Below are 461,373 nucleotides of genomic sequence, written 5' to 3'. Positions count from 1 at the left end.
TCTGGACGGACGTATTCGGAGCGATGTGATCGACCGGGCGGTGCGGCGCGTGTTGCGCGTCAAATTTGAGCTGGGGTTGTTCGAGGATCCGTATGTCGATACGGCCGACGGCGGCCTTCGGCAACGACGGGAAACCGGCCGCGAACTCGCCCGGCGGGCGGCGCGGGAGGCAATCGTGCTCTTGAAGAACGACGGGAACACGCTGCCGCTGGACAGCACGCCGGTCCGGATTGCGGTGATCGGACCGGACGCGGCGGAGGCGCGGCTGGGAGGATACAGCGGTCCCGGCAACGATCCCGTGTCGATCCTTGAGGGTATTCGCGCGCGGGCCGGCCGGGCCGGAGCCGTGACCTATGCCCGGGGCTGCCGCCGGCTCGACACGGCCTATGTGACAGTGCCGTCGACTGTCCTCTCGTGCGTGGTCCGCGACTCGGTTCGGGCGGGGCTGCTCGGTGCGTACTATGCCAACGCCGCGCTGACGGGCGCGCCCTCGCTGGTCCGGGTCGATCCCGAGATTCAGTTTCAATGGACTCTCTTCTCGCCCGAGCCGGGCCTGCTGCCCTATGACTGTTACTCCGCGCAGTGGACGGGAACCCTCACGGCTCCCGCGAGCGGGCTGTTCCGGATCGGCCTTGAGGGGAGCGATGGATACCGGCTCTATCTTGACGATTCGCTTGTCCTCGATCGCCGGCGGCAGGTCTCGAGCGCTGCGCGTCTGGCGGAATTTCGGTTTGAGCAGAATCGCCGGTACGCGATCAGGCTGGAATTTGCCGAACCGGCGGGCAATGCGCGGCTGCGGCTGGTCTGGGATGTGGGTGTGAGCACCGACGGCGATTCATTGCCGGCCGAGGCCGTGGCGGCGGCCGCGGCCTCCGACGTCGCGCTCGTTGTCGTCGGACTCGAGGAGGGAGAGTTCCGGGACCGGGCATCGCTGCCTCTGCCGGGCCGTCAAGAGGAACTTATCAGGCGGGTAGCGGCGACCGGCACCCCGGTGATCGTGGCGATTGTCGGCGGAAGCGCGGTGACGATGAGCCGGTGGATTGATTCGGTCGCGGCCGTCCTCGAGGTGTGGTATCCCGGCGAGGCCGGGGGGGATGCGGTGGCCGACGTGGTGTTCGGCGATGTCAATCCCGGCGGGCGACTGCCGATTACATTCCCCCTGGCCGAGGGCCAGTTGCCGCTCGTGTACAATCACAAGCCGACCGGGCGCGGCGACGATTATTTCGATTTGAGCGGCCGGCCGCTGTTTCCTTTCGGGTATGGTCTGAGCTACACGCAGTTTGCCTACGGAGACCTGCGTTTTGACCGGGGAGAAATCGGCATCGGCGATACCGGGATCGTCCGATTCACGGTGACGAATGTCGGTGCGCGCGAGGGCGATGAAGTGGTGCAGCTGTATGTTCGCGACCTGCTCGCATCGGTGGCGCGCCCGGTGATTGAGCTCAAAGGATTCCGGCGCGTGCATCTGAAGCCGGGGCAGACGGCGATGGTCACCATGGAAATTCCTCCGGAGGCGCTCACCACGCTCGATGAGCGCCTGAGGCCGACGATCGAGCCGGGCGATTTCCGGGTGATGATCGGATCTTCATCGACGGACATTCGCCTCCACGGAACGCTGCGCGTGCGGCCGTGAGCGGATGGCGGCCGGGGACGGGAGGCCGCTCAGCCGGTCGGTCGACTCTGACGTGCGCCGTTCCGAAGGCCGGCATGACAAATGACCCCTCGACAGAAACCCCTGTTTTGCCGAACGCGTCGCACCGGGAGACGCGCACCTCGCGCGGCCGCCGAGGTGTGCATGCATGACCTCGTGATGGCAACCGGGGCGCCCGGGCGTCCGCCGCCGCGGTCCGCCGCCGAACCGACAGCGCGCCGGTGGGGGGTCCTCAGTCCTGATGTGTCACCTTTATTCTGCGCGTGGCCGTCCTGTCGCCCGCCGTCACCCGCACCCAGTAGTAGCCGTCGGGCTCGGCGCTGATATCCACCGGAATCATCATCTCCCGGACCTCGGGGTACGAACGTTCGTACACCGTCCGGCTGCTGTCCTCGCTCAGGACCGTCACCGCCACCGGGTGCGGATCGTTGTCAAAGAAATCGATCGCGAACACTCCCCGGTTGCGAATGGGAAACGGGTTGACGATCGGCAGCGGCTCGGCCGCCGCCGCGGGCGGCGCGTCCTGGGCGACCATAAACGAGTGGCGAATCCCCCGGCCGAAATCGGGAACGAACGACTTGACCAGCCGGCCCTCCCCATCAAGAAGCCGCACGTAGCCGTACCCGCCTTCCGGGTTGAACCAGAAATCGAGGCCGTCGCCGGCTGTGTCGTCCACCGTCAATTCGTAACACCCCGGCGCCAGGTGCAGCGTGTCGCGGTAGAGGGCTCCCGCCCCGAGCGTGCCGAGCGCCCGCTCCCGCACGATCGCCCCCGATCCGTCGGTGAGCCGGTACGAATTGTGTGCGGAGTCGTTGTTGCTGCGGAGGGCGAGCACCAGGTCGGGGGCGTAAACGGGGACGGCCGGGCCGGTCGACGTCAGTTCGTTGTCGGCGGGGTATTCGTCCGGCCTGCCGTTGGGCAGCTCCAGCCGGGCGGCAAACGGCCGATCGCCGGCGATGCTCCCCGGCAGGGCGACTTCCGTCCGCGCCTGCGAGGCGAGCTCCCCGGTCCACTCGAATGTTTGTGGCGCCTCCGGGGGGCCGTAGGATATCGCCACGGCCGTCAGCGCTTCCCGCCCGCTGTTTCTGATCAGCAGGCGCGCGCCGCGGCACGAGGGGTTCAGCCGGGAATACTCATCGGCGGAACTCGGAATGAGAATTTCCTCGAGGGTGGCGTCGTGCGCGGCCCATGGCGGAGCATAATAGAAAAGATACGACGAGAGGACATAGGCGGCGCTCGGATTTCCGGGATTGACGTACGGTTCCATCTCGAGGGCCACCGTGTGCGTCGAGCCGGGAGTGACCGGAAGATCATACAGATCGGGCTGCACAATGGACCCGGGACACCAGTTGGCGCGGTCGAAGAGCCACGTGCCCGCCTGTGGAAACAGCGGGTTGTCGCCGCAGGTGCGCCAGACCGGGCGCTCGTCGACGAGCACCTCGTTGACGATGATCCGGCGCGTCTTGCGGCAGAATTCCGCGCAGTTCTCCTGGTCGTCCATGCCGTGGCCGGTCTGGAGAATGCGCAGGCGGGCGCGCGCGGCCCCCGTCGGAGCGATGACCGAAACCGGGGCGAGGGTGCGCGCGATCGGTCGGGCGCTGTCGCCGTACGGGATCGATCCCTGCCAGAGGGTCTCCATGCCGAGGCAGGTCATCGCCGGTCGCCCCTCCGTGAGGGCGAAGTCAAGCGTAATGACCCAGCCGCGGTCGGTGTTGCTCTCGTAGCCGGTATGCAGAAACTCCACCTCGACCGAATCGTGCAGCATCCAGGCGAAATCGGTGATGTCGACGTGCCACGTGAAACTCCAGGTGGAATCAAACCGCCAGCCGTAGGGGGAAATCATGCGGGCGACCTCGAGATCCTGCGCCGGCGCCGCCTGCCCGCCGACCCGGCGGAGAAAGATGTAGTCGATATAGTCCCACTCGCCGCAGTGCAGGCCATCCGGGCACGCATACGTTACGGAGAGCACCGCCGTGCGGAAGGCGACGCTCTCCGGCGGGAAGACCGCCCACGCGCACAGCGGATTGCTGCCTGTGGATGGGTCGGTCACGGCCAGCGTGCGGTCGTGGGAGATGACGTGAGTGACGGGCGGGGCGCCCCGGGCGAGCGCCGGCGGCAGTATGCCGGCGGTGCAGGCCCAGACGAGGAACGGCAAAACGAAAGCGCGCATAATCGCGGAACCTCCAGAGGTGTTCGTCCACAGCGGCAATCAGCCCAATATGGCACACCGGAGGCCTGCGGGCCACCGTTTTCGCCGACCCTCGGCAGTGCCTCCGGCGATTCGTTGCTCGGACCAAGCAGCGGCGCCTCAACGGCTTAGCGGGCAGTCCGCGGTCGGCCCGGCGGGCAACCGCCCCGGCATGTCATCCGTAGACCTCCGCTGTCCAGATTCTGCTCGCCGTGGGCGCCCCCACGATTGTCGGAAGGATCCTGTTCAGAAAAAGCACAGTCGGTCCGGCCGGTCTCCCGATCCGGTCCATTTCATGGGCCGCGGGGATCCCGGTGAGAGATTACCGATTGACGAAAGACGGTTCGCGGTTATATTGAACCAACAGCAGGTGGTCCTTTGTCCTGAGTCGAACTTGATGCAGAACGAGAATTCTTCCCGGCGGTGGATACTATGAAAAATCAAGACGTGAAGGTCTGTGCGGCGATGAGCGGCGGGCGATGGCCGGCCGTGAGCGCCATCCTGTTTCTCCTGGCGGCGGCTCCGGCCCTCGCGGAATCGCCGGAATCGGTCGCCGGAGGACCGCCCCGAACGGACAGCCCGGCTCTCATCGGCGATCCGCAATCGGCCCCAGCCGAGAACGTCTACTATATAAATTTCGACTCCAACCTGGAGGGCTGGTATTTCCTCAACCACCCGGACACGGTGCAGGAGTACTACCCCGATCAATACACCTGCGATGAACTCACTCGGATGCGCGCGAACGGCGCGAGTTTTGCCCTCTCCTGGGGCTACTTCGACGGGAGCGGCGCCATGATGGTCACGTGCCCGTTTCGCGGCTGGTACAGGGACAGCTGCTACTACTCGTGGCGTATTAAGTCGGTCCAGGTCAATGTCCCGGACGAGTGGGACGGCCTCTACCGGGTGGTGGCGCGGGTCTACAAGGGAACCGGCTCCCGGATATGGGCGAAAATAGGGTATCGACCGGCCGGCAGCGCCAATACGTACTACCTGCCGGGCTGGAGCGAGCTCCCCACGGAAGGCTGGACGACTCTCACCCTCAGTGAACCATCCCAGGGAGCTTTTGCCGACCTCGACGCCGTGTCGATTCTGTTTGGCGCCTACTCGTCCGATGGCAACGTCTACGTGGACTGGGTGCAGGCGTACGAGGATCAGCCGGACGTGCCGGTGCTGGTCGCTCCCGCAAACGATCAGACTATCCAGGCCAACCTTCCCACATTTCAATGGACCGGCAACGGCGACTACTACACGCTCCAGGTGGCTACCGACCCCAAGTTCACCAACGTGCTGATCGACACTTCATACATCTACAGCACCAGCTGCAAAGTGACGCGGCCGCTGCCATTCTCGGACTACGACTACCTGCCCGGGGGAGGGGGCGCCCACGACCCGCACTACTACTGGCGGGTCAAAGCGCACCGGGTCGGACCGAGCGGGGTCAGCCTGTACTCCAATTACTTCCAGTTCATTATCAATGGTCCACATGAAGTACCCTCGGAGTACCCTTCGATCCTGGCGGCCCGGGGCGCCCTGCCTCCGTATATCGGGGGGACCGTTCTCGTGGCGCCCGGCACCTATACCGGCAGAGAAAATTGCAGTATCGGTCTCGGCGGCGAGAAGCCGGTCGACATCATCGCTACCGGCGGGGCGGCCGTAACCGTTATCGACTGTCAGAACACTTACTACGCTTTCTCGTATGACGCCTACACGGCCGGGGCCCCCGTCGTCGAGGGGTTCACGATCCGGAACGCCCGGGCCGACGGGAGCGACGAGGCCGCGATCGTGTGCCGGACGGGCGCCGGCACCATCAGGAACTGCATTATCGAAAACGGCGCCGGGACCGGTGTGCTTGCGCGCAGCGGCGGGATTGCCTATCTGGTCAACACCGAAATCAGAAACCAGACCGGCGATGCCACCGAGGCTACCGATGGCGGGCGAATACTGGCGTCCAGCTGCCGGTTCATCGGCAACGATGGATACGGCGGGCGCCTGATCCAGAGCTCCGCCGGCGCCGGCGCCTGCTCGTATGACTCCTGTCTGTTCGCGGACAATGGGAGCGAGGGCGGCGGAGGGTTGTATGTCGGGGCGGCGACAAGCCTCGGTATTACCAATTCGACGTTTACCGGGAACGTCAACGGCATTGAGTTTGCGACTACGGGCCAATCGGTGACCACGATCGCGAATTGCCTCGTCGCGTTCTCGAACGGACGCGGGATCGACTGGACATCATACTCCCATGATCTGTCGGTGTTGTGCAGCGATGCATACGGCAACGGCGGCGGGGATTGGGTCAACCTGGCGGCCAACGAGCTCGGCCTGCGCGGGAATATCCAGCGGGATCCGCTCTTCTGCGATGCGACTGCGGGCGACTACCGGCTGGCGGCGGGTTCTCCCTGCGCCGCGGAATACAGCGCCTGCGGCGGGATCGGGCTGTTCGGGATCGGCTGCATCCTCGAGCTGGGCTGCGCCATGGCAGCGTCCGATTCTGGCGGCCCCGCGCCCTGGACCATCTCCTTTTCGGCCTGGGCCAGCCGCGGACAACCGCCTTACAGCTACCACTGGGATTTCGGAGACGGCGGGAGCGGCTCCTCCGACACCGCTCTCCACACCTACACGGTATCGGGCGTCTACACCGTGCGGCTGACTGTGACCGATCAACTCGGCGCCACGTGCGAGCAGACTTCTGCGGTGCAGATCGGACCGGGACTGAGCTGCACGGCGGCTGCCGATCCGACCAGCGGCCCGGCTCCTCTGGTCGTGTCGCTGCAGGCCGCGGGCAGCGGCGGAGTCCCTCCCTACCGGTTTTCCTGGGCTTTCGGCGACGGCGGCGGCAGCACGCAGCAGAACCCGATACACGAGTACTCCGCCGAGGGAGTCTACACCTGCTCTCTCGCGGTCTTTGACCAGCGCGGGTATTCCTGCACGTCCGGGCTCTCCATTGTCGTGGGTGAGCCGCTGCAGTGCGCGGCGGCGGCCAATCCGGCCCGCGGCCCGGCGCCGCTGACGGTCAATTTCAGCGCGAGCGCCTCTGGCGGAGAACCTCCCTACACGTTCGCGTGGAGCTTCGGCGACGGCGGCAGCAGTTCCGCGCCAAACCCGGCCCACGCCTATAGCGCGGTGGGCGACTATGCGGCCTCGCTCGCTGTCACCGACTCCCGGGCCATCGCCTGCGGCGACACTCTCCTCATCCAGGTGCTGGGTCCGGAGCTGGCGTTGAGCCCGGAGACGGTGGATATTGGTTGGGAGTTGACGCGCGGGGAGTTCGTGGTGAAGAACGCGGGGTACGGGACGCTGGAGTTCCGGCTCGACACGCTGCCGGAGTGGTGCACGGCGAGGCCGGTGTCGGGTTCGCTGGGAGCGGGGGGGGAGGCGGTGATCGAGGTGGAGGTGGACCGTCGGGGGACGCTGATGGGTGACCATGCGGGCGTGGTGGCGATCAGCAGCAACGGGGGCGCGGGCGGGGTGTTGGTGCGTATGTACACGCCGATCGCGCCGCTGGTGGGGTCTGACAGCGTGGGGATCGAGGTGGGGGAGGAGATACGGATCCCGTTCAACGGCCTGGCGGAGGCGGGGTCGCTGTTGTCGCGGCTGCAGGTGGTGTCGGACGCGGGGGAACTGGCGTATGGTGTGGCGGTGGATACGGAGTACGTGGGGCTGCGGATTCCGGTCACGGTGGTGTACATCTACCCGGACGAGGGTTGGTCGTTTCCGGAGCTGGCGGGGATTCGGGTGATGTTTGCGGATTCGATTGTTGATGCGCACGGAGTTCCGGGGCCTCAGGGGTACGCGTTCACGTATGTGAACGGTGCGGTGGTGTGGCCGGGGGACACGGATGGGGACGGGGTGGTGGACGAGCGGGACATTTTGCCGATCGGGTTGTACTACGGCTCGGGGGGGCCGGGCCGGGGGGAGGGCCAGGGGACGGAGTGGGGTCCGTACTCGGTGGCGGTGTTGGCGGAGGGGGTGGTGTGGCGTCCGCTGCGGGCGGTGTACGCGGATGCAGACGGATCGGGGGAGGTGGACGCGCTGGATGTGTGCGCGATCACGGAGAACTGGCGGGCGAGGGCGGACGGGTGGAAGCGGGGTGTGGGAGAGGGGGCCGGGGTGGAGGGGTTGCCGAAGGAGTTGAGTCCGGGGGTGGCGGCGGCGCTGCGGGCGGCGCTGGCGGAGTGTCCGGAGGGCGCGGGGAAGGCGGCGCTGGCGGAGGTGCTGGGGGGGATCGGGGAGCCGGTGCTTCCGGGGGAGGTGACGTTGTACCAGAACTATCCGAATCCGTTTAATCCGTCGACGGTGGTGGAGTTTTATCTTCCGGCGGCGGGGGAGATCCGGGTGGGAGTGTGGAACGTCCTGGGTCAGGAGGTGGCGGAGTTGTACCGGGGGTGGCACGCGTCGGGGTATGGGCGGCTGGAGTGGTCGGGGCGGACACGGGGTGGCGGGGAGGCGGCGGCGGGCCTGTACTTTTACCGGCTGACGGCGGGCGACCGAACGCTCACCCGCCGCATGCTGCTGCTAAAGTAGCACGCGCCGGCGCCCAAGACGCCGATCCGCAGAATCTCGTTGTCGCCCGGTGTCGGGCGGCCTATATTGCCCGCCGACACCATGAATCGACCGGCAGCCCGCAGGAAGGCTCTCCTGTAGGCTTCGCCGGAGGTCGCGCGGGGGTTCGCACGCAAGGAGGTTACGCATGAGTCGCATAGGTATGAGCGCAGTCCTCGGGCTCTTGCTGGCGGGCGGTCTCGCCGCATCATCGGCAGACCGGCCCTCCGCGCTTTCCAGACGCATGTCTGCGGGCTGTCCCACCCGCGATACCCGGTACAGCCCAAGGATCGAAACGTATCTCACTCCCGACGGTCGGTTGGACGCGGATGCGGCCCGGCGCTCCTCCTACTCGGGGCCGCTCGACGTTGAAGGATTCGTCCCGACCATCGATCCCGCGACCGGCGCACCGGTCTTTCGCGCGGCTTTGCCGCTCGCGCCGGCCGACTACCCCGACGACATCTACTGGGACAACCGCATCTCTCCCTCCGTGCCCGGCGTTTCCGGTACAGTGCGGGCAGTTGCCGTGTACAACGGGCAACTCATCGTGGGCGGAAGCTTTGAGGTAGCCGGCGGTGTATTGGCCCACAATATTGCGTCCTGGGATGGCACCTCCTGGTCCGCTCTTGGATCCGGAGCCAACGATTGGGTCCGCTCACTTACGGTGTATGACGGTTCTCTGATCGCCGGCGGAGATTTTGACACGGCCGGCGGAATACAAGCGAATCGCATCGCCGCGTGGAACGGCTTGTCGTGGTCGGCCCTCGGAGCGGGGATGGATCGCTCGGTGAAGGCGTTGGCGGCCTACGACGGTCGCCTGGTCGCGGGCGGCAACTTTGACACCGCCGGCGCGGTTGCCGCGCGCCGCATTGCCGCGTGGAATGGCTCATCCTGGTCCCCTCTTGGATCCGGCATGAACGGGAACGTGGAAGCCGTGACTGTCTGGGATCACCGGTTGATTGCCGGGGGATGGTTCACGACAGCGGGCGGCATCAGCGCCGCCCGAGTCGCCGCCTGGGACGGTTCCTCCTGGGCGCCGCTGGCGTCCGGGATCGCCGATGGAGGCGTCTACGCGCTGGTCGAATACAACGGCAACCTGATCGCGGGGGGATATTTCACCACTGCGGGCGGAACCGGCGCCAACCATATCGCCTCCTGGGACGGCCGGACATGGAGTCCGCTCGGAACGGGGATGAACGGTTCTGTGTATTCGGTGGGCGTCTATGACGGCCATCTCGTTGCGGGCGGATGGTACGCAACGGCCGGAGGGACCGCCGCCGAGAACATCGCCGCCTGGAACGGTTCCGCCTGGTCCGCACTGGGATCCGGAGCCGGCAGCGGGGTCTATGCTGTGACTCCCTACGGCTCTGCGCTGGCGGCAGGGGGAGCTTTCGGGGTTGCGGGCGACATACGGGCGGTCGGGATCGCCGCCTGGAACGGCGCCGTGTGGGCGGCCTTAGGGGCCGGGACGGATGACCTTGTCTACGCCCTCACCCTCTACAACGGGCGCGTCATCGCCGGTGGACGATTCACTTCGATCGGCGGGGTTCAGGCCAACCGCATAGCCGCCTGGGACGGTTCCTCGTGGTCTCCGTTAGGAGTCGGGTTGAACGATGATGTCTACGCCCTGACTGTGTACGACGGCCGCCTGACTGCCGGGGGTCGCTTCACGGCTTCCGGCGAGCAGGGTGTGAGCCGCGTGGCCGCTTGGGATGGTTCCGCCTGGTCCCCTGTCGGACCCGGCGTGAACGGCGACGGCGTGTACGCCCTGACAGAGTACAACGGTGACTTGATTGCGGGCGGATGGTTCGATACGGCAGGGTGGGTCGTCGCCGACAACATCGCCGCCTGGGACGGCTCCTCATGGCGCCCGCTGGGATCGGGGATGGCGGACGGAGACGTCTACGCACTGGTCGAATACAACGGCGACCTCATCGCCGGTGGATGGTTTTACTCGGCAGGGGATACTACTGCCCCGTATGTCGCCGCGTGGAACGGTTCCACGTGGTCGCCGCTCGTGTCGCCGGACGAGGAATTCAACCCCGTCAACGCTCTGACGGTCTATGACGGAAGACTGATCGCCGCTCTGGATGTGGGGGCCTATAAGAGTGACGCACAGACCGCCTACAATGGGATCGCCGCGTGGGACGGCACGGCCTGGTCGTGGCTGGGAACGGGCATCGCCGATGACAACGCCTCAGTCGATGCCGTGGCCGTATATCTCGGGCGTTTGATCGCCGGCGGGCGCTTCATCACGGCGGACGATCCGGCGGCCTACTTCATTGCCTCGTGGGATGGCCGGGCCTGGTCGGCCATGGGATCAGGGCTCAGCGGCTCGGCAGCGTCCTTCACCGTCGCCAACGACCGCCTCTTTGTCGGGGGTCGCTTCACGATAGCGGGAGGAAAGGTCGCAGCTTTCCTTGCCGAATGGACCAAAGGCGTGGATACCGATAGCGACGGCATCGACGATGATCTCGACAACTGCCCGACCACCTACAACCCCGACCAGGCCGATCGCGATGTCGATGGCCTCGGGGATGCGTGCGATACGGGTCCGGAGCTGGCGTTGAGCCCGGAGACGGTGGATATTGGTTGGGAGTTGACGCGCGGGGAGTTCGTGGTGAAGAACGCGGGGTACGGGACGCTGGAGTTCCGGCTCGACACGCTGCCGGAGTGGTGCACGGCGAGGCCGGTGTCGGGTTCGCTGGGAGCGGGGGGGGAGGCGGTGATCGAGGTGGAGGTGGACCGTCGGGGGACGCTGATGGGTGACCATGCGGGCGTGGTGGCGATCAGCAGCAACGGGGGCGCGGGCGGGGTGTTGGTGCGTATGTACACGCCGATCGCGCCGCTGGTGGGGTCTGACAGCGTGGGGATCGAGGTGGGGGAGGAGATACGGATCCCGTTCAACGGCCTGGCGGAGGCGGGGTCGCTGTTGTCGCGGCTGCAGGTGGTGTCGGACGCGGGGGAACTGGCGTATGGTGTGGCGGTGGATACGGAGTACGTGGGGCTGCGGATTCCGGTCACGGTGGTGTACATCTACCCGGACGAGGGTTGGTCGTTTCCGGAGCTGGCGGGGATTCGGGTGATGTTTGCGGATTCGATTGTTGATGCGCACGGAGTTCCGGGGCCTCAGGGGTACGCGTTCACGTATGTGAACGGTGCGGTGGTGTGGCCGGGGGACACGGATGGGGACGGGGTGGTGGACGAGCGGGACATTTTGCCGATCGGGTTGTACTACGGCTCGGGGGGGCCGGGCCGGGGGGAGGGCCAGGGGACGGAGTGGGGTCCGTACTCGGTGGCGGTGTTGGCGGAGGGGGTGGTGTGGCGTCCGCTGCGGGCGGTGTACGCGGATGCAGACGGATCGGGGGAGGTGGACGCGCTGGATGTGTGCGCGATCACGGAGAACTGGCGGGCGAGGGCGGACGGGTGGAAGCGGGGTGTGGGAGAGGGGGCCGGGGTGGAGGGGTTGCCGAAGGAGTTGAGTCCGGGGGTGGCGGCGGCGCTGCGGGCGGCGCTGGCGGAGTGTCCGGAGGGCGCGGGGAAGGCGGCGCTGGCGGAGGTGCTGGGGGGGATCGGGGAGCCGGTGCTTCCGGGGGAGGTGACGTTGTACCAGAACTATCCGAATCCGTTTAATCCGTCGACGGTGGTGGAGTTTTATCTTCCGGCGGCGGGGGAGATCCGGGTGGGAGTGTGGAACGTCCTGGGTCAGGAGGTGGCGGAGTTGTACCGGGGGTGGCACGCGTCGGGGTATGGGCGGCTGGAGTGGTCGGGGCGGACACGGGGTGGCGGGGAGGCGGCGGCGGGCCTGTACTTTTACCGGCTGACGGCGGGCGACCGAACGCTCACCCGCCGCATGCTGCTGCTAAAGTAGCACGCGCCGGCGCCCAAGACGCCGGCGGTCGCGCAACTTTCGACTGTCACGTGCGGGGCCGGCGGCAACCGCCGCCCTCTCGCTACATCGGACCGGGGGAGCCGGCATCGATGTAGCAGTCATCCGTGTAGAGAACCGCGGTCACCTGCGTGCTGTCGATCGCCGTGCCGTCGGTGAGCGTCATCGAGGTCGGAGCCAGCCAGATGGATGTCGAGGCGGCCGCGGGGGCGCCGACGCCAAGCGATTGGACGTGCACATCGACGAGCGGCCCCCTGGCGGCGGCATCGACGAGCGCTCTCCCCGGCACAGTCTGCGTGAGCGCCACCGCCCAGTAGCCCAGACCGGTCTGCACCTGCACAAATTGCGGGGGCAAGAACAGAACTTCGCCGCCGGCCACCAGGGCCGCCAGAGCGGGGGACGGGCCGACGCTGTCGATGCGCACCAGGTCGTTCCGATAGTACACGCGAAAAGCGATCCCGTACAGCGCCGGCTGCCGGTAGAAGCAGGCCTGGATGACCGTATCGAGCACCGCCCCGGAGTCGAGAGGAGCGATGTAGCGCGGCACGAACTTGAGCATCGGCACCGACGGCGTGAGCGGAAGGTCGATGACGGTCGTCAGGTCGGGTGCGATCTCCTGCACCTGGCGCCCGCCGTACACCTCCACGCCGGCGTCGTTGAGGATGCTCACGACAAATTCCAGCGGCTCCCCGGAGGGGAGGTTCTCGACTGTGACCGTGACCACCGAGGCGGTCAGGTCGTAGCTGGTGTCGGCCGCCAGAAGCACGCCGTCCCTGACCCGCGCGACTGTGAGGATGAAAGCCTGAAACGACTCCTGGAGGGCCGAGGTATTCTTCTGCAGTTGGACAGCCACGGTGACGGTGCGGCCGGGCTGCCGGCCGGTGACGGTGTCGGCGCAGCCGCCGGCGAAAGCCGCCAGGACGGCGCCGGCCAGAAGAGCCGCCCCGGTACTGGTCCATATCCTGTTCATAGTTCTTCCCACGAAATCCCCCTTCACATCGCGGCCTGGAGGCTCACCGAGGCCTGCCAGCCGCTCAGATCGATGGCCCCGCCGTCGGCGCTCCCGGTGAGGTACCGGAGGTCCACATCGAGGCTGCCGTGAGCGGCGATTTTCCTGCTTGCCTCCACGCCCAGCCGGACCACCGTGCTCGCGCCGAATTCGTCATCGGCCGCGATCAAGCGGAGGCCGGCCGCCGGCCCGAGACCCCACCCCTCCGATACGGCATACCGGGCGCGGCCGGAGAGATGGAACTCGTTGCCGTAGAGCCGGCGGTTCAGCGATTCCTCGTACTGGTCGTAGAGCGCGCTCTCTCCCCTCAGAAGGTACCGGGTCAACAGGAGAAGGCTGAGCCGGTCCAGTTGCGTCTGGTTCGCCAGGCGGAAATCGAGGTCGGTGCTCTGGCGGAACATCTTGGCGCCCTCGCGCGTGTCGGTCGTGCGGTAGCTGAGCGTGGCCGCCGCCGACCAGACCGCGCGGCCGGCCTTGAGGTCGGCCCCGAGGTTGGCGGACAGCACGTCGCCCGGGTTGTAATCGTCGATCCCCTCGTACGGCGAGTAGGCGCCGGTGTAGGAGTAGGAGACGCCGCCGGCCACCGTGGCGCGGCCGTAGTTGCGGGCGAACCCCGCCAGGGCGTTCAGCCCGAGACCCTCGCCGAACCGCCGCACCGGGAAGTCCAGGAAATTCTCGGACAGCACCTGCACGATCATCCGCTCATCGGCAAAGCGCAGCTCCTTCTTGCCGGTGGGGAGGCTGAGGCCGATGCTTAGCAGGATTTGGTCGTTGCTCAGCGACCGGCTCACCTGCAGGCGAAGGTCGCCGAGGCCGGAGACGTCGGCCGCGGCCTCCGGCGATTCGAGATCCCCGGCCGCGGTGGGGAGGAAGAAGCGGGCCTCCAGGTTGTCCCGCAGCGGGAGGAAACCGCTCACTATCAGGAGGCTCTGCGCGATGCTGGTCGTGCCGGCCCCGGTCGAATCGAGATCCCAGCTCGTGTACACGAACGAAGCGCGCCCGGAGGCGGGCTGGCCGTAGATCACCTGGCACTCGGCCGCCGAGGCCAGGCCCGCCACCGCCAGCAGCAGCGCGGCCCAGCGCCGCAGTGCATGACTATTTCCCATCGAGGTTCCCCCTTACCTGGGCCGCGCCGACCCCGGCCGGCACCGGCGGCTCCTCCGAATCCGACGTCCCGTCCTGTTCGCCGTCGGCCGGAACGATCCCGAGATCGTCGTGGAGCCCCTGCAGGCTGGCCCCGAGATCGTCGGGGGCGCCGCCGAGGAAATCCTGCCCGACCGCGGACTCCACCTGGCCGGCGCTCACGTCCCCCATGTTCTGCAGGCTCATCAGGGTGTTCGTGTTGTCCAGTTCCGTCCGGGCCTGGGAAAAGGAACCGTCGTGCTTGAGCGCCTGCTGGAACTCCACCTGCGCCGCCTTGTAGTACCCTTCGCCCTGGTACTGCAGGCCCCGGCAGTAGGCGAGGAAGGCCAGCGATGATTCGGTCGGCACATCATCCAGCCGGGCCCGCTCCTCGGGCGTCAGCGTGACGTGGAGCGAGTCCAGCAGAGAGAAGACGAATCTTTTCTGGAAGCGGTAGAACTGGTCGAGGGCATCCTCGGTCGGGGCGGACGGAGTCGGCGTGGCCCGCACGACATCCACCAGCGCCGCGTCGAGGCGGATCTTGTCGCCGATGCTCATGAGTTCGCCGGTGACGACGGTGTGGGCCCCCAGCAGGTAGCCCTTCTGCACCGCGCTCAGCGAGTCGGCGACACCCATGTCGCGGAGCCGCTGCTCGGCCAGCAGCGTCTCGACCTTCAGCCGTTCGATCGAGCGGATCGAGGAGACCTTGGCGAGATCGGCCGCGACCAGCGCCGACAGCCCGCGCGCCACCGGGGCGACCTCGGGGTCGAGGCGGGCGCCGCCGAAATTCAGGACCGCCACCGAGTTCTCCGGAATCGCGCTCGCATCCAATTGGCCCTCCCCGGCCACCACCTGGGGAAGCCGGTTCCGCAGCTCCTCCTGCAGGAGCTGATCGAGACGCTTGCGGACGGTCGCGGCCGAGCGGCCGGTCGGGTACCGGTCGAGGGCGGCGATGTAGTAGCCGACGGCCGAATCGGGATAGCCCTTGTTCTCCTGAATCAGGCCGAGGTAGACGTAGGCCGCGGGATCGGGGGCCGGCTGGTTGACGGCGTTCTTGAAGGCCACGTCCGCTTCCGCCGCGCGGCCCTCCTTGTAGTACGCGATCCCCACCTCCCGCCAGGCCGCCGCATTGGTCGGATTGACCGACAGCTCCTTGAAGAGACATTCGCGGGCCTGCTCGTAGCGGGCCTGATCCGTCAGCTTCCGGCCCTGGGTGACCAGGTTCGGAGCGCACGAAACCATCAGCAGGGCGCCGAGGAGCGCGAGGCCCATTCGCATGCGCATAGTGTCTTGCCTCACTTCGGTTGCGAAAGACGGGTTCATCCGGACGGCGCGGCTACGCGGCCAGATGGACGTAGACATTCATCTTGGTCTCGGCCTCCTTGAACCCGGGGTCGAGTTCAAAGGCCTTCTTGAAATGCTCGTAGGCCAGCTTGTAGTCGTGCTTCTTCTCGTACTCGACGCCCTTGGCGAAAGCGACCGTGGCGTCGTACGATCCGGTGCCGCCCTCCTCGATCAGCTTCATGTCGTCCTTCGACAGCTTGACATCGAGCGCCTGGCACAGTTCCTGCACGAGGTCCTTGACGATCTGGAAGTACTTGTCGGGGTTCCCCTCGGCCGACACCGAGGCGATGATTTCCGAGGTCTCGACGTTGACGGCGCGGGCCTGGACCATCGTGTGGCTGCGGTCCAGTTGCGTGAAGGAGCCGAACACCATCACGTGGGCCTGCAGGATCTTGCCGGCCTGGATCGCGGTCGCCTGATCGACGGCGCCGCCGGCCGCCAGCTTCTGCTCATTAATGATGTAGTCGAATTTCTCGCGCTCCACCACCTGCAGGCTGCCCAGCTTCTTGAACTCCTCCTGAAACATCAGGCCGAGCGCTGAACCGAGCGACCCGAGTTCATCGAGGTACTTCTGGACCGAGAAGTTGTCGAAGTACCAGACGGCGACGGTCTGCGGTTCGGTCGGGCCCGTCGACTTGCAGGTGAGCGCGCCGAGCGGACTCACCACCGAGTACCACCGGTTCTTCAGATCCTGCGGCCAGACATCGCGGGGGAGCCGCACCAGGCAGGGGCTGATGGCGGCGATCTTCTGCAGGCAGGTGTACGACCGCTCGAGGTAGTCCTCCCCCATCATGCGGTACACGAGGCTCTGCATTTCGAACACGGCGATGCTGTCATAGGCCGTGAGGGCGGGCCGGGCCAGCAGCTTGTCCAGGCGGTCGAGGCATTGCTGCCAGTCGCCGCGGGCATAGTGCTGGCGCACGACCTCCAGCTCGCCGGGGACATCGGCCGGTGTCTGGGCCACAAGTGACACCGCCGGGAGCGCGGCGGCCGACAAAAGGAGAGCTGCCACGAGGCGCATGCGAAACCGACTCATCGGAATCTCCTTGTGGAATTTTGCGATTTTCCTTTTTGAACCCGCTTCATGATACGGCATCCCCGGACCGCAGTAAAGACCTTTTTTGGCCGGCTCACTCCACCGCCACCGAGTCGCCGGTGAAATCATACATGAACCACGCCGTGTCGCCGTGCTGAACGATGCGCCCCACCTCGGGCGAGGACGCGACGTCCCCTTTCTTCACCTGAACGCGGTATTCGCCCACCGGCAGCTTGAAGAACTGGGGGGTGGATCCCCGCGGCCGGCCGTTGAGGTAGATCTCGTTCCCCACGGGATCGGACCCGACAAACAGCACGCCCGAATCGGCGGGGAGCGCGAATTCGAACGAGACCCGGGCCGTGCGCCCGCCGACCACGCGGACCGGCTGTTGCTGCGTGCTCGGCGCCGCTCCCGGATGATTCGCTTCGAGCCGGTAGTCGCCGGCCGCGAGCACCGTGTCCCAGGAGGTAACGCGCTGCGCAACAACGGCGTTATCGAGCTTCAAGCGAACCGGCCGGTTTGCCGTGACCTTCAGTGTGCCGCTGGTTGCCGCCGGCCCGGCCGCCACCGCGAACCTGCCCGGCGCCGAGTAGGCACTGGCCAGACCCTCCCGGCTGACCGCCCGCACCCGCCAGTACATCACCTCCGCCGCGAAACTCGTGTCGAGGATCCGAAACGTGTCGCTGAGGTTTTCGTACGTGGCCGAATTCAGAAAGTCCGCATTGTCGGCAATCTGAACGCGGTAGTGCACGGTTGAATCGCCGGCTGAGCTCCACACCAGCCGAACCGCCGCGCCCGCCTCCAGCCGCCCGCCGTCCGGCGGCGCCGCCGGCACCGGAACCGGCGGGGGTTCCAGGGCGGCTGTCGTATCCGGTCCGGACGGTTGGCCGCGTCCGAAGAAAAGGTAGGCGGCGACTGCGGCCGCGACCAGCACGCCCGCCGCGGCCCACTTCACCCCCGGGCGCGCCGGCTTCCGCGGCGGCGGGGGCGGCGGCGTCGGCGTCGCATAGCGAAACGGCAGCGTCACACCCGACGCGGACACTAGCGCCTCTTTCATCTCGAGGGCCGTCTGGTATCGCTTGGCCGGATCCCGGTGGATGGCTTTCAGGACGACCGCGGTCAGCGCCGGCGAGACCTCCCGGTTGAAAGCGTGCGGCGACTTCGGGTCCTGAAACAGCTTGGCGTCGCGGATAGCGAACAGATCGCCGCCGGCAAACGGAAGCGTCCCGGTCAGGCATTTATAGAGCGTCATTCCGACCGCGTAGATGTCGGTCAGGTCGAAACGGGTGTCGTCGCTTGCGGAAAACTGCTCGGGGGCCATGTACTCGGGCGTACCGCAGCAGCCGCCCACCGCGGTCAACGACGGATCGGTCTTGGCCTTGGCGATGCCCAGATCGATGATCCGCACCGCGCCGTTCTTGTCCCGCATGATATTGCTCGGCTTGATGTCGCGGTGGTAGATCCCCTTGCGGTGCGCGAACGCCAGCACATCGAGCGTCTCCACGGCGATGAGGACCGCCTCACGCACGGGCAGGTGGCCGCTGGATTTGATGAGGTCCTCGACCGTGACGCCGTCGATGAACTCCATCACGATGATCAGGTCCCCCTCCCACTGAAAAAAACCCTTGATCCGGCAGACGCGGGAGTCTTCCTCCAGCAGCGCCAACTTGTCGGCTTCCTGGCGGAAGCGCTCGGCATGCTGCGGATCTTTCAGGACTTTGAGGATAACCTTGAGACTGGGTACTTCCCGGTGGACAGCGAGGTAGACGCGGGCCATCCCGCCGGCCCCTCGCTCTTCGATTACTCTGTAGTCGCCGATCAGTTGCTCGTTCATTCGCTGGCGCCCCGGTTCCGGCCCTTCGGCCGCGTCGTTGATGGCGAGTCAAATTACGGACGCCCGGGGCGGAATGCAAGGCGAATTCGGCCGCGGCTCCCCGGCTGCGCCGGGCCGGCGGTCGATGCCCCCCGCGCCGCGGACGGCGCAAAACAATGATTGACGGCCGCGCGCCCGCGCCTTTATTATTGTAGACAGCAGCGATCGAAAAAACCATGTGCCCGCCGCCGAACCGGGCGGCCGGCACCATGGGCGCAGCGGAGCGGCGGCGAGGCGATCGCGACCTCGGCCGCCCTTTCCGAACAGGGAGATCTGAGCATGGGCAAGCCGGCAGCGCGGATGGGTGATATGACGGTCCACGGCGGAGCCATCGTCGTCGGCGAACCGACTGTCCTCATCGGCGGCCTCCCGGCCGCGCGCGTCGGCGACATGCACACCTGCCCGATGGTTAACCCGGGGGCCCCGCCCCCGCCCCACGTGGGCGGCCCCATCATGCCCCCCGGCGCCGTCACCGTCCTCATCGGCGGCAAACCGGCGGCCTGTGTCGGCGACATGGCCACCTGTTCCGGCCCGCCCGATGCGATTGCACCCCCCGGTTGCCCGACCGTGCTCATCGGCCCCGGCGGCGGCGGCGGAGGAGGCGGCGGCGGCGCCGGCAGCGGCGCCGCCTCGGGAACCGCCGAGACCGCGGCCGGCGAAGGCGGCGGCGCCGGCGAAGCCGCCGAGCAAGAACCCGAGGGACACTTCCTCGACGTCAAGTACGTGGACAAAGCCGGCAAACCGATCACCGGCGTCGGGTACGTCGTCAAGGGCCCCGACGGCAAGACGGACTCCGGCCTCCTGGCCGGCCGCATCCGCCGCGACGGAGTGGATGCCGGAAGTTACGAGATCGGCCTGCGCTGCATCTCCAAGGCCGAGTGGTCGGTCGAGCGGGCCAAGGTGGGGGATACGGTGACCCTGCGCGCCGTGTGCGCCGGACTCGAATCCGGAACCAAGGCCGCTCTGAAAATATTCGTGCGCGACTACAACGTCCCCGACCGCGTGGTGGCCGAGCTTCCGGCCGAGGTCGCCAACGATGCCATCGAGGCGGACTGGGTCTTCGCTGTCGACGAAAAGATCCTCAGGCTGCAGTCATCGCAGCAGGCCCGGAGCGGCTATTCCAGTCCGCGGTTCTACTTTGTCGCTGAGGCCGAGGGCTGCGCTGCCCGCTCGCCCTTCCTCTTCTACAGCGACTGGCTCGAAATCCGGCTTGCCGACAGCCAGGGAAAAGCGGCCGCCGGAAAAGCCTACAAAGTCGTCTTCCCCAACGGAGAGATCCGCGAGGGGACGCTGGACAGCGACGGCAAAGCCCGGTTGGAAAACGTGCCGCCGGGAAAGGCGCAGATATTCTTTGAACCGCAGGCGTGACCACGCCGGTTGCCCGCGACTGCAACCGGTCTCGCCTGCCGACGTCAACATGGTCGCGGACCCGTTATGCGAGGGATGGCCGGTGATCGATGAAATGGGGAAAACCAACAAGCGGTTCTCGATGAGGCTCGCCGAGGGCTGGGAGGACCAGACCGTGCACCTGTTCGTCGGCCCCGCCGAGCGCGGCATGAACCACCACCTGACGATCGCGGTCGACGACATCCCCCTGGCGGAGACGGCCCAGGATTACGCCGAGTACCGCGTCGAGCAGTTTCTGGACACCCTGCCGGCGGCCGAGGTGCTCAAAGAGGAGCCGCTGGCGCTCGGTGAGGATCTCGACGCCTACGAGGTCGTGATCAAATTCGTGCCCTCGGAGGCCGGACCCCGGTTCCGCCGCCTCGTGTTCGTGCTCCACGAGAACACCGCCTTCACCTTCGCGGCGGATTTCACCAAAGTGACCCGGAATACGCTCGGGGCGCAGATGATCGAGATGATCAAGACATTCCGGCCGGAGGCCGGCGCCTGAACCCGCGAGGCTGTATGACCGCCCTGAAAAGCACCAAAGCCACCGACGCCGAGCACGAAGTCAAGCTCGAACCGAGGCTCATCTCGCTCAGTTGGCGCTCCGGAAAAGCGCGCGCCGGAGGAATCGCCCGGTTCGAGGTGGTGACCGAGTTCGTCGGCAACGGCGCGAAAGTGAAAGTCACCGGCAAAAGCGAAAAAGGAAAAAAACTGGGCGCCGTCGACGCCCTCATGCGCAGGAACCGCCTCACCGGACAATTCGACGTCCCCGCCGATATCGACCTCGACGACCGCGTGTTCTTCGAGGTCAGGCTCCCCGGCAACGATCTCGAGGGGACCTCCGACCTGATCCCGGCAGCCCCCCCGGTCAAAGTCAACAGCCTCCGGTGGAGCTGCGACGAAGCCCGCCGGGACGATGAGGTCGCGCTGTCCGCATTTGTCGACGGGGTCGATGAGGCGGAAGAAGTGGCGCTGACGATCTACGAGTTCGACCGCGACGGAGCGCACGACAAAATCACCGAACTCCCCGGCCAGGTGGTCGACGGCCGGGTGGAGAAGAAGTGGCGGTTCGAGTACCACGAAGATGTCGACGAGATCCCCACCCAGGAGGAGATGGAGCGGTACGGCGGCGCCTACAACCCGCCCGAGTACTTCTTCACGATCACCGTCGATGGCGTCGAGTTCGGCAAGAAGCGCGCCTCCCCCCACCTGCTGACTTTCCGCGACTGGATCGAGCTGAGTCTGTGCGACTCCTCCGGCCGGCCGCTGGCCAACGAGGATTACGAACTGCTCCTCGCCGACGGGACCAAGCGGACGGGGACGCTCGATGGGGAGGGCAAGGCGAAGGTCGACGGCGTGCCGCCCGGCCGGTTTCAGCTCAAGCTGGCCAACGTTCGCGGCAGCCTTGCCCACGGCCGTCCGGCGGTCCAGCAGACTTGCCCGAAAGCCCGGGCGATCGCCAAAGTGGAAGGACCCTCGCGCATCCGCGTCGGCGGACGGGCGGAGTACACGGCCAAGCGTGCGCAAAACGCCGACCAATCGGCGCCGGTCAAGTGGCGCGTCAGCGATATCGAGTCGGAGGAGGTTCTGGAGGTCGAAACCGAAATCCAGCAAGACACGCTGATCCTGCCGTGTATCCCGGACTCGTTCAAGGGGAAAACGGTCAAGGTCGAGGCCTGGCAGGAGGAGCCGGAGGACGGCGCGACTTTCTCCTCGCTCGTCAGGTACGACGAAGTGGGGGAGTACATCGCCCGCTGTCGCAAACTCGAGAACGCCTTTCCGGACTGGACGGGGGAGGCGGTCCTCAACGCCCTGCGGCGGCTGGCGGGGTGCGACGATAAACGGTTTCAGCGGATGTTCGGGGTGGCGGCGGCCGATAACCTGCAGGAAATGTGCGATTCCAGACGACTGCCCTCCGGGGTTGCCGCCGACGACATCAAGTGGCTGATAGAACACTCCCGACACCGAGAGAAGATCGACCCTCCTGATGACCGGTCAGGAGCAATGAAGCTGAAAGAACAGCCCCAACAGAAACTGGAAGCAGACTTGCGCGGCTGCGCCACCGACTGCCTCGGATACCCGCTGGCGATGGGCCACGTGCTGTGCGGCATCTCGGCCGGCCAGCATCGGAATACCTCCGTGCGGCCACATTTCCTTGTCGTTCCGGGCGCGCTCGGATGGCACGTGGACAACCTGTACGCCGTCACCGTAGCCGGCGACCTCGGCCAATCGGCGGTGTGCGTCTTCCTGGGTGATAAGAGTGTTTTGATCGGCGACGATCGGGCCACGACCGAGGCCACCTACGATGAGTTGCGCGGCGATGTCGACGGTTTTGTCCTCGGCCACCACTTGAAGTCGCTACTGAACGGACGTTCACTGGACAAACTGCCCAGCGACGGCGGACTCCGTCTTAGCGAACTCCTCCAGACTTACTACTGCGTCTGTGAGGCCACGGCATCGAGCAGCCTGCCGACAGCGGCGACGCGGTTCGCGGCATTCAAGCGCGCGGGCCGGCATCATCTCCTCGATGAAATCCGGCAGTTCGCGCTCACGTTCGGTTACAGCAAGCCAATCTTCCAGAAGCTGCGCGCCCTGCTCGTGCAAAAAAATTTCGACGAGAGCGGGGAGAAACAGCCGGAACCGGTAAAGCACATGAAGGCGCTCATTCAGCGCATCTACGATGAATTCCTCGCGTGGCTGGACAAACATGCTGACGCGGAAGCGAAGAGATAGCGTCGCCGAAGGATGGGTGAAGAAGAACTGCAGCAAAAACGATTGGACGGAGTGCGGGAACGCGGAGAGCGGATATGACGCCTGACCATAGCGATGGTGGGGCCGGCGGCGGCGCCGGCGGCAGTGGGGCGGCAAGCGGCTGGACCCCGCCGATTGTCCGACCGGCCGAACGCGAAGATACCCCCCCGCCCGCCGCTGCGCCCGATGACGACGCTCCCGCGGCCGAGTCGGACATGTCGGCCGCCGCCGGCAGCCCGCCGGCCCCCACCGCGGGAAAAAGCGACTCGCCCACCGTCTCCGCGACCGGACTGGTGACCGGAAACAAATACGCCATCTGTGTCCGCGATTCCTATCTCAATCACCTGGAAGCCGAATTCGATCTCAAAGCCGGCGACATCGACGACGAGGGGGTGCGGCGGCTCAAGCGCCGGGGAAAGAAGCGCAAACAGACCACCCCCGATGGATGGGTGGTCGAGCTTCAGGACCACCTCAAGAAGTTCGTTATCGGCGACGTCGGGGAGAGCGACGGAATCTTCGGGAGGAAGGGGGTGCTGAAGGCGGTGCAGGCGTTTCAGGCTGCCGCGCTGACCAAGCACCGCTGGCAGGGGAAAGAGCTCAAAGAGGTGCAGATCACCTACAAGGGGAAGATCGACGGCCTGGTCGACAGGGATGTGAAAGAGGAGATTACTCGCTGGCTGGGCAACGGTTACACCGCCTATTATCCAAAACTCACCGCCAGCGTCGGCCGCCGCAAGAACAAGAAGGGCAAGGTGACCGAGGGGGCGAACAGGAAACCGGATGTGCTGCTCGTCCAGGACCGGCTCCGGGAGCTGGGCTACGTCGCGGCCCTGCCGTCTTCAATGAAGATTACCGACGGCGTGTGCGATGACGGGACGGTGATGGCAATCAAACTGTTTCAAGCGCAGGCGTACGATATAGACGAGCACGTGAAAACCAAGCGGGGACGGTGCGTGCCGCTCCCAGGCGGCCTTATCCAGAAGGGGAAAGAAGACGAGAAGAGGCTTTTGGGGAGCAATCCGCCCCGTTACAAAGAGGTGGCGAAGGGGAGCATCAAGCCGATTCAAGCCGGCATCAAGAAACGGAAAGACGAAGCAACCGGCGACGAGAAAAAGATCTGGGACAAGCTTGAGGAGGTCTGGAATCGCGTCAGTCCGCATTTCCCCGAAGGCACGAACATGTCCTCCGGATACCGCAGCGATGCCCGCCAGCGGGAGATGCTTCGGGAAAGCTACAACGAGACCTACAAAGCCGACTTGATCAAGAAATTCGGTAAGGACGAGTGGGAGAAGTACAAGAAGATGCAGGGAGTGGATGATGTTAAAGCGGAACCGGAAATGCGCTCCATGCTGGCGAAGGTTGGGTTCCAAATCGCCCTGCCGGGCACGAGCTCTCACCGAAGCGGCAAGGCGATCGACGTATCGGACAACGCGGGGAATGTGTATGATGCCCAGCAGATACGGGCCCTCCTGTGGGCCCACGTGATGCTGGACGAGAAGCTTGTCGCAAAGATCCTGCCCGAGACAGCCAAAAACGGCAAAGTTGTCCACTGGGAGTTTCAATGATTGTTGTTCCCTGCCTTCGGCGAACGGCCGCGGCCGCTGTTGCCTGCCTCGTTCTCGCGCTGGCGTGCGGATGTGCGAAAGATGGCGGCAAGACTGATGGAACGGCTGCCGCCCGCCCGAAAGCAGGGGAAGGAATCCTCCGTCCCGATGCCACTACCTATTTCCCACTGGAAGCCGGCAGCTACTGGGTCTACGAACGGTACACGGAAGGCGAGGAAGAAGGGGATACGACGCGCTATGAGGTGCTGGCGCTTGACGAAAGCGACTCCGGCTGGGTGGCCCCGGTGCTCGTGACCTACAGCGACGGGGACACCGACACGATCACCTATGTCTGCGGGCGGGGCGGGCTGGTCACCAGGAAGACCACTTTTGAGGACGTGGCGGAGCCGTTTGCGCTCCTGCAACCCGTCGATAGTGCAACCGTGGGCGATTTCACTTACGAGCAATGCCCCTACGGCGCCGACTCCTGCTGGTTTCTCGAAAACAACCCGGAGCGCGATGTGGACTGGGTCGGGTATGAGTTCCGCCAGGGAATCGGTCTGGTCTCCACCAGCGTGCTCTATATGTCCATCGATCTCGTGGACTACCGGATCGGCTCCGCCGGCCGCGACAGCCTGAAAGCCGGCAATTCGTCGCCTTAGTGGGGTTCGAGGGCGCCGGGTCGCCGCTCGGTATCCCCGCGTCGCGACAAATTACTTGACAATGCGATACTGGAATGATAAGATTTAGTTCCTGATGCAACTCGCGAGGGGGTTCGCATCCTCTTGTGAGGCAGACACCTGCAGACCCATAGCCGAGCGACGCGGCGGCAGTCCGCATATGGATATAGCGAAATACTCATCCGATTCCCGCGCCGTAATTAAAGTGGCCCGGGAAGTTGCCGCTGAATTCCGACATCCGGAAATCAGCATCGAGCACCTCCTGGTGGCGGTGGTGCGCCACGAGGGTTCCGAGGTCGAGTCGATCCTCAACCAGCTCAAGAAAAATCCCGCCACGGTCGCCGCCATGGTCGAGAGTTACCTCAAGCAGCAGCCCTCGCGGGCCGCTGCCCGGGACAGCCTCAGCGCCTCGCCGGCGGTGCAGGCGGTTCTCGCGCAGGCTTTCGAGGAAAAGGGAAAGCTCTACGACGCCCTCGTCGAGCCCGAGCATATCCTCCTGGCGATATTCGACCGCGCCTCCGCTCTCCCGCCCTACCTCCGCGAACAACTGGAGTTCACCAAGGAGGATTTGTACCAGGCCATGGCGGAGAGCCGGTCGGTCGAGGCGATCGCTGTCTCCCCGCCCCGGGGCGAGGGATCGGCTGCCCCGGCCGAGGAGCCCAGGACGGTCGCCGCGGTCTCCCGCTACTGCGCCGATCTCACCGGCCGGGCGGCGGCCGGCGAGTACGACCCGATGATCGGGCGGGCCGAGGAACTGCGCCAGGTGATTCAGATTCTGCTCCGCCGCCGCAAAAATTCCCCCGTCCTCGTGGGGGGCGCCGGGGTCGGCAAATCGGCGATCGTCGAGGGCCTGGCCCAGGCGGTCGTGAGCGGAGCGGTCCCCAAGGCCCTCCAGGGCGTCAAAGTTCTCGAAGTGGACATGGGCGGGCTCGTGGCCGGCGCCAAGTACAAAGGCGAATTCGAAGAGCGGTTCAAGGCGCTCATCGGCGAGGTCATCAAGTCGGCCGGCCGCCTCATCCTGTTCATCGACGAAGTCCACACCATCATGGGTGCGGGAAGCGGCGGCGCCGGTATGGACGCCGCCAATCTCCTCAAACCCGCCCTCGCCCGCGGCCAGCTCCGCCTGGTCGGCGCGACCACCGAAGAGGAGTACACCAAACACCTCGAAAAAGACAAGGCGCTCCTGCGCCGGTTCGAGAAGGTCAAGGTCGGGGAACCGCCCTTCGACGAGGCGGTGGCGATCGTCAACGGCGTGGCCGCAAAGTACGAGGAACACCACCGCGTGACTTTCAGCCCCGAGGCGCGCGTGGCCGCCGTCAAGTACGCCAAACGCTACCTCAGCGAGAAAAACCTCCCCGACATCGCCCTCGACATCATCGATGAAGCGGCCAGCGAATTCGGCGTCAAGAAAGAAATGGCCGAGCGCCTCCTGCCGGGGCTGGAAGCCGCTATGAAAGACATTGAGCCGCTCCTGGCGGCCGCCGACGGGGCCGGCCTGAGCGACGAGGACCAGCAAAAACTGCGCGCCCTCTACGAGACGTTCGCCGGGCAACTGGACGCCCTCGGCGGGTACTGGGGGCACCGCCTGGAGGTGCCGGAGGTGAGCGGCTGATGGCCAGACCCGAACTGACCCTGAAAGATATCCGCGAGGCCTTCGCCCGCCAGCAGCAACGCTGCCGCGATCTGGCCGAGGTGGTGCGGAACCTCCAGCCGGTCATCCACGAATCCGACATCGGCGCGGTCGTGGCCCGGCGGACCGGGATTCCCCTGTCGAAGATGATGACGGCCGAGAAGGACCGGCTCATTAATATGGAGGCGCACCTGGCCTCCAAAATCGTCGGACAGGAGAAGGCCATCACGAGCGTGGCCAACGCGATCCGCAAGGCGCGGGCCGGACTGAAACTGGCCAACCGCCCGGTCGGATCGTTCCTCTTCCTCGGCCCCACCGGCACCGGGAAGACCTACCTGCCCAAACTGCTCGCCGAATTCCTGTTCGACGACAAGAACGCCATGGTCCGGCTCGACATGTCCGAGTTCATGGAAAAACACTCGGTCGCCAAAATGATCGGCGCGCCCCCCGGCTATGTCGGGTATGAGGAAGGCGGCGTGCTGACCGAGGCGGTGCGGCGCAAACCCTTCTCGATCGTGCTCTTCGACGAGGTCGAAAAGGCCCACCCCGACGTCTTTAACATCCTCCTGCAGCTTCTTGACGACGGGCGGCTGACCGACGGGCAGAACCGGACGGTGGATTTCTCCAACTGCATCGTCGTCCTCACCTCCAACTACGCCGCCGACCTGATACTCGACGCCGACCGCGAAGGGCGGGAGGTCGACATGGACCAGGTCCGCGAATTCCTCTTCACCAAGTTCCGTCCGGAGTTTCTCAACCGCCTCAATGACATCATCATCTATCATACGTTCACCCCGGCCCAGGTGGAGACCATTGCGGGACTGGAATTTGCCCAGCTCGCCCGCATGCTCGCCGAACAGAACATCGCCGTCTCCCTGAGCCCCGAGGCGCGGGCCAAGCTCGCGCGCGACGGCTACACTTTCGAGCTGGGCGCCCGGCCGATCCAGCGCGTCATCGAGCGCGACATCACTAACCGCCTCTCGGTCGAGATCATCACCGGCACCCTCGCGCCCGGCGACGCCGTCGTCATCGCCGTACAGGACGATCAGTACGTGTTCACCCGAACCGGGGAATCCCGCGGATAACAATACTCAGATTCGGAGGATATCGGAATGGCCAACAACTTTTGGCTCGGAGCCCGCGAACGAAAGGTGAAGGACGACTCGATCCCGGTCGAGCTGCTTCCCTCGAACAAGACGCTCTATGTGGCCAAACTCAACAACGACGAGGCGGCCGGCGTCGAGCCGGTGGAGTGCAACAATCTCAAGCAGGTGTTCGAAAAGTTCCAGCCCTCCTTCTCCGCTGAGGTCGAGACCCTCGACGGCCAGTCGGCGCCGGCCGAGTTCAAAATCCGCGCCATGAAGGACTTCCAGTCCAAAGAACTCATCGAACAGAACGAGTACCTGCAGAAAGTCTACTTCAGCAAGGAAATCCTCAGCGATCTGGACAAACAGCTCAAGAAGAACACCGCCCTCAAGAAAACGCTGGAGGATCCCCAGACCCGGGAAGCCCTGCTGAAAGCGGCCAAATATTACGTGGAATTGTTGAGCGAATGAGAGCGAGGTAGAAGGTAATGGGCGAAGAAGAAAAACGGGCGGCCTCCTCCGGTCCGCAGGCCGACGCGAAACCCGCCAAAGCGAAAGAGCTGCTCTCCGACGAGGAGTTCGCAGGCATCCTGGGCGACGCTTTCGGCGACTTCAAGAAGTTCGCCGGGCTTTTGCCGTCGTTCAAGACGGCCGACGGCGACCTGGTCCGCGGCGTCGAGTGGCTCGACCCCAAAAAAGAATTCCAACGCAAAGAGTTCCTCACCAAGCCGGACCACGCCCGGCAGCGCCGGCTGCTCGCCGAGCGGCTCAAACTGTGGATCGAAATGCTCGCCGAGGGCGGCAGCATCGACGACCTCCGCAAGAAACTCAACGAGAAAGCCGCCCAGCTCGAGAGCAATCTCGAGAAGAACATGAAGAAGGTCCACAAGGCGGCCCGCGACCTGGAAACCGGCTACCGGGCCATCGATAAGTTCTTCGCCAACGCCCAGGCCGAACCGGACGCCAAGGTCAACGCCTGGTTCGCCAACGTGAGCGCCGAGGAACTCATGGACCCCGACGACAAGGAGAAGTTCGAACAGCTGAGCAAGGCCATCGCGGCCGAGTTCCGCGAGTGGGGCATCAAACGCTGCTACTCGATGTGCGTGGTTCCCGGCTACCTCGGCAGCGTCCAGAACATCGACACCCTTGCCCGCCAGATCGGCCTGCCCAACCGCGTGCACGTCGTCACCGACCTGCCCGATCTCGAGTCGGTCGAGGACATCATGGAGATGCTCGAAGATCCGAGCATGGACGGCCTCATGAGCAGCGACGAGTGCAAGCAGTACGTCTCGCTCTTCGCCAACTACCTCCTCGCCCGCAGCGCCAACCAGTACGAGGACGGCGACATGTGGGTGCCCCCCTCAGCCGCCGTGGCCGGCAAGATGTACCTCGGCGATGAAACCGTGGGCATGCAGCAGCCCGCCGCCGGCTACAAGTACGGCAAGATCAACGAGGCCAAGTACCTGCGCTTCCGCGCCAACCAGCCCGACGCCTCGAAGGTCAACGAGAAGGGCGTCAACCCCCTGGTCAGTTTCGAGGGCCAGGCGGTCGCCATGGGATCGTCCACCCTCTCCAACAAGGAGACCTTCAACGTCTACTCCATCCGGCGCACCTACGACTACGTGTACAAGACGCTCCGCAACTACCTGAACAAACAAACCTTCAACGTCATCGACCAGAAATTCATCGACACCCTGCGCAAGGACATCGACAAGTTCATGCGCGCCATCTCCGGCGGCGACAACATCCTCCAGGACTACACCGTGCAGGTCTACGCCGACGAGGAAATGCGTAAACGCCAGGAGGTGGACATCAAGGTCGCGCTGAACCCGAAGTACCCGGCGCGAACCTTCAACATCGAATTCACCGCCTGGAACGAGGATAATCAGACGGCGGTGAAGGACAAGTAGGCCGCCCGGTCGTCAGGAGCAAAAACTGTCGCGAATACGGAACGGTGACTTTCCAACGCAAACACTGGAAAAGGAAGGATTGCCATGGCACATCGCCCGAAACTCGAAATCGACGGGGTGGAGTACCCCCACGTGTACTCCGTGTCGTACCATGTGTACACGGCGAAGGATGAAACCGGGCGGCCCACCGACCGCGCCCACGCCGGCCTGATCAAGATCAAAGTCGAGTCGGCGGAAGACGGCAACGTGGACATCGCCCGCTGGGCGATGGACACCTCCAAGCCCAACTGGAAATCGGGAACGGTCGTCTTCTTCAACAAGGACGGGGCCGTGATGAAGGAACTGAGCTGGACCGACGGTTTCATCACGGATTTCCGGGAAACCATCCCGGACGTCAAGAACAATCCGGACGAGCAGATCTACCAGGAATTCGAGATCTCGTCGAACGCGATCATGATCGGCGACGCGGAGCTGCAGAATTACTGGGATAAGTAAGCGGCGCGCCGCGGCCGGGCGGCCGTGTGCCGCCCGGCCGGGCCGGCCGACAGGTCACTCATGACACCCGAATTTGACGCCGAATTCCGGGCCCGCCGCGCCGACGTCGGGGCCGACGCCCTCGCCCGCCGCGCCGAAAACGTGCCCCTCGACTACGGCACCCCTGTCGCCGCCCTCCTCCGGGTGGCCGGCAAAGAGATTAAGGCCGACATCCACTCCGTCCGCCTCAATCAGCACGTCTTCGGCCACCACGTCATGCAGGTACTCGTCCGGCGCGTCGGACTGGCCGAGGGGGGATCCGGAGAATTCGAGCAGATCTCCGAATCCGCAGGCTTCCTCGGCAAACCGGTCACCCTCGAACTGCGCCCCGAAGGCGGCGTCGTCGCCGGCGACCGCCGGCTCGAATTCATCGGCCTGATCACCGAGGTCCGTTTCGACCACACGATCGACGGCATCAACAGCGTGCTCATCACCGCCCACAGCCCCACGATCTCGATGGACCTGGTGCCGCGCACCCGCGTGTCGCCGCCCGGCGGCGCCTGCGGGACCATCATCGGCGGCATCCTCGGCGAACACCCCATCACCCAGGGCCGCGTCCAGAGCTCCCCGGTGGCCAGCGCCCCCGCCGGACTCAACCTCGAGGTCGACTCCGGCGTCCAGTACTTTGAAACCGACTACCGCTACCTCCGCCGCCTGGCCTCGGAACACCAGATGTTCGCCTACTACGACGGCCGGGCGTTCCACGTCGAGAAAGCCGCCGCCAACAACGAGCAGGTGCTCAAGTGGCGCGAGGAACTCGGCTCCTTCGCCGTCGGCATCGGCACCGGCCCCCTGGCGTTCCGGGGACAGGTGTGGGACCCCCGCCGGAAAGAAATGGTGACCGGGAGCGCCGACCGGTCCTCGATCCGCGCCGCCCTGTCGCCGCTGTCGCGCACGGCGCTCGACGGTTCTGAGCGCGTCTTCACCACCGCCGGCGTGTCGCTCCGCGTGAAGCACCCCGACCAGTCGAAGGTGGACGGGGCGCTGGCGCGCGAGGTCGAGGCCTCCGCCGGGCAGATGATGCTCTGCCGCGGGACCTCAATCGTCCCCGCCGTCACCGTGGGAAGCTGCGTGCGCGTGCGGGGCATGGACGAACTCGACGGCCAGTACTGGGTCACCGCGGTGCGGCACGAAGTCTCCGACAGCGGCAAGTACTACAACGAATTCGAGTGCACGCCCCTCGAACTGGCGCTCCCGCCCCTGCACACCGAACGCCACCGCCGCGGGTACTTCCAGACCGGCGTCGTCACCGACAACAACGACCCCGACGGGCTCGGCCGCGTCCGCGTCCGCCTCTCCTGGCAGGCCGAGGACCAGGCCTCCGAGTTCCTCCGCCTGCTCACCTTTGACGGCGGCCAGGGCCGCGGCTGGTTCGGACTGCCGGAGGTCGGCGACGAGGTCCTCGTGGCCTACGAGCGGGGCAATCCCGACGCCCCGGTCGTCCTCGGGTGTCTGTACAACGGGCAGGATACGCCGCCGAAAGCGACCGCCGATTGTCTCGATGGCGGCCAGGTGGCGACCAAAATTTTCCGCACCCGCCGCGGCAACGAGCTGGTGTTCGACGACCGCGACGGCACGGAGACGATCACCATCAACCAGCGCGACAACACCAACAAAATCGTCCTGGCCATGGATGGCCCCAAGATCGTGATCGAGACGACCGGGGATCTGCTCATGAAGGCGGCGGCCATCGCGGTCGAGTCGACCTCCGGTGACATCTCGATCAAATCGGCGGCGGCGCTCAAGGGCGAAGCGGCCGCCGACATCGACCTCAGCGCCCAGGCCAATTTCAAGAGCGAAGGCGCGATGAACTACGAGGCCAAGGGGGGCGTGGAATTCAAAGCCTCGGCGACCCAGGCGACCGTCGAGGGGAGCGCAATGACCACCGTCAAAGGCGGGATCGTCAAGATCAACTAGGTATCGCATGGAATTGCTCTCACTGCCCCTCCTGCCCGACGCCGGCCACTTCCCGAGAACCGCTCTCGACCGCAGCATCGTGTATTCCATCGGGCTGATCCTGACCTCCCGCCTCGGCATGATGCCTTTTCTGCCCGACTACGGGTGCGACCTGTGGGAGCGCGAGTTCACCGACCTGCCGACGGCGAACAAGGCGAACATCCGCGCCAGCCTCCGCAACTCCATCGACACCCACGAACGGCGCCTCTACAACGTCTCGGTGTCGTTCTCGGAGGCGCAAACGAGCTCCGGCCACGCCCTCGGCCTGCTGGTCCGGGTGACCGGCAACTACCGGGACGGGGCGGAGGAAAAAAAACTGCAGGCCGACTTTCACGTCGGGTGAGGCGGCTGCGAAATGGGTGATCCGGCATGACCGACCATCGCGGACGTTCCCAGGCGCAGATTTTCGCCGAACTCTACCGCCACCTGCGGCACTTCGACCCCACTATGCCGGAGTCGGCCGAACGGCTCGATCCCATCCTGCGCATCCTCCTCCAGGCCAACGCCTTCCAGCTCGCCCAGATCCACCAACGCCTCGACCAGACCTGGAACGAAGCCACCGCCTCGCTCATCAAATCCATCTGCCCCGAGAGCGGCCACTGGCCGGTCCCCGCCCATACCATCATGCGCTGTACGCCGGTCGATGATGCGGTCGAAGTCGATACCTACACCCGCTTCTACTACAAAGAGGAGCGCGAGGGCGGCCAGACGTTCTACTTCAGCCCGCTCACCGCGACCCGGGTGCTGGCCGCCGCCGTGGCCCACATCTACCTGGCCACCGACCGCACCGCCATCGAGGCGGTCCCGGCCGGGTCTGCGGCCGGTGCGCCCCGCCGGACGCGGACGCCCGCCGACGCCGCCGACCTCCGCGCCATCTACATCGCCCTCTCTCACCAAGGGCTGCGCTCGGCGCTCGACGGAGCCGTAGCCTTTCTCAGCGGCCCCCCCGAAATCCAGGGACAGCTCATGTGGGGCGAGTGGACTCCCGGCCGTCTCGACGGTTCGTTCTCCGGGGACGCCCGCATGTGCCCGGGCGTCGACGCCCGCTGGCCGGGCGCGGCCGACAGCGAGAGCGGCGACTGGGGCGGACTGCGCCGGTCGGAAGATATCTTCGTCAAACACCGCAACGCGTTCGTGAAAATACCCGCGGCCTTCGCCTCGGCCTGGGAACCGGGACCGATTGACCGCCGTCTCCGGGCGCTCTGCGCCGCCGGCGGCGTCGCCGTCCCGGGCGACCACGAGCGCTTCTACTGGATCAGGATCGACCTCCCCCCGCGCGGCTCCCGGGCGGCCTTCGCCGAACCTTTCGACCTCTGTTTCGACGCCGTCCTGGCCGTCAACACCCACGAGCAGGCGCTCTTCAAACACACGGGCGGCAACCGGCTGGTCGAGATCGAGATTCCCGACGACCTCGGCTCGGTCCTGGAGGTCAGCGCCGTCACTGATTCCGCCGGAAAAACCTACCGGGCCTCGTATGAAATCGGCGTCTCGCTCGACCGCAACGTCTACTCGCTCGAGGCGCGCGGCGACCGGCTGGTGCTCTGGTTCGATTTCTCAGAGTCGCTCGATCCGCCGCCCGACTCCATCACCGTCGCCTACACGGTGACCGCCGGCACGGCCGCCAACGGGATCGGAAAAGGCAAGATCACCAACCTCTACGAGAGCCACCCCGGCCTGTCGCGGGTGGCCAATATCACGCCCGTCTCCGGCGCCATTCCCTCCAAGACCGAGGCGCAGATTCTCGCCGAGGTCTCCGCCCGCCTGCGCCAGCGCGACCGGGCCATGACTTTCCGCGACCTCGAAACCTGGGCCCTCACCTTCGACCCCCGCATCAAGCGGGCCGAGGGCCGCAACAGCGTCGAGCGCCTCAACGGCGGCATCTGCCGGTGCGTTGTCGTGCGTATCGTCATCGACGCGGAAGATTTCCACAGCGAGGCCGAAGTTGACCTGCTGCGCAGCCGCCTGGTCAGCTTCCTGAAAGCCCGCGCCGCCGTCAACACCATCGTCATCGTCGAGGTCGTGCCGCAATGACCGCCGCCGGACCGCCCCTCATGCCCGATCTGTGCGACCGGCGCCAGAAACTCCACTACGTCACGGCGATCATCATCCTCCACAAACTCGGCGTCGACCCCGGCGCCGTCCACCTGCGGGCGGTGGGACCGTTCCTGAACTACCGCGGCGAGGTGCACTCGCAGGAGCCCGCTCCCGGAACGCCCCTGCACCCCGACACCGAGATCAGCCTCGACGTCGGGTACTCCAGCGTGGTCGACTATCTCCCTTACCAGTTTTTCCACGGCCTGGAGGGTGTCAGCCGCCTGAGCGGCGTGCACTGGGAAGACCGCGCCCGCGCCCTCATGGCGCCCTTCGACGGTTCCGTCATCCGCTGGACCGCCGAGGCTCGCCACGAGGTGATCCGGTTTTCCGGCGGCGCCACCGACCGCCGCCACGTTCTCCGCGTGCTCGACCTCTTCGGTTTCAGCCTGGAAACGGCCGCCATGACCACCTCCGAGGCCCTCTTCTGGCTGACCGTCATGCCCACTTTCAACAACTGGTCGGGAAACCCCGCGCGGGTCGCGCGCATCCTCCAGGCGGTGTTCGGCCTCCCGTTCTCCATCGCTGAGAACGTCCCCCTCCCGCAGGAGATCCCCCAGGACATTCAGACCCGCCTGGGACAGCAGTTCAGCCGGCTGGGAAACGAGCTGGTTCTCGGCCGGGAGTATACGGACCGCGACAACGGGTGCGAGGTGGTCGTGCACGAGGTCCCCGCCGACCGCGCCGCGGACTGGATCGAGGGAGGCGCCTGCCGGCAGCGCCTGGCGAACATCCTCGAGTTTAGCATGCCCGGACACATGGACTGCCGCATCAGGATCGAGGTGCGGGAAGAACCCGCCCCGCTGGGGGAAGGCCCCGCCGGCGCCTACCTCGGGGCCTCGCTGCGGCTCCACCGCGAGCCGGGGGCGGCCGCCGTACGTCCGGTCAATGAAGTTGACTCCACGGGGAGCAGGTTGTAGATTCGGATGAAGGAATCGGGGAAGAATGGATGAGTAATTTCCGCTTGTACTCGGTCAACTGGCAGGACGGCATGCTCGTCGCCCGCAAACACCTCCTCGACGAGGAGCGCTACGTCGAGGATCTGGCCCGCTGGTACGCCTATCCGGTGGGGGAGCGCTACGGGCTGGCGCGCAAGTCGTCTGACGGGCGGCCGGCGCTCGGCCTGACCGTGCTCGTGCACGGCGCCCGGGTGCGCGTCGAACTCAGCCGCTGCCAGGCCATCACCTCCGACGGGACGGTCATCGAGATCAACGAATCCGGCCCCGAGGTGCTCTTTGCTGAGGCGCCCTTGCAGGGGGACCGGATCGACGTGTTCCTCGCGGTCAATCGCGAGGCCAAGCGGCCGGTCGGGGCGCCCGATGCCCGTGAGCTGGTCCCGCGCGCGCCCTTCGCCGCCCGCGACTACGCCCTCCACCTCGGCGAACCGCCCGCGCTGCCGGAATCTGATTTCCTCCAGATCGCCCGGCTCAAGATCGCCGGCGGCGACGTCGTCCAGGCGCCCGACTACTATCCCGCGTGCCTGTCGATGTACGCGACCGACGGCGCCTACGAGAAACACAAGGAGTACTGCAACCGCCTGGAGAGCCTCATGGCGGTCATCTCGCGCGCCCACCTGGTGGCCGCGACCGCCCCCCCGGCCGGCGGCCGCAACGAGCTCCCGGCGGGGATCGAGGCGCTCTGCGATCGCGTCGGCGCGCAACTGGCGGCCACCTTCGACCTCCTCGCCCTCGGACCCGCCGCGCCCCACCCTCACGAGGTCGTGGTCTTCTTCAAGCGCCTCTTCCGCACTGTCGCCACCGCGCTCGCCTACCGCCCGGCGGTCAAGGACTACCTCAACGACCGGCTCTTCTCCCGCACCCTCGGCTCGAGCATGGGCGCCTTCGTCTCCCAGATCGACAGCTTCCTCCTCACCGAATACAACCACCGCGGTCTCTCGGAGCATTTTCACGCCATCGACGCCGTCCTCCGCCTGCTCCAGGAGACCTTCTCCTTCCTCGCCCAGAGCGACCGGATCGCCCCCGAACCGTCGATCACCGAGACCGTCGAGTACCAGGGACGCACGTATGCGATGGCGGCGACTTCGGGCCTGCGCTGCGAGGAGCGCGACGGTCTGTGCTACCTGCTGGTCTCCCTGCCGGCGGCCATCTCCCTCTCCGACCTCGTCGTGCTGATGGCCAAGGAGCTGTTCGACGTGAGCCAGTGGAACGCCATGCAGGTGCGCCTGGGAATGAATGACGCGCTCGGCCTCGGCCAGACCGACCCCGTGAAAGTCGACACGGTCACCTACGGCAGTAAGGTCGTGCTCCGGGCGCAGGACATGGTGCGCAACGCCGCCGTCAAACAGGTCAACCTGATCTTCAGGGGAAAAGGCGACGTCCGGAAATTCCGGGAACTGAAACCGTCCGAACTCCTGATCTACACGGCCGATTAACGCCCGAACCGGGGCTGTGCTATGGAAATAAAGCAGTACATCGACGACCTCTTCCGCTACCTCGCCACCTACGAGACGAGTTATACGTCGTTTCAGACGGAGGCGTTCCTGCAGACGTACAACGGGATTCGGGCGGTCTTCACCGCCCTGCGGCAGCAGCGCAACCAGGCCGTGGAGACCGACTACACCTTCCTCGATTTCATCCAGAGCTCGCCGCCGGCGGGATCCGACTTGCGCACGGTGACCGTGCAGCTGCTCATTACGTTTTTCGAGTCGGAGGCCGATGTCGACGGCCGGTCGAATCAAGCTTACACCTATGTGCGCGGGCTGCGGGCGATCAAGCAGGATGCGCCCTACCTGGAAGATCATTTGCTGCCGATCCTGTTCCGTCCGACCGCCCTCCGGACTAATTTCGCGCTCAACCGGTTTCTGCTTGAGGAGATGGCGCGGTTCCTCAATTCCTACGGCCCGCCGCTCGACATCGGCCGAGGCGTCGAGAGCTTCAGCGCCCTGCGGGACGACCGCAAGATTCTCGAGTTGTGTCGGCGGCGCCTCCGCTTGGGCGCGAACCTGGTGGAGGATCGCGCCAGCCTGGAGTTCAGCCTCCGGAACGCCGGCGCCTTCGACCAGCTCAAAAAGCAGGGACCGCTCTACGAGCAGTACCTCAAGGAGTGGGGACTGCTGCGCGAGCGCGAGCGCTTCTGGTCCCGCGTCGGCCGGTCGCTCGCCGCCACGGGGCGCAAAGCCAAGGGGCTCTTCCAGAGCTCCCGGTATTCGAGCCTGATGTTCACCCAGCGGCGACCGGCGGTCGCGCTCCAGATCGGCCTGGTGCTCGTGTGGATCGCCTGCGCCATCCTCGCCCCGGTCCTCTGGGGCAAGTACTCGGATTCCCGGTACCGGGATCTCGATCGCCGGGTGAACGAACTAAGGCAGCAGGTAACACCCTGAGAACGGGACCGCCGCGGTCCCGATCAAGGAAAGGCTTTCGTGGATTTCGCAAAAGTGCTCAGTCTGGGAAAGAAGGCGGGCAAGGGCTCGAAGAAAAAGGGCGGCGCGGGCCGCACCGATACCGGCTTCTCCTGGCCCGCGGGCGTCCGCATCGGCGTCTACGGGCACTGGAACTCGGGGAAGACCGTCTATTTCACGGTCCTCAACGAGGACTGCAAGTTCGCCCGCGACCTCCAGATCGCGGTGACCGACAACGCCACCGCTGCGGCTTTCCTGGCCCACCGCGAAGCGATCTGGGGCGTGGCCGCGGCTGCCGGCGAAGGTACCCGGATCGACACCCGCCGCGACCGCAAATTCCCCGACTCCACCAAGACCGACCGCGTCCTCCAGTTCACCGCCATCCTCGGCGGCGGCGACCGCATTCCCATCGTGAGCTACGATTACCCCGGCGACGCCGTCGCCATCGGCACCTCCAGCGAGTTCGCCCCCAAAGTGCGCAACTTCACAGCCGGGTGCGACGGCCTCCTGTTCTTCTTCGACCCGAAAGCGCTCCCCTCCGAATCGGACTGGCAGTCCCACGCGGCCTCGTTCGTCAACATGCTCCGCGAGCTGGGACCGCTGGACCGCAACCTGTCCATTCCCATCGGGTTGGTGGTGACCAAGGCGGACAGTCTCCCCGGTTTTCGCGGGGAGGCGCAGGTGAGCCTCGTGCCGCACGGGCAGGAGCGCACCATCTGCCGCGAGTACGAGGAATTCCTGGTGGAGGCGCTGGCCTTCCCCGAAGTGGCGGGCAACCAGGAATGGGCCGGGTCAGTCCGCGAAATCCTCGTCAAAACCAAGGAGTTCATCCGGGTCGTCCTCGGCCGGACGCTCGACTTCCAGATCTTCTTCGTCTCGAGCACCGGCTCTCAGCCCGAGAAGATCGGGGCCGAGAAGGGGCGGAGCCTCTACAGGCCGCCGGAGAAAATGAGCCCGGTGGGACTGCGCGAGCCGATCCGGTGGCTCCTGCAGGCGGTTGTGCGCAACCGGCGGCTGGCCCGCCTGCGCACCGTCAAACGCTATGTCCGCAACGCCGCCCTGCTGTGGATTCTCGTCTGCAGCCTCGCCTTCGGCTGGCACCTCTGGTGGCAGCTCGGGCGGACGACCGGCCTGGAGGACAGCATCCGCCACGGCCGGACGGCCGCCGCCACCAGCACCGAAGAGCGCAACAAGATCGGCACCGAATACAACGGGTATGCAGGACGGTGGCTGGTGGCCAAGGTTTTCAGCAAGTTCCAGGCGCCCGCCCGAGAAATGGCCAAGCTCTATCGCAGCCTGAAGACCGAAAGCGAAACCTCCGAGTTCGACGAGGTAATCCAGCGGCTTGCCGGCGTCATCAAGAACGAGACCGCCTGGCCCGCGTACGATGTCGTGGCCTCCCGGTTGCAGCCGTCCCCCGCCTATGTCGAGCTGCGCGAGGAGGTCGCCCGGTATGCGGCGGACTCCGCCGCGCCCGTCGGCCGCCGGGCCGCCCGCGTGATGAACGCTTGGAGCAAGTTTGACTCATGCCAGGTCGACAGGTCGGATTCACAGCGCTGGAGTAATCTCCAGGCCACCGTGAACAGCTATCAGGCCAACTACAAGCCGGAAATGAACCCGGCCGAAATCCAGTTGTACTCGGCTTTCACCGCGGCCGCCGCGGCCCATGCGGAAAAAGTGGAAGTTCAGGCCCAGGTGGAGCAGGCCGGCGATCAGTTCGCCGACATCATCAAACGCATCAACGGCGACCCCACCCCGGCCTTCCGCCTTGACGCCGGTGCCCAGGAGCTCCGTGACTACCTCGTGCAGCTCCAGATGGATCCGCAGAAATACGGCAAGGAAATCAAGGCCGTAACGGACTATCTCAGCGAGGTCAAGAAGTGGGAGTCGCGCCAGACTTTCAACTATCGCGTCGACATCGTGCCCGATGGCACCCACCTGCACATGCAGGTAGTGGGCGACGGTGAGGAACCGAACTGGTCGGACGCCAACAACCAACTCTTCGCCGATGAGGCGGGCAACGTTATGTGGAAAGTGGGGGATGTTGTCTATGTTGTTCTTCACAAGGCGCACGTCGGCCAGGACGAGTCGTGGGGAAGGAGCTTTGATAGCCGGGTGATTCTCCGCGACCCCTACGCGCTGTTCGAACTCGAAAAGGAAATCAAGTTCGGGCAGTTCGGCTCCGCCAAAATCTCGTTCGTCCCCAAGAGCCTGTCCGAGAGACTGCCCGTGTTGAAGAAGTGAGCGAATGTGGGATATCGGAACGATAGTTGCCGGAGGAGGATCTGATATGTGTCAACGGACTTGTCGCCAGTGGATCGGCGCCGCCGCCGCGGCGTTCGCTGTAGTGCTTCTCGCGGTCCCGAGTTATGCCGGGAAGGTCGAGCTGCCCAAGGGCAGCAAACTGGTCGTTGCGTTTGAGGGAAACGTGTCGTCCAGCGTGTTTGCGGTCGGCGACAGCCTCCCCATCGTTCTTCAGGAGGACGTTACGGTCGGCGGCCTCGTCCTCGTGGAGAAGGGCGCGCGGGGCACGGCGGTGGTCGCGAAGGCCGAAAAATCCGGCCGGGCGGGCAAACCCGGCATGATCGCGGTGATATTCGTCGACCTGAAACCCAAGGGGCAGTACCCGCTCCTCGATGTGCCCGCCATCGCATTGGAGGGTGGCACCAACGAGCTTAAGGGGAAGGGGAAGAAGGTCCTTTCGTACCTGTTCATTTTCGGCCTGTTCATCAAGGGCGGCGAGGGCAAGGTGCCGGCGGGCAGTACGTTTGAGGCCACCGTCGCCGAAAGCGTCAAGTTCGAAGTGCAGTAGCGCGCTTGCAGCCCCCGCCGGGGCCGCGCCGCCGCGACGGCCGCGGGATCGGCCGCGCGACTCGGGGCCGCAGTTTCCGGCCCGCCATCCGGGGCGAAAGCGGGCGCCCCACAGGTCTGGCTCATGACTCTTATCGAAGAAGAGAGAATCTTCCGCGATCTCCTGCGCGGCTGCGACGGCTTTACCGGATCCATCTTCCGGTTCATCCTGCGCCTCATCCACGTGCACGTGCTCGAAGTGGAGGACGTGCTGTTCCATCTCAACAGCGCGGTCATGATGCCGGCGCGGCCCGCCGGCCTAACGTCCGCCGACGGGACCGAGGACGACGTCTCCGATTCCGATGACGCGCGCGTTCAGCAGCAGCAGGACGCAGTCTCGGGCCTCGACGTCATCGGCGTCGCCCTCCGCCAGTTCGAGTTCGACCCGGCCAAGCGTCTCCTCATCGCCGGGCACACCGACACCTCCGGGGAGCCGGCCATGAATTTCGCGCTCTCCGATCTCCGCGCCCGGAATGTGTTCGCGCTGCTGACTGGCAATCGCGCCGAGTGGGCGCGGATCTCGGCCGACCGGCACCGGATTGAGGACTACCAGCAGATCCTCACCTGGATCAGCGGGGAGCCGCGCTGGGGATGGCCCTGCGACCCGCAGGGAATCGACAACACCTGGGGCACCCACACCCGCGACGCCACCGAGCAGTTCGTCCAGCGCTACAACGCCGCCTTCGCATCGTCCCCGGCCGATCTCCCGGCCGACGGATCTCCGCCCCCGCCCGACTACCGGGCGCCGCTTCCGGCGAACATGCACCGGCAGATCGACGGGGCCGCCGGCCACCGCTGGCCGGAGCCGGGCTGGGCCGCCTTCTTCGACCTGTACCAGGACCACCTGGCCCACCGTCTGGGCCTCTCTGTCCCCGACCTCGTCAGCCTGCAGACCAACCGGCCCCGCTTTATTTCCGAGGATGTGAAATTTGTCGGCTGCGGCGAGTCCTTCCCCGTCGACGATGCCGAGCGCAGCAACTACCGCTCCCAGCTCAACCGCCGCGTGGAACTGCTCTTTTTCGACGCCCACGAGGTGCCGAACCTGGACGCGCCGACCATGGCCTGCCCGGCCGACCGGACACGCGTGCACGAGCGGGCCGAGTGCCCGCTGTACAACGGTTGCCACTACCTCCCGGTCTACATCAGCCCCGAGGACCTCACCGCGGTTGCCTACCACCTCCAGTTCATGTACTGGGACCGCATCAGCGGCAGCCGGGAGTGCGTCCCGGAGGGACTGGAGATCCAGGCGTTCGAGGACGGCGACGCGCCGGTAGCCGCGCGCGTGCAGTACTCCGGCGGGACCTACACCGTGAAAGTGCCGCACAACCCCGCGCGCACGAAGCTGTACTTCCAGTTTGCCGCCCCCGGCAAGTGGATCTTCACGGCCGATGCGTCGTCCGCCTCCCCGCGGCTGGTCGATCTCACCCCGGAGCAGTACGCCGCGCTGCCGGCCCACGAGCGCGCCCATTACTATGACCTGCCGGCGGTCTGGTCCTCGCGCAACTACTGGACGCGCGGCGCCGGCGCCGCCTACACCGGCGGCAAGCGGTTCGAGGAGGTCATGGCCGCCGACCGCCAACTCAAACCCTACGGCGCCAACACCACCACCTTCGAGCAGCCGCTCGTCTTTTCTCTGGACGATATTGTGCTGCTCGATAGCGTCGGCGGCAGCCAGGATATCAAGGACGCCAACCACCGGGGCGCCGAGCGCAATCTCGCCGCCAAGTCGCGGGTCAAGCTCCTGGTGGTCGACCCGGCCACGGGATTCCTCAAGCTGTACCAGCCGGGCGCCGACCTGAACTCCGCCCGGATCCCGTTCGCCCGGAATCTCATCACCGAGCCCGCCGAAGACGTCAAAATCGTTTTCTTCCGCGACGGGTTCTATCCCGTGGGCCGCCGGCGCACCGAGCCCTCGCCGAACTGGCCGGCCAACGGATTCGTGGTCGGCGCGCGCGCCGCCGTGCGCAACGACAGCGACTACCACTGCACCTGGGCGCTTCAGGAAACCCGCACCGAATTCGCCTCCACCGGCGATTTCGACCTGCACTACTTCCACGCACTTCATGTGGACGACGAGCACCCGATCTCGTTCACCATCTCGTATGCGTCGATGAGCTTCATGGCCGATACCCGCGCCCCGGCTCAGTTCGGACCGATCCCCACCGAGGCCGAGGTCGACAACTTCCGCAACCAGGGATGCTATCGGGCCATGGATGTGTGGAACCGGAAACAGCTCTTCATGGAGGAAATCGCGCCTTCCGCGCGCACGGTCATTATCCGGCATTTCTATTTCTTCGACGAGCGGGAGCATTTCAAGCCGACAGCGCCGGCGGGCGGGTGGGTGAACTGCAATTTCGACAACCAACCGTCGGATAACGCCGCCGACAACTTCGAGACCCTCTTCGCCCAGCAGGCGCTGCGCGACGCCGAGCGCGATGCCCTGGGCGGCAAGGCGAAATTCCTCGCCCTCGTCTGCCGCAACGAAAACGGCGACTGGGGCCCGGCCTACCAATGGGCCATTCGCGACTCCGCCAACCGCCCCTACTCGCTGCTCAAACTGAACAAGTCCTGCTACCAGGATACGCCCACCATCCTGAACGGCATCAGCGTCACCGAGCACGGCGACACCTGGGTGCCGAATACGATGGCGCACGAACTGGGCCACGGCACGGGCCAGCCCGATGAGTACATCCGCCGCCAGTTCACGCCGCATTCGGGCGCGAACGCCGGCGCCAACGCCAATTTCATTCAGCACTACATCCCCTACTCCATGCCGTTCAACAACGGCTCGCTCATGTACTGGAACTGCGCCCCCCGGTTGCGGTACCTCTGGTACCCGATGCGCAAGATCAACGTGGAGAGCCGCCGGGTGGGATCGCCGCTGCGCGCCCTGCTTCCGGACAAGACCTTCGTGGCCCGCCTCGACCGCCCCTCCTTCGTTTTCACCTTCCACCGCAAAGTCACCGGCGGCAACCCCTCCGTCCCGGCCGTCAAAGAGGACCCGATCGCAAGCGAGAAGCAATACGAGCTCACCTCGAGCCCCGTGCGCAAGCTCAGCCTTGAGCTGTACGACGTCGGCCGGGACGAGTCGTCCCGCGACACCTTCCACGCCGCCCAGGGCGGCCGCGTCTACCACGCCGTGCTGGTCGTGCGCGTGCTCATGAAAATCGAGTGGACCGGATCGTGGACCGACAACCGCAAGCGCGACCGCATCGTCGAAATCGAAGATGCCTTCAAGGCCTGGGGCGGACACTACCGGCTGGAGGGCGGCACCGGCGACATCCGCGACATCTACATCCACTTCCTGCCCGGCTTCTATGCCTCCAGCGACGGCGACACCGAGTCCGACAAGCATTACGACGTCGAGCTGACGCGGGGGGCCGAGACCGCCATCAGCACCGGCTTCTGGGACAGTTCCGATCTCGAGGTAAGCCGCGTCATCACCGGCGCCCAGCTCGTCGATTACTTTTTCAACCGCGCCTCCGGCCAGACCGGCGAGCAGGCGCTCCACTTCCTCGCGGATTGGGCCGATGGCCGCCTTCCGGGAACGTTCACGCTGCACAGTTGGGGCGGCCCGCCGTAAGGGGGACCGGCCGCAAAGGCGAAACCAATGATACCGCGTCGTCAACATCCAGCCGCCTTCGAAAGGAATGGGAACTATGGTCAAATGGCCGACCCTCATCGGCGCCTTCCTCGCGCTGGTCGTGTGCGCGCAACCGGCTCATCAGGAGAACACCGTGACCGATAACCTCATCCTCAATCCCCGCGAGTGGGGCGACCGCCAGAGCACCGGCTATCTGCCGGTGTCCGGACGGCTCGGACAGGAGACCGTGTGGCAGAAGGCGGCCGATGCGGCCGGCGACTCCGTGCTCCCGCACCATCTCTGCCTCATCGGCGACCGCATCGCCGTGTGGTACGGCCGCCGCCTCGACCTGCGCAGCGCGGCCACCGGCGAACCCCTCTGGTCGCAGGAGACGCTCGAAAACTGCTCGTTCGAAGCGCAGAGAGACGGCCTTGTTGCCTTCGATGAACACGGTGCCTTCCGGCTGCTCCGCTATGACGGCACTTACGGCGAGCGCGTCCGGGCGCCGCTGTACAACGGCGCCGGACGCGTCTTTGTCGCTGATGCCTCCGCCGACGCCGTCTTCCTCTGCGCCCAGATGCACCCCGGACCGACGAGTACGGCGGGGGAGAAGGTCGTCGGCCCGGAGATCATCCTCGCCGCCCTCAACCGGGGCGCCAACGAGCTGGCCTGGTCGGTGATCCGGGACGGTTTTCTCATCGCGGCCCTGATCAGTCCGGACGGCCGCCAGGCTTGCCTCGCGACCCGGGACCGGCTGCTCCTCGCCGCCCTCCCGGCGGCGGCCGCCTACGATCCGGCCGCCGAACTCGAGGTTGCGGTGATCGAGATCCCGTTCGACAGCGTGATCGCCTGCGCCTATTCGCACGCCGGCGAGATCCTGGCGGTGGCCGAAAAATCCGACAACCCCGAGGGCCGACGCGAGCGTGCCCTCTTTGTCCTGTCGTCCGCCGGCGAGGAGCGCCGCCGCCTCCCGCTGGCCGGGGCGGGAAGTCTCGCGCAGCCGCCGGCGAGTTTTCCCGACGGCGACGTCTGCCTCTCGCTCGGCCGCGAAATCTGGCGCCTCCGCGGCGGCGAGAAGCTCTGGGTGCAGAAAATCCCTGCCGAGCCGGGACAGATCCTCATCACGCTGCTGAAAGACGGCTCCCTCCTCGCCGCCGCCGGAAAACTGCTGCTGCAACTGTCCCCGGAGGGCGAGGAAATCAGCCGCCGGATTGTCGACGGGCCGATCACCTGCCGGCCTGTCATGGATCCGCAGGGCCGCGTCTATGTCGCCGGCCCCGGCGGCGTCTACTGCCTCCGCTAGGATCTCATCTGCCGGGGCCGTCTGCGCGCATCGGGCCGCGCGAACCCGCCGCCTGCGCGAAAGCGAAGCCATGGTGAATTCATACGGGAATGTTCTTCAGGCGATCGGCGACACGTCGATGGTGCAGCTCCGCAGAGTCGCGCCGCCGGGCGCCGCCGCCATTGTCGCCAAGCTCGAGTGGGAAAACCCTACCGGGAGCATGAAAGACCGCGCCGCTCTGGCCATGATCGCCCGGGCCGAGGCCGACGGCCGGCTGAAATCCGGCGACACGGTTGTCGAGTACACCGGCGGAAGCACCGGCATCTCGCTGGCCCTCGTCTGTCTCGCCCGGGGGTACCGCCTGCGCATCGTCTCCTCCGATGCTTTCAGCCGGGACAAGCTCAGGCACATGGCGGCCCTGGGCGCGGAGCTGACCCTGGTCCCCAGCGAGGGCGGCCTGACCACCAAGAAGCTCATTCTCGATATGATCGAGGCCGCCCGCGAGCTCAGCCGGCAACCCCGCACCTACTGGACCAACCAGCTCAGCAACGCCGACAGCATCGAGGGCTACCGGTCCCTCGGCGAGGAGATCTGGACCCAGACCGGCGGCCGGGTCGATGCCTTCGTGCACTGCGTCGGCACGGCCGCGTCGCTGCGCGGTGTCGCCGCCGTCCTGAAAGAGCGCCGACCCGCCATCCGCGTGGCGGCCGTCGAGCCGGCGGAATCCGCCGTCCTCTCCGGGGGCCGCCCGGGACCGCACAAGATCGAGGGCGTGGGGATCGGCTACACCCCGCCCCTGTGGGATCCCGGCCTGGTCGATGAGATTGTCGCGGTGGGCACCGCCGAGGCCAAGGCGATGGCGCGGCGGCTCGCGCGCGAGGAGGGGATCTTTGCGGGAACTTCGTCGGGGGCGAACGTCCTCGCGGCCATCGCGGTCGCCCGGCGGCTCGGCCCCCGGGCCACGGTCGTCACCCTGATGGCGGACACGGGGCTGAAATACGTGAGCACCGACGTATTCGAGGGATAGGGGAGGGTCCGCCGCCGGCTACAGCGCCGCGCTTAGCGCGGCGCCATCAAAAACTCGTGCATGGAGCGGGCGGCCTTGCGACCGGCTCCCATCGCGAGAATCACCGTCGCCGCACCCGTCACCACGTCGCCGCCCGCCCACACCCGCGCCAGTGAGGTGCGCCCGGTCGCGTCATCGGCCACGATGTTCCCCTTCTTGCCGATCTCCAGCCCCGCCGTCGTCGTCGGTATCAGCGGGTTCGGGCTGTTTCCGATCGCGCACACGACCGCGTCGACGGCCACCCGGAAATTCGAATCCTTGACCGGCACCGGCGAGCGGCGCCCGGAGGCGTCCGGCTCGCCAAGTTCCATGCGGATGCACTCGATCTCCCGCACCCAGCCGTCGCTGTCGCCGATGTACTTCACCGGCAGCGTCAGCAAATCCAGAATCACCCCCTCCTCCTCCGCGTTCTCGACCTCCTCGAGCCGCGCCGGCAACTCCTGGCGGGAGCGGCGGTAGATGATGCGCGTCTCCGCGCCCAGGCGGAGGGCGGTGCGGGCGCAGTCCATGGCGACGTTGCCGCCGCCGATCACCGCCACCCGCGTGTGCCCCTTGATCGGCGTCGGGGAGTCGGGGAAGAGGTACCCCTTCATCAGATTCATCCGCGTGAGGTACTCGTTGGCGGAGTAGACGCCGTTGAGGTTCTCGCCGGGTATCTGCATAAACCAGGGGAGTCCGGCGCCCGCCCCGATGAAGATCGCGTCGAATTCCTCAAGCAGGCGGGCGAGCGGCCGCGTCTTGCCCACGACGAAATCGGTGATGATCTCCACGCCCAGCATGCGCAGGTAGTTCACCTCGCGCGCGACGATCGCTTTGGGCAGCCGGAACTCGGGGATCCCGTACATCAGGACCCCCCCCATCTTGTGGAGCGCCTCGAAGATCGTGACCCGGTGGCCCAGCTTGATCAGGTCGCCCGCGACTGTCAGGCCCGCCGGCCCTCCGCCGACAACCGCGATCGTGCGCCCGGTCGGCGCGGGGATCGACGGGAGCTCGGGATCCCCCTGGGCCGCCTCCCAGTCGGCGAGGAACCGCTCGAGCCGCCCGATCGCCACCGCGCAGCCCTTCTTCTCCAGCAGGCAGGTCTTCTCGCACTGCTCTTCCTGCGGGCAGACGCGGCCGCACACGGCCGGGAGACAGTTCTTCTCCTTGAGGACCCGCGTGCCGCCGGCGAAATCGCCGTCGGCAATGTGCTGGATGAACCCCGGGATGTCGATCTCGACCGGGCAGTTGCTCACGCACTTCGGCTTCTTGCACTGCAGGCAGCGCTTCGCCTCGGCCACGGCCGTCGCGATCGGGTAGCCCAGCGCCACCTCGTGAAAGTTGCGCCGGCGCACCTCGGCCGCCTGCTTGGGCATCTCCCGCCGGTGCGGGTCGATCTTCTTTCGCTGCGGTTCTTCTGTCATGGCGCCTCGTCCCTCGGTTACGCGTTGCCGGCGTGCTCCTCGCACCGGCTCGTCGACTGCGGAATAATCTCTTCGGTCAAATACGACTTGCGGCGCTGGAGAAGCTCAGTCCAGTCGACCTCGTGGCCGTCAAAGTCCGGACCGTCGACACAGGCGAAGCGGGTGGCGCCGCCGACCGAGACCCGGCAGACGCCGCACATGCCCGTGCCGTCGATCATGATCGGGTTCAGGCTGACGATCGTCTTGATGCCGAGGGGGCGGGTCATGTCCGACACCCGCTTCATCAGGAACGTGCAGCCGTTGACGATGGCGCGATTTATCGGGCCCGACTCCTGCCCGATCACCTCCGACAGGCGCGGCACGTGCCCGCGCAGACCGCGCGTCCCGTCCCGCGTGATCCAGACCACCCGGTGCGCCGCCGCCCGCAGCTTGTCGTCCCAGAACGTGAGGTAGGAGCTGCGGGCCTCGCCGACGACGATGACGCGGTTGCCCCGCTCGCGCAGCGCCCGCGCGATCGGGTAAATGCTCCCGATCCCGTAGCATCCCCCGACGCACAGCACCGTGCCGTAGGTGTCGATCTCCGTCTCCTTCCCGAGCGGACCGACGACCGTGAGAAGGCTTTCCCCTGGCCGGACGTTGGAGAGGCGGTTGGTGGTGGCGCCGACGTTCTTGTAGACGACGACGATCGTGCCGTCGCGGGCGTCCCAGTCGGATATCGACAGCGGAATGCGCTCGCCGTCATCCTCGGCCCGGACGATCACGAACTGTCCCGGCCGCGCCTCGCGCGACACGTGGGGCGCCTCCACCCGGAGCATGTGGATGTTCGGGACGACCATGCGGTTGTCGATTACTTTATACATGGCATTTCCTCACCTGCACGCGGCGCGGGTTCGCACCGTCGAGTTCGCCCGGCGGCAGCACCACGTGGAGCAGACCCTCGGGCTGCGCCGCCGTCACGCACACCGGCCAGCACCGGTCCAGCCCCTCTGCGGTAACCGCCACCGTCTCGCCGTCGGCAATCCCCATCGTCCGGGCGTCGACCGGGTTCATCTCGACCACCCGCAGCGGATAGAGCCGCGACAGACCGGCCACCCGGTCGGCCATGGCGAACCCCCGGTGGGTGTGCTCGAGGTTGGTGGTTAATAGCAGAAACGGATTTGTCGCCGAGCCGTCCGACCGGGGTGCGGACGCGGCCGCGGGCAAGTCGCACTCGGCCAGCGGCCACCGGTGCGGCGCCCGCGCGGGTGCATCGAATGCGTCGAAACCTTCGATCAGAGTCGCGATCTCCTCGTGGATCTCCCGCGCCGAGCCGAACGCGAACCCCGCCGCACCCATGGCGCGCGCGATCCGGCAGACAATCTCCCAGTCGGGCGCCGCGTCCCCCGGCGGGTCGAGCGCCCGGTGCAGCCGCTGGACGCGCCCCTCCCCGTTGATCACCGTGCCGTCGGTCTCGCTGAACGCCGCCGCCGGCAGCACGAGGTCGGCCCCGGTGAGGTCCGGCGGGTGGAAGATGTTCTGGAATATCACCGTCTCGGCGCCGGCCCGCGGATTCGGGATCACCTCCCCCAGAAGGTAGAGGACCTTCCGGCGCGGGCCGCGGCCGACCAGGGAACTGTTCCACTGCGCGCCTTCCGCCGGCAGCGCGGACTGCCAGCGCCGGGCGAGGCGGTCCCGGGCGGCGGTGTCGGCCCAGGCTGCCCCGCCGGGGAGCAGCTCGCCGACCGCGCCCATGAGCAGGGCGCCGAGGAAGTTGTTCTGGGAGGGAAGCGGCATCACCGCGGCCCCGAGCGCCGCCGCCCAGGCGTGCACCGCCCGCAGCAGGTCGGGCCCGTCCGTCCGGTCCAACAGCATCGGCCCGAGCAGGATCACCGTCCGCCCCGACTCCCTGATCGTCCCCGCGGCGGCGGCGATATCCGCTCCGCCCGTGGTCTTTCCCCGCCCGCCGCGCGCGGCCGGAGCCGTCGCGGCCATCAACTCCCGGAGCAGCTCCCCCTCCTGGCCGGCGGCCGGCCGGAGCCAGTGAGCGGCGATCTGCGCCAGATCGTGCGGCCGGTGGTGAATCGTGACAATGCGCGCGCCCCGCCGGAACGCCTTGCGCAACTCGGCCCCGATCACCGACCGGCCGAAACGCGTATCCAGCCCGATCGCGATCACGGCCTCCGCCCGGCGCAAATCCTCCAGCGTCGCCGGCGCCCGCAGGTGCTCGACGTACGGCGCGCAACTCGCCCCGTAGGCCAGGCGGAACGTCGTGTCAATGTTGTTCGAACGCATGACCGCGCGTGCGAATTTCTGCGCCACGTAGAGATCCTCGTTGCTGCAGTTCGCCGAAACGAGCAGGCCGAACTCCTCCGGTGGGCACGCGGTCAGCCGCTCGGCCGCCAGAGTCGCCGCCTCCTCCCAGCCGATGTCGACCAGTACCCCGTCGCGCAGCTTGTACGCGTGCCGGAGCCGCCGCGGATGGGACACAATCTCGGGGATACAGAACCGCCCCTTCACACATAGCTGCCCCCGATTGACCAGGTCGTCCTCGGCCGGCAGCGCCCCGACCACTTCGTCTTTCTTGACCTGCAGGCGCACCTGGCAGCCGACACCGCAAAACGGGCACGTCGTGGTGACCTCGCGCTCGGCGGCCCCTTTCCATTTGCGCGCTTTCTCCGCCAGCGCGCCGGTCGGGCACACCGACACGCACGCGCCGCAGAACTCGCAGCCGGCCTCGAGATGCGTCCGGTCGAACGCCGGACCGATCACCGTTTGCGGCCCCCGCCGCAGAAAGGTCAGTGTCCCCGCCGTCCGGATCTCCTGGCACATCCGCACGCACCGCCCGCAGAGAATGCAGAGGTTGTAGTCGCGGTCGAAAAACGGATCGTCCTTGTGCACCGGTAGGTTGCGGTAGTAGACGGGGTAGCCGATCTCGGTGATGCCGAGCCGGGCCGCCACCTCCTGCAGTTCGCACTGGCCGTCGTTCGGGCAGTAGCGGCATCCGGTGGTCACGCCGGCCTTCCGAATCGTGGCCGAGTACTGCCGGCATTCGTCCTGCTCGTCGCACACCAGGCAGCTGCACGGATGCTCGCTCAGGATCAGGCGGAGAATCTCGGTGCGGATCTCGTGCAGTTGGGCGGTGTGGGTGCGGATCACCATGCCCGATTCGGCCGGCGTCGTGCAGGCGGTCGGAAAACCGCGCATCCCGTCAACCTCGACAATGCACATCCGGCACCCGCCGTAGGGCGTGAGGTCCTTGTGGGCGCACAGGGTCGGGATGTAGAGGCCGGCCGCGCGCGCGATCTCCAGAATGGTCGCCCCGCGCGCCGCGCTCAGGGAACGGCTGTCGATGGTGACGGTGACGGGGTCATGGGGTGAGTTCATTGGGCACACTCCGTTTGGACCGGATGATGATGGCGTCGCCGGCGATGGCGTCGAAACGGCAGATCTCGTAACACGCCCGGCACTTGATGCACTTGTCGGGATCGAGGTTGTGCGTCTCCGAGCGCGGACCCGTGATCGCCCCCGTCGGACAGACGCTCACGCAGCGCTGGCACCCCGTGCATTTCTCGGGCACCACCCGGTACTCGATCAGCTCGCGGCACACCGAGGCCGGACAGTGCTTCTCCGTCACATGCAGGAGAAACTCCGGCCGGAAATAGCGCAGCGTCGTCAGCGCCGGGTTGGGCGCCGTCTGGCCGAGCCCGCACAGCGAGCCCCGCTTGACCGTCTCTGCCAGCACCTGCAGCCGGATCAGGTCCTCCGGCGCCGCCTGGCCGAGCGTGATGCGCTCCAGAATCTCCACCATGTGGCGCGACCCGACCCGGCAGGGCGTGCACTTGCCGCACGACTCCTTCTGCGTGAAATCGAGGAAGTACCGGGCGATGTCCACCACGCACGTGTCCTCATCCATGACGATCAGCCCCCCCGAACCCATGATCGACCCGGCCGCCGTCAGCGACTCGTAATCCACCGGCGTGTCGAGGAACTCCTCGGAGAGGCAGCCGCCCGACGGTCCGCCGGTCTGGACCGCTTTGAACTTCTTCCGCGTGCCCCCGCCGATGTCGAAAATGATCTGCCGGAGCGTCATCCCGAGCGGCACCTCGATCAGCCCCGGCCGCCGCACCTTGCCCACCAGCGAAAACGTCTTGGTGCCGTAGTTCCCCTGCGTGCCGTACTGGCGGTACCAGGCGGCCCCGTGCCGCAGAATGTGCGGAAGGGTGCCGAGCGTCTCGACATTGTTGATGATCGTCGGCTTCCCGTGGAGGCCGGCGATGGCCGGGAAGGGCGGGCGCGAGCGGGGCATCCCCCGCCGGCCCTCAATCGATGCGATCAGGGCGGTCTCCTCGCCGCACACGAAAGCCCCCGCCCCCTCCTTGATCGTGATGTCGAAACTGAAGGCCGAGCCCTGGATGTTCCGCCCGAGCAGCCCCAGCGCGCGCATCTGCTCGATCGCCCGGCGGAGCCGCACGATCGCCAGGGGATACTCGGCGCGGATGTAGATGTACCCGCGGGTGGCCCCGATCGCGTAGGCGGCGATCAGCATCCCCTCGAGCACCGCGTGCGGGTCCCCCTCGATGAGCGAGCGGTTCATGAACGCCCCCGGATCCCCCTCGTCGGCGTTGCAGATCAGGTACTTTTCCGAGCCCGCCTGCGACCGGCACACTTCCCACTTTCGATGGGTCGGGAAACCGGCCCCGCCGCGGCCGCGGAGGCCTGCCTCGCGGACCTCGGCGATGACCGCCTCCGGCGGCCTGCCCAGGGCCGCGAGGAATCCCGCGTAGCCCTCGCGCGCGAGATAGTGGTCGACCTCGTCGGGGTCGATGATGCCGCAGTTGCGCAGCACGATCCGCACCTGCGCTCTGAGCATCGGCAGGTCGAAAAACCGTGGGGTCTCCGGCAGCTCCGGCAGCGGCGCCTCGCCGAAATGCCCCAGCGCCTGCTTGGGAAGCCAGTTGTCTTTGACCAGGCAGCTCTCGATCAGATTGTGGACGCGGCCGGGAACGACGTTGCCGTAACTCACCCGCGGCCGCCCCGGCGCGGTGATGTCGACCAGCGGCTCAAGGTAACAGGGACCGATGCAGCCCACCTGCATGACGCGCGCCTTCAGGCGCAGCTCCCGGAGCGTGTCTTCCACGGCGGCCAGCACGTCGAGCGCCCCGGCCGCCCGCCCGCACGAGGCCGTGCCGATCGTTATCACCGGAACCCGGCTGGCCGCCAGTTCCTCCCAGACGCGCCGCGCCTCGACGACCCGTTCGGTGAAATCACTCATACTTCGCAAGCACCTCTTTCAGGCGGATGACCGCCATCCGGCTGTGAATGTCGTCGTCGATTTGCACGACCGGGGCCAGCGCGCAGCAGCCCAGGCAGGCGACGCGCTGGAAATCGAAGCGCCGGTCGGGTGTCGTCTCGCCCGCCGCCACCCCAAGCTCGCGCGACACGGCGTCGCTGATGATCTGCCCCCCGCGCACGTGGCAGGCCGTCCCGAGACACACCTTGATCGAGTGCCGCCCCGGCGGCGTGAAGCGGAACTGCGAGTAGAACGAGGCCACGCCGTACACCTCGTTCTCCGTGATCCGCAGGGCCAGCGCGATCTGCCGCACCCCGTCCGCCGATATGAACCCGGCCGTGTGCTGAAGTTTCTGCAGCAGCGGGATGAGGTCGCCGCGCTCCCCCGAACATTCGCGCAGTATGCCGCTGAGATCGGCGGCCGCGCCGGGCGCCCCGGCCGTGGAAGCCATGTGATTCATTCCGCACCACCTCGGTTGGAAAGGAACACGCAATCGGTGAGCCGGGCGTCCCCGCGGGCGCAGTCTTCGGCGAACGCTTTGCACGTCGGCGCGCCGCAGACGCCGCAGTCGATCTGATGCAGTTTCTGGAATATCCGGTCGACCTCGCGCAGGCGCTTGATGGAGGTCTCGAGGTCGGTGTCGAAATACTTCGTCGGCCGCGGCGGCACCGAGTGCTCCAGCGCAAAGTCGCCGTCGGTCAGACGCCTCTCGATCTCGGCCTCCGGGATCGGCCGCCCCTTCTCGTAGCGGGTGCGCTGGCGGATGTTGTTCGCCCGCGCCACGTAGGGGTTCTCGACGTTGAAAATCCCCCCGACACACCCCATCATGCAGGCCACCGCCTCGACGTAGTCGACATTGCGGAGGCGCGAATTCTCGATGTCGTCGAATATCTTCATCACGTGGTCGAGCCCCGACACCGCCAGCCAGTTGTCCATGTTGAGGCTCTGCGTGATCCCGCCGAGAATCGGCCATCCCGCCCGGAAAAAGAAATCCTCGGGCACCGCCCCCTCGTCGAACTCGGCCTGGAGGCCCATGACGATCGGGTAGAGCAGCGCGTACACGTCGCGGATCGCCACCGCCCCGTTGAACCACGACTGCTCCTTCTCGGCCGGCTGCTCGATCGACACCACCTTGGCCGGACACGGAGATATGTAGATGATGCCGATCTCCTCCGAGCCCAGGCCCGTCGACGCCATCAGGCTCCGCCGCGTCCCCCGCGCCGTCAATTCCCGCCGGACGTCCAGGCGGATGATGTTACCCACCAGGTCCGGGTACCTCACCTGGATGAGCCGGATCACGCACGGACACTCGCTCGAGATGACCGGCCGCGGCCCTGTGTACTTGTCCAGGTAGCGGGTGGTCGCTTTCGCCAGGTACTCGCAGGTGAGCCCGACATTGACCACGAGATCGAACCCGAGCCGCCGGAACGCCTGGTGAATGACCCACGGGTGGATGCTCGAATCGAACTGGGCGTAGAGAGCGGAGGAGGGGACGACGACTTTGTACTTGAATCCGCTGAACGCCTGGAGCGGGTTGATGACCGGGTCGATTGCGGCCGAGGGGCAGACCGAGATGCACGTGCCGCAGTCGATGCAGAGTTCGTCGTGGATGACCGCCGTGCCGTTGCGGACCCGGATCGCCTGCGTCGGGCAGCGCCGCATGCAGTTCATGTGCCCGCGGCACTTGCGGGGATTCACCTGGTGGGCATGGTAGTACTGGACCACGGCGCGTCCTTTCACTCGCGCGCGACGCGCGCTCAGATGTAAAACCGCATGGTCAGCGTCGTGCCTTTGCCGACCTCGCTCTCAACGTTCAACTCATCCGCGTTCTTCTTGATATTGGGCAATCCCATGCCCGACCCGAACCCCATCGCCCGCATCTCTTCGGTCGCCGTCGACCACCCCGCCTGCATCGCCTTCTCGATGTCCGGAATGCCCTTCCCCCGGTCGGCCAGCACCACCGTGATGCAGCGCGGCGTGATCGACAGCGTGGCCACCGCCGACTGCGCGTGCATGACCACGTTCATCTCCCCCTCGTACGTGGAAATCGCCACCCGCCGCACGAGCTTCGGGTCCAGGCCGATCTTCTTCAGGATCGACTTCACCTCCGTCGACACCCCCCCGGCGCTGGCGAAATCGTCCCCCTGGATCGTGAATGTCTGGGTGAGGCTCATCTCCTCCGGCTTGACCGCGGCGGGGGAGTTGACCGCCTGGGGACCGTTGTGGAGCACCCGGCCGACGCTCAGGCAGCCGTCGAACATGTCCAGGGTCGTGCTGAGGAGCACCAGACCGCGGTCGCGCGCCAACTCGTCCGAGCCGTCGATCGGCCGCTTGCCGCGAATGAACGCGACCGCCACGAACTCGGCCATGTGCGCGGAAATGATCGCCTGCTTGGTCGCCAGGCCGGTGAGGAGAATAGAATTGGGCCGGCCGAAAGCAAGCACATCGCTCATCAGGTCCGATGCATACACGTGGTCGACCTCCAGATCGAGGCGATCCGTGCCTTCCAGCACAGTCGCGTTCAGTGCGTCTCGAATCGCGCGAATCTGCATAGCGGCGGTGTGCCGGTCACCGTCGGCGCGTCGCCCCGCCGGGCCGCCGCGGCGAGTCGTCGCCCCGGCGCGCTCCTACGGCGTTCCGATCCCCAGGCTGTACAGCCGCCCGACCAGCTCGTACACGGGCAGCGGCGACGCCAGGATGGCGATGTTGTACTTGTTGGCCAGGTCGATCGTCTCCTGCGGCACCGTCTTGCCGCTGGTGACGACCACGGCTGCGGCATCGACCAGATTCGCCGCCGGCACGATGTTCTTGTGGGTCTGCACCGTCAGCCACAAATCCCCCGACTTCGCCCCGGCCATCACATCCGAAAGCATGTCGGAAATGAACACGCCCGTCACCGGACGCGGATCAAACCGGCTCAGCGGCTTCAGCCCGATTCTCTCCACCAGATCTTGGGTTGTCACACTCGTTCTCCTGCCTGTGGGTGCGCTGTGTATGGAATCCTCAGAATAGCTGCCTCCGGCCCTGCGGCGGCTCCAGCGACAGCATGCCCGAATCGTGGATGAAGTCCCCCTTGCAGAGACTCAGGTTCGAAATGAGGCTTGAGGAAACGATCCGGATCTGCGACCGCGTCCGGTCGCGCGATTGATTGAAATACTCCGAAAGTACCGCCAGCTTCTTCTCCGAAGCCGGCGCGGAAAGAGCCTTGGGAAGGTAGCCGAAGGCCACCAGAACCCAGATGCGCTGCGCGTGCAGCTCCCGCTGCAAAACCTCCACCGGGCAATCTTCCAGACACCCCGTGCAGTGCAGCAACCCCATCAGGTCCGAAAAATCCTCCTTCCGCCCGCACAGCGCGCACTGGAGATTGAACTGGAATGACTGCGCAACCTCCATCCGCGTCCAAAAACACACGCCCTCGCGATACTTCTCGCCCGGAATGGGATTGTCTTCGGTCGTGAAATACGTCCGCAGGCCGTGGCAGTGAAAACACTTCTCGAACACCACGAAGCCAAACTGGATGTCTTTCATCTTCCATAGATGCTGGCAGTCGTACATAACGCTCCCTATCGTTCGAGACGCCTCGGGACAGCACCCCGCAATGCCTGCCGGTAGAGGAAGGTAAGCGAAATGCCCCTAACACTCTGCTGATGCACCTTGCCTGCGATGATGCCAAACCCCCCCGGCCAACCTCTCCCGGGGGGCAATTCTCCTAACCCGTCTGATGTGAAGATGATATCTATCAGTAGTATATGTCCCCCCCGCGCGAAAAGGCAAGGGAAATCTCTCCGTCTTTATCTGATTTAGCGACAAGTTTGCCCAGATTCAACGCTACAAACACGATAAAAGTCGTATTCTTTTTCCTGCGACTCCGATCACGACGCCCAATCGCGCGCCAAAAAAAAACCGCTGTCGTCACGGGACGACAGCGGCTCCAAAAACTCGCCGGACCACCCGGCGACTGTTCCCACCGAGCCTACTTCAGAAGCAGCATTTTGCGCGACACCACACCCTCATCCGTCGTGATGCGATACAGGTACACGCCGCTGGCCGCCGGTCGGCCGGCCCCGTCGCAGCCGCCCCACGAAACGGTGTGCCGGCCCGCCTCCAGCCGTTTATCCAAAAGCACGGCAACCTCTTGGCCGAGGGTGTTGTACACCGTGACCTGAACCCGGGTCGCTCCCGTCAGACTGAACGAAATGTTGGTCTCCGGGTTGAACGGGTTCGGATAATTGGTCACCTCAGATACCTTCGGCATGTCCAGCGAGAGCTGCACGATGAGCGTGAGCGCCGGGCTCACCCCGGCCACGCTGATTCTCACCGTGTCCACATGGATGCCGGGCGGCAATCCGGCCGGATCGAGGTAGAGGCACAGGCTGTCGGCGGTCACTCCCGTCGGGTCCGGCAGCGATGTGAATCGGCCGACCGAATCGGCCACCCAGGCCGTGAACGGCGCGGGCGCATTTGACGACGTGACGAGCGCGCACTTCGTGGTCGGGGGCAGCATCCCGTACGGCCCGAAATAGTGCACCGTCGCGGGCGTGACCGCCGCGGTGGGCGCACCCCCGCTGTCCACCGTCAGCGTCAGCATCACCGGCACCGTCACCGGCAGCGCCACGCCCTCCACCAGACAGGCAATGCTGTCGACATATGTCCCGGCCGAGAAGGGCGCCGCCGGGTTGATGACCAGCCGCACCGTATCACTGGTGACGCCCGCCGAGTCCGCCACCGACAGCCAGGCCGAGCCGTTTGCCGCATACGCGACATACGGGGCCGGGGCGTTGGTGGAACTGAGAACGAAGTGGCAGTCGATGAGGTCCTGCAGGCCGAACGGCGCGGTGATGCTCACCGTCGGCGGCGCCGCCCAGGCGGAGGGACCCGGGCCGGCGGAATCGTCCACGACGTAAAACACCACCGGGACCGCCGTCGCCGCCGCCACGCCCTCCACGCTGCAGTCGATCGTGTCGACATAGATCCCCTGCCCGAGGCTCGCCGCGCTCGCGCCGAAACACACCGAGTCATTGGTCATGCCCGAGGCGCCGTAGAGCGTCAGCCACGGCGCTCCGTGGCGGACGCTGGCCGTAAACGGGGCCGGCGCATTGCTCGAATAGAGCATGAGACAGCGCACCTGCAAGAGCTCCGAATACTGCGGCGCCGTGAGACTGAAACTCGCGGGAATGGCCACCGCCGAATCCCCGCCCAGCGTGTCCTCCGGCGCTACCGATAGCTGGACCGGCACGAGCACCGAATCGGGCACCCCGGCGACCACGCAGGCGATGCTGTCGCTGTAGAAACCGGGGGCCAGCCCGGCCGCGTCGACCGTGAACCGGACCGAGTCGTTGGTTGTGCCGGCCGCATCGATGACGTGCAGCCACGGCGAGGAGAACATGACCGCGGCCGTGAACGCCGCCGGGGCGTTCGACGACGACAGTACGAACGATCCGGCGTAGGGCGGGGTCTGCGGATCGCTTGCGAAACTGAACCAGGAGGGACTCGCATAGGCGCTTGGCCCCGTGCCGCCCGTGTCATCCAGCACCGTGAGCAGGACCTGCACCGCGGCCGGTATCTCCACCCCCGTCACGCGGCAGATGAGGCTGTCCCAGTAGAAGCCGGGGGCCAAACCCGCGCCGTCCACGGTAAACCGGACCGAGTCGTTGGTCGTCCCGATCGAGTCCGCCAGGTGCAGCCACGACACTCCCAGGGCCGCCTCGACCGAGTAGGACGCCGGGGCATTGGTCGACGCCAAGAGGAACACGCCCGCCTGCGCCGGCCCGCCCGCCCAGGGAGCATGGACAAACTCAAAGTAGGTGGGGTGGGCGGTGGCCGTCGCTCCAGCCGTCGAATCCTGCACCTCCAGCGTGACATACACCGCCGGCGTGTTCACCGCCCCCGCCACGTGGCAGTAAAGCGTGTCGGTGTAGAGCCCCGGAACAACCCCGGCCGCCGGCGCGATCGTGAATGATATGGAATCGTTCGTCACCCCGGCCGAATCGGGCACGTGCAGCCAGTCGGAACCGCCGGCCGTCTCGAGATAGTACGCCGAGGGGGCGTTGGTCGACCGGAGATATGCGCGCCCCTCCTGCGGCGGGCCGCCCGGCGGCGACGTGAAGTAGAAGTACATCGGGCTGACCGCCGCCGAATCCACCTGGTCGCCGATCGTCAGACTCACCGGCTGGTAGAGGTCGTACGTCACCCCGCTCACCCGGTACACCAGCGTGTCGAGGTGCACGCCCGGCGCCAGGCCGGCCGGGTGGAGGAGGATGCACACGCTGTCGTTGGTCATGCCGGACGGGGAGAGGATCTCCACGAACGACGCCGCGCTCGTATCGATCCGCCGAACCGTGAACGCGGCCGGCGCGTTGGTGGAAGTCAGGTACGCGCACGCGTCGATCGTCTGCACCCAGCCCTCCGGGAGCCAGAACGAGTATCCGGTCGGCCTCACCGCCGCGTCCTGTGAGATGACGGCTGTGTCGCTCACGTACAGGCTCAGCGGCACGAAGATCGGGCTGTTCGACACGCCGCTGATGTCAAACTGGATCGTGTCGGCGTAGATCCCCTCGCTCAGCCCGGACGACGAGAGAGTGAAGCAGATGGTTGCGTTCGCGCCCAACACCGAGTCCGCCGTGATCGTCGTGAATGCGACATTACCGCCCAGCACGGTGGCGTTGAAGACCGAATTGGGGTTGGTCGAGTACAGGTTGAAACAGCGCTGGACCGCCGTGTTCGGGGGCAGCGTGAGCGCCAGCACGCCGGGGTCCACCGAGGCCGTATCGATACCGACCGTATCCTGCAGCGCCTGGAGCGGGTTCGCCAAACCGGCGCCCAGTTTCCCGAAAAAGCCCGGGTTGGCCGGGTAGATGTTCTCGGCAGTCGCGATCAGCGAGGCGTGGAGGCTGCGCCAGTCGAGCGCGCCGCCGGCTTGCGAAACCTTGAGCGCCGCCTGGCCCGCAACAAACGGAGCGGCGAAACTCGTCCCGCTCCACCAGGCGTACATGTCGAAATACGGGGCGTAGATCCATTCCCCCGGCGCACAGAGATCGATGTGGTTGCCGTAGCGCGAAAATTCCGCCAGCCGGTCGAGTGTGTCGACCGCCGCGACCGCCACCACGTTCGGATCGGAGGCCGGATAGGTCGGCACCTCCAACCGCTCGTTGCCGGCAGCGGCCACGACCAACACATCGCGGCTGCGCGCATAGGCGAGCGTGTTCCGCAGCACCTCGTGGACGTTCGTCATCACGAGGCTGAGATTGACCACCCGGCAGCCGTCGTCGATCGCCCGAAGGATCGCCTCCGCCACCCGGTCGCCGTTGCTCCGCCCGGAGGTGTCGGCCACCCGGTAGGCGATGATCTGCGCCCCCGGCGCGGTCAGATGGACCACCCCCGCCACGAACGTGCCGTGGCCGCTGTTGCGGCCCCCCGGCTCATCGAACGCATCGGCGTCGCCGTCGACATAGTCCCAGCCCGAAACCGCTGCTCCCGCGAGCACCGGGTGGGCGAAATTCACGCCGCCGTCGACCACCGCGACCTTGACCCCGGCCCCCGTCGCCAGCGCGTGCGCCTGCGAAAGACGCAGCCGCAGAGCCGCCTCCTGCTCCGGGTAGGAACCCACGTTGTCGGCATCGGAGAAGGGGAAACTCCCCTGCACCGACTGCAGCGGCGACACCACGTAGTTGGGGTGTGCAAATATCACCCCCGGCAGGGGCCGCAGGTTCTCCACGAGAGCCTCGATATCGGCCGCCGGGTCGGCCGTGGCGAGGATATAGATGTTGACCTGGCCGAAATACTCCTTCACCGTCGTGCCGAACAGCGTGTTGATCGAATCAACCGAGATCGAGTCGCTGAACAGCCTCACCACCACTTCGCCGGGAACATACGGCCGGAAAGTCGTGTCCGGACCCTCCGTCCCGGCGTTGGCGTTGGGCGGAATCGCGCCCGGCGGCTGTGCCACGCCCGGCCCGGGTTGCGACGACCCGGTCAGGCCGATGAAGGCAGCCGCCAGCGCGAGAAACAGCAGAAACTTCCCTGCGGTGGCCCCGGTCCAGTGCGGTATCATAGGAACGCCTCCTTTATCCAAGAAGCTGCGGGACATTTTTCTCACACCCGATCTATTCCAGGTTCGGCGTCAGCCGGCGCCGAACAGCGAAAACCCGGCCCAATCGTACGCCGAGGGATACTCTTCCCGCGCGTCCGCGGCTGCCCGCTGCACGGCCGCGGCGGGTCCGCTCCCTTCAGCGAGCGCCCCATAGAACCGCTCGATCCAGCGCGCGGTCGAGGCGTCCGCCACCGCCCAGTGGCTGGCCAGCACGTTGCGCGCTCCCATTTCCAGCAGCGCGCGAATCAGCCCGGTCGACTCCTCGCCGGGCAAGAACGACGACAACCCGGTCCGACAGGCCGCCAGCACCGCCAGGTTCACCGTGTTCCGCCGCAGGCGAAAATCGGCGGCGAACAGCGGCCCGTCAGCAAGCTCCAGGAAGGAGTAAAACGGATTGTCGCTGCGAAAATGCGCATGGCCGGTGAAATGCCAGACATCGGCCTCCGAATCAACCGGCCAGTCGGCGCGACCGCAGGGATTGTGAACCGTTGTCTGCCTGCGCTCATCGGCCAGCAGCGGGGCATACTCCGCGCCCGCCGCGCCAAGCCCCGCGGCGCCGACAAATATCCTGGTCTCCCGCGACTGTGTCCGCTGCCGCGCGGCTGCGAGGTGATGCCGCACGCTCGGCGCCATCACCAGCGGATGCCGGTCTATCAATGGCCTTCCCCCGACCGGCAGCGCCGCCCAGGGGAGATTCGCCAGGGCGCCGTCGGCTACGATCAGCACTGGCTGCGGCCCGCCCACGTCCAGCGGCCGCCAGAGGGTCTCGGCCAACCGGGCGAGGAGCCGCCGTTCATCGGCGAGATCGGCCGCGGTTTCACCGGCCGTGCGATAGGGCGCGCGCTCGACAAAAAACCGCCATCGCTGGAGGAGGCGCTCGACCGCCGGCGCGGCGCCCTCCAGTCGGCAGCCGCGCGGCCGCCCCTCCTCGTGGATGAGGCCGATGATGTCGCCGGAGACGGCGTGCAACTGGACAAGGCGCATGGTCCGGGAGGCCGCGGCGATTTCCGCGCCCAGCCGGTCGAGCCGCTCCGCTGCGCTCCCGCGCCTGCGCTCCAACCGCGCAAGGTCGGTGCGAATTTGCTCCTCGAGCTGCCGCCGCAACGATGTCGCCGGCGCCGCCCCCCCGCCGCGCACCCGCCGGCCGTCGGATCGCTGCGCCGCCGCCGCCACGTACCGCGCCAGCGAGGCCAGCGACTGCTCCGCCTGCGTCCGCGCCGGATCGTCGAGCCGCGCATCCTCGGTCGCCCAGATGCCGGCCGTGTGAAAGCGCTCCAGCCAGGCCGCCGCCTGCGAGGGATGGGCCTCCCACTCGCACGCGATCAACTTCTCGTACGGTTCCGCGTGGCGCTCGGAGAAAGCCGCCCGCAGGTCAAGCGGGGGGAGCTGGGCGCGCACAGCCGTCAGGATTTCGGCGGCCCGGCGCCAGTGGCCGGTCGCCGCCCGGCGGCGGCCCCGCCGCGCCTCGCTGTCCCCCAGCAGCGTCACATACTGCGCGCGCACGTGCGGCATCGTCTCGACCGCGCGGTTGGCGGCCAGCCGCCGCCGCGCCCCTCCGTCCTCCGGCGCGGCGCTGAGAATCTCCAGATCGCACAGCGCCTCCCAGAGCGGCAGCCGCCCCTGCGGCATGCGTTCCCGCAGCGCCGCCAGCGCGCGGGCGCGCGCCCGCCCCGATTCTCCGGCTACCGCCTCCGCCACCCGCACCGCGGCGAGGAAACCTTCGTTTCCCTCTCTTCGAAAGCCCGCGGCCGCCGTCCGGAAAGCCGTCCGGCCGGCCTTCATCCGGCCGAGCGCTGCCAGCGCCTTGCCCCTGAAAAACTCCGCTTTGGCCTGCTCGTAGCGCAAACCCAGCCGGCGGGCCAGCATCGCCGCCCGGCGCGCCGTGTCGCGCGCATCCGGCAAAAGATTCAAACTCAGGTAGGTCTCTGCGCGATCAAGTACGCAGAGCAGGTGCTCGCGCGCCTGCCCGGCCGCGCGATAGTGGGCCTCGCACTCGGCCAGTTCCTGCAGAGCGGCGTGAAAGCGGCCCTCCAGCATGTGCAGCCAGGCCAGACCGTACAGGCAGCCGGCCGCGCGCAACCTATGATCGTGCCGGAGAAAAACCTCGCGGGCGGAGGAATAGAGCTTCTCCGCGGCGGCGAAATGAAAAAGCTGCACGAGCGTGTTAGCCTCGTTGTACCGGCAGAACGCCGCCGCCAGCTCGTCCCCCTGGCTTGCGAAGAACGCCCCCGCCCGGCGGTAGAGCGGCAGCGCTTCGGGGTGCCGGTCGAGGCGGTGCAGGACGTTCGCGCAGTTGACTTCCGTCTTGGCCAGATCGGCCTCGGCCTTGCGCCCGCGGAACACCGCGATCGCCCGGCGGCCGCGCCGCAGCGCCTCGTCGTGCCGGCCCAGGTACATGTACACGTCGATCAGTATCCGGTCGATGCGCGCGCGGGCGAGCGGGTCGCGCGTGGCCCGCCGCGCCTCTAGATAGCGCGCCGCCGCCGGCTGGTACTTGCCCGCCACGACATACGCCCAGCCGAGTGCGCGAAGCGCAACCGGGAGCATCGTGCGGTCGGCGGCGCGGGCCCGGCGGACAAACTGCTCTCCCAGACCCACCGCGCGCCGGGCTGATCGCTCCGTTTCCCGACGGACAAGCTGGTCGCAGGAAGCCGCTAATTCGGCCGGCGTCCTGCCGCCCAGCCGGCCCGTCTGGAGAAAACGCCGGGCGGCGCGCTCGCAGTCACTTCCGATATTCACCATGACACATTCTCAAAGCGGATTTCCCGGTCGGGTGAGATCAGCACAACCGTCCGGGGCGGCCGGCTCGACGACCATGTCAGGAAACCGTCCCCGCCCGGAACCACGCGCTGCCGCCCCGCCCGGAGCACGAAATCCCCCGCCGCCGTCCGGCCCCGATACACCCGCGCGATGAATCGCCACTCCCGCCGCCGCTGCTCGCCGACAATCTCCAGATCCAGGTCAGGCGCCGCCAGGCGCAACCGCCGCACCAGCCCCTCCGGGAGATCGCGAACGGCGGCCGGCCGCTCCCGCCACGAGTCGAACACCACCCGGCCGCTGCTCTTCGTGCGGAGTGACGGCGGCGGCGCCAGCAGCGAAACGTTGATCCATCGCTCCACCGCGTCCTCGGATGGCGCCATCAACCCGGCGCTTCCCGCCGGAGAAAAGCGCCGCAGCATCTCAAACCATTTGAGGCACTCGGCGCATCTCTGCAGGTGTCCGCGGAGTCGGCCGGGACCTGAGCGGGCGGCCGCAAGCATTTGCGCGCGCGTGGGATGGCGATCGGATGATTTCATACGGCGGTTTCCTTCACTCTCTGCCCTAAAAGAGCCGCACCGGCCCCGCTTAGTCCACCGGGTAGCCCAGTTCGGCAAGGATTTTTCGCAGGCGCGCCAGACACCGCGAGCGCAACGGTCCCAGCGCGTTGGGGGAGAGGCCGAAGTGCCGGGCGATTTCCGCGTAGGTCGTCCCGCCCGGCGAGAAAAAGAGCTTCCGCAGCAAGTCCCGGCAGCGCGGCTCGAGCCGCGCTAGCGCCCCCTCGAGAATCGCCGCCTGCTCAAGCTGTACCACCTGGTCGTCGGGCAGACACAAGGACGCCGCCTCTGGCGCGTCCGCTTCCACCTGACGGCGGGCTGATTGCTGCTGTCGCATTCGCACCGCCCGCCGCCGGGTCGTCTGGATCAGCCAGGCCGGAAGACGCGCCGGATCGCGCACATTCTTCCGCGTCCGGTACAGCGCCAGCCACACCTGCTGCCCGCAGTCCTCCGCATCGGGCGCACTCAGCCCGCTGCGCACCGCCACCGTCATAACTAGCGGGGCAAACTGCCGCACGAGGTCGGCCCAGGCGGCCCGGTCGCCGTCGACCACTCGCCGCCAGAGAATGTTGATACTCTCGGTCACATCTGCGGTTATGCGGACAGCCCTCAGTCAGGGACCGGCCGTTGTCGGTGAAGGATCTCGTTCGTCCGCGTATTTATACGATCCGCCGCCGAAAAAGCAACGCCAAGAACGCCCGGCGTGAGATTTAAACCTCCGGGGGTGCACGAAACCGCGCTCGCACGGCTCGCACCTGATACCCATATTTCCCCGCGTTGCCCTTGTCAACCGACCCGTAAGGTCGTATCTTGCCGTCAATAGGGCAAGCCCGCTCGCAGCGCCATGCGGACCGGTAATGCAGGATCGGTGCGGCGACCATGACAGATACACCCGTGGCCTCGATTATCGCGAACTTCCTTCGCACGCCCCTCTCCCGGCGCGCCTTCGATGCCTTCTTCGACCTGAGCTGTCGCCGCACTATTGTCTTCCTCCGCAACCTGCGCGCCCGCCACGTGCCTCTGCCGCTGGCCGGTTATGCCGGCGATGATCCCATGCGGGACCTGGCCATCGACGTGCTGGCGGGTATCTTAGCGCCGGCCGGCGGCCTCCCCTGCCTTGGGCTCTTCCCCTATCTGAAACGCCAGGGCTGCCCGGCGCTGCCGCCCGAGGACATCACCGGCCTCGAATCCCTCTTCGGCATCTTCCTCTACTGCCAGGTGAAGCAGCAGATCTCGCGCCTTTGGGGAGAACACGATCCGCAGGTCGCGCTCCTCAAGCGGCGGGTCAGGGACATCCTCGCGTCCTCGGAGTATGTCTCCTGGACCGATCCCTCCACCCGCGCCGTGCTGGTGGCCCCTGCTCAGGATGCCCCCCATCCGCGGCCCGATGCCTTTGTCGTCGAGCCTGACATGCTGCGCCGAACCGTGCTCGCGGCCTTCAACCGCACGACCAATCGATCCTCCTGGTGCGCCGCGATTTTCCGCCTGATCCGCGATGAGACCGGCGCTCCGCCGGTCGTCCCGCTCTATGAATTGCTGGCCCTGATGGTCGAGGTGAACGCCGCCTTTCTCGCCGGCGCCGAGTGCGCCCCCGCGCCCCTCCCCGGCCCGGAAGAACTCTGCACCCGCGCCGCGGGCGATCGGGCCCGCCAACGGGCGGTGGACGATACCGCCGCCTCGGCTATCGCCCGCTATGTCACCCTGGGACGGATCACTCCGGCCGAGGGAGAGGCTTTCCGCAAGGCTCTCGAGCTCTACCTCGCCGATTTCCTCGCCGGCGGCTCCGACGGCCTCCCGGCTTACTTCCGCGAGGTGATGCCGCCCGAAGCCCACGAGCGCTACCTGCAGGACTACAAATATGTGTTCGAAACGACTCTCAACGAGGGGTACCGCCGGATGATCGATTTGCTTGGTCAGTCCGACATCGGCCTGCTCCAGTGACTATTTTCTACGGGAGCATGGAAGGAGAAGACCGTGCACGTGAACGTGACTGATTTGCTCCTGTTTCTCGACGGGAAGCTATCCGGCGACCGCAGGGATGTGGTGCAGGGGCATCTCGCTGAGTGCGAGTTCTGCCGGGAATTCCTTGAAGGACTTCAGGATACGCAGGTTGTGGGCGAGTCCGACCGGGAGCCGATCCCCCCACCGGCTATGCAGTTGCGCGACCGCATATATAATGAGGCTCTGCGCGGACGGGTGATTCCGATGACCCCCATGGCGCCGGCCGCCCCCCCGCAGGAGTACCTCCTGGCCGCCGATGGCCGCCCGGAGGAGCGGCCCGCCGTCGAGTGCCTTCGCGAGTATTTCTCCGAAAGCCCCGAAATGGTCCTCCGCGTCATGCGCAGCGCCCCCGACCGGCGGCAGTGGGTCCAGTTGGTGACCGATGATCCCCGGCAGGCTGCGCACGTGCTCCTCCGCCTGCCCGACATACAGAAAGAGCTCCTCACCGACTCGGCCGGCCGGGCCGACCTCTCCGATGTCGCTGATGCCGACATCGAAGCGCTCAAGTGGGAGGTGAAGCTCCCCGATGTCTCGTTCACGCTCGATGAACTCGCGTATGATCCCGACCGGACCGAATACGGCGGGGAGACCGTTCTCGAAAGCTCCCGAGCCGACCGCGTGCGGCTCCGCTTCGAGGGAAAGACGGAGGGGAAGCTGGTGACGCTCGAATTCCTGAACCTCGTCGGCATCGACGAGAAGGACGCCCTCCGGGTGTATGTGATCGAGGGAACCGAGGCCCACGCGCTCGAGGCGCCTCAGGCCGGCCGGGCGTCGTTCCGGCTCTCCGGTTCCCCCAAAAGCCTCTCGATTCGGTTGTTTAAGGCCTAGGCGATACGATGACCCTCTCGTCCCTGCAGTTCGCCCGCGCGTTCGGCGCCCTCAAAGCCGCGCTCGCCGCCCGCCCGGTCGGCGACCATCGCCTGCTCGCGCTCGCCGCGTTCTGGCCGAACCTCGCCGCCCACCGCGCCAACCCGTCGTACCAATCCTACCTCGATGAGTACACGGCTCTCTTCGCCGAATCGCTCGCCCCCGAACATCTTGCCGACTGCCCTCCCGAAAATCTCGCCGCCATCCGCACCCTCGCCAGGGAAATCGGTTCCCCGGAACAGCGGGAGACCGTGGACCTGGCGCTTGCGCGGGCCTGGGCGTATGCGGGGGAGACTGAACGAGCCGTCATGGTCTGCGCCCAGGGCGCCGGCGAAGTCGCGGCGGCCAAAGAGCTCTTTTCATCGGGCGCCGATGCCAACCCCCCGATGACGGCGCGGGGGAGACCCTCGTGATCGAGCGCGACCGGCTGCGGGAGGCCATTGACCGGCTTCGCGCCCCCGCTCCGGCCACCGCCGCGCGCCTGGACAAAATCGCCGCCGAATGGGACAGCGAAACCGGGCACCTCTGGTTCGACCGCGTCCGCTGCCTGTTTGTCGAAACCGACGGCGGCGAGGCCACCCGCGGGCGGATGTACACGCTCGTCGGCGCGGTCGAGCCGATCGGCGCGCGGACCCGCCGCCCCGGGGATTTGGCCGCCGATGAAGTCACGTTCGAGGGGCAGTTGCGGGCGCCGGATGATCCCTTCGTCGGTGTCGTGTACGACTCGCTCAAGTCGGTCCGCCCGCTCTTGCGCGGTCTGGCCGGCAGCGAACCTTTCGGCAGCCTCTCCCGAGCAGCCGGACCCGTCGGCATCTTTCCGCGCGTCGCCAAAGCCGCTCTGCCGAATTTGGGCGGCGATGACGCCGCGAGTCTCCATGCCCACTTCCGTCTCGAGGGCAACAGCCGCACCGCGACCGGCGATTCCATCGGCCTGGCCGCGGCGCTCGTCGCCTACACGCAGTTGCTCCGCCCGGAGATTATGCGCCACGAGCGATTTGTCTCTTCCGAGGTGGCGTTCACCGGCAGCATCGCCGCCAATGGAACGCTGCTGCCGATCAACGCCGCCACGCTCGCCGTCAAACTCGAGCGTGCGGTCTTCTCGACCGTCCGGTACGTCGTGATCCCGGCCGCCAACGAAGCGGAGGCCCGCGCGGCGCTGGCCGCTCTGGGCGCCCGCTATCCGCGCCGCCGCCTTGGCCTGATTGCCGCCGAGCGCCTCTCCGATGTTGTGGAGAACTACAACATTGTCCGCTCCGAGCGGATGTGCATCGGTCAGTTCGTGGCCCGCAAAGCGGTGCACTGGGGCCGGAGCATCAAGACGGAGGTGGCCCTGCTCGCGATACTGCTCTATGTGCTTCTGGCCATCACATGGACGCGAACCTTCGCACCATGGTGGTTTGATCATAACCCGGTGCGATACGAGATCCTTGGTAAGGAATTAACCCTCCTAAACGCGGCCGGTGAGCGTTTGTGGGCCACGACTTGTCAGTGCGAGTCGATCCTGCCGGAATTTGCATTTGTGAGAATCGTGGATGTCGATTCGGATGCCGACAATGAAGTGGCCGTTCTTGTGAGTCAGGCTTCCGACTGCCCGGACAATGCCATTCTCCGTGTCTTCGATCAGGACGGCGATTCGTTGTGGAGCCGCAGTGCCATCATCCCGGGCCAGCCGGCGGAGACTCTCCTCGCGTCCTGGAATTACGAGGTGGCCGCTCTTTCCTTCCGAGATACGCAGAACGGCCCGGTATTCATGACTGTTCTGAACGCCAGCCTGAATGGTACAAGGAGCTACATTCGGTTTTTTGACTCTGTCGGCGACCCGCTAGGTTGGTACGTCCACTCCGGATATACGGGAATCCACTCCTGGTTCGCAGACTCAGCAGGCCGGCAAAAGTTGGTGATGCAGGGGTGGAACAACGCGTATGATACTAAGTGCCTATTCTTGCTGGATCCGTTTAGCGCTCAGGGATGTTCGCCTCCTTTCAACCTTATGAGCGCCGATCTCATGTTCGGTGGAGAAGGCAACCAGCCGGCATATGTCCTGTTTCCATTGGAGGAGATTTCGCGAGCGCTCGGTATCCAGCACTACGGGGCAATGGAACCGCAAGTTGTCCACGGCAGAATCAAGGTGACACTCCTCCCTATACCTTCACAGCCCGAGGCCCAACTGATCTATTACTTCGATCAATCTCTTAGGGTTGAAGAACTTGACGTGTCAGAGCAGCTTGCGCTGTCCTACAAGGGCTTGGTTTCCTCGGGGGCACTCCCTTCCAAGACCCTTTCTGAAGGAATTCGGGAGCGATACGCGTCAATCCGGTACTGGACAAATGGGGGGTGGGTGACAGAGGGGGAATTGCGGGCGGCCGGGAAATAACCGGGAATTCGGGTTCCGACAAATCTCGCGTTCAGTACCTATTCCCTGAGCAAAGACAATTGCTGAAAGCGACTAGTGTGTCGCGCCATTCGGCGCGAACAGCGCTCGAAGAACTCGTTCCGATGGAGGTTTGCGATGGATCTGAGGAAACAATCTCTCGTGGTGTTATTGTTGGCCTTCCTCGTCTCCTCTCCGACCTGGGGGGCAACCACTATTTCGGCCGGCGGGCATGCCCCTTCCCACGCCGTCATTGCCGCAAACGGCGACCTCTTGTCTCCCGCGCCCGAGCCTTGGTGTGACAGCTTTGAGGATTACTCCGGCTCTGGCTGGTCGGTCAACTGGCATGGGAGCGGCAACGTCCCCGGTATTGAAATCGATCATACATACGCCCACACCGGATCGGCTTCCTTACGTATGTTCGGCCTGCTGGGCTCGTGTTGGGGTTCTGTCGTCACTCGGCCGATCAGCATGGATCTACCTTTGGAAGTCACGTTCTCGGTCACAAATGGCCATGAACCGCTCTCGGGCTGCCACCCTTACCGCGCCATGTTCGGGCTTCGCACCGGCCCCGACTGGTGGGACTGTCCCTGCCCGGGGCTCTTGACGTTCCTTCCGAACGGCGACATCAAGCTGGGCCCGTGGGGTGGTGCAACCGTGTACACCGGCTTTGCCCTGGACACCTGGCATGACGTAAGGTGCCGCCTCTCGCTTCCGGGTGACAGTCAGTTGCATGCCGAGTTCTGGGTCAATTCGTCTTACCTGGGCGAGATCACTCTGCCCGAGGAGTCGTGGATGAGCGAACCGGCCTACCTCGATATTTCGTGTCAGGAAGGGACGGTCTGGTTCGATGACATTTGTGTGGGACCGGCCAGTGAACCGGAGTTTCTCCCCGTCGCCCTCGACATCAAACCCGGCTCCTGCCCGAATCCGCTCAATCTGCGCCCCTATCGCGACGGGGCACCGACCCTCGCAGTGGATGAGCTCAGCGATGCCGTGCCGTCGGCCAAGCCCGATCCCGGTGTCCGGCCTCCCCGCGGCGTCCTCCCGGTCGCTATCCTCGGCACGGCCGAGTTCGATCCGACGATGATCGACTGGACGACGGTGACCCTGCAAGGCGTCTCGCCGATCCGCCACAGCTTTGAGGATGTCGCGGCCCCGGTGCCGGCCGATGCGGTGCAGTGCCAGTGCACGGCCGCCGGCCCCGACGGGTATACTGATATGACGCTCAAGTTCTACCGCGATGAGATTATCGCTGCGCTCGGCCAAGTGTACGCCGGCGAGACGGTGGCGCTGACTCTGACCGGCAATCTGCTCGACGGCACACCGATCGAGGGCGTCGACTGTGTCGTTATCATCAACGGCCCCGAGCCGCCGGAGCCCCCGTTGGCGGCCGACGATCAAACGCCCGTCCTGCTGGGCAACTACCCCAACCCGTTCAACCCGGCCACCCAGATTGGGTTCTCGCTGCCGACCGCGTCGCACGTTACGCTCGTCGTCTACAACATCATGGGGCAGCGGGTGGCGGTGCTGGCGGATGGTCAGTACGACGCGGGCGACCACAGTGTCACCTGGGATGCTTCCGAGCAGTCTTCCGGCATCTACCTGTACCGTCTTGAAGCGACCGGGTTCAGCCAGACGCGGAAGATGATGCTGCTCAAATAGTCAGAGGAGGGACGGGACGCGACCCGAGGTCGTGCGGATTGAGTAACACGACCTGGGGCGAGGCGCCCGACAACAAACGCTGCGGCGACGCAGCAGGTAAGGGACAGCGGGGGAACTCACACGCAGGCCCGGTAAGAAAACCGGGCCTGCGGTTGGTTTTTCACCCCCGCTCCCGCCGACCTAATCACCTTGCCCAATCGTTCGTCATGGCCGATATTACCCCCATGGTACATCGCCTGACCCGCGTCATCGGTTCGATTGGTCTCGTGTGTGTGCTGGCGGGCGCGCTCGGCCGGGCCGACGCCCCTTTTGCGGTCCTCGCCCCGGGGCTTGAGATGGCGACTTTCACGCCGGACCACCGGGGAGCGGTCCGTTCGCCGATGAGCCGCGACCGCACCGGCGTGACCATCCTCCGCATCGACCCGGCCCAGTACGAATTCTGCCTGCTCGCGCAATCCAACGGCGACGCGCCGACCAACCTGAGCGTGGCCGAATGGGCGCGCCGCCACCACCTGGTGGTGGCCCTCAACGCCGGCATGTACAACCTCGACCAGCGCAGCCACGTCGGCTACATGAAAGTCGGCGACCACATCAACTGCCGGTTCCCCAACCCCTACCAGTCGGCGGCGGCTTTCGGCCCCCGCAGCGACAGCCTCCCGCCGTTTCGCATCTACGACCTCGATGAGGACTCCCTCCGGGGACTGGCCGCCTCCTACACCTACGTCATGCAGAACCTCCGCCTGATCAAGCGCCCCGCCGAAAACCGCTGGCAGCCCCAGGACAAACGCTGGCGCGGACTGGCCCTCGGCGAGGATACCCAGGGACGGGCGCTCGTGATCCTCACCCGGTCGGCCTGGTCCATGTACGATCTGAACGAATTCCTCCTCTCGCTCCCGATCGGAATCGTCGCCGCCCAGCACCTCGAGGGCGGATCCGAGGCGCAGCTTTTCGTGCGCACCGCCGATACCACCTTTGCCATCGTCGGCAGCTACGACACCTCGCTCGACGATGACGACGGTCAGTGGGCGGGCTGGCCGGTGCCCAACGTCATCGGCATCGCCCCGAAAACCCGATAACCCGCCCCCGCCGCCAGGCCGAGCGCCCCCCGGCCAACTTCCGCAGGACAGGGTTCTGCAGGTCAGGACCTCTATGGTCCTGACGGGGCTGCTTACATCGATAGTAAGAATGTCAGGACCACAAGGGTCCTGACCTACAAGAGATCCGCAGAATTGTCTCTGCGGATGGAGAGAGCGTTGTGACCGCCGGCGTCCTGTCCTACTTCCTTTTCTTTGGCCGGTAGTAATCCGTGGCGGTGCCGTGGAACAAGTCGGCCGCCTCCATCACCGTCTCGCTCAGCGTCGGGTGCGGATGAATGCTCAGGCCGAGGTCGTCGACGGTGGCCGCCATCTCAATCGCCAGCACGCCCTCGGCGATCAGTTCGCCGGCGCCGGGTCCGACCACGCCCATCCCGAGGAGGCGCTGAGAGTGCGGGTCGATGACCAGCTTTGTGGCGCCGTCGGTGCGGCCGAGCGTGAGAGCCCGGCCCGAGGCGGCCCAGGGGAAGCGCGTGATCTCGACCTCGATTTTCTTCCCAGCCGCCTCGGTTTCGGTCAAGCCGGCCCAGGCGACCTCAGGATCGGTGAAGACGACGGCGGGTATGGCGGCGGGGTCGAAGGCGGCTTTTCGGCCGGCGATCACCTCGGCGGCGACCCGCCCTTCGTGCAGCCCCTTGTGGGCAAGCATCGGTTCGCCGGCGACGTCGCCGACGGCGAAGATGTGCGGCGCGCTGGTGCGCCGCTGGGCATCCACCTTGATGAACCCGCGCGCGTCGGTATCGACCCCCACCGCGTCGAGCCCAAGCTGGGCGGACATGGGCTTGCGCCCGATCGCCACGAGCACACGGTCGAACAACTGCGCCTTCCCGGCGGCCTGCTTCCCCGCGAACGCGACTTTCACCCCGTTGGCCTGCACTTTGAGTTCTCTGACGGTCGTCTCAAGCATGACGGCGTCGAAGATCCGGTCGAGCCGTCTGCGGAGGATGGCGACGAGATCGCGGTCGACTCCCGGCAGGAGGCCGTCGGTCATTTCCACCAGACTGACCCTGCTGCCGAGGGCGGCGTAGATGGTGCCGATTTCCAGGCCGATATAGCCGCCGCCGATCACGAGCAGCGTGCCCGGAATATCCGCGAGTTCGAGGGCCGAGGTCGAGTCGAGGAGGCGGGGGGAATCGGGTTGCTGCGGGCCGAGGGTGGCGGGGTAAGAGCCGGTGGCGATGACGGCGTGTTCGAAGGCGAAGGTGTATTCCGCGCCGGCCACTTCCCTGATCGACAGCGTGTGGGGATCCACGAAGCGGGCGTGGCCGCGGAGGTGGCGGAACTTGCGCTGTTTGACGAGCTGGCCGAGTCCCCCGGTGAGCTTATCGACGACGCCGTCTTTCCAGGAGCGGAGTTTCCGGATGTTCACCCGGGGCGCGCCAAAGGCGAGGCCCCGGTCTTTCGCCTCCTGCACCTCGGCCAACAGGCGCGCCGTGTGGAGGAGCGCTTTGGATGGAATGCACCCGCGGTAGAGGCAGACGCCGCCGGGGTTTTCGGCCGGATCGATCAGCACGATGTCCAGGCCCAGATCGGCGGCGAGGAAAGCGGCCCCGTAGCCGGCGGGCCCGCCGCCGATCACCGCCACCTGCGCCTTGTTCCGAGTGGTATCGTTCATGTCAGGTCTCCCTTCCGGTTTGGCCGCGCCGCGGACTACTCCAGAAACATGGCGAACGGACTCTCGAGCACGTCGCACACCCAGCGGAGAAAGCGCGCGGCATCGGCGCCGTCGACGGCGCGGTGGTCGTACGACAGCGCCAGCGGCAGGATCGTGCGCGGCCGGAACTCGCGTTCGATATAGCGCGGTTCGATGGCCGCGCGGCTGACGCCGAGAATCGCTACCTGCGGCCAGAGGACGAGGGGGGTGAAATCGGTCCCGCCGATCCCCCCCTGGTTGGAAATTGTGAACGTGCCCCCCTCCAGCTCGTCGGGCGCGACCCGCCGGCCGCGGGCGCGTTCCGCCAGGTCGGCCAGTTCGACCGCGAGGGTGACGATGTTCTTCCGGTCCACATCGCGCAGCACCGGTACGAGCAGTCCGTGGTCGGTGTCGACGGCGACGCCGATGTGGACGTAGTGCTTGTAGATGATCTGGCGGTTCGCGGGATCGAGGCTGGCGTTGAAGCGGGGGAACCGCCGGAGTCCCTCCCCCATCACTTTCAGGAGAACGGCCGTTACGGTGAGCTTCCCGCCGGCGTTTTTCACGCGGTCGGCGTTTTTGCGGAGGAACTCCTCAAGGTGGGTGATGTCGGCTTTGTCCGACTGAGTGACATGCGGAATCTGCGCCCACGACCGGGCGGTGCTTTCCGCGGTCACGCGGCGGACGGTCGACATGTCGGCCCGCTCGATTTCTCCCCACCGGCTGAAGTCGGGCAGATCCGGCGACCCGGCGGGAGCCGGGGCGCTCCCGGTCGGTGCGGCTCGCCCGGAAGCGGCGGCGCGTCGGACATGGACCTTGAGGTCGCTCTCGGTGATCCGGCCGCCCGGTCCGGTGCCGCTCACGGCGGAGATGTCCAGGCCCAGCTCGCGGGCGAGCCGCCGCACCGAGGGCGAGGCCGGAGCGGGGCCGGTCGGCCGAGGCGGCGCCGCCGGCGGCGGAGCCGGAGCGGAAACGGGGCGGGGCGCCGGGGCGGCGGGGGGCGGCGGAGCCGGGGTCTTCGATTCCGGGGCGGCGGGCGCAGGTTCGCGTTCGACCGCCGGGGGCACGGGCGGCGGGGCGGCGCCGGCGGCTGTGTCGAGCCGGGCGATCACGCTCCCCACTTTCAGCTCCTCGCCCACGGCGACCCGGATCTCCGTGATCACGCCTTGTTCCGGCGAGGGGATCTCGACCACCGCCTTCTCCGTTTCGAACTCGATGATGCCGTCGTCGACGCCGACGATGTCGCCCGGCTTGACCAGCACCGCCACCACGCGTCCCGATTCGACCTTCTCGCCGATATCCGGGATGACAATATCCTTGAGCATATCCCTACCTCGTCACGAAAACAGGGGGTTGGCCCGGCGCGGATCGATGTCGAGATCCTTGCGGGCTTTTTTCACTTCGGTGAGGCTGAGCTTCTTCTCGCGCGCGAGCGCGGAGAGGGCGGCGAAGGCGATGTGGCGGTCATCGACTTCGAAGAAACCGCGCAGGGCCGGGCGGGTGTCGCTGCGGCCGAAACCGTCGGTTCCCAGCAGGGTGAGCGGGCCGGGGATCCACGACGCCAGCATCGCCGGCAGCGCTTTGAGATAGTCCGATGCCGCCACAAACACCCCCTGCTCCCCTTCCAGCGCTCTCGCCAGATAGGGCAGGCGCGGTTCTCTTTCCGGGTTGAGCATGTTCCAGCGCTGGGCGTCGATCGCGTCCCAGTAGAGGTTCTTGTAGCTGGTGATGCTCCAGACGTCGGCGGCCACGCCGTAGGCGTCGGCGAGCCGCTCCTGCGCCTTGACGGCCTCGTTGAGGACGGTGCCGCTGCCGAAGAGGTGGACCTTGTGCTTCGCCCGCCGGTTGCCGGAGGCGCGGAACTTGTAGATCCCCTTGAGGATCCCCTCCTCCACGCCCCTGGGCATGTCGGGCATCTTGTAGAACTCGTTCATGATGGTCAGGTAGTACATGCGGCGCTCCCCCTTCTCCAACATGCGCCGGAGGCCGTCACGTACAATCACCGCGAGCTCGTAGGCGTAGGCGGGATCGTAGGCGAGCACGGTCGGGTAGGCGAGCGCGAGCACGTGGCTGTGGCCGTCCTGGTGCTGAAGTCCCTCGCCGGCCAGAGTGGTGCGCCCGGCGGTCCCGCCGAGGAGGAAACCGCGGGCCTGGATGTCGCCGGCCGCCCAGATCAGGTCGCCGATGCGCTGGAAACCGAACATCGAGTAGAAGAAGAAGAACGGAACGGTGTTGAGGCCGAAATTGGCGTAGGCGCTGGCGGCCGCCGTGAACGACGACATCGCGCCCGCCTCGGTGATGCCCTCCTCCAGAATCTGGCCGTCGGTCGCTTCCCGGTAGTACAGCAGCGTCTCCTTGTCGACCGGGTCGTAGTTCTGCCCCTGGTGGGAGTAGATGCCGACTTTTCGGAAGAGGGATTCCATGCCGAACGTGCGCGCTTCGTCGGGCACGATCGGCACGATATACTTGCCGAGGTCGGGGTCGGCGAGCAGCTTGCTCAGCAGGTGGACCGCGACCATGGTGGTGGCCACCTCGCGGTCGCCGCTGCCCTTGAGGAACTCCGCATAGAGGTCATCGGCCGGGGCGGGCATGGGCGGCACCGTGATGAGGCGTTTCGGGAGGTAGCCGCCGAGGGCCTCGCGGCGCTCCTTGAGGTAGCGCATCTCCTCGCTGTCGGGGGCGGGGCGGTAGAAGGGGGCTTCGGCGAGCGAGGAATCGGGCAGGGGGATGCCGAAACGGCTGCGGAAGTGGCGCAGCTCCTGTTCGTTGAGTTTTTTCTGCTGGTGCGTGACGTTGCGTCCCTCGCCCGCCTCGCCGAGCCCGTAGCCCTTGATGGTCTTCGCGAGAATGACGGTGGGTGAACCCTCATGTTCGACCGCCTGCTTGTACGCGGCGTACACCTTGTGCGGGTCGTGGCCGCCGCGGCGCAGTTTCTGGAGCTGCTCGTCGGTGTAGTGCCGCACCATGCGCTCGAGCTCGGGGTATTTGCCGAAAAAATCCCGGCGGATGTAATCGCCGGAGGCCACCGAGTACATCTGGTACTGGCCGTCGGGCACCTCCTCCATGCGCTGCACGAGCAGCCCCTTGTCGTCCTGCGCCAAGAGCGGGTCCCAGTCGTCCCCCCAGATGACTTTGATCACGTTCCAGCCGGCGCCGCGGAAGGCCGCCTCCAGTTCCTGAATGATCTTCCCGTTGCCGCGCACCGGGCCGTCGAGCCGCTGAAGGTTGCAGTTGATGACGAAAATGAGGTTGTCGAGCCTTTCGCGCGGCGGGAGGGTGAGGGCGCCGAGCGACTCCGGCTCGTCGAGCTCGCCGTCGCCGAGAAACGCCCAGACCTTCTGATCGTCGCGGCGCTTCAAGCCGCGGTCCTCGAGGTAGCGAATGAACCGCGCCTGGTAGATGGCGGAGAGCGGCGAGAGGCCCATGGACACAGTCGGGAACTGCCAGAATTCCGGCATGAGGTAGGGGTGGGGGTACGAGGAAAGCCCTCCCCCGGGGGCCAGCTCCTGGCGGAAGTTGGCCAGCTGGGCCTCGCTCAGACGCCCCTCGAGGAACGCCCGGGCGTAGACGCCGGGCGCCGCGTGCCCCTGAAAATAGACGAGGTCGCCCGGATGGTTCTCGGTGCGGGCGCGGAAGAAGTGGTTGAACCCGACCTCGTAGAGGGTGGCGGTGGAGGCGTAGGTGGAGATGTGGCCGCCGATGCCGCTGTGGTCGCGGTTGGCCCGCACCACCATGGCCATCGCATTCCACCGGATAATGCTCTTGATCCGCCGTTCGATCTCGCGGCTGCCGGGGAAAACCGGCTGCCGCTCGACCGGGATCGTGTTGACGTAGGGGGTGTTGGCCGTGTAGGGAAGGTGCACCCCGTTTTCCTGCGCCCGCATCTGCAGCCGCCGGAGCAGCTGCCGGACCCGGCCCGGCCCCTGGCTGCGGTGGACGTAGTCCAGGGACTCAAGCCACTCCCGGTTCTCGTATTCGATCTCCGGCGCGCGGGTCTGGTCGTCGCGTCCCGTCATGGCAGCGCCTTTCTGCATGCTCGCTCCGCCTCCCGCCGCTCCCGTGCGACGGGCGCGGTTGGATGCGGGGGAGAATTATCGCCCCGGATCCCGGAGCCGCCGCCGTCCGCGGGCGTCGGCCAGGGACCGCCGTTCTGCCTCGGTGGCCAAACATACATCGTAACGGAGGCGGGCACAAGTTGTTTCCGGCGGAGAGAGACCTAACTGGATCAACGTAATCGTCATTCCCGGCCGGCCGCCATAAAGCTTGACGGGCCGCGGGCGCCGATGTAGCCTAGGGCGAATACTTAATAGCGAAAGGAGTTCCGCCATGCACCCTGCGCCGAACACCCGGCCGCCCGCTGGTCGGCGGCTGCGTTTTGGCCGAAAGGTCTCGGCCCTGGTCCTCGTGCTGGCCGTCCTGGCCGCTGCCGGGGCGGCGGCCCTGCTGGCCGGCTGTTTCACCAACCCGGCCACCGGCAAAGAGACGTTCTCGCTCTATTCCACCGGCCAGGAAATCCAGATCGGCCGCGAATCCGACCAGGCAATCCGGGCGCAGCTCGGAGTGGCGGGGGACTCGGCGCTTCAGCGGTACGTGGCGGGGATCGGCCGGAATCTCGCCGCCGTGAGCGAACGGCGGGACCTGCCCTGGACATTCTGCGTAGTGGACGATCCGACCATAAATGCGTTCGCGCTCCCGGGCGGGTATGTCTACGTGACGCGCGGGATTCTCGCCCACATGGAGAACGAGGCCGAGCTCGCCTCGGTCATGGGACACGAGATCGGCCACATCACCGCCCGCCACTCGGTCACGCAGATGACCAAGCAGCAGTTGGCGCAGCTCGGACTGGCCGGCGCCGTGATCCTCAAACCGGATCTTGAGAAATACGGGCAGTTGATTTCCGCCGGTCTCGGACTCCTGTTTCTGAAGTTCAGCCGCGACGACGAGCACCAGGCCGATCTCCTCGGCCTCCGCTACATGTACCGGGGGGGCTACGATCCGCGCGAGATGGACGATGTCTTCGCGATGCTGGACCGGGTGAGCGGGCAGCAGGGCGGAAGCGCGCTGCCGAACTGGCTGTCGACCCATCCCTCGTCGGCCGACCGGATCCAGCGCATCACCCGGATGGTGGATTCGCTGCCCCCGGATTTCAGCGGCCGCAAAGTGAGCCGCAACGAGTTCCTCCAACGGATCGACGGCCTGGTCTACGGCGACAACCCGCGCGAGGGATATTTCCGGGGAAACACCTTCATCCACCCCGACCTGAAATTCCATATTGATTTCCCCGACCAGTGGCAGACAGCCAACCAGAAGCAGTCGGTGGCCGGGGTGTCACCCAACGAGGATGCGCTTCTCCAGGTCTCGCTCGCGGAGGCCCAGACGCCCGCCGCCGCCGCGCAGCAATTCGTGAGCCAGCAGGGAATCAGCGCCTCGGCGCCCCAGGGCGCCACCATCGGCGGACTCAGCGCCGCCACCGCGACCTTCTCGGCGCAGACCGGGGACGGCGTGCAGTTGACCGGCACGGCGGCCTTTGTCGGCTACAACGGGCGGGTGTTCGAAATCCTCGGCTACGGCCTCGCCGGCCAGTGGAGCCAGTACCGGAGCGCGGTGGCCGGCGCCATAGCGTCGTTTGGCCCCGTCACCGACCAGTCCCTTCTGAACGTTAAGCCCCGCCGCATCGAGATCGTGACCATCCCGCGCGCCATGACGATCCAGGAGTTCAATCAGGCGTATCCGTCGGATTCCAAAACCACGGTGGAGGAATTGACCATCCTCAACCTGGTGCAGAGCGGCGAGAAGATTCCGGCGGGGACGATGGTCAAGCGGGTGGTGGCGAAGTAGAGGCCGGGAAGCAGCACCGGGAAGGCGGCGGCTGGGAGGAGGCATTGGCCTCTTGTCCATGTAGGTCAGGACCCTTGTGGTCCTGACATTCTTGCCAACGACGCAAACGGCGCCGTCAGGACCATGAAGCTCCTGACCTACCAAACCCCTGTCCTGCGGAGGTTGGCCGCGTGCGGTGTCTTTCTGATCTCGGCGGCCTCGGAACGCGCTTCGCAAAAGCGCCCTCCCCAGACCCCGCCGCTGTGCTGCTCGCTGTCGGCGACGTCCATCAACGTGTGGCGCAAAACCGACAATCCCGCCGCCCGCCGGGCTTCCGCCGACCGGGCGTGATTACCGGCAACCACATGCCGGATAATCGATTATCCTTGATTTGTGCGGCCGGGCACCGGTGCTGCTCAGAATGTTCCCGCCGACATCCGCCTCCGGATCGGCATGAAACGGTGGATGCCTATGGGTCTGGGAATTCGCACCGACATCAGCGCCTGGGATCTGGTCCGACGGCTCAACGCCTCGGAACTCGCCCTCTATTCCTCCATGGAGAGACTCACCTCCGGGCTGGCCATCAACCGGGCCTCCGACAGCCCGGCGATCCTCATCCTATCGGAGCGCCTGCGGGCGCAGACGGCCTCGCTCGAGAGGCAGATCGAAAACCTTGCCGCCCGGCAGCAGAAATACGAGTGCGCCTCATCCGCGCTCATGGAACTCCGCTCCCACCTGACCGGGCTGAGATCGCTGGCGCTCGGTGCCGCCGGCGAGGGGGGCCACGAGCCGGCGATGCAGGCTGCCTACGACACGGCCGCGCAGAATATCGTCGAGGCCTACAACCGGGTGATCTCGTGCGCCGAGTACAACGGACGGTATCTCTTCGATGGCGCTACCGGTTCGCTGGCGAAACTCACGACGATCCGCATCGACCTGTCCGCGCCGGCCGCGGCCGAATCCGCGATCGCCGCGATCGACAGCGCCGTCCGGCAGGTGGACACGGTCCAGATCGATGTGGGGGCGGCCCAGCGCCGCGACCTGGAGGCGCAGCAGCGCATGTTTACGGCCGCGCGCCGCGACCTGGTCGCCGCCGAAAGCGAACTGTGCGGGACCGATGTCGCCGCCGAGTACACGAGTTTTCTCGCCGAGTCAATCCGCCTGCGGGCCGGCCTGGCGCTCCTGGCCCACAGCCGGGTGACCGCCGAAAGCGTCTTGTCGTTGTGGGATGACTGACTCCTTCTCCCCCCTGATGCGGCAATAGGAGTGCCCCCTGTTTGCACCAACCGCCGGGTTCCCCAACCCGGCGGTTTTCTGTTGGGCCGATTTCCGGCAGCAAAAAAACCGCTGTCGGCCAGCGGTTTTCCATATCGTTCGGCAGAACCGCCGCGCGCCGCGGCGGTTACTTCGTAGTCTCGGCCGGAACCATCCTGGGGCGCCGCCCCCGGACATTCTTCATGACCTTCCCCGCCTTGAGGCAGGATGTGCACACCGAGAGGTGTTTCGGCACGCCGTTGACGACCGCGCGGACATTCTGCAGGTTCGGGTAGAACCGCCGCGGCGTCTTGTTGTGGGCGTGCGATACATTCCGTCCGGTCGCCGGCCGCTTGCCGCAAATATCACAGGCTTTGGACATGACTACCAACTATCTCCTTTCGCGCCAGAGCCTTTTAATTTACAATCCCCGCCCCAAAAGGCAAGCCCTTTTTGCCGGTCGGCGCCATTTTGCCGCCCCCCCGGCCGCCGTCAACCTACCCCGGCCGGGCCACCCCCCACCCCCGCCCGTCGGCCCCCGCACCCGAAAGTGTTTGTTGCAGCACAACTTGTTGGTTTGACTCAGGGACCGGGATTGCCTATTTTGGAATGAACTGGTGCCGCCCCGACTGGCTATAATTCTGTAGCAGGATGGACACGACCGATGCTTGACCTCAAATTCATCCGGGAAAACCCGGAGGCCGTCAAGGCCGGTATTGCCAAGAAGAACGACCGCTCGGACATCGACGCGCTGCTGGCCGTCGACGCCCGGCGCCGCGATATTATCAGCCGCACCGAGGCCCTCAAAGCCGAGCGCAACCGCGTCACCGCCGACATCGCCCGCAAAAAGAAAGCCCACGAGCCTGCCGATGACCTCGTCGCCGAGATGCGCCGGGTCGGCGACCAAATCGTCCAGCTCGACGCCGACCTCCGCGCGGTCGAGGACGACCTCCAGACCCGGCTTTCATGGATCCCGAACCTCCCCCACGAATCAGTCCCGGTGGGCGGCGAGGCTGATATGAAAATCGTGCGCCGCTGGGGCGACCTGCCCGCGCCCGCCTTCCCGGTCCGCCCCCACTGGGAGATCGGCGAGCAGCTCGGCATCCTAGACATCGCGGCCGCCACCAAAGTCTCCGGCGCCGGCTTCTACGCCCTGCGCGGCCTCGGCGCCCGCCTCGAACGCGCGCTCATCGCCTACATGCTCGACACCCACGCCGCCGGCGGTTTCTGCGAGCACGCCGCTCCCTACCTGGTCACCGAGGAGACCATGTTCGGCACCGGGCAGTTGCCCAAAATGACCGAGGACATGTACCGCACCGAGGACAACATGTGGCTCATCCCGACCGCCGAGGTGTCGCTGACCAACCTGTTCCGGCAGGAGATCCTCGACTATCGCCGGCTGCCGATCCTCGTGGTCGGGCATTCCCCCTGTTTCCGCCGCGAGGCCGGGGCGGCCGGCAAAGACACCCGCGGCATGATCCGCGTCCACCAGTTCCACAAAGTCGAGATGGTGAAAATCGTGCGACCCGAAACTTCCTACGACGAACTCGAGTCGCTCGTCGCTCAGGCCGAGAAAATCCTCCAGGGGCTCCGCATCCCCTACCGCGTCGGCCTGCTCGCCTCCGCCGATCTCTCGTTCGCCGCCGCCAAATGCTACGACATCGAACTCTGGGCCGCCGGGATCGAACGCTGGCTCGAAATCTCCTCCTGCTCCAACTTCGAGGATTTCCAGGCCCGCCGCATGAACTGCCGCTTCCGCGACGAGGACAAGAAGGTGCGCTTTCCGCACACCCTCAACGGGAGCGGACTGGCCCTCGCCCGCCTTGTCCCGGCAATTCTCGAAAACTACCAGAACGCCGACGGTTCCGTGACTGTCCCCGAAGTCCTCCGGCCCTACATGGGAGGCCTCGCCAGGATCGGCTGATGCCCAAACCGCTGAGCAGATTCAGTCTGACCAACCGGCTCTATGTCGGCAAGTCGACCTTCTACAACGGCTTCCTCCTGGTCGGCGTGGTCGCCATCTCGCTCGTCTTCATCTGGTATACGCTCAATGTCATCGACCGCCTCAAGGAGGGCACCCGCAGCCAGGTGGAGAAGTACGTCAAGATGTGGCAGCTTGCCGCCAACTCCAACACATCGGGCGAGGAACTCCAGTTCATCTTCGACGAAATCATCGTGAAAGCCGATTTCCCGATCATTGTCCTCGACCAGAACCGGGAGCCGATCCACTGGCGCAACATCAAGGGCATCGGGCCGACCGAGAACTCGCCTAAGGCGCTGGCGACCCTCCGCCGCCTGGCCGAGAGCATGGCCGCCCGCAACCAGGAATTCCCCCTGCACTTCGGCGAGGGCCACGTCAACTACTTCCTCTACGGCGACACCGACGCCATCACCCGGCTCCGCTACATGCCCTTCGTCGAAATCAGCATCGTCCTCGCTTTCCTCGCCGTCGCCCTCGTCGGCTACCACAACATCCGCCGCAGCGAGGAACGCCACATCTGGGTCGGCATGGCCAAGGAGACCGCCCACCAGCTCGGCACGCCGATCTCCTCGCTCATGGGCTGGATCGAGGTCATGCGGGCCGAGTGCGACCCGGCCGCCGACCGCGCCCAACTGCAGGCGCAGTTTGCCGACGGTCTCGAGAATATGCGCATCGACATCGACCGGCTCCAGAAAGTCGCCAACCGCTTCGGCCAGATCGGGTCCATCCCCGAGCTGCACCCGGCCGACGTCAACCGGGCGGTTGCCGACGCCGTCGAGTACTTCCGCCGCCGCCTGCCCTTCGAGGGCCAGGGCATCACCCTCGACGTCCGCCGCGGCGAGCTCCCCCCGGTCGATCTCAACCCCGAACTCTTCGGATGGGCCATCGAAAACCTCATCAAGAATTCCCTCCAGGCGGTGGATCCCAAAGCCGGGCGCGTCCTCTTCACCACCTCCTACCTCCCCCACCGGCAGTGCGTGGTGATCGATGTCGAGGACAACGGCGCCGGCATCCCGGCGGCCGCCCAGCGCCGCATCTTCCGCCCCGGATTCACCACCAAGAAGCGGGGGTGGGGCCTTGGCCTGACCCTCGTGCGCCGCATTGTCGAAGAATACCACCGCGGACGCGTCACGCTCAAACGCTCGAAACCCGGCGAAACGGTCTTCGAGATCACGCTGCCCGCCTCCACCCAACGATAGGATCTACCATGCCCGGATCGGCCGAACAAAAGCGAATTCTCTGGGTCGATGATGAAATCGACTCCCTCAAGTCGCACATCCTCTTCCTCGAAAAACGCGGCTACGCGGTGGAAGGCGCGGTGTCGGGCGACGACGCCGTCGAGCTCGTGCGCCGCAAATCCTTCGACCTCGTCCTCCTCGACGAAATGATGCCCGGCAAGGACGGCCTGACGACCCTCGAGGAGATCAAGGAAATCCGGCCCCACCTCCCCGTCGTCATGGTCACCAAGTCCGAAGAAGAGACTCTCATGGACCAGGCGATCGGGCAGAAGATCGACGATTACCTCACCAAACCGGTCAACCCGACCCAGATCCTGTCGGTCATCAAGCGCATGCTCGAGGCCAAGCGGATCATCAGCAGCAGCACCATGCAGCGCTACGTCACCGAAATGAACCGCTTCAACCAGAAACTCTTCGGCCGCCTCGAGCCCGAGGACTGGTACGAGGCCGGCCGCGTCCTCGCCGCCTGGAACCTCGAACTCGACCGCCACGCCGACGTCGGACTGGAACAGGCCCTCGAGGGCTCCCGCAAAGAGTGGAACACCGAGTTCACCAAATACCTCGACCGCAACTACCTCGACTGGCTCCACAGCGACCGCGCCCCGACCCTGTCCCCGCGCCTGGCCGAACGCTTCCTCTTTCCCCACCTCCGCGAGAAGCGCAAGCTCGTCTTCATCGTCGTCGACTGCATGCGCCTGGACCAGTGGCTGATGGTCGAGCCGCTCATCGCCGAGTACTACGACGTCCGCCGCGACTACTACTTCTCCATCCTCCCCTCGGCCACCCCCTTCGCCCGCAACGCCCTCTTCGCCGGGCTGTTCCCCGATGAAATCGCCCAGGCCCGCCCCGACCTCTACCGGACCCAGGCCGAGGGCTCGCTCAACCGCCTCGAGGATGAACTCTTTGAGGACAACCTCCAGCGCCACGGCTTCGACCAGGCGCGCCAGATGAAGTACGTCAAGATCTACAACAACACCGAGGGCGACCAGGTGGTCCGGCGCCTCGCCGACTTCTACGACGCCCCGGTCGCCACCTTCGTCTTCAACTTCCTCGACATCCTCGCCCACGGCCGCTCGAACAACGTCATCCTCAAGGAAATCGCCGGCTCGGAGGCCGCCTTCCGCACCCTCATGCAGACCTGGTTCATCCACTCGCCTCTCTTCGCCATGCTCAAGCTCTTCGCCGGCCGCCGCGACACCACCGTCATTGTCACCACCGACCACGGCTCGGTGCTGTGCCGGCGGGGCACGATGGCCCACGGCAAGCGGACCACCTCGACCAACCTCCGCTACAAGTACGGCGACAACCTCAACTCCGATCCCAATGACTCGATCCTGGTCAAGAAACCGAAAGACTGGCGCCTGCCCCTGCTCACCCTCGCCACCACCTACATCCTCGCCCGCGAGGACTTCTTCTTCGTCTACCCCAACAACTACAACGAAATGATCCGCCAGTTTCAGAACTCGTTCCAGCACGGCGGCGTTTCGCTGGAAGAAATGGTGGTCCCCGTCGCCACCCTCAACCCGCGGTGATATGCAGACGGTGCTGAACGTGGTGTCCCACTCCGAAACGGAGACGGTCGGGCTGGCGGAGAAACTGGTCCCCTTCCTCCGCCCCGGCGACCTCATCGTGCTCACCGGCGAACTGGGCGCGGGGAAGACCGTCTTCGTGCGCGGCCTCGCCCGCGGCCTCGGCGTCGACCCCGCTCTCGTCAATTCCCCCTCCTTCACCATCGTCAACGAGTACCCCGAGGGGCGGCTGCCGCTCTACCACTTCGATCTCTACCGGATCGGCAACCCCGCCGAATTGCTCGAGGTCGGGTGGAACGACTACCTCGCCCGCGAGGGAATCACCGTCGTCGAATGGGGCGAGCGGGCCGGGGACTGCCTGCCCCCCCGGTACTACCGGGCCGTCTTCCGGGTCGAGGGGGAACACAACCGCCGGATCGATATCGGCGTCGTGGGGGACGACCGGCCATGAGCGTGCAGAACATCCTGGCTATCGACACTTCCACCGCCCTGCTGCGGTTGGCGCTGGCGTTCGGCGCCGACCGCCTCGTCCAGGTGCGCGAGGCCGTGCCGCAGTCGCACGGCCAGGTGCTGCTGCCGCGCCTCGGCGACCTGCTCGCCGCCGCCGGCCTCACCGTCCGCGACCTCCAGGCCGTCGCCGTCTCGGTCGGCCCCGGCTCCTTCACCGGCCTCCGCATCGGCCTGGCCGCCGCCAAGGGCCTCGTCGTCGCCCTCGACCTCCCGCTCGTCCCGGTCACCGCTTTCGAAATCGCCGCCCGCCGGCTCGCCGATGCCCCCCGTCCCGTCTACGTGATCGTCCCCCTCAACCGGGACGAGGGGATCTGCTGCCCGATCAACGGCCCCCTCAGCATCGGCCCGCCGGTCATCGCGCGCTACAGTGCGCTGCCGGAGATCGTCGGCCGCGCGGCCGTGGCCGCGATCGGCCTGACCATCCGCGAGAAAATGCCCGCCCTGGCCAACCCCGACCTGTCCGACCGGCTCGACTACGACGCGGGCGACCTGCTCGTCATCGCCCGCGAAAAACTGGACTCCGGCCGACCGCTTCCCGCGGCCGCCGAACTCGAACCCTGGTACCTGCAAAAATCGCAGGCCGAGATCAAGTTTGAGCAACGCAAAAAAAAATGACCTCGTCCTCCGGGACATGGCCGCACGCGACCTCGATACCGTCGTCGCCATGGAAAAGGAAATCTTCCCCGATCCCTGGCCGCGCTCCGCGTTCGAGGAGCAGATCGGGGGCGACGGCTGGGGGGCGCTTGTGGTCGAGATCGACGGCGCCGTGGTCGGCTACGCCTGCTACTTCACTGTCGATGTCGAGGCCCACCTCACCAACATCGCCGTCCGCCCCGAACATCGCAGAAAATCGGTTGCAAATATGTTGCTGGGCGCTATCTTGGGTCGGGCAACCGCGGCCGGTTGCCAGTATCTGCTCCTGGAGGTCCGGTCCAGCAACAACGTTGCCCGGACCTTTTACGAAAGAAAGGGGTTCCGAATATTGTATCGCCGGCCCAATTACTACCGGCGGCCCATTGAGGATGCCCTGGTCATGGTCTTCTACCTCGACGGCCGGCAAGGCGGATAGACGCTATGGCGTGGTTTCGGAAAGATCACAGCGGCCCGGTGCCGCAGGAAAAGAAAAATATCCCCGAGGGTCTCTGGATCAAGTGCGACTCCTGCGGGGAAATCATCTACAGCCGAAAACTCGAAAAACTCCTCTGGGTCTGCCCCTCCTGCGACTTCCACTTCCGCATCACCTCCCAGAAATATATCGACCTGCTGCTCGATGGCGGGCGGCTGGAGGAATTCGACAGCCACCTGACGAGCAGGGACCCGCTTAAGTTCAAGGATTCCAAGAAGTACCCGGATCGGATCAGAGAGGCCCAGGCCAAGGCCGGCCGCCTCGAGGGTGTGATCGCCGGCATCGGCGAAATCGGCGGCATCGAGGTCTCCTTCGCCATCATGAACTTCGCCTTCATCGGCGGGTCGATGGGCTCGGTGGTGGGGGAGATGATCGCCCGGGCCATCGAACGCGCCCTCAACCGCAACATCCCCCTCGTCATCGTCTCCTCCTCCGGCGGCGCCCGCATGCAGGAGGGGATTCTCTCGCTGATGCAGATGGCCAAGACCTCCGGCCTGCTCGAACGACTCGACAAGAAACGCATCCCCTACATCTCTATCCTCACCAACCCGACCACCGCCGGCGTCATGGCCTCGTATGCGTCGCTCGGCGATGTCGTCATCGCCGAACCGAAAGCCCTCCTCGGATTCGCCGGCCCGCGCGTCATCCAGCAGACCATCAAACAGGAGCTGCCGGAGGGCTTTCAGTCGTCCGAGTTCTTTCTCGAAAAGGGGTTCCTCGACAAGATCGTGCACCGCAAAGACCTCCGCGACACCGTCATCGCGCTCCTGAAGTTCATGTGGAGAAAGTGATGCCCGCCGGCGCCTATCGCACTGCGGAACGGTTCCTCCTCTCGCGCGAGTTCTTCGGCATGAAACTCGGGCTGGAGAACATCACCGAGTTCCTCGCCGCCATCGGCTCCCCCCAGCTGAGCTACCCGACCATCCACGTGGCCGGCACCAACGGCAAGGGCTCCACCGTCAGCATGCTCGCCGCTGTCCTCCGGGCCCAGGGGTACCGGACCGGCCTGTACACCTCTCCCCACCTCGTCTCGCTGCGGGAGCGGGTGCGCGTCGACGGCCATCCGATCCCGGAACGCTCCGTCACCGCCTTTGTCGCCCGCTACCGCCGGGAACTGGTCCGGCGCAAGTTGTCGTTTTTCGAGGTGCTCACCGCCATGGCCTTCGAGCATTTCGCCCGCGCCGGGGTCGACCTCGCCGTGGTCGAAACCGGTCTCGGGGGACGGCTCGATGCGACCAACGTCCTTTGTCCGCTCTTGACCGTCACCACCGACATCAGCCGCGACCACATGGAAATCCTGGGCCGCACCCTGCGGAAAATCGCGTTCGAAAAAGCCGGCATCGTCAAGTCCGGCGTCCCCCACCTGATCGGGCTCCTCCCGCCGGTCGCCGAAGAGGTGATTGCCCGGTGCTGCGCGGAGCTCGGCGCCCCCCTGCACCGCCTCCGCCCCCGTGACTTTGCCGCCTTCGGTGAATCCAACCGGCTCGACTTTCATGAAAACGGCTGGCGGATCTCCGGCCTCGTCCCGGGCCTCATCGGCCCCCACCAGTTGCGCAACACCGCGCTGGCGCTCAAAGCCCTCGCCATCCTGCGCGACCAGGGCCTGGCGATCGACAAGCAGGCCGTGTACCAAGGCATGGCCCGGTTGGAGTGGCCCGGCCGATTCCAGATCGTCGCCCGCCGCGGCCGACCAACCCTGGTATTCGACGTCGGCCACAACGCCGGCGGCATCGCCGCCTTTGTCGAGACCTTCCAGACCCGCTTCCCCGGCCGCAAGGCCCTCATCCTCACCGGCTTCGTCAAACGAAAAGAGCACCAGAAAATGGTCGATCACCTCGCCAAAATCGCCGCACAATACGTCATCGTACCCCTCGATACCAAACGCTCCGTCGATACTGCCCACCTCTTGGGGACCATCAACTGGCGGCGCGTGCCGGTCCACCGCGCCGGGTCGGTGGCGACCGGCTGGCGAAGGGTCGCCCGGACCGCTCAACCTGACGATATCATAGCTGTGATCGGCTCGCACTACCTTGTCGGAGAGTTTTTCGAGAAGATCGGCTCGGCATGATGGAGATGGATTCAAAAGAGCGCCGCCGGCCGGCGCCGGAGACGGCCGATCCCGAACGCCTCCCTCAAGGGGAGGCGCTCCCCGCGGGTCCCGGACCGGCGGCCGCCCGCGCCGCGGCCGCGGCCGTCGAACTGCCCGCCGAAAAACTCACCCGCCTCACCGAGGCCAACCGCCAGCTCAAACGCAAAATCTTCGACCTCTACACCATCTTCGAAATCAGCCGCAACTTCAGCTCGGTCCTCAATTACCAGACCCTCCTCGATTCCTTCGTCCTCACCTGCGTGGCCCAGGTCTCCGCCTCCAAGGGAGCCATCTACCTCAAGCAGGACGCCCGCTCGGACCGCTTTTCGCTCGCCAAGAGCAAGGGGGGAGGCGCCTTCCCCCCCAAAGAGGCAACCTTCCCGTCCGACTCCAAAATAGCCGACTACCTCGCCCGCCTGAACCGCCCCGTGCCGACTTCCGAGCTGCTCGCCGGCTTCTCCCGGGAGCCGGAGGCCGAGGCTCTCCGTAGTTTCGATCCCGGCCTGGTCGTCCCGCTGATCTACCAGAGCCGCCTCATCGGACTGGTCCTCATCGGCGAGAAAATAGGCGCGAAAGAGTTCGGCCTCGACGACATCGAATTTCTGTCCATCCTCGGCAACCAGATCTCGGTGGCTATCGAGAACGCCCGGCTCTACGAATCCGAACGCGCCGCCACCCAGCAGTTGCTGGCTGCCCAGCAGCAGCTCGTGCACACCGAGCGCCTCGCCGCTCTCGGCGAAATGTCCGCCCGGGTCGCCCACGAGGTCAACAACCCGCTCGGCATCATCAAGAACTACCTCCTGCTGGTCCAGCGCACTGCCCGCGGCAACGTCGAAACCGGCAACTACCTCGAAATCATCAGCCAGGAAATCGACCGCATCGCCCGTATCGTCCGCGAACTCCTCGACTTCCACCGCCCCGAAAAAACCGCCCTCCGACCCATGAAACTGGGGAAGGTGATCGACGACGTCCTCGTCCTCATGGACCGGCAGTTTGAGAAATTCGGCATCATGGTGGTGCGGGAGTTCGCCGATGACCTCCCGCTCGTCATGGGTTCGCCCGAGAACATGAAGCAGGTCGCCCTCAACATCGTCCTCAACGCCGCCGACGCCATGCCCAACGGCGGCCGCCTCGACATCGCTCTCCGCCGCGTTGCCGACGGCGTCCTGCTCGCTTTTACCGACACCGGCCCGGGCATCCCCCCCGAGATCATCCCCCACATCTTCGAACCCTTCTTCACCACCAAGCAGGAGGGGAAAGGCACCGGCCTCGGCCTGGCCGTCTGCTACGGCATCATCAAACGCCACGGCGGGACGATAACGTATAAAAACAGCAGCATCGGGGGGTGCTTTGAAATCATCCTCCCTGCCCTCGAGGACCGCGAGAACCATGGGTAACACCGGCGAGCGGATCATCATTATCGACGATGAGAAGCGCATGTGCGATTCGCTCTATGCCCTCCTCACCGGCGATGGTTACGAGGTTGAGACCTTCCAGAGGTCCCCCGAAGCGGCCGAGGCCATCCGCACCCGCAAAGTCGATCTCGTCATCAGCGACATCAAGATGCCCGGCATGGACGGCATCGAGCTGCTCCGCCGCGTGAAAGAGGTCGATGACGGCATCCCGGTCATCCTCATGACCGGTTACGGGTCGCTCGATACCGCTATCCAGGCCGTCGGTGCCGGCGCCTACGACTACCTCCTCAAACCGGTCGAATTCAGCTACCTCGAGCTGGCCGTCAACCGGGCCCTCGAAAAACGCCGCGCCGACATCGCCCGACTCCAGCTCCTCGAAGAACTGCGCCTCTCCAACATGATCCTCAAGCGCCGGATGGATGACCTCAACGCCCTCTACGAGGCCGGCAAGTCGATCGGCTCCACCGCCAATCTCCACGAACTCCTCCGCCAGATTGTCGTCCTCGCCTCCACCGTCACCGAGGCCCAGGTCGGGTCGATCATGCTCCTCGACGAAGCCGGCGAATACCTCACCATCGAAGCCGCCATCGGCCTCGACGAGGACATCGTCGCCGCCACCCGGCTCTCCATCGGCTCCTCGATCGCCGGCTGGGTGGCCCGGGAAGGAGAGCCCCTCATCGTGCGCGACGTGGAGGCCGACCCGCGCTTCCGCCGCATCAACAAGGAGCGCTACGGCGCCGCCTCCCTGCTGTGCTGCCCGCTGCGGATCAAGAACAAAGTCATCGGCGTCATCAACCTGGCCAACAAAGCCGGGGGAGAGACATTCAACGACAACGACTTGCGCCTCCTCACGACCTTTGCCTCCCAGGCCGCCGTGGCGGTCGATGATGCCAACCAGTTCGAACGCAACCGCCGCCGCCTCATCGAATTCGAAATCCTCAACGAGCTCTCCGGCGAACTGACCGAGATTCAGTCGATGCACGATTTCTGCCAATTGCTCGTCACCAAACTCACCCGCGTCTTCCCGATCGATTGCGCCCTCTGGTTCAACTGGGAACCCGGCCGCAAAACGCTCGTCGCCGCCGCCGCCTCCGGCGGTCCCGACCTCCGCCCGGAGCGGCGCTCCGAGGTCACCCTCGGCCCGCTCGAACTCGATGAAGACATCCTCGCCGACATCCCCCGCCTCTCCGCCGCCGTCGCTGCCGATATCCGCGCCCACCAGGCGCTGCCCGCCCCGGAAACCGCCTTCCTCGCCCTCCCCGTGAAACGCCGGGGGGAACTCGCGCACATCTTCTACTTCGCCGCCGCCGGCAAGAAACCCTACAGCGCCGATGACATCTCGATCGCCCGCCTGGTCGTCTCGCAGGCCGCCCTCCTCTTCGAGCGCGAGCAGTCGCTCCTCAACATGACCCGCCTGCTCACCATGGGCAACATGATCAGCGAAATCTCCCACGACCTCCGCAAGCCGCTCACCTCGATCAAGGGGAGCCTCCAGGTGCTGGCCATGAAACACCCGGAGATCGCCGCCCAGTCGGAATTGCTGAATGCGGCCGAAGAGGAGGTCCACCGCATGAACGAACTGGTCCGCGAACTGGTCGACTTCTCCAACCCCAACAAGTACCAGACCGAAAAAATCGACCTCCGCCGCATCGTCGCCCGCGCCGCCGAACTCGTCGGCCCCGACCTCCGCAAGAAAAACATCGCCTACTCCGCCCGCTTCGCCGAGGCCGACTGGGACGTCATCGTCAACAAGAACCAGATCCTCGAAGCTTTCCTTAACCTGCTGATCAACGCGATCGACGCCATCCCCGGCCCCGGACAGATCCGCGTCGAGGGCCTCCTCGAAACGCCCCCCCACCGCAAAGAGCCTTACCTCACCGTCCGGGTCGCCGACTCCGGCTGCGGCATCAAGAAAGAAAACCTCTCCCGCATTTTCGAGCGCTACTACACCACCAAAGACACCGGAACCGGCCTCGGACTGTCGGTCGTCGAACGCATCATCTCCGCCCACAACGGCACGCTCGCGGTTCAGTCGGAGGAGGGGAGAGGGGCCACCTTCTCCCTCTATTTCCCTTACCACAATTGACCGCTCTGCACCTTTTTGCTCAAAATCCGCAATATCCCAGACCCAAAACCTTGATTTTGACCGCCTTTTGCCGATACATTGGCTGTACCTGAATGGTTGCTATGGCTAAACAGAAGACAAAAATCCTGGTGATCGACGACGACCCGAAGGTGGCGTGGCTGCTGTCGGAGGGGCTTGGGGCCCGCTTTGAGTTTGTCGCTGCCCGCGACGGCTCCGAGGGGCTCCAGATGGTCTCGACCGAGCAACCCGAACTCATTCTCCTGGATATCAAGATGCCCGGAATGAGCGGGATCGAGGTCCTCGAAAAGCTCAACAAGCTCGAGAGCCGCCCCGAAGTCATCATGGTCTCCGGCCACGGCGACACCAACTACGTCGTCGAATCCATTAAGCTGGGCGCCGCCGAGTTCATCAACAAGCCGTTCGATGTCCAGGAAATCGAAATCCACATCAACGGCGTCCTCGAACGCCGCAACCTTCGCCGCGAGGTCAAAGAGCTCAAATCCGAACTGCAGGCGCAGTCGGCCTACGCCAATTTCCTCGGCGACTCCGTGGCCATGACCAAGGTGAAGGAGATCATCGAGCAGGTCGCCGACTCCGAGCTGACTGTCCTCATCCGCGGCGAGTCGGGCACCGGCAAAGAGATCGCCGCCCGCTCCCTGCACCAGCTCTCCGCGCGCAAAGACCGCCCGTTTATCAAGGTCAACTGCGCCGCCATCCCTCGCGACCTGCTCGAGGCCGAGCTCTTCGGCTACGAGAAGGGGGCCTTCACCGGCGCGCACAAAACCAAGCAGGGGCGGTTCGAAATCGCCCACAAGGGAACGATGTTCCTCGATGAAATCGGCGACATGCCCATGGAGCTCCAGTCCAAACTGCTCCAGGTCCTCGAACAGCAGGAGTTCGTCCGGGTCGGCGGCATCACCTCGATCCACGTCGATGTGCGGATCATCTGCGCCACCAACCGCAACCTCGAACAGGCGATCCACGACAAAGAATTCCGCGACGACCTGTTCTACCGCCTGAACGAGATCACCCTGTTCCTGCCCCCCCTGCGGGAACGTCCCGAAGATATCCCCCTGCTCGTGCGGCACTTTATCGACAAATACAACCAGCTCTATTCCAAAGACTTCAGAGAGCTCTCCCCCTCCACTATCGACCGCCTCATGACCTTCTCATGGCCCGGAAACGTCCGCCAGCTCGAGAACATGCTCAAACAGGTGGCGGTGCGCGGCGATGAGTCGATCATTATCGACCTGATCAACTCCGCGGCCGCCGCACCGACCATGCCCTCCCGCTCCACCTACACCCCTGCCACCACCGACGTCGGCCCGACTAACGCCGCCGGGACCGAGACCTACTCGCTCAAAGAACGGATCGGCCGCACCGTCGCCGAGGAAGAAAAGCGGTTGATCAGCGAAGTCCTCACCCGAACCAACTGGAATCGCCGCAAAGCCGCCGACCTTCTCGAGATAAGCTACCGCTCGCTCCTCTATAAGATTAAAGACTACAACTTGAATTCTTCGAAGTAGTCGTTCCGGCGATCTGTCCAAAAACGTACCCGATGCCCGCCTGCGTCTTATATGCATCGGTGTGCATATTCTGCACACATCCTTTCTTATTTTCCACATTTTTCACTCCATGTGAATAACATTAAGTTGTTGTGAAATAACGTGTAAGTTGTTGACCGCGACAAATCTCGGCACAAGTTTCGGAAATGTTTTCCGCAATCCGGCATCGGGGTTGCATGGGGAACAAAACTTGCTTGTAAAATAGTGCACAGAAGCGCGATAGCGACGAATAACGACGTGGTGCAACGATCATGGATGACTGCAACTTCATTGACAAGGTCGACCTCGAGCTCAAACGAGCCGAGCGATATTCGGTCTTCGTCTCGCTCGTCGTTTTCGACCTCTCATTCCTGGAGAACCACTTAGGCCCCGGCGCCTCCTCGGTCGTGCATTCGCTCTCGCAGGAGGCGCGCCGCAATGTCCGGGAAATCGACGTCGTCTCGGTGATGGATGGCTGTAAGCTCGTGCTCTTGTTGCCCGAGACGCCGCGCCAGGGAGCCGAAATCGCTAGCCGCCGGGTCAGCGAGATCCTCCGGGATCGCCTCTCCCGGGACAACAGCGCGGCGGCGGAGAAAATCATCCCCCTCGAGATGGCTTCCTACCCCGATGCCGCCGGGGCGCGCACCATCCGGGATTTCCTTGGAGACTATCTCGATCGGCACAGGAATTAAGAGAAGCGGGCTGCGTTCCCGCACGTAAACAAGACCCCCCTGCCTTTTTTGTTTCTATGCCTCCCATTTCAGAAGATCGCCTGACCCCCAGGCGATCTTCATCTTTTTTGGGGTCCTTCCCCGGCCGCCGACACGCACGGCCATGAGACCGGCTACTCGGCGCACCACAGCAGCGGCGCCGGCCCCCCGCGAAAGAGGTAGGAGATCATGTGGGTCAGATCGGCGACCGTCACCGCGCAATCACCCGTCACGTCCCCGGTTCGGAATTCACAGGGAAGGCTGCCGCCCCGGAAAAGGTGGCTGATCATCAACGTGAGGTCGGACACCGCAACATCGTGGTTGTCGTTGGCGTCCCCCGGCAGCCAGGTCCAGAACGACGTCACCGCCGACTCCGTCCGCTGCCCCGTGTTGTCCTCGGTTGCCACTTTCCACCAGTATGCGGTCCCCGGCGCGAGCGAATCCGCCGGCGTCCAGGCGGTGTCGGCGAGCGGTCCGAACACCTGCAGGGCGACAAACCCCGAGTCGGTCGCCAGGTGCAGGAAGTAGACGATCGTGTCGAGCGGGTCCGGGTCGAGCGAGCGCGACCAGGTGAATGTCGGGAGCAGGTCCAGCAGCGAGCAGCCGCTCGTGATCGGGGTCGTGTGCGGCATCGGCGGCGGCTCCGGCGCGTCGTTCACCCAGAACAAACTGCCGGTCGAATCCGTCCAGTCCGAATACTCATATCCGTCGAACGCCTGCGCCCGCCAGCGGTAGCGCCGGTTCTCCGTCAGCGAAAGCGGCGGCTGCCAGCCGGTCGAGTCGATCCCCTCCGGCAGTCCGGCCACGTACTGCGAGTCCTCCGTGCGCGGCACCGTATCGAGAAAAACCACAAAGGAGTATGCCAGCGAGTCCCCTTCGGCGTCGGCCGCATTCGTCACGCGGAGCATCGGCCGCGCGCCCGTCGAGCTGCCTTCAGAGGGCGCCAGCGCCGCCAATTCGCCGGGCCGCGAATTCAGGCGAAACGACGCCTCGAACCATTCGGACCAGGCCGCTCCGTTGGCGGCGCGCAGCCGCACCCGGCCCGAGAGCCCGTCCGCCAGCGGCGCGCCGGCGTACGCGACCGTCGTCGAAGGCGAATCGAACACGGTGTCCGCCCATAACTCCGCCGTCGTCCAGTCCGAATCGAGACCGACCGCGATCTCGAACCGTGTCTGCATCCGTGCCTGGAGCGAGTCGGTGTAGTGCCACGCAACCGTCGGCGCATTTCCCACCACGTGCTGCATGTCCGTCTCTGCCGCGAACACCAGCGCGGCGATAACCGGAACCGAATCGACCGCGATCAGGGTCACCGTCAGCGAATCCGCCAGCGCCGTGTCGGCCGCCACGATGAGGACGTCGTACACCCCGTTCTGAGTCGAGTCCGGGGTGAAACTGAGCCGCCCGCGCCCGTTGCCGCTGTCGACAAAGACCGCGTGCGCGGGAAGGCCCTCGGCGGCGAGAACCGGCACATCCCCGTCGGCATCGCCGGCCGATACCGGAATCGCCAGTGTGCGTCCCTCGATCACCCACTGCGAGTCCACCGGGTCAAGCACCGGCGCCACATTAATATCCCGCACCGTGAGGCCCACCCTCACGCTGTCGGCGGCCAGCGAATCATCGGTCGCCGCGATCCACACCTCGTACGCCCCCGCCTGGCGGTAGCCCGGCCGCCAGGAGAAACCGCCCGCGCCGTTGCCGCTGTCGACAAAAACCGCGCCTTCCGGAATACCCTCGGCCGCGAGGATCAGCTTGTCGCTGTCGTCGTCCGCTGCGTAGACCCGGAACTCAAGCTGCTCCCCTTCGTCCACCGCCTGGTCGCCGATCGTATCGAGCGCCGGCGGGTCGTTGACCGGGATGACGTCGATCACCACCGTCCGCGTGTCCGCCTTGTACCCGTCGGAGACGACGAGCACGAACAGCGTGTCCGAGGCACCCTCCGGCGGCGTCCCGACCAGGGTGTTCTGGAACACGCTGCACCATCCCGGCGCCGCCCCAAAAGAAATCACCGTGTCCGGGCCGTCCGGGTCTGCGAATTCCGGCTCATACCCGAACGGCTGGTCTTCCATGGCCAGGACCGCCGCCGGCGAGAGAATCATCGGCCGGGCGTCGAGACACCCGACTCCGAAAGCCCCGATCACCTCCCCGCAGGGGCTGTGCGGCGGTGCGCAGGGCGAGATGTCGAACAACCCGACCGCCGGATTGGCCGTGTCGCACAGATGGGGATTGAGGCTGAAATTGCCGTCCAATCCGAACTGCGGCGCAATATCGCCCGTCCAGTCGCCACCGCTGTTGCCGTACAGGTCGCTGCACGACAGCGTGACCGTCCCGGTCGAGTCCGCCCGCCCGACCGGCGGGCAGTCGCGGTTGAACACCGCCAGCCCCCGGCTGATCGCCACCGTTGCGTCCGGACCGCACCACACCGCAGAGAAACCGCTGTTCCCGCCCCCCTCGTTGCGGGTGAACGTGCACCCGGCGAGCGTCGCCGCCGACCCGGAATCGGCGCACACGCCGGTTCCAAACCGCCGGTTCCCGCCGAGCGTCGCGTTGCTGTCGAAAAGACAACCGTCAAACGACCCCGTCGACCCGTACAAGTACACCGCCCCGCCGAACACCTCCCGGTTCAACCCGTCGTTCCGGTTGCGCTCGAAGAGGCACTTGGCGAAAACCGGACCGGAGCCGTTGCCCGCCGTCACCGCCGCGGCGTGGGACGCGTAGCCGCCGTTGTCGACAAAGCGGCAGTCGGTCAGCAGGGGAGAGGAGGCATCGCACACGAGCGCGCCCTGCGAGAGGTCGGCCGTGTTACCGACAAAGTCGCAGTTATCGAACCGCGCCGTCGCGCCGTTTGTGCACCGCACGGCCGATGCTCGTCCCAGCCACGGCGCCGCCCGGTCGTCCCCGCTCTTGCAGGTCGAACACCCGCCCGTGTTCCCGGTAAACGTGCAGTGGTCGAAAGTCGGCGAACCGCCCTCGCACACCACCGGCGAGCCGGCGTGAAATCCGCTGACGACGCAGCGGCGAATCAGCGGCGAGGATCCCTGGATCAGCAGCCCCCGCCCCTCCGTCGCGGTATAACTGCCCGAGTCGACAAACGTGAACCCCTCGAGCACCGTTCCCCCGGACGCCGAGTCAAAGAGAAAACACCGGGTGAACCACTGCTCCCCCACGGTCAGCCGAAATATGATCCGCGTGCTGTCCGGGCCGGTGTCCGAGCGGATCACCAGGTTCTTGCCCCGGGTCGCGAGGTCGAGATTCCCCGGCCCCGAGTAGTTTCCTTTGGCCACGAGCACCGTGTCGCCCCCGGCCGCCGAGTCGATGGCCGCCTGAATTGTCGGGTAGTCCTCGGGCACATGGCGTGTCGCCGCACCCGCGGCCGGCACAGCCGCGAGCAGAATGACGATGACGATAGACACTCGCACCATGATAACCTTCGAGTCAGCGGATCTGAGAGCGTTGTCGGGGCCGCACCCAATATAGGGACCGCCGGGGGAAGGTCAATGTCAATCGGCAGCCGGGGAACTAATCCGCCCGCCCGGCTCCCCGCCGCGGGTCCTCCCGGCGTCCCCTCCGCATCCCGCGGAAAGCGGCTGCCCCCCCCGAAAGAGATAGGCGATCATCCGGCCGAGGTCGGCCACCGAGACCGCGCAGTCTCCGGTCACATCGAGCGCGGCCTCCCCGCAGGGCAACACCCCCCCGCGGAAGAGGTACGCCGCCGCCAGCGTCACGTCCGCCACCGCGATCGTTCCGCCGCCGTCCGCATCCCCCGGCAGCCACGTCCGAAACGTCGCCGCCGGCGACATCCGCACGTGCCCGGAAGAATCCTCGGCCGAAACCTTCCACCAGTACCTTGTCGACCGGGCGAGCGGTTCGCTGAAGACAAAGCTGGTGTCTTGGACACGGGGGCTTGCCCGCGCCGCCTCAAAACCCTCGTCGGGCGCCAGATACACGCAATAGGACACCGCCTCACCCGGGTTCGGATCGGTCGACGCGCCCCACACAAACGTCGGATAGAGCGTGAGTGGCGGGCACCCCGGGTCGGCCGGCGCATACGGCGCCGGAGCCGTCGGCGTCTGAAGATCGATCACCCGCATGGTGAGCGCCGTGCTGCACCAGGTGTGGCGGTCGGTTGTGTCCCGCGCTCCCGACACCGCCAGGCGGTACACCGACGTGTCCCCGACCCGCAGGACCAGCGGACGGACGGTGTACACAGTCGAATCGATTATCGGCGTCCCCGGCCGCTCGCTGCTACGGGGGATGAGCGGCTCCGGGTGGGTGGTGAAGTGCTCGAGGTCGCTGCTGACGCCGAAAAACACCGGCTGGTCGTCCACCAGCCCTCCCGTCGCGAACCCCTCCCAGCGCCCTGCCCTCGGCGAATGGAGTGTCGTGTGCCAGTGCTGGTTCGGGTGCGGCAGCGTCCACTGGACCACCGCGAGCGCGTGGTGCTCCGCCGCCGGATTGCCGATCACTTTCCGCTGCCCCACCCACTCGGCCGGCGCGGCGGGGGAAGTTATCGGATCAGGCGTCTCCCACAGAACTACGGTGCGCCCGGCCCCCGTGTCTTCCACCGTGAATATCCGGTAGACCGCCGCCTCGACCGTCAGCGACGGCGCCCACAGCCCCAGCGAGGCGTGCACCGGCGCCAGCGGACTCCCGCGGTTGTAGTAGCCGTTGATCACATGCGCAGTGTCGATCGCCCCGGCCTGCGTCCACCGGACCGCGTACACGAAATTGACCCAGCGCTCATCGCCCCCCAGTTCGTAGCAGACCCGCGATACCCGCACGAGAAACGACTTCGTCCCCTCCCGGTCGAGGTACATGAACGGGTCCGACGTATGGACACAGCGGCACGAATCCGCCCAGGCAAACAGGCTGTTGTCGGGGACGCGGAAGATGCTGTCGGGGACCAGCGGATTGATCAGCGTGTCGCCGCCGGGCGCAGCCGGCGTATGCCAGACGTCAAGGTCGAGAATGCCCTCCGACCCCGCGTCCACCGAGGCATCGAGCAGCCACACCGACAACTGCTCCGTGTCGACTCCGCCGCTGGTGAGCGGCGTGCCGTAGGCGTAGATCCCCTCGCCCGGCACCGCCACCAGCCCGCTGTGGAGCGTCTGGAAACTGTCGGCGGGCGTCAGCACCGCCGATGCGTACACGCGCAGGCGCAGGCGGCCGGAGGGGATCGGGTCGATTTCGACCGTCGCCGCCGACACCCCGCCCGCCAGAAGAAGCGCGAGTATGATTACTGCTCTGCCCATGTGTACTCCCGTCGGCGGACTCCGCCGACCCTCGCCCTCAATATACGCGGATTCGCGGAATGGGCAATCGCGAACCGGCCCCGCCGCGCCGGCGGTCCGGGCCGGAGGCAAGCTCCCGTCTTATGTATCGGCTGTCCCGGGCCGCGCGCCCAGCGCGGTTCGCGGGGGGCGTCTTCGACGGCCGCGCCCGGCAAAAAGAAGGCCGCCGGGCCTGCGGCCCGGCGGCTGCCTTGTCCCCGCGGGGCGCCGCCCCGCCGGCCCTCCTACCAGCCCATGATCTGCTCGAGGTTCTTGTTCAGCTTCTCGATGCGGTCCTGGAAATCCGCCTTCTTCGCCTTCTCCCGCTCGATCACCTCGGCCGGCGCGTGGGCGAGAAAATCCTGGTTGGCCAGCTTCTTGGACACCTTCTCGAGCTGGAGGGCGAGGTTCTGGAGCTCCCGCTCCACCCGGTTGCGCTCCACCTCGAGATCGATCAGCCCCTCAAGCGGGACAAATATCTCCGCCCCCGTGATGACCGCCGTGGCCGAGGGACTGGGCCGCTTGACCGCCGTCCCGCAATGGAGGTTCTCCACCCGCGCCAGCGACCGGAAATACTCGATGTGTTTCTGCAGCAGGTCGCCGAACTGCGGGTTGTCCACCCGCACGTAGAGGTCCGACTTGCGCCCCGGCGGCACGTTGAGCTCCGAACGGACCGAGCGCACGGCGTTGACCACCGCCTGGATCTGCTCGAGACTGCTCTCGAGCTGGTCGTCGATGAACCGTCCCTGGGTGGTGGGCCACGGACCGAAAACGATCGTCGTCTTCCGGTCCACGGCCTCGAGATCGGCCCCGATCAGGTCGAGGTAGATGCGCTCGGTGACGAAGGGCGCGAACGGGTGGAGCAGCTTCACGATCTTGTCCAGAACGTAGGTCGCGACGTCAAGCGAGCCCGGCCGGATCGCCTGCCCCGGCTGGTCCGGCTTGATCAGCTCAATGTACCAGGAGCAGTAGTCGTTCCAGACGAAATTGTACAGCGTCTTGGTGGCCGCCGACAGCCGGTACTCGGCGAAATTCCGGTCGACCGCCCGAATCGTCCGCTCCAGCCGCGAGAGAATCCACCGGTCGAAAAGGACCAGGTCGCTCTCGTCGATCGTGTCCCGCACCGGGGGACGGCCCTCCAGGCGCATCATGACAAAGCGCGACACCTGGTGCAGCTTGTTGACGAAATTCCGGCCGACCTCGAACGTATTCTTGCTGATCCACGGGTCCTGCCCGTCGGGCGTCGCCAGCGTCAGCGAGACCCGCAGGGCGTCCGCCCCGTACTTCTCGATAATCTCGACCGGGTCGATCCCGTTGCCCAGCGACTTGGACATCTTGATCCCGTTGGCGTCGCGCACCGTGCCGTGGATGTACACATCCGAAAACGGCAGCTCGCCGGCGAACTCGTACCCGGCCATCACCATGCGGGCCACCCAGAGAAAAATGATCTCGCTGGCGGTCGAGAGAACCTTGGTCGGGTAAAACTTCTCCAGCTCCGCCGTCCGCTCCGGCCACCCCATGGTCGAGAACGGCCACAGCCACGATGAGAACCAGGTGTCCAGCACGTCCTCGTCCTGCACCAGCGCCTCCGGATCGCAGCCGGCGGGGAGATCCTCCTTCCGCGGCCGCTCGGCCGACACAAACACCGTCCCGTCCTCGGCATACCAGATCGGGATGCGGTGCCCCCACCAGAGCTGGCGCGAGATGCACCAGTCGCGGATGTTCTCCATCCAGTGGAGGTAAGTCTTCGACCAGTACTCCGGATGAAACCGCAGCTTGCCCGTCTTCACCGCCTCCACCGCCGGCTGCGCGAGCTGGTCCATCCTCACGAACCACTGCTCCGACAGGTACGGTTCGACAATCGAGTGGCACCGGTAGCAGGTCCCGGCCGCGAGCCGGTACTTCTCGATGCGGTCGATATGCCCCTTGCGCTGGAGCTCCTCGACCAGCTGGGTGCGTCCCTCGAACCGGTCCAGGTTCTTGAACTTGCCGGCGTTCTCATTGAGCGACCCGTCGGCGTTCAGGATGTTGATCTCGGGGAGATCGTGCCGCTTGCCGATCTCGAAATCGTTCGGGTCGTGCGCCGGCGTCACTTTCACCACTCCGGTGCCGAACTCGGGGTCGACATAACTGTCGGCCACCACCGGGATGTCCCGCTCGAGAATCGGCAGGATGATCGTCTTGCCGACGTACTTCTTATAGCGCGTGTCCTTCGGGTTGACCGCCAGGGCGGTGTCCCCGAGCATCGTCTCCGGGCGCGTCGTGGCCACCGTGAGGTACTCGTCCGACCCTTTCAGCTTGTACTTGATGTACCACAGATGGCTGTCAAACTCGGCGTGTTCGACCTCGTCGTCCGACAGCGACGTCTGGCAGGAGGGGCACCAGTTGACGATGCGGAACCCCCGGTAGATCCAGCCTTTCTCGTGCAGGCGTCGGAACACCTCGGCCACCGCCCGCGACAGCCCCGGATCGAGCGTGAACCGCGTCCGCGACCAGTCGCAGGAACAGCCCATGCGCTTGAGCTGGCTGAGAATCTTGTCCTTGTTCTGGTTGGCCCACTCCCAGGTCCGCTCGACAAACTTCTCCCGGCCCATCTCCCGGCGCGTTGTCCCCTCCTTGGCCACCCGCTTCTCCACGATCACCTGGGTGGCGATCCCCGCATGATCCGACCCGGGAATCCACTCCGCCTCGTACCCCATCATGCGGTGACGCCGGATCAGGATGTCCTGGATCGTGTTGTTCAGCGCGTGCCCGAGGTGGAGGACGTCGGTCACATTGGGCGGGGGAATCACGATGGAGTACGGCTTCTTGGGTGAATGCGGATCGCCGACAAACACCCCCGCCTCCAGCCACTTCCGGTATATGCGGTCCTCAACCTCCGCCGGTGCGTAGGCCGCGGACTTCTTGATTTCGGTCTCGTTTTGCTTGTTCATGCCGCTTTCATTCCATATATTCGCCGACCGGATCGAACCTTCCGGCGGGCGGAACGTAAACCGCCTAGTATACTGGCGCCCGGGGCGTTTGTCAAGGCGCGAAAGGCGTCCGCCCGCGTGCCGCTAAGTGCGCTAATTACTTATACTATCGTCAGATATGGACACAATTAAAGACCGCGTCCTGGATCCCCGCCGACCCCCGTTCGAACGCCTCGTCGCTCTCCTCGCTATCCTCCGCTCTCCCGAGGGATGCGCCTGGGACCGCAAGCAGACCCATCGCAGCCTCCTGCCCTACCTGATCGAGGAAACCTACGAGGTGGTCGAGGCCGTCGAAAACGACAACCCGGCCGCCCTCCGCGAGGAGCTCGGCGATCTCCTCGTTCAGATTGTCTTCCACGCCCAGCTCGCCGCCGAAGCCGGCCGGTTCACTATCGACAACTCGATCGCCGACGTGGTCGAGAAACTGGTCGCCCGCCACCCCCATGTGTTCGGCGAACGAAAAAACCTCAATCCCCGCCAGGTACGCGACCAGTGGGAACAGATCAAAGTCGAGTCGGGGGAGAAGGACCGGGTCCTCTCCGGCGTCCCCAAAGCCATGCCCGCCCTGACTATGGCCTACCGGGTGGGCGAGAAAGCCGGCGGTGTCGGGTTCGACTGGAACAGCCCCGAAGAGGTGTTGGGCAAAATAGAGGAGGAGATTGGCGAAATCCGCGCCCGACTGGCGGTCGCCGAACCCGAGGGAGTGGCTGAAGAGATTGGCGACCTTCTGTTTGCCGCCGCCTCCCTGGCCCGAAAAGCGGAGGTCGACCCCGAACGGGCGCTCAAGCAGGCCCTCGACAAGTTCCGTCGCCGGTTCGAACGACTCGAAGATGCAGTGAACGGCTCGGGCCGGAGGTTCAGAGACTACTCCCTGGAGGAGCTGGAAGCCATCTGGCAGTCGATAAAGTAGCGCTGCAGCCGCTTATTGCTATGGGAGTAAACCTTTCAATGAGAATCTCATTTCGCAATTCGCTGTACAACAAGAGATTGCGACAGCGGCATCCTGCTGAGACGAAGGTTTGACAAGTCTTTTTTTTGTTGAATTTCCTTGCCCCTCCAATTAAAATTGGCTCGATTTTTTTGAAGGCACCGAGGCCAATTGTGATGATGATAGATGTTATAGGTGGTCGTAACAGGAGTGCGATCGTGACGGCGGCAATGGCCGCCGCAGGAGGTACGCCTATGGTGTGAAGGTAGGGATGAGGTCACGAAGCGGCTGCCGCGCTCGAGCGACGGGCTGGCGAGCCGAAACCCCAATCCCGTTGCCGAGGCAGCGGTAGGTTTCCTGATGACACGAATCACAACTAAGGATAAACGGTTATGAAGAAACTGGTAATGCTTTCGATTCTCGCGCTGTGTGTGCTGAGCACAAGCGCCTTCGCGACCGAAACGCGAACCCTGACCCTCGGTCAGACCAACAACGTCCTGTTGGACGAAGCCAACATTTGGCTCTACCCGAGCCGCATCATGGATTACCCGAACCTGGCGATCGGCGAATTCGGCTATGACCCCGACTCCGACCCGATCGAGAGCAGCTCTCCGGCTGACTTCACCCGCTTCGGCGTGCATTTCAAGATCGGCCGCGACAACCCGTGGGTGCTCGGCGCCTACTTTGACAACCTCCCTGCGTCTGAGCCTGAGAACCTGTTCGATGACGGCAACCTTGTCGAGTTCGATACCCTCTTCGATGACGGGTGGAACAACCGGCGCATCAACCTGTTCTACGGCAATTCCTTGGGCAATATCAACTTCGGCGCCCGCCTCGGGCTCCTCCACAGCAGCGTCTCGGCCGACATGACCGACAACGAGGCCAAAGAGGGGTTCTCCTACTATGACCTGACCCTCGGCCTGACCGCCCCCGATGGCGGCTGGGACGTGGCCGGCAACATCGCCCTCGGCTCTTTCACCGATGACAACGAAGACGGCGATGCGGAGAACGAGAAGGACGGCTTCTACGACCTCAGTCTCCAGGGCCGCTTCTTCTACCAGGTGAACCCGAGCTACACGATTATCCCGCACGCCGGGCTGGCCTACAGCAAGCGCGGGATTGTAAACTACACCAACGACGATGATGTCGACAGCGAGGACTACTCCATCAGCACCAGCCGCACCGGCCTGCAACTCGGTGTCGGCCTCAACTACACCCCCGCCACCAACGTGCTGGCTGTGGCCGACTTCGGCCTCGGCTACAACAAGGTGAAGGAGGAATTCGACACCACCGACACGTATGTCACCGACCCCGATCTCCCCGAATACACCGAGCGGAACAAGACCGACGTCTGGCTGCCGTATTTTAAGCTCGGCCTCGACGCCGACGTCTTCAAGTGGCTCGACATCCGCATGGGCGCCGTGAGCATCTGGAATCGCCAGAGCGATGAGACCAAGCTCGCCGAGGATGTCAAGTACAAGGCCAACTACGCCGACAACAGCGCCTACCTCGGGTTCGGATTCCACTGGGGCCGCTTCCACGTCGATGCCTGGACCGATCCGGAGTTGTTCCTGAACGGGTTCAACTTCCTGTCGGGCGCCGACAGCGGCGAGATGAACTTCCAGCTCTCGGCTGTCTACGAAATGATGTAATCGACACCCGCGAGATGACACCGAAAAGCCCGGTCCCCCGACCGGGCTTTTCTTGTGGATATCGTGTTCCGGGTCACGGAGCGCTGTGACAACAAGCCGGTGCCGGTCCACCGCGGAAGAGAAACGCGGTACCCCACAGCTCCGCTGCGGGGACTTAGCGTTATGCACTCACTGTCTTGTCCAACATGTCCGCCTGCAGGAGCAAGTCATGCCGTCCCAGGCAGGAATTATAGCCCGACCATTTCCCGTCGCCAGGGCAAGCACCCACAGCAGAGCTGTGGGCGACGAGCCCTACCGGCACCTCACCCCAACCAGTTATCCAGCAACCGGAAATTCGTCCCCCGAATCGTCTCGTACGCCCCCTCGAACTCGGCGACAACCTCCTCCTTCGTTTTCCCCAGTACCGCCAACTCGTCCGGATACGCCTCGCACCAGCGCACAACATCACATGCCCGCGGCTCCAGATGAAACTGCAGCCCCACCTGGCGGTTCCTCCGGAACGCCTGATGTGCCCACACCTCATCCTCCGCCAAATGCACCCCGCCGAATGGCGTTCGGAACGTGTCGTTATGCCAGTGGAACATGGCAAACTCCCGCGGAAACCCCGCGAACAGCGGATCGGCCGCTCCCGCCTCGGTGAGTTTGGCCATGTAGGTCCCGATCTCCCGCGCGTTTCCCTCCTCCACCGGCGCCCCCAGCACGCGGGCTAAGAGCTGCCCGCCGAAACAAATCCCGAGATACGGCCGGTCCTCCCGAACGACTCGCGCCAGCCAGGCAAAGAGGGCCTTGAGATAAACATGCTCGTGATACCGTGCCGCCGAGTGCGGGCAGCCCAGACAGATCCCCCCCTCGATCGCGTCCGGGTCGGGCAGCGCTTCTCCCTCGTAGGCCTTGACCAGCATAAACGGCCGCCCCCGGCTCTCCAGCCATTCGGTTATGGTGCCCGGCCCCTCCGCCGCAACGTTCTGGATCAGCAGGATCGGTTTGGTCATGGCGCGTCCTCCGTGGGCCGAAAATAACCCCCCGCCGCCCGCTTGTCCAGCGGCAACCCGCGCGTAACCAAAAACGCGCGCCCGAAGCGCGCGTTTCGCTGAGTCTGCCGGCCGGCCCGGGGTCAATCGGCCGCGATCTCTTTGACGAACTGGGGGAGAGCGAACGCCGCGTGGTGGACCTCGGCGTTGTAGTACTTCGTCGTCGGCCGCAGCCGGGCGTGATCATCCGCCCGGAAATCCCGGATCGGATCATACTTCTTGCTGCAGAACGCGAACGACCAGAGGGCTGAGGGGTAGATCGGCATGAAGCAGGTGTACATGCGGACAATCGGGAAAATCTCCCGCAGGTTGCGGTACATCTGGTGCACCGTGTCCCGGTTGTAAAACGGCGATTCCGACTGCGCCACCATGATGCCGTCGTCGGCCAGCCGCTCGTGGACAGTCTGGTGAAACGACTTCTGGAACAGGTCGGCCGCCGGCCCGATCGGGTCGGACAGATCCAGGAGAACCACGTCGAACCGCTCGGTCGCCTCCTCGATGTACCGCTTGCCGTCCTGGTACACCACCTGCGCCCGCCGGTCGGCCAGCCCGGCAGTGAGGGCGGGGAAGTGCCGTTTCGACACTTCAACCACCATCCGGTCGATCTCGCACATCGTGCACCGCTCCACCCCCGGGTGCTTGAGCGCCTCGGTCAGGCAGCCGCAGTCGCCGCCGCCGATGATGAGCACCTGCCGCGGCCGCGGGTGGACAAAGAGCGGTACGTGGGCGAGCATCTCGTTGTAGGCGTTGTAGTCGCGGTCGCACACCATGAGCGAGCCGTACAGCACCAGCATCTTGCCGAAATCAAACGTCTCGAGCACATCGATCCGCTGATACTCCGACTGCACCGACTCGACCATCCGGTCGACCTTGATCGTCAGCCCCGACTGCCCCTCGTGCAGCTCGCTGTACCAGACATTCCAGAGATCCTTCATCCCCTCTTCGGCGATGTAGACCTCCCCGCCGGTCTTCTTCTGTCCCATGCCGCTGCCCTCTCCGGCCTCAGTCGATGACCAGGTATTCCGGCCGCCGCAGGGCGTTGAAGTTGGAGCCCGATACGGAGCAGTAGGCCCCGGTGGCGGTGAAGACGATGCGGTCGCCGACCTCGTGCAGCGGAATCATCAGCCCGTCGTACATGACGTCGAACGAATCGCACGTCGGCCCCGCCAGCACCGACAGGAACTGCTCGCCTTTCTTGTTCGTCACCACCGGGTATTGGCAGTGGTCGAACACGATCCCCGAAAACGTCGAGTACAACCCGTCGTCCAGGTAGTACCAGATCTTCCCGTCCCGGTACGATCGCCCGACCACCGAGGTCACCAGGGTGACCGGCGTAGCCGCGATGAACCGTCCCGGCTCGCTCACGATCCGGATGCCCGGCCGGATGTGGTCGTCGAGCGCTTTGGCGATCGGCGCCGCGAACGCGGCGATCGCCGGCACCGGCTCGACATACTCGACCGGAAACCCGCCGCCGATATCAAGCAGCCGGGTGTCGAAGCCTTCCTCGTCGAGCGCGCGGATGAGCGCGTGCGCCGTCGCGATCGCGTTGACGTAGTTGTCGCTGTAGACGCACTGCGAGCCGACGTGGAAGCACAGGCCGTAGAAGTCGTGCCCCGTCTCCCGCACCAGGCGGGCCAGCGGCAGCACCTCGTCCGGCATACACCCGTACTTGTACTGGAGATTGACCACCGCACTGGTGTTGACCGCGGTGCGGTAGCGGATCATGACCTTGAGCTTCTTCTCGGCGTAGCGCGTGAACTTGGGGACCTCGGCCGGATTGTCGACCACGAACAGCTCCAGCCCGCGTCCGACCGCGTAATCGAATTCCGGAACCGATTTGATCGGGTGGGAGTGGATCAGGGTGGCCGGGTCAAGCGAGGTCCGGCGCAGGACGAGGTCGATCTCGCCCGCCGAACAAACGTCGAAATTGCCGCCCTGTCCGAACACCTCGTCGATAAAGACTTCGTGGTTGTTGGGCTTGACGGCGTAGTGGATGTCGACCCGCGGCAGCGCCCGCCGGAGTGCCTGGATATTCCGCACGATGGCCGACCGGGACACCAGAAGCGCGGGCGTGTCGGCCCGCGCCCCCGCCAGCAGTTCGCGCAGAAGACCCTGGTCGCCGCCCGTCGCCCGGGCGCGCTGCTCCATCACGGACACATCAACATGAGGCGTCATCGCGTGTGCTCCCTTTCTACCGCAGGGCCGCCGCGGCCTGCGTCGGCCGGCGCCGGGATGAGGGCTTGTGATCGATAATCTCGTCGGCGTGCGAGGGAATCCCCCGCTTGAACTCGCTCACCTGCGCGCTCCCCGCCTCGAGCTCCCCCTTCACGTGCGCCAGCGCCCGGTGCGGATCCACCGACTCGCCGCACGTGAAAAAATCCACCGCCGCATACCCGTACTCCGGCCACGTGTGAATCGAAATGTGGGACTCGGCGATGACCACTACTCCGGAAACACCTTGCGGATTGTACCGGTGAAACACCGATCGCACCTTGGTCGCTCCCGAACGGCGTACCGCCTCGTCCAGGCACTCTTCGAGGAAACTCAGGTCATTGAGCTTTTCCTGGTTGCACTCGGAGAGTTCAACTACCAGATGGCGACCAAGAATTTTCATTTCGTAGCCTCCTTCTCGGGGTACGCGGTTGTCCCGTCACATATGCGGCGGTGTTGTTACCCACAGCAGCTTGGCGGCCCGCTCGCCGGCGTTGCCAATCTGATGTCGTTGGTCGGACTTGAAATAAAAACAGTGTTCTCGCGGAACCTTGAAACTCTTGCCATCTATCCGCAGCGTGACCGTGCCCGCCAGTACAAAACCGAATTGCTCGCCGGGCATCGGATCCCGCAGTTCGAGAAATTCCCCCGGGCCGAGCTCGAGAAGTATCGGATCCATCAGGTTGTTCGTCGACCCGGGCATCAACAACTCAAAACGGCGCGCCCCTTTCCCCTCCACATTCACCCGCTCCGAGGGGCGAAACACCACGCGGCGTTTCTCCACATCGGAGAAAAATTCCCCCAGACCCACACCCAGGGCCTCGAGGATATCCGCCAGCGAATCGAGATTGATCGAACTCTGATCGTTCTCGATCTGCGAGATGAATCCCCGCGTCAGCCGTGCCCGGCTGGCGAGTTCCGCCTGCGTCAGGTCCGAGGCCAGCCGCAGCGCCTTGATCTTTTCGCCGATCGTGACCTTCATCTTCTGCCGTTAAACATCCCCATCGGCAAAATGTTCAGTAAAAGTTACACCGATGGTCTAATAAAATTGGCAGAAAATAACACCTGCCCCGGAAATGTCAAGACATTATTTCACCCTCCCGGAACTTTTTTTTGTTATCGGAGAATTCAAACTGATTCTGCGCCAACCGGTAGCCCGCCTGACCAAAATGAAACCCCACAAGCCCCCTCCGGGTTCTGCAAATTCCACGCCGAGATCATCGGTTTCGGGCAACAAAGCGCGGTTAAAACGGCTCACCGTGTCATTTTATTGCGACGGCCGCTCCCGATTCCGCCCGCCCGCAACCTCCCCGGCCCCGGCCTTGCCCCCGGTCCGGGGCGCCCCGACGGACTGATTCGCGCCGGAACCGGACGAGACAGCCGCCCCGGATTCATTAATGTGGGAGAGCGCGCGCTCGGGTGCGGCCCGGCTGACCGGTCCAACTCGCGAGGGGAGAGGCATGGGCCTCGCCGCCACACGCGCCCCGGGACGGGCTAATCTCTTGCCGTACAAAAGATGCCCATCGGATCTCGTCGCCGGCTCCGGCCCGCCGGCCGGAGCGCACCGCAAACTCTGCCGCCCGTGGCCGGGACCGTCCTCTGGCGAAATCCGGCCGGGCCGCCGCCCGCGCCAGCCGCGACCAACAAACGAACCAACAAAGCGGCCCGCCGGGGCCAGGCGCGGTATTTCCCGATGATCCTTGCCATTCGCCGGGAATCCCTTACATTATGCCCCAATACAGGCGGCCTAGGTCAAAACCAGGAGATTCAGTCATAGAGAAGTTTAATATCGTCATCATCGGAAGCGGCCCCGGGGGATACACCGCTGCCATCCGGGCTGCTCAGAAGGGGGCCAGAGTCGCCGTGGTCGAACTCGGCGAACTGGGCGGCGTCTGCCTCAATGTCGGCTGCATCCCCTCCAAAGCCCTCATCGCCTCGGCCAATGAGTACCGGCGCATGAGAGACGCGGAGCTCTGGGGGATCCGCCTCGCCTCGCCGCCGGTCTACGATTGGACCGCCATGCGCGCCCGCAAAGACAGAATTGTCAAACTGATGACCGGCGGGATCGCCCAGCTTTTCAAGTCCCACGGGGTCACCCACCTCGCCGGCTACGGACGGATCACCGGCGCCAACCAGGTCACCGTCGTCGATGACCAGGGCAACGAATCGAAACTCAAAACCGACACCGTCATCATCGCCACCGGCTCGCGCTCGCGCAATCTGCCGGGGCTGACGGTCGATGGCCGGCGGATCCTCAACTCCACCCACATGCTCGAGCTGGACCACCTCCCCCAATCCCTCCTCGTCATCGGCGCCGGCGTGATCGGGTGCGAGTGGGCCTGCATGGCCGCGCTGCTCGATGTGCGGGTGACGGTCGTGGAAATGCTCGACCAGGCGCTTCCTCTCGAAGACGCCGGCTCGGCCAAACTCTTCGAGCGCGAACTGAAAAAACTGAAAATCGACCTGCACACCAAAACCACCGTGGAATCGCTGACCCCGGCCGGGGAGACCGTCCGCGCCAATCTCTCGGGCGGCCAGGCGGTCGAGGCCCATCAGGTGCTGGTGGCCGTCGGACGGGCCTATAATACCGAAGATATCGGGCTGGAAGAGGTCGGGGTGAAAGTCAACAAGAACGGCTCGATCCCCACCGGCGACGATATGCGCACCAACATCCCGAACATCTTCGCGATCGGCGATGTCCGCGGCGAGATCCTGCTGGCCTATACGGCGGTGCACGATGGCGCGGTGGCGGTCACCAACGCCCTCGGAGAGACGACAACCAAAGACTACCGCGGCGTCCCTTCGGTTATTTTCACTCACCCCGAAGTCGCCTCGGTCGGTCTGTCCGAGGCCAGGGCCGCCCAGGAGCACGATCTGGCAATCGGGAGGTTCCCGCTGCGCGTGCTGGGCAAGTCGCACGCGGAAAACGAAATCGCCGGCGAGGTCAAAGTCATCGCCGACAAAAAAACCGACCGCCTGCTCGGCGTGCACATAGTCGGCGCCCATGCCACCGAGGTCATCCACACCGCTGCGCTGGCCATCCGCAACGGACTCACCGCCCGCGAACTCGGCAACCTCATCTTCGGCCACCCGGTGATCTCCGAGGCGCTCATGGAGGCGGCCCACGATGTCCACGGGATGTCGGTGCATCTGGCTAAGAAACGCTGAGGCGGCCGAGCCAACGAACGAACCGGCTGTTTTCGCCGAGGCGGCGCAAATTCTGCCGGCGATTCCGCTCGGATACCACGCTTGCGCAGAACCCATCGGTTAAGCTGATTGCATTCGCCACTGGATGCCAATTACTTAACATTTGTTTGTCCAATGCGTGACCGCACGTCGGCGCAGCTATTGCGCTTGCCGCTCCGGCGGGTTCCTCCGGGTCGTGTGTGTACTATGGTAAGGAATTGTCACTCAGTCGGTTATGGGAACGGCGCAAGAGTGCCGAGATTCCGGCATAGATCTTGTATGTTAGTTCTACGAATCGGATGCTCTTACATAGTCGACATGGCGGTGAAGGGTATGTAAGAGGTGGGGATTGATGGGAGTCACTTCGAGAGAGTGACTCCCGTTTTTTTGCCCGCCATCTTCTCCCGTGCTGGACCGCGCTCCGGCAATCGTCCTCCCGCCCGATCGCGGCTGCGGGCTGAATGCCGCCTTCACATTTGCCCGTGCAATAATGATCCCGCCCCGCCACAGGCGCGGACTGCAAATCAAGTGCGGCCTGAGTTCTCGACCTGTTTCAAGGAGATCACCGACGCTCAGAGCGGTGGCCCCGCCGGAGGGGGCATTGCCGGGCAGTATCCGCCCTCAAGCCCGCAGACCTCGCCGTTCCCCCCGCCCGGCGTGACATTAGCGCCGGGTTTTTCACCGCCGGACACGGAATTATCGTAGCCGCACCCTGTAAATCGGAAGTGCGCTTGACAGGAGATGAAATTGTGTTAAATTCCATGTCTGCAGCCCCGCCCTGGGCGGTGCGCTGCGGATACGTTCGACACAGATGGCGGTGTAGCTCAGCTGGTTAGAGCAGCGGAATCATAATCCGCGTGTCCGGGGTTCGAATCCCTGCACCGCTATTTCTCTTGCCGGTCGGAAAATGCAGGGGGCGAGCGCGGCGCCTTCCCAGTACCTCGCCGGTCTCGGAGCACAGCCCAAGCTTGCCGACCGTCGCCCGACCGCGTATACTTCACCTCGAAAAAGAACCCGTTGTCGACTATCCCCGGACCGGACCGCCGGTGCGGGCTTAAGGACCAGCATGCCAGGACACATCGCCAGAACAACCGGGCGGATTGCCGCCCTGCGAACAGCCGGGTGGATCGCCGCCGCCAGATCAACTGGCCGGATCGCTGCCGTCAGAACAGCCGGGCGCAGCACCGCTGCCAGAACAGTCGGGTGGATCGCCGCCGCCGCAGCGGCCGCGGTGCTCGGATGCAGCGGCGCCGACGACACCGCCAAGGTCAAACAGAACCCCGCATCGGAGGGCGCCGTGACCATCGGCGTGTCGCTGCTGACGCGGACCCATCCGTTCTATCAGGAGTTGGAGGAGGGTCTGAAAGAAGCGGCCGGGGCGGCCGGTTTCCAGGTGCGGATTACGGCCGGGGAGTTCGATGTCGCCCGCCAGAAAGACCAACTTCAGGATTTCCTCACTCAGAGAGTCGATGCGATCATCGTGTGTCCCTGCGACTCTCGTTCGATCGGCACCGCGATCAAGGCGGCCAACGAGGCCGGCATTCCGGTGTTCACGGCCGATATCGCCTGTCTGGCCGAGGGCGTGGCGATCGTGACGCACGTGGCCTCGGACAATGTCGAGGGCGGGCGGCTGGCCGCCCGCGCGCTCGCCGAGGCCATCCACGGCGCGGGCGCGGTCGCGATCATCGACCACCCCGAAGTCGAATCGGTGATCCAGCGGGTCAAGGGGTTCGAGGAGGAGATCGCCAAGTACCCGGACATCACGATAGTGGCGAAGCTGTCGGGGCACGGCGTCAAAGACCAGGCCTTCCGCACGGCCGAGGACATTCTGCAGGCCCATCCGGACCTGGCGGGGTTTTTCGGCATCAACGACGATTCGGCGCTCGGCGCGCTGGCGGCGATCGAGAAAGCCGGCAAGCTCGGCCGCGTGAAAATCGTCGGGTTCGACGCCGTCCCTGAGGCGCGCCAGGCGATCGAGGCGGGAAAGATCCACGCCGACGTGATCCAGCAGCCGCGCAAGATCGGGCAGCGCACGGTCGAGGCGGTGCAAACCTACCTCTCCGGCGGCGCCGTCGAGCCGCAGATATTGATACCGTGCGACCTGTTTGCCAAGCCCGCGGCGCAGTGACCGGACGGCCGCGGCCGAGATATGGATTCCTCCTCTGAGACGCCCGCCCCCGGCGGGCACAGCCTGCTGGAGATGTCGGGGATCGAGAAATCGTTCCCCGGCGTTCGGGCTTTGCGGGCGGCGAGTTTCGCCCTGCGCGCGGGGGAGATCCACGCGCTGGTCGGGGAGAACGGCGCCGGCAAGAGCACGCTCATCAAGATCCTCACCGGGGTGCACCGGCGGGACGGCGGGGAGATCCGGCTGCTCGGGCAGCCGGCGGAGTTTCGGCGGCCGCTCGAGGCGCAGCGGGCGGGCATCGCCACCATTTATCAGGAATTCACTCTCGTGCCATCGCTCTCGGTGGCGGCGAACATTTTTCTCGGCCACGAAGCGGCCCGCCGCGGTCTGATCGACCACGGCCGCGAGCGGCGCGCGGCCGCCGCCCTTCTCGACCGCCTGGGCGCAGCCCTGGATCCCTCGGCGCTCGTCTCCGGCCTCACGGTGGCCCAGCAGCAGATTGTCGAAGTGGCGCGGGCGCTGGCCCGCGAGGCTCGCATCCTCGTGATGGACGAGCCGACCGCCGCCCTCGCCCCTCACGAGGTCGCGCACCTCTTCGCCATCCTTCGCGACCTGGCCGGGCGGGGGATGGGGATTGTCTTCATCAGCCACCGCCTCGACGAGGTGGCGGCGATCGCCGACCGCATCACGGTCATGCGCGACGGGGCGACGATCGCGGTCCGTCGGGCAGGGGAGTTCTCGCGGGCGGAGCTGATCGAGCTCATGGTGGGGCGGCCGCTCGACCAGGAGTACCCGAAGGCGCCGGCCCCGATCGGGCCCGTACATTTCGAGGTGCGCGGACTGAGCGGCGGGTTTATCGAGGATGTCTCGTTCGCCGTTCGGCGGGGGGAGGTGCTCGGGCTGGCGGGACTGATGGGTGCGGGCCGGACCGAGGTCGCCCGGCTCATTTTCGGGGCCGACCGGAAACGGCGCGGCGAGATCCGGCTGGGCGGCCGGCCGCTGGAAATCGCCTCGCCGCGCGCGGCGATCGGCGCGGGAGTATGTCTACTCACCGAGGACCGGCGCCGCCAGGGGCTCGTGCTGGGGGCCTCGGCCCGGGACAATTTCGCGCTGCCCAATCTCGGTTCCTGGTCGCGCCTGGCCTGGATCGACCGGCGCCGCGAACAGGAGCGGTTCGCCGAGCGGACGGCCGGTCTCAACATCCGGCTTTCCCACCCGGAGCAGCGGGCGGAGGAGCTCTCGGGCGGCAACCAGCAAAAGCTGCTCGTGGCCCGCTGGCTGGAGACCAATTCGGAAGTGGTCATTTTCGACGAGCCGACACGGGGGATCGACGTCGGCGCCAAATACGAAATGTACGTCCTGATCGGCCGGCTCACGGCGCTCGGCAAATGCGTCATCGTGATCTCCTCGGAGCTTCCGGAACTCCTCGGGATCTGCGACCGCATTCTCGTGCTGCGGCGGGGGCGGGTGGCCGGCGAGGTGGCCGAGGCGGCCCGCGCCACGCAGGAGGACCTGATGGCGCTGGCCGTGTGAGGCCGCAGAGGAAAGGCGCGTGGAAAATTCACGGGGCAAAAAACACCGCCGCGAGGCGGGCGCGGCGCGGCTGCGGCAGGCGTTCTCCGACTACGGCATGGCGCTCGTGCTGGCCGCCCTGTGCGCGCTGTTTTCGCTGTTGACGATTTCCGAGCAGCACCCGACCGGCGCGGCGGCCGGCGACAACCTGTGCGCCCAGCTCGCCGCCGGGACGGCGCCGGGGGGTGCGGTGGTGGTGATCGGCCAGGCGACCGGCGACGATTCGGCCATGGTGCGGACGCTAGTCGGGCGACTGGCGAACGCCGGCCGGACAGTCCGGCCGCCGGTGTTCGGTTCGCCCGCGGAGGTGCGGGCGCGACTCGAGGCGCTCGATTCGGCCGGCCAGGCGGCCCCGCTGATTGTGACCAGCCACGCCTACTATGCCGCCGTGACGATGGTGGCGGCGCAGGTGGCGGGTTTCCGCGCGGCCAAAGTGTGCGAACCCTCGCCCCACCGCTGGCCGACTTTCCTGCTGGCCGACAATCTCCGCAACGTGGCGAACCAGATCTCGGTCATCGCCATCATCGCGGTCGGGATGACGCTGGTGATCATCACCGCCGGCATCGACCTCTCGGTGGGCAGCCTGATCGCGCTCTCGGCGGTTGTCTCCGCCTGGCTAATCGGCCGGGCCGGGGGGGACCAGGCCGGGCCGGCCGCGATGATCCTGGCGAGCCTCGGGGGCATACTCCTGGCGGGGGGCGTCGGGGCTTTCAGCGGTTTCATGGTCACCGGTTTTCGCATTCCGCCGTTCATTGCGACGCTCGCGATGATGCAGGTGGCGGCGGGTCTCGGCTACATCATCTCGCAAGGCAAACCGATCTACCAGCTTCCCGATTCCTTTGTCTGGCTCGGGCGCGGGGTCGACCCGGTCTTCCACATCCCCAACGCCGTGATCCTCATGGTCCTGCTCTACGCCGCCGCCCACGTGGTGATGACGCGGACGACCTACGGCCGCTATGTGTACGCGGTCGGCGGGAACCCGGAGGCGGCCCACCTTGCGGGTATCCGCGTCAAGGCGGTGCTCTTTTCGGTCTACGTGATCTGCGGGCTCCTGGCGGGGCTCGGCGGGGTGGTGATGGCCTCGCAGCTTAAGAGCGGCGCCCCGACCTATGGACTGACCTACGAGTTGTACGTGATTGCCGCGGTGGTGGTGGGCGGGACGAGCCTCATGGGGGGGGAGGGGCGGATCCTCGGCACGCTGATCGGCGCCTTCATTATCGCCGTCATCCAGAACGGCATGAACCTGATCAACGTGGAAAGCTATACGCAGAAGGTCATTCTCGGGCTGGTGATTCTCGCCGCCGTGCTCGCCGACCGTCTCAAACAGCGGCGACTCGCGCGCCGCCGGCCGGGACCATCCGCCCGCCGCGACCCGAAACCGGATAACACAGCGACTGCAAATACGGAGCAACGACCATGAGCATCAAGACGGCCCTTCTCGCTCTCCTCCTGGCGGCCGTGGGGACACCGGCGGGCTCGCAGCCGGAACAGGCCGCGCCCCCGGAGCAGCGCCCCACGCTCCAGGTGATCGGCACCGCCCACCTCGATACCCAGTGGCGGTGGACGATCCGGAACAGCATCGACGAGTATATCCCCGACACCTTTCGGCGGAATCTCGCCCTGATGGCCCAGTACCCGCAGTACGTCTTCAGCTTCGAAGGGGCTTTCCGCTACATGCTCATGGAGGAGTACTACCGGGAGGACTTCGAGCGCATACGGCCCTATGTCCAATCGGGACAGTGGCGGGTGACGGGGAGCTGGGTCGATGCTGTGGATGTCAACATTCCCTCGTTCGAGTCGCTCGTCCGCCAGACGCTCTACGGCAACGGGTACTTCCGGAAAGAGTTCGGCCGGACCAGCCGGGACATCTTCCTGCCGGACTGTTTCGGTTTCGGCTACGCCCTTCCCTCGATTGCCCGCCACTGCGGCCTCCGGAGCTTCTCGACCCAGAAGCTGGGGTGGGGTTGCTGGGTCGGCATCCCCTTTGACATCGGGGTCTGGCGGGGGGTGGACGGTGCGACGCTGCTGTGCGGGGTCAATCCGGGCGAGTACGTCTCGCGGATTACCGGCGACTTAAGCCGGGACACGACCTGGCTCGGCGCCGCCCGGCGGCAGGGGGAGAAATCGGGGCTCTTCGCGGCCTACCGGTATTTCGGTACGGGCGACACCGGCGGGTCGCCGGACTCCGCTTCGGTCGACCGCCTGGTCGCCTCGATGCAGAGCGACGGTCCTCTGCGTGTTGTCAGCGCGGGCGCCGATGACCTGGTTGATCTGCTCGCCGGCGTCGACACCGCGCGGCTGCCGCACTTCGACGGCGAGCTGGTGATGACGCGCCACGGGGCCGGCTGCTACACCTCGCAGGCCGCTATGAAGCGGTGGAACCGCCGCAACGAGCTGCTCGCCGAGGCGGCGGAGCGGGCCGCGGTGATCGCCGCGCGGCGGGGTGGGAGCTTCTACCCGCGCGGCCTGCTGCGCGACACCTGGATCCGCTTCCTCTGGCACCAGTTCCATGACGACCTGACCGGGACCAGCATTCCCGAGGCGTACGAGTTCTCGTGGAACGACGAACTCCTCTGCCAGAACCGATTCGCCGCGCTGCTCACCGGCGCCGTGGAGGCGACCGCCGGCGCTCTGGACACCCGCACCCAGGGGATCCCCCTGGTCGTCTTCAACCCGCTGGGTTTTGACCGCGAAGATGTCGTCGAAGCCGCCGTGCACTTCGGCGACCGGAAGACGCGGTTCGTTCGCGTCTTCGGTCCGGACGGCCGGGAGGCGCCGGCGGATGCGGTCCCGATGGCCGGCGATTCGCTGCGCCTTCGTTTTCTCGCCCGGGTGCCCTCGGTGGGTTACGCCGTCTTCGATGCGCGGCCGGCCGACGCCCCCTGCCCGCTGGCGACCGGCTTGCGGGTCTCGCCCCGGGAACTGGAGAACGAACGCTACCGGGTGGGGTTGAATGAGAAGGGAGAGGTGGCGTCGATCTACGACAAGAAGCTCGGTCGGGAGCTGCTCGGGGCGCCGGTGCGCTACGAACTGCTGGAGGACACGCCGCACAATTGGCCGGCGTGGGAGGTGGACTACGAGGATGTCATGGCTCCGGCCCGCGACGAATGGGCGGGCGATCCGGTCATCGCGGTGGTCGAGGAAGGATGCGCGCGGGTGGCGGTCAGTATCGAGCGGCGCACGGCGTCTTCCACGCTCCGCACGATCGTCAGTCTGGCGGCGGGGGAGGCCGGGGAGCGGGTCGAGTTCCAGGCGGCGATCGACTGGTATGAGCGGGAGCGGATGCTCAAGCTCGCCGTGTCGCCGGCGACCGCCAACGAAACCGTGACCTACGACCTGGGGCTGGGCGTGATCGAACGCGGCCGCAATTCCGAAAAGCGCTACGAAGTGCCGGGGCACCAGTGGGCCGACCTGGCCGCCCCTGCGGGCGACTGGGGGGTGGCGGTCCTGAACGACTGCCGCTACGGCTGGGACCACCCCGACTCGGCGACCGTGCGCCTCACCCTCGTGCGCACCCCGGGCGTGGGCAAAGGCTGGGACTGGGTGGGCGATCAGCGCTCCCAGGATCTCGGGCGCCACCTCCTGGGATTCGCCCTTCAGGGACACGCCGGCGACTGGCGCTCCGGAGGCGTCGTCCGGCAGGGGGCGCGCTTCAACCAGCCGCTGCAGGCTTTCCGGGCGCAGCCGCACGAAGGGGAGTTGGGGAAGACCTACTCGCTGGTCCGGGCGGAGGAGACTCCGGCGCGGGGCGGCGCAGCGACCGAAGCGCCGGGCGTGATGATCGCCGCGGTGAAGATGGCCGAGGAGTGCGACGAGATCATCATCCGCGTTCGGGAAACCGCGGGCGCCCCGCGGACGCAGGCGGCACTCGCCTTCGACCGACCGATCGCGGCCGCGCGCGAAGTGAACGGCGCGGAGGAGAATGTCGGGCCCGCCGAGGTGGCCGACGGCCGGCTGGTCGTGTCGCTCACGGCATTTCAGCCGAAAGCGTTCGCAGTCACGCTTGATGAAGGAGTCGTCACCGACCTGCTCCTTCCCTGGTATTCTCCGCTCGAACTGCCGTACGACGGCGACGGGGTCAGCACCGATGACGAGCGGTGCGGCGGCGACTTCGATGGTCGCGGGTATTCGCTGGCCGGGGAGCTCCTGCCCGACACTCTCGACTATCTTGACATTCCCTTTGTGCTCGGCCCGCGCGCGGCGGGAGCGTCCAACATGCTCACCTGCCGCGGCCAGCAAGTGCCCTTGCCGGGACTCGGGGAGAACCGTCTCTGGCTGCTCGCGGCGGCCGTGGACGGCCCGGCCGTGGACACGTTTCGGATCGGCGGCCGCGCCCTTCCGGTGGAGCTGCCGGATTACGCCGCGCCGCTCGGGCAGTGGCACAACCGGGTGGTCGATGGGCAGTTGGTTGAGTCTCCCTCGGCGATCGCCCCGGCCTATCTCACTGCGGCGCCCGTGGCGTGGTACGGCTCGCACCGCCACACCCCGGAGTGCGGCAACGACATCTACCGCTTCACCTATGCCTTTTTGGTTTCGCTGGAGGTTCCGCCGGGGGCGACCGCGGTGGCGCTGCCGAACAACGCGCGCATCCGGGTGCTGGCCGCGACCGTGGGGGCCAAGCCGCATGGCGACGTGACGCCGGCCCGGCCGCTGTACGATGAAACCCGCGCCACGGTAGTGAAGGTCGCGGCCGACAGCGGCGCGTTCGCCGGCCGATGCCGGTTGACTCTGAGTTCGCCGACTCCCGGGGCCGCGATCTACTACACGCTGGACGGCACGGAGCCCTCGGTACGTTCCGCGCGCTACACCGCGCCGGTGGCCGTTGACCGCACGACCACTCTGCGGGCGCGGGCGGTGCGGGACGGGTACGACAATTCGTACGTCGCGGAGCGCACCGTGCACCGCCTGGAACTGCGCGCGCCGGTGTCGGTTGAGGGGCTGGCCGCCGGGCTGACAGCGCGCTACTACGAAGGCGAATGGGAACGCCTGCCGCGATTCGATACGCTGACGGCCGCGGCCGAATTTACGGCCGAGACCGTTGCTCTCCCGCCGCTCGCCCGCCAGGAAGATTTCGGTCTGCTCTTTGAGGGATATATCCGGGTGCCGGCCGACGGTATGTATGCGTTTTCGATCAACTCCGACGACGGCAGCCGGCTGTACGTGGCGGACACGCTCGTGGTCGACAACGACGGTTTGCACGGCGACACCGAGTTGAGCGGGTTGATCGGTTTGAAAGCCGGGCTTCACCGCTTCACGGTGCAGATGTTTCAGGGCAAGGGGGGATCCGGGCTGGGGGTTTCGATCGCCGGTCCGTCGCTGGCCAAGCAGGCTCTTCCGGCGGGCTGGCTGTGGCGCCCGGCGCCGTAGCCGGCATTGACTGCGCGAGGGATCACGTGGTGGCAAACCCGTCCTCGGCCGGACGGTCGAAGCAGTTACAGCGAAGGGGGCAGTCGATTCGAGGGCTGTCCAGGCGGCTGGTGGTTCATCCGGGCCGAATGTACAAGGTTATGCTCAGTCGATGAGCTTCTTGTACGTGCGTTGACCACGCTGACGGCACTGCGTTGCGAACGTCTGCGGGCAGCCCTCGTAAGGCGTTATTGGAGAGCGCGCTGCGCGAGTTATCGGCTACCGGGCCCGGCACGGATATTGCGCTTGCTTTCCGGACGGAAGTTTTTTGTTGTAGTTCGCGGTATTTTGGCGTAAGATGGTCTCCGTCCAAGGGCTTCGGCTCAGCGAATGGCTCTTGGCCCGCAAGTTATTCTGCCATCGGCAGTTGCAAGTGCAAGCGTGGGGACATGGAAACTCCGGGCGAGGATCACCACCGGTTGTAGATTGAACTGTATTTGACAACCGAAATTACCGATTAAGTCATGGAGAGAGGACGGATTATCGAACCCTGATGTGCGGCTGCGGCTAGGCCGGGAAGGCGGGGGAAGTCTTCGCGCCGCGAGGCGAAACGGCCTGACACGATACTGCAGCGGGGATTGTTCCGGATACTGCTCGGCGGGTCGGTCCCGAACCCGGCGGCTCGCCACCGCGATGTCAATAGCTCAGGAGGCATAGATGAGAAAGCTGATTGTCCTGTTCGGTCTTACCGCCCTTCTTGTTCCCGTCACCTCGCACGCGCAATGGAACAACTGGAGCGATGCTGCCTACCCCTACCAAGTCACTATCAGCTCACTCCCCTTCACGGTCGATCGGGATTCCACGCTGTACACGGTGGCGGGCGACCTGTCTACGGCGGCCAATGGAATCCACATCAACGGCGTCAGCTACTCCAAAATCAAGGGCAACGGCCGGACTCTTACGTTTGACGGCAGCGGGACCGGCGGCCACTACGGGGTGTACCTGCATGCCTCCGACCACGTGGTGGTGGAGGGCCTCACGATCATGCAGGCGGCCACGTCGGGGCAGCTCTACGGCAACACGGGAGGACCCAACGTGATCGGGTTCATTCTCGGTCCGAATAATCACATCCTCGTGAAGAACTGCAACGTCCACGTGCGCGGGCACAGCTCGATCGGGTTTGACGGCGCCTACGGCGATGCGCCGTTCGACTCCTGGGCGGAGGGGGTCAAGACGGAGATCGAGATTGACGGCGGCAACTTCACCAGCTACGTCCAGTCGTTCGACAACCGCATGTGGAACGATGCGGCGGTCATGAAGCTCGACTGCAAGCCGTTCGTCCAGCCGGAGCAGTACAACTTCTACGTGCACAACGTCGTGGTCGACAGCGCCTGCCATACCGGCCTTCTGGTGATGGACGTCGCGTGGTTCGAGTACAACAACGTCACGATTGATGCGCACAATGAAAGACCCAGCACGAGCTGGGCGAACGCGCACGGTATCGGCGGCGGCAATCTTGAAGCTGGCAGCCGTTTCCGGTACAACACCGTTCGCTCCGGCAGCAACCACTACGGCGGGCGTGGCATGTACTTCGATTACTCGGTCGGCACGGCCGCGGCCCCGATCGAGATTGCCTACAACGACATCCGCATCTCCAGCGGGCAAACCACGGAGAATCCGGCGGCGCGCGGTATCCGCATTCGGTGGGGATGTTTCTACCTGCGCGTCCACCACAACTACATCGAAGTGTACGCCGATGACGACCCGGCGACCCAACAGATATCCGAAGAAGCGCACGGAATCTGGTATACGGAGATCGGCGAAGAGGGTTCGGCCCTCGGGTCGTACAACGAAATCTACAATAACACGATCAAGACGATCTGGAGCGGGAGTTCCGGCGCGACACCGACACATGTCGGGGCGCTCATGATCGAGCAGGTGCAGGATCCCTCCAAACCGTTCGGTAACGGGTGCCGGAGCTACCACAACCGTCTGGTGAGCAACGTGCACCCGCTCATGTTCGGCGAGCTCAACGGCGGCTGCCAGGAGTGGACCTCCTACCAGGACACGATCGAGTGGGCGCTGCCGCACATGACCGACGGATACAACTTCTCGGGAGCCGTGACTGTCGGGTACTATAACGGACCGTCAGACAACAACCGGGTGATCGACCCCGTGTTCATCAACGCGGCCGTCAACAACGTCGTTCGCGGCGGCAACACCGGTTCCGCGTACGTCATGCGGAGCGTGGAATTGGCGGTCAAAGGGACCAACGGTCTGCCGGTTTCGGGCGCCACCGTTCATCTGTGGCCGCGCCAGGCCTATGCCGATTCCACCAACCTGTCGGCGGCGGTGGTGGCCAAGACCACCGGCACGAACGGTCTGGTGCGCGACACGGTGCCGTACCTCTACCGCCGCTGGTCCGGAGCTTCCCTGGCGGCCGAGTCGACCTACAACGACTACCGCCTGCGGGTGGCCAAGGGCGGCGACATCACCTGGCGGCGCACGACGCTGACCGATCCCAATGTCAATGAGCGCGAGTGGGGCCAGTTCCAGGATACGCTGGCGCTGCCCAACACGGCGGGCGACGGGGCCTGGGGATCGGAGGAGATCAGCCTGTGGGTCGAGGGCAGCTCGCAGCCGGAGGGGACGAGCCTCATGTTCATCGTGCGGGCCAGCGGAGCGGCGGCGCAGAACGTGACCTACAATTTTGCCACGCAGAACGGGTCGGCGCAGGCGCCCGGCGATTTCACCGCGGCGTCCGGGGTCGGCACCATCCTCGCCGGCCAGACGGCGGACACCATCTCGGTCGCCACCGTGAACGACGCGATCGCGGAGAGCAATGAGGCCATGACGTTCGTGATCTCCAATTCCTCGCAGGGGGCGATCACGGGCGCGACCGCGGTCGGGACGATCATCGACGACGACACCGGCACGGACAACACGCCGCCGGCGGCGCCCGTCCTCCACACACCCACCCAGGGGTCGGTGCTGCGGACGACCACGCCCGTGCTGGGCGTGCTCAACAGCGATGACCGGGACGGCGACGTGCTCACCTATGATTTCGAGGTGTACGACGCCGTACCCAGCCTGGTGGCCGGGGTCGGCGGGGTGGCGGAGGGAGCGGCGACCACGCGGTGGACGGTCCCGGTGGCGCTCCAGGACGGAGCGGCCTACACGTGGCGGGCCCGGAGTTACGACGGCGAGGAGTATTCGCCGTGGATGAGCACCGCCTCGTTCAGCATCGATATGAGCAGTGGGGAGAACAATCTCCCCACGCTCCCCGTCCACGCCTCGCCGAGCGCCGGCGACACACTCGTGTCGGCGCCCATCGTCCTGCGGGTCGACAACGCGATCGACCCGGACGGCGACGACGTGACATATGATTTTTTCCTCTACGCCGATGCCGGTTTGAGTGAGCTCGTCGAAGAGCACCTCGGCGTCCCGGAGACGCCGCAGCAGACCGCCGTCGTGCTCGATCTGACCCCGGTCGACGGATCGACGTACTGGTGGCGGGTCCGCGCGAGCGACGGCATCGGCGCGACGGCGCCGACCGAGGCGACCTCGTTCTTCTACTACAGCCTCTACACGGGCGGCGAGGACGAAGTCCCCGAACCGGTCAGTCCGGGAAGCGGCGCGACCGTCTACACCACTCGCCCGGTCCTGAAGGCCCGTAACGCCGCGCTCGCCGGCACGCCTGCGTATTTCTTTCAAGTGGCGTCCGACGAGACCTTCACCGGCATCGTCTCCGCCTCGGATCCGGTGGCCGAAGATCCTTCGGGGGTGACCGAGTGGCAGGTGGCGGATGATCTTGAGGTCGGGGAGACCTACTACTGGCGGGTGCGCGCCGACAACGAAGCCTACAGCGCGCCGGCGGCCTTCCAGGTTGGATTCGAGGTGGTCGCGTACCCCAACCCGGTGCACTTCCAGCAGGGAGAGGTTGTCACGATCACGCTCCCCGATGAGCCGATCGATCTCTTGATCCAGAGCATATCGGGCGAGACCGTGCTGATCGAAGACGGCGTCTCCGGCCGGTGGACCTGGGACGGCCGCAACGCCTCGGGCAATCTCGTGGCGATCGGCGTGTATTCGTGGTTCGCCAAGGGGGGCGCGTACAACGGCAAGATCGTGGTCATGCCATAGCTCGTTGGCCGGCCCTGATAGGACCAGGGCCGAGGGACCCCGAAGAGAGCACGCTCCTCGTATCCCCATTCCGGTAAGACACGAACTCGAATAATCCGGGGCGGCGCGGGCAGGGATAGTCCGGCGCTCGATGCCGGTTTCATTGGCGCCGTCCGGAGCCGCCGAAAATGGCGGAATGCAGCCACTTTCGCAATTCGCGGTCGGTCGCTGCCTCCCCGATCAGCGCCTCGACCGCTCAGACCCCCGCTTGCCGCACCGCACCCCCGCGATGACCCCCGATCACGGGGTGCGAACTGCGGCCCGCACGACGTCTACCCATAATTAGTGTTGCCATGCGTCATTCGGTGACTCATACTCTGTTTAATTTCGGGAAAACATGAGCACGAGAGCTCGCTAATGGAGGGTTTAGATGCCTGAGTACAAGCAGATCGACCGGGTCATCCGCATTCTTCAAAGGCTTTACCAGCAAGGGCACGTCACCGTCAGAGAACTCTACGAGCTGTTTGAGCGCCAGGTCCCGAAGCGGACGCTGCAGCGCGACCTCGTTGATATTTCGGGGGCGGGGGTTCCGCTGTACAACGAAAAGGGGCGGGGCCGCGAGCAGATCTGGTGTGTCGACAAGCACTTTCTGCGTTTTGTTCCGCAGACGATCGGCAGTCAGGAACTGCTGGCGTCGTTTTTCCTGGAGCAACTGGCTCTCGCAGCGCGGGGGACACAGCTGGAAGAGGATGTCCGCTCGCTCCTGGACAAGGCGCGGCAATTGGCCGGGCCGGGAGTCTTTCAGTCCCTCCAGAGCGGGGATCTGGCGCACGACATGTTCGGGGCGACGTTCATGGGTTATGTCGACTACAGCGAGCACTCCGAGAAGATCGACACGCTCGTCAAGGCCTGCGCCGAATCGCGCACCTGCCGATTTGTCTACAAGGCGGCGACGCGGGAGAAACCCTCCGAATTCGAGGCCGAACCGTATCTGATGCTCTACCACAAGGGGGCGATGTACGCGGTGGTGTACGTGCCGGCCCACGACAACTACATCTTCCTGCCGGTGCAGCGGATTCGCTCGGTCGAATACACGGGGGAGAGGTTCACGCGCCAGGCCGGGTTCAGCCTGGACAAACTGCGCGAGGGGCGATTCGGCATCTACGGCGGACCCGAGTACCGGCCGGAGCGGGTGGTGCTGAAGTTCAAGCCGGAGATCGCCGACGTGGTCGCCGAGCGCGTGTGGCACTATAGCCAGCAGATGACGCGCAACGCCGACGGTTCGCTGACGCTGGAAATGTGCACGGTTATCTCCGACGAACTTCGGGCCTGGATCGGCAGCTGGCTCGACCGCGTGGAAGTGCTGGAGCCGCAGGGTCTGGTGCCGCAGGCCGGCTCCGGGGAGCATCCGGAGGCGGCGCACTGAGGCCGCGGCGGGGGGCACGCTGCCGGGTGTTCGATCCGGGCAGGGATCCGCGGGTTGTTCACCCGCAGGTCGGGGCCGGGCCGCCTCGGAACAGGTAGGCGATCAGCAGGGTCAGGTCGGACACCTCGATGTTGTTGCCGGGGCCGGTGCTGCCGTTCAGGTTCGCCGCCGGCAGCACGGGCGGTTCGGGCCCGCCGCGGAACAGAAACGTGACCAGATAAGTCAGGTCGGCGACATTCGGTCCCGCGCCGTTGTCGTCGACGTCGCCACAGATGTAGGTCCGGACGAAAACGTCGGCGCCGGTTGTGTCGAACGGATCCGCGGCGAAGACCGAGAACGTCGCCGTATCGCGCTCGGCGGGAGTCCCCGCGAGCGAATCGCCGGCCGGCTGCAGCCAGGCCGGGTATCCCTCAAACCACACCGCATGGGCCGTATCGTCGCTGTCGGAGAGCCCCGGCGAATACGCGAATCGATCGCCGACCCTGCAGAGAAACGAATCGGGCGAGATGATAGCGGGGGGGAAGTTCACGCTGTAGGCATGAGCGCCCGGGGCGCCGATGAAGGGGTGCTGCTCGACCCGGCCGGAGTTGTCGGCGGCGAGAATGAAGTATTCGACCGCGCTGCCGCCCGGCTGCGCCGGGATCAGGCCGTCGTAGAAACTGCCGGCGGGCGCCAGCGGGGCGTCGCTCCACACGCCGCCGTCGACCCGATACCGGACCAGGAGCGACTCCGCGATCAACCCGGCGCGGGAGTAGTCGTCGATGAAGGCGCTGACTGTCTGTCCGTTTCCGCCCGACCGGACGCGGCCGTGGAGAGGATCGTGGTCGATGAACAGCATCTGGCGGTCGGGGACCCCCATGGCGCGGCAGTGGATGGCGTCGTCATCCAGCCAGGAACCGGTGAAGCCGAGGATCTCGTAGCCCGGCATGGCGTCCTGGTACGTCTGGATGGCGACGGCGTCGGAGGGGCTGCCGAAAATGGGCACCAGCACTTTGCCGTTCAGAATGATCGAGTTGGTGTAGGCGGTCCCGGCCGGGCAGTAGACGCGGATGATCTCATAGGGCCGTCCCCAGGCCGACATCTGCTGCGAGAGGTAGGCGGCGCGGGCATTCAGGAGGGAATAGCTGGGATCGCTGGGAGGGACATCCTTGACGATGATGGTCGCCGGATCGAGGAATTTCGCCCAGCAGTCGATGTGGTGGATGCCGCTTGACTCCACGTAACCCAGAACGGTGTACTGGTTCCCGAGGTACGCCAGCATGATCGAATCGACCTGGGCCGAGGTGAGGCTCGGGTTTTCATCGTACACGAGCCGGGTCGACATTGACCTCCCCAATCCGTCGGACATGTGGTTGCCGCCCGTATGGATCAGGTCCATGCCGTAGACGGGAATCCCCCAGGCGGAGCCGATCGCCTGCGGGATGACGTCGTCGAGCGGCCGCGGGCGGTTGTAGATGTGGTCGACGATGCCGATTCGATCGCCGGAGAATATGAACCAGGGGCCGTAGTCGCGCGTCCAGATGGAATTGGTGGCGGCGATGAGGAAGTTGACGTTGGCCATGTTGACCCCGTTCGCCTGGTAGGCGGCGCGGGCCTGGGCCTCGACGGTGGTGCTGCTGACGATCGTGGTGACCATCAGCTCCTCCGACATCTCGGCGACAAGCGCGTAGGAGATCCCGAGGGGCCAGCGGATGATGACGCCGACGGAGCGTTCCCATTCGGCCGGGTTGCGGAGCGAACCGGTCGGCGGGTAAGTCGACCGGTGGGCCTTGCCGATGTCATCGAGGCGGCCCTTTTCTTCTTCGGTGAGACCGATGGGGAGCGACTCATCTTCCCGCCCGGCGGCGGAAGCGGCGATCCCAAGCAGCAGGAGTGCGGCGAGGGCAAAGAGCAGTCGGCGAGACATGCGGGTCCTCCAATCAGCGTTGACGCGCGACGGTTGCGGCGGACACGGTATGACACCACCAATATACGCGGTCCGGCGAATTCGGCAATCAATTATAGTGCGGGAGTTCGATTTTTGGGCGCCGCCGGAGACGATTCCGCCCCTCCGGAGGGGAGCCGAACGTTGACAAAACGCGGGAGCGCACCGTACCTTGGACCTGTTCCTTCCCGCCTTTGCCGGACACGGCTGCGCGGCGGCCGGGAGGCCCGGGCCCGCGCGGAAGCGTCCGGCGGCGCAGGCGTCCCCGGCCTGGCGGCGGTCCGCGGACCGACGAATGACAAGCGGCAGCAAGAGCGAAACTCCGAGAGGAAAATCCTCCGAGACAGGAAGAACAGCCATGGGCAACCCCGACACGTTTTTGACCCGCCGACGTTTTATCGAGACCTCGCTGGGCTGCGCGGTCACGGCCGGGCTGGCGACGCTCGTTCCCGGCCGGTCTTTCGGCCAGGCCGAACCGCCCGCGACCCAACCGTCCACTCCCGCGCCCGGATCGATCATCCATCGCACTCTCGGCCGCACCGGTTTCACGTTGCCGATAGTCAACATGGGGGTGATGAACAACAATTCCCCGGAGGTGGTGCGCGCCTCGTACGAACTCGGGGTCCGTTACTTCGACACCGCCGCGCGGTACCAAAACGGCCGGAACGAGGAGATGGTGGGCGCGGTCATCAGACAACTCGGGGTACGGGACAAAGTCGTCATCAGCACCAAAGAGATCCTGCCGGGCCGCCGCGAGGGAGACGGCGCCGGGGCGGTGAAGCGCAAACTGGTCGAGCAGTGCGAAGCCAGCCTGAAACGGCTCGGCATGGAGACGGTCGACATTCTCTATCTCCACGGAGTGTCGTCGCCGGAGGAGATGAAAGAGGCGGGGGCACTCGAGGCGCTGGCGGAGTTGAAGAAGCAGGGGAAGGTGCCTGCGGTCGGGGTCTCCACGCACCAGAACATGGCCGCCGTGCTCAAGGCGGCGGCGGAGGGGGGATTCTACGACGTCGTGCTCACCGTGATCAATGTCTCGCTGGCGGACGATGCCGACCTGCTCGGCGCGATCGCGGCGGCAGCGCGCGCGGGGGTCGGGGTGGTGGCGATGAAGACGCAGGCCGGGGGGGCGCGCCTGCCCAATCCGGCGACCCTGAAGGACTATGCCGGTGGGACGATTGCGACGGCCTCGCTCAAGTGGGTGCTCCGGAACGAGCACATTGCATCGGCCATTCCCGGCTACGACAATTTCCAGCACATGGAAGAGGATTTTTCGGTGGCGCGCGGGCTCGATTATACGGCGGAGGAGGCGAAGTTTTTGTCGGATAACCGCCTCACGCTCGGTCTCGCTTTCTGCCGCCAGTGCCGGCGGTGCGAGCCGAGCTGTCCGCACCGGGCGGACATCCCCGCGCTCATGCGCACGCACATGTACGCGGCGCAGTATGCGAATTTTGAGGAGGCGCGGGCGACGCTCGGGGAGATCGCGCCGGGGCGCGGACTGCACGCCTGCGGGGCGTGCGAAAGGTGCGCGGCGCGCTGCGCCCACGCGGTCGATATCCCGGGCCGCATCGAGCGCCTGAAAACGATCTACGCCTGAGGCGGGTCCGGGCTAGCCCCCGAGCGCGGCCAGCCACCGGGCGAAGAAGTCGCGGTGGCGCGGGGCGTAGGCGCGCATTCCCGCCAGCGTGAACTGCCGCAGGCCGGCGGCCGCCGTGTCCGCATACGACCGAATCATCAAGGCCGCACCGCCGTCGAACGGAAGGTCGGTCTGGACCTTCTCGGCGCCCGCCGCCTCCTGCCACCGGAGGAACTTCCCGCCGCTGGAATCGGCGGCAAAAAAGAGGCGGACCGTGTCGGGTCCGAGCGCGTACGCCTGCTCGTACACATCGGTGAGAAACGCCTGCCCGAGGTACGAGGCGGGGTAATAGCGGTCCCCGCAGGGCACGCGGGCGGAATCGGGAAAGCGCGCGAACGCCGCCGGGCGGTCGGTGCTCCCCGGCAGCCTTCGCATGAGCGAATCCGCGGCCACGGCGAGCATGGCGCCGGTCTGCGAAGACTCGTCGAATGCGATCAGCCGGGCGAGGTACCGGCCCTTGACGGCGGTGACGGTCGACTCAGTGCAAAATCCCTGGGTCCCGATCGCCAGCAGGTCCGGCTCGTCCGGTCGCACCGCGGCGTAGAGGCCGTAGGCGCCGGCATCGTCGGCGAACCGGTAGACATCGACAATGAACTCAACCTCGGGGAAGCGATAGTCGGCGGTGGCGATCTCGACAAAGCGGTACTGGCGGTACATCTCGGCGTCGCCGTCGATGTATTCCCAGAGCGTTTCGCCGGTGAAGGTGCGTACCTCGCCGGTCGGTTCCGCCGCCCCCAGGCGGGTCCGAAGGAACTGCGCCGGTCCCCCGGCCGTCCCGGCTGACTCCTTCCCGCCGCAGCCGGCGACAGAGAGGGCGAGCAGGGCGGCGGCCGCCGCGGCGCCCGCGAACGAATGCTTCATAGCAACCTTCCTCGATTTCGATGCCGGCGCATCTTCAGCGCCGGCCGGTTCAGCGGCTCTCCCAGGAAAACGCGCCGGGGAATTCGTCCGGGGCGCTCTTCTCCTTGCCCGACCAGGCGTCGATGTCGATCCGGTAGACGGATATTTCCTCGATTTCCTCCGGCTGGATCGGCCGGTAGTCGACGCCCGGGCGGAGGCGGGGAAAGTAGCGGTCGATGAGCATCTGCATGTGTCGAGCGGCGGCGGCGGGGTCGTCCACCAGCGAGATTCGTCCGAAGGCGATGACGCTGCGGTATTCGACGGAGAAGCCGCGGGCCGTTTTGGCCGGCAGCAGCCGCCCCATCTCGGCGAACGACACGCACACGCGCGAGCCCCGCTCGGTGTTGGTGCGGAGGCGGCCGGCCCCGGCGGTGTGGAAATAGAGGGCCTGCCGGTCGGGGTCATAGGCGAAGCTCATCGGCGTGATGAACGGCTGGTCACCCGCGACCGTGGCGATGTGGCAGAAGGGCGCGCGGGCGACCAGGTCGGAAATCCAGGCCTCGTCGCGGGCCCGGTCGGCGCGGCGCATCCGGTGGAGATCGGCGCTGTCGGCGCGATGTTGATCCATGCGATCCATCCTTGTCCGAGTGAGAGGCCGCCGGCGGAGGCGACCCCGCCGCAACATAGGACGGGGGGGGCCGGGGGTCAAGCAAAACCGCCCCGGCCGAGGCGCGGGGCGCGCATGTGAAGACTTGACTCCCCGCCCGCGCCCGTCCTACATTGCGCCATGATCGAAATCGCACCGTCGGTTCTCGCCGCCGACTTCAGCCGCCTGGGCGCGGAGATCGCCGACACAGCCGCCGCCGGGGCCGACCGCCTGCACCTGGACATCATGGACGGCCACTTCGTGCCGAACATCTCCTACGGACCGGATATCGTCCGAACCGTCAACCGTCTGACCGGCCTGCCGCTCGACGTCCACCTGATGCTGACCAATCCCGAGGCCTTCTTTGAGCCGTTCGCCGCCGCGGGCGCCGATGCCATCACGTTCCACATCGAGGTCCACCCCGACCCGGTCGCCCATCTGAAACGCCTCGAGGAAATGAAGGTGGCGCGCGGGTTGTCGCTCAATCCCGACAGGACGGCCGAGTCCGTGCTGCCGTTTCTGGAACTGTGCGACCAACTTCTGGTGATGTCGGTGTTTCCGGGATTCGGCGGCCAGCGGTTCATCGAGGAGACCCTGCGGACAGTCGAGGCCGCCCGACGGTATATCGATCGCCACCGCCTGCGCACGCAGATTGCGATTGACGGGGGGATCGACGGCAACAACGCGCAGCGGGCGGTAGACGCCGGCGCCGACCTGCTGATCATGGGATCGGCCTTTTACCGGAGCACCGACCGGGCGGGGTTGGTGCGAAAGGTCCATGGGCTGAAACGGGCAGGATGAAGCGGGGGGCGTACTTGCCGCCGGTATTCCTGAGGACTTGTAGCACATTGTGCAACAGCAGCATGGCTCGCTTGCGGCGGGGTGGCGGCGGCCGGATAGCTTAGGGGAGCCACGAAAAGGGCGGAGTTCCGGTTCTGATTCGTGCGGGAGGAGCGGCCGGTCGGCGGGGAGGCCGGTTCCCGGTCTCTATTGCGGCGCCGGTCCGCCCGCGGTGGGGGGGGGAGGGCGGCGGACCCTTGTGCGCGCGGCCGGGTCGAGCGTATGTTAATAATGAATCGGAGGGTTCCTGTCGATGTAGTAGTGAGTGCGGGCCAAGGTCGACCCGCCGACTGAACACGGAGGTACACAGGTGGCAAACGTGAAGACCAAGAAGGGCGTGATCGGCATACTGACCGGCGGCGGCGACGTCCCTGGTCTGAATCCCGCCATTCGCGCCGTCACCATCCGCGCCATCCGCGAAGGTTACCGGGTGATCGGCCTCCGCCACGGGTGGGCCGGAACGATCGACATCGTGCGCGACAAGAAGCACGACAACAGCGGGGCCTTTGTAGAGCTGACGGAAGAGATCGTGAACAAGGCGGGCCGCACCGGAGGAACATTCCTCCACAGTTCGCGCACGCATCCGGGGCACGTCACCCAGGAGAACATCCCGCCCCACCTCCGCGACAAGTACAAAGGGGCCAAGAGCGATCTGACGCCCGAGGTGATCAAGAACCTCGACTGGCTCGGCATCGACTACCTGATTCCGATCGGGGGCGACGACACCCTGTCCTACGCCGTCCGCCTCTACAAAGAGGGCGTCAAGATCGTGGCGATCCCGAAGACGATGGACAACGACGTTCCGGGGACCGACTACTGCATCGGCTTCTCCACCTGCGTGACGCGCACGATCATGATGACCAATCTCCTGCGCACTTCGGCCGGGTCGCACGAGCGGTTCCTCGTGCTCGAGGTGTTCGGCCGCTACGCCGGATTCACCGCCATGCTTCCGACAATGGCCGGGGCGGCCAACCGGTGCGTGATTCCCGAACATCAGTTCAACATCGACCTGCTCGCCGAATTGCTCACCTATGACCGCAACCACAACCCCAGCCGCTACGCGGTTGTGCTGGTCTCCGAGGGAGCGATGTTCGAAGGCGGGGAGATGGTGTTCCAGGATTCGGCCGCCGACGCCTATGGGCACAAGAAACTGGGCGGCATTGGCGACCTGGTGTCGGCGGAGCTGCTCGTCCGGTCCCCCAAGTACAACAACGGCAAGCAAATCCGGTGCATCACCCAGAAACTCGGGTACCTCGTGCGGGGAGGGGATCCCGACGCTGTCGATTCGATCGTGCCGATGGCCTATGGGAACCTGGCGCTGGATCTGATCCTGAAGAACATTCACGGACGGCTGGTCGTGCTGAAGAACGGCCGCTATGACGATGTTCCGGTGGATGTTGTGTCGAGCACTAAGAAGCTGGTCGACGTCGAGCGGTACTACAACCGGGAGCGGCTGCGGCCGTTCTATCACTCGTTCGAGATGCAGCCGCTGTTTATCATGACCAGCGAGTAGAGCGATCGCGGCGAGTCAATACATTCAGACGGCCGGACAATCGTCCGGCCGTTTCTGTGGGTGGCCGAGCACAGGTAGGGGCCGACCGGGCGAAAGGTGTAAGATTCTGTAATACAACAAGTTGTGCTGGTATTAGTGAGGCCGGCGGAGACCGGTCGCCGGATGAAGCGGAGACAGCGGGAACGCGGGGTGGGCCGATAATTGTCATTTCTTCGCGGTTTGCCTTGACAGCGGGCGTGGCCCCGCTATATTCGGACTTGTGAAAAAAGTAACATATCGCCGGTGTCTGTCCGGCGGCCGGCGCTGGTTCCAAGGGGCAAACAAGTACTTTTAGAAACACGGCGGTTGTCGGCCGGGCCGGGTCAATCGCCACAGCATGAGTGATGAGAGGTCGTGGTCATGAGTAAAGGGTCATTCAATCCATTTTTGATGGCGCAAACGCAGTTCGACGGCGTTGCCGACATCCTGGAACTGGACAAGGCGACCCGTGAACTTCTCCGCAACCCGCTGCGGGAATACCAGTTCAGCATCCCGGTCCGGATGGACGACGGGGCGGTCCAGGTTTTCCGGGGGTTCCGCGTCCAGCACAACGACTCCCGCGGTCCGTGCAAGGGCGGGATCCGGTTCCATCCGATGGAGACGATCGACACGGTGCGCGCCCTGGCGATGTGGATGACGTGGAAGTGCGCGGTGGTCGACATTCCGCTCGGCGGCGGCAAGGGAGGCGTGGTGTGCGACCCGCACAACCTGAGCCAGCGCGAGCAGGAAGCCATCTGCCGCGGCTGGGTCCGCCAGTTGGCGAAAAACGTGGGGCCGATCGCCGATGTCCCGGCGCCCGACGTCATGACCAGCCCGCAGCATATGCTCTGGATGCTCGATGAATTCGAGCACATCCACGGCGGCAAGTATCCGGGGTTCATCACCGGCAAGCCGGTGGGGATGGGCGGCTCGCTCGGCCGCACCGAGGCCACCGGCTTCGGCGTCGTGTTCACGCTGCGCGAGGCGCTCAAGCAGCTCCACATTCAGCCGGACAAGACGGCGGCCAGCGTGCAGGGATTCGGCAACGTGGCGCAATACGCCATCAAGCTCTACCAGCAGCTCGGCGGGACGGTGATTGCGGTTTCCAGCTGGGACCAGGCGGACCAGACCTCGTACACGTTCCGGCGCACGAGCGGCATCGATCTCCAGCAGCTCCTGGGCATCACCGACCGCTTCGGCGGCATCGACAAGGGTAAAGCCGCCGGGCTCGGCTACGAGGTGCTGCCGGGCGAGGCCTGGCTGGAGCAGGAGGTCGACGTGCTCATCCCGGCCGCCCTGGAAAACCAGATCTCGGGCGAGAACGTGGAGAAGATCTCGCGGCGGGTGAAGGTGATTGCGGAAGGGGCGAACGGTCCGACGACACCGGAGGCCGACAAGGTCATCTCGGCCCGCAACATCTTCGTCATCCCCGACTTCCTGGCGAACGCGGGCGGCGTGACCTGCAGCTACTTCGAGCAGGTGCAGTCGAACATGAACTACTACTGGCCGAAGGAGGAAGTGCTGCAGAAGCTCGACCAGAAGATGACGGCGGCCTTCCTGGCGGTCAGCGAGCTGGCGAGCCGCAAGAAGCTGTACATGCGCGACGCGGCCTACGTGATCGCCGTGGGCCGGGTGGCGCAGGCCTGCCGGGATCGCGGCTGGGTCTGAGATTTAGTGCGGTGAACGCAAGTCAACGGCCGTGCGCAGCCCGCGCGCGGCCGTTTCCTGTTGCATTGGGCGCGTTCCCGCGCGATATTGTCGCGAGGGGCAGGCCGATGCGGGGCGCAGGCCGGCGCCGCCGCGCCGCAGGCCGCCCCGCCGACGCGAAGGAATCACAGCTCTATGACCGATGAACAGAAACCGATAGGAGACTACTGGGTGTTGGATCGCCTGATCGGCTCTCTCCAGGAGCGGGCCAAGGAGCTCAACTGCATCTACCGGGTGGGCGCGATTCTCACCAATCCGGACGAGCCGATCGGGCGCGTCTGCCCGCTCCTCATCGAAGCCATTCCGACCGGCTGGCAGTACCCCAAGCTGTGCCAGGTCAAGATCGTCATTGAGGACAACATCTTCGCCACCCCGAACTTCATCGAGACGCCCTGGCTGCAGTCGGCCGATATCGCCGTTCAGGATATCGTCATCGGGTCGATCACGGTATCCTACCGCGAGGAGACGCCGAGCGCGGCCGAGAAGCTGTTTCTCGCCGATGAGTCGCGGCTGCTCAAGACGATCGCCGAGCGTCTCGGATATTTCATCTGCCACCAGAAGATGCGGCAGATCACGGAGGAGTGGCAGACAGTCCGCCCCGAGGTCTCGGTCGGGCGCCCCGAGTGGCAGGTGGTGCTGAAACTCCTGCGGGACACGGATCGGGAGCTCTACCAGACGATCGCGCGGAAGATGCTCAACCACCTGTGCTGGAGCGGCATCGCCGAGGCCGAGAAACTCCTCCGCTCGTTCACCTCGAACGAGTCGCTGGAGGACGAGGAAAACCCGGAGCACTGGAACCGACCGCACCAGCGCAAATCGCTGGTGATGTCGGCGGCTTTCAGTTCGGCGGCTTTCAAAATCGCGGCCGACCACCTCGACGCCGGCGAGATCCTCAACCTCATCCAGAAGTGGATCCAGGAGGACAAGCTCGGCTTCCTCGTCCAGGCGGTCAACCGGAACCTGACGCTGTCGGAGGTGGCCGACGCCATTCGGCGCTACCAGCACCTCACCCAGGACGAGCCGGTGACGCTGTCGTCGTCGATGCGGGGGATCCAGGTGTCGCTGATCCGGCGGTTCCTGTCTGACCAGCAGCAGTATATCAACGTGGCGAAGAACTATGTCGATGTCGCCGACTTCTGCAAGCTCATCCAGAACCTGATCTACACATCCGAGAGTTACGGGCGGCTGGGGGGCAAGAGCGCCGGCTTTTTCCTGGCCAAGCAGATTTTGCTCAAGAAAGCCGCGGACAACGAGCTGCTGGCCAACGTGCAGATCCCCAAGACCTGGTACATCACCTCCGACGTCATCCTCTACTACATGCACTACAACAACATGGACGACGTGGTGGAGCAGAAGTACAAGGACATCGGGCAGATCCGCCGCGAGTACCCGCACGTCGTCCAGTCGTTCAAAAACGCCCGCTTCCCCGCCGACATCATCAAGGGACTCTCGATGGCGCTCGACGACCTGGGGGACCGCCCGCTCATCGTGCGCAGCTCGAGCCTTCTGGAAGACCGGGTCGGGGCGGCGTTCTCCGGCAAGTACAAGAGCCTCTTTCTGGCCAATCGCGGCTCCAAGCAGCAGCGCCTGGACGCGCTGACGGATGCGATCGCCGAGGTCTATGCGAGCACGTTCGGCCCGGACCCCATAGAATACCGCGCCGAGCGCGGGCTGATTGATTTCGCCGAGGAGATGGGGATCATTATCCAGGAGGTGGTGGGGCGGCGGATCGGGAAGTATTTCCTTCCCTCGTTTGCGGGGGTGGCTTTCAGCAACAACGAATTCCGCTGGTCGCCGCGGATTCGGCGGACGGACGGTCTCATCCGGCTGGTTCCCGGCCTGGGCACCCGCGCCGTCGACCGGCTGAGCAACGACTACCCGATCCTGATCGCGCCGGGGCAGCCGACGCTGCGGACGAACGTGACGCCGGACGAGATCGCGCGGTACTCGCCGAAGTATATCGACGTGATCAATCTGGAGACGGAGGATTTTGAGACGATTCCGCTGCTGGACTTTCTCCGGGAGGTGAATTTCGAAGTTCCGGGGATCCAGCACATGCTGTCGCTCAGCATGGATGGGCGGCTGGTGGCGCCGGGCCTGACGGCCGATATTTCCAGCGGCGCGCCGGTGGTGACGTTCGACGGCCTGGTGTCGCGGACGCGCTTCCTCAAGCGTCTGCGGGCGATCATGCAGACGCTCGAGGTCACCCTGGGAGAGCCGGTGGATATCGAGTTCGCGTGCGACGGGGATGATTTCTACCTGCTCCAGTGCCGGGCCCAGAGCTACTCAGCGGAAAGCGCCCCGGCCCCCATTCCCAAGGATATCCCGATGCAGCAGATTGTCTTCTCGGCCAACCGCTACGTCTCCAACGGCCGGGTTCCGGATGTGACGCACGTCGTCTACGTGGACCCGCGGAAGTACGCCGAGATCGAGGACCGGGCCACGCTGGTGGCGGTGGGGCGGGCGGTCAGCCGCCTGAACAAGCTGCTGCCCAAGCGCAAATTCATCCTCATCGGACCGGGCCGATGGGGGAGCCGCGGCGACATCAAACTCGGCGTCAACGTCACCTACTCCGACATCAACAACACCTCCATGCTCATCGAGGTGGCGATCCGCCACGGCAACTACGTGCCCGACCTGTCGTTCGGCACGCACTTCTTCCAGGACCTGGTCGAGGCCAACATCCGGTACCTGCCGCTTTTCCCGGGGGACGATCACGTGGTGTTCAGCGAGCGGTTTCTCACCGAGGCGCCGAGCGTGCTGCCGGAGCTCCTTCCGGAGTGCGACGAGCTGGCGGAGGTGATCCGCGTCATCGACATTCCCCAGGCGACGGGGGGGAAGGTTCTCTCCGTGCTCATGAACGCCGACCTGGACGAGGCGGTGGGGATCCTGACGCCGCCGGGGGGCGGGCTGGAGATCGCGGCCTCGCCGGCGGAATCCCCCGCCCAGGTGCGCGGGGATTTCTGGCGGTGGCGCCTGCAGATGGCCGAGCAGATCGCCGCCCGGATCGACCCGGTCCGGTTCGGCGTGGCCGCGCTGTACCTGATCGGGTCGGCCAAGAACGCGAACGCGGGTCCCGACAGCGATATCGACCTTCTCGTGCATTTCCGCGGCTCCCCCGAGCAGCGGCAGGACCTGGTGTCGTGGCTGGAAGGGTGGAGCCTCAGTCTCGACGAGGTGAATTTCATCCGCACCGGTTATCGGACGGGCGGCCTCGTCGATGTACACATGGTGACCGACGACGAGGTGAGCGCCAAGTCGGGTTACGCAGCCCGTATCGACGCCGTGACCGATCCGGCCCGTCCGCTGGCGATGGCGCAGCGGCAGCCGGCGGGCAAAGGAACTGCCGGGCACTAGGCGGCGCGGGGAGCGCCCCGGCGCCGCCCCGGGCCGCCGGCCGGGTTCTCACTCTTCGCCGAACACGAGCGCCTGAAACCGCTCCACTTTCGCCTGCGGCGACTTGTAGGCATCGGGCGACAAGCCCGCTTTGCGGCAGGTCTGGCGCAGAAACTCCTCCCGTGTCCACCCGTACTCTGTCGCCACCTGCGGCAGCAGAAGCCCGCGGTTCGGGCCGAGTGAAATGATCAGGCCGTCCCGCCCGACCTCGATTTCCTCGAATATTGTCACCGCCTGCAGCGGGGTGAGGACCGAGATCTCAATCGTGAGTTGATCGATTTCGGACCGGGTGACGGGTTCGAACCGCGGGTCCCCGACGGCCGCCTGCACGGCGCAGGCCGCCACCGTCCGGAAGAGGGGATCGGCGGCGACGACATGCCCGATGCATCCGCGCAGCCGGCCCTGTTTCTCGAGCGTCACGAAGGCGGCGCCGGGTTCGGCCAGCTTGCCGGCCGCCTCGAAATCCGGTGCCGCGCCGTCCTCGAGATACCCGATGATAGAGCGGCGCGCGATCGTCAGGAGCGTCTGCCGCTCCTCCTGGGTCAGATCATATGGTTCCATACCTTTTTCCGGGGCAGCGGCTTCACCCGGCGCGGCCGAGTTCTCGCCGTCGGCGCTGCAATAGAAGGCGACGGCCGCGTATCCCACGACCGAGCTCTTGTCGCCGGTGAGATCGCCGGAGTCGCCGTAGCCGAGGATTTTCACTTTATCGGCGCCGAGTTTTCGGGCGGCGCGCATTACGGCCACGACCCCCGCTCCGCCGCAGGCCTCGACCTTCTTCGCCTCGAGGTTGCGCAGCAGCGCGTCGGCATCGAAAGCTGCGAGGCAGGCCAGGCCGAGCGAATCCATCGGGTACCCGCCGGCGGCCGGGCGGTAGTGCTGCCAGTCGGTTGAGGCGATGAGCACGGCCCCGGGGGGCCGGGCGGCGGCAACGAGCGCCGCGGTCAGCCCATCGACCGTGTGGCCGTCGGGGTAGCCCATAGCGATCGGGACTATGTGCGCGCCGGGGAGGACGGTTTGGAGGAAGGGGAGCTGCACCTCGAGCCCATGCTCCTTGAGGTGGGCCTCGGGGACGACTTTGAGCCAGGAGGAGGCGCCGAGGAGGCGTTCGATGCGGGCGTCATCGCACGGCACCGGGCCCAGCGGCGTCTGCCAGGTCACTCCCGGCCCGTAAACCGAGGCGCCGCGGAACCCGTAGCGGTGGGCGGGGCCGCAGAGGATGGCCGTTTCGATGGGCCGTCCCGCGAGCGCTTTGTAGGCGTGCGCGGCGATCGGCCCCGAATACACGAGCCCCGCATGGGGGACGACGATGGCCACGATGCGGCCGTCGATGGCGGCCGCGGGGGCGGCGGCCAACTGGCCGGCGATCATGGCCGCCAGCTCCGCGCTGTCGCCGGGGTAGAAGGAACCGGCGACCGCGGGCGGGCGGGTGACGGGCGGCGCGGATGCGGCCAGAGCAGCCGCCGCCGGCAGCACGAGCAGGAAACAAACGGTGAAGCGTGTCATGAGCACTCCCCGATCTCCGGCGGTGCGGGCCCGCCGGGCGGAAAGAATTTGTCGTTCTCCGGCGGGCCGTATATTATTAAGATATGCAGCGCGTCGTTGTGGTCAAGTCAGTATCTTTTTCCGGCGGACGGCGGCCGGGTCCGGAGACCTACCGGCGCCTGCTGGAGGTCGGCCTGGCGCACCTGGCGGGCCTTCCCCCGGCGGCGGCGCTGCGCAGCCTGCTTCCGGGGGGCACAATCGGGATGAAGGTGAACGCGCTGGTCGGGCCGCGCAATTCGACGCCGCCCGCGCTCACCGCCGCCGCCGGGGACCTTCTCGAAGCGGCCGGCTGGGCCGCCGGCGACCTGATCGTGTGGGACCGCTCCAACCGCGAGCTTGACCGGGCGGGTTTCACTCTCAACGTGGGGGGAAATGGGCGGCGCTGTTTCGGGACCGACACCGCCGGCTTCGGCTACACCGCCGAGATCCACACGTACGGGGAGGTCGGCTCGCGGGTGAGCCGCGTGCTCACCGAGGCCGTCGACTCGAACATCAACCTGCCGGTGCTCAAGGACCACTCCATTGTCGGTCTCTCGGGCGGGCTGAAGAACATGTACGGCGCGATTCACAATCCCAACAAGTATCATGACCACTGCGGGGATCCATACTGCGCGCATGTCTCGCTGCTGGAGCCGGTGCGGCGGAAGAACCGGCTGACGATCGCCGATGCGGTGCTCGTGCAGTACCACGGCGGCCCGGGTTTCCGCGAGGAGCACGTGGCGCCGTACGGGGCGGTCCTGCTGTCGGATGATCCGGTGGCGGTCGACCGGGTCGGCCTGGAGATCATCGAATACCTGCGCGCGCGGGCGGGGCTGGGGACGCTGGCGGAGGACAAGCGGGCGGTGACCTATCTCGATACCGCCGCCTGCGGGCTCGGCGCCGCGGACCTCGCCCGGATCGACGTGATCGTGCGCGCCGTCGATGGGGCCGGTCGGGAGACCAGCGGGGAGTTGTTCTCATGAACCGGCGGAGCTTTCTGCGCTGCCTCGGCTGCGGGGCGGCGGCGACGGCGCTCCCGCACGCCGACTTCCTCCCCGACCTCCTCGGGGGGATCGAGAATGCCTGCGCCATCGACCTGAGCGACGCGCTGTCGTCGGAGGAGGCGCGCCACTATACGAAGCTGGCGGGCGGGGGCATTGAGTGCAGGCTCTGCCCGCGCCGCTGCCGCGTCACCGACCTCGAGCGCGGCTACTGCGGGGTGCGGGAGAACCGGGGGGACACCTATCACACGCTCGTGTACGGCAAGCCCTGCGCCGTGAATGTCGACCCGATCGAGAAGAAACCGCTCAATCATTTCTACCCGGGCACGGCGGCGTTTTCTCTGGCCACCGCCGGGTGCAACGTCAACTGCAAGTTCTGCCAGAACTGGGAGATTTCGCAGTCCCGCCCGGAGCAAACCAAGAATTTCGATCTGCCGCCGGAGGCGGCGGTGGCGCTCTGCCGGCAGCAGGGCGCGCCGACGATCGCTTTCACCTACAGCGAGCCGACGGTGTTCTACGAGTACATGTACGACATCGCGCGGCTCGGCCGGGCGCAGGGGATCCGGTCGGTGATGATCACGGGCGGGTACATCGAAGAGGCTCCGCTGGCCGAGCTGATGCCGCATCTCGACGCGATCAAAGTTGACCTCAAGGCGATCCGCGCGTCCTACTACCGCGACGTGGTGCGCGGGGAGCTCACGCCGGTGCTCGAGCGTCTGCAGCAGATTCGCAAGGCCGGGCTGTGGCTGGAACTCGTCTACCTGGTGGTGCCGACGCTCAACGACAGCGACGCCGAGTTCCGGGAACTCGGCCAGTGGGTTTTCCGGTATCTGGGCGCGGATGTTCCCCTTCACTTTTCGCGTTTCACGCCGCAGTACCTCCTGGAGCACCTTCCGCCGACACCGGTGGCGACGCTCGAGCGGGCGCACGCGATCGCCGGCGCCGAGGGATTGCGCTTCGTATATGTGGGCAACGTTCCCGGCCACCGGGCGGAGTCGACCTGGTGCCCCGGTTGCGGCGCCTTGGTGATCGAGCGCCGCGGGTACCGCACCTCGGCCGCGGGCCTGGCCGGCGACCGGTGCGTGGCCTGCGGGAGGGAAATACCCGGACGGTTCAAATGAACCGTTCGGCGTTTCTGTTGGGTTTCGTAGCCACCGGCGGACAAACCCTCCTGCTGCGGGAACTGGTGTCCTCGCTCGGGGGGAGCGAGCTGTTCATCGGGAGCGCGCTCTTCGGGTGGCTGGCGGCGGTCGCGGCGGGAGCCTGGGCGGGGGGTCGATGGCCCGGCCGCCTGCGGGCTGCGCTCCTGCTCGTCCTCGCCTCGCTTGTGCTCCCGCTCTGCGTGGCCGCTGCCCGCCTCGCGCCGCTCGCTTACGGCGTGGCGGTCGGGGAGGCAATCCCGCTCGTGCCGGCCCTGACCATCTCCTTCCTCGTTATGGCTCCCCTTGGGGTGCTCTCGGGCTGGCTCTTTCCGGCCGTGGCCGGGGAGCACGGGGCGCCGGCCGATGGAATCGTCCGGGTGTACCTGTTCGAGGGGATAGGCGCCTTTGCGGCGGGGCTCGCGGTCGTGCTCGCGGCCGGGACGGTGCTCTCGACGCCGGCGGTCGCGCTGGCGCTGGTGGTGATCGTCATGGCCGCCGCGCTCGGCGGCGGCGCGTCGATGCGGACGGTCCGGGGGGCGGGGGCGGTCCTGGCGGCGGTTAGTTTGCTGGCGGCGGTGGCGGCGCTCGACCATCCGCTCAACCGCGCGCTCGAGGCCGCCAAGTATGCCGGCTACGCGGTCGCGGCGTCGTTCGACACTCCCTACAGCCACCAGGCGCTCCTCCTGCGGGATGGCGCCTGGGTTTTGCTCACCGACAATGCGGTGGAGGCAACCCGACCGGACGCGGCCGCGGCCGAGAGTCACCTGCTGCCGGTCCTGGCCTACCGGCCCGGGGCGCGCGAGGTGCTTTTCATCGGACGGACCGAATTCGGAGTGAGCGCGCTGGCCCGCCAACTTCCCGATCTGACGGTGACTTCGGTGGACCCGCGCGCGCGGCTCACTGCGGCGCTGGCCGAGCACGGACTCGCCGGAGAAGGTGATCCCCCGGTGCACGAGCTGCCGCGGCGATTTATCGCGGGGGGGACCGGGCGGGGGGAGTTCGATGCGATCGTGCTCGACCCCGGCGACCCATCGACCTATCGCGCGGCCGGCCTGCTGACCCCGCAGTTCCTCGGTCAACTTCGGCGCGTGCTGAACGACTCCGGGGTCGTGCTTCTGGCGACGGCCTACGATACCGACCGGTTTGTCGGGCGGCGCGAGGCGGAATTGCTGGCGACCCTCCGGGCATCGTTCGCGCAGGTGTTCGCCCACGTCATCCTGTGGCCGGGGGAGCAGACGCTGCTTCTGGCATCCGATGCGGCGGTATTCGATGTCCCGCTGGATACGGTTTTTGCCCGCCTCGACAGTCTGCCCTGCCGACCCTTGTGGGTGAACTCGTCGTACCTGTTTGACCGGCTCAGCCCGCTGCGGACGGAGCGGCTGGAGGCGGCGCTCGCGGGGCAGGGAGCGCCGACCACGATCGATCGCCCCGCGCTGACACTGGAGCATATCGGTTTCCGGGCCGAGCGGCACCCGGTCGATGCCGCGATCGTCGGGCTGACCGGCTCGCCGGCGTGGTGGGCGGTCGGCGTGCCCGCGGCGCTGGTCGGCCTGATCGTCTGGGGCGCCGCCGGCCGACGGGCCGGCCGGCGCTACGGCCTGGTCCTCTATTTCGTCGCCGGTGCCGTCTCGCTCGCGGCCGAGCAGCTGGCGTTCTACGTGTACCAGTCGCGGGCGGGGTCTCTGTACTCCGAAATCGCCCTGCTGATCGGCGCCTTCATGCTCGGGCTGGCGGTCGGGACGTGGTATGCGGCGCGCCAGCCGCAGCAGCGCGGTCTGATCTGGCCCTCGCTGTCGACTCTGGCCCTGGCGCTGGCGATCTACCTGACTCTGACCGGCCGGATAGATCCCTCGGCCTTTCTGCTCTACCACATGCTGTTCCTCTTTGTGGCGGCGGCCGCCACGGGGAGTCTGTTCGTGGCGGCGACGCGGCGCTGCTATCCGAGCGCGGCCGAGGCCAACCGGGGGCTCGGGTATGCGTGCGAGCTGGCCGGCTCATCGCTGGGCGCCCTGCTGGTCCCGACCGTGCTGCTCCCGCTCTTGGGTGTCCCGGCGATACTGATCGGTCTGATCGGGTTGGTCGGGCTGGCCGGGGTCGGGGCGGCGATTGTCGATCGGCGCACGTAGGCGCGCGCGGTTGTGCGGCGGCCGGCTCGCCCCTATATTGCTTCAACGACACCACCTCTTGCGGAAAGGACGCGCCCCATGCGGGAAGAATTGCGCACCGGTTGTATGGATATCCAGCGCGGCCGGGGGCGGGATGATGCCGCCCGGTTGCGGCGTCTGCTCGAGGCGGCCTGGGATTGGGCGATGGCCGATCGCCCCGAGTGGGCGACGAGCACGGGTTATCCGAAGTACCATGACCGTTGGACAGACTGCTCCGAGGGCGCTTTCGCCCGGCGACGCGAGGCGACGGCGCTCCTGATCGAGACGCTCGCCGCCATCGACCGGGAGAAGCTCTCCGCGCGCGACCGGCTGAGCTACGATCTCTTTCTCTGGCGGCAGGAGCAGGACCGGGCGCGCCAGCGCTTCCCCGAGGAGCTGCTCGGGCTCAACCAGATGGACGGAGTGCAGCAGGACGCGGCGCGCATAGTCGGGCTGATGCCGGTGGAAACCGCGGCCCAGCGCGACGCCGTGCTCGCCCGGCTGGAAGGGCTGCCGCTGCTGGTCGAGCAGACGATAGGGCTGCTCGCGCAGGGGCTGGCGCGGGGGATCACGCCGCCGCGAGAACCGCTCCGGGAGGTTCCCCGCCAGGTGCTCAACCAGATCCCCGCCGCGGCGGCCGAGGCGCCGCTGTTGTCGGTGCTGCGCCGGCTGCCGACGGCTCTGTCGGGGGCCGCCCGCGAGCGGTTTTGCGCCCAGGCGACAGCGCTGTTTGCGGAGCGGGTGGCGCCGGCCTTTCGCGGCCTGCACCGTTTCCTCGAGGGGTCCTACCTGCCGGGCTGCCGGGAAACGGTCTCCTGGCGCGATCTGCCCGGGGGCGACGACTGGTACCGCACGCTCATCCGGTACTACACGACCAGCGAGCTGACGCCCGACGCGGTATTCGAAACGGGGATGGCGGAGGTCGGGCGCATCCGGGGCGAGATGGAGCGCATCATAGCGGAGACCGGTTTCGCGGGCGACTTCGCCGCGTTCTGCGAGTTTCTGCGCACCGATCCGCGTTTCTTCTGCACGAGCGCAGAGCAACTGCTGAGCACGTACCGCGACATCGCCAAGCGCATCGACCCCGAGCTGGCCCGCCTTTTCGGACGGCTCCCGCAACTGCCCTACGGAGTCATTCCGATCCCGCCGTACGCGGAGAAATCGCAGACCACGGCGTACTACCAGCCGGGATCGCTGCGGGCGGGCCGGGCCGGGTACTTCTACGCCAACACCTATAACCTGGCCTCGCGGCCGACCTGGGAGATGGAGGCTCTCACGCTGCACGAGGCGGTGCCCGGCCACCACCTGCACATTGCGCTCATGCAGGAAATGGAGGATCTGCCGGAGTTCCGCAGGTATTCGTGGCTGGAGGCATACGGCGAAGGCTGGGCGCTCTACGCCGAGAGCCTCGGCGAGGAGATGGGATTCTACCGCGACCCCTATGCGGAATTCGGCCGGCTGACCTACGAGATGTGGCGGGCGATCCGCCTGGTGGTCGATCCGGGCCTCCACGCCAGGGGCTGGACCCGGCAGCAGGCGATCAAGTTCTTCCGGGCGAATTCCAGCAAGGCCGACCACGATATCGCGGTCGAGATCGACCGCTACATCGTCTGGCCCGGCCAGGCAGTGTCGTACAAGACGGGCGAGATGAAAATCAAGGCCCTCCGGCGCCGGGCCGAAGAGCGCCTGGGGGAGCGTTTCGACATCCGCGCCTTCCACGATGAACTGCTCGCCCACGGCTGCCTTCCCCTGACCGTCCTGGAGGAGCGGATGGCGGGGTGGCTGGCCGGGCAGGAGGCGCCGGCGGCCCGGTGAGACCGGTCACTGGCGGAGGCGGTCGATATCTTCCTCTTTGCCGAGGATGATGAGCAGGTCGTGATCGCGGATGACGTAGTCGCCGCCGGGGGCGAAGATGTAGTCGCCGGTGCGGGCGTGTTTGGTGGCGATGACCTGGATGTTGAAGCGGGCGCGGAGCTGGATGTCCCTGAGCGACTTGCCCACGAAACTGTCCGGGGGGACGAGTTCGGCGACGAAGTGCTCGGCCGAGAGGGGCAGGTAGTCCAGCAGGTTGGACTGGGCCAGGGAGTGGGACAGGCGCGAGGCCATCTGCTCCTCGGGGATGATGGCGTCGTCGGCGCCGACCTTGATCAGAATCTTGGCGTGGTCGGCGGAGTTGGCCTTGACGATCACCTGGCGGGCGCGCAGCTCTTTGAGGTGGAGGGTGATGAGGATGGAGGCGTGGGAATCGACGCCGGTCGAGACGATGAAGGCGTCGAAGTTCTCGACCTCGAGGTGTTCCAGGAAGCGGCGTTCGGCGGCGTCGGCCACAATGGCGACGTGGACGATGTCCTGCAGATCGCGCACCCGGGCCTCGTTGGCATCGACCGCGGTCACGCGGCAGTGGAGGCGGGTGAGCTCGCGGGCGACGGTGGCGCCGAAATTGCCCAGGCCGATGACGACGAATTCTTTCATAAGCCCAACCAGTTTAAACTGTTGTTCCCTCTGCGGGACGGCGGCCGCGCTCAGCCGATGGCGATCGGTTCCTCGACATAAACGATCTCCCCGGTCGCGGTCGGCCGCGCCAGGCCGAAGGCCAGCGTCAGCAGTCCGACGCGGCCGATGAACATGGTCAGGATGATAACGATTTTTCCCGGCATATTCAATTCGGGAGTGATGCCGAGGGAGAGGCCGACCGTGCCGAAGGCGGAGACGACCTCGAAGAGGTTTTCGGCCAGCCAGCCGTGGACGGAGCCGGCGCGCAGGGGGGGCCGGTCCCAGAGGACGGCGAGCAGGGCGAGCATGGCGGCGACGACGAACACCGCGAGGATGAACACGCCGACTGCGCGGATGATGGACTCCTCGCCGATGCGGCGGTGGAAGATCGACGGAGTGCGGCGTCCCCGGAAGCGGTCCCAGGCGGTGGTGACAATGACGGTAATGGTGGTGGTCTTGATGCCGCCGGCGGTCGAGCCCGGGCAGGCGCCGATGAACATGAGCACCATGGAGACCAGCACGGCAACCTCGGTGAGCCGGGCCTGGGAGACGGAGTTGAAGCCGGCGGTGCGGCAGACGACCGCTTGGAAGAAGGCGTTGACGGCTTTGCCGGCCGGGCTGAAACCCGCCAGCGTGTTGCCGTACTCGGCAAAGAAGACCGCCAGCGTGCCGCCGACGAGCAGGACCGCGGTCGCGCTCAGGCAGATGCGCGTGTGCAGCGAGAGGCGACGGGACTGGCCGGAGGCGCGGTGGAGGAGCTCGGTAATGACGGCGAACCCGAGCCCGCCGAGGATAATCAGGGCCGCCACGGTCAGCAGGATGGCCGGCCGGTCGGCGCAGGCCTCAAGGTTGGCGGAGAAAGTCGAGAACCCGGCGTTGCAGAAGGCGCTGACCGAGTGAAAGACGGCGTGCCAGGCGGCCTGCCCGAGCGGCAGCGACCCGCTGAAGAGGAGGAAGAGGACCAGGGCGCCGATCAGTTCGATGGTGAGGGTGACGCCGATGACGGCCTGGAGGAGCGACTTGGTGCGCATGAAGGTCCCGGCGGCGAGCGACCCGGCCACGCCGAGCCGGTCGCGGAAAGCGACCTGTGCCCCGGCGGCGGCGATCAGGAGAGTCGCGAACGTCATGATACCGAGCCCGCCGAGCTGAATCAGAACGAGGATTACGACCTGGCCGAAGGGGGAGAACGCCGTGCCGGTGTCGACCACGGTGAGGCCGGTAACGCACACGGCGGAGGTGGCAGTGAAGAGGGCGTCGATGACCCCGACCGGCCGGGCGCCGTGACTGAGCGGCAGGCTCAGCACGAACGCGCCGAGCAAAATGGCGGCCAAAAAGTAGAGGATTGCTTTCCGGCCGGGATCAGCGCCGAGGAACTCCATCGCTGGGGGCCAATATGGCCGCCCGCCGACGGACCTGTCAAGGTCTGAATGGCGCACTAAGATTTCGCTCGACCTTTGCCCGCCGGCCTGTATCTTCTGAGGTGATGCTGAACAAGGTGCGACAGGCGATTCGGGACGGCCATCTCCTGGCGCCCGGCGACGCGGTCCTGGTCGGGCTTTCGGGCGGACCGGATTCGGTGGCGCTGCTGCACGCCCTGTGGGCGCTCCGGAAGGAGCTCGGCCTGGCCCTGACCGCCGTGTACATCAATCACGGGATCCGACCGGCGGCTGCGAAAAGGGAGGAGCGCTTCTGCGCCGCCCTGTGCCGGCAGCTCGCGGTGGAACTGACGATCGTGCGCGAGGATATCCCGATGCTGGCCGGACGGGAGCGGAAGGGTCTGGAGGAGACGGCCCGGGACTATCGGTACCGGATCTATGAGCGGCTCGCGGACGAGCGGGGCTGCCGGCGCATCGCACTCGGCCACCAGGCGAATGATCAGGCGGAGACGGTTCTGTTCCGCGTCCTGCGCGGGACGGGGCGGCGGGGGCTGGCGGGGATCCCGCGGAAACGCGGGCGGGTGATCCGGCCGCTTCTCGATGTGTGGCGGGATGAGATCCTGGGCTACCTGAAGGAGCATCGCCTGACTTTCTGCCGCGACGAGAGCAACCGGGACCTCCGGTTCCGGCGCAACTTTTTGCGGCACAAGGTCATGCCTCTTGTCCGGAAGAGCTTCAACCCGAAGGTAGAGCGGGCCCTTGCGGATCTGGCCGATACGCTGGCGGCGGAGGAAGAGTACCTCGAGGGAGTGCTGGCCGGGGTGCAGAAGAAGGTTCTCACAGAGACGCCGGGGGGCAAGTTTGAGCTTGATTTGCGGCGGTTTGATGGTTATGATAAATGGATCCGTCGCCGGCTGTTAAGGTATTGTCTTTCAAAAATTTCAAGCGACGGAACGAGCCCGGACAAAGAGGTGGTGGAACGCCTCGACCGGGCTGCCCTTGCCGGGCGGGCGATGCTGTCGCTCCCCGGCGGCGCGCGCGCCGAGCGCATCGGCGCAGTCCTGGTGCTGGGCCGTCGCGTCGGCGCCTTTCGCGCCGAATTGACTCCGGGCGTACCGGCGAAGCTGGAGCGGCCGCGGCTGAATATCACGGCCCGCATCCGGCGCGGCGGGTCGTCGGCCATTCGACCGGTGCGCCGAGGGCGGAAGGTCTATCTGGACTGGGAAAAGGTTGTGCCGCCTTTGGAGGTGCGCTCGATTCGGCCGGGGGATCGGTTTCGGCCGCTGGGTCTGGGCGGCCGCAAGAAAGTCGGGGACTTCCTGACCGATCGGAAAGTTCCCCGGCTGCGGCGGGACGAGATCCCGGTGGTGGCCGACCGCCACGGCATTGTCTGGCTCGTGGGTTGGGAAATTGCAGAGCGGGTAAAGATAGATAGTGCAACGAGGAAGGTGCTGACAATTGAGTGCAGCGAGAGATTACCAGGCCAAGCCGAAACCGTTTGAGTTGCTCCTGGCACAGGATCGGATCGCCCGACGCATCAACGAGCTGGGTCAGGCGATCACCCGCGATTACGCCGGGCGCACCCCCGTGTTTCTCGGCGTGCTCAAAGGGTGCGTGGTGTTCATGGCCGATCTCATGCGGGCCGTCAAACTCCCGCTGGAGGTGGAGTTCATTTCGGCCGAATCTTACCATGACGGGACCGCGCAGCAGGAATTGAAGCTGGACCACTGGTTCACGCGCTCGCTGCGCGGCCGGGACGTGCTGATTGTCGAGGGCGTCGTCGACTCCGGCCGGACGGTGGAGGCGATCAGCCGGGAACTGGCGGCCGTGGAACCGGCGTCGGTCGAGGTTGTTACCCTCATTGACAAGCCGGCCAACCACCGGCGCAAGCTGGTGATCAAGTATGTCGGGTTCGCGCTGGGCAACGAGTTCGTCATCGGATTCGGCCTGGACAACACCCAGAGGTACCGCAACCTCCCCTTCATCGGCCGGATGATCGAGGAGTGAGCGGTCGGGGGAGACACGTGAATTCCCGGGCGCCTGCCGGGTATAAGAGTCAGTTGCGGCTAACGAAGAAAACACAGCGGAGCATAGGTGTCTAGTCATAAGCCAAAGGGTTCCCCGCCCCCACCGGGTTCGGGGAGAGAGAACCGGCCGGACGGATCCAAGCAGCCGCCCGGACTGCGGGGGGCGGGCCGATCCCTCATGTTCTGGATCGCGCTGGCCCTGGCCGTCGTCGTCATCTACTCGTACATGAACTCCTTCTCGGGTGACCAGGCCGAGGTCACCTACTCGGAGTTCATGGCCGAGGTCGAGAGCGGCAACGTCGCCGAGGTCACGTTCAAGGATCGCGAGGTCCAGGGCAGTCTGCGCGAGCCGAAAGCGTTCGAATCGATCCAGCGGGGGCAGACGGTGACGAAATTCAAGACCCGGATTCCCTTCCCGGACTACAACTACGGGCTGGTGGACCGTCTCCAGAAGCAGAACGTCAAGATTATCGCGAAAACGGAGAGCCCGCTTTTGGGCTACCTCCTGGCGGCGGCTCCCTGGCTCCTCATCGTGCTCGTCTGGCTGTTCTTCATCCGCCAGATGCAGGGGGCGTCCGGTCCCCGGGGGCTGTTCTCGTTCGGCAAGAGCAAGGCCAAGCTGCTGACCGACGAGCGGCCGAAAGTGACGTTCAAGGACGTGGCCGGGGTGGTCGAGGCGAAAGAGGAACTGAGCGAGATTATCGATTTTTTGAGGGAGCCGGGAAAATTCCAGAGGCTGGGCGGCAAGATCCCCAAGGGGGCGCTCCTGCTCGGGCCGCCCGGCACGGGGAAGACGCTCCTGGCGCGGGCGATCGCCGGCGAGGCGGGCGTCCCGTTCTTCAGTATGTCCGGGTCCGACTTTGTCGAGATGTTCGTCGGCGTCGGCGCGAGCCGGGTGCGCGACCTGTTCGAGCAGGGGAAGAAGAATGCCCCCTGCATCATTTTCATCGATGAGATCGATGCGGTCGGGCGGCACCGCGGCGCCGGCCTCGGCGGCGGGCACGACGAACGGGAGCAGACGCTCAACCAGTTGCTGGTAGAGATGGACGGGTTCGAATCGAACGAGGGCGTGATCCTCATCGCCGCCACCAACCGTCCCGACGTGCTCGATCCGGCGCTCCTTCGGCCGGGGCGTTTCGACCGCCAGATTGTTGTGCCGAACCCGGATGTGAAGGGGCGGGAGGGGATTCTCCGCGTCCATGCGCGCAAGGTGAAGCTTTCGGAGGAAGTGGATTTCGAGGTGCTGGCCCGCGGCACGCCGGGGATGTCCGGAGCCGACCTGGCCAACGTGGTCAACGAGGCGGCCCTGCTGGCCTCGCGCAAGAACCGCGACGCGGTGACGATGGAGGATTTCGAGGAAGCCAAGGACAAGGTGCTCATGGGCTCGGCCCGGCGGTCGCTGGTGATCTCGGACGAGGAGAAGAAGGTGATCGCCTACCACGAATCGGGGCACACGCTGGTGGCCAAGTATCTGCCGAAGGCCGACCCGATTCACAAAGTGACGATCGTCCCGCGCGGTATGGCGCTGGGCGTGACCCAGTCGCTGCCGGTGGACGAGCGGCACACCCACTCCAAGGAGTACCTCGAGTCGACGCTGGCGGTGCTCATGGGCGGGCGGGTGGCCGAGATGATCGTGTTCAACCAGCTCGACACGGGCGCCGGCAACGACCTCGAGCGGGCGACCAAGCTGGCGCGGCGGATGGTGTGCAACTGGGGGATGTCGGAGCGGGTCGGGCCGGTGACGTTCGGCCGGACGGAGGACCACATTTTCCTGGGCCGCGAGATGGCGCAGACCAAGGATTACTCCGAGGCGACGGCCGAGCTGATCGACCAGGAGGTGCGGCGTTTTATCGAGACGGCCGAGGAAATCGCCCGCGGCATTCTCACCGCCCATATCGACAAGCTCCACGCCCTGTCACACCGGCTGCTGGAGAAGGAAGCAGTCGACAGCCGCGAGGTGGACGAAATCATCGGGCGCGCGCCGAGCGCGGCCGCAGAGGTGGAGTCGCCGACGCCGACGCCGGAACGGTGAGAAACGGCGCCGGGATCGGGAGTCTCCCGCCCCGGCCCCCGGCGGTCAGGATTCAATAGCGTGGACCACGAAAAAATCATGGCGGGCGTGCAGCTGATTCTCGAGGGGATCGGCGAGGATCCGAACCGGGAGGGGCTGGTGCGGACGCCCGAGCGGATGGCGGAGTACTTCGAGGAGGTGCTCGCCGGGTACGCCCAGGATCCCACCCAGGAGCTCCGCAAGTACACGACCTCCAACAAGGACGAGATGATCATCATCAAGGACGTCTCGTTCTACTCTCTCTGCGAGCACCACCTCCTGCCCTTTTTCGGCCTCGTGCACATCGCCTACATCCCGCAGAACGACAAGGTGGCGGGCTTCTCCAACATGGTCCGGGTGGTCGAGATCCTCGCCCAGCGCCTCCAGGTGCAGGAGCGGATGACGACCGACATCGCCGATGCCATGCAGGCGGCCATCGAGCCCAAAGGCGTGCTCGTGGTCGCCGAGGCGGAGCACCTGTGCCTGACCATGCGGGGGATCAAGAAACCGGGCAGCCGCATCGTGACCTCGGCGGTCCGGGGGATGATGCGGCGGCCGGCCACGCGCAACGAAGCGCTCACGCTCATGGGGCGCGGAGAGTAGGGGACCGGGTCCCCGCCCGCGCACCGATCAGTTGTCCGCCCGCCGCCGGGCCTGCACCTCCGAATCCCCCATCCGGAGAACCGCGTGCGACACGGAGCCGTCCTCCGAGAGCACAAACGAGAGCGTGATCTCCGCCAGCGGGTAGCGGACGAAGAAGGCGCCGGCCGCCTCGGCATACAGCTTCAGCCGGTCGCCATAGGGGTTGATGGCGACCAGACCATCGGCGCCGAGGATGATCTCGATGGCGCTTCCGGGGGCGATTTCGTAGACGCCGACATACGATTGAAGGGTGCTCTCGGGGAGGGACAGCGGCTGTTTTTCGGCGACTATGAGCCGGGCCGTGCGGAGGGTGTCGGCCGCCGCGTAGCGGGCGCCCAGCGCCCTGATGCAATCCTCTGAGTCCGAGGCATAGGCCACCAGTTGGGCCGCGCTCAGAGCGAGGTTGGCGACCGGCTCTCCGGCAAGCAGCGCGTCCTGCAGTGGCGCGCAGATCTCCAAACTCGCGGGGATAATGAACCCGTCGCGCAACACCGGCACCTCAGCGGCGGTCAGAGCCGTGCGGTGGATCGTCAGGCCGCGAAAATCCGAGGCGCCCGGACGAGCCCCCGTCCCGGGTCCGCCGCCCCCGAGGACAAACTGGAGGGGTTCGAGGCAGGCTGCGGCCGTACCGGCCGAAAGGCCGTCCACAAACAGCTCCGTCTCGCGTTTCAGGTAGCGCTGCACGAGCGCGATGTGGCGCTACCGGCCGGGCGCCGCACCGGCGGAAACGATCGCCGCACCGTCGCCGCCGCTCCAGATGACCCGGCCGTCGCCGTCAATCGCCAGGCTCGCGGCGTGCGTACGGGAGGTGATCGCGGCGATAGCGCCCGGTCCGTCTGTCCGGACTTGGAAGGCGAACGTAAATGAGTGGACCGGGTGTGACGGCACCCAGCTGAGCGGAAGGGGGCTGTCGGCGGTCCCGACCGTGACGTACCTTTCCCCGGAAAACTCCGTCACCGCTTCCTTTCCCTCCCGAAGCGCATCGAAGATGGTCGGCACGATGCTCAGGGACAACTCCTCGTGTCCGAGGTCGTCCGGGTGGCCCTCATCATAGGTGTAGCCGTCGAGGAGCCGCCCCCGGCCGTCGTCAAGGGCGCCGAGGAGGTTGAGGCCGGGGAGGTTCCAGGCGTAGAGCCGGAGGTTGGTGCGCTGGAGGTAGGCATACTGGGCTTCGGAGAAGCCGCTGTTGGGGTAGCACGAGGCGAGGATTGGCTGAATGCCGCGGTCGCGGCAGCGGGCAACCAGGCTGAGCAGGCCGGTTTCGAAGGCTGCGCAGACGGAATCGGGGTCGAGCGTCTCGAGGCCCTCGTTGGAGAGGGAGAGGGCGATGATGAGGAAATCGGGATCAGCCGGGAGGACGTCGCCGTCGAACCGGGCGAGAGCCTTCGCGGTGTTGTCGCCCGGCACGGACAGGTTGACCAGCCGGTAGCGGCGGGGATCGAGGGCGCGGCCGAGGCGGGCGGCCCAGCCGTTCTCCATGTCGTACCTGGTCTGGAACGAGGTCACCCAGCCGGCGGCCACGGAAGATCCGAGGACGGCGACCGTGAGAACAGAATCGGACGGGCGGCTATCGGCCGGGTCGGGGGCGGCGCCGGCGGAAACGCCAAGGGCCGCCAGAAGGACCAGAGCGCAGAGCGGTTTCATGAGCAGTCTCCCTGCAAGGTCGGTTTTCCGAGGGCGCCACAGCACCCCGCGGGGCTGCGGCTCATGCCTCTTTTGACCGGACCGGCCCCGGTCAGGTTGCAGGGAAAGGACCCCGGCGGGCCGGGACGAGACTGCCGGAGGCGCTCACGAACGGGCCGAGGCGCGCTCCATAAACATCTTCAGCGCCACCGCATGATTGTGGTCTTTGTCCCGCGCGGCATAGACCAGGGTGACGGTCCGGCGGGTGTGGAGGATCTCCCGGAGCTCCCCCACGGCCGGATTGGCGGCCAGCTCGGTGAAATAGCGGCGGCGGAAATCCGCCCATTTTTCGGGATCATGGCCGAACCAGGTGCGGAGTGCCGGCGAGGGAGCGATCTCCTTCAGCCATCGGTCGATCCGGGCGTCCTGTCTGACCAGGCCGCGCGGCCAGAGGCGGTCCACCAGCACGCGATACCCGTCGCCCGGCGACGGCGGTTCGTAGGTGCGTTTCAGTTTCATCCGCAGTTACCTCCTGGCCGAGTAACCGGGCGGCGGCCGCGGCGGTTCCGGCGACGCCGGCGGCTTTGCATTTTGAGTCTTGCATGGCGCGGCGGCGCGGCGTTATATATCACTCACGGGGACAAAAAAGCGGTATGTCCAGAGAAACGCTGACACATGACGGAACGAGCGGGCGGGCCATTCGGCTGGCCGACGGACGGCGCTTGTCGCTGGCGCGGCCCCTGATCATGGGCACGCTCAACGTGACGCCCGATTCCTTTTCCGACGGGGGGCGGCACACCTCGCGGTCGATGGCGATCGGGCGGGCGCTCGAAATGGAGGGGGAGGGGGCGGACATTATCGACGTCGGCGGTGAGTCGACCCGGCCGGGGGCGGCGCCGGTCGACGTAGACGAGGAAATGCGCCGGGTCCTGCCGGTGATCGAGGGGATCCGCAAGGCCTCGGACATCCCGATTTCCATCGACACCTACAAAGCCATCACGGCTAAAGCGGCGCTCGATGCCGGGGCCGACATCATCAACGACGTCTCCGGGCTGCGCTTCGACGAGGAGATGGCGGGTCTGGTGGCCGCGCGCGGCGTGCCGGTCGTCATCATGCACATGAAGGGGACGCCCCGGGACATGCAGAAAAACCCCCGCTACGATGATTGCCTGGCCGAGATCACAGCCTTTTTCCGGGAGCGGATCGTGCATGCCGAGCGGCAGGGGATCGCGCCGGCCCAGATCATCATCGACCCGGGGATCGGGTTCGGCAAGCGGCTGGAGGACAACCTGGAGATCCTGGCAAATCTCGGGCGGTTCCGCGATCTGGGTTTTCCGCTTCTGGTCGGCCCCTCGCGGAAGCGGTTCATCGCGATGATCCACCCGAGCAGCAAACCGGCTGACCAGCGGCTGGGGGGCTCGATTGCGGCGGTGGTTGCGGCGGCGCTCGGCGGCGCCGACATTGTCCGGGTGCACGACATCGACCAGACCATGGAGGCGCTGCGGGTGGCCCAGGCGCTTCGGGGAGCGGTCCGGTGAGCCTCTTCAGCTGGGGATTCGTCAGTTTCGGCCTGAAAGACCTGATCGACGTCCTGATTGTCTCGTTCATCATCTACGAGGCGCTCAAGCTAATGAAGGGGACGCGGTCGGCGCAGATCATCGTGGGGCTGTTCCTGGTTGCCGGAGTGGCGTTCATTGCCTACTGGTTTCAACTTGAGGGTTTGACCTGGCTGTTTTCGAATCTGGCCACGTTCGGGCTGATCGTGCTGGTGGTCGTGTTCCAGCCGGAGCTGCGCGGAGTGCTCGCGCAGCTCGGCCAGCGGCGCTTCTTCCGGCGGTTCGTGCAGCTCGAGCGAAAGAAGTCGCTCGAGGAAGTGTCGCGGGCGGCCCTGCGGCTGTCGGAGCTGCGCTACGGCGGGCTGGTGGTGATCGAACGCCGCACCGGGCTGCGGAATTTCGCCGAGTCGGGCAAGCTGGTCAACGCGGAACTCTCCAGCGAGCTGCTGGTCACCCTGTTTACGCCCTACACGCCGCTGCACGACGGGGCGGTGATTATTTCCGGCGAGTATATCGTGGCCGCCTCGGCGTCGCTGCCGCTGACCACCAACCCGCGCTACCGCAAGCTGTACGGGATGCGCCACAAGGCGGCGATCGGCGTGTCCGAGATATCCGACGCGGTGGTGGTGGTCGTGTCCGAGGAAACCACCGGCATCTCGATCGCCTATAACGGGGGACTGGAGAAAGACATCAAGAAGTCCGAGTTCCGCGACAAGCTGGCATCCTACCTGGCCAGGTGATCGGATCGTCGGGCTTTCCGCGCAAGTTCGCACTTGACAGCCGGTCGCCGGGGGGCGTTTCTTTTTCGGCAGACGCCGGGCCGGCGTCGCGGGCGACCGGAGACCGCCCGGACCGGGAGACGGCTCGGGGTCGCACGTTGCAGGACACAACCTGTAATTGCGGGAGAGAGGTATGGCAGGGAAGTCGGAGTCGATCGGGTCGTTTCTGCTGAAAGCTTTGATCCTGCTGGTGGTCATCGCCGCCGGCGTGTTTGCCGGATTCTGGATCTCATCAAAAACCGGGCTGACCGGAGTATTCGGCGGGAACGCCGCACCCCAGGAAATGATCAACCGCAGCAACGTCCGGGTCGGCGACATCTTCCCGCCGGTCACGGTGCGGCGGGACGGCGCCGAGACGGATATCCGGACGCTCCTGCTGGGCAAGCGGTCGCTGGTCGCGTTCGTGTCGGGCGCCTGCGAGCCCTGCCGGCTGCTGGTCGAGGAGGCCGCGCGGTGGCCGAGCGTGATCGAGGGAAACCTGCAGGTGCTCCTGCTCACGCGGACGCCGGAGGCGCACCGGGGGAGCCCGCTCTTGCAGGTGTACGAGATCCCGGCCGAGGTTCTCCCGCAGCTTGAGATCGGTGTCTTTCCCACGCTCTACGTGATCAACGAGGCGGGCGAGGTGCGGGTGGCGCTGTCGGGGTACAGCGAAGCGATGACCGAGGAGGTCCTCACCGGGCGGCTGTAGGGGAGCGGCCGGCGGGCGCCTCTTTCTTGCGTTTGACATTGGGCGGGCGGCCCCGTATCTTCCGCCGCTGTGACTGCAGCCGAGACGGAGAGATGACGACGCCGCTGAAGAATATACGCAATTTTTCCATCATCGCCCACATCGACCACGGCAAGTCGACTCTGGCCGACCGGCTTCTCCAGGTCACCAAGACCGTGTCGGAGCGCCAGATGCGCGAGCAGGTGCTCGACTCGATGGATCTCGAGCGGGAACGGGGGATCACGATCAAGGCGCACGCGATCCGGCTGGAGTATCGGGCCGCGGACGGCGCGGTTTACCAGCTGAATCTGATCGACACCCCGGGCCACGTCGATTTCACCTACGAGGTGAGCCGCTCGCTGGCCGCCTGCGAGGGCGCGGTGCTGGTGGTCGACGCCTCCCAGGGAATCGAGGCCCAGACGCTGTCGAACCTCTACCTGGCCATGGAGCACGACCTCGAGATACTCCCGGTCGTGAACAAGATCGACCTGCCGAACGCGGAGACGGAGAAGGTGGTCGCGGAGCTGGTCGACCTGCTCGGCGTGCCGCGGGAGGAAGTGCTCCGGGTTTCGGCCAAGCACGGGACGGGGATTACCGAGGTGCTCGAGGCGATCGTGCGCCGGATCCCGGGGCCGAAGGGGGATCCGGGTGCGCCGCTGCAGGCGATGGTGTTCGATTCGATTTACGACAGCTACCGGGGGGCGATGCCGCTCCTGCGGCTGTTCAACGGGACGCTGCGGACGCACGACCGCATCCGCGCCATGGCCACGGGCAAGACGTACGACGTCGACGAGGTGGGGTACCTGCGGCTCGGCACGGCGCCGGCGGAGGCGCTCGTGGCCGGCGAGGTGGGGTACCTGTTCGCCTCGATCCGCGAGGTGGCCGACACCAAGATCGGGGACACCCTCACCACGGTGGAGAATCCGGCGGCCGCGCCCCTGCCGGGCTTTGTCAACATCAAGCCAATGGTGTTTTCGGGCCTCTACCCGGCGGTGGCCGAGGACTTCACGCGGCTGCGGGAGGCGCTCGAAAAACTCGCGCTCAACGACTCCTCGCTCTCGTACACGCCGGAATCCTCGCAGGCGCTCGGGTTCGGCTTCCGGGTGGGATTTCTCGGACTCCTGCACATGGAGATTGTCACCGAGCGGCTCTCGCGCGAGTACGGGCAGTTGATCATCAACACCGTGCCGAACGTCGAATACCACGTCTACCGGACCGACGGGACGATGGCGGCGGTCGACAACCCGGCGGACATGCCCCCGCCGCAGGAGACCGACCACGTGCAGGAACCGTACGTCGACGCCCAGATCATCGTCCCGAGCGAATATGTCGGGGCGATCATGAAGCTGGCGACCGAGCGGCGCGGCGAGTACAAGAACACCGAGTATCTCTCGGCCGCGCGGGCCAACCTGTCGTACGCTTTCCCCCTGTCGGAGATCATCTTCGATTTCTACGACAAGCTCAAGTCGGTCAGCCGGGGCTACGCCTCGTTCGACTACGGCGTGCCGTACTACCGGCGCTCCGATCTCGTCAAGCTCGACATCCTCGTCAACGGAGAGCCGGTCGATGCCCTGTCGGTCATTATCCACCGCGACCGGGCCTACAGCTGGGGGAAGAGCCTCAATGAGAAGCTGCGGGAGTTGATTCCGCGCCAGATGTACGAGGTCGTGATTCAGGCGGCGATCGGCAGCCGGATCATCAGCCGGGCGACCGTCAAACCCATGCGGAAAAACGTGACCGCGAAGTGCTACGGCGGGGACATCACCCGCAAGCGGAAACTGCTCGAGCGCCAGAAGGAGGGGAAGAAGCGGATGAAGCAGTTCGGGCGGGTCGAGATTCCGCAGGAGGCCTTTCTGGCGGCCCTCCAGATCGAGCGGTGAGGGGAACGGCCTGTCCGGCCGCGCCGATCAACCCGCACGCGCAGGATTCACCACCTTGCCCATGAACAGGACCGCGCCCGATTCCGCCTCATGGATGATAAAGAGGAACGGGCGGTCGACCCGGAAAAGCGGCGGTAACGACGTCACCCCCCAGCCGATCGAGGTCACGGCCGCCGCCTCCGTCCCTTTCTCATCGACCTCCACAAACGTCTTGTGCTTCACCTCGCCGATATACGACCCGACGTCGGCGAAGAGGCGGCGGAAGTCGGCCGCTTCCGGATCGAAAGCAGTGCGCATGCCCATGCGCGTGAGGATGTCGTTGAGTGTCGCCTCGCAGGCGAATTTGTAGCGCGGCAGGAGAATCTCGAAGTCGGCGACGGTCGGCAGGCTCGACCACGTCCGCCAGGTGTCCGGGTCCAGCAGGACCACCAGCGAATCGACCGCCACCCATGGGTGCGGCAGGAGGATGGTCATCCGGAAACCGGAGCGGCCGTAGGGCAGGGTCGCCGCCTGAAACAACTCGTGCTCGCCGTACATCATCGGGCGCGCGGCGAATCTCCCGGGATCCTGCTCGATCTCATCTGCCGTCCGCTTCCACATCGTGGGGCAGAGCACAGTCGCACCGCCGCCGGGGTGGAAGGGGAGTTCCCGGGTGAAGTCCTCGTTGAAGGGATAGGTCCAGCTCGCCTTGAAACAGAGGGCGTTGATCAGGAACGCCCCCATCTCCGGACTTATCGGCGATTCGATGATCTCGGTGATGCGGCCGCCGGTGGCCCCGGCCACCCAGCTATTGATGGTGTCGGCCGCCCACGGGGCGTTGAAATCAAGCTCCTCCACCCGGGCATCGAAATACTCGCGGCCCATGTCGGTGAAACTCGGCTGCACGCGCAGCCCCAGCCGACTCCAGAAGGAGTTGGCGACGGTGAAGGTAACGGCCGGATCGGCCCCGCTGAGGATCTCGGTCAGGCCGCGGTAGGCCTCGTTGGTTTCATCGGGCGAGGACCCGGCGAGTTCGAGGGTGGCGGCCATTTCATCGCGGGTGAGGCCCTCAGCGCCGTTGAGAGCCAGGCCGAGCGCGTACGACACCGACAGGGGGGAGACGAAGATGTTCTCCCCCGCCGCAGCGTTTTCGTTCACGAGGCGGAACAACTTGAATCCGAAACGGTTGACGGACTGCACGAGGTCGGTTTCGGGGCCCGTCAACTGCGCCGGCGTGCGAACCGGCGTCGGATCATCCGGGCTGGTCGGCTCCACCGGGTCGGAGCACTGCACCGCCAGGAGGACGGTGCCGATGAGCAGAAAAGCAAAGGACGTTTTTATCATGGCAATCTCCCGGGTTTTGTCGGCCGCCGGCGTTCGTCTCTATGCTATAGATGCAGATACGGGGCTGTTGGTGCAACGGAAAACTGGGCCTGCGGCGGCTGCGGGAAACCGGCGTCCCCGGCGGGAGTACAATCAGTAATTGCCAACGGACTAATTTGTCGTAAGTTAGGGACTATGAAGAGACTCCTCTGCACCCTGCTTTTCATCGGGTTGCCCTTGCCGGCGGCAGCCGCCCGGCTCCTGATTCCCATGGACGACTCGCAGACCGACCACCTCAAAGCCTACGGAGTCGTGTTTCAGGGGCTGGAAAAGGGGTCGAAAGGGGAATGGCTGCTCAACTACCGCGGGGGATCGTTCCTTCTGGACTACAACCAGGACAACGTCAACCGCTGTCTCCTCATGGGCGTGGCGGCCGAGCAGGTGAGCGAGGGACAGGTCGCCGACATTTACCGCCAGATCGAAGCGGGGAATATGGAGCGGGTCGAACTGGAGAAGGCGCCGTCGATCGCCGTCTACTCCCCGCCCTCGGCGCAGCCGTGGGATGATGCGGTGACGCTCGCGCTCACCTATGCCGAGATCAAGTACGCCATCGTGTGGGATGAAGAGGTGCTGGCGGGCGCGCTCGACGATTACGACTGGCTGCACTGCCACCACGAGGATTTCACCGGGCAGTACGGCAAGTTCTACGCGGCCTTCCGCAACGAGTTGTGGTACCAGGCGGACGTGAAGACCAACGAGGACATGGCCCGGCGGCTGGGCTACATGAAAGTGTCGGACATGAAGCTCGAGGTGGCGAAAGCGATCTACGATTACGTGCGGCGGGGCGGGTTCTTGTTCTCCATGTGCTCGGCGCCGGAGACGATCGACATCGCGCTGGCGGCCGAGGGCGTGGATATCTCGCCCAGCGAGTTCGACGGCGACCCGGTCGACCCGAACTGCCAGGCCCGGCTCGACTACAGCAAGACATTCGCGTTCGAGAATTTCACCGTGGAACTGAACCCCCTGGAGTACCGCCACTCCGACATCGACACCTATCCGGACCGCCAGATTCGATTCCTCAGTCCGGACGAGGACTACTTCTTCCTGTTCGATTTTGCGGCCAAGCTCGACCCGGTGCCGACAATGCTGGTGCAGGATCACACGGCGACGGTGGCCGGGTTCATGGGGCAGACGACCGGTTTCCGCAAGTCGCTGCTGAAGGATTTCGTGACCATTTTGGGTCAGCCGGACAATTACGATGAGGTCCGGTACATCCACGGCAATCTCGGGCGGGGGACATTCACGTTTTTGTCCGGGCACGATCCGGAGGATTACCGGCACATGGTGCACGATCCGGCGACCGATCTCGCGCTCTACAAGAACTCGCCGGGGTACCGGCTGATTCTCAACAACGTGCTGTTCCCCGCGGCCAAGCGGAAGGAACGGAAGACCTGAGGGTATGGCGGCGGGAGGCGACACGCGCACTCTTCTCGGGATTGATTACGGCGCCCGCCGGATCGGGGTCGCCAAGAGCGATCCGACCGGGCTGATCGCCACGGCGTTGACGACGCTGGTGGTGAAATCGGCGGCCGACGCGCTGGCCCAGGTGGCCGCGCTGATCCGCGAACACCAGCCCGCGGGCATCGTCATCGGATCCCCGGTCGGGCTGTCGGGCGAGTCGAACCGGAAGTGCCTCGAGATCGAGGCCTTCGCGAACGCGCTCCGCACGGTTTTCGACGGGCCGATCCACCTGTGGGACGAGGGCTACTCCTCGGTCGAGGCGGCGGACATCATCCATGCCCACGGCAAGCGGGTCGGCAAGGACAAGAAGCGGATCGATCGGCTGGCGGCGGTGATCATTCTGCAGCGGTTTCTCGATGAGCAGCCGGAACGGTAGGGGGGTGTGACAGAGGGAGCAGCTCCGGCGGGTGGCGGCGGTCGCCCGGCCGGTCCTCGCGGCAGAAATTATGGGTAGAAGAATCGTCACGGCGGCGGCCGTGCTTTTGGCGGCGGCCATCATCGGGCTGGCGGTCGGACAGCACTATCGCACGGTGGACCTGGGAGACCGGGTGGCGACCGTGATCATCGCCCCGGGCGACTCGTTCGCCCAGGTGGCCGCCCGGTTGGACGCCCAGGGAGTGGTGCCGTCGCCGCGCCTCCTGCGGCTCGCGGCGAGACTCACCGGTGTGGACCGCAGGCTGATCCCCGGCCGGTATGATTTCACGGGGAAACAGTCGGCGGCCGGCGTGCTCGACCGCCTGGCCCGGGGGGATTTGCTCCGCATCCGGGTAACGATTCCCGAAGGCACGACGCTCTGGCGGACGGCCGGTCTGCTCGCCCGCAGCCTGGAACTTGATTCGGCGGCGATCGTGGGCCTGGGCAGCGACAGCGCGTTTCTCGCCGAACTCGGCAAACCCTGCCTGGAGGGATACCTCTTCCCCGAGACGTACTTCTTCCCCTGGGGAATCGACGAGCGGGAGGCGGTGCGGACGGCCGTGGCGCAGTTCGACCGGCAGACCGAGGGACTCTGGGCGGGGGAGAGGACGCTGGGGCTCTCGCCGCACGAGATTGTCATTCTGGCCTCGATCATCGAATCGGAAACGCCGCTGGCCGGCGAGCGCGGGCTGGTGGCCTCGGTCTATGCTAACCGGCTGCGGCAGAAGATGCGGCTGGATGCCGACCCGACAGTGATCTACGGTCTGGGGGGACTCGATCGGCCGCTCTCCCGGCGCGACCTGCGCAAGGACACGCCCTACAACACCTACCTTCACGCGGGGCTTCCGCCGACGCCGATCAACTCGCCGGGACTGGCCTCGATCAAGGCTGCGCTCGCTCCCGACACGAGCGACTACCTGTTCTTCGTGGCCGACAACGCGGGGGGGCACTTCTTCTCGAAAACCAATGCGGAGCATGAGCGGGCGCGCCGGCGGATACGGCAGGAGCGCGGCCGGTAGGCGCTCGGCCGGAGGCGGTTCAGGCGAGGCGCTGCTTTCGTATCGCGGCCGCGAAGGCCCGGGCCACATCCTCGACCGCCCCTTCCTCGAACATCGCAAAGGCGGTCGGTTCGTCCGAGCTGTAGGCCACCAGGCCGACCACCTCGCCGTCGCTGGTGAGCGGCTGGACGACAAAGGAGCGGGACTCATCGCCAAGCAGGAGCTTGCGCTCGAAGAAGTTGCCGCTGAAGGAGGCGCAGAAGTTCTCCGTGTAGACGCGGCCGTGTTCGGCGACCTTTTCAAACAGCGAGGACTGCGGGGGAAGGTTGACCGCCAGACCGTCGCGGAGCGATCCATTCACCCAGGTGGAGACGGCGGCGAAGGGGCCGGCGGCGCCGCGGCGCATGATCAGCACGCCCCGGTTGATGGCGTAGCGACGGGCGAGCTCGCGCGTCAGGTGGGCGAACATCTGGGGCGCCCCCGCCCCCTGTTCGTGCAGGACGGCGAAATCGACCGGAATCGGCCGGGTCGGGGCGGGCGTCCGCAGGTATGACCGCTTGCGCGGCAGCGGCTTATCCGTCATCGCGCACAGCCTCGCCGGCGACGCCCGGTTTCAAGTTGTACTTCTTCACTTTCCGCCACAGCGTGGTGCGGCCGATACCGAGTTCCTGGGCGGTCTGGGTGTAATTCCAGTTGTTGTCGATGAGCACTTTCTCGATTAGGTCGCGCTGGTTGTCGGCCAGGCGCAGGCTGTTGGTCCGAGGGGCGGGCGGCCGCTCCTCGGCAGCGCCCGGACGGTGCTCGGCAAACACGACGGCGTCGGAATCGATCGTCTCACCACCGGCGAGGGCGGCGGCGCGGCGGAGGCAGCTCTCCAGCTCGCGCGCGTTGCCCGGCCAGGGCCAGTGGAGCAGGCGGTCGAGGGCGGCCCGGCTGATGTCCAGGCGCGTTCGCCCGGTTTCCGCGGCGATGCGCCGGAGCATAGCGGCCACCAGCGGCTCAAGATCCTCAATGCGCTCGCGCAGCGGCGGGACAGCCACCGTGATAGTGTCCAGTTTCGCCAGCAGGTCGCGGCGCACACCGGCGGCCGCCAGTTCTCCGGCCGAAAGAGCGGAGGTGGAGAGCCACCGCACATTCAGGCGGGCGGGACGGCCGGGGAGGACGCCGGTTTTGAGGACCTCGGCGAGCCGTTCCTGAACCGCCGCCGGCATCCGGTCGAGGCGCCTCAGGAGCACTGTCCCGCCGTCCGCCTGAACCAGCAGCCCGGGGCGGTCGGATCCCTCGGAGCCGAACAACTCCGGGACCAGCACCGGTTCCGGGGCGGTGCAGTCGACGACGACATAGGGCCGCTGGCGGCGCCCCGAGTGGTGGTGCAAGATGCTCGCGCAGAGCTCCTTGCCGGAACCCTCCGGACCGGTGATGAGAACGGCGATGTCGGTCGGGGCGAGGCGGGCGAGCGCCTCGCGAAGCTGCTGGGCGGCCCGCGACACGCCCACGAGGTTGTCGAAACTGTAGTGCATCGCGACGTGCTGGCGAACGGCCGCGAGGCGGACTTTGAGTTCCCGGTGTTCGATGGCTTTCCGGGCGCGCGCCAGGAGCGCCTCCGTCGACGGCGGTTCGGCGACGCAGTCGAAGGCCCCCGCCTCGAGGGCGGCCGCGATCCGGCCGGGGGGCGCGGCGGGAAGCACCAGGAGGATCTCCACCGCCGGATCGAGGCGGCGGACCCGGCGGATCAGCTCCTGCGGATCGGGCAGGGCGGCGTCGTGACGGACCAGCACCAGGTGGATCTGCCCGGTGGCGAGCACGGCCAGCGCGGAATCCAGCGTGTTGACCTCGGTTATTTCCAGCGTGTTGTCGGCCAGGGGCAGGGACAGCGACCGGCGCTCGGTCTGACCGGGATCGAGCACCAGAATGCGGGCGGCGGCGGGACGAACGGTGATCATGCGGGTATCTCCTGGGTGCGGAAGGTTACAGCGGTAGTGAGGGAGCGGGAGGGGGCGTCGACACGGCGCTCGACGGCGGCGCCGAGGCGCCGGACCAGGCGGTCGGCGTCGGCCGGCCAGGCCCGTTCCAGGTCGGCGATGCGGGCGGCATCGGAAACGATCGTGGTGAAGACCACCCGGGCCTCCGGCGCGCCGTCTGCGCAGTCCACCCGCACGGCGGTGGCGGCGGCGCGGTCGGCCGCGGCGTGCGCCTCGAGGACGGTCTCAAATAGGACCAGAAGGGCCTCGGGCGGAGCCGAGACCCAAAACTGCTCGCCCCCGCCGTCGAGCACCAGCGAGATCCGCTCCCGGTCGAGGCCGGCGAAGCGGTCGATGGCGTGGTCGATCTGGTGCGCGAGGTTGACGCGGGCCGGCTCCATCTGGCCGTAGCGGGCGACCAGCGAGGTGCGGGCCAGCCGGCGCGAGAGCGACCGGCCGGTGCGGGCGATCTCGGACGCCAGCGCCTGGATTTCCCCGGCCGCGAGCAGACCGCTGTTGCCGGCGATGTACTCGGCGGCCGTGGTGAGTCCGGCGGCGTCGCGCCGGAGCGAGTCCACGCAGGCGAGCGACAGTCTGGTCTCGGCGGCGGCCTCGCGGGCCGGCTCGAAAGTGAGGCAGGCCACGTGGAGACAGCCGCAGGCGTGATTTTCGAGTTTCATCTTGAATCGGGCGACCAGCCGGCGGACGAGCGGCTCGACCGTCCCGTACTCGCGCGCGACGAGCGCGGACGGTTCGCAGGCGGCCGCGGTGCAGATGTCCGGGTCGGCGTGGAAGACCCGCCCCGAGGCGCGATTGACGAGGATGCGGGCCGCCCCCGGCGGGGTCGGACCGAGCGCGGCGAGCATCCCGCGCACGGAATCGCGCGCGCTGCGAAAGGCGCTGATGACCCGCTCGAAGCAGCGTTCGAGCACCACCTTGTCGGTCAGGCTGTCGGGGCAGAGCATGCCCAGGACCAGCGGCGCTCCGTTGCGGTCCTCGATCACACCCGTGAATACCCGGCTGATGCCCGGCCCCGACGCGGCGCCCGCCGCGCAGCGATGCGAGAAGACGGCGTCGCGGCCCTGGCGAACGGCGGCGTCAATCAGGTCCGGCGGGAACAGGGGAACTTCCTCCGGATGCAGGTAGCGGTCGCCGCGCACGAGGAAGGTGAGGGCGTTGTCGGGAGCGAGGCTGTCGAGGTACTCCTGTTCGCTCCGGCTCAGCCAGCCGCGGATCTCAACGCCGAGCAGGAGCGACGCCGCGCGGACGACGGCGGACTCCTCGGAGACCGCCGTCGGGAACCGCTTCGATTCGAAACGGTCGAGGCGCTCGAGACGGGACTGTTTCGAAGTGGTCGCTGTCGTGGTCATCTTTGGGACATCCTTGTTTCAACTTGAATCATCTGCTAGAGGTATCGGCCCCGGGGAGGAGGAACTTTAGGGCAGGGTGGAGCCCGGGGGACGGGCGCGGGCGGCAAAAACCTTGACAGGCCGCGGGCGCCGCCGTATCATCGCTCATGCCGCTCGACAGCATCCAGATCGGCCGCGGAGCACGGCCCCCCCGACCGAAAACTCCCACTCCCCTGACCATAGAATCCCCGTTTCAGCGGCTCGGAGCGCGGTGGTCGCGCCATGCCTTGGGGGCAGGTCGTCATGCCGCTAATCCCTTGTTGCAGAATATGATAAACGTCGGTAGCCCGGGTCTCACGATGGACGTCGGCCAGGGAGATTGGCGGCCGGAGGAACCGGGTGATCCGGCCGGGGAGGATCAAATGGCGGGGGTAGTCGCGATCATTCCTGCGCGCCTGGGGTCGACCCGGTTTCCTCGGAAGGTACTCCACCTTTACCGCGGGCGGCCGCTGTTGTACTATGTGTGGCGCGAGGTCAGCCGGGCCCGGCGGATCGACCGGGTGGCGGTGGCGACCGACTCCCGGGAGATCGTAGCGGCGGTCAGGGAATTCGGAGGCGAAGCGGTGCGTACGTCGGCCCGGCACCGGACCGGATCAGACCGGGCGGCGGAAGCGGCCGAGAAGATCGGCGGGCGGATCATTGTGAATGTGCAGGCGGACAACTTCGGCCTCACCGGCGCGGCGCTCGACCGCGTGGTCGCGCGGATGGAGCAGGATCGGACGATCGAGTTCGCGACACTGGCATTTCCGATCGGCGGGGCGGAGGATCTTGCGGACCGGAATCTTGTTAAAGTAGTGGCGTCGGACCGGGAGGGGAGGGCGCTGTGGTTTTCGCGGTGGCCGATTCCGCTGGTGCGCGACGCCGGGGCGCGCTACCGCCACCTCGGGCATATCGGAGTGTACTTCTTCCGGCGGGCCGCCCTCCGGCGCTATGCGGAGTGGCCCCGGACGGCGGCCGAACGGGCCGAGTCGCTCGAGCAGTTGCGGATTCTGGAGCACGGCGGCCGGATGCTGGTGTTTGAGACGCGCGCGCGGACGGTGTCGGTGGACGCTCCGCCGGATGTGGCAAAGTTGGATACGCTATACAGGTAGAGGATGCGATGGCGGACAAGACCAAATACATTTTCGTGACCGGCGGCGTGGTCTCGGCCCTGGGCAAGGGGATCTCGTCGGCCTCGATCGGGCTGTTGCTGCAGCGGCGGGGTCTGACGGTGTACAACATGAAGCTGGACCCGTACCTCAATGTGGACCCGGGGACGATGAACCCGTACCAGCACGGGGAGGTGTTCGTGCTCGACGACGGTTCGGAGACGGATCTCGACCTGGGGCACTACGAGCGGTTTCTCGACCGCTCGCTCACCCGCGACCACAACGTCACCACCGGGCAGATCTACCACACGATCATCACGCGCGAGCGGCGGGGGGATTACCTCGGGGCGACCGTGCAGGTCATCCCGCACGTGACGGAGGAAATCAAGAACCGCATCCGGCGCCTGGAACGGCTTCCGGAGAAGCCGGACGTGGTGATCTGTGAGATCGGCGGGACGGTGGGGGACATCGAGTCGCTCCCCTTCATGGAGGCGATCCGCCAGATGGGGCTGGAGCAGGGGTACGACAACGTCATGTACGTGCACGTCACGCTCGTGCCGTACATCGCGACGGCCGGCGAGTTCAAGACCAAGCCGACGCAGCATTCGGTGAAAGAGCTGCGGGCCATCGGGATTCAGCCCAACATGCTCCTGTGCCGGTCGGCCAAGCCGCTCGACGAAGGGCTGCGCCAGAAGATCAGCCTCTTCTGCTCCGTGCCGACCAAATCGGTCATCGCCGCCGAGGACGTCTCGACGATTTACGAGATGCCGCTGCGGTTCCGGGCGCAGGGAATGGACGATATCATCTGCCGCCATTTCGGGCTGGAGACGCCGGAGCCGGACCTGGGCGACTGGGAGCAGATGGTGGAGCGGATCAGCTACCCGACCCATCGGCTCAAAATCGCGATCTGCGGGAAATACGTGATGCTCAAGGACGCCTACAAATCGATCATCGAGGCGTTCGTCCACGCGGGTGTCCACAACGGGGCCGAGGTCAAGCTCATCTGGGTGAGTTCCGAAGAGATCAAACACAACGGCGCCGGCAAGTTCCTCCACGACGTCGACGGCCTGCTGATCCCCGGCGGGTTCGGGGAGCGCGGGGTCGAGGGGAAGATCGAGGCTATCCGCTACGTGCGCGAGAACAGAATCCCGTTTTTGGGCATCTGCCTCGGCATGCAGTGCGCCGTGATCGAGTTCGCCCGGAACGTCTGCGGCCTCGAGGACGCCCACAGCTACGAATTCTACCGCGACCTGAAACACCCGGTGATTCACCTCATGGCCGACCAGGAAGGGGTGACCGAGCTGGGCGGGACGATGCGGCTGGGGGCGTACCCGTGCCGACTGGCCGCGGGCTCGCTCGCCCGCCAGGCCTACGGCGCAGACGAAATCTCCGAACGCCACCGTCACCGCTACGAACTGAACAACGCCTACCGGGAGATGCTGGGGTCGCACGGCCTGCGGCTGAGCGGGATGTCGCCCGACGGGCGGCTGGTGGAGATCATCGAGCATCCCGAGCATCCCTGGTTTGTCGCCTCGCAGTTCCACCCGGAGCTGAAATCGCGGCCGACCCGGCCGCACCCGCTGTTCCGCGACTTTGTCAAGGCCGCGGTGGACTACAAGGTGCGGCGCAACGGCGCCTCCGGATCGAACAACGAGGAAGAGCACGACCTGTCCGAGGCGGCGCGCTGACGACGCGCGGGTGGGAGGAGGACCGAGGATGTCGAGAGCGGGGAAGGCGCGTTTCCGGCCATTGATCCTGCTGCTGGCGGCGGCGGCCCTGGCGGGGGGGTGCAAAGAGGACCGGCAGGCGCTCGCGCCTCCGGAAGTGTACACGGGGATGATGGTGATGGAGCCGGATTTCGCCTCGGGTCCCATGGAGATCTACCCGGACTCCACCATGGTGACGTTCACGGTCGAGGGCACACTCTACGAGCTGCTGCTGGAGGACGAGACGGATTTTCACCTCTGCCACACGCGGGGGACGGTGCGGTCGTTCGGGACGAACGCGCTCACGCTGGCTCCCACGGGGACTTTCGGCGCGGGCAACTGCGATTCGATCCGCGTCCCGCGAGGGGAACTCCCGACCGTGTTCCGGGGGGACAGCCTCTTCATCGGGCCGAAAGACATCGCCTACGAGATTCACATCAACAACACCACCGTCACCGACATCATGCGCTACACGTTCCGGCTGAGGCGGGTGCAGTAGGGGCGGCGCGGGGTTCGGCCCGGCGGTCACATCAGGACGCCGCGTTTGTAGGCGTCGAGGAAGACCCCCAGCATGAGCGCCAGGGCGGCGGCGGCGTAGAGGACCGCCAGCGGGCGGCGGCGCGAGCGCAGCGACAACCCGACCATCGCAAACAGCGGAAACGCGACCACGACGTGGCGATAGTAGCAGGCAGTCGTCCCCGCGGCCGGAGTGAACAGCAGCACGCCCCACAGGAAAACCTGCCAGGCGGCCGGGATCCGGCGCGTGGAGAAGAGCGCGAGCGCGGCGGCGACGAAAATCAGCATGACACGGACCGGGTGGGCGCCGGGCAGGTGCACGACCGCATCGAGGATCGGGAGCAGCGGTACGGTCGCCCCGTGGGCGTAGTACGGCTTGGACTGAAAGTGCACATAGAGGAAGAAGTCGCCGAAAGCCAGCCGGTAGTAGAGCGCGTAGAGGATCAGGGCGAGCACGACCGCGGCGGAGGCGGTTCGCAGGCCGGCCCGGTCGCGGGGCGTAAGCCCTCGCCAGCGTGAGACGAGAACCCACAGCAGGGGGAGGATGATCGCGACCCCGGTGGGGTAGGTGATCGCCAGCAGTCCGGCCGGCGCCGCCGCCGCGAAGTAGCGCTCCTTCTCCACAAGGAGGAAGACGGCGGCGGCCAGCAGCAGGTACAGGGCATAGGGGAAGGCGGTGAGGTAGTAGAACGAGGTGGGGAAGAGCGCGAGGGCGGCCAGCGACCCGGCGGCGACGGTGTGGTCGAAACGCCGGGCGAACAGGCGGTACAGCAGGAGCATCGCCGCCCAGAGGCAGAGCCACCCGGTGATCAGCATCGACCAGGCCATGCCGAGGCCGAGCGGGCCGAGCGCAACACTCACCACCCGCGCCGCCAGCGGAAACAGCGGGAACCACCCGACATTGCCGCACACGAGCGAGGGATCCTCCGGGCAGGGAAATTTCTCGTACCCGGTCTCCGCTATCGACAGATAGTGCCGGCCGTCCCACTGGATCAGCGTGCGCGCCAGCGGCGCGTACTTGCGCTCCCCCGTCCCGAGAAGCGCGAGGACGACCGCGAGGAAGAGGAAAGTCACGGCGGTCGGGACGAGGAAACTTTTACTGCGCAGGCGGGCGAAATTCATTAAGTTGTTCCGTTCGCGCGACCCGGCGGGGCCGGCGCGGATCTCCGGCCGCGGATCGCGGCTCTTCGGACTCTCCCGGCGCGACCGACGCCGGCGGCGCCGGCCGATACCGGACAGGATGGAAAGTAGCATCCCGGATGGACCTGCGAAAGCCCAAAGTTGCGACTGTTGGTCTCTCGGCCGTCCTGGCGTTGTACTACGCGCTGCCATTCCTTTTGAAGCTGACGTGGTGGGGGGTGCGGGACTGGGACTTGTTCACCACCATTGCCGCTGTTCCGGTGGGGACCGTCCTTCACTACGGCCAGTTCCCCTTCTGGAATCCCTATCTCGGCGGGGGGAATATCCTCTTTCATCATCCCGAGGTCGCGGTTCTGTCGCCCTTTGTGCTGCTGTATTTTCTGTGCGGGCCGGTGGTCGGGCTGAAACTCCAGGTGCTGATCGCGTACTTCCTCGGATTTTGGGGGAGCCTGCGGCTCTTTCGCACGCTGGGGATGCCCCGGGGCAGCACTGTCGTGGCCGCCGTCGCGTATTTCGGGTCGGTGCATTTCGCGCTCCATTTTGCCGAGGGGCACATGCCGTTCACGCACTACGCTTTTCTGCCGTGGTTTGTGCACTTTGTCCTCAAGGGAGCGGAAGATCGCCGCAACCTCTTGGGGGCGGTCGTCGCATTGGCGCTCATGATCCTCGGCAACGGCGCGGCCGTGCCGCTTCTGTACACGCTGCTGGCGACCGCTCTGCTGCTGGCGTTGCGGGCGGCGCAGCGGCGCTCGCCGGCCGAGGCCCGGGTGTTTCTCCTGGCGGTCGGCCTCGCGCTGGCCCTCGCGGCGGTGAAGGTTCTCCCGATGATCGCGTACCTTGCCCAGAACCGCTGGACGGGCGACCCGGCGGAGGCGATCCCGTGGTCGGCGCTGCCGGCGATGTTTTTTGGTTTGAAGCACTCGCTGTTCGTGCAGAATTTCGCCGGCCAGAAATGGGCCTGGCATGAATACGGCGTCTACGTGTCGCCGCTGCTTGTGGCCGCGGGAGCGTACGCCGCCGTGGCGCGGTTCCGGCGGCATTGGCCCTGGGTGGTGTTCATTGCCTTTTTCCTGCTCCTCGGACTGGGTAACTTCGCTCCGTGGTCGCCCTGGGCGCTGCTCACCGGTTTGCCCGGGTTCGAGTCGCTGCGCGCCACCGGCCGCGCCATGCACTTCGTCATCCTCGGAGCGGCTGTGCTCGGCGGACTGGGCCTGGGCTGTTGGGAGGACCGGGCCCGGGCGGCGGCCCGGGGAGGGTGGCTGCGGGGAGCCGTGGTCGCGGCCGGGCTGCTCATCGCGGCCACCAACCTGGCGCTGGCCTGGCCGATCATGTCCGAGGGGTTTCGGAAGCCGCCGAAACACGTGGATCGATCTCCGGAGTTCCGCCAGGTGGTCGACGCCGAGCCGCACGCGTTCGAAAACTACCTCGCCAACCGGGGCTCGCTCGTGTCGCCGTGGCTCTCGGCCTACCATCCCAGCCGGGGGCTGGTCGGCCCCGGCATAGTGTATTCGGAGCTATTCTCGGGCGGGGAGGCGAAAGTCTACGTTCGGGACTACACCCCGAATCGAATCACTTACACTCTCAACGGCGGCGGCCACGGCGGGGAACTGGTGATCGGGATGGGCTACGATCCGGGCTGGCGCGCGACCGACGGCCGGACAATCACGGAGAATCAGGGACTGATCGCATTCCCGGTCACGCCGGGACGGCAGACGGTTGTCCTGGTCTACCGAACGCCCTACTTCTCTCACGGGGCGGTCATTTCGCTTTTGACGCTGGGCGGGATGGTTCTGTGGCGCCGGCGCCTCTTCGGCCGCCCGGGGCGCGGGGCGAATCTGTAGATTCGGATAGCCGTTGACTTCGCCTTGGGCGTGGGTTATCCTTGGCGGATGCAGCGACGGGGTTAACCCTGCGCTCACACCTTGTGCGGAGTGTTCGGAATCATGCGTCTTGTGTCCACCATACTGGCGGTGCTGATGGTGACGGCGGCGGCTGCGATCGCCCAGCCCGACCGGGCCGATTCCGTCGGTGCCGGCGGCTACCGCTTTTTCGACATGCCCATCGACCCGGAGCGCTATCTGCTGCGGCCGGATGAACGGCTGCAGGTGACTTTTCTCGGGACGGCGCTGGCTCCGCTGACAGTGCGGGTCAATCCGGAGGGGAGAATCGTGCATCCCACGCTCGGGTCGTTCGATCTGAGGGGCGCGACGCTCGCGGAGGCCCGGGTGGCGCTCGTGAAAGCGCTCTCGTCCCTGTACCAGGCCGACTCGATCGACATCTCAGTTCTCGCGCCCCGCCGCGTGGCTATCCAGGTCAGCGGCGCCGTGCAGTCGCCGGGGCTCTACACGGTCTATACGTCGCAGCGCGTCTCGGAGGTGATCGACTCGGCCGGCGGCCTTAGTCCGAGCGGCTCGCGGCGGCTGATCCGGCTCCTGGGCGGTCCCCGGGAGATCCGCGTCGACCTGGACCGCGCGCTCCTGGGCGACGAGCGGTGGAATCCGCCGCTCTACGCCGGGTACACGGTGATCGTGCCGGCGAAATCCGCCCGCGTCGTCAACGTCGTCGGAGCGGTGGACCGTCCCCGCGATATCGAGATCGTCGACGGAGAGTCGGTCGCCGAGATTCTCCCCCTCGTCGGGCCCTTCCGCTCTTCGGCCGACACCTTGGCGGTGCAGATCATCCGCGGTTCGGAACGCCTGCCGGCGGCCGGTGTGCCGCTCCAGGCGGAGGACATTGTTTTTGTCCCGACGCTCTCCCGGCTGGCCGAGGGCGCGCCGGTGACCGTGTACGGAGCGGTCGCGAGGCCGGGCCGGTTCCTCCTGTCCGCCTCGGGGGCGCTGAGCGAGATCCTGGACGCGGCGGGAGGGTTTGCGCCTGACGCGGCGCGCTCGGAGCTCACGGTTTTTCGGCAAGTCCCGCTCGAGGCCGCGCTGCGTGCGGGTGAGCGGTATTCGATCGCCAACCTCATTGCCCTCGACGGCGCGGTCCAGCCGTTCACGCTGCAGCCGGGCGACTCGATCTTCGTCCCGATGATGGTCGGCTATGTGAAAGTGAGCGGCGAGGTGCGCAACCCGGGCATGTTCCCGTTCCGCGTCGGCGGGACGGCGCGTGACTACGTGAGGGCCGCCGGCGGGTTTCTCCCGCGCGCCGACCGCGAAATGGTCGAGATCTTCCACCGGGTGTCGCGGCTGACCGAAGAGCATCCGGCGGAAGTTGTCGTCCACGACGGCGACGAGGTTATCGTCCGGCTGCGGGAGGAATTCCGATGAACGACCGCGCCGCCGCGAACAATTTCTGGCTTTTCCTGGAGCTGCTGGCGCGCCGCCGGACGTTCATCGTGACCTTCGTCCTCTTGGCCACGCTCGCGGCCGTGATCACCGCTTTCGCCCTGCCCAAGTGGTACCGGGCGACGGCGCTGCTGTTGCCCCCGAAAGACGTCACGCTGCCGACGCCGGGTGCGGGGCGCCTCGAGGACGTCGTGTCGGTCACGAAGGGTTTGAACCTGCCGGTGATGGTGACGCCGTCGGATGTCTACGCGCGCATGCTGAAAAGCCGGACGATCGCCCGGGAGATCGTCGAACGCTTCGACCTCATGGCGCTCTACAAGGAAGACAATTTCGTCGAGACCTACGACGTGCTGATGGACCGGGCGAGATTCCGGGTGACGGAGGAGGGACTGCTGGAGATTTCGGTGGAGGACCGGAACGCGGCGCGGGCGGCCGCGATTGCGAACGCCTTCGTCGACGTGCTCGATAGCATCAACCGGGAGATTGTGACGGGGCGGGTGCGGCAGAACCGGACGTTCGTGCAGGAACGGCTGGCGGTCGCGAAGGTCGAGCTGGATTCCGCCCGCGCCCAGTTCCGGGAGTTCCAGATGCGCAACCGGGCGATCGATTTCGATGAGCAGACGCGGTTGGCGATCGACCAGGCGGCCCGGCTCAAGAGCGACCTGGCCTCCCTCGACATCGACATCGCCATGAAGGAGCAGACGCTGGGGGCCGACAACACCGACCTGAGGGAGCTGAAGCGCCGGCGGGCCACTGTCCAGGACCGTCTCGATCAGCTCGAGCGGAGCAACCCCGACAGCTCGTTCTTCTCGCTCCCGGTGTCGGCCATTCCGACGCTCCGCGGGCAGTACGAAGTGCTCTACAGCCGGGTGCGGGTGGCGGAGTCGATTTACCGGATTCTCCTGGAGCAGCTCGAGGAAGTGAAGTACCAGGAGCAGGAGAAGCAGCCGGTTCTGTCGGTGCTGGACCGGGCGGTCCCGCCGGAGATCAAGAGCCGGCCGCAGCGGTCCATTATTGTGCTCGCGGCCTTTGCGCTGGCGGTGCTCGCGGCGGTTCTCCTGGCGGCGGCGGTGGACTATGTGGACCGCATGCGCACGGCCAGCCCGGAGAATTACCGGCGGGTCCAGATGTTCGCGCAGGCGTGGTTCGGCTGGCTGCCCGGGCTGAAGCGGCGGCCGGCGGAATAAGCGCGCGGGCGGGGCCGCCGACGGTGCGGGCGCGCGGTCTTTCGAACACGAAAAATTGAGGATACACGGCCATGACAAGTTCGGAAATCTCGCCGGAGGCGAGGATTGACCCCACCGCGCACATCGGCCGGTTCTGCGTCATCGGGGCGCAGGCGACGGTCGGCGCGGGCTGCGTGATCGGCCACCACGTCGTCATCCACGAGGATACGGCCGTCGGCGACAACGTGCGGATCGACGACGGCGCGGTGCTGGGGAAGCGTCCCATGCGCGCGGCCAACTCGGCGGTGACCCGGGAGCAGGATCTGCCCCCCTGCACGATCGCGGCCGGCTGCATCATTGGCACCCACGTCGTCATCTACCGGGGGGCCCGCCTCGGCGCCCAGGTGCTGGTGGCGGATCTCGCGACCATCCGGGAGAACGTGACCGTCGGACGGCGCACGATTGTCGGACGCGGCGCGGCCATCGAAAACCAGTGCGAGATCGGCGCCTACTGCAAGCTCGAGACGAACGTGTACATCACGGCCTACTCGACCCTCGGCGACCGCGTGTTCGTTGCCCCCTGCGCCGCGACCTCCAACGACAATTTCGTGGGGCGCACGATGGAGCGGTTCAAGCGTTTCAAGGGCGTGACGGTGAAGACGGGAGGCCGCATCGGCGTCCACGCGACCATCCTCCCCGGCAAGACGGTGGGGGCCGACGCCCTGGTCGGTGCCGGCGCCCTCGTCACCGCCGACGTGCCCGACGGCAAGATCGTGGTCGGCATGCCGGCCAAAGTGTTCCGGGATGTTCCCGAAGAGCAGCTCCTGAAGAATCAGGGCTGGAAAGATGAGTGAGGAGAACGAACTATGGCGGTACCGCTGCTGGACGTAAAACGGCAATACCAGGCGCTCAAGGCGGAGATGGACGAGGCGGTGCTGCGTGTCCTGGCCCAGGGGCAGTTCATTCTCGGGCCCGAGGTGGCGCAACTGGAGAAGGCGGTGGCGGCGCTGAGCGGCGTCCGGTTCGGGATCGGGGTCGCCTCCGGCACGGACGCGCTCCTGCTGGCCCTGCGGGCCTGCGGGGTGGGGCCGGGGGATGAAGTGATCACCACCGACTTTTCGTTTTTCGCCACCGCCGGCGTCGTTGCCCGCCTCGGCGCGCGGCCGGTGTTTGTCGACATCGACCCCGATACCTACAACATCGACCCGGACCTGATCGCAGCGGCCGTCACACCCCGGACCAAGGCCATCATGCCGGTCCACCTGTTCGGGCAGCCGGCCGATATGGATCCGATCTGTGCACTCGCGCGGCGGCACGGTCTGGCGGTGATCGAGGACGCCGCGCAGTCGATCGGCGCCGCCTACAAGGGGCGGCCGGCCGGATCGTTCGGCGACTACGGGTGCTACTCGTTCTATCCCTCGAAGAATCTCGGGGCGATCGGCGACGGCGGGATGATCGTGACCGACCGGCCGGAGAACGACCAGCGCGTGCGCATCCTGCGCGTGCATGGGGCCGAGCCGAAGTATTTCCATAAACTGGTCGGGTACAATTCGCGGCTGGCGACCATCCAGGCGGCGGCCCTCCTGGTGAAGCTGCCGCGCCTCGAGGCCTGGTCGAAAGAGCGGGCCGCCCACGCCCGCATCTATGACGAGGCTTTCGCCGGGATCGAGGCGATTCGCAGGCCGGCGGTGAAGGAGTACACGACGTTCCATATTTTCAATCAGTACACCATCGCCGTCCCCAACCGCGACCGCGTGATGGAGCAGCTCAAGGCGGCGGGAATCGGCTGCGAGATCTACTACCCGGTGCCGTTCCACAAGCAGGAGTGTTTCGCCTACCTCGGCTACCGGCCGGGGGATTTCCCGGTTTCGAGCAAGGCGGCGGACGAGGTGCTGTCGCTTCCGATTTACAGCGAAATGACCGAGGCCGAGCAGCAGGAAGTGATCGCGGCCGTGAGGCGGATCCTCGGTTAGCGCCCGGCGGGGCGGTCCCTACAGGGCCTATGACCAGCGCGCAGGCACAGGATCAGGCGGAACAGCCGAGGCGGCGGGAGGCGGCGGCATGACGGGCGGGTCGATGCAGCGGGCGGTGTTCGGGGTGGCCGGCGTGCTCCTTCTGTCGCGGGTGTTCGGTTTCGTGCGGGAGATGGTGATCGCCCATCGCTTCGGCACCAGCGCCGACTACGACCTCTACCTGATCGCGATCATGTTCTCGGCTCTCGCCTACGGGATCCTCAACTACGCCGGATACTACCTCTTCGTTCCGTATCTCACTCGCCGGCTGCAGGCCCGCGCCGGGGCGGAGGGGCCGCCGGATTTCTGGCCGCTCGTGAACACCGGCGCGGCGGCTGCACTGGCGGTGACGCTCCTCCTGGCGGCGGCGGGACCGGCGCTGCTCCGCCTGTGGGCGGTCGACTACGTAGGCGAGGGATTCGACCGCATCGCCTTCTACAGCCGCGTCACCGCCGTCGTAGTCGTGCTCGGCGTGGCCGAGGCCTTCATGCGCGCTTTCCTGAATGTCAAGCGGGTCTACACCCACCCTGCGGCCGGCTACATCGTCTTCAACCTGTTCTCCATCCTCAGCATCGTGCTCCTGGCGGGCCGGCTCGGGGTCGGCGCGATCGCGCTCGGATGGATCGGCGGCCTGCTCGCGCAGAATGTCTGGCTGGCGGCCCGCCTGGTGCGCGTGCACGCGTTCGGCGGGTACCGGCCGCAGATGATCACCGAGGAGACGAAGTATCTGATCGCGACGGCCTCGGCGCTCATCGTCATTGAGCTGATCAACCGGAGCTATTTCCTCATCGACCGCTACTTCGCGCCGCAGTTCGGGCCGGGCGTGATCTCGGCCCTCAACTACAGCCAGGTGATCGTGCAGCTGCCCGATTCCATCATCGGCTGGGCGCTCGGGGCGGTCGTGTTCCCGATGTTCTCGGCCCACCGGGGGGAGGCCGACCGCGCGAAATTCTGGTTCCTCTACCGGCGCACGGTGACGGCGGCACTGGTGATCGCGGTCCCGATCGCCGCGGCGCTTTTCATCACCGCGCCCGAAGTGATCTACGTGCTCCTGCAGCGCGGGGAGTTCGATCCGCAGTCGACAGCGACGACCGCGGCCGTGCTGCGGCCCTACGTGCCGTCGCTGATCGCCCTCTTCATCGTGTCGACCTCGATCCGGGCCTGCTATTCCGGCGGCTGGGTGCGGGCAGTGTTCTGGGCGACGGTGTCCGTGTTCGCGGTGAAGGCGGCGGCCACCTGGGGGTTGTCGGCCCTGTTCGGTCCCGGCGGGATCTCGGCCGCGACCTCGGCGGCCGAGGTGGTGTTCGCCGTGTTGCTCCTGGGCATCGCCGTGCGCCGGATCGCGGGCGAGGGGCGGGCGGCATTCTTGGGCGTGCTCGGCCGCATCCTGGCGGCCGGCGCCGCCGCGGCCGCGCTCGCCGGTCTCGGCCAGCAGTTGCTGCCGGAGTGGGCGGCGGCGGGCGGGCGCGGGCCGGCGCTCATCAAAATTGTCCTCTCGGGCCTTGCCGTGGCGGCGCTCTACGTGCTCTTCGGGCGCCTGCTGGGACTGCGCCGGCAGTTCGCCGACGTGCTCGCCCTTCGGACGCAGCGGGCGGGGGAGGCGTAGGCGGTGGGCGCGCGGGTCGTGATATTCGGGTGGTCGGGCTCGGTGCACGTACAGCGCTGGGTGACGGGTCTGCAGGCGCGCGGATTCGAGATGAAGGTGGTGTCCCTGGGCGGCCCGCCGCTGGCGGACTGCGAGACGACCGTGCTGCCGCGGACCGGTCGCTGGTCCTATCTCACCCACGCGGCCCGGGCGGCCGAGGCGGCGCGGGCGTTTGCCCCCGACCTGGTGCACGCGCACTACGCGACGGGGTTTGGCTACTGGGCGGTGCGGTCGCGCCTCCGGCCGAGCCTCGTGTCGGTGTGGGGCGCCGACGTCATCGACTTCCCCGCCGGCTGGTTCCGGGCGCGGCTGCTGCGTGCGGTCCTCCGCCGCGCCACCCACCTCAGCGCCACCAGTCAGTTCTTGAGGAGCAAAGTGATCGGGCTCGACGGCAGCCTCGCTTCCCAAACGTCGGTCATCCCTTTCGGGGTGGCGATCCCGGCCGAGGCGGCGGCCCCCCCGCCGGCACCGCCCGTGCGGCTGTGCTATGTCAAGAACCTCAGGCCGAAGTACGGCGCCGACGTGCTCCTGCAGGCGATGGCCCGGGCGCGGAAGGAACTCCCCGACCTTCGCCTCGATATCGCCGGCGAGGGGGAGATGAAGGCGCGGCTGCTGGAGAAGACGAAAAACCTGGGCCTCGACGACCTCGTGGAGTTCGTCGGGTTTGTCCCGAACGACCGCGTATACGCTTTCATCCGGGAGCACCACATCATGGTGATGCCGTCGGTGTGTCTGGAGTCGTTCGGGGTGGCGGCGCTGGAGGCGGCGGCCTGCGGGCGGCCGGTGATCGCTTCGGCGGTCGGCGGTGTGCCCGAGGTCGTGCGGCGCGAGGAAACGGGGATCCTCGTGCCGCCGGGAGACTCCGAGAAGCTTGCCGAGGCGATTGTCCGTCTCGGCCGCGACGCCGCCCTGCGCGAACGGTTCGGGCGGAACGGATGGGCGTTCGCCAAGGAGAACTACAATTGGGAGCTCTCGCTCGATCGGATGTCGGAACTCTACCTGCGGTTGATCGATGAGAAAAAAAAGAGCTGAGCGACGGGTGCCGCTGTTCGACCTGGCGGTGTCGCCGGCGGCGCGGCGGTATGTCAACGACGCACTGGCATCGGGGTGGCTGACGGCCGGCCCGAAGGTGAAGGCGTTCGAAGCGGCGGTGGCCCGCCTCACCGGTGTGCGCCACGCCGCCGCGGTGGCCAGCGGCACCCAGGGGCTGCACCTGGCCCTGGCGGCGTGCGGCGGTGTGCCGGGACGCGAGGTGGTCACCACGCCCTACACGTTCGTAGCGACCGTGGAGGCGATCCTCCTGGCGGGCGGGACCCCCGTGTTCGCCGACATCGACCCGCACACGCTCACTATCGATCCGGATGCGGCGGCGCGGAAGGTGGGGAAGAAGACTGCCGCCGTGGTTCCCGTGGACATCGCCGGGCACCCCTGCGACTACCCGCGCCTGAACGACCTCTGCGGCGCGCACAACTTGCCGCTCGTGGCCGACGCGGCGCATGCGATCGGGGGCGCCTACCGGCGGCGGGCGATCCCCAAGCTGTGCGACGCCGCCGTGTATTCATTCTATTCCACGAAAAACCTCACCGCCGGCGAGGGGGGCATGGCGGTGTCGCGCCACAAGGAGCTGATCGACCGCATCCGCCTGCTGGCCCGCCATGGGCTCACCAGCTCGACCTACGAGCGGAAGCTGTCCAACCGCTGGGAGTACGATGCGGTCGCGTTCGGGTGGAAAGCCAACATGGCGGAGCTGAGTGCGGCGGTCGGGCTGGGGGAGATCGAGAGGTTCGGGGCCAACCAGAGGGCGCGGGCCGCGGCCGCCGCCCGTTACCGCCGCCATCTTGCTGCTCTCGCCGAGTACGTGGTGCTTCCGACCGAGGCGCCCGACTGCACGCACAGCTGGCACCTCTACATCATCAAACTCCGCACCGAGGCGCTGCGCATCGGACGGGACCGGTTCATCCGGGAGATGGCGGCGCGCGGCGTCGAATGCGGTGTGCACTACAAGCCGGTCTACGAGCTCTCATGGTACCGCCGCGCCTTTGACCTCTCGGCGCGGCCTTTCCCGAACGCCGAGTGGGCGTGGCGGCGGGCGGTGACGCTGCCGCTGTATCCGACCCTGGCGGCGGCCGACGTGGATTACGTCTGCGCCTGCATCGCCGAGATCGCGGCGCAATTCCGGCGGTAGGCGGCCCGGGCCGGCCGCGGCCGGGCGCGGGGCGGGGGCGCGGCAACAAGGTCTTGTCAAACGCATCCGGTCTGATGATATTCCGGCATGCCGGCAAATTTGCCCCCGCAGTACTACGAGCTCGAGCGCGCGTACAACGCCGAGAAGGATCCGCGCGAAAAGCTCCGTCTCGCGCAGGAACTCCTGCGCATCATGCCCAAGCACAAGGGGACCGACAAGCTGCAGGCCGAGATGAAGGCCAAGATCTCGCGGCACCGCAAAGAGATCGAGGCCGGCGGCGCGCGCGCGGGCGGAGCGGCCAAGGCCGTGGCCAAAGACTACATCGAAAAGGAAGGGGCGGGACAGGTGATCCTCATCGGCCCGCCCAACGCCGGCAAGTCCTCCCTCCTCGACGCGCTCACGAGCGCCAAACCGGAAATCGGCGACTACCCCTACACCACCCGCGAACCGCAGCCGGGGATGATGACCTTCGAGACCGTCCAGATCCAGCTCATCGACACGCCGCCGATCTCGGTCGAGCTGTATGAGAACTACCTCACCGGGTTGATTCGGAATGCCGACCTGGTGGTGCTGGTATGCGATCTTGAGGCCAGGTCGATGCTCGACGATCTCCGCTTCATCATCGCCACGCTTCGGGAGAAGCGGATCATCCTGCAGCCGGAAGTCGCCGGGGAGCCGGACGACCCGAAATACTGCGGCAAACGGACCGTGCTGTGCGCCCACAAGGAGTACGAGGATGAGGACGGGTCGAAGCGCCGGCAGTTGGCGGGGGCCTATCCGGGGTATCGGATTGTGACGACGTCGATCATCGACGAGGCCAGTCTCGAGGCGTTCCGGCGCGCCATTTTCGAGGAGCTGCGGATCATCCGGGTGTACACCAAGCCGGTGGGGCACGATCCGGACTATCGGGATCCGATCATCCTGCCGGCGGGCGGGACGGTGGCCGAGGCCGCCGCGACGCTCCACAAGGATTTTCTGCAGAAGCTGAAATTCGCCAAGGTGTGGGGGAAGGGGAAGTTCGACGGCCAGCGGGTGCAGAACGACTACGCGCTGTCGGACGGCGACATAGTGGAGTTTCACATTTGAACCGGGCCGGGGCCGCGCCGGAGCGGCCCGCTCCGAAGGCAGGGATGACCATCCTTTTTTTATATGAATACAGGTACGGCGGCCGAGTATCTTATCGCAAAAGGAGATTCCGATGAAAGTTTTAGGCATTGCTCTGGCAGTCATTCTGATCCTGGTGCTCGCAGTAGCGGGCTGGATCTGGTCGGGACGCGGCGGCCTCATCGATCGCTCGCAGGCGATTGACGAAAAGTGGGCACAGGTGCAGAACGTCTATCAGCGGCGGTTTGACCTCGTGCCGAATCTCGTGGCTAGCGTGGACAATTTCATGGAACGGCAGCAGGCGACACTGACCGAGGTGATCGCCATGCGCCAGCGGGTGATCGACCTCACGGCCTCGGCCGAATCGGCCCTCGGCAGCGGCAACCCGGCCCTGCTCGACTCGCTTGCGGGACAGCTCTCGCGGCAGCTCAACTCGTTTATTAATGTGGTCGTCGAGCGGTATCCCGAGATCAAGGGGGACCAGTTGTACGCCGACCTGATGACGCAGCTTGAGGGAACCGAGAACCGGATCGCCCAGGAGCGCCGTGTGTACAACGAGGCCGTGCGGGAGTACAACGTCTATCGCCAGCGGGGGGTCAAGGCCCTCATTGCCGGAGCGGTGTTCGGATTTCCCTACGCGCGCGAGTTCTTCGCCGCCCAGTCGGAAGCCCAGACGGCTCCGAGCGTGCGCGACGCCTTTGAGAAGAAGTAGGCGGTCGGCGAGGGGTGAAGAAGCTTATTCCGATAGCCGCGGCTCTCGCGGCCTCCGCTCTGGCGGCGGCCGCCACCCTGCCGTCGTACACCGGCCCGATCAACGATCAGGCCGGCATCCTCGATAACCGGGCCGTCGAACAGCTCGAGGCCAAGGTCCTGGCCTACCGCGACGCTTCGGGACACGAGATCGGCGTCCTCATTGTGCCGTCGCTGGAGGGCCGGGGGATCGAGGACTACGCGCACGACGTCTTCCGTGCCTGGGGGATCGGCAAGAAGGGACAGGACAACGGCGTGCTCTTCCTCGCGGCGATCGAGGACAAGCGGGCGCGGGTGGAGGTCGGCTATGGTCTGGAGGAGGCGCTGACCGATCTGGAGGCCGGGCGGCTGGTCAGCCGCAATTCGCCGATGGCGCAGCAATTCCGGCAGGGGGACTACGCCGGAGGGGTGGCGGCAGTCGTGGACGGGATCATTGAAGCCATCGGCGGGGAGTACGCCCCGCCCGAGAGCGACGAGAGCCCCGCCGCCGCGATTTTTCCGCTCCTGGTCATGGGGCTGATCCTGATCGTGGCGCTTGCGAACGCGGCCAGTCGGCGGGGGATCAGCGGCCGCCGGTTTGGCGGGCCGTTCCTCGGCGGATTCGGCGGCGGATTCGGCGGCGGCGGCGGCGGCGGCGGTGGATTCAGCTTCGGCGGCGGATCCTCCGGCGGCGGCGGCGCCAGCGGAGGATGGTAGGAAGGCGGCAAGGTATGGCGTCACTGGTCGAAAAATATTTCTCGGCGGCCGATTTTGCGGCCATCGAGGCGGCGGTTCGGCAGGCGGAGAGCGCCACGAGCGGTGAGATCGCCGTGGAGTTGGCCTCGCGGTCGCGCAACTGGAGCGGCGAGCGGCTGCTGTGCGCTCTCGCCGTGACTTTCGTGTGCATGGTGGCGGCGCTGCTGGCCACCCGCCGCGTCGATTGGGGCGTGTACTACAACACGACCCAGACGCTCCTCTGGGGCGGGGTCGGATTTGTCCTCGCCTATTTCGGCGGCGGGCGGGTGCTGGCGCGGACGGCGCGCCGGCGCGCCGCAGTCTGGCGCCGGGCCCTGAGCGCGTTTCACCAGATGGTCCCCGTGCGCGGCCGCACCGGGGTGCTGATCTTCGTCTCCGTCGAGGAGGGGCAGGCCGCCGTCATCGCCGACCGCGGCATCGCCGCCAAGGCCCCGCCCGATTACTGGGGCGGACCCTGCGGCACGATTGTCGCCGGCATGGCCAAGGGGGAGCACGCCGAGGGGATCATCCGGGCGATCGCGGCGATCGGCGAAGAACTCGCCCGCCACTTCCCGCGCATGGACGACGACGTGAACGAACTGCCCGACCGGCCGAAGGTGGACGAGTAGCCGGGCGGGGCGCGGCCGCCCCGGCCCGCTATTTAGCTTGACACCCTGCGCCGCGCGCGGCACCCTTCCGGTATGGACCAGCCGCTGTATTACGACTTCCGGGACATCCTCATCGCGCCGGCCCGGGCGCTCGCCGCCAAACGCATTTTCGTCATGACGCTGTTCCTGTGCCTCGCCGTCGCCATCTACGACGTGTTCGTCTACCTCGCGGCGGTGCTCGACGGCGCCTCGCTCGAGACCTTCTGGCGGTGGCACGGGCTTTTGCCGCTCGCCGGGCTGAATTTCAGCGGCGGCTTGGCGCAGGCCGCCTGCGGACTGGGGATCGTGCTGGCGCTGCTGGCGCTCATGACGGGGTTGTTCGCCGTGAGCGCGATCGAGATCGAACAATTGCGGGGGAACCGGTTCTTCCCGATGTGCGAGGCGATCCGGTTCGCGCGCCGGCGGCTGGGCCAGCTGGCGGCCGGCGAGGCGGCCATGGTTGCCTTCCTCCTGTTCATCCTCCTGCTCTTTCTGCTGCTCGGGCTGGTCGTTCGCATCCCGGCCGTCGGGGAGTGGGTGTACGCGGCGACCTTTCTCCTGCCGGTCTTCTTCATCGCCATCTTCACCGTGTTCATCGTCGCCGTTCTCCAAATCTCCGTGATCCTGCTCCCCGCGGCGGCCGCCGCCGAACGCCACGGCGAGTCGTTCACCGCGATCCTCGGGACGTTTTCGACCGTCATCCGTCAGCCGGTCCGCTGGCTGGCCTACACCGCCTACGGGCTGGCCGCGGCCAAAGCGGCGAGCTGGATCTATGCCTACTTCTGCTACCGGGCGGTGCAGTTCACGGCGTGGGCCGCGTCGCTCACGGCCGGGGAGAAGGCGGACCGGTTGGTCCGCGAGGGGCTGGGGCATCTGCCGGTGCGCTCGGGCCCGGTCGAGGCGGCGGTCGCGCTCGTGCCGGGGTTCGACTGGCGGTTTTCGATCTCGCAGTGGGCCGAACGGGGGGACAGCGCCGCCGGATACGTTATGGCGGCCATGCTCCTTGTCATCCTCGCCTCAGTTTTCGGCTACGCCCTGGCGGTGGTGGCGACGACGCAGGCGCGCGCCTACGCCGTCATCCGGTTTCTCAAGGACGACTACCGGATCGCCGAGGAACCGCCACTCTTTCTTCCCGAAGCGCGGGAGGACGAGACCGGGTCGGGCGGCGCGGGGGCGCCGGCGGGCTGAGCGGCGCGGCTTCCCCGCCGCGCCATCTTTCGGCTTGACTCATCGAGCCATAATGTCCATATTGCCGCGTCCGGGAACGCCGGGGCGGGGAAGAAACGATCGCGTGGACCCCACAACGATGCGGAGGATGCAGTGACGGCAGAGAAGAAGATTCTGGTAACCGGGGTGACCGGGGCGCAGGGGGGCAGCGTGGCGAGGCACCTCCTGCGGCGGGGGCGGTTCGCGGTGCGCGGGCTGACGCGCCATCCCGAGTCGCCGCAGGCAAAGGACCTGGCGCGCCGGGGCGTCGAAATCGCCGCCGGCGACATGGGCGACCCGCAGAGTCTGGTGCGGGCGATGGACGGGTGCTGGGGCGTGTTCGGCGTCACCAACTTCTGGGAGCACTTCCACCGCGAGTTCGAACTCGGGCGCAACCTGATCCGGGCGGTCGCGGAAACCAGGCCCGAATTCTTCATCTACAGCTCCCTGCCCAATCCGCGGAAACTCGGCCGGGGGGAGTACGACGTGCCGCACCTTGAGCTCAAGGCGCGCCTGGAAGATGAGATCCGCGCCCTGCCCCTCCGGTCGGCCTTCACCCACGTGGCGTTCTACTACGAAAACTACATGATCTTCTCCATGCTCCAGCGGGCCGAGGACGGGTCTTTGTCCTTCGGATTTCCGCAGGGCGAGACGAAGCTGGCGATGGTGGGCACGGAAGATATTGGGGGCGTGGTGGCCCCGCTGTTCGAGCGCCCGGACGAGTTCGCCGGGCGGCAGGTGGGGGTGGTGGGGGACGACCGGCCGCCGGCCGAGTACGCCCAGGCGCTCGCGCGGGCACTCGAGGTCCCGGTGAGCTACCGCCACATCCCGCGCGAGGAGTATGCCCAATTCCCATTCCCGGGCGCCCAGGAGCTGGCCAACATGTTCGACATGAACCGGCGGTACATCACCGAGCGGACAGCCGATCTCGAGGAGAGCCGGAAGCTCTATCCCGGGATCCGGGACTTCGATGCGTGGGTGCGGGAGAACCGGGAGTTCTTCGCCTCCCTTCTGGAACCGGCGCGGTGACGCGCCGGCCGGGCGCCGATAAATCTTTCGCCTCCGCACGGTGAATATCGTATACTTGGGGCGAGTATATCAAACGGTCTCGGTAGAGAAGTTGCGGAGGTTGAGGCCATGCTCATCTTTGCCACCATTTTCGCAGTGGGGTTCCTGACCCTTCTGCTCAGCGTCATTTTCGGGCACGATACGGACTTCCACGTCGACGCCGACGCCGGCGGGGTCGGAGCCGACGGACACGGGCCGGGAGTCATCAACATCAAAATCATCGCCCTCCTCCTGGTCGGATTCGGGGCGGTCGGATTCGGGTTTCGGGCCACGGCAGGGTGGACGATGATGAAGTCGTCCATGGCGGGCCTGGTGGGGGCGGCGGCGGTCGGCGCCATCGGCTACCTCATTCTCCGGCTGTTCTACGCCAGCCAGGCGAGTTCGACGATCGGGGACGAGGAGATCATCGGGTGCGAGGCGCGTCTGATCGATGCGATCGCGGGCGCGGAGTACGGGCAGGCGGCGTGTGTCATCCGCGGCCGGGAGATCACCTTCCTGGCCCGGTCGGCGGACGGCCGGTCGATCGCCCGGAACGCACCGGTGCGGATCGTGGGCAAGTCGGGCGGCGTCGTGACCGTCGCGCCCACCCAAAACGGCTAGAATATCACCAACCACAGGAGCGGAGGTCTCACTCATGTCGGAGATGATACAGTTTTTCGTGTGGCCGATTATCGGCCTGGCGATTGTCATCGCCCTCTTCGTCCTGGTCAAAGCGCTGTCGCTGTTCTACGTGCGCGTCCCTCCGAACAAGGCGGCCTTCTTCTACGGCGCGCGGAGCGGCAAAAAGGGGCTGCAGCGGGCGACGCAGGCGGAGGTTCCCGGCGTGCCCGGGGTGACCGTGCTCCCGCCCGGGACGGTCGTGGTCACGGGGGGCGGGCGGATCCGCAAGCCGATCATCGAGGATGTCCAGTTCCTCGACCTGACCGAAATCACCCTGCCGCAGATCCGGGTGGAGAACATGCCCAACACCGACGGGGTGTTGGTGACGGTCGAGGCGGTAGCGAATATCCGGTTCAAGGACGACGCCCAGTCGCTGTTGGCGGCCGGGGCCCGCTTCCTCAGCATGCCGCACGAGAAGGTGCAGAGCGTCGCCCGCGAGACCCTCGAGGCGAACCTGCGCGGCGTGGTCGGCACGCTGACGGTCGACCAGTTGATCAAGGACCGCGACGCGTTCCGCCAGCAGGTGCTGCGGGAGGCGGCGGAGGATCTCGCCCGGCTGGGGATGCAGATCGACGTGTTCAACCCGCAGTCGATCACCGACCAGCAGGGGTACATCGAGGCGCTCGGGAAGAAGCGCACGGCCGAGGTCAAGCGCGACGCGATGATCGGCGAGGCCGAGGCCCAGGCGGAGGCGAAGAAGCGTTCGACCGACGCCGAGCGGGCCGCCGAAGTGGTCGCCCAGGAGAACGAGCGGCTCAAGTCCGAAGCCCAGAAAAACACCAACGTCGCCAAACAGCAGTACGCCGCCGAAATCTCCAAGCAGACGGCGATCACGGAACAGGCCGGGCCGCTGGCGACCGCCGGCGAACGGCAAAAGGTCATTGTCGCCGAGGTCAAGATCGAGGAGGAACGCTCGCGGGCCCAGATCGCGGTGGAAGAGCAGAACATCCTGCGCGAACAGAAGGCGCAAGAGGCCGAGGTCGTGGTGCCGGCCAAGGCCAAGGCGGACTCGCAGGTCAAGGAGGCCGAGGGTTACCGCCAGGCGCAGATCTCGCGGGCCGACGGCGACAAGTACGCGACGATCGCGCGGGCCGACGCCGAGAAGCACAAGCGCTCGCAGGAGGGTCTCGGGCAAGCCGAGGCCGTCAAGGCGACCGGATTGGCCGAGGCCGACGTGATCGAGCGCCAGGGGCTCGCCCGGGCGGTGTCGGTGGCCGAGCTGGCCAAGGCCTACCGCCAGTTCAACGAGGCCGCCCTCACACTCGAGATGCTCAAGATCCTCCCGCAGGTGATCGAATCCTGCGGCGCCGTGTTCGGAGCGATCGCCGCGCCCATGGGGAATATCGACAAGCTCGTGGTGGTTGATGCCGGGGGCGGCGAGGGCAAGGACGGCGCGCTCAGCCGGTTTGCCAAGACCGGGCCGCTCTTGCTGTTCCAACTGGTGGAGCAGGCCAAGGCGGCCGGGATCGACGTGAGCGCACTCGTGCAGCGGCTCGGGATCAAACTCGGTGAAACGGGCGAGCCGGGCGCGGCCGGCGCACCGGCCGGAGGAGGCGCAACCGAATGAAACGGCGGCGATTTTTGAAAAATGCCGCGCTGGCCGACGACGTCATCTCGTATCGGCCGGCCGAGCCGGATCCGTCCGACGGACCCCCGGGCGCTCCGCCCCGCGAGGACGGGGCGCCGGAGGAGGTCGAGGCCGATGTCATCCGGTCGGACGGGCGGCCGATGTACCAGCTCGACACGCGAGCTCCCGAAGCGCTCGTGATCCATTGCGGCGATCCGCGCTTTCAGACTGCGTTCCGGCGGTTCGTGACCGAGGAACTCGGCATCCGCACCTACACGCCGATCGTCGTCGGGGGCGGGGCGCACGCTTTCGGCGCGCAGGTCTTCCTGCCCAAGAATTTCAAGGTGCTGTGGGAGCAGGTGAAGTTCTTCACCCGGCAGCAGAACCTCCGTCGCGTGATCATCATCAACCACGAGGACTGCCTGTGGTATCGGTCGATGAAGGGGTATCACCCGACGGTGGAGGTGCCGGTGAAGGGGAAACTCGATCTGCGCCACGCGGCGCAGACGATCGTCCGGGACTTCGCCGGGATTCACGTGGAGTCGTACTGGGCGGCACTCGCGGAGGACCGGGTGTACTTTGTGCCGGTGGCGCCGCGAGCGGCGGAATAGGGTACCTTGCGGAGAGGGGCGGCGAGCCGCGCGGGCGGTCGATGACGTGATTGGCGGCCGAGCGAGTCAATGCTGTCGGAGAACCTGGTCCTCCATCTCCCCACGCGGCGCCATGGGTGAGCTACCCCCGCGCTCGATGGCGTGACCCTGCAGGCTCCCGTCCTCCGTCGAACTGATCGAGTGCTCAATGCCTCCCGGCAAATCAAAAGCCCGATGGCGGGGTGAGACCGCCATCGGGCTGTGCCACAAGAAGGCAGTAGGCAAGCGGGTCACTTCACCGGCGGCTTCCCATGCCGGATCATCGTCAGCACGTACACGCGGCTCTCGTTGCCCCCAGGCCCGTGCGCACGCCCATTAATTTTCGGCACGCAGGTCCGAACCTTCAAATTCCGAGCGGCGATCCCGTGCCGCGGTCAGGCCGGCCACTTCAGCGTCAACGAGCCTCCTCGCGGCGGCTGGGCCGGGCTCTTCATCAGCACGACCGTCTTCGAATTGGCCCCCTGGGTGAGCAGAATCATCGGCCTCGGTTTCGGTATGCTCATATGCGCATCATCCTCTCTGCTGGGTTGGCAACGCAGGCTCCGCTCAAGCTCATCCCCCTACTTCAGCAGAACCATTTTCTTGGTGTGCTGCTGGTCGCCGGCGGCGAGGCGGTAGTAGTAGACGCCGGAGGCAACCGGGTATCCCGTGCGATCGCGGCCGTCCCATGTCACCGTATGCTCGCCGGCGGCGAGGGCGCCGTCAACCAGACGGGTCACCTCCTGGCCGGCGGTGTTGTAGACGGTCAGTTCGGCGCGGCCGGCGGCCGGCACACTGAAACGGATAGACGTGGTCGGGTTGAACGGATTCGGGAAGTTCTGGTCCAGCACGTAACCGCCGGGGAGAGTCTCGTCGGGATCGACGTCGGAAGCTATGCCGTATTTGGCGACGCCGGTGTCGACATTCGAGAGCGGCGAGACGTTGGCCGCGTCATCGTACGCCTTCAGGGCGACATAGTAGACTTCGCCGGGCTGAAGGCCGGTGAGGGTGACCCGCTGCTCGAGGCCGGAGGCGAGAGGGGTGATGACGGAGGGCCAGAGGGTCGCCGCCGACCAGTTGCTCTCGGATATGGCAGTGCGGGAGTAGCGGACTTCGTACGCGGCCGCCGTGCCCAGAAGGCCATCGTCGCCCGTGGCCGTCCAGACAACGTCGATCGTGCTGTCGGCATCGCCGGAGGAGGCGCGAAGGTCGACAACTGCGGCCGGCGGCGCGGCGTCGGCGGCGGTGATTCCGGAAGGGCAGTTTGAGATCGTCGACCAGTTGGGCACCTCGTCGGCCGTCTTCAGGGCGAAGTAGTAGGTAGTGGCCTCGGCCAGGCCGGCGACCGTCAGCGTCTCGGCGGCGCCGGCCGGGGAAGGCGACGGCTCGGAAACCAGCTGCGTGGCCATGTTCCAGGTGACGCCGTTGGAGATCGGCAGAGTCGAGTAGCGGATGTCATACCGGGAGGCCGTGCCGACCGCGCCATCGTCGCCGGGAGCGGTCCAGACCAGCGTGAGCGAGGTCGTGGTGGGGGCGACCACGATGAGGTTGGTGACGGCGGCCGGGGAGGATGCGTCGCCCGCTACCGCGGTGGTCCCGGAGGCGACGTTCGACAGGGCCGACCAGTTGAGCGCCTCATCAGCGGTCTTGACCGCAAAATAGTACGTAGTGCCGGAGTTGAGGCCGGTGACGGTGAAGATCTCCGCCGACCCGGCGGCCGCCGGCGCCGGCTCGCCGGTCGCCTGCGATGCCGAGGCCCAGGTGGCATTCGTGATCGGGGACAGGGAGTACCGGACATCGTACTGCGCGGCGCGGCCTGACACGCCGTCATCGCCGGGGGCGGTCCAGGTGAGGGTGATCGAATTGACGCCGGCGGCGGAGGCGGTCACGGCGGCCGTGAGGCGCGGGGCCGCCACCGCCAGAAGGGCGAGGGTAAGGAGCAGCGTGGGTACGGGGAGCGCCAGAGGGGCGCGGGTAAGTCGCGACGTGTTCATCTCACCTCCGAAACGAAAGACTTGCTTGCCTGACCGGGGGAGAGTATGCAAAGTCCGGACCATCCCGAAGTGAATTTGCAAGCCAAACTGTGGCAAGACTTTGCACGCCCGATAGGGATCCCGGAGAGGTGGGTTGACGGATTTTTCTGTTTGATTCCAGTGCATTGCACAGAATGTGCGCAGGAAGGGTGGGCGGCAGCGGAAATCGGCATGAGATTCGCTCCATACGGTTTGGAGGAGAATTAGGACTAATTCTGGGAACTTTAGACCGAGGCTAAAAGGAGTATTTCCGCCTGCGAGATGGATCTTTTCGCTTGCCTAAAACGGTTCGGGACATTATATTACAAAGTCTCAACAAAGCGCTCTCCGGCTGCTTATCCGGCGGCGCCGCAGACGGACACGGAAAAGGTCCCGGCGGAGCCACACCGGGAATCGGCAGACGAAATAAACGGCGGGGCGCCGGCAGGGCAACGACGAGCCAGGGACGGATCGTCTCAGACTTCCCAAGAACGTGAGCAGCTACCGCGCAGTGGCAGGGTCAAGGTTGGCCGTCGGGGGTTAGAAGTTCTCCGGGTGAAGAGGGCCCGGACTGCGGTTACGGTCCGCCGTGTGAAAGTAACAGACAGTAAACGACTTACCTAGACACAAGATCATTCAACCAAACCGCTTTGAGTAAGGAGATGCGAATGCGCAAGATGATGAAGGTTCTGGTTCCGGTGTTCATGCTGGCGCTGGTGGTTGCCGGCTGCAGCAAGGGTCCGGTGGAGCCGCAGACCAACATGCCGCTGACGGCCTCGTATGCGTTGCCGATCGATGCGGCGCTGGAGTCGGCGACGCTGCACATCTATGTTGTGGGCGCGACGAACCATCCGGTCACGGCGCACCGGGTCACCGCGGCCTGGGATGAGATGACGGTCACCTGGAACTCGTTCGGCGCGGCCTTCGATGCGGCCGTGGTTGACGGTTTCATGACCGATGCCGGCTGGCAGACGACCGACGTGACCTCGCTGGTGCAGGCCTGGATGAACGGGACCTACGCCAACTACGGGATTCTGCTGGACGAGGCCGACGATCAGACCCCGCGGTCGATTTACGCCTCGAGCGAAAGCGCTGACTTCCCGACGGAAGATCCGTGGATCGAGTTCTGCTACACGATCGGCGCCGATCCGACCGTCTACTGCGACACGATCGTGATCACGGAGGACACGTACATTTCCGAGTACGATCCGAACACCAATTTCGGCGAGAACATCCTTCTCTTCACCGGCCGGCCGTACCTTGACGGGACCCCGGTGGAGAAGCAGACCCTCCTGTACTTCGAGCTCGAAGTGACGCCGCCGCCGCTCTGCGCGATCGGCGACTTCGTGTGGTACGACGACAACATGAACGGCATCCAGGACGCCGGCGAGATGGGCGTTCCGGGCGTGACCGTGCAGTTGATGGATTGTGAGGGGAACGTCCTCGACGAGATGCTGACGGACGCGAACGGGTACTACCTGTTCGACGAGCTGCAGCCGGGCCACTACAACATCCACTTCGTGCTGCCGGCCGGCTATGTCTGGACGCTGCAGGACCAGGGCGCCGATGATGCGGTGGATTCGGATGTGGATGCGAACGGCACGACGATCTGCACGGAGCTGGTGGCCGGTGAAATCGACCGGACCTGGGACGCCGGGATCTACATGCCGGAGCAGGAAGGCTGCACGCGGACGCCCGGTTACTGGAAGAACTGGTCCGGATTCGGCCCGCAGCCGGACATGGTCACCCAGTACCTCCCGATCTGGCTCGGCACGCCTATGGGCGCCAAGAGCATCCACGTCACCAACGCCCAGACGGCGGTGGAATTGCTCGGCCGGACGTGGGGAAGCAGCTCGAACGGCATCCTCAAGCTGTACTGCCACCTGCTGGCCGCGAAGCTGAACGTGGCCGCGGGGGCGAGCGCCGATGACCTCGGCACGGCTATCGCCGACGCCGACGCTTTCCTGGCGATGTACAACTGGATGGATTGGGACTCGCTGTCGAAAGCGAACAAGAACATGGTCAACCGCTGGGTGGGCCTGCTCGACGACTACAACAACGGCTGCATTGGCCCCGGCCATTGCGACAATGATCCGTACGCGGCGCCCTGCGACTGAGCAGGAACCCGTAATCACGGAATCGACAAGCCCGCGGACCCCGGTGTCCGCGGGCTTTCTTTTTTGGCCGGCGGGCGGTCCCGGCCGGGAGCGGCGGGCCGAGGGCCGAAATAGACCGATTTATCCGCAAATTTGCCTTGACCGGCGGGCGCGGGAACACTATCGTAATCCATACATCAGGCATTGCGAATACGTAGGTGCGGTTTTTCGGCGGCCGGCGAGGCGCCGGGAAGGCGAGAGGCCGCGCAGATTGAAGGTGAAGCAGGGCGTCCGGAAGGTGCAGTCATCGTCACAGAGTTCTCGCGATTGAAGGTCTTATAGACAAGTGTACTTTGGATCACGTTTCGACCAGGCGCCGCGAGGCGTCGGGAGAAAGGAGGAGGGTGCCGCAGCGTAGAACAACGCCAAGTGCCCGCGAGACGGGCCCATAATGCTATCAGACACGCAACAGGGAAATAGAGAGTACTGGTCACCAGTTGTTCAGGGGAGTATGAATCATGAAGAGATTTGTTCTTGGCAGTGTGGCGCTCTTGGCGGCGGCCGCGGCGGTGTTTGCGGCCCAGATAATCGGCCCGCCGGACGATCAGTTCGACATGAGCAGGATTACGCCGGGGCCGCTCGTGGCGTCGACTTTTGCCGCTGACACGGCCGTAAATATCACGCTCGATCCCTCCAGCTACCCGATCATCGAGATGTACGTGGACGTGCTGGACAATTCGGGGTACCCAATTCCGGGGCTGACGGCGGGGGATTTCTGCGTGACGCAGGACGGAGCGCCGGTCCCCTTCCAGGTAACGGAGGTCGGATCGCAGGGGTGCCCGACCGCGATCTGCCTTGTGATTGACCAGAGCGGGAGCATGGCATCGTACGGGGCAATGGAGTTGGCGAAAAATGCAGCCCGGCAGTTCGTGCGCAACATGGACGCTTTTGACCGGGTGGCGCTCGTGCCCTTCTCGAGCTGCACGTCGGTGCTGCAGGATTTTACCAGCGACACGACGCTGCTGCTTTCGCGTATCACCAGCCTGATCGCCTCCGGTTCGACCGCCCTGTTCGACGGTATCTGGCTGGGCGAGGATATCACTGCTCCCCAGCAGGGCGCCCGCGCTGTGATTTCATTCACCGACGGCGGTGAGAATAACAGCGACGTCTGCGGGTACCCGCCCGACGGAAGCTACTACGACGGCACCTATGCCGACGATTCAGTGATCATCGTGAACAAGGCGCTGGCGGCCGGGATCCCGCTGTACGGGATCACGGTGGGCTCCGGGGCGTGGGCGGATCCGCTGATCGCCTTTGCCGGCGGATCCGGCGGATACTACATGCACGCACCTTCGGCCGCGGATATCGACTCGCTTTACTCGCGGATCAAGACAACGCTGTGCAGCCGTTACCTGATCACGTTCACGAGTCCGGACACGGTAATGGACGGCACGCAGCACCAGGTCGTGGTCTGCCAGGGCGGGACTCTGTGCACACCCTGCGATACGGGCTGGTACAACGAGCCCTGTCCGCCGGTGATCGTGCGGACGCAGGCGACGATCGACCTGGAAGCGGTCTGCCAGCCGGCGGCGACGGGGCTGTCCGTTTGTGCGCTCGTCGCCGACACCTGCGCTCCGTTCCTGAGCAACGTGACGCTGTTCTGGCGCTATGCCAACCCGGCGGTGGGTCCGTACAACTCGGCGGCCATGGTCAGCGCCGGCGGAAATGAGTACTGCTACACCATTCCGGGCGGTTTGCTGCCCCTCGGCACGTCGGGGATCGACTACTACGTGACGGCCTCGGACGGCGAGGCGACGGTGTCGGTGCCCGCGGCAAACCCGCAGAACTACCCGTACGCGGTGGCGATCTGTCCCAACTACGCCCCGGAGATCACCGGCGTCGCGGTCGACTGCGAGGCGGGCGGCGATGCCGTGGTGGCGGCGCTGATCACCGATACCCTCGACTACGTTGACCACGCGGTGCTGTTCTACCGCCAGGCGGGGGATATCCTGTACGACAGTGTGCTGATGGCGAACACCGGCGGGTCGAATTGGGAGGGCGTGATCCCATCGGAAGTGACCGCGGGATGGTTCGACTACGTCGTGCGGGCCTGGGACAATTTCGGCGTGATGGCGCAGTACGGACCGCTGACCGATTCGTGCGGCGACGGCGACGAGCCGGTGCCGACCAACGAGTGGATCAACGTGTACTGCGGCTATCCGCTGTTGAACGGCGTGCCGCTTTCGCCGGGGGATGTGATCCGGGCGTATGATCCGGACGGGGTGCTGTGCGGGATGGACGTCGTGAGGCCGGACGGATCGTTCGGATTCATGCCGATCTACCGCGAGGAGCCGTACAATCCGGGCGACCAGGGGGCGGAGCCGGGCGACCTGATCACGTTCTTCATCAACGGCGTTGAGGCGCAGGCCGACCCGGAGGTCTACTGGACCGCCAACGGCGACGGATTCGAGGTGTGCGCGTTCACCACCTGCCAGACGTTCACGCTCGATGCCGGGTGGCACCTGATTTCGTGGAACCGGGAGTGGAGCGGGTCGATCGAGGACTTTTTCGCGCTGTTGGGAAAGCCGGGGCCGTGCATCGAAGTGATCCTCGGGTTCGACCGGGGGGCGCAGACGTACGATCCGGACCTTCCGGAATTCTCGACGCTCCACGGTCTCGACTACCACTTCGGGTACTGGTTCCTGCTGAACTGCCCGATCACGTTCGACATTTGCGGACCGCGGGTGGATCCGACCGATTTCATCACGATGTGGCCGGACTGGAACCTGGTGTCGTACTGGCCGACGGAGGAGCTGGCGCCGCCGGACGCCCTGGCCTCGGTCTACGGTTGCCTGATGGTGGCGGTCGGGTTTGACGGCGGCGGTTTGATACACGTGCCGGGGGATGATCCGTACAATACGCTCGCGACCATGGGTCCGGGGTTCGGCTACTGGCTGAAAGGTGAGTGCGGGGGTACGCTGCTCTATCCCGGCTGGACGGGCCCGGTGCCGCCGCTCCTGCCGCGGACGGCGGCGGCGGCGCCCGAGGTGCCGCCCTCGCGGACGTGGTTGTCGCTCTATGGGTCGAACCTGACCCTGGACGGCGCGGCGCTCGGGGACGCGGTCTTCGAAGTGTTCGGAGCGAGCGGGGTGCGCTGCGGCGTCGGCCGGTACAGCGACGGTCTGCTGCGGTTCACGCCGGTGTACGGGTATGACGCGACGAGCGCGACGACGGCGCAGTACCCGAAAGCGGGGGAGAGGTTGACGCTGACGGTCAACGGGGAGCGGGTGGCGACACCGCTGGTGTGGACGGACCAGGGCGACCGGGTGCGGCTGAGTGCGCTGACGCGGGAAGCAGGCGGCGCGCTGCCGCTGTCCTACGGGTTGGCGCAGAACTATCCGAACCCGTTCAACCCGACGACGGCGATCAGCTTCACGTTGGCGGCCGCCGGTCCGGTGAAGCTGAAGGTGATCAACCTGCTGGGGCAGACGGTGGCGACGCTGGTCGACGGTCCGCTGGCGCAGGGTTCGCACACGGTGACGTGGGATGCGAGCGCGATGGCGTCGGGGACGTATTTCTATCGTCTGACGGCGGGAGCGTTCACCCAGACGAAGAAGATGGTGCTGCTGAAGTAGGGACTTCGCAGCGCCCCAGTTCGAAACGTACGGCAGCCACCCTCGAGCCATCGAGGGTGGCTGCGTTGTTTAGGCCGGCGGCGCGGGCGAACCGACGGGAATCCCCTCGAGGTAGTCCTCGCGCGCGGCGGTGACGGCCACGGGCACGAGCGCCCGCTCCCGGTAGGCGGAAGCGGGGAGTTTCACCCGAAGATAGTTGTCGGAGAGGGCAAAGTAGGCGCCGTCGGGCTCGCTTCTGTGCTCGGCGATGACCTCCAGCGTCCGGCCGACCTGGCGTTCGAGGTTGGCGCGCTGGAGCCGCCGCGAGAGGTCGGCGAGAATCCGGTTGCGGCGGCGGACTTCCGCGGCCGGAACCTTGCCCTCCAAGGCGGCCGCGGCCGTGCCGGGACGGTCGCTGTAGCTGAACACGTGGAGGTAGTCGATCAAACCGGAGGCGGCCAGGCGGCGCGTCTGCTCGAAGTGCTCCTCGGTCTCGCCGGGGAATCCGACGATGACGTCGGCGCCGATGGTGGTGCCGGGGACGGCCGCTTTGAGGCGCGAGGCGCGCTGGACGTAAATGGCCTGGTTGTAAGGGCGGCGCATGGCGCAGAGAATTTCGCTTGAGGCGGACTGGAGGGGGAGATGGAAGTGGCGGCAGAGGCGGCCGCGCGATTCGGCAAAGACCTCGATGAGGTCGTCCTTGACCGCCTGCGGCTCGACCGATGACAGGCGCAGGCGGGCGAGATCGGTCTCGGCGAGGAGGAACCGGCAGAGGCCGGCAAGCGAACGGATCTGCGGTTCGCGCCCCCGGTCGCGGTAGTAGCCGATGTTGACGCCGGTGAGGACGATCTCGCGGTAGCCCTGGGCGGCAAGGGCGTTGATTTCGGCGGCGATGTCGGCGGCGGGACGGTTGGCCAGCCGGCCGCGGACGATGGCGACGATGCAGAAAGAGCACCACTGATTGCAGCCGTCCGATATTTTCACCCAGGCGCGGTTGCGATTGTGGAAATCCTCGATGAAGGGGGAGCAGGAGAGGTCGGGCGCCTCGCGGAACAGGTCGGGCAGACGGGCGGGAAGGATGCGGTCGATGGCGTCTTTGTCGCGGTTGGGGACGATGACGTCAACTCCTTCAAGGCCGGCGATCACCTCGGGGTCGTGGTCGACGTAGCAGCCGACGACGACGATGCGGCCGTGGGGATTGCGGCGGGCGGCCTGGCGGATGAGGCGGCGGCAGTCGGCATCGGCGCGATGGGTGACGGTGCAGGTGTTGATGACGGTGAGGTCGGCCGGCTCGCCGTCAGCGGCCCGCCGAAAACCGAACGGGTAGAGCTTGGCCGCCATCCGCTCGGTTTCATACTGGTTGAGGCGGCAGCCGACCGTCTGGAGGCGGATGACTTTTGTTTTCCTCGGGGCGTCGACAGGCTCGGTCATAGCACACTATTATACGCGATTTGGCGCGGGGGCGGGGAGAAAAATGCGGGCCGGGGAAGCGTCCGCGACCCGACCGCCGCGGGGCGCGCGCGGCGCCGCGGAAACGGGAAATCCTCCTTGCCCGCCGCGCGGTTTGGGGCGTTATTACGCGGCGATGGACAAGGCGGATAAGGCGCCGACCGCACCGGTCCTGGCGCTCGTGGGTATGCCGGGGTCGGGAAAGTCGACCGCCGCGGAGATGCTGGCCGCGCGGGGGTGGGCGACGATCCGGTTCGGGCAGGTGACGATCGACGAAATCGCGGCGCGCGGGCTGACGGTCGATGAGCGCAACGAGCGGGCGATCCGCGAGGAACTGCGGCGCGTGCACGGTCCGGACGCCTACGCCCGGCTGGCCATGCCGAAGATCCTCGCAGCCCGGGAGACCGGGAGAGTGCTGATCGACGGGCTGTACTCGTGGTCGGAGTACAAGTACCTCCACGAGGCACTGGCCAGCCGGATGCTCGTGCTGGCGATCACCTCGGCCCGCAGGATCCGGTACGCCCGGCTGGCCGGCCGCAGCGAGCGGCCGCTCACGGCCGAGGAGGCGCGCCGGCGGGATTTCGCCGAGGTCGAGAACCTCGAAAAAGGCGGGCCGATCGCCATGGCCGACTACACTATCGTCAACGACGCCGCGCTCGACGACCTCCGGCGGGAGGTTGACCGGGCCATCGCGTTTCTCTTCCCCTCCTGACATGATGGACGAGCGGGCGATCAAAAAGCTGCTGGCCCAGGAGCGGCAGCGCTGGTTCGGGTGGGGGCACGAGGACTGGCGCGAAATGATCGAGGCGACCCCGGATGACGAAGATGGGGAGCTCTTCTTCTACCTCGCGCCCTTCGGCGGCGAGGCCTTTCCGGTCGAGGTCGTCTGTTTCCCCGACCCGGACGGGGCGATGGAGATCTCGCTCATTGTGACCATCGAGGAGAACGGGCGGGAGGCGGAGGCGGCTTGGATGGTGTACGCCGACGGGGAGAAAGAAATGCTGGTGGAGACGACCGACCGGCGGGAGGGGGACGAGGAGGGTGATGAGTAAGGGGCCGCAGACGGGGCGGCTGGCGCCGCCCGATATCAACCGCCTCCTCCAGGAGGAACGGCTGCGGTGGGCGCGCCGCCCGTACGAGTTTCTCCGCACGGTTCCGTCGCACCCCGAGGGGCCGCTCGCCTACTACCGGTTCCGATCGGGGCGGACGTTTTTCGTGCGCCTGGCAGTGGTGTCGGCCACCGAGGCCCGGGTGGAGCTGCGGGTGACGGCCGAGGAACAGGCGGGGTGTCTGGGGTTCGGGCGGCGGCCGGCGGGGAAGGAACTCACGTTCACGGTTCTGCGGCCGGTCTGAGGGCCGCGGCGCAGGGGGGGTCATTCTTCCGGCCGAAGGAGTTGCTCGGCGGCGAGACAGGCGGCTGGCGAGCCCAGCATGTACAGGACATCCTCGGCTTCCACGACCGCGTCGGCGCCGGGATTGGCCGTCACCTGCTCGCCGCGGCGGATGGCGAGGATGTTGACGCCGCAGCGGGCGCGCAGGTTCAACTGGGCCAGGTTGCGGCCGGCGAAGGGGGAATCGGGCACGACGCGCACAGACGTGATTTCGACGTCGCTGATGCCGGCCGGAAGGTCGGCCATGCGGGGGGCGGGGTGGGACACGGTGCGGAGCATCTCATAGCTGTCCGACCGGATTTCGCTGATGAGGCGCTCGATTTCATCGCGCGGCACCAGAAAGCGGCTCAGCACGCGGGTGAAGATCTCAATCGACGTTTCGAATTCCTCGGGGATGACTTCGTTGGCGCCAAGCGCGCGGAGAGGATTGACTTCGGTGACGAAGCGGGTGCGGACGACGATGTGGAGGTTGGGGTTGAGTTCGCGGGCGAGCTGGGTCACGCGGCGGGTGCCGGCCGGGTCGGAGATGGCGATGACGATGATCCGGGCGGTGTCGATCCCGGCCAGGCGGAGCACCTCCGGGTAGGTCGCATCGCCGAATTCGATCAGCTCGCCGTTCTCCCTCTCCGCGCGGACCGTCTCCGGGTTGGTCTCGATAATCCGATAGCGGATCCCGGTCCGCCGGGCGGCGCGCGCGACGTTCCGGCCGTTGACGCCGAAGCCGACAATGACGAGGTGGTCCCGCAGGGTCTCGCGGGCGCGCTCGTCGAGCGCCGGCAGGCCGCGGGCGAAGCCGCGCCGAAGGCGCGAGGGGAGGGGCAGCCGGGCCAACAGGTCAGCGATGCGCGGGCCACCCGTGATCATGAAGGGCGTCGCCAGCATGGTCAACACGGAAACGCCAACGACGTTCTGGTACCAGAAGGTGTCGAGCAGGCCGAGGTCAAAACCGACTTTGCCCAAAATGAAGGCGAATTCACCCATGCCCGCCAGCGCCAACCCGATGAGCAGCGCCGTGCGCAGCGACATCCCGAAGGCCAAAACAACCGCGGAACCGACCAGCGTCTTCATCACCAGCACGCCCACGGTGATGGCGAGGACGGGGACGGCGTTCTGCAGGAGGACGCCGGTGTTGAAGAGCAGGCCGATCGAGACGAAAAAGAAGCTGTTGAAAACGTCGCGGAAGGGGAGAATCCCCTCGAGGGCGTGGTGGCTGTACTCCGATTCGGAGATGACGAGCCCGGCGATGAAGGCGCCGAGACCGATGGAGAGCCCGGCCGCCGACGACAGCCAGGTCACGGAGATCGCGATCAGGGCGATCGTCAAGAGGAAAAGCTCCCGGCTCCGCGTCCGCGTCACCTGGTAGAGGATGGCGGGCGTGACCCAGCGCGCGAGCACGACAATCAGGGCGGTCATGACGGCGCTCTTGACGAGCAGACTCAGCACGGAGCCGGCGGCCGAGCCCGACTGCTGGGCGAGGATGCCGGTGATGAGCATGGTCGGGACGATGGCGATGTCCATGACGACGGTGAGGGTGAGAGTCATGCGCCCGTGCGGACTGTCCAACAGCGCCCGCTCCTGGAGCGTCTTGAGGACGATGGCGGTCGAGTTGGTGCCGATGAGAAAGCCGAGGAAGAGGGCCAGCCGGCCGCTCACCCCGAGCGAGAGACCCACCGCCCACGAGACCACGGCGCTGAGCGCCACGAGCAGCACGCCCCCGATGAGACCGAATCGGCCCGTGCGAATCAGCCCGCGGAAAGAAAACTCGAGCCCGATGGCGAACAGGAGCAGGATAACGCCGATGTGGGCGAGCTGATCAACGTTCTCAGGGTCGTGAATGAGGCGCAGACCATCCGGCCCGATCAGCGCCCCGGTGACGAGAAAACCCACGATGGTCGGGAAGCGGAGCCGGTGGCAGACGTACAGCACGATCAGCGAGGAGGCGAAGATGACGGCGATGTCGCGCAGAATCGGGATCTGTTCCATACGGTGACCTCGCCGCAAAGTACGGCGGCGGGACCGCGCGGGCAAAGAAAAAATCTCCGCGCGCGTGCCCTGGGAGGCGGAGCCGACGCCCCGCCGGGCTAGCGGCGCAGCGAGAGAGCGATGCGGCGGCGTGCGAGGTCGACGTCGAGGACAGTCACTCTGACGCGCTGGTGGACTTTGACGATTTCGGCGGGGTTGCGCACCCAGCGGTCGGCCAGCTCGCTCCGGTGCACCAGGCCGTCCTGGTGCACGCCGATGTCGACAAAGGCGCCGAAGGCGGTGACGTTGGTGACGATGCCGGGAAGCTGCATCCCGACTTTCAGATCCTCGAGGGTGCGGACGGCATCGTCGAAGTGGAACGGTTCCCAGGCGCCGCGCGGGTCGCGGCCGGGTTTGGCCAGCTCGGCCATGATGTCGGTGAGAGTGGGCAGTCCCACGGCGGCCGAGCAGTAGTCCTCGAGGCGGAGGCGCCGGCGGAGGTCCTCGCGGGCCATCAGGTCGCTCACCGTACAGCCGAGGTCGGCGGCCATGCGTTCGACGATGGGGTAGCTCTCGGGGTGGACGGCGCTGCGGTCGAGCGGGTTGTCGGCGTCGGCGATCCGCAGAAACCCGGCCGCCTGCTCGAAAGCTTTCGGCCCGAGCCGGGGGACGCGGGCGAAAGCCCGGCGCGACCGGAACGGGCCGTGCTCGTCCCGATACGCGACAATGTTCTGGGCCAGCGACGGACCAAGGCCGGATACGTACGCGAGCAGCTCCCGGCTGGCGGTGTTGACCTCGACGCCGACCGAGTTCACGCAACTCATCACGGTGTCGTCGAGGCTCCGCCGGAGCATCCCCGGGTCGACATCGTGCTGGTACTGCCCCACCCCGATCGCCTGCGGGTCGATCTTCACGAGCTCGGCCAGCGGGTCCATGAGGCGGCGGCCGATCGACACCGCGCCGCGCACGGTGACATCGTGCTCAGGAAACTCCTCGCGGGCGACCGCCGAGGCGGAGTACACCGAGGCCCCCGATTCGTTGACCATCTCGACCGAGACATGGGCGGGCAGGCCGATCTCGCGGACGAAGGCTTCGGTCTCGCGGCCGGCGGTGCCGTTGCCGATCGCGATCACGCTGATCCGGTGCCGGGCGCAGAGGGCCTTGATCTCGACTGCCGCATCGCGGCGCTCCGCGTCGGAGCTGTGCGGGAAGACGGCGAGGTGGTCGAGGAGTTTGCCCTGGCGGTCGAGGGCGACGACTTTGCAGCCGGTGCGAAAGCCGGGGTCGATAGCGAGCACCGCCTTGCGCCCGAGAGGCGGAGCCATCAGCAGTTCGCGGAGGTTGTCGGCGAAGACGCGGACCGCCTCGGCGTCGGCGCGCTCTTTGAGGGTAGCGCGCAGCTCAGTCTCCAGAGCGGGGGCAAGGAGACGCTTGTAGGAGTCGTGCACCGCCTCGCGTACCTGCTCGGCCGCGGGATTGTCGGCCATGAGGAAGATCGTTTCGAGGATGGCGAGCGCGGAAGCCTCGGGGGGAAGCAGGCGCACCGAGAGGACGCCCTCGGTCTCCCCCCGGCGGATGGCGAGGTAGCGGTGCGACGGGGCTTTGGCGGCGGGTTCCTCCCAGTCGAAATAGTCGGCGAATTTGGCCCCCTCGGTTTCCCGGCCGGCGATGACGTGCGAGCGGATCGTCGCCGCGCGCGCGAAGAGTGCGCGGAGGCGGGCGCGGGCATCGGCGTCCTCATTCACCCACTCGGCGATGATGTCGCGGGCCCCCGCGAGGGCGTCGGCGGCGGTTGCGACGTCTTTCGCGGGGTCGACAAAGGCCCCGGCCTCGGCCGCCGGATCGAGGGCGTCCTGGGCGAAGAGCAGTTCCGCCAGCGGCTCGAGGCCGCGCTCGCGGGCTATGGCGGCGCGGGTGCGGCGTTTCGGCCGGTAGGGAAGGTAGAGGTCCTCAAGCACCGCCATGGTCGCGGCCGCGGCCAGGCGGGCTTCGAGTTCGGGCGTGAGGAGACCGCGTTCGTCGAGCGATTTGACGATCGCCGCGCGCCGCTTGTCCAGCTCGCGCAATTGCGTGACCCGGTCGCGAATCGAAGCGATCGCGACTTCATCGAGACTGTCCGTGGCCTCCTTGCGGTAGCGGGCGATGAACGGGATAGTCGCGTCGTCGTCGAGCAGGCGCACGGCGGCCTCGACCTGAGAGGGCCGGAGGCCGAGTTCGCGGGCGACAGTGTCGACATGCGGATCGTTCATAGGGACCATCCCGGCCCGGGTCGGAGAGTGCCGCCGCCCGGTCCGTTGCCCGCAAAATACGACACCGGCGGGCCAGAGGAAAGAGGGGAGCATCGAAAATCGCCGCCGGGCCGGGGGATCCGATCCCGCCCAAATCGGTTGCCGGGAGGGAGCGAATGACCTATGATGGGCGTATGACACGCCCGCCGCGACCGCCCTCGGCTATTCTCCGTCTTCTTCCGGTCCTGCTCTGGTGCGGGCTGGTGCTCGCGGCGCTGCCGGAAATGCCGCGCGCGCCGGGTCGGCCGGCCGACCGCAGCCACAACTGCCGCCTCTGGGGGATCGCGGGGGAGACGCCGCGGGGGAGCGCGCTCCGGGAACAGCTCCTCGGCGGCGCGGCCTCGATCGACAGCCTGAGCCGGTTTGACCGCGACGGGTGGGGGTTGGCGTACTACCCATCGGCGGCGGGCGGCGGCGGGGGCGGGTCGGCGCCGGTTTGCGTGGTCGAGCGCTCAGCCGCCGCGGCCATCGACGATCCGCGCTACGACACGGCGGCGGCGGCGCTGATCTATGCGGCCCCGCCCATCGCCCTTGCCCATATCCGGCGGTGCTCCTCCGGGCTGTGCGGAATCCCCGATCCGCATCCGTTCCGTCGCGAAAAGGGCGGCCGCACGTGGCTTCTGGCCCACAACGGGACGATCGGCAAGGCGGTGCTCCTTGACCTGATCCGCCCGGACTACCTGGCGGCCAACCCACCGCAGTACGGGAGCAACGCGGCCGAGTGGATCGACTCCGATCTCTACCAGATTTTCCTTCTGCAATGCCTCGAGGACTACGCTTTCGCGGTCAAGCCGGCGCTCGGGGCGGCGGTGGAACGGCTGCGTGCGGCGATCGCGGCGCCGCAGTTGAATTTTCTGCTCAGCGACGGCGCCGCACTCTGGGCCTACGCCGAGGGGAACACGCTCTGCTACGCCGCCGAGGCCGGGGACTCGGCCTTTGCGGCGGTGATGTCGCAGCCGCCGACGGTCTCGGGGGAGGGTTGGACGTGGCTGACCGACGGCGACCTGGTGACGCTCGAACCGGGGGCCGCGCCCCTGGTGGAGCGGATCGAGCAGTACTTCGACGGCACGGGGGCGGACGGCGAGCCGCCTGCCCTGCCGCGGGCGATGGCGCTCGAGCAGAACTACCCGAACCCGTTTAACGCTTCGACCGTGATCGCCTTCGAGTTGCCCGCGCGCGCGGCGGTGCGGCTGGCTGTTTGCAGCGCACTCGGCCGCCATGTCGCAACTTTGGCCGACGGCGTCCGGGGGGCGGGACGGCACGAGGTGCGCTGGGATGGACGGGACGACAGCGGCAAGCCGGTCGCCAGCGGCGTTTACCTCTGCCGCCTCGAAGGGGCAGGACGGTCGGCCGTGCGAAAGATGATCGTTCTCAAATAGGGGGGCCGGGGAGACCGGTCGGGGCGCATGACGGGCTTGACCGCCGGCGGGGAGGGGACTTTATTTCGGGCACTTTTGACGCCCTATAGTTGTTGCTGAAGCCTGAGATGAGACGGGGAACGCGGAACCGCCATGAGTGAATACGGCAAACTGACAGTCGGCGTGCTGGCGCTCCAGGGGGATTTCGAGCGCCATTTGTACCAGCTCCGGCGGGTCGGGGCGAAAGCGCGGGAAGTGCGGAGACCGGCCGACCTCGAGGGGCTGGACGGGCTGATCATGCCGGGCGGCGAGTCAACCACGATGAACATTCTCATGGACCGGTTTGCGTTGCGTGAGCCGCTGCGCGCGTTCGCACAGACGAGGCCGGTGTGGGGCACCTGCGCGGGAATGATCATGGCGGCGCGGGAAATCGAGGACAACCAGGCCGGGGTGCGGCCGCTCGGGCTCATCGATATCACGGTCGTGCGCAACGGCTACGGGCGGCAGGTCTTCTCGTTCGAGGCGCACCTGGCGGCGCGCCTGGGCCCGGCCGCGACGGCGCTGGCGGCCACCTTTATTCGGGCGCCCCGCGTGACCCGGGTCGGGCCGGGGGTGACCGCCCTGGCCGAGTACCGGGGGGCGCCGGTCCTGGTGGCGGCCGGGCGGGTGCTGGCGAGCTCGTTCCACACCGAGCTGGGGGAAGACACGACGTTGGTGGAATATTTCCTGCGAAAATACTTGTTGCGAACGGCCGCCGCTAATATATATTCGTAGATGCAAAAAGTCTTTTTTACCCAGTCGGTCGGCGACCGCTCAGCCCACGCGCCGTCGCCCCAGGCCCCTCCCCGGCGGGAGCGGGCGATGGTGCCGGGAGTGCGGCTGCCGCGGTGGATGAAGACGCGGGCCGGCTATTCGCCCAACTATGACCGGATCAAGAACCTGCTGGTCGCCCACGGGCTCCACACGGTCTGCCAGGAGGCGGCCTGTCCCAATATCAGGGAGTGCTGGGAGGGAGGGACGGCCACCTTCATGATCCTGGGGAAGTACTGCACGCGCGGGTGCAACTTCTGCGATGTGCAGAAAGCGCTCCCGACGGGGCTGGACGAAGACGAGCCGAACCGGGTGGCGGCGGCGGTCGCCCAGCTCAATCTGAAACAAGTCGTGATCACCTCGGTCACGCGAGATGACCTGCCGGATGGAGGCGCCTCTATTTTTGCCCGGACTATAGAGGCCCTCCGAAGGCAGGATTCTGACGTCAAGGTCGAGTTCCTCATACCTGATTTTCGCGGCAATCTCGACGCCCTCGCGGTCGTGCTGGCCAGCGGCGTCGACGTGCTCGCGCACAACGTCGAAACCGTGCAGCGGCTGTACAAGCGGGTGCGGCCGGGGATGAAACTGGACCGGTCGCTGGAGATCCTCCGGACCGCCGACCGCTACCGCCCGCGGCCGGTGGTGAAGACCGGGTTCATGGTCGGCCTGGGCGAAACGGGGGAGGAGATCCGGGAACTGCTGGAGCAGATCTACGCGGCCGGGTGCGACATCGTGACGATCGGCCAGTACCTGCGGCCCTCGCCCCACCATCTGCCGATCGAGCGCTTCTACGCGCCGGAGGAGTTTGCCGAGATGGCCGCGCTGGGGCGGGCCATCGGGTTCGGGCACGTCGAGGCCGGACCGCTCGTGCGCAGCTCGTACAAGGCTTTCGAGCAGTCCCGGCGCCTGCTGGAGCAATCATGCTGAAGAAAATACACATCGCGCGGCACCACGGGTTCTGCATGGGGGTCAAGCGGGCGATCCAGATCGCCGAGGAGACGGCGCAGCGGGCGGCGGGCCCGGTGACCATCCTCAACGAGATCGTGCACAACGACGCCGTGGTGGCGAAATTCCGCGCCCAGGGCGTGGGCCAGGCCTTCGCCGTGGACGACGTGGACGGCGGCACGCTCATCATCTCGGCCCACGGCGTGGCCCCGGCGGTGAAAGAGGCCGCGCGGAACCGCGGGCTCAACCTCGTCGACGCCACCTGCCCGCTCGTGGAGCGGATCTACATCATTCTCGACAAGATCGTCAAGAACGGCTACCACGTCATCCACTGGGGGGAGAGGGATCACGATGAGACGCGCGGGGTGGTCGGACACGCCCCCGGGCACATCACCGTCGTGTCCTCGCGGGAGGAACTGCTCGCCCTTCCCGAATGGGCCGACCGCCGGCTGGGGCTGACGGTGCAGACGACGGCGCACATGGACGACGTAGCGGCGGTCGAAGAGCTGGCGCGGGAGAAGTGGCCCCACATTGAGGTTTTCAACACGATCTGCAACGCGACCACGCAGCGGCAGAACGCGGTGATGGATCTCGCGCCGCAGGTGGACATGGTGCTGGTCGTGGGGTCGGCGAGCTCGGCCAACTCCAACCGGCTCGCGCGGATCGCCAACGCGATCTGCGGGCGGGGGATTCTGATTGCCTCGGCGGCCGACATCCGGGATGAGTGGTTTGCCGAAGAGACCGACATCGCGCAGGTGGGGGTGACCGCGGGGGCGTCGACGCCCGACTTCCTCGTCGAGGAGGTGATCCGGCGGCTCGTCGAAATTTCCGGCGGGACGGCCGAAGTGATCAAGCCGGAGCGGCGCCGGCGGCGGGGGAGCGACGAGGCGGCGCTCGACTAGCCCGCCGGCGACCGTCCCACCCAAAGAGCAGGAGCCTGGCATGGCAGCATTTGGCGAGTATTGCATCCTGGCCGCGGCCGCGGCCGCGTTGCTCTCGGCCGTCCTCTATGCCCTCGTGTGGCGGGGGCGCGAGGACTACCGGCGGGCGGCGCGGGCGGCCTTCACGCTGACGGCGCTGTTTCTGACCGGGGCGCTCCTGGCTCTGCTCCATCTGATTCTCACCCACGATTTCCGCATCGCCTACGTCTTCTCCTACTCCTCGACCGATCTCCCCCTCTGGTACCTTGTCGCTTCGCTGTGGGGCGGGCAGGAAGGGACGTTCTTGCTGTGGATCGTGTTCGTGGCGGTGCTCGGGCTGGTGCTGATCGCGAGCCCCAGGGCGCGGGAATTCGAGGCCGGGAATCTCGTCTTCGTGAATCTCTTCATTTTGTCGATTCTGTTCATTCTCCTGAAGAAGTCGCCCTTTGAGTATCTGCCGGTGTGGCGGACCGAGGGCAACGGGCTCAACCCGCTGCTGCAGAACTACTGGATGACGATTCATCCGCCGGTGATGTTCGTGGGGTTCGCGGCCGCGGTGATGCCGGCGGCGTTTGCGATGACTGCCCTGGTGGGGCGGAAGTACGATACCTGGGCGGAAGCGGCGCGGCCCTGGACGCTCTTTGCCTGGGCGGCCCTGGGAGCGGCGCTCGTCCTCGGCGGCTATTGGGCCTACGAGACGCTCGGCTGGGGGGGATTCTGGGCGTGGGACCCGGTCGAAAATTCGTCGTTCATTCCCTGGATTTTTCTCGCGGCCCAGATCCACGCCCTCTTCATCAAACGCCAGCGGCAGGGACTCATGCGCTTCTCCCTCGCCATCGTGCTGGTGACGTTCTGGTCGGTCCTCTACGGAACGTTCCTGACCCGGTCGGGAGTCCTGGGAGACTTCTCGGTGCACTCCTTCGTGGACCTCGGAATCAACAACTTCCTCCTCGGCGGGCTGGCGGGGTTCATCGCGCTCGGGTTGTCGCTGCTGGTCTGGCGCTGGCGGGACATCCGGCCGGGAGCGTCGTTTGCCAATGTCGCATCGCGCTCGTACCTCGTGTCGCTCGGCGTCGTTGTGCTGTTTCTCGGCGGACTGCTCACCCTGGCGGGGACGTCGGCGCCGCTGTTGACTCGGCTGGCCGGAGAGCCTTCGGCGGTGGGATTGTCGTACTACTTCGCGACCATGACGCCGGTGGCGGCAGTCGTGCTTCTGCTCCTGGGTCTGTTCCCGAGTTTTCGCTGGAACCACGGACTCTCGCGGCGGTGGCTCCTGCTGGGGGGCGGCGGCGCGGCGGCGGCCACGGCCGCCGGCTTGTGGCTGTCCGGGACGACGGGCGATCCGCTGTACCTCGCTCTCTTCGCCGCGGCGACCTGGGCGCTGGTTTCCAACGGCTACGCCCTGGCCTCGTCCTGGCGAAAAGGGGCAGTCAACCCCGCCTACCTCGCGCACATCGGCCTGGCGGCGGCACTGATCGGTGCGGCCGTCTCAGCCGGGTTCGAAACCAAGCAGACGGTCCGGCTGCCTCAGGGAGAAACGGTCCGCGCCATGGGGTACGATCTGACCTTCGTCCGCACGGAGCCGACCGCCAAAGGGTTTGACTGCCGTGTCGAGGTGGCCGGGGCTGGGGCGGCGTTCACCGCCGTGCTGCCGCACGAGTTCCCGCGCAACATGGAAGGGACGATGCGCAAACCGCACGTGGAGAAATTCCTCGGGCACGACATCTACCTGTCGCCGTTGGCTCTCGAACAGCCGAAGGGACCGGAGCCGGGGTCGTATACGCTGGCCAAAGGGGAGTCGGCCGCGGTGGACAAATATACACTGACCTTTCACGAATTCGCCCTCACCAGCCACAGCGAGGGGGCGGTGACCGAAGCGGGAGCGCGCATCACGGTGGCCTGGGCCGGCGGCCGCGAAGAAATCCTGCCGCGGCTGCGCGTGAGCGGCGACGAGGTGGCGGCCCTCCCGGCGCCATTTGACGAGGGGCGGGGGACGGTGGCCATTACCGCGGTGCGGCCCGAGGACGGTGCGGTGGCGATCAAGGTGGCCGGCGCTTTTGTGCCGCCGGCGGAGATGGCGGGGGAGACGCTCACGATCGAACTGTCAGAAAAACCGCTCATCAACCTGTTCTGGCTCGGAACCGCGCTCGTGTTCGGGTCGGGGTTGTGGTCGATGCGGGAGAGAAGACGTCGCCGCGTGACCGATGCCGCAGGGACCGGCGCGGCCGCCAAAGCGGCGCCGGGGGAGATTTCGCGAGAAATATCCGTTTGATATTCGGTCCCTCCGCCGTATCTTAATTCAGTCGCGCACGACGCGCTTCGTCAGACCAGGCAACCCGCGCGACGCAGTCACAACGCATGGCGAGAATCCGGATGGGGCGAGTCAGCGATCTGCCGCCCGGACGTTCCCTGGAGAAACGGGTGCTGGCGCGGCGGATCATCGTCGTGAACGATGCGGGGATCATGCGCGCGCTGGAAGGGGACTGCAAACACATGAAAGCTTCGCTGGCGAGCGGCCCGATCGAGGACGGGGTCATCACCTGCCGCATGCACGGGTGGAAATACCGGCTCGCGACCGGAGAGTGCTTGACCAACCCGGCGTTTCGGCTGAAGACTTATCCGGTCGAGACCGAAGAGGGAAAGATATACGTGGTAGTCGATCATGGTTGAGCAAGCGACCGATCTGTTTGCGAAAGTCCACCGGTATCTGGAGGAGATTGCGCCGCCGCGGCCGCCGGTGATGCGGGAAATGGAGGCCTACGCCGCCGAGCACGGGTTTCCCATTGTCGGCCCGCTGGTGGGGAGATTTCTCTACCAGCTGGCGATGCTGACCAAGGCGCGGCGGGTGATGGAACTGGGCTCGGGCTTCGGCTACAGCGCGTACTGGTTTTCGCTCGCGATGGGGGGGCGGGGGGAGATTGTGATGACCGATGCCGATCGCCGCAACAAGAGACGGGCGAATGACTATTTCATGCGCGCCGGGCTGGAGAGCCGGTTCGACTTCCAGGTCGGCAACGCCCTGCGGCTGCTCGAACGGCAGGACGGGCCGTTCGACATCGTTTTCAACGACGTCGACAAGGAGGATTATCCGCGGACGATCGAGCTGGCGGCGCCGCGCCTGCGCAAGGGCGGGTTGTTTCTGACCGACAACGCGATCTGGAGCGGTCGGGTGGCCGATGGCCGGGGCGACGCACCGACGCAGGCGGTGCGGGCTTTCAATGCCGCTCTCGTGCGCGACAGCCGGTTCTGGACCACCATCGTGCCGATCCGCGACGGCGTGGCGGTGGCGCTGCGCCTGTGACCGGGCGCGCCGGGGCCGGACGACAGCGACAGCCTCTGTCTGTCAGGTTTCGTCAGGCGGAAACCGACAGCCCCGAAAATTGCGGTCCAGCCGGGAAACCTTCCCGGCTTGCCGGACGTTTAAGGAGTAGTCAGTGCGGCTCAAGTCTCCGCGGCGATTTCCGATAGAACGCTTGAACGGTCATTGGTTCCGCGAACGAGATTTCATAGAGATCACCTTAGGGAGGAGCCGGCCCGCCGAGTGGATCGCGGCGCGGACTTGAGCACCGAACAGAGGGCGCAGATATCGGCGGAGTCGGACGGGGAAGCGGCCGGCGACGACCGGCCGGAGTGCCAACACAGAAATCAGTTGACAACGGGCTGTAGAAAATAGTTAGATTTACCCCCGTTAGGCTGATCCGCCGAGCGCGGCACAAAAACCTGACGTCTCCGATCCCCGGCGCAACTCCTCGACCGCGAGCAGTCGCCGAACCAAAGAGTCAAAGGGTACGAGCGGTCGCAAGACCTGCGAACGAGAAACATTAAGGTCGTTTATTTTTCCAGGAGGAATCATGGCTCCCAAGCGCGCGAAATTCTTTTACTACGGCGATGACGCCCGCACGGAAGAGGTGCGGAAGTTCATTGAAGATGCCGGGATTATGCTCGACATGCGGGACATGTCGCAGCGCCCGCTCACCCGGTACGAACTGTCGGACTTGATCGGCCATCTCAACATCGAGCACTTCATCAACAAGGCCTCAGAGGCGTACGCCGCGCACGGTCTGGACGGCGGTCCGCTGGACCGGGAGAAGGTGCTGGACCTGATGGCGCAGGACTATACGTTGATTCGCAAGCCCATTATCGTCTACTCGCGGCTGCTGACGATCGGGTACGACCGGAAGAAAATCACGGAGATGTTCCAGATCAACAGCAACGGGCAAGCCGAGCCGACGATTCCGGAAAACCGGGGCAACCGGCGCATGGCCGCCGGCGCCAATCGCTGAAACGGGCTTTTCAATTCGTCCCGTCTTGACTATACTTCCGTACGTTGTAGCGCGGAAAGGTGAAACGTATGGAAGTGCAACGCGAAGTTCTCGAGACAGATATAGCGATTGTCGGGGCCGGACCGGCCGGGCTGGCGCTGGCCTATCATCTGGCCAGGCTGGCTGAGGCCGACGGCGGCGCGGCCAAACCCGAGATCCTCCTGATGGACAAGGGCGCCTATGCCGGCGCCCACTCCCTGTCGGGAGCGGTCATGGATCCGCGGGGGATCCGCGAACTCATCCCCGACTTCGAAACGCTCGGCGCGCCGCTGGCGGCGAAGGTGGGCGCGGACTCCCTCTACTGGCTGAGCGAGCGCGGGGCGACGAAATTCCCCTTCCAGCCGCCCGCCCTGTCCAACCACGGCAACTACATCATCTCCCTGAACAAATTCGTCGGCTGGCTGGCCGAGCAGGTCGAGGGCGCGGGCGTCGACATCTACGCCGGACTCGCCGGGTACCAACTGCTGGTCGAGAACGGCGCGGTGACGGGGCTCCAGACGGTCGATCTGGGGGTCGACAAGCACGGCAATCCGAAATCGAATTTCGAGCCGGGGTCGATCATCCGGGCCAAGGTGACGGTGCTGTGCGAGGGAGTGCGGGGGTCGCTGACAAGGCAGGCGTTCGAGAAGATCCCGGCGCTCACCGCCGGCGCCGTGCCGCAGGCGTACCTCACCGGCGTGAAAGAGGTGTGGGAGGTGCCGGCGGGGCGGATCGCGGCGGGGACGGTGATCCACACGATCGGCTGGCCGCAGCCCCGCCATGAGTACGGTGGCGGCTGGGTCTACGCCATGTCGGACACCATGGTGTCGGTCGGGTACGCGGTCGGGCTGAACAGTCCCGACCCGACGAACGACCCCCACATGAAGTTCCAGCGCTACAAAACCCACCCCTTCATCCGGCGCCTTCTCGACGGCGGCCAGATGCAGCACTACGGCGCGAAGGCGATTCCCGACAACGGGTGCTTCGCGATGCCCAAGCTGTACCACGACGGTCTCCTCCTGTGCGGCGACGGCGCCGGCATGCTCGATCCCGCCCGGCTCAAGGGGATTCACCTGGCGATCAAGGGGGGGATGCTCGCGGCCGAGACGCTCTTCGAATGCGCGAAGAGCGGGGACTATTCGACGGCGCGGCTCAAGGCATACGCGGAGCGGTTCGAGCGGAGCTGGGCCGGGGCGGAACTCCGCAAGACGCGCAATTTCCACGCGGGCTTCGAGGGCGGGCTCTACGCCGGAATGTTCCACGCCGCGGTGCAGACGGTGACCGGGGGGCGCGGGCTGTTCGACCGCCGCGTTAAAAAACCAGACCACGAGTACATGCTCACCCTCGCCGGATTCGAACGCCGGTTCGGGCGGCGGCCGGAGAAAGCGCGCGTGAAGTGCGACAACGCCTACACCTTCGACAAACTCACCGACGTGTACAAGTCGGGGACGATGCACGAGGAGGAGCAGCCGCCGCACCTGGTGATCGCCGACTACGACATCTGCAACAACCGGTGCCCCGAGGAGTACGGCAACCCCTGCCAGCACTTCTGTCCCGCGCAGGTGTACGAGATGGTGGACGACGACCAGCGGCCGGGAAAAGTGCGGCTCCAGCTCACGCCCTCAAACTGCGTCCACTGCAAGACCTGCGATATCGCCGATCCCTACCAGATTATCCGCTGGATGACGCCGCAGGGAGGCGAGGGGCCGAACTACGAGAATCTCTGAGGGCCGCGGGATGACGGATCGCGCATGACGGCGTTGGTGCCGGGGTCGGCCGGCGTGGCCCTCCTCCTGGCCGCCTTCGTGCTGAGTCTGCTGGGGCGGCTGTCGGAGCACGGGATAGCCTATCTGGCGATGAATGCGCTGGGCGCGGCGCTCGCCTGCTGGTATGCCTGGGCGAGCGGTCTGCTGCCGTTCGTGGTCCTCGAGGGGGCCTGGGCGGCGGCGGCGCTCGTGCGGCTGGCGGTCGGGACCGGCAAAAAGAGAGGCTCGCCGCAAACGGGCGAGCCTCGCTAATCGGCGGCGCCGGGGTCGAAACTCAGTAGGGCATGCCCCGCTGCTCGACCAGCGCGCGCTGGACGTAGTTCTCCACTTTCGAACTCTTCACCGTCTCCTCCATCCACCGCGTAAACAGCTCCTGCCGCTTGTTGTTGAGGACAACGGTGCGGACGGAGTCGCGCTTCTCCGTGTACACCGACATGTCGGGAGCCTCTTTGCTGAGGAGCCGGAAGATCACGACCCCCTGGTCATACTTGACCGGTCCGGAGAACTCGCCCGGCCGACTCAGGCCGAATGCGGCCCCGATCGCCAGCGGATCGCGGCGGATGCCGGGCGCGTAGCCGGAGCGGGTGAAGGGGTCGGGGGTTTCGTACTGCTCGCCGAAGCGCTCGGCGGCGGTCTTCGGGTCGCTCCCCTGCTGGATCAGGTTCCAGATGGCGGCCGCGGTGTCGACGCACAGCGCCATGACTTTCTCCTGCTGCACGTCGAGAGTGACGCGCTCGCGGGCCTCCTCGAACGTGGCCAGCCCGGCCGGACGCTTCTCGGCGACCTGGACGACATAAATGGCGCTGTTGTTTTCCCAGACATCGCTGATGGCGTCGACGGCTTCATCGAAGGCGAACATGCCGGCCTGCGCATCGCTGCCGAGGTACTGAATGTTGCGCCCGCGGAAGAAAAGGCCGGTGTTGCGCACGGGGAACTGGTGGTCCTCGGCGGCCTTGAAGAAGCCGATCTTCTTGGCGTCCGTGCGGAACGCCTCGAGCCGGCGGTAGGCCTGATCGAGCGTCTCCTGCGAGGGTTTGGCCTGGATGAGGATGTGCGAGGCGAGGACTTTCTCGACATCCTCCGGCTCGGTCTTGCCGCGCGGAACCTCCCGCTCGGTCTTGCGGTCAAAGAGCTTGATGATGTGCCAGCCGAACTGGGTCTTGACCGGTTCGGAGACCTGGTCCTTGTTCAACTGGAACGCCACTTTCTCGAACTCGCCGACCATCTGGCCGCGGGCGAACCAGCCGAGGTCGCCCCCCTTCTCTTTCGAGCCCGGATCCTCGGAGTAGAGGCCGGCCATCTCGGCGAAGTCGGTGCCCGCTTTGATGGAGTCGTAGATGGCTCTGGCCCTCTCGTAGGAGGCCTCCCAGTCGGACGGCGCGGGCGACTTCTCGATGAGGACGACGTTGAGGGCGGCGCGCTCTTCGACCGTGTACTTGTCGCGGTGGGCGTTGAAATACGCCTCAATCTCCTCCGCCGTGCCCGTCGGGGCCGGACGGGAGAACCGGGCGAAGTCGACGTTGATCATGCCGACCGTGACCTTCTCCTGCGAGCCGAGGAACCACTCGCGGACTTCGTTCTCGGTCACCTGGACGTCCTGGAGCACCAGCTCCTGAACTTTCATCTTGGCGATGTCGTTGCGCGCCGCGGCCTCGATCTGGGACCAGAAGGGGGCGGCCTGGGGATCGAGCATCGCCTGCTGGTACTTCTGGTAGTCGAACTGGCCGTTGGTCAGGAAGTACGGCAGCGTCCGCAGCTCGGGCGGCGGGGAGTAGGCGAGGTAGGAGAACAGCTCCTCATCGGTGACCACGATCGCCTCGTCGCGCACTTTCTGCTGCATGATCTGATCCTGGACGACCTGTTTCCAGGCTTCGAGCTGCAACTCGCGGACCTTGGCGTCAGGGAGGTCCTCGTCGGAGTCCTGCTGCTCGCTCTGCATCATGTTGTTGAGGATCGTGTTGTAGCGCTCCCACGAGATTTCCTCGCCGTTGACGACGCCGGCGACATTGGCGTCGGCAAACCTCTGCCGGCCCGAAAGCCCCATGCCCCACTCGAGAACGATCATTCCCGCGAAGAGAAGGAGGACGATGAGGATAATCGGGAGAATCATGCGGCGAAGTGCATCGAACATCCGTTCAAACTCCTTATTTCCAGTTCCGTTCTATCCAGTCTTATCGGGTCATGCCGTAGCGGGATAAACCGAGTCATGGAATATAATGTACCGCCCCGATAATGCAACCGGGGGGTGCAAGAATTATACAAAAAGAGGGCAAGGGGCGACGACCACCGTAGCCATATTGGGGGACAAGGGCTTAGGGTGGAGCAACGAGTTCGAGGCAGAAGGCGTAGGGGTCAATGACACGGGCGGCCCGCATGGCGGTCGGCCGCCGGCCCCGGCGGTGGCGGGGGGCGCCCCGGCACCGCAGCCGGGCACAAAAGGACCGCGAAAGATGAGGGAGTCCAAGGCAACCTCCGGTACTTCGAACGCCGAGACCTCGCCGCCCATGCGCGTGTGCATGAACCAGCGGGTTTCGCCGGCATCGGCGATGATTTCCACCGGGTCACCGTAACAGAATTGCCTCGGGGTGAGGGTGGGTCAATTGGCGCTCCGGTCGATGCGGACAGCCTCGGGGCAGCGGTCGGAGGCGGCGGCCCCGCTTGATTTCGCACCGGCAAACCGTTATCTACCGCCCATGCGAATCATTCGTTCCATCCGGCAAATGCAGCGGGCGGCGCGGGAGGCGGCGGCGGCGGGGAAGACAATCGGCGTGGTCCCGACCATGGGGTATCTCCACGAGGGGCACCTGGCCCTGGTGCGGCGGGCGAAAAAGGCTGCGGATCTCGTGGTGGTCACGATTTTCGTCAACCCCGCCCAGTTCGCCCCGGGAGAGGACTTCGCCCGGTACCCGCGCGATGAGAAGGGGGATGTGAAAAAGATTCGGTCGGCCGGCGGGGATCTCGTGTTTATCCCCTCCGCCGCCGACATGTACCCGCCGGGGTTCCAGACCTATGTGACGGTCGGCGGGGTCACCGAGGCGCTGGAAGGTGCGGTGCGGCCGGGGCATTTCCTCGGAGTGGCGACGGTGGTGGCGAAGCTGTTCAACATCGTGCGGCCGGACGTGGCCGTGTTCGGCATGAAAGACTACCAGCAGGCGGTCGTGCTGCGGCAGGTCGCCCGGGACCTGGACTATCCGATCCGGATGGTCATCGCGCCGACGGTGCGGGAGTCCGACGGGCTGGCGATGTCCTCGCGGAACGCCTACTTCAAGGAGCCGCAGCACCGGGCGGAGGCGCGCTGCCTCTACTACGCGCTGCGGACGGCGCGGGCGATGGCGAAAGCGGGAGCCGTCGATCCGAAGAAGATCCGGGCCGAGATGGAGAAAGTGATCCACGGTGCGTGTCCCTCAGCCGAGATCGACTACATCGCGTTCACCGACCTGTGGAGCGTGCAGCCCGCGGCGGCGGTGCGGCCAGGCGTGGTCTGCTCGCTGGCGGTGCGGGTGCACGGCGTGCGGCTGATTGACAACATGAGGATGTGAGGGGGCGGGGGGCGTGGCGCACGCAGCGCCGGGCCGCCCCGCTCGCCGGGAACAGATCGTGACAGGCACGCCCCCGGCCGGCAGCTCAGGCGCCAGGGGTCAGCGGGGCGAGGTCCAGCGGCTTGCCGAGCAGCCGGCGCCGTTCGAGAATCTGCTTCACATGGTTCTCGCCGTGGTTGGCGTACGTCTCCAGAATCTGCCGGACCGAGAGCGGGCCGCGCTCCGGATGGTGGCCGGTGAGCGCCCACTGGTCGCCGGAAAGGCGCCGCAGCAGCCGGGTCGTGGCCGCCCGAAGGGCGGCGAACAGGTCGACCGCCTCCTCCAGCGCACGCCGGTCGGCATGCCGGTAGTCGAACTTCTCCGCCCAGATATCCTGGCTGTAATACGCGAAAGTGGGATGCGAACCGCTGATAGCCTGGCGGAACCGGGCGGCGGCCATAAGTTCGGAGTCGGCGAGGTGAAAAACGATCTCCTGGATCGACCACTTGTCGTCGATGGGGCGTGCCGCGAGCTCATGGTCGCTCAGTCCGGCCAGTGCGCCGGAGAGCCGGGCGGGGGCGGCGGCGTAGACGCCAATGAGCGTCTCGACGGCGGCGGATGCCGGGCGGTTATCCTTGCGGCCGGGGGTCGTGGTCATGCTCTCCTCCTGAAGAAGCTGCTCTCAGTTTTTGAATAGTTCCGAAAACACTGAGTATTACGGGGGGACGGCGGCATTTGTTGAGGGGGAAAGACCGGAGCCGAGGTTTTCGCGGTGCGGACCGGCGGAAAAGGGGCTTGACCTTTGCGCCGGGGGGTGTAGATTACCGGAAGTTGCAGAGAATGAGATGGTTGTGAGGCAGAGCGGATATCCATGAATGAATCGACTAAGATCCCGGTCGAATCGCCGGGCGTGAATGTCGCCGTGGTCAAAAAGGACCCGGACGGATGGAAGTTCCTGGTGCTGCAGTGGTCGGCCGAGGATGCCTACGGCGGGTACTGGGGGTTTGTCAACGGCGGCAAGCAGGGCGGGGAGACGGTGGCCCAGGTCGTGGTGCGCAAGCTCAAGGTCGAGCTCGGGCTCAATCCCCTGAGCATGTGGGCGACCGAGTACGTCGTGCACTTCTATGAACCGGTCTACGACAAAGTGCTGATCCTGCCGCTGATTGTCGCCGTGGTCGACCCGGAGTCGCAGGTGAAGCTGTCGCCCGAGGTGAGCAGTTTCCGCTGGCTGCCGCCGGGGAAAGCGCGGCACCTCGTCAGTTGGAAGAACCTCGAGCGGATGATTGAGGAGATCACCGACGAGCTGGAGATATTCCCGGCCCGCAACTGGGTGCAGATCACCGCGTAAGCGGCGCCGGACGGCGGATTCCGCGGCCGCGCCGCCGTGGCCGCGGGAACTTTAAGGCGGCTCGGGGGTTCGAAAAGCGGACAAACGAGGAACCCCGGGCCTTGACGGACGCCGCCGGGCGGCTATATTACCCCGGCGCCGGACCGAACAGCCGGACGAGAGTGAAGACGAAATGCTGATAACGGTCTGCAAGTCAAAAATACATAGGGCGACGATCACCCAGTGCTCGCTCGATTATGTCGGCTCGATGACGATCGACGAGCAGCTCATGAAAGCCGCCGACCTCGTGGAGTACGAGAAAATCCAGGTCGCCAACGTGACCAACGGCGAACGGTTCGAAACATACGTAATCAAGGGGAAGCCGGGGAGCGGGACGATCGCCCTCAACGGAGCGGCGGCGCACAAAGGGGCGGTCGGCGACCTCGTAATTATCATCGCCTACGGACTGATCGACCACAAGGACGGGTCGGTGCACAAACCGGCGGTCGTCCATGTCGACCAAAACAACAAACAGATCAGGCCGTGACCGACGGGCCGGTCCTCCCGGCCCGCACGGCATCCACCCGCCCACTTGAGGAGTTCAATGCCCGAGACACGCGCAGCGATTGTCCTGGCGGCCGGCAAGGGAAAACGCATGAAGTCGGACCTGCCGAAGGTGCTGCATGAAATCGATGGCCGCCCGATGGTGCGGATCCTGCTGGATACGCTGCTGCCGATGCGGTTCGAGCGGATTGTCGTGGTGATCGGCCACAAGGGGGAGATGGTCCAGGAAGCGCTGCGCGGCTGCCCGGTCGAATTCGCCTGGCAGCGCGAGCAGCTGGGGACCGGGCACGCCGTCATGATGACGAAAGAACTCCTCGGCGATTTCGCCGGGACGACGCTGGTGGCGGCGGGGGATGTCCCGTTTCTCAGCCGCCGGTCGCTGGAAGCATTGCTGGACGTTCACAGCCGGACCGGGGCGGCGGCCACCTGTCTGTCGGCGGTGTTCGCGAACCCCTACGGCTACGGCCGGATCGTGCGGGAGGGAAATACCGACATGCTGGCGGAAATCGTGGAGGAGAAAGACGCCTCCGACGAGGTGCGCCGCATCCGGGAGATCAACACCGGCATTTTGTGTTTTGACAACCGCCACCTCTTCGCCGCGCTTACCGAGATCGGGCGGGAGAATGCACAGGGGGAATACTATCTGACGGACACGATTAAGGTGATGCATGATAAGGGCTTGCGGGTGGCCGTGGTGACTGCCGAAAACCCCGACGAGGTGCTTGGGGTCAACTCGGTCGAGCAGTTGGCCGAACTGGCCAGAAAATTCGGCTACCCGGCCGCCGGGAGCGGGAAATATCAGTGAGCGGATCGCCGGGCCGGTACGTTATAAAGGATGACCGGGGGCCGGGTCGATACTAGGTCAAGGGGGCCGGGTTTTTTTTATTGCCGGGGCCTTCCCGGCGCGTTACATTAAGCCGGTGTTAGAATTGGTGGTAGCGCATATGCACAAGTTGATCGTAATCCTCGCCACGCTGACTCTGGCGGCTTCAGCCGCGGCCCAGATGTCCGACCGAGCCGACCTGGAAGCGGCCGCGCGGGCTAATGTGATGGGGATCGAACCGGCGAAAAGCCCGCTGTCGCTGATCGACCTCTCCCGCCTGCACTGGTCGCACAGCTACTCGCTGTCCTACCTGTCGGGGGGCGGGCAATCGGCCTCGGTGGGGATGCTGACGACGAGTATGTTTTACGAGTTTTCGCCGAAGCTGTCGCTGCTGCTCAATGTCGGGGTGGCCCACAACGCCGGGGCGCTGTGGGGAGAGGGTGTGAGCGATGCGACGGTGCTGCCGGGGTTTATGCTTGACTATCACCCGTCCGAGAGTTTTCGGATGACGGTCGGAATGCAGTCGTATACCGGCGGTTGGTACGGGCCGTACTATCGGCGGGGCAGCCTGTTCGGGCCCGGGTCCTGGTGGAACCGCTACTGAAAGCGAGGAGAGTGAATTCGGCCCCCTACCGCAGCTTTTCCCGATTTCCGCGCTTTCCGACTCTCGCCATCCCGCCGGCGGCCTGACGCGCCGGCACCCCGCTTCGACATGAACAAACACATGATTCGCAAATTCACGACGATTTTCCTCACGGCCGGCCTGGCGGCGGTGACGATCTATCTGGGGTTGGTCGGGACCCGGCTCGTGCGCGGGGTGTCGCTGACGGAAAACCCGCCCTCCGAGGTCGTGCGCCTGCAGGTCCTCCAGACCGGGGGCAGCGGGGCCGGGCTGAACCGGCTGGTGCAGCGGGTCAAGGCGCTGGCCGGGGCCGACCTCGAGGTCCAGGTGGTCGAGACAGGCGTGTATGATTTGCGGGCCGTAACGCGCACGGTGGTGGTGTCGCGGACCGAGGATCTGGAGGGGGCCGGGATGCTGGCGGAACAGCTCGGGCTGGACGACGACGCGGTGTGGTTCCAGCCCCTGGAGCACAACACCCGCCAGGTCACCGCGACCCTGATTCTCGGCCCCGACATCGAGGACCTTCTCTCCGCACAGGAAATAAAAAAGGAGTCACAGCAGCAGTCTTGAGCGAGTTATCCTCCCACGAGTTGGCCCTGGCGGCCGGTTATCTGGCGCTCTCCAAAAAGGGCTTTGACGTAAAAATCCTGAAGCTCAAAGAGATCTCGTCGGTGTGCGACTACTTCGTGATCGCCTCCGGCGACGCGGACGTTCAGGTGAAGGCGATCGCCCGGGCGATCGAGGACGGCTTGCGCGAACAGGGGATCAAGCCCTACCAGGTCGAAGGAGCTGAGGCCGGCAACTGGGTGCTCATCGATTATGTCGACGTCGTGATACATGTGTTCTACGAACCGACGCGGCGGTTCTACCAGCTGGAGCGCCTCTGGGGAGACGCGCCTGCGGAGGAGCTGGCCGACGCCGTGTGAAAACGAAAATTCTGATTGCGAGCAAGAGGCAGGATAAGGACAGGTGGTCAAATGGAAGTTGCGGATCTGAAACAAAAGACAATCGCGGATCTCCTCAAAATCGCCGAGGAACTCGACATCCCGGGCGTCTCGGGATTGCGCAAGTCGGAACTGATCTACAAGATCATGGAGTCGACTTCCTCGGGCGAGGGGATGATACTGGCCGAAGGGGTGCTGGAGATTCTCGAGGAGGGGTACGGATTCCTGCGCTCGCCGTCCTACAACTATCTGCCCGGCCAGGACGACATCTACGTCTCCCCGTCGCAGATCAAGCGGTTCGATCTGCGGACCGGCGACGTGATCTCGGGGCAGGTCCGGCCGCCCAAAGACAACGAGCGGTATTTCGCCCTGCTGAAGATTGAGTCGGTCAATTTCGACGATCCCGAGGTGGCCAAGCACAAGACCCTCTTTGACAACCTCACCCCCCTCTACCCGAACGTGCAGTTCCACCTCGAGGTCGGTGCGGAGGAGGTCACGACCCGGATTATCGACCTCATGTGCCCGATCGGGAAGGGCCAGCGGGCGCTCATCACCTCGCCCCCGAAAGCGGGCAAGACGATCATCCTGCAGAAGATCGCCCAGGCGATCACCGCCAACCATCCCGAGGTGATCCTCATCGTGCTCCTCATCGACGAGCGGCCGGAGGAGGTCACAGACATGAAGCGGTCGGTGCGGGGCGAGGTGGTGTCCTCGACGTTCGACGAGCCGGCGGAGCGGCACGTGCAGGTGGCCCACATGGTGCTGGAGAAGGCCAAGCGGCTGACGGAGTATGGCAAGGACGTGGTGATCCTGCTCGACTCGATCACCCGGCTCGCCCGCGCCCACAACGCGGTCGTGCCGCACTCGGGCAAAATCCTCTCCGGGGGCGTCGACTCCAACGCCCTCCACAAGCCGAAACGGTTCTTCGGGGCGGCCCGCAACATCGAGGAGGGCGGGTCGCTGACGATCATCGCCACCGCCCTGATCGAAACCGGGTCGCGCATGGACGAAGTCATTTTCGAGGAGTTCAAGGGCACCGGCAACATGGAAATGGTGCTCGATCGCCGGCTCTCCGACCGGCGCATTTTCCCGGCCATGGACATCAACCGCTCATCGACCCGCAAGGAAGAACTCCTGCAGGACCAGGATACGCTCAACAAGATCTGGATTCTCCGCAAGTTCCTGGCGGAAATGAACCCGATCGAGGCCATGGAGTTCCTCCTCGGGCGGCTGAAGAAGACCAAGAACAACGCCAAATTCCTGGCCTCGATGAAGGACTGAGGGCCGGGCGCGAAGGGAGAGAAAGGCAGGCGGTGCGGACGCCTGCTTTTTTCGTGAAAGGCAGCCATGGGGCGCGTGCGGGTATCGATTCCCGAGCCGGCGGTGTCGCGGGCGAGTCTCCTCCGCGGGGCGGGCGTCGCCTGGGCTATCGGCGCGGCCGTGCTGCTCTGGCGGGCAGGGATCCTCACCCGGGGGCTGCCGGGCGGCTCGGCCTGGGTGTGGGGCGCCGCCGCGGTCCTGGGGGTCGCCAAGTACCGATTGGCCCTCCGCCCGGTGGCGCGCCGCAACGTCGCCCGTATCCGCGAGCTCTCCCCTCACAAAGATAAGATCTGCCTCTTTGCCTTCCAGTCGCTGCAGTCGTACGTGATCGTGGCCGCGATGGTCGGAGCCGGGATTGCCCTGCGCCACGCGGGGGTGCCGCCGATCGTGCTGGTTGCCGTGTACGTGGTGATCGGGGTGGCGCTGGCGCTGGGCGCGGGAATGCATTTCCGCGAGGCCGGCAGATAACGGCGGCCGCCGGGCGGGTCCGGAATCACTGCGGGCAGTGGGCTGAGGCGGGCGAGTGACCCGCCGGATACCCCCGATTGGAAAGGGCTGTGCCTGGCACCGGCCGCTACTCGGCCGATTCCGCCGCCTTCAGCTTGGCCATTTCTTCGCTGCTCCGGGCGGCGAAAGCGTGGAGCCTTTCGACCAGCTCGGGCTTGTCGGACTGCATGAGGCAGATCTCGGCGACCTCGGTTTCGACGCATTCCGGAACCGCTCCGGCCATCATCAGCTCCCCGTACGCGCTGCAGAACCCGCACATATAGGGGACCTCGCCGGTCTTCTGCATCTCGGCGCCGACTTCCTCCATCTTCGCCCCGGCGCGTTTGAACGCGTCGCGGTACTCCGGATCGACAACCGTGATCCACAAGACCCCGGACTTGAGGTTGTGGTACGCGGGATGCATGTGGTCGATGAGACCCTCCTCGGACAGAAGCTGCTTGCAGAAAGCGCATTTTTCAAGATCGAACCAGGGTTTCGCGTCCTCCTGGGCCAGCGGCGCCGAGACCGCGAGGCAGAGGAGAAGGCCGATGAGAATGGCGAGTGCGTGTTTCATTCGCTCCTCCGCGAAATGGTGTTCTGCGACAGACTCAGAATACGCAACGAGGACAAACAGGGCAAGGGAATTCCAGTCGCAGTTTGCCCTTGACGACACGGGGGATTGTCGTATCATAGATATAGGTATCCGAGACATGATCCAAAAACGAGCAGGGAATGGTATGCGCTCTCGCTTATTAAGAGCGGTCGTCCGCTGTTTGCTGGCCGTGGCCCTCGCCATTGCCGGAGCGGCCGGAGGACTGCAGGCAGACCCCTCCGGGAGTAGTCCTGAGCCGATCTCCCGGCCGGCAGCCGATCTGTCGGACACGCAGGCGGGCGGCGGCCGCTATGAGTGTCCGGGGTGCGACTACGTGTCGTACTGCGGATCGGCCGCGTATATCTACCGCTTGCCGAGCCGGTCGGCCGCCACGCGGGCCGCAGTGCGGTTCGACGTCGCCAGTTTCGGCAATCCGGGCGAACTGGCGCTCGGCGCCGTTCAGCTCGCGCTCTATCCTTCGCTCATGACCGGGCAGCCGGGACTGCGCGTCTACGTGTACGCGGACAACGGCTCCGGATACCCCGGCGCGCTGCTCGATTCGACCGAGGTGCCGTACGATTCGCTCCCGACAACACTCGCCTGGGTAACGGTGCCGCTGGGGGCGCTGGATGTGGGCTTCGAGATGGACCAGTCGTTTCATATCGGCCTGGGGGCGATCGGCGGAGACGGCGACACGCTCGTTCTGGTGACGGACAGCGGCGACGGCCCGTCGGCGGGGGAGCACCGGTCGACCGTATACGACGGCGACCAGTGGGAGTCGCTGTACGCGCTGTCCGGCGGGCAGGCCGACTACTGCTTCCTCGTCCAGGTGAGCCGCTGCGATCCGACGCAGCTTCCGACTGCGCTGTACGTCCCATCGGAGTATCCGACGATCGCCGAGGCGCTGGCGGCGGCCCATTACTGCGATACGGTGGTGATCGAAGACGGGATCTACACGATAGACAGCACCAATTGGATGGTGTGGAACCGGATGCCGATGATGGTGCGGTCAGCGAACGGGCCGGAGCATACAATCGTGCAGGTGGCGCTGGCGAACTACCCGCCGGCCATACTGATCCAGGCGAGCGACACGCTGCCGACAGTGGAGGGACTCGGCTTCCGGGCGGCCCCGGGCTGGCAGGGGGTCGGCATCAACGTCTCCTACTACGGTCCGACCATTCGCAACTGCGTCTTCCAGGGCGACCTCCAGGCCGGGATCGTGGCGGAGTTTGCCTATGTGAAGGTCGTGGATTGCCGCTTCCTCGGCGTGCAGCAGGGGGTCGCGTGCGATCACGGGCGCAATGTGCGGATGGAGGGCTGCACATTCTACGGCTGCGGTTTTGCCGGAGGCGGGCACGGATCGTACATCGATGTGCGCCGCTGCATCGCGGCCTACGGCGGTATGACGTTCTCATCCGACGAGTGCGGAGGCTACGGGGGGCAATGGGTCGAGTGCAGCGACCTCTACGGCAACACGGTGGATTGGCCGCCGGCCATCGAGCGGTACCGCACGTGGCTGGGCAACATGACCCGCCCGCCGATCTTCTGCGACACGGCGGCGGGGAATCTCGATATCGACGAACTCTCGCCGTGCGCCCCGGAAAGCCCGTTCAACACCTGCGGCGTCCTGATCGGGGCCGGACAGCCCGCCTGCCGGGTGTGCGATGACGGGGACGGCGACGGCTACTGCGCCGAACTGGACAACTGCCCGGCCGCGTACAATCCCGCACAGACTGATTCCGACGGCGACGGCAGCGGGGATCTCTGCGACGTGTGCCCGGAGGATTCGCTGAACGACGGCGACGGGGACGGGTTGTGCGCACAAGAGGACAACTGCCCGCTCGCGCATAACCCGGGGCAGGAGGATGAGGATGTCGACGGGGCCGGCGACGCCTGCGACAACTGCCTCGGTCTGCCTAACCCGGAGCAGGGTGATCTCGACCGCGACGGGACGGGGGACGCCTGCGACGCGTGCACAGACAGCGACGGCGACGGGTACGGGAACCCGGGGTACGCGGCCAACGAGTGTCCCGACGACAACTGCCCCGAGCTGAGCAACCCGGATCAGACGGATGTCGACGGGGACGGAATCGGGGACGCCTGCGACTGGTGCATTGACTCGGATGGCGACGGTTTCGCCGATCCCGGCTATTCGACCGAGTACTGCGGCGCCGACAATTGCCCCGGAGTCGCCAATGCCGATCAGGCCGACGGGGACGGGGACGGAGTCGGGGACGTGTGCGACAACTGCCCGGCTGCCGGCAATCCCGGCCAGGCGGACGGCGACGGCGACGGGATAGGGGACGCCTGCGACAATTGCCCGGCCCTGCCCAATGCCGAGCAGGCTAATGCCGATGGCGATACGCTCGGCGACCTCTGCGACGCCTGCCCGAACGATCCGGACAACGACGCCGACGAGGATCTTTTCTGCGCCGACGCCGATAACTGCCCGGCCGTGCCCAACCCGGACCAGGCGGATTTCGACGGCGACGGCGTGGGAGACGCCTGCTGCTGTATGCTTCGCGGCGACTGCACGGGGGACGGGACGGTGGCGGTGTCGGATCTGACGTTCGCGATCGCGTACCTGTTCCGGGGCGGAGTCTCGGCGGGCTGCCCCGCCCACATGGATGTGAACGGGGACGGTTCGCCGGCTGTGTCCGACCTGACCCTCCTGATCGGCTATCTCTTCCGCGGCGGCCCGGTGCCGGCGGCCTGTCCGTAAGGGACCGGGAGCCGGGGCGGTTCGGGTGCCATTCGATGGCGGGCGCGGCCCGGCGGCCGGGCCCGCAGCTACCCTACTTGCGGCCGAGTTCCTTGTAGATCACGGCGCCGTCGGTACCGACAGCGTAGAGACGGCTGCCCGCCCGCGCCAGATCAAGGACGTCGAACGAGCGGGCCAGCAGCTCCTGAGTCCACGTCTCGCCGCCGTCGGACGAGCGCAGCATGAGCGAGTTGGGTCCGGCGACGAAAACCGTGCGGTCGTCGATCGCGGTGACCGCGACAAACGTGCGTTCGACGTCCTGCTCGATTTTCTTCCACGTCTTGCCGTTGTCGCGGGAAACGGCGAGGAAACCTTTCGGGCCGACGAGGACGATCAGGTCGCCGGCGACGGCGACGCTCCGGTTGAGGGCGCTCTCGATCGCGCCGTTCTGACGCCACGATTTCCCCTTGTCATCGGACCGGTTGAGCAGGCCGAGCGCCGGAAAGACCAGCCCGGCGGTCGGGGAATAGAAAATCTCGCTGTACATGAGACCCATGGGCTCGAGTCTGGTCCAGGTCGCCCCGCCATCGAGAGAGCGGTAGGCGATGCCGCTCCAGGGGGTCTCCTCGTGCCGGCTCATGCCGGTGACCAACGCGGTGCGGGGGTCGATGAATTTGACGCTGAAAAAAGCGACCGTGCTGTCCCGCCCGACCGGGGAGACGCTCTCCCAGCGTTCGCCGCCATCGGAGGTGCGGTACAGGGCGCCGGCTTTGCCGCAGACCAGGCCGAGTTTCGCGTTCGCGAACGAGACGTCTTCGAGCGCCAGGTCGAGGGCGACCGGGTGGATCGTCCAGGTGCGGCCGCCGTCATAGGTGCGGCCGAGGTCGCCCGGCTGAATGGAGAGAAAGCCGGTGTCGGGGTGGAGGAACTCGATGCCGGTGATGTTGTCGCCGGTGGGCAAGGTGACGGGGACCCAGTCCTGCGCGCGCGGGGCCGATAGGCACAGGCTAAGCACAAGGGGAGTAAGGAGATATTTTCTCATACGTTGTTTTAGTTGAGGCCGCTTCTTTGTCTTTGTACCATCGACTCCGGTATAAGTTTTGGCGTCGAACGGCCGCAGTATACGGAACTTCGAGGTTATCGTCAACGGTCGTTCGAACGGATGGAGTTGGTATGCCCGACACCGCGATCGTCGAACTGAGCAATGTTGATCTCGCCTATCCCCGCAGCGGAGAGCTTTTCCGCAATCTGAGCTTGTCGGTGCGACCGGGGGAGACGGCGGTGATTACGGGGGGGCCGGGTTCGGGCAAGACCACGATTGCGGAACTGCTCGTGGGGCGGAAGTTTGCGGACGCGGGGTCGGTCGAGGTGTTCGGCGAGAATCTCCGCCGCGGACGGGGGCGGGCGCTCAACCGGGTGCGGCGTCGGCTTGGCGGCGTCGGCGGCATTTTCGGCCTCGTGCCGACCTACACGGCGGCCGACAACATCACTTACCCGCTGGTGCTGGCGGGCGTGCGCAAGCGGGCGCGCAAAGAACGGCTCCTGCGCATGCTCACCGAGTTCTCGCTCTTGACCCGCGCGCAGGATTACCCGGCGACGCTCACGCGGGTGGAGCAAACGCTCGTCCAACTGGCGCGGGCCTCGATCGCCGACCAGCCGCTGCTGGTGATCGACGAGCCGATGGCGGGACTCGACACGGCGACGGCGCGCCGGGTGTTCGAGTACCTGGTCAAAGCCTCGCTGTCGGGCCGGACGATGGTTCTCCTGATGTCGGACCATCCCCCCGGCACCCTGCCCAACAGCACCAGCTACGTGATCCGGGAGGGGAGGCTGACGTGACCCGGACGGCCCACATAGCGGGTGAATTTGCGCGGAGCCTCGGGCGGCACCCGTTCACGGCGCTGGGATCGCTGCTCTCCCTGACCCTGCTGTACCTCCTGTTCGACCTGTACTGGATCGGGGCGGCGACGGTCGAGCAGGTGTTCGCGCGGGCCGTGGCCGAGGTGCAGATGGAAGTGTTTGTCCGGGAGGAAGTGGCCGAGGGGGAGGTCGCGGGCGTCCAGGCGGAGGTCGCCGCGATCCCCGGGGTGACCGGCCTTCAGTACATCTCGAAGGAGGCGGCGCGAGAGATCATGCAGGCGTCGCTGGGCATGGACCTGCTCGCCGGGTATGACACCCTCAACCCGCTGCCGCGGTCGTTCGTGCTGACGTTCGCGCCGGCGGCGCTCACGAGCGACGGTCTCGCGGCGATTGCCGGAGAGCTGCGGCGGATGCCGGCGGTGGCCGACCTCTACTACAACGCCGAGTGGCTGCGCAAGACGGAGGGGACCCAGGCCGTCATTCTGCGGGTCGGCCTGGCGCTCGGAATCCTGATCTTGGTGACGGCCGTGATCAGCTCGCTGAACAATCTCCGGCTCATGATCCGCACGCGGGCGGAGGGACTGGCGCAGATGCGCCTGCTCGGAGCCAGCCGGCTGTTCCTGGTGGCGCCGATGCTGCTCGAGGGGGCGGTGCTCGGCGGAGCGGCGGCGGCCATCGGCTGGGCGGCGCTCTGGTACGCCCGCGGACAGGTGAGCTTCACCCACGTCGCGCCGGTGTTCCCCCCGCTTGCTGAAATCGCCGGCTTCTGCCTCGGGGCCGCGCTCCTCGGAGTGGTCAGCGGGTACCTCGGGGTGCGGAGGATGCTCGCGTGAGACGTGCGGCGTGGGCGGCGGCCCTCCTGCTGGTCCTGGGGGCGGCGGACGTGCAGGCGGACAAGGGCAAGGACAAGGACCGCATCCGCAGCCAGCAGGAAGAGCTGGAGCGCATCCGCAAGGACGTCGAGCGGAGCGAGAAGAAGCTCGACTCGCTGCGCAGCGCCGAGCTGCAGACGACGGAACAGATCTCGCGGTACGACCAGAAGATCACCGCGAACAAGAAAGTGATCGGGCGGCTGACGCGCCAACTGGCCGACGTGCACGAGCAGATGCAGGCGACCGAGGACCGTCTCGGGCAGTCGCGCGACCGGCTCGAACGGGCGCGCCGCAAATATCTCGGCGATATCCGCCAGTTCTACGCGAAGGCCACCGGGCGGACGGCCCGGCCGCTCTGGTCGGGGCCTGCGAAGGGGCTGGAGGAAAACCGCCAGATCGTTTACCTCGCCGCCCTCGCCCAGTTCGAATCGGACAACGTCGCCGACGCCGGCGCCTACCTGAGCGAGACGCTCGCCATGCTCGACACGCTCGCTAGCCAGCGGACCAAGGTCCAGTCGCTCAAAAAGGACAAAGAGACGGCGACGGCGCTCGACCTGAGCCAGCGAGAGAAGCGGGAGAAAGCGCTGGAGAAAATCCGCCGGACCAAGCTCGCCGAGGGGGACAAGATGCTTACGCTGCAGCAGGCGGCCGATGAAATCGAGCGCGTGATCGCGCTGCTCGAAGAGCAGCGGGAGCGGCGGGAAAGCCGGCCGAGCGAGCCTGCGCCTCCCTCGGCGTTCGCCACCCTGAAGGGGCAGCTCCCACCGCCGGCGCCGGGGAAAGTGACCGTGCCGTTCGGGCCGGCCCAGGATCCGGTCACCAAGCTGAAGTCGTACTCGCCGGGAATCACGATCGCGGCCGCGCCCGGGGCGGCGGTCCGCGCGGTGGCGGCCGGATCGGTCGCCTATGTCGGGACGTTGCGGGGATACGGGCGGTTTGTTATCATAAGCCATGACAGCGACTACTACACCACCTACGCCGGGCTCGGCGAGCCCCAGGTGCGCACCGGGGACGCGGTGACAGGGACCACCGTGCTCGGGCGGGTGGGGCCGGAGGGCCAGGTAAAGTTCGAGTTGCGCCAGGGTCGCGAACCCCTCGATCCGGTGCTGTGGATACGCCTCGATGCCTTTTGACATCTCGCAGTTTCAACCCCGCGCCTGGGAAGTGATGGCGCGGTCGGTCGAGTCCGACCGGGTGGCCGGCACCTACCTTCTCTGCGGGCCGGACGGATGCGGCCGGTGGGGACTGGCGGTCTCGTTCGCCGCGCTGCTCAACTGCGAGGCGCGGACGCGGACCGCCGGCGGCGCGCTCCGGCCCTGCGGCGGGTGCCGGAACTGCCGCCTGATTTTCGCGCTCAATTTCGAAGGCCTCGCGGTCGCCGCGCCCCTGCCCCCGCACAAGGGCGAGGACGAGGCGGTCGAGCTGACCAACGAGGTGATCGACCTCAAGCGCCGGGAACCGTTCGCGGTGCTCTCGGCTACGGCCAATCTGACGATCCCGATCGATACCGCGCGCCGGATCAAGCGGACGATGGCGACCAAACCGCCGCCCGGCGTCTACCGGACCATCATCTTCTACCAGATGGAGCGGATGCGCCCGGAGGCGGCGGACGCGCTTTTGAAAATGATCGAGGAACCGCCGTCGCAGGCGGTCATCCTCCTCATCGCGGAGAAAGCCGAGCGGCTGCTGCCGACGATCCAGTCGCGGTCGCGGAAAGTGACGCTGCGTTCGTCTCCCCCCGAGGTGGTCGCGGAGTACCTGCGGGCGCAGTACGGTCTGGCGGAGGCGCGCGCCGAGCTGGCCGCGCGCACGGCCGAGGGGATTGCCGGCCGGGCGGTGCAGGCGGCCGAGTCGGGCGACGACGAGGCCTCGGGACGGGTGACCGCATTCCAGTTGTTCCGGTCGCTGTTTGAGGACAGCGGGCCGGAGACCGTGGCGCGGCTGACGGCCGCGCTGGGAGAGCGCGACCGCGGCGAGGCGGAGTACCTGCTCCACCTGTGGCAGTCGCTGGCCCGGGACTGCATGCAGCTGGCGGTGGCCGGAGCGGGCGGCGCCGTGGTGAACACCGATTTCCGGGCCGAACTGGAGCGGCTGGCCGAACACTTCGCCGATCCGGCGACCGCCGTTCGCCTCGCCGAGGAGATCAAGATAGCGCTTGCCCATTTTCGGCTGAACGTACATATTCATGGGGCGCTGGCGGCGCTGGCCCTCAGGACCAAGGCGGCGGCGAGTCGGCATTGACCGGAAAGCGGGCACCCCCCGGGCAAGCGGGGATTTTTTGTATGGCGGAACTGTACCTCGTGGAATTCAAGGGCTCCCGCAAGGAGTTCTTCTTCAATCGCTACTACCACGCGCTCACCCTCAACAGCTACGTGATCGTCGAGGTCGAGCGCGGAGAGGAGCTCGGCTACCTCAAGAAGAAAATCGAGACCGAGGTCTCGTTCGGGGAGGGGAACCACCCCCGCTCGATCCTCCGGCCGGCCGGCAGTGAAGACGCGGCCCGGTGGGAATATCTCCGCGACCAGGAAGAGGGGTACAAGTACGAGGTTATCGACATCATCTCCCGGCATGGACTGCCGATGAAGGTGGTGGACGTAGAGTGCCAGTTCGACGGGAACAAGATGACGGTGTTTTTCACGGCCGACCACCGGGTGGATTTCCGCGAGCTGGTCAAGGACCTGGCGGCCCGCTACCGGACGCGGATCGAGCTGCGCCAGATCGGCGTGCGCGACGAGGCGCGGCGGCTGGGCGGCTACGGCATCTGCGGCCGGGAGCAGTGCTGCAATTCCTTCATCCGCAATTTCGAACCGATTTCGACCCAGCACGCGCGGGAACAGGATCTCCCCCTGAACCCCTCGAAAATCTCCGGCAACTGCGGGCGGCTCCTGTGCTGCCTGCGCTACGAGGCCGACATGTACCGCAAAGTAAAGAGCCGGTTCCCCGAGCCGGGAACGATGGTGCGGACGCGGCTGGGGGAAGGCGTGATCGAGCGGATCGACGTGTTCAACGAGGAGGCAATCATACGCGATGCGGAGCGGGTGACGTTCCGGGTCGGGTTGAAGGATATTCTGGAGCGGGAGCGCAAAGTGGAGGAGGCGGCAGCCGGCCCGGCGCGCGACCTCGAGGCCGGGGAGACGGAAGCCGAGGCGCTCAAGAAGCTCGACGAAGGCGAGGGGCGGTAAACCCGAACGCGGAGACCAGCTGTGGCCAAGCCGATTTACCTCACGACGCCCATTTACTACGTCAACGACCGCCCGCACATCGGGCACGCCTACACCACGATCGCGGCCGACCTGCTCGCGCGCTTTCACCGCCTGGCCGGGCGCGAGGCGTTTTTCCTCACCGGCACCGACGAACACGGGACCAAGGTGGCCGAGGCGGCCGCCGCCGCCGGCATGACGCCCCAGGCGTTCTGCGACCGGACGGTGGAGACGTTCCGGCGCGCCTGGGAGAACCTCGCGATCGACTACGACTACTTCATCCGCACTACCTCGCCGCGCCACGCCCAGGCCGTGCACAGACTGCTCGACGCCATGCGCGCGGCGCGCACCGACGACGGCCGCGAGGCCGTCTACTCCGATTACTACGAGGGGCTCTACTGCACCGGCTGCGAGAAGTTCATCACCGAGAAGGAGCTGGTCGACGGCCTCTGCCCCGACCACAAGCGCCCGCCGGAGAAGCTCCGCGAGAAGAACTACTTCTTCCGCCTGTCCGCCTACCTGCCGAAGATCCGCGAGAAGATCCTCTCGGGCGAGCTGCGGATTTTGCCGGAGGAGCGCCGCCGCGAGGTGCTCGGCCTGATCGAGCAGGATCTGGGAGATTTCTCGATCTCCCGCGAACGGGTGAAGTGGGGAATCCCGCTGTCGTTCGACCGCACGCAGGTGGCCTACGTGTGGGTGGACGCGCTGTCGAACTACATCTCGGCGGTCGGGTACGGCGACGATCCGGCGGCGTTCGCGAAGTGGTGGACCAACGCTGAAGTCGTGCACCTGATGGCCAAGGACATCCTCAAGTTCCACTGCCTCTATTGGCCGGCGATGCTGATGGCGGCGGGAGTGCGGTTGCCGGACACGATGTTCCTGCACGGGTTTTTCACGGTCGACGGCGAGAAGATGTCGAAGTCGCTCGGGAACCAGATCGACCCGAACGCCATGGTCGCCCAGTTCGGGGCCGACGGCACCCGGTACCTGCTGCTCACTCAGTACCCGTTCGGGGTCGACGGGGACATCCAGGCCCAGCGGTTTGCGGCGCAGTACAACGCCGACCTCGCGAACGATCTGGGGAACCTCGTGTCGCGGGTGGTCAAGATGGTGCAGACGAATTTCGAGGGCCGGCTGCCGGGTCCGCACCGGGAGATTGCCGGGCTGCAGGAGCTGATGGAGGCGGCCGAGGCCGCGCCGGCCGCGGCCTACGAGCACATCCGGAATTTCCGGATCGGGCAGGCTGTCGCCGAGGGAATGAACCTCGTGCGGGCGGCCAACAAGTTCTTCAACGACCGCGTGCCGTGGCAGCTTGCCCGCGACGGGCGGCGCGACGAGATGGGCGGGATCCTCTACGCCTGTTGCGAGGTGATCCGGATTGTCTCGATCATCCTCGCCCCGGTGATGCCCAACAAGATGCGCGCGGTGCGCGGCATTTTCGGACTGGACGACGGGACGCTCACGCTCGACGCCGCGCGGGTGTTTTTCGCGCTGGAGCCGGGAACGCCAGTGGCCTTCGGCGAGGCGGTCTTCCCGCGGATCGCGCCGCCGCAGGAAGCGCCGCCCGCGACCGCGGCCGCGCCGCCGCCCGCGGAAGGCTCGGCCGACGGCCTCATCGATATCGCCGACTTCGGCCGCGTGCAGCTCCGGGTGGCCGAGGTGCTCCGCGCCGAGCGGGTCCCCGGAGCGGACCGGCTCCTCCGCCTGCAGATTTCACTCGGCGACGAGACCCGCCAGATTGTCGCCGGGGTGGCGGAGCACTACACGCCGGAGCAGATCACGGGCAGGCGCATCGTGGTCGTCGCCAACCTCAAGCCCGCGACCATCCGGGGGCTGGAGTCGCGGGGGATGCTGCTGGCGGCGAAAAAGGGGAAAGTGCTTCGGCTGGTCGTGCCCGACGGGGATCTTCCGCCGGGCGCCGCGATAAGCTGATGATCGACTCCCACTGCCATCTCGATTTCGCGGCTTTCGAGGGCCGGCGCGAGGAGGCGCTGGCCGACGCGCGGGCCGCCGGCGTCCACACTGTCATCAACATCGGGGTGGATCTGGCCGCCTCGGAGCGCTCGGTCGCGCTGGCCGAGCAGCACGCCATGGTGTACGCGACCGTGGGAGTGCATCCGCACGACGCCACGACGCTGGACGCGGACACGCTGGCGCGCCTGCGCGCGCTGGCCCGGCACGAAAAAGTGGTGGCGGTCGGCGAGATCGGGCTGGATTTCTTCCGCGACCGCTCGCCCCGCGAGACGCAGAAACGGGCCTTCCACCAGCAGCTTGAGCTGGCCATCGAGACCGCGCTCCCGGTCGTCATTCACACCCGCGAGGCATTCCGCGATACGGTTGCGATCGTGCGGGAGTATGCTCCCCGGCTGCGCGGCGGCGTGTTCCACTGTTTCCCTGGGGACATCGCCGAGGCGCGCGAGGCGATCGATCTCGGGTTCGTCATTTCCGTCGGAGGGGTGATCACGTTCGGCGATACGAAAATGGCGCGGGTGGCCCAGGCGGTTCCTTTGGATCGGATTATCCTGGAGACCGATGCCCCCTTCCTCACCCCCGCGCCGCACCGCGGCAAAACCAACTACCCGGCCTATGTCCGGTACGTCTACCGGCGGCTGGCCGAGCTCAAAGAACTCCCCGCCGCGCACCTCGAGCGGACGGTCGACGGGACGGTGCAGAAGCTGTTCGGGCTGGTCGAGACGCTGGAGGGGTGACCATGCCGGGGCATCGCCCGCAGAAGCGGCTGGGGCAGCACTTCCTGGTGTCGGCCGAAATTGTGCGGAAGCTGATCGATCTCATCGCGGCCTCGCCGGAGGACGTGATTGTCGAGATCGGGCCGGGGCGGGGGGCGCTGACCGTGCCGCTGGCGGCGAGCGGGGCGCGCGTGGTGGCCGTGGAGTTCGACCGCAACCTGGCCGGACCGCTGGCCGCGTCGCTCCGCGGCTATGCGCGGACCACCGTGCTCAACCAGGATTTCCTCGCTTTCGATCCGGAGCGCGCCGGGTTGGAGCGCTTCGTGCTCGTCGGGAATCTCCCCTACAACCTCACCTCGCCGGTGGTCGAGTGGGCCGTGCAGCGCCGGGCGCACATCCTCCGCGCGGTGTTCATGGTGCAGCGGGAAGTGGCCGCGCGGCTGTGCGCGGCGCCGGGGGGAAAAGACTGGTCGCCGCTGGGCATATTCACGCAGCTGGTGTTCGAGGCGCAGCGGCGGTTCGACGTGGGACCGGAGCATTTTCGCCCGCGACCGAAAGTGCACTCGGCGGTCGTGGAGCTTCGCCCGCGGACGGACGCGCCGGCGGCGCCGGAGGGGTTCGAACCGGTCGTGCGGGCGGCCTTCGCCCGACGGCGCAAGCAGCTGGTCAACAACCTCGCGCCCGCGCTCGTACCCGACGCCGCCGCGGCCCAGCGGGCGATCGCCGCCTGCGGTCTGCCGGCACAGGTGCGGGCCGAGCAGCTCACCACCGAGGACTTTTTCAATTTGACGCGCCGGTTGCGATCCGGTAGTATTGACTGACCGAACGAAAGCTCTAACCCAAGCCTTGCGGCGCAAGCGGAGGTCGGCGTGTCGTCACTGACGGTAAATGTAAATCTCATCGCCATGCTGCGCGAACTGCGGCGCCTGGAGGAGCCCGATCCGGCCCAGGCGGCCGTGCTGGCGGAACTCAACGGCGCGGAGGGGATCGCGGTCCAGGTGCGGCGCGACCGGCGCTTCGTCCGGGAGCGCGACCTCTACGTGCTCCAGGCGGTCGCCAAAACCAAGCTGGTGGTCGAGCTGCCGCCGGCCGACGACCTCATCGGGCGGATGATGGAGATCAAGCCGCACACGGTCGTGTTCGCCGCGGATCAGCCGGACCTCGAGGCGCAGGCCGCGCCGATCGATTTCAGCGCGCCGCAGGTCGATTTCCGCGATCTGACCGAGCGACTGGCCGCGGTCGGTGTGCAGGTCGCCTACCTCGTCGAGCCGGAGGCGGACCAGATCAAGGGCGCCTCCAAGGCTCGGGCCAACGCCGTGCTGATCGACTGCGGCGGCTACACGCGGGCCCGCCGGCGCGAGGAGGCCCAGCGCGAACTTGACCGGATCGACGAGGCCGGACGGCTGGCGGCCAAAGCGGAGCTCACGGTGATGCTCGGACGGGGAATCACCTACCGCAATGTCGCGCCCCTGGCGGAACTCGGTTATGTCGACGATTTCGTGATCGGGCAGGCGATCGCCGGCCGGGGGATGCTGGTCGGGTTCGGACAGGCGGTGCGGGAAATGGCGGCTCTCGTGCGCCGACAGGAACCGACCGCGAACTGAGCGGGCGGCGCTATGGCGGAAACCCGCGAGCTCACGATCACGGTTCCGGAGACGGTGGCCGCGGAGCGGGTGGATCGTTTCCTGGCGGCGCGGGCGGAGCTCAATCTCACGCGCAACCGGATCCAGCGGCTGATTGCCAAGGGGCTGATCACGGTCAACGGCGCGGCCGTCGCCAAGCGGCACGAAATCACGGCCGGCGACACGATCGCGCTGGTGATTCCGCCGCCGCCTCCGCGCGCGGTGATTCCCGAGGACCTCCCCCTGACGATTGTCTACGAGGACGAATTCCTCGCGGTGGTGAACAAGCCGGCGGGGATGATCGCGCACCCGGCCGCCGGGCGCCGTGCGGGGACGCTGGTCAACGCGCTCGTGCACCGCTACGGGACACTCGCGGCGGGATCGGCCGAGGACCGCCCGGGGATCGTGCACCGGCTCGACCGCGACACCACCGGGCTGCTGGTGGTGGCCCGCAACGACGACGTCTACCTCGCCCTGCAGAAAAAACTCCAGGCGCGCGAAATCCACCGCCACTACCTCGCCCTCGTGTGCGGGCACGTGCGCGAGGAGGAGGGGACGATCGACGCGCCGATCGGGCGCTCGACGGCCGGCCGCCGGAAGATGCAGGTGAACGGCATTCGGGCGCGGCAGGCGGTCACCCACTACCGCCTGAAAGACCGCTTCCGCTCCTACGATCTGCTCGAGGTGCGCCTCGAGACGGGGCGGACCCACCAGATCCGCGTGCACCTGGCGCACCTCGGCCACCCCGTGTTCGGCGACCCGGACTACGGCGGCCGGGAGTCATGGCATCGGGGGATCCACGGTCCGGAGCGGCCGCTGGCGGCGCGCCTGCTGGCTGTCATGAATCGTCAGGCGCTCCACGCGTTCCGGCTGGCGTTTACGCACCCCGCCACCGGCGAGGCGCTCCGGTTCGAGGCGCCGCCGCCGGAGGATTTCGCCGAACTGTTGCGCCTGCTCGACGCCGAGGGGCGGTGAGGGAGTTTTCGGTGGCGCCCGCACCGCCCGGGCCCTATCTTGGCGCATGGACGACACCAAGCGCATCACCGAGGCCAATCGCAGAGCCTGGAACGAGGCGACGCCGCTCCACCAGCGGCACCGCACGGTCGATCTCAGAGCGAAATTCGCCGAACCGGGGTATTCCTGCCTCGATCCGATCGAAACGGCGAAACTGCTTCAGATCGGACTGGCGGGACAGCGCGTCGCGCAATTGTGCTGCAACAACGGGCGCGAAATCCTCTCTCTGGTAAACCTCGGGGCGGCCGAGGGAGTCGGGTTCGACATCTCCGATGCCGCGATCGCCGAGGCCGAGGAACTGGCCCGCATCGCCGGCGCCAACTGCCGGTTCGTGCGCACCGACGTGTACGACACCGGGCGGGAGTGGGACGGCCGGTTCGACCTCGTCTACATCACGATTGGGGCGCTCTCCTGGCTGCCCGACCTCGGCCGATTTTTCGGCGTTGCCGCCCGCCTGCTCGCCCCGGGCGCGGCCCTGGCGGTCTACGAACAGCACCCCTTCCTGTATCTCTTCCCGACGCCGGGGGACCCCGAGTACGACTCCGAGAACGAGCTGACCGCGGTCTTCTCGTATTTTCGGACCGCGCCGTGGGAGGAGACGCAGGGGATCGACTACATCGGCGGCACCACCTATGCGAGTCCGACCAGCTACAGCCACACGCAGAAGATTTCGGATATTCTCAATCCGATCCTCAGAAGCGGGCTGATGCTGAGGGAGTTTCACGAGTACCCGCACGACATATCGCTCGTGTGGCGCCATTTGGAGAAATACCACGTTGTCCCGCTGTGCTACCTGCTGGTGGCGCACAAGCCGAAGGACGGTGCTCCGGCGGGGCCATGACAATCGCGCATCGCAGTCTGGGCTGCTGAGGGTTTCGGCGCCGTCATGCAGTGACGGGATCTCAGAAGTCTGGGCCGGATAATGATCAGAGCGGAACCAGACAGGAGGACGACATGAGCCGGGTGAAAAACGGAGATACCGTCACCGTCCACTACACGGGGCGGCTGGCCGATGGAACAGTATTCGACAGCTCGCGCGAACGCGAACCGCTGGTGGTGAACGTGGGCTCCGGCGATGTGATCGCCGGTTTCGAGAAGGGGCTGGTGGGGATGGCTGTGGGGGAGACGCGCACCCTTTCGCTGGAGCCGGAAGAGGCCTACGGCGACCACCGCGACGACCTCGTGGTCCAGGTCGAGACCGGGCAGTTCCCCGACCACATCACGCCGCGAATCGGCGAGCAGCTCCAGGTGCGGCAGCCGGACGGCAGCGTCGTGGAAGTCGAGATCACGAATATTGAGGACGGTCTGGTGACGCTCGACGCCAACCATCCGCTCGCCGGCGAACGCCTCCTGTTCGACGTCGAGATCATGGGGATCGGGTAGCGGGCGGCCGGCCGGCGCATCGCACGGGCCAACGTGCGAGGCGCCGCGGGGTCCGGCGGGCTCAGCCGCGGAGAAAGGCGGCGAAAGGCTTGCGCGCCGGCGGCGGCGCCGCGCGCTCCTTCGGATAACCCAGCGGCGTGACCGTGGCGAGGAAGTGCCCCGGCGGGAGGCCGAGGCGGGCCTTGATCTCCGGCGCATCCATGTTTCCCATCCAGCACGTCCCGAGACCGTAAAACCACGCCGCGAGCAGGAAATGGTACGCGGCAATAGCGCCGTCGACGGCCGGGTAGGGGCTGACGGTGGTATCGACGCTCACCGCGACCGCCGCCGGCGCCCGGCCGATCGGGGCGGTCGCCTCCTGCCGGCTGGCGGCCAGATAGCGCAGCGTCTCGGGATCGCGGATAATCCGGTAACACTGCGGCTGGCGGTTCCAGGCGCTCGGAGCAAAACGGCAACTCTCGATGATGCGTTCGATCACGTCGTCGGGGACGGGATCGGGCGCGAATTCGCGGACGCTGCGGCGGGTCGCCAACAGATCGTCGCCGCTGCGGAACTGGGCCACGGGATCGGCGAAATGCTGGAATTCGAGCCCCCGGCCCTCCGGGTCGCGGGCGAAGAACTGGTAGATGCGGTAGGTCTCGTTGAGCCGCGGCGGCCCATCGGCGGTATCCCGGTGGCGGGCGTACAGGCGGTCGACCTCGGCGGGAGTGTCGTAGAAGAAGGTGAGGAGAACGTCCGTCTGCGGGCGCTCGCGGGCGCACAAGCCGAACAGGAAATTGTCGTGGCGGAGTATGACGCACCCCGGCTGATCGAGCCACCGGCGGCAGTCGAGGCGGGCGATGTAGAAGGCCGCTGTCCGCTCCAGGTCCCCCGTGCGCAAAAAGAGAATGCCGCTCATGGTGTCAGGGCGCAACCGCTCGCCCGAGCCCGTCCCTCTCAGCGGTCGCCGAATAGGAGCGCGAGCACGATCACGAGGCCGATCACGACCACCATGGATGTGATAACGACCGCCGCCATCCGCCCCTCGCCGATCCCGTAGTTCGTGCGGTACGGATCGAACGGCAGCAGATGATCGTTGGCGCGGCGGTCGGTGCGGCGTTTGAAACGGATGCGGTTGTTGTCGAACTTTTCGATCATCTCCCAGCCCGCCTGCGCCTCGTCGCGGCGGAGCTGCTCAACCTTCTCCGGCTTGCTGAAAGCGCCGGTCAGGGAGCGGACGATTTTGAACTCCCAGCCCTCCAGGTCATCGGAACGATACGTGGTCAAGACTTCCTCCTCCTGGCGTTCCTGTTCTTGCTTCGCCTGCGCCGCAATCACCGCGGCCCCTCCGGCACTCATTCTGCACCTCCGGTTTGAAACAATTACGCCGCGTGCGCCGGGTCTATTCAAGAAAAAAGATTGCTGGTTGACACGAGGGGACCAAATGCGCGAGTATCGGGGGTGGTTCGGGAACAGGCGGGGGCGCCCCCGGGCGGCTGCATTCGGCGCCTTCCCGGTACGCGGCCCGCTTGCAGGGAAAAGGAGAGATGCGCCCGCGGCCGGCGGGCGACGCGGCAATGGCACCGCTGGTCACGATAGTGGAATGGTGGCGGAGGCACCCCCGCCTGGTGCAGGGATATACGTCCCGGCGGCTGGGCAACCTGTCCTACCGCACCGCGCCGGCGGCCGAGGCGGCCGAGCGGCGGGTGCGTCTGGCGGCCGAACTGGGGATCGATCCCGGCCGGATGTTCTCGATTCCCCTCGGGCACACCAACCGCGTGGTTGTGCTCCGCGATGATTCCTTTCTCGCCCGCCGCGACCGCCGGGGATATGTGGAACCGGAGGCCGACGAGATCCTGGCCTGGCCGGTGCTGACCCCCGAGGCGTACGCCGCGATGCCGCACGACCGGGAGTATGCCGACGGGGTGGTGTTCGCGGCCGCGAACGTCTACGCCCTCGTGATCACGGCCGATTGCGCCGCCGTCGGATTCTACGACCCCGTGCGCCAGGCAGCCGGGAACGCCCACGTCGGGCTCCTCGGGGCCGTGAACGAACTTCCGAAGGGGATGGTCGCGGCGCTGGTCGAGAGTTTCGGCAGCCGCCCGGCCGATATCGAGGCGGTGATATTTCCTTGCATCCGGCCCTGCCATTATGCAACCGCCAACTCCCAAACCTGGCTGCGCATCCGCGAACGCGTGCACGCCGCCTTCGGAGAGGACAATCCCCTGTTTGCCTCGGGGTACTTCGACCTGCCCGGCATGGTGCGCTCCCAACTGCGCGCCTCGGGGCTGCTCGAGGAGCACATCTTCGACGTCGGCCTGTGCACGGTGTGCAACGCCGATACCCTCTTCTCCCACGTGGCCGCCGGATCGGCCGAGGCCCAGGCGCGGGAAGGACGCTTCGGGGCGGTCATGGGGTTCCGCCCCGAGGCGCCGGGCGGTCCCACAGGCGGTGGCCGGTGAGCGGGAATTTTGTTGACGCCCGGTGCGGGCAGGTGTACCCATGAGCTCCATGAATCACGATGATCCGCCCCCCGGCCTTCCCGAACGGCTCCTCCGCTACCATCTGCCGGTGCTCCTCTACGCCGGCGGGATAATCGCCCTCTCTTCGATCAGAGACTTTCGCCCTCCCGATTTGCCGATCCCCTCGCTTGACAAGGTCGTCCATCTGCTGGAGTACGCAGTGTTTGCGTACCTCGTGTTTCGGTCGTTCTACCATATGGGGCGCTCTCCGCGACTCGGCCGGGCCCTGCTGTGGTCTGCACTTTTTGTAACTTTCTTTGCACTGGCGGATGAAATGTATCAGCGCTATGTGCCGGGGCGCCATTCCGACTGGCGGGATTTTGTCGTCGATGTCCTCGGGGCGCTCCTGGTGCTGGGGATACTCGGGATCTACCGGTGGCGGAGGCGGCGCAGATCTTATTAAGATTTTTCGGGCGCGCCGGCCGTGAACCTTTTTAGTCAATTCTCTTGACAATCAGCTTGGCGGCCATATATTTGGTAGAGTCTGATAGCGACTGAACGGGTAGTCGTCTGTGGCGGACACCGTTTTCAAATTGGTCCAACTAGAGCGTTGAAACGCAAGGTCTGCACAAAAAGGGAAGGTCGGTCGGACCACGGAGCAGAGCGGCCGGCAGAAGATCCGGTCGTGGAACGCCATTTGCGTGCAGGACTCTGAATGATCCTGCGCCGGCTAACGGTATCCGCAGCGAGGCAGACGCAAGGACAGACGAAGCTTTGCGCGGGGTTGTAGAGAGAACTCACCGGATACCGACGGAGTGAGGCGGCCTGCCGAATTGCGGATGGCGGCGGAGAGATTGCGCGGCCGACGTCCCGCATGGAACGAAGAAAACAAAAACGCGAATTTGCGAACAATCAACAAGTTTATGGTACCAGACGTTCAGAGTGAAGGGAGAGCAGAAGTATGAAATTGCGCCTACTCATGGCTCTTGTTGTGGCACTCGGGCTCTCGGCCGGGTCGGTCCTGGCCCAGGCGCCGCCCCCACAGGATCCATTCGGGACCATGGATACGGTCGCCCTGGTGGCGGTTGGCGATCCCGCCAGCGGCCATTTCCAGGTGGAGCTGTGGGTGTACAGCGACGAAGATATCGGTGGGGCGACCACCGGGTTCGTTTGGGACAATGCGAAAGTGCAGATGGACAGCGCCAAGGCTTCGGCACTGACGGCCGGCGCTTTCACTCTCGGAACATTCTTCTACGAGCAGTCGAATATCACCCTGACCAACAGCAACCGGCGATTCCTCTTCGGCGGTTTGGCTTTCACTTCGGCGCTGCCCGGCGACGTGTCAACTCGCCGTCTCTGGGCGACGTACTACTTCAACACCACGGGCTGGACGGGATCTGATAACGTCACCTTCGAGACCCAGGTCTGGGGTATCGGGACCGACTATTCGTACGTCGAGTTCAACACGAACGAGGAATTCTATCCGGTGTGGATGGGGGCCCTCACAATTCCACCTCCGTCGCTAAATGACCCGCCGGTGCTGGCGGCGATCGGAGCGAAGTCAGTCAACGAGGGGGCGCTGCTGTCGTTCGGCGTCAGCGCCACCGATCCGAACGGCGACGCCATCACTCTCACGGCGAGCCCGCTGCCGACGGGAGCGAATTTCACCGACAACGGCAACGGGACGGGGACCTTCAGTTGGACTCCGAATTTCACGCAGGCGAACGTCTACAACATCAAGTTCAAAGCCGTGGACTCGAAGAACGCGTCAGACAGCGAGATTGTCGCGATCACCGTCAACAATGTAAATCAGGCGCCGGTGCTGAATGCGATTGGGCCGAAGTCGGTTGACGAGGGCGCGCTGCTCACCTTCCCCGTGAGCGCGAGCGATCCGGATGGGACGATCCCGGCGCTCTCGGCGACCAATCTTCCCGCCGGGGCAAGCTTCACCGATAACGGCAACGGGACGGGGACTTTCAGTTGGACCCCGAACTTCACGCAGGCGGGCGTCTTCAACGTGACGTTTGCGGCGAGCGACGGCGTGTTGACGGATGACGAGATCGTCGCGATCACGGTCAGCAACGTGAACCAGGCGCCGGTGCTGGCGGCCATCGGGCCGCAGTCGACGCCGGTTGAGGTGCTGCTATCGTTTGGCGTGAGTGCAACCGATCCGGACGGCACGATCCCGACGCTGTCGGCGACGAATCTTCCGACCGGCGCAAGCTTCACCGATAACGGCGACGGGACCGGGACGTTCGACTGGACGCCGGCGATCGGCCAGGAAGGCGTGCACAATGTGACGTTCACGGCGAGCGACGGCGTGTTGACGGACGACGAAATCGTCGCGATCACGGTGACGGGCGGCGCGAACGAGGCGCCGGTGCTCAACGCGATCGGCGGCAAGACGATCGACGAGAACGCGCTTTTGCAGTTCACCGTGTCGGCGAGCGATCCCGACGGCGGTTTCCCGGAGCTGACGGCCGAGGACCTTCCGACGGGCGCGACTTTTGTCGACAGCCTGAACGGGGTCGGCCTGTTCACCTGGACGCCGGATTTCACGCAGGCGGGTGTCTACAACGTGCGCTTCATCGCCAGCGACGGCCTGCTGGCCGATTCCGAACTGGTCGAGATCACGGTGAACAACGTGAACCGGCCGCCGGTGTTGATTACGATGGCGGAAGACACGACGATCGACGAATGCGGCTCGGCGTCGTTCTGGTTCGACGCGACCGACCCTGATGGCGGGGTGCTGACGTTCTCGGCGGACGGGCTCGTCGCGAACATGGCGTTCGATCAGCTCGATTCCGGGGCGCTGTTCACGTTCAATCCGGACACGACGCAGGCCGGTTCCTACACGGTGACGGTGCGCGTGCAGGATGCCTTGCTGGCGACCGACTCCGTGATATTCACGATCACGGTTGAGGAGTGCACAACTCCGCCGCCGTGTGTCGACCTTATTCTCTCCGACACGGTTCTTTTCATCCATGACACGATCACCTTTGCGGACGGGCCCTACGGCTTCCGCGTGGTGACGGTAGGCAGCACCGGGCCCGGCGCCGGGTGCTTCATCGTGCTCGACACGACGGCCTGGCTGAGCGCGACGCCGCCGGAGACGTGCACCCCGGCGAATGTGACGATCAGCTATGACGCTACCGGCCTGCCGGCGGGCGACTACTACGGCATCGTCATGTTCCAGGGCGACGCGACCGTGTGCGAGCCGCGCACCTACTACGTCATGGTGGCGTTGCAGCTGGTGGACACGACGACGGTTCCCGAAGGAGCCGACACGTTGTTTGTCGGGATCGTGCCTGCGGCGCCGGGCGCCGAGGTGGTGGTGCCGATGGAATTCACCAACTCGTGCGATCTGTTCAGCGCGCAGGCGACCCTGGAGTGGAACCCGGCCTACCTGACGCTTGACTCGGTCGGGTTCGAGGGCTCGCGCCTCGACGATTTCCCGGTGAAGGCGGTTGATATTTTCGCCGGCCATGCGGTCATTTCGGCCGATTTCGGCGGGTCTGCGCCGATGGTCGGCCCCGGGTTCGGCGGCTTCGCGAACCTCTACCTGACCGTGGCGCCGGGTGCGCCTGTAGGCTTCCACGAAATCTCGATCGTGACTCCGACGGAGGACACGTATTTCGGGATCAACTGCGGCGGTCCGGACCTGTTCATCCCGCCCGTTCCGGAGAACGGCGGCGTGGCGATCGATACCTCGACGGCGTTCACCTGCGGCTACGTGGTCGACACTGCCGGCGACCCGATCGCCGGCGCGACCGTCGAGATGTGGTCGGGTTTCCCCGGCATGGGCCCGGAAGCCTCGACGACCTCCGGGGCCGATGGTTACTTTGAATTCACTACTGAGCTTGTCTACGGCCAGTTCGACCTGTGGGCCTACAAAGAGGGTTACTACCCCGGGCTCATCGAAAACGTGAACTGGGGCGAGACGGGCATCATGATTGTGCTGACGCCCTACGCGCCGGTCTACCCGACCCTCTACTGGGTCGACTTCTACTGCGACGCGAACACCTATTTCGGGTCGCCGCTGCCGATCGGATCGGTGATTGACGCCTATGATCCGGACGGCGTGCGGTGCGGCTCGTGGTTCGTGAAGGAGGCCGGCAAGTACGGCTTCATGCCGGTGTACGGCGAGGAAGAGTGGAACGAGGGCGACCAGGGCGCCGAGCCGGGCGACGAAATCCGGTTCTTCATCAACGGCGTCGAAGCGGAGGCGACTGGCAACACCCTGTGGGCCAACGCACCGACGGTTCCCCAGATGGTCTGCCTGAACCTCGACGTCTGCCGCCAGGTGTGCGATCTCACGGCTGGCTGGAACCTCGTGAGCTGGTCGATCGACACCGAATCCGACGACATCGAGGCGGCCCTGGCCTCGATCGCGCCCCACATCCAGCTCGTCCTGGGCTTCGAACAGGGCGGCCTCACCTACGATCCGACGCTGCCCCAGTTCTCGACGCTGTGGTATGTGGACCACCTCTCGGGATACTGGATCAAGGTGGACGCGGACGTCGAGATGGTGATCGAGGGCAACTGCGCGAATGTGTCGACGCCGATCACGGTGACGCCGGGCTGGAACCTCGTGTCGTACCTGCCCCACGTGGCGATGCCGACCCCCGACGCGCTGACGTCGATCTACGACGATCTCATGGTGGCGCTGGGGTTTGACGGCGGCGCCCTGATCTACGTGCCGAGCGACAGCGGGTTCAACACGCTCGACGAGATGGCGCCGTGCTTCGGGTACTGGGTGAAAGTCGACGCCCCTGGCGAGCTGATCTACCCGTCGGACGGGCCGGTCGTGTTCGCTCAGCAGCGCCAGCCGCTCGGACATCCCCTGCCCAAGGCGGCCGAGGGTGTCACGGCGACGACGCAGTGGATGAACCTCTACGCGCAGAAGCTGACGGTTGACGGCGCGGTGGTCCCGACGGGGGCCCGGGTCGAGGCGTTCACGCTCGACGGGCACCGGATCGGCAGCAGCCAGGTGCGGGCCGACGGTTTGTTCGGGTTTATGCCGGTATACGCCGACGACCCGAACACGAGCGCGGTTGACGGTCTCCGGACGGGCGAGCCGTTCACGCTGACGGTCAATGGCGCGGCCACTGCCGAGACCTTCGTCTTCACAGGCCACGGCACCAATCTTGAGGTGAGCGGCCTGACGGCGAAGGCGGGCGAGGAGCCGACGATGCCGGGGACCTACGCACTGGCGCAGAACTATCCGAACCCGTTCAACCCGACGACCACGATCGAGTTCAGTTTGCCCAAGGAGACCCGGGCCAAGGTCGAGGTGTTCAACGTGCTGGGCGAGCTGGTGGCGACGCCGTTTGACGGCACCGCCGCGGCCGGCACCACCTCGGTGACCTGGGACGGCCGTTCGCGGACGGGCTCCCCGGTGGCCTCGGGTGTGTACTTCTATCGTCTCAGTGCCGATAACTACACCGAGACGAAGAAGATGATGCTGATGAAGTAGGCGGCGATCCTGCTTCCTCAGAATGTCGAGTAGAAACCGGCCGGCCGCGGGCATCCGCGGCCGGTCGGCGCAGAGAAGGTGCTATGGTGAAAAGACGATTCGTGCGGCTCCTGATTGTGGCGGCGGCGGCCGCGCTCCCGACGAGCCCGCTCTGGGCGCAGGGGATCATCCCGACGCCCTACTCGGACCAGTTCAAAGGCACGGTGATGATCAACGGCCAGCCCGCGCCGGTCGGGACCGTGATCGACGCCTTTGACCCGGACGGGGTGAACAATGGGCGCGACACCACCCGCTTCGGCGGGCTGTTCGGCTACTTCGCCGCGTACGGCGATGACGTGTCGAATACGCCGGCGCTCGACGAGGGGGCGCGCGAAAACGACCCGATTACGTTCCGAATTCTCGGGCGGCCGGCGGCGATCGACAGCGGCGACGCCACCTGGAACAACATGGACACCAGCACCGTGCACCTCTCGGTGTCCGGGGTGACGATCGGCCTGCTGCTGGTCGACGCCCCCCTGACGGGAGTCGGCTCCCCCCGGGATACGGTCCGGTTCGAAGTGGGCATCCGCAACACCGGCAACATCCGCGACTTCTACGACATCATCGTTGAGCAGTCCAAAGTGCCGGCCTGGGGGGTCATCTACCCGGCGGAGTTGGTCTACAACGGCCCGGATTCCACCGCCTACCTGTGGTTCGATGTCGTGGTGGCGGATTTCCCCGGCGAACCGCCGCTCAACCACCTGACCTACACGGTGCGGTCGCGGATCGACACCACGGCCACGGCCTCGGGGACGGTGGATCTCGATGTCGACGTGGTCGGCACGGAGGACCGCGACGAGCTGCTCCCGGGTGCCTTCGCCCTCGCCCAGAACTACCCGAACCCGTTCAACCCGACGACGACCATCGCCTTCACCCTGCCCCGCGCTTCGACGGTGCGGCTGGAGGTCTACAATACCCTGGGGCGCCTCGTAGAGGAGCGCGACCTGGGAACCTACCCGGTTGGGGACCACGCGGTGGCTTTCGATGGAACCTCGTTGGCCAGCGGCGTGTACCTCTACCGCGTGGCGACCGAGTATGGGTCGGCGTCGCGGAAGATGGTCCTGATGAAATAGGGGCGGGATCAAGAGTGCCAGTTGAAAAAAACCCCGGTTGACACCGGGGTTTTTTTGTGCTTTTATAGATGCTCGGTGCGACCTTTCCGGCCCGGCCGTACAGCCGGGCGGTCGCCCGGATGAGAACTGCCGAAGAGAGAGGAATGCGACGTGGCGCTCGTGATACAGGCGGTGGGGAAAACCGATGTGGGGCTGGTCCGGAAAGGGAACGAAGACAACCTGTATCTGGATGACCGGAACCACCTGTACGTTGTGTGCGACGGCATGGGGGGCCACCAGGCGGGCGAGGTCGCGTCGATGTCGGCGGTCACGACTCTCGAGACCGTGCACAACCAGCTCCGGCGGGAGATTCTCGGCGACGAGCGGCTCAGCCCCGGGCGCGCGCTTCCCGACGAAACCAACCTCCTCCTGCGCGCGATCCGCCTGGCCAACCGGGAGATCTACGGCAAGGCGGCCGCGAACTCCAGCATGGCGGGCATGGGCACCACGATTGTCGCGATCGCCTTCGAGCACGACCTGGCGGGCATCGCCCACGTGGGCGACAGCCGCGCCTATCGCCTCGAGGCGCGCCGCCTCGTCCCTCTGACCGCGGACCACTCCTGGGTGAGCGAGATGCAGGCCGCCCACAACCTGTCGGCGCAGGAAGCGGAGTCGCTGGTCGGGCGGAACGTCATCACGCGCGCCCTCGGCGTGCGCGAGGCGGTCGAGGTCGATTGCCGCCTCGTCCGGGTGAAACCGGGCGACATTCTCCTGATGTGCTCCGACGGACTCTGCGGGTTTGCCGACGACGATGAGATTTTCGAGGCCGCCCACCGGTTGCGCGACGACCTGAAGAAGATGGTGGACGCCCTCGTGCAGTTCGCCAATGACCGCGGCGGCAACGACAACGTGACGGTGGTGGCGATGCGGGTGATGGAGGCCAAAGCGACCGATATCCCCGAACTGCCGGTGTTCACGCTGACCGCCGAGTCGCGCGAGGTGCTGGCGGCCGAGGATGAGTGGCTGCCGAAAATCCGCGAGGCGGCGGAGGCCTTGCACGCCGGCGGAAAACGCCAAAAAAAAAAGTAGGCCGCTCCTCGGGTGGCTTTCGGGGCTGGTGGTGATCTGGGGGGTGGTGGCGGCGGTTCTCGGCGCCGCCCGCGGGCGCTGATTCTCACGTCAATTCAGGTGAAGACCGCGCCGGGAGACGGCCGGGGGCGGGGAAAAAAGCCTTGACATTCCGGGGCGGCGGCGTTACTAATTGAACCGCACCGACAAAGTGGAAATGCGCCCATAGCTCAATTGGATAGAGCGTCTGACTACGGATCAGAAGGTTGGGGGTTCAAGTCCTCCTGGGCGTATTTTGTTTTGTTCGGTCGCGCGCTGGAGCCGCCGCGCGAGCGAATCGCCGCGCCCCGCGCCCTTCAGTCCTTCACGCAGCGCACGGCATTCCCGCTCTTCTTGCCGCTGTAATCGTGCACCATCTCGGGGCGGTTGTAGCCCAGGTTGCGGTTCCAGGCCTGATCGGAGAAGTACTGGTGCGGGGTGGCGGTCCAGAACCCGGCGCCATAGTGGATTCCGTTGAAGTCACCCATCCCGCCGCGATAGCCGCCCGGGAGCCCGGAGAAGCCGCTCTCGTTGGTGGCGCCGGCGTTCGGATCGGCCCAGTACGCAGTGCCCGCGGCTTTCAGTTTCCCGCCGGCCACCGCACCGCCGCCGAGCGAGTCGACCAGTTCCTGCCACTCGGAATCGGTGGCCACGTGCCACCCGGCGGGAGCCAAACCGCGGGCGTCGCCGACCGCAAACCAGTTGTACAGCCGACCGTAGATTGCCACATTGGCCGGGTCGTTGGCGTACTCGCAACAGGCGCCGCTCGCCAGAGCATTCCAGGCGGTGGGATCGGTAACGTCGGAAACGGGGTCGCCGTTGCGGTAATGCGTGACCTTGAGGTTCTCGGCCATCCACCACCGGTTGAAGATCTTGACCGTTTGGTAGGTGTTGCCGTCGTAGTCGGCGACGGTTCCCAATGTCGCGAACGGCACGTCCTCGCCGTAGCCGGTGCCGGCGCGGTTGGTCGCATACGCCCGCATGTGATAGCTCTCTCCGCCGCTCAATCCGGTCAGAGAGCTTGTGAAACTTCCGACCCCGATGCCGTCGGACGTGGTGTCGTCGGCAATCGTCGGGTCGGCGCTCGTGCGCCAGCACACGCCGCGGGCGGTCACTTCGGCGCCGCCATCGGCGGTGACCGTCCCGCCGCAGGTCGCCGTCGTGGACCCAACGGCGCTGACCGCGGACGTGGTCACGGTCGGGATTGTCGGTTGGTCGGGGTTGGTGGAATCGTCGTCCCCCGAGCATGCCCAGAACACCAGGGCCGTTGCCGCCAGGACGCCGGCCGGCAGCCAGGTCGCTTTCATGATATCACCTCCGTCTTGACCGTAACAGCCGCACTCAGCGAAACAAACACGCGGCGAGCTCAGTTGTCAAGCGCGGCGAGCCGGCAAATGACGGCCCCGGGAGTGGGGACCCGCGAAGGCGTCAGAGCTCCTGGGAGCTGAACGTGTCCCCCTGGGTGATATCGCCGGATTCGTATCCCCGTCGGAACCACCGGACGCGCTGCTCCGAGGTGCCGTGCGTGAAAGCATCGGGGACGACATACCCCTGGGTTTGCCTCATGATGCGGTCGTCGCCGACGGCGGCCGCCGCGTTAATGCCCTCTTCGATGTCTCCCGACTCCAGGAGATTGGCGGTGCGCTCCGCAAAGTGGGCCCACACGCCGGCCAGGAAATCGGCCTGAAGTTCCATCCGGACCGTGAGCCGGTTGAACTCCGCCTCGCTCATGCGCTCCCGCTGGCCCATCACTTGGTCGGAGATACCGAGGAGGTTCTGCACATGGTGGCCGACCTCGTGGGCAATGACATAAGCGAGCGCGAAATCGCCGTGGGCGCCGAGCTGCGCCTGCATTTCCTTGAAGAAGCTCAGGTCGATGTAGACGCGCTCGTCGGCCGGGCAGTAGAACGGTCCTGCGGAAGCGCCGGCATAACCGCAGGCCGACGAGATCTGGTCTGAGAAGAGCACGAGTTTGGGCTCGCGGTAGGACTGCCCGGCCTGCTGAAAGAGACGATTCCAGACATCTTCAGTCTCGGCCAGAATGACGCCGACGAACTGGCCCTCCTGCCGCTCCTCATCGCTAAGCTCCGCCGTGCTCCCGGCGGGCACTTCCACTCCCGTCTGCTGCAGCGACTGCATCACTTCATCGGGATTGCCCCCGAGGACAAGGAAGAGGACGACGGCGAGAATCCCGCCCAGACCCCCGCCCACGGCGAGACCTCGGCCGCCGATTCCCCGCCGGTCTTCGACGTTATCACTGGTTCGCCGACCCTGCCATCTCATATCGCAATCCTTTCGTTGCGGCCGTTCATGCGATCGGGCCATCGCGGATCGCCCATTGCGGCTGGCCGCGCCGGGCTCTGGAGTCATTATAGCCTGCGCGGTCCTCATTGTCAAACGCTCGCTCGTCGCAGCCGCGCGCGTCGCATCCGCCTGAGTCAGCTCAGGCGGGCATGTCCGACTGCGCCTCCGGCGGAGTGCGAACCGTCTGGGCCAGGGCGAAATCGACGGCGGCGCGGCAATGGAGACGGAGAGTGTCGATCAGGGGAATTTCGACATCCTCAGGCGCGACGAGCAGCGGCAGTTCCGTACAGCCCAGGACGACGGCCTCCGCGCCGCCGTCGGCGAGGCCGGCGATGATCCTCCGGAACCGGTCTTTCGCCCGATCGGAGACCACGTTTTTCAGAAGCTCGGTCAGAATGGTCGTGTGGATGAATGCGCAATCGTCGCGGTCGGGCACCCGCACGCGGATGCCGCGGCGCCGGAGAACGTCTTTGTAGAAGTTCTCCTCCATCGTCATGCGGGTGCCGAGGAGACCGACGGTGGAGAAATGCCGGCGGCTGATTTCATCCGCGGCGGCCTCGGCGACGTTGACGAGGGGGAGGCGGGTGCAACCCGCGAGCTCCTCTGCGAATTGGTGCAGGGTGTTGGCGCACAGGACAAGGCACTCGGCCCCGGCGCGTTCGAGGGAATCGGCGGCGGCGCGCACCAGCCCAAAAACCCCCCGGGCGTCCCCCGCCCGGTTCAGCGCATCAATGTCGGCGTAATCGAACGAATAGAGGAGACAGCGGGCGGCGTGGAGGCCGCCCCGCCGCTCGTTGGTCAGCTCGTTGATGAGGCGGTAGTAGGCGCAGGTGGACACCCATCCCGTGCCGCCGATCAAACCGATCACTTTCATCTCGGCCGCCGTCCGCGTCAGAGAATGCGGTTGCCCCGGTAGCGGAAGCAGTCGCCGCCGTTTTCGGCCAGGCCCGTCTGCACCGTCAGGCCGCTCCGCTTCAGACCGTCGCTGAACGCCCGGAACCGGTACTCGCTGTTCATCGCGTGCTGCGGGAAGTACACCGCCGGCGAGAGTTTCTGCAGGGCGTACACAACGCCCTCGCGCACTGATTCGGGGGTCCCCAGGCTGCAGCCCAGAATCGGCAGAAAGGCGAGGTCGATGGGGGCGCCGAGAGAGGCGAGGTAATCGATTTCATCGGTGTAGGGCGCATGGAGACCGACCTGGCCGTTGGCGTGGTCCCCGGCGTGAAAGATCACCACCCCGTCGACCTCCACCAGGAACCCGACCCCGGCGTCGGTTGCGTCAATCGTCCGGACGCGCATGCCGTCGATCACCTCATCGCTCCGCGGACCCAGGTAGCGATGCGCCGGAGCGCCGTCCTGGCGGTGGCCGAGCACGTAGCTGATGTCCGGAATCGCGTTCCGCCAGGCGAAAATCGAAGTGTCGTAGTGGTCGCGGTGTTCGTGCGAGGAGAACACCATCACCTTGAGATCCTTGATCTCAGACGGGTCGATCCGGCCGTTGGCGAGGCAGGGCGAATCGGGATTGCACGGGGGAAGGGCGTAATCGAAGATGAGGAAGTGGCGGGCCGTCCGGATCGCCCAGCCGGAGTGGTTCAGGTACCACACCACCGCTTCTTTCTCACCCAGGGTCGCCGCCAGCAGGTCCGGGGGATCGGCCTCGCTCTCGGCCGGGAGCGGCGCCGCGCCGGCGTCCCTCAGGAGAGCGGCCACCGACGGGTTGGCGTAGTGAACGGCGTAGTAGAGCGGCGTGCGCCCGCTCCGGTCCTGGGCGGCCGGCGGCACGCCGTGGTCGAGAAGCACCCGTGCCAGGGCGGAGTCGCCGCGGATCGCGGCGATGTGGAGCATGGTCCGGCCGTAGTCGGCATCGGTGAACTCGGGGTCCGCCCCGGCCTGAAGGAGAATCCCGGCGATTTCGTCGTTCCCCTGCACTGCGGCGGACTGGAGCGCGGGACCGGACAGCCGCCCGTGGTAATTCACGTCTGCGCCGCGGCCGACAAGCAGGCGCACGAGGTCGGCGTGGCCCGCCAGCACCGCGATCGACAGCGGCGTGTGCGTCGAGTCGGTGCGGGCGTTGACGTCGGCTCCGTGATCGAGCAACCACCGCACCATGTCGACGGTCCCCCAGCAGGCGTTGGTGAGCGGCGTCACGCCCCAGTTGTCGCGCGCGTCGATGGCCAGCCCGGCCGCGACCAGCGCCCCGGCCAGCACCGTGTCGCCGCGGAAAACCGCGGTGTGGAGGCGGGTTTCGCCCTGCTCGTTGCGGTACTGGACGTCGGCTCCCTGGGCGATCAGGCGGAGGGCGATGGACGTGAAACCGTTGGCGGCGGCGAAATAGAGCGCGTCGCGTCCGTCGCCGTTGCGCGCATTAATGTCGAACTCCTGGGCGAGGAGGTACGCCGCCAGCGAGTCGGCGCCGATCGAGGCGGCGATGTGCAGGCAGTTGGAGCCGCGCGCGCTCGTCTCGTACAGGGGCGCGCCGTGCGCAACCAGACAGCGCACCATCTCGAGGTTCCCCCGCCGCGCCGCCGAGATCAGCGGGGTCTCGCCGTTGATGTCCCGGGCGGCTGCCTGGGCGCCCCGCTCGGCCAAGAGGCGGACGGCGTCCAGGTGGTTGCGCATCGCCGCGATCGTCAGCGGGCTCGTGTTCTCGCGGTCGCCGATGTTGATGTCCGCTCCCTCGGCGAGCAGGAGTTCGATCATGGCGGTGCGGCCCTGGAGCGCCGCGACGTGGAGGGGCAAATTCTGGGCGCTGTCGCGCGCATTGATCAGGGACGGATCGGCGGCCAGCAGAACGCGAACGCGCTCGACATCGCCGGCCGCGACCGCATCGTGGATCTCGGCCGCCGGCAGCCGGACTGCCGCCAGCAGAACCACGGCGGCGCAAAGGGCAAAGGTTCTTCCTGTCATATCTGTCCTGCCCATGGATAGGGTCCTCGGGACGAGGCGTTTTGTTTAAATGTTATGACGCGGGGCAAAGCGGATTGTTCAGTCTATCACCGCGCCGGCGTCGGCGTACTTTCTGCCCCGGCAGGAAACAGCCCCGCTCTCTGCATTCAGGCGGGAGCGAACGTCTTTAATGCGGACTATTTGTATACGGATTGGCACGCCGGCGCCGCCAGGATGGCACGACCGGACGGGCGCCGCCGGGCGAGCCGCGCCCGGCGGCGAATCAGTCTGGACTCAAGGCCGGCCGCTAGCGGACAGCCTGGCGGTAAATGGCATCGATGATCTCGGCCGGCGACCGCGGCGCCGACACAGCGGCCTCATCGGGAAACTCCGCCCTCGCCTTGTCCGGTGCGTTCCAGCCCCAGATGAAGGTGTGTGCAGGCGCGCTGAAACTGATCAGGCGTCCGGTCAGCCAGCCGCCGGAGAAGTTGCTCCCCACCGATGGATTCGGGCCGGTAAAACCGGAAAGCTCGACCGAAATGAGCTGGAGGGAATCCGGATAAAGGACCGGTCGCACCGTGTAGGACGTGTCGGCTGTCCAGTCCGTGACCAGGGACTGGCGGGTCACGGCGTTGGCGCGATTGAAGAACGTAAGCATGAGGGCGTAAAACTGGGCGTGCTCGATCCGCTGCCAGACGATGGTCACCGATTCGCCGGGGGCCACCGTGTCCTCGCCGGGAACAGGGCTGATGATCTGCGCTTCAGAATCGCGGGGATCGAGCATGACCACATCGCACACCGCCTGGCGGCCGGGTCCCCAAATCTCAAGGCGGGCGACGTCGCCTGAAGAATACAGGAAGGAGCCGCCGGCCGATTCGCTGAACCCTATCTGCCAGTGGCGACGGCCGGGGGCGTCCTGGAACCAGTTGTAGTCCGTGGGCCGCGTCATGAGCGAATCGCCGAGGCGGATGGAATCGATGCTCGGAACAATACCCCCATAACCGTAGATAACGGCGTTCACGATAGCCTGGGGGTTGACTGTTATGCTGCCGTCAACAAAACCCGCCGGCGTCGCCGGGCAGTCGGCGCAGCTCTCGTCGTCGCTGCAGCCGAGCGGCAGCAGCAGGAAGACAGCCAGGGCTGAAAGAACGATCAAAACGCGCTGCATGAGAAGCCTCCTTGTGATGAGCCCGGCTCGCGGCATTTCCCACGGCGTGCGACCGGGCCGCAAGTTACGCTCAAGAACGAAACATGGCGCGGAGGGGGACAGCAAGGAAAATCGGCGGCGAGTTCTTCTGTAATCAATCGGTGGCCAGCCCGGCCAACAGCAGGCCGCCGGGCCGAAACCCGGCGGCGGTGCGCGTGGTGCGAGGACGAGAAGCAGCAGTCTACTTTGCGGCCTGGCGATAGATTCCGTCAATGATCTCGGCGGGGGAGAGCCGTTGCGAAGCGGCTAGGTCATCCGGTAGCGTCTTGATCGACTTGTCCGGCTCATTCCAGCCATGTAGCATTGTGCTCGCGGGGCCGCCGAAACTGATGAGTCGCCCCGCCAGCCACCCGCCGGCGAAGTTGCTTCCGACAGCCGGGTTCGGGCCTGTAAAGGGTGTGATTTCAACTATGAGAGCCGCCAGAGAATCGGGGTACAGGGTTGGACCAACAGTATAGGCAGTGTCGGCGGTCCAGTCGGTGACATTCGATTCGCGGGTCACGCCGTTGGCGAAATCGATGAATCTGAGTTGTACCGCGTAGTACTGGGCGTCCAGCGCTCGATGCCAGATGACGGCGGCCGACTCATCCGGGGCAATGGTCTCCGTTCCGGGAAGAGGGCTGATCATATCGGCAGCGGACTCATTGGGATCGAGCACGACCACATCGCAGTAAGCCAAGCGGCCGGGTCCCCAGATCTCGATGTGCGCCACGTCGCCGGGCGAATACATGACGTCGCCGCTGATGTTCTCGTAGAAGGATATGCGCCAGAGAGGATTCGCGGGAGCGCTCATCGCAACATAGTAATCGCCGGACGACGTCAGGAGCGAATCACCCAGCCGGATGGAGTCGACCGTTGGGAGGATGCTCCCGTAACCGTTGATCGTGGCCGACAACGACACCTGCGGAGTCACGTGAACTGTGCCGTTAACGAAGCCTGCGGGAGTCGCGTGCTCGGGACAGTCCGCGCAGTCATCGCTGCAGCCGAGCGGCAGCAGGCTGACCGCCACAGCGGAGAGAACAAGAACGATGCGCTGCATGAGAAATCTCCTGGTGATGAGTTGTATCTACACCGGTTTCGGAGAAACCGAACCGAACGGCAAACCACATGATAGAACGAGACCGCCTGCCCCTCCGGCGAGCAAGATAAAACGGCGGCCATTCCGTCTCTGACCGGTTTCACCGCACGGATTTGCCACTTCACCGCCGGATGGGAGTAAACAGGCGGCGGTGAATTTGCCGCGAGAGACAGGCAGTTACTCGGCAGCCTGCCGGTAGACTGCCTCGACAATCTCGGCGGGCGTCCGCTGCGGGAAGAGCGTCTCCCCGGCCGGGAGTGCCGACTTCGTAATCGGGGGAGGATTCCACCCTACGATGGCCGTCTCAGCCCCGTACCCTACACTGACAATCCGTCCGGACAACCACGCCCCGAGTACGTTGCTGCCGGCGGCGGGGTTGGGGCCGGTGAACGGGACCACCCGAACCGAGAACTGAGCGAGTGAGGGAGGATACAGACTGGGCGACACAGTGAACGAGGTGTCGGCGGTCCAGTCGAACCGGTCGGAGAACGTGAAAACATCGCCCACGCGGTTGGCAAGGATGACCTGCACGGCATAGAACTGGGCATGCTCCACGCGGTTCCAGAACACGATGGCGGGTTCACCCGGGGCGACGGTATCGGTCCCGGGGTAGGGATCGGTGATGAATAACTGCGTCAGATTGGGGTCGAGGAGCGGGAGATCACAAGTGGCGAGACGCCCCTCACTCCAGAATTCGAGGTGGGCCGTATCGCCTTGGGTATACATGTAGTCCGGGCCGGTGTCTTCGGTGCAGTAGATCGTCCAGTAGGGGTTGACCGGCTCGCTCCGATACGAGTAGAAGAAATCCTTGTTAAAAACCAGTAGCGAATCGCCGACGCGCGCTGAGTCGAGCGTGGGCAGGATACTCCCATCGCCGAAAATCAAGGCTTCAAAGTAAACGCCCGGGTGCAGGTCAATGCTGCCTTGAATGAACCCGACCGGCGTCACGGGCGCCGGACACTCCGCGCAGTCGTCATCGCTGCACCCGAGGGGCAACAGTGCGACCACCACGGCGGAAAGGACGATCATGGTCCGCTTCATGAGTTACCTCCTGTGAAGGATATATGGCCGAGATGGTTTCCGTGAAACAGTACCGTTCAACGGAATCTCCTGCGGAAAAATGAATTCGCGCCACGAGTTGCGGCAACACAAAAACGCGGCCGGGCACAACGGCGCAGCGGGTTGTCGCCGCAGCGCCGCGGTTACCGGGGTGCAGAGAGCGTTTCAGTCTGCGCCTGATCGCCGGTCGCCGATGGCATCCGGCGGCAATAGTGCTCGTAGCGGGCGAAGACGTCCCGGACGAAGTCGGCCGTCTCGGCGCTGCGAAGGTAGCCGAAGCGGAGGGTCTCATCCTCGACCGCGGGGGAGTCCGCTCTGAGCCGCAGGTAATCTTCCACGATGTCAGTCCAGAAGCGGACGTCTTCGCCGTAGCGTTCGGCGAGCCGCCGGGCCTCCTGGACGCGCGCCGCGCCGGCGTTGTAGGCGGCCAACGCGAACTTCAGGCGCTCCACGGTATCGGGCACGTCGGAGAACTGCCTCTCCAGGAAGTCCAGGTAGGCGGCGCCCGCGGCGATGCTGCGGGCGGGATCGAAGATGTCGTCGCCGATGACGCCGAAGTGGGCGGCGGTCGAGGGGAGCAGTTGCATGAGGCCGGCCGCGCCGGCCTGCGACTCTGCCTCGGGATCGAACTGCGATTCCTCGTAGATCACCGCGGCCAGCAGCCGCCAGTCCCAACCGATCTCCGCCGCATGGCGCCGGATGAGTCCATCATACGGCGAAAGGCGGTCGCTCTCGACCGTTGCCCAGGCGCCGACGGGGCGCTGCCGGAACGCCTTGCGATTCCGGTAGTACTTGTTGTAGACCGCGTAGTAGTCGGGGGTCCGCTTGAACTGCCGGAGCCAGGTGTTCAGCGCGGCGAGCAGCAGGGGAGAGGACTTGCTCACGGCCCAGGCGATCTGCTGGGGCGGCCCGACCGCGGTGCCGACATCGAGATTCGGGTAATCGGCGGCGATGATGTGCGCCAGATTCTGATCGGAGACCGTGTAAGTGATGTCGCCGGCGGCCACCCGGCGGATGAGCTCCTCGGTGGGCACGCGGCCGTCGACGATTTCAATGTCGACGGCGCCCGCGATCTCTCCGGCGAGCTCGACGAGCCGCTCGTAGTAGGCTGAACCGTGCCGGACGTGCACGGTCCGGCCGGCGAGCGAGTCGGGCGCGCGGATCAGGCACGACTCCAGAACCCGCGGGTCCATGCGACGCCACAGTTCGGGCTTGCGCTGGACCAGCACCTGGTGGGTCGAGGTGAGCGGCTCGGCGAACGCCACCTGCGCGGCGCGCTCGGCGGTGACCGTAAGATTGTAGGCCACGAGATCCCCCTCGCCCGCCGCGAGCAGAATGATCAAGCTGTCGATATCCCGGACGGGGATGACCTCGAGCCGGAGATCGAGATGTTCGGCCAGGCGGGCGAGCAGCTCGTGTTCGAACCCCATGGTGCGGCCGCGGTAGACGAAGTACCCGGTGGAACTGAAAGCTGTGAGGACGCGGAGAACGCCCCGGCGCTTGATCTGCGGAAGGTCGGCGGGGTGGCGGTCGGCCGACTCGAGGGTGCGGTCACAGCCGGCGCAGGCGGCCGCCAGGACGAGGGCGGCGAGGAGCGCGCGCTTCCCGCATGCGCGGCCGGTCGATGCCATCTTCGGGCGCCTGGGCGGTTTCCACTTCATGCCAATGCCTACCGGAGCAACCGGGTGTCCTCCGGTCCAATCTACCGGGCGCCGCGCGGCCGGGCAATTTATTTGTGCGGGGAATCGGGGCGCGGCCGATCCGGCCGGCCCCCCGGTCGAGCCGGGCGCTCCATGGCGTGGAGGCCGGCGAGGCGGACGGCGCCCCGGTGGTAGCCGCCCGGAAACAACTGCTCCAGCTCGTCGAGCTCCAGTCCGTTCGCCTCGCACGTCTCGTACACCGTCGGCACCGTCCCGGTCCGCCCGTACGCCCCCCGAAGGTACCGAATGATCTGCCAGTGGCGCTCGGTAAGGTTGCCGGAAATGCCCGACTCGTAAGCCTTGTGCACGGCGAAATTCTCGTCCCAGTCGTCGGGATTCATCAGGAATCCGTGCTCGTCCAGCTCATAGGTCCTGCGCTCGTAGGTGTTCGTGAAGTGGGCGATGTCGCCCTCCAGCCAGACGTGCTGGAGATACCCCTCGCGGTAGGTGACGCCGGCGAGCTTGCAGGCGCCGCGCAGCCAGCCGGTGGGGAAGAGCTTCTTGAGGTCGCCCAGGCCGAGGTGGTTTTTCTTGCAGGCGACGTAAATGAGGGGGCACTGGTTGATCTGCTCAAACGTGTTGCGGATGAAACGGATTACGCGCCAGTGGGCCTCGGTCAGGCCGCGCTCGATCCCCGCCTCCCGGGCCATGGCTTCGGCAAAACCCTCATCCCATTCCCCCGGATCGAGCAGGAACCCCTTGTCGTCGACGCGATAATCCTTGCCGTTGGCCGAAAACGTCTTCATGGCCCCATCCAATGCCGCAACTCACGCGCTGCGGGGCGTTCGGGCGGAGACCAGCCGGGCCGCCCTCCGAATTCCACTTCATGGTACGATAAAGCGAACGCCTTGACAATGGTTTTGTCGGGACTCAGCGCGGCTGGGAGACGTCGATCAACACCTCGCCGCGCGTCACGCGGACGCGCAACCCATCGGCGGCGACAGCGTAGATCCGCCGCACCTGTTCGCCTACGGCGGCGAAGCGGAACGTGCGGCTGCTCTCCGGGCCGGCCGCGGTCTCCGCGATCGCCTTCCCGTCGCGCAGGAGTTCCACGACGCACTCGGCGCCCGAGGAATCGAGTCCGATGAGCCCCACCTCAACCGCGAGCGCGGTGTCGAGGCGGACGAGGACCGAGTCGCCCGCTTTCGCCCCGCGGCGCGGGTCTCGCGGCGGCGGCGACGGCTCGGCCTGAAGCGAATAGTCGAGCGGGATGACAAAGAGGGCGGAATCAACCGGGCCGATTGCGATGTTGGTGACGGCCACGTACGCGGAGTCCGGGGACATGAGGTTCTCGATGCGGATCGGGAAGCCAAGCCGCGTGGGGATCCACTGGTTCATGAGCGGGTTCTTGCCGAGTCGGATTGTGAAGCGGTCACAGGGAAACCCCTCCAGCGTGTCGGCGCCGCGGTAGTCGCGTACGCCCAGCGAGTCGCCAATCCGGGCGGCCTGGAAGGGATCGTTCTGCACAACCGTCGGAGCGTTCAGCGGCAGAATCCGGTAGGTCCGCGCCGGCGGGTTGACAATCCGGCACTCCCCCGCGCTCTGGTCGACCAGCACGTACACTTTGCCCGCATCCTGGCTGAAATCCATGCGGTAGAGGGAGTCTTTGACGAAGAGCCGGCCCGTCATCGTCTGGCGTGCGCTCTTCAGAGTAAGGTCGCCGACAAACTCGGCGGCCCCAGCCGTCGGCACCGACAGCAGGACCAAAGCGGCTGTCGCCGCGAACTTCCGCACAAGCGGCGAGACAAGCTGCACCATGAACACGTCTCCGTTTCGGTTAAGGGCGATCCTCTTCTCCAATTCCGCCTTCGGCGGCGGCAAAGTCAACGGCAAAGATCGTCCCGGGACTTGTCGCTTTATACCCCTGAACGGGCCGGCCGGACGGGAGATTCGGATGGAGCGCGGTCGCCGACAAACCGCTGGTCGCCGGTGCCGACGCGCGGGGGGCGCATCCGCGGCGGAATGACTTCGGCTGCGGCCCAGGTCATGTGAAACCCTTTCGCCCGGCCGGAAAAAAGCGTTGTCTTTTGCCACCATTTGCCCCTTAATTCGTTTAAAGGAGAATCAACGTAAACGTAGGCAACAGGTTGAGAATATTGGACCAGCAGCAAAAGGCGCCCGCCCACGTCCCCGTGCGTAGGCCACTCCGCCACCCGGTACTTCCGGCGATCCTGGCGGCAATTATCCTCACCGGCCTGCCTGCGGCCGCGACGCACGCCGTGGCCGGATGGCCGGTCGGCTATGACGTCGACCTCTCCAGCGGGTTCGGGGATTACCGGTTCGGACACTTCCACTTCGGCATCGATATCCGCACCGGCGGCGTAACCGGCAAAGAGGTGCTCGCCCCGGTCGACGGCTACGTCTGGCGGCTGCGGACTTCCTACACCGGCTACGGGAAAGTGCTCTATCTCCGGGGGAATGACGGGTGCACCTATGTCATGGCGCACCTTCAGGATTTCAACTCCGCCCTCGACCGGCGCCTGAAAACGGCCCAGGTGAGCGCCAAGCGGTATTACCAGGATCTGTATTTTCCGGAAGACTCGGTCCCGGTGAAGAAGGGGGAGTTGCTGGCCTATTCGGGGCAAACCGGGTCCGGGGCGCCGCACCTGCATTTCGAGAAGCGTGCGGGGGACATCCCCCTCAACCCGCTGTCGCACGGTTACCGGCTGGCCGACAAGACGCCGCCGGTCATCACCCGGCTGGGGCTGCGGCTGACCGATGACCACAGCGTGTTTCCTGATGGGAGCCGGAAGATGTGGGTGCCGGTGGTGGCGGGAGCGGCGGGAACCTACACGATCGACACCGGCCTGTACTTCAACTCGTCCGTCGGGCTGCTGGTCGACTGCTACGACCTCATGCGGTCCGGCGGGATGAAGCAGGCGGTGTACCGGCTGGCGCTGTCGGTGGACGGGCGGCTGTGGCACGAATCGGTGTTCGACTCCGCCTATTTCGAAACCAACACCGCCGTCTCGCTCGAGTATGACCTGCTCGAAGCCGTCGCCCAGCGCAAGCACGTGCGGCGGCTGTACCGGGAACCGGGGAACGACTACGCCGGGTGCCGTCCCCATGGCCCCCATGGGGGGCTTATCGGCTGCGCCACCGGGCTGGCGCCCGGCCCGCACGACCTCGCGATCACAGCGGAGGATGCTTTCGGGAACAGGTCGGAACTCCGGTTCAGGGTCGTGCTCGGGCCGGGGGAGTTCCTCTACGGGCTCGATTCGACCGTGCGGGTGGCAGCGGACACGACCGATTTCTATTTCACGGCCAGCGAAGCACTGGCCACGGTGGCGGTCGATTCGATCGTGCTCTATGTCGGACGGGGCGACCGCTGGGGCTGGACGCCCGACGGGACGATCGAGCGGCTCGACGGCGGGCGGCTGAAAGTGCGCGCCGGCGGCTACAAAACCCGCGTCACGCCGTTGCGCCTCTACCTCTTCACTGAAGAGGGGGGCGTGATCGCCGACGGCGTGTTCAACGGACTGCGCGATGACGACACCGGGGGAAAGTTCGAAACCTCCCACGAGCTGACCGAGGACGGCCTGCTCATCAAGATCACCTCGCTGGAATCCTCGGCCTACCTCTCGCGCGTCGATCTCTTCTACCGGGGGAAACTGCTGGGGACGGAGTACGGGCGGATGCTCACGCCCAAGCGGTATGTGTGCCTGGTGCGGCCGCAGGCCAAGTACGCGCGGATCGACCGGTACCAGGCGGTCCTCTCGCACGACCCGGCGCGGGCGGGGCGGTGGTCCGACTCCCTGAATATCGTCGCGGCGGGGATCGATTCGACGGTCCGGGCGGCCTTCGACCAAAACGCCTGGCTCGATCTGCCCAAAGAGTCCTTCTTCGCCCCTGTGTTCCTCGAACTCAAGAGAAACGCCGTCGTCGACCGGTCTCCCCTGGCCCTCAATTCCGACCACTACCTCGTGCTGCCGGAGACCTTCCCGACCCGCACGCGCTTCGCCATCACGTACCACATACCGTACGACGTGGAGCCCAACCGGTACAGCGGTCTCTGCTGGCTGGACAAGAACACCAATCGGTGGGTGTGGCTGGAGAATTCATTCGACGACGACCGCGACGTGCTGACGGCGACGGCGGGGGGAGGCGGGTCGTTCGGGGCGGTGTTTGATTACGAAACCCCGCGGATCTCGAATCTGTCGCTGCGCGAAGGCGGGGTGTACCAGAACCGCCGGCCGGCCGTCAATTTCGTCCTCGAGGACACCCTGTCGGGCATTGCCGACGATCGGAACATTGTCATCGAGCTCGACGGCGAGTGGCTGATCCCGGAATACGAGCCCGAGACCGGGCGCGTGCACAGCCGGCCGCTGGCGCCGCTGGCGCCGGGCGAACACTACCTCTCGATTGAGGCCACCGACCGCGTGGGCAACAAGACCGGCAAGTACCTTCGCTTTCGCGTCGCGAAAGCGGGGGGCGGCGACCGGTGACGGCTGAGGCGAAAATTGTTTATTCCCATACGCGATGATACTCCGACTATCCGCAGACCGTACGTGACGGTGGGCCTGATCGCCGCCAACACGCTCGTGTTTCTGTACTCCATCATGGGCAGCCCCCGGGCTTTCCAGCTCTTCATTGTCCAGTACGGTTTCATCCCCTACGAGCTCGTGCATTTCACGGAACTCACGCCGCAGGTCGCCGCGCCGGTGTGGCTCACCATGTTCTCGTCGATGTTCATGCACGGAGGGTGGATGCACCTCCTGGGCAACATGCTGTTCCTGTGGATCTACGGAAACAACATCGAGGACTACTTCGGCCCTGTCCGATTCATCCTGTTCTACCTGTTGTCGGGGCTGTCGGCGATTTTTCTGTTCACGCTCTTCGGCCCCAATTCGCAGACGCCCCTGGTGGGCGCCTCGGGCGCGATCTCGGGCGTGATGGGAGCCTACCTGGTGCTCCACCCGCGTGCCCGCGTCACCGTGCTCATCATCTTCTTCTTCATCCAGTTCGTCGTGCTCCCGGCCAAAATGGTGATCGGGCTGTGGTTTGTCTACCAGTTGCTGCTGTCGGTGGTCGACGCCATCCAGCCGAGCGGAGCCTCGGGCGGCGTGGCCTACCTCGCGCACGTGGGCGGGTTCGTCTTCGGGTACCTGCTGCTGCGGGGATTGCTCAGGTTCCGGGGGCCGCGGGGAAGGGCGGACGACGGACAGCGGATTTACCGCGTGCGCTGGGATTGAGCCAACCACGGCCCGGCCGACCGGCGTACCATCACCGGGAAATGGGAGATTGAGTCAAATGCCCTGCAAGGATATCACGGATACGGTCAAGCTCACGGTCGCGCCCGACGATCGGGTGGTCGATTACCGGCTGTTCAAACGCACGTGCGGGGGCACGGTCGGTGAAGACAAGCTGATCGGGCCCTGGCTGTTCCGGCGCACGGCGGCCCAGGTGGCCGCTACCCGCAACGAGGATTTTCTCGCCAAGCTGCGGGCCGGGAGCGACATCACCGAGTACCTCGCCGTGAAGCACTTCGCCGCGGTGCGGGCGGCCCTCCAGGCCGCACTCGGGCTGGCGGCGGGGCGGGTGGGGGACTACTGCACTATCGAAGCCGTCGAATACGGGCCGGAGGGAATGGCGATTACCGCCCACCTGGCGGTCAAGGGGCTGACCGACGAGATCGCCGCCTGTCGGAATTGCTGCGGGCGCAATCGGTCGGGAGAAGAAACCTTCGGCGTGTAGGGGGATTTCCCCAACCTGAGAACCCCGCGGCCCCGGTCGCTGGACCGGCGCCCGGCTATACGACGCAGCCGCACTGGAGAGGCGGGCCGGCCTGGAAGAACGCCGCTATCATCGCGGTCAGATCGGCGACATCCGGACCCCGGCAATCACCGTTGACATCGGCGGCGTTGAGCGACCCCGGCGGCGGACCGTTGCGGAACAGGTAGGCGACGAAATACGTGAGGTCGGGAATCGACACCGCACCGTCGCTGGTGAGATCGCCGGGAACCACAGGAAGAACGTCGACCCGGTCGCGAAAGTAGTTGAAGCCGGGATAGATCGTCCGGTTGTCGAGACTCGCGTAAGTCAGGCGGCGGGCGACGCTTCCGGCCAGCGCCGTGTCCCAGCGGAAGGAGAAACTCCCCGCGCACGAGTTGTTGCCGGTGAGGTAGCGGATGTTGCACAGGGGAGTCTGGCCGGCCGGGATCGTAAGCCCGGCCGTATTGGCCAGCATGATGAACAGAAACCCCGAATCCGGCTTGATCTCGAGCAGGGCGATATTCCAGTTCTCGGTCACCAGGCCCTCGGTGGAGAGCTCGACCACCTCCGGCCCGGCGGGGATTTTAATCGGAATCGTCGCGCCGCGAATCGGGGCGACCAGTTTCGCCACCACCGGCTGGACGCCGAATCCGCCGTACACGGTCCGCGAGGGCAGAAGCAAAGAATCGCCGGGCGCCGAGCGCGCCCCGGCCGCGGACAAGAGGAAAATGCAGATCACCACCGCGACGGCGCTGGAGAGACGGCGCATGGACAACACGCGGGGCCTCCCGCCAACAGGAGCTCTGGGCCAATCAGTCATTTCTCATTCAAAGTACCCGCCGTGGGACCGATTGTCAAAAGGTATTCGCGGCGCACGCATAGGCCGGGCGCGACGCCGGCCGATGAGATCGTCGGCCTTGACATTTCGGCGTTTGCCGTTATATTGCGGTTGCACGGACGATCGCCTCGAAATTGGTTAGCCGGTCGTTCTTAATTGGACTAGTTCTGTTCGGGCTCTAACGCTATGACGGTATCGGGGAGACTGGCGTCGCGGTGGCATATGATTTCGCTGCCCGCCTTGACCGCCGCGCGCTTGCAGTGTTCGGGAGTGCGAACGTACAATGTGCCATTGATCGCGATCACCTGCCGCCGGTCCCCCTTGGCTGACGCATTGCGGTTTCAGAGATTCATTCCATCTTGCCATGCGTCTTTCAACGATTCTTGCGACTTCTCTTGGCCTGCAGCATTGTGGCAACATGGCAAGTAATGACTTCATGGATAATCTGCGGCGGATCATGGCCGACAGGCGATTGACGATTAACGAACTCGCTCGCAGGTCCGGCGTGCATCACGTCATGATCCGGGGATATCTGCAGGAATCCGACCGGGGGAAGTTGCCGTCGATAGAGACCCTTGTGGCGCTCGCCAGGGCGCTCCATTGCGACCTTGAGGCGCTGACCGGCCACGAGGAACTTCGGGGCGTGGTGGAGGTGCCCAAGTCATCCCCGGACGCCGAAGCGCTGTATGATTATTTTACGTCGTTACCGGAGGGCGACACGATGCGGGAGATTCTGCAGCGGAAGATATATCAAATGCTCGAAGACAACATGAAGAAGGAGAACGGGACATGAAGGGCTTGACAATCGTTGTATTTTTGCTCGTTGTGGCGGGGGCCGCCTATGGGCAGCGTCTCGAGAACCCGGATCAGCGTCCGAGTCTGATCATGGGGATGGGATACAGCTGGATGAATGATCGATGTGAAACGACTGTGGCGCCATATGTCATCGATGCTGTCCGCCTCGGCCGCCTGATACCTACGTTCGGAGCATCGGTTCCGGTCAGCAAACATGTGACAATGCTTGGATCGATGGCGTGGGGAATGCGACGGACTGTCGGGCCGGAGTTATCTGTCCCCGTCAGCGAATATTCTTCGGTGTCGGTTCAGCGATACTTGACCACGTTCAATATCGAGGTGGCGGTGAAAGTTTACCTGGACAGAGATTAGTGGGGAGGACGACAAATGAAAAGGCTCGTGTCTCTACTCCTGCTGTTGCCGGTTATGGCCGCAGCGCAGCAGAACAACCCTGATCGAGCTGAACACATTGAGCTCGGTCTCGGATTCGAGCAAACCGGCACCGATCTTCTGATCAATAGCGTCGACTACAGAAAGTTCGACGTGGCGGGTCTGAAGCTCTATGCCAACTATCTTGACCCGGTGAGCGACCGGCTGACATTCATCACGAGCGTGGAATGGCTGCCGGATAGTCAGGGGACAGGATATGAGCTCTTCGGTTCCACTATCGAGGAATCGACCCGGCGTTTCAGCATCATGTTTGGCCTCAGGATGTATTTCTCGGGCGAGAGCGACCGGCCCTGACTGGGAGACGTGATTGGCAAATTCGGTTCAGACCAATTAACCGGGGCTGTCAGTATATGTCAATAAACTTACGCGGGAGGGGCGGAAAAACGGCTCGGCCGAGCTTGCGATGTCGGGCGGCAACCCGCGGCGCCGGCGGCGAAACCGCCCGGAGGCCGCCCCGGACAGGAGCGGTCAAATCCGCTTGACTTGGCCTGTTCAGCCCGTATATTCGCGCATGTGAAATTCTGAACATGGGGCTCAGTGGTCAGCGGGAAATCGCCGCGGGAGCCCCTTTCGCATCAAAGGAGTCAGTTCGCCATGATTACTCGGCAAGAAGCCCTCGACTACCACAGCCGGCCGCGCACCGGCAAGATCGAGGTCACCCCGACCAAGCCGTGTCGCACCCAGCTCGACCTCTCCCTGGCCTATACCCCGGGGGTGGCGCAGCCCTGTTTGGAAATCCACGAGAATCCGGAGGACGTCTACAAATACACGGCCAAGGGGAATCTCGTGGCGGTGGTCAGCAACGGCACGGCGGTGCTCGGCCTTGGCAACATCGGCGCCGCCGCCGGCAAGCCGGTGATGGAGGGCAAAGGGGTCCTCTTCAAACGGTTTGCCGACGTCGACGTATTCGACATCGAGCTGAATACTGAAGACCCGGACGAAGTAATCAAGTGCGTCCAGCTACTCGAGCCGACTTTCGGGGGGATCAACCTCGAAGACATCAAGGGGCCGGAGTGTTTCTATATTGAGGAGACGCTCAAGCGGACGATGAAGATCCCGGTGTTCCACGACGATCAGCACGGGACCGCCATCATCTCGGCGGCCGCCCTGCTTAACGCGCTGGAACTGGTCAAGAAAGACATCGACAAGATCAAGGTCGTCTATTCGGGCGCCGGCGCGGCCGGGATTGCCTGCGCCAAGCTCTACTGCTCGCTCGGCGTCAAGCATGAGAACCTGCTCATGGTCGACTCCAAGGGCGTCCTCTATGAGGGGCGCGGCGACAAGTGGAACAAGTACAAAGGGGAGTTCGTGCGCAAGACCGATGCGCGGACCCTGGCCGACGCGATGGTGGACGCCGACGTGTTTGTCGGCGTGTCGACGAAAGACCTGGTGACGAAAGAGATGGTGAAGTCGATGGCGAAGGACCCGATCATCTTCGCCATGGCCAACCCGGACCCGGAAATCACCTACCCCGAAGCGATGGATGCGCGCAAGGACGTGATCATGGCGACGGGGCGCTCGGACTATCCGAACCAGGTCAACAACGTGCTGGGTTTCCCCTTCATTTTCCGCGGGGCGCTCGATGTGGCGGCGACGGCGATCAACGAGGAGATGAAGATTGCGGCCACCCACGCCCTGGCGACGCTGGCCCGGCAGAACGTGCCGGAGTCGGTGGCCAAAGCCTACGGCGTCGACCACTTCTCGTTCGGGCGCGAGTACCTCATCCCCAAGCCGTTTGATTCGCGCATCCTGATCTGGGAATCGTCGGCGGTGGCCAAGGCCGCCATGGAGACGGGCGTGGCCCGCAACCCGATGGATATCGAGGAGTACAAGAAGCTGCTTTCGGAGCGGATCGGGCAGGGGCGGAAGGTCATGACGTTCATCAGCGAGAAGGCGCGCCGCAGCCCGAAGAAGATCGTGTTCCCGGAGGGCCACTCGTCACGCATCCTTCGAGCGGCGCGGATCGTAAAAGACGAAGGCATCGCCCTCCCCATCGTGCTGGGAGATCCGGCGGACATCAAGAAGATCGCGGCCGAGCACGAGGTCGACCTGCTGGGGATCGAGATCATCGATCCGGCCACCTCGCCGCGCCGTCCGGCCTACGCCCAGGCCTACTGGAAACGCCGCGCGCGCCGCGGGATCACCGAGGACAAGGCCCTCTGGCTGATGCGCGAGCGGACGTATTTCGGGATGATGATGCTGGCGACGGGCGACGCCGACGCGGTGCTCTCCGGCGTGCTGTCGGATTACCCATCGACCATTCGCCCGGCCCTGGAAATTATCGACCTCGCTCCCGGCGCCACCCGGGTCTCGGGGCTGTTTGCGATGCTCCAGAAGGACCGGGTGTACATGTTCGCCGACACCACGGTGAACATCAACCCCTCGCCGGAGGAGCTGGCCGAGATCGCGCTGCTGTCGGCCGACGTGGCGCGCCGGTTCGGGATCGAACCGCGGATCGCCATGCTCTCGTTCTCGAATTTCGGCTCCGCCCGGTATCCCGAGTCGGAGAAAGTGGCCAGGGCCACGACTCTCTTGAAAAAGATGGCGCCGGATTTGGTCGTCGAGGGCGAGCTGCAGGCGGACGCGGCGGTCATGCCGGAGATGCTGCGCAAACTGTTCCCCTTCTCCAAGCTCCAGGAACCGGCCAACGTCTTCATCTTCCCCGAACTCAACTCGGCGAATATCGCCTACAAGCTGCTCCAGCGGGTCGGCGGGCTCGACGCGATCGGGCCGATCCTCATGGGGCTGTCGAAACCGGTCCACATTCTGCACCGGACGCTCGATGTCAACGAGATCGTCGACATGGCGGCGATCGCGGTGGTGGACGCGCAGGCGCCGACGGGCGGGAGCGCCCGGGCGAAATAGGGGGCGCGACGGCGGACAATCACGGCCGGGGCCCGCGCCCCGGCCGTTTTCATATGCTCCCCGGACGCCCCGCCGGGCACTTTTTTGTTGCCCCATAGCGGGATAGCCTGTAAACTATTGGACACCGTCGTTCGATAACATGTTCAGGGATGACCGCACCGACGCGTTTGGCGAAAGCGTAAAAAGGATTTGACGTGGGATTCTTCGACCTGCTCAGCAACGACATCGGTATCGACCTCGGTACCGCCAACACGCTGGTCTACGTAAAGAACCAGGGAATCGTCCTGAACGAACCGTCGGTCGTCGCCATCGAACGCACCACCGGCAAAGTGTTCGCCATCGGCGCCGCGGCCAAAGAAATGACCGGACGCACGCCCGGCACCATCGAGGCTATCCGCCCCCTCCGCGACGGCGTCATCGCCAATTTCCAGATTTCCGAGAAACTCATTTCCGATTTCATCCGCCGCGTGGTCAAGCACAAGTACCTGATGAAGCCGCGCGTCGTCATCTGCGTGCCCTCGGGAATCACCGAGGTAGAAAAGCGGGCGGTGCGGGATTCGGCCGAGAACGCCGGCGCCCGCGAGGTCTACCTGCTGCAGGAGCCGATGGCGGCCGCGATCGGCGTCGGCCTCCCCGTCGAACAACCCACCGGCTCCATGGTCATTGACATCGGTGGCGGGACCTCGGAAATCGCCGTCATCGCCCTCAGCGGAATTGTCAACAACACCTCGATCCGCGTCGCCGGCGACGAAATGAACGAGGCGATCACCCAGTACCTCAAGAAGAACTACAACCTGGCGATCGGCGAACTCACCGCCGAGGATATCAAGATCAAGATCGGGTCGGCCTTCGCCCTCGACAAGGAGATCTCGATGGAGATCAAGGGGCGCGACCTCGTGGCCGGCGTCCCCAAGAACCTCAACCTGTCCTCGGTGCAGGTGCGGGAAGCCCTCTCCGAGACGATCGACATCATCGTCGAGGCGGTGCGGCAGGCGCTCGAACAGACGCCGCCGGAGCTGGCCTCGGACATCCTCGAGCGCGGGATCATCCTGACCGGCGGCGGGGCGCTCCTGCGCGGGTTGGACAAGCGCCTGCGCCAGGAGACCAATCTCCCGGTCAACGTGGCGGATGATCCGCTCACCTGCGTGGTGCGGGGAACCGGCAAGGTGCTGGAGAACTTCACCGCCTTCCAGAAAGTGCTGGAGCGGCCGCGGAAAGACTGACCCGCGCCGCCCTCGGACCTGGCCGGGCCGGACTGCCGTCCGGCCTTTTTGCATACACTCCTCCGCGGCCATTAATCTTTTGGATTGCCGGGCCGGTCTTATCGGCGGAAATTAAATGCATGGCTGGGAACGACCGTGAGACAATCGACCGCCTGGTCAGGCAGGCGCAAAACGGCGACCGAGCGGCGTTCTCGCAACTGGTACGGCGGACTATGAGAGACATTACCGCGCTGACCTACCGGATGACCGGCGACCGGGACGCCGCCCAGGACCTGGCGCAGGAAACCTTCGTCTCCGCCTGGCAGCACCTCTCCGGGTTCCGCCGAGAGGCCCGCTTCGAGAACTGGCTGTACCGGATTGCGGCCAACAAGGCGCTGAACTACCTGGGCCGCGGGGGGGCCGGCCGCACGGTGTCGCTCGAGGACGCCGGCGGGGCGGGGGCCGAGCGCGCCTCCGATGAACCCGCGCCCGACCGGGCGCTGGAGCAGGCCCGCCTCCGCGACGACATCAGCGCCTTCATGCGGCTCCTCCCTCCCCGCCAGCGCCTGGTGTTCGAGCTGCGCTTCTACCGCCAGCTCGGGTTCGCCGAGATTGCCGAGATGACCGGAACCGCGGTCGGAACGGTGAAGACCAACTACCGCGAGGCGGTGGGCAAACTGCGGACGTATGCGGCGGAGAGGGGGTGGCGGCCATGACCTGCGCCGAAGTGCGGGACATGCTCCACGAATCGCTGGGGGCCGATGAGCTTTCGGGCGAGGCGGCGGCGCACCTCGCCGGGTGTCCGGCCTGCCGCGCTCTGCACGAGGAATTGCGGGCGACGGCCGAGGGGGCGCGGACAGCGGGCGAGTTCGAACTCACCGACCTCGAGAGCGCCCGCCTTCTGGCGCGGATCGACGGCGAGATCGAACGGCTCGATGAGGCCCAGCGGGGCCGAACCCCCGCCTGGCTGCCTTGGCTGGCGCCGGCCGCGGCCGCGGCCGCGCTGATCCTCGCGATCGCGCTGACCGGCGACCGCTTCGACCCGCGTGTGGCGGTGACCTCCGATTCCCCGGCGACCGCCGGCGAGGCGACCGCGGCCGCCGAAGATTCGCTCTATGACGATCTCGACGAGCCGACCGTGCAGGCGCTCCTGGAGGATGTGAGCGCCCGCCCCGCCGGCGAACCGAGCAACGCCCTCCTGGATGACCTTACCGACGACGAATACGAGTACCTCGCCAAAAACTTCGACATAGGAGACATTCTGTGAGACGCTACGCCTCCGTGGTGCTGGCGGGAGGTCTGGTCCTGTGCGGCGGAGCGGCGCAGGCGCAGGGTCCGGAAACCGGGCCGTGCCCCGGCAAAAACCGTCCCGGACCGGAATGCGCGATCGTGCACGCGGCGCTCTACGCCCAGGCGGAACCGCCGGCGGCGCCTGAGGCGCCCGAGGCTTCCGGACCGCGCCGGCGCCACCTCGAACAGTTCCGCATGCTCAAACTGCTCGAACTTCTCGATCTGGACGACAAGCAGGAAATGGAGTTCCTCGTCGAGTTCAAGGCCCTCCGGGAGCGGCAGCTCGTGCTGCAGCAGGAACGCCGGCGGCTGGTGGAAAACCTGGCCACCGGCCTGCGCGAGGATACGCTGAACGACTCGGCGATCGCCGAGCTGGTCGCGCGCGTGCTCACCCTGCGCCGCGAATACGCCCTCGCCAGCGAGCAGTTTCTCGACCGCGTGGCGGGCATCCTCACCAAGGCGCAGATCGGCAAACTGGTGGTGTTCGAAGAACGTTTTGAATTCGAACTGCTCGACCAGGTGCGTTCGTTCCGGGAGCGGCAGGGAACGCCCGGCAGCGGGTGGCGCCGGCAGCCGGGGGATTCGGACTGACTCCGGACAGCGGCAATCGGATAATTCGGTGAAAGAATCGGAAAGGAGACTGACGATGAGAAAGGCCATGGTGGTTTTACTGGCGGTGGTGGCGGCGGCCGCGCTTGCTTGGGCGCAGCCCGCCCCGGGCCCGAACTGCCCGCAAGCACCGCAGACCCCGCAAGCCCCGATGGCGACGGGTATGGGCGCCGGTTGCGGGATGCATGGCGGCCAGGGCATGATGCGGTGCGGGAAACATGGCGGCCAGGGCATGATGGGGTGCGGGAAACATGGCGGCCAAGGCATGATGGAGTGCGGGATGAGGGGCCACGGCCGGATGGGCCGCGACATGGGAGACTGCGGCGGCGGCGCCGGCCTCGCGCAGTTCCGGAAAGAACTGGATCTCTCCAATGATCAGGTCGAACGGCTGGAGCAGCTCAAGCTGAACCACCGCATGAACATGATCGGCGCCCGGGCGGACGTGGAACGCGCTGAACTCCGACTTAAGGAGCTGTTGCGCAAAGATGACGCCTCGACGCAGGAAGTCGGCCAGGCGATCGATCAGGTGGCCCAGCTTCGCGCCGGCATTCAGAAGCAGTGCTACTCCCAGCGCCAGGAATGCCTCTCGGTGCTCACCGACGCACAGAAGGAAAAACTCCGCCAGTTGCGGGAAGAACGCCGGGACGAGCGGCGGGAGTTTCGCCAGGGCCAGGGCCGGGACCGCATCGAGTTCCGCGACCGCCGTTTTGGGACCTCTCGGTAAACCGGCTTTTGCGTTAGCAGTGTGGGCGGGAGACCGGTGGTAAAATCCCACCGGTCTCCCTTTATGGGCACATAACTCCGTGGCGCAGGGAAGACTTTTGTGTATAATAAGTTGCACCAATGATCTGCCATTTTGGCCGATTGGTGACAGATGAGACTTGACAGCCGTTTTTGAGAAGGTTACGTTCTGGTACTATGGCACAAACACGCAAGGAAATACTTGAATTTATCCGGGCCAAGTCGGCCCACCCGATGAGGATGAAAGAATTGGCGCGAGCGCTCGGCATTCCCCCCGAGGAATACCGCGAGTTCCGCGGCCAGGTGAAGGCGCTGGTCGACACGGGGGAGCTGGTGAAGCTTCGCCGGGGCCGCATCGGGGTGGCCACCGAAATGGACGTGATCGTCGGCCCGATCTCGGTTAACCGCTCGGGCGTCGGCTTTGTCGCGCGCGAGGGGGAGCCGACTGACATCATGATCCCGGCGACGCAGTTGAGCACGGCGCTCGACGGCGACCGGGTGATGGTCCGCCTCACCGGCCACCTCGGCGACCGTCCGACCGGCAGCGTGGTGCGGGTGGTCGAGCGCACCCGGCGCAACATTGTCGGGACCTTCCAAAAAACGCCGCACTTCTTCTGCGTGCGGCCCGACAATCCCCGCATTCACCGCGATATCTACATCCCCTCCTCGCACACCGCCGGGGCCAGAGAGGGAGAGAAAGTCGTGTGCCGCCTGACCGTGTGGGATGACCCCTATGTCAATCCCGAGGGCGAGATCAGCGAGCGGATCGGTTTTCCCGGCCAGCCCGGCGTGGACATGCTCACCGTGATCAAGAGTTTCGACCTCCCCGAGGAATTCCCCGAGGAGGTGCGCAACGAGGGCGAGAAGGCGGCCGCCCGTCTGAGCGAAGAGCCCGAGGAGGGCCGGCTGGACCTCACCGGGGAATGCATCTATACGATCGACCCGGCCGACGCCAAGGACCATGACGACGCGGTGAATGTCACGCGGACTCCCCGCGGCTATCGGCTAGGCGTGCACATCGCCGATGTCTCCCACTTCGTGCAGCCGGGAACGGCGCTGGACGCCGAAGGGTTCAAGCGGGGGAACTCCGTCTACCTGCCCGGGATGGTGATCCCGATGCTGCCGGAGAGCCTCTCGAACGACGTCTGTTCGCTCAAGCCGAACCGGAAGCGCCTGACCTTCTCGGTGTTCATGGATTTCGACCGGGCGGGGAAGATGCTGTCGTGGGAGATCCGGCCGTCGGCGATCAAGTCGCGGGCCAAGCTGAGCTACGAGGAGGTGCAGGAGTTTTTCGACAAAGGGCTCCCCGAGGGCGCAGGGCGGCGGAAGCTCGAGCGGGTGGCTGAGAATCTCACGACGGCCCGCGAGCTCGCCCGCCTGCTCAGCGCTCGCCGGTTCGCCGAGGGATCCCTCGATTTCGACCTGCCCGAAGCCAAGATCACCCTCAACGAAAAGGGGGAGGTGATCGAGCTGGGCAACCGCGTGCGCCTGGAATCGCACCGGCTGATCGAGGAGTTCATGCTGTCGGCCAACAAGGCGGTCGCGCTCGAGATGTTCCGCAGTGCCCAGGCCTTCCTCTACCGCGTCCACGACCGCCCCGACATGGAAAAACTCGAGGCCTTCTCGGCCATGGTGGCCCGCCTCGGATACCGCTTCCCCGTCTCCCCCACGACCAAACCGGGAGACCTCGCCCGCTTCCTGGAAACGGTGAAGGACAAGCCGGAGGCCGAATTCATCAACGAGCTGATGCTCCGCTCGCTGAAGAAGGCGGTCTACCAGCGCAACAATGTCGGCCACTTCGGGCTGGCGTTCACCCACTACACCCACTTTACCTCGCCCATCCGCCGCTACCCCGACCTGCTCGTCCACCGGCTGCTGCGGATGCGGCGGCCCGACGGGAAGTACTCGCCGGCGGCGGCCCGACGGATTCCTGCAGTCATCGACCACGCCGGAAAACACTGCTCGGAGACCGAGCGCATCGCCGAGGCCGCGGAGCGGGAGGCGGTGAAGGTGAAGCAGGTCCAGTACATGGCGCGGCACGTCGGCGACTTCTTCGGGGGCATCATCTCCGGAGTCACCGGATTCGGCTTCTTCGTCCGCCTGGACAACCTCGGCGCCGAGGGGCTGGTGCGGGTATCGACGATTGACGACGACTACTACCGGTTCGACGAGCAGCGCTACGCCCTCATCGGGCGGCGGACGGGGCGGATGTTCCGTCTGGGCGACCGGGTGGAGGTGGGGGTGCTCTCGGTGGACAAGGTGAATAACGAAATCGCGCTCTTTGCCCCGGGGCTGCCCGCTCAAGCGAAAGCCGGGAGCGGGCCGAAGGGGAAGCGCAAGAAGAAAGGGTGGGCGGAGGCGCAGCCGCCCAAGGCCAAGACCCCCGCGCGGACCAGGACCGCCCCGCCGGGGTACGGGCGCACCCGCAAGAAGCGCCCGCGCTGAGACGGGGAATCGACCGCCATGGTAAACCGCACGATCATACTCCTCGCGCCCGAAACCGCCGTCGCCTCCGGGATCGCCTGGGAGCGCCTCGGCGAAACGGTCACCGAGCTGTCGGAGCTCTACCGCCTCGTGCGCGAGCGGCGCGTGGATCTGGTCCTGGTCGATGAGAATCGGGCCGACCTCAAACGGCCGGTGGCCCGCAGAATCCGCCGCCAGAACGGCCTGACCGAAATCTGGCTGCTCACCCACGACCGGGAGCCGGCCCCGGCCGAGGTGCAGTTTATCGACGGGCGCCTTCCGCTGTCGCTCGGGCCGGACGGGCTCGCGCAAAAAATCGCCCACATCTACCACGGCAAGCACCTGCTCGAACGGTACGATATGGTGGGGCGCGCGCCGCAGATGAAGATCGTTGCGGAAACGATCGAGCGGATCGCGCCGACCGACGTCTCGGTCCTCGTCGTCGGGCAGTCCGGCACCGGGAAGGAACTCGTGGCCCGGGCCCTGCACACGCAGTCGGCGCGCAAGGACCGGCCGTACGTGGCCATCAACTGCGGCGCGCTCGCCGAGGGCGTGCTCGAATCGGAGCTGTTCGGGCACGAGCGCGGAGCGTTCACCGGGTCGGTCGCCAGACGCGAGGGACTGTTCGCGCGGGCCGAAGGGGGGACGATCTTCCTCGACGAAATCGGCGAAACCAAGCCCGACACCCAGGTCAAACTGCTGCGCGTGCTCGAGGACGGCACCTACTACCCGGTGGGATCGTCGACGGCGCGGCATGCCGACGTGCGCGTGATCGCGGCCACCAACCGCGACCTCACTGAGGCCATCAGCGAAAGGCGCTTCCGCGAGGACCTGTACTTCCGCATCGGCGTTGTGAAAATCGTCCTGCCGCCGCTTTTGGACCGCAAACAGGACATCGAGGCGCTCCTGCAGCATTTCTGGCGCGGAAAAGAGCTTGACTACACCGACCCGGCGCTCGATCTTCTGTTGAAATACGACTGGTCGGGCAACGTTCGGCAACTGAAGAATTTCGCCGATCGCATGCGGGCGCTGAAACCGCGCGGGACGGTGGAGGTCGAGGATGTCGAACGGTTCATCGACGAGCAACACGTCACGGCAAAACACCTGCCGGTCACGACCGGCAAGACAGTCGAGGAGGCGGGACAGGAGTTAATCTACCGGGCGATTCTCCAGTTGGGCGCCGAAATTCGACTCCTGCGCGACCTCATCACCGCCCACCTGCCGAGCGAACCGCCCGAGGAGACGGCCGAGGCCGCGCCGGCGGCCGACGGCGCGACCATGGAAGAGGTGGAAGAACGCATGATCCGGCGGACCCTGCGCGAAACCGGCGGCAACCGCAAGGAAGCCGCGCGGCGGCTGGGGATCGGCGAGCGCACGCTCTACCGGAAACTCAAGAAGTACGGGCTGAGCTGACACCATGCGAGCGGTCACGCTGACCGCCGCAATCACCATCGCACTCGCGGCCGCGGGAGGGACCGCCCAGGAACTCTCGACCGACGTCTATCCCTCCGAGGACGAGTTGCTCGAGGCGCTGCGGCGGGGCGACATCGATCAGGAGCGGTACGACATTCTCCGCGAAATCCTGCGCGAGGGAATCGACCAGCCGTCCCGCTACCTGTTCAACGAAATCCCCAATCTGGCCGGGGAGGAACGCGCCGACACGGCGCTCCCGCGCCTGGCGGCGGAGCAGGCCGAAGCCTTCACCGCCAAGCGGCCGCCGGCGCCGCGGCTGGCGGTCAGGCATCGGTACGCGCAGGAGATCGAGCGCAGCGGAAGAGGAAGCTACCGGACCACTGTCTCCGGGCGGCTCGGCCCGCATCTCGACGGCGCGGTGAGGCTGGAGCGGACGGTTTCCGGGCGCGAACGGGTGGTGGGAAGGATGATCCGCTGGCGGCCCGAGCGGGGCGTGATTTGCGAGGCCGCGGTCGGATCCCTCGCCCGCCGGCTGGGGCTCGGAACGGTGGCCGGCTACCGTGGAAAGATCCTCGGGAGTTCGCCGCGGCTCGACGGCGAGTCGGTCCGGTACCCCGACTACGGCGGGCAGAACGGCGGATATGTCCGCGCGCTCGCGGGGCGGTGGCAGGCCGAAGCGCTCGTCTCGCACACCCGCGACGGGGAGTTCACCCTGCTGTCGGCCGCGGTGGCGGTCGCCCGCCGGTGCGGCAAAGTGCGGGCCGCATCGATTGCAGGGATCAACCGCCTGCGCAGCCGCGTGCGCGGCGAGCCGCGGAGCGATGTCAAGTACGCAGGGTTGCTCGAATATGCCTACGGCAATGGCCGGATCGCCGCGGAAGCGGCCGGGCAGGCGGGCGTGCGCAGCGCCTTCGGCGCCGTCGTTTTCGAAGGACGGCACCGCCTGACGGGGGCCGAGATCCGCTACTGCGGGTGGCACTACGATCGCGATTATGTCGATCTGGCGGGCGGCAGCGCGGGGGGGACGATCGCCGCGCGAGACAGCATTCCCGGTCCGGCGTTCGCGTTCTCCTCGCGGCGCACCGGCAACACCGGCGCCACGGTGCGCACCGAGGCCGCCCTGACGGCGCGGGTGGCGCTCGAGACCGGCGTGGCCGGATCCATCCGCAGCAGCGATACGCTGCGCGGCGAGGTCCTGGCGGGGCTTATCGCCGCCGCGAGCCGCGCGCTGCAGGTCCGGGCCGATCACCTGGAGCGCCTCACCCGCACGAGGGAGAGCCTGTACGACCGCGACGCCGTCGTGCGCCGCACGCGCGCCGAGGTGCGGTACGATCGCGCGGCCCTGGCCGTGCGCACCTATGTCGGGTACACCGTCCGCAGCGGCGCCGCCGACTCCTGGAACTGGTTCGCGCGTCTCCGCTACCGCTCTGCGCGGGTCGGGGATCTCGAAATCTGGGCGAACCTGGGGACGATCTCGCCCGCGCGCAGACAAATTGACTACGCCTACGGGTATGTCCAGTTGCGGCAAATGATCGGGGAGGCGGTGGCGATCGCGGTGAAAATCGCGCAGCGCTATAGCCGGGGAGCGGACGACCCTCACCGCACGACGGTGGCGCTCGAGGCCGAAGCAGTCCTGTAGCGACGCGAGGTGACGCATGGATCTGGCATGAAATGGGGGATGGTTTTGACGCCGGCAGCGAAAAGAAACAATTGACGACCATAACGGTCCGGACCTGCACGAACACCCGGATACAGGGGAGGAGGTACGATGCGGAAGGTCAGGAATTCGGCCGCGGCGCGGTCTCAGGGTGCCGGCGAGATAGGCGCGCCGGCCGCCGCGGCCTCGGCGGCGCCAGCCCAGGCGGAGGTCCTCGCGCTGGCGAAGGCCATGCTGGGGGCGTTCGAAGGGACGCTCGGTTTCATCCTGGCGGTCGGTGCCCTCCTGGCCGGTGCGGCGGCGCCGGTGCAGGCGATCCGCCTTAACGAAGTGCTCGCCAATCCGACCGCAGGTTATGGATCGGAGTGGATCGAACTGGAGAACGAAACCGATACCGCCGTCAGTCTCGCCGGATGGCGGATCGGAGACGCGCTGCGGACAGCGGTGATTATCGACACCGGAGCGGGCCCGGCTGTTTCAGACGCGGCTGTCCCGCCCCGGGGATATGCCGTCCTCGTGCAGGATTCCGCCGCATTCTTCGCCTCCGCCGGCCGGCCGGAAGCGCCGGTGATCGAGCCGCCCTCGTGGCCCGTGCTCAACAACACCGGCGACAGCATCCGCCTGATCGCCCCGGGGGGCGCGCTCCACGATCACTTCGTGTATCGGGCCGTGTTTCCGGACAACCGGACCTGGTGCCGCCACCCGATCGACCCCTCGCGGTGGGACCGGTCGGCCGATCCGGGAGGCACGCCCGGCCGAGAGAACGTCCTGCCCGACTCTGATGCCGCCGGCGCGGCGGCGCTGACCGTGACGCCCAGGGTGTTCTCGCCGGACGGAGACGGCGTCGACGACTCCACCGTGATTGGGCTGGAGGCGGACGAGGAGCTCGACCGCCGGGTGGAGATTTACGATCGCGAGGGACGACGGGTGTGGGAGATGGCGATCCCGGCGGGGCAGCGGCAGGCGCAGTGCGTGTGGTGGGGGCGGTCGCGAGCGGGCGAGCGTCTCCCGATCGGGATCTACATCATTTACCTCGAAGCGATCGGCGGGGAGTCGGCGCGCCGGACCGTGGTGATCGCGCGATGAGACGGCCGGGGCGGGCGGCGATCGGCGCGGGTCTGCTTTTGGCCTGCGCCGCCGGCGCCGCGGCGTTCGAATTGCCGACGCCGCGCGGCGAAGGCTTCGGCCGGACCATGCTCCTGGCCGACGCCTCGGCCGCCGCGCTGACCAAGGCGCCGACCGCCGGGATCCGCACGGGGGAGTGGCGGTTCGAACTCGGCGGCGTGCGGCGCTTTGAACTGAGCGACCTCGACCAGGTGTTCGCCGCCGCGGCCGGACGACTGGGCCGGGCGGTGCTGGCGGCGGGCGTGTCCCAGTTCGGCAATACGGAGTTGTATGCCGAGACGACGGTCCGTCTGGCGGCCGGCTGGCGGGTGGGCGCATTCGGCGCCGGGGGCAGCCTCGCCGCGAAGATCGTCGAATTCGGCGGCGGGTACGGCCGCCTCCACGCCGCGGCGGTCGGCCTCTCGGCAACCTATGCCGGGAAGCGCGTGCAGGCGGCGGCCGCGGCCGAGAATCTTAACTGCCCGCGCCTGGACGCCGCCGCCGCGCCCGACCATCGCCGGCTGGATGTGTACGTGGAAATCTAGGGGAACGGCGCCTACCAGACGACCGGGCGGGCGAGTTTTGAGCCGACGCAGTCCCCCCGGTTCGGCATCGGCCAGCGGTTCGCGGTGGCGCCGCCGGCCGCAATATTCGTGGGCCTGGCCTCTGAGCCGTTGACCTTCGGCGGGGGAATCGATATCATGCATCGCGGCGCCCGCCTCACGTATGCCGCCGGGTACCACCCGGTGCTTGGCCTGACGCACGCGCTGGCGCTCGCCCTGGAAACCGGCCGATGCAGGTGAACGGATGGAACCGATACTGACCCGGGAGGAGATCGAGCAGCGGGAGCGGGCAACCCTGGCGCCGTATGCGGCGCTCGCGGCCGAATCGCGGGGACGGCGCTTTCCCTCGCGCGACCACCCCCTGCGGACGGTTTTCCAGCGCGACCGTGATCGGGTTGTCCACGCCGCCGCCTTCCGCCGCCTCGAATACAAGACGCAGGTGTTCATCCCCCACGAGCGGGACCATTTCCGCACCCGGCTTACGCACACGATCGAGGTGGCGCAGATCGCGCGGACGCTCGCCCGCAGCCTCCGCCTCAACGAGGATCTGGCCGAAGCCATCGCCCTGGCCCACGATCTCGGCCACACCCCCTTCGGACATTCCGGGGAGGACGTGCTGAAGGATCTGCTCGCCGGGTTCGGCGGGTTCAACCACAATCGCCAGACCCTGCGGATCGTCGACCTGCTCGAGCAGCGCTATCCCGAGCACCCGGGGCTCAACCTCACCTATGAAGTACGCGAGGGGATTGTCAAACACGAGACGGTGTGGGACCACAAGGTGGCGGAGTTCGACGACCACGCGCACCCGACGCTCGAGGCGGCGCTCGTGGACGTCGCCGATGAACTGGCGTACAACGCCCACGACATCGACGACGGTCTGTCGGCGGGGATGCTCGCCTTCGACGACCTGTGCCGCCAGCCGGTCTGGGAAGTGTTCGGGCTGGACGGGCGCGGGGCGTTCGAGCGGCTCCATGAGGACCAGAAACGCTACGCGCTCGTGCGGCGGCTGATCGACCTCACGGCCACCGATGTGATCGCCCACACCGCCGCGCAGATCGCGCGCTTCCGGATCGCGAGTCTCGCCGACGTGCGCAGCGCGCCGGAGAAGCTGACGGGCTACTCCCCGGATCTGCGCCCGGCGGTCACCGCGCTCAAGCAGTTCCTCTTCTCCGACATGTACCAGAGACCGCGCCTCCTGGCGCTGGCGAAACGGGCGCGCACCATTCTCGAGGGAATCTTCGACCGCCTCATGGCCGAACCCGAACGTTTGCCGGCGCGGTTCCGGGAGATGCTCCAGACCGAAGAAACGGAAATTGTCGTCACCGACTACATGGCCGGGATGACGGACCGCTACGCCGAGAAAGTGTACCGGGAGCTCACGGGGAAAGAACCGCCGGATCTCCCCGAAATGCTCTAGTTGCCGCCCCGCTCCCGCAGCCGATTATTCATTGGTAAAATCGGCCTTCCGGTGTATATTACGGGCAATCGAAGTTTCCGCCTGGTTCGGAGGACAACATGGCTTCTCACCGCATGGGGACGGCCGTCCCCGCGTTGCTGCTTCTGCTCGTGCTCGCCGCCGCCGTATCCGCCGCCGATATGCAGGTGCGCGTCTATCTCGACGGCAAGGAGGACGCCGCCGGGCTTCACCCCCTGGGGCTCGACGTGGTCTGGCAGGGAAAGGACTTTATCGAGATCATCGCGACGGCCGACGAGCTCCGCGAACTCGAGGGTTTGGGGCTGCGCACGGAAATAGTCCACGGCGACGTCGCCGCCTTCTACCGCTCGCGTCTCGACCACGCGCGCGACATGGGAGGGTACAAGACGCTCGCGGAAATCCAGGCGTACATGGATGAAATCGCCTTCTTCCACGACGCGATCGTCTTCCCGAAAACCGTGATCGGATACACGCTCGAGGGACGCCCGATGTACGCCATGAAGATTTCCGACAACCCGGAGCTCGACGAACCCGACGAGCCGGAGGTGCTCTATACCGCGGCCATTCACGCCCGCGAGGTGATCACCCCCGAGACGGTCCTTCGGTTCATGGATTACCTGACCGACAACTACGGCACGGACCCCGCGGTGACCGACCTCGTGAACAGCCGGGAGCTCTGGTTCGTGCCGGTGGTGAACCCCGACGGCTACTACTACAACCAGGTGATCGAGCCGGACGGCGGCGGGATGTGGCGCAAGAACCGCCGCAACAACGGCGACGGCTCCTACGGCATCGACCTCAATCGCAACTACGGCTACGAGTGGGGGTATGACGACGATGGGTCCTCGCCCGTTCCCTCCGACGCCACCTACCGCGGAACCGGCCCGTTTTCCGAACCCGAGACCCAGGTGATGCGGGACTTCATCAGCGCCCACGAGTTCGTGTTCACCCTCTACTTCCACTCCTACTCGAACCTCGTGCTCTGGCCGTGGGGCTACGACCAGATCTACACGCCGGAGGAACCGCTGTTCAGGATCCTGGGAGATTCCCTGGCGGCCTACAACGGCTACGAGCCGACGCCGTCGTGGGGGCTCTATGTCGTCAACGGCAGTTCCGACGACTGGGGGTACGGGGAGCAGCTGCTCAAGAACAAGAACTACGCTTTCTCGATCGAGATCGGGGGGTACTCCGATGGATTCTGGCCCGACCCGAGCCGGATCGACCAGCTCACCCTGGAGAACCGGGGACCGGCGCTCTTCCTCGCGCGGGTCGCGGGCAACCCGTACCAGGTGATGCCGCCCGGGCAGCCGGCGGTCTCGGTCGACGACACCGTCGATGCCTCGGGCTACAGCGTGCAGTGGAGCCTCGCCGACACACTCAACCCGGCCGTGCTCTGGGAGCTGGTGGAACTGCAGGGTTTCGGGCGCACGACCGATCAGGCCAACGCCTGGGACAACTTCTCCTCGAACGGGTTCTCCATTTCCGGCGCCCGCTACAGCTCCGCGCCCACGAGCTTTTTCTCCGGGGCCGCCAACAATGCCGCCCGCCGGATCCAGTCGGTCGAAACGATCGCCGTGCGCGCCAGCGACGTGCTCACCCTGCGCGTCTGGTATGACATCGAGAGCGGCTGGGACTACGCCTACGTCGAGGTGTCAACCGACGGGGTGGCGTTCACGCCGATCGCCGGCACCATCACGACCAACGACGACCCCCACGGCTACAACCGCGGCAACGGGATCACCGGGTCCTCGGGGGGCTGGACGCTGGCGTCGTTCGGTCTCGCCGTGTACGCCGGGCAGAGTGTCTACCTGCGGGTGTCGTACGAGACCGACGGGTCCCAGTTGGGCGAGGGAATCTACGTGGACGACATCACGCCGGTCGAAGGGTACGCGAGCGAAACGGTGATCTCGTCGGCGCTCACCGACACCTCGTTCGCGTTCACCGACAAGCCGACCGGCACCTACTACTACCGGGTGCGCGCGCAGGACGCCCAGGGCCAGTGGGGTCCCTTCTCGGCGGCTGTCCCCACCGTCGTCACCGACGGCGAGTACCAGTGTGTCGACTCCGACCTCGACGGTTTCGGCGACCCGGGCTACCCCGATAACGACTGCCCCACCGACAACTGCCCGGCCGCGGCCAACCCGGATCAGGCGGACGGGGACGCCGACGGGGTCGGGGATGTCTGCGACCTGTGTCCGAACGACGCCCAGAACGACGGGGACGCGGATGGCCACTGCGGCGACGTCGACAACTGCCCGCTCATTGCGAACGCCGACCAGGCGGACGCCGATCTCGACGGGGTCGGCGACGCCTGCTGCTGCGCGCTCCGCGGCGACAGCGACGGCGACGGCGCGATCAAGGTCGGCGACCTCACCATGCTCGTGGCGTTTCTGTTCCGCGGCGGCGCCGGGCCGGGATGTCCCGCGCACGCCGACGTCAACGGCGACGGCGGGCCGGCCGTGTCCGACCTCACCATGCTCGTCGGCTACCTCTTCCGGGGCGGCGAGCCGCCTGCGGCCTGTCCTTAGGGCGCGACCGTACTGATGACTTGGAGGACCGGGCTCCGCGCGGGGCCCGGTTTCTTTTTTGCCCGGCCCGGCGGGCCGGCGCGGGGCGCGCGGTCGGCGCCTAGGCCTCGCCCGGCCCCACGAATAGGACGCTCTTGTAGAGGTCGCGGCCGTACCGCCGCATTCGGGAGAACAGGGGCAGATCAATCTTGAGGTTGCGCGCCCGGTGCGGGTCGCCGCCGTACTCCGCCTCGTAGGGATCGTGGACGTAGACGAACTCCCGGTCGAATCCGGTGACCACCACCCAGTGGGGAGCCCGGTCGCCGTGGAGCTGGTAAGTGCTGATGAGCACGATGGGGATTTTGCCGCGCAGCATTTCGACCGCGATGTCGTCGAAGGAGAAATCATAGTAGGACACCGGGATCCCCCGGTGATAGGCCCGCTCGCGGAGATCCTCGTGGACGAGCTTGATGACGCGCCGCTTGTCGGCCGTCCGCACCGAAGAGAAGAACGGGGTCTGGTTCTTCGAAAGGAGCACGCGGGCCGAGAATCCGCGGTCGACGACGGCATGGGCCATGCCGAACGGTCCGGTCCCGCCCATGCCGGAGGTCATGAAAATCATCGTCGCCTCCCGCCACAGGGTCACTTCGAGCAGCCGGTCATCCTCGAGGTCCGGCCGGTGGTACTTCATGGCCATGATGAGAGCCGCCGGGCCGCAGGTGAAGGTGAGGGTCTGGGCGTAGTAGGGGACTTTCAGGCGGAGTCTCTCCGGGCGCCCCGCCGTCAACGGGCGGGTCATCCGCACGCCGTCAGCACCGTCCTCGTAGTACTTCGGGAGGCGGCCGACGGCCTCGAAGTGGTTGCGCCGGTAGAGGGCGATGGCCCCGGCGTTGTCGACGCGCACCTCGAGCGACAGAGTCGTGCAGTTGCGCCACTCCGCCTCCTGGCGGCAGGCGTCCAGCAGCCGCTGGCCCAGCCCCCGGCCGCGCATGTCGGGGTCGACGGCGATGTTATAGAGGCGCCCGACCGGGGCTCCCTTGCGCCAGAGCATGTACGCGGCCCCCACAATCCGCCCGCCAAGGTCGACCACGAACGTGGTCGCGTTGGCTTCCTCCAGCAAATACTCGATCTGCTCTTCGTGGAAGCGGTCGATGGCGAAGGCGCGTTCTTCGAGCGCCACCAGGCCGGCGAGATCGCGGTGGGCGCCGAGGCGGAGACGGGCGGCGGAGTCGCTCATGGCGTCGTCTTGCCCTCGACGAGGAACCGGATCACCTTCTCGTACAGGTCCCCCGCGGCCTGGTCCTCTTCGCCGGCGTTGATGGTCGGGTTGTCGTTGACTTCGATGACCGCGTAGCCGTCATCCACCTGCTTGAGGTCGATCCCGTAGAGGCCGTCGCCGATGGCGCGGGCCGCGGCCAGGGCGACCTCCAGGAGCTGCGGATCGGCCTTCTCGATCGGCACTCCCTTGACAGGGCCGGAAATGGCGCGGTTGTTCTCGGCGTAGGTCAGAATCTTCCAGCGCTTGCGCGGGATCGTGTACTGGCACACGTAGAGCACTTCGCCGGCGACGATGCCGACCCGCCAGTCGAAATCGGACTTGATGAAGCGCTGGGCCACGAGCCGGTCAGAGCGGCGGAGGAACCGGTTGCCGACACGGACAAAGGCCTCGGGCGTCTCCGCTTTCTCCACGTACATCGAGAAGCTGCTGTTGGGCGCTTTGAGAACCACCGGACTGCCGAGCTGTTCGAACACCTGGGCCGCGCGCGCCCGCGTGAGATCCTTCTCCTCCAGGAAGAGCGTGTCGGGCATGGGGACCCCCTCGCGCTGGAGGTGGGCGTACATGTTGACCTTGTCGCAGCAGATGTAGATCGAGCGCGGATCGTCGATCACCCGCTTGCCGTGCATTTCGGCCATGCGGGCGGCGACGTACGAGGTGTTGAGCGGATCGGTCAGGGCGCGGATGAAGATCGCATCGTACTGGGGAATCTTGGCCACGTCCGGACGAAAGAGGTAGTCCACCTCGTGCCCGATCTTGCGCGCCACCATGGCGAAGCGCATGAGCGCCTCCATCTCATCGGACCGGGTGATGGTGTAGCGCTCGATGTAGACGCCTATTCTTCCCATCGAATCTTCTTCTCCAGGTACTCCAGTTCGCGTTGCTTCAGGTCCCTGTACAGCAGCGGGCTGATCTTGCTCAGCAGGATGCGGTCGTCGTAGGTGCGCAGCACCCGGACCCGGGCGAGCGGGATCTGGAACACCCGCCAGATCTTCTCCGCCGAGTCGCGGTAGCGGGCGGCGACGCTCCAGCCGAGGACGGCGCGGAAGTGCTCGATCTGGGCCTCGGGCGGGATCTCCTGCACGCAGGCGGCGTAGGTGAAATTGCGCGTAATCGATTTCGACACCGACTTCTGCTGCGACATCTTCAGCACCGTCCGGCTCCGCGACATGAACGGGTTGATGGAGTCGACGATGGCGGGCGCTTCGAAGTAGCCGTTGGTCACGTAGTACTCCGGCACGTCGAGGCCGGCCAGCTTGGCCCGTTCCAGGAAGAGCGGCACAATGTAAGCGTCGAGCATCTCCTTGCACGTCGGCCGGATGGGGAGCCGGCTGTGTTCGTAGTCCTGCGAGACGTAGTAGGGGAGTTCGAGGTACTCGTAGCGCCCGGCGAGATTGACGAAGGTGTCGTCTTCGTTGAGGATGGCGACGTAGCGGTTGGCCTTGGCCCGCTTGGTATTCTTGGTCATGGGCGCTAATAACGGCATTCACAAGTCCCGGCGCAACAGTCAATCTGCGACGAAGCCGGTGGCGGGTAAGCGATTGCCCCGGCCCGCTCCGAACCGCCGCTGTGCACAAAAACACCACCGCCGCCGAAGACGGGCGCGGCCGCTCCCCTGCAACCCCGCGCGGTCCGGTTGCACACTCCCGGCCCCGCCGCCCGCGCTCAACTGCACCGCCGACCGGGGTTTAGCCGCCCGCTCCGGCCGGGCACGCCCCTTGCACTCTCCGCCCTCATGGACTGCTACTTCGGGTCGATTCATCTGCCGGAGGACCGCCAGCTGGACCAGTCGGTGGTAGTGTCGTTCAAGATCCCGGAGCTCGGGATCAAGTTCAAAGCGCCGTTCGATGCGGTGGACGCCAACCACGGCGACCTGGCCGCGCTGCTGGCGCTGCTGGAGTTCATCGACAGCAACCAGAAGTATTTCACGCGGCACACCTATCAGATTTACGGGAATAACCTCAAGGTCATCAACGCGGTCAACCGCCGGGATTGCCTCCCCCCGGAGTTCGCGCCCCTGATCGCCAAGGCCCTGGGATACCGGGACAAGTACCGCTTCTCGCTCGCCTGGGCCCCCCTGCGCTCCAACCCGGAGCTTGAAGAGCTTTTTGATTGACGCTCACGGGGCGGTGATCTATGTTGGGATCGCCATGCCCAGTCCGAGCGAACTTCTCCGGGACATCAACGCCGGCGTCTTCAAACCGGCGTACTACTTCTACGGGCCCGAGGACTACCGGATCATCGAGGCGACCAAGTACCTCGCCCGCCAGTTTCTCCCCGACCGCCAGCTCCAGACCAACTACCGCAAGCTCAGCGGGCGCAAGAACCCGGCCCGGGAGGTGATGGCCGAACTGGCCAACCTCCCCATGCTCGGCGAGCGCCAGGTCTTCAGCATCAGCGACTTCCAGAGCTACCAGCCGGCCGACGTCGAGCGGATCCTCGGGATGCTCCGCCCGCCCGACTCGACCCGCGTCGTCGTCTTCAGCTCCCCCTCGCCGCGCACTCCCAAGAAGACCTCGAAGTTTTTCAAGGCGGTCCAGGCGGCCGGGATCGTCATGGTGGAGTTTCCCCGGCTGACGGCCAAGGAGGTTCGGGCGCAGATCCAGACGCGCCTGCAGAAAGCCGGTCTGCAGATCGAGCCCGAGGCGCTCCGCGTCCTGGTCGACCTGGTGGCGGGAAATCTCGGCGCCGTCGCCGCCGAAACCGACAAACTGGCCAACTACCGGGGGAAGGGGGGGACGGTCACAGTCGATGATGTGACCGCGGTGGCGGCCGGCTACGAGACGATCAACATCTTCACCCTGGCCGACCAGATTGTCACCGAACAGCCACACCGGGTGCTCCGCAGTCTGGAGCAGTTGATCGCGGAGGGGAATTCGCCGGTGACGATCTGCACGCTTCTGAGCACCCACTTCCTGCGCCTCTATCTCGTACGCCACCGGAAACCGGTGCCGGGGAACATGGCGTGGCTGGAGTCCCGCCTGCGGCCGCAGGCGAATCGGTTCGACAGCGCCCGGCTGGAGCAGATTCTGATCGATCTGGCCGAGGCCGAGGCGCAATTGCGGGGCGGCGGTTTGCCCCCGCGCCTGGCCCTGGAAATCCTCGTGGTCGGCCTCATGCCGGGCCGGGACGCGCTCTATGGGTGAAAATTCTCGGGAAGAAAACCTTCCCCGGCCGGTATCCGGTCTGGACAAAGCGGCCGAGCGGGCCTTGGTCGAGGCGGCCCAGAACGGCGACAATAAGGCGTTTGGACGGCTCATCCGCCTGCACCAGAAACGGCTGTTCCGGTACATCTACGCCATGCTGGGGTCGTTCGATGCCGCGGAAGATGTTGTCCAGGAGGCGTTTGTGAAGGCATACGAAAACCTGAAAAGCTTCAAGCCCGAGTACGATTTCTACCCCTGGCTCTCTACAATCGCCCGCAACACCGCCTACAACCTGGTCCGCAAGGAGGAAAAGAACGAGTCCCTGAATGCCTTAGCCGAAAAGGGTTTCGACCCCGAATCGGGCGACCCCGGACCGCTGGAAAAACTGCTGGCGGAAGAAGGAGAGAAACGGTTCTACCAGGCTCTCAAAACTCTCCCCGTGCAGCACCGCGTCGCCTTCGTGCTCCGCCACCTCGAGGGCATGAACTACGCCGAGATCGCCAGCTACCTGAAAATACCGCCGGGGACGGTCGATTCCCGGCTCTACCGGGCGCGCCAGATGTTGATGGAGGCGCTCCAGGACCTCCTCTGAGGTCAAGGTACAGCAGTTGAATTATGGATCACGGGTACTTTAAGGACAGAGTCTCCGGTTATCTCGACAAGGAACTCCCGGACTACGAGATGGAGGCGCTCCGCCGCCACCTCGGAGAGTGCGCCGAATGCCGCGCCCTCTACGAGGATCTGCGACGGCTGGAGGCGCTGGTCGAGCGCCATGCCGACCTCGGCGGGGACGAGGACTACTGGGAGGCGGCGGCCGCCCGGATCGAAAAGCGGATCGGGATCGCCGGCGCACCGGAGGTGATCGCCCTCCCGCCGCGCCGGAGCCGGGGGCTGGCCTGGAAGCTGGTCGGAGTGGCAGCTTCGATCGCCGCGCTGACATTTATCGCGGTGAACTACACCGACATCGTCCGCCAGAGAGACGAGTCGCCGAAGATGTCCTTCCCGTCCGAGCCGCCGTCGGCCCGTGACTCAGCCGCGGCCGGCCGAGCCGGGGAGCCCTCACCGGCCGGCGAAGAGCAGCCGGCGGAGAAAGCCGAGAGAACCGCGCCGCCCACCGCGGAGCCGCCCGAGCCGGCCGAGATTGCGGCGCTCCCTGAGCTCAAGCGCCAGGCGGCGGAGGACGAACAACTCCCGGTTATCGCCGAGGAAGCACAGGAAGCGCCGCGCCTCAAACCGGCCGGCCAGGAGCTTGCGGCCTCCGGCGGGAAGGCGGCCGCGCAAGATGCCGAGGCGGAGGCGAACCGGAGTGCGGCGGCTCCCGCGGCCCCGGCCGCGCCGCCGCCGGAACCGGTCTCGGCCGAGACCCGCAAAGACGAGGGCGCGGCCGACGTCCGCCTCGCCGACCGGCTGGTCCTCCGCGACCTCATGGTCGCCAAGGAGCCGGCGACAGCGGCGGCGCCCAGTCTCAGCCTCGCCGATTCCTCGGCGGCCGATCGGCGCGGACGCCTGCCCCTGGCGCAGTCGTCGAAAGGGTTCGCGGCCGCCGGCGAAAGCGCTCCGGCGGCCACTCTCGCCGACTGGCGGAACCGCCGCGATTCGCTCGAGTCGCTCTGGAGCGAACTGCGGAGCGAACATCTGAACCTCGCGCTGCCCAAGGCGCGACGCGACCGGGCGGCGCTCGGGGACATCGAACTGGTCGAGCGCCAGCTCCTCGAGGCCCAGGTGCAGGTCGGCCGCCTGGCGGAGGGAGCGGATGCTCCGGAGCGCGACCGGGCGATCCAGTTCTTCCGCACCTACCTCGAACTGGCCGACGTGCGCTACCGGGAGACGGCGCGCCTCTATCTGGACGAGTTGGCCCCCGATACCGTCGACACCAGCGGTTCTCGCCGGTAACCTTTTCCGCCGATTCACGTATAGTATCCCGGAATCCGGCTGCGGCCGGTAGAAAGGAGACGATGGCGCATGAGCTACACCAGACTCTATCGGTCGGCGGAGAACAAGGTGATCGCGGGCGTGTGCGGCGGTCTCGGCGAATACTTCGACGTGGACCCCAACCTCGTGCGGGTGTTCGCGGTGCTGTTGTTTTTCGCCACCCAGGGGTTCGCGACCCTCGCCTATGCGGCGGCCTGGATTATCGTTCCCAAACGTCCGCTCGAAGGCGCCGTCGAGGAAGTTCGCCCGGAGCGGCCGCGCTCCTCGTGGATCCGCTATCTCCCAGGGCTGGTCCTCATCCTGATCGGCTCGCTGCTATTGGTCCGGCAGCACTGGCACTGGATCGACTTTGACCAGTGGTGGCCGGCCCTCATGATCGCGGGCGGTTTGTTTCTGCTGCTCCGCCCCAGGCGGCGCCGCGAAGCCTGCCGGCCGGATCTGTCCGCCGCGCCGGGGGAGATCCCGGGCGGCAATGAAGGGAGGACGGCATGACACCGGCCCGCTTCCGCTGGGGACTGTTCCTCGTCCTGCTCGGACTGCTCCTGCTCCTGCGCAACTTCGGCGTCCTCAACGACAACTTCTGGCTCGACCTGCTCATCCTCTTCCCGGTCGTGCTTATCATGGTCGGCCTCGAGAAGATCTTCGCCCGCACCCGCCTCAGCATCATTTCCTACCTCACTTCGGTGGCGCTGTTCGTGGGCGGGCTGGCGATCGCTTTCACCAGCAGCCGCGGCGGCGACAGCACGAGCTTCTTTTCGACCGCGACCTACGTGAAGGATGCGGACAGCGCCGTGAGATTCACGCGGGCGGTGCTGGATCTCGATGAGTCGGATCTGACGATCCGGGATTCGGGGGATGACCTCGTGTACGCGAAGTTCGACAAGTTCACGCGCAAGCCGCGGATCGACTTCCGCGAGGAGGACAGCCTCGCGGTGGTGGAATTCGCGAGCCGCCCGCACGGGCTGCTCGGCGGCGCGATCAAGATCGAGACCGACGAGGCCCCCGACTGGTTCGTGCGTTTCAAGCGGGACGTGCCGCTCGAAATGCGCCTCGCCGGCGTTAAGAGCGACATGCACCTCAACATGTCGACCACCCCCCTCCGGGCGCTTGATCTTTCCGCCGACCAGTCCTCGGTCTACCTCAAAATCGGCGACCTCGAACCGTTCGTGAAAGTCTCGGTGTTCGGCGAGGATACCGAGCTGCGCCTGCGGGTGCCGCGCACGGTCGGGCTGAGAGTGCTGGCCGGGGAGGAGTACAAAGCCTACCTCTACTCGCTCGGCCTGATCACCAGGGACGATGCCTGGGTCAACGAGGGTTTCGATACCCTTCCCAACAAGATTGAAGTGAAGCTCGACGACCGGCTGCAGTCGGTGTCGGTGGATTTCTTCTGATCGGTTCTTTCCTCCAGTTGTCGGTGAGATGGCGGCGGCGCTTCGGGGCGCCGCCGTTTTCCTTGCCTGCGTGCCGGCAGGCCGGGGAGAACTACTGGGGGAAGAAGAGGGCGGAGAGATCCTGGAAGAAGTGCGCGATCACGGCCGGCCAGAGCGTCCCGGTACGGATGTACAGAAGCGAGAAGAGCGCCCCGTAGACGGCGATGACGATCACGCCGGGCGCCCCCTGGTAGGCGTGCAGGCTGCCGAACACGAGCGCGGACACGACTGTCGGCATTAGCCACCCCCGCGTGCGCCCGAGGAGGCGGAGGCGCGTCATGAGATACCCGCGAAAGGCCGTCTCCTCGACCACGCCGGCGGTGATCGCGACCACGACCCACACGATGCGCCCGACCAGGTCGGTCGGGATGAGGAACCGGATGTCGCCCGACATGGGCAGCCCGATCTGCCCGAGCACCCAGGCGAGACCGGAGAGCAGGAGGTTGGCGGCCAGCAGGAAGGCGACCGCCCAGGCGAGATCCACCGGCCGGAAGCGGCGAAACCCCAGCCCCGCCAGCCCGGTCTTCTCCGACTCCGCCGCCAGCACGAGCACCACGAACAGCCCCCACTGAATCACGATCGTGACCAGCAGCATCAGGATGCGCATGGTGTCGTTCAGGCCCTTCAGTGCGATCGAGGGATCCTCCGCGAATGCGATCGACACCGCCGGGTAGATGACCACCAGCGCCAAGAGAGCCACCGCGGTCAGCCAGGTGCGGCGAAACTGCGCGTTGCCCGAGGCCGCCCGGAAGCGCCTGACGTGGTCCGGTTCGGGGTTCGGGTCATAGACCGGTATGCGTTCGTACGGGGTTTCTTCCACGCCACCTACTTTCCGCGCCGCGACGGGGTCCGGCGGACGGGGCGCGGCTCGCCGGAGTATTTCGGCCCTGGTCACTGTATCGCCAGAACAGCCGGCCGGCTTGACCTGACGCCCGGCCCATCCGGCGATGCCCGTCAAGATGGTCGGCCGAACCGGCAGAGGCAACGGAAAAGTGAATCACATGAGAGCGGCGGCGCGGGCGGGACAGGTCCGATGTGATGATCACGTGGTCGCGAAGCGCTGCCGGAGGCTGCATCTTGAGGCGGAGGAACAACATGCGCAAGAGCAGACTGATCTACAGCAACGGCATCGTCGGCCTGGGACGGGATCCCGGCCGGCCGCCCGATCCGCCGGCGGACACACCCGGACCGGCGCTGCCGGAGCCGCCCGAGGACTCCGCCGCGACCCGGGCCGTGACCGCCGCTCTCGCGGCCCTGTCCGACGAGGAGCGGGAATTCGTGCGCTGCTTTTACTACATGGGGTGTACGGTTGCCCAGATTGCCGGACGGACCGGGCGGGCCGAGCATCGGCTGGAGGCGCTCCGGCGGCGCGTGGAGCGGCGGCTGCGGGCTCGCCTGGGACCGTTCGTCCGGGCGCGCTACGGCATAGGCGCCGATCCCGGCCGGGCCTGCCCGATCTGCGGCGCAGCCCGGCGGGAGGCGATCGAGCAGGCGATCGCGGCAAAGCGGCCCGAGGAGACCTGGGGACCGGTTCTGCGCCAACTGCGCGAGCGGTTCGGGCTGCCGTTGCGCTCGCCGCAGACAATCCTGAGCCACGTCAAATTCCACCCGAAACCGCCGGACCGCCCCGCGGCCGACAGTGGCACGCAGGATACCCCGCCGACCCCGGACATGAACCAACCAACGGATGGAGCACACAGATGAGCGAAATGCGGGAGAAACCCGAGGGCAGCCGACCGCCGGCGCCGGAAGCGGCGGCGCGGACGCCGCGAAACCACACCATCCACGTGTTCGTGGCCCACGACCTCAAAGCGCGGCTCGAAGCGCTGGCGGCCAGGTACGACCGGACCACGGCCGACATGGTGCGGGCGGTGCTGCGGATCGGCATCCCCATGATGGAAGGCCTGTCGGAGGCCGAGGAGGTGATGGTGAAGGAGTATATCGAGTTGTTCCGCAACCTCCGGCAGGTGAAGTCGCTGCGGGATATCTAAGGCCGAGCCGGGCGCGCACGTTTCAGCTTTTCCGCGGGGCGTGAAATCGCTATACTGGCGGCGTGATTGGAACTGCTCGACGAGAACATCGCGAGAACCGGAGAGTGCAGCGATGAGCGAACGATCCCTGGGCCGGAGGGCGGCTTTGACCGCCCTGTGTCTGGCGTTGCTGGCGGGTTGCGGGAGCGACCCGGCGCCGCGCCCGGCCGATCAGGTGGAGGCGGCGCTGGCCGCGGCCGGCGCCAACCGCGGCGAACTGGAAAAAGTGCTCGCCCATTTTGACGGCAAGGGGGACACGTTGATGCTCGACGCCGCCCGGTATCTGATCGGCAACATGGAAGGGCACAGCTACGTCACCTACGCCCTCATCGACAGCCTCGGCGACACCATTCCCTGGGATGCCGCGCGGTTTCCGGACTACGGCGCGCTACAGGCGGCGTACGGGGAGCTGGAGAAGGCCCGCCCCGGTCTGGATTTCAAAAGCGCGGTGGCGGCGCGGGACCTCGAGACGGTCACGGCCGACTACCTCATCGAGAATGTCGAGCTGGCGTTCGCCGCGTGGCGGACCAAACCGTGGGCGAGGAAGCTCTCCTACGAGGAGTTCCGCGAAGGGGTGCTGCCGTACCGGGGGAGCAACGAGCCGCTCGAACCGTGGCGGGCGGAGCTGATGGCCCGCTACGCCGACCTCGCGGGCAAAATGACAGACTCAACCGACCCGGTGGAAGCGGCGCGGCTGATCAACGACGACATCAAGAGCTGGTTCCGTTTCGACGAGCGCTGGTATTTCCACCCCACCGACCAGGGGCTGGCCGAAATGAAAACGACCGGCCGCGGCCGCTGCGAGGACATGACCAACCTCACGATCTATGCCATGCGGGCCAACGGACTCGCCGTGACCTCGGACTACACCCCCTACTGGGCGAACGCGGGCAACAACCACGCCTGGAACGCCCTCATCCTGCCGGGCGGGAAAGCCATTCCGTTCATGGGCGCCGAGGCCGACCCCGGCGAGTACAACTTGATCCGCCGAGCGGCCAAAGTGTACCGGAAATCGTTCGCCCGACAGCCGCGGAACCTCGCCTTCGTCAAGGAAGAAAACCGCAAAGTGCCCGGCTGGCTGGCCGGCAAGAGCTACCGGGACGTCACCGCGGCCTACGGGGAGGTGTGCGATGTGGCGGTGACGTTCGCCGAGGCCCCCGCGGATTCGGTCCGCTTCGCCTACCTGTGCGTGTTCAACGACGGCGAGTGGAAACCGATCCAGTGGGCCGAGATCGCCGGCCGACGGGCGGTCTTCGCCGCCATGGCCCCCGAGGTCGTCTACCTCCCCGGGTTCTACCTCAACGAAGAGATAGTGCCGGCCGGAGAGCCGTTCCTCCTCGAGCCGGGCGGGGTTCAGCAGGCGCTGACGGCGGAGCTCGCCGAGCCGGTCGACATCGTCTGTCGGGCGATCATGAGCAAAGACCTCGACAAGGCGTCGGAAAACGCCTCCGGCTCCCGGCTGATGGCCGGGGTGGACTATGAGCTGTTCTTCTGGGGCGGGGAATGGAAGTCGCTTGGGACGGCGACGGCGGCCGAAGAACCCCTTGTGTTCCTCGCCCCCTCGGGCGGGCTCTACCGGCTCGCGGCGGCGGGCTCCGACGGGGACGAGCGGATCTTCACGTGGCGCGAGGGAGCGCAGACGTGGTGGTGAGCGGGCCGGCGGGGGGGCGATCGTGACCGGTCCGGAACTCTCGCCGGGCGGGATTTCCGGCAGCCTTCACAGGTGTTCACACTTACCGGGCAGCGAGGGAGCAGACTATGGGCGAGCCGGCAGGCACGCGACTTGACGTTGACGGAATCATGAATCGGGCGGCGGCCGCGGCCGAGGCCTTCCGCCGCTGCGACCAGGAGCATACCGACCGCATCGTGACCGCGGTCTACCGGGCCGGGTTCGACCAGCGCATCCCCCTGGCGAAAATGGCGGCCGAGGAAACCGGCCTCGGAGTGTGGCAGGACAAGGTGATCAAGAACGTGATCGCCACCCGGTTTGTCTACGAGAACATCAAGACCCTGAAGACGGTGGGGGTGATTGCCGAGAACGAGGAAGCGGGGATCGTCGAGATCGCCCAGCCGATCGGACCGATCTTCGCCGTCACCCCGATCACCAACCCGACCTCGACCGTGCTGTTCAAGATCCTCATTGCGTTGAAAGCGCGCAACCCGATCGTGATCCGTCCCCACGGGGCGGCGCGGAAGTGCTCGATCGAGGCGGCGCGCATCTGCTACGAGGCGGCGCTCGCGGCGGGGGCCCCCGAGCACTGCGTCCAGTGGGTGCGCCGGTCGACCGAAGAGGAAACGCTCGCCCTCACTCGGCACCGCAAGACGGCGCTGATTCTCGCGACCGGTTCGGAGGCGCTTGTCCGGGCCGCCTACAGCTCCGGCAACCCCGCCATCGGCGTCGGTCCGGGAAACGTGCCGGTGTTTATCGGCAAGACGGCCGACGTTCCGTTCGCCGTCGACCAGATCGTCATGTCGAAAACTCTCGACCACGGCACGGTGTGCGCGAGCGAGCAGGCGCTCGTGGTGCGAGCCTGCCACGCCGCCGAGACGCGGCGGCTGCTCATCGAGAGGGGGGCGTACTTCCTCACCCCGGAGGAAATCCGCCGGCTTGAAACGGTGGCCTTCAACCCGGCCACCCGCGTCATGCGGGTCGAGGTGATCGGCCAGCCGGCCGAGAAGATCGCGCGGATGGCGGGGATCGAGGCGCCCGCCGGGACGAGGCTGCTCGTCGCCGAGCTTGAGGATGTCGGCCCCCACACGCCTCTCTCGCTGGAAATCCTCGCCCCCGTCCTGGCCTTCTACGTGGCCGAGGATATCGACCAGGCGATCGCCCTCTGCCGCAAAATCAACCACAACGGGGGACTGGGCCACACCATCAGCATGTTCTCAAACAACGAGGAGCGGATCCGCTACTTCGCCTCCACCATGAACGCCGGGCGGATCCTGGTCAACACGCCGGCCTCGCAGGGGGCGCTGGGCGGAACCTACAACGCCCTCCAGCCGTCGCTCACCCTCGGCTGCGGGACCGGCGGAAAGAACATCACCACCGACAACATCTCGGCCCGCCACCTCCTCAATATCCAGCGGATCGCGCGCCGCCGCGTCAGCCCGTGCATCGGCCCAGAGATGATGGCGGCGTACCTGGACGAGACGGTCGATGCCCTCGCGCTGGAGCGGCGGTGCGCGGAAATGGAGGCGGGCGCCGCGCGGCCCGGCGACCCCGCCGGAGAACCGCCAAAAAAGACTTGAGCCGGTTCCTCCTTTCTTGTATCATCGACCAAACTACGATCGAGTAACGGAAGTATGTACGAGAAGCAACGGACCATCAGGCGGCCTATTTCTTTGTCCGGCATCGGATTGCATACCGGCAACCTGTGCACGATGACGTTCCATCCCGCCCCCCCCGACCACGGCATCCGCTTCGTCCGCGTCGATCTCCCCGACCGCCCCTCGGTCATCGCCGATATCGACCACGTCGTGGATATCTCGCGCGGCACGACGCTTCAGGACGGCGAGGCGAAAGTCCACACGGTCGAGCACGTGCTCGCTGCTTTCGCCGGCCTGCAACTGGACAACATGCTTGTCGAGCTGGACAACAACGAGCCGCCCATCGGCGACGGTTCCGCGAAACCGTATGTCGACAAGATCCTCGAGGCGGGGATCGAGTCACAGGATGCCGACAAGGTGTACCTGGAGATCGACACGCCGATGGCGTACAACGAGCGGGAGCGCGGGGTCGACCTGGTGGTGGCGCCCTCGAACGACCTGCGCATCACCTTCCTCATCGACTACAAGAACCCGGCTCTGGGGACGCAGTACACGACGCTGCAGGATCTCGAGCAGGAGTTTGTCGATGAATTCGCACCGGCGCGGACGTTCTGTTTTCTCTCCGAGGTGGAATCGCTCAAGGCCGCCGGGCTGATCAAGGGGGGGAGCCTGGACAACGCGGTCGTGATCTACGACTCCGACCGCGGCCAGGTCGAGGTGGACCGGATCCGCCGGGCGCTCGATTTGAAGGAGGAGGCATTCGTCGGAAAGACCGGGATCATCAACGACATTCCCCTGCGTTTCTACAACGAACCGGTGCGGCACAAGGCGCTCGATCTACTCGGCGACCTGTTCCTCATCGGCGTGCCGTTCAAGGGGCACGTGCTGGCCGCCCGCTCGGGGCACAAGGCCAACGTGGCCCTCGCGCGCAAGATGCGCGACCTGTACAAGAAGAAGAAGATTGCGAGCCGGTACGCCGGGCGGGCCTCGGCCGCGCTCTTTGACATCGACGCCATCCAGCGGATCATGCCGCACCGCTACCCCTTTCTCCTGATCGACCGCATCCTCGATCTCGAGCCGGACACGCGGGTGAGCGCGCTGAAGAACGTGACGATCAACGAGCCGTTTTTCCAGGGGCATTTCCCCGGCCACCCCATCATGCCGGGCGTGCTGATCCTCGAGGCAATGGCGCAGGCGGGCGGCGTGCTCCTGCTCAACGCCATCCCGCAGCCGGAAACCAAAGTGGTGTACTTCATGTCGATCGACAACGCGAAATTCCGCAAGCCGGTTGTGCCCGGCGACCAGCTCCGTTTCGAGCTCCAGATGATCTCGTTCCGGCGCATGACCTGCAAGATGGCGGGCGAGGCCTACGTCGACGGCGAGCTGGTGGCCAGCGCCGAGTTCCTCGCCATGGTGAGGGACCGATGAGCGGCATCCACCCGACCGCGATCATATCGCCGGCCGCGGAGCTGGCCGAGGACGTTTCGGTCGGACCGTACACGGTCATCGAGGATGATGTGCGGATCGGGCCGGGGACGGCGATCGCCTCCTCCTGCCTGATCGCCTCGGGCGCCCGCATCGGCGAGCGCTGCGTGATCGCCCACGGCGCGGTGATCGCCACCCAGCCCCAGGACCTCAAATTCGGCGGCGAGAAAACGTTCGTGGAGATCGGCGACGGCACCCTCATCCGCGAGTACGCGACCGTGAACCGGGGCACCGCGGCCCACGGAACGACGACGGTGGGGAAGGGGTGCATGCTGATGGCCTACTCCCACGTCGCCCACGACTGCATCCTCGGCGACCACGTGATCCTGGCCAACGCGGTGAACCTCGCCGGACACGTGGAGATCGACGACTACGTCATCATCGGCGGCATCGTGCCCGTCCACCAGTTCGTGAAAATCGGGGCGCACGCGATGATCGGGGGGGGATTCCGCGTGCCCCAGGACGTCTGCCCGTACAGCCTGTGCGGCGGGTACCCGCTCAGGGTCATGGGCATCAACGCCGTCGGCCTGCGCCGGCGGGGCTTCACCCGCGATGCCGTCGCCGCCATCGAACAGGCCTTCAAAATCCTCTTCTTCAGCAAACTCAACACCTCCCAGGCGCTGGAACGCATCCGGGCAGAAATGGAGATCACGCCGGAGGTCGGGCGCATCCTCGAGTTCGCGGACCGCTCGACCCGCGGCCTGACGAAATAGAGCAAACGCCAACCCGTCAGAGGGGAGAGTGGCCCATGTCTCAAACCGCAGTTGTCACCTTCCGCGCGGCGAAGGAAACCGAGTACGCAGGGTTTCTGGATCTGATCCACCAGCACGCCGCCGATTACCTGGAACCGTCGCTCACGCTGCTCGGCCTGGACAAGACCGAGTTCGCCCATCTGTTCCGCACGCGGGGACAGGTGGTGAGTATTCTCGCCGACCGCGCCGTGGCCGGGTTCTACTGGATTGAGGAGCGCGATGGGACCCTCCACATCCATGGACTGGTGATCAAGCCGGAGTTTCAGAAGCGGGGCCTGGCGGCGGCCGCTCTGGCCCACCTCGAAACGGGTGCATCGCCCGACGTGGCCCGGTTCGAGCTGGGCGTGCACCGCGCCAACGGCCGCGCCCGCAAGATTTATGAGCGGGCCGGCTACCGGGTGACGCGGGCGCTTCCCGACTTCGATTTCTCCATCATGCACAAGGACCGTCCCGCGCAGAGCTGAAGGGCCGCCGCGGCCGACAGCGCCGCGGGGAACAACATTGTCCTTTTGCGGCGCCGCCGTTTGTATTACTTTCCCGTCGATCGCAAACGACGGCATACCGCCGCCCGGCCCGGGCGGGCGCGCGGCGGCGCGGAACCGTCACGGACAGGGAAAGCAGCAGCTATGACACGGATTCGGACGGGCGTGGTCGGTGTCGGCGCGCTCGGGCGACACCACCTCCGCTGGTTCTCGCAGATCCCCGAGTCGCACCTGGTCGGCTTCCACGACATCGACCCGGAAAAGCGGGAGCGCTACGCCGCCGAATACGGGGTGGCGGCCTTCGCGACGGTCGAGGAGCTGGCGGAAGCGGTTGATGCGGCGAGCGTCGCCGTGCCGACCACCGCGCACCGGGCGGCCGCCGGCGCGCTTTTGAAACGCGGGGTGCACTGCCTGATCGAGAAACCGGTGACGTCGACGCTGGACGAGGCGCACGAGCTGGCGGAACTGGCCGCGGCCAGCGGCGCCCGGGTGGCGGTCGGACACATCGAACGGTTCAACCCCGCCGTGCAGGCGGTGCTCCGCATCGGCGTCCGGCCCGCCTTCATCGAAGCCCACCGCCTCGCCGCCTTCGATCCCCGCGGCACCGACGTCGCCGTCGTGCGCGACCTCATGATACACGACATCGACCTCGTCCTGACGCTCACCGGCGCCCGGGTCGTCGACATCCAGGCCTCGGCTGTCGCGGTCGTGTCCGATCAGCCCGACATCGCCAACGCCCGGCTAACCCTGGACAGCGGCGCGGTGGCCAACCTCACGGCCTCCCGCATTTCGCTCAACCAGATGCGCAAGCTCAGGATCTTCCAGCGCTCCGGCTATTTCTCGCTCGACCTTGCGAAAAAGCAGGCCGACCTCTACCGCCTCGCGGCGCCGGGAGAGGAAATCGAGGGACTCAGGGTACCGCTCGGGAAATCGGGGCGAGAACTCATCTATGCCTCGCACGGCGACACCGGCCAGGACCAGCTCCAGATGGAGCTGAGCGCCTTCCTGCGGGCGCTTCTCGACGGAGGAGCGATGGCGGTGCCGCTCGCCCAGGGAATCGAGGCGCTCCGGGTGGCGCTGGAGGTGGAGCGGACCGGCCGCGCGTCGCTCGCGCGCATGCTGGCCGACGGGTAAGTCGCGCCCTATGGAATTGTTTCTCTCGGCCGGGGACCTCTCCGGCGACAACGCCGCGGCGCGGCTGGTGGCGGCGCTGCGGACGCACGATCCGGGGCTCCGCCTGTGCGGACTGGGGCGCACACGGCTCGCCCGTCTCGGCCAGGAGCAGTTCGCGCCCGGCGGCGACCTCGCCGTCATCGGCTTCTGGGAAGTGGCCAAACGGCTTCCCTATTTCCGGCGCCTGCTCGCTCGCTGCGCCGATGAGATCGCCCGGCGCGCCCCGCGCGCCGTCATCCTTGTCGACTACCCGGGTTTCAACCTGCGCCTCGCCCGCCGGGTGCGCCGCCTCGGCATCCCCATCATCTACTACATCTCGCCGCAAATCTGGGCCTGGGGGTCGAAACGCCTGCGCGAAATCGAACAGCTCGTCGATCTCATGCTGGTCATCCTCCCCTTCGAGGAGGACTTCTACCGGGGGAGCCGCGTCAACGTGCGCTTCGTGGGACACTACCTGCTGGAGGACATCGCGGCGGAGATGATCGCCTCGCCGCCGCCGGAGAGAATGGCGGGCGGCCTCGCGCTCCTTCCCGGATCGCGGCCGCAGGAGATCGACCGCCTGCTCGGGCCGATGCTCGAGACTGCGCGCCGGTTCACGCGCGCGCACGGCACGCGGGCGGTGGTCGCCGCTCTCGCGGGAGCGTATCCGTACGACGCTGCCCTGCGCGCGGAGGATCACGCGGCGATCACGGTCGCCTACGACGATGCGCGCCGCGTCATCCACGACAGCGCGCTCGTACTCACGGCCTCGGGGACGGCGACCCTCGAGGCGGCCGTCATCGGCCGGCCCATGGTCGTGGCCTACCGCACCGGCGAGATCACCTATCGGATCGCCCGGCGGCTGATCACACTTGACAAAATCGCGCTGGTCAACTTGGTTGCCGGACAGGAGGTGGTTCCGGAACTGGTGCAGCACGAGGCGACCCCCGACCGCATGACGGCGGCGCTCGAGCGCCTCTGGAACGACCGGGAACTCTACCTTCGGACGGCGGCCGCCCTGGGCCGCATCCCCGGTCTGCTCGGCGGGACCGGCGCCTCGGACCGCGCCGCCCGCCTGATCATCGACCACCTCGAAGGAAAGTGATTGCGTGCTCTCGCTCTACCGCATGTTCACCCGGTTCATCCATACCGTCAGCTATCCCGTGACCCGCTTTCGGGCCGCGCGCGGCGAGCAGATCTGGCGCGATCGGCTCGGCCTGGACACCGCGGGCATCGAAGCCGAGCTCTGGCTGCACGCCGCCTCGGTGGGCGAGGTCAAAGTGCTGTCCTGCCTCTACCGCTATCTCAAACGGCGGCGGCCGCACCTGCGGGCCTGCGTGACCGTCACCACCACCCCCGGGCACCAGACGGCGCGGAAGTTGTTTGGCGAGGAGGCGGCGGTGCGGTATCTGCCGGCGGACACCACGCCGATCGTCGCGCGCGTGCTTGCGGCCGTGCGGCCGCGCTGCCTCGTGATCGCCGAGACCGAAATCTGGCCCATCCTCATTACGCAGGCGGCCCGGCGGCGCATCCCCGTCATTCTCGTCAACGGACGGATGTCCGACACCGGCTTCCGCCGCTACCGGATGGTCGCCCCCTTCCTCCGCGGATTGCTCCCCTGCTACGACCGGTTCTTTTTCAAGTCCGAGCAGGACGCCGAGCGGTACCGCTATTTCGGCCTTCCCGAGAGCGCCTGCCGCGTGACCGGGGACATGAAGTTCGATGCCCCGCTGTGGCCGCGGTCGGCGGGACGGCGGGCGGCGGTGCGGGCGACCGTCGGCGCGCGCGACCACGACTGGCTGATTGTCGCGGGTTCGACGCGCCCGGGCGAAGAGGCCCTGCTCCTCCGGGGGATACCGGACCTGCGCGGCGCGGGCAACGGTCTGAGACTGGTGCTGGCCCCGCGCCACGTGGAGCGGGCCGAGGAGGTCGCGCAGGCGTGCCGCGACGCCGCCGTGCCCTGCGCCGTCTACGGGAGCGCCGACCTGTCGGCCCCGGTCGTGATCGTCGACCGCATGGGCCTGCTCATGGATCTCTACATGGCGGCCGACCTCGCCTTCGTGGGCGGCACGCTGGTCGACGTGGGCGGGCACAATATCCTCGAGCCGGTGTGGGCGGGCACCCCCGTCCTGTACGGGCCGTCGCTGGCCAACGTCGGCGACGCCGCCGAGTACATCGAGGCGCATAACTACGGCGCCCGGGTCGGCGGCCCCGAGGAGTTCGCGGCAGCCGTGCGCGACATCCGGGCCGGCCGGCGGACTTTCGCAACAAAAACCGAACACGACTACGACCGGTCGCCGACCGCCGCGGCCGGCGAGTACATATTGGCGAAGCTGTCCGATGATTGAGCGATGCTGGAAGCGCTTTCTCCGCCGCTCGGGCATGTCGCCGTGGGGACTGCTCGGCCCTCCCCTGTGGCTGGCCTCGCTCCTCTACCGGTTTGTCCCCGGCCTGCACCGCCGCCTGACGAAGGAGCGGGTGCGCCTCTCCGTGCCCGTGATCGCGGTGGGGAATATCACGGTCGGCGGAACGGGGAAGACGCCGATGGTGCACTTGCTGGCCCGGCGGCTGATTGACGAGGGCTTCCGCATCGGCATCGTCTCCGCCGGGTGGGGGCGCGCCGGTGACGAGCCGATTCTCGACGAGGGGACCGGCCTGCAGGACCGCTCGGCCGACGACGTCGGCGACGAGGTTCTGCTTCTGGCTCACCTGGTCCCCCAGGCCGTGTTCTCCATCCACCCCTCCAAGAGCGAGGGGGCGCGGCGGCTCGCCGCGTGCGGTGAGCGTCTCGACGCCGTCATTGTCGACGACGCCTTCCAGCACTACCGCCTCGCGCGCGACCTCGACCTCGTGACTTACGACGCCGCCCTGCCCGCCCGGGTGTTGCGCCCCTTTCCCTATGGCGTCATGCGCGAGCCGCGCTCGGCTCTGCGGCGCGCGGACATCGTCGTGATCACCCGCGCCAACTTCGCCCGCGACATCGGACGGCTGAGCCGGCGGCTGTGCAAAATCAGCCCGCGCGCGGCCCACTACACCGCCCAGTTCTCTATCAGCGGGCTGGTCGGCGCCGAGCGGCGGTACCCGGTGAAGTATCTGGAGGACAAGTCGGTGTTCCTGTTCGCCGGCGTGGGCAATTTCGAGCCCCTCCGGCGCCAGGTGTCGGTGCTCGCCGGCGATCTCGACGCCGCGCTTGAACTGTCCGACCACCAGCGCTACGACGCCGCGACGCTCGCCCGGATCAAGCGGCTCGCCGACCGGCACGACTCGGACGTGATCGTCACGACCGGCAAGGACTGGGTGAAAATCCGGCACTTTGATTTCGGCCGCGAGTTGTATTATCTTGCGCAATCGGTGGACCTCGATCCCGGCGAGGAGCAGTTGATCGCCGCGATCGAGGACCGCCTGAACCTGCGAAAGGCCGGCCACTGATGGAACGCCACTACGACTTCCTCGTCATCGGCAGCGGCATTGCCGGGCTCTTCTATGCCCTCGAGGTGCTCGAGCGGCATCCGCAGGCGCGCCTCGCGCTGGTCACCAAGAAGCGGGAGTCGGACTCCAGCACCAACCGCGCCCAGGGCGGGATCGCGGCCGTCCTCTCCGGCGCCGATTCCTTCGAGTCGCACGTCGCCGACACCCTGGAGGCCGGGGCGGGCCTGTGTCGCCGCGACGTGGTCGAAACGATCGTGCGGGAGGCCCCCGACGCGATCCGCGACCTCGTGGAGATCGGCGTGCGGTTCACGCGGACGGCCGAGGGGTACGCGCTCGGACGCGAGGGCGGACACCGGGCGGCCCGTGTGGTTCACGCCGACGACCTCACCGGACAGGAGATCGAACGCGCCCTCCTGGCGGCCATCAAGGAGCGCCGGGGGCAGATCGACGTGTACCGCGACCACATCGCCCTCGACCTGATCAAGGGAACGGCCGACGGCACGACCGTGTGCGCCGGCGCCTACGTGTTCTCCGAGAAGGACCACAGCTTCTACGCCTTCTACGCGCCCGTCACCCTGCTCGCCACGGGCGGGCTCGGGCAGGTCTATTTCCACACCAGTAACCCGAAAATCGCGACCGGCGACGGCGTGGCGATGGCCTACCGGGCCGGCGTGCCGGTCGGGAATCTCGAGTTCATCCAGTTTCACCCGACCATCCTCTACAGCCCCGGGCGCTGGCCGTTCCTCATTTCGGAAGCGGTGCGCGGGGAAGGCGGGGTGCTCAAAGCGGTCGACGGGCGGCTGATCATGGACGGCGCCCACGAGCTGAAAGACCTCGCCCCGCGCGATATCGTCGCCCGCGCCATCGATAAGGAACTCAAGCAGAGCGGCGAGGAGTATGTCCTCCTGGACATCAGCCACCGCGACGCGGCCTTTATCAAGAAGCGCTTTCCGAACATCTACAAGCAGTGCCTCCAGCGCGGGTTCGACCTCACCCGGCGGCCGATCCCGGTGGTGCCGGCGGCCCACTACGCCTGCGGCGGGGTGGTTTCCCGGGTCAGCGGCGAGACCGCGCTCGCCGGGCTGTACGTCGCCGGGGAAGTGGCGATGACCGGGATGCACGGCGCTAACCGGCTGGCCTCCAACTCGCTGCTCGAGGCGGTGGTGATGGCCAAGCGCGCGGCCGCGGCCGCGTGCGCCTACGCCGAGGCTGCCCCGCCCGCGCCCCACGCCGCCATCACCCCCGACTTCTACTCCTCCCTCCAGTACCCGCGCGAGAAGGTGCTGCTCGCCCACGACCGCAGCCGCCTCACCCGCGTCATGTGGGACTTCGTGGGCATCGTGCGCACCGAGAACCGCCTCCGCCTGGCGCTCGAGGAGGTCCAGCGGGTGAAGAACGCCGTTGAGCAGTACTACCTGGCGACGCCGGCGACCTACCAGGTCGTGGAACTGAGAAACATGGCGACCGTGGCGGAACTGATCGTGCGCTCGGCCCTCCTGCGCAAGGAGTCGCGCGGGCTGCACTACATCGAGGACTACCCCGCTCCCGCCCCCGGCGCGCCCACCGATACGATTATCACCAATCCCCATGCGCAAGGATAGGACACCGTGGCGGAACCGCACGACATGATCCTCATTCTCGATTTCGGCTCGCAGTACACGCAGATCATCGCGCGGCGCGTGCGCGAAGCGCACGTCTATTGCGAGATCGTTCCCTACAACCATGACCTCGGCGCCTACCGCGGCCGCAACGTGCGCGGCTACATCCTCTCGGGCGGGCCGGCCTCGCTGTCCGATCCCGGATCGCCGCGGCTGGCCCCGGAATTCTACGACACCAACCTGCCCGTGCTCGGCATCTGCTACGGTCTGCAACTGTTGGCCGAGCGGTTCGGCGGACGGTTGGTGGCCTCGAGCACGCGCGAGTACGGCCGCTCGCGCCTCAGCGTCGTGGAGGCCGACGATCTCCTGGCCGGCATTCCGGCGACTTCGAACGTGTGGATGTCCCACGGCGACTCGATCGCCGTTATGCCCCCCGGTTTCCGCATCATCGGCTCCACCGAGACGCTCGCGGCGGCGGCCATCGCCTGGCCCGAGCGCAAACTCTACGGCGTGCAGTTCCACCCGGAGGTCCACCACACCGACGAGGGACGCCGCATCCTCGACAACTTCCTCTTCGACGTCTGCGGCGTCAAAGGGGACTGGACCACCGAGGCCTTTATCGACAGCGCCATCGCCCGCATCCGCGCCCAGGTCGGCGACGGGAACGTCGTCCTCGGCATCTCCGGCGGCGTCGATTCGACGGTTGCGGCGATGCTCCTCCAGCGGGCCATCGGCGGCCGCCTCCACGCGGTCTTCGTCAACAACGGGCTCCTCCGGAAGAACGAATTCGAGGATGTCACCGCCATGCTGCGGACGCTCGACATCAACCTCCGGCCCGTCGACGCTTCGGCCGAGTTCCTCGCCCGGCTCGCGGGCGTCATCGACCCGGAGGCCAAGCGGAAAATCATCGGCAACACCTTCATCGACGTGTTCGAAGCGGCCGCCCGGAATATCGGCAACGTCGGCTTCCTCGCCCAGGGGACGCTCTACCCGGACGTGATCGAATCGACCTCGTTCCGGGGACCGTCGGCAACCATTAAGTCCCACCACAACGTGGGCGGCCTGAAAGAGCGGATGCACCTCAAGCTGGTCGAACCGCTGCGGGAGTTGTTCAAGGACGAAGTGCGGCGGCTCGGCCGCACCCTCGGTCTGCCCGAGCAGTTCATCCGGCGCCACCCCTTTCCCGGGCCGGGGCTGGCGGTGCGGATCCTCGGCGAGGTGACGAAGGAACGCTGCGACCTGCTCCGGGAAGTCGACGCGATCTTCATCGAGGAACTGCACAACTTCAACATCTACGATGATATCTGGCAGGCGTTCGCGGTGCTTTTGCTGATCAAGGCGGTCGGCGTGATGGGGGATGAGCGGACTTACGAGGACGTGATCGCGCTGCGCGGGGTGACGTCGGTCGACGGCATGACCGCCGACTGGGCCCGTATCGATCCCGACATCCTCGCCCACATTTCCAACCGCATCATCCGCCACGTCAAAGGCATCAACCGGGTGGTCTACGACATTTCGTCGAAACCGCCGGCGACCATCGAGTGGGAATAGGCGGCGGCCGACCGGCCGCCGAACGGAAAACCGGACGTGGTGCGCATGCTCTCATGGCTGGCTGTTATCCTCATCGGCGCCTTTGTCGCCGTCAACATCGGCCTCTACTTCGCCCAGGGGCGAATTGTCTTCTACCCCAGCCGCGACTTCGGCGCCACCCCGCGCGACGCCGGGATCGCGGCCGAGGACGTCTTCATCGAGGTCGTCCCCGGCCAGCGGATCCACGCCTGGTACGTCCCCCCGCCCGAACCCGCCGCCCCGGTCGTGCTCTTCTGCCACGGCAACGCCGGCAACATCTCGCACCGGCTGGAGACCCTCCGCTTCCTCGTCGATCTCGGAGCGGGCGTGCTCCTGTTCGACTACCGCGGGTATGGGCGCTCGGAGGGCGCGCCGGGGGAGCGCGAAGTGTATGCGGACGCCGACGCCTGCTACGAGTGGCTGCGGCGCGAGCGGTCGGTCGCGCCCGACCGGATCGTGGCCTTCGGGCGGTCGCTCGGCGGCGCGGTGGCGGTTGAACTGGCGAGCCGCCGCCCCTGCCGCGGACTCATCGTCGAATCGTCCTTCACTTCGATCGAGGACATGGGCCGGAAAATGTACCGCTACCTGCCGGTCCGGTGGTTCCTGCGCTTCTCCTTCCGCTCGATCGACCGTATCGGCGCGGTCGCCTGCCCGGTGTTGGTGACCCACTCGCCCGACGACGAGCTGGTTCCGTACGAGATGGGGCAGCGGCTGGCGGCCGCCGCCCGGCCCCCCAAACGGTTCGTCCCGCTGGTCGGGGGACACAACACCCTGGAGTACTTCGCCCTGGAACCGTACCGGGCGGCCGTGCGCGACATCCTCTCGGGGGCGGCGCGGGAGTGGTGAGCGATCCGGCGGGCGGTAATTCGATTGACAGATTCCCCCCGACCGGGTATACTGCCTGCCTTATTATGATGTCGAAAAAGGCACCCCAGACGGCGGCGGACCGAAACCAGATGCTCGAACACGCCACCTGCGTGCAGCCGGACCTCGATGAGTTCGACCAGAAGTTGCACGACTACCTGCGCGGCGATTCCCCTCTCATCACCTCGATCGCCCAGCACCTGCTGCGGTCGAAAGGGAAGCGGATGCGGCCGCTGTTCTTGTTTCTCACCTCGCGGGCGGCCGACAACTACACCCCCTTCACTGTCGACGCCTCCCTCGCGATCGAGCTGATCCACACCGCGACCCTCCTGCACGACGACGTGGTTGACGAATCGGAGCTCCGGCGCGGCCAGGAAACGGTCAACGCCCAGTGGACCAACCTGATTTCCGTCCTCATGGGCGACTACCTGTTCGCGAAGGCGTTCCGGATCATGGTCGACTCCCGGTCGATGGACCTCATGCAGGCGATCGCCCACGCCACCGGACGCGTCTCGGTGGGCGAGCTGCGCCAGATCGAAGAAACGGGCAACTACGCGCTGTCGGAGGAGGAGTACCTGACCATCATCGCCGACAAGACCGCCTCGCTGTTCAGCCTCGCCTGCGAGACCGGCCCGATTTTGGCCGGGCGCGGCAGGCGCGACCGCCAGCGCTTCGCCCACTTCGGCGAGAAGATCGGCACCGCCTTCCAGATCGTCGACGACCTCCTGGATTTCGTGGGCGATGCGGAAATCACGGGGAAGGAGCCGGGGAACGACGTGCTCACGGGGAAGGTGACGCTGCCGCTCATCCATGCCCTGAAGAAGGCGGGCCGGGGCGGCCACGACGAGATCATCGCCCACCTGCGGCGGCGCGACCGGCGGCCCTCGTTCGAGAGGGTGCTGGCCTTCGTGCGCGAGCAGGGCGGCATTGAGCATGCCTACGGGCGGGCCAGGGCGCTGTCGGAGGAGGGGCTGGCGGCGATCACGCCGGTGACGCCCTCGGAATACTTCGATTGCCTCGTGAGCCTGGTGCAGTTCACCATTTCGCGGGCCTCCTGAGGGCGGCCGGGAAAGCCCGCCCCGCGCGCGCCGGCCGCGACAACCCGCGCCCCCCGACCGGGGTATAAAAAGCAGTATGTTTGGCTTCCACGACCTCTCCATAAACGTCCTGACCAACTCCCCAGTGATCGTGGCCCTCGCGCTGGCCGCCCTTGTCGGGCTGGCCGTCCACCTCTACCGGCGGACCAATCCGCCCCTGCCGGCATACCTGCGGGCGATCTTGGGCGGACTGCGGATCGGCGCGCTCCTCCTGGTCTTCCTGGCCCTCCTGGAGCCGGTCGTCAGCTACACCCGGGAATACGTGCGCCGGCCGCGCGTGGCCGTCCTGGTTGACCAGTCGCTCTCGATGAACAAGACGGAGGACGGGCGCAGCCGCCGCGCCCGGACCGATTCGCTGCTGGCGAGCGCGACTCTCGACAACCTCCGCCGGGTCGCTGACCTCGCTCCCTTCTTCTTCGGCGGCAGCCTCGGCGCCGCCCGCGGGTCGGTCGACAGCACGAGCACGGCGCTCGGCGATGCCCTCTTCGAACTCGACAAGGCCCAGACCGCCGAACCCAGCGACTACTGGCTGCTGCTGTCGGACGGCCGGTCGAACGCCGGGCGCAAGCCGCTCGACGTGGCGCCGTCGCTCCGGTCCCCTGTGATCAGCGTCGACGTCTCCGGCGGCGCGGAGAGTTTCGACGCCGGGATCGATGAAGTTGCGTTCAACCCGGTGCTGTTTGTCGGCCGGCCGACCGAGATCCGGGTGAAACTGACCTGGCGCAACGCCGAGGGGAGGACGCTCGACGTGCGCTTGGTCGACTCGGCGCGCACGGCGGCCGAGAGCCGCCTGACCGTCACCCAGGCGGCCGGGCGGGGAGAGGTGATGCTGCGGTACACGCCCGAAGCCCCCGGCCAGCGCCTCCTGCAGATTGCCCTTCCGCCGGGGGAGAACGAGGAGTCGGCGGCCAACAACCAGCGGACCATTTCGGTGAAAGTCCTCAAGAGCCGCTTGAGCGTGCTGCTCGCGGCCGACCGGCCCGACTACGAGGTCGGCTTTCTCAAGCGGCTGCTCGACGGATCCGACCGTTACGAGGTGACGCTGCTGGCCACGGGGGCGCGCGCCGGCAACCTCGCCGGCCGCTTCCCGACCGTGCAGACCGAACTCAACCGCTATGATCTGGTGATCCTGTACGATCCCGATCCTGCGGCCTACACTTCCCGCCAGGAAATCATCCGGTCGTACCTGCGCGAGAAGGGCGGGGCCGTCTGGCTGTTCATGGGGCCGCAGTTCGCCGCCCGCGGGCCGACCTCGTGGCTGAACGATCTGCTCCCCTTCTGCCAGCGGATCGCGCAGCCGCTGCAGTATGTCGAGGGGCGGGCCGAGCCGCTCGAGAGCCATCTCTTTCACCCCGCGATCCGCCTGGCCGACAACCAGGCGGCGATCCGCGAGGCCTGGGCGAGCCTGCCGCCGTTCGAGTCCCTCGTGTGGTGCGATTCGATCGCACCCGACGGCGTCGTGCTGGCCGAATTCTCCCGCCGCACCCCGGCCTACGCCCCCCCGGCCCTCGGTTTCCGCCGCCTCGGACCGGGCAAACTCTTCGCCTCCGCCGTCCTGCCCTTCTGGCCCTGGGGGTTCGTCAACCTCGGGTTCGGCGAAGACGATTCGAACTACCGCAAGTTTGTCGACGGCGTGGTCGGATGGCTCACGGTCAAGGACGACTTCGATCCCGTCCGGGTCCAGCCCGAGAAGGACGTCTTCACGCGGGGAGAACCGGTCCTCTTCAACGGTTTCGCGTTCGATCTGGGCTACCGGCCGATTCCGGGAGCGACCGGCATGGTCGAGGTGCGCGGCGGCCCCGACGACGAGGAGTACCAGCGCGATCTCGTCGACGAGGGGGAGGGACGGTTCCGCGCCGTTTTCGAAAACCTCGCGCCGGGACGGTACCGATACGCCGCCGCGATCGTCAAGGACGGCGAGTTGCTCAGGGCCGACAGCGGGAGCTTCCTCATCGAGGCCTTCTCGCTCGAAGAATTCGACCAGAGCGGCGACCCCGATCTGCTGGCGGCTCTCGGACGGACCACCGGGGGAAGATACTACTCCTACCGGCAGTTCGACCGGATCCTCGATGACCTCGACCTGGCCGAAATCCCGGTCAGCACGCGGCGCGAATTCACACTCTGGAACAAGGTGTGGATGCTGCTGGCGGCGATCGGCGCCCTCTCCCTGGAGTGGCTGCTGCGAAAGGCCAACCAGCTAGTCTGAGTCGTTTTCCATCTGCTCGAGCGCGCGGCTGAGCGCCGCGAGGTCGATCGACTGGGCGGCGGCGACTTTCTCGTCGCACAACTCCTCGACCAGGCGCCGCACCTTCTCGGCCGCCTGCATGATCTGCGATAGAAACCGCCGCTGGTCCTCGGTGAGTACGCTGCCCCCTTCGAGGAGGAAATCCGTGTAGCCGATGATGCCGGCCAGCGCGTTGTTGACATCGTGATTGAGGCGCAGACAGCGCGCCAGGTAGGGCTTGAGCGCCCGGTAGACCGCGAGCTCCTCGGCCGAGGCGCTCGTGCGGGTTATGGCGGGAATCGGGAAGTGGTTCATGTACGGATTAATCGGCAGAACCGGGGACGGGGTTGAGGATCACCGGGGCGGTCGACGGACAAAAGTGTCGGGCGACCGCGCCCTGCATCCTCGCGGCATAAACATCGCATAAACCAGGCAGACCGGTTGGAGGTCAGTAAATGAAGGCGGAAACCCCGATGCCGACCGAGACGGTGGTCCCGTTTATTGAGAGTCCTCCGTCCGGCCTCCAACTGTCTCCCTGAAAGCGTGCGGCAATGTCGAGGGCGACCGCCCCGGACAGCATGTACAGAAGTCCGCCCTTGCCTCCAAACTGCCAAATCGCAACGTCACCGCCGCTAACGAGGTTTCCCCAGCTCAAGAAGCCGCGGATATACGGGTACGCGCTTCCCTTCACCTCGGTTCGGCCCTGGCCGGTTCTGAAGAAATAGCCGACGGTCGGCCCGAGGGCAATTGCCGCGAGGTTGGACTTACCCTGTTCATAGTACAGGATCGCGAACTGACCGCCGACGAATAAGCCCGGCGACGTAAAATAGCCGACCGTCGGTCCGATTTCAAAACCCTCTTGCAGCGAGAAACTGCCGTTGCCGACCCCCGCGCTGGTAAGACCGTCCCCCCACAGTTCGCCGCTTTGTCTCTGGAAGAACACGCTCCCATCGAGGTAAAGGCTGCCCTCATCAATCGGGCTTTCCGCAGCCGCGACTGCTCCGGCGATGGCGAGCACCGCTCCACTGCAAATCAACAGCCTGAACATACTCCCTCCGATAAGGCTTTGTGACCGGTAGCCCGGTGTCGGTGACGACCGAACGGCGACGCCGGGAACATAGTTACTCAGGTGCATTATCCGCAAGGCGCCACCGCCCTGTCAACAGATAACGTGCGGGTGCCGGCACAAGCAGGCAAATCTTAACGTCCATGGCCCCGCTGGCCGACGCTGAGTACGAACCGATCACGGCTGCGAAGCCGCCCTTTTTCATTGCCATCCCCGGCCCCCCGCTGTACCATGTCCCGAACCGTCGGACGGATCAACCCTATGAAGATTCTCTACTGGACCGGCTACTTCATCGCGAAGATCGCAGGCCGCGTCATCTTTCGCGGGCGGATCATCGGCAAGGAGCACGTCCCCCGGTCCGGCGGCTTCATTCTCGCGAGCAACCATCGCTCCTACTTCGATCCGCCGCTGGCGGGATCGGCCACCGGACGGGAGATGGCCTTCTTCGCCAAGGCAGAGCTCTTCGCGGTGCCGGTGCTCGGATCGCTCATCCGGAGAACCAACGCCATGCCGGTGAAGCGCGGATCGGTCGATCGGGACGCGCTCAAGACTGCGGTGGCGACGATCCGCAAGGGATATGGGCTGACGGTGTTTCCGGAGGGGACGCGGTCCAGGGACGACTCGTTCTTGGAGCCCAAGCCCGGGCTGGGGTTGATTGCGCTGCACGCCGAGTGCCCGATCGTTCCATGTTATCTTCATGGGACAAATAAGCTTAAGCAATGCCTCCTGGGACGCGAGAAGCTGCGCGTCGCGTTCGGCGAACCCCTGCCGGTCGAGTGGGTACGATCCTTCCCGAAATCCAAAGAGGGGTACGTGCAGTTGGCGCGGGAGGTCATGGATAGGATTGCGAAGATCAAGGCCGCTTCCGGGCTGTAGGGCGGCAGAAAGCGATGGCGGTCGGCGCGGCGGCCCGACAAGACAGAGTCGTTGTTGACCGGGTGAGGGCGCCCTACGACGCACTCCCGGCGGGGAATCAGCCCGGTGCGGCGGACCGAGGGCCGGCGGGAACGTGCCAAAAAGGACCGCAGAATTCGCTTGCGCTTCCGATCCTATGTGTTATATAGCAAGGCTTCCCGCTCTGAGAGGGCGGGCAGCCGATCCGGCAGTCTTCCCTCGGGAAAATTCCAAACTGTCGGCCCTTGATTAGGAGGTAGCGTACAGTCAACATGGCAACGGCCAAACAATCCGAAACCGCAACTCAGAGACTGTCCAAGCGCAAAGCGCAATCCACCCGAAAGACCAAACGCGTCAAGACAAAAGCCGCCCGGCCCGAGGGCATCGACCTCGAGCAGCAGGGTTTGTCTGCGGAGGACCAGCAGCAGCGCGAGCGAGTTGTCACGAGCCGCCACAAACGGGTGGCGGAAAAGGCGCAGCAGCGCCTCAGCCGCACCGAGGAGGGTCTTGACGACGGGTCGTCCGCTGTCCAGGCCGTCCGCATCACCGACATCGCCGGCGTCGTCTACGACCCCGACGAGTACCAGCAGATGGTCGACATGTACGACCAGACCATCAAAGACATCAAAGAGGGCGAGGTTGTCGCCGGGCGCGTGATCGGGATCAACCGCGACGATGTCATCGTCGACGTCGGCTTCAAGTCCGAGGGCATCATCGCCATGGGCGAGTTCCAGCAGCCCGTCACCGTCCGCATGGGTGATGAAATCGAGGTCTACCTGGAGCAGATCGAGGACGCCCACGGACAGCTGATCCTCTCCAAGCAGAAGGCGGATTTCATGCGGGTCTGGGAGAAGATCCGCGAGGTCCACGACAGCGGGGAGAAGATTTCCGGGATCGTCGCGCGCCGGATCAAGGGCGGCCTCGTGGTCGACATCATGGGCGTCGATGCCTTCCTCCCGGGATCACAGGTGGCGCTGCGCCAGGTGCCGGATTTCGACGCTCTCATCGGGCAGTCGATGGATGTCAAGATCATCAAGATCAACAAGGCCCGCCGCAATATCGTCGTCTCCCGCCGCATCGTGCTCGAAGAGGAGCGCGAGAAGATGCGGGCGCACCTGCTCAATGAGATCGCGGTCGGCCAGGTCCGCCAGGGAATCGTCAAGAACATCACCGATTTCGGCGTGTTCATCGACCTCGGCGGGGTCGACGGCCTCCTGCACATCACCGACATGTCGTGGGGACGGATTCGCCACCCCAGCGAGCTGGTCTCGCTCGGCGATCGGATCGACGTGAAAATTCTCGACTTCGATGAACGGACGTCGCGCATCTCGCTCGGCCTGAAACAGATGACGCCGTACCCGTGGGAGAACATCGAGCAGAAATACCCGCTCGGCCGCAAGGTCAAGGGACGGGTCGTCTCGATCACCGACTACGGCGCATTCGTCGAACTCGAAAAGGGCATCGAGGGCCTTATCCACATCTCCGAAATGTCCTGGACCCAGCACATCAAGCACCCCTCCAAGATCATGAACGTGAACGACGAGGTCGAGGCGATGGTGCTGTCGGTGGACAAGGAGAACGAGAAGATCTCGCTCGGGATCAAGCAGATGGAGCCGGATCCGTGGACCACGATCGAGATGAAGTACCCGCCCGGCCGCATTGTCACCGGCAAGGTGCGCAACCTCACCGCTTTCGGCGCCTTCGTCGAACTCGAAGAGGGGATCGACGGCCTCGTGCACATCTCCGACATGTCGTGGACCAAGCGTATCCAACACCCCTCCGAGGTCATGAAGAAGGGGGATCGGGTGGATGTGAAGATCCTCAAGATCGACCACGAGAACCGCCGCATTTCGCTGGGCTACAAGCAGCTCGAGGATGATCCCTGGCCCGAGATCGCGCGCAAGTACGGCGTCGGCGCCGAGGTCCTCGGCACCATCCAGCGCGTTCTCGACCGCGGCGTGGTCGTGGAGCTCGACGGGGCGGTCGAGGGGTTCGTGCCGGCTACCCAGCTCGGACGCAAAGACCTCACCGATCCCACCGGCGTCTTCAAGGAGGGGGACGAAATCCCCCTGCAGGTGATCGAATTCGACCGCAACCAGCACAAGATCGTGCTGTCGGTATCCGCCTACTACAAGAAGCGGGAGCGGACCGAACTCGACAACTTCCTGGCGACCCACCCGGTGGCCAACGCCGGCCCGTCCATGGCCGAGGCGATCCCCGAGGAGCTCCGCCGGCAGGCGGAGGCCGCCCCGGAGCCGCGCGACGAGCGCTCCCACGACCGCACCCACGACCGCGATGCGGACCGCGACGACTACCCGCGCCCGGCCCCCCCGCGCGAGGAGACCACCAGCATGGCGGAAGCGATGCCGGAGGAACTTCGCCGGATGGCCTCGCAGGCGAATCAGGAGAACCCTGAGCCGCCCGATGCCGGCACGTCGCCGGAGGAGGGCGGGGAACGCCCCGAGTAGTCTGTCGGCCGCGCCCAACGGCTTGACCGACAATTCCAGCCCGGCGATCAGCCGATCGCCGGGCTTTCTTATCGCCCGCACCGCGGGTTCCGGTGCGCCCCGGGCGCGCCGCCGACGGGGCGCCGCCCCCGCGCCGCGGGCCTTAGCCTGAGTGTGGAGGAATCAATGTCGCACCCGAACGCCGGAAATCCCCCGGCGCGCACCGCCAAACGGATCGCCATCGGCGCCGGCGCGTTGCTCGCCCTCATTCTGATCGTCCAGAACACCGCTGTCGTCACCTTCCGCTTCCTCGTCTGGCAAATGAGCATCTCCCAGGTGCTCCTGATTCCGCTGGTGCTCGCGCTCGGATTTGCGATCGGAATGCTGGCCTACCCTCTCCTGTTCCGGCGCCGCACCAAGGGTTAGGCCCCGGGGGCGCCCGCCCCGGCGTTGGTCGGCGCGGCCGGGCCGCAGAAAACTTGTTGCGCCCGCACCCGTCAGTCCTTTCTCTGCTTTCAAGGACACTGAATCAGGAGAGGCGCATGAAAGTTGCTGTCGCCGGAGCCTCCGGCCTCATCGGTTCGGCGGTCGTGCCGCATCTGCAGTCGCGCGGTCACCTGGTCTATCGCCTCGTGCGCCGTCCCGTGCGCGATGCGGCGGCCGAAATCGAATGGCACCCGGAGACCGGCGCGGTCGAGCCGGTCGCCCTGGCCGGGTTCGACGTCATCATCAACCTCGCCGGCGAGAATATCGGCGAGGGGCGCTGGTCGGAGGAACGGAAACGCCGTATCCGCGACAGCCGCGTGGAGACCACCCGCCTCCTGGCCGGGCTCTGCGCCGCACTCGATCCCCAACCGAAAGCCTTTCTCTCCGCCTCGGCCACCGGCTACTACGGCGACACCGGCGAGCGCGCGGTTGATGAGTCCGCGCAGGCCGGCGATACCTTTCTCGCCGACGTCTGCCGGCAGTGGGAAGAGGCCGCGCAGCCGGCCGCCGAGGCCGGCATCCGGGTGGTCAATTTCCGCCTCGGGGTCGTGCTCAGCCGACAGGGGGGAATGCTCCACAAAATCCTCCCGCTCTTTCGTCTCGGGCTGGGCGGGCGGCTCGGTGACGGCCGCCAGTACCTGCCCTGGGTGACGCTGGAGGATGTCGCCCGCGCTTTCGAGTATTTCATCACCAACGAACCGATCCGCGGTCCGGTCAATGTCGTGGCGCCTCAGCCGGTCACCAACGCCGAGTTTACCCAGGCGCTCGGCGCGGCCCTGCAGCGGCCCACCCTGTTCCGCGTGCCCGCCGGCGTGATCCGCGCCGTCTTCGGCCAGATGGGCCGCGAGACCATCCTCTCCGGCTGCCGGGCGGTCCCGGCGCGCCTGAGCACCCAGGGATTCCGATTCAAACACGCCGACCTGGTCGACACCCTCCGGGCCGAACTCGACCGCCCCGGTTGACTTTCTCCGCCGCGCGTCCTATGTTGTCCCACCCGGACAGCTCCCGCCTGATCCCTCGGACACGCCCGCGCAGGAACAGTCCGGGCCAACGCGACGACAGGAGCAACGGCCGCCGATGAAAGAGTTTCCCTGGGCCTGGGAGGAGCGGAAAGAGATCCTGGTGTATCCGGAGGGGAGTGCGGTCGGAGAGGGGGATATCCTCGAGATCGGCCCCGGGCGGGGCGACCTGCTGTTGTCGCTGGCCGAGGCGCTTCCGGAAAAACAGTTCGTGGCCGTCGAAATCGGCAAGAAGCGCTACTACAAGCTTATCCCGCGCATTCAGAAGCGCAGCCTGGCCAACATCCAGCTCATCTGTTCCGACGCCCGCATCGTGTTGCCCCGCTTCTACGGCCGCCCGGCTTTCGAGAAAATCTATGTGCTGTTCCCCGACCCGTGGCCGAAAGCCCGCCACGAATTCCGGCGCCTCCTGCACAAATCCTTTGTCGAACTGCTGGCGGCCGTGCTCCGGCCGGACGGCGACCTGTTCATGGCGACCGACGTCGACTGGTATGCCCAGTGGGCGGTCGAGAACGCCGCCGCCGTCGCCGGGCTGCGCAGCCTCGGCCGCCCCTTTGTCGCGGCGGAGGCCCTGTTCAGTTACGCGCCGACGTTCTTCGAGCAGAAGTGGCGGGCCGAGGGCCGGCCGATTTACTACATGCATTACCGCCGCTGCTGATCCGCGGCCCATCGCGCAAGGCAGGCGAGGCCGCGTAATGCTCCCCATTGGGGCCGCTTGCTTCGATGGCAAGAATGTCAGGACCACAAGGGTCCTGACCTACAAGAGGTCATAGCCGGGGCGGGGTTCTTGTAGTCAGGACCTTCATGGTCCTGACGGGGCCGTCCTCGTCGATGGCACGAATGTCAGGACCACAGCGGTCCTGACCCACAGGAAATCTTGCACGCGTTGCGAATTACCCGATGTCGCCGGCCGGTCTCGCGGGCGGTTCTGTCAATCACCTGCATTCTGAACCAGGCCCTTGGGGCGAACCTCCGCCGACTCACAGGTGCTCCAGAAACCTCAGCACCACCTGCGCGCTGTTGGCGGCGGCCACCCGGAAGAATTCGCCGATCTCGGTGCGGGCGGTCGACGAACCCGACCCGCCGGCCAGGTCCGAGGCCGACCGGAAGACCAGGCACGGGACGCCGTTGGCCGTGCACACCTGCACCACCGCGGCCGACTCCATGTCAACCACCTGCGCGCTGAAAGTCGCGGACAACCAGAGGCGTTTTTCCACGTTGTCGACAAACGAATTGCCGCTCGCGCCGACCCCGCCGACGCGCACGCGCGGCTGACGCCCCCCGATCGAATCAAACGCGAACGTATCGCCGGCCAACCGCCCGGCCGTCCTGAAGAGGTCCACGTCGACAGAGAGCGCATTCAGGGACACGGCAGTATCGAGCACGGGCAGGTACACTTCGACCGGGTCGGGCGCAAACCCCTCGGCGCCCCAGTACCCGTACTCGTGAGCGACCCAGGCCGAGCAGACGACGATGTCGCCGATGTGGACGCTCGAATCGATCCCCCCGGCGATGCCGGAGAAGAGGACGCGCGCGGGGCGGCAGCGGTCGAGGAGCGCCTGTGCGGTCATCGCCGCGTTGGTCATCCCGACCCCCGACTCCGCGAGCACCACCGGCCGATCCGACAGCCGGCCATAGACGACCCGCCGCCCGAGGTGGGCGGCGGCGCTGTCGACCGCCATGCGGCTCTCCAGAAGGGCTCCCTCGGCCTCGAACGCATATAGCAGCAGGGTGGGGCGCTCGGGCGGGGCGGCGCAATCGGATAGATTCGCTGCGGGAGCAGAAGAAGATGCAAGGGGAGCGAAAACACAGAGAATGAGCGCAACGAAAAACGCCGCACAGCATGGTGAGTTGAAATGACGCTTCATGAATCCCTCCACCTGGCGCGAGAGGTTTCAGTCCAATGAAGGACGGTGATCGGTCCCCGCTACGGTCGGGCGGCGCTGTCGGGCGGGGTCGAATCAACGGCCGCCGCCCCCGTGCCGAACGACGCGAGCAGCCAGCGGTCGCCGTCGCGGGCGAACTCCAGCCGGATAGGGCGGGTGCGGGCGTGCGTGGTGTCCATGATCCAGCACTCGGCGACGGCGTGGTCCCTGGTGTACGCGATCTCGCATCCGCCGAATTGTTCAAACGCGAAACTGCGCTCCGGTCCATAGACGAAACTCAGAAGCGAATCGCCCGACTGCCGCCGGTCGAGGATTTTCACCGACAAAAGCGAATCAAGGGCGGCGAGATGGTGTGCCTTGACCCGTTCCTGGAGTTGATAGACGGCTTCCCTCAGCGCGGGGATCTGATCGCGGGGGGGCGTCTTTTCGCCGCTGCAGCCGGCCGCGGCGGCCAGGGCGAGCGCGCAGAGGAGCACGGGGGTGCGCATGTCAGCCTCCGAATTCTGTGGCGGTGAGCCGGAACTGACCGTTGCCTTGGCGACGCACGGCGCCGCGCGCGACGAGCCCTTCCAACGTGCGCGTCGCAACCAGGTTCCAGAACCAGTACCGGTAGCCGTAATCGAGCCGGGGGTGGCCGAATTTATCGACCGCCATGTCGCGAAGATCAAGGTACGCGTGCGCCAAGAGCGAATCGGCCCCGTACGTGAGCGCCTCGACCGCCGGGCGAACGACCGCGCTGTCGAAAACATAGGTGGTCGGACGGTACTCCTCGGCGGGCTGGAAGTTGACGTGGATCGGGTAGGACTTGAAGCGGATGAAGTCGGGGTCGCAGGCGATCGTGGGAATGGTGTCGCCGAAGTAGAGCTCGTAGCTCGTACTCGAAACGACCGGGGCGTAAAAGAGGTGGCCGTTGACCACCGGGCCGCCCTCGACCGCATACATGTAAATGGGAATGTCGGCGTTGCAGAGGTCGGTGCCGTCGTAGAGGTAGAGCGGCGCGGAGCGGGTGATGAAAGCGTTGCCGAGATCCCACCAGAGGGCGAGACCGCCGACCACGGGGTAGGTGTGGTAGAGGACGGTGCCGGGGTCGAAGAAGGCGTTGCTGTCGCGGTTGACGCGGCCGGCGGCGACGAGACTGTCGCGGACAGCCGCAAAGCGCGGGAGGTTGGCGGCGATGAGATCGGTCAGAGAGTCGGCCAGGACCAGAGCGCGGGAGCGGGCCGAGTCGGCCTCGGCGGCGCGAATGACCGGAATTTTGAGCTTGAATCCGGTCGAGTCCTTTCCGACATACCCCTCGCCCACCATCAGGGCGAGCTGCTCACTGACGAATCCGGTGTCGCACTCGGCGAGCGCGGCGATCTCCGCCGGGAGTTTGCCCTCGCCCAGGAGGAGGAACAGGAGGCGGGCGAATTCGTTGTCGAAGTAGGGGTGGTCCTCGACCCGGGGCGGAAGGGTGACGCGGGTGTCGACATACGGCCGCAGCCCCTCGGGTACGTGGAAAGTGACCAGGAAGGGCTGTTCGTAGAATTTCTGGCCGGGCAGGATTTCATCGAGAGTGTCGACCACGTCGTAGAGACGAAGGTACACCTGGGCCTGGCCGAAGTTGCCGGGGACCAGGACGGCGGCCTCGATCGTCGTGGATTCGCCGGGCGGCAGGGCATGGTAGGAGCGGATACGGCGCTCGGGGTTGAGGTAGGCCCCGGTAAAGCGGATGTCGGTTTCGGCGACGATGAATTTCAGGTAGTCGGAGCTATTGGTGACCGGGACCTGGGCCGACTGCTGCCCCCACCGCAGGGAGGGGAAAGTGACCTCGCCGATCACGAGCGCGGGCTGCTGGGCGCGGGCGGCCTGCGGAAGGGCGGCGAGCAACACCAGGGCGGCGGCCGCCGCGACGGGGCGGAGCGGATTACGCATGATCAGTTCTCCTTGCGGCGGCGCGGGCAGCCAACTGCCCGCACGCGGCGTCGATATCTCTCCCCCGGCTCTTGCGGACGGTGACGGCGGGCACCCGCGGATAGAGCAGGCGGGCGAAAGCGTCGACCTCCTCATCCGTGGGCCGCGCAAAGGGCAGGCCGGGAACCGGGTTGTAGGCGAGCAGGTTGATCTTGCAGGGAATGCCGTGGACCAGCCGGGTGAGGGCTTTGACGTCCTCCGGCGTGTCGTTGAAGCCCTTGAAGAGGATGTATTCGAAAGTGACGCGGTCCCGGGCGGCCAGGGCGTAGTAGCGCACCGCCTCCATGAGCTTGTCGAGTTTGAACGTCTCAGCCACGGGCATCAACTGCACGCGCTTCTCCTGAATGGCGGCGTGGAGAGAGACCGCGAGGCGGGTCTTGAGTCCGAGGTCGGCCAGTTTGCGGATTTTCGGCGAGACCCCCGAGGTCGAGACGGTGATGCGCCGGGCGGCGTGGCAGAGACCGCTCGGGTCGGTCATGATGCGGATCGCGTCGACCACCGCGGCGAAATTGTTGAGCGGCTCCCCCATGCCCATCATGACAATGTTCGTGAACGCCTCGCCGCCGAACCGCTCGCGGAGAAACATGAGCTGGCCGACAATCTCGCCGGGAGTGAGGTCGCGCAGCAGGCCGAGCGTGCCGGTGGCGCAGAACCGGCAGGCCAGCGCGCAGCCGGCCTGGACAGAAATGCAGACCGTGGCCCGGCCGTCATCGGGAATGAAAACCGTCTCGATCGGATGCCCGTCCTCCAGCCGGAACAGGAATTTGCGCGTGCCGTCCTCGGAAACCGATTCGAGCTCGGGCTGCATGAGGCGGAACGTGTAGTGCTCGTCGAGGCGGGCGCGCACCTCCTTGGAGAGGTCGGTCATGAGCTGGAAATCGTGCTGGCGGACTTTATACAGCCAGTTGAACATCTGGCGCCCCTTGTACGGTTTCTGGCCGAGGGACGTCATGAGAGCTTCGAGCTGCGGTTTCGTGTATCCGAGAAGGTTGACTTTTGGCATCGCTGATAAATTTACCTGATGGCGTCAAAATGGCAAGCGGGAATTGGCCGCCGCCGGCTCAACAGGTGTACCCACGGGGGAAAGGTTGGTTCCGGGATTGGCGATTGACAGCCGGCCGGGGGAGAAGGTATTTTGAGAAATGAGAATCGGGGTGTAGCGCAGCCCGGTCAGCGCGCCTGCTTTGGGAGCAGGATGTCGGAGGTTCGAATCCTCTCACCCCGATGTACATGCGGGAGCATCTCAGCAAACAGCCCCGTCAGGATCCTGAAGGTCCTGACCGACAAAAACGCCGCCCGCCATGATCTCCTGTAGGCCAGGACCCTTGTGGTCCTGACACCTTCGCTTTCTTCGCAAACGACCCCGTCAAAACCATGAAGGTCCTGACCTACAAAAAGCCCGCTGCGCGATGATCTCCTGTAGGCCAGGACCCTTGTGGTCCTGACATACTTGCTCCGCTCGGCTCAACGCCCGGGCGCCGATCGGCTGTCCGACCTCACGGGCACGCCGGCGGCGCCTCTCCCCCCCGGAACAGGTACGCCACGAGGTAGGTCAAATCGGCCACCGCCACCGTACCCTGCCCGTCGACGTTCGCTTCCTCGAGGCAGGCGGGCCGCAGGCCTCCCCGGAACAGGTACGCCGTCAGGTAGGTCAGGTCGGCCAGATTGACCACCGGCTCCGGCTGAATCTTGCCGTCGACATTCCCCCGCAGCCCGCACGCGTCGTCGGTCACCAGCACCGGGATGGTGCAGAGGACGGTGTCGGCGCCGTCGGTCATGCCGACCCCCACCGTGTACAGCCCCCGGCAGGCCGACCCCGGCGCGAAGTTGAGTACGTCGCCGCTGATCGTGCAGGTGCCCGGCGGCGCGCCGCCCTCGCCGGCGATAAATGTCGGATAACCGAGGCAGGGGATGGCGAGATCGTGGCTGAGCGTAACCCCCACCGGCGTCTCGAGCTCTGTCCCGGGGCACGCATCCCCGAACGAAAGCGTGGGCTGGCAGAATGTGAGGGTGACGGTCTTGGTCGCGCACACCGCGGCCTCCATGGCGTTGATCTTGAGCACGTCCACCCGCCCGAGGTCGGCCGGGGTCGGGGTGTAGTGCCACACGCACGTCGAGTCGTTCAGGATCTCGAGCGATCCCGGTCCGGCGAGCTGGCGGAACCGCGTGTCGTCACCATTGAGCTCGTTGGTCGCCACAAAGGTATAGGCAAACGGCGCGTTGACCGGCACGTCTATGACGGTGGCGGTGTCCCGGAAGACCACCCACCCGCAGGGACACATCTCGACCTGGAGACAGAAGCGCCCGCTCCAGTCGGGCACGATCTCGCCGTTGGTCGAACTCCAGAGCCAGGCCCCGCCGGGGGGAAAGAAGGCGGTGTCGATGCAGAGATAGCCGAACGGGCTTTCCGGATCAGGGATCGCCCGGATCACCCATACGTCCTCGCTGAAACCGTCGGGAATCCCGGGTTTGTTGATGACGAACCCGGAGAATCCGGCCGTATCCGCCCCGATCAGATCCCAACTGCGGCGGGTGATGAACACCCCCTCCATGTAGTTCGTCTGCCAACCAATCGGCAGCGTGTCGGCGGCCAGGTAGAACAGGTTGTTCGTGATCGGGCCGAGCGGGCTCTCGGCGGTGTAAATCGCGAAGCCGTTGGTGAAACCCGTGACGTCAAATCCGCTGGTGTTGGTGAGGCGGAACTTCACCTCGGCCACACATCCGGGGGAGATGGATAAATGGTCGCTGTTCCACCACGTGCCGTAAACCGGGGTAGTGATGCTGATACCGCTGGCGAAGGCCAGCGGCGCCGCCAGCAGCATCCCTGCCACCCCAAGGAATCCAACTCGCACTCTCATGAGTGCCCTCCGGTGAGTCTGCCCTCTGCGGCGCAGAGACGGTCAAAGGTGTTATGGCTTGTCTACTTTTAGTATAGCCCTGGGACAGAATCTGTCAAGGCGTTTTCCGGCGCCGCCGGCTTGGCCCATCAGTCGCAACGGCTTAGGCGGCCGCGCGGGGGCAAATTATTCGCAATATGGACTTGACGGGTGCGGGAGCCGACTGTATAATTATAAGTTAAGCCCAACGGGGCCCTTAGCTCAGTTGGTTAGAGCAGCTGACTCATAATCAGCGGGTCGCAGGTTCGAACCCTGCAGGGCCCACGAGATTGGTGAGGAAGTCAGATTTGAAATGGGCAATTAGCTCAGTTGGTTAGAGCGTTCGGTTCACATCCGAGAGGTCACTGGTTCGAGTCCAGTATTGCCCATTGTCTTTGACAGAGGAATGGCGTATCACTCCGCGACTCGCACATATGGATTCCTCGCCTGCCCCCTGGGTGCGCGGGCGGGCGAAATCCCCCGACGTGAAGACCAGGCGCATTCGACCGGCCCATCCGGCGGATGCGCTTTTTCATTATGGAGTTTCCCATGAACCATTCTCAGTCCGCCAAGGAGTCCGTTCATATGAATAACGACATCGAGCTGCTTCTGAAGCTTCAGGTGATCGACTACGATCTCGGCGAACTGGAGCGCTCCAAAGAATATATCCCCGACATGATGGCCAACCTCCAGCGGGAAATTCGCGAAGCACAGGAGAAGCTCGATGCCGCCAAACAGCAGCTCTCGGAGGCCAAGGTCTCCCAAAAACACTTCGAAATCGAGATCAAGGCCAAGGAAGGGGACCTCGCCCGGTACCAGCAGCAGATGATGACGATCAAGACCAACAAGGAGTACGATGCCCTCGTGGCCCAGATCGACGCCGTCAAGAACGAGATCGGCTACCGCGAGAAAATGATGCTGGAGGCGATGGAGCGCATCGACGCCCTCGAAAAACTCCTCCCCGAACTCACCCAGCGATTCACCCAAGTTAACGAGAACAACTCCCGCCAGCTGGCGGTTCTGCAGGAAAAGATCAACTCGATCGGCGACACCGTGACCGGCAAGCAGTCCGAACGCGTCCATCTCCTCGAGGGCATCCCGCGCCGGATCATGTCGGTCTACGAGCGGGTCCGCAAGGGCAAAGGCGGCTCGGCCGTGGTCCCGGTCAAGAAACGGTCGTGCAGCGCCTGCCACAAGGCCCTGACGCCCAAACTGGCCCAGGAGATCCGCCGCTCCGACACCATCCTCACCTGCGAGAACTGCGGCCGCCTCCTGTACTGGGATGACGACATTTCGGATACCTGAAACACCCGGCGCGCGCGCCGGGAGGAAAACGATCACGGCCTGCTATGGTGAAAATATCCGCTGACTACGCCCTGACTTTCGACGACGTCCTGCTGGTCCCGGCCCACTCGACCGTCCTGCCCAAAGACACCGACGTCTCCACCGTCATCGGCCCCGACCTCCGCCTCAACATCCCGCTCGTCTCGGCCGCCATGGACACGGTCACCGAGTCCGCCCTCGCCATCGCCCTGGCCCGCCAGGGGGGCCTCGGCATCATCCACAAGAACATGTCCCCCGAGGAACAGGCCGGCGAGGTCGACAAAGTCAAGCGCTCCGAGTCCGGCATGATCGTCGACCCCATCACCCTCCCGCCCGACCGGACCATCGGCGACGCTCTTGAAGTCATGTCCCGCTTCCGCATCTCCGGCATCCCCATCACCGAGCCGGGGGGGAGGCTGGTCGGCATCCTCACCAACCGCGACCTCCGCTTCCAGAAGAATACCCAGCAGCCGATCGGCGAGGTGATGACCCGGGAGAACCTCGTCACCGCCCCCGAGGGAACGGACCTCGAAACCGCCCGGGACATCCTCCACCACCACCGCATCGAGAAACTCCTGATTGTCGATGACCGCTACATGCTCAAGGGCATGATCACGGTGAAAGACATCATGAAGAAGATTCTGTACCCGAACGCCTGCAAGGACGCCCGCGGGCGCCTCCGGGTCGGCGCCGCCGTCGGCGTGGCCGACCTGGAAGCGCGGGCCGACGCCCTGGTGGCCGCCGGGGTCGACGTCCTCTGTGTCGATTCCTCCCACGGCCACAGCCAGGGAGTGCTCGATGCGGTGAGGCAGCTCAAGGCGCGGCACCCGAACATCCCGCTCATCGCCGGCAACGTGGCCACCGGCGAGGGCACGGACGCTCTCATCGACGCCGGCGCCGACTGCGTGAAAGTCGGCATCGGCCCCGGCAGTATCTGCACCACCCGCGTCGTCACCGGCGCCGGCGTCCCCCAGGTCACCGCGATTCTCAACGCGGTGGCCGCGGCCGACCGCCGCGCCATCCCGGTGATCGCCGACGGCGGTATCCGGTACAGCGGCGATATCGCCAAGGCTCTCGCCTGCGGCGCCCGCGCCGTCATGATCGGCTCCCTCTTCGCCGGCACCGAGGAATCCCCCGGCGAAACCGTCCTCTACGAGGGGCGCTCGTTCAAGGTGTACCGCGGCATGGGATCGGTCGGCGCCATGAAACGCGGCAGCAGCGACCGGTACTTCCAGGAACACGCCGAGGAAGCCTCCAAATTTGTTCCCGAAGGGATCGAGGGCCGGGTGCCCTACAAGGGTGCCCTGGCCGATACCGTCTACCAGCTCATCGGGGGCGTCCGCGCCGGACTCGGCATCTGCGGCGCCGCCAGCCTGGAGCAACTGCGGGCCAGAGCCGCCATGGTGCGGATCACCTCGGCCGGCGTCATCGAGTCGCACCCGCACTCGGTGCCGATCACCAAGGAGGCCCCCAACTACCGGCGGATCTACTGACCGCCGGAGCGGATCAACGTGACGTTTTTTGGTGTGTATATATAGATAGAATGCTTGTGGAAGTAGGAGAGACAGTCGCGCTTTAAACGTCGTGTCTTAAAGTGAGGAAAGTCCGAGCTCCGAAAAATCAGGGCGCCCGGTAACACCGGGGCGGAGTGATCCGACGGAAAGTGCCACAGAAACCATACCGCCGACCGGCCGCGGGTCCGCCTGCGGCCCCCGGTAAGGGTGAAATCGCGGTGTAAGAGACCACGGCCGCGTCCGGTAACGGACGCGGCGGGCAAACCCCGCCCGGAGCAAGGCCAAATAGGGGAACAGGGTTGATTTGCCCGCTTATGTTCCCGGGTGGGCCGCGCGGAGCGGCCGGGTAACCGGACCGCCAAGATAAATGACTGTCCCGCCGCTGCGGCGGTCACGACAGAACTCGGCTTATTTCCTGCTTCCCAAGCCTTCATAAATTCCTACTTATGGAGGCTGCGATGAATGTGGCCCACCGGTCCAAGCCGCTCAAATGGGTCGTCGCCGTGGAACCCGATCCCGCGCTGGTCGAGCACCTCGCCGCGGCCACCGGCATTTCCAAAAATATCGTCAAGATCCTCGTCAACCGTGAAATCCGCACCCCCGAGGCCATCGACCGCTTCCTCAACCCGAAGCTCTCCGACCTCGAGGATCCGTTTACCCTCAAGGGCATGACCGAGGGGATCGAACGGGTCACCCGCGCCCTCTTCCAGAACGAGAAGATCACCATTTACGGGGACTATGACGTCGACGGCATCACGGCCACCGCCCTGCTGTACATGGTCCTCAACAAACTCGGCGCCCAGGTTGACTTCTACCTCCCCAACCGCCTGACCGAGGGGTACGGCCTCTCGCGCGAGGGGATCGACGAATCCAAGAACAACGGCGTCAGCCTCATCATCACCGTGGACACCGGCATCACCGCCGTCGAGGAGATCAAATACGCCAACTCCATTGGTATCGACGTTCTCGTCACCGACCACCACGAACCGGGCGGCGACCTGCCCGCGGCCTACACCATCATCAACCCCAAGCAGATCGCCTGCGACTACAAGAGCGAGCTCTCCGGCGTCGGCGTCGCCTTCAAATTCTGCCAGGCCCTCTACCGCGCCCTCAACCAGGATGAAACCGAACTCTGGGAGCACCTCGACCTCGTCGCCCTCGGCACCTCCGCCGACATTGTCCCGCTCGTCAACGAGAACCGCATCCTCACCAAGTTCGGCATCAACCAGATCTCCCGCACCACCAAACCCGGACTGAAATCCCTCACCTTCGTGGCCGGCCTCATGGGCAAAGACATCAGCACCGGCCAGGTCGTCTTCATCCTGGCTCCGCGGATCAACGCCCTCGGCCGCCTGGGGGATGCGGGCAAGGCGATCCGCCTGCTGGCGACGCGCGACGAGCGCGCCGCGGCCGAAATCGCCCGCAAACTCGACAGCGAAAATAAGCGCCGCAAAGAAATCGACGAAACCACCCTCGAGGAGGCCCTCGCCCAGATGGACGACGTATGCGACCTCGAGGCCGACCGCGCCATCGTCCTCGCCCAGAACGACTGGCACCAGGGCGTCATCGGCATCGTCGCCTCCCGTCTCGTCGAGCGCTTCCACCTCCCCACGGTCATGATCTCCATCGTCAACGGCGAGGGCAAAGGCTCCGCCCGCTCCATCCCCGGCTTCCACCTCTGCGAGGCCCTCAAGGAGTGCGAGCACCTCCTCATCCGCTACGGCGGCCACAAGTACGCCGCCGGCCTGTCCATTGCCCCCGACAAAGTCGAGGAGTTCCGACGGCTCTTCGTCGAGGTCTCCAACCGGATCCTCTCCGAGGAAGACATCACGCCCAAGATGCACATCGACCTCGAAATCGAGCTGTCCGACATCGACGACCACTTCATGAACGCCATCGAGGCCTTCGCCCCCTTCGGTCCCCAGAACATGCGCCCGGTGTTTCTCACCCGCAACTGCGAGGTGGTCGGCCAGCCCTACGTGGTCGGCAACAACCACTTGAAAATGCGCCTCCGGAAGGGCGACACCCAGTTCGACGTCATCGGTTTCGGCTTCGGCGACATGGCCCGCATGATCTCGGCGCGCGGCTGTCTCGTCGACGCCGTCTACGTCGTCGAGTACAACACCTACAACGGCGTCACGCGCAAGCAGATTCGCCTGAAAGACCTGCGCCTGACCGCCGGCACCGGGCCGGTGCCGCTGTGACGCCATGACCGTACTCGAACGCTTCCGCAACGGCGACGTCCGCGCCCTCTCGCGCCTCGTCTCCTTCGTCGAGGATCAGGAGAACGGCTACCGCGATCTGCTTGGGCGGCTCTACGCGAGCGTCGGCAAATCCCTCCGCATCGGCGTCACCGGCCCGCCCGGCGCCGGCAAGTCGACCCTCGTCAACGGCCTCACCCACGAACTGCTCAGGGAGAACCGCCGCGTCGGCATCATCGCCGTCGACCCGACCTCCCCTTTCACCGGCGGCGCCCTCCTCGGCGACCGCGTCCGCATGAACGAGTTTCCGGCCGACGGCCGGGTGTATTTTCGCTCGATGGCGACGCGCGGCGCCACCGGCGGCCTCGCCGCCGCCACCAATAACGTCGCCGTCGTCTACGACAGCTTCGGCTTCGACGTCACCCTCATCGAGACCGTCGGCGTCGGCCAGGTCGAACTCGACATCATCAACGCCTGCGACGTGGTGGTGGTGGTCATGGTGCCCGAGTCGGGCGACGCGGTCCAGGCGATGAAGGCGGGTGTGATGGAGATCGCCGACGTCTTCTGCGTCAACAAGTCCGACCGCCCGGGCGCCGAGCGCATCGCTCACGAGCTCCGCTACGCCCTCGAGACGCGCCGCCAGACCGAGGACGCCTGGAAAGTCCCGATCGTGCTCACCGAAGGGCTCAGCCGCAAGGGGGTGGACCAACTGCTCGAACGCATCAACGCTTTCGTCGCTTTCATGAAAGCCCGCGGCCGGTTCGAGCAGCACCGGCGCAGCCAGATCGCCGACCAGATCATCAACGTCCTCCGCTACCGTTTCCAGCGCGAGTTCATCGACAAGATCCAGTCGGCCGAGGAATTCCGCAACGACCTCGATCGCATTTTCCGCGGCGAAACCGACCCCTACACGGTGGGCGACCGCCTGTACCGGAAATACTGCGATACGCACTGAATCGACCTGTCGAATTCACTTGCCGACCTCCCTGCCCGGCCTCTGCCGTATCCTTGCCGGGAAGGTGCGATAGCAGGCCCGGAGTCGACGAGAGGGGAGGTCCTGTGGGATTCAAGTTCGCTTGTCCCAATTGCGGCCAGGAGGCGGCCTCCAGTTTCCTCAGCAAGGGAGAGGAGTTTCTCGGCCGCCATTGCGGTGTGCGGAACCGGGTTCATGCGGAAGCAGCTCGGACCGGCGAGCGCTCATCGCTCATCGAGGCCGCGTCGGAAACGGCGGGCAGCCGCCCGTCGGTGAGATCCTCTGATCCGGACTGGTCCAAACCCTGGACACGATTCTGGGCCAGGACTCTCGACGGTCTGATAGGCATCGTCGCGATGGTCATCATCGTCCTTGTCGTGTCGAACTTTCAGCCGGCGCCGAAGGACGATTCTGCCGGTTTTGCCGCCATTCTGTCTTTCTCGTTGCTGCACTTCTGTTGCATCATCCCTCTCTACGGATTCATCGCCGCCGCCGCGACAAATGTGGTGGTAGTTACGCCCGAGGATTGGACGGTCAAAGGCCGGCTGGGCCGCGGGAGGACCTCCCCCATCCCTCCCAATGCGGGATAGCTGTCTGCGCAGCGGGACTCGGCGGGAAGTGACTTGAATAGATAGAGCCTGCTGATCTGACCTGTCGGATTTTTCGCACTGTCCCCTGTGTGCTGCAGCGAGGTGCGCCGCCCCGTTCCGGACTCCCACGGGCTGCGTGCGAGTCGAGGGCCTGCGCCGGCGAAAACCTCGCCCGGGGTGAAGACAGGTGATCCCTGACGAAAGAGCGGTCAGCCCCGACGGGCCGACCGCTTCACAACCGAAGGCTGGTCCATACCCGCTGCACCGATCGCGTCGGCGCCCGTCATCTCGCCTCGCACGAGACCGGCGCTCTGCCGCCCCGGTAGAGGTAGCCGATCAACTGCCCCACATCCGCAACATCGATGTTCCCGTCTGCATCGAAATCTCCGTGCGCCGGACACCCGCATCCGGGGCCGCCCATAAACAGATGGGACACGAGGTACGTGACGTCCGTGACCTGAATGCTCCCCGAACCGTCCACGTCCCCGCACCGCGCGCAGCAGCATGCGTCCCCCGGACCCTCGTCATCGCTGTTCTCCTGACCGGGGTTGGCCACCAGCGGGCAGTTGTCATACATGTCCGGAACCTCGTCCTGATCGGCATCAGGCAGTATGATGACGTGCACCGGGATGAACTGCGGCGAGTTCCCCGCCTGCGGCGAAACCACCGATACGGTATCGTAGTATTCGCCCGGCGCCAGGCCTACAATATCGGGGAAGATCGTCAGGATCGCGGGTGTGACCGACGACGCCAAACGCAGCTCCATCCAGGGGAGAGCGGCGCTGACAGTGAACGTCAACGGCGCGCCGTCCGACTCCACCGTGATATCCCGACACTTCAGCCCCCCCGCTCCCGGTCCGGGGTCCTGCGCACCGACGCCCGTGCCGGGGTTCTCCGGCATCACGAACGCCGCCGAGGTCGGCGTAAGCACCAGATTTGCCGTCAGCGGCGGCCCCAGCTCCAGCCGGATGAAAAGGAACCGGGTCTCCGCGGCCGCCGATGATTGGACCGCAATCGAATCGATGTAGGTTCCCGCCGTCAGGCCCGCGAGATCCGCCAGCACGGTCACGCTGTCCGGCGTTGCCCCGCCGGCCGAGCCCGTGGCCAACCATGCCGCCTCTTCGGTGACTGTGAACGGGATCACCCGGTCGAATTCTTCCCGCACTGCGAACTTCTGCGGCAGCGGGTTGAGCCCCCCTTCATTCCCCTGGAAATACAAAGTATCCGGTGATAGGACCAGGCTGTACGGCTCGCTGACCACCAGCGTCACCGGCCCCAGCAGCGGCGAATTCGTCGCCTCCTCCGATGTCACCCGAATCGTATCGTGATACGTCCCCGCCGCCAAACCCGTGACATCGACCGTTGCTGTGATGGTCCCCGGCGTCGTGTCATTGAGCGGCGACAACTCGAGCCAGTCCGAGGTCGCCAACACGGCGAACGCCAGCGGTTGCCCGGACGAAATCACGAATGTCCGCCCGGGCGGGTTTCCGGCTCCCGCTACCGCTGCAAAATCCAGCCTCGGGGGCTGCATGATCAGATCGGTCGGCGGGCCCGGCGGAATCGTTATCGCACCGTTCCACGTCGGATAGAACTCTTGGTTCGAGTTGAACTCGACATACGAATAGTTTGTCCCGACTCCCCAGAAAAGCGTATCGAACGTTACCTCGTCGTCTGCCGTCCAGCCCGTCGTATTGAAGAAATACGTAGCCCAGAGACGGCGACCTGACCCGTCGCCGAGCAGCGGGTCCATGAAAGCCAGTCCGCCGAAGAGGAACCGGCGGTTCGCGTTGGTCAGGGCAATCTCTCCCCTCTCATAGAAAAATGTGCCGAGCGTGAAGGCGCCTGCGGTCAGCGGCGATGCCTTGGCGCTGTCCATCTGCACCTTCGCGTTGTCCCAAATGAATCCGGTCGTCGTTCCGCCGAGATCCTCATCGCTGTAGACCCACAACTCGATCCGGAACTGGCCGCTCGCCGGATCGCCGATACCGACGAGCGTGACCGTGTCCATGGTTCCAAACGGATCACTCTGCGCCGCAGCGTTTCCGGCGGCCAGAACGACGGCCGCCGCTCCTGCGAACATGAAGGCTGATTTCATCATGGCGTGACCTTTCCCCACGTAGGTGTTGCGCGGGGAAAAGACCGCCCCAGGCGTGAGTAGCGGACCCCATAGCGTCGCGACCGCTTGCCCGCGTCTAGATTACCGCGGTAATCCCCTGGTGACCGTCAAGCCGCGCAGGCATATCCGAATCGCCATGGGTCGGCAGGTTCCCCGCTTACCGCCAAGGAGATACCTGAAAACCTCGGTGTCAAGCGAATCCTGCCGGTCTTCCGAAGCCCGGTTCCAGTGCCGCTCTCACGGACAGGCTGCCGGCGCCGGCCCGCCGCGAAAAACATAGGCGATCAAGTAGGTGATGTCCCCCACTTTCAACTCGCCGTCGCCGCTCACATCCCCCTCCTCGAAACACTCCGGCAGCGGCCCGCCCCGGAACACCGCCGCGATCAGGAAAGTGATGTCGGCCACATTGACCAGATCCCCCGGATCATCGTTGGCGTTGCCCCGGATTCCCGCGCAGCAGGTGGTCCGTTTGGTCCACGCTGCCAGGCAGGGGGCGATCTTGTCGCCGGCGCGGACGAAAGACCCGCCCACGAGGAGATCCTGCTCGACCGGCTGGACCACGTAGATGCTGCTGTTTGTTCCCGACCCGAGCGGCGTCCAGGCCGCACCGTCCCACGCGCCGATATTGTCCAGGACCTGCAGGTTGTCGGCAGTCGACGAGAACCACCCGCCCGCAATCAAGAGGTCATCGAACGCGCCGAGCGTCTGGACGACCGAATTCAACCCGGAGCCGACGGCCGACCAGGCCGTGCCGTTCCAGGCGGCGACATTGGCCGCCGGATTTCCCCCCGCTGTGGCGAAATACCCCCCCGCAATGAGCCTGCCGTCCCACAGCGCCAAAGCCGCGACATACGGGTTCGGTCCGCCTATCCCGGATCCAAGCGCCTGCCAGGCGAAACCGTTCCAGGCGGCCACCCGGTTGGCCGGCGTCCCGTCGGCGGCCGTAAACCACCCGCCCACGATGAGCTTGCCGTCGAAGACCGCGAGGGCCTGGCCCTGCGGAGACGTGCCTCCGAGCCCGGTTCCCAGCGCGGACCACGAGCCGCCGTCCCAGGCGGCGATGCCGCTCCTGGGCGAACCGCCGGCCATTGTGAACGCCCCGGCGGCGATCAGCCGTCCGTCGAAAACCTCCAGCGCCGCGACCCGGTTGTTGGTCCCCGCGCCCAGGGGCGCCCAGGCGGCACCGTCCCAAGCGGCGATGTTGGCGGCGTCGGCCCCGCCCGCGAGCGTGAACTGCCCCGCGGCGATCAGCTTGCCGTCATACACCGCTACATCGGTCACATGGGGATTGTACCCCCCGCCGATTCCATCTCCCAGCGCCGACCAGGCCGATCCGTTCCAAGCGGCAATCCGGTTAGCCGCCGCGCCTCCGGTTGCGGTGAAAGAACCGGCCGCGATAATGTCTGTCCCGAAGACTGTCAGCGCCCACACGGTGCCGTCGAAGCCTGAAATCGGGCTCAGGCTCGACCATGTGACACCGTCCCACGCGGCGATTCCGCCGGCTGGCCGGCCCTCGCCGCTGGTGAAACTGCCCCCGGCCATCAGCACGCCGTCGAACTCGACCAGCGCGGAAACCGTATAGTACGCCTCCCCGCCGGTTCCGATCGGCGACCACCCGCTGCCGTTCCACGCGGCGATGCCCCGCGCCGTGTCGTTGCCGGCGGTGGCGAACTGTCCCCCCGCCACCAAGTCGCCGCCGTACACCGCTAGGGCGTACACCGATGAACTCACGCCGGCGCCGAGCGCCGACCACCGGCTTCCGTCCCAGGCGGCGATGTTGTTCGCCGGCGCCCCGGCGGCCGAGGTGAAGCCGCCCGCGGCGATCAGTCGGCTGTCGTACTCCGCCAGTGACTGCACGTAGAAAGACTCCCCGCCGACGCCCGTCCCGAGCGAGCGCCACGAACTGCCGTTCCAGGCGGCGATCCCAACCGCGGGCGACCCTCCGGCGGAGTTGAACGCACCGCCGGCGATGAGTTCGCCGTTGTAGCTCTTGAGCGCGTTGACATACGGGTAACTCCCGCCGATCCCGGCGCCGAGCGGCGCCCAGGAGACGCCGTTCCACGCCGCCACCTTGTGGGCGGTCACGCCCCCGATCGTATTGAACCCGCCGCCGGCGATCAACTCTCCGTCATGCACGGTCAGCGCGTATACCGCGCTGTCATCGATCCCCGCGCCGAAAGTCGACCACGCGGTGCCGTCCCAGACGGCAATGTCATTCGCCGCGATCCCGCCCGCCGAGTCGAACCACCCCCCGACTATCAGTTGGCCGTCGTACACCACGAGAGCATAGATTGAAGAATTCACGCCGGAGCCGAGCGCCGACCATGCCGACCCGTTCCAGACGGCGATATTGCGCGCCTCGACGTTCGCCGCGACGGTGAAACTCCCGGCGATGACCAGATTGCCGTTGTATGCGGCCATGGCGTTCACTGCCCCGGACACGCCCGGAAAAGACGGCGACAGGGTGTTGTCCCAGAAGACGTCGTCGGGATGGCCAAAGGCGGCGTCAGAGGTTCCGCTTCCGGCCGGCTCGGGGGGCGGAAGCGCTGGTCTCGACTGGGCCAGGCCCACTTCGAGCAGTCCGCCCGCCAGGAGAAAAGCCGCTGCAGCCCGGGCAATCAGGCGCGATGTGAATGTCATGAGGATCCCTTCGTCAGGTGCGGTCTCGGGTTGTTGTCTCAGCAACGAATGGGCGACGTCGCGGCGATCTGATCTGCGGCGCCCTCGGCTGGTCCCCGCTTCATCGGGTGTTTTGCCGAGTGGAATGCCCGTCGTACCCTCAATATATCGGACCAAGACCGATCGGCAAGGTCAAACCGGTCTGCGTCACGGCCGGCGGCCGTCCGGGTATTCTGCCGGCGGATCGGCGCGGGGGAGAAGGTCTCACGGACAGGCTGCCGGCGCCGGCCCGCCGCGAAAAACATAGGCGATCAAGTAGGTGATGTCCCCCACTTTCAACTCGCCGTCGCCGCTCACATCCCCCTCCTCGAAACACTCCGGCAGCGGCCCGCCCCGGAACACCGCCGCGATCAGGAAAGTGATGTCGGCCACCGTGATGTTGTCGTTGCTGTCGCCCTCGGCGTTCCCGCGAATCCCTGTGCAGCACGCTGCATCGAACTTGGCGACGAACAGGTCGATGCCTGTCCGCGCCGCCTGGTATGCGCTCTCGGTCGGGAAGTCGTCGGAGTAGGTGTATCCCGCGACATAGACTCCGCCGCCGCTGTCGCGCGCGATGTCCGTCCCCAGGTCGATCATCTGGCCGCCCAGGTAGGTGCTCCAGAGCGCGCTCCGCCCGTTGGGGGACAGCCGGGTGACAAAGGCGTCCGCCGTTCCCTGGTCTCCCTGGTACGCATAGCTCTGCGGGAAATTGGTCGAGTAGGTGTTCCCGGTGATGTATGCCCCGCCGTCGCTCCCCAGCGCGATGTCCCATCCCTCGTCGAGTCCGTTTCCGCCCAGGTAGGTTCCGTACACGAGGCCGTTCCCGCCCGCCGTCAGCTTCACTACAAATGCATCGAGCGTGTCCTGATTGGCCTGGTAGGCGTTCTGCGTCGGGAAATTGTTCGAATAGGTCCGGCCGGTAATGGAGGCGAACCCCGCCCCGTCCACCGCAATCCCCATCCCCGCGTCGTAAGCGCTCCCCCCGAGGTAGGTCGCGTACACCAGGCTCCCGCCGGCCGCCGCGATCTTCACGGCGAACGCATCGTGCCCCGGCTGGTCGCCCTGGAACGGGCTTTGCGTCGGAAACGCCGTCGACCGCGTGTGTCCGGTCACGTAGGCCGCCCCGGCAGCGTCGGCCGCAATCCCGCGGCCCCAGTCCTCGCCTTCGCCGCCGAGGTATGTGCTGTAGAGAGCGGGGCCGCCGGCCGACGGAATCTTCACCACGAACGCGTCCGCTCCGCCCTGGAACGTCTGGATGGCGTTGATCGTGGGCAGGTCGTCCGAGAGCGTGTATCCGGTGACATAGGCCGCACCGTCGGCGCCGAGTGCGATCCCCCAGGCATACTCCGCGTTGGTTCCGCCGGCGTACGTGCTGAACGTCAGGCTGTTGCCGGCCGGCGCGAGTTTTGCGATCACCGCGTCCGCGCTGGCGCCGTCCGGCACATCCGGGTCGGTCTGCCAGGCGCTCACAGTCGGGAAATCCGTCGAGTACGTCTGTCCGGTGACGGCGGCGCTTCCCTCGCCGGTCACCGCCAGGTCAAAGCCGTAATCCGCCCCGCTCCCCCCGAGATAGGTGGAATAGACCAGGTCGCTGCCGTCGGCCGCAAGCTTGGTTACAAACAGATCGGCGTCCCCGCCCAGCGTTCCGTCGTATGGCGCCGCGGTCGGAAAATCCGCCGAGTACGTTGTCCCGGCCACATAGATCGCCCCCGCGTTGTCCACGGCCACGCCGTTGCCCTGCTCCCGGTCCGTTCCGCCGAGAAACGTCCCGTACACGAGCACCGGGTCGATGACCGCCGGCTGTGAGGGGTCGTACCCTGCCCCCAGACGGAAGCTGAATTCCCGCGGGCCGGTGATGACGAATGCCGCCTCCACCGACCACCGCACCCCGTGCGCCTCCTGGTGCGCGACCGGCCGCGACTCGCGGAGATCTCCCCAGGCGGTCTTGATCACTAGCCCGCCCTCCGGGTCGATCGCCAGCCCCTCGGCCCCCTCGTAGCGCACCCGGATCTGCGTATAATCCGCACCCGCCGCGATCCGGAAATCATACTCGACCGCTCCCCCCGGCGACCCCGGATCAGCCGCAATCCCCCGGTACACCAGGTCGATCCCAGGGTACACTTCGGTCAGCCGTATCTCCGCAAAATTCGCGACCTCGGTCCGCCAGCGCGAAGGGTCATCGCCGAGGAAGAAATGGCACCGGGAGGCGGTCGGATTCACTCCCGTCGCCGTCGCCGCACGGTTCGCTCCGGCCAGCGCCGCTTTGACCGTCAGCAGTTCCGCCGCCTCCGGTTTGCGGGCGACCTGGTCGGTCGAGAGAGCCGAGCGGCCCGCCGCGTGGCGGTCGCCGAGAACCCGCGTAAACTGGTAGTACACCCCGCCCGTCGTGAACCACAGAGCGGTCGGTCCGTCCTCGGCCCGAAAGAGGATGCTGTCGGGCCACTGTCCGCGATTCTCCGTGAATGTCGGCGTTGACGGGCGGCAGTTCGCCGGCGCGGCGGCGGCCGCCACAAGGATAGCTGCAATGATGAGAGAGATACAATCCCGCATACGCTGGTGTTCCTGGGTATGGCGTTGTCCGAGTATTCAGAGGCCCCGCGCCGCTGGCGCTGCAGCCCCGGTTTTCCGCGAAGACCACCTAATATACTAGTGTCGGCGCGGATAGCCAACATCTTTGACGCCCGCGTCTCGGCCTGCGCGCGGCCTGCGCCTCGCGTTACCCCATTGCCGGTCGTCGTTTCCGACCTCGCCCGGCGCGCCGATGACACAGCCCGGAGCGAACGTCGAGAGACAAAGCGGCGGGTCATTCGGCGCTATCTCGTAACGCCGTCTCCATTGTCTGATCCGCCGGCCATGCCCCGGTGCTTCGCTCGGCCGGCACCTGCCCCAACTCGTCGACAATGGTGGCGCAGACGCGTGCCCAGGTGAACCGCTCCCGGTACCTCGCGTAACCTGCCTCGCCCATCGCTTGCGCCAAACCCGGATTCGCCAGCAGCCGGAGCACACGGTCCGCGAGCTGCGCGGCGTTCCCTTTCGGCACCAGATAGCCGGTCTGTCCCTCGGTGACCATCTCCGGGATGGAGCCGATGTCGCTCGCGACACACGGCAACCCGGCGGCCATCGCCTCCCGAATCACATTGGGGAATGCATCGGCCAGCGTGGGGTGCACGAAGATCGAGGCGGATCGGAACGCCTCGCCGAGTGTCTGCAATTGCTGCGGCTGATCCTTGGACAGCGGTCCGTGGCAGATCACCCCTTGCGGCAGCCCCGTGAGAGTCGGCCCCAGCAGGATGAGCCGGGCCTCCGGCGCCTCCCGCTTCACCTTCTCGAACGCCTCCAGCAGCACCGGTCCACCCTTGTGAACCCAGTCGAAAGCGGAGAAGAGGATGGTCTTGGCGCCGTAATTTCGTTCGGGGTTGCGGATCAGCGTCTCGTCGATGTTTATCCCCGCGCCGACCACCTTCACGCGCTCGGGCGCGCAGCCGAAGTCATCGATCATCGACTGCGCGAGAAACCGGCTGAAACAGAACACCCGGTCCATCGAGCGGTAGACGGCGCGCTCGAATTCCCTCTGTTTGCGAAATATGGCGTCGGATGTCTGATACGTGGCGTACGTGCGTTGCGACAGAGCGCAGTTGCCGTCGGCCAGCAGCCCCCGGGGGCAATCGAGCGCGGCGGCGAGATTGTAGTACGCCCCGATCTGGAGGCTCGCGTTGAACGCGCCGCGGTAATTTCGGAGGATCTTTCTGACCGCCCGCGCCGACAGGCACTTGCGAAAGGGCAGGCTCCTTCGCCACCGGGCCCGCCACCGCCGCATGTTCGGGTGGAACGCCCGCGCCTTGTAGAACATCGTGAGCGGGCGCGAGGGATACGGGGTGAATGCATCCACGAGCACACCTTGGCGACGGAACTCGCTCCACAGGTATCTCGAGGACCCCGAAAATGTCCTGATGTCCCAGGGATCGCCGTAGTCAATCCCCAGCATCCTGACACAATCGCAGTTCGGCCTTGCGATGAGTCACCTCCCCTTGCTTCAAGGGTATGTCGGGCGTCGTGCTGTCGGCCGCCGGCGACCCGGCCGCCGGGCGATCTCTGGATCGCAGAGATATACGCCCTATAGTTCCAGTATACACCGGTCGGCCCGACACGGCAAGGACTTTCGCGCGGTGCGCTCCTCCGATGACGGGCGGTTTGCGAGACCCGGCCGCTAACCCCATGAGAATCTTTTGCTTTCCCGGCGCCGCCGGGGGCGGATTTTCCCCCGCGCCGCTTGCGTTTCCCCGCCCGACCGCTTATCTTCGAGTCTTGAACACTGTAACCTGAAGGAGTGAGCCGGCCATGTTCCTGAAGAAATTTCTCGACCAGCTCAAGGCCCACCGTCAGACCTGGGACCAGACGGCCGAGAAGTACCGCGCCCAGAAATCCATGCCCCGTTTCTTCACCGTCTCCGGCGTCGACATCAACGACCTCTACACCCCCGATTCCATCGCAGGCGCCGACCGCGAGGATTACTTCTGGCGCAACCTCGGCTTCCCCGGCGAGTATCCCTACACCCGCGGCGTGCACCACACCCTGTACCGGACCAAGCTCTGGACCATGCGCCAGTTCGCCGGCATGGGCACCCCCAGGCAGACCAACGAGCGTTTCCACTACATCCTCGCCAACGGCGGCACCGGCCTCTCGACCGCCTTTGACCTGCCCACCCTGATGGGGTATGATTCCGACCACCCCCGTTCGCTCGGCGAGGTGGGGAAGTGCGGGGTGGCCGTCGACACGCTGGCCGATATGGAGATCATCTTCGACCGCATCGACCTCGGCCGGGTCTCGACCTCCATGACCATCAACTCGCCGGCGTCGATGATCCTCGCGATGTACCTCGCGGTGGCCGAGAAGCAGGGCGTTCCGTTCGCCGCGGTCACCGGCACGCTCCAGAACGACATCCTCAAGGAGTATATCGCGCAGAAGGAATTCATCTTCCCGCCGCGCCCGTCGCTCCGCCTCATAACCGACATGATCGCCTACTGCACGCGGCACGTTTCGAAATTCAACACCATTTCGATCTCCGGTTACCACATTCGCGAGGCCGGCTCGACCGCCGTGCAGGAGCTGGCGTTCACTCTCGCCGACGGTTTCCAGTACGTCGATTCGTGCCTCGAGGCGGGGATGGGCGTCGATGAGTTTGCGCCGCGGCTGTCGTTCTTCTTCAACGCCCACAGCGACTTCTTCGAGGAGATCGCCAAATACCGCGCCGCCCGCCGCATCTGGGCGCGCCACCTGCGCGAGCGCTACCGGGCGCAGGATGAACGCTCGTGGAAACTCCGCTTCCACACCCAGACCGCGGGCGTCTCGCTGACCGCCCAGCAGCCCGAGAACAACATCGCCCGCGTCGCCATCCAGGGACTCTCGGCCGTCCTCGGCGGCACGCAGTCGCTCCATACGAATTCGATGGATGAGACGCTCGCGCTGCCCTCGGAGAAGGCCGCCCGGATCGCCCTGCGCACCCAGCAGATCATCGCCTACGAAACCGGCGTCGCCAACACCATCGACCCGCTCGCCGGCTCGTACTTCGTCGAGGCCCTCACCGACCAGATGGAGGCCGGGGCCGAGGCCTACTTCAGAGAAATCGCCGAGCGCGGCGGTGTTCTCAAATGCATCGAGGACGGCTTCTTCCAGCAGGAAATCGCCCGCGCCGCCTATGCCCACCAGCAGGAACTCGAACGCGACGAGCGCGTCATCGTCGGCGTCAACCGCTTCCAGCTCGAGAACGAGGAAATCGACATCCCCGTCCTCCGCATCGACCCGCAGATCGAGCGCGACCAGGTCGCCTTTCTGAAAAAAGTGAAAGCCGAGCGCGACCGCGCCCGGGTCGAAGCGAGCCTCGAGACTCTGCGCCGGGTCGCCCGCGGCCAGGGCAACACTTTCGAGGCCCTCCTGGAGTGCGCCCGGGCCTACGCGAGCGTGGGGGAGATGTGCGACGTCCTCCGGCAGGAGTGGGGGGAGTGGGTCGAGTCCCAGGCGGCCATGATGCCGAGCTGAACTCGGCGGAAAAGCTACACGAGCCTTACGACAGAGAGATTCAGGTATGCCAGACAAAATCCGCGTCCTGCTTGCGAAACCCGGCCTCGACGGCCATGACCGCGGCATCAAAGTCATCGCCGCGGCCCTCCGCGACGCCGGCATGGAGGTTATCTACACCGGCCTCCGCCAGACCCCGCCCATGATCGTCGACGCCGCCATTCAGGAAGATGTCGACGCGATCGGCGTCTCCATCCTCTCCGGCGCCCACATGACCCTCTTTCCCGCGATTCTCGAGGAAATGAAGAAGAAGGGGGCCGGGGATATCATCCTCTTCGGCGGCGGCATCATCCCGGAGGACGACAAAGCCGCGCTCGAGAATATGGGCGTCGGCAAGATCTTCACCCCCGGTGCTCCGACCGAGGCCGCCATCGAGTACCTCCGCGAGGCGGTCGCGAAGAAACAGAAAGGCGAGCAGATCATGTAGGCCGGGTTCCGAGGGCCGGCCGCCCGCGGCGACCCGGCGGCCCGCCGATGACCCCCTGCGAATACAGGCACAATGTCACTCTATAACAACCCCGTCAGGGAGGACCCATGAACAGGAATATCGACCCGCGGCAACAGGCTGTCCGCGACCAGGTCAAGCAGTTCGCCGAGAAGGAGATCTACCCGATCACGCGCGAACTCGACCAGATGCCCGAACCGCGCCGCTTCCCCACCGAGCTCTACCGCAAGATCGGCGCCGCCGGCTTCATCGGCTACGCCATGCCCAAAGAACTCGGCGGTTCCGGCAAGTCGCACCTCGAGTACATCACCCTGGTGGAGGAGCTCTGCTACCACGACCCGGCCGTAGGCCTCCTCTGCGCCGTCGGCGAACTCGCCACCCACCCGATCATCCACTTCGCCTCCGACCAGCAGAAGAAGAAGTATGTGCCCGACTGCGCCCGCGCCGCGCGCATCCCCGCGTTCGTGCTCACCGAGCCGAACGCCGGTTCCGACGCCGCCAACCAGCAGACCGAGGCGGTCGAGGGGGACGGCGGCTTCATTCTCAACGGCGAGAAGATCTTCATCATGCACGGCGACGCGGCCGACCTGGCCGTGGTTTTCTGCAAGGTCAAGGACAAGCCCAAACTCTCCGCCTTCATCATCGACGATCTCAAGCAGCCCGGCTGGCAGGCCCGCACCCTCCGGCAGAAAATGGGGATGCGCGCGGCGACCACCGGCGGCATCCACCTCAAGAACGTCTTTGTCCCCAAAGAGAACCTGCTCGGCGAGTTCGGCAAGGGTTTCCGCTACGCCATGACCACCCTCGACTCGGCCCGTGTCGGCGTGGCCGCCCAGGGCGTCGGCATCGCCCAGCGGATGCTCGATGAGGCCGTGGCCTACGCGAAGAAGCGCGAGGCCTTCGGCGCGCCGATCGCCAAGCTGCAGGCGATCCAGTGGATGATTGCCGACATGGCCACCCGCCTGGCGGCGGCCCGCCACCTGACCTACCACGCCGCTAAACTGCAGGACGCCGGCGAATCGTTCGGGCTGGAGGCCTCCATGGCCAAGCTCTACTGCTCCGAGACCGCCCGCTTCTGTGTCGACCGGGCCATGCAGATCCACGGCGGCTATGGCTACATCGGCGAGTTCTCCCACATCGAGAAATTCTACCGCGACCAGCGCGTGCTCGAAATCTACGAGGGAACCTCCGAGGTCCAGCGCCTGGTCATCGCGGGCAATGTGATCGGACGGTAATGCGCCTGGGCGATTGCGACATCACTCCCTTCGTCGAACGGCGGTTTCGCCTCGACGGAGGGAGTATGTTCGGGGTCGTCCCCAAGGCGATCTGGCAGACCCTCCTGCCGGCGGATGGCGAGAATCGGATTGCGATGGTGACCAACCTGTTTGTGCTGCGCGGCCGCGGGGCTGTGACGCTCTTCGACGCCGGTTTCGGCGACACCCTCACCCCGCGCGAGGAGAAGATCTACGGCGTCGAGTCGGCCTCGGGCCTTGAGGAGGGCCTGGCCGGCCTCGGGCTGGCCCCCGCCGACGTCACCCGCGTCGTCCTGAGCCACCTCCACACCGACCATGCCGCCGGCGCCGTCCGGCGCGCCGACGGCCGCTTCGTCCCGCGCTTTCCCGGGGCCGTGTACGTCGCCCACCGACGCGAATGGGAGGCCGCCATGCACCCCAACGAGCGCACCGCCGCCGTCTACAGCCCCGAACGCCTGCAGGCGCTCGCCGACGCCGGACAGGTGCAGTTCATCGAGGGGGACACGGTCCTGAGCGAGGGCCTGCGCGCCGTCCCCACCGGCGGCCACACCGAGGGACACTTCGGCCTGGAGATCGAGGGCGGCGGGCGGAAAGTCTGGTACTACGCCGACCTGTTTCCCACGGCCGCGCACCTGAAACCCGCCTACGTCCCGGCCGCCGACCTCTACCCGCTGGAGACCATGGCGGTCAAGCTCAGGCTGCTGCCGCGCATCGTCGCCGAGGGCGTCATTCTCGCTGTCGACCACGACACGGCCATGCCGCTGGCCACGCTGGCCATGGAGGGGACTCGGACAGTGGCGAGGTCTGTTGAACAGTATCGCCAACGTCATCGATAAATGGAGGGGATAATGCCGACGGTGTTTCTTTGCCACAGCTCCAAAGACAAGCCCTTCGTAAGAGGATTAGCAGCCGAGCTGACCAAGCAAGCGATAGATGTTTGGATCGATGAAAAAGAAATCAACGTAGGCGATTACTTGGCTGAGAGAGTCTCGAAGGGCATCTCTGATTCCAAGTTCATGGTGGTCGTGCTATCAAGAAACTCTGTCGACTCCAGATGGGTTCAGGTCGAGATGAACAAGGGCATGAGCAAGGAAATTGAGGATCGGCGCACCGTAGTGTTGCCAATCGTCATTGATGATTGTCAAATCCCCCCTGTACTCCAAGGGAAGGTGTATGCCGACTTTCGAAGCCCGTCAGACTTCGAGGAGCCGTTTAGGCTCCTGTTAAGAGCTATCGGAATCAGTGAACTGCCCGAAGCTATATCGAACCCGCAGGCGTCTGAGGCAACGACCGGGTTAGCTAGCCAGGTTCAAGTAGTGAAGCACCCAGAAGATGTTCTTCATTACTTCCCCGATATCACGGTCTTGGGCGTGGATAGAGGTAACGTTAAGCGGATTGATGACGTCGGTGGTGGGCTTGCGCTTTATGATGTGCCCTTCATACTGTCCGTCACTCCTCCCGCTGGCTGGAAATCCATCTTCGACGAGGAGCGGGCCCATCCTCGGCATACGATGTGGCGCAAGGCGCGTGTTGAGGAAGACCGCATAGTTGTCCGATGTGCTTTGTATGAGGTGAGGCAATACCATTTCGACGATATCAGGCAAGACGTTGCGGCTTCCAATCAGAAATACCGGGACTCGCTCGTGAAGCAAGAGCGCGAGTATCGAGACAGAGTCAGGCAAGAGAGCGACGAGCAAGAGCGCATTGACGATGCGTTGGAAGGGCTTGATTGATTGTCACTTCCGGTGCAAAGAGACTGAAAACAAGCGGTATTCGGCATAGTCTAGAGCGAGAGTGAACGCCATGTCCATTGAAGACAGACTCCAGCGCCTGGAGGCGGCGCGCCGCGAGGCCCGCCTCGGCGGCGGCCAGGAGCGCATCGACGCCCAGCACGCCAAGGGCAAACTGACCGCCCGCGAGCGGATCGAACTCCTCTGCGACCCGAACTCGTTCGAGGAATTCGACATGTTCGTCACCCACCGCTCGAGCGATTTCGGCCTCGACAAACAGCGCATCCTCGGCGACGGCGTCATCACGGGCTGCGGCAAGGTCCACGGCCGCCTCGTCTACATCTTCAGCCAGGATTTCACCGTCTTCGGAGGCTCCCTCTCCGAGGCCCACGCCGAGAAGATCTGCAAGGTCATGGACATGGCCATGAAAGTCGGCGCCCCGGTCATCGGCCTCAACGACTCGGGCGGCGCCCGCATCCAGGAGGGCGTCGTCTCGCTCGGCGGCTACGCCGACATCTTCCTGCGCAACACCCTCGCCTCGGGCGTCGTGCCGCAGATCTCGGCCATCCTCGGTCCCTGCGCCGGGGGCGCCGTCTACAGCCCCGCCATCACCGACTTCACCCTCATGACCAAAGGCACCTCCTACATGTTCGTTACCGGCCCCAACGTGGTCAAGACGGTCACCCACGAGGAGGTCACCTCCGAGGACCTCGGCGGCGCGGCGGTCCATGCGAGCCGGTCCGGGGTCGCCCACTTCGCCTGCGACAACGAGGCCGACACGATCGCGAAGATCAAGCGGCTGCTCGAGTACATCCCCCAGAACAACTGCGAGGACCCGCCCGTCGCCGAGTGTGCCGACCCGCCGGGGCGCGAGGACGATCTCCTCAACACTCTCGTTCCCGACAACCCCAACCAGCCCTACGACATGAAAGAGGTCATCGCCCGCATTGTCGACCAGGGTTCGTTTTTCGAGGTCCACGAGGACTTCGCCCCGAACATCATCGTCGGTTTCGCCCACCTCGGCGGGCGCTCGATCGGCATTGTCGCCAACCAGCCGGCCGTGCTCGCCGGCGTGCTCGACATCAACTCCTCGCGCAAAGGCGCGCGCTTCATCCGCTTCTGCGACTGCTTCAACATCCCCATCCTCACTTTCGAAGACGTCCCCGGTTTCCTGCCCGGCACCGACCAGGAACACAACGGCATCATCGTCAACGGCGCCAAACTCCTCTATGCCTACTGCGAGGCCACCGTGCCCAAAGTCACCGTCATCACCCGCAAAGCCTACGGTGGCGCCTACGACGTCATGAATTCCAAACACGTCCGCGGCGACATGAACTACGCCTGGCCGACGGCCGAGATCGCCGTCATGGGCCCCAAGGGCGCCGTCGAGATCATCTTCCGCAAGCAGATCGCCGACGCCTCCAGCCCCGAGCTCGAGACCCAGCGCCAGACCGAGATGTACCGCGAGAAATTCGCCAATCCCTACATTGCCGCCTCGCGCGGCTACATCGACGATGTGATCGAGCCGAAGACGACCCGCCCGCGCCTCATCCGGGCGTTCGAGATGCTGGCGACGAAGAAAGACAGCAACCCGCCGAAGAAGCACGGGAATATACCGCTGTAGCCGGAGAGGACCATGACCCGCAAGATCCGCAAAATCCTCGTCGCCAACCGCGGCGAAATCGCCGTCCGCGTCATCCGCGCCTGCCACGACCTCGGCATCGGATCGGTCGCCGTCTACTCCGACTGCGACCACGCCGCCCTCCACGTACGCATGGCCGACGAGGCCTACCACATCGGTCCCTCCCCGGCCGCCGAGAGCTACCTGGTCCATGAGAACATCATCGCCGCCGCCCGCCGCGCCGGGGCCGACGCCATCCACCCCGGCTACGGCTTTTTGGCCGAGAACGCCGACTTCGCCCGCAAGGTGGTCGCGGCCGGCCTCGTCTTCATCGGTCCGGCCCCCGAGACCATCGCCCTGCTCGGCGACAAACTCGCGGCCCGCGAGGTGGCGCAGAGAGCCGGTCTGCCGGTCACGCCCGGCGCCCGACTCGACGGCGCCGGCGGGGAAGAGGCGCTCGCCGCCGCGCGCCAAATCGGTTTTCCGATCCTCGTCAAGGCCGCCGCCGGCGGCGGGGGCAAAGGCATGCGCATCGTCGCCGCCCCCGGCGAGTTCGCCGAGGCTCTCGAAAGCGCCTCCCGCGAGGCGAAATCGGCCTTCGGCGACGGCCGCGTGTACATCGAAAAATACCTTGCCCGGCCGCGCCACGTCGAAATCCAGATCCTCTGCGACCGGCACGGCAACGCCGTCCATCTTTTCGAGCGCGAATGCTCCATCCAGCGCCGCCACCAGAAAGTGATCGAGGAGTCCCCCTCGCCGATGATGACCCCCGAGCTGCGGGCGCGCATGGGCGACGCCGCGGTCCGCCTCGCCCGGGAGAGCGGCTATGTCGGCGCCGGCACCGTCGAATTCCTCGTCGACCGGGACCGCTCCTTCTACTTCCTCGAGGTCAACACCCGTCTCCAGGTCGAGCACCCGGTGACCGAGATGGTGACCGGCATCGATCTCGTCGCCGAACAGATCGCGGTTGCGGAAGGGGAGCGGTTGCGCTGGCGGCAGGAGGACATCCGCCTGCACGGCCACGCCCTCGAGTGCCGCATCTACGCCGAGGACCCCGAGGAGGGCTTCCTCCCCTCGACCGGCACCCTCCGCAACTACCGCGCTCCCTCCGGCCCCGGCGTGCGGGTTGACTCCGGCGTGGTCGTCTACTCGGAAATCCCGGTCTACTACGACCCGATCATCGCCAAGCTGATCGTCTGGGGGCGCGACCGCGACGAAGCCATCCGGCGCGCCGGCCGGGCTCTCGTGGAATACCGCATCGGCGGCGTCCAGAGCACGATCGAGTTCCACCGCGCCGTCCTGCGCAACCCGAAATTTCTCGCCGGCGACCTCTCCACGCGCTTCCTCGAGGAGGAATTTCCGGAGAACAACTACCTCGTCCTCGATGACAAGCTCCGCGAGCAGATCGCGATCGCGGCCGCTCTCGAGACAGCCGCCCGCGAGCGCACGATTATTGTCCAGAACAACGCGCGCGGCGGCGCGGCCCCCTCCAACTGGGTGCTCGTCCACCGCCGCTCCGTCCTCAAACCGTTCAGCGGGAGCCGCTGATGCGCCGCTATCTCATTACTGTCGACGGCCGGGAATTCGACATTTCCCTTGACCCCAGCATGCAGTCGGGGCGCCTGCTGTGCAACGGCCGTCCCCGCGAAATCATCACCCACCTCCTCGGTCCCAGCCGGGCGCTCGTCCTCATCGACAACGAATCGCTCGAGGTCGATGTCCGGGCGAACGCCTACGACACCAAGAAGACGCTCTTCGTCCACGGCATGGAAATCCCGGTCACCATTGAGGACTACCACCTCGCGCAGTTGCGCAAGACCGCCGGCATCCGCTCCGGCGCCGAGATCGACCGCGTTCTGCGCGCCGCCATGCCCGGCCTGGTGCTGGAAGTCAAAGTCCGGCCGGGGGAGATCGTCCGCAGGAGCCAGCCCCTGCTCATCATCGAGGCCATGAAAATGGAAAATATCATCAAGGCGCAGGGGGAGGGAACCGTCAAGACCGTCTTCGTCGCCCCCGGCAAGTCGGTCGAGAAAAACGACAAACTCCTGGAGTTCGCGTGATGTCTGACGATACGAAACTGACCACCTCGGGGATTCCCATTCCGGTCACGGCGACGGCCGCCGACGCGCCCGCTGCCCCCGGTCCCCGGCACGCCGGCGAGTACCCGTTCACCCGCGGCGTCTACCCGACCATGTACCGCGGCCGCCTCTGGACCATGCGCCAGTACGCCGGCTTCGGCACCGCCGCCGAAACCAACCGCCGTTTCAAGTACCTCCTCCAGCGCGGGCAGACCGGCCTCTCGGTCGCCTTCGACCTCGCCACCCAGATCGGCTACGATTCCGACCACCCCATGGCCGCCGGCGAGGTGGGCCGCACGGGAGTCGCCATTGACTCGCTCGCCGACATGGAGAAGCTCTTCGACGGCATCCCGCTGGACAAGGTCTCCACCTCCATGACCATCAACGCCCCGGCCGTCATCCTGCTCGCCATGTACATCGCCGTCGGCCGCAAGCAGGGCGTGCCCGCGGCGCAGCTCTCCGGCACTGTTCAGAACGACGTGCTCAAGGAATTCATCGCCCGCGGCACCTACATCCTGCCGCCGAAACCCTCGATGAAGATCATCACCGACATCTTCGCCTACGCGGCGAAGCACCTGCCGAAGTACAACACGATCTCGATTTCCGGGTACCACATCCGGGAGGCGGGCTCGACCGCGGCGCAGGAGGTTGCCTTCACCCTGGCCAACGCCGTCGCCTATGTCGAGGCGGCGCTCGCCGCCGGCTTGTCGATCGACGACTTCGCGCCGCGCCTGTCGTTTTTCTTCGCCGCCCACAACGACCTCTTCGAGGAGGTGGCGAAATTCCGCGCCGCCCGGCAGATCTGGGCCGAGCTCGTCCGCGACCGCTTCCGTTCCCGGGATGAAAAGTCGATGCTCCTGCGGTTCCACACGCAGACCGGCGGTTCCACCCTCACCGCCCAACAGCCCGAGAACAACATCGTGCGCACAGCCATCCAGGCCCTCGCCGGCGTTCTCGGCGGCACCCAGTCGCTGCACACGAACTCGTACGATGAGGCTCTCGGCCTGCCGACCGAGAAGTCGGTGGAGATCGCCCTGCGCACCCAGCAGATCATCGCCCACGAATCCGGGGCCGCCGCCACCGTCGACCCGCTCGGCGGCTCTTACTACATCGAGTACCTGACGGCCGCGATGGACAAACGCATCCGGGCGCTCCTGGCCGAGATCGAGTCGCGCGGCGGCGCAGTCGCCTGCATTGAGAACGGGTATTTCCGCGACGAAATCGCCGCCGCCGCCTACGACTTCCAGCGCCGCGTCGAGACCCGCCGCCAGATCGTCGTCGGCGTCAACGAGTTCACCTCGCACAGCCCCGGTATCCCGGCCGTCCTCAGGGTCGATCCCGAACTGGAACGCAACCAGGTCCGGGAACTGGCCAAACTCAAAGCGACCCGCGACCGCAAAGCCGTCGCCGAATCGCTGGCCGCCGTGCGCGACGCCGCCCGGCAGAACAAGAACGTGGTCGAACCGATCATCGACGCCGTCGCCCACTACGCCACTGTCGGCGAAATCTCCGACATCTTCCGCGAGGTATGGGGTGAGTACCATGAAAACCTTTAAGCTCCGCCGCCTGGCGTTCGCCGGCGCGCTCCTGGCCCTCGTCGGCTGCGGCGGCCAAAGCGACACCGACACGGCCGACTCGGCCGCGGCCGCCGGGGCCGATTCCCTGACCCTGGATAAGCAGCTCGAGGTCCAGATGAACGCCGTCTTCGACCGCCTGCGCTACGACGACAAGTCCGGCCTCTGGGAAAACGAGTTCGAATACCTGCGTGAGGAGCGCACCTTCGACGACTACGTCACGCAGCCCTATATCGCGAACGCCTCGGCCGACTCCCTCGTCCGCATCGAGGTGACCTCGGTGGAGCGCCTCGGCGACTCGGCCGTCGCCCGCGTGCTCGTTCACTTCGACAACGCCGGGCGGAAATCGGTGATCGATGACAAGGTCACGCTCTACTGGCACCAGGGGAAGTGGATCAAACCGACGATCTCCCGACTGAAAGACCAGGCCGCTTTCGACAGCGTTCGCAACGCCGCGATTGAGGCCGCCAAGAAGGAGTCCGGAAACTGATGGCTTCAGACATGATCTCCCACGTCGGCATCGCGGTCGCCGACCTCGACGCCGCCGTCGCCCGGTACCGCCTCCTCACCGGCGGCGCGGCCCCCGTCATTGTGGACGTCCCCGACCAGAAAGTGAGAGTCGCGATCTTCTCCGGGGGGGAAGGCGCTCCCGGCCACGGCGGCGGCCGCATCGAACTGGTCGCCCCCGTCTCCGACGACAGCCCGGTGGCCAAATTCATCGCCAAACGCGGCGAGGGCCTCCACCACATCTGCCTCTATGTCGCGGACATCGAGCGCAAACTGGCCGAACTGAAAGCGGCCGGGGCGAGACTCATCGACGAGACTCCCCGCTGCGGCGCCGAGGGAAACCGCATCGCCTTCGTCCACCCGGCCGGCAGCCACGGCGTCCTGCTCGAACTGGAGGAACACCCTACGGCGCTCTAGGCGGCTCGGGCGCCGCCCGCGCGAGGCGCCGCCGCTGCCGCAAGAACAGCACCACCGCCGCCGCTCCGATGAGGAAGACGAGAAACCACTGCATATCGGAGCGCGCCGGCGCAAATACCTGCGCCTCCTGCGGCCCGTTGTAGCGGAAACCCGACTGCATCCGCTCCAGCTCCGCCCGCAGCGCCGCGTCCGCCCCGGGCGGGGCCTGCGCCCACAGGCTGAACAGGAGCTGCGATCCGTCGGGATGGCGGTAGAGGATCCCCGCCAGCCGGTGGTACACCGCCGCCCCCGTCGCCGTGTCGATCGTCTGGAACTCGACCGCGAATTCGGCCCGGTTCTCTGCCTGCTGCCCCGTGCTCGTCAGCAGCACGGCGTTCGGCATTTGGAGGACCACGCTGTCGATCATCCGGCTGACCGAGACCTGGAAATCGGCCGCCCCGCCGATCCGTTCCCCCGGGTCGAGGCGGGTCTCAAAGACTAGCAGCCGCGCCCCGCTTGCTTCGTTGTGCAGCACCGCCGGATACGACGCCGGCTCGCCCAGCACCCGCCAGCCCCCGGGGGCCGGCAGCGTGACGGAGTCGGGGAGGCTGACGAAGCGGTTGCCCGCCACCGCCAGCGCCAGCACCGCGACGAGAGCGAGGATCATGCGTCCCCTGCGAAATTCTTGCGGAGGACCTCCCGGACGATCCGCACCCGCTCACCGATGAATTCCTCCCGGCTCTTCGCGGCCGCGTAGATGAACCCCCGGCCGGCTTTGCGCCGCGAGAGCAGCCCCTTTTCGGCCAGCCGGTTCAGCACCGTCATGATCGTCGTGTACGCCCGCCCGTCGCTCTCTCCCAGGAGAAACAGCGCCTGCTTGACCGTGAGGCTCTCCCGCTCCCAGGCCAGGTCCATGAGCTGCGCCTCGGTCGGTCCCAGGAACACCTCGAGCCCGCGCCCCCGCGGGTCAAAATGGAAATGCCCGCCCGCCGTCAGCGTTTCTCCTTGCGCCGGTGCGTCACGACCATCGACAGACCCAGCGCCACCAACGCCAGCGGCCAGAAATACCCCCAGATGTCGCCCTGGATGTACCCGAGACGGTCCAGGAGCATGAGCAGTCCGAGCACGACCAGCAGCAATCCGATAAACATGCCGACCTCTCCTGCTTACGGTGTTCGATCCCGTCCGGGCGCGGCGCCGTTTCAGGCCGGCCGCCGCCCCCGGATTTCCGCCAGCCGCGCCGCCACGACCGCCGCCGCCGCTTCCAGCATCTCGCGGTCCTCGGCCGTGAAAAACGCGGGATGATTCGAGTCGATATCGATTTCCCCCAGGCACTCCCCGCCCTCCAGGAGCGGCACCACGATCTCCGACCGCGTCGTCAGCGAGCATGCGAGAAACCGCGGGTCGGCGTGCACGTCGTCCACCACGATCGATTTCTTCTGCGATGCCGCCGCGCCGCAGATTCCCTGGTGCAGCGCAATCCGCGTGTGCGGCGTCGGCGGCCCCACGTACGGCCCCACCTCGAGCACCCCGTCCCGCAACAGGTAGAACCCCGTCCAGTGGTAGCCTTCCGAGTAACCGTCGATCAGTTCCGCTGCGGCCCGCAGGACGGCCGTCTCCGAGTCCAGGTCGGCCGCTGCCGTCCGGATGCTCTCCACCAGCTTAAGCCGAGCGGGCGTCATCCCAGCGCCTCCCGAAAGGCGCGGTAATTTTCCCGAGGCGCCTCCGGCTCCACCGCGCACCCGGGCGCGAGGACCACCCGCGCGCCATCGTGCGCGCGCATCAGTTTCTGCACCTGGAAAACCACCTCCTGCGGCGTCGCGTGGAGGAACCACCCGTTGCGGTCGATGCCGCCGGCGAGCGTCCGCCCCGGCAGCGCGTCGTACGCCTTGTCGAGCGGAAGGTTGGTCGGATCGTCGGCGTCCCAGTTGTACAGCCGGCAGGGGTAGTCCGCGGCCGCCAGCTCCCGGAGGTAGTTCTCGCTCCCGCACACGTGGAGCAGGTTGAGGGCGTCGGCTTCGGTTGCCCGGAGCACCTCGCGGTCGTAGGGTATGCCGAAGGCTTCGTACTCCGCCCAGGAGATCGTCTGCCGCGAGGCCCACTGGGTGGTGGCGAAAAACAGCCCGTCCGCCCCGGCGTTGCGGATTTCTGCCGCGTACGCCCGGAAAGTCTCGGTGATGGCCCGCAGCGCCCGGTGGATCCGCTCCGGGTTCGCCCGCAGTTCGGCCGCCAGGAGCGCCCCGTCCGGCACCATCCGCCCCGCAATCGCCAGCGGCGAAAAGACCGTCATCAGCACCGGCACCTCCCGGCCCACCCCCTTGCGCACCAGCGCCACCGTTCTGAGGTGTTCCGCCAGCACCGGCGCGGCGGGGGAGAGGGGGCGGATCCGCTCCCAGTCCTCCGGCCGATTGACCGGGAAAGCCGTCTTCCGGTGCTTGCGGAACTCGTTCCGCGACCACTCCTGGCGGAGTCCCCAGTCTTCGACGTGGTAGTCGGCCCGCGGGTTGACCTTGACGAAGTCCCAGTCGAAGGTTCTCTGAAAGCCCACCATGGCCTCGGCCGTCTGCGCGGCGTCGTGCTCCATGTGGAAAAAGTGCCGCCAGGCCGAGCCGGCGAACCGGTCCGGTTTCTCGCCCGCCAGTATTATTTCGATCCGTTCGCGGTGGGAGTACCTGGCCATCGGGTGTCCTCTCGTCCGGGTCGGCTGCCGGCGCCGCTTCCGTTTGCGGGAGGCGCGGGTCCCGCCCGCCGGCTCGCCCGGCCGGGCTTGCGCGCCCGGCCGAGAGCGCCCGGTTTCACTCGGAAACGACCCAATATACGCCGCCCCCCCGCCCTCGTCAACGGCCTGTTTAATCCGTGCGCAATCGCCGCCGTCCGCCTATAATGTCCGCCCCGCCTGCCGAAACTATCCTATGATACGGTCAATCCGGCAACAGGCAGCATCGCTGGGAGAACCCATGGACGCGCGCATTCTGGTGATCGACGACGAAGAATCCATGTGCCGATTCATGGAGATCATGCTCAACCGCGAGGGCTACGCGGTCGACACCGCGGCTTCCGGCCGCGACGGTCTCGCGCTGCTGCGCGACCGCGCCTACGACCTCGTCATCGCCGATCTCAACATGCCCGAAATGTCCGGCCTCGACGTCCTGCGCGAGGTCCGCTCCTTCAAGGCCGACCAGGACCTCATCGTCATGACCGCCTACGCCACCGTCGACACCGCCATCGAAGCCATGAAACAGGGGGCCGTCGACTACGTCACCAAACCTTTCAAGGTCGACGCTATCAAGCTCACCATCGAGAAAGCCCTCAGCCGCAAAAGGCTCATCGACGAGAACCGGGTGCTCAAGGAACAGCTCGCCGAGGGGGCGTCTTTCGCCAACTTCATCGGCGTGTCCGAGCCGGTCGCGCAATTGAAGAAGCTTGCCGCCCGTATCGCCGCCTCCGACTCCACCGTTCTCATCCGCGGCGAATCCGGCACCGGCAAAGACCTCATCGCCCGCGCCATCCACCGCCACAGCAGCCGCGCCAAGGGACCCTTCGTCACCATCAACTGCGCCGCGCTCCCCGAAAGCCTCCTCGAGTCGGAGCTGTTCGGCCACAAGAAGGGCTCCTTCACCGGCGCGGTCAAGGACAAGGACGGTTTGTTCAAGGTGGCCGACGGCGGCACGTTTTTCCTCGACGAGGTCGGCAACACCTCCATGGCCATCCAGGTCAAACTCCTGCGCGTGCTCGAGGACAAGAAGATCACGCCCGTGGGCGACACCCGGCCGCTCGAGGTCGATGTCCGTCTCATCGCCGCCACCAACGCCGACCTCGAGGCCGAGGTCAAGGCCGCCCGCTTCCGGGCCGACCTCTTCTATCGGCTCAACGTCATCCCCATCGCCATCCCCGCTCTGCGCGAGCGGGCCGACGACATCGACCTGCTGGCCCAGCACTTCATCGACCGCTGCTGCGCCAAGCTCGGCGTGCCGGTCAAGCGCCTCACCGACGAAGCCCGTCTCCTGCTCCGCAATTATCCCTGGCCCGGGAACGTCCGCGAACTCGAAAACACGATCGAACGGGCCGCTCTCCTCAGCCGGTCCGAGACGCTTGATGTCGGCGATTTCCCCGACAAACTCCGCGAGCCGTCGGCCGCCCCGGCCGGTCTCATCCAGCCCGACCAGCCGGCGACTCCGACCCTCGAGTCGATCGAGAAGGCCTACATCCACTACGTGATGAGCCAGACCGAGGGCCGGAAAGCCGAGGCGGCGCGGATCCTCGGGATCGACGCCTCCACCCTGTACCGGAAGATTCAGCGCTACAACCTGACCGACTTTGTCACCCGAAAGGATAAACCGTCCGGCACTCCTGACGGCGCCTAGGCGAAGATTGCACAGGCCGCGGGAATGCCGCTTGCACATACCAGGGCTAAAGCGAACCGAAAGGGAAGAGGATCTGGATATGAATCGGATACGGAACAATCGCGGTTTCACCTTGATCGAGCTGATGATCGTCGTCGTCATCATCGGCATCCTCGCCGCCCTCGCCATTCCACGCTACATGACCGCCAGCGCCAAGTCCAAGCAGAGCGAGGCCAAGGCCATCCTCAAGCAGGTCTACGAGGGCGAGCGCGCCTACTTCCACGCCTCCGAGAACAACACCTACTGGACGCCGGCCGCCCCCGCGAGCGCGGGGAACCGGACCGCCTTCGCCGAATTGTGCGTGGAGATCGGCGCCTCGGCCCGCTACACCTACACCATCACCACGGCCGCCGGCTCCTTCACCGCCACCGCCACGGCCAACATCGACGACGACGCGGTCCTCGACACCTGGACAATCAACGAGCAGGGCGTCCTCACCAACACCGTCAATGACATTCTCGTCTCCTGATCCCGTCCGACGGGCGTGGGGTCCTCTGATGGCCATCGATCCGTGCGACGGCACGTCTCTCCGGAGGCGCGCCGTCGCTTCGTTTTGGCCTCCCCTCCCGCCCGCCGCCGCTCCTGCATCCTGCAAGGACTCTCGCAAATTGCCGAGTTCCCCGGCCGACAAAAACCGTCGAATCTGTCGGCCCCTCGCCATAGCCCGCCGGCCCTCCCGAAAACCTATACCGCCGCAAGGCTTTCCGGCCCCCCAATCTGTTCAATTTTCCGACGGCAAAAGGTATGGACTTTGCGATAGGATCAGCCGACACAGATGCTGAAGTGAAAGCTGGAACCTGAATCACCGTACTATAGGAGGTCAGCATGTTCTCAACCATCCGCAACCGCAAAGGTTTCACCCTGATCGAGTTGATGATCGTCGTGGTCATCATCGGGATTCTGGCGGCTTTGGCCATCCCGCGCTTCATGCAGGCGTCGATGAAGTCCAAGCAGTCGGAAGCCAAGGGTATCCTGAAGCAGATCTACACGATGGAGCACGCCTACCGCCAGGAGCATGACGTATACGTGACCGATCTGAACACGATCGGCGTCGAGCTGCAGCCGCAGCCGCCGCGCCGCTACGGCTACGTCATCGCTCTGAACGGGACCGGGTTCACGGCCACGGCGACCGCGAACCTGGATGATGACGCGACCATCGACACCTGGACGATTGACGACGGCGGCATTCTCCAGTGCACCGTCAACGACGTCACGGGTTGATAGGACGACTTCACACCTCCCTACCGGAAGGGGCGCCCGCTCGCGGGCGCCCCTTCTTTTTGCGCAACTTTCGCCCGGCCGCCGCCGATACCTCTATTGTAGTTGCTTTCTCCCGCCCCACAATGCTAGGATACCGTATGACCAACCTGCGCTTTGTACCGCTTGCGCTGGCGGTGCTGTGCCTGCCGGCCGCCGGCGCCCCGGGCGAACCGCCCCCGGAGATCTGGGGCCTGACCCACCTCGCCGACTACCTGGCCCTCACCCCGGCCGACATCAGCTTCCGCCCCGACTACACCGAGCCCGACTCCTTCCGCCTCCAGGTCCTCTCCGGCCTCATGGAGAACCCCCTCGGCATGATCGACTACGCCGCCGGTCTCCGCCGTGCCTACACCAAAGGCCAGCCCGAGGTGACGGCCGCGCTCCTGTCCCGCGATCTCGCGGTGGTCGGCCGCCCCGACCGCACCCCGCCGTACCGTCCGACCGGACCGGAAATGCAGCAGGGCTATAACCTGTTCTACGCCAGCCCCGGCCTGAACCAGCTCATGGCCCGGGCCGGTCTCTACCTCGACGTCATCTTCCCCCGGTCCGCCGAGACGGCCCTGGCATCGCTCAGCCCCGCCCAGCGGCGGTTTCTCACCGCCGAATTCAAGGAACTGCTGGTCAGTCACGCGGAGGAGGAGTTCTTCACCCCCGAGCAGCTTGATTCGGTCGAGAAGATCGAGGAGAAGTACACGGAGGAGTTCACCGCTTTCGGCTGGCGGATCGACAAGGACCCGATCCTCACCGCCGGTTTTGACTGCCTCCGCGACCTGATGCCCGAAATCGCCGCCCTTCGCCGCGACCTCGCCGCCGGGACCCTGGACGCCGGCGCCGTGATGAAAGGTCTCGGCCAGATCCCCGAGAAAGGGGTGGGCGAGGAATCCTACCTCGGCCGCCAACCCGGTTGGAAAGTCGGCGGCCCCGGCCCCGACTACTACGAGGGGGACTACTGGTTCATCTTCGATTTCGGCGGCGACGACGTCTACCGCCTCTCCTACGACCCGGCCCGCCCCCACGGCGTCATCATCATCGATCTCGCCGGCGATGACCGCTACCGCGGCCTCACCGATTTCGCGCTCGCCTCCGGCTGCCTCTCCGCCGGCCTGCTCCTCGACTTCGGCGGCAACGACCGCTACGACGCCCAGTCGTTCGCCCTCGGCTCCGGCTATTTCGGCTTCGGCCTCCTCTACGACGCGGCCGGCGACGATCGTTACGACGGCGACACGCACGTCATGGCCGCCGGCTCGTTCGGACTCGGCCTGCTCATCGACGAGGGGGGCCGCGACTGCTATAACGCCGCTCTCTACGCCCAGGGCTTCGGCTTCACCGAGGGCATGGGCGTGATCTACGACACCGACGGTTCCGACAGCTACTATGCCGGCGGCAAGTACAAGGACATCCTCCGCTATGAGGACCACTACCTCTCGCTCTCGCAGGGCTTCGGCTACGGCCTCCGCCCGTGGACCTCGGGCGGCATCGGCGCCATCATCGACGACCGCGGCAGCGACGCCTACTACACCGACATCTTCGGCCAGGGCACGAGCTACTGGTGGTCGCTCGGCGTCATCTACGATTCCTCCGGCAACGACACCTACAACTCGTTCCAGTATGCCCAGGGTTGCGCTACCCACATGACCCTCGGCGTGCTCATCGACGACGCCGGGAACGACGCCTACATCGGCAAGGGCCTCATGCAGGGCGTCGGCCACGACTACTCCTGCGGACTCCTCCTCGACCGCGCCGGCGACGATCTCTACACCGCCTGGGACCTCTCGCAGGCGGCCGGTTCCGCCAACGGCGTCGGCATCCTCATCGACAACGCCGGCGCCGACCGCTACTTCATCCGCAACGCCGACAACACGCACGGCTACGGCAACCCCCGTCGAGATTTCGGCTCGATCGGCCTGTTCCTCGACCTCGGCGGCGAAGACCTCTACAACGGCTACGGCGGCGACAACCTCTACTGGCGCACCCCTTCCCAATGGGGCGGCGGCATGGACATCGAACGCGCCCCGCGCCCGGACAGCGCCGTCATCGGGGAGGTGCAGTGATGTTTTCGGATTTCAAGAATCAGGACACCCTTCAGAAGCCCAGGACCGCCTCGGACGGCCGTGCGTCTCACGCTGACCCGGCGGCCCGGCGGCCGCTGTGGCGGCCCGGCGGCCGGGTGCGCACCCTCATCGGCGGCCTCCTGTTGGTGATCGTCCTTGCCCCCGCTCTGAGCGCGCAGATCGACCTCCAGCACCGCATCGACTCGCTGTTTGTCATCGCTTCCTCCGGCGAGGTGCGCTACCAGAAGTTGACCGGCCCTGCGATGGACTCGATCGCGGCTTTTGGCCAGCCGGCGGTCCCATACCTGATCGACAAGTTCGACACGAAATCGGCCCGCGACCGCTGGACGATCATCTGGATTCTCCAGCGCATCGGCTCTCCCGCGGTTCCCGACCTGGTGCGGGCTCTCGATCGCGCCGATCCGCTCGTGGTCTCGCGCGTCGCCTGGGCGCTCGGCGACATCAAGGACACCGGCGCCGTTCTCCCGCTCATCGCCAAGAGCACCCACGCCGCCTGGCAGGTCCGCGAGGAGACGATCGGCTCTCTCGGCGACATCGGCGACCGGCGCGGCGACAACGCCATCCTGGCCGCCTTGGGCGACTCGATCGGCCAGGTGCGCAAGGCGGCTGCGGTCGCCGCCGGCAGGCTGAAAATCCTCGAGGCCGCCGCGCCCCTGGTCCACCGGTTCGGCGATCCCTTCTACGGCGCCCGCCTGGCCGCGGTCGACGCCCTCCTGCAGCTGGACACCGTGCTCAGCCTGCCCGTCCTCATCGATTCTCTGGCCTCGGCCGACGCCTTCGTGAGCGCCCTCTCGGCCGCGGCCCTCGGCCGCATCGGCGCCGACCGCGCGCTCGACGCGCTTTTCCGGCAGGCGACGGAGGATCCCGACCCGGCCCGGCGCGTGCCGGCCGCCTGCGCCCTCATCGAGGCCGACCCGCTCGATCGCTGCCGCTACCGCGAGAAACTGCTCGCCGCGCAGCCTGACCGCCTCGGGCGCCTGAAAGTGGAGTCCGCCCTGAAAACGGCCCGCCATGTCGAAAAAGGAACTGCACAGTAAGCTCGACCGGCTCCGCGGCCACATCGTCGCAAAACCCGCGGCCCCGCCGCCCGAGGTTCTCCCGGAGCGCTGCCGGGTGCTGGCCGAGCGGCTCGATGGCGAGGCGGTCTGCACCGCGCGCGGCGGTTTTGTCCTCATCCGCAAACGCTTTCCCCCTGTCTACACCCACGGCGAGATCGCGCTGGCGGATTTCGCCGCCCGCACCGACTTCCCCGCCTCCGCCTTCACCGCCTCCGACGACCCGGCCCGCCTCCCCGTCGCCGACCTGCGCTTCTTCGACCTCGAGACCATCGGCCTCGGCGGCGCCGGCACAGCCGCTTTTCTCGTCGGCCTCGGCGCTCTCGTCGAGGGCGGCTTCGAGGTCCGCCAGTATCTGCTGCCCGACTACGATGACGAGGCCGCGCTGCTGGCCGCGGTCGCCGAGGAATTCTCCGACCGCACCGTCCTGGTCTCCTACAACGGCGCCGCGTTCGACCTCCCCATCCTCCTCGACCGCTTCACCATCAACCGCGTCGGCCGGGAGATCCCCCGCGCCCGCCACGTCGATTTGCTCCACGCGGTCCGGCGCCTGTTCCGGCGGCGCCTGCGCCAGTGCGACCTCGGCAATATTGAGCGCGATGTCTTCGGGTTCCGCCGTTTCGACGACATCCCCGGCTACCTCGTCCCCTCCGTCTATTTCGACTGGCTGAGCGATCACAAACTCGACGAGATGGAGAAAGTCCTCCAGCACAACCGCCACGACATCGTCTCGCTGTACTTCCTCGCCGCCGTCCTCGCCGAGGTGTTCGAGTCGCGAGGGGAGAGGCTCTCGGAGATCGACGATCTCCACTCGCTCGCCCGCGTGTTCAACCGCCGCCGCGATTTCGATCTGGTCGTCGATCTCAACCGCCGGGTGGAGAGTCTCGCCGGCACTCCCGACCCCCTGGCCGATCATCCGGACCCTCGCGCCGACCGCGCCCAACCGGGCGGTCACCCCGGCGCCCGTGCGCTCCCCGCCGATGTCCTCTTCTTCCACGCGCAGACTCATAAGCGCCGCGGGGAGTATGACGAGGCTGTCGTGATCTGGAAGCAGCTCGCGTCGTCAATCCCGGCCCCTCCCGCAACCGGTCCCGCTACCGGTCCCGCGTCTCCTCCCGCCACCGGTCCCGCGCCTCCTCCCGCCACCGGTCCCGCGACCGGCTCTTCTCATTTGTCATTCCCGCGAAGGCGGGAACCCAGGCACACCCCGACCGGAGCTTCGGACTTGCCGATCAGGCACAACCTCCCCGCCGATCAGACCCCCTCCGGTCCCGGCCTGACCTCACCCGCCGATGCCGGAACCCTCCTCCGCGTCGCCTACCGCGCCTGCCTCGAACTCGCTATCCACTATGAGCACCGCGCCAAGGAATTCGCCCTCGCCCTCGCCTATACCCGCCGCGCCGAATCCCTCCCCGACCTGAATCCCTCGCGTCGGAGGAGTCTGCAGAAGCGCCGGGATCGCCTGGTGCGAAAGCAGGAGGCGTGAGCCGGCGGCCCCGCTGTTCTGATTGCACTTGACGCGCTTGGGCAAAAGCGACAAATTGAGCGCTGTTGGAATGCACGATCGCTAATCGCGGGGCGTCGGCTCCATTATTGCGCCAGGAGGATGTATGAGCGACTTCGCCGAGGATGATGTCACCAGAAGCATAGCGCCGCTCGCCGAGGGCCAGATTGTCGGCCACTTCCGCATCGAGTCCCGCATCGGCGCCGGCGGCATGGGAACCGTGTTCCTTGCCCACGACATGGATCTCGACCGCAAAGTCGCTCTCAAGCATCTGTCCCCGGAGCTTGCCCAGGACGAGCAGTTCCAGGCGCGCTTCCGGCGGGAGGCCAGAATCCTCGCCAACCTGAACCATCCGAACATCGTCGGCATCTACGAGGTCTTCCAGGCGGGCAACCGCTCGTTTATCGCCATGGAATACGTTGACGGCCGTCCCTTGAGCGCCCAGCCCGACCGGCCGCTTGCTGAGATTTGCCAGACGGCCGTTGAGATCGCCTCCGGGCTCAAGACCGCCCACGACGCGGGTATTGTGCACCGCGACATCAAACCGGCCAACATTCTGGTAGGCCAGGACGGCCGGGTAAAGATCCTCGATTTCGGTCTGGCCAAGCGTACTGACGATCAGGACATCACCCGCACCGGGGGGACCGCGGGCACCTTCGCCTACATGTCTCCCGAACAGGTGCGGGGAACGGCCGTCGACAGACGTTCGGACATCTTCTCGTTCGGAGTCGTGCTGTACGAGATGGTCCTCGGCCGCCGCCCGTTTCGCGGCGAGTACGCCGCGGAAATCGCGCACAGAATTGTCGCCGAACCGCCGTCGGCCCTCGATCCCGCCGGGACCGGCATCCCTCCGGAACTGCTCCGCATTATCGGCCGGTGCCTGGAGAAGGACCCGGTGGATCGGTATCAGGAAACCGGCCAGGTGGTCGACGACCTGAAGCACTTCCAGCGCGTCCTTTCCGGGTCCGGCGACCCCTTTGCCGTCATCTCCTCGCCCCGGAGCGGAGTCGGCGCCGCGCCGGTCGCGGATGCTCTCGACGCGTCGCAGATTCCCGCGCGCCCGCCTCAGCCGAAACCGCTCTTTCTGCTTTTCGGCCTGGGCCTCGCCGCAGTCGGTGTGGCGCTTCTGCTTGCCTTCACCCCCCAGCCGCTATCCGAACTCGAGCGGGCTACGACCGCACCTGCGCAGGTGGAAAAGGCCGCCCTTGACCTGGCGCGGCGTGACCACAGCGGCCTTTTGGGTTTCCGATCCTACACCGTCAGCGATGCCGACGCCGAGCTTCAGGAAATCAGGGAGTTCCTTCGTCCCTCCGACCGCGAGTGGGAGGCGCTCAGCCAATGGCGGCCTGCCCAGTTTTACCGTACCGCTGCCGTGAGCGCCGATCAGCAGGAACGGTACGACGTGCTCACGACCCTCGATGGCCGGTGTTTTTCCTTCAGCCATTCGCTGCGCCCCGACCGGAGGTCCGATTCCGCGTCCGTTGATTCGCTCCGGAGCGCGGCCGGGCAGTATGCGCAGGCATTTCTCGGCCGGGACCTCGATTCCCTGAGAGAAATGCCGGTGGCCGTTTCCTTCTCCGCAGGCGTCGCCCAAACGAGCTTTCAGTGGGTCGAGCCCGATACTCTCCTGGCCGGGGCCGTGGGAGAAGTCCGTGCGACGTTCTCCGGCGCCGCCCTCACGGACATTCGCTCGACTGCGGCGTTCCCCGAGGTTCTGCGTCGCACCATCGCCAGCCGGGGCCCGGACTGGATCTCTACCGGCACTTTCTGCGCGGTCACGCTGGCCTTTTTGGCTGCCTGCATATTCGTCACCAAAAAGAGGATGTGGCAGTTCCCGTCCCCGTCGGTCCTCGTCGCCGCTTACGCCCTCATGGTAATCGGCCTGCTGGGCGGCACCGGGGCGTACGAGAAATTCGCTGATACCGGCACGGCCGGCGTGCTGACCCATGTGCTCCTCCTTCTCGTCCTCTTTGCCTTCTTGGCCGTCGCCGTGTATCTGGTCATCGCCGCCGTTTATGGTGTGGTCGGGCGTGTCAAACCGGGCCTCCTGGCCGGACTCGCGCCCCTCCTGAAGGGGAGGATGGAGCGCCCTGCTCTTGCCGCCGCCGCGAGTACCGGGTTTGTCTGCGGCGCCGCGCTGTATGTGGTGTGCATGCTCTACCGCCATTCGGCCGCGGTCCTGTTCGATACGGCCGGCAGCCTGTCGTCGTCTTCCGAGTATGTGAATTCCGGCGTGCAGGTGCTGTCTCTGACCATCCTGGGGCTGCCTTTCACATGCGCGGCGGTCGGCCTGTTCGTTCTCCTGGCTGAGATTCTGGAACACTATACGCCGGTCGGCAAGAGAGCCTGGCTGCTGTTGACCCTGGTGGTTACGGTGCTCGTGGCTGCCAACCAGACGTCCGCGGCCGGCGACAGCGCTGTGGATTTGCCGGCGCTGTGGCTGGTGATCTTCATCTTTGTCTCGGTCTGGCTGACCAATCGCTACGGCCTGTTCGCCGGGGCTCTCGCGGTCGTCGTTTACAACCTGGTGGACAGCGCCGTCATGTTGGCCCACTATGGCCACGGAGGGTTCCTCAAAGACTCCCTGCTGTGTCTCCTTCTGTGGGGTGTGCCCGCGGTCTACGCCACCTACTACGCGGTGCGTCGCCCGGCCCCGGCCAAGTAGGTTCGGAGCCGCCCGCTCGCGACCGCCGGCCCGGCTGCGCGGGGCCGGCGTTTTTTCCCGCAACACGCCGCCGGGACGGCACTGCCTGCGGGCGCCCGATTTGCCGGCCTGATTCTCGCCCTTCGTCTCAACCCCTTGCTCATTCCGCCGATAATACTCATATGACAGACGCCAAGACGCCCGCCATGACCGAGCAGGATCTCTTCCAGATCATCCTCCGGGATCACGAGGAGTTGGCCTCGCTGCCGCAGTCGCTGGCCGAGGTACTCCGGCTGGCCCGCGATCCTGATTCTTCCGCCCGCGACCTGGCCGCCGTGCTGATGCGCGACCCCGGTCTGACGACCAAACTTCTCCGGCTGGCCAACTCCCCCTATTTCGGAGCCGGCCGCCGGATCAGTTCGGTCACCCAGGCGGTTATGACCCTCGGGATGCGCGCCGTGACCGCGCTGGCGCTCTCGGCCTCGGTCTACGACCTCACCGGCAAATGGGCCGGGGCCGTCGACCGCCTTCGCTTCTGGCGCCACTCGCTGGCGGTTGCGATCGGCGCCCGGAGTATCGCCGAATCGATTCGCTACGAGTGTTCCGAAGAGGCGTTCGTCGCCGGCCTCCTGCACGACATCGGTCTGCTCGTGCTGGAAAAATCGTTCCCCGAGCGCTATGCCCGGCTTTGGCGGCAGGCCGAGGCGGGGGAGAGCCTGCCCGATCTGGAGGATCAGGTCTGGGGCACCAACCACGCCCGTGTCGGCCAGTTCCTCCTCGAACAGTGGCACATCCCGGAGGCGGTCTGCTCCGCGGTCGGCAAGCACCACACCGAGTACCCGGCCGATGACCACGACCCGGCCTTCCGCCTTCCGCAGATCGTCGCCCTCGCCAACGACATCGCCCAGTTCACGATTGTGAAGGCGCGCCCGCTCCACGCCCAGCACATGGATCGCCAGGACATCCTCTGTGGCAACCTCAAGATCGATGCCGACCGGCTGCAGAAGATCCGCGAGGATCTGCTCTCCCGGACCATGCAGGAGGCGGCCTTCCTCGAAATCGAAATCGGCTCCAACGAGGTGCTCCTCACGGAGGCCAACCGCATCCTCTACCACCAGTTCATCGCGCTCGAGCGGCTGCTGCGCGAGAACCGCGCCATGCAGCGCGAGATCGCCCGCGGCCAGCTCGAAAAATCCGCCCTCGAGACCCTCAAAACCATCACCGCCACCTTCAATCACTACATCAACAACGCGGTCGGCGCTATCCTCGGCCGCGCCCAGCTCGTCCAGCACGATATCCGTCGGGGCACGTTCGCCCGGAATCCCGAGAGCGCGCTCGAATCGATGGAGATCATCGTCAACGGCGTGAAGACGATCCGCTCAGTGATGGAGGAGCTCACCAATCTCTCCGCCTTCAAGACCACCGTTTACTACGACGACACGTACATCATCGACATCGAAAAGAAGATCCGGAAAAAAGTCGAAGCGATCGGCGACAGCCCGGCCCCGGCCGCGAAGTAAGCGGTTGGACACCAATGGATTAGATGATTTATCGAAAGTCGGAGAGAAGCTCTGAAGGGTCGCCCCGCGGGCTCAGTCTTCCCCCACCACGATCCTGGTCCGCGTTCCCGTAATCGTCAGTTCCGGCCGCGCTTTCCCCAGCGCCAGCTCCGCCACAGTCGTCGTTCCGGCCTGCTTCAGCGACAGGGGGTAGGATGACTCGATCTTGCCGTCGACCGCAGTCGCCCGCATGAGCAGGTCGATGCCCGGTTCCAGCGTCAGGTTGATCACGCCGCCGGTTGAGCGGATCGCCGATGGTCCCTGCAGCGGTCCCGACACGCTCACCGTAATTGGTCCGTTGGAATTAGTCAGGCTGATCGGTCCCGAGAAGTCGGTGGCCTGGATGGGAGCGAAGGAGTTGCCGGCCTCGATCCGCCCGGTGATGTCGGAGATCACAATCGGGGCGTGGCTGTTCTCGGCCGTCACCGACCCCTTCACGTACGCGATCTGCATCGGCTGGTACCGGCTGGTCAGCCGGCAGTTTCCCTCGGAGTGCTGGACCTCCACCTGGCCGTTGGAGTTGTCGACGCTGATATCCCCTTGGTGGTAGCTGATGCGCACCTGGCCGCTGTTGCGGATGTCGACGGGCCCGGCGCACTCGGCCAGCTGCACCGATGCGTACTCGTTGTCAATCGTCACCTCCCCATCGCAGCCCTGCAGCTCCACCGGCGTACGGCGCGCGGTGATCGCAATATGCCCCTCGACTCCGGTCAGACGCACCGATCCCATCTGGCACGTCAGCCCTACCCGCCCCACGATGTCGCTGCCGGTCACGTCGGCGTGTTCGGTGGTGAGCATCACATCGTTTTCCAGGCTTTCGAGCACAACGCTGCCGAACGGACTTGTCACGATGAGCGGGTTGTCCTGCGGCACCATGACGGTGAGAGTCCGGTTCGCGGCCTTCTGGCGGGTATCGCGCAACTCGGGCATCAGGTAGCCGACCTCGTAGCCGCTGCCGGACCGTTCGAGCCGAAGGCGGACTTCTTCCGCGAGCGCCTCGGCCGCTTTGCGCGAATCGGCCCCGAGCGTGATCTCTCCCCGCACCAGGAGCAGCTCCCGGTCCCACCCGATCAAGCGCAGGTCGCCGTTCGGGTTGGTGATCGTGATCGGCGCGCGCGAGGCGACCCGCAGGCTGTCGCCGTACTCCCGGACCACCTCGGTCTTTCCCCCGGCGCCCGTGAACACGATGTTGCGGTCGCCCACCACCACCGGCGTTCGAGGCGGGGCCGGTGGTTTGGCCGACGCGACATAGACCTGCGGGATCACCGCACACATCGAATCCCCGAACAGCGAATCAAGGTACTCCAGCTTGGCCAGCTGGGCGGGGTCGAAATCAAACGTGAAATCGAAATCCGGCACCGCCACCTGGACGTTCCCGTCGCGCCCCAGCAGTCTGACATAGACCTGCCGGAGCTTCTCGGCGTCGACCTGCCCGGAGTCGCTGGCTTGCTGGAAACAGAAATAGAGCTCCGGCGGCAGCCCGTCATTTTCCGAGGGGAGGTCGGCGAGCTCCGATTCGAGCTGGATGGTGATGGCCTCGAGGCTGCGCCCCAGATTCTCGCTCAGGGCATAGGCGCGCCGGTCCGCCCGCACCGCCTCCCGCTGGGAGTCGAGGGCCGCGCGCACGCGGCTCAGGTCCCCCTCCAGTTGCAGGGCGTTTTTCAGGTACGCGCCCGCGGCGAGCCGCTCCATCAACACCTGCAGCTCTTTCTGCTCCGCGGTCACCGTGCTCGCCGCCGTTTGCCCGCTCCGACCGGCGGAGCGCGACTTGACGGCCGCCTCCGCGAGGTACCGGTTGTAGTCCTTCATCACCTCTTTGAGCTCGTTGAGCAGCTCGAGGTACTCGCGGCCGAGATCTCGGACCTCGCGGCTGAGGCGCTGCAGCTCCTCGCGCCGGGCGTCTTCCGCACGATCCTGATGCCGGTCGCCCGCTGGCGGCGGCGGAGGAAGCGGGGCCTGAGCCCACACCGGGCCGGCCGGGGAGAAACCTCCCATAAGAACACACATGACCGCGACCGCCGTCGCCGCTCCCGCCCTTCGGCCTCGGCGCGCGCCGCACCGCAAGCCGGCCTGCAGGAATGCTCCCGCACCTGTCCGGTTCGGCTGATCTCCGCCGAATCGCGGTATGCTTGCTCCTACGCCTGCGGCAGTCATGTCCGTGTCCTTTCCGCCACCCGCGGGATCAGTCAACATCCCACGGGTTCTCGACCATCGGCGGTTCGCCGACCGGCAAATGGTCTTTCAACCCAATGAGTTGGCACATATTTGCCAAGATCAAGTCCTTTCTTTTTCTACACGCGGCCGGCCATTTTCTTCCCGCCGGGTCAATCCCGGCGCCGACCGTCACGCGGCTTACGTGCGCTCAGGCACACGTACCCTAGCTTGGATACGCAGCGAGACGCAATTGGTTTCCTTTGCAGAGGGGAAATCGGCGCTGGGGTTATTCCGCGTCGGGCCCCGCAATCGACTGATTGGTAACGCCTTACGTGATTCTCCTGCCCCTCCGCGGGGCGAGGTCGGGCAAGTGGCGTGGACGGCTCTTGGCCACCGCCGGGGCGGACCTGGTGGGCGGGGGATGTCACGCTGCGGCAAAGCGGTCTGCCCGGCGGCGCCGGGCTCGTTTACCGCTGGTTCACAAGTTGCGCCGTCAGGCGCTGGATGTGCCAGGTATGGACCCGCTCGTGCCAGAGAGCCCGGCGGGCGACTTTGCGGGCCGACCAAAACTCCCCGTGCCCCTCGCTCACCGTCGCATCATTGGCGAAGCGGGGAAGGTGCATGAGCAGGTGGCGGCGGACCGATTCCAGCATCGCGAAGGGATCGGTTCCGAGAGTCTCTTTCTGCGGCGCCAGACCGAGCTTGTCCAGATACCAGCGCTCGGCCGTGGCCGCGTGCGTGAGGATCCCGGCGATCGTGCCGAAGCGCTCCCCCGCGATGGGCTGGTCGAGGGCCGCGGCCGGTACCCGGCGCACGGCGGAAATCAGGTCCGACCGCGTGCAGCTCAACAGCCACCGCACGTCGTCGATCTCACCCGCCAGGAGGGGACGGCGGTCCCAGGCGAAGAAGGCATTCACCCAGTACCCGTCGAGCGTCTCGTAGTTCCTGAATTCCTCGACCACCTCGATACCCATCTGCTCGATCGCCTCGCTGCTGACGCGCTCATACCCGTCCCGCCAGTTGAAGTAATCGGCGATAGCCCGCGGGGCGCACCGCACGACTTCGTCACGCGCCGAGGCCCGGGCAAAACATCCGGGCAGGTCAACCACCCAGGCAATCCATTTGCCGGGTTCGGTCTGCTCCAGACCCAGAGCGAATTTCATGATTCCGCTGCACCGCAGTTTTCAGGTGAACCTCAGACCAAGGTAATGCGGCAGTCGACGGATGTAAAGGACAGACCGCCGTGTCCTCCGGGTTTGCGGCCGGAGGCGGCGCACCGACTGCTCCGAGGCGGGGCGGGTTGAAATCTGACTGTCGACCGATGATCGGCGCGGGGTTCAGATGCGCCGGTAGGCAAGGAAAAGCACAATCTGTCACAGCGGCTTCACAATTAGGGCGGGGCGGTTGCAGGAGAGGGGCCGGGGCCGGCGTAAGTTCATTGAGTTCAGGCCGTTAATCTGTTGGCCCGATTCTTGCGTCACTGTTCCTGCGGAGTGAAATGACCTTGACTTTTAGGGACCGGAAAGTATATTTGTATGGCCAAAGAGACCCGCGCAATTACTGCACTGGCGCATCGAGTTTATACGTCCACGATTGGTGTGGGGTTACCGGCGCTAAATGTTGCGTTGACAGGTTTCCTATGCCCCGTCGGCGCATGGAAATATGGCACTACTGGATCGATTTGACACTGATTCCAGGCAGCTGTCCGGTGGGGACTCGAGCAGCCGGGCAGTTCGACCGAGAGGAAAGATGAAACACTCAGGGATTCCGCGAATTCCAATGCTGTTTGTCCTCACCCTTATCTGCAGCGCCGGCGCCTGGGCTCAGGCGGAGGCGGCAACGATCGCCACCGATTCGGTGGCCCTCTGTTTCCAGGAGGCGCTCTTCGATACGATTGCGGTGGACCTGCCGAACCCGGGCAATCCGGGCGTCGCCATGGCGCTCGTCAGCGGGCCGGGGGCGTTGACATACAGCGTGTCCGACAAGCTCTACGGTTACTATGAATACGCGCCGTCCGGCGACACCGCCTTCGAGATCGTCTACCGGGTGTGGTATGCCCCGACGGACTCGGCGGATTTCCGGCACCGCTACATTGTGTGGGTCGATGAGCCGCCCACTCTGGGCGACCAGTACAACGCGTTCAAGGTCTGCTGGCCCGGTCCGCACTACTTGAAAGTGTACGCGTGGGATCCCGAGTCGAGGCCGCTCGCCTGGGAAATTGTGTCGGGACCGGGGACAATCGACAGTCAGGGGCTTATCACCTACACGCCCGACACGGCGGGAGTGTACGTTTTTGAGGTCGCGGCGAGCGACGACTGCAATAGGGCGGCGGCCACGGTCTATGACACCGTCCGCTTCAACGGCGCGCCGCGAATTGTCCTCGCCGACAGCATTTTCAGCCTCTGCGCCGAGGGGGAGATCTGTTTCGACGTGGTGTTTTCGGATCCGGATGGAGACGCCGTCTGGTTCAACCAGGTGGGCGGGCCCGGGTCAACCACGGTCGTGAATGATTCGGTCGGGCGCACCTGCTTCGCGCCGGCGCCCGGCGACAGCGCCTGGTACACGTTTACGTATTCCTATCTGGACGATTGCGAGGGCAGCGACAGGGCGCCGGTGAGCCCCCAGTGGCTGGTGGATTCGGTGCGCGTCCTGGTCGTGCCGAACCGGCCGCCGCAGCTGGTCTGTCCCGACCCCCAGGAGTTTTCCACCTGCGCTCTCGATACCTTCTGCTTTGAGGTCGAAGCGCTCGATCCCGAAAACGGGCCGCTGGAGTTCGCCGTCATCTCGGGAAACGCGTACCTCGACGAGACCGGGAAAGTCTGCTTTGCGGGCGAGGAATCGGACGCGTTCGAGATCGCGCTCACAGTGACCGACGAGTGCGGTTTGACCGATACCTGCACAGTCCCGGTGACCGTGTCCGGCAACCGTCCGCCCTACGTGACCATGGCGGCGGATTTTGCGGTGGCGCTGTGCGCCCCCGAGACCGTCTGTTTCGCGGCGGCGGTCGACGATCCGGATTTCGATATTGCCTCGGTGACCGCCTCTTTCGGCATCTGGGATGAGGCGACCGACCGGCTGTGCTTCACCGCCGATACCGCGGGCGTGTACGTGCTGGTGGTGACGGCCGCCGATTCCTGCGGCATCGTCGCCGCCGACACGACGGTCGTGACGGTGTCGCGGCCGGCTCCGCCGACCGTGAGCCTCGGAGATGACTTGGCCGTCTCGGTCTGCGGAACTACGGAGGTTTGTGTCGAGGCGAGTGTTACGGCGGACACCGTGCTGTCCTACATTCTTCCGATGGAGCACGTGTTCTCGTTCAACGCCGAGACCGGCGAGATCTGCTTCACGCCGGATACGGCGGGCGTCTACACGATCGTGTTCGGGGTCGTGGGCGAATGCGGCTTCAGCGACCGCGACACGACCCGGGTGACGGTCGCCTTCTCATCGGGACCCTCTGTGGATCTCGGCGACGACCGGGCGGTGAGTCTCTGCGGGCCGGGCGAAGTGTGTGTCGATGTCGAGGCGTCCGCGGGAGATCTGACGATCCTCCCGCCCGCCGCATCGTACGACGCCGAGACCGGCCGGATTTGCTTCCCCGCCGACACGGCCGGTCTCTACCGGCTCATCGCGCAGGTCACGGATTCCTGCGGCGCGGCGGTCGACACGGTGAACATTTCGGTCGATCTGGGACAGCCGCCGGTGATCGCGCCGCTTCCGGACACGACCATCTATCTTTGCTACTCCCAGTGGATCTGCCTCCCCTTGGCGGTGACGGATCCGGACGGCGACCTCGACACGGTGATCACCAACCGGGGCACGGTGACCAACGACGGCCGCGTGTGCTTCGTGCCCTACACGGGCGGCCAGTATGAAATCATCATCACGGCAATCGACGAGTGCGGCAACCGGGACGTCGACACCGCCGTCGTGACCATCAAGACGGACGAGAACGTCAATATCATTACCCCGCGCGACACGACCGTGTTCACGTGTTCGCTGGTCGACACCTTCTGCTTCCCCGTGGCCGGAGTGCCGGAGGGGGCGCAGGTGACGGTGAGCGGCATCAACACCTGGTGGGACGCGGCCAATCAGACGGTCTGTTTCTGGTCGCAGTGCTCCAATCAGAACCGGGTGCGCCTGACGGTGCGGACGCCCTGCACGACCTACCAGCGGGAGTTCCGGGTCACGGTGCTGTGCAACAGCGCCCCGGTGGTGTTCCTGCCGGGAGACACCAGCCTCGCCCTGTGCGGCACTGAGACGTTCTGCCTGCCGGCGGCGATCAGCGATGTCAATCGGAACATTCAGTCGATTACGGTGACTGGAGGCGTGTACAATCCGCGGACAAGCCGCATCTGCGTCGACCTCGCCGGTCCGGGCACGTACACGGTGACCGCGGTGGCGGTCGATTCCTGCGGCGCCAGCGACAGCGACCAGATGCAGATCACCGTGCTGGCGAACCGGCCGCCGACGGTGACGGTTGCGGCCCCGGATACAGCTCTCAGCCAGTGCCAGCCGCAGCAGGTCTGCCTGCCCGTCACGATTGCCGACCCGGACGGCCAGCCGGTCACGGTGGTCTCGCTGACCGGCGGATTTACCTACAACGCCGCAGCCTCGGAGATCTGCTTCACCCCGGGCGCGGAGGGTACTTACTGCGGAGCGCTCGTGATTGCCGACCAGTGCAACCTGCAGGATACGGCGAATTTCTGCGTGACCATCACCACAGGCGGTTCCGTCGACATTGACTGCCCCGTCGGCGCCCCGCCCGCGGTTGTGCTCTGCGCGCCCGGCGAGGTGTGCCTGCCGCTGGAGATCACCGGCGCCGGTTACTCGGTCTGGACAAACATCGGCGTCTGGGCAAACAACGAACTCTGTTTCACGGCCGATACGAGCGGCGTCTACAGCGTGCGCGTCATCGCCTCGGCCAAGTGCAACGGCGACACCTGCGAGTTCAATGTCCCCGTGAGCGTCGCCGAACCGGTCTCGATTCTCTGCCCGCCGGATACGACCGTCATCCTGTGTGCGCCCGACACGATCTGCCTGCCCTACAGCGCATCGGCGTCGGTCGAGTCGGTCCAGGCGTCGGGGGGCGCCTTCATAGACAATGGGACGGTCTGCGTGCCGATTCCTTCGGGCGTCGGACAGAAGTCGATTACATTGATCGCCTCCGGCGACTGCGGCGCGGATACCTGCAGCTTCACGATTACGTACGAGACAAACCGCCCGCCGGTGATCGTGCTGACGTCCCCGCCGCCGGTGACGACCTGCGCCACCGCCAATGTCTGCGTGCGGTACCAGGTCGCCGACCTTGACTCCAACATCGTGTCGGTCGTGGCCGGTGCGGGAGTGGTGGGGCCCGATTCGATCTGCTTCAGCAACCTGGCCGTGGGCACATACCAGGTGATCGCGACCGTGACCGACGCTTGCGGGGCCACCGGCAAGGACACGGTGACGATCCGGGTGTTGGCCGGGCAGTCGGCGACGATCATCTGCCCGACGAGCCCGCCGGTCGATACGATCTGCGCCCTCGACACGGTTTGCGTGGCCGCTCCGGTCAGTCCGGCCGGCGCGACGGTGACGGTGACCCCGGTCGGGTGGTACAACGCGGGCACGGGACAGGTATGTGTTCCGGTCAGCGCGACCGGGACCATAAACGTGCGGATGATCGCGGCTGCGCCCTGCGGGAGCGACACCTGCGAATTCACCGTCTCCATCGTGCGCGCGGAACAGGTGGCGGTGACGGCGCCGGCGACCGAGGATACTCTGGTCTGTTTCAGCGGTCCGGCCACGATCTGTTACCCGGTCACCGTGACCGGGACGCAGGTGAACGTCACGGTGACGAGCCCGGCGGTGTACAGCGCCGGACGGGTCTGCCTGCCGGTGAGCGCGCCCGGCACCTACCCCATTACGCTCACGGCGGTGGGCTACTGCAACACGGTGAGCAAGACCACGAATGTGATCGTGCGCGCCGACCAGTCGCCGGTGCTCACGGTGCCCGGCCTGCAGACTTTCGAGCGCTGCGCCGACGATACGAGCCGGATCTGTATCGACGGGATTTTCGCAACCGACGCCGAGTCGACGCCGGTTCTCTCGCGGACCTGCGGCGCGGGCAGTTTCACGCTTGCCGGCACGGACAGCGGCCAGGTGTGCTTCGTCCCCGACACGTTCGGCGTGTACAGCTTCTGTTTTGAGGCGACCGACGGGTGCCACACGGTTCGCGACACGATGGATGTCGAGGTGGTGGAGAAGCCGGGCTGCGATGTCTGCGTGAAGATCTGGCTGGACGGCGGCGACTGCACTCCGGTCGGCGTGACCAAGACGATGGATATCTACATTGAGGCGTTGACGCCGATCGGCGGATTCGATCTGCTGCTGGCGTTCGACAAGTCGGTGCTGACGCTGACCGGCCTCACCCGCGCGGCCTCGCTCCAGGCCTGGGAGTACTTCACGTACCGGCTTGACGACGTCAACTGCGGGGCGAGCTGCTCCAATCGATTTGTGCGCCTGGTGGGGATCGCCGACATGAACAACGGCGCGCAGCATCCGCCGGCATCGGCGCTTTCGCCGGCGGGCCTGTTTGCGACCCTGGAGTTCTACGTCGCCAACGACCAGTCGCTGGGGGACCAGTGGGTGCCCGTCCAGTTCTACTGGTTTGACTGCGGCGACAACGCCTTCTCCGACCCCACCGGCTACAATCTCATGGTCGACCTGCGGATATTCGAGAACGACGTTCTGCGCTGGGACGAGGACGACGACGCGCTCTATCCGGAAGCGGCGCGGCCCATGGGGTTGGGCGCGCCGGACGACTGCTTCGTGCCGGTGCCCGGCAAGCCGACGCCGACTCGCTGCGTCGAATTCTATAACGCCGGCATCCACATCTGCCATCCGGATTCGCTCGACGACCGGGGTGACGTCAACCTGAACAATGTGCCCAACGAGATCAGCGACGTGGTCCTGTTCTCCAACTACTTTGTCTACGGGTTGTCGGTCTTCACCGTGAACATCGCCGGGCAGATCGCCGCGACCGACGTGAACGCCGACGGGCTGACGCTGACAGTGGCCGATCTGGTGTACCTGATCCGGGTGCTGGTCGGCGACGAGAACCCGTTCCCGCGTCTGGCGCCGCGGGGCCAGGATGTCATCCTGAGCGCGCTGCGCGAGGAGGGGCGGGTGACGATCAGTTCGGAGGCGCCGGGTGAGATCGGCGGGGCGCTCCTGGTTTACCAGGTGCCGCGCGGCGCACAGGTCAGCAACGTGGCCGCGATCGGAGCCGCCGCCGGTATGGATGTCAAGTGGAACGTGATGGACGGCCAGCTGCGGATCCTGCTGTTCAAGATCGGTAAGGCGGCGATCCCGGCGGGGCCGCAGGAGCTGGTCTCGGTGGCGCTCGAAGGGTCGGGCGAGCTGCTCCTGGCGCGCGCCGAAGTGGTTGACTACCAGGGTCAGGCGTACTCGGTGGCGGCCACCGGCGGGGTGTTGCCGAGCGAGTTTGTGCTCGACCAGAATTTCCCGAATCCGTTCAACCCGAGCACGGTGATCAGTTTCGCGCTGGCCAACACGGCCGACTGGACGCTGGCGATCTACAACGTCAACGGGGCGCTCGTGCGCGAGTACCACGGGTCGGATGCCGGGCGCGTCCAGGTGGAATGGGACGGTCGGGCGGCCGACGGCAGCCGGGTGGCATCGGGCGTGTACCTGTATCGCCTTGAGGCCGGGGAGTTTAACGACACGAAGAAGATGATCCTGTTGAAGTAAGACATCAATCCCCCTCTCTTATCTTTCCTCTGATACGCCCGTTGGGTAGTGCCCCCAACGGGCGTTTTGATTTCGGGGGGAGCGGCGCTCAGCAGGGGATGGGGGCGGGCCCGCCGCGGAACAGGTACGCGGTCAGATAGGTGAGATCCGAAACCTTCACCTCACCGTCACCGGTGGCGTCCGCTTCGTCGGGGCATAGCGCCTCCGGACCTCCCCGGAAAAGGTAGCTCGCCAAGAAAGTCAGATCGCTGACCTTAACGCCGCTGTCGCGGTTGACGTCGCCGCGGAGCCGGCAACAGCCGCAACCGGGCGGGTCGGGCACGAGGTGGTCGCAGTACCACTGCCGGGCCTGGTCTGCGAGGCCGCGGAGAACCGCCGTGTCGCCATCCGCAACCGTCGCCAGACCTGTGTACACGACGAGCGTCTCGCCCGGAACCAGCGATAGATCGGAGACGAAACCGACGAGGGTGTGGAGATCCGTGTACGTCGATTCGGGTACCGTGGCAGAGTAAAGGCGGCGGCCCGGTTCGCTCAGGGCAAGCTCCAGTTCGGCCGCGTCCAGACCGCACCGCGCGGTGTCCAGGCATGCATCGGTGGCGCGGGTCTGGGCGCAATGCCAGAGGTTGCTCGAGTCCGCGACAAGGGGCTCGTGCAACGCCGCGCGGCGATACATGGCCAGCGGAAAGACCGCACCCATGCGGCGGTCGCTGTTCCGGCAGGCGCCGGGGTCCTGGTGGTATTCCGCGCCGTACTGATAGATAATCGCCGGATCGACCAGCGTGTCCGATCCGTTGCGAAGGCCCGAATCCGAGGGGATATTCCAGTCGATGAGCTGGCCCAAGGAGACTGTGTGTGGGAGAGCATCAGCCGCGTAGAGACTGAGCCGCTGGATTAAGAAGGCGCAGGAGTCGGTAGGCAGGGGTGCGTACCAGTCGGTTTCGAGAATGAGCGACGAGTCGCGGACTGTGGCCAGCGACCGGCTCCAACGGAATCCGCCGCCGCTGCCCGACGCGCTCGCGAGGGGCACCAGCCCGTGCGGCGCAAGGAAATCACAGCCATAGACCGACCAGTTGACGAGAGTGTCAGCGATGACGATGGGCGAGGCGTCGGACAAGTACGTTGCCGCCGCCGGATCGCAGTCGCCGGACATTGAGTAGTCCATCGTCACACCGCCGGCGCCCCGTCCGCCGAACCCCGCGTCATTGAACACCTGCAGCGCGACGCAGGCAGTGGTGAGCGTGTCGGCTGACGGCAGGCAGACCGTGTCCGCGGCCACGAGGTCGATCAGGACATAGTGAGGAGAATTCGGATCGTTCGAGTCGAAGCGCAGCCGGCCGGCCAGGCGCACAATGGCGCCCGGAGAACAGAGCGCCCCGCCCGGGTTCAGCACGACGTACCCGGTATCGGCGGCCGCCCCGGCCGCCACTGTCCCCGAGAAGCCGGTCGTGCCCAGCCACCCGGCGGGGCCGGCGAACTCCTCGGCAATGATCGAGTAGTGCCCCTCGCCGACACCGCTGTTGGAAAGGACAATCGGAACAAGGCGCTCCGCGCAGTGCGGGGTATAGACCGGATAGGCGAGGCTGTCGGGCAATATGGCCAGATCGGGTTCCTGGATTGGGTCGACACAGGCGATGCGGAACCATCGAATGGAGGTTTCCGTCCGCCAACCTTCCTGCGTCATCGGCGAACTGGGCAAAGGGTCGAGCACGTACTGCACATCGAGATACCAACCCGGATCACTCCCGCCGGCGGGGACAACAACGTCGGCCCCGGAAATTGACGGGTCGATGGAGACATTGCTCCCGTAGGGGGTGACCGAGGGCCAGCTTTCACACGCGCAGACGTTGCCGGGCGTGTCGAACCTGCAGCCGGGAGTTCGCGTGGACGTCAGATTGCGGGCAGCGTCCCAGGTCAGTCCGCCGTCCGAGGAGACACAGATATACAGGTCGCCGTTGGCGGCGCCATCGGGGTAAAAAGTCAAGTTCGAGTCACAGCAGTCACTCATAATGCCGGCGTCGTAATCGTTGAACTGGACGAACAGGGTGTAGAGACGTCCGTCGCACTCGGCGAGCGATATGTCGCCGATGTTCAACGGGCGGCCCTCGCCGCCGCCGCAGACGGTCTGATTCCAGTTTGTCTCACGCACCATGGTCGGCGTCGGGTTGGTCTCCGACCAGTGGAAAATGGCGCTGGCGGTCTGGGCGACCTCACCGGGCCCGGGGGCTGTTCGCGGCCAGGCTGCAGCCGACCATATCATGTGCAGGACGCCAAGGTGATCGAAGAGCGCCGATATCTCCCAGTGCGCCCGATAGGGGTGCTCCGGCGTTTCGGAGTAACGGGTCACGTTAACCCGATTCTGCCACGTGAGACCCTGGTCGTTCGACACCTGGAAGTACAGATCGTTCTCCCAAAAGACGAAATCAGAGCAGCCGACTCCCGAGGCGGTGTCGGGATCCCCCGCGCACGGCACGTTGGCCGTCCACGCGATAGCCACCCGGCCATCGGAGGTTGCCGCAAGCTGGTGGGAACCCCAGTTGTAGTTGGAATCGATCACGCGAGGCGGGTAATCCCACACCGCCGTCGGGTCGGAATCGGATCCGACGCGGCGGAAGTAGAAGATCGCGACCGAGTCCGGATACTGGAGCGATTCCTGCGCCACGATGTGAAGGACCGTGTCGTGGACACCCTCCACGTAGGCCACGTGGGGCCAGAGGGGCGATTGGTAGTTGACCAAGCTGTAGAAGTCGATGGAGTCGGGGATCTCGACCAGATTGGAGAACTCGCCGGCGCCCGCCGCCGAGTCAAAGGCTGTCCACAGATGATATCGTTGGTCCGGGTCGGAATAGTGTTGGTACGCGATCACCGCCCGGTTGTCGTCGGTGATCCACATATCCCCGAAGCCGGCCCTGATGCGAGTGCCCTCGGGTATGTCCACCCCCGGGCTGTAGGCGCCGCCCGCGATGTCGTACAGACGGTAGTGAGCGGTCCGTTCCCACACGGGCGGCGCCGGTTGAAAGGTCCACACATGATGGACGAGCTCGCGCCCGGCCGCGGTGCTCAGGTGGACGCGGCGCGTGGTGGCGAAATTGCATTGCCGATCCCAATAAGACGTGCCGATAACGGCGCCCGGCGACAACTGTTTCGCTGAACCGAGCGGGCGGTCGGCTGTGGCCGACGCGCCGGCGTACAGCGCCACGGCGGCGCCCAATATGAGCGGGCGGATGCAGCGCATATCTCCCTCCTGAAGTGTTGGTGTTCGCCGCCGCAGCGGACCGCGACGGCCACGAAAATCCCTCCTTGAGTCCGCCGGTAAGCGGACCTCTGTTTCTCCCAGATCATGACATCCGTGTGCGAGACGGTGTCGGCTGCATCCTGACAAGCGGGGAGCAACTTGTCAATCACATTCACGTTTCCCACACTGTGTATATTTTCAGCCGATTTGTGATGGCGGGAGGGGGCGGGGGCGTTATATTAGGAGCTATTGCAAGCGAGGATGGTTTTGATTCGACCGGAGAGGACAGTATGAAGCTGGCAGTGATCGGCGCCGGGCTCATGGGCCGGGCCGCCGTCTATGACTTCGCGCAGGGAGCCGACGTCGAACAGATCGGCGTCTACGACATCAACCCGGAACTGGCCCAGCAGGTAGCATCGAAATTCGGGGGCGGGAAAGCCAAGGCGGGGCGGCTGGACGCCGGGGACGAAGAGGCGGCGGCCAAAGTTCTGAGCGGGTATGACGCCGCGATCTCCTGCGTCACCTACCGGTACAACCCGGGTCTCACGCGGGCGGCGATCCGGGGGAAGTGCCACCTGGTGGATCTCGGGGGGAACAACGACACGGTGCGGATCCAACTGGGGATGGACGGGGAAGCCGCGGCGGCGGGAGTGGTCATTGTGCCGGACTGCGGGCTGGCGCCGGGGATGGTGTCGGTGCTGGTGGCGGACGGGGTGAGCCGGATGGAGCAGACGGAATCGGTGCGGATACGGGTGGGAGGGCTGCCGCAGTCGCCGCGGCCGCCGCTGAACTACCAGATGCTCTTTTCGGCCGAGGGGCTGATCAACGAGTACTGGGAACCGTGCCTGATCCTCGAGGGGGGGCGGAAGAAGACGGTGAACCCGATGACGGCGGTGGAAGAGATTGAGTTCGACGGGCTGGGGAAGTTCGAAGCGTTCTACACCTCGGGGGGGACATCGACGCTGCCGGACACGTACGAGGGGAAGGTGGAGTTTCTCGATTACAAGACAATCCGGTATCCGGGGCACTGCGCGCTCTTTCGGCCGATGCTCGAGCTGGGGCTGGCGTCGCGGAAGGCGGTGACGGTGGACGGGGCGGAGGTCGAGCCGCGCGGGGTGTTCCGGGCGGTGCTCGACCGGAGTCTGAGTTTCAACGAGCCGGACATGACGCTGGTGCGGGTGACGGTGGACGGGACGGCGGCGGGGCAGAAGCGGACGGTCGTGTACGAAGCGGTGGACCGCCAGGACAGCAAGGCGGGACTGACGTCGATGATGCGGATGACGTCGTTTCCGGCGGCGGTGGTCACGCAGATGGCGGGGCGGGGGCAAATCGCGGCGGCGGGGTGCAAACCGCAGGAGGTGGTGGTGTCGCCGGGGCCGTTCATTCAGCAGTTGCGGAAGCGGGGGATCAATATAGAGATCGGCGAGCGGACGGGGTGAGGGCTACCAGAGGTCGGCGGGGTAGGCGACGGCGAGTTTGAGCTCCGAGGCGGGCGGAACACAGAGGGGGACAGCCAGAGTGTCGGCGGCGGGGATGAAGATGACGCGGAGGGTGTGGTTGCCGACGGGGATACCGGTGAAGGCGAAAGAGCCATCGGCGGCGGGAACACAGGCGACAGCGGCGACGCCCCCGGCGCCATCGGGATAGGACAGGAGCAGGGCGAGGGAGTCGCGGTAGACGGGGCCGGGGGAGTGGCGGTCGGCGTCGGTGATGAAGCCGCGGACGGTGTTATTGAGGAGGTCGGCGGCCGAGGGGGCGACGAGGCGGGTGAGCGGGGCGCCGGAACCGCTGGACTGGACCGCGACCGGACCGTCCGGCGGGGAGGTGTAGGCGTAGGGTACGTCCCAGGCATCGGACAGGGGGCTTCCGAAAGAGGGGCGGTCAGAGGGGGCAATTCCGAAGTCAAGATAGGGGCCGCGCCAGGAGGCGAGGCCGGGGTTGGCGACGAGGGCGGCGAGGTCCGGGGGGAGCGCGCCGACGTCGCCGACATAGCCGAAATCGGACCGGGCGCCATCGGCCTGCAGGGCGGGGTTGCCGGCGATGGCGAAGGCGATCTGGTCGAGTTCGGCGCGGGTCTGCGCCAGGCGGGCGTCATCGATGGCGCGGAGCATGTCGCGGAGAGCGACGGCACCGATGATGCCGATGACGACGAGGACGATGACCAGCTCGATGAGGGTGAAGCCGGCGGGTGATTTGAGGTGCGGGGAAACAGGCGTCATGGCGGCGGTTCTCCTTACCTGCAGTTGTCGGCGACGAAGGTGATGACGGAGCCGTCGGAGAAGGTGACAGTGAAAGCGACGCCGGTGACGTTGACGCTCGCGCCGCCGCCGCTGGGGAATTGCTTGAACTGGTCACAGGTGATGCGGGCGGTGGCGCCGCCGCTGAGAGTCTGCGGGGCGGTGAAGACGGCCAGGTCGCCGCTGCCGCGGGCGGGGTTGCTGTAGACGTCGACGCCGTTCCAGCGGATTTTGCGGTAGTAGGCGGTGGGGCCGGGCCAGGTGAAGGTGAGGGCCGAGACGGTGATAGGATGGGAGGTGGTGTTGGTGACGGAGAAGTTGAGCACGCTGCACTGGCCGCCAGCGAGGGTGTCGGAGTTGTCGACGAACTCGAGGCCGGTGCCCGACATGCCCTGCGCGCTCCACAGGTTGGCGCCGAGGAAGAACTCGCTGTAGGGAGCGGCGCCGGGGGTGACGGAGACGAAGCGGCGGAGGGTGTCGGCGTCGGGGAGATAAATGATGGTGAGGTCGTGGTTACCGACGGGGACGGAGTCGAAGGCGAAGTAGCCGCCGCGATCGGGGATGCGGGTCCGGGAGGCCCGCCCGCCGAGGCCATCGGGGTGGGAGAAAATGACGCGCAGGGAGTCGGCGTAGAGGGCGCCGGGGGGAGTGCCGTCGGCATCGAGGACCACACCGGCCACCGAGTTGCGCAGGAGGTCGTCGGCAGAGGCGGCGAGGGGGAAGACGAGGGGGGAGCCGGATCCGGTCGAGACGAGGTTGACGCCGCTGAGCGCATAGGGGACGCCCCAGGGGTCGGTGGTGCAGTCGGCGGGATCCTCGGCGGCGGGGCTGACGAGGTAGGGGCCGCTCCAGGCGGCGAGGCCGGGGTTGTCGCGGAGGGCGCCGAGGTCGGGCGGGAGGGCGCCGAGGTCGCCGACGTAGCCGAAATCGGCCCGCACGCCGAGGGAGCGGAGTTCGGGATCGCCGGCGACGGCGGCGGCGAGGCGCTCCATCTGGCGCCGGGCCTCTTCATTCCGGGCGCTCTCGCGGAGAGCGCCCGCGGAGCGCAGGGCGACGGTGGCCAGGAGGCCGGCGATAACCACCACGAGGATGACCTCGATGAGGGTGAAGGCGGAGGCCGTGCGGAGGCCGGTCATGGCGTCCCTCCGGAGAACCAGGCCTCTGTGAATCGGTAGCGGTCGGGCGGGTCGCTGCGATGGCGCGGGAGGACGGTCACGCAGCGCAGGAGGGTGTCGGCCCGGGGGGTGAAAACGATGCGGAGAAGGTGGGTGCCGACCGGGAGTGGGGAAAAGGCGAAGCGGCCGGCCGAGTCGGGATGCTGGAGGAGGATGGTCCAGGCGCCCGCGCCGTTGGGGACGGTGAGCAGGATTGAAACCGAGTCGCGGTAGCGGCTTGAGGGGACCGAGTCGGCGGCATCGCGGACCAGTCCCTCGTAGGTATTGGCGAGGTAGTCGGCGGCGTCGTCGGCGAGACGTTGAACGAGCGGGGCGCCGCTGCCGGTGCTGATGACGGTGAGGCCGCCGACATACTGGTAGGGCGCTCCCCAGGGGTCGAGGCGGTAGCGCAGCGTGTCCTGATCGAAACCGGGATCGAGGTAGGGGCCGTTCCAGGTGACCCAGCCGCCGGGGTTGGCGCGCAGAGCAGCCAGGTCGGGCGGGAACGCACCGTTATCGCCGACGAAGCCGAAATCCCAGCGGGCGCCGCCGGCGGTGCGGACGGGGTCGCCGACAATAGCCCGGGCAAGCGCCTCCAGGTCCCGCTCGGCGCGAACGCGGCGAAGGTCGGCGAGGGTGGCGGTCATGGCCTGCATGGCGGCCGCGACCAGAATGCCGATGACGACGATGACGACGAGCAATTCGATCAGGCTCATTCCCCGGTTGTCCCGACAGGCTTCTCCCATGCTACCAGACCTCCGCGGGATACTGCAAGTCCAGATGCGCGTGTTGCCCCGGTTCCACCGCGACCCGGCGGCGGAGCGTGTCGGCGGCTGGTGTGTAAACGAGGCGCAGCAGGTGGGCGCCGATCGGCACCGAATCGAACTCGGCGAAACCGTCGGGGCGGGGTGTGCGCCTTCGCTCAACCAGGCCGCCGAGGCCGTTGGGAACGGTGAGAATGACGGCCAGGGAATCGACGTAGCGGGCGCCGGGTGGAGAATCCGCCAGGTCGGTGACGACAACGGTGACGGTGTTGCGCAGAAGGCGGCCGGCATCGGGAGCAAGACGGCGCGTGAGGGGAATCCGTCCGCCGGTCGAAGTGATGGCAACGCCGGCGTAGGCGTAGGGGCGCCCCCAGGCGTCGATGCGGAAGCTGCTCTCCGGCGCCCCCGCAGAGGTTTTGAAGTCATCGTGCACATACGGGCCGCGCCAGGTGGCGAGGCCGGGGTTGACGGCGAGAGCCTCGAGGGTCGGGGGGAGGGCGCCGACATCGCCGACGTAACCGTAGTCGGTGCGGTGGCCGCCGGAGACGAGGCCGGGATCGCCGGCGATCGCCCAGGCAAGGCGGTCCATCTCGGCGCGCGTCTCTTCGGTGCGGGCCGCCTCACCGGCGCCACGGAGAGAGCGCATGGTGATGGCGGCGAGGATGCCGATGATGACGATCACGAGGATCATCTCAAAGAGGGAGTATCCGCGCTGCGAGGCGCGGACGAGAATGTGGTGCCGGGTCGTCATTTTGTTCGACTGCTAGTCAGGTTCCGAGGGGCCGGCGGCGGCTCTGCCGACGGATCGGCGCACTCGGCCTATCTCTGTTATCGGCAGGAAGTTAGAGCGGGTTTACGGGAGTCGGCGGGCGGGGACTGCGGCGCGCCGCAAGGGCGCGGAGCCAAAAACGCGGTTGCGGAATCGGTAATGTGTCCTATATTGTCGATAGCATTTATCTTATTTTGGTTGAGGCGGTTGGCCCAGGTGAGGTGTTGATGGGTTCGGTCCGGCCGGCGGTGCTCTGCGGGGTTGTGCTGTTGTCGGCGGCGGTGTCGGCCGCGACGTTGCCGTCGCGCGCGATCGTGCACGACTGCCCGGCCGAGCTTTTCGCGCAGCAGTTCAGTCTGCGCGTCCTCGATCCGGCCGAAGCGGCGGCGCTGGGAGGAAAGTCGTTCTCGGGGGACACGCTCAAGCTTCTCGTGATCGCGGTGGAGTGGCTGGAGCCGCCGGAGAAACGGCCCTCGACCTATGCAGTCGATACGCTGCGGCAGTTGTTCTTCTCGCGCGACCTGATGCCCCACGGATCGGTGGCCGACTATTTTGACGAGGTGTCCTACGGGCAGCTCCAGGTGACCGGGCAGGTCTACGGATGGTTCAACAACGGTTCCTATGTCGCTTCGGGAGATTCGCTGCTCTACCTGCTCGCGGAGCTGGACTCGCTGATAGACTTCACGCAGTATGACGGCAACGGGGACGGGCGGGTGGACGGGGTGGTGTTTGTGGTGGCGGGGCGGAACCGGCCGGACACCAACTGCCTGACGGACATATGAACGGCGGCGATCACGTTTCCTCCGGGCGAGGAATTCGGGCCTTTCGACGGAATGTACGTGAATCAGCTCGCGGCGATCCCGGAGGTCAAACCGGTGCGCTCAGCGGCCGATCCCGCAGTGATCATCGGCGACGAACTGCACGGGGTGCGGGTGGCGAGCCACGAGATCGCGCACATGCTCGGGGCGGGCGACCTGTTCGACATCGATCTGCTCTACTCCGATTCGGCGGCCATGACGCCCGGCGACGCCAACGACCACCCGGTCATGGACTGGTGCCTGATGGGGCACTATGGGTACGGGGCGCTGAGCCTGGGCGCGACCGTGCCGACGCACCTGTGCGGGTACATGAAGCATGAGCTGGGGTGGATCGAGCCGGCGGTGATCACAGGGGAGCACCTCAATCTCGTGTTGTACGATATCGAGACGCACCCCGAGTCCTCGCTCTACAAACTGAACATCAGCGCGGACGGGACGGAGTATTTTCTCCTGGAGTACCGCAACCGGCGGTCGCCGGGGAAGTTCGACAAGCTGGACTCGGACTTCAGCATCTGGCTGTTCCCGCATCTGAGTCTCGGTCCCGATTCGCTCGACCGGGGACTGCTGGTGACCCACGTGGACGAGACGATGGCGACCAATTACGGGACGCCGTGGGATGAGCACTACCGGGTGCGGGTGGTCGATGCGGGGTACGATCCGGCGCGGGACACCGCGTACAACCCGGGCGGGCAGGTGAGCGACTCGGCCGATTGGTGGTATCCCTACGAGACGCGCAAGGGGGCGCTCTTCTCCAGCGAGACGCCGGGCCAGGATCTGTTCGGGCCGAAGACGAGCCCCGCCAGCGACGGTTACGACCGCCCCTCGGACGTGCTCGTGCACGTGGATTCGATGGTCGGGGACAGGATGTACCTTCACGTGGCGCATCCGCTGAGCTATGATGCGGACGGTGACGGGATCCTGGAGGCGTTCGACAACTGCGACGCGGCGGCGAATCCGGACCAGGCGGATGCGGACGGGGACGGGCTCGGGGATGTCTGCGACAACTGCCCGCTTGCGGCCAACCCGGACCAGGCGGATTTTGACGGCGACGGGGTGGGGGACGCCTGTTGCTGCGTGGTGCGGGGGGATTTCGGCGGGGACGGAACGCTGGCGGTGTCGGACCTGACCGGCTTGATCGGGCATCTCTTCCGCGGCGGGCCGGCGGCCGGTTGCCCGGCGCGCGCCGACGTGAACGGGGACGGCGTGCCGCGGGTGTCGGACGTGACGATGCTGATTTCGTATCTGTTCCGGGGCGGAGCGGCCCCGCCGGCGTGTCCCTGAGAGGCGGACCGGCATTGAGCGGCAATCAGAACGGCGAGTCCGACAGGAGCTCGCCGCGCGCATTTCGGGCGGTTTTATTCAGAAGGTGTCGTCTTTATCCCAGAGGGGTTCCTTCTCGGGAATAGTGACGACGAGGTCTTTGGTGACGCGGCACTGGCAAGCGAGGCGGGAGGTGTCGGTCAGGTTCTCGGCTTCGTCGAGCATATCTTCCTCATCCTCGGTCGGCGCGGCGAGGGTGTCGTAGCCCTCGTTGATGATGACATGGCAGGTGGAGCAGGCGCAGTTGCCGCCGCAGTTGTGGTCGATGCGGATGTCATGGTCGAGAGCGGCATCGAGGATGGAGGTGCCTTCGGGAACTTCAACCGTAATGTCGATCGGCAGAAACCGGATCCTGCGCATGGGTCTGTCCTTGCGGTTCGCGTCCTCTCGGATTTTGTCAGGGGCCAAGTTAGTCATTGGGGTTCCTCGGCGCAACGGGCTTTTGCGGCCGGCCCGGGGCCCGGTAGACGGTGATGTGGTCGTGTTCGTTGCCGTAGCGGACGGAGCGGGCGCGGCCCACGAGGCGGGCGGTCAGGAGCATGAAGGCCCACGGGGGGACGGGAATGCCCCCGCACCCGCGGATGAGCACATGGCAGCCGTCGAAGCGGCTGAAGTCGAAGCTTTCCGCCCGCGCGAGGAAGCCGTCCTCGGTGAACATGCCCTGCTCGGTGAACTCCTGGGGGTCGAGGATGGCGAGGGGCATCAGACGGAGAACGACGAGCCGCAGCCGCAGGAGCGTTTGGCGCGCGGGTTGGAGAAGTTGAAGCCGCCGCCCATCAGCCCGCCCTTGAAATCGAGGGTAATGCCGGCAAGGTAGCGGAGCGCCTGGGCGTCGACGAGGACGGTCAGACCGTGGCAGTCGAAGGCGCGGTCGGTGTCGTGCCGTTCGGTTTCGAAGGCCATGGTGTAGGACATGCCGGAACAGCCGCCGGCGCTAACGCCGAGGCGGAGGTAGGGGGGAGCTTCTTTCTCAAGGTTGCGCAGGCGTTTGATTTCTTCGGCCGCAGCCGCGGTGATGGTCACCGGGGGGTGCGGCCCGGCGAGGTCGGTGCGGACGGCGGTGTCAACCATGGCGGCTCTCCTTCGCATGGGCCAAATCTCTTTTGTCTCTCTATGTACGCCGCGTCGGGGCGGCCGTTTGAGAGCTAACGGAAAAGAGACGGCTGTTGTTCCCGGTGGGGGGGGGGCCGCCGGCGGGGGCGGGCCTGACGGGCGGCGACAGGGGCGGGCGGAGGGCCGGAGCGCAGGATGTGCGGAGGGCCGGGGGAAACAGGGAAAAAAACATACATTTGTCAATTTTGTTGTGGACTATGTGTATCCTTATTCGTATAATGGGCCGGTGGGGGATGAGGAAACGAAGAGGAAAGAGTAAACGATAAGGACAGAGCTAACCACCGTTCACGGCGGCTTGGCCGTCAAAAGGGAAGACGATCTATGAGACTGTCACGCAAATCCGACTACGCGCTTCGCGCCGTCCGGCACATCTCCAACCTTCCGCCCGGCAAGCTCGGCTCGATCAATTCGATCTCCGAGGCGGAGAGCGTGCCGCGGGAGTTTTTGGCGAAAATCCTCAAAGACCTGACCCGGAGCGGCATCCTGGTGTCATACCAGGGGGTCACCGGCGGGTATCGGCTGGCGCACAATCCGAAAGACGTGTCGTTTCTGGACGTGATCGAGGCCATTGACGGCCCGCTGCACCTGAATTTGTGCACGGAGACGAAGACCTGCACCTGCGAGCAGTTCAACGCCTGTCAGTTGCGCGGGTTCTGGGAGTCGCAGGAGAAGATGTTCAAGAAGGCGCTGCAGAAGCAGAATTTTGCGAAGTATCGGCGCAAGACGCGGCCGGCGGCGCGGGTGAGGGTGTGACCGACCGCCGCCGCGGATCGGGCGCCGCGTGAGCGGGCCGGCCCGGGAAGTTGTCAAATGGGGCTTGTCCACAGGCCCCATTTCTATTTATATTGAAGGGTTGAGAGGGTCGGCGCGGGGCGGCGAAAGGGGCCCGCGACAGTCCGGATTGGCGACTTTTTTCGAATCCGGGCGGGCCGGGGGTGCGTTCTAGTGATAGGCAGCGTGTCGGAAGAAGGAGAGACGACATGATCGAAAGATTCAGCGATACACAGCATAAGGTGAAAGTCGGGCTGGCCGAGATGCTCAAGGGAGGCGTCATCATGGACGTCACGAGCGCAGAGCAGGCCCGAATTGCCGAGGGGGCGGGGGCGGCGGCGGTGATGGCGCTGGAGCGGGTGCCCTCGGATATCCGCGCCGAAGGGGGGGTGGCCCGCATGGCTGATCCCGACGTGATCGAGCAGATCAAGCGGGCGGTGACGATTCCGGTGATGGCGAAGTGCCGGATCGGGCACATCGCGGAGGCGCGCGTGCTCGAGGCGCTGGAGATCGATTTTATCGACGAGTCGGAGGTGCTGACGCCGGCCGACCACGCCCACCACGTGGACAAGTGGAGTTTCAAGGTGCCGTTCGTGTGCGGGTGCCGGAATCTCGGCGAGGCGCTGCGGCGGATCGCCGAGGGGGCGGCGATGATCCGGACGAAGGGGGAGGCGGGCACGGGCGACGTCTCGCACGCGGTGCGCCACCTGCGCGAGATCAACGCGGCGATGCGGGCGCTGACGACGATGCCGGAGGACGAACTCTACGCGGTGGCCAAGGAGCACCGGGTGTCGATCGAGGCGGTGCGGATGGTGGCGAAGGCGGGGAAGCTGCCGGTGCCGAATTTCGCGGCCGGGGGGATCGCGACGCCGGCCGACGCGGCGCTGTGTATGATGCTCGGGGCGGAGGCGGTGTTTGTCGGGTCCGGGATTTTCAAATCGGATAATCCGGAGAAGCGGGCCAAGGCGATTGTGACGGCGACGACGCACTGGCAGGACGCGGCGGCGGTAGGGAATGCCTCGCGGGGGCTGGGGCCGGCGATGAAGGGGATCCAGGCCGACAGCATTCCGCAGGAGGAGCTGCTTCAGACGCGGTGAGGGCGGGGAGAGTTTGGATAATGGAGGCAGGCCTCGGAGACGGGGCCTGTTTTTTTATGTTGGCAGAGAATATGTGATTTGACGACACGCCTTCGAGATCGACCTTGCGGATGGTGGGGAGTGGGCCGCGCCGGCGGGATGCTGCGGGGACGGAGCGGTGAATGCGACGCTCGTGTCGAATGAGCCGCGCGCCGGCGGGGTGTGCCAACCTGAGGCGCGACAGCTCTCCAGAGGTCTCCCGTGGGCCGCGCGCCGGCGGAGTGCGAGCGGAGGTGTGGCGACCCTGACCGCCGACCACTCACCGCGGATCGACTGCTCTTTCAGTCGATCACCGGAATTGAGCCGAATGTGCAGAACCCGACCGAGGAGCCGCATCTGGAAACCTTGTAGGGAGAACAAGCTTGGCTGAGGGTCTTCTTCCATGGGATGACACCCGCGCTCTACGGGAAGAGGAGCGTGTGGCACCCCGCGTGCTCCAGCTAAGGGGGATCCGAATGGGGTCGGCTGATCAAGCCGACCTTGAGATGAGTGAGCGCATGGGCGCCCTTGAAGAGCGCCTGCTCAAGCACTTTACGCATTACAATGGCTCAGTGCGTAAGCTGCTCACCGAATGTCAACGGCTTGCGTATAAAGAGCCGGAGAACGCTCTGAGGACAGCTCGGCTGAATTTGCAGTCCAGGGGGCTGGTGTCGGTCGATGCACCGCGGGAGAGGAGAGAAAGAAAGGGCAAGGTCACTTTGGGTGATAAGCGAACTGTTCGTTTCTTGACGTGCCATGGCCAGTGATTCCCGCATAGAGTGGACGGAGTCCACCTGGAACCCCGTCACCGGGTGCGCGCGCGTCAGCCCCGGGTGCGACCACTGCTACGCCGAGCGAATGGCCCGGCGGCTGCAGGGGATGGGCGTCGAGAAGTACAAGAACGGATTTTCGGTCACGCTCCACCCCGATGTGCTCGCCCAGCCGCTTGAATGGAAGCGGCCGCGTATGGTATTTGTCAACTCGATGTCGGACCTGTTTCATGAGCAGGTGCCGCTCGAATATGTCCAACGGATATTCGAGGTGATCCGACGGTGCCCGCAGCACGTGTTTCAAGCCCTCACCAAGCGGTCAAAACGGCTTGTGCGTGCGGCTGACAAGCTCGCGTGGCCACCGAACCTCTGGATGGGGGTCACGGTCGAGAGTGCGACCTATCGCTTTCGGATAGATGACCTTCGCAAGACACCGGCGGCGCTCAAGTGGATATCGTTCGAGCCGCTGTTGGGGTCGATCGGGGATGTGGATTTGAGCGGGATCGCCTGGGCGGTCGTCGGCGGGGAGTCGGGGCCGGGGGCGCGGGTGATGCGGGAGGAGTGGGCGCTGGAATTGCTGCGCCAATGCCGGGCGGAGGGGACGGCGTTCTTCTTCAAACAGTGGGGAGGGATGTACAAGAACCGGGCGGGGCGACTTCTGCGGGGAGAACTCTACGAGGAGATGCCGGCGCTGCCGGGGGAATCGGGGGAATTGGCGCTTGCCTTCGTCGCGGGGCAGCAGGCGACATCGACGCGCGCCGGGGTCGCCGACACCGAAGCGGGAGAGTGACCGGGGGCGGGCGGCGCCTTTGTCGCCAAGGGCAGACGCGCCGCCTCGGATAGGGCACGGGCTGCGGCTAAACGGTGAATGTCTGCACCAGAAACGACTCGCCGGCAAGCGTCTGCCGGCTTTCCTCGTAGGAGATGTTGAGGCCGGCGTAGACGCTGTGCCAGAATCCGATGGCGGGGACATTGCGGATCAACTGCACGAGGCGGTACCGGCCGCGGTACTGCGCGAAACAGGCAGCGGCGGCGTCGCGACCGAGACCCCGCCCGCGATCGGCGCGGAGAATGAAGAACTCGTGGACGACGCAGTCGATATCGTGAGGGGTGTAGGGGGGCTTGTTGAGCAAAAGAAAACCGGCGAGGCGGTCACCGCTCCGGATGAACAGGGGAATGAGCGAGGGGCTGCGCCAGTACAGGTCGAGGCCCTCGTACGTGAACGAACCATCGGGGCCCGGTTCGAGGAAATCGGTGTACTCGGACAGGTCGTGGAGGTAGAGGGACATGAGCCGGCGCAGGACGCGGCGGTCCTGTGCCGGCGCAGGGACGAGCTGAACCCCGGGGCGGGGCGGTGCCGAGTTCGTGGACATGAGCGGGACATCCTCAGTCGGGCGGTCGGGCGCCGCGCGGTTGGCCGTTTCCCCGTGGTACGCTCCACGTCGGCATTCGTTCTCAGATTCGGGCCAGTCGCGAGAAATGCGCCGGTCCTGGGCCGGGGGGGGCCGGGGACGGCGAAATAAGGGCTGTCTTTTGGCGGGAAAAAGACGTACCATAAGCCGGTCGGCAAGGAAACGACACGGTTATTGACACCCTCAGCAAAGGAGTCAGGTGCGCGTGATGGATCGTGAAGCGGGGAAGGAAGAGCAGACGGAAGATACGCGAAGGGACGAGCGGGGCGGGGTAAGCCCATCGGATTACATCGAGCCGGAGGACGCGCTTCCCGAGACGACGCTGGAGGCGCAGCCGGAGCGGGTTCGGGAGGCGGCGGCGCGAGCGGGATGGAGCGCATTCATGCCGGTGCAGGCCAAGACCATTCCGTATGTCCTGGCGCGGCGGGACCTGATGGTGCAGTCGCGCACGGGGTCGGGGAAGACGGGGGCGTTTCTGCTTCCGATTCTGGAGCGGCTGGAACCGTCCCGGTCGACCTGCCAGGCGCTCATCCTGGTGCCGACGCGGGAGCTTGCGCGGCAGGTGGCGCACGAAGCGGAGATGCTCGCGGGCGGCAGCGGGGTGCGGACGGCGGCGGTGTACGGCGGCGTGAGCTACCGGCCCCAGATCGAGGCGCTCACCCGCGGTTCCCACATCGTGGTCGGGACGCCCGGGCGCATTCTCGACCACCTGCTCAAGCGGACGTTCACGCTGGACGACCTCGACATCCTCATTTTCGACGAGGCGGACCGGATGCTCTCGATGGGGTTCTACCCGGACATGATTGAGGTGCAGAAGTACCTTCCGCGCCGCCATATCAATTCGTACATGTTTTCGGCGACCTATCCGATGCACGTGATCAATCTCGCGCGGCAGTTCCTTCGCGATCCGGGGTTCCTGAGTCTGAGCAAGGACCGGGTGCACGTGGCCGAGACCGAGCACGTGTACTACGTGGTGCCGCACATGGAGAAAGACCGCTATCTGGTGCGGATTATCGAGCTTTTGAATCCGGCGGCGGCGATCATTTTCTGCAACACCAAGAACATGGTGCACTATGTGACGGTGGTGCTGCAGCGGTTCGGGTACGACGCCGACGCCTTGTCGGCCGACCTGTCGCAGAGCCAGCGGGAGCAGGTGCTCCAGCGGGTGCGCGATGGGCAGTTGAAATTCCTGGTGGCGACCGATCTCGCGGCCCGGGGGATCGACATCCCGGAACTGACCCACATTTTCCAGTACGAACCGCCGGAGGATCCGGAGTTGTATGTCCACCGGGCGGGGCGGACGGGGCGGGCGGGGGCGACCGGGGAGGCAGTGGCCCTGGTGGCGGGAATGGAGCTCACCGAACTTCGGCGGATCGCAACCCGGTTCGGGATCGACATGATCGAGCGGCCGGCGCCGAGCGAAGATGACGTGGTGATGGCGGTGTCGGAGCGGATGACGGCGCTGCTCGAGGCGCGCCTGCGCCGCCGCGACAAGCTTCAGGTCGAGCGGATGGCGCGCTTCTTCCCGCTGGTCAAGCTGCTTTCCGAGAACGAGGCGGGCCAGGAAGTGCTGGCGATGCTCGTGGATGATTACTACCAGGAGAGCCTGCACAATCCGCCGCCGCTGCCGCAGGAGCAGCAGCACCCGCGGCGGGAGAGCGGCGGCGGGCCTCGCGAGGGGGGCGGCCGGAGCGACCGCAAGCGGCGCCGGCCCCGGCGGAAGTAGCGGCGCGGACGTTCGGTCCGCGTATTCCCGGTAAACTCAAAGGAAGGGCAACCATGGTCAGGAGAGTGCTGTTCCGGTTGACGCCGGCGGGTTCATGGGCGGACGAGGCGGCGATGACGCTGCTGCGGGTGTTCGCGGGGCTGGCGCTGGCGCTGGCCCACGGGCTGGGGAAGCTCCCGCCCGGCGAGGCCTTTGTGAAGGGAGTCTCGGAGCTGGGGTTTCCCGCGCCCGAATTTTTCGCGTGGGCGGCGGCGCTGTCGGAATTCGGCGGCGGGCTGCTCCTGGCGCTCGGGCTGCTGACCCGCCCGGCGGCTTTGTTCATCGTGTGCACGATGCTCACGGCCGGGTTCGGGCGCCATGCCGCCGATCCGTTTGCCGTTAAAGAACGGGCGCTGCTTTTCCTGGTGATCGCGCTGGTGTTCCTCATCCGGGGGGCGGGACGCTGGGGGGCGGATCGGTTGTTCGCGCCACCGGTGAAATAAGGCGGCAGGCGGGAAAAGGGGGGCGTTCCCGGGGGGCGGTCTTTTCAGGCCGCGCCGCCGGCTGTCGCCGGACTCTTGGCGTCGCGGGAGAAAATTCCCAGAAAGATTCTGATCCGGCCGGACTCCAGGTTGGCCAGCACGTTGGCCGACTTGGTGCGGGCGTCGCCGGGGACAATAAGGCCCAGACCCAGCCGCTTGGGGCCCGGCGGGCGGGCAGGCGCGAGGGCGGCGCGGAACCAGGCGAGGGCCGCCGGCGAATCGTCACGGAAATCCAGGCGGGCCAACCCGGCACGCTTACAGCGGCGGGCGAAGTCCTCGGGGGAGTCCAGCGCATTCAGCGAATCATCCTCGGCCCAGAAGACGGGGAGGGCGAGCGGTTCGCCGCTCCCGCGCATCACGTCGTGAATCGCGAGCCGTCCGCCCGGAGCGAGCAGGCGGCGGACCTCGGCCAGGAGGGCGTCTTTGTCGGGGATGTTGGGGGTGACGAACTGGAGCCAGACGACATCGAAGGCAGCCGCGGGAAACGGGAGGTCGGGGGCGGAGGCGACGGCGAAGCGGACGCGGCCGCCCAGGCGGGTCAGATCGGTGAGCATGCGGGCAGCCTCGATGTAGTCAGCGGTGGCGTCGATGCCGACGACCCGGCAGGCGAACTCGGCGGCCAGGGTGCGGGCGGGACCGCCGAGGCCGCAGCCGATGTCGAGGACGGCGAGGCCGGGCCGGAGGCCGGCGGCGCGGGCGAGGGCGCGGGTGGCGTCGCGACCGCCGGCATGGAATTCGTCGAAGTCCGCCAGATCGTCGCGGCCCAAAGCATCGAGGCGCAGCCCGCACTCCTCGAGGCGGGCGAGAATGCGGGCGTTGAGGCCGCGCACGCCGTAGTGGCGGCGGATGCGGTCGAGGTGGTCGTCAGCGGTCGTCACCGGTGGTTCTCCTGGCGGTAATACGCACAACGCGGGGGAAGGGTTCACGGAGGCGTTTGGGGGCGGCGGCTAGTCCGGGAGGGGATGCGGGGGGAAGAGCCGGTCGACAGCGGCGCGGCGGTAGTCGAAGATGCGGCGCAGCGCCCGGCGGACCAGCAGCGCATGGGCGAGCTGCCCGAGCGGTCCCAGGGGCAGGGCGTAGGTGACGCGGTCGATGATCCGGGTGCCGCCCTCGGCGGCCACGAACTCGTGGGCGTGGTGCCAGAACGCATACGGTCCCCGGAGCTGAACATCGACGAACCGGGCGGGGGGGTCGCAGGCGGCGATCAGGGTGGTCCAGCGCACTGTGAAGCCGAAGGTGCGCAGGGTGTAGTCGATGAGGGCTCCGGGCATCATGTCGAGCGGCGGGGGAGTGAGAATCCGAAAGCGCAGCGCGGGCGGCGTGAGGCGCGGGAGGTTCTCGGGGCGGGAGAAGAAGGCGAAGACTTCGTCGCGGGGGCGGGGGACGAACTGCTCGCGCTGAAGCGTGTGCAGCCTCATTCATTCCTCCCGGCGGTGCGGCGGTTGCCGGCGCGGATGTAAGCGGCGACATCGAACTTGCGCCGCGCGCCGGCGGCGCTCAGGCAGCGGATCTTGCCGTAGACGTCGCGGGCGCCGAAGGCGCGGTCGTGCACGCCGCCGATGCACCAGGCGATGCCGGCGTAACCGTTGGGGTCGCGGCCGTCGAGTTCGTAGCGGTCGTTCAGGGCGACGGCGGCGGCGAGCGCCTCTTCGGGGGACGGGCTCCACTCGAGAATCTTCTTGGCCCAGTACATCCGGAGATAGCTGTGCATTTTCCCCCCGATGACCAGGTCGCGCTGGGCGGCGTTCCAGAGGGGATCATCGGTCTGCGCGGCCTCGAGCTGGTCCCGGGAGTAGAGGCGGGGACGGGGATCGCGACGGTGTTCCTCAAGCGTGATCCGGGCCCACTCGGGGAAAGCCGCGCACGAATCATAGGCGGAGTTGTACCAGCAGAAGTTGTCGGAGAGCTCGCGACGCACGATGAGCTGTTCGAGGAACGCCTCCAGGGCGGGGATGGAGCGGTCGAAGGGCTGGGCGTTCCAGGCGACGCGCTGAGGGGCGATCTGGCCGAAGTGGAGGTATGGGGAGAGGTCGGAATGGGCTTCGACGTTGGGGTCGTGGCCGTGATCGGCGTACAGGTGGAGACGGCGGTCGAAGAAGGCGCGCAGGAGGCGGAAGGCGGCCCGGGGGCCGGGGGCGAGCCAGTCGACCTCGGGGACGGATCGATCGACGCGCAGAGAGCGGCGGGCGGCGGCCCAGTCGACCGGGGGAGGTTCGCCGGGCCAGGCGAAGGGATGGCGGCGCAGGCGCGGGAAATCGGTGAGAAACTCCGGCAGCCGGCGGCGGATTTTGGGGCGGAGCGTGTACGCGGCGTACTCTTGTTTGTCGGAGGCCTCCCACACCGGCACGATGTTGTGGGCGTCGACCTGATGCACCGGGCAGGGGGAGGCGGCCGCGAATTCCTCGAGCCACCGCCGGTTGATCCGGAGGGGAGAGCAGTCGGCGACGACCAGGCCGACCTTGTGGCGGCGGACAAACGCGCGCAGCCGGTCGGGCGGAGCGCCGGCCAGGAGGAAGAAGGGGATGGCGAGGCGGCGGAGGTCGGCGGCCGTTTCTTCGAGGCCGCGGAGCATGAATGCATACTGGCGGAGCGCGGCGTCGAGATAGGCGGGGGCGAGGCAGAAGACGACGGCGAGCGGCCGGTGGCGGCGCAGCGCGATCTCCCCGGCGTAGAGGAGAGCCCAGTTGTCGGCGGCGCGCTGGTCGCGGCTCATCCAGTAGACGATGGGTCCGTCCGACAGCTCGCCCGGGCGGACGACGCGGACACGCCGCGGATCGACCGGGGCGGCCACTCAGCGCTCCCCATCGGAGGGGGACGCTGCCCGCAAGGAATCGAGGCCCTCGATCAAACCGGGGAGGTTGTCGACGGCGAGGGCGCCGATCTCGGCGAGCGTTCTCCGGTAGCCGTCCTTCGAGCGTCCGCCGACAATGATCCGGACCGCGGGGTCAAGCAGGCGGCGCAGGGTGCGCAGTTCATCGGCGAGGCGGGCATCATCGGGCGGGTAGATGATGCTGAGGGCGACGGCCCGCGCGGAGGTCTGGCGGGCGGCGCCGGCGATATCTTCGGCCGGGAGATTCGGTCCGAGGAAGGCGGTGCGCCAGCCGACCGAGGCGGCGGCCACCGTACTCACTAAAGCGCCGAATTCGTGGACCTGCCCGGCCGGGGTGGTGGTGAGCAGCAGCGGGGCATCCTGCTCGGCGGCGGCTGTCTCCGCGAGATGGCCGAGAAAGGAGCGGAGGGTGGAGCTGGCGAGGTGCTCGTGGGCGATCTTGAGGCGGCCGCCGCTCCATTCGGTCCCCACGCGGTCCAGCAGCGGCATGACGACCTCCTGAAGCAGGACGATTCGCCCGAGGGCGACCGAAGCCTGCAGAAGAACCGACTCCAGCCGGCGGGCATCAAGGTCCGCGACGGCTTCGAGAGCGAGTCTCACAAAGTAGCCGGGTGCGGGCGGTCCGGGAGCCCCGGCGCCGCGCACGGCGCCGAGCTGTTCGTAGGAGGCGACGAGGCTCTCGAGGTCGTCCTCCGGGAGGGTGGCGATCTGGCCGATGGCGGCGCCGGCCTGGGTGGCGCGCCGCAGCAGGGTGAGCCGGCGGACATCGCTTTCGGAGTAAAGGCGGCGGCGGGTGTTGGTGCGGGAGGGTTCGACCGCGCCGTAGCGCCGCTCCCACATGCGGATGAGGTGGGCGGAAAGGCCGGTCTTGGCAGCGACCACACGTATGGGGTAGAGCGCGTCCATCAGTCTATCTAAGTATTGTCTAATATTTGTCATATTGGATAACAGAGGCAAGGGATAAAAAGTTCACGATCTTCCATTCCGGTTTTTCTGCGCAGGTCGGGTGTTGGGGCGCAGGCATTGTGAATTTTCTCCCCGCCTGAGGAGAGAATGACATATATTGGCGGTGTGTACTGGGGATAAAATCCCCGGTGTTTGATGTATCACGGCGGAAAATGGGGCGGATCACATGAGGCAAAATACCCCGCCGGGAGACAGGCGGCCATCCGAAAACGATCGCAACTATTTGACGCTTATCGCCAATCTTCTTGCGTTTTCGCAACAGGAGCTTTCTCAAGGGGAGTTTGTGCGGGAGGCGCTCAGCGGAGTGTGCGATGCGGCGGCGTGCGGGCTGGGCGAATTGCGGTTGGTTAAGGACGGCGCTGTCGAGCGCTGGCGATACACGCGCGACAGAGACGAATTTACGCACGAGCGGGGTCCGGCAGCGGAGGACGAGGGAGCGGGAGATCATGCTGGGGGAGACGCGCGGGCGGAATGCGACGCTCCTTTGGAAGCCCTTATCGCCGGCGTGGCAGGGCGCCGGGCGGGGGGTGAACTGCCTCCGGCGGCCGACCGGGCGGCCTCGCGGGTGACCGAGCGGGGAGCCGTGAGTATCGATGATACCTCGCGGCTGTTCGCGGGTGTCGGGGGAGCGGACGGGGCCTGGGCGGAGCTTATGCGGTCGCTGGCGGTGCTGCCGATGCGGGTTGACCGCGACCGGGGCGGAGTGCTGGTGCTGGGTTCGCGGGAGACCTGGCACTTTGGACCCGAGACGATGGGTTGTCTGGAGGAGGCGGCGGCGGTGATCGGGGCGGCGCTGGCGCACCGGGAGGCGCGGCGCGATCTGCGCGAGCGGGTCAAAGAGATGACGTGCCTGTACGGAATGGCGCAGGTGGCGGCGAACCCGCAGGTGTCGTCGGAGGAATTTCTCGAGAAGTGTATCGAACTGCTGCCGGCGGCCTTTCGGCACCCGCTGGCGGCGCGCGCGCGGATCACGTTCGACGGGCGGACGGCGGGGGCTGCGGGATTTCCCGAGCGGGGAGCGCGGTTGGCCGCGCCGATCCGGTTCGGCGGCCGGCAGCGGGGGCTGGTCGAGGTGGCCTACGCCGAGGATCTTCCCCCCCGCGACCTCGGACCGTTTCTCCGGGAGGAGGAGACGCTGCTGCAGACGGTGGCGGAGAACGTGGCGGTGATTCTGGAGCAGCGGCAGGCCTCGGCGGAAGTGCACGGGCTTTTGGATCAGCTTCGCCACGCGGACCGGCTGGCGACGATCGGGCAGGTGACGGCGGGGGTGGTGCACGAGCTGAACGAGCCGCTCGGGGGGATACTGGGGTTCGCGCAACTGGCGAAGAAGGCGCCGGGGCTGACCGGGCAGACGCGGCAGGATATCGACAAAATCATCGCGGCGGCGCTGCACGCGCGCGAGGTGGTGCGGCGGCTCATGCTGTTCGCGCGGCGTCTGCCGCCGCGCAAGAACCGGGTCAACCTGAACGATGTGATCACGGAGGGGCTGTATTTCCTCGAATCGCGCTGCGAGCGGCTGGGGATCGCCCTGGAGCGGGAACTGCAGCCGGACCTCCCGGAGCTCGCGGGGGATGCGAGCCAGTTGTACCAGGTGCTGGTCAACCTGGTGGTGAACGCGATCCAGGCGATGCCGGAGGGCGGGTTCATCACGATCCGGACCGAGGCGACGGCGGCGGCGGTCATCCTGAGCGTCGCCGACACCGGGGTGGGGATGAGCGAGGGGGTGCGGGCGAAAGCGCTGCAGCCGTTTTTCACCACCAAGAGCGTGACCGAAGGGACGGGTCTGGGGCTGGCCGTGGTCAACGGGATCGTGGCGGCCCACGGCGGGACGATCGAGATCGAGAGCGAGGAGGGGAAGGGGTCGCGGTTCACGGTCCGGCTGCCGCGGCGTACGGGCGAGGATGAGCTCGGGGAGGGGCGCTGACATGGGCGGCGAGCGGGCGGCGATTCTGGTGGTGGACGACGCGCCGGACACGCTGGAGGTGGTGCGGCGGAACCTCACGGCGAAGGGGTACCGGGTGTACACGGCGCCGGATGTCGGGGCGGCGACAGCGCTTTTGGAGTCGACGCCGGTGGATCTGGTGATCACCGATCTCAAGATGCCGCGGGCGAGCGGGCTGGATCTCGTGCGCCACGTGCGCGAGAACCTTCGCGACACCGAGGTCATGATGATGACGGGGTTCGCCTCGGTGACGGGGGCGATCGAGGCGATGAAGACGGGCGCGGAGGAGTATCTCGTCAAGCCCTTCACCGACGAGGAGCTGTTCGCGGCCGTGAAGCGGTCGCTGGGGAAGTTGTCGACGCGGCGGACGGCGGAGACGCCGGCGGCGGCGCTCGAGTACGCGCAGTTCGGGATCCTGGGGGACTCGCCGGCGCTGCGCGGGGTGTTCCGGGCGATCGAGAAAGCGGCGGGGACGTCGGCGACGGTGCTGATTTCGGGCGAGAGCGGCACGGGCAAGGAGCTGGTGGCGCGGGCGATCCACTACCGCAGCCCGCGGGCTTCCGCACCATTCGTGCCGGTCAACTGCGGGGGGATCCCGGAGGGCCTCCTGGAAAGCGAGCTGTTCGGGTACGTCAAAGGCGCGTTCACGGGGGCCAACGAATCGCGGGCGGGGTTTTTCCAGACCGCCGACGGCGGGACGATCTTCCTGGACGAGATCGCCGAGACGAGCCTCGCGATGCAGGTGAAGCTCCTGCGCGTGCTCCAGGACGGAGAGGTGTACATGGTCGGGGCGACGCGCTCGCGGCGGGTGGATGTGCGGATAGTCGCGGCGACCAACAAGGATCTGGAGGTGCTCGTCGGCAAGGATCTCTTCCGCGAAGATCTCTTCTTCCGGCTGTCGGTGATCACGATCGCGGTGCCGCCGCTGCGCGAGCGGGGGGATGACGTGCTGGTGCTGGCGCGGCATTTCGCCGAGAAGTTCGCCGGCGAACAGGGGCGGACAACGCCGCGGCTGTCGGACGGCGCGATCGAGGTCTTTCGGACCTACAACTGGCCGGGGAACGTGCGGGAACTGGAGAATGTGGTGCGGCGGCTGGTGGTGATGAGCGATCGGGATGTGGTCGATATCCCGGACCTTCCCGCGCTGATGCGGTATTCGGCGCCCAAGGAGGGGGGGGTGGCGCGCCGGCTGGCGGAGGTGGAGGGAGAGTACATCCGGAATGTGCTCGCGAGGGTCGGAGGGAACAAGACGAAGGCGGCGGAGATCCTCGGGATTGACCGGAAGACGCTGCGGGAGAAACTGAAGCGCGGGTGAGGGGGCGAGGGAGCGGGGGCGGATTGCACGGACCCGACCAGCGGGAGCCGGGAGATCAGCGGCGGGAGAGGAACTCGAGAATGGACTCGGCCGAGCGTTCGCCGAGAGTTCCGAGGCGGTCGGAGAGTTTCTTGAAGGCGGGGTCAGCCATCATTTCGGAGACGAGCGAGTCGCGCCCGGCCCGGCGCGCGCTGCGGTCGGAGAGGGAGTCCAGCGCGCGCCAGCGCTCCTCCCAAGCCGACGCCCGGTCGGACAGGCGGCGGATATCCCAGCGCGTGAGGCCGGTGTCGAAGTTGACGAGGGCGGCCGCCGCGGCCGCGGTGCGGTTGCCGGAGGAGGAGGCGATTTCAGTCAGGGTGAGGGTGTCGACGAAGAAGTAGTAGAAGGCGGCCAGCAGGGTGGCCACGACGAGGGCGACGAAGAGGAGTTTCATCGGCGAATCTCCGGAGTCGACGGGCGAGCGGGTTTCCGCATGGGACCAAAGTAGGCGGGGGAAGAGCGGGAAGCAAGCGGAAAGGCCGGCGCCGGGGAGCGCCGGGCACGGGAAACGTGCCCGACCCGCCCGGCACCGGCGCGCCTTGCGACATCGTTTGGCCGGGGCCGGCCGCCTACTTCTTTTCTTTCTTCTCCCGCTTGAGACGGCGTTTTTCTTCGGGCGTGTGCTGCGGCTTCTTCTTCTGTTCTTTCTTCCCCCGGTCCTTACTTCCTTTGTCGGCCATGATTGTTCCTCCGTTTCTCGTTCTGCCGGCCGCCGTTGGGGCGCGGCCGGAGGGTGGATCGGGCAATCGGTCGATACTGTCCCCCTCATCATACGGAGGGCGGGGAGCGGAGTCAACGCTAGAAAAGACGCGGCCGGGGCGGCGCGGTCGTGCGGCGGGACCGCCCCGCGGGGGACCGGGCTCATTCGGCCCGCGCGCCATCCTCTTTATGAGAGGGCGGGAAGAGGGGGTGGTCGCCGATTCCGGTGTCGCGGCAGAGGCGGAGCCACTCCGGCGCGGGGAGCTGTCCCGACCTGAGGAGATCGAGGGTGTCGAAGGGTTCGATAACGGCGGCTCCGAGGACCATGCGGGGGTTACTGCCGATCGGCCTCTCGAGCGTCCAGCCGAGGCGGACGAGGAGGGAGGCGAGGGCGAGGGCGACGGTGACGGCGACCGCCTCCGCTGCCTGGGCCTGATTGGGGCCGGCGAGCAGATCCTGCAGGGGCCTGTCTTTCACGAAGGGCTTGGGATCCCGGACAAACCGCGGGAGGTCCTTGGGGGTGATGGCGAAGAAGAAGTGCCGGCGCTCGCGGCTCATGGCCTGCCAGCGGGCGGCGTGGATGGGAGCGACCTCGTCCCAGCCCACCGGGGTGAGCCGTTCGAATTCGCCTGCGGCGACGATCGCGCGGAGGAGTTCCCGCTCCTGTTCGGCGGGGTCGGAGAGGAGGTCGAGCGCGGGCCGGCGATCGGAGAGCGCGGGTCCGGCGGGGAGGGCCTCAAGGGCGGCGAGCCGTTCGCGCAGCGAGGGGTGGGTGTCGTACTTGTCGGTGGCCTCGGAGGCGAGAACCTGCTCGGCGCAGGCGTCTATCCGGGTCTGCATCGGCTCACACTGGAGAAAGAGAGTAAAGCCGTCAAGCAGCGGCGGAAGGCGGCGGGACCGGAGCATGGGCACGAACTCGCTCTGCCAGTAGGCATCGAAGGCGATGCCGCCCCGGTTGATTTTCTCGAGGGCGGAGCGCATGGCGGCAGTGCCGGCCACCTGGGCGGCGAGCCGGTCGGCGTTGAATTCCTGGCGGCGGGAAATGGCGTGGGTGATCTGCAGGAACATCCTGCCGTACCAGAGGAAGGGCGCCTGGAGGATGGAATTGTGCTCGTGCAGGCCGGCGATGGTGCGGACGATGGCGGCCCGGGTCTGGTAGATGCGGGGGCCGAGTCTCGTGTCGCCGTGGTGATAGTGGCCGAATTCGTGGGCGATCACGGCCTCGAACTGCGAGACGGTCAACTGGTGGAGCAGGGGAAGGCCGATCCCCATGAGGCGGTCGCCGCCGTGAAGGTGCGAGCCGCCGCGCTGGGCCACCCAGGCGTTGAAATCGGGAATCAGGTAGACGGTGCGGGGCATGGCTTGCTCCGTTTGACCGGCCACGCGGCGGATAACTTCGGCCAGCCGGGGGTGCTCGGCGAGACTCAGTTCGGGACCGGGCGGTTCAAACTGGTCCCGCCTCGGGACGATGGCCGCCAGAATTGCGCCGCCGGAGATGAGGCAGACGATGACCAGTTTCAGAATCAACTGGCCGGTGGCCCACGCGATGATGAACGGCAGCAGGATCGTGCCGAGGCCGAGGATGAGTGCGAGCGAGTAGAAGCCGATAGTCAGGGCCATGGCCACGGCGGCGCGACCCGCCAGAGATGAATCGTTGTCCGACATAGTCCCTCCATCCAAAGGGTCGGCGGACCGTTTCCGGTGTCGTCCGCACCCGCAGGAAAGCGTCGCCTTGAAGATCGGCCGGCCCTGCAATCTATGAATCAATAGCCCCCAGAGGAGCCGGGTGTCAACGAGAATTGATGGGGTGGGAGGGATTTTGGAGGGTTGGGGCGGGGAGGAGGAGGGGGCGTGGAGTGCTCGGCCTCGGGCGTGAGATCTCCTGTCATCATCGAGGAAAAATGATCCGGTGGGGAGAAATTCCCCGATAACGGTTAGTGGTTGAGCGGTGGTAATATAGACTTTTTGAATCGTCGAATGCGATTCCCGAAATGACAATTATCAGCATGCGAATCAAGCAAGTGCGACGATGCCGGGTTGGACGGTGGTGTGCGGGTCTTCAGAGAAAGCGAGCGCGACAGCGACTTGGCATGCAATCTGATAGGGGAGGGTGTGATGTATGGAGAAATTGACCCAGAATGCGACGATGTCGGGAGTGCGACAGGGATGGTCGGGTGGGACGGTTTTCCCCGTACAGGGCGGAGGGGCGGGTTGTGTGGTCGGGTGAGCGGACGGCGCCGGCGGGGCTGTGCCCGACGTGCAAGTTCCGCCGCGGGTGTGTCTTTCGGGAGAAGCGGGGGGTGGACGCGTTGTACTGCGAGATGTTCGAGCACCGGGCATTTGGGGACGGACCGGAGGGTCAGCCGTCCGCGCGTGAGAACGATACCGGCGGCGACGGGGGGGCGCGCGGATTGTGTGCGACCTGCGCCGGAGCGGCCACCTGTGCGCATCCGCGTCCTGAGGCGGGGATCTGGCATTGCGAGGAATACACATGAACATAGATCGATGTCGGTCGGAAGCTGCCCGCGGCCGGAGGACGGCGGCGGGCGGGCGAAGGGGTCGCCCATCGACTGCGCTCAGGGCGGCCGGGCGCGCCTGCGGCGGCGGACGATCGATGTGAAGCAGAAGGGCAGGCCATGAACACACAGGAAGTCCTCAGCATCGTGGAGAAGCACCACGGGAATCGCGGCAGTCTCATTTCGATACTCGAGGACATGCAGGCGAAGTACGGCTACCTTCCGGAGGCGATGCTCCGGGTGGTGGCGGAGAAGACGGGCCGGTCGCTGGTCGACATCTACGGGGTGGCGACGTTTTACCGGGCGTTCAGTTTGAGGCCGCGGGGGAAGCACCTGGTGTCGTGCTGTCTGGGGACGGCGTGCCACGTGCGGGGGGGGCCGGCGATTGCGCGGGAGATCGAGAAGCGGCTGGGGATCAGGGCGGGGGAGACGACGGCGGACCGGGAGTTCACGCTGGAGACGGTGAACTGCCTGGGGGCATGCGCGTTGGGGCCGATCGTGGTGGTCGACGGGCACTACTTTTCGAAAGTGAAGACATCGATGATCCCGGACATTCTCGCGCGGGCGAAGGAGGGGCTCGACGCAGTCCGGGTGGAGACGGACGAGCGGATCTTCCCGGTCGAGGTGAGCTGCGCGCGGTGCAACCACAGTCTGATGGATCCGCGGCACGAGATCGAGGGGCACCCGTCGGTACGGGTGACGGCCTCGTTCGGCAGCAAGCACAGCTGGCTGGCGATATCGTCGCTGTGGGGATCGTACACGGTGCACTCGGAGCACGAGATTCCGGCGGAGACGGTGGTGACGTTTTTCTGTCCGCACTGCCATGCGGAGATGATGGGCGGGGCGCCCTGCGCGGAGTGCGGGGCGCCGATGGTGCCGATGATCGTGCGCGGCGGCGGTATCGTGCAGCTCTGCTCGCGGCGGGGCTGCAAGGGACACATCCTCGATTTCGGCGGCACGGCGGCCGACTGACGGAGGCAATGCGATGAACGAGGAGACGGCATAAATGGCAAGAAAACTGACATCAGTCGATGACCTGGCGGGATTCCGGAGTCGGGTGATGGCGGAGCGGCGGCGGGCGGAGGCGATTCCGACGATCGTGGTGAGCGCCGACACGGGCGCCCAGGCGAGCGGCGTGAACGACCTCATCCGGCTGTTCAAGAAGCACATGCTCGACCGGTTCCTTCAGGAAAAACTGCGCCTGCGCATCACGGGGTGCCACGGGTTCTGCGAGATGAACCCCTACGTGACGGTGGAGCCGTACGGGCACTTCTATCCCAGGCTGAGACCGGCGGACGTGCCGCGGATAATCGAGGCGGCGCTGAGCGGGCAGCCGGCCGACGACCTGCTCTACCGCGACGCGGCGACCGGGACAGTGTACCCGCGGCAGAGCGACATTCCGTTTTTCGCGCGGCAGAAGCGGACGATCGTGGGCAACAACCAGAAGCTCGACCCGATCCGGATCATGGATTATTTCGAGAACGGCGGGTACGGGGCGCTGCTGAAGGCGCTGGAGAAGAACGACCCGGAGTGGATCATCCAGGAGGTGCAGACGGCGGGGATCCGCGGGCGCGGGGGGGCCGGTTTCCCGACCGGGCGGAAGTGGGCGCTGGCGCGGACCTCGGGGCGGCCGGGGCAGCAGAAATACATCGTGTGCAACGCCGACGAGGGGGATCCGGGAGCGTACATGGACCGCGGCGTGCTGGAGGGGAATCCGCACGCGATCATGGAGGGGATGGTGATCGGGGGGCTGGCGATCGGGGCGACGCGGGGGATCATCTACGTGCGCAGCGAGTATCCGCTGGCGATCAAGCACTGTCTCATCGCGATCCGGCAGGCGCGCGACCTCGGCCTTCTCGGGGAGAAGATTCTCGGGACGGAGCACGATTTCGATATCGAGATCGTGCGCGGGGCCGGGGCGTTCGTGTGCGGGGAGGAGACGGCGCTGATCAAGTCGATCGAAGGGTACATGGGCGAGCCGCGGCAGCGGCCGCCGTTCCCGATCGAGCGGGGGATTTTCGGCAGCCCGACCTGCATCAACAACGTCGAGACTTTCGCCAACATCCCGGAGATCATCACCCGCGGGGGCGCGGAGTACGCGAAGGTGGGTCTGCCGGGGAACACCGGGACGAAGATCTTCTCGCTGGTGGGGAAGATCCGGAACACCGGGCTGGTCGAGGTGCCGCTGGGGACGGCGATCAGCGAGGTGGTGTACGGGATCGGGGGCGGGGCGGCGGGCAAGGCGAAGATCAAGGCGGTGCAGACGGGCGGTCCTTCGGGCGGGTGCATCCCGGCCTCGATGTTCGACCTCTCGATCGACTACGACAGTCTGACCAAGGCCGGTTCGATCATGGGTTCGGGCGGCATGATCGTCATGGACGAGAACACCTGCATGGTGGATCTCGCGAAGTATTTCATGAAGTTCCTCAAGGACGAGTCGTGCGGGAAGTGCTTCACCTGCCGCAAGGGGACGCAGCGGATGTGGGAGATTCTCGACGACATCACCAAGGGGAAGGCGACGATGGAGCACCTCGACCTTCTGGCGGAGCTGGCGCTGGTGGTCAAAGACACGAGCATGTGCGGTCTGGGGCAGTCGGCGCCAAACCCGGTGCTGAGCACGATCCGGTATTTCCGCCAGGAGTTCGAGCGGCACATCCTGGACAAGCGCTGCGACGCGTTCGTGTGCACGGAGCTGGTGGGGGCGCCCTGCCAGTCGGCCTGCCCGATCGGGACGGAGGCGTGGCGGTATGTCGCGCACATCGCCAACGGCGAGTACAAGGAGGCCTACGCGGTGATCCGGGAGGCCAATCCGTTCCCGTCGGTGTGCGGCCGCGTCTGCCACCATCCGTGCGAGGAGCGCTGCAAGGCGGGCCAGACGGGGACCAACCCGGTGGCGATCCGGGCGCTCAAGCGGTTCATCACGGACCGCATCGACCCCTCGGCCTACACGCCCCGGCGGGAGGTCTGGACGGACGGTCCGGCGCCCAAGGTGGCGGTGATCGGGTCGGGGCCGGCCGGGTTGACGGCGGCCCACTACCTGTCCCTCAAAGGTTACCACGTGACCGTCTTCGAAAAGGAAGACCGTCCGGGCGGTATGCTCTACTGCGCGATTCCGGGATACCGGCTGCCGCAGGAGGTGATCCGCCGGGAGATCGAAGCGGTCCTCAACGACAATATCACGGTCCGGTGCCGGATGGCGCTCGGCAGGGAGATCACGGTCGACGGCCTTCTCGGCGAGGGCTACCGGGCGGTCCTGCTGGCGCTGGGCGCGCACGAAAGCAAGCCGCTGAAGCTGGAGAACGAGGACTGCGCGGGGGTGCACCCGTCGATCGAATTCCTCAAGGCGTTCAACCAGCGGGGCGAGGCGAGGGCGCGCGGCCGGGTGGGGGTGATCGGGGGCGGCAACTCGGCCTTCGACGCGGCGCGGGTGGCCCTCCGCCAGCGCGACGTCGAGAGCGTGACCATCCTCTACCGGCGGACGCGGGAGGAGATGCCGGCGTTCGCCGAGGAGATCGAGGCGGCCGCGCAGGAGGGGATCGACATCCAGATTCTCGTGACGCCGAAGAAGGTGCTGGCGAAAGACGGGAAGCTAATCGGGCTGGAGTGTCTGCGCAACCGGCTGGGGGAGATCGACGAGTCGGGGCGGCACCGGCCGGTGCCGATCGCGGGGAGCGAGTTCCGGGTGGATCTCGAGACGCTGATCGTGGCGATCAGCGAGGATTCGGGGGTCGACGCGATCGGCCCGGCGAAGCAGAGCGGGATCGCGATCACCGACTGGAACACGGTGAAGGTGGACAAGAAGACGCTTTTGACGACGCGGCCGGGGGTGTTCGCGGCGGGCGACGTGGTGCGCGGCCCGAACACGGTGGTCGACGCGATCGCCGACGGCAAGCGGGCGGCACGGATGATCGACCGGTACGTGCGCGGGCTCGAGCTGGCGGATGCGGCCGAGCCGGCTCTGCCGCGGGTGTACGTGCCGCCGGTGAGCGCCGAGCTCGACGACCTTCCGACGGTGGAGCGGGTGGAGACGCCGCGGGCGCCGGCGGCCTGGCGGACGCGCAATTTCGCCGAGGTGGAGGTGGCGCTGTCGGTCGCCGAGGCCCACTGCGAGGCGCGGCGGTGCCTGCGGTGCGACCTCGAGTTCACGCGGCCGCCCGAGACCGGGCAGGAAACGGATCACGACGGCGCGGTCGCCGTCACCGGAGGTAAGCAGCTATGACGACACTGGCAATCAACGGGCTTCGCGTCCAGGTGGAGACGGGTTCGACAATCCTGGAGGCGGCGCAGTTTCTCGGTTTTCCGATTCCGACGCTGTGCCACATGGAGGGGCTCACGCCCTACGGGGCGTGCCGCCTCTGCGTGGTGGAGATCGGCGAGGGGCCGGCGGCGCGGCTGGTGACGTCGTGCACGTACCCGGTGCAGGAGGGGCTGACGGTGCGGACGGCATCGGAGCGGGTGCTGCGGGCGCGGCGGATGATCATCGAGCTGCTCCTCGCCTCGTGCCCGCAGTCGAAGGTGATTCAGGACATCGCCTCGGCCCACCAGGTGCGGCAGCAGCGCTTCCGGCAGGAGCACGAGGACTGCATCCTCTGCGGGCTGTGCGTGCGGATGTGCAAGGAGCAGATGGTGGCCCAGGCGATCGGGTTCTACGGCCGGGGCGAGCACCGCGGGATCGGCACGCCGTTCGACGTGAAGTCGGAGGTGTGCCGGCTGTGCGGCGGGTGCATGTACGTGTGCCCGGCCTGCCAGTTGCGGTGCACGTACACAGATCCGGAGAAAGCGATCTGCGGCGGGTGCGCGAACCTCACCCCGCCGTGCGTGGAGAAAGAGCAGTTCCACGATATGATGTGCTACATGAAACCGTGTGTGGCGTGTGAAATTCCGAAAGACGCGAAATAAATGAAGGAGGACAGGACATCATGACGCTGACCAGAGTAAACGCCTCGGCGGCCACGCTGACGAAGAACCGGACGGAGGATTCGGTGGTCCCGACCTCGGGCATGTGCGTCACCTGCGTGGACGGGTGTATCGGGATGTGCGAGATCGGGAAGTCGGCCTACCGGGGGCACGAGGTGATCTACCCGCAGCCGTTCGGGGTGATCACGACGGCGGGGGAGAAGACCTACCCGGTCGACTACTCGCACTTCAACATCATGGGCACGGCGGTGGGGGCGCACGGGATCGCGGCCGACAGCGACAAGGCGGTGTTCCCCAATGTGAATCTCGAGGTGCGGTTCGGGCACGACCGCGGGATCAAGTTCCGGCTCCCCTGGATTATCCCGGGGATCGGCTCGACCGACATCGCCAAGAACAACTGGGAGGGGCTGGCGATCGGCTCGGCGCTGGCCGGGACGGGGCTGACGATCGGCGAGAACGTCGTGGGCATGGACGTGGAGGCGGCGATCAAGAACGGCCGGGTCGTCGACACGGTCGATCTGAAGCGGCGCGTGAAGCTGTACCAGGACCACCAGCGCGAGGGGTACGGCGCGATCATCGTGCAGGCCAATATCGAAGACACCCGGCTGGGGACGCAGGAGTACGCGATCGAGAAGCTGGGGGTTTCGATTGTCGAGCTCAAGTGGGGGCAGGGGGCGAAGAATATCGGCGGCGAGGTGAAGATCCGCGACCTCAAGAAGGCCCAGCTGCTCTACGAGCGCGGGTATGTGGTGCTGCCGAACCCGACCGATCCGAAGGTGATCGAGGCCTTCCAGCACGGGGCGTTCAAGGAGTTCGAGCGGCACTCGCGGGTTGGGATGGTGACGGAGGAGGGGTTCGCCGGCCGGGTCGAGGAGCTGCGCAAGGCGGGGGCCAAGTACGTGTTCCTCAAGACCGGCGCTTACCGTCCGGCCGACCTCGCCCGGGCGATCAAGTGGTCCTCCAAGTACGGTATTGACCTTCTCACGGTCGACGGCGCGGGCGGCGGCACGGGGATGAGCCCGTGGCGGATGATGAACGAGTGGGGGATCCCGCCGGTCGAGCTGCACACGCTGACCCACCAATACTGCACGCGGCTGGTGAAGAAGGGGGAGCGGGTGCCGGCGATCGCCGTGGCGGGCGGGTTCACGTTTGAGGACCAGATTTTCAAGGGGCTGGCGCTGGCCTCACCCTATGTGAAGCTGGTCGGGATGGCCCGGGCGCCGATCGCTGCGGCCATGGTGGGCAAGACGATCGGGCGGACGATCGAGACGAACCAGGTGCCGGTGTATGTCGAGCGGTTCGGCACGACCAAGGATGAGATTTTCGTCACGGCCCACGAACTCCGGCACCTCCTCGGGAACGAGGCGTTCGAGAAGCTGCCGACCGGGGCGCTCGGTCTGTACACGTACTACGAGCGGCTCGCCCAGGGGCTGCGGCAGCTCATGGCGGGCGGGCGGAAGTTCGCGACCGAGTATATCACGCGCGACGACATCTGCGCGCTCACCCATGAGGCGGCCGAGCTCTCCGGGGTCCAGTACGTGATGGACGTGGACAAGAAGGAAGTGGACGCGATCATGAATTAGCGAAGAATCCCCTCTTGCTCATGCTGTAAAGTGCGCGGCGGTCGCGGCAGTCGGCCGCCGCGCGCGTATGAAGGGGCGGACGGGCCGATCGTCCGCCGGCTTCCTCCGGCCCGGCGGGGGGATTTAAGATTGACAGCATCGCGAAGGGCGGGCTAGTTGGGAGAGTCGGCTTGCGGTCCGGGCAAGCCCGGCGGAGCGGGCCGGTCGAAGCAGAATCGGCAGGAGTTGAGCAGGGATATGGCGACACTACCGTTTGCGCAGGCGCTGCAGGAGCGGCTGCTCGTGCTCGACGGCGCGGTCGGGACGATGCTCCTGAACCACGGTCTGCGGGAAGAAGATTTCCGGGGGGAGGAATTCGCCCGCGAGGAGCCGGCGCGGGAGGGGGAAATTGGCGCGGGCGACCCGGGGGCGGCGGGGACTTCGCTCCGGCTGTACGGCAATCTCGACCTGCTCACACTCGTGCGGCCGGACCTGGTGGAGGCGGTGCACCGGGCCTACATCAACGCGGGGGCGGAGATTATCACGACCAACACGTTCACGGCGAACGGGCCGATGCAGGCGCGGTACGGGACGGCGCACCTGGCGGAGCGGATGAACCGGGAGGCGGCGGCGCTGGCGCGGCGGGCGGCCGACGACGCCCGCGACGCGCAGCCCGAGCGGGAAGTGTATGTCGCAGGTTCGCTCGGACCGATCGCGCCCGGGCCGCCGGCGGCGGGCGGCAACGAGGGGGCGCGCGGGAGCGAAGTGTCCGGGGAGGATATGCGGCGGGCTTACGCCGAGCAGGTGCGCGGGCTGGCGGCCGGCGGGGCGGAGGTGATTCTGATCGAGACGGCCATGAGCGTGGCAGGTGCGGCGGCGGCGTGCGCAGGGGCGCAGGACGCGTTTGCCCGGTTGGGGCGAGCGCTGCCGGTGTGGGTGTCGGCGACGACCGACGAAACGGGCGCGCGGATGGGGTCGGGGGAAAGTTTCACGGAGTTCGTTCGCGCGGTGGCGGATTTCGGGCCGGTGTGTGTCGGGCTCAACTGCGGGTACGGACCGAAGTCGATTGCAGAAGGAGTGCGGGCGCTGGCAGAGGTCACGGATCTGCCGATCGCGGCGTACCCGAACGCGGGGTTGCCGGACGAGCAGATGGTGTTTCCGGTGGGGCCCCCGGCGTTCGGGCGGTGGGCGGAGGATCTGGCGGCGACCGGGCTGGTGCGGGTGATCGGAGGATGTTGCGGGACGACGCCGGAGCACATTCGGGCGGTGAGGCGGGGGATCGGCACGAGGGGCGACGGCCGGCAGTAGGCTCGCCGGAGCGCGATCGCGGCCCCGCGAATGCGCCCCCAGGGCGGCGCCGCGGGGCGCTTTTGCGTTTGTGTCGGGGGCGGAGGGCAGGTATACTACGGCGGTGCGGACCGGCGAACCGGTCCCGGCGGTCGGGGGCGGACGGAGCCTACCGGGAGGGGCGGCCCGCGGCGGCGGCAGGGCCGGAGAGAACGCCGATCAAACAACTCAGGGAAGGACAGGTGACCCGTATGCTGATGGAAGATCTGTACCGACAGTTGATGATCCAGATCGGCGAAGATCCGAACCGGGAGGGGCTTCGCAACACACCGCGGCGCGCGGCGCGGGCATTCGAGTTTCTCACGCGGGGCTACAAAGAGGACATCGACGCGATCGTGAACAACGCCCTGTTCGAGGCGGACACGAAAGAGATGATTCTCGTGCGGAATATCGAGATGTACTCGATGTGCGAACACCACCTGCTCCCGTTTATCGGGAAATGCCACGTCGGGTATATCCCGAACCGGAAGGTGTTGGGGCTGTCGAAGGTGGCGCGGATTGTGGATGTCTACGCGCGGCGGCTGCAGATCCAGGAGAAACTGACCAAGGAGATCGGGGAAGCGATCCAGAAGTACACAAACGCGCTGGGGGTGGCGGTGGTGATCGAGGCGCAGCACCTGTGCATGATGATGCGGGGGGTGGAGAAGCAAAACTCGGTGATGACAACGTCGTATATCATAGGGGAGTTCCATGAGGATAATGCGACCCGGGCGGAGTTTTTCAGCCTGATCAACAAGTAAGGGCCGGGCGGGCCGGGGGCGACCGGAGGGGCGGGGGAAAAACGACGGCGGCGGAAAGGACGCGCATGTATCTGACGATCAGCAAGAAATTCGAGATCTCCCTGTCGTACCGCTGGTGGCAGAAGGACTGGCCGGCGCAGCGGAACCGGGCGTTTTACGGTCCGGCGGCGGGCGGCCCGCACGGTTACGGCGCCAACGCATCGGTCCATTTCGTGTTCCACGGGCCGGTCGATCCGGAGAACGGGATGGTGATCAATGTCGCGGAGGTGAAGGAGCGGGTGGGGGGGATGCTCGCCGCGCGGTACGATCACCGGTACCTGAATGTCGACACGCGGCCGTTCGACGAGGTGGTGCCGACGCCGGAGAATATCGCGCGCCAGTTGTGGGCCGACGCCCAGCCGCTGTTCGGCGATGCGGGGGCGGGGCTGGCGGCGGTGCACCTGGAGATGTCGCCCCTGGACAGCGCGACGGCCTACGCGGACGGGCGGGTGGAGCGCGGGTACGGGCTGGAGTTCTCGGCGGCGCGGCGAACCTGGTCGCCGCGGCTGACCGAGGAGGAGAACACGCGGCTGTTCGGGGCGGCGGCCTCCCCCTCGGGGCACGGGCACTGCTACTATTTGCGGGCGACGGCGGCGGGGGAGCCGGACCGGGAGTCGGGGATGATCGTGGCGCCGGAGACGAGCGGCAAGGCGCTGGCGGCGGTGTTTCAGCTGCTCGACCACCGGAATCTCGTGACCGATGTGCCGGAGTTGGCGGGTCGGCCGCTGACGACGGAATCGCTGTCGGGGTTCTTGTTCGCGCGGCTGGCCAACCGGATGCCGCTCGCACGCATGCGGCTGTGGGAGAACCCATATTTCTACACCGACTGCCTGCCCACCGGCGTGTATGTCATGGGGGTGCGGGCCGATTTCCGCGCCGCGCACCGGCTGGCCAGCCCGCGGTACTCGCGGGAGGAGAACGAGCGCACGTACGGAAAGTGCACCAACGCCGCCGGGCACGGGCACCGCTATGTGGTCGAGGCGGCGATCGACGGATACCTGGATGAGGCGAGCGGGGCGCTCTACCCGCTGGAGGATCTCACGAGGGGAGTGCGCACGGCGGTGGCGCCCTGGGACTATGTGCACCTGGATGAGGACACGGACGAGTTCGCCGAGCGGCCGAGCACCGGGGAGAATATCGTGAGCGCGCTGTGGCCCAAAGTGGAGGACGCCCTGGGGCGGCCGCTGTACCGGCTGCGGCTGTGGGAAACGCCGAACAACCGGTTCACGCTGCGGCGGGAAACGCCGGGAGGGGCGGGGCGATGACGGCGGGCGGGGCGCCGGGGCGGGTGCTGATCACGGGGGCCAGCCGCGGGATCGGGCGGGCGCTGGCGGTGCGGCTGGCGGGGCCCGGACGCACGATCGTGGTCCAGGGCCGCGACCGGAGGGCGCTGGAGGAGACAGTGCGCCTGGTGCGGGGGAAAGGGGGGATCGGGGAGGCGATTGCGGCCCGGCTCGACACGGCCCAGGGTGCGGCCGACGTTCTCGCGGCGCTGGGAAAAGGACCGGTCGAGGTGCTGGTCAACAACGCGGGGGTGAGCCGGGTCGCGCCCGTGGGGGAGCTCACGCTCGCCCAGTGGGAGGAGTCGCTGGCGGTCAACGTGACGGCGCCGTTCCTGCTCATGAAGGGGCTGCTGCCGGCCATGGGGCGGGGCAGCTCGATCGTCAACGTGCTGTCGGCGGCGAACAAGGCAACCTTTCCCGGGTGGGGGGCCTACACGATGAGCAAGGCGGCGCTCGAGGGGCTGGCGCGGGTGGTGCGGGAGGAAGTGCGCGGCCGGGGGATCCGGGTGATCGACGTCTACCTCGCGGCCACTGCGACCGACCTGTGGGAGAGGGTGCCGGGCGAGTGGAATCGGGCGGCCATGCTGCGGCCGGAAGAGGCGGCGGAGGCGATCGCCTACGCGCTGGAGCGGCCGGGGGAGGTGCTCGTGGAGAGCATCACGGTGGGCGGGATCGGGGGCAACCTGTAAGAAGGCCCCGGCGATCCGGTCGGAGTCTGGAATCCCCGCGGTGCAAATTCAGAAAGGGGCGCCTCAGACGTGCGCCCGGCCGCGAACTTCAGGCCCGCGGATCCGGACCCGCAGTGCGAGGGTGTCAGACCTCGATGCGGTCGGTCCGGGTGGCGAGGATGAAGTCGTTGATCGAGAGACCGCCGATGGCGTGGGTCCACAGGGTGACGCGGACCTTGTTCCAACCGTGCAGGAAGATGTCCGGATGGTGGCCCTCCTCTTCGGCGACGGCGGCGAGGGCGTTGATGAATTTCACCGCCCGCGCGAAATCTTTGAACGTGAAATCCCGCTCGAGTTTTGTGTCGTTGTCGCTGATGCGCCAAGCGGCCACCTGCTCCAGGTAGACTTCAAAATCCTTGCGCGTCATGGGATCGACGCCCCCCTCGCAGGGGACGCAGTGCCGGAAGGCGAGGTTCTCGGACATAGGGTTCACAACTCCGCAGTTTGAGCCGGCTGTGTTCGGCCGTCAATTTGGCGCGGCGGCGCTGTCCAGCAGCGCCAATCCGTCGCGGATCAGTTTGGCCAGCCCGGGTTCGGCGAGGGCTTTCCTTTCGAGATAACGGCGCAGCGCGGCGGCGAGTTCCGGGTGGAGGCCGCGCTGCCGGCAGATTTCAAGAATCTCCAGGGGAAGGAGCCACTCGCACGGGTACTCGGCCTGGAGGGCCTCCCAGACGGCCGGGAGTGCGGCCAGGCCGCGCTGTCCCTCGCGCACGTCGCGGACCTGCCGGTAGAGGTCGAGGAGGCGGAGGGCGGCGTCGGGCCGGTCGGCCGTGACGGTCCGCTCGCGCGGGACGAGGGAGGGCTGCTGGTAGGCGGATTTGTCGGCGGCGCCGGCGAAGACGGAGACGATGGAGGCGCCGACGGCCATGTCGTAGGGGCCCCACTCGGGGCGGAAGAGGACGGCGGAGCCGTCGGCCACGGTGCAGTCGGAGAAAGTCATGAGGAGGAGGGCGCGGTCGGGGCTGCGGAGAGTGGATTCGAGGCGGCCGCTGAGGCGGAGGCCGCTTTCGAACTCGATGGCGGCGGGGCGGCCGGGTTCGAGGCCGCAAGCAGCGAGGTCGCTGTCGCTCATCCGCTCGAGCGGCGCCGCCTGGCCGCGGAGTGTGCCGATGGGCGATGAGAAGCCGTCGCGATGGCGCTCGCGGCCGTGGCCGGCAAGTTGTCGGCCGTCGAGGGCGAGCGCGGTCGGGCCGGCGGTGCGGAAAAAGCAGGGCGGTGCGCCGGGCCGCCGGGTGCGGACCTCGGCCACGACGCCGGACACCTGGAGGCCGGAGCTGAACTGGGCGGTAGAGACGTTTTCGCACTCAAGGGCTTTGGCCAGCCCCTCGGCCCCGCCGACGCGGAAGGCCATGGTCGCGGCGAACTGCTCGAGGACCTCGGTGAGGCGGGCGAAATCGGGGGTGACGAAGAGGTGGGGTTGTTGGGTCGTGATGTCGAAGGGGTAGTCGGCGGCGTCGAGCGTGTAGGGGATCTTCCTCACCTCGGGACCCAGGCAGGAGGCGGACTCGCCGATGGAGGAGAGCAGGCCGGCGCCATAGATGCGCGGACAGTCGAGGTCGCCGATGAGGCCGTACTCGACGGTCCACCAGTGGAGGCGGGAGAGGCGGGCCATTTCGGAGGGCGGGCCGAGGCCGGCCTGTTTGGCGGCGACGTCCTGTTCGGCGCGGGCGACGGCCGCGGGGTCGGGGCGGTCGGACTCCTTGAGAATCGACAGGCGGCGGATGGCCTCGTAGAGTTCGTAGTCCTTTTTCGACGACATGGCTTTCGCGCCGATGGCGCCGATGCGGCGGAGGTAGTCGGCGTATTCGGGGTCGGCGATGATCGGGGCGTGGCCGGCGGCCTCGTGGATGATGTCGGGCGCGGGGGTGTATTCGATGTGGTCGATCTGCCGCATGGCGGCGGCGATGACGAGGACGTTGTGCGCCTGGAATTCCATGAAGGCGGCCGGCGGGATGAAACCGTCGACGGGGACAGCGGCCCAGCCGAGGCGCCCGAGGATCTCGTTCATGTCCTCGATACTGGGGATCTTCTCGATGCCGATGCCGGTCCGGCGCAGGCCGTCGACATACGCGGGGTGGGCGTGGTCCTTGAGGAACGCGTAGTTCTGGCGCATGACGTAGCGCCAGACGGCGTGGTCGACCGGGGTGTAGGCGGAGTAGTTCTGATCGACGATGAACTGGGCGAGGTGGCCGGGCAGGGCGGCGAGGATGGGGTTGTCCCGGTAGGCGGGGGCGGCGGGGGCGGGTTCGGGAGCCATGGCGTACGTCCTTTCCGCGCGGAGCGGCGATACATGGATTATATGAATCTATTATTGCGATTATAATAGGGGGCGCGCGCGGCGCGCGTCAAGGGAAAAGTGAGGGGGGTCAGGGCCGGTCGAGCTCCGGGAGGCGGCGGAAGAGGTCGAGGGCCTCGGGGTTGGCGAGGGCCGCGCGGCCGGGGACATCGAGGCCGTGGATGAGGCGGGTGACAACGACCTCGACTTTCTTGCCGTTACGGGTGCGGGGGATGTCGTCGACGGCGATGATTTTGGCCGGGACGTGGCGCGGGGTGCGGGCCTCGCGGATGGCCGCGCCGATTCGGCCGCGCAGGTCGTCGGTGAGGGCGACGCCTGGGGCGAGGCGGACGAAGAGGATGATGCGGGTGTCGCCGCGCCAGCGCTGGCCGACGGCCAGGGAGTCGACGACTTCGGGGAGGGCCTCGACGGGGGCGTAGATTTCGGCGGTGCCGATGCGGACGCCGCCGGGATTAAGGGTGGCGTCGGAGCGGCCGTGGACGATGACGCCGCCGCGCGGGGTGATCTCGACAAAGTCGCCGTGGCGCCAGACGCCGGGGAAGTGTGCGAAGTAGGCCCTGCGGTACTTGCTTCCGTCGGGGTCGTTCCAGAAGGAGACGGGACGGGAGGGGAAGCGTTCGGTGCAGACGAGCTCGCCGACGGCGCCGGCGACCGGGCGGCCGCGGTCATCGCAGGTTTCCACTTTCATGCCGAGGCCGCGGCACTGGATTTCGCCGGGGTAAACGGGGAGGAGGGGGCAGCCGAGCATGAAGCAGGAGAGGATGTCGGTGCCGCCGGAGATGCTGGCGAGCTGGAGGTCGCGCTTGACGTTCTCGTACACCCAGGCGAAGCTCCGCGGGGAGAGCGGCGCGCCGGTGGAGAGGATGGTGCGGAGGGGAGCGAGGTCGAACATCTTGCCGGGGGCGAGGCCGGCCTGTTCGCAGGCGGCGAGGAATTTCGGGCTCGTGCCGAACACGGTGATGCCCCGGCGCTCGGCCGCACACCAGAGGCGAGTGAGGTCGGGATAGGAGGGGGAGCCCTGGTAGAGGTATAGCGTCGCGCCCACCTGGAGGGCGCTGGCCAGCCAGTTCCACATCATCCAGCCGCAGGTGGTGTAGTACGTGATGACGTCGTCGCGGCCAAGGTCGGTGTGGAGGACGTGTTCCTTGTAGTGCTGCAGCAGGGTGCCGCCGGCGCCGTGGACGAGGCCCTTGGGGGGGCCAGTGGTGCCGGAGGAGTAGACGATGTAGACGGGGTGGTCGAAGGGGAGCTGGCGGAATTCGATCTCGGCGGCGTCGTTGGCCAGCAGTTCGGCCCAGGCGAGGCTGTTCGGCAGCGCGGCGGGGTCAAACGGGCCGAGGCGCGGGATGACGACGGCCCGGGCGGCGCCGGGGAGGTGTTCGAGGACGCGGGCGACGGTCGCGAGCGAGTCGTACCGCCGACCGTTGTACTGGTAGCCGTCGGCGGTGATGAGAACTTTCGGTTCGATCTGGCCGAAGCGGTCGAGCACGCCCTGGAGGCCGAAATCGGGCGAACACGAGGACCAGACGGCGCCGAGGCTGGTTGCGGCGAGCATGGCCACGACAGCTTCCGGGATGTTGGGGATAAAGGCGGCGACGCGGTCGCCCGGACCGACGCCCATCTTTTTCAGGCCGGCGGCGCAGCGCGCGACGCGCCCGTAAAGGTCGGCGTAGGTGATCGTCTCGACCGTCCCCAGCTCGCACTCGGAGATGATGGCGGTGCGCCGGTCGCGGTAGCGGAGGAGGTTCTCGGCGAAATTCAGGCGGGTGCCGCGGAACCAGACGGCGTTGTCGATGCGGTCGCCCTCGACGACCGCTTCCCAGGGCTGAGAGTGGATGATGCCGGCGAAGTCCCAGACGGCCTCCCAGAAGGACGCGATGTGGTCGACGGAGAACTGCCAGAGGTCGTCGTAGGAGAAAAACTCGCGGCGCGCGCGGCGGCCGAGGAAGCACATGAAGCGGGACAGGTGGCTGCGCTCGACGCGGGACGGCGGGGGGACCCAGAGGGGGGATGGGGCAGGGGCGGTCATGGGAGCGGGTTCTCCAACAGCGGTTCTCCTCAGTGCCGGCCGGGCGGGCGCGGCCGCGCGCCCGGCGTCCGCCTGACAGAACACCCGGCGGGGGCGACGGGTTCACGGAAAATGGATTATATCAATCGATTTTTTGGCCGGAGCCGGCGGCGGCTAGGCGCGGCCCAGGCGGCCGAGATAGAGGAGCGCGTTCCAGGCGAAGGAGACGTCGCCGCGGTCGAGAGCGGCGCACGCGGCGCGTTCGATGAAAGCCGCGGCTTTCGGGTGGCCGGCGCGCTGGAGCAGCACGGCGGCGCGGAGCATCGCGGGGTAGTCGCCGCGCTGCTCGAAACGGAAGAACGCGGACTCGGAGACCTCGAGGCCGGGGCCCGCGGTCTCCGCGGGAGCGGGGGCGGCGAGCTGTTCGACCGCGCACACGGCGGCGTCGGGGTCGGGAATCGCCTCGACCCCGGCCAGGCGCGCGAGGTGGCTGGGGGAGAGGAGGTGCGAGCCGCGGATGAAGGCGGGGAGGGAGTCGACGCCGATACCGCGCCCCCGGGGTTTGGGGACCGCGAAGACGGCGGCGCCGGCGGCGCGGACGTAGTAGTCGGCGCTCTGGCGGCCGACGAGGTCGATGAGGTCGGGGACGATGACGCCGTCGCGGATGACGTCCTCAGCGATGTGGAACTTGACGACCTCGCAGACGGCGAGGTTGCCCGAGCCCGGGAGGCCGCCCAGCTCGAGCATGTGCCGCAGCCGGCACTCCATCTGGAAGGGGGACTCTTTCACCCGGGGCGGGGCGACGAGGTCGGAGGGGACGGGGGTGAGGCCGCTCCTGACGAATTCATCCACCTCGGGCGGGTAGTCGGCGGAGGCGAGGGAGACCTGGTGGACCATGGCGTAGGTGACGGCCTGCACGACGCACTCGCGGGTCGCCACGAGGTTGGCGTAGGTATCCTTGAGCGAGCCGTCGCGGCCGCGCCGGGCGGGGGAAAAGGCGACGATCGGGGGGTTGGCGCCGAAGGCGTTGAAGAACGAGAAGGGGGAGAGGTTGACGGCGCCGTCGGGGGAGATGGTGGAGACGAGGGCGATGGGGCGGGGGCCGACGCCGCCCAGCAGGTAGCGGTGGACCTGTGGCGAAGGGAGATCTTTCGGTTCGAAATGGAGCATACCGGTGTGCGGGCGGTCACGGGGCCGCGGCTGAAGTCTTCTTGCGCGCGAGGATGGAGTAGTCCCGGTCGGCTTTCACGATGCGGTTGCGCAGGACGCCGAGGCGCTCGATCTCGAGTTCGATCGTGTCCCCGGCGCGCAGCCAGACGGGGGTGAAAGACTCGCCGCGCTGGGCGGCCGCCAGCGCCCAGGTGCCGTTGAGCTCGAGGTAGCAGCCGGTGCCGACGGTGCCGGAGCCGATGACATCGCCGGGGAAGAGGTCGACGCCGTAGGAGGCGCGCTCGATGATTTCGGCGAAGGTCCAGGTCATGTCCCTGAGGTTGCCCTCGGAGACGAGCCGGCCGTTGTGGCGGGCGGTCATGCGGAGGTTGTAAGCGGCGCCGCCGGGGGTGGAGAGGCGGCGGTCCGCCAGTTCCTCGGGGGTGACCAGCCAGGGGCCGATGGCGGTGGCGAAATCCTTGCCCTTGGCGGGGCCGAGATTCAATTTCATCTCCTCCATCTGGAGGGTGCGGGCGGAGAAGTCGTTCATGATCGTGTAACCGGCGATCCAGCGGTCGGCCTCCTCGGCGCGGATGTTGCGGCCGGGGCGGTCGATGACGACCGCGCATTCCAGCTCGAAATCGAGGCCGACGAGGTGATCGGTTTCGACGAGGACGTCGCCGGGGCCGACGATCGAGCGGTGATTGGTGAAGTAGAAGACGGGGAACTGGTCGAACTCGGGGATCATGGGGACACCGCGGTTGCGGCGGGCGGTGGCGACATGCTGGCGAAAGGCGTATCCGTCACGGCACGAGGGCGGGTGCGGCACGGGGGCGAGGAGCGCCGCCCCTTCGGAGGGGAGCGGCTCGGCGGCGCCGGCGACGACGGCCTCGTGGACGGCGCGGGCGGAAGCCATCGCCGCTTCGCCCCCGGTCAGGAACTCGGCCATGGTCGAGGGGAGCGGGCGGCCGAGGGCCGAGGCGGCAGCGGCCAGGTCGTAGACGCGGTCGGCGTGGACGAGGCCGAGCCGCTCGGGGTGTTCGGCGGTGCGGAAAGAAACGAGTCTCATCGGGGAACCCTTCGCGGCGGCGTGTCGTCGCTGCCGAGCCGCCCGGTCCGCTGCAGCTCGGCCCACACGCCGGCGATAACGTCGAGGGCGAACGCGGTTTCGTCGTCGGTGCCGGAGTTGATGCGGATTCCGTTGGGGATGCCGTAGGGGGCGACGGGGCGGACGATGAGGCCCTGTTCGAGGCAGCGGCTGTAGAACTCCTCGGCGAGCGCCTGGGAGGGCATGAGCAGGAGGATGAAGTTGGCGTAGGTGTCGATCTGGCGGATGCCGAGGCCGGCGAACGCCTCTCTCATGCGGGCGAGCGAGGCGGTGTTGGTGCGGACGGTGCGCTCGAGGAATTCGTCGTCGTCGAGAGCCGCGATGGCCGCCGCCTGGGCGAGGTGGTGCGGCTCGAAGGGGTAGCGGACCTTGAAAATGGCCTCGATGATGTGGCTGAGGCCGACCGCGAAGCCGACGCGGAGCCCGCCGAGGCCGTAGGACTTCGACAGCGTCCGGGTCACGACCATGTTGTCGTACCAGTACGAGACGCCCTGGGGGTAGTCGGGAAAGACGCCGGCGTACGTGTAGTAGGCCTCGTCGAGGACGACGAGGACATCGCCGGGGACTCTGTCCATGAAGGCCTCGAATTCATCGCGCGGGATCATGGTGCCGGTCGGGTTGTTGGGGTTGGCGATGAAGATGAGGCGGGTGCGGGGCGTGACTGCGCGCAGGATGCCGTCGAGGTCGTACCCGTAGTCCTTGAGCGGGACCTTGCGCAGGGTGCGGCCCTGTTTGAGGGTGCTGACGTAGATGCCGATGAAAGTGCCGTCGGAAGTGAGGACTTCGTCGCCGGGTTCGGAGAAGGCGGCGACGATGTAGCCGAGGAGGGCGTCGGTGCCGTGGCCGCAGACGATGTGTTCGGTTCGGATGCGGTACTTGCGGGAGAGAGCCTGGACGAGTTCCCAGGCGCGGGGGTCGGGGTAGCGGTGCATTTCGGCGACGGCCTCCCGCACCGCGGCCATCGCTCGGGGCGAGGGACCGAGCGGGTTCTCGTTGGAGGCCAGCTTGACGATGCGGGTGAGATTGCGCTCGCGCGCCAGTTCGCCAATCGGCTTGCCGGCGCGGTAGGGTTCGAGGGAGCGGACGTACTCCGGTATATAGATCATGGCAGGCACCTCGTCAGTGGGCACGGTCATCATTTCGCATCCCTCAAGATACATGGTTCGGGGGGCCGATCGCCAGCGGAATCGGCGATCGGTTCAAGCGCGCCCCTGGCCTACGGTTCCAGCCACGACTGGGCGTAAGCCGGGTCGAGCGTTTCTCTCACGTTGAGGGTGGGGCGAAGGGGGGCGTAGGTGTCGATCATGACGGCGTATTCGTCGGTGCCGGGCTTGCCGATCGAGGCTTCGGTCCGGCCCGGCTGGGGGCCGTGGGGCATGCCGCCTGGGTGGAGGGTGATGGAGCCCTCGCGCACCCCGCTGCGGGACATAAAATCCCCCTCGACGTAGTAGAGGACCTCGTCGCTGTCGATGTTGGAGTGCACATAGGGGGCGGGGACGGCGTGGGGGTGGAAGTCGAAGGGGCGGGGGACGAAGTTGCACAGGACGAAGTTGCCGGTCCGCCAAGCGAGGTGGATGGGCGGGGGGAGGTGGATGCGGCCGACCTTGGCGTGGTAATCGCGGATGTTGAAGGCGTAGGGGTAGAGGAAGCCGTCCCACCCGACCACATCAAAGGGGTGGACGGGGGCGATGTGTTCGAAGTAGCGGCGGCCGGCTTTGATGATGATGCGGAATTCGCCGCGTTCGTCTTTGGGGTCGAGAGCGGAGGGGACTTTGAAGTCGCGTTCGCAGTAGGGGGCGTGTTCCTCGAGCTGGCCGTAGTCGTTGCGGTACTCGCGGGGGATCTCGAAAGCGGTGTCGGATTCGACGATGAGGAGTTTGGTGTTCGCGTAGTCGTCGAATTTCATCTGCCAGGTGACGGCGCGGGGGATGATGAACTGGTCTCCCTCGAGGAAGGGGATGTCGCCGAACTCGCTCTTGAAGAGGCCGCGGCCGCGGTGGACGAGGACATACTCGGCGGCGTAGGCGTTGCGGTAGAAATCCGGCGTGTCTTCGGTGACGCGGGCGGCCGAGATGACGGTGTGGGGGTTTTCGAGGAAGATGTGGCGGGCGGTGATGAAGTTGCCGCCGCCGGGCTTGTCGTCGGTGAAGAAGTGGTAGTAGAGGACCTCGGCCTCGGGCCAGCCGACGTTCTTGTGGAAGGGGATCTCGCGCGAGCGGGCCACCTGGGTGGGCATATGGAGGCGGTACCGGGTGGCATAGACGCCGGAGAAGCCCTTGCTGGAGAAGAGTTCCTCGCGGTAGAGGGACACGCCGTCGGGCTTGTAGAAAGTCGTGTGTTTCACGCGCGGCAGGTCGCCGAGACGATGGTAGAACGGCATCGGGAGGTTCCTTTCCTTCAGCGGGAGGCGCCGATCAGCAGATTGGCGCGGTTTCCACTTTGTCCTTTTCGAGGTTGCCCCGGAGTTTCTGGTCGAGTTCGATGGATTCGAAGAGCGCCTGGAAGTTGCCCTTGCCGAACCCCTCGCTGTTGCCGACGCGCTGGATTACTTCGAAGAAGAAGGTCGGGCGGTCGCCGATCGGTTTGGTGAAGAGCTGGAGCAGGTAGCCGTCGCTCTCGATGTCGCAGAGGATGCCGTGCTGTTTGAGCAGGGCGAGGTCCTCCCGCAGGCGGGACATGACCTCGGAGCGGCCGCGGAGCCGGTCGTAGTAGGCGTCGGGGACAGCCAGGAACTCGACGCCGTTGCGACGGAGGGCGGACACGGTGGCGACGATGTCGCCGGTGCGGAGGGCGACGTGCTGGATGCCGGAGCCGCGGTACTGCTCGATGAACTCCTCGATCTGGGACTTCTTGAGTCCCTCGTACGGTTCGTTGATGGGGTTGCGGATTTTTGAGTCTTTCGAGCGCACAACTTTCGACAGCAGGGAGGAATACCTGGTGCTGATGTCGCCGGGGCCGAAATCGACGAAGGTTTCGAAATCCATGGTGTTGTTGAAATACTCGGCCCAGAGGTTCATCTCGTTCTCGCGGACGTTGCCGACGATGTGATCGACGGCGAGCAGGCCGGTGTCGTCGCGCCCGGCGTCGAAGGAGAAGAGGGGTTCGCAGAAGCCGGGGCGGAAGATGTGGCGGTAGTGGTCGCGGTTGACGTAGACGAGTTCGGTGTCGTCGTAGAGGCGGATGGCGGCTTCGTCGATGTAGCCGTGGCGATTGGAGATGCGTTCGGGGCGTTTGACCATGACGGCGCCCCGTTTGGCGGCGTAGGCGAAGGCGTCCTCCACGGAATCGACCTCGACCGCCCAGCGTTTGACCCCGTCGCCATGCTTCGTGATCCACCCCCAGATGTCCCAGGTGTCGGGCTGGAGGGGGGAGGTGACGACGAATTTGAGGCGGTGGCGGGTGAGATAGAAGGAGATGCGGTCGCGGACGCCGGTTTCGGGGCCGGCATAGCCGGTGAGCTGGAGGCCGAGGGCGCGGGCGAACCAGAAAGCGGTCATGCGGGCGGAGCCGACATAGAATTCCACGTAGTCGTAACCGCGAATACCGAGCGGGCTGCTCATGTCAAGTCTCCTCTCTATCGGTTTTTCGGGATCGGGTCGGCAACGCAGCGACGGCCGCCGGGGGCGGCGGCACGGGCCGCGGGCGCCGCTACTAACGGCAAAAACAGGATAGGCTTGGGATTGTTCCCGGCCAAACGGGCACCGGCGCGCGTGGTCGGCCGGCCCGGAAAACCGCTGCCGGGGGCCGGCCGCAGGGAGCGGCCGGTTTGACTATCGGCTTGACACAAGACTATTTTCAGTGTATTCTAAAAGGTCAACAGACTGGTTCGGGGCGGGGCAGAAGGGGAAACATTCCGTCTGGCGGGGGAAGCCAGGCGAGGAGGAAGAGGCGGTACCCGGATGGCGGGGAGGGCGGACAGGTCGGGGCCGGCGTCTCAATCGGCCGGCCGGATTATCACGGAAGTTTAATGAGTACGAATCGCACGGCAAACGCGGCCGCCGGAGCAGCCCGTTGGCACGGAAATGATAGAGGGCGTCGCGCCGACGGTGCGAAGCGGCGCTCGGTTCGCGATAACTGACAGTGGCCTGAGGTCCCGCGCCGGCCAGACCGACCGGGGCGGGGAAGCAATAACTCCAAGAAGGAGGTGCATATGAAGCTCATCAGACTGCCCAACGATCTGATGGTGAAGAGGCCGCACTACATCATCTGCAAGGTGAATGGTCCGTTGAAGATCATTTGCGGAGTGTGGTGAGAACGGCCGTTTGAGTCGAAGCTGCACCGGCCATCGGGGCCGGTGCAGCGTCACATGAGCACAGGCGGGGCAACCCGACAGCATTGTGAGAGGACGCCGTGAAGCCGTCGCCGTACAATCACTTCATCCCGGCCCGGGACGGGATCATCCTGGCCTACAACAGTTATTCGGGGGCGCTGGCCGAGATCGAGCCGGAGCACTATGGGCGGGTCCAGGAGCTGCTCGCCGACCCGGGCCTGTCCGCGAGCGCGCAGGACGCGGAGTTCGTGGCCTGCCTGCAGGCGGGCGGGTTTTTAATTCCCGACGGGATCGACCAGTTCGGGGCGCTGCGGTCGGCGGCCAAGCAGGTGCGTCTCGGGGGGGTGGTGTTGACGCTGACGATTGCGCCGACGCTGGCGTGCAACTTTGCCTGCGACTACTGCTTTGAATCGCGTTCGGCGGTGACGATGAGCCCGGAGGTGCAGGAGGCGCTGCTGCGGTTCGCCGAGCGGCAACTCGTGCGGTCGGAAATGCTGCGCGTGTGCTGGTTCGGCGGGGAGCCGACGCTCTGCCTGCCGCTGGTCGAGCGGCTGCAGCGGCAGTTGCTGGAGCTGGCGGCGAAACGGCGGGCCAACGTGATCCCGGGGTCGATCATCAGCAACGGCTACCTCCTCGACGGGGCGGCGGCGCAGCGGCTGAAAGAGCTGGGGATTGAACGGGCGCAGGTGACGATCGACGGTCCGGAGGGGGTGCACGATGCCCGGCGGAAGCTGCGCAGCGGCAAGGGGACGTTTCAGCGGATTATCGCGAATCTGCGCGAGACGGCGGGGATTCTCGACATCAACGTGCGCATCAACATGGACAAGGAAAATATCGATTCGGCCTGCGAGGTGATGGCGCTTTTGGACCGGGAGGGGATCCTGCCGCGCGTGAAGGTGCAGTTTGCGCAGGTGCGGTCGACCGGGGCGGCCTGCAGCGACACGCGCGACCGGTGCTACACGGACGAGGAGTTCGCCCGGACGCAGGTGGAGCTCTACCGGCAACTGCTCCGGCGGGGCATCCGCCAGGTGGAGTACCCGCAGGCGCTCGGGGGCGCGGGGTACTGCAGCGCGCTGTCGGAGACGCACTACGTGGTCTCGCCGCAGGGGTATCTCTTCCGGTGCTGGGAGGAGCTGTCGACCGATCCGGCGCGGTCGATCGGGAGTCTTCTTCAGACGGCGCCGGAGGACTACCAGGCGGCCAACGCGAAAAGCTACCGCGACTGGGATCCCTACGCCCTGGGCGAATGCCGGGCCTGCGCCGTTCTCCCGCTCTGCGCCGGGGGCTGCCCGCTGCGGGCCAAGGAGAAACGGGGGGAGCAGCGCGGCGAGTGCGTGACCTGGAAATATAATCTCCCGGGGATGGTGGCCGTGTCGTATGAGGCGCAGGTGCAGGCGCCGACAGGGGCGGACCAATGAGCGCCGAGCCCGGCGGCACCCCCTACATCATCGCGGGGTGGGAGATCACCAGCCAGTGCAACCTGCGCTGCCCGCACTGCTACACGGCGGCCCGGACGCGGCCCCACGACGAGATGGGGACGGAGGTCTGCAAGGGGGTGATCGAGGCCATGGCGGAAATCGGGGTGCGCATGATCGGCTGGACGGGCGGGGAACCGCTCCTCCGGGAGGACCTCGAGGAACTGACCGCCTACGCCGGGGAGCGGGGGATCAACTGCAACATCACGACCAACGGGGTGCTGCTTGACCGGCGGCGGGCGGAGGGACTGGTGGCGGCCGGCCTGCGCGCTTTCCAGATCAGCCTTGACGGATCCACGCCCGAGCGGAATACGCGGATGCGGGGGACGGACGAGGCCCAGTTCGAGAAGATAGTCGCGGGGATCCGCGTCTGCAAAGAGCTCGGAGCGCGGGTGTTTCTCGCCATGCTGATCGGGGAGGAGAATATGGACGACGGCGCGCGGATGGTCGAGTTGGCCAAGCGGGGGGGGGTCGACGCCGTGCGGTTCTGCGGCTACACGCCGGCCGGGCGGGGGCGGCGCCGCGATGTGAAGAGCCGGCTGGGGTTCACCGATGTGCAGCGCCTGCTCGAGTTCGCCGAGACGATGGAGAAGGATGCGTCGATGGTGATTGATTTCGACGTGGCCTGGGGGCCGGTGCCGCCGACGTTCGGGTTCCACCAGTGCACGGCCGGCGTGGAGACGTTCTACCTGAAGGGGAACGGCGACATCTACCCGTGCACGGCGCTCTCGCACCGGCGGTTCCGGGTGGGCAATATCCGGCAACGGCCCCTGCCGGAGATCTGGCATTCGCCGGAGATGTCGGCGATGTCGCGGTATCCGCGGGAGCGGGTGAAAGAGCCCTGCCGATCGTGCGACAATTTCTCAGCCTGCCGGGGGGCGTGCCGGGCGGGGGCCTTCGTCCACACCGGCGATCTCGACGCGGCGCACCCGCTGTGTCTGTACCTGGCGGCGCGGGAGCGGGCCGCGGTGCGGCGATAGGGACGGAAGAGAGCCACAGAAGGCGCTTGACAATAGAGACTTGCCGCGATATCGTCAAGCAAGGCAAATCGAGACAGCTTTATCGCTGCAGCAGACCCTCGTTGAAACTCAACATCGTGTGACAACTGCCTTCAGCCGGGACTCCGAATGACATCTCGGGCAGGGTCGTCTCCCGGCCGGAACATGATCGGCGGCAAAGCCGACGTTGGTCGGAAACAGTTGGCCCCTTCAGACGACGCAGGGAAGTTCATCGTTACACCTGGAGTCCGGGAAGATCGATGAGGCGGACGTTCGACGGACGTTGCCCGAGCGGGTGACGAAGTGTCGGTCCGAAGCGGTTCTCAACGAGACGAGGTGTCATGTGAGGGGTAACTCGCAGATTGCGGGGGCTCTTGCGGCTGTCGTGACCATGGCGGCCGCGGTGGTGAGTCTGTCGTGGACAGCGGCGGCTGTCGCTGAGGAAGGGGCAGGTTCGGCTCCAAGTTTTCAGGAGGTGCGGCTGGCGGCAAGTGATGTGACGCCGATCGAGAAGGATGGTTGTCCTACGGTCTACTATTACGACGAGGAATCAACGGCGTATGTCGTCTGGAGGTTGCCGCAAGAGGGGGTCGAGGAGTTCGGCGAGCGATTCGATCAGGAGGGGGTCTCGGTCTGTACTCTTGTGACGGTCCGGGCGCTGCTGTATGGGCCACAGATGGCGGGCTCGCCGGATGTGGAGGTGGTGGTGTATCAGGATGACGGTACGGGGCTGCCGGGCGCTCAGCTGGCCGCGGTCACCGTTCCGAACGCCTCCCTGCCCACCACCGGCCTGGGCTGGATCGAGGCCGATTTTTCGCCGAGCAGCCTGGTTTTCAGCGAGGGAGAGACCTACCACCTCACCCTGCGCGTTTCGCCGGCGGTAGCCGGAGATACCGTATCGCTGTGCAGCGATGAGGCGACCGGTCCTCACTCGGGAGAGAACCGGTCAGAGTACTTCGACGGCGACGCGTGGTGGACGCTCAGCTCGGCCGTTGGAACGGACTACGTGTTCGTATTTGAAGCGGAGATAGATTTCGGCTGCGATACTACCTGCTGCGTCGGCGGCGCCGGGAATGTGAACGGGGATCCCGTCGACAAAGTCGACGTGGCGGATCTGACATTCCCCGTGTCGTACCTGTTCCGCGGGGGAGTGGAGCCGCCGTGTCGGGAAGAGGCCAACGTCAACGGCGATCCCGACGGTGATGTGAGTGTTTCGGACCTAACGCTTCTCGTCGGGTACCTCTTCCGCGGGGGGCCGGCGCCGGCGCCGTGCTAGACCCCGGACCGCGCGGAGACACAGCTTCGGAAGTCGAAAGAGACGGGCGGCCGCCCGCAATCGGACGATCGGCCCTTCCTATCTCAAGCCGGTGGGGTGGGCGATCGAAAGAACCTTTTTCCTTATTGCAGTGCGAAACGGGGAGTGGTAGATTGAGCCATCCTGAAGGCAGGTCGGTGCGATGGTCATCGCACGCATCCGCGAAACAATTATGTAAGCACTTACGTACACTCGGATGATAGAGGGAGCCCGAAGACAATGGACGTGATCGAACAACTCGGCTCGCTGGCGTTGGCGACCCGGCTGCGCCGACTGGCGGACCGCCTCCAGAGGGATGTGTCACAGGTGTACCGGGAGCTCAATGTCGAGTTTGAGGCGCGCTGGTTTGCGGTCGTGTACTACCTGAAGGACCACAACGAGGCGCCGCTGACGACGGTGGCGACGGATCTGGGGCTGACTCATCCGGCGATCAACCAGGTGGCGGGGCAGTTGACGCGGCGCGGACTGTTGCGGTCCACCCGCGACCCCGGCGACTACCGTCGGCGGCTGCTGAGTCTGACCGACCGCGGGCGGGAGACGGTCAGGGCGCTGGAGCCGGTGTGGGCGGTGATCGCGGACGCTTCGACCGAGCTCGGGAGCACCGACGGGAGCGACATCCTTGAGGCGCTCCGGCGTCTGGAGCGGCAGCTCGACGAGACGAGCATGTACGAGCGCGTCATGACCAGACTTCGGCGGGAGGGAATTCTTCCGTAACGGCTCCCGCACGACCAACATCCGAAGTGCGGAGGTGAGCGATGAAGTTTCAGGCGTTGTGGGCTGCAATGATGTGGGCGGCGGTTGCCGTGTTCGCCGGCGGGCCGGAGGCCGGGGCGCAGGCGGATCCCGACGACACCGGGCCGGCGATCGACCGGACGGTCAAAGCGGAGATCATCGACAGCGTGACGGCGGCGCTCGACCGCTACTACGTCTTCCCGGACGTCGCGAAGAAGATGGGGGAGCACGCGCGCCGGCAGTTGAAGAAGGGGGCGTACGACACGCTGGCGACGGTGGGGACGTTCGCGCGGGGGCTTTCGGAGGATCTGCTGACGGTGTGCCACGATCGGCATTTCGGGCTGCGGTATGTCCCGCGGGCGCAACTGGAGGCGATGCTCGACACGATCAACCGTCCCACGGCGGCCGAGGAGCTGCGCCGGGCGCGGCTGGACAATTTCGGGTTCCGCAAAGCCGAACAACTGCCGGGCAACGTGGGGTACCTGAAGCTGGACGGTTTCAGCGGATTGCCGGAAGCGCGGGCGACGGCGGTCGGGGCGATGCATTTTCTGGCTCACACCGACGCGCTCATTATCGACCTGCGCGACAACGGTGGGGGCAGCCCGGATATGATCCAGATTCTGACGAGTTACTTCTTCAAGGACCAGGTGCACCTGAATACGTTCTATGTACGCGAGACGGACTCGCTGCAGCAGTTCTGGACGACGAGCTATGTCGACGGCGAGAAGATGGCCGACGTCCCCCTGTACGTGCTCACCTCGGGGGGCACCTTTTCGGCGGCGGAAGAGTTTACGTACAATCTGAAGAATCTGAAGCGGGCGACGGTTGTCGGGGAGACCACGGGCGGTGGGGCGCACCCGGTGGCGACGCACGGATTTCCGAACCTCGAGGTGGGCGTGAGGGTGCCGTTCGGGCGGGCGATCAACCCGATTTCGGGGACGAATTGGGAAGGGACGGGGATCGCACCGGACATCGCGTGCGCAGCCGACCGGGCGCTCGAGGTCGCGCTTCTGGAGGCCTACCGGAAGCTGAAAGCGGAGTGCGGGGACGAGCAGTTGCTCGCGACCTACGATTGGCAAATCGACGGGCTGGAGGCGCAGCGGAACCCGGTGACGCTCGAGGCCGCGGCGCTGCAGGAATATGTCGGCGATTTCGGACCCCGGCGCATCGCGCTGGAGAACGGCGCGCTGGTGTACCAGCGCGAGGGAAATCCGAAATTCCGGATGACGCCAATGGGCGGGGACCTGTTCATGTTTGCGGACATCCCGTATTTCCGGCTGAAGTTTGTGCGGGATGCAGGCGGGGGGATCGTGGCGGTCGAAGGGCATTACGAAGGGGGGCAGGTGGACCGGAACGAACGGACGTGAGGGGGGCGGCAAGCAGATTGGCAGGCCGCCGGGATTTCCCGGCGGCCTTTTTTTTGCCGCCGGCGCGGCCGTAAAATGATCCTTGACTCCGGACTCTCCGTTGCCTAGGCTATGGGCGTGAGTTGGGCGTGACGACCGGAGTGCGGGATGCGGATCGCGCCGGCGCAGGGCTGTACGGCCGAGACGGATCTCCAGAGCGAACAAGGGTAGGACGCAGGCGAAGGACTCATGACGGAGGTTTCCATGAGGAGAGCGATGCTGGTGACGGCGGCGGTCTGGCTGGCGCTGTGCGGGAGTGCGGCCGGCGCGGGACCGGAGTACGGGGAGATTGCCGAAGCCGAGTGGCAGATCGGTCCCCCGGCGGATTATCCCGAGGCGAACGCGGTCGTGATCTTCGACCGGGTGTACCGGTCGATGACGATCCCGCAGGGCGAGTTCTCCCCCCAGCTCGAGCTGCGGCGGCACGTGCGCATGAAAGCGTTCAACAAGGCCGGGGCGGAAGAGATCGGTAATGGGTCGTTCGGGCACTCGGAGAAGGACCATGTCAGCGACCTCTGTGCGCACACGGTGACTCCCGACGGGCAGGTGTTCAAGGTCAACGACAAGGATTTCCTGACGAGGAAGGCGGGCTCGACGACAATCGTCACGTTTGCATTTCCGCAGGCGGACAGCGGCTGTATCCTCGAGTTCACCTACAAGGTGTGGGGGGGAAGCTACATCCGCTGGGAAACGATTCCGTTCAGCCATGAGGTGTACACGCTGGAGACGGAATATGTCCTTGAGGTCCCGGTGGGGCCGCAGTATCAATACCGGGCGCACAACCTGCCTGCGGGAACAGGGAATCCCGTGGTCGAGAAACTTCCCGGCACCGACATGAAGGCCAAGAAGCGGTTCACGTGGCGGGTGCAGAATGTTCTGCCGGTGCAAGACGAGCCCTACATGGGGTTCGAGCGGGACTATGTGCCCGCGGTGAGCCTGGTTCTCTCCGACCTGTCGCGGAAGGCGACGGTAGCCGACGCTGTCGAGCAGTGGAGCACGATCGGGCAGTTGTGGGAAACGGCGGTTGTCGATGAGTATTGCAGCGAGCCGCGGGATTTCAAGAAGAGGTTGCGGGAGATCGTGAAGGGGCTGAAGACGGACTATGACAAATCGAAAGCTCTGTACAGCTTTGCCGTGAGCACGATCGAGACGCGGCAGGACGGGTTCGACGACGGTTTCCACCATGACAACCTGGCCGGCCTGTGGCGGGAGAAGTTCGGCACCGCGGGCGAGAAAAACCTGCTGCTGCTGGCGATGCTCCGGTCGGAGCGGATCCGGGCCTGGCCGATCATGATCTGCACGCGGGACGTCGCGGCGTTCGAGCCCACTTGGGTCGATCCCCTTCAGTTCTCGCACATGATCATTTTCGCCGAGGTCGAGCAGGGGGGAATTTACCTCGACGCCACCACGAAGTACAATGCCTACGGCACGCTGCCGCCGGTTTGTCGGACGGACATCGGCCTGCTGCTGGACGGGGACAAATCGGAACTGGTGAAAGTGGTGACGAACGACCCGCCGTCGAGCCGCATCGACCTGATCGTCTACCGGATGGACGCCGAGGGGAACGCCGCCTGCTCCACCTCGGCGCTTTTCACGGGCTATCTGTGCAGCAACTACGGGCGCCGCTACGAGACGCGGGAAGCGAACGACTTTTTGGACCGCGACATTCTCAATGTCGATGCGCCCGGCTACCGGCGGGGGAGTTTTGAGGCGACGCTGGATTCGCTGGGGCGGCTGCGCGTCATGACCGGCTACGCGGTCGAGGGGGCGGGGCGGCGGTTGGACGACCACCTCGCGGTGAACTGCCCGGCGACCATGTTTTCCCGCAATCCGTTCGAGAGCGAACGGCGCGTCTTCCCGGTCAATTTCAACCACGCCTTCACCTACCAGGCGATCGCGCGCATTGTCGGGCCGGAGGGTTCCACGGTCAGCCAGCTCCCCCCGGATACGTCCTTCGCCTACGAAGGTCTCCTCTACGAACGGCAGTCGTCGTCGGAAGGGCAGGCGGCGCAGGTGCACAGCAAGTTCACGGTGAGCCGCCCGCTCTTCGAGGTCGACGAGTACATGATGGTGCGGCTGTTTTTCCAGAGAGTGGAGTCCGCGCTGGGCGAACAGGTGGTGTTCACGACGGCCAAGGAGGGCTTGTGAACCGGCGGGTGTGGGGATTTCTGGCGGCGGGGCTGCTGGGATGGAGCGACGCCGCGGCGGCGCCGGCGGAGGCCGACGACCGGGGCGGGTATTTCGAGAACCGGCAGTGGGTGACCGAGGTGGAGGCCAATGGGCTGCGGCATCGGGTAAGGGCGCGTCTCGTCATCCTCAATGCCCGGGGCGACAAGTTCGCGGGGGTGGCGGTCAGCGGCGACCAGTTCAATCAGATCGAGGATTTCCGGGCGAGCGTTTACCGGGCGGACGGGAAGAAGGTTTATGAGCGGAAGTTGAAGGATATGTTCCGGACCTGCGGATTCGGGCCGTCGTACGCGCTCTACTCCTCCAACTGCACGTACTCCCTCGACCTTCCCGGCCCGGCCTACCCCTATACGATTGAGTACGAGTATGCGGTGCGTTCGAAGTCGCTGTTTTTCCTGCGGGGCGCGGCCATGCAGAGTTACCTGCCGGTGGTGCGTGCGCTCTGCCAGGTGACGGCGCCGAGCGAACCGCCGCTGCACTACAAGGTGTACGGGCTGGCCATAACGCCGCGGGTGGTGCGGACCGGGGAGAAGACATTATACGAGTTTGCGGCGGGGAATCTGGCGCCGCTGCCGAACGAATCGCAGCTTCCGCCGGAGGCCGAGTACCCGGGGCGGGTGGCGTTTTCGCCGCACGCCTTCCGCCTGGAGAACAGCGCCTACAGCGGTTTCTCGTGGCGCGAAGTGGGGAACTGGTACCGGACGCTCGCGGCCGACCGGTATCTCGCATGGAAGGCCGGGGTGACGGCGGGCGATGTGCGGCAAATGGCGCGCGAGGCCTATGAGCGCGTCACCGGGAACACGCGGTACGTGGCGGTGTCGATCGGGATCGGCGGGTGGCAACCCCACGCCGCCGCCGAGACGCAGAAGCTCGGCTATGGCGACTGCAAGGACATGACGACGCTGCTGGTGTCGTACCTGCGGCAGGCGGGGGTGGCGGCGTACCCGGCGCTCATCTCGACACGCGGGGCAACGCCCATCGATCCCGATTTCCCCACTTTCGACTTCAACCACGTCATCACGGCGGCGCTGATCGACGGGGACACGCTGTGGATGGACCCGACCTGCGACCTCTGTCCCTTCGGCCAACTGCCGTTGGGTGACCAGGGGATGCCGGTGCTTTTGGTGACCGACAGCGGGGGCGTTCTCGTGCGGACGCCGGCGGCGAAGGCGGAGGACAACGTGTGGGCGCGGCGGACGCATCTGGCGATCGGCGCGGACTACCGGGTGAATCTCAGCGCCGAGTGGGAGCTGTGCGGGGTCCCGGCGCTATGGCTGGAAGCAATGTTCACAGCGTCGGATAGCGAGGATCGGAGGCTGATGGTGGGGCAACTGCTGACCGGCGACAACGGCGGCTATCGGGTGACGGAGGCGTCACTGACAAGGAGGCCGGCGGACTCGGGGGGAGGGGTCGCGGTGCGCGTGGCGGCGGTGTCGGAGCGGCCGGTCGACCTGGTCAAGGGGACGGCCTATGTGCAGCCGGCGGTGTACCGGGACTTTGCGGAAGTGCGCGCTCTCGATTTTGCGACCCGGCGCTACCCGGTGGACCTGGAGGTTCCGCAGCTCATGACGGATGAGGTGACGGTGACCTGGCCCTCGATGGGGACGGCGACGGCGGAAGGGCCGGGGGCGGACTCGATCGCCTGCGGCCACGGGTTCTGGCGGCGGACGGCCGCCGCCGCGGACAGCGCGGCGGTGCGGCTGACGATGGAGGCAGCCTGCTTAGGGTCGGTGGTCGAGGTCGGGGAGCTGCCGACGTTCGCGGAGTATCTGAAGAAGCGGCAGGCCAGGGAGCGCGAGCCGATACGGTTGACAGCTTCGGGGGCGGCGGGCCGGTGAGCGGCCGTTGGCGGCTTGGCGAATAAAGACAACGGGCGGGGCCGTGAGGCGACCCGCCCGTTGCCGTGCCGATGGACGTCGCTGCGCGCGCCCTGGGGAGGTTGCGGGGCGCGCGGAGCCGCGAGCGGCGGGGTTACCGCCGCGGGTTGACAGAGGTATCTGCGTCGGGCGCGCAGGCGCCGGGACCGATGTCGCCGACGTTGAAGGCGTGCAGGGCGCGGTACCACTCATGGATCTGTTTGAAGGCGCGGCGATCGACCGACCGGCGGCTGTCCACCGGGTGGGTGGCCAGGTAGGCGTCGGCGGCGGCGATCACCCCGGCGACCGCGGAGTCGTCGGCGCCGGCGGCGATGTTGAGTTTAGCGGCCAGCAGTTCGGTCAGCAGGGGCTTGACCGGCGGGAAGGTCCGGTCGTGATTCCGGCGCTGGAGGGATTGGGCCGCTTTGCAGTTGGAGTCGATTTCGACGCTGTGGGCGCCGCCGGGCGTCCCCACCCAGAGGGGGAGCAGGGCCGAAATCTCATCGGACTCCGACCCCTTGGCGCAGCCGCTGTGGCGGAGCCACCAGGGCCAGGGGCGGGTGCACCCTTGATCGTCCGGATCGCCCGGTTCGATGATGGTGGTGTCCGGCGGATCGGTGATGGTGGTGTCGTTGGGCTCGTCGATGCCGGTCGAGTCGCCATCGGGCGGCGGCGGATTATAGACCGGCAGATCGAACAGCAGGAGGCTCTGGTTTTTCAGGCCGCCGTCGGCCGCCCAGCCGGTGAAGAGCAGTTGGGCCAGGCCGAGCGGGTTGTTCGGGACGGACTCATCGATAGCAGCGTCGCGGAGGACCGGAAACTGAACCGAGGTGTCGCCGGTGGGGCCGCCGTAGGTGACGGTCAGGTAGGGTTGCATGAAGGCGTTTTCGCGGCTGAAGAACATCCCGCGCGGGAAGAGGTTGGTGGTCTGTCCCAGGAGCAGGCCGCAGTTCGGGGCCGCGCCGCCGACCCACTGGCGCACCAGCGCCGTCACCTCGGCGGTCTTCCACCCCGGCGCCGCGGCGGCGAAAGAACCATGCACGGCCGCCGTGTCGTAGGCCCCGGCGAAACTGTTCCAGGTGACGGTTGATTCCGCCCACGGGGCGGTCACGCGGTAGACGTTCACAGTCTGCAGGCTCGGGCCGGAGCAGTAGACGGACAGGGCCGCGGTTTTGACCGAGTCGGGGACAATGACGCCGGCCGCGAGGGCGAAGGGTTGATCGGCGGTAGATGCCGACCCGACGGGGCTGCGGTCGGAGCAGCCGACCAGGGCTGCCAGGAGCCCGGTGAGAGCAAGGGAAGTGATTTTCTTTCTCATACCGCATCCTCCTTCAGAGGCGTCGGACGAACGCATCGGTAGGCGCTGACAATCTCTCTGCAAGCCGGATGCGGGGCGGGAAGTTTTTTCCGGGTTAGTGTAAGTCATTGATTGAAAGTCGCTTGGCGGACCGGGCCGGTTTCCGGGAGAGGTGGCTGCAGGGGTCTTTGGTGGTGGCAGGCTGAGCAGGGTGAGCGATCCTTGCGCAGACGGCGGAGGGCCGGCGGCCGTGCGTGCCGGCTGTTACGACCAGGCCGTCATCCTCGGGGATGACGGCCTCGGAGAAAGAAGCTTTGGGGGGGCGCGGCCTATTTCACACGGGCGGACTGCCCCCGGCGTTCGGTGACGATGCGGAGGGTGTCACGGGCGATGACGAGCTCCTCGTTGGTCGGCACGACGAGCACGTGGCCGCCGGCGCCGGCGGAGGAGATGTCGGTTTCCGCGGCGTGGGCGGCGCTGTTCTTTTCCGGGTCGACCTGGAGGCCGAGGAAGGCGAGTCCCTCGCAGACTTTTGCGCGCACGACGGCGGAGTTTTCGCCGACGCCGCCGGTGAAGATGAGGGCGTCGATCCCGCCCATGGCGGCCGCGTATGCGCCGACGTACTTCTTGATCCGGTAGCAGTAGATGTCGAGGGCGAGCTGGGCGTTGGCGTTGCCGGCCTGGGAGGCCGACTGGATCTCGCGCATGTCGGAGGAGACGCCGGAGATGCCGATGAGCCCGGAGTGTTTGTTCAGCAGGGTGTTGGCCTCGTGGAGGGAGAGTTCCTCGCGGGCCATGAGGTGGAGGATGATCGCCGGGTCCATGTCGCCGGAGCGGGTGCCCATGAGCAGCCCCTCCAGGGGGGTGAAGCCCATCGAGGTGTCGACCGAGACGCCGCGGTCGACGGCGGTGATGGAGGCGCCGTTGCCGAGGTGGGCGGTGACGACTCTCAATTCGGCGAGCGGGCGGCGGAGCATGACGGCGGCGCGGTCGCTCACGAACTTGTGGGAGGTGCCGTGGAAGCCGTAGCGGCGGATGCCGTAGCGCTTGTACAGGACGTAGGGGATGCCGTAGATGTAGGCGTAGCCGGGCATGGTGTAGTGGAAGGCGGTGTCGAAGACGGCGACCTGGGGGAGTCCGGGGAGGGTGCGCTCGCAGGCGGTGATGCCGCGGATGTTGTGGGGGTTGTGGAGGGGGGCGAGTTCGATGAGGTTGCGCAGTTCCTGCATGAGGGCGGGGGTGATGAGCACCGAGTCGGTGAATTTCTCGCCGCCGTGGACGACGCGGTGGCCGACGGCGCCGATCTCGGCGCGGTCCTTGATGACGCCGTGGTTGGGCGACAGGAGCATGGTGACGATGTATTCGACGGCCTGGATGTGGTCGAGGATCTCGCCGGAGACTTTCACCTCGGGGCGGTCGAACGGTTTGTGGGCGAGGAGGGATCCGGACATGCCGATCCGCGAGACCATTCCTTTGGCCAGGGCTTTTTCCGTCTCCGAGTCGATGAGCTGGTATTTCACGGAGGACGACCCGGCGTTGAGCACCAGTATCTTCATGGCGGACGTTCCTTATTTTGTCACGGCAGCCGCGGCGGCCGGGTTGGGGACGCGGTTGCCCTCGTTGTCATAGACGAAGAAGCCGCGTCCGGTTTTTACGCCGAGGTGGCCGCTGCGGACCATCTTGCGCAGGAGGGGGCAGGGGTTGTACTTGTGCTCGGCGAGTTCGTCGAGCAGGTTCTCCATCCACTTCATGACGACGTCGAGTCCCATCACATCGGCCAGGGCGAGGGGGCCCATGTTGAAGCCGAAACCGAGTTTCATGGCCCGGTCAATGTCGTCGGCCGAAGCGACGCCTTCCATGAGCACGTGCATGGCCTCGTTCAGCAGGGGGACGATGATGCGGGTGGTGACGTACCCCGGGTACTCGTTGACCGTGATGTACTCCTTGTCGAGGAGCTGGGCGAAGGCGACGGCTTTGCGGAAGGTGTCGTCATCGGTGTGGAAGCCCTTGACGATCTCGACGACGGGGACCTTGGTCACCGGGGTGAGGAAGTGCATGCCGATGATTTTCTGGGGGCGTTCGGTGACGGCGGCGATTTCGGAGACGGAGATGGTGCCGGTGTTGGTGACCAAGAGGGCGTCGGGACGGACGACGGTGTCGAGTTTTTCGAAGAGGTCGCGCTTCATCTGGAGGTCTTCGGGGATCGCCTCGAGGATGATTTCGGCGTCCTCGGTCATGGAGAGGTCGGAGGAGGGGTAGATGCGGGCGAGGATGGCTTTCTTGTCGGACTCGGTGAGGCCCCATTTGCCGATCTCCCGGTTCATGGCTTCGGCGATGGCTTTGACGCCGCGTTCGGCGAGCCGGGTGGTTTTGTCGATCAGGGTGACTTCGGTGCCGGCGGCGGCGACGGCCTCGGCGAGGCCCTGGCCCATCACACCGGCGCCGATGATTGCTATCTTTTTTCCGGCCATGTCATTAGTCCTATGTGTCAGGTCTTCAAGTCTATCGGTTTTGTCGACGAAGGAGTCGACAAATCACCCCGAATATAATTGCTCTTTCCTGCAGGGCAACCGCAAATTATACTGCGGGAGGTATGATCGGCCCCGCCGCTCGGCGAAAGCGGCCCCGGCGTGTACAAGGGAGGAGACAAACCGGGTCCGGCTCGGCGGCGTCGAGCCGGGCGCACCGGGTGGGCGGCCGCGAAGATCCAGACGGAAGGAGCAGCTATGAAGCAGGCGATACCCTTTATCTTGTTGTTACTCTTGGCGATAGGTCTCATTGCCGCACAGCCGGCCGAGGCGGCGATACAGCGGGTCGCGGCCCGCTACAATATGGTGGATGTCTACGGGGGGTATGCGAGCCCGCACGGAGAGTATGGCGAGGTCGGGCTGGTAATGTTTATTGACGAGTTTGACCGGCCGGTGGAGGTTGACGCGGATCAGGTGTTCGACGCCGGCTGGTCTTTGGGCTTCAATTACGGTACTCTGTACGCCGACCGCTTTCTGATGCAGCTCGGATTTCGCTATACGAACCACCAGGAGCAGGACTGGTTCAAGGACCATCCGGATGAGTTCCACCTGGCGCAGTACGATCTTAACCTCAACCTGCACGTGTACGCGGTGCCGCCGACGAAGTCGATTGTGGCGCCGTACGGCGGTGTGGGGGTGCAGGCGGGCTTGCTCAACATTGAGATCGCCGGGTATGACGACGAGTCCGATCTGACGATTCTGATGGCGGCGGATTTCGGCTTGGACCTGAAGGTGGCCGAGTTTTCGAAGGGGCGGAGTTTTCTCACGCTCGCTTCCATCAACAGCTATGACCTGTTCGGCACCGAGGACCGGCCGAAGTACCTCACGATCGGCGGCGGGCTGCGCTACTGGTTCCGCTAGCCGCAGACAGTGACGGCGGCGGGCGGGCCGCTGTCTGGCGAGAGACGTGTCAAGGCGCGACGGCGCAAGGGGAACTATGAGAGGACGTGCGGCGAGGGCGGCAGTGGCGTTCGGGCTGGCCGCGGCGATGGCGGCGGGGGGGTGCGGCAGCGATTCGCCCAACGGGCCGCAGCCGCAGGGCGGTCAGGTCGTGGCGCTCAACGGAGTGCGTTTCCAGGGATTCATGGGGAGCGATTCGACGACGACGGCGGCGCAGTTCGCGGTCACCGACGCGGGCGGAAACCGGCTGGCCAATCACCAGATACAGGTCGCGCCGGTGCGGGGGGACGGAGCGGCGCCGCGAAGCATTGCGACCGACGCGGCCGGCGTGGCCGTGCTGCAGTATGACTTCAGCGGACGCATGGGGCACGCGGCACTGCGGCTGTATGCGGAGGGGACCGACACGCTGGAGGTTTATTTCCGGGCCGATGCGATTATCCCGGGGGTCCACGGACAGGTGGGGTACGTGCTGTTCGACGATGACTACGCCGAGGTCAAGCGGTGGCTCGGCCAGCCGGAGTCGGAGGATGTGCTTCCGAACCGGAGCCCCGTGTACGCGTCCTGGGAGTCCACCCGCGGCCTGGTCGTGATGTTGTACGATTGGGATCTGGATGGGAAGCTCTATGATTCGTCGAGCGTCTACGGAGCGATCGCCGTGACGGGATTCGCGGGGACGACGCCGGACGGCGACGCGGTCGGCATGGGCTCGACGATCGCCGAGGTACGCAAGCGGTTTGGGCCGCCGACGGATTGGGGTGTGTACCCCGAGGAGCCGAATACGCTCCAGTACTATTTCGGCCTGTGGGACCTGTACGTTTTTGCGGACGGCTCGCAGCCCGACACCCCGGCGGTGCAGATGACGCTCGGCGAGTATATCCCGGCGTTTCCGACGGAGATTGTTCCCCTCAATGGTCTGCTCTACCGCGTGGCCAACCTTCCCGGCGGCATGACCTATCCGGCGCTGCAGTTTGCCGTGGAGGATTCCTCGGGCGCGCGGATCGGCAACGTGGACATTCAGCTGTCGCATGCCGCCGGAGCGGGATCTTTCCTGTCGACCGGCGGAGGGTCCATCTCGTACGTGACGACGGCGACGACCCCGCCCGGTCTTGCGGAATTCCGATATCTCATGACCCCCGGTCTGAGCGGAAGCGCCGTGGGGCGGCTCACGATACCGGTGATCGACACGCTCGACATCTATCTGCGGCGCAATGTGCTGGCGCCGGGGTCCGGAGGGCAGGGGCAGTACGTGCTGTTCAACGAAACCTACGCGGAGGCGGCGGCGTGGAACGGGACGGCGGCGAGCGTGGCCGGGGACGGCCGGTTCGGGCCGACCTACGCGTACGCGGCCTACCCCGATTCCGGTCTCACGTTCGTATTCCGCGATCCGGGCGGAACCAACCAGGTGACCTCGTCGTCGCAAGTGTACGGGGTGATCGCCGAGGCGCCCTGGCCGGGGACCATGGCCTCGGCCTCCGCGGCGCAGCGCGGAATCCGGATCGGATCGACCTATGCGGAGGTGACCGGGGCGTACGGGGCGCCGAGCAGCTCGGCCACGGCGGGGGACACGCTCGGGCTGGTCTACGACGGTTACCCGGTGAGGTTTGAACTGGTCCCGGCCGTGGACGGGGCGGTGGTCCGGATCCTCACGTGGGAGGGGCCGTGAGCGGGGGCGCGGCCGAGGGGCGGCGCTTGACAGCGGCCGGCGGGCGTCATATATTCGCGGCCGCGGCTGGAAGAAGAAGAACCCAGGTTTCCACGTTATCATAGAGAGGATAGAGCGACATGCGATTTATGACGAGCGTGCTGATGATTGTGGCGGCGGCGTTTGTCCTGGTGATCGGCTGTTCGAGCAACGATGCGCAGTCGGCCGACAACACAGCGCAGGCCTCGGGCAAGACGACGGCGCAGGCCCCGGCGGCGAAGCCGGCGGCGGCGACAACCGGCAACCCTTATTATGACAGTCTGGCGCAGATGACCCATCCCATTCGCGACGAGAAGAATCCGATTGTCACGATCCGCACGGATTTCGGTGACATGGTGTGCGAGCTGTACCGCGATGTGGCTCCGGCCCACGCCGATTCGTTCGTGGCCCTGACCAAGAAGGGGTTCTACAACGGGCTCACCTTCCACCGCATCATCGACGGCTTCATGATCCAGGGGGGAGATCCCAAGGGGGACGGTACGGGCGGCCCGGGCTACTCGCTGACGGCGGAGTTCTCGGAGCTTCCGCACGCGGACGGGACGCTCTCGATGGCGCGTTCGAACGACCCGAACTCGGCGGGCAGCCAGTTCTTCGTCTGCCTCGGCCGGGCGGCCTTCCTTGACCGGAAGTACACGGTGTTCGGGCAGGTGCTCAAGGGGTACGACACGCTGCACAAGATCGGCAAGGTACCGGTGACGGCGTTCCGGGGGGAGAATTCGAAGCCGGCCGAGACGGTCTACATGCGCGAGGTCTTTGTCTCCGACGCGGAGGGCAAGCCGCTCAAGCAGAACTGAGCGGGGGGATGACTCGATTGGGACGGCGGGGCCCCGGCGCCCCGCCGTTGCTTTTTGCGGAATGTTTTAGTGGAACCGGCGCAGGGGCCGGCCGTTCTATTAGGCGACGATGAATCCGCGCAAACTCGTGGTTCTCGGCTCGACCGGCTCGATCGGCCGCTCGACCCTGGAGGTGGCGGCCGCCCACCCCGGGGCTTTCGAGGTGGCGGGGCTGGCGGCTTTCAGCAACGCAGCGCTGTTGGCGGAGCAGTACCGCCGCTTCCGGCCGAAATATCTCGCGCTCGTCGATGAGCGGCGGGCGGAGCAACTGCGCGCGGCGGTGGCCGGCGAGGCGGTGGAACTCCGTTTCGGGGAGGCGGGGCTGACCGAGCTGGCGGAACTTCCCGGCGCCGACGTGGTGGTCAACGCGGTGGTGGGGGCGGCGGGGCTGCGGGCCTCGCTGGCCGCGGTCCGGCGGGGGATCCGACTGGCGTTGGCGAACAAGGAGTCGCTGGTGGCCGGCGGGCCGCTCTTTCCGAAAATTCTGAAGCGGACGGGCGCGGAGATTGTCCCGATCGACTCCGAGCACTCGGCGCTGTGGCAGTGCCTGACGGCGGGGCGGGCGAGCGAGGTGCGGCGGCTGATCCTCACGGCGTCGGGGGGACCGTTCCGGACGCGGCCGCGGGAGACGTTCGACCGGATCACGCCCGGCGAGGCGCTCACGCACCCGACCTGGCGGATGGGGAAGAAGATCACGATCGATTCGGCGACGCTGGCGAACAAGGGGCTCGAGGTGATCGAGGCGGCGGCGCTGTTCGCGATGCCGGCGGAAAAGATCGCGGTGGTGATTCACCCGCAGTCGATCGTGCACAGCATGGTCGAGTATATCGACTCGTCGATCATCGCGCAGTTGTCGGCGCCCGACATGCGGCTGCCGATCACGTACGCGCTGTTCTGGCCGGACCGGGCGGCCTCGGAGTTCGGGGGGGTGGATCCGGCGCGCCTGGGGACGCTGACTTTTGAGCCGCCGGATATCGGGCGGTTCCCGGCCCTGCGCCTGGCGTTCGAGGCGGCGCGGAGCGGGGGGACGGCGCCGGCGGTGTACAGCGCGGCGAACGAAGTGGCGGTGGAAAGTTTCTTGCAGGAACGCATCAAGTTTACCGATATAGCAGCTACCATCGAAGAGGCGCTCGGGCGGATACCGCCGACGGCGGACCCGGGCGAGGACGACATTTTTGAGGCCGATCGGCAGGCGCGGGCGTTCGCCGGCGCCAGGACAGGGAAAACGGCATGCTGTTGAACATTGCATCTTTCATCTTCGTGCTGGGGATTCTGATTTTCATTCACGAGCTCGGGCACTTTCTCCTGGCCAAGCGGGTGGGGATCCGGGTCGACCAGTTTTCGCTGGGCTTCCCCCCGCACCTGTTCAAGCGGAAGTGGGGCGGGACGGAATACTGCATCGGCGTGATCCCGCTCGGGGGGTATGTGAAGATGGCGGGGGAGAACCCGGGCGAGGAGCGGTCGGGGTCGCCCGACGAGTTCATGTCCAAGACGGTGGGGCAGCGGGCGGCGGTGATTTTCGCCGGGCCCTTCATGAACTACCTGCTGGCGATCGCGCTGCTCATCGGCATTGCCTGGCTGGCCGGGCGGCCGGTTTTCGACACGACGCGCGTGCTGGTGGGCAAGGTGGAGAAGGACACGCCGGCGGCCAAAGCCGGGCTGCAGACCGGCGACCAGATCATCGCGATCAACGGCGAGGCGGTGGCGAATTTCGATTCGGCGGCGGCCAAGATCACGCCCCACATCGATGCCCCGATCACGGTCACCTGGATCCACGCGGGGGACACGGTGACGCGGGAGATGGTGACGGAGGCGCAGCCGCGGCCCAATGCCCGGGGCGGCATCGACACCGTGGGGGTGATCGGGTTCACCCAGAAGGCGGTCGGCACCGAGCGGGTCGGGCTGCTCACCGGGATGCGGCACGGATTTGTCGAGGCGCACCAGTTGGTGTGGTTCACGGTCAAGTTCGTCAAGCAACTGATCACGGCGGAGGTCTCGGTCAAGATGGTGGGGGGGCCGGTATTCATCGCGCGGGAGTCGGGCCGGCAGGCGCAGCAGGGGGCCGCCAACCTGTTCTACTTCATGGCCCTGCTCTCGGTGAACCTGGCGGTGCTTAACATCCTGCCGATCCCGGTGCTGGACGGCGGGCATTTGCTGTTTTTGGCAATCGAGCGGCTGAAAGGCTCGCCGCTGTCGATGCGGGCGCGGGTGATCGCGCAGCAAGTGGGGATTGTGGCGATTCTGGCGCTCGTTCTGCTGGTGACCTACAACGATATCCTCCGGGTGATCCGCGGGATGTAGGCCGGGGCGGGGCGGCGCGGCGCAAAACAAACCTTGGCAAACGGCGTACAATCGCTTATATGAAGGCGCCCCGGAGGACCATCGGGGCGAGGACCACGACGGCGGAACGCCGGCACAACTGGGAAAGCGCGCATGAGCAAAGTGTGGGACAACTTCAAGCAGGTCTTCCTGGCCGTCATCCTGGCGATCCTCATCAAAACCTCGATCGTGGAAGCCTACAAGATTCCGTCGCAGTCGATGGAGGACACGCTCCTGGTTGGGGATTTCCTTCTGGCGAACAAGTTTGTCTACGGGGCGCACCTGCCGCTGGTGAACTGGCGGCTGCCGGCGCTGCACCGTCCGGAGGCCGGGGACGTCGTGATTTTCATCTACCCGCGCGACGGGGTGACGAAGTATATCAAGCGGTGCGTGGCCGTGGGGGGGGACACGGTGGAGGTGCGGAACAAGGCGCTCTACGTGAACGGGAAGCCGTTTCCCGATCCGGAGCACGGGAAGTACATCGACACCACCGCCCGGGGGGAGCAGGTGGTCCAGCCGCGCCGTCCGGGCGGGATGGACAGCCGGGACAATTTCGGACCCTTTATCGTTCCGCCCGACAGCTATTTCATGATGGGGGACAACCGGGACAACTCGCATGATTCCCGGTGGTGGGGGGCGGTGCACTACCGGTTCATCCTGGGCGAGGCGATGGTCATCCACTGGTCGTGGAACGACCAGGCGTATCCCTCGCCGGAGGTGGCGCTGACCGATCCGCTGTCGGTGCCGCGGGTGTTTCTGTTCAACGCGGCGCATTTCTTCCAGAAAGTGCGGTGGCACCGGTTGTTCCGGACCATCAGTTGAGCGGGCCGAGGTAATCCGGGTCCGGGCGCGGCGGGGGAGGCCGGAAACGGGGCGAACCGGGCGCGGCAGCGGCGGTATAAAGCGTAATACGAAATCAGAAGCGGCAATCAGGTATGGTGAAAGCGGTTAATAACAGGTCCGCGCAACCCGACCTTCCCGGGCCGGAAGGCGCGGGCGGTCCGGAAAAAGCGGCCCCTCGCGCCCGCTCCTGGCGGCCCGGCCTGGAGATCCTGGCCTATCTGCTGGTTTTCTTTGTCGTCCGGGCGACCCTCGTGGAGGCGTACAAGATCCCGTCGTCGTCGATGGAAGACAGCCTGCTGATCGGCGATTTCATCATTGCCGACAAGATAACTTACGGCGGGGAGATTCCTCTGCTGGGGGTTCATCTCCCCGGTTTGCGCGAGCCGCGGCAGGGGGATGTGGTGGTGTTCAAGTGGCCGGTGGACGGGGCGACGAAATATATCAAGCGGTGCGTGGCGGTGGGCGGAGACACGGTGCAGGTGGTAGACAAGACGCTGTTCGTCAATGGGCGTCCGGTGCCGGATGCGCCGGGGACGAAACACACGGACACGACGAGCGACGGGCGTCCGCACATCGACCCGGCCGACGGGGAGGGATTCAGCCGGGACAATTTCGGTCCGTATGTCGTGCCGGCGGGGATGTATTTCATGATGGGGGACAACCGGGACAACTCGTTCGATTCGCGCTACTGGGGGCCGGTGGACGCGAGCCTGATTGTCGGGCACGCGGTGCTCGTGCATTTTTCGTGGGACGATGCGGCGAATCCGTCGCCGGCGGTCTCGCTTTCGGATCCGCTGTCGGTGCCGCGGCTGTTTCTGTATAATGCGGCGCACTTTCTGGAGAAGGTGCGCTGGGGGCGGCTGCTCCGCACGATATGAGAATGAAGCGCCGGGGCGCGCCCCGCGGTCCGGCGTCCGACCAGAGAATAGATCCTGACCAAAGCCGGAGGATGAACGCACAATGAAGAAGCTGCTTCTCGGGATCATCGCCGCGGTGCTGTGGGGGGCGGGGGGTTCGTGGGCCGGCCCGCAGATCGCTGTGCCGGAAGGGGAATTCAATTTCGGCAAAGTGCCGCAGTCGGCGACCATCTGCCACACCTACTGGCTGCGTTCCACCGGGGATGACACGCTGCGGATTACGAAAATCGTGCCCGGTTGCGGGTGCACCAAAGCGCCGGTGGAGGACACGGTTCTGGCCCCCGGCGACAGCACCCGGATCGACATCTTTTTCGACACCCAGCGGTACGGCGGGTATGTGACCAAGAAGCCGTACGTGATGACGAACGCCGGCGAGGAGCCGGTGTTTCTCACCTTCCACTCGCATGTGCTGTCGGTAGCCGACAGCACGCTGCCGATCATTCTCACGCCGAACCGCCTGGATGTGTCGCAGTTCACCGAGATGCCGCGCCGGAAGGCGACGTTTACGATTCACAACACGAGTGCGAAGGATTACACGCTGACGGTGATCGATTGTCCGGCCGACTATTTCGCCGTGAAGCTGCCCCCGGTGGTGAAAGCGGGGGAGACCGCGGAGGGGTCGGTAGAGGTGCTCGAGAACCGGGTGGGGGAGGAGTTCGAGCGGTCGCTGACGTTTGCGATCAGCGACGAAGCGGGGACGCGCTACACGCTGCCGGTGAAGCGGATGGTGCGGGTCAAGAAAGGGGCGGCGGGGAGCTGAGGGAGAGCAGAAAGCGCAGTTTGGACAGCCCGGCGGGGCCCAGAGCCCGGCCGGGCTTTTTTGCGGGCGGCCGGTTCATACGCGCGGGGCGTCGACCGAACGCGTTGGCCACATGGGCGCTCGATTTGCTGCCCACAGACAGGCATCGAAAGCGCTCCGTCTCACAGAGACTCGGGCAAGAAGCCGAAGCGGGAGACTCAGAACGGCGCTCTCCGGTGCCGGCGGGAAAACACGTTGACACGAGCTGTTACGGCGGTATTTTACCGGTGAAAGACGCAATCACGAAGGTCAAGGGGGGAATTCGGGTGACGGTCTGCAGTGGCACATCGACAGACGAGGTGTCCTATGAAACAGCGCTGGATCATTGGTGTGGTCGTGGCCGCGCCGCTGCTGCTGGCAGGCGGCGCCCGGGCGCTCGAGGGCGCTCCGCCGGACAGGTTCGGCGGCTATGAGCCGACCCGGCTCATTGTGAAGTTCCGCGCCGGGACCGCGGTGGACCCGGCGACGGTGAAAGGCCTGGCGACGACCGGCCTGCCCGAGGTCGATGCCCTCCACGCCCGGTACGGGGTGACGGCGCAGCGGCGGCTGGTGCGCGAGGGGGTGCCGACGGCGGCCGACAATCCGCTGCGCTCGACGTTCCTGTTCGCGATTCCCTCGGGAGGCGACATCGAGGCGATGGCCCGCGACTACCGCGCCCTGGCGTCCGTGGAGTATGCGATGCCGGATTACGCGGTCGAGCTCTACGCCTCACCGAACGACCCGCTGTACGTTCACCAATGGGCGCTCCACAACACCGGGCAGGGCCACTACCACGTCGAGGATGGTGTGCTGTCGATTGTGTATGGGACGCCGGACGCGGACATCGATGCGGAGGAAGTTTTCGCCAACCCGCCGGACCAGACGGCGACCGTGGTGGTGGCGATTGTCGACACCGGGGTGGACTGGGATCACCCGGACCTGGTGTCACGGATGTGGCAGAACCCGGGGGAGATTGCCGACAACGGGATCGACGACGATCGGAACGGCTATATTGACGACCTCGTCGGATGGGATTTCAGCGCGAATGACCTGGGCGATCCGCCGTTTGCGATCTGGGAGGATAATGATCCGACCGATCCGATGGGTCACGGCACCCACTGCGCCGGGATTGTGGCCGGGGCGATCGGCAACGGTATCGGGATCGCCGGGGCGGTCGCGGATGTACGGATCATGGCGCTCAAGTTCTATCCCTACATGCCGCTCTCGGCGGCGGCCGCCGGCATCGTGTACGCCGCCGACAACGGGGCCGACGTGATCAGCATGAGCTGGGGCCTTGCGGGCCAGATACCGGTGGTGGAGGAGGCTCTCGGTTATGCCGCCGCCCGCGGCGTGGTGTTGATCGCCAGTATCGGCAACGACGGGATCGAGCAGATCAACTACCCGGCGAGCTATGACCTCACGGTTGCGGTGGGGGCGACCAATGACTCGGATCACGTCACCTCCTTTTCGACGATCAGTCCGTACATCGATGTGTGCGCTCCGGGGCGGTCGATTCTCTCGCTTCGGGCGGCCGGGACGGATATGTACGCGCCCAGCGAGCCGAATGTCCACATCGTCGACAGCCAGTACTATATCGCGTCGGGGACCAGCATGTCGGGGCCGTACACGGCGGCCGTGGCGGCTTACGTGCGGTCGCTGTCGCCCGGCCTGGACCGGGAGCGCGTGCGGGAAATCCTGCACGCCACCGCCGATGATTACGTCGATCCGTACGGGACGGGGGCAAGCTACCCCGGATGGGACAAATATAGCGGGTGGGGACGGGTCAATCTGGCTTCGGCAATCGCCGCAGCGCCGGACGTGAGGGCCATAATCACGAGTCCCGGAGAATTCGAGATCGCGGCGGGAACGATCGCGATTCTCGGCACCGCCGACGGAGCGGATTTCACAGAATACCGGCTGCAGTACCGCCCGGCGGCGGCGGATACGTCGGCATGGACCGATCTGCTCACATCGACCGTTCCCGTCACCGCCGGGTGGCTGGGTGACTGGAACGTGTCCGGGTTGCCGACGGCCGAGTATGTTCTTCGGCTGCAGGTCGGCCAGTGGAACCGGGACATGGTGCGCGTGTCGGTCGGCGGCGCGGCCCTGGCCGAGATCGCCTCACCCGGGCCGGGGGACACGGTCAACGGCGGCGTGACGGTCACGGGAACCTGTTTTGCGCCGGATTTCGTGCGCTGTGTCATCGACTACGGCGCCGGCCTCAACCCGACGGAGTGGCACGCCGTTGACACGACGACCCGGGTCGTGTTTGCGGGCGAACTCGGGCGGTGGGATGTTTCGCTGCTGGACGACGGTCTGTACACGCTCCGCGTGCAGGTGTACGGCGCGGCCGGTCCGATTGCCGGCGACGAGGCGGTCGTGCAGGTGTACTCGCCGTTCGCAGAGCCGCTCGGATGGTCCCTTGATTTTGACCGGAAGATCGGCCGCATCGCCACCTATGCCGATGTCGACGGCGACGGCGTGAACGAGATTATCCTGGGGACGGCCACCAATGTCGTGTTCCTGACTCCGGACGGGACCTTGAAGACGACCGGTGTGCCGACGCTTGAGGGCGGGGATTTCACCCACGTGATGCCGGCGGTGGGCCGACTCGACGGGGATGACGCCGAGGATTTCGTCGTCATGGATCTGAGCGGGAAGATGTATATCTGCCATGGTCTGTCCACGGAGCCGACCGTGGTCTCGCTGAATGCTCCGACGATGACAACCGCCTCGTACGGTTCGTCCGCCAATGCGCCGGTTCTGTTTCTCCGCGACCTGGACGGGGACGGCATCGACGAAATCAACTACTCCGCGGGGCTCCCGTCGTCGGGGAGCTTCCGCATCGTCAGGGCGGACGGCAGTCCCTGGCTCTGGTGCGGGGCCGATTCGACGGCGCCGAGCGGATACCAGGAATGCCATCCGGCCGACCTGGACGGCGACGGCGTCTGCGAGATCTACTGCTATGGCACGGTGCTGCGGAAGTTCGATGCCCAGGGGTGTTCGGCCGAGGGGGACACGGTGGCGCTGGTGCAGGACGGGTTATCCATAGGGCGCGCCGGTCTGAGCCTCTCGTCGGCGGACCTCGACGCGGATGGGGACGAAGAGCTGATCGTGCTGGGGGATTCCTGGATCGATCCCGTGACGCCGGTTGATCACGCGATCTACGCGATTGATGAGAATCTCCAGTCGGTGGCGGGATGGCCGCACGCGATGGGCCTGGGCGCGTACATCCCGGTGCTGGAGCCGGCGTTTGCCGATCTGGACGGCGACGGCGCACTGGAGTATGTCTGCGCGAACTGGAACGCGATCCGGGCGTGGCGGCTGGACGGCAGCCCGCTCATGGGAGACAGCGCGAGCTTCGGGTACTTCTGCTCCTCGATGGAACCGGGGGTTGTCGATCACCTGGTCATCGGAGATGTGACCGGCGACTACCGGCCGGATGTCGCGGCGCTGATCGGCGGGGATTTTCTGTCGGGGTATGAGGTGAGCCGGATCGAGGCGTATTCGGACATCGGCGCACTTCAGCCGGGCTTTCCGATGACGATCACGTCGGACGGCAGCGGGTTCTCTCGCTGTCCGACGCTCTGCGATCTGGACAAGGATGGGTACCTGGACGTCATCTGTCCTTCGCAGAACGGCATCAACGGACGTCTCGTGCTGCACCGGTTCGCCGGCGTGCGCTATCGCCCGGAGCAACTGCCATCGCCCATGTGGCGGCAGAACCGGCGGCTCAATGCCTCGGCGGCGCTCAATACCGGCGAGGGTTGCTGCGTGCTGCGGGGGGACATCGTGGCCGACGGGCAGATCCGGGTATCGGATCTAACGCTTCTGGTCGGTTACCTGTTTCGCGGGGGCCCGGCGGCCGAGTGTCTTGCGCACGCGGACATCGACGCGAACCGCATGGTTCAGATCGCCGACCTGACGGCGCTGGTGAGCTACTTGTTCCGCGGCGGACCGCCGCCCGCACCGTGCGGGTAGACCATGCAGGAGAAGCGAGGCATTCGGGAGAGTCCCGAATGCCTCGACGACCGGGGGCACAGGTCTTTCGGCCGGCTGACGCCTAGACGCCGCTGGCGAAGGACTCGACGAAGTCTTTCAGGTCGACGGCGATCTCGCCGGCCCGCTGGTAGCGCTGCGCCGGATCCTTCTTCAGGGCTTTCATGATGACGTGATCGAAGAGGAGGGGGATGGTCGGGTTGACGTCGCTCGGTTTGTCCGGCTCCTGGTTGATGATGGCGTAGATGAGCGAGGTGATATTCTCTCCCTTGAAGGGGCGCTTGCCGAGGAGCATTTCGTACATCACGACGCCGAGGGAGAAGATGTCGGCGCGGTGGTCGGATTTCTGCCCCTTGAGCTGCTCGGGGGATATGTAGTTGGGGGTGCCCATGGCGATGCCGGTTTTGGTCATCGAGCTGGTGTCGATGCGGGCGATGCCGTAGTCCATGACCTTCACACGGTAGTCTCTCAGGACCATGAGATTGGCCGGCTTGATGTCGCGGTGGACGATCCCCTGCTCGTGCGCGTACTGGAGGGCCGAGCAGACCTGGATGATGATTTCGGCGAAGATGCGGTAGTTGAATTTGGTCTTCTTCTTGATGATCTCCTCGAGGGTGCGGCCCTCGAGATACTCCATGGCGATGTACTGGAGGGGGCCCTCGGAACCGACGTCGTAGATGGTGACGATGTTGGGGTGGGAGAGTTTGCCGGCGGCCTGGGCCTCGCGGTAGAGGCGCTCTTTGAGTTCCTTCATTTCCTCGGGATCGTTGACGAAATCGAGGCGGATGGTCTTGAGGGCGACGGGACGGTTGATCGCCGGATCGATGCCTCTGTAAACGAGGCCCATGGCGCCCCTGCCGAGCGTGCCCGTGATCTGGTAGCGCCCGAGGTTGGCGGGGCGGGGGGTGCCGCCCGGGGTCTGGTTGGCCAGGTCCCACTCGCCGGAGGCGTCGGCGGGCGGGTCATAGACGGTTTCGCTCATTGGGGCGCCGGCCGACCGGTCGGCGGGGGCGGGATGCCCGGCCTCGATGATCTCCAGGTCGTCGTCACTGATCAGGGACGCGTCGAAGTGCTGCTCCTCCGCAACCGGGGCGGAGGCTTCGTCGGCGGGGCGGTCGATGTCGATCACGGCGTGGTCGACCGGCAGGGCCTCGGTGGCCGCGGGGGCGGTAGAGGTGCGGGCCGGCCGGTAGTCGATGGCGGTCGTGGGCGCATGGTCCAGCGGGTTTTCCTGCACGGTGCGGACCGGCGCGTGCGCGAGATCCTCGGGCCGTACGGTGCGGCGCTCGACGTTCCTCAGCGCGCCGATGTCGTCGAATTCGTCGCGCGCCTTGGCCGGCTCCGCGCCGCGGATGAGCTGCGAGTCGAGCAAGGGGGTCGCGGCCAGGAAGAGCAGGAGTTCGAGGGCGATGTAGACGGTTTCCGGCACGACGCGGAATGCGCTGAAGAGGAAGTAGTTGGCGTTGATGAGGATGACCAGCGCGATCAGGAGGATGATGAACCGGTACATCACGGACACCTGGGGCAGGAGGAAGGCGAAGACGATGCCGACGGCCAGGAGGATGAGCAGGGTGGTGCCGGTGCTGTGGCTCACGGCGAGGAAGTCGGCGTTGACGATGTTCTCGGCCGCGGCCGCCTGGACCTGGAGCTTGGTCATGTTGGCGGCGACCGGCGTGGTGAACGTTTCCCGCGAGGTCACGTCGTCCAGACCGATCAGCACGAGTTTGCCGGCCAGTTGCCTGCGGTCGAAGGTATCGCTGAGGATGTCGGCCGCGGAGTAGTTGACGATGCTGCCGGGCGGAGGGAAGTTGACGAAGTAGGCGCTGTGACGGTCGATCGGGATCGCGCACTTTCCTCCGAGGTCGATGCTCTTCGCCTCGGTCACGCGGATGGCGGAGGCGGAGACGTTGTGGAAGACGGCGGCGGCGATGAGGGGGAGGGAGGGGTAGTAGTAGCCGTCGTAGAAGGTCAGCATGGGCTGGCGGCGGAGGACGCGGTCGTCATCGGGCTGGAGCAGATCGAAGCCGAGGGCGGGTTTGGTCTCCAGCAGGCGGGCGGCCGGGAGGAAGGTTTTGCGGGCGACCACGGCGGCCTGCTCGTCCATGAGGCCGAGGGGGTTGTCGACGGAGACGGAGTGGACGAAGAGGTAGTCGGGGTTGCTCGTCGCGCTGCCGCGGTAGGCGGCGACGGCGATGTCGTAGGGGAGGACGACGTTGGGGACCCAGCGCAGCTGCTCGGCGAGGATGTCGGTGTAGCCGGAGGAATCCTGGTGGAGGTCCTCGGAGAGGTCGAGGGCGACGACGACGGTTTTGGGGTCGCCGGCGCCGGTGGCGGCCACGAGGTCGGCGATGAGGTCGTGGTCCCAGGGCCAGTTGCCGAATTTCGACTGGGCGCGGCCGTCGATCGTCACGGTGGCGACGTTGGAGCGCGGCGCATCGTCGGCAGTGAAGGCGCACAGGAAGTCGTTGATCGACCGCTGGAGGTGGTCAAGGGGCGCGAAGCCGTTGACATAGAGAATGGCCGTGAAGACAGCCAGCAGCAAAAACAGCGCGTAGGGCGAGTACTTTCTCATAATGCTCTCTCTATCTTCCTGCAGCGAGACGCTCCACCAGGGTATCCGGCAAGTGCGCCTCGGACATTTTCGACTGCGTTCGCGCGATATCGTACGCGACGCGGCGGAAGGCGATGGCGCCCTCGGCCGCATCGTAGAGGGTCCAGCAGGCCCGCGGATCGCGGTCGCGGGGCTGGCCGACCGATCCGACGTTGATGAGGTAGCGGCTTTCCTCGTGGGGGTCGATGTCGTGGGCGACCCGGCGGGCCGGGAAGGCGCCCGGGATTTCGGTGAAGATCGCCGGAATGTGCGTGTGGCCGTGGAAGCAGATCGGTTCGGTGAAGGCGCCGAAGGCCTCGGCCGCCTCGTCCGGGGCGAGGATGTAGGGCCATTGGTCGGGCCGGCAGGGGGAGGCGTGGACGAGCAGGGCGCCGAGGGCGCGGTGCTGCAGGGTGAAGCTTTCCAGGCAGGCGCGGTCGCGGTCGCTCAGCACGGTGCGCGTCCACTCGGCGGTGATACGCGCGGTGGAGTTGTAGCCCTCGATGGGCGTGCGCCCGAGCGCCGCCGCGTCGTGGTTGCCCAGCAGTTTGACCCGGCAGGTGCGGGCGACGAGCTCGAGACAGGCCTGCGGGTCACAGCCGTAGCCGACCACGTCCCCGAGGCACGCGATCTCGTCGGCCCCCTTATCCTCGATGTCGCGCAGGACGGCGGTGAGCGCCTCGAGGTTGCCGTGGATGTCCGATATCAGCGCCAGCCGCATGATCAGGCTCGTCCCTCGATGAATTTGAAAGTACTCTTGCCGACCTCGATGAGGTCGCCGTTTTTCAGGACCGCGCGGTCGATGGTCTCGCCGTTGACCCGGACCTTTCCCTTGCGGCCGAGGTTGACGATGATGAAGCCGCCGGTGTCGCGGACGATTTTCGCCTGGATGCCGGAGAGGAAGAGGCCCTTGGCGCGGATGTGGACGAACTTGGCGCGGCCGATGGTGATGACGTCCCGGTCGAGGCGGTACTCGGAGAAGTCGGCGTTGGACTCGCCGACGATGACGGAGCCGCCGTATCGCTCGACCAGTTGGCGCTCGCGGCGGTCGTTCTCGATGAGCTGTTTCTGCTGCTTGGTGTTGAGGACCATGGTGCCGTCCATGGTGCTGAGGTCGTCGCCGGCGGTCTGCTGCGACTGGCTGCGGTAGACCAGGTTGTACTTGCCGATGGTGATGACGTCGGAGTCGCGCAGCACCTCCTCGCTGATGCGGCGGTTGTTGACGAAGGTGCCGTTGAGGGATTCGTTGTCGATGACGACGGCGGCGTTGTCGTTGAACTCGATCATGGCGTGGCGGCGGGAGACGCCGCGGTTTTCCAGGACGATGTCGTTTTCGTTGGTGCGGCCTATGGAAAGGCGCTTCTTCTCGGTGACGATGCGCTCGATCACCTTGTCATCGTATTTGACCACAATTTCCGGCATCGGGAACCTCTCTGTCTGCGGGCTGCTTATCTCATCGGTAGCTGAAGCCGAACCGCCGCCCGCCCGGCGCGCGTTCCTTGCGGCGATCCGAGGACTTTGCTATATATTGTCGGCATGCAGATAGGAAACTTAAACCTGGGCGGGGCCGTGGTGGCGGCGCCCCTGGCCGGGGTCTCGGACCGGGCCTACCGGCGGCTGGCCCGACGGGGCGGGGCCGCGCTCGTATTCACCGAGATGATCTCGACCGACGGCCTGGTGCGGGACAACGCCAAGACTCTGGAAATGATCGCCTTCGGCCCCGATGAACGGCCGATCGGGGTGCAGCTTTTCGGAGCCGATCCGGCGGTGGTCGAGGAGGCGGCCGCCCGCGTGGCCGAGCGGTTTCAGCCCGATCTGATCGACCTCAATTTCGGCTGCCCGGTGCGGAAAGTCGTGGGGCGCAACGGGGGGGCGGCGATGCTCAAAGACCCGGATCTCGCCGGACAGGTGATGGCGGCTGCCGTGCGCGGGGCGAAGACGGTTCAAGGCAATGGCGGACAAGGAATTCCGGTGACCGTGAAAATGCGGACCGGGTGGGACGAGACCCGTCCGGTCTACCTGGATCTGGCCGCGGTGGCCGAGGCCGCCGGAGTGGCCGCCGTCACCCTCCATGCCCGCAGCCGCTCGCGCGGGTTCGCCGGCAAAGCGGACTGGGAGGCGATCGCCCGGCTCAAGCAGGCCGTGGGAATCACGGTGATCGGCAACGGCGACGTCACGACACCGGAGGACGCCCGACGGCTCATGCGGGATACGGGGTGCGACGGCGTGATGGTGGGGCGGGCGGCGATGGGGGATCCCTGGGTGTTCGGGCGGATCGAGCGCTACCTGGCCACCGGGGAGCGCGTGCCCGAGCCCTCGGCGGCCGAGCGCATCAACTGGATGCGGGAGCACGTGGCGATGGCGGTGCAGGTGTACGGCGAGGCGCGCGGGATCCGGATCATGCGGAAATTCCTCGCGCAATATGTGAAGGGGCTGGCCGGGGCGGCGGCGCTGCGGCCGCGGCTCTACCGGGTGTCGTCGCTGGCGGAGGTGGAGGCGGTGGTGGGGGAGTGGCTGGGGGCGAAGGCGGGGTAGGGGGGGATGGCAAGGAGGGAAGGTGACAAAGAGGGGGGATGGCTGGATCCCCGCCTTCGCGGGGATGACAAGGAGGGGGGATGACAAGGAGGGGGGATGACAAGGAGGGGGGATGGCTGGATCCCCGCCTTCGCGGGGATGACAAAGAGGGGAGATGACAAGGAGGGAGGATGGCAAGGAGGGGGGATGACAAGGAGGGGGGATGGCAAGGAGGGGGGGTGGCAAAGAGCCTGATGCAGTAAGCGCGCCGGCATCAAGGGGCGATCAGGGGGTAGAGGTCGTCCCAGTTGGGATTGAGCTTCTCGATGAGGCGGAGTTTCCACCGCCGGTTCCACTTCTTCAGCTGCCTTTCGCGTTGCAGAGCCATGCAGATGTCATCGAAGCCCTCAAAGTAGACAAGCTGATGGACGGCATACTTCGCTGTAAAGCCGGCAGTGATGCCGAGGCGATGTTGGCTGACCCGTTTCACTAGGTCGGTGGTTACACCGACGTAGAGAGTGCCGTTACGTTTGCTGGCGAGGATGTAAACGTAAGCGTATGCCACTGAGAACGGAACATCCCGCTGTGGGTTTGGCCCGACAGCGGCTAGTTGAAATCAAGGTGTCTGGATTCCCAGCTTCGCGGGAATGACAAGCACCGGGAGGTTGAGGTGCCTGATCCGGCGGGTTGTATCTTTCCTCTGCGGGGGTGACGTATCTGGTTTCACGGTTATTCCCTCCGGATTGTTGGTGGAGCCCGCTTGGTTGCGTCAATACAGGTTATGCGAGGAGCGCGTTGGTGGGAATCACATTATGCCGGATTGGTCTCACATTCTTGATGGGGCTTTCCTGGGAGGTGCGACGGCGGGGAAGATGGCTGGATCCCCGCCTTCGCGGGGATGACAAGGAGGGGGGATGGCTGGGGTGATGTCGGGCGGGACCAATGGTGCTGCCCAACTTACGATGTCCCCCGGTCAACGGCGTGCCCCGACCGACGATGTCGCCGGGTCAACGGGGTTCGCCAACCAAGGATATTCCGCGATCATCGGGGCTCTGCAGCCAACGACGTTCGCCGGTCAACGGCGTGCCCCGACCGA

360 protein-coding genes, 5 tRNA genes and 1 other RNA gene (1 of these 366 only partly in view) are annotated in these 461,373 nt (G+C 66.3%); 247 read left to right on the top strand and 119 right to left on the bottom strand.

Annotation, left to right across the window (positions count from 1 at the left end):
• Positions 1-1,633, top strand: the 3' portion of a protein-coding gene (locus KA261_04300) for a glycoside hydrolase family 3 C-terminal domain-containing protein (protein ID MBP7697010.1). The gene continues 992 nt to the left of window position 1, outside the view; only the last 1,633 of its 2,625 coding nucleotides appear in the window; its start codon lies beyond the left edge, outside the window; the stop codon is at positions 1,631-1,633.
• 250 nt (positions 1,634-1,883) lie between these two features.
• Here the strand turns inward: KA261_04300 and KA261_04295 are convergent, their stop codons facing one another.
• Positions 1,884-3,821 carry a peptide-N-glycosidase gene (locus KA261_04295; GenBank protein ID MBP7697009.1) on the bottom strand — a complete coding sequence of 646 codons (1,938 nt, stop codon included), beginning with the start codon at positions 3,819-3,821 and terminating at the stop codon, positions 1,884-1,886.
• A 450-nt stretch (positions 3,822-4,271) separates the two neighbouring features.
• Between KA261_04295 and KA261_04290 the strand changes: the two genes are divergently transcribed.
• Together KA261_04290 and KA261_04285 are read left to right on the top strand one after the other, a co-directional pair.
• The gene (locus tag KA261_04290; GenBank protein ID MBP7697008.1) at positions 4,272-8,357 is read left to right on the top strand and encodes a PKD domain-containing protein; all 4,086 of its coding nucleotides are present in this window, start codon (positions 4,272-4,274) and stop codon (positions 8,355-8,357) included.
• A 166-nt stretch (positions 8,358-8,523) separates the two neighbouring features.
• Entirely contained in the window at positions 8,524-12,246 is a 3,723-nt protein-coding gene (locus KA261_04285) for a T9SS type A sorting domain-containing protein (GenBank protein MBP7697007.1), read from the top strand.
• An 82-nt stretch (positions 12,247-12,328) separates the two neighbouring features.
• Here the strand turns inward: KA261_04285 and KA261_04280 are convergent, their stop codons facing one another.
• The 5 genes from KA261_04280 to KA261_04260 all read right to left on the bottom strand — a co-directional run bounded on the left by KA261_04280 (position 12,329) and on the right by KA261_04260 (position 18,609).
• Positions 12,329-13,234 (bottom strand): hypothetical protein, encoded by a 906-nt coding sequence (locus KA261_04280; protein MBP7697006.1) that lies wholly within the window; start codon positions 13,232-13,234, stop codon positions 12,329-12,331.
• Positions 13,235-13,257: 23 nt separating this feature from the next.
• A complete protein-coding gene (locus tag KA261_04275) occupies positions 13,258-14,379 on the bottom strand; it encodes a hypothetical protein (protein MBP7697005.1) in 1,122 nt (373 codons plus the stop codon).
• Entirely contained in the window at positions 14,369-15,679 is a 1,311-nt protein-coding gene (locus KA261_04270; GenBank protein ID MBP7697004.1) for a hypothetical protein, read from the bottom strand. The genes KA261_04275 and KA261_04270 overlap by 11 nt, the downstream gene beginning before the upstream one ends.
• Positions 15,680-15,731: 52 nt before the next feature.
• Positions 15,732-16,775, bottom strand: a complete 1,044-nt coding sequence (locus tag KA261_04265) for a hypothetical protein (GenBank protein ID MBP7697003.1) — start codon at positions 16,773-16,775, stop codon at positions 15,732-15,734.
• 94 nt (positions 16,776-16,869) lie between these two features.
• Positions 16,870-18,609: a serine/threonine protein kinase gene (locus KA261_04260; protein ID MBP7697002.1), complete on the bottom strand. Its 1,740-nt coding sequence runs from the start codon at positions 18,607-18,609 to the stop codon at positions 16,870-16,872.
• Between the two features lie 318 nt (positions 18,610-18,927).
• On the opposite strand from KA261_04260, the gene KA261_04255 reads away from it, so the two are divergent.
• The 21 genes from KA261_04255 (at position 18,928) to KA261_04155 (ending at position 46,318) form a co-directional block, all read left to right on the top strand.
• Positions 18,928-20,016 carry a PAAR domain-containing protein gene (locus KA261_04255; protein MBP7697001.1) on the top strand — a complete coding sequence of 363 codons (1,089 nt, stop codon included), beginning with the start codon at positions 18,928-18,930 and terminating at the stop codon, positions 20,014-20,016.
• A 49-nt stretch (positions 20,017-20,065) separates the two neighbouring features.
• Positions 20,066-20,542 carry a DcrB-related protein gene (locus KA261_04250; GenBank protein ID MBP7697000.1) on the top strand — a complete coding sequence of 159 codons (477 nt, stop codon included), beginning with the start codon at positions 20,066-20,068 and terminating at the stop codon, positions 20,540-20,542.
• A gap of 14 nt (positions 20,543-20,556) precedes the next feature.
• Positions 20,557-22,770 (top strand): hypothetical protein, encoded by a 2,214-nt coding sequence (locus KA261_04245; protein ID MBP7696999.1) that lies wholly within the window; start codon positions 20,557-20,559, stop codon positions 22,768-22,770.
• 74 nt (positions 22,771-22,844) lie between these two features.
• On the top strand, positions 22,845-24,353 hold the full coding sequence (locus KA261_04240; GenBank protein ID MBP7696998.1) for a D-alanyl-D-alanine carboxypeptidase family protein: 1,509 nt from the start codon (positions 22,845-22,847) through the stop codon (positions 24,351-24,353).
• Positions 24,350-24,994: a hypothetical protein gene (locus KA261_04235; GenBank protein MBP7696997.1), complete on the top strand. Its 645-nt coding sequence runs from the start codon at positions 24,350-24,352 to the stop codon at positions 24,992-24,994. The genes KA261_04240 and KA261_04235 overlap by 4 nt, the downstream gene beginning before the upstream one ends.
• Positions 24,995-25,172: 178 nt before the next feature.
• Positions 25,173-26,624 (top strand): ATP-dependent Clp protease ATP-binding subunit, encoded by a 1,452-nt coding sequence (locus KA261_04230; protein ID MBP7696996.1) that lies wholly within the window; start codon positions 25,173-25,175, stop codon positions 26,622-26,624.
• Positions 26,624-27,727, top strand: coding sequence for an AAA family ATPase (locus KA261_04225; protein MBP7696995.1), 1,104 nt, complete (start codon positions 26,624-26,626; stop codon positions 27,725-27,727). Before KA261_04230 ends, KA261_04225 begins: the two co-directional genes overlap by 1 nt.
• Before the next feature lie 27 nt (positions 27,728-27,754).
• Positions 27,755-28,198 (top strand): type VI secretion system contractile sheath small subunit, encoded by a 444-nt coding sequence (locus tag KA261_04220; protein MBP7696994.1) that lies wholly within the window; start codon positions 27,755-27,757, stop codon positions 28,196-28,198.
• 17 nt (positions 28,199-28,215) lie between these two features.
• On the top strand, positions 28,216-29,637 hold the full coding sequence (locus KA261_04215; GenBank protein MBP7696993.1) for a hypothetical protein: 1,422 nt from the start codon (positions 28,216-28,218) through the stop codon (positions 29,635-29,637).
• Between the two features lie 84 nt (positions 29,638-29,721).
• Positions 29,722-30,132, top strand: a complete 411-nt coding sequence (locus tag KA261_04210; GenBank protein MBP7696992.1) for a hypothetical protein — start codon at positions 29,722-29,724, stop codon at positions 30,130-30,132.
• Between the two features lie 60 nt (positions 30,133-30,192).
• The gene (locus KA261_04205) at positions 30,193-32,088 is read left to right on the top strand and encodes a hypothetical protein (GenBank protein ID MBP7696991.1); all 1,896 of its coding nucleotides are present in this window, start codon (positions 30,193-30,195) and stop codon (positions 32,086-32,088) included.
• A 7-nt stretch (positions 32,089-32,095) separates the two neighbouring features.
• On the top strand, positions 32,096-32,470 hold the full coding sequence (locus tag KA261_04200; protein MBP7696990.1) for a GPW/gp25 family protein: 375 nt from the start codon (positions 32,096-32,098) through the stop codon (positions 32,468-32,470).
• A 26-nt stretch (positions 32,471-32,496) separates the two neighbouring features.
• Complete coding sequence (locus tag KA261_04195; GenBank protein ID MBP7696989.1) at positions 32,497-34,158, top strand: type VI secretion system baseplate subunit TssF; 1,662 nt, start codon at positions 32,497-32,499, stop codon at positions 34,156-34,158.
• Positions 34,159-34,178: 20 nt separating this feature from the next.
• Positions 34,179-35,138: a type VI secretion system baseplate subunit TssG gene (locus KA261_04190; protein ID MBP7696988.1), complete on the top strand. Its 960-nt coding sequence runs from the start codon at positions 34,179-34,181 to the stop codon at positions 35,136-35,138.
• A gap of 29 nt (positions 35,139-35,167) precedes the next feature.
• Complete coding sequence (locus KA261_04185) at positions 35,168-36,610, top strand: hypothetical protein (protein ID MBP7696987.1); 1,443 nt, start codon at positions 35,168-35,170, stop codon at positions 36,608-36,610.
• 21 nt (positions 36,611-36,631) lie between these two features.
• On the top strand, positions 36,632-37,558 hold the full coding sequence (locus KA261_04180; protein MBP7696986.1) for a hypothetical protein: 927 nt from the start codon (positions 36,632-36,634) through the stop codon (positions 37,556-37,558).
• 39 nt (positions 37,559-37,597) lie between these two features.
• Positions 37,598-39,820, top strand: a complete 2,223-nt coding sequence (locus tag KA261_04175) for a hypothetical protein (protein ID MBP7696985.1) — start codon at positions 37,598-37,600, stop codon at positions 39,818-39,820.
• 46 nt (positions 39,821-39,866) lie between these two features.
• Complete coding sequence (locus KA261_04170) at positions 39,867-40,388, top strand: hypothetical protein (GenBank protein ID MBP7696984.1); 522 nt, start codon at positions 39,867-39,869, stop codon at positions 40,386-40,388.
• A gap of 123 nt (positions 40,389-40,511) precedes the next feature.
• Positions 40,512-44,009 (top strand): hypothetical protein, encoded by a 3,498-nt coding sequence (locus KA261_04165; protein MBP7696983.1) that lies wholly within the window; start codon positions 40,512-40,514, stop codon positions 44,007-44,009.
• Between the two features lie 76 nt (positions 44,010-44,085).
• Entirely contained in the window at positions 44,086-45,312 is a 1,227-nt protein-coding gene (locus KA261_04160; protein MBP7696982.1) for a hypothetical protein, read from the top strand.
• Between the two features lie 70 nt (positions 45,313-45,382).
• Entirely contained in the window at positions 45,383-46,318 is a 936-nt protein-coding gene (locus tag KA261_04155) for a cysteine synthase family protein (GenBank protein ID MBP7696981.1), read from the top strand.
• A gap of 32 nt (positions 46,319-46,350) precedes the next feature.
• Here the strand turns inward: KA261_04155 and gltA are convergent, their stop codons facing one another.
• From gltA to KA261_04090, 13 genes are all read right to left on the bottom strand, one after another.
• Positions 46,351-47,760: an NADPH-dependent glutamate synthase gene (gene gltA, locus KA261_04150; GenBank protein ID MBP7696980.1), complete on the bottom strand. Its 1,410-nt coding sequence runs from the start codon at positions 47,758-47,760 to the stop codon at positions 46,351-46,353.
• Positions 47,761-47,777: 17 nt separating this feature from the next.
• A complete protein-coding gene (locus KA261_04145; GenBank protein ID MBP7696979.1) occupies positions 47,778-48,620 on the bottom strand; it encodes a sulfide/dihydroorotate dehydrogenase-like FAD/NAD-binding protein in 843 nt (280 codons plus the stop codon).
• On the bottom strand, positions 48,613-51,123 hold the full coding sequence (locus KA261_04140; GenBank protein ID MBP7696978.1) for a molybdopterin-dependent oxidoreductase: 2,511 nt from the start codon (positions 51,121-51,123) through the stop codon (positions 48,613-48,615). The genes KA261_04145 and KA261_04140 overlap by 8 nt, the downstream gene beginning before the upstream one ends.
• The gene (locus KA261_04135; protein ID MBP7696977.1) at positions 51,107-53,011 is read right to left on the bottom strand and encodes an NADH-quinone oxidoreductase subunit NuoF; all 1,905 of its coding nucleotides are present in this window, start codon (positions 53,009-53,011) and stop codon (positions 51,107-51,109) included. Before KA261_04135 ends, KA261_04140 begins: the two co-directional genes overlap by 17 nt.
• Positions 53,004-53,480 carry an NADH-quinone oxidoreductase subunit NuoE gene (gene nuoE / locus KA261_04130; GenBank protein ID MBP7696976.1) on the bottom strand — a complete coding sequence of 159 codons (477 nt, stop codon included), beginning with the start codon at positions 53,478-53,480 and terminating at the stop codon, positions 53,004-53,006. The genes KA261_04135 and nuoE overlap by 8 nt, the downstream gene beginning before the upstream one ends.
• 5 nt (positions 53,481-53,485) lie before the next feature.
• Entirely contained in the window at positions 53,486-54,754 is a 1,269-nt protein-coding gene (locus KA261_04125; GenBank protein MBP7696975.1) for a 4Fe-4S binding protein, read from the bottom strand.
• Between the two features lie 32 nt (positions 54,755-54,786).
• Positions 54,787-55,203, bottom strand: coding sequence for an ATP-binding protein (locus tag KA261_04120; protein ID MBP7696974.1), 417 nt, complete (start codon positions 55,201-55,203; stop codon positions 54,787-54,789).
• Between the two features lie 453 nt (positions 55,204-55,656).
• Positions 55,657-55,992, bottom strand: a complete 336-nt coding sequence (locus tag KA261_04115; protein MBP7696973.1) for a serine kinase — start codon at positions 55,990-55,992, stop codon at positions 55,657-55,659.
• Positions 55,993-56,032: 40 nt separating this feature from the next.
• Positions 56,033-56,584, bottom strand: coding sequence for a hypothetical protein (locus KA261_04110; GenBank protein MBP7696972.1), 552 nt, complete (start codon positions 56,582-56,584; stop codon positions 56,033-56,035).
• Between the two features lie 418 nt (positions 56,585-57,002).
• Complete coding sequence (locus KA261_04105; GenBank protein MBP7696971.1) at positions 57,003-61,079, bottom strand: S8 family peptidase; 4,077 nt, start codon at positions 61,077-61,079, stop codon at positions 57,003-57,005.
• Positions 61,080-61,148: 69 nt separating this feature from the next.
• Complete coding sequence (locus tag KA261_04100) at positions 61,149-63,857, bottom strand: CHAT domain-containing protein (protein ID MBP7696970.1); 2,709 nt, start codon at positions 63,855-63,857, stop codon at positions 61,149-61,151.
• A complete protein-coding gene (locus KA261_04095) occupies positions 63,854-64,258 on the bottom strand; it encodes a hypothetical protein (protein ID MBP7696969.1) in 405 nt (134 codons plus the stop codon). The genes KA261_04100 and KA261_04095 overlap by 4 nt, the downstream gene beginning before the upstream one ends.
• 205 nt (positions 64,259-64,463) lie before the next feature.
• On the bottom strand, positions 64,464-65,018 hold the full coding sequence (locus tag KA261_04090; protein ID MBP7696968.1) for a sigma-70 family RNA polymerase sigma factor: 555 nt from the start codon (positions 65,016-65,018) through the stop codon (positions 64,464-64,466).
• Positions 65,019-65,311: 293 nt separating this feature from the next.
• Here KA261_04090 and KA261_04085 point away from each other — a divergent pair, with 293 nt between their 5' ends.
• The 6 genes from KA261_04085 (at position 65,312) to KA261_04060 (ending at position 72,412) form a co-directional block, all read left to right on the top strand.
• A complete protein-coding gene (locus tag KA261_04085) occupies positions 65,312-66,373 on the top strand; it encodes a hypothetical protein (GenBank protein MBP7696967.1) in 1,062 nt (353 codons plus the stop codon).
• A 33-nt stretch (positions 66,374-66,406) separates the two neighbouring features.
• On the top strand, positions 66,407-67,261 hold the full coding sequence (locus KA261_04080; GenBank protein MBP7696966.1) for a zf-HC2 domain-containing protein: 855 nt from the start codon (positions 66,407-66,409) through the stop codon (positions 67,259-67,261).
• Positions 67,262-67,269: 8 nt separating this feature from the next.
• On the top strand, positions 67,270-67,713 hold the full coding sequence (locus KA261_04075) for a hypothetical protein (GenBank protein MBP7696965.1): 444 nt from the start codon (positions 67,270-67,272) through the stop codon (positions 67,711-67,713).
• Positions 67,710-69,674: a hypothetical protein gene (locus KA261_04070; GenBank protein MBP7696964.1), complete on the top strand. Its 1,965-nt coding sequence runs from the start codon at positions 67,710-67,712 to the stop codon at positions 69,672-69,674. Before KA261_04075 ends, KA261_04070 begins: the two co-directional genes overlap by 4 nt.
• Before the next feature lie 480 nt (positions 69,675-70,154).
• On the top strand, positions 70,155-71,336 hold the full coding sequence (locus KA261_04065) for a T9SS type A sorting domain-containing protein (protein ID MBP7696963.1): 1,182 nt from the start codon (positions 70,155-70,157) through the stop codon (positions 71,334-71,336).
• A 224-nt stretch (positions 71,337-71,560) separates the two neighbouring features.
• Positions 71,561-72,412 (top strand): phosphodiester glycosidase family protein, encoded by an 852-nt coding sequence (locus tag KA261_04060; GenBank protein ID MBP7696962.1) that lies wholly within the window; start codon positions 71,561-71,563, stop codon positions 72,410-72,412.
• 199 nt (positions 72,413-72,611) lie between these two features.
• Here KA261_04060 and lpdA (KA261_04055) read toward each other — a convergent pair whose 3' ends face one another.
• From lpdA (KA261_04055) to aceE, 3 genes are read right to left on the bottom strand one after another with little or no spacing between them, the layout of a single operon-like run.
• Complete coding sequence (gene lpdA / locus KA261_04055) at positions 72,612-74,045, bottom strand: dihydrolipoyl dehydrogenase (GenBank protein MBP7696961.1); 1,434 nt, start codon at positions 74,043-74,045, stop codon at positions 72,612-72,614.
• Positions 74,046-74,080: 35 nt separating this feature from the next.
• The gene (locus KA261_04050) at positions 74,081-75,388 is read right to left on the bottom strand and encodes a 2-oxo acid dehydrogenase subunit E2 (protein MBP7696960.1); all 1,308 of its coding nucleotides are present in this window, start codon (positions 75,386-75,388) and stop codon (positions 74,081-74,083) included.
• 12 nt (positions 75,389-75,400) lie between these two features.
• Positions 75,401-78,079 (bottom strand): pyruvate dehydrogenase (acetyl-transferring), homodimeric type, encoded by a 2,679-nt coding sequence (aceE, locus tag KA261_04045; GenBank protein MBP7696959.1) that lies wholly within the window; start codon positions 78,077-78,079, stop codon positions 75,401-75,403.
• 310 nt (positions 78,080-78,389) lie between these two features.
• Between aceE and KA261_04040 the strand changes: the two genes are divergently transcribed.
• Together KA261_04040 and KA261_04035 are read left to right on the top strand one after the other, a co-directional pair.
• Positions 78,390-79,901: a M48 family metalloprotease gene (locus tag KA261_04040; protein ID MBP7696958.1), complete on the top strand. Its 1,512-nt coding sequence runs from the start codon at positions 78,390-78,392 to the stop codon at positions 79,899-79,901.
• 450 nt (positions 79,902-80,351) lie between these two features.
• Positions 80,352-81,116: a hypothetical protein gene (locus KA261_04035; protein MBP7696957.1), complete on the top strand. Its 765-nt coding sequence runs from the start codon at positions 80,352-80,354 to the stop codon at positions 81,114-81,116.
• A 166-nt stretch (positions 81,117-81,282) separates the two neighbouring features.
• On the opposite strand, the gene KA261_04030 is transcribed toward KA261_04035, so the two are convergent.
• Complete coding sequence (locus KA261_04030) at positions 81,283-81,516, bottom strand: 50S ribosomal protein L28 (GenBank protein MBP7696956.1); 234 nt, start codon at positions 81,514-81,516, stop codon at positions 81,283-81,285.
• A 282-nt stretch (positions 81,517-81,798) separates the two neighbouring features.
• Between KA261_04030 and serS the strand changes: the two genes are divergently transcribed.
• From serS to KA261_03970, 12 genes are all read left to right on the top strand, one after another.
• The gene (gene serS, locus KA261_04025; protein MBP7696955.1) at positions 81,799-83,058 is read left to right on the top strand and encodes a serine--tRNA ligase; all 1,260 of its coding nucleotides are present in this window, start codon (positions 81,799-81,801) and stop codon (positions 83,056-83,058) included.
• Positions 83,058-84,314, top strand: coding sequence for a HAMP domain-containing histidine kinase (locus tag KA261_04020; protein MBP7696954.1), 1,257 nt, complete (start codon positions 83,058-83,060; stop codon positions 84,312-84,314). Before serS ends, KA261_04020 begins: the two co-directional genes overlap by 1 nt.
• An 8-nt stretch (positions 84,315-84,322) precedes the next feature.
• Positions 84,323-85,885: a response regulator gene (locus KA261_04015; protein MBP7696953.1), complete on the top strand. Its 1,563-nt coding sequence runs from the start codon at positions 84,323-84,325 to the stop codon at positions 85,883-85,885.
• A 1-nt stretch (position 85,886) separates the two neighbouring features.
• Positions 85,887-86,333: a tRNA (adenosine(37)-N6)-threonylcarbamoyltransferase complex ATPase subunit type 1 TsaE gene (gene tsaE, locus KA261_04010; GenBank protein MBP7696952.1), complete on the top strand. Its 447-nt coding sequence runs from the start codon at positions 85,887-85,889 to the stop codon at positions 86,331-86,333.
• On the top strand, positions 86,330-87,007 hold the full coding sequence (gene tsaB, locus KA261_04005; GenBank protein MBP7696951.1) for a tRNA (adenosine(37)-N6)-threonylcarbamoyltransferase complex dimerization subunit type 1 TsaB: 678 nt from the start codon (positions 86,330-86,332) through the stop codon (positions 87,005-87,007). Before tsaE ends, tsaB begins: the two co-directional genes overlap by 4 nt.
• Complete coding sequence (gene rimI / locus KA261_04000) at positions 86,985-87,461, top strand: ribosomal protein S18-alanine N-acetyltransferase (protein ID MBP7696950.1); 477 nt, start codon at positions 86,985-86,987, stop codon at positions 87,459-87,461. The genes tsaB and rimI overlap by 23 nt, the downstream gene beginning before the upstream one ends.
• 5 nt (positions 87,462-87,466) lie before the next feature.
• Positions 87,467-88,309, top strand: a complete 843-nt coding sequence (locus KA261_03995) for an acetyl-CoA carboxylase carboxyltransferase subunit beta (protein MBP7696949.1) — start codon at positions 87,467-87,469, stop codon at positions 88,307-88,309.
• Positions 88,309-89,586 carry a bifunctional folylpolyglutamate synthase/dihydrofolate synthase gene (locus KA261_03990; GenBank protein MBP7696948.1) on the top strand — a complete coding sequence of 426 codons (1,278 nt, stop codon included), beginning with the start codon at positions 88,309-88,311 and terminating at the stop codon, positions 89,584-89,586. The genes KA261_03995 and KA261_03990 overlap by 1 nt, the downstream gene beginning before the upstream one ends.
• A 5-nt stretch (positions 89,587-89,591) precedes the next feature.
• Positions 89,592-91,004, top strand: coding sequence for a GAF domain-containing protein (locus KA261_03985; protein ID MBP7696947.1), 1,413 nt, complete (start codon positions 89,592-89,594; stop codon positions 91,002-91,004).
• Positions 90,997-93,108, top strand: coding sequence for a GAF domain-containing protein (locus tag KA261_03980; GenBank protein MBP7696946.1), 2,112 nt, complete (start codon positions 90,997-90,999; stop codon positions 93,106-93,108). Before KA261_03985 ends, KA261_03980 begins: the two co-directional genes overlap by 8 nt.
• 101 nt (positions 93,109-93,209) lie before the next feature.
• Complete coding sequence (locus KA261_03975) at positions 93,210-94,634, top strand: sigma-54-dependent Fis family transcriptional regulator (GenBank protein MBP7696945.1); 1,425 nt, start codon at positions 93,210-93,212, stop codon at positions 94,632-94,634.
• Positions 94,635-94,924: 290 nt separating this feature from the next.
• Entirely contained in the window at positions 94,925-95,344 is a 420-nt protein-coding gene (locus tag KA261_03970; GenBank protein MBP7696944.1) for a hypothetical protein, read from the top strand.
• 152 nt (positions 95,345-95,496) lie between these two features.
• Here KA261_03970 and KA261_03965 read toward each other — a convergent pair whose 3' ends face one another.
• The 3 genes from KA261_03965 to KA261_03955 all read right to left on the bottom strand — a co-directional run bounded on the left by KA261_03965 (position 95,497) and on the right by KA261_03955 (position 103,562).
• Positions 95,497-98,781: a hypothetical protein gene (locus KA261_03965; GenBank protein ID MBP7696943.1), complete on the bottom strand. Its 3,285-nt coding sequence runs from the start codon at positions 98,779-98,781 to the stop codon at positions 95,497-95,499.
• Between the two features lie 78 nt (positions 98,782-98,859).
• On the bottom strand, positions 98,860-100,611 hold the full coding sequence (locus KA261_03960) for a dockerin type I repeat-containing protein (GenBank protein MBP7696942.1): 1,752 nt from the start codon (positions 100,609-100,611) through the stop codon (positions 98,860-98,862).
• A 263-nt stretch (positions 100,612-100,874) separates the two neighbouring features.
• Positions 100,875-103,562, bottom strand: coding sequence for a valine--tRNA ligase (locus tag KA261_03955; protein ID MBP7696941.1), 2,688 nt, complete (start codon positions 103,560-103,562; stop codon positions 100,875-100,877).
• Between the two features lie 157 nt (positions 103,563-103,719).
• Here KA261_03955 and mazG point away from each other — a divergent pair, with 157 nt between their 5' ends.
• Both mazG and KA261_03945 read left to right on the top strand, forming a co-directional pair.
• The gene (gene mazG / locus KA261_03950; GenBank protein ID MBP7696940.1) at positions 103,720-104,511 is read left to right on the top strand and encodes a nucleoside triphosphate pyrophosphohydrolase; all 792 of its coding nucleotides are present in this window, start codon (positions 103,720-103,722) and stop codon (positions 104,509-104,511) included.
• 410 nt (positions 104,512-104,921) lie between these two features.
• Positions 104,922-106,181 carry a hypothetical protein gene (locus tag KA261_03945; protein ID MBP7696939.1) on the top strand — a complete coding sequence of 420 codons (1,260 nt, stop codon included), beginning with the start codon at positions 104,922-104,924 and terminating at the stop codon, positions 106,179-106,181.
• A 302-nt stretch (positions 106,182-106,483) separates the two neighbouring features.
• Here the strand turns inward: KA261_03945 and KA261_03940 are convergent, their stop codons facing one another.
• The 5 genes from KA261_03940 to KA261_03920 form a co-directional block, all read right to left on the bottom strand.
• Complete coding sequence (locus KA261_03940; GenBank protein MBP7696938.1) at positions 106,484-107,173, bottom strand: type 1 glutamine amidotransferase; 690 nt, start codon at positions 107,171-107,173, stop codon at positions 106,484-106,486.
• Between the two features lie 122 nt (positions 107,174-107,295).
• Positions 107,296-108,195 carry a polyamine aminopropyltransferase gene (gene speE, locus KA261_03935; GenBank protein MBP7696937.1) on the bottom strand — a complete coding sequence of 300 codons (900 nt, stop codon included), beginning with the start codon at positions 108,193-108,195 and terminating at the stop codon, positions 107,296-107,298.
• Between the two features lie 19 nt (positions 108,196-108,214).
• A complete protein-coding gene (locus KA261_03930) occupies positions 108,215-109,387 on the bottom strand; it encodes a type III PLP-dependent enzyme (GenBank protein MBP7696936.1) in 1,173 nt (390 codons plus the stop codon).
• Between the two features lie 16 nt (positions 109,388-109,403).
• Positions 109,404-109,826 carry an adenosylmethionine decarboxylase gene (gene speD / locus KA261_03925; GenBank protein ID MBP7696935.1) on the bottom strand — a complete coding sequence of 141 codons (423 nt, stop codon included), beginning with the start codon at positions 109,824-109,826 and terminating at the stop codon, positions 109,404-109,406.
• 36 nt (positions 109,827-109,862) lie between these two features.
• A complete protein-coding gene (locus KA261_03920) occupies positions 109,863-110,405 on the bottom strand; it encodes a helix-turn-helix transcriptional regulator (GenBank protein MBP7696934.1) in 543 nt (180 codons plus the stop codon).
• A gap of 746 nt (positions 110,406-111,151) precedes the next feature.
• Between KA261_03920 and lpdA (KA261_03915) the strand changes: the two genes are divergently transcribed.
• The 8 genes from lpdA (KA261_03915) to KA261_03880 all read left to right on the top strand — a co-directional run bounded on the left by lpdA (KA261_03915) (position 111,152) and on the right by KA261_03880 (position 127,200).
• Positions 111,152-112,591: a dihydrolipoyl dehydrogenase gene (gene lpdA, locus KA261_03915; GenBank protein ID MBP7696933.1), complete on the top strand. Its 1,440-nt coding sequence runs from the start codon at positions 111,152-111,154 to the stop codon at positions 112,589-112,591.
• Positions 112,592-113,422: 831 nt separating this feature from the next.
• A tRNA-Met gene (locus KA261_03910) sits at positions 113,423-113,496 on the top strand.
• A 179-nt stretch (positions 113,497-113,675) separates the two neighbouring features.
• A complete protein-coding gene (locus tag KA261_03905) occupies positions 113,676-114,737 on the top strand; it encodes a substrate-binding domain-containing protein (GenBank protein ID MBP7696932.1) in 1,062 nt (353 codons plus the stop codon).
• 72 nt (positions 114,738-114,809) lie between these two features.
• Positions 114,810-116,267 (top strand): sugar ABC transporter ATP-binding protein, encoded by a 1,458-nt coding sequence (locus KA261_03900; GenBank protein ID MBP7696931.1) that lies wholly within the window; start codon positions 114,810-114,812, stop codon positions 116,265-116,267.
• A gap of 97 nt (positions 116,268-116,364) precedes the next feature.
• Positions 116,365-117,726 carry an ABC transporter permease gene (locus KA261_03895; GenBank protein MBP7696930.1) on the top strand — a complete coding sequence of 454 codons (1,362 nt, stop codon included), beginning with the start codon at positions 116,365-116,367 and terminating at the stop codon, positions 117,724-117,726.
• A complete protein-coding gene (locus KA261_03890; protein ID MBP7696929.1) occupies positions 117,723-121,673 on the top strand; it encodes a chitobiase/beta-hexosaminidase C-terminal domain-containing protein in 3,951 nt (1,316 codons plus the stop codon). Before KA261_03895 ends, KA261_03890 begins: the two co-directional genes overlap by 4 nt.
• A gap of 696 nt (positions 121,674-122,369) precedes the next feature.
• On the top strand, positions 122,370-125,795 hold the full coding sequence (locus KA261_03885) for a hypothetical protein (protein MBP7696928.1): 3,426 nt from the start codon (positions 122,370-122,372) through the stop codon (positions 125,793-125,795).
• Positions 125,796-126,204: 409 nt separating this feature from the next.
• Positions 126,205-127,200, top strand: a complete 996-nt coding sequence (locus KA261_03880) for a transcriptional regulator (protein MBP7696927.1) — start codon at positions 126,205-126,207, stop codon at positions 127,198-127,200.
• Between the two features lie 58 nt (positions 127,201-127,258).
• Here the strand turns inward: KA261_03880 and KA261_03875 are convergent, their stop codons facing one another.
• Entirely contained in the window at positions 127,259-129,106 is a 1,848-nt protein-coding gene (locus KA261_03875; GenBank protein MBP7696926.1) for an agmatine deiminase family protein, read from the bottom strand.
• Between the two features lie 376 nt (positions 129,107-129,482).
• Here KA261_03875 and KA261_03870 point away from each other — a divergent pair, with 376 nt between their 5' ends.
• Positions 129,483-130,718 carry an aldo/keto reductase gene (locus KA261_03870; protein MBP7696925.1) on the top strand — a complete coding sequence of 412 codons (1,236 nt, stop codon included), beginning with the start codon at positions 129,483-129,485 and terminating at the stop codon, positions 130,716-130,718.
• 12 nt (positions 130,719-130,730) lie between these two features.
• Here the strand turns inward: KA261_03870 and KA261_03865 are convergent, their stop codons facing one another.
• Together KA261_03865 and KA261_03860 are read right to left on the bottom strand one after the other, a co-directional pair.
• The gene (locus KA261_03865; protein MBP7696924.1) at positions 130,731-131,618 is read right to left on the bottom strand and encodes a hypothetical protein; all 888 of its coding nucleotides are present in this window, start codon (positions 131,616-131,618) and stop codon (positions 130,731-130,733) included.
• A gap of 49 nt (positions 131,619-131,667) precedes the next feature.
• Positions 131,668-132,225 (bottom strand): pyridoxamine 5'-phosphate oxidase family protein, encoded by a 558-nt coding sequence (locus KA261_03860; protein ID MBP7696923.1) that lies wholly within the window; start codon positions 132,223-132,225, stop codon positions 131,668-131,670.
• A 159-nt stretch (positions 132,226-132,384) separates the two neighbouring features.
• Between KA261_03860 and rpe the strand changes: the two genes are divergently transcribed.
• From rpe to KA261_03840, 4 genes are all read left to right on the top strand, one after another.
• Positions 132,385-133,044 carry a ribulose-phosphate 3-epimerase gene (gene rpe / locus KA261_03855; GenBank protein MBP7696922.1) on the top strand — a complete coding sequence of 220 codons (660 nt, stop codon included), beginning with the start codon at positions 132,385-132,387 and terminating at the stop codon, positions 133,042-133,044.
• Positions 133,045-133,393: 349 nt separating this feature from the next.
• Positions 133,394-134,596: a 6-phosphofructokinase gene (locus tag KA261_03850; protein MBP7696921.1), complete on the top strand. Its 1,203-nt coding sequence runs from the start codon at positions 133,394-133,396 to the stop codon at positions 134,594-134,596.
• Positions 134,597-134,995: 399 nt separating this feature from the next.
• Complete coding sequence (locus tag KA261_03845) at positions 134,996-136,282, top strand: Glu/Leu/Phe/Val dehydrogenase (GenBank protein MBP7696920.1); 1,287 nt, start codon at positions 134,996-134,998, stop codon at positions 136,280-136,282.
• A gap of 174 nt (positions 136,283-136,456) precedes the next feature.
• On the top strand, positions 136,457-139,678 hold the full coding sequence (locus tag KA261_03840; GenBank protein MBP7696919.1) for a nucleotidyltransferase domain-containing protein: 3,222 nt from the start codon (positions 136,457-136,459) through the stop codon (positions 139,676-139,678).
• Positions 139,679-139,726: 48 nt separating this feature from the next.
• Here the strand turns inward: KA261_03840 and amrB are convergent, their stop codons facing one another.
• A complete protein-coding gene (gene amrB / locus KA261_03835) occupies positions 139,727-141,223 on the bottom strand; it encodes an AmmeMemoRadiSam system protein B (protein MBP7696918.1) in 1,497 nt (498 codons plus the stop codon).
• Positions 141,224-141,306: 83 nt separating this feature from the next.
• On the opposite strand from amrB, the gene KA261_03830 reads away from it, so the two are divergent.
• The 4 genes from KA261_03830 (at position 141,307) to KA261_03815 (ending at position 147,343) form a co-directional block, all read left to right on the top strand.
• Positions 141,307-142,224, top strand: a complete 918-nt coding sequence (locus KA261_03830; protein MBP7696917.1) for a DUF362 domain-containing protein — start codon at positions 141,307-141,309, stop codon at positions 142,222-142,224.
• Positions 142,221-143,363: an AmmeMemoRadiSam system radical SAM enzyme gene (gene amrS, locus KA261_03825; GenBank protein MBP7696916.1), complete on the top strand. Its 1,143-nt coding sequence runs from the start codon at positions 142,221-142,223 to the stop codon at positions 143,361-143,363. Before KA261_03830 ends, amrS begins: the two co-directional genes overlap by 4 nt.
• On the top strand, positions 143,360-145,510 hold the full coding sequence (locus KA261_03820; GenBank protein MBP7696915.1) for a hypothetical protein: 2,151 nt from the start codon (positions 143,360-143,362) through the stop codon (positions 145,508-145,510). Before amrS ends, KA261_03820 begins: the two co-directional genes overlap by 4 nt.
• A gap of 78 nt (positions 145,511-145,588) precedes the next feature.
• Positions 145,589-147,343, top strand: coding sequence for a DUF885 domain-containing protein (locus KA261_03815; GenBank protein MBP7696914.1), 1,755 nt, complete (start codon positions 145,589-145,591; stop codon positions 147,341-147,343).
• A gap of 6 nt (positions 147,344-147,349) precedes the next feature.
• Here KA261_03815 and KA261_03810 read toward each other — a convergent pair whose 3' ends face one another.
• Positions 147,350-148,000 (bottom strand): TrkA family potassium uptake protein, encoded by a 651-nt coding sequence (locus KA261_03810; GenBank protein ID MBP7696913.1) that lies wholly within the window; start codon positions 147,998-148,000, stop codon positions 147,350-147,352.
• A gap of 50 nt (positions 148,001-148,050) precedes the next feature.
• Positions 148,051-149,400: a hypothetical protein gene (locus tag KA261_03805; GenBank protein ID MBP7696912.1), complete on the bottom strand. Its 1,350-nt coding sequence runs from the start codon at positions 149,398-149,400 to the stop codon at positions 148,051-148,053.
• Between the two features lie 104 nt (positions 149,401-149,504).
• Here KA261_03805 and tilS point away from each other — a divergent pair, with 104 nt between their 5' ends.
• The 4 genes from tilS (at position 149,505) to folE (KA261_03785) (ending at position 154,077) form a co-directional block, all read left to right on the top strand.
• Positions 149,505-150,899: a tRNA lysidine(34) synthetase TilS gene (gene tilS / locus KA261_03800; GenBank protein ID MBP7696911.1), complete on the top strand. Its 1,395-nt coding sequence runs from the start codon at positions 149,505-149,507 to the stop codon at positions 150,897-150,899.
• Positions 150,856-151,404, top strand: a complete 549-nt coding sequence (gene hpt / locus KA261_03795; GenBank protein MBP7696910.1) for a hypoxanthine phosphoribosyltransferase — start codon at positions 150,856-150,858, stop codon at positions 151,402-151,404. The genes tilS and hpt overlap by 44 nt, the downstream gene beginning before the upstream one ends.
• Positions 151,405-151,602: 198 nt before the next feature.
• Positions 151,603-153,456, top strand: coding sequence for an ATP-dependent zinc metalloprotease FtsH (gene ftsH, locus KA261_03790; protein MBP7696909.1), 1,854 nt, complete (start codon positions 151,603-151,605; stop codon positions 153,454-153,456).
• A gap of 78 nt (positions 153,457-153,534) precedes the next feature.
• The gene (gene folE / locus KA261_03785) at positions 153,535-154,077 is read left to right on the top strand and encodes a GTP cyclohydrolase I FolE (GenBank protein MBP7696908.1); all 543 of its coding nucleotides are present in this window, start codon (positions 153,535-153,537) and stop codon (positions 154,075-154,077) included.
• Positions 154,078-154,104: 27 nt separating this feature from the next.
• Here the strand turns inward: folE (KA261_03785) and KA261_03780 are convergent, their stop codons facing one another.
• The 3 genes from KA261_03780 to KA261_03770 form a co-directional block, all read right to left on the bottom strand.
• Complete coding sequence (locus KA261_03780; protein ID MBP7696907.1) at positions 154,105-154,800, bottom strand: hypothetical protein; 696 nt, start codon at positions 154,798-154,800, stop codon at positions 154,105-154,107.
• 15 nt (positions 154,801-154,815) lie between these two features.
• Entirely contained in the window at positions 154,816-155,760 is a 945-nt protein-coding gene (locus KA261_03775; GenBank protein MBP7696906.1) for a hypothetical protein, read from the bottom strand.
• A gap of 144 nt (positions 155,761-155,904) precedes the next feature.
• On the bottom strand, positions 155,905-156,264 hold the full coding sequence (locus tag KA261_03770) for a DUF488 family protein (protein ID MBP7696905.1): 360 nt from the start codon (positions 156,262-156,264) through the stop codon (positions 155,905-155,907).
• Positions 156,265-156,392: 128 nt separating this feature from the next.
• Between KA261_03770 and folP the strand changes: the two genes are divergently transcribed.
• The 4 genes from folP (at position 156,393) to lepA (ending at position 160,660) form a co-directional block, all read left to right on the top strand.
• A complete protein-coding gene (folP, locus tag KA261_03765; protein MBP7696904.1) occupies positions 156,393-157,277 on the top strand; it encodes a dihydropteroate synthase in 885 nt (294 codons plus the stop codon).
• Entirely contained in the window at positions 157,274-158,035 is a 762-nt protein-coding gene (cdaA, locus tag KA261_03760; GenBank protein ID MBP7696903.1) for a diadenylate cyclase CdaA, read from the top strand. The genes folP and cdaA overlap by 4 nt, the downstream gene beginning before the upstream one ends.
• A gap of 172 nt (positions 158,036-158,207) precedes the next feature.
• Entirely contained in the window at positions 158,208-158,762 is a 555-nt protein-coding gene (locus KA261_03755) for a hypothetical protein (GenBank protein ID MBP7696902.1), read from the top strand.
• Between the two features lie 92 nt (positions 158,763-158,854).
• Complete coding sequence (gene lepA / locus KA261_03750) at positions 158,855-160,660, top strand: translation elongation factor 4 (protein ID MBP7696901.1); 1,806 nt, start codon at positions 158,855-158,857, stop codon at positions 160,658-160,660.
• Positions 160,661-160,687: 27 nt separating this feature from the next.
• Here lepA and KA261_03745 read toward each other — a convergent pair whose 3' ends face one another.
• Positions 160,688-161,983, bottom strand: coding sequence for a serpin family protein (locus tag KA261_03745; protein ID MBP7696900.1), 1,296 nt, complete (start codon positions 161,981-161,983; stop codon positions 160,688-160,690).
• 174 nt (positions 161,984-162,157) lie between these two features.
• On the opposite strand from KA261_03745, the gene KA261_03740 reads away from it, so the two are divergent.
• From KA261_03740 to mltG, 3 genes are all read left to right on the top strand, one after another.
• Positions 162,158-163,417 (top strand): asparagine synthetase B, encoded by a 1,260-nt coding sequence (locus tag KA261_03740; protein MBP7696899.1) that lies wholly within the window; start codon positions 162,158-162,160, stop codon positions 163,415-163,417.
• A gap of 4 nt (positions 163,418-163,421) precedes the next feature.
• Positions 163,422-163,859: a Holliday junction resolvase RuvX gene (gene ruvX / locus KA261_03735; GenBank protein MBP7696898.1), complete on the top strand. Its 438-nt coding sequence runs from the start codon at positions 163,422-163,424 to the stop codon at positions 163,857-163,859.
• A 70-nt stretch (positions 163,860-163,929) separates the two neighbouring features.
• Positions 163,930-164,916 (top strand): endolytic transglycosylase MltG, encoded by a 987-nt coding sequence (gene mltG / locus KA261_03730; GenBank protein MBP7696897.1) that lies wholly within the window; start codon positions 163,930-163,932, stop codon positions 164,914-164,916.
• Positions 164,917-164,935: 19 nt separating this feature from the next.
• Here the strand turns inward: mltG and KA261_03725 are convergent, their stop codons facing one another.
• The 3 genes from KA261_03725 to KA261_03715 are packed head-to-tail and all read right to left on the bottom strand — an operon-like array spanning position 164,936 to position 168,226.
• Entirely contained in the window at positions 164,936-165,478 is a 543-nt protein-coding gene (locus KA261_03725) for a GAF domain-containing protein (GenBank protein ID MBP7696896.1), read from the bottom strand.
• The gene (locus tag KA261_03720) at positions 165,468-166,838 is read right to left on the bottom strand and encodes a sigma-54-dependent Fis family transcriptional regulator (GenBank protein ID MBP7696895.1); all 1,371 of its coding nucleotides are present in this window, start codon (positions 166,836-166,838) and stop codon (positions 165,468-165,470) included. Before KA261_03720 ends, KA261_03725 begins: the two co-directional genes overlap by 11 nt.
• Entirely contained in the window at positions 166,835-168,226 is a 1,392-nt protein-coding gene (locus KA261_03715; GenBank protein ID MBP7696894.1) for a hypothetical protein, read from the bottom strand. Before KA261_03715 ends, KA261_03720 begins: the two co-directional genes overlap by 4 nt.
• 401 nt (positions 168,227-168,627) lie before the next feature.
• On the opposite strand from KA261_03715, the gene KA261_03710 reads away from it, so the two are divergent.
• From KA261_03710 to KA261_03700, 3 genes are read left to right on the top strand one after another with little or no spacing between them, the layout of a single operon-like run.
• Positions 168,628-169,356, top strand: coding sequence for a 3-deoxy-manno-octulosonate cytidylyltransferase (locus tag KA261_03710; protein MBP7696893.1), 729 nt, complete (start codon positions 168,628-168,630; stop codon positions 169,354-169,356).
• A gap of 8 nt (positions 169,357-169,364) precedes the next feature.
• Positions 169,365-171,041 carry a CTP synthase gene (locus KA261_03705; protein ID MBP7696892.1) on the top strand — a complete coding sequence of 559 codons (1,677 nt, stop codon included), beginning with the start codon at positions 169,365-169,367 and terminating at the stop codon, positions 171,039-171,041.
• 28 nt (positions 171,042-171,069) lie between these two features.
• Positions 171,070-171,558, top strand: a complete 489-nt coding sequence (locus tag KA261_03700; GenBank protein MBP7696891.1) for a hypothetical protein — start codon at positions 171,070-171,072, stop codon at positions 171,556-171,558.
• A 26-nt stretch (positions 171,559-171,584) separates the two neighbouring features.
• Here the strand turns inward: KA261_03700 and KA261_03695 are convergent, their stop codons facing one another.
• Positions 171,585-172,697 carry a hypothetical protein gene (locus KA261_03695; GenBank protein MBP7696890.1) on the bottom strand — a complete coding sequence of 371 codons (1,113 nt, stop codon included), beginning with the start codon at positions 172,695-172,697 and terminating at the stop codon, positions 171,585-171,587.
• Between the two features lie 137 nt (positions 172,698-172,834).
• Here KA261_03695 and KA261_03690 point away from each other — a divergent pair, with 137 nt between their 5' ends.
• The 17 genes from KA261_03690 (at position 172,835) to KA261_03610 (ending at position 191,337) form a co-directional block, all read left to right on the top strand.
• A complete protein-coding gene (locus tag KA261_03690) occupies positions 172,835-174,556 on the top strand; it encodes a YfhO family protein (GenBank protein ID MBP7696889.1) in 1,722 nt (573 codons plus the stop codon).
• Positions 174,557-174,658: 102 nt separating this feature from the next.
• Positions 174,659-175,984 (top strand): SLBB domain-containing protein, encoded by a 1,326-nt coding sequence (locus KA261_03685; protein ID MBP7696888.1) that lies wholly within the window; start codon positions 174,659-174,661, stop codon positions 175,982-175,984.
• Complete coding sequence (locus tag KA261_03680) at positions 175,981-177,189, top strand: hypothetical protein (protein MBP7696887.1); 1,209 nt, start codon at positions 175,981-175,983, stop codon at positions 177,187-177,189. The genes KA261_03685 and KA261_03680 overlap by 4 nt, the downstream gene beginning before the upstream one ends.
• Positions 177,190-177,260: 71 nt before the next feature.
• Positions 177,261-178,022: an N-acetyltransferase gene (locus KA261_03675; protein MBP7696886.1), complete on the top strand. Its 762-nt coding sequence runs from the start codon at positions 177,261-177,263 to the stop codon at positions 178,020-178,022.
• A 12-nt stretch (positions 178,023-178,034) separates the two neighbouring features.
• The gene (locus KA261_03670) at positions 178,035-179,141 is read left to right on the top strand and encodes a DegT/DnrJ/EryC1/StrS family aminotransferase (protein ID MBP7696885.1); all 1,107 of its coding nucleotides are present in this window, start codon (positions 178,035-178,037) and stop codon (positions 179,139-179,141) included.
• A gap of 88 nt (positions 179,142-179,229) precedes the next feature.
• The gene (locus tag KA261_03665) at positions 179,230-180,786 is read left to right on the top strand and encodes an oligosaccharide flippase family protein (protein ID MBP7696884.1); all 1,557 of its coding nucleotides are present in this window, start codon (positions 179,230-179,232) and stop codon (positions 180,784-180,786) included.
• A 3-nt stretch (positions 180,787-180,789) separates the two neighbouring features.
• Positions 180,790-181,857, top strand: a complete 1,068-nt coding sequence (locus tag KA261_03660) for a glycosyltransferase family 4 protein (protein ID MBP7696883.1) — start codon at positions 180,790-180,792, stop codon at positions 181,855-181,857.
• Complete coding sequence (locus KA261_03655) at positions 181,838-183,010, top strand: DegT/DnrJ/EryC1/StrS family aminotransferase (protein MBP7696882.1); 1,173 nt, start codon at positions 181,838-181,840, stop codon at positions 183,008-183,010. Before KA261_03660 ends, KA261_03655 begins: the two co-directional genes overlap by 20 nt.
• Before the next feature lie 87 nt (positions 183,011-183,097).
• Positions 183,098-184,096, top strand: a complete 999-nt coding sequence (locus tag KA261_03650) for a 50S ribosome-binding GTPase (protein ID MBP7696881.1) — start codon at positions 183,098-183,100, stop codon at positions 184,094-184,096.
• Between the two features lie 112 nt (positions 184,097-184,208).
• A complete protein-coding gene (locus KA261_03645; protein MBP7696880.1) occupies positions 184,209-184,826 on the top strand; it encodes a LemA family protein in 618 nt (205 codons plus the stop codon).
• Between the two features lie 14 nt (positions 184,827-184,840).
• A complete protein-coding gene (locus tag KA261_03640; GenBank protein ID MBP7696879.1) occupies positions 184,841-185,560 on the top strand; it encodes a TPM domain-containing protein in 720 nt (239 codons plus the stop codon).
• A gap of 14 nt (positions 185,561-185,574) precedes the next feature.
• Positions 185,575-186,207, top strand: coding sequence for a hypothetical protein (locus KA261_03635; protein ID MBP7696878.1), 633 nt, complete (start codon positions 185,575-185,577; stop codon positions 186,205-186,207).
• Positions 186,208-186,279: 72 nt separating this feature from the next.
• The gene (locus tag KA261_03630; GenBank protein MBP7696877.1) at positions 186,280-187,413 is read left to right on the top strand and encodes a hypothetical protein; all 1,134 of its coding nucleotides are present in this window, start codon (positions 186,280-186,282) and stop codon (positions 187,411-187,413) included.
• Between the two features lie 132 nt (positions 187,414-187,545).
• On the top strand, positions 187,546-188,460 hold the full coding sequence (locus KA261_03625; protein MBP7696876.1) for an NmrA/HSCARG family protein: 915 nt from the start codon (positions 187,546-187,548) through the stop codon (positions 188,458-188,460).
• A gap of 108 nt (positions 188,461-188,568) precedes the next feature.
• On the top strand, positions 188,569-189,099 hold the full coding sequence (locus tag KA261_03620) for an NfeD family protein (GenBank protein MBP7696875.1): 531 nt from the start codon (positions 188,569-188,571) through the stop codon (positions 189,097-189,099).
• A 34-nt stretch (positions 189,100-189,133) separates the two neighbouring features.
• Entirely contained in the window at positions 189,134-190,726 is a 1,593-nt protein-coding gene (locus tag KA261_03615; GenBank protein MBP7696874.1) for a hypothetical protein, read from the top strand.
• Positions 190,723-191,337 (top strand): hypothetical protein, encoded by a 615-nt coding sequence (locus tag KA261_03610; GenBank protein MBP7696873.1) that lies wholly within the window; start codon positions 190,723-190,725, stop codon positions 191,335-191,337. Before KA261_03615 ends, KA261_03610 begins: the two co-directional genes overlap by 4 nt.
• Positions 191,338-191,936: 599 nt before the next feature.
• Here the strand turns inward: KA261_03610 and KA261_03605 are convergent.
• On the bottom strand, positions 191,937-192,764 hold the full coding sequence (locus KA261_03605; protein MBP7696872.1) for a T9SS type A sorting domain-containing protein: 828 nt from the start codon (positions 192,762-192,764) through the stop codon (positions 191,937-191,939).
• A gap of 1,271 nt (positions 192,765-194,035) precedes the next feature.
• Here KA261_03605 and KA261_03600 point away from each other — a divergent pair.
• Entirely contained in the window at positions 194,036-195,484 is a 1,449-nt protein-coding gene (locus KA261_03600) for a DNRLRE domain-containing protein (protein ID MBP7696871.1), read from the top strand.
• Between the two features lie 497 nt (positions 195,485-195,981).
• On the top strand, positions 195,982-199,098 hold the full coding sequence (locus tag KA261_03595; GenBank protein ID MBP7696870.1) for a VWA domain-containing protein: 3,117 nt from the start codon (positions 195,982-195,984) through the stop codon (positions 199,096-199,098).
• 69 nt (positions 199,099-199,167) lie between these two features.
• Here the strand turns inward: KA261_03595 and mtaB are convergent, their stop codons facing one another.
• Positions 199,168-200,508 (bottom strand): tRNA (N(6)-L-threonylcarbamoyladenosine(37)-C(2))-methylthiotransferase MtaB, encoded by a 1,341-nt coding sequence (mtaB, locus tag KA261_03590; protein MBP7696869.1) that lies wholly within the window; start codon positions 200,506-200,508, stop codon positions 199,168-199,170.
• Between the two features lie 154 nt (positions 200,509-200,662).
• On the opposite strand from mtaB, the gene KA261_03585 reads away from it, so the two are divergent.
• The 3 genes from KA261_03585 to KA261_03575 are packed head-to-tail and all read left to right on the top strand — an operon-like array spanning position 200,663 to position 201,879.
• Entirely contained in the window at positions 200,663-201,238 is a 576-nt protein-coding gene (locus KA261_03585) for an AAA family ATPase (GenBank protein MBP7696868.1), read from the top strand.
• A gap of 4 nt (positions 201,239-201,242) precedes the next feature.
• On the top strand, positions 201,243-201,578 hold the full coding sequence (locus KA261_03580; GenBank protein MBP7696867.1) for a hypothetical protein: 336 nt from the start codon (positions 201,243-201,245) through the stop codon (positions 201,576-201,578).
• The gene (locus KA261_03575) at positions 201,571-201,879 is read left to right on the top strand and encodes a hypothetical protein (protein ID MBP7696866.1); all 309 of its coding nucleotides are present in this window, start codon (positions 201,571-201,573) and stop codon (positions 201,877-201,879) included. Before KA261_03580 ends, KA261_03575 begins: the two co-directional genes overlap by 8 nt.
• A gap of 20 nt (positions 201,880-201,899) precedes the next feature.
• Here the strand turns inward: KA261_03575 and KA261_03570 are convergent, their stop codons facing one another.
• Complete coding sequence (locus KA261_03570) at positions 201,900-203,900, bottom strand: cation:proton antiporter (protein MBP7696865.1); 2,001 nt, start codon at positions 203,898-203,900, stop codon at positions 201,900-201,902.
• 98 nt (positions 203,901-203,998) lie between these two features.
• Positions 203,999-206,128: an RNA-binding transcriptional accessory protein gene (locus tag KA261_03565; GenBank protein ID MBP7696864.1), complete on the bottom strand. Its 2,130-nt coding sequence runs from the start codon at positions 206,126-206,128 to the stop codon at positions 203,999-204,001.
• A gap of 173 nt (positions 206,129-206,301) precedes the next feature.
• Between KA261_03565 and KA261_03560 the strand changes: the two genes are divergently transcribed.
• The 10 genes from KA261_03560 (at position 206,302) to KA261_03515 (ending at position 216,519) form a co-directional block, all read left to right on the top strand.
• Positions 206,302-207,546 (top strand): class II glutamine amidotransferase, encoded by a 1,245-nt coding sequence (locus KA261_03560; protein MBP7696863.1) that lies wholly within the window; start codon positions 206,302-206,304, stop codon positions 207,544-207,546.
• 132 nt (positions 207,547-207,678) lie between these two features.
• Positions 207,679-208,299, top strand: a complete 621-nt coding sequence (gene pdxT, locus KA261_03555; protein ID MBP7696862.1) for a pyridoxal 5'-phosphate synthase glutaminase subunit PdxT — start codon at positions 207,679-207,681, stop codon at positions 208,297-208,299.
• Positions 208,300-209,262 (top strand): lipoyl synthase, encoded by a 963-nt coding sequence (lipA, locus tag KA261_03550; protein ID MBP7696861.1) that lies wholly within the window; start codon positions 208,300-208,302, stop codon positions 209,260-209,262.
• Positions 209,256-210,182 (top strand): 4-hydroxy-3-methylbut-2-enyl diphosphate reductase, encoded by a 927-nt coding sequence (gene ispH / locus KA261_03545; protein MBP7696860.1) that lies wholly within the window; start codon positions 209,256-209,258, stop codon positions 210,180-210,182. The genes lipA and ispH overlap by 7 nt, the downstream gene beginning before the upstream one ends.
• A gap of 40 nt (positions 210,183-210,222) precedes the next feature.
• Positions 210,223-212,472, top strand: a complete 2,250-nt coding sequence (gene ccsA / locus KA261_03540; protein ID MBP7696859.1) for a cytochrome c biogenesis protein CcsA — start codon at positions 210,223-210,225, stop codon at positions 212,470-212,472.
• Positions 212,473-212,573: 101 nt separating this feature from the next.
• Positions 212,574-212,870: a Rieske (2Fe-2S) protein gene (locus tag KA261_03535; GenBank protein ID MBP7696858.1), complete on the top strand. Its 297-nt coding sequence runs from the start codon at positions 212,574-212,576 to the stop codon at positions 212,868-212,870.
• Positions 212,863-213,501, top strand: a complete 639-nt coding sequence (locus KA261_03530) for an O-methyltransferase (GenBank protein ID MBP7696857.1) — start codon at positions 212,863-212,865, stop codon at positions 213,499-213,501. The genes KA261_03535 and KA261_03530 overlap by 8 nt, the downstream gene beginning before the upstream one ends.
• A gap of 550 nt (positions 213,502-214,051) precedes the next feature.
• A complete protein-coding gene (locus tag KA261_03525; GenBank protein MBP7696856.1) occupies positions 214,052-214,483 on the top strand; it encodes a hypothetical protein in 432 nt (143 codons plus the stop codon).
• A 68-nt stretch (positions 214,484-214,551) separates the two neighbouring features.
• The gene (locus tag KA261_03520) at positions 214,552-216,228 is read left to right on the top strand and encodes an electron transfer flavoprotein-ubiquinone oxidoreductase (GenBank protein MBP7696855.1); all 1,677 of its coding nucleotides are present in this window, start codon (positions 214,552-214,554) and stop codon (positions 216,226-216,228) included.
• Positions 216,229-216,252: 24 nt separating this feature from the next.
• On the top strand, positions 216,253-216,519 hold the full coding sequence (locus KA261_03515; GenBank protein ID MBP7696854.1) for a hypothetical protein: 267 nt from the start codon (positions 216,253-216,255) through the stop codon (positions 216,517-216,519).
• A 22-nt stretch (positions 216,520-216,541) separates the two neighbouring features.
• Here KA261_03515 and KA261_03510 read toward each other — a convergent pair whose 3' ends face one another.
• Positions 216,542-218,398, bottom strand: coding sequence for a peptidylprolyl isomerase (locus KA261_03510; GenBank protein MBP7696853.1), 1,857 nt, complete (start codon positions 218,396-218,398; stop codon positions 216,542-216,544).
• A 562-nt stretch (positions 218,399-218,960) separates the two neighbouring features.
• Between KA261_03510 and KA261_03505 the strand changes: the two genes are divergently transcribed.
• The gene (locus tag KA261_03505) at positions 218,961-219,806 is read left to right on the top strand and encodes a pantoate--beta-alanine ligase (protein MBP7696852.1); all 846 of its coding nucleotides are present in this window, start codon (positions 218,961-218,963) and stop codon (positions 219,804-219,806) included.
• An 85-nt stretch (positions 219,807-219,891) separates the two neighbouring features.
• Here KA261_03505 and KA261_03500 read toward each other — a convergent pair whose 3' ends face one another.
• On the bottom strand, positions 219,892-220,443 hold the full coding sequence (locus KA261_03500; protein ID MBP7696851.1) for a DinB family protein: 552 nt from the start codon (positions 220,441-220,443) through the stop codon (positions 219,892-219,894).
• A 213-nt stretch (positions 220,444-220,656) separates the two neighbouring features.
• Between KA261_03500 and KA261_03495 the strand changes: the two genes are divergently transcribed.
• The 8 genes from KA261_03495 to KA261_03460 all read left to right on the top strand — a co-directional run bounded on the left by KA261_03495 (position 220,657) and on the right by KA261_03460 (position 225,853).
• Positions 220,657-221,133 carry an NUDIX domain-containing protein gene (locus KA261_03495; GenBank protein ID MBP7696850.1) on the top strand — a complete coding sequence of 159 codons (477 nt, stop codon included), beginning with the start codon at positions 220,657-220,659 and terminating at the stop codon, positions 221,131-221,133.
• A 172-nt stretch (positions 221,134-221,305) separates the two neighbouring features.
• On the top strand, positions 221,306-221,659 hold the full coding sequence (locus KA261_03490; GenBank protein ID MBP7696849.1) for an aspartate 1-decarboxylase: 354 nt from the start codon (positions 221,306-221,308) through the stop codon (positions 221,657-221,659).
• Positions 221,660-221,716: 57 nt separating this feature from the next.
• A complete protein-coding gene (locus tag KA261_03485; protein MBP7696848.1) occupies positions 221,717-222,481 on the top strand; it encodes an NTP transferase domain-containing protein in 765 nt (254 codons plus the stop codon).
• Positions 222,482-222,620: 139 nt separating this feature from the next.
• The gene (locus KA261_03480; protein MBP7696847.1) at positions 222,621-223,103 is read left to right on the top strand and encodes a hypothetical protein; all 483 of its coding nucleotides are present in this window, start codon (positions 222,621-222,623) and stop codon (positions 223,101-223,103) included.
• 120 nt (positions 223,104-223,223) lie between these two features.
• Positions 223,224-223,691: a hypothetical protein gene (locus KA261_03475; protein MBP7696846.1), complete on the top strand. Its 468-nt coding sequence runs from the start codon at positions 223,224-223,226 to the stop codon at positions 223,689-223,691.
• A gap of 20 nt (positions 223,692-223,711) precedes the next feature.
• Entirely contained in the window at positions 223,712-224,047 is a 336-nt protein-coding gene (gene rsfS, locus KA261_03470) for a ribosome silencing factor (protein MBP7696845.1), read from the top strand.
• Positions 224,048-224,098: 51 nt separating this feature from the next.
• Positions 224,099-225,346: a transcription termination factor Rho gene (rho, locus tag KA261_03465; GenBank protein ID MBP7696844.1), complete on the top strand. Its 1,248-nt coding sequence runs from the start codon at positions 224,099-224,101 to the stop codon at positions 225,344-225,346.
• Between the two features lie 66 nt (positions 225,347-225,412).
• Entirely contained in the window at positions 225,413-225,853 is a 441-nt protein-coding gene (locus tag KA261_03460) for a hypothetical protein (protein MBP7696843.1), read from the top strand.
• Positions 225,854-225,959: 106 nt separating this feature from the next.
• Here the strand turns inward: KA261_03460 and KA261_03455 are convergent, their stop codons facing one another.
• Positions 225,960-226,445: a hypothetical protein gene (locus tag KA261_03455; GenBank protein ID MBP7696842.1), complete on the bottom strand. Its 486-nt coding sequence runs from the start codon at positions 226,443-226,445 to the stop codon at positions 225,960-225,962.
• A 163-nt stretch (positions 226,446-226,608) separates the two neighbouring features.
• Between KA261_03455 and KA261_03450 the strand changes: the two genes are divergently transcribed.
• Positions 226,609-229,185, top strand: a complete 2,577-nt coding sequence (locus KA261_03450) for a thrombospondin type 3 repeat-containing protein (GenBank protein MBP7696841.1) — start codon at positions 226,609-226,611, stop codon at positions 229,183-229,185.
• A gap of 73 nt (positions 229,186-229,258) precedes the next feature.
• Here KA261_03450 and KA261_03445 read toward each other — a convergent pair whose 3' ends face one another.
• Positions 229,259-230,206: a hypothetical protein gene (locus KA261_03445; GenBank protein ID MBP7696840.1), complete on the bottom strand. Its 948-nt coding sequence runs from the start codon at positions 230,204-230,206 to the stop codon at positions 229,259-229,261.
• Between the two features lie 131 nt (positions 230,207-230,337).
• Between KA261_03445 and KA261_03440 the strand changes: the two genes are divergently transcribed.
• The 12 genes from KA261_03440 (at position 230,338) to KA261_03385 (ending at position 241,802) form a co-directional block, all read left to right on the top strand.
• Positions 230,338-231,003, top strand: coding sequence for an ATP-binding cassette domain-containing protein (locus KA261_03440; protein MBP7696839.1), 666 nt, complete (start codon positions 230,338-230,340; stop codon positions 231,001-231,003).
• Positions 231,000-231,857: a permease-like cell division protein FtsX gene (locus KA261_03435; protein MBP7696838.1), complete on the top strand. Its 858-nt coding sequence runs from the start codon at positions 231,000-231,002 to the stop codon at positions 231,855-231,857. The genes KA261_03440 and KA261_03435 overlap by 4 nt, the downstream gene beginning before the upstream one ends.
• The gene (locus tag KA261_03430; GenBank protein MBP7696837.1) at positions 231,854-233,029 is read left to right on the top strand and encodes a peptidoglycan DD-metalloendopeptidase family protein; all 1,176 of its coding nucleotides are present in this window, start codon (positions 231,854-231,856) and stop codon (positions 233,027-233,029) included. Before KA261_03435 ends, KA261_03430 begins: the two co-directional genes overlap by 4 nt.
• The gene (locus KA261_03425) at positions 233,019-234,137 is read left to right on the top strand and encodes a hypothetical protein (GenBank protein MBP7696836.1); all 1,119 of its coding nucleotides are present in this window, start codon (positions 233,019-233,021) and stop codon (positions 234,135-234,137) included. Before KA261_03430 ends, KA261_03425 begins: the two co-directional genes overlap by 11 nt.
• A 41-nt stretch (positions 234,138-234,178) precedes the next feature.
• Positions 234,179-235,078, top strand: a complete 900-nt coding sequence (locus tag KA261_03420; GenBank protein MBP7696835.1) for a hypothetical protein — start codon at positions 234,179-234,181, stop codon at positions 235,076-235,078.
• A gap of 21 nt (positions 235,079-235,099) precedes the next feature.
• Entirely contained in the window at positions 235,100-237,028 is a 1,929-nt protein-coding gene (gene metG, locus KA261_03415; GenBank protein ID MBP7696834.1) for a methionine--tRNA ligase, read from the top strand.
• The gene (locus KA261_03410; protein ID MBP7696833.1) at positions 237,028-237,804 is read left to right on the top strand and encodes a TatD family hydrolase; all 777 of its coding nucleotides are present in this window, start codon (positions 237,028-237,030) and stop codon (positions 237,802-237,804) included. The genes metG and KA261_03410 overlap by 1 nt, the downstream gene beginning before the upstream one ends.
• Before the next feature lie 2 nt (positions 237,805-237,806).
• The gene (gene rsmA / locus KA261_03405; GenBank protein MBP7696832.1) at positions 237,807-238,604 is read left to right on the top strand and encodes a ribosomal RNA small subunit methyltransferase A; all 798 of its coding nucleotides are present in this window, start codon (positions 237,807-237,809) and stop codon (positions 238,602-238,604) included.
• Between the two features lie 48 nt (positions 238,605-238,652).
• A complete protein-coding gene (locus tag KA261_03400; protein MBP7696831.1) occupies positions 238,653-239,387 on the top strand; it encodes a pyridoxine 5'-phosphate synthase in 735 nt (244 codons plus the stop codon).
• A gap of 12 nt (positions 239,388-239,399) precedes the next feature.
• Positions 239,400-240,380 (top strand): RluA family pseudouridine synthase, encoded by a 981-nt coding sequence (locus tag KA261_03395; GenBank protein MBP7696830.1) that lies wholly within the window; start codon positions 239,400-239,402, stop codon positions 240,378-240,380.
• Between the two features lie 46 nt (positions 240,381-240,426).
• Positions 240,427-241,260 (top strand): class I SAM-dependent methyltransferase, encoded by an 834-nt coding sequence (locus KA261_03390; protein MBP7696829.1) that lies wholly within the window; start codon positions 240,427-240,429, stop codon positions 241,258-241,260.
• A 113-nt stretch (positions 241,261-241,373) separates the two neighbouring features.
• Entirely contained in the window at positions 241,374-241,802 is a 429-nt protein-coding gene (locus tag KA261_03385; protein MBP7696828.1) for a peptidylprolyl isomerase, read from the top strand.
• A gap of 61 nt (positions 241,803-241,863) precedes the next feature.
• Here the strand turns inward: KA261_03385 and KA261_03380 are convergent, their stop codons facing one another.
• Both KA261_03380 and KA261_03375 read right to left on the bottom strand, forming a co-directional pair.
• Positions 241,864-242,700 (bottom strand): nitroreductase family protein, encoded by an 837-nt coding sequence (locus KA261_03380; protein MBP7696827.1) that lies wholly within the window; start codon positions 242,698-242,700, stop codon positions 241,864-241,866.
• 38 nt (positions 242,701-242,738) lie between these two features.
• Complete coding sequence (locus KA261_03375) at positions 242,739-243,068, bottom strand: hypothetical protein (protein ID MBP7696826.1); 330 nt, start codon at positions 243,066-243,068, stop codon at positions 242,739-242,741.
• A 290-nt stretch (positions 243,069-243,358) separates the two neighbouring features.
• On the opposite strand from KA261_03375, the gene KA261_03370 reads away from it, so the two are divergent.
• The 6 genes from KA261_03370 to KA261_03345 all read left to right on the top strand — a co-directional run bounded on the left by KA261_03370 (position 243,359) and on the right by KA261_03345 (position 252,171).
• Entirely contained in the window at positions 243,359-244,243 is an 885-nt protein-coding gene (locus tag KA261_03370; GenBank protein MBP7696825.1) for a polyphenol oxidase family protein, read from the top strand.
• A gap of 40 nt (positions 244,244-244,283) precedes the next feature.
• Positions 244,284-244,706 carry a VanZ family protein gene (locus KA261_03365; protein ID MBP7696824.1) on the top strand — a complete coding sequence of 141 codons (423 nt, stop codon included), beginning with the start codon at positions 244,284-244,286 and terminating at the stop codon, positions 244,704-244,706.
• A 498-nt stretch (positions 244,707-245,204) separates the two neighbouring features.
• Positions 245,205-249,719, top strand: coding sequence for a tandem-95 repeat protein (locus KA261_03360; GenBank protein MBP7696823.1), 4,515 nt, complete (start codon positions 245,205-245,207; stop codon positions 249,717-249,719).
• Between the two features lie 83 nt (positions 249,720-249,802).
• Positions 249,803-250,831: a T9SS type A sorting domain-containing protein gene (locus KA261_03355; protein MBP7696822.1), complete on the top strand. Its 1,029-nt coding sequence runs from the start codon at positions 249,803-249,805 to the stop codon at positions 250,829-250,831.
• A 150-nt stretch (positions 250,832-250,981) separates the two neighbouring features.
• Entirely contained in the window at positions 250,982-251,899 is a 918-nt protein-coding gene (locus KA261_03350; GenBank protein MBP7696821.1) for a Stp1/IreP family PP2C-type Ser/Thr phosphatase, read from the top strand.
• 198 nt (positions 251,900-252,097) lie between these two features.
• A tRNA-Arg gene (locus KA261_03345) sits at positions 252,098-252,171 on the top strand.
• A gap of 63 nt (positions 252,172-252,234) precedes the next feature.
• Here KA261_03345 and KA261_03340 read toward each other — a convergent pair.
• From KA261_03340 to KA261_03295, 10 genes are all read right to left on the bottom strand, one after another.
• Complete coding sequence (locus tag KA261_03340) at positions 252,235-252,900, bottom strand: fibrobacter succinogenes major paralogous domain-containing protein (GenBank protein MBP7696820.1); 666 nt, start codon at positions 252,898-252,900, stop codon at positions 252,235-252,237.
• Between the two features lie 445 nt (positions 252,901-253,345).
• Positions 253,346-254,200 (bottom strand): zinc metallopeptidase, encoded by an 855-nt coding sequence (locus tag KA261_03335; protein MBP7696819.1) that lies wholly within the window; start codon positions 254,198-254,200, stop codon positions 253,346-253,348.
• A gap of 160 nt (positions 254,201-254,360) precedes the next feature.
• Positions 254,361-255,095, bottom strand: a complete 735-nt coding sequence (locus KA261_03330) for an amino acid racemase (protein MBP7696818.1) — start codon at positions 255,093-255,095, stop codon at positions 254,361-254,363.
• Positions 255,096-255,112: 17 nt separating this feature from the next.
• On the bottom strand, positions 255,113-257,128 hold the full coding sequence (locus tag KA261_03325) for an ankyrin repeat domain-containing protein (GenBank protein ID MBP7696817.1): 2,016 nt from the start codon (positions 257,126-257,128) through the stop codon (positions 255,113-255,115).
• 286 nt (positions 257,129-257,414) lie between these two features.
• Positions 257,415-258,275, bottom strand: coding sequence for a hypothetical protein (locus tag KA261_03320; protein MBP7696816.1), 861 nt, complete (start codon positions 258,273-258,275; stop codon positions 257,415-257,417).
• A gap of 220 nt (positions 258,276-258,495) precedes the next feature.
• Positions 258,496-259,353 carry a hypothetical protein gene (locus tag KA261_03315; GenBank protein ID MBP7696815.1) on the bottom strand — a complete coding sequence of 286 codons (858 nt, stop codon included), beginning with the start codon at positions 259,351-259,353 and terminating at the stop codon, positions 258,496-258,498.
• 216 nt (positions 259,354-259,569) lie between these two features.
• Entirely contained in the window at positions 259,570-260,433 is an 864-nt protein-coding gene (locus KA261_03310) for a hypothetical protein (protein ID MBP7696814.1), read from the bottom strand.
• Positions 260,434-260,594: 161 nt separating this feature from the next.
• Positions 260,595-262,112, bottom strand: a complete 1,518-nt coding sequence (locus KA261_03305; GenBank protein MBP7696813.1) for a transporter substrate-binding domain-containing protein — start codon at positions 262,110-262,112, stop codon at positions 260,595-260,597.
• A gap of 68 nt (positions 262,113-262,180) precedes the next feature.
• Positions 262,181-262,897: a TusE/DsrC/DsvC family sulfur relay protein gene (locus tag KA261_03300; protein MBP7696812.1), complete on the bottom strand. Its 717-nt coding sequence runs from the start codon at positions 262,895-262,897 to the stop codon at positions 262,181-262,183.
• 124 nt (positions 262,898-263,021) lie between these two features.
• The gene (locus KA261_03295; GenBank protein MBP7696811.1) at positions 263,022-263,909 is read right to left on the bottom strand and encodes a hypothetical protein; all 888 of its coding nucleotides are present in this window, start codon (positions 263,907-263,909) and stop codon (positions 263,022-263,024) included.
• A gap of 374 nt (positions 263,910-264,283) precedes the next feature.
• Between KA261_03295 and KA261_03290 the strand changes: the two genes are divergently transcribed.
• The 3 genes from KA261_03290 to KA261_03280 all read left to right on the top strand — a co-directional run bounded on the left by KA261_03290 (position 264,284) and on the right by KA261_03280 (position 267,845).
• Complete coding sequence (locus tag KA261_03290; protein ID MBP7696810.1) at positions 264,284-266,596, top strand: M23 family metallopeptidase; 2,313 nt, start codon at positions 264,284-264,286, stop codon at positions 266,594-266,596.
• Between the two features lie 114 nt (positions 266,597-266,710).
• A complete protein-coding gene (locus tag KA261_03285) occupies positions 266,711-267,343 on the top strand; it encodes a rhomboid family intramembrane serine protease (protein MBP7696809.1) in 633 nt (210 codons plus the stop codon).
• A 58-nt stretch (positions 267,344-267,401) separates the two neighbouring features.
• Positions 267,402-267,845 (top strand): hypothetical protein, encoded by a 444-nt coding sequence (locus tag KA261_03280; GenBank protein MBP7696808.1) that lies wholly within the window; start codon positions 267,402-267,404, stop codon positions 267,843-267,845.
• Positions 267,846-267,900: 55 nt separating this feature from the next.
• On the opposite strand, the gene KA261_03275 is transcribed toward KA261_03280, so the two are convergent.
• Positions 267,901-268,638: a hypothetical protein gene (locus tag KA261_03275; protein MBP7696807.1), complete on the bottom strand. Its 738-nt coding sequence runs from the start codon at positions 268,636-268,638 to the stop codon at positions 267,901-267,903.
• Positions 268,639-269,137: 499 nt separating this feature from the next.
• Between KA261_03275 and KA261_03270 the strand changes: the two genes are divergently transcribed.
• The 16 genes from KA261_03270 (at position 269,138) to KA261_03195 (ending at position 287,816) form a co-directional block, all read left to right on the top strand.
• Complete coding sequence (locus KA261_03270; protein ID MBP7696806.1) at positions 269,138-269,494, top strand: helix-turn-helix transcriptional regulator; 357 nt, start codon at positions 269,138-269,140, stop codon at positions 269,492-269,494.
• Entirely contained in the window at positions 269,491-269,868 is a 378-nt protein-coding gene (locus tag KA261_03265) for a hypothetical protein (GenBank protein MBP7696805.1), read from the top strand. The genes KA261_03270 and KA261_03265 overlap by 4 nt, the downstream gene beginning before the upstream one ends.
• Positions 269,869-269,883: 15 nt before the next feature.
• A complete protein-coding gene (locus KA261_03260; protein ID MBP7696804.1) occupies positions 269,884-270,240 on the top strand; it encodes a hypothetical protein in 357 nt (118 codons plus the stop codon).
• A gap of 300 nt (positions 270,241-270,540) precedes the next feature.
• Entirely contained in the window at positions 270,541-272,811 is a 2,271-nt protein-coding gene (locus tag KA261_03255; protein ID MBP7696803.1) for an NADP-dependent malic enzyme, read from the top strand.
• Between the two features lie 209 nt (positions 272,812-273,020).
• Positions 273,021-274,034: a rod shape-determining protein gene (locus KA261_03250; protein MBP7696802.1), complete on the top strand. Its 1,014-nt coding sequence runs from the start codon at positions 273,021-273,023 to the stop codon at positions 274,032-274,034.
• A gap of 119 nt (positions 274,035-274,153) precedes the next feature.
• Positions 274,154-274,729: a sigma-70 family RNA polymerase sigma factor gene (locus KA261_03245; GenBank protein ID MBP7696801.1), complete on the top strand. Its 576-nt coding sequence runs from the start codon at positions 274,154-274,156 to the stop codon at positions 274,727-274,729.
• Positions 274,726-275,280: a hypothetical protein gene (locus KA261_03240; protein ID MBP7696800.1), complete on the top strand. Its 555-nt coding sequence runs from the start codon at positions 274,726-274,728 to the stop codon at positions 275,278-275,280. Before KA261_03245 ends, KA261_03240 begins: the two co-directional genes overlap by 4 nt.
• Positions 275,277-275,894: a hypothetical protein gene (locus KA261_03235; protein ID MBP7696799.1), complete on the top strand. Its 618-nt coding sequence runs from the start codon at positions 275,277-275,279 to the stop codon at positions 275,892-275,894. The genes KA261_03240 and KA261_03235 overlap by 4 nt, the downstream gene beginning before the upstream one ends.
• 55 nt (positions 275,895-275,949) lie before the next feature.
• Positions 275,950-276,636 (top strand): hypothetical protein, encoded by a 687-nt coding sequence (locus KA261_03230; GenBank protein MBP7696798.1) that lies wholly within the window; start codon positions 275,950-275,952, stop codon positions 276,634-276,636.
• A 194-nt stretch (positions 276,637-276,830) separates the two neighbouring features.
• Complete coding sequence (gene rnr / locus KA261_03225) at positions 276,831-279,098, top strand: ribonuclease R (GenBank protein MBP7696797.1); 2,268 nt, start codon at positions 276,831-276,833, stop codon at positions 279,096-279,098.
• A gap of 18 nt (positions 279,099-279,116) precedes the next feature.
• Positions 279,117-280,529, top strand: coding sequence for a sigma-54-dependent Fis family transcriptional regulator (locus KA261_03220; protein ID MBP7696796.1), 1,413 nt, complete (start codon positions 279,117-279,119; stop codon positions 280,527-280,529).
• Between the two features lie 4 nt (positions 280,530-280,533).
• A complete protein-coding gene (locus KA261_03215) occupies positions 280,534-282,168 on the top strand; it encodes a hypothetical protein (protein ID MBP7696795.1) in 1,635 nt (544 codons plus the stop codon).
• A gap of 129 nt (positions 282,169-282,297) precedes the next feature.
• On the top strand, positions 282,298-283,272 hold the full coding sequence (locus KA261_03210; protein MBP7696794.1) for a lamin tail domain-containing protein: 975 nt from the start codon (positions 282,298-282,300) through the stop codon (positions 283,270-283,272).
• On the top strand, positions 283,269-283,835 hold the full coding sequence (locus KA261_03205; GenBank protein ID MBP7696793.1) for a hypothetical protein: 567 nt from the start codon (positions 283,269-283,271) through the stop codon (positions 283,833-283,835). Before KA261_03210 ends, KA261_03205 begins: the two co-directional genes overlap by 4 nt.
• A 262-nt stretch (positions 283,836-284,097) precedes the next feature.
• On the top strand, positions 284,098-285,270 hold the full coding sequence (locus KA261_03200; GenBank protein ID MBP7696792.1) for a deoxyguanosinetriphosphate triphosphohydrolase: 1,173 nt from the start codon (positions 284,098-284,100) through the stop codon (positions 285,268-285,270).
• 98 nt (positions 285,271-285,368) lie between these two features.
• Positions 285,369-287,816 (top strand): immune inhibitor A, encoded by a 2,448-nt coding sequence (locus tag KA261_03195; GenBank protein ID MBP7696791.1) that lies wholly within the window; start codon positions 285,369-285,371, stop codon positions 287,814-287,816.
• Positions 287,817-287,916: 100 nt separating this feature from the next.
• Here the strand turns inward: KA261_03195 and KA261_03190 are convergent, their stop codons facing one another.
• The 3 genes from KA261_03190 to KA261_03180 are packed head-to-tail and all read right to left on the bottom strand — an operon-like array spanning position 287,917 to position 290,539.
• Entirely contained in the window at positions 287,917-289,032 is a 1,116-nt protein-coding gene (locus KA261_03190) for a peptidase C39 family protein (protein ID MBP7696790.1), read from the bottom strand.
• Positions 289,029-289,919 carry a RimK family alpha-L-glutamate ligase gene (locus KA261_03185; GenBank protein MBP7696789.1) on the bottom strand — a complete coding sequence of 297 codons (891 nt, stop codon included), beginning with the start codon at positions 289,917-289,919 and terminating at the stop codon, positions 289,029-289,031. The genes KA261_03190 and KA261_03185 overlap by 4 nt, the downstream gene beginning before the upstream one ends.
• Entirely contained in the window at positions 289,907-290,539 is a 633-nt protein-coding gene (locus tag KA261_03180) for a RimK-like ATPgrasp N-terminal domain-containing protein (protein ID MBP7696788.1), read from the bottom strand. Before KA261_03180 ends, KA261_03185 begins: the two co-directional genes overlap by 13 nt.
• Before the next feature lie 267 nt (positions 290,540-290,806).
• Between KA261_03180 and KA261_03175 the strand changes: the two genes are divergently transcribed.
• The 6 genes from KA261_03175 to KA261_03150 all read left to right on the top strand — a co-directional run bounded on the left by KA261_03175 (position 290,807) and on the right by KA261_03150 (position 295,540).
• The gene (locus KA261_03175) at positions 290,807-291,187 is read left to right on the top strand and encodes a hypothetical protein (protein ID MBP7696787.1); all 381 of its coding nucleotides are present in this window, start codon (positions 290,807-290,809) and stop codon (positions 291,185-291,187) included.
• Positions 291,180-292,217 (top strand): DNA polymerase III subunit delta, encoded by a 1,038-nt coding sequence (holA, locus tag KA261_03170; protein ID MBP7696786.1) that lies wholly within the window; start codon positions 291,180-291,182, stop codon positions 292,215-292,217. Before KA261_03175 ends, holA begins: the two co-directional genes overlap by 8 nt.
• A complete protein-coding gene (locus KA261_03165; GenBank protein ID MBP7696785.1) occupies positions 292,210-292,809 on the top strand; it encodes a sigma-70 family RNA polymerase sigma factor in 600 nt (199 codons plus the stop codon). The genes holA and KA261_03165 overlap by 8 nt, the downstream gene beginning before the upstream one ends.
• A gap of 23 nt (positions 292,810-292,832) precedes the next feature.
• Complete coding sequence (locus KA261_03160; protein MBP7696784.1) at positions 292,833-294,110, top strand: zf-HC2 domain-containing protein; 1,278 nt, start codon at positions 292,833-292,835, stop codon at positions 294,108-294,110.
• A 69-nt stretch (positions 294,111-294,179) separates the two neighbouring features.
• Positions 294,180-294,641: a PspC domain-containing protein gene (locus KA261_03155; GenBank protein ID MBP7696783.1), complete on the top strand. Its 462-nt coding sequence runs from the start codon at positions 294,180-294,182 to the stop codon at positions 294,639-294,641.
• Positions 294,638-295,540 (top strand): hypothetical protein, encoded by a 903-nt coding sequence (locus KA261_03150; protein MBP7696782.1) that lies wholly within the window; start codon positions 294,638-294,640, stop codon positions 295,538-295,540. The genes KA261_03155 and KA261_03150 overlap by 4 nt, the downstream gene beginning before the upstream one ends.
• Positions 295,541-295,631: 91 nt before the next feature.
• Here the strand turns inward: KA261_03150 and KA261_03145 are convergent, their stop codons facing one another.
• Positions 295,632-296,399 carry a CPBP family intramembrane metalloprotease gene (locus KA261_03145; protein ID MBP7696781.1) on the bottom strand — a complete coding sequence of 256 codons (768 nt, stop codon included), beginning with the start codon at positions 296,397-296,399 and terminating at the stop codon, positions 295,632-295,634.
• A gap of 275 nt (positions 296,400-296,674) precedes the next feature.
• On the opposite strand from KA261_03145, the gene KA261_03140 reads away from it, so the two are divergent.
• The 16 genes from KA261_03140 (at position 296,675) to KA261_03065 (ending at position 315,510) form a co-directional block, all read left to right on the top strand.
• A complete protein-coding gene (locus KA261_03140) occupies positions 296,675-297,283 on the top strand; it encodes a hypothetical protein (protein MBP7696780.1) in 609 nt (202 codons plus the stop codon).
• Positions 297,280-297,570 carry a hypothetical protein gene (locus KA261_03135; protein MBP7696779.1) on the top strand — a complete coding sequence of 97 codons (291 nt, stop codon included), beginning with the start codon at positions 297,280-297,282 and terminating at the stop codon, positions 297,568-297,570. Before KA261_03140 ends, KA261_03135 begins: the two co-directional genes overlap by 4 nt.
• A 112-nt stretch (positions 297,571-297,682) precedes the next feature.
• On the top strand, positions 297,683-299,260 hold the full coding sequence (locus KA261_03130) for a transglutaminase domain-containing protein (GenBank protein ID MBP7696778.1): 1,578 nt from the start codon (positions 297,683-297,685) through the stop codon (positions 299,258-299,260).
• A gap of 107 nt (positions 299,261-299,367) precedes the next feature.
• The gene (locus tag KA261_03125; GenBank protein MBP7696777.1) at positions 299,368-300,858 is read left to right on the top strand and encodes an aldehyde dehydrogenase family protein; all 1,491 of its coding nucleotides are present in this window, start codon (positions 299,368-299,370) and stop codon (positions 300,856-300,858) included.
• Positions 300,859-300,912: 54 nt separating this feature from the next.
• Complete coding sequence (locus KA261_03120) at positions 300,913-302,304, top strand: bifunctional UDP-3-O-[3-hydroxymyristoyl] N-acetylglucosamine deacetylase/3-hydroxyacyl-ACP dehydratase (GenBank protein MBP7696776.1); 1,392 nt, start codon at positions 300,913-300,915, stop codon at positions 302,302-302,304.
• Positions 302,301-303,074, top strand: coding sequence for an acyl-ACP--UDP-N-acetylglucosamine O-acyltransferase (lpxA, locus tag KA261_03115; protein MBP7696775.1), 774 nt, complete (start codon positions 302,301-302,303; stop codon positions 303,072-303,074). Before KA261_03120 ends, lpxA begins: the two co-directional genes overlap by 4 nt.
• A 35-nt stretch (positions 303,075-303,109) precedes the next feature.
• Positions 303,110-303,577: a GNAT family N-acetyltransferase gene (locus KA261_03110; protein ID MBP7696774.1), complete on the top strand. Its 468-nt coding sequence runs from the start codon at positions 303,110-303,112 to the stop codon at positions 303,575-303,577.
• 162 nt (positions 303,578-303,739) lie between these two features.
• Positions 303,740-304,729, top strand: coding sequence for a Gfo/Idh/MocA family oxidoreductase (locus KA261_03105; protein ID MBP7696773.1), 990 nt, complete (start codon positions 303,740-303,742; stop codon positions 304,727-304,729).
• A 10-nt stretch (positions 304,730-304,739) separates the two neighbouring features.
• Positions 304,740-305,852, top strand: coding sequence for a lipid-A-disaccharide synthase (lpxB, locus tag KA261_03100; protein MBP7696772.1), 1,113 nt, complete (start codon positions 304,740-304,742; stop codon positions 305,850-305,852).
• Between the two features lie 4 nt (positions 305,853-305,856).
• Complete coding sequence (locus KA261_03095) at positions 305,857-307,095, top strand: 3-deoxy-D-manno-octulosonic acid transferase (GenBank protein ID MBP7696771.1); 1,239 nt, start codon at positions 305,857-305,859, stop codon at positions 307,093-307,095.
• Complete coding sequence (gene lpxK, locus KA261_03090) at positions 307,088-308,176, top strand: tetraacyldisaccharide 4'-kinase (GenBank protein MBP7696770.1); 1,089 nt, start codon at positions 307,088-307,090, stop codon at positions 308,174-308,176. The genes KA261_03095 and lpxK overlap by 8 nt, the downstream gene beginning before the upstream one ends.
• Positions 308,176-309,777 (top strand): L-aspartate oxidase, encoded by a 1,602-nt coding sequence (nadB, locus tag KA261_03085; GenBank protein MBP7696769.1) that lies wholly within the window; start codon positions 308,176-308,178, stop codon positions 309,775-309,777. The genes lpxK and nadB overlap by 1 nt, the downstream gene beginning before the upstream one ends.
• 24 nt (positions 309,778-309,801) lie before the next feature.
• Positions 309,802-311,325 (top strand): glutamine-hydrolyzing GMP synthase, encoded by a 1,524-nt coding sequence (guaA, locus tag KA261_03080; GenBank protein ID MBP7696768.1) that lies wholly within the window; start codon positions 309,802-309,804, stop codon positions 311,323-311,325.
• A 36-nt stretch (positions 311,326-311,361) separates the two neighbouring features.
• A complete protein-coding gene (locus KA261_03075) occupies positions 311,362-312,189 on the top strand; it encodes an alpha/beta hydrolase (GenBank protein ID MBP7696767.1) in 828 nt (275 codons plus the stop codon).
• A gap of 110 nt (positions 312,190-312,299) precedes the next feature.
• Complete coding sequence (locus KA261_03070) at positions 312,300-313,265, top strand: polyprenyl synthetase family protein (GenBank protein ID MBP7696766.1); 966 nt, start codon at positions 312,300-312,302, stop codon at positions 313,263-313,265.
• Positions 313,266-313,341: 76 nt separating this feature from the next.
• On the top strand, positions 313,342-315,510 hold the full coding sequence (locus tag KA261_03065; GenBank protein ID MBP7696765.1) for a hypothetical protein: 2,169 nt from the start codon (positions 313,342-313,344) through the stop codon (positions 315,508-315,510).
• On the opposite strand, the gene KA261_03060 is transcribed toward KA261_03065, so the two are convergent.
• A complete protein-coding gene (locus tag KA261_03060) occupies positions 315,502-315,843 on the bottom strand; it encodes a hypothetical protein (GenBank protein MBP7696764.1) in 342 nt (113 codons plus the stop codon). The genes KA261_03065 and KA261_03060 overlap by 9 nt on opposite strands.
• A gap of 133 nt (positions 315,844-315,976) precedes the next feature.
• Entirely contained in the window at positions 315,977-316,576 is a 600-nt protein-coding gene (locus tag KA261_03055; protein ID MBP7696763.1) for a hypothetical protein, read from the bottom strand.
• A 279-nt stretch (positions 316,577-316,855) separates the two neighbouring features.
• Between KA261_03055 and KA261_03050 the strand changes: the two genes are divergently transcribed.
• The 5 genes from KA261_03050 (at position 316,856) to trmB (ending at position 322,098) form a co-directional block, all read left to right on the top strand.
• A complete protein-coding gene (locus KA261_03050) occupies positions 316,856-317,470 on the top strand; it encodes a 1-acyl-sn-glycerol-3-phosphate acyltransferase (GenBank protein MBP7696762.1) in 615 nt (204 codons plus the stop codon).
• Between the two features lie 290 nt (positions 317,471-317,760).
• Positions 317,761-319,956: a 30S ribosomal protein S1 gene (gene rpsA, locus KA261_03045; GenBank protein MBP7696761.1), complete on the top strand. Its 2,196-nt coding sequence runs from the start codon at positions 317,761-317,763 to the stop codon at positions 319,954-319,956.
• 165 nt (positions 319,957-320,121) lie between these two features.
• On the top strand, positions 320,122-320,361 hold the full coding sequence (locus KA261_03040; GenBank protein MBP7696760.1) for a LapA family protein: 240 nt from the start codon (positions 320,122-320,124) through the stop codon (positions 320,359-320,361).
• A 116-nt stretch (positions 320,362-320,477) separates the two neighbouring features.
• Positions 320,478-321,383: a TIGR01777 family oxidoreductase gene (locus KA261_03035; protein ID MBP7696759.1), complete on the top strand. Its 906-nt coding sequence runs from the start codon at positions 320,478-320,480 to the stop codon at positions 321,381-321,383.
• A gap of 115 nt (positions 321,384-321,498) precedes the next feature.
• Positions 321,499-322,098 carry a tRNA (guanosine(46)-N7)-methyltransferase TrmB gene (trmB, locus tag KA261_03030; protein MBP7696758.1) on the top strand — a complete coding sequence of 200 codons (600 nt, stop codon included), beginning with the start codon at positions 321,499-321,501 and terminating at the stop codon, positions 322,096-322,098.
• Positions 322,099-322,420: 322 nt separating this feature from the next.
• On the opposite strand, the gene KA261_03025 is transcribed toward trmB, so the two are convergent.
• The 4 genes from KA261_03025 to rlmN are packed head-to-tail and all read right to left on the bottom strand — an operon-like array spanning position 322,421 to position 326,282.
• Complete coding sequence (locus tag KA261_03025) at positions 322,421-323,308, bottom strand: 5'-methylthioadenosine/S-adenosylhomocysteine nucleosidase (protein ID MBP7696757.1); 888 nt, start codon at positions 323,306-323,308, stop codon at positions 322,421-322,423.
• 59 nt (positions 323,309-323,367) lie between these two features.
• On the bottom strand, positions 323,368-323,814 hold the full coding sequence (locus KA261_03020) for a hypothetical protein (protein ID MBP7696756.1): 447 nt from the start codon (positions 323,812-323,814) through the stop codon (positions 323,368-323,370).
• Between the two features lies 1 nt (position 323,815).
• Positions 323,816-325,240, bottom strand: coding sequence for a hypothetical protein (locus KA261_03015; GenBank protein MBP7696755.1), 1,425 nt, complete (start codon positions 325,238-325,240; stop codon positions 323,816-323,818).
• Entirely contained in the window at positions 325,233-326,282 is a 1,050-nt protein-coding gene (rlmN, locus tag KA261_03010; protein ID MBP7696754.1) for a 23S rRNA (adenine(2503)-C(2))-methyltransferase RlmN, read from the bottom strand. The genes KA261_03015 and rlmN overlap by 8 nt, the downstream gene beginning before the upstream one ends.
• Before the next feature lie 147 nt (positions 326,283-326,429).
• On the opposite strand from rlmN, the gene KA261_03005 reads away from it, so the two are divergent.
• Positions 326,430-326,504: transfer RNA gene (locus KA261_03005), tRNA-Pro, on the top strand.
• Between the two features lie 271 nt (positions 326,505-326,775).
• Here KA261_03005 and KA261_03000 read toward each other — a convergent pair.
• Positions 326,776-328,137 carry a hypothetical protein gene (locus KA261_03000; protein ID MBP7696753.1) on the bottom strand — a complete coding sequence of 454 codons (1,362 nt, stop codon included), beginning with the start codon at positions 328,135-328,137 and terminating at the stop codon, positions 326,776-326,778.
• Positions 328,138-328,366: 229 nt separating this feature from the next.
• On the opposite strand from KA261_03000, the gene KA261_02995 reads away from it, so the two are divergent.
• The 8 genes from KA261_02995 to KA261_02960 all read left to right on the top strand — a co-directional run bounded on the left by KA261_02995 (position 328,367) and on the right by KA261_02960 (position 334,756).
• Positions 328,367-328,440: transfer RNA gene (locus tag KA261_02995), tRNA-Ile, on the top strand.
• 30 nt (positions 328,441-328,470) lie between these two features.
• A tRNA-Val gene (locus KA261_02990) sits at positions 328,471-328,544 on the top strand.
• 196 nt (positions 328,545-328,740) lie between these two features.
• On the top strand, positions 328,741-329,460 hold the full coding sequence (locus KA261_02985; protein MBP7696752.1) for a hypothetical protein: 720 nt from the start codon (positions 328,741-328,743) through the stop codon (positions 329,458-329,460).
• A gap of 44 nt (positions 329,461-329,504) precedes the next feature.
• Complete coding sequence (gene guaB / locus KA261_02980; GenBank protein ID MBP7696751.1) at positions 329,505-330,971, top strand: IMP dehydrogenase; 1,467 nt, start codon at positions 329,505-329,507, stop codon at positions 330,969-330,971.
• 59 nt (positions 330,972-331,030) lie between these two features.
• Positions 331,031-331,418, top strand: an RNA gene (gene rnpB, locus KA261_02975) — RNase P RNA component class A.
• A gap of 32 nt (positions 331,419-331,450) precedes the next feature.
• A complete protein-coding gene (gene recJ, locus KA261_02970; GenBank protein ID MBP7696750.1) occupies positions 331,451-333,196 on the top strand; it encodes a single-stranded-DNA-specific exonuclease RecJ in 1,746 nt (581 codons plus the stop codon).
• 4 nt (positions 333,197-333,200) lie between these two features.
• Positions 333,201-334,148 (top strand): methylmalonyl Co-A mutase-associated GTPase MeaB, encoded by a 948-nt coding sequence (meaB, locus tag KA261_02965; GenBank protein ID MBP7696749.1) that lies wholly within the window; start codon positions 333,201-333,203, stop codon positions 334,146-334,148.
• A 104-nt stretch (positions 334,149-334,252) separates the two neighbouring features.
• The gene (locus KA261_02960) at positions 334,253-334,756 is read left to right on the top strand and encodes a hypothetical protein (protein MBP7696748.1); all 504 of its coding nucleotides are present in this window, start codon (positions 334,253-334,255) and stop codon (positions 334,754-334,756) included.
• Between the two features lie 283 nt (positions 334,757-335,039).
• Here KA261_02960 and KA261_02955 read toward each other — a convergent pair whose 3' ends face one another.
• The 4 genes from KA261_02955 to KA261_02940 all read right to left on the bottom strand — a co-directional run bounded on the left by KA261_02955 (position 335,040) and on the right by KA261_02940 (position 343,419).
• Positions 335,040-336,854 carry a hypothetical protein gene (locus tag KA261_02955; GenBank protein MBP7696747.1) on the bottom strand — a complete coding sequence of 605 codons (1,815 nt, stop codon included), beginning with the start codon at positions 336,852-336,854 and terminating at the stop codon, positions 335,040-335,042.
• A 255-nt stretch (positions 336,855-337,109) separates the two neighbouring features.
• A complete protein-coding gene (locus tag KA261_02950; GenBank protein ID MBP7696746.1) occupies positions 337,110-339,512 on the bottom strand; it encodes a hypothetical protein in 2,403 nt (800 codons plus the stop codon).
• 243 nt (positions 339,513-339,755) lie between these two features.
• On the bottom strand, positions 339,756-342,080 hold the full coding sequence (locus KA261_02945; GenBank protein MBP7696745.1) for an SBBP repeat-containing protein: 2,325 nt from the start codon (positions 342,078-342,080) through the stop codon (positions 339,756-339,758).
• Positions 342,081-342,333: 253 nt separating this feature from the next.
• A complete protein-coding gene (locus tag KA261_02940; protein MBP7696744.1) occupies positions 342,334-343,419 on the bottom strand; it encodes a glycosyltransferase family 4 protein in 1,086 nt (361 codons plus the stop codon).
• Positions 343,420-343,868: 449 nt separating this feature from the next.
• Here KA261_02940 and KA261_02935 point away from each other — a divergent pair, with 449 nt between their 5' ends.
• The 11 genes from KA261_02935 (at position 343,869) to mce (ending at position 355,230) form a co-directional block, all read left to right on the top strand.
• Positions 343,869-345,566 (top strand): methylmalonyl-CoA mutase family protein, encoded by a 1,698-nt coding sequence (locus tag KA261_02935; GenBank protein ID MBP7696743.1) that lies wholly within the window; start codon positions 343,869-343,871, stop codon positions 345,564-345,566.
• A 46-nt stretch (positions 345,567-345,612) separates the two neighbouring features.
• Positions 345,613-346,032: a cobalamin B12-binding domain-containing protein gene (locus KA261_02930; protein ID MBP7696742.1), complete on the top strand. Its 420-nt coding sequence runs from the start codon at positions 345,613-345,615 to the stop codon at positions 346,030-346,032.
• 107 nt (positions 346,033-346,139) lie between these two features.
• Positions 346,140-347,285 carry an acyl-CoA dehydrogenase family protein gene (locus tag KA261_02925; GenBank protein ID MBP7696741.1) on the top strand — a complete coding sequence of 382 codons (1,146 nt, stop codon included), beginning with the start codon at positions 346,140-346,142 and terminating at the stop codon, positions 347,283-347,285.
• The gene (locus tag KA261_02920) at positions 347,285-348,139 is read left to right on the top strand and encodes an MBL fold metallo-hydrolase (GenBank protein MBP7696740.1); all 855 of its coding nucleotides are present in this window, start codon (positions 347,285-347,287) and stop codon (positions 348,137-348,139) included. The genes KA261_02925 and KA261_02920 overlap by 1 nt, the downstream gene beginning before the upstream one ends.
• A gap of 12 nt (positions 348,140-348,151) precedes the next feature.
• Positions 348,152-349,036 (top strand): toll/interleukin-1 receptor domain-containing protein, encoded by an 885-nt coding sequence (locus tag KA261_02915; protein ID MBP7696739.1) that lies wholly within the window; start codon positions 348,152-348,154, stop codon positions 349,034-349,036.
• Between the two features lie 70 nt (positions 349,037-349,106).
• Entirely contained in the window at positions 349,107-350,657 is a 1,551-nt protein-coding gene (locus KA261_02910) for an acyl-CoA carboxylase subunit beta (protein ID MBP7696738.1), read from the top strand.
• Positions 350,658-350,669: 12 nt separating this feature from the next.
• Positions 350,670-352,202, top strand: coding sequence for an acetyl-CoA carboxylase biotin carboxylase subunit (accC, locus tag KA261_02905; GenBank protein MBP7696737.1), 1,533 nt, complete (start codon positions 350,670-350,672; stop codon positions 352,200-352,202).
• Entirely contained in the window at positions 352,202-352,714 is a 513-nt protein-coding gene (locus KA261_02900) for a hypothetical protein (protein ID MBP7696736.1), read from the top strand. Before accC ends, KA261_02900 begins: the two co-directional genes overlap by 1 nt.
• Complete coding sequence (locus KA261_02895) at positions 352,714-354,288, top strand: methylmalonyl-CoA mutase (protein MBP7696735.1); 1,575 nt, start codon at positions 352,714-352,716, stop codon at positions 354,286-354,288. Before KA261_02900 ends, KA261_02895 begins: the two co-directional genes overlap by 1 nt.
• Positions 354,275-354,796 carry a hypothetical protein gene (locus tag KA261_02890; GenBank protein ID MBP7696734.1) on the top strand — a complete coding sequence of 174 codons (522 nt, stop codon included), beginning with the start codon at positions 354,275-354,277 and terminating at the stop codon, positions 354,794-354,796. Before KA261_02895 ends, KA261_02890 begins: the two co-directional genes overlap by 14 nt.
• Positions 354,796-355,230, top strand: a complete 435-nt coding sequence (gene mce / locus KA261_02885) for a methylmalonyl-CoA epimerase (GenBank protein MBP7696733.1) — start codon at positions 354,796-354,798, stop codon at positions 355,228-355,230. Before KA261_02890 ends, mce begins: the two co-directional genes overlap by 1 nt.
• Here mce and KA261_02880 read toward each other — a convergent pair.
• From KA261_02880 to KA261_02860, 5 genes are read right to left on the bottom strand one after another with little or no spacing between them, the layout of a single operon-like run.
• On the bottom strand, positions 355,217-355,876 hold the full coding sequence (locus tag KA261_02880) for a hypothetical protein (protein MBP7696732.1): 660 nt from the start codon (positions 355,874-355,876) through the stop codon (positions 355,217-355,219). The genes mce and KA261_02880 overlap by 14 nt on opposite strands.
• Positions 355,873-356,154 carry a BlaI/MecI/CopY family transcriptional regulator gene (locus tag KA261_02875; protein MBP7696731.1) on the bottom strand — a complete coding sequence of 94 codons (282 nt, stop codon included), beginning with the start codon at positions 356,152-356,154 and terminating at the stop codon, positions 355,873-355,875. The genes KA261_02880 and KA261_02875 overlap by 4 nt, the downstream gene beginning before the upstream one ends.
• A 47-nt stretch (positions 356,155-356,201) precedes the next feature.
• Positions 356,202-356,360 (bottom strand): hypothetical protein, encoded by a 159-nt coding sequence (locus tag KA261_02870; GenBank protein MBP7696730.1) that lies wholly within the window; start codon positions 356,358-356,360, stop codon positions 356,202-356,204.
• Positions 356,361-356,411: 51 nt separating this feature from the next.
• Positions 356,412-356,891, bottom strand: a complete 480-nt coding sequence (locus KA261_02865) for a GAF domain-containing protein (protein ID MBP7696729.1) — start codon at positions 356,889-356,891, stop codon at positions 356,412-356,414.
• On the bottom strand, positions 356,888-357,889 hold the full coding sequence (locus tag KA261_02860; protein ID MBP7696728.1) for a hypothetical protein: 1,002 nt from the start codon (positions 357,887-357,889) through the stop codon (positions 356,888-356,890). The genes KA261_02865 and KA261_02860 overlap by 4 nt, the downstream gene beginning before the upstream one ends.
• A 277-nt stretch (positions 357,890-358,166) precedes the next feature.
• Here KA261_02860 and KA261_02855 point away from each other — a divergent pair, with 277 nt between their 5' ends.
• The 8 genes from KA261_02855 (at position 358,167) to KA261_02820 (ending at position 369,667) form a co-directional block, all read left to right on the top strand.
• Complete coding sequence (locus tag KA261_02855) at positions 358,167-359,573, top strand: sigma-54-dependent Fis family transcriptional regulator (protein MBP7696727.1); 1,407 nt, start codon at positions 358,167-358,169, stop codon at positions 359,571-359,573.
• A gap of 79 nt (positions 359,574-359,652) precedes the next feature.
• Complete coding sequence (locus tag KA261_02850; GenBank protein MBP7696726.1) at positions 359,653-360,081, top strand: prepilin-type N-terminal cleavage/methylation domain-containing protein; 429 nt, start codon at positions 359,653-359,655, stop codon at positions 360,079-360,081.
• A 368-nt stretch (positions 360,082-360,449) separates the two neighbouring features.
• The gene (locus KA261_02845) at positions 360,450-360,833 is read left to right on the top strand and encodes a prepilin-type N-terminal cleavage/methylation domain-containing protein (protein ID MBP7696725.1); all 384 of its coding nucleotides are present in this window, start codon (positions 360,450-360,452) and stop codon (positions 360,831-360,833) included.
• 137 nt (positions 360,834-360,970) lie between these two features.
• On the top strand, positions 360,971-362,923 hold the full coding sequence (locus KA261_02840) for a hypothetical protein (GenBank protein ID MBP7696724.1): 1,953 nt from the start codon (positions 360,971-360,973) through the stop codon (positions 362,921-362,923).
• Positions 362,923-363,981 (top strand): HEAT repeat domain-containing protein, encoded by a 1,059-nt coding sequence (locus KA261_02835; GenBank protein ID MBP7696723.1) that lies wholly within the window; start codon positions 362,923-362,925, stop codon positions 363,979-363,981. The genes KA261_02840 and KA261_02835 overlap by 1 nt, the downstream gene beginning before the upstream one ends.
• Positions 363,956-365,485, top strand: coding sequence for a ribonuclease H-like domain-containing protein (locus KA261_02830; protein ID MBP7696722.1), 1,530 nt, complete (start codon positions 363,956-363,958; stop codon positions 365,483-365,485). The genes KA261_02835 and KA261_02830 overlap by 26 nt, the downstream gene beginning before the upstream one ends.
• A gap of 124 nt (positions 365,486-365,609) precedes the next feature.
• Positions 365,610-368,168 (top strand): serine/threonine protein kinase, encoded by a 2,559-nt coding sequence (locus KA261_02825; GenBank protein ID MBP7696721.1) that lies wholly within the window; start codon positions 365,610-365,612, stop codon positions 368,166-368,168.
• A 161-nt stretch (positions 368,169-368,329) separates the two neighbouring features.
• Positions 368,330-369,667: an HDOD domain-containing protein gene (locus KA261_02820; GenBank protein ID MBP7696720.1), complete on the top strand. Its 1,338-nt coding sequence runs from the start codon at positions 368,330-368,332 to the stop codon at positions 369,665-369,667.
• Between the two features lie 72 nt (positions 369,668-369,739).
• Here the strand turns inward: KA261_02820 and KA261_02815 are convergent, their stop codons facing one another.
• Entirely contained in the window at positions 369,740-371,701 is a 1,962-nt protein-coding gene (locus KA261_02815) for a hypothetical protein (GenBank protein ID MBP7696719.1), read from the bottom strand.
• A 626-nt stretch (positions 371,702-372,327) separates the two neighbouring features.
• Positions 372,328-373,023 (bottom strand): hypothetical protein, encoded by a 696-nt coding sequence (locus KA261_02810; GenBank protein MBP7696718.1) that lies wholly within the window; start codon positions 373,021-373,023, stop codon positions 372,328-372,330.
• 586 nt (positions 373,024-373,609) lie between these two features.
• Between KA261_02810 and KA261_02805 the strand changes: the two genes are divergently transcribed.
• Positions 373,610-379,612 (top strand): T9SS type A sorting domain-containing protein, encoded by a 6,003-nt coding sequence (locus KA261_02805; protein MBP7696717.1) that lies wholly within the window; start codon positions 373,610-373,612, stop codon positions 379,610-379,612.
• Between the two features lie 88 nt (positions 379,613-379,700).
• On the opposite strand, the gene KA261_02800 is transcribed toward KA261_02805, so the two are convergent.
• Positions 379,701-382,844: a hypothetical protein gene (locus KA261_02800; protein MBP7696716.1), complete on the bottom strand. Its 3,144-nt coding sequence runs from the start codon at positions 382,842-382,844 to the stop codon at positions 379,701-379,703.
• A gap of 290 nt (positions 382,845-383,134) precedes the next feature.
• On the opposite strand from KA261_02800, the gene KA261_02795 reads away from it, so the two are divergent.
• Positions 383,135-384,283: a saccharopine dehydrogenase NADP-binding domain-containing protein gene (locus tag KA261_02795; GenBank protein MBP7696715.1), complete on the top strand. Its 1,149-nt coding sequence runs from the start codon at positions 383,135-383,137 to the stop codon at positions 384,281-384,283.
• 3 nt (positions 384,284-384,286) lie between these two features.
• On the opposite strand, the gene KA261_02790 is transcribed toward KA261_02795, so the two are convergent.
• Genes KA261_02790 through KA261_02775 form a run of 4 tightly spaced genes read right to left on the bottom strand, consistent with a single transcriptional unit; the run spans position 384,287 to position 387,750 of the window.
• Entirely contained in the window at positions 384,287-385,063 is a 777-nt protein-coding gene (locus KA261_02790) for a prepilin-type N-terminal cleavage/methylation domain-containing protein (GenBank protein ID MBP7696714.1), read from the bottom strand.
• Between the two features lie 14 nt (positions 385,064-385,077).
• A complete protein-coding gene (locus KA261_02785) occupies positions 385,078-386,217 on the bottom strand; it encodes a prepilin-type N-terminal cleavage/methylation domain-containing protein (GenBank protein MBP7696713.1) in 1,140 nt (379 codons plus the stop codon).
• A complete protein-coding gene (locus KA261_02780; GenBank protein ID MBP7696712.1) occupies positions 386,214-386,981 on the bottom strand; it encodes a prepilin-type N-terminal cleavage/methylation domain-containing protein in 768 nt (255 codons plus the stop codon). The genes KA261_02785 and KA261_02780 overlap by 4 nt, the downstream gene beginning before the upstream one ends.
• A gap of 1 nt (position 386,982) precedes the next feature.
• Positions 386,983-387,750 carry a prepilin-type N-terminal cleavage/methylation domain-containing protein gene (locus KA261_02775; protein MBP7696711.1) on the bottom strand — a complete coding sequence of 256 codons (768 nt, stop codon included), beginning with the start codon at positions 387,748-387,750 and terminating at the stop codon, positions 386,983-386,985.
• Positions 387,751-387,995: 245 nt separating this feature from the next.
• Here KA261_02775 and KA261_02770 point away from each other — a divergent pair, with 245 nt between their 5' ends.
• Together KA261_02770 and KA261_02765 are read left to right on the top strand one after the other, a co-directional pair.
• The gene (locus KA261_02770; GenBank protein ID MBP7696710.1) at positions 387,996-388,550 is read left to right on the top strand and encodes a hypothetical protein; all 555 of its coding nucleotides are present in this window, start codon (positions 387,996-387,998) and stop codon (positions 388,548-388,550) included.
• A 279-nt stretch (positions 388,551-388,829) separates the two neighbouring features.
• Entirely contained in the window at positions 388,830-389,867 is a 1,038-nt protein-coding gene (locus KA261_02765; GenBank protein ID MBP7696709.1) for a thrombospondin type 3 repeat-containing protein, read from the top strand.
• Positions 389,868-389,945: 78 nt separating this feature from the next.
• Here KA261_02765 and KA261_02760 read toward each other — a convergent pair whose 3' ends face one another.
• The 3 genes from KA261_02760 to KA261_02750 are packed head-to-tail and all read right to left on the bottom strand — an operon-like array spanning position 389,946 to position 390,977.
• On the bottom strand, positions 389,946-390,266 hold the full coding sequence (locus tag KA261_02760) for a 2Fe-2S iron-sulfur cluster binding domain-containing protein (protein MBP7696708.1): 321 nt from the start codon (positions 390,264-390,266) through the stop codon (positions 389,946-389,948).
• A gap of 49 nt (positions 390,267-390,315) precedes the next feature.
• Positions 390,316-390,609, bottom strand: a complete 294-nt coding sequence (locus KA261_02755) for a DUF2480 family protein (GenBank protein MBP7696707.1) — start codon at positions 390,607-390,609, stop codon at positions 390,316-390,318.
• Positions 390,609-390,977: an iron-sulfur cluster assembly accessory protein gene (locus tag KA261_02750; protein MBP7696706.1), complete on the bottom strand. Its 369-nt coding sequence runs from the start codon at positions 390,975-390,977 to the stop codon at positions 390,609-390,611. The genes KA261_02755 and KA261_02750 overlap by 1 nt, the downstream gene beginning before the upstream one ends.
• 363 nt (positions 390,978-391,340) lie before the next feature.
• Here KA261_02750 and KA261_02745 point away from each other — a divergent pair, with 363 nt between their 5' ends.
• From KA261_02745 to KA261_02735, 3 genes are all read left to right on the top strand, one after another.
• Positions 391,341-391,772, top strand: a complete 432-nt coding sequence (locus KA261_02745; protein MBP7696705.1) for an Rrf2 family transcriptional regulator — start codon at positions 391,341-391,343, stop codon at positions 391,770-391,772.
• Between the two features lie 227 nt (positions 391,773-391,999).
• Positions 392,000-392,887 (top strand): pyridoxal 5'-phosphate synthase lyase subunit PdxS, encoded by an 888-nt coding sequence (pdxS, locus tag KA261_02740; GenBank protein MBP7696704.1) that lies wholly within the window; start codon positions 392,000-392,002, stop codon positions 392,885-392,887.
• 774 nt (positions 392,888-393,661) lie between these two features.
• Positions 393,662-394,465 carry a phage Gp37/Gp68 family protein gene (locus KA261_02735; protein ID MBP7696703.1) on the top strand — a complete coding sequence of 268 codons (804 nt, stop codon included), beginning with the start codon at positions 393,662-393,664 and terminating at the stop codon, positions 394,463-394,465.
• A gap of 67 nt (positions 394,466-394,532) precedes the next feature.
• On the opposite strand, the gene KA261_02730 is transcribed toward KA261_02735, so the two are convergent.
• A complete protein-coding gene (locus KA261_02730) occupies positions 394,533-395,048 on the bottom strand; it encodes a GNAT family N-acetyltransferase (protein MBP7696702.1) in 516 nt (171 codons plus the stop codon).
• A gap of 247 nt (positions 395,049-395,295) precedes the next feature.
• Here KA261_02730 and KA261_02725 point away from each other — a divergent pair, with 247 nt between their 5' ends.
• Entirely contained in the window at positions 395,296-396,813 is a 1,518-nt protein-coding gene (locus KA261_02725) for a DEAD/DEAH box helicase (GenBank protein ID MBP7696701.1), read from the top strand.
• A 53-nt stretch (positions 396,814-396,866) separates the two neighbouring features.
• The gene (locus KA261_02720; protein MBP7696700.1) at positions 396,867-397,295 is read left to right on the top strand and encodes a DoxX family protein; all 429 of its coding nucleotides are present in this window, start codon (positions 396,867-396,869) and stop codon (positions 397,293-397,295) included.
• Between the two features lie 44 nt (positions 397,296-397,339).
• Here KA261_02720 and KA261_02715 read toward each other — a convergent pair whose 3' ends face one another.
• The 5 genes from KA261_02715 to KA261_02695 all read right to left on the bottom strand — a co-directional run bounded on the left by KA261_02715 (position 397,340) and on the right by KA261_02695 (position 401,536).
• Positions 397,340-398,212 (bottom strand): methyltransferase domain-containing protein, encoded by an 873-nt coding sequence (locus KA261_02715; protein ID MBP7696699.1) that lies wholly within the window; start codon positions 398,210-398,212, stop codon positions 397,340-397,342.
• Positions 398,213-398,281: 69 nt separating this feature from the next.
• On the bottom strand, positions 398,282-398,752 hold the full coding sequence (locus KA261_02710; protein ID MBP7696698.1) for an SRPBCC family protein: 471 nt from the start codon (positions 398,750-398,752) through the stop codon (positions 398,282-398,284).
• Positions 398,749-400,125, bottom strand: coding sequence for a deoxyribodipyrimidine photo-lyase (locus KA261_02705; GenBank protein MBP7696697.1), 1,377 nt, complete (start codon positions 400,123-400,125; stop codon positions 398,749-398,751). Before KA261_02705 ends, KA261_02710 begins: the two co-directional genes overlap by 4 nt.
• Positions 400,126-401,070 carry a MerR family transcriptional regulator gene (locus KA261_02700; protein ID MBP7696696.1) on the bottom strand — a complete coding sequence of 315 codons (945 nt, stop codon included), beginning with the start codon at positions 401,068-401,070 and terminating at the stop codon, positions 400,126-400,128.
• A gap of 19 nt (positions 401,071-401,089) precedes the next feature.
• Positions 401,090-401,536 carry a hypothetical protein gene (locus KA261_02695; protein ID MBP7696695.1) on the bottom strand — a complete coding sequence of 149 codons (447 nt, stop codon included), beginning with the start codon at positions 401,534-401,536 and terminating at the stop codon, positions 401,090-401,092.
• A 78-nt stretch (positions 401,537-401,614) separates the two neighbouring features.
• Between KA261_02695 and KA261_02690 the strand changes: the two genes are divergently transcribed.
• Both KA261_02690 and KA261_02685 read left to right on the top strand, forming a co-directional pair.
• Positions 401,615-403,054, top strand: coding sequence for a GHKL domain-containing protein (locus KA261_02690; protein MBP7696694.1), 1,440 nt, complete (start codon positions 401,615-401,617; stop codon positions 403,052-403,054).
• 1 nt (position 403,055) lies between these two features.
• Positions 403,056-404,387, top strand: coding sequence for a sigma-54-dependent Fis family transcriptional regulator (locus KA261_02685; GenBank protein ID MBP7696693.1), 1,332 nt, complete (start codon positions 403,056-403,058; stop codon positions 404,385-404,387).
• A 55-nt stretch (positions 404,388-404,442) separates the two neighbouring features.
• Here KA261_02685 and KA261_02680 read toward each other — a convergent pair whose 3' ends face one another.
• Complete coding sequence (locus tag KA261_02680; GenBank protein MBP7696692.1) at positions 404,443-404,820, bottom strand: hypothetical protein; 378 nt, start codon at positions 404,818-404,820, stop codon at positions 404,443-404,445.
• 467 nt (positions 404,821-405,287) lie between these two features.
• The gene (locus tag KA261_02675; protein MBP7696691.1) at positions 405,288-406,790 is read right to left on the bottom strand and encodes a M48 family metalloprotease; all 1,503 of its coding nucleotides are present in this window, start codon (positions 406,788-406,790) and stop codon (positions 405,288-405,290) included.
• A 971-nt stretch (positions 406,791-407,761) separates the two neighbouring features.
• Here KA261_02675 and KA261_02670 point away from each other — a divergent pair.
• From KA261_02670 to KA261_02635, 8 genes are all read left to right on the top strand, one after another.
• Positions 407,762-408,613, top strand: coding sequence for an NAD(P)H-dependent oxidoreductase subunit E (locus KA261_02670; protein ID MBP7696690.1), 852 nt, complete (start codon positions 407,762-407,764; stop codon positions 408,611-408,613).
• 34 nt (positions 408,614-408,647) lie between these two features.
• Positions 408,648-411,860 (top strand): FAD-dependent oxidoreductase, encoded by a 3,213-nt coding sequence (locus tag KA261_02665; GenBank protein ID MBP7696689.1) that lies wholly within the window; start codon positions 408,648-408,650, stop codon positions 411,858-411,860.
• Positions 411,857-412,540 carry a (2Fe-2S)-binding protein gene (locus KA261_02660; protein MBP7696688.1) on the top strand — a complete coding sequence of 228 codons (684 nt, stop codon included), beginning with the start codon at positions 411,857-411,859 and terminating at the stop codon, positions 412,538-412,540. The genes KA261_02665 and KA261_02660 overlap by 4 nt, the downstream gene beginning before the upstream one ends.
• A gap of 20 nt (positions 412,541-412,560) precedes the next feature.
• Positions 412,561-414,141, top strand: coding sequence for an FMN-binding glutamate synthase family protein (locus tag KA261_02655; GenBank protein ID MBP7696687.1), 1,581 nt, complete (start codon positions 412,561-412,563; stop codon positions 414,139-414,141).
• Positions 414,142-414,378: 237 nt separating this feature from the next.
• Entirely contained in the window at positions 414,379-415,428 is a 1,050-nt protein-coding gene (locus KA261_02650; GenBank protein MBP7696686.1) for a homocysteine S-methyltransferase family protein, read from the top strand.
• A 230-nt stretch (positions 415,429-415,658) separates the two neighbouring features.
• Entirely contained in the window at positions 415,659-416,207 is a 549-nt protein-coding gene (gene folE / locus KA261_02645; protein ID MBP7696685.1) for a GTP cyclohydrolase I FolE, read from the top strand.
• Between the two features lie 65 nt (positions 416,208-416,272).
• Complete coding sequence (locus tag KA261_02640; protein ID MBP7696684.1) at positions 416,273-417,511, top strand: 6-carboxytetrahydropterin synthase; 1,239 nt, start codon at positions 416,273-416,275, stop codon at positions 417,509-417,511.
• Complete coding sequence (locus KA261_02635) at positions 417,508-418,218, top strand: SDR family NAD(P)-dependent oxidoreductase (GenBank protein MBP7696683.1); 711 nt, start codon at positions 417,508-417,510, stop codon at positions 418,216-418,218. Before KA261_02640 ends, KA261_02635 begins: the two co-directional genes overlap by 4 nt.
• Positions 418,219-418,342: 124 nt before the next feature.
• Here the strand turns inward: KA261_02635 and KA261_02630 are convergent, their stop codons facing one another.
• From KA261_02630 to hppD, 8 genes are all read right to left on the bottom strand, one after another.
• Entirely contained in the window at positions 418,343-418,681 is a 339-nt protein-coding gene (locus KA261_02630; protein MBP7696682.1) for a 4a-hydroxytetrahydrobiopterin dehydratase, read from the bottom strand.
• 42 nt (positions 418,682-418,723) lie between these two features.
• Entirely contained in the window at positions 418,724-420,514 is a 1,791-nt protein-coding gene (locus KA261_02625) for an aromatic amino acid hydroxylase (GenBank protein ID MBP7696681.1), read from the bottom strand.
• Positions 420,515-420,623: 109 nt separating this feature from the next.
• Entirely contained in the window at positions 420,624-422,582 is a 1,959-nt protein-coding gene (locus KA261_02620; protein ID MBP7696680.1) for an acetoacetate--CoA ligase, read from the bottom strand.
• A 153-nt stretch (positions 422,583-422,735) separates the two neighbouring features.
• A complete protein-coding gene (locus KA261_02615; protein MBP7696679.1) occupies positions 422,736-423,731 on the bottom strand; it encodes a flavin reductase family protein in 996 nt (331 codons plus the stop codon).
• A gap of 16 nt (positions 423,732-423,747) precedes the next feature.
• Positions 423,748-424,779, bottom strand: coding sequence for a fumarylacetoacetate hydrolase family protein (locus KA261_02610; GenBank protein ID MBP7696678.1), 1,032 nt, complete (start codon positions 424,777-424,779; stop codon positions 423,748-423,750).
• Positions 424,776-425,924: a histidinol-phosphate transaminase gene (locus KA261_02605; GenBank protein MBP7696677.1), complete on the bottom strand. Its 1,149-nt coding sequence runs from the start codon at positions 425,922-425,924 to the stop codon at positions 424,776-424,778. The genes KA261_02610 and KA261_02605 overlap by 4 nt, the downstream gene beginning before the upstream one ends.
• 110 nt (positions 425,925-426,034) lie before the next feature.
• Positions 426,035-427,198 carry a homogentisate 1,2-dioxygenase gene (locus KA261_02600; protein ID MBP7696676.1) on the bottom strand — a complete coding sequence of 388 codons (1,164 nt, stop codon included), beginning with the start codon at positions 427,196-427,198 and terminating at the stop codon, positions 426,035-426,037.
• A gap of 34 nt (positions 427,199-427,232) precedes the next feature.
• Entirely contained in the window at positions 427,233-428,378 is a 1,146-nt protein-coding gene (hppD, locus tag KA261_02595; protein MBP7696675.1) for a 4-hydroxyphenylpyruvate dioxygenase, read from the bottom strand.
• Between the two features lie 790 nt (positions 428,379-429,168).
• Here hppD and KA261_02590 point away from each other — a divergent pair.
• The 7 genes from KA261_02590 (at position 429,169) to KA261_02560 (ending at position 439,039) form a co-directional block, all read left to right on the top strand.
• Positions 429,169-430,506: an SPASM domain-containing protein gene (locus tag KA261_02590; protein MBP7696674.1), complete on the top strand. Its 1,338-nt coding sequence runs from the start codon at positions 429,169-429,171 to the stop codon at positions 430,504-430,506.
• Complete coding sequence (locus KA261_02585) at positions 430,503-431,543, top strand: radical SAM protein (protein MBP7696673.1); 1,041 nt, start codon at positions 430,503-430,505, stop codon at positions 431,541-431,543. Before KA261_02590 ends, KA261_02585 begins: the two co-directional genes overlap by 4 nt.
• A 361-nt stretch (positions 431,544-431,904) precedes the next feature.
• Positions 431,905-432,837 (top strand): hypothetical protein, encoded by a 933-nt coding sequence (locus KA261_02580; GenBank protein MBP7696672.1) that lies wholly within the window; start codon positions 431,905-431,907, stop codon positions 432,835-432,837.
• Positions 432,838-433,095: 258 nt separating this feature from the next.
• A complete protein-coding gene (locus KA261_02575; protein MBP7696671.1) occupies positions 433,096-433,590 on the top strand; it encodes a MarR family transcriptional regulator in 495 nt (164 codons plus the stop codon).
• A gap of 41 nt (positions 433,591-433,631) precedes the next feature.
• Positions 433,632-434,975, top strand: coding sequence for a S41 family peptidase (locus KA261_02570; GenBank protein MBP7696670.1), 1,344 nt, complete (start codon positions 433,632-433,634; stop codon positions 434,973-434,975).
• Between the two features lie 243 nt (positions 434,976-435,218).
• Positions 435,219-437,162, top strand: a complete 1,944-nt coding sequence (locus KA261_02565; protein ID MBP7696669.1) for a DUF3857 domain-containing protein — start codon at positions 435,219-435,221, stop codon at positions 437,160-437,162.
• A complete protein-coding gene (locus KA261_02560) occupies positions 437,159-439,039 on the top strand; it encodes a DUF3857 domain-containing transglutaminase family protein (GenBank protein ID MBP7696668.1) in 1,881 nt (626 codons plus the stop codon). The genes KA261_02565 and KA261_02560 overlap by 4 nt, the downstream gene beginning before the upstream one ends.
• 133 nt (positions 439,040-439,172) lie before the next feature.
• On the opposite strand, the gene KA261_02555 is transcribed toward KA261_02560, so the two are convergent.
• The 3 genes from KA261_02555 to KA261_02545 form a co-directional block, all read right to left on the bottom strand.
• On the bottom strand, positions 439,173-440,375 hold the full coding sequence (locus KA261_02555; protein MBP7696667.1) for a DNRLRE domain-containing protein: 1,203 nt from the start codon (positions 440,373-440,375) through the stop codon (positions 439,173-439,175).
• A 308-nt stretch (positions 440,376-440,683) separates the two neighbouring features.
• The gene (locus KA261_02550) at positions 440,684-441,910 is read right to left on the bottom strand and encodes an acetate kinase (protein ID MBP7696666.1); all 1,227 of its coding nucleotides are present in this window, start codon (positions 441,908-441,910) and stop codon (positions 440,684-440,686) included.
• Between the two features lie 12 nt (positions 441,911-441,922).
• Positions 441,923-442,825 carry an NAD(P)-binding domain-containing protein gene (locus KA261_02545; GenBank protein ID MBP7696665.1) on the bottom strand — a complete coding sequence of 301 codons (903 nt, stop codon included), beginning with the start codon at positions 442,823-442,825 and terminating at the stop codon, positions 441,923-441,925.
• A gap of 255 nt (positions 442,826-443,080) precedes the next feature.
• On the opposite strand from KA261_02545, the gene KA261_02540 reads away from it, so the two are divergent.
• The 9 genes from KA261_02540 (at position 443,081) to KA261_02500 (ending at position 455,155) form a co-directional block, all read left to right on the top strand.
• Entirely contained in the window at positions 443,081-443,743 is a 663-nt protein-coding gene (locus tag KA261_02540) for an outer membrane beta-barrel protein (protein MBP7696664.1), read from the top strand.
• 76 nt (positions 443,744-443,819) lie between these two features.
• Positions 443,820-445,445: a hypothetical protein gene (locus KA261_02535; protein MBP7696663.1), complete on the top strand. Its 1,626-nt coding sequence runs from the start codon at positions 443,820-443,822 to the stop codon at positions 445,443-445,445.
• Positions 445,446-445,753: 308 nt separating this feature from the next.
• Entirely contained in the window at positions 445,754-446,278 is a 525-nt protein-coding gene (locus KA261_02530; GenBank protein MBP7696662.1) for a peptidylprolyl isomerase, read from the top strand.
• A 109-nt stretch (positions 446,279-446,387) separates the two neighbouring features.
• Positions 446,388-447,557 (top strand): 1-deoxy-D-xylulose-5-phosphate reductoisomerase, encoded by a 1,170-nt coding sequence (locus KA261_02525; protein MBP7696661.1) that lies wholly within the window; start codon positions 446,388-446,390, stop codon positions 447,555-447,557.
• Positions 447,548-448,618, top strand: coding sequence for an RIP metalloprotease RseP (gene rseP / locus KA261_02520; GenBank protein ID MBP7696660.1), 1,071 nt, complete (start codon positions 447,548-447,550; stop codon positions 448,616-448,618). Before KA261_02525 ends, rseP begins: the two co-directional genes overlap by 10 nt.
• A gap of 132 nt (positions 448,619-448,750) precedes the next feature.
• Positions 448,751-449,458 (top strand): signal peptidase I, encoded by a 708-nt coding sequence (lepB, locus tag KA261_02515; GenBank protein MBP7696659.1) that lies wholly within the window; start codon positions 448,751-448,753, stop codon positions 449,456-449,458.
• 113 nt (positions 449,459-449,571) lie between these two features.
• Positions 449,572-450,357, top strand: coding sequence for a signal peptidase I (gene lepB / locus KA261_02510; protein ID MBP7696658.1), 786 nt, complete (start codon positions 449,572-449,574; stop codon positions 450,355-450,357).
• An 82-nt stretch (positions 450,358-450,439) separates the two neighbouring features.
• On the top strand, positions 450,440-451,156 hold the full coding sequence (locus tag KA261_02505) for a DUF1573 domain-containing protein (GenBank protein MBP7696657.1): 717 nt from the start codon (positions 450,440-450,442) through the stop codon (positions 451,154-451,156).
• A gap of 345 nt (positions 451,157-451,501) precedes the next feature.
• Complete coding sequence (locus KA261_02500; GenBank protein ID MBP7696656.1) at positions 451,502-455,155, top strand: S8 family serine peptidase; 3,654 nt, start codon at positions 451,502-451,504, stop codon at positions 455,153-455,155.
• Positions 455,156-455,237: 82 nt separating this feature from the next.
• Here the strand turns inward: KA261_02500 and KA261_02495 are convergent, their stop codons facing one another.
• The 3 genes from KA261_02495 to KA261_02485 are packed head-to-tail and all read right to left on the bottom strand — an operon-like array spanning position 455,238 to position 459,185.
• Positions 455,238-457,745: a protein kinase gene (locus KA261_02495; protein ID MBP7696655.1), complete on the bottom strand. Its 2,508-nt coding sequence runs from the start codon at positions 457,743-457,745 to the stop codon at positions 455,238-455,240.
• Positions 457,746-457,755: 10 nt separating this feature from the next.
• Positions 457,756-458,484: a metallophosphoesterase family protein gene (locus KA261_02490; GenBank protein MBP7696654.1), complete on the bottom strand. Its 729-nt coding sequence runs from the start codon at positions 458,482-458,484 to the stop codon at positions 457,756-457,758.
• 2 nt (positions 458,485-458,486) lie between these two features.
• Entirely contained in the window at positions 458,487-459,185 is a 699-nt protein-coding gene (locus tag KA261_02485; protein ID MBP7696653.1) for an FHA domain-containing protein, read from the bottom strand.
• 114 nt (positions 459,186-459,299) lie between these two features.
• Here KA261_02485 and dusB point away from each other — a divergent pair, with 114 nt between their 5' ends.
• Positions 459,300-460,298 (top strand): tRNA dihydrouridine synthase DusB, encoded by a 999-nt coding sequence (gene dusB / locus KA261_02480; protein ID MBP7696652.1) that lies wholly within the window; start codon positions 459,300-459,302, stop codon positions 460,296-460,298.
• A 253-nt stretch (positions 460,299-460,551) separates the two neighbouring features.
• On the opposite strand, the gene KA261_02475 is transcribed toward dusB, so the two are convergent.
• Positions 460,552-460,842 (bottom strand): GIY-YIG nuclease family protein, encoded by a 291-nt coding sequence (locus KA261_02475; protein MBP7696651.1) that lies wholly within the window; start codon positions 460,840-460,842, stop codon positions 460,552-460,554.
• Positions 460,843-461,373 lie beyond the last annotated feature (531 nt).

The organism is Candidatus Zixiibacteriota bacterium, from assembly GCA_017999435.1.
Taxonomy (GTDB): Bacteria; Zixibacteria; MSB-5A5; order GN15; family FEB-12; genus JAGNLV01.
The sequence above is the reverse complement of the archived record's forward strand: the minus strand, read 5'-3'. Positions and strand labels throughout refer to the sequence as shown.

Excerpts from the sequence above, each read along its gene's own strand:
- KA261_04295 (MBP7697009.1), bottom strand. The coding sequence starts at position 3,821 with ATGCGCGCTTTCGTTTTGCCGTTCCTCGTCTGGGCCTGCACCGCCGGC.
- KA261_04290 (MBP7697008.1), top strand. The coding sequence starts at position 4,272 with ATGAAAAATCAAGACGTGAAGGTCTGTGCGGCGATGAGCGGCGGGCGA.
- KA261_04285 (MBP7697007.1), top strand. The coding sequence starts at position 8,524 with ATGAGTCGCATAGGTATGAGCGCAGTCCTCGGGCTCTTGCTGGCGGGC.
- KA261_04280 (MBP7697006.1), bottom strand. The coding sequence starts at position 13,234 with ATGAACAGGATATGGACCAGTACCGGGGCGGCTCTTCTGGCCGGCGCC.
- KA261_04275 (MBP7697005.1), bottom strand. The coding sequence starts at position 14,379 with ATGGGAAATAGTCATGCACTGCGGCGCTGGGCCGCGCTGCTGCTGGCG.
- KA261_04270 (MBP7697004.1), bottom strand. The coding sequence starts at position 15,679 with ATGCGCATGCGAATGGGCCTCGCGCTCCTCGGCGCCCTGCTGATGGTT.
- KA261_04265 (MBP7697003.1), bottom strand. The coding sequence starts at position 16,775 with ATGAGTCGGTTTCGCATGCGCCTCGTGGCAGCTCTCCTTTTGTCGGCC.
- KA261_04260 (MBP7697002.1), bottom strand. The coding sequence starts at position 18,609 with ATGAACGAGCAACTGATCGGCGACTACAGAGTAATCGAAGAGCGAGGG.
- KA261_04255 (MBP7697001.1), top strand. The coding sequence starts at position 18,928 with ATGGGCAAGCCGGCAGCGCGGATGGGTGATATGACGGTCCACGGCGGA.
- KA261_04250 (MBP7697000.1), top strand. The coding sequence starts at position 20,066 with ATGGTCGCGGACCCGTTATGCGAGGGATGGCCGGTGATCGATGAAATG.
- KA261_04245 (MBP7696999.1), top strand. The coding sequence starts at position 20,557 with ATGACCGCCCTGAAAAGCACCAAAGCCACCGACGCCGAGCACGAAGTC.
- KA261_04240 (MBP7696998.1), top strand. The coding sequence starts at position 22,845 with ATGACGCCTGACCATAGCGATGGTGGGGCCGGCGGCGGCGCCGGCGGC.
- KA261_04235 (MBP7696997.1), top strand. The coding sequence starts at position 24,350 with ATGATTGTTGTTCCCTGCCTTCGGCGAACGGCCGCGGCCGCTGTTGCC.
- KA261_04230 (MBP7696996.1), top strand. The coding sequence starts at position 25,173 with ATGGATATAGCGAAATACTCATCCGATTCCCGCGCCGTAATTAAAGTG.
- KA261_04225 (MBP7696995.1), top strand. The coding sequence starts at position 26,624 with ATGGCCAGACCCGAACTGACCCTGAAAGATATCCGCGAGGCCTTCGCC.
- KA261_04220 (MBP7696994.1), top strand. The coding sequence starts at position 27,755 with ATGGCCAACAACTTTTGGCTCGGAGCCCGCGAACGAAAGGTGAAGGAC.
- KA261_04215 (MBP7696993.1), top strand. The coding sequence starts at position 28,216 with ATGGGCGAAGAAGAAAAACGGGCGGCCTCCTCCGGTCCGCAGGCCGAC.
- KA261_04210 (MBP7696992.1), top strand. The coding sequence starts at position 29,722 with ATGGCACATCGCCCGAAACTCGAAATCGACGGGGTGGAGTACCCCCAC.
- KA261_04205 (MBP7696991.1), top strand. The coding sequence starts at position 30,193 with ATGACACCCGAATTTGACGCCGAATTCCGGGCCCGCCGCGCCGACGTC.
- KA261_04200 (MBP7696990.1), top strand. The coding sequence starts at position 32,096 with ATGGAATTGCTCTCACTGCCCCTCCTGCCCGACGCCGGCCACTTCCCG.
- KA261_04195 (MBP7696989.1), top strand. The coding sequence starts at position 32,497 with ATGACCGACCATCGCGGACGTTCCCAGGCGCAGATTTTCGCCGAACTC.
- KA261_04190 (MBP7696988.1), top strand. The coding sequence starts at position 34,179 with ATGCCCGATCTGTGCGACCGGCGCCAGAAACTCCACTACGTCACGGCG.
- KA261_04185 (MBP7696987.1), top strand. The coding sequence starts at position 35,168 with ATGAGTAATTTCCGCTTGTACTCGGTCAACTGGCAGGACGGCATGCTC.
- KA261_04180 (MBP7696986.1), top strand. The coding sequence starts at position 36,632 with ATGGAAATAAAGCAGTACATCGACGACCTCTTCCGCTACCTCGCCACC.
- KA261_04170 (MBP7696984.1), top strand. The coding sequence starts at position 39,867 with ATGTGTCAACGGACTTGTCGCCAGTGGATCGGCGCCGCCGCCGCGGCG.
- KA261_04165 (MBP7696983.1), top strand. The coding sequence starts at position 40,512 with ATGACTCTTATCGAAGAAGAGAGAATCTTCCGCGATCTCCTGCGCGGC.
- KA261_04160 (MBP7696982.1), top strand. The coding sequence starts at position 44,086 with ATGGTCAAATGGCCGACCCTCATCGGCGCCTTCCTCGCGCTGGTCGTG.
- KA261_04155 (MBP7696981.1), top strand. The coding sequence starts at position 45,383 with ATGGTGAATTCATACGGGAATGTTCTTCAGGCGATCGGCGACACGTCG.
- gltA (MBP7696980.1), bottom strand. The coding sequence starts at position 47,760 with ATGACAGAAGAACCGCAGCGAAAGAAGATCGACCCGCACCGGCGGGAG.
- KA261_04145 (MBP7696979.1), bottom strand. The coding sequence starts at position 48,620 with ATGTATAAAGTAATCGACAACCGCATGGTCGTCCCGAACATCCACATG.
- KA261_04140 (MBP7696978.1), bottom strand. The coding sequence starts at position 51,123 with ATGAACTCACCCCATGACCCCGTCACCGTCACCATCGACAGCCGTTCC.
- KA261_04135 (MBP7696977.1), bottom strand. The coding sequence starts at position 53,011 with ATGAGTGATTTCACCGAACGGGTCGTCGAGGCGCGGCGCGTCTGGGAG.
- nuoE (MBP7696976.1), bottom strand. The coding sequence starts at position 53,480 with ATGGCTTCCACGGCCGGGGCGCCCGGCGCGGCCGCCGATCTCAGCGGC.
- KA261_04120 (MBP7696974.1), bottom strand. The coding sequence starts at position 55,203 with ATGAGCCTCACCCAGACATTCACGATCCAGGGGGACGATTTCGCCAGC.
- KA261_04110 (MBP7696972.1), bottom strand. The coding sequence starts at position 56,584 with ATGTACGACTGCCAGCATCTATGGAAGATGAAAGACATCCAGTTTGGC.
- KA261_04105 (MBP7696971.1), bottom strand. The coding sequence starts at position 61,079 with ATGATACCGCACTGGACCGGGGCCACCGCAGGGAAGTTTCTGCTGTTT.
- KA261_04095 (MBP7696969.1), bottom strand. The coding sequence starts at position 64,258 with ATGGCGCCATCCGAGGACGCGGTGGAGCGATGGATCAACGTTTCGCTG.
- KA261_04085 (MBP7696967.1), top strand. The coding sequence starts at position 65,312 with ATGACAGATACACCCGTGGCCTCGATTATCGCGAACTTCCTTCGCACG.
- KA261_04075 (MBP7696965.1), top strand. The coding sequence starts at position 67,270 with ATGACCCTCTCGTCCCTGCAGTTCGCCCGCGCGTTCGGCGCCCTCAAA.
- KA261_04060 (MBP7696962.1), top strand. The coding sequence starts at position 71,561 with ATGGTACATCGCCTGACCCGCGTCATCGGTTCGATTGGTCTCGTGTGT.
- lpdA (MBP7696961.1), bottom strand. The coding sequence starts at position 74,045 with ATGAACGATACCACTCGGAACAAGGCGCAGGTGGCGGTGATCGGCGGC.
- KA261_04050 (MBP7696960.1), bottom strand. The coding sequence starts at position 75,388 with ATGCTCAAGGATATTGTCATCCCGGATATCGGCGAGAAGGTCGAATCG.
- aceE (MBP7696959.1), bottom strand. The coding sequence starts at position 78,079 with ATGACGGGACGCGACGACCAGACCCGCGCGCCGGAGATCGAATACGAG.
- KA261_04040 (MBP7696958.1), top strand. The coding sequence starts at position 78,390 with ATGCACCCTGCGCCGAACACCCGGCCGCCCGCTGGTCGGCGGCTGCGT.
- KA261_04035 (MBP7696957.1), top strand. The coding sequence starts at position 80,352 with ATGGGTCTGGGAATTCGCACCGACATCAGCGCCTGGGATCTGGTCCGA.
- KA261_04030 (MBP7696956.1), bottom strand. The coding sequence starts at position 81,516 with ATGTCCAAAGCCTGTGATATTTGCGGCAAGCGGCCGGCGACCGGACGG.
- serS (MBP7696955.1), top strand. The coding sequence starts at position 81,799 with ATGCTTGACCTCAAATTCATCCGGGAAAACCCGGAGGCCGTCAAGGCC.
- KA261_04020 (MBP7696954.1), top strand. The coding sequence starts at position 83,058 with ATGCCCAAACCGCTGAGCAGATTCAGTCTGACCAACCGGCTCTATGTC.
- KA261_04015 (MBP7696953.1), top strand. The coding sequence starts at position 84,323 with ATGCCCGGATCGGCCGAACAAAAGCGAATTCTCTGGGTCGATGATGAA.
- tsaE (MBP7696952.1), top strand. The coding sequence starts at position 85,887 with ATGCAGACGGTGCTGAACGTGGTGTCCCACTCCGAAACGGAGACGGTC.
- tsaB (MBP7696951.1), top strand. The coding sequence starts at position 86,330 with ATGAGCGTGCAGAACATCCTGGCTATCGACACTTCCACCGCCCTGCTG.
- KA261_03995 (MBP7696949.1), top strand. The coding sequence starts at position 87,467 with ATGGCGTGGTTTCGGAAAGATCACAGCGGCCCGGTGCCGCAGGAAAAG.
- KA261_03990 (MBP7696948.1), top strand. The coding sequence starts at position 88,309 with ATGCCCGCCGGCGCCTATCGCACTGCGGAACGGTTCCTCCTCTCGCGC.
- KA261_03985 (MBP7696947.1), top strand. The coding sequence starts at position 89,592 with ATGGATTCAAAAGAGCGCCGCCGGCCGGCGCCGGAGACGGCCGATCCC.
- KA261_03980 (MBP7696946.1), top strand. The coding sequence starts at position 90,997 with ATGGGTAACACCGGCGAGCGGATCATCATTATCGACGATGAGAAGCGC.
- KA261_03975 (MBP7696945.1), top strand. The coding sequence starts at position 93,210 with ATGGCTAAACAGAAGACAAAAATCCTGGTGATCGACGACGACCCGAAG.
- KA261_03970 (MBP7696944.1), top strand. The coding sequence starts at position 94,925 with ATGGATGACTGCAACTTCATTGACAAGGTCGACCTCGAGCTCAAACGA.
- KA261_03965 (MBP7696943.1), bottom strand. The coding sequence starts at position 98,781 with ATGGTGCGAGTGTCTATCGTCATCGTCATTCTGCTCGCGGCTGTGCCG.
- KA261_03960 (MBP7696942.1), bottom strand. The coding sequence starts at position 100,611 with ATGGGCAGAGCAGTAATCATACTCGCGCTTCTTCTGGCGGGCGGGGTG.
- KA261_03955 (MBP7696941.1), bottom strand. The coding sequence starts at position 103,562 with ATGAACAAGCAAAACGAGACCGAAATCAAGAAGTCCGCGGCCTACGCA.
- mazG (MBP7696940.1), top strand. The coding sequence starts at position 103,720 with ATGGACACAATTAAAGACCGCGTCCTGGATCCCCGCCGACCCCCGTTC.
- KA261_03945 (MBP7696939.1), top strand. The coding sequence starts at position 104,922 with ATGAAGAAACTGGTAATGCTTTCGATTCTCGCGCTGTGTGTGCTGAGC.
- KA261_03940 (MBP7696938.1), bottom strand. The coding sequence starts at position 107,173 with ATGACCAAACCGATCCTGCTGATCCAGAACGTTGCGGCGGAGGGGCCG.
- speE (MBP7696937.1), bottom strand. The coding sequence starts at position 108,195 with ATGGGACAGAAGAAGACCGGCGGGGAGGTCTACATCGCCGAAGAGGGG.
- KA261_03930 (MBP7696936.1), bottom strand. The coding sequence starts at position 109,387 with ATGACGCCTCATGTTGATGTGTCCGTGATGGAGCAGCGCGCCCGGGCG.
- speD (MBP7696935.1), bottom strand. The coding sequence starts at position 109,826 with ATGAAAATTCTTGGTCGCCATCTGGTAGTTGAACTCTCCGAGTGCAAC.
- KA261_03920 (MBP7696934.1), bottom strand. The coding sequence starts at position 110,405 with ATGAAGGTCACGATCGGCGAAAAGATCAAGGCGCTGCGGCTGGCCTCG.
- lpdA (MBP7696933.1), top strand. The coding sequence starts at position 111,152 with ATGCCCCAATACAGGCGGCCTAGGTCAAAACCAGGAGATTCAGTCATA.
- KA261_03905 (MBP7696932.1), top strand. The coding sequence starts at position 113,676 with ATGCCAGGACACATCGCCAGAACAACCGGGCGGATTGCCGCCCTGCGA.
- KA261_03900 (MBP7696931.1), top strand. The coding sequence starts at position 114,810 with ATGTCGGGGATCGAGAAATCGTTCCCCGGCGTTCGGGCTTTGCGGGCG.
- KA261_03895 (MBP7696930.1), top strand. The coding sequence starts at position 116,365 with ATGGCGCTCGTGCTGGCCGCCCTGTGCGCGCTGTTTTCGCTGTTGACG.
- KA261_03890 (MBP7696929.1), top strand. The coding sequence starts at position 117,723 with ATGAGCATCAAGACGGCCCTTCTCGCTCTCCTCCTGGCGGCCGTGGGG.
- KA261_03885 (MBP7696928.1), top strand. The coding sequence starts at position 122,370 with ATGAGAAAGCTGATTGTCCTGTTCGGTCTTACCGCCCTTCTTGTTCCC.
- KA261_03880 (MBP7696927.1), top strand. The coding sequence starts at position 126,205 with ATGCCTGAGTACAAGCAGATCGACCGGGTCATCCGCATTCTTCAAAGG.
- KA261_03875 (MBP7696926.1), bottom strand. The coding sequence starts at position 129,106 with ATGTCTCGCCGACTGCTCTTTGCCCTCGCCGCACTCCTGCTGCTTGGG.
- KA261_03870 (MBP7696925.1), top strand. The coding sequence starts at position 129,483 with ATGGGCAACCCCGACACGTTTTTGACCCGCCGACGTTTTATCGAGACC.
- KA261_03865 (MBP7696924.1), bottom strand. The coding sequence starts at position 131,618 with ATGAAGCATTCGTTCGCGGGCGCCGCGGCGGCCGCCGCCCTGCTCGCC.
- KA261_03860 (MBP7696923.1), bottom strand. The coding sequence starts at position 132,225 with ATGGATCAACATCGCGCCGACAGCGCCGATCTCCACCGGATGCGCCGC.
- rpe (MBP7696922.1), top strand. The coding sequence starts at position 132,385 with ATGATCGAAATCGCACCGTCGGTTCTCGCCGCCGACTTCAGCCGCCTG.
- KA261_03845 (MBP7696920.1), top strand. The coding sequence starts at position 134,996 with ATGAGTAAAGGGTCATTCAATCCATTTTTGATGGCGCAAACGCAGTTC.
- KA261_03840 (MBP7696919.1), top strand. The coding sequence starts at position 136,457 with ATGACCGATGAACAGAAACCGATAGGAGACTACTGGGTGTTGGATCGC.
- amrB (MBP7696918.1), bottom strand. The coding sequence starts at position 141,223 with ATGACACGCTTCACCGTTTGTTTCCTGCTCGTGCTGCCGGCGGCGGCT.
- KA261_03830 (MBP7696917.1), top strand. The coding sequence starts at position 141,307 with ATGCAGCGCGTCGTTGTGGTCAAGTCAGTATCTTTTTCCGGCGGACGG.
- amrS (MBP7696916.1), top strand. The coding sequence starts at position 142,221 with ATGAACCGGCGGAGCTTTCTGCGCTGCCTCGGCTGCGGGGCGGCGGCG.
- KA261_03820 (MBP7696915.1), top strand. The coding sequence starts at position 143,360 with ATGAACCGTTCGGCGTTTCTGTTGGGTTTCGTAGCCACCGGCGGACAA.
- KA261_03815 (MBP7696914.1), top strand. The coding sequence starts at position 145,589 with ATGCGGGAAGAATTGCGCACCGGTTGTATGGATATCCAGCGCGGCCGG.
- KA261_03810 (MBP7696913.1), bottom strand. The coding sequence starts at position 148,000 with ATGAAAGAATTCGTCGTCATCGGCCTGGGCAATTTCGGCGCCACCGTC.
- KA261_03805 (MBP7696912.1), bottom strand. The coding sequence starts at position 149,400 with ATGGAGTTCCTCGGCGCTGATCCCGGCCGGAAAGCAATCCTCTACTTT.
- tilS (MBP7696911.1), top strand. The coding sequence starts at position 149,505 with ATGCTGAACAAGGTGCGACAGGCGATTCGGGACGGCCATCTCCTGGCG.
- ftsH (MBP7696909.1), top strand. The coding sequence starts at position 151,603 with ATGTTCTGGATCGCGCTGGCCCTGGCCGTCGTCGTCATCTACTCGTAC.
- folE (MBP7696908.1), top strand. The coding sequence starts at position 153,535 with ATGGCGGGCGTGCAGCTGATTCTCGAGGGGATCGGCGAGGATCCGAAC.
- KA261_03775 (MBP7696906.1), bottom strand. The coding sequence starts at position 155,760 with ATGAAACCGCTCTGCGCTCTGGTCCTTCTGGCGGCCCTTGGCGTTTCC.
- folP (MBP7696904.1), top strand. The coding sequence starts at position 156,393 with ATGTCCAGAGAAACGCTGACACATGACGGAACGAGCGGGCGGGCCATT.
- KA261_03755 (MBP7696902.1), top strand. The coding sequence starts at position 158,208 with ATGGCAGGGAAGTCGGAGTCGATCGGGTCGTTTCTGCTGAAAGCTTTG.
- lepA (MBP7696901.1), top strand. The coding sequence starts at position 158,855 with ATGACGACGCCGCTGAAGAATATACGCAATTTTTCCATCATCGCCCAC.
- KA261_03745 (MBP7696900.1), bottom strand. The coding sequence starts at position 161,983 with ATGATAAAAACGTCCTTTGCTTTTCTGCTCATCGGCACCGTCCTCCTG.
- KA261_03740 (MBP7696899.1), top strand. The coding sequence starts at position 162,158 with ATGAAGAGACTCCTCTGCACCCTGCTTTTCATCGGGTTGCCCTTGCCG.
- ruvX (MBP7696898.1), top strand. The coding sequence starts at position 163,422 with ATGGCGGCGGGAGGCGACACGCGCACTCTTCTCGGGATTGATTACGGC.
- mltG (MBP7696897.1), top strand. The coding sequence starts at position 163,930 with ATGGGTAGAAGAATCGTCACGGCGGCGGCCGTGCTTTTGGCGGCGGCC.
- KA261_03725 (MBP7696896.1), bottom strand. The coding sequence starts at position 165,478 with ATGACGGATAAGCCGCTGCCGCGCAAGCGGTCATACCTGCGGACGCCC.
- KA261_03720 (MBP7696895.1), bottom strand. The coding sequence starts at position 166,838 with ATGATCACCGTTCGTCCCGCCGCCGCCCGCATTCTGGTGCTCGATCCC.
- KA261_03715 (MBP7696894.1), bottom strand. The coding sequence starts at position 168,226 with ATGACCACGACAGCGACCACTTCGAAACAGTCCCGTCTCGAGCGCCTC.
- KA261_03710 (MBP7696893.1), top strand. The coding sequence starts at position 168,628 with ATGGCGGGGGTAGTCGCGATCATTCCTGCGCGCCTGGGGTCGACCCGG.
- KA261_03705 (MBP7696892.1), top strand. The coding sequence starts at position 169,365 with ATGGCGGACAAGACCAAATACATTTTCGTGACCGGCGGCGTGGTCTCG.
- KA261_03700 (MBP7696891.1), top strand. The coding sequence starts at position 171,070 with ATGTCGAGAGCGGGGAAGGCGCGTTTCCGGCCATTGATCCTGCTGCTG.
- KA261_03695 (MBP7696890.1), bottom strand. The coding sequence starts at position 172,697 with ATGAATTTCGCCCGCCTGCGCAGTAAAAGTTTCCTCGTCCCGACCGCC.
- KA261_03690 (MBP7696889.1), top strand. The coding sequence starts at position 172,835 with ATGGACCTGCGAAAGCCCAAAGTTGCGACTGTTGGTCTCTCGGCCGTC.
- KA261_03685 (MBP7696888.1), top strand. The coding sequence starts at position 174,659 with ATGCGTCTTGTGTCCACCATACTGGCGGTGCTGATGGTGACGGCGGCG.
- KA261_03680 (MBP7696887.1), top strand. The coding sequence starts at position 175,981 with ATGAACGACCGCGCCGCCGCGAACAATTTCTGGCTTTTCCTGGAGCTG.
- KA261_03675 (MBP7696886.1), top strand. The coding sequence starts at position 177,261 with ATGACAAGTTCGGAAATCTCGCCGGAGGCGAGGATTGACCCCACCGCG.
- KA261_03670 (MBP7696885.1), top strand. The coding sequence starts at position 178,035 with ATGGCGGTACCGCTGCTGGACGTAAAACGGCAATACCAGGCGCTCAAG.
- KA261_03665 (MBP7696884.1), top strand. The coding sequence starts at position 179,230 with ATGACGGGCGGGTCGATGCAGCGGGCGGTGTTCGGGGTGGCCGGCGTG.
- KA261_03655 (MBP7696882.1), top strand. The coding sequence starts at position 181,838 with ATGAGAAAAAAAAGAGCTGAGCGACGGGTGCCGCTGTTCGACCTGGCG.
- KA261_03650 (MBP7696881.1), top strand. The coding sequence starts at position 183,098 with ATGCCGGCAAATTTGCCCCCGCAGTACTACGAGCTCGAGCGCGCGTAC.
- KA261_03645 (MBP7696880.1), top strand. The coding sequence starts at position 184,209 with ATGAAAGTTTTAGGCATTGCTCTGGCAGTCATTCTGATCCTGGTGCTC.
- KA261_03635 (MBP7696878.1), top strand. The coding sequence starts at position 185,575 with ATGGCGTCACTGGTCGAAAAATATTTCTCGGCGGCCGATTTTGCGGCC.
- KA261_03630 (MBP7696877.1), top strand. The coding sequence starts at position 186,280 with ATGGACCAGCCGCTGTATTACGACTTCCGGGACATCCTCATCGCGCCG.
- KA261_03620 (MBP7696875.1), top strand. The coding sequence starts at position 188,569 with ATGCTCATCTTTGCCACCATTTTCGCAGTGGGGTTCCTGACCCTTCTG.
- KA261_03615 (MBP7696874.1), top strand. The coding sequence starts at position 189,134 with ATGTCGGAGATGATACAGTTTTTCGTGTGGCCGATTATCGGCCTGGCG.
- KA261_03610 (MBP7696873.1), top strand. The coding sequence starts at position 190,723 with ATGAAACGGCGGCGATTTTTGAAAAATGCCGCGCTGGCCGACGACGTC.
- KA261_03605 (MBP7696872.1), bottom strand. The coding sequence starts at position 192,764 with ATGGCCACGCAGCTGGTTTCCGAGCCGTCGCCTTCCCCGGCCGGCGCC.
- KA261_03600 (MBP7696871.1), top strand. The coding sequence starts at position 194,036 with ATGCGCAAGATGATGAAGGTTCTGGTTCCGGTGTTCATGCTGGCGCTG.
- KA261_03595 (MBP7696870.1), top strand. The coding sequence starts at position 195,982 with ATGAAGAGATTTGTTCTTGGCAGTGTGGCGCTCTTGGCGGCGGCCGCG.
- mtaB (MBP7696869.1), bottom strand. The coding sequence starts at position 200,508 with ATGACCGAGCCTGTCGACGCCCCGAGGAAAACAAAAGTCATCCGCCTC.
- KA261_03585 (MBP7696868.1), top strand. The coding sequence starts at position 200,663 with ATGGACAAGGCGGATAAGGCGCCGACCGCACCGGTCCTGGCGCTCGTG.
- KA261_03580 (MBP7696867.1), top strand. The coding sequence starts at position 201,243 with ATGGACGAGCGGGCGATCAAAAAGCTGCTGGCCCAGGAGCGGCAGCGC.
- KA261_03575 (MBP7696866.1), top strand. The coding sequence starts at position 201,571 with ATGAGTAAGGGGCCGCAGACGGGGCGGCTGGCGCCGCCCGATATCAAC.
- KA261_03570 (MBP7696865.1), bottom strand. The coding sequence starts at position 203,900 with ATGGAACAGATCCCGATTCTGCGCGACATCGCCGTCATCTTCGCCTCC.
- KA261_03565 (MBP7696864.1), bottom strand. The coding sequence starts at position 206,128 with ATGAACGATCCGCATGTCGACACTGTCGCCCGCGAACTCGGCCTCCGG.
- KA261_03560 (MBP7696863.1), top strand. The coding sequence starts at position 206,302 with ATGACACGCCCGCCGCGACCGCCCTCGGCTATTCTCCGTCTTCTTCCG.
- pdxT (MBP7696862.1), top strand. The coding sequence starts at position 207,679 with ATGAGTGAATACGGCAAACTGACAGTCGGCGTGCTGGCGCTCCAGGGG.
- lipA (MBP7696861.1), top strand. The coding sequence starts at position 208,300 with ATGCAAAAAGTCTTTTTTACCCAGTCGGTCGGCGACCGCTCAGCCCAC.
- ispH (MBP7696860.1), top strand. The coding sequence starts at position 209,256 with ATGCTGAAGAAAATACACATCGCGCGGCACCACGGGTTCTGCATGGGG.
- ccsA (MBP7696859.1), top strand. The coding sequence starts at position 210,223 with ATGGCAGCATTTGGCGAGTATTGCATCCTGGCCGCGGCCGCGGCCGCG.
- KA261_03535 (MBP7696858.1), top strand. The coding sequence starts at position 212,574 with ATGGGGCGAGTCAGCGATCTGCCGCCCGGACGTTCCCTGGAGAAACGG.
- KA261_03530 (MBP7696857.1), top strand. The coding sequence starts at position 212,863 with ATGGTTGAGCAAGCGACCGATCTGTTTGCGAAAGTCCACCGGTATCTG.
- KA261_03525 (MBP7696856.1), top strand. The coding sequence starts at position 214,052 with ATGGCTCCCAAGCGCGCGAAATTCTTTTACTACGGCGATGACGCCCGC.
- KA261_03520 (MBP7696855.1), top strand. The coding sequence starts at position 214,552 with ATGGAAGTGCAACGCGAAGTTCTCGAGACAGATATAGCGATTGTCGGG.
- KA261_03515 (MBP7696854.1), top strand. The coding sequence starts at position 216,253 with ATGACGGCGTTGGTGCCGGGGTCGGCCGGCGTGGCCCTCCTCCTGGCC.
- KA261_03510 (MBP7696853.1), bottom strand. The coding sequence starts at position 218,398 with ATGTTCGATGCACTTCGCCGCATGATTCTCCCGATTATCCTCATCGTC.
- KA261_03505 (MBP7696852.1), top strand. The coding sequence starts at position 218,961 with ATGCGAATCATTCGTTCCATCCGGCAAATGCAGCGGGCGGCGCGGGAG.
- KA261_03500 (MBP7696851.1), bottom strand. The coding sequence starts at position 220,443 with ATGACCACGACCCCCGGCCGCAAGGATAACCGCCCGGCATCCGCCGCC.
- KA261_03495 (MBP7696850.1), top strand. The coding sequence starts at position 220,657 with ATGAATGAATCGACTAAGATCCCGGTCGAATCGCCGGGCGTGAATGTC.
- KA261_03490 (MBP7696849.1), top strand. The coding sequence starts at position 221,306 with ATGCTGATAACGGTCTGCAAGTCAAAAATACATAGGGCGACGATCACC.
- KA261_03485 (MBP7696848.1), top strand. The coding sequence starts at position 221,717 with ATGCCCGAGACACGCGCAGCGATTGTCCTGGCGGCCGGCAAGGGAAAA.
- KA261_03480 (MBP7696847.1), top strand. The coding sequence starts at position 222,621 with ATGCACAAGTTGATCGTAATCCTCGCCACGCTGACTCTGGCGGCTTCA.
- KA261_03475 (MBP7696846.1), top strand. The coding sequence starts at position 223,224 with ATGATTCGCAAATTCACGACGATTTTCCTCACGGCCGGCCTGGCGGCG.
- rho (MBP7696844.1), top strand. The coding sequence starts at position 224,099 with ATGGAAGTTGCGGATCTGAAACAAAAGACAATCGCGGATCTCCTCAAA.
- KA261_03460 (MBP7696843.1), top strand. The coding sequence starts at position 225,413 with ATGGGGCGCGTGCGGGTATCGATTCCCGAGCCGGCGGTGTCGCGGGCG.
- KA261_03455 (MBP7696842.1), bottom strand. The coding sequence starts at position 226,445 with ATGAAACACGCACTCGCCATTCTCATCGGCCTTCTCCTCTGCCTCGCG.
- KA261_03450 (MBP7696841.1), top strand. The coding sequence starts at position 226,609 with ATGCGCTCTCGCTTATTAAGAGCGGTCGTCCGCTGTTTGCTGGCCGTG.
- KA261_03445 (MBP7696840.1), bottom strand. The coding sequence starts at position 230,206 with ATGAGAAAATATCTCCTTACTCCCCTTGTGCTTAGCCTGTGCCTATCG.
- KA261_03440 (MBP7696839.1), top strand. The coding sequence starts at position 230,338 with ATGCCCGACACCGCGATCGTCGAACTGAGCAATGTTGATCTCGCCTAT.
- KA261_03425 (MBP7696836.1), top strand. The coding sequence starts at position 233,019 with ATGCCTTTTGACATCTCGCAGTTTCAACCCCGCGCCTGGGAAGTGATG.
- KA261_03420 (MBP7696835.1), top strand. The coding sequence starts at position 234,179 with ATGGCGGAACTGTACCTCGTGGAATTCAAGGGCTCCCGCAAGGAGTTC.
- KA261_03410 (MBP7696833.1), top strand. The coding sequence starts at position 237,028 with ATGATCGACTCCCACTGCCATCTCGATTTCGCGGCTTTCGAGGGCCGG.
- rsmA (MBP7696832.1), top strand. The coding sequence starts at position 237,807 with ATGCCGGGGCATCGCCCGCAGAAGCGGCTGGGGCAGCACTTCCTGGTG.
- KA261_03395 (MBP7696830.1), top strand. The coding sequence starts at position 239,400 with ATGGCGGAAACCCGCGAGCTCACGATCACGGTTCCGGAGACGGTGGCC.
- KA261_03390 (MBP7696829.1), top strand. The coding sequence starts at position 240,427 with ATGGACGACACCAAGCGCATCACCGAGGCCAATCGCAGAGCCTGGAAC.
- KA261_03385 (MBP7696828.1), top strand. The coding sequence starts at position 241,374 with ATGAGCCGGGTGAAAAACGGAGATACCGTCACCGTCCACTACACGGGG.
- KA261_03380 (MBP7696827.1), bottom strand. The coding sequence starts at position 242,700 with ATGAGCGGCATTCTCTTTTTGCGCACGGGGGACCTGGAGCGGACAGCG.
- KA261_03370 (MBP7696825.1), top strand. The coding sequence starts at position 243,359 with ATGGCACCGCTGGTCACGATAGTGGAATGGTGGCGGAGGCACCCCCGC.
- KA261_03365 (MBP7696824.1), top strand. The coding sequence starts at position 244,284 with ATGAGCTCCATGAATCACGATGATCCGCCCCCCGGCCTTCCCGAACGG.
- KA261_03360 (MBP7696823.1), top strand. The coding sequence starts at position 245,205 with ATGAAATTGCGCCTACTCATGGCTCTTGTTGTGGCACTCGGGCTCTCG.
- KA261_03355 (MBP7696822.1), top strand. The coding sequence starts at position 249,803 with ATGGTGAAAAGACGATTCGTGCGGCTCCTGATTGTGGCGGCGGCGGCC.
- KA261_03340 (MBP7696820.1), bottom strand. The coding sequence starts at position 252,900 with ATGCGGGCGTATGCGACCAACCGCGCCGGCACCGGCTACGGCGAGGAC.
- KA261_03335 (MBP7696819.1), bottom strand. The coding sequence starts at position 254,200 with ATGAGATGGCAGGGTCGGCGAACCAGTGATAACGTCGAAGACCGGCGG.
- KA261_03330 (MBP7696818.1), bottom strand. The coding sequence starts at position 255,095 with ATGAAAGTGATCGGTTTGATCGGCGGCACGGGATGGGTGTCCACCTGC.
- KA261_03325 (MBP7696817.1), bottom strand. The coding sequence starts at position 257,128 with ATGACAGGAAGAACCTTTGCCCTTTGCGCCGCCGTGGTTCTGCTGGCG.
- KA261_03320 (MBP7696816.1), bottom strand. The coding sequence starts at position 258,275 with ATGCAGCGCGTTTTGATCGTTCTTTCAGCCCTGGCTGTCTTCCTGCTG.
- KA261_03315 (MBP7696815.1), bottom strand. The coding sequence starts at position 259,353 with ATGCAGCGCATCGTTCTTGTTCTCTCCGCTGTGGCGGTCAGCCTGCTG.
- KA261_03310 (MBP7696814.1), bottom strand. The coding sequence starts at position 260,433 with ATGAAGCGGACCATGATCGTCCTTTCCGCCGTGGTGGTCGCACTGTTG.
- KA261_03305 (MBP7696813.1), bottom strand. The coding sequence starts at position 262,112 with ATGAAGTGGAAACCGCCCAGGCGCCCGAAGATGGCATCGACCGGCCGC.
- KA261_03300 (MBP7696812.1), bottom strand. The coding sequence starts at position 262,897 with ATGAAGACGTTTTCGGCCAACGGCAAGGATTATCGCGTCGACGACAAG.
- KA261_03295 (MBP7696811.1), bottom strand. The coding sequence starts at position 263,909 with ATGGTGCAGCTTGTCTCGCCGCTTGTGCGGAAGTTCGCGGCGACAGCC.
- KA261_03285 (MBP7696809.1), top strand. The coding sequence starts at position 266,711 with ATGGGCAGCCCCCGGGCTTTCCAGCTCTTCATTGTCCAGTACGGTTTC.
- KA261_03280 (MBP7696808.1), top strand. The coding sequence starts at position 267,402 with ATGCCCTGCAAGGATATCACGGATACGGTCAAGCTCACGGTCGCGCCC.
- KA261_03270 (MBP7696806.1), top strand. The coding sequence starts at position 269,138 with ATGGATAATCTGCGGCGGATCATGGCCGACAGGCGATTGACGATTAAC.
- KA261_03265 (MBP7696805.1), top strand. The coding sequence starts at position 269,491 with ATGAAGGGCTTGACAATCGTTGTATTTTTGCTCGTTGTGGCGGGGGCC.
- KA261_03260 (MBP7696804.1), top strand. The coding sequence starts at position 269,884 with ATGAAAAGGCTCGTGTCTCTACTCCTGCTGTTGCCGGTTATGGCCGCA.
- KA261_03255 (MBP7696803.1), top strand. The coding sequence starts at position 270,541 with ATGATTACTCGGCAAGAAGCCCTCGACTACCACAGCCGGCCGCGCACC.
- KA261_03245 (MBP7696801.1), top strand. The coding sequence starts at position 274,154 with ATGGCTGGGAACGACCGTGAGACAATCGACCGCCTGGTCAGGCAGGCG.
- KA261_03240 (MBP7696800.1), top strand. The coding sequence starts at position 274,726 with ATGACCTGCGCCGAAGTGCGGGACATGCTCCACGAATCGCTGGGGGCC.
- KA261_03230 (MBP7696798.1), top strand. The coding sequence starts at position 275,950 with ATGAGAAAGGCCATGGTGGTTTTACTGGCGGTGGTGGCGGCGGCCGCG.
- rnr (MBP7696797.1), top strand. The coding sequence starts at position 276,831 with ATGGCACAAACACGCAAGGAAATACTTGAATTTATCCGGGCCAAGTCG.
- KA261_03220 (MBP7696796.1), top strand. The coding sequence starts at position 279,117 with ATGGTAAACCGCACGATCATACTCCTCGCGCCCGAAACCGCCGTCGCC.
- KA261_03215 (MBP7696795.1), top strand. The coding sequence starts at position 280,534 with ATGCGAGCGGTCACGCTGACCGCCGCAATCACCATCGCACTCGCGGCC.
- KA261_03210 (MBP7696794.1), top strand. The coding sequence starts at position 282,298 with ATGCGGAAGGTCAGGAATTCGGCCGCGGCGCGGTCTCAGGGTGCCGGC.
- KA261_03205 (MBP7696793.1), top strand. The coding sequence starts at position 283,269 with ATGAGACGGCCGGGGCGGGCGGCGATCGGCGCGGGTCTGCTTTTGGCC.
- KA261_03200 (MBP7696792.1), top strand. The coding sequence starts at position 284,098 with ATGGAACCGATACTGACCCGGGAGGAGATCGAGCAGCGGGAGCGGGCA.
- KA261_03195 (MBP7696791.1), top strand. The coding sequence starts at position 285,369 with ATGGCTTCTCACCGCATGGGGACGGCCGTCCCCGCGTTGCTGCTTCTG.
- KA261_03190 (MBP7696790.1), bottom strand. The coding sequence starts at position 289,032 with ATGAGCGACTCCGCCGCCCGTCTCCGCCTCGGCGCCCACCGCGATCTC.
- KA261_03185 (MBP7696789.1), bottom strand. The coding sequence starts at position 289,919 with ATGGGAAGAATAGGCGTCTACATCGAGCGCTACACCATCACCCGGTCC.
- KA261_03180 (MBP7696788.1), bottom strand. The coding sequence starts at position 290,539 with ATGACCAAGAATACCAAGCGGGCCAAGGCCAACCGCTACGTCGCCATC.
- KA261_03175 (MBP7696787.1), top strand. The coding sequence starts at position 290,807 with ATGGACTGCTACTTCGGGTCGATTCATCTGCCGGAGGACCGCCAGCTG.
- KA261_03165 (MBP7696785.1), top strand. The coding sequence starts at position 292,210 with ATGGGTGAAAATTCTCGGGAAGAAAACCTTCCCCGGCCGGTATCCGGT.
- KA261_03160 (MBP7696784.1), top strand. The coding sequence starts at position 292,833 with ATGGATCACGGGTACTTTAAGGACAGAGTCTCCGGTTATCTCGACAAG.
- KA261_03155 (MBP7696783.1), top strand. The coding sequence starts at position 294,180 with ATGAGCTACACCAGACTCTATCGGTCGGCGGAGAACAAGGTGATCGCG.
- KA261_03150 (MBP7696782.1), top strand. The coding sequence starts at position 294,638 with ATGACACCGGCCCGCTTCCGCTGGGGACTGTTCCTCGTCCTGCTCGGA.
- KA261_03140 (MBP7696780.1), top strand. The coding sequence starts at position 296,675 with ATGCGCAAGAGCAGACTGATCTACAGCAACGGCATCGTCGGCCTGGGA.
- KA261_03135 (MBP7696779.1), top strand. The coding sequence starts at position 297,280 with ATGAGCGAAATGCGGGAGAAACCCGAGGGCAGCCGACCGCCGGCGCCG.
- KA261_03130 (MBP7696778.1), top strand. The coding sequence starts at position 297,683 with ATGAGCGAACGATCCCTGGGCCGGAGGGCGGCTTTGACCGCCCTGTGT.
- KA261_03125 (MBP7696777.1), top strand. The coding sequence starts at position 299,368 with ATGGGCGAGCCGGCAGGCACGCGACTTGACGTTGACGGAATCATGAAT.
- KA261_03120 (MBP7696776.1), top strand. The coding sequence starts at position 300,913 with ATGTACGAGAAGCAACGGACCATCAGGCGGCCTATTTCTTTGTCCGGC.
- lpxA (MBP7696775.1), top strand. The coding sequence starts at position 302,301 with ATGAGCGGCATCCACCCGACCGCGATCATATCGCCGGCCGCGGAGCTG.
- KA261_03110 (MBP7696774.1), top strand. The coding sequence starts at position 303,110 with ATGTCTCAAACCGCAGTTGTCACCTTCCGCGCGGCGAAGGAAACCGAG.
- KA261_03105 (MBP7696773.1), top strand. The coding sequence starts at position 303,740 with ATGACACGGATTCGGACGGGCGTGGTCGGTGTCGGCGCGCTCGGGCGA.
- lpxB (MBP7696772.1), top strand. The coding sequence starts at position 304,740 with ATGGAATTGTTTCTCTCGGCCGGGGACCTCTCCGGCGACAACGCCGCG.
- lpxK (MBP7696770.1), top strand. The coding sequence starts at position 307,088 with ATGATTGAGCGATGCTGGAAGCGCTTTCTCCGCCGCTCGGGCATGTCG.
- nadB (MBP7696769.1), top strand. The coding sequence starts at position 308,176 with ATGGAACGCCACTACGACTTCCTCGTCATCGGCAGCGGCATTGCCGGG.
- guaA (MBP7696768.1), top strand. The coding sequence starts at position 309,802 with ATGATCCTCATTCTCGATTTCGGCTCGCAGTACACGCAGATCATCGCG.
- KA261_03070 (MBP7696766.1), top strand. The coding sequence starts at position 312,300 with ATGCTCGAACACGCCACCTGCGTGCAGCCGGACCTCGATGAGTTCGAC.
- KA261_03065 (MBP7696765.1), top strand. The coding sequence starts at position 313,342 with ATGTTTGGCTTCCACGACCTCTCCATAAACGTCCTGACCAACTCCCCA.
- KA261_03060 (MBP7696764.1), bottom strand. The coding sequence starts at position 315,843 with ATGAACCACTTCCCGATTCCCGCCATAACCCGCACGAGCGCCTCGGCC.
- KA261_03055 (MBP7696763.1), bottom strand. The coding sequence starts at position 316,576 with ATGTTCAGGCTGTTGATTTGCAGTGGAGCGGTGCTCGCCATCGCCGGA.
- KA261_03050 (MBP7696762.1), top strand. The coding sequence starts at position 316,856 with ATGAAGATTCTCTACTGGACCGGCTACTTCATCGCGAAGATCGCAGGC.
- rpsA (MBP7696761.1), top strand. The coding sequence starts at position 317,761 with ATGGCAACGGCCAAACAATCCGAAACCGCAACTCAGAGACTGTCCAAG.
- KA261_03040 (MBP7696760.1), top strand. The coding sequence starts at position 320,122 with ATGTCGCACCCGAACGCCGGAAATCCCCCGGCGCGCACCGCCAAACGG.
- KA261_03035 (MBP7696759.1), top strand. The coding sequence starts at position 320,478 with ATGAAAGTTGCTGTCGCCGGAGCCTCCGGCCTCATCGGTTCGGCGGTC.
- trmB (MBP7696758.1), top strand. The coding sequence starts at position 321,499 with ATGAAAGAGTTTCCCTGGGCCTGGGAGGAGCGGAAAGAGATCCTGGTG.
- KA261_03025 (MBP7696757.1), bottom strand. The coding sequence starts at position 323,308 with ATGAAGCGTCATTTCAACTCACCATGCTGTGCGGCGTTTTTCGTTGCG.
- KA261_03020 (MBP7696756.1), bottom strand. The coding sequence starts at position 323,814 with ATGCGCACCCCCGTGCTCCTCTGCGCGCTCGCCCTGGCCGCCGCGGCC.
- KA261_03015 (MBP7696755.1), bottom strand. The coding sequence starts at position 325,240 with ATGCGTAATCCGCTCCGCCCCGTCGCGGCGGCCGCCGCCCTGGTGTTG.
- rlmN (MBP7696754.1), bottom strand. The coding sequence starts at position 326,282 with ATGCCAAAAGTCAACCTTCTCGGATACACGAAACCGCAGCTCGAAGCT.
- KA261_03000 (MBP7696753.1), bottom strand. The coding sequence starts at position 328,137 with ATGAGAGTGCGAGTTGGATTCCTTGGGGTGGCAGGGATGCTGCTGGCG.
- KA261_02985 (MBP7696752.1), top strand. The coding sequence starts at position 328,741 with ATGAATAACGACATCGAGCTGCTTCTGAAGCTTCAGGTGATCGACTAC.
- guaB (MBP7696751.1), top strand. The coding sequence starts at position 329,505 with ATGGTGAAAATATCCGCTGACTACGCCCTGACTTTCGACGACGTCCTG.
- recJ (MBP7696750.1), top strand. The coding sequence starts at position 331,451 with ATGAATGTGGCCCACCGGTCCAAGCCGCTCAAATGGGTCGTCGCCGTG.
- meaB (MBP7696749.1), top strand. The coding sequence starts at position 333,201 with ATGACCGTACTCGAACGCTTCCGCAACGGCGACGTCCGCGCCCTCTCG.
- KA261_02955 (MBP7696747.1), bottom strand. The coding sequence starts at position 336,854 with ATGATGAAATCAGCCTTCATGTTCGCAGGAGCGGCGGCCGTCGTTCTG.
- KA261_02950 (MBP7696746.1), bottom strand. The coding sequence starts at position 339,512 with ATGACATTCACATCGCGCCTGATTGCCCGGGCTGCAGCGGCTTTTCTC.
- KA261_02945 (MBP7696745.1), bottom strand. The coding sequence starts at position 342,080 with ATGCGGGATTGTATCTCTCTCATCATTGCAGCTATCCTTGTGGCGGCC.
- KA261_02935 (MBP7696743.1), top strand. The coding sequence starts at position 343,869 with ATGTTCCTGAAGAAATTTCTCGACCAGCTCAAGGCCCACCGTCAGACC.
- KA261_02930 (MBP7696742.1), top strand. The coding sequence starts at position 345,613 with ATGCCAGACAAAATCCGCGTCCTGCTTGCGAAACCCGGCCTCGACGGC.
- KA261_02925 (MBP7696741.1), top strand. The coding sequence starts at position 346,140 with ATGAACAGGAATATCGACCCGCGGCAACAGGCTGTCCGCGACCAGGTC.
- KA261_02920 (MBP7696740.1), top strand. The coding sequence starts at position 347,285 with ATGCGCCTGGGCGATTGCGACATCACTCCCTTCGTCGAACGGCGGTTT.
- KA261_02915 (MBP7696739.1), top strand. The coding sequence starts at position 348,152 with ATGCCGACGGTGTTTCTTTGCCACAGCTCCAAAGACAAGCCCTTCGTA.
- KA261_02910 (MBP7696738.1), top strand. The coding sequence starts at position 349,107 with ATGTCCATTGAAGACAGACTCCAGCGCCTGGAGGCGGCGCGCCGCGAG.
- accC (MBP7696737.1), top strand. The coding sequence starts at position 350,670 with ATGACCCGCAAGATCCGCAAAATCCTCGTCGCCAACCGCGGCGAAATC.
- KA261_02900 (MBP7696736.1), top strand. The coding sequence starts at position 352,202 with ATGCGCCGCTATCTCATTACTGTCGACGGCCGGGAATTCGACATTTCC.
- KA261_02895 (MBP7696735.1), top strand. The coding sequence starts at position 352,714 with ATGTCTGACGATACGAAACTGACCACCTCGGGGATTCCCATTCCGGTC.
- KA261_02890 (MBP7696734.1), top strand. The coding sequence starts at position 354,275 with ATGAAAACCTTTAAGCTCCGCCGCCTGGCGTTCGCCGGCGCGCTCCTG.
- mce (MBP7696733.1), top strand. The coding sequence starts at position 354,796 with ATGGCTTCAGACATGATCTCCCACGTCGGCATCGCGGTCGCCGACCTC.
- KA261_02880 (MBP7696732.1), bottom strand. The coding sequence starts at position 355,876 with ATGATCCTCGCTCTCGTCGCGGTGCTGGCGCTGGCGGTGGCGGGCAAC.
- KA261_02870 (MBP7696730.1), bottom strand. The coding sequence starts at position 356,360 with ATGTTTATCGGATTGCTGCTGGTCGTGCTCGGACTGCTCATGCTCCTG.
- KA261_02865 (MBP7696729.1), bottom strand. The coding sequence starts at position 356,891 with ATGACGCCCGCTCGGCTTAAGCTGGTGGAGAGCATCCGGACGGCAGCG.
- KA261_02860 (MBP7696728.1), bottom strand. The coding sequence starts at position 357,889 with ATGGCCAGGTACTCCCACCGCGAACGGATCGAAATAATACTGGCGGGC.
- KA261_02855 (MBP7696727.1), top strand. The coding sequence starts at position 358,167 with ATGGACGCGCGCATTCTGGTGATCGACGACGAAGAATCCATGTGCCGA.
- KA261_02850 (MBP7696726.1), top strand. The coding sequence starts at position 359,653 with ATGAATCGGATACGGAACAATCGCGGTTTCACCTTGATCGAGCTGATG.
- KA261_02840 (MBP7696724.1), top strand. The coding sequence starts at position 360,971 with ATGACCAACCTGCGCTTTGTACCGCTTGCGCTGGCGGTGCTGTGCCTG.
- KA261_02835 (MBP7696723.1), top strand. The coding sequence starts at position 362,923 with ATGTTTTCGGATTTCAAGAATCAGGACACCCTTCAGAAGCCCAGGACC.
- KA261_02830 (MBP7696722.1), top strand. The coding sequence starts at position 363,956 with ATGTCGAAAAAGGAACTGCACAGTAAGCTCGACCGGCTCCGCGGCCAC.
- KA261_02825 (MBP7696721.1), top strand. The coding sequence starts at position 365,610 with ATGAGCGACTTCGCCGAGGATGATGTCACCAGAAGCATAGCGCCGCTC.
- KA261_02820 (MBP7696720.1), top strand. The coding sequence starts at position 368,330 with ATGACAGACGCCAAGACGCCCGCCATGACCGAGCAGGATCTCTTCCAG.
- KA261_02815 (MBP7696719.1), bottom strand. The coding sequence starts at position 371,701 with ATGGGAGGTTTCTCCCCGGCCGGCCCGGTGTGGGCTCAGGCCCCGCTT.
- KA261_02810 (MBP7696718.1), bottom strand. The coding sequence starts at position 373,023 with ATGAAATTCGCTCTGGGTCTGGAGCAGACCGAACCCGGCAAATGGATT.
- KA261_02805 (MBP7696717.1), top strand. The coding sequence starts at position 373,610 with ATGAAACACTCAGGGATTCCGCGAATTCCAATGCTGTTTGTCCTCACC.
- KA261_02800 (MBP7696716.1), bottom strand. The coding sequence starts at position 382,844 with ATGCGCTGCATCCGCCCGCTCATATTGGGCGCCGCCGTGGCGCTGTAC.
- KA261_02795 (MBP7696715.1), top strand. The coding sequence starts at position 383,135 with ATGAAGCTGGCAGTGATCGGCGCCGGGCTCATGGGCCGGGCCGCCGTC.
- KA261_02790 (MBP7696714.1), bottom strand. The coding sequence starts at position 385,063 with ATGACGCCTGTTTCCCCGCACCTCAAATCACCCGCCGGCTTCACCCTC.
- KA261_02785 (MBP7696713.1), bottom strand. The coding sequence starts at position 386,217 with ATGACCGGCCTCCGCACGGCCTCCGCCTTCACCCTCATCGAGGTCATC.
- KA261_02780 (MBP7696712.1), bottom strand. The coding sequence starts at position 386,981 with ATGGGAGAAGCCTGTCGGGACAACCGGGGAATGAGCCTGATCGAATTG.
- KA261_02775 (MBP7696711.1), bottom strand. The coding sequence starts at position 387,750 with ATGACGACCCGGCACCACATTCTCGTCCGCGCCTCGCAGCGCGGATAC.
- KA261_02770 (MBP7696710.1), top strand. The coding sequence starts at position 387,996 with ATGGGTTCGGTCCGGCCGGCGGTGCTCTGCGGGGTTGTGCTGTTGTCG.
- KA261_02765 (MBP7696709.1), top strand. The coding sequence starts at position 388,830 with ATGGGGCACTATGGGTACGGGGCGCTGAGCCTGGGCGCGACCGTGCCG.
- KA261_02760 (MBP7696708.1), bottom strand. The coding sequence starts at position 390,266 with ATGCGCAGGATCCGGTTTCTGCCGATCGACATTACGGTTGAAGTTCCC.
- KA261_02755 (MBP7696707.1), bottom strand. The coding sequence starts at position 390,609 with ATGCCCCTCGCCATCCTCGACCCCCAGGAGTTCACCGAGCAGGGCATG.
- KA261_02750 (MBP7696706.1), bottom strand. The coding sequence starts at position 390,977 with ATGGTTGACACCGCCGTCCGCACCGACCTCGCCGGGCCGCACCCCCCG.
- KA261_02745 (MBP7696705.1), top strand. The coding sequence starts at position 391,341 with ATGAGACTGTCACGCAAATCCGACTACGCGCTTCGCGCCGTCCGGCAC.
- pdxS (MBP7696704.1), top strand. The coding sequence starts at position 392,000 with ATGATCGAAAGATTCAGCGATACACAGCATAAGGTGAAAGTCGGGCTG.
- KA261_02735 (MBP7696703.1), top strand. The coding sequence starts at position 393,662 with ATGGCCAGTGATTCCCGCATAGAGTGGACGGAGTCCACCTGGAACCCC.
- KA261_02730 (MBP7696702.1), bottom strand. The coding sequence starts at position 395,048 with ATGTCCACGAACTCGGCACCGCCCCGCCCCGGGGTTCAGCTCGTCCCT.
- KA261_02725 (MBP7696701.1), top strand. The coding sequence starts at position 395,296 with ATGGATCGTGAAGCGGGGAAGGAAGAGCAGACGGAAGATACGCGAAGG.
- KA261_02720 (MBP7696700.1), top strand. The coding sequence starts at position 396,867 with ATGGTCAGGAGAGTGCTGTTCCGGTTGACGCCGGCGGGTTCATGGGCG.
- KA261_02710 (MBP7696698.1), bottom strand. The coding sequence starts at position 398,752 with ATGAGGCTGCACACGCTTCAGCGCGAGCAGTTCGTCCCCCGCCCCCGC.
- KA261_02700 (MBP7696696.1), bottom strand. The coding sequence starts at position 401,070 with ATGGACGCGCTCTACCCCATACGTGTGGTCGCTGCCAAGACCGGCCTT.
- KA261_02685 (MBP7696693.1), top strand. The coding sequence starts at position 403,056 with ATGGGCGGCGAGCGGGCGGCGATTCTGGTGGTGGACGACGCGCCGGAC.
- KA261_02680 (MBP7696692.1), bottom strand. The coding sequence starts at position 404,820 with ATGAAACTCCTCTTCGTCGCCCTCGTCGTGGCCACCCTGCTGGCCGCC.
- KA261_02675 (MBP7696691.1), bottom strand. The coding sequence starts at position 406,790 with ATGTCGGACAACGATTCATCTCTGGCGGGTCGCGCCGCCGTGGCCATG.
- KA261_02670 (MBP7696690.1), top strand. The coding sequence starts at position 407,762 with ATGAACACACAGGAAGTCCTCAGCATCGTGGAGAAGCACCACGGGAAT.
- KA261_02665 (MBP7696689.1), top strand. The coding sequence starts at position 408,648 with ATGGCAAGAAAACTGACATCAGTCGATGACCTGGCGGGATTCCGGAGT.
- KA261_02660 (MBP7696688.1), top strand. The coding sequence starts at position 411,857 with ATGACGACACTGGCAATCAACGGGCTTCGCGTCCAGGTGGAGACGGGT.
- KA261_02655 (MBP7696687.1), top strand. The coding sequence starts at position 412,561 with ATGACGCTGACCAGAGTAAACGCCTCGGCGGCCACGCTGACGAAGAAC.
- KA261_02650 (MBP7696686.1), top strand. The coding sequence starts at position 414,379 with ATGGCGACACTACCGTTTGCGCAGGCGCTGCAGGAGCGGCTGCTCGTG.
- folE (MBP7696685.1), top strand. The coding sequence starts at position 415,659 with ATGCTGATGGAAGATCTGTACCGACAGTTGATGATCCAGATCGGCGAA.
- KA261_02640 (MBP7696684.1), top strand. The coding sequence starts at position 416,273 with ATGTATCTGACGATCAGCAAGAAATTCGAGATCTCCCTGTCGTACCGC.
- KA261_02635 (MBP7696683.1), top strand. The coding sequence starts at position 417,508 with ATGACGGCGGGCGGGGCGCCGGGGCGGGTGCTGATCACGGGGGCCAGC.
- KA261_02630 (MBP7696682.1), bottom strand. The coding sequence starts at position 418,681 with ATGTCCGAGAACCTCGCCTTCCGGCACTGCGTCCCCTGCGAGGGGGGC.
- KA261_02625 (MBP7696681.1), bottom strand. The coding sequence starts at position 420,514 with ATGGCTCCCGAACCCGCCCCCGCCGCCCCCGCCTACCGGGACAACCCC.
- KA261_02620 (MBP7696680.1), bottom strand. The coding sequence starts at position 422,582 with ATGACCGCCCCTGCCCCATCCCCCCTCTGGGTCCCCCCGCCGTCCCGC.
- KA261_02615 (MBP7696679.1), bottom strand. The coding sequence starts at position 423,731 with ATGCTCCATTTCGAACCGAAAGATCTCCCTTCGCCACAGGTCCACCGC.
- KA261_02610 (MBP7696678.1), bottom strand. The coding sequence starts at position 424,779 with ATGAGACTCGTTTCTTTCCGCACCGCCGAACACCCCGAGCGGCTCGGC.
- KA261_02605 (MBP7696677.1), bottom strand. The coding sequence starts at position 425,924 with ATGATCTATATACCGGAGTACGTCCGCTCCCTCGAACCCTACCGCGCC.
- KA261_02600 (MBP7696676.1), bottom strand. The coding sequence starts at position 427,198 with ATGCCGTTCTACCATCGTCTCGGCGACCTGCCGCGCGTGAAACACACG.
- hppD (MBP7696675.1), bottom strand. The coding sequence starts at position 428,378 with ATGAGCAGCCCGCTCGGTATTCGCGGTTACGACTACGTGGAATTCTAT.
- KA261_02585 (MBP7696673.1), top strand. The coding sequence starts at position 430,503 with ATGAGCGCCGAGCCCGGCGGCACCCCCTACATCATCGCGGGGTGGGAG.
- KA261_02575 (MBP7696671.1), top strand. The coding sequence starts at position 433,096 with ATGGACGTGATCGAACAACTCGGCTCGCTGGCGTTGGCGACCCGGCTG.
- KA261_02570 (MBP7696670.1), top strand. The coding sequence starts at position 433,632 with ATGAAGTTTCAGGCGTTGTGGGCTGCAATGATGTGGGCGGCGGTTGCC.
- KA261_02565 (MBP7696669.1), top strand. The coding sequence starts at position 435,219 with ATGAGGAGAGCGATGCTGGTGACGGCGGCGGTCTGGCTGGCGCTGTGC.
- KA261_02555 (MBP7696667.1), bottom strand. The coding sequence starts at position 440,375 with ATGAGAAAGAAAATCACTTCCCTTGCTCTCACCGGGCTCCTGGCAGCC.
- KA261_02550 (MBP7696666.1), bottom strand. The coding sequence starts at position 441,910 with ATGAAGATACTGGTGCTCAACGCCGGGTCGTCCTCCGTGAAATACCAG.
- KA261_02545 (MBP7696665.1), bottom strand. The coding sequence starts at position 442,825 with ATGGCCGGAAAAAAGATAGCAATCATCGGCGCCGGTGTGATGGGCCAG.
- KA261_02540 (MBP7696664.1), top strand. The coding sequence starts at position 443,081 with ATGAAGCAGGCGATACCCTTTATCTTGTTGTTACTCTTGGCGATAGGT.
- KA261_02535 (MBP7696663.1), top strand. The coding sequence starts at position 443,820 with ATGAGAGGACGTGCGGCGAGGGCGGCAGTGGCGTTCGGGCTGGCCGCG.
- KA261_02530 (MBP7696662.1), top strand. The coding sequence starts at position 445,754 with ATGACCCATCCCATTCGCGACGAGAAGAATCCGATTGTCACGATCCGC.
- KA261_02525 (MBP7696661.1), top strand. The coding sequence starts at position 446,388 with ATGAATCCGCGCAAACTCGTGGTTCTCGGCTCGACCGGCTCGATCGGC.
- rseP (MBP7696660.1), top strand. The coding sequence starts at position 447,548 with ATGCTGTTGAACATTGCATCTTTCATCTTCGTGCTGGGGATTCTGATT.
- lepB (MBP7696659.1), top strand. The coding sequence starts at position 448,751 with ATGAGCAAAGTGTGGGACAACTTCAAGCAGGTCTTCCTGGCCGTCATC.
- lepB (MBP7696658.1), top strand. The coding sequence starts at position 449,572 with ATGGTGAAAGCGGTTAATAACAGGTCCGCGCAACCCGACCTTCCCGGG.
- KA261_02505 (MBP7696657.1), top strand. The coding sequence starts at position 450,440 with ATGAAGAAGCTGCTTCTCGGGATCATCGCCGCGGTGCTGTGGGGGGCG.
- KA261_02500 (MBP7696656.1), top strand. The coding sequence starts at position 451,502 with ATGAAACAGCGCTGGATCATTGGTGTGGTCGTGGCCGCGCCGCTGCTG.
- KA261_02495 (MBP7696655.1), bottom strand. The coding sequence starts at position 457,745 with ATGAGAAAGTACTCGCCCTACGCGCTGTTTTTGCTGCTGGCTGTCTTC.
- KA261_02490 (MBP7696654.1), bottom strand. The coding sequence starts at position 458,484 with ATGCGGCTGGCGCTGATATCGGACATCCACGGCAACCTCGAGGCGCTC.
- KA261_02485 (MBP7696653.1), bottom strand. The coding sequence starts at position 459,185 with ATGCCGGAAATTGTGGTCAAATACGATGACAAGGTGATCGAGCGCATC.
- dusB (MBP7696652.1), top strand. The coding sequence starts at position 459,300 with ATGCAGATAGGAAACTTAAACCTGGGCGGGGCCGTGGTGGCGGCGCCC.